418 protein-coding genes, 3 tRNA genes, 1 other RNA gene and 1 riboswitch (2 of these 423 cut by a window edge) are annotated in these 461,373 nt (G+C 44.7%); of the genes, 148 read left to right on the top strand and 274 right to left on the bottom strand.

Translation table 11 applies throughout. From position 1 onward, the window contains the following. A protein-coding gene (locus tag LDX50_RS16905; protein ID WP_225698488.1) for a hypothetical protein crosses the window boundary here: on the bottom strand, window positions 1–589 show its beginning. Its footprint begins 1,211 nt before the window's first position; the window shows 589 of its 1,800 coding nt (coding positions 1–589); it begins with the start codon at window positions 587–589; its stop codon lies off the left edge, out of view. A gap of 221 nt (window positions 590–810) precedes the next feature. Here LDX50_RS16905 and LDX50_RS16900 point away from each other — a divergent pair, with 221 nt between their 5' ends. Then, window positions 811–1,032 carry a PspC domain-containing protein gene (locus LDX50_RS16900; protein WP_225698487.1) on the top strand — a complete coding sequence of 74 codons (222 nt, stop codon included), beginning with the start codon at window positions 811–813 and terminating at the stop codon, window positions 1,030–1,032. 6 nt (window positions 1,033–1,038) lie between these two features. Here the strand turns inward: LDX50_RS16900 and LDX50_RS16895 are convergent, their stop codons facing one another. The 4 genes from LDX50_RS16895 to hisS are packed head-to-tail and all read right to left on the bottom strand — an operon-like array spanning window position 1,039 to window position 5,756. After that, entirely contained in the window at window positions 1,039–2,067 is a 1,029-nt protein-coding gene (locus LDX50_RS16895; RefSeq protein ID WP_225698486.1) for a glycosyltransferase family 2 protein, read from the bottom strand. Beyond that, window positions 2,068–2,400 (bottom strand): YbaB/EbfC family nucleoid-associated protein, encoded by a 333-nt coding sequence (locus LDX50_RS16890; protein ID WP_225698485.1) that lies wholly within the window; start codon window positions 2,398–2,400, stop codon window positions 2,068–2,070. It lies immediately after the preceding gene. Between the two features lie 47 nt (window positions 2,401–2,447). After that, the gene (locus LDX50_RS16885; protein ID WP_225698484.1) at window positions 2,448–4,349 is read right to left on the bottom strand and encodes a T9SS type B sorting domain-containing protein; all 1,902 of its coding nucleotides are present in this window, start codon (window positions 4,347–4,349) and stop codon (window positions 2,448–2,450) included. A gap of 48 nt (window positions 4,350–4,397) precedes the next feature. Beyond that, window positions 4,398–5,756 (bottom strand): histidine--tRNA ligase, encoded by a 1,359-nt coding sequence (gene hisS / locus LDX50_RS16880; RefSeq protein WP_225698483.1) that lies wholly within the window; start codon window positions 5,754–5,756, stop codon window positions 4,398–4,400. Window positions 5,757–5,893: 137 nt separating this feature from the next. On the opposite strand from hisS, the gene LDX50_RS16875 reads away from it, so the two are divergent. Next, on the top strand, window positions 5,894–6,091 hold the full coding sequence (locus LDX50_RS16875; RefSeq protein ID WP_225698761.1) for a hypothetical protein: 198 nt from the start codon (window positions 5,894–5,896) through the stop codon (window positions 6,089–6,091). Window positions 6,092–6,152: 61 nt separating this feature from the next. Here LDX50_RS16875 and LDX50_RS16870 read toward each other — a convergent pair whose 3' ends face one another. Further along, a complete protein-coding gene (locus tag LDX50_RS16870) occupies window positions 6,153–6,653 on the bottom strand; it encodes a metallophosphoesterase family protein (RefSeq protein ID WP_225698482.1) in 501 nt (166 codons plus the stop codon). 98 nt (window positions 6,654–6,751) lie between these two features. On the opposite strand from LDX50_RS16870, the gene LDX50_RS16865 reads away from it, so the two are divergent. Continuing rightward, complete coding sequence (locus LDX50_RS16865; protein WP_225698481.1) at window positions 6,752–7,309, top strand: thioredoxin family protein; 558 nt, start codon at window positions 6,752–6,754, stop codon at window positions 7,307–7,309. Between the two features lies 1 nt (window position 7,310). On the opposite strand, the gene LDX50_RS16860 is transcribed toward LDX50_RS16865, so the two are convergent. The 4 genes from LDX50_RS16860 to LDX50_RS16845 form a co-directional block, all read right to left on the bottom strand. Continuing rightward, window positions 7,311–8,942 (bottom strand): M1 family metallopeptidase, encoded by a 1,632-nt coding sequence (locus tag LDX50_RS16860; protein ID WP_225698480.1) that lies wholly within the window; start codon window positions 8,940–8,942, stop codon window positions 7,311–7,313. Then, window positions 8,942–10,081 (bottom strand): cystathionine gamma-synthase, encoded by a 1,140-nt coding sequence (locus LDX50_RS16855; RefSeq protein WP_225698479.1) that lies wholly within the window; start codon window positions 10,079–10,081, stop codon window positions 8,942–8,944. The genes LDX50_RS16860 and LDX50_RS16855 overlap by 1 nt, the downstream gene beginning before the upstream one ends. A 45-nt stretch (window positions 10,082–10,126) precedes the next feature. Next, window positions 10,127–11,455 carry a dihydrolipoamide acetyltransferase family protein gene (locus LDX50_RS16850; protein WP_225698478.1) on the bottom strand — a complete coding sequence of 443 codons (1,329 nt, stop codon included), beginning with the start codon at window positions 11,453–11,455 and terminating at the stop codon, window positions 10,127–10,129. A 65-nt stretch (window positions 11,456–11,520) separates the two neighbouring features. Next, entirely contained in the window at window positions 11,521–12,789 is a 1,269-nt protein-coding gene (locus tag LDX50_RS16845; RefSeq protein WP_225698477.1) for a competence/damage-inducible protein A, read from the bottom strand. 98 nt (window positions 12,790–12,887) lie between these two features. Here LDX50_RS16845 and LDX50_RS16840 point away from each other — a divergent pair, with 98 nt between their 5' ends. Beyond that, window positions 12,888–13,601, top strand: coding sequence for a DUF4197 domain-containing protein (locus tag LDX50_RS16840; RefSeq protein ID WP_225698476.1), 714 nt, complete (start codon window positions 12,888–12,890; stop codon window positions 13,599–13,601). On the opposite strand, the gene LDX50_RS16835 is transcribed toward LDX50_RS16840, so the two are convergent. Then, entirely contained in the window at window positions 13,598–17,791 is a 4,194-nt protein-coding gene (locus LDX50_RS16835) for a S8 family serine peptidase (protein WP_225698475.1), read from the bottom strand. The genes LDX50_RS16840 and LDX50_RS16835 overlap by 4 nt on opposite strands. 87 nt (window positions 17,792–17,878) lie before the next feature. Here LDX50_RS16835 and paaN point away from each other — a divergent pair, with 87 nt between their 5' ends. Further along, window positions 17,879–19,546, top strand: a complete 1,668-nt coding sequence (paaN, locus tag LDX50_RS16830) for a phenylacetic acid degradation protein PaaN (RefSeq protein WP_225698474.1) — start codon at window positions 17,879–17,881, stop codon at window positions 19,544–19,546. Here the strand turns inward: paaN and LDX50_RS16825 are convergent. The 5 genes from LDX50_RS16825 to LDX50_RS16805 all read right to left on the bottom strand — a co-directional run bounded on the left by LDX50_RS16825 (window position 19,543) and on the right by LDX50_RS16805 (window position 23,956). Continuing rightward, complete coding sequence (locus LDX50_RS16825; protein WP_225698473.1) at window positions 19,543–20,298, bottom strand: sulfite exporter TauE/SafE family protein; 756 nt, start codon at window positions 20,296–20,298, stop codon at window positions 19,543–19,545. The two genes, paaN and LDX50_RS16825, sit on opposite strands and share 4 nt — an antisense overlap. 172 nt (window positions 20,299–20,470) lie before the next feature. Continuing rightward, window positions 20,471–21,265, bottom strand: a complete 795-nt coding sequence (locus tag LDX50_RS16820; protein ID WP_225698472.1) for an SDR family oxidoreductase — start codon at window positions 21,263–21,265, stop codon at window positions 20,471–20,473. Further along, window positions 21,258–21,764: a dihydrofolate reductase gene (locus LDX50_RS16815; protein WP_225698471.1), complete on the bottom strand. Its 507-nt coding sequence runs from the start codon at window positions 21,762–21,764 to the stop codon at window positions 21,258–21,260. The genes LDX50_RS16820 and LDX50_RS16815 overlap by 8 nt, the downstream gene beginning before the upstream one ends. Continuing rightward, a complete protein-coding gene (gene fmt, locus LDX50_RS16810) occupies window positions 21,761–22,696 on the bottom strand; it encodes a methionyl-tRNA formyltransferase (RefSeq protein ID WP_225698470.1) in 936 nt (311 codons plus the stop codon). The genes LDX50_RS16815 and fmt overlap by 4 nt, the downstream gene beginning before the upstream one ends. A gap of 27 nt (window positions 22,697–22,723) precedes the next feature. Then, window positions 22,724–23,956, bottom strand: coding sequence for an exo-beta-N-acetylmuramidase NamZ family protein (locus LDX50_RS16805; protein WP_225698469.1), 1,233 nt, complete (start codon window positions 23,954–23,956; stop codon window positions 22,724–22,726). A gap of 49 nt (window positions 23,957–24,005) precedes the next feature. Between LDX50_RS16805 and LDX50_RS16800 the strand changes: the two genes are divergently transcribed. Then, window positions 24,006–25,181, top strand: a complete 1,176-nt coding sequence (locus LDX50_RS16800) for an ABC transporter permease (RefSeq protein WP_225698468.1) — start codon at window positions 24,006–24,008, stop codon at window positions 25,179–25,181. Here the strand turns inward: LDX50_RS16800 and LDX50_RS16795 are convergent. Next, window positions 25,178–26,365 (bottom strand): phosphoglycerate kinase, encoded by a 1,188-nt coding sequence (locus LDX50_RS16795; protein ID WP_225698467.1) that lies wholly within the window; start codon window positions 26,363–26,365, stop codon window positions 25,178–25,180. The two genes, LDX50_RS16800 and LDX50_RS16795, sit on opposite strands and share 4 nt — an antisense overlap. 94 nt (window positions 26,366–26,459) lie before the next feature. Beyond that, a complete protein-coding gene (locus LDX50_RS16790; RefSeq protein ID WP_225698466.1) occupies window positions 26,460–27,419 on the bottom strand; it encodes an L-threonylcarbamoyladenylate synthase in 960 nt (319 codons plus the stop codon). A gap of 131 nt (window positions 27,420–27,550) precedes the next feature. Here LDX50_RS16790 and LDX50_RS16785 point away from each other — a divergent pair, with 131 nt between their 5' ends. Next, a complete protein-coding gene (locus tag LDX50_RS16785) occupies window positions 27,551–27,712 on the top strand; it encodes a hypothetical protein (protein WP_225698465.1) in 162 nt (53 codons plus the stop codon). Here LDX50_RS16785 and LDX50_RS16780 read toward each other — a convergent pair. From LDX50_RS16780 to LDX50_RS16770, 3 genes are read right to left on the bottom strand one after another with little or no spacing between them, the layout of a single operon-like run. Next, on the bottom strand, window positions 27,695–28,258 hold the full coding sequence (locus LDX50_RS16780) for an NUDIX hydrolase (RefSeq protein ID WP_225698464.1): 564 nt from the start codon (window positions 28,256–28,258) through the stop codon (window positions 27,695–27,697). The genes LDX50_RS16785 and LDX50_RS16780 overlap by 18 nt on opposite strands. Next, window positions 28,251–28,607 (bottom strand): carboxypeptidase regulatory-like domain-containing protein, encoded by a 357-nt coding sequence (locus LDX50_RS16775; protein WP_225698463.1) that lies wholly within the window; start codon window positions 28,605–28,607, stop codon window positions 28,251–28,253. Before LDX50_RS16775 ends, LDX50_RS16780 begins: the two co-directional genes overlap by 8 nt. Window positions 28,608–28,666: 59 nt before the next feature. Next, the gene (locus tag LDX50_RS16770; protein ID WP_225698462.1) at window positions 28,667–33,127 is read right to left on the bottom strand and encodes a PKD domain-containing protein; all 4,461 of its coding nucleotides are present in this window, start codon (window positions 33,125–33,127) and stop codon (window positions 28,667–28,669) included. A 266-nt stretch (window positions 33,128–33,393) separates the two neighbouring features. On the opposite strand from LDX50_RS16770, the gene LDX50_RS16765 reads away from it, so the two are divergent. From LDX50_RS16765 to hemL, 8 genes are all read left to right on the top strand, one after another. Continuing rightward, window positions 33,394–34,434 (top strand): PorP/SprF family type IX secretion system membrane protein, encoded by a 1,041-nt coding sequence (locus LDX50_RS16765; protein WP_225698461.1) that lies wholly within the window; start codon window positions 33,394–33,396, stop codon window positions 34,432–34,434. Between the two features lie 4 nt (window positions 34,435–34,438). Then, on the top strand, window positions 34,439–34,783 hold the full coding sequence (locus tag LDX50_RS16760; protein WP_225698460.1) for a translation initiation factor: 345 nt from the start codon (window positions 34,439–34,441) through the stop codon (window positions 34,781–34,783). 128 nt (window positions 34,784–34,911) lie between these two features. Further along, on the top strand, window positions 34,912–36,588 hold the full coding sequence (locus tag LDX50_RS16755) for an amidohydrolase family protein (protein ID WP_225698459.1): 1,677 nt from the start codon (window positions 34,912–34,914) through the stop codon (window positions 36,586–36,588). A 25-nt stretch (window positions 36,589–36,613) separates the two neighbouring features. Then, on the top strand, window positions 36,614–37,963 hold the full coding sequence (locus tag LDX50_RS16750) for an amidohydrolase (RefSeq protein ID WP_225698458.1): 1,350 nt from the start codon (window positions 36,614–36,616) through the stop codon (window positions 37,961–37,963). An 11-nt stretch (window positions 37,964–37,974) separates the two neighbouring features. Then, a complete protein-coding gene (locus tag LDX50_RS16745; protein ID WP_225698457.1) occupies window positions 37,975–39,273 on the top strand; it encodes an amidohydrolase family protein in 1,299 nt (432 codons plus the stop codon). 94 nt (window positions 39,274–39,367) lie between these two features. Next, window positions 39,368–40,897, top strand: coding sequence for a glutamine-hydrolyzing GMP synthase (gene guaA / locus LDX50_RS16740; protein ID WP_225698456.1), 1,530 nt, complete (start codon window positions 39,368–39,370; stop codon window positions 40,895–40,897). A 7-nt stretch (window positions 40,898–40,904) separates the two neighbouring features. Next, window positions 40,905–42,653 (top strand): outer membrane protein assembly factor BamD, encoded by a 1,749-nt coding sequence (locus LDX50_RS16735; RefSeq protein WP_225698455.1) that lies wholly within the window; start codon window positions 40,905–40,907, stop codon window positions 42,651–42,653. Beyond that, window positions 42,650–43,939 carry a glutamate-1-semialdehyde 2,1-aminomutase gene (gene hemL, locus LDX50_RS16730; RefSeq protein WP_225698454.1) on the top strand — a complete coding sequence of 430 codons (1,290 nt, stop codon included), beginning with the start codon at window positions 42,650–42,652 and terminating at the stop codon, window positions 43,937–43,939. The genes LDX50_RS16735 and hemL overlap by 4 nt, the downstream gene beginning before the upstream one ends. Here the strand turns inward: hemL and LDX50_RS16725 are convergent. After that, window positions 43,936–45,159, bottom strand: coding sequence for a DUF3667 domain-containing protein (locus LDX50_RS16725; protein ID WP_225698453.1), 1,224 nt, complete (start codon window positions 45,157–45,159; stop codon window positions 43,936–43,938). The two genes, hemL and LDX50_RS16725, sit on opposite strands and share 4 nt — an antisense overlap. Before the next feature lie 209 nt (window positions 45,160–45,368). Here LDX50_RS16725 and LDX50_RS16720 point away from each other — a divergent pair, with 209 nt between their 5' ends. Next, window positions 45,369–46,400 carry a hypothetical protein gene (locus tag LDX50_RS16720; protein ID WP_225698452.1) on the top strand — a complete coding sequence of 344 codons (1,032 nt, stop codon included), beginning with the start codon at window positions 45,369–45,371 and terminating at the stop codon, window positions 46,398–46,400. Window positions 46,401–46,403: 3 nt separating this feature from the next. Here LDX50_RS16720 and LDX50_RS16715 read toward each other — a convergent pair whose 3' ends face one another. Next, window positions 46,404–46,820, bottom strand: a complete 417-nt coding sequence (locus LDX50_RS16715) for an OsmC family protein (RefSeq protein WP_225698451.1) — start codon at window positions 46,818–46,820, stop codon at window positions 46,404–46,406. A 20-nt stretch (window positions 46,821–46,840) separates the two neighbouring features. On the opposite strand from LDX50_RS16715, the gene LDX50_RS16710 reads away from it, so the two are divergent. Further along, a complete protein-coding gene (locus LDX50_RS16710; protein ID WP_225698450.1) occupies window positions 46,841–47,368 on the top strand; it encodes an adenine phosphoribosyltransferase in 528 nt (175 codons plus the stop codon). 18 nt (window positions 47,369–47,386) lie between these two features. Continuing rightward, entirely contained in the window at window positions 47,387–47,992 is a 606-nt protein-coding gene (locus tag LDX50_RS16705) for an LON peptidase substrate-binding domain-containing protein (protein ID WP_225698449.1), read from the top strand. Here LDX50_RS16705 and ffh read toward each other — a convergent pair. Continuing rightward, window positions 47,989–49,320, bottom strand: a complete 1,332-nt coding sequence (gene ffh / locus LDX50_RS16700; RefSeq protein WP_225698448.1) for a signal recognition particle protein — start codon at window positions 49,318–49,320, stop codon at window positions 47,989–47,991. The two genes, LDX50_RS16705 and ffh, sit on opposite strands and share 4 nt — an antisense overlap. A gap of 229 nt (window positions 49,321–49,549) precedes the next feature. On the opposite strand from ffh, the gene mobA reads away from it, so the two are divergent. Together mobA and LDX50_RS16690 are read left to right on the top strand one after the other, a co-directional pair. Then, complete coding sequence (gene mobA, locus LDX50_RS16695; RefSeq protein ID WP_225698447.1) at window positions 49,550–50,137, top strand: molybdenum cofactor guanylyltransferase; 588 nt, start codon at window positions 49,550–49,552, stop codon at window positions 50,135–50,137. 66 nt (window positions 50,138–50,203) lie between these two features. Next, a complete protein-coding gene (locus LDX50_RS16690) occupies window positions 50,204–52,657 on the top strand; it encodes a YfhO family protein (RefSeq protein ID WP_225698446.1) in 2,454 nt (817 codons plus the stop codon). Here the strand turns inward: LDX50_RS16690 and LDX50_RS16685 are convergent. Beyond that, window positions 52,633–53,889, bottom strand: a complete 1,257-nt coding sequence (locus tag LDX50_RS16685) for a M48 family metallopeptidase (RefSeq protein ID WP_225698445.1) — start codon at window positions 53,887–53,889, stop codon at window positions 52,633–52,635. The genes LDX50_RS16690 and LDX50_RS16685 overlap by 25 nt on opposite strands. Window positions 53,890–54,028: 139 nt before the next feature. Between LDX50_RS16685 and LDX50_RS30820 the strand changes: the two genes are divergently transcribed. The 4 genes from LDX50_RS30820 to LDX50_RS16670 all read left to right on the top strand — a co-directional run bounded on the left by LDX50_RS30820 (window position 54,029) and on the right by LDX50_RS16670 (window position 57,714). After that, window positions 54,029–54,160, top strand: coding sequence for a hypothetical protein (locus tag LDX50_RS30820; protein ID WP_255647363.1), 132 nt, complete (start codon window positions 54,029–54,031; stop codon window positions 54,158–54,160). A gap of 140 nt (window positions 54,161–54,300) precedes the next feature. Continuing rightward, window positions 54,301–54,978 (top strand): succinate dehydrogenase cytochrome b subunit, encoded by a 678-nt coding sequence (locus LDX50_RS16680; protein WP_225698444.1) that lies wholly within the window; start codon window positions 54,301–54,303, stop codon window positions 54,976–54,978. Window positions 54,979–55,004: 26 nt separating this feature from the next. Next, entirely contained in the window at window positions 55,005–56,939 is a 1,935-nt protein-coding gene (locus LDX50_RS16675; RefSeq protein WP_225698443.1) for a fumarate reductase/succinate dehydrogenase flavoprotein subunit, read from the top strand. Window positions 56,940–56,964: 25 nt separating this feature from the next. Then, window positions 56,965–57,714, top strand: a complete 750-nt coding sequence (locus tag LDX50_RS16670; protein WP_225698442.1) for a succinate dehydrogenase/fumarate reductase iron-sulfur subunit — start codon at window positions 56,965–56,967, stop codon at window positions 57,712–57,714. 67 nt (window positions 57,715–57,781) lie between these two features. Here the strand turns inward: LDX50_RS16670 and LDX50_RS16665 are convergent, their stop codons facing one another. After that, window positions 57,782–58,366 (bottom strand): TroA family protein, encoded by a 585-nt coding sequence (locus LDX50_RS16665; protein ID WP_225698441.1) that lies wholly within the window; start codon window positions 58,364–58,366, stop codon window positions 57,782–57,784. A gap of 86 nt (window positions 58,367–58,452) precedes the next feature. Here LDX50_RS16665 and LDX50_RS16660 point away from each other — a divergent pair, with 86 nt between their 5' ends. The 3 genes from LDX50_RS16660 to LDX50_RS16650 are packed head-to-tail and all read left to right on the top strand — an operon-like array spanning window position 58,453 to window position 65,356. Further along, window positions 58,453–59,604, top strand: coding sequence for a THUMP domain-containing class I SAM-dependent RNA methyltransferase (locus LDX50_RS16660; protein ID WP_225698440.1), 1,152 nt, complete (start codon window positions 58,453–58,455; stop codon window positions 59,602–59,604). Window positions 59,605–59,633: 29 nt separating this feature from the next. Next, a complete protein-coding gene (locus tag LDX50_RS16655; RefSeq protein WP_225698439.1) occupies window positions 59,634–61,928 on the top strand; it encodes a patatin-like phospholipase family protein in 2,295 nt (764 codons plus the stop codon). Window positions 61,929–61,987: 59 nt separating this feature from the next. Further along, window positions 61,988–65,356, top strand: a complete 3,369-nt coding sequence (locus LDX50_RS16650) for a methylmalonyl-CoA mutase family protein (RefSeq protein WP_225698438.1) — start codon at window positions 61,988–61,990, stop codon at window positions 65,354–65,356. Here LDX50_RS16650 and LDX50_RS16645 read toward each other — a convergent pair whose 3' ends face one another. Then, on the bottom strand, window positions 65,357–65,878 hold the full coding sequence (locus LDX50_RS16645; RefSeq protein ID WP_225698437.1) for a YfiT family bacillithiol transferase: 522 nt from the start codon (window positions 65,876–65,878) through the stop codon (window positions 65,357–65,359). It abuts the gene before it with no gap. A gap of 92 nt (window positions 65,879–65,970) precedes the next feature. On the opposite strand from LDX50_RS16645, the gene LDX50_RS16640 reads away from it, so the two are divergent. The 5 genes from LDX50_RS16640 (at window position 65,971) to LDX50_RS16620 (ending at window position 71,148) form a co-directional block, all read left to right on the top strand. Beyond that, window positions 65,971–66,987, top strand: a complete 1,017-nt coding sequence (locus LDX50_RS16640) for an LIC11966 family surface protein (RefSeq protein WP_225698436.1) — start codon at window positions 65,971–65,973, stop codon at window positions 66,985–66,987. 74 nt (window positions 66,988–67,061) lie between these two features. Then, on the top strand, window positions 67,062–67,610 hold the full coding sequence (gene pyrR, locus LDX50_RS16635; RefSeq protein ID WP_225698435.1) for a bifunctional pyr operon transcriptional regulator/uracil phosphoribosyltransferase PyrR: 549 nt from the start codon (window positions 67,062–67,064) through the stop codon (window positions 67,608–67,610). Between the two features lies 1 nt (window position 67,611). Then, window positions 67,612–68,538, top strand: coding sequence for an aspartate carbamoyltransferase catalytic subunit (locus tag LDX50_RS16630; protein WP_225698434.1), 927 nt, complete (start codon window positions 67,612–67,614; stop codon window positions 68,536–68,538). 60 nt (window positions 68,539–68,598) lie between these two features. Continuing rightward, complete coding sequence (locus LDX50_RS16625) at window positions 68,599–69,969, top strand: cystathionine beta-synthase (RefSeq protein ID WP_225698433.1); 1,371 nt, start codon at window positions 68,599–68,601, stop codon at window positions 69,967–69,969. Between the two features lie 174 nt (window positions 69,970–70,143). Then, window positions 70,144–71,148: an HAD family hydrolase gene (locus tag LDX50_RS16620; protein ID WP_225698432.1), complete on the top strand. Its 1,005-nt coding sequence runs from the start codon at window positions 70,144–70,146 to the stop codon at window positions 71,146–71,148. Window positions 71,149–71,151: 3 nt separating this feature from the next. Here the strand turns inward: LDX50_RS16620 and LDX50_RS16615 are convergent, their stop codons facing one another. The 5 genes from LDX50_RS16615 to LDX50_RS16595 form a co-directional block, all read right to left on the bottom strand. Then, a complete protein-coding gene (locus LDX50_RS16615) occupies window positions 71,152–72,951 on the bottom strand; it encodes a serine hydrolase (RefSeq protein WP_225698431.1) in 1,800 nt (599 codons plus the stop codon). 146 nt (window positions 72,952–73,097) lie between these two features. Beyond that, window positions 73,098–73,259 carry a DUF1328 domain-containing protein gene (locus LDX50_RS16610; RefSeq protein ID WP_225698430.1) on the bottom strand — a complete coding sequence of 54 codons (162 nt, stop codon included), beginning with the start codon at window positions 73,257–73,259 and terminating at the stop codon, window positions 73,098–73,100. Between the two features lie 44 nt (window positions 73,260–73,303). Continuing rightward, on the bottom strand, window positions 73,304–73,954 hold the full coding sequence (locus LDX50_RS16605; protein WP_225698429.1) for a hypothetical protein: 651 nt from the start codon (window positions 73,952–73,954) through the stop codon (window positions 73,304–73,306). 5 nt (window positions 73,955–73,959) lie between these two features. Then, entirely contained in the window at window positions 73,960–74,547 is a 588-nt protein-coding gene (locus tag LDX50_RS16600) for a hypothetical protein (RefSeq protein ID WP_225698428.1), read from the bottom strand. Further along, the gene (locus LDX50_RS16595; RefSeq protein WP_225698427.1) at window positions 74,544–74,996 is read right to left on the bottom strand and encodes a heme-binding domain-containing protein; all 453 of its coding nucleotides are present in this window, start codon (window positions 74,994–74,996) and stop codon (window positions 74,544–74,546) included. The genes LDX50_RS16600 and LDX50_RS16595 overlap by 4 nt, the downstream gene beginning before the upstream one ends. 75 nt (window positions 74,997–75,071) lie before the next feature. Here LDX50_RS16595 and LDX50_RS16590 point away from each other — a divergent pair, with 75 nt between their 5' ends. Next, window positions 75,072–78,518, top strand: a complete 3,447-nt coding sequence (locus tag LDX50_RS16590; protein ID WP_225698426.1) for a pyruvate carboxylase — start codon at window positions 75,072–75,074, stop codon at window positions 78,516–78,518. Here LDX50_RS16590 and LDX50_RS16585 read toward each other — a convergent pair. Together LDX50_RS16585 and LDX50_RS16580 are read right to left on the bottom strand one after the other, a co-directional pair. Next, the gene (locus tag LDX50_RS16585) at window positions 78,502–79,251 is read right to left on the bottom strand and encodes a lysophospholipid acyltransferase family protein (RefSeq protein WP_225698425.1); all 750 of its coding nucleotides are present in this window, start codon (window positions 79,249–79,251) and stop codon (window positions 78,502–78,504) included. The two genes, LDX50_RS16590 and LDX50_RS16585, sit on opposite strands and share 17 nt — an antisense overlap. 124 nt (window positions 79,252–79,375) lie before the next feature. Further along, window positions 79,376–80,140, bottom strand: coding sequence for a carboxypeptidase-like regulatory domain-containing protein (locus tag LDX50_RS16580; RefSeq protein ID WP_225698424.1), 765 nt, complete (start codon window positions 80,138–80,140; stop codon window positions 79,376–79,378). A 104-nt stretch (window positions 80,141–80,244) separates the two neighbouring features. Here LDX50_RS16580 and LDX50_RS16575 point away from each other — a divergent pair, with 104 nt between their 5' ends. Further along, window positions 80,245–82,047, top strand: a complete 1,803-nt coding sequence (locus tag LDX50_RS16575) for an OmpA family protein (RefSeq protein ID WP_225698423.1) — start codon at window positions 80,245–80,247, stop codon at window positions 82,045–82,047. Here LDX50_RS16575 and LDX50_RS16570 read toward each other — a convergent pair whose 3' ends face one another. Further along, window positions 82,048–84,009 carry a M1 family metallopeptidase gene (locus LDX50_RS16570; protein WP_225698422.1) on the bottom strand — a complete coding sequence of 654 codons (1,962 nt, stop codon included), beginning with the start codon at window positions 84,007–84,009 and terminating at the stop codon, window positions 82,048–82,050. A gap of 102 nt (window positions 84,010–84,111) precedes the next feature. Between LDX50_RS16570 and LDX50_RS16565 the strand changes: the two genes are divergently transcribed. The 7 genes from LDX50_RS16565 (at window position 84,112) to LDX50_RS16535 (ending at window position 90,816) form a co-directional block, all read left to right on the top strand. Next, window positions 84,112–84,468, top strand: coding sequence for a single-stranded DNA-binding protein (locus tag LDX50_RS16565; protein ID WP_225698421.1), 357 nt, complete (start codon window positions 84,112–84,114; stop codon window positions 84,466–84,468). 70 nt (window positions 84,469–84,538) lie between these two features. Further along, window positions 84,539–86,536: a BatA domain-containing protein gene (locus LDX50_RS16560; protein WP_225698420.1), complete on the top strand. Its 1,998-nt coding sequence runs from the start codon at window positions 84,539–84,541 to the stop codon at window positions 86,534–86,536. Window positions 86,537–86,560: 24 nt separating this feature from the next. After that, window positions 86,561–87,814 carry a dihydroorotase gene (locus LDX50_RS16555; RefSeq protein ID WP_225698419.1) on the top strand — a complete coding sequence of 418 codons (1,254 nt, stop codon included), beginning with the start codon at window positions 86,561–86,563 and terminating at the stop codon, window positions 87,812–87,814. Between the two features lies 1 nt (window position 87,815). Then, on the top strand, window positions 87,816–88,346 hold the full coding sequence (locus LDX50_RS16550; RefSeq protein ID WP_225698418.1) for a DUF4199 domain-containing protein: 531 nt from the start codon (window positions 87,816–87,818) through the stop codon (window positions 88,344–88,346). 4 nt (window positions 88,347–88,350) lie between these two features. Then, window positions 88,351–88,881 carry a DUF4199 domain-containing protein gene (locus LDX50_RS16545; protein ID WP_225698417.1) on the top strand — a complete coding sequence of 177 codons (531 nt, stop codon included), beginning with the start codon at window positions 88,351–88,353 and terminating at the stop codon, window positions 88,879–88,881. 10 nt (window positions 88,882–88,891) lie between these two features. Continuing rightward, on the top strand, window positions 88,892–89,851 hold the full coding sequence (locus tag LDX50_RS16540) for a glycosyltransferase family 2 protein (RefSeq protein WP_225698416.1): 960 nt from the start codon (window positions 88,892–88,894) through the stop codon (window positions 89,849–89,851). Next, complete coding sequence (locus LDX50_RS16535) at window positions 89,851–90,816, top strand: glycosyltransferase family 2 protein (protein WP_225698415.1); 966 nt, start codon at window positions 89,851–89,853, stop codon at window positions 90,814–90,816. The genes LDX50_RS16540 and LDX50_RS16535 overlap by 1 nt, the downstream gene beginning before the upstream one ends. Here the strand turns inward: LDX50_RS16535 and LDX50_RS16530 are convergent. Beyond that, entirely contained in the window at window positions 90,803–91,582 is a 780-nt protein-coding gene (locus tag LDX50_RS16530) for a class I SAM-dependent methyltransferase (RefSeq protein WP_225698414.1), read from the bottom strand. The two genes, LDX50_RS16535 and LDX50_RS16530, sit on opposite strands and share 14 nt — an antisense overlap. 153 nt (window positions 91,583–91,735) lie before the next feature. Between LDX50_RS16530 and LDX50_RS16525 the strand changes: the two genes are divergently transcribed. From LDX50_RS16525 to LDX50_RS16510, 4 genes are all read left to right on the top strand, one after another. After that, window positions 91,736–93,019, top strand: coding sequence for an efflux RND transporter periplasmic adaptor subunit (locus tag LDX50_RS16525; RefSeq protein WP_225698413.1), 1,284 nt, complete (start codon window positions 91,736–91,738; stop codon window positions 93,017–93,019). A 37-nt stretch (window positions 93,020–93,056) separates the two neighbouring features. Then, on the top strand, window positions 93,057–94,346 hold the full coding sequence (locus LDX50_RS16520) for an ABC transporter permease (RefSeq protein ID WP_225698412.1): 1,290 nt from the start codon (window positions 93,057–93,059) through the stop codon (window positions 94,344–94,346). Beyond that, window positions 94,339–95,826 (top strand): TolC family protein, encoded by a 1,488-nt coding sequence (locus LDX50_RS16515; RefSeq protein ID WP_225698411.1) that lies wholly within the window; start codon window positions 94,339–94,341, stop codon window positions 95,824–95,826. Before LDX50_RS16520 ends, LDX50_RS16515 begins: the two co-directional genes overlap by 8 nt. A gap of 153 nt (window positions 95,827–95,979) precedes the next feature. Then, a complete protein-coding gene (locus tag LDX50_RS16510) occupies window positions 95,980–96,378 on the top strand; it encodes a hypothetical protein (protein WP_225698410.1) in 399 nt (132 codons plus the stop codon). Window positions 96,379–96,381: 3 nt separating this feature from the next. On the opposite strand, the gene purB is transcribed toward LDX50_RS16510, so the two are convergent. Then, the gene (gene purB, locus LDX50_RS16505; RefSeq protein WP_225698409.1) at window positions 96,382–97,725 is read right to left on the bottom strand and encodes an adenylosuccinate lyase; all 1,344 of its coding nucleotides are present in this window, start codon (window positions 97,723–97,725) and stop codon (window positions 96,382–96,384) included. A gap of 274 nt (window positions 97,726–97,999) precedes the next feature. Between purB and LDX50_RS16500 the strand changes: the two genes are divergently transcribed. Then, a complete protein-coding gene (locus LDX50_RS16500; protein WP_225698408.1) occupies window positions 98,000–99,115 on the top strand; it encodes a ferredoxin--NADP reductase in 1,116 nt (371 codons plus the stop codon). A gap of 2 nt (window positions 99,116–99,117) precedes the next feature. Further along, the gene (locus LDX50_RS16495; RefSeq protein ID WP_225698407.1) at window positions 99,118–100,845 is read left to right on the top strand and encodes a M3 family oligoendopeptidase; all 1,728 of its coding nucleotides are present in this window, start codon (window positions 99,118–99,120) and stop codon (window positions 100,843–100,845) included. Here LDX50_RS16495 and LDX50_RS16490 read toward each other — a convergent pair. Next, entirely contained in the window at window positions 100,842–101,333 is a 492-nt protein-coding gene (locus LDX50_RS16490; RefSeq protein WP_225698406.1) for a hypothetical protein, read from the bottom strand. The two genes, LDX50_RS16495 and LDX50_RS16490, sit on opposite strands and share 4 nt — an antisense overlap. Window positions 101,334–101,381: 48 nt before the next feature. Continuing rightward, window positions 101,382–102,785 carry a type III PLP-dependent enzyme domain-containing protein gene (locus LDX50_RS16485; protein WP_225698405.1) on the bottom strand — a complete coding sequence of 468 codons (1,404 nt, stop codon included), beginning with the start codon at window positions 102,783–102,785 and terminating at the stop codon, window positions 101,382–101,384. 140 nt (window positions 102,786–102,925) lie between these two features. Between LDX50_RS16485 and LDX50_RS16480 the strand changes: the two genes are divergently transcribed. The 7 genes from LDX50_RS16480 to LDX50_RS16450 all read left to right on the top strand — a co-directional run bounded on the left by LDX50_RS16480 (window position 102,926) and on the right by LDX50_RS16450 (window position 111,018). After that, on the top strand, window positions 102,926–103,843 hold the full coding sequence (locus LDX50_RS16480) for a dimethylarginine dimethylaminohydrolase family protein (protein WP_225698404.1): 918 nt from the start codon (window positions 102,926–102,928) through the stop codon (window positions 103,841–103,843). Between the two features lie 11 nt (window positions 103,844–103,854). Beyond that, a complete protein-coding gene (gene ctlX, locus LDX50_RS16475) occupies window positions 103,855–104,817 on the top strand; it encodes a citrulline utilization hydrolase CtlX (RefSeq protein ID WP_225698403.1) in 963 nt (320 codons plus the stop codon). Between the two features lie 3 nt (window positions 104,818–104,820). Continuing rightward, a complete protein-coding gene (locus tag LDX50_RS16470) occupies window positions 104,821–105,792 on the top strand; it encodes a deoxyhypusine synthase family protein (protein ID WP_225698402.1) in 972 nt (323 codons plus the stop codon). Window positions 105,793–105,794: 2 nt separating this feature from the next. Beyond that, window positions 105,795–107,354: a bifunctional GNAT family N-acetyltransferase/carbon-nitrogen hydrolase family protein gene (locus LDX50_RS16465; protein ID WP_225698401.1), complete on the top strand. Its 1,560-nt coding sequence runs from the start codon at window positions 105,795–105,797 to the stop codon at window positions 107,352–107,354. Continuing rightward, complete coding sequence (gene argS, locus LDX50_RS16460; RefSeq protein ID WP_225698400.1) at window positions 107,336–109,120, top strand: arginine--tRNA ligase; 1,785 nt, start codon at window positions 107,336–107,338, stop codon at window positions 109,118–109,120. Before LDX50_RS16465 ends, argS begins: the two co-directional genes overlap by 19 nt. Beyond that, window positions 109,101–110,027: a 1,4-dihydroxy-2-naphthoate polyprenyltransferase gene (locus tag LDX50_RS16455; protein ID WP_225698399.1), complete on the top strand. Its 927-nt coding sequence runs from the start codon at window positions 109,101–109,103 to the stop codon at window positions 110,025–110,027. The genes argS and LDX50_RS16455 overlap by 20 nt, the downstream gene beginning before the upstream one ends. 139 nt (window positions 110,028–110,166) lie before the next feature. Further along, the gene (locus tag LDX50_RS16450; RefSeq protein ID WP_225698398.1) at window positions 110,167–111,018 is read left to right on the top strand and encodes a universal stress protein; all 852 of its coding nucleotides are present in this window, start codon (window positions 110,167–110,169) and stop codon (window positions 111,016–111,018) included. On the opposite strand, the gene LDX50_RS16445 is transcribed toward LDX50_RS16450, so the two are convergent. After that, window positions 111,015–111,557: a hypothetical protein gene (locus LDX50_RS16445; protein WP_225698397.1), complete on the bottom strand. Its 543-nt coding sequence runs from the start codon at window positions 111,555–111,557 to the stop codon at window positions 111,015–111,017. The two genes, LDX50_RS16450 and LDX50_RS16445, sit on opposite strands and share 4 nt — an antisense overlap. A 94-nt stretch (window positions 111,558–111,651) precedes the next feature. Here LDX50_RS16445 and LDX50_RS16440 point away from each other — a divergent pair, with 94 nt between their 5' ends. Continuing rightward, window positions 111,652–114,804 (top strand): UvrD-helicase domain-containing protein, encoded by a 3,153-nt coding sequence (locus LDX50_RS16440; RefSeq protein ID WP_225698396.1) that lies wholly within the window; start codon window positions 111,652–111,654, stop codon window positions 114,802–114,804. Continuing rightward, entirely contained in the window at window positions 114,801–117,587 is a 2,787-nt protein-coding gene (locus LDX50_RS16435; RefSeq protein WP_225698395.1) for a PD-(D/E)XK nuclease family protein, read from the top strand. Before LDX50_RS16440 ends, LDX50_RS16435 begins: the two co-directional genes overlap by 4 nt. Here the strand turns inward: LDX50_RS16435 and LDX50_RS16430 are convergent, their stop codons facing one another. Continuing rightward, window positions 117,588–118,286 (bottom strand): hypothetical protein, encoded by a 699-nt coding sequence (locus tag LDX50_RS16430; RefSeq protein WP_225698394.1) that lies wholly within the window; start codon window positions 118,284–118,286, stop codon window positions 117,588–117,590. It abuts the gene before it with no gap. A gap of 75 nt (window positions 118,287–118,361) precedes the next feature. Here LDX50_RS16430 and LDX50_RS16425 point away from each other — a divergent pair, with 75 nt between their 5' ends. Next, window positions 118,362–120,092 (top strand): amidohydrolase, encoded by a 1,731-nt coding sequence (locus LDX50_RS16425; protein ID WP_225698393.1) that lies wholly within the window; start codon window positions 118,362–118,364, stop codon window positions 120,090–120,092. Beyond that, window positions 120,082–121,167 carry an alanine racemase gene (locus LDX50_RS16420; RefSeq protein WP_225698392.1) on the top strand — a complete coding sequence of 362 codons (1,086 nt, stop codon included), beginning with the start codon at window positions 120,082–120,084 and terminating at the stop codon, window positions 121,165–121,167. The genes LDX50_RS16425 and LDX50_RS16420 overlap by 11 nt, the downstream gene beginning before the upstream one ends. 15 nt (window positions 121,168–121,182) lie before the next feature. Here LDX50_RS16420 and LDX50_RS16415 read toward each other — a convergent pair whose 3' ends face one another. Then, window positions 121,183–121,578, bottom strand: a complete 396-nt coding sequence (locus LDX50_RS16415) for a tellurite resistance TerB family protein (RefSeq protein ID WP_225698391.1) — start codon at window positions 121,576–121,578, stop codon at window positions 121,183–121,185. A 173-nt stretch (window positions 121,579–121,751) separates the two neighbouring features. On the opposite strand from LDX50_RS16415, the gene LDX50_RS16410 reads away from it, so the two are divergent. Together LDX50_RS16410 and LDX50_RS16405 are read left to right on the top strand one after the other, a co-directional pair. Beyond that, complete coding sequence (locus LDX50_RS16410; protein ID WP_225698390.1) at window positions 121,752–122,444, top strand: head GIN domain-containing protein; 693 nt, start codon at window positions 121,752–121,754, stop codon at window positions 122,442–122,444. A 445-nt stretch (window positions 122,445–122,889) separates the two neighbouring features. Beyond that, window positions 122,890–123,942 carry a DUF4407 domain-containing protein gene (locus tag LDX50_RS16405; protein ID WP_225698389.1) on the top strand — a complete coding sequence of 351 codons (1,053 nt, stop codon included), beginning with the start codon at window positions 122,890–122,892 and terminating at the stop codon, window positions 123,940–123,942. Here LDX50_RS16405 and LDX50_RS16400 read toward each other — a convergent pair. After that, on the bottom strand, window positions 123,934–124,809 hold the full coding sequence (locus LDX50_RS16400; RefSeq protein WP_225698388.1) for a lysylphosphatidylglycerol synthase transmembrane domain-containing protein: 876 nt from the start codon (window positions 124,807–124,809) through the stop codon (window positions 123,934–123,936). The two genes, LDX50_RS16405 and LDX50_RS16400, sit on opposite strands and share 9 nt — an antisense overlap. Beyond that, a complete protein-coding gene (locus LDX50_RS16395; RefSeq protein ID WP_225698387.1) occupies window positions 124,781–125,761 on the bottom strand; it encodes a glycosyltransferase family 2 protein in 981 nt (326 codons plus the stop codon). Before LDX50_RS16395 ends, LDX50_RS16400 begins: the two co-directional genes overlap by 29 nt. 476 nt (window positions 125,762–126,237) lie before the next feature. Here LDX50_RS16395 and LDX50_RS16390 point away from each other — a divergent pair, with 476 nt between their 5' ends. Then, a complete protein-coding gene (locus tag LDX50_RS16390; RefSeq protein ID WP_225698386.1) occupies window positions 126,238–128,397 on the top strand; it encodes a glutamine synthetase III family protein in 2,160 nt (719 codons plus the stop codon). Between the two features lie 478 nt (window positions 128,398–128,875). Here LDX50_RS16390 and LDX50_RS16385 read toward each other — a convergent pair whose 3' ends face one another. The 5 genes from LDX50_RS16385 to LDX50_RS16365 form a co-directional block, all read right to left on the bottom strand. Continuing rightward, the gene (locus LDX50_RS16385) at window positions 128,876–130,534 is read right to left on the bottom strand and encodes a S41 family peptidase (protein ID WP_225698385.1); all 1,659 of its coding nucleotides are present in this window, start codon (window positions 130,532–130,534) and stop codon (window positions 128,876–128,878) included. 163 nt (window positions 130,535–130,697) lie between these two features. Beyond that, window positions 130,698–131,348, bottom strand: a complete 651-nt coding sequence (can, locus tag LDX50_RS16380) for a carbonate dehydratase (protein ID WP_225698384.1) — start codon at window positions 131,346–131,348, stop codon at window positions 130,698–130,700. Between the two features lie 66 nt (window positions 131,349–131,414). Beyond that, window positions 131,415–132,971 (bottom strand): SulP family inorganic anion transporter, encoded by a 1,557-nt coding sequence (locus LDX50_RS16375; protein ID WP_225698383.1) that lies wholly within the window; start codon window positions 132,969–132,971, stop codon window positions 131,415–131,417. A gap of 73 nt (window positions 132,972–133,044) precedes the next feature. Next, the gene (locus LDX50_RS16370) at window positions 133,045–133,362 is read right to left on the bottom strand and encodes a hypothetical protein (RefSeq protein ID WP_225698382.1); all 318 of its coding nucleotides are present in this window, start codon (window positions 133,360–133,362) and stop codon (window positions 133,045–133,047) included. A 228-nt stretch (window positions 133,363–133,590) separates the two neighbouring features. Next, window positions 133,591–134,331, bottom strand: coding sequence for a hypothetical protein (locus LDX50_RS16365; protein WP_225698381.1), 741 nt, complete (start codon window positions 134,329–134,331; stop codon window positions 133,591–133,593). 117 nt (window positions 134,332–134,448) lie between these two features. Here LDX50_RS16365 and LDX50_RS16360 point away from each other — a divergent pair, with 117 nt between their 5' ends. The 3 genes from LDX50_RS16360 to LDX50_RS16350 all read left to right on the top strand — a co-directional run bounded on the left by LDX50_RS16360 (window position 134,449) and on the right by LDX50_RS16350 (window position 136,700). Next, a complete protein-coding gene (locus LDX50_RS16360; RefSeq protein WP_225698380.1) occupies window positions 134,449–135,291 on the top strand; it encodes an AraC family transcriptional regulator in 843 nt (280 codons plus the stop codon). A gap of 95 nt (window positions 135,292–135,386) precedes the next feature. After that, window positions 135,387–136,097 (top strand): pirin family protein, encoded by a 711-nt coding sequence (locus tag LDX50_RS16355; protein ID WP_225698379.1) that lies wholly within the window; start codon window positions 135,387–135,389, stop codon window positions 136,095–136,097. Between the two features lie 3 nt (window positions 136,098–136,100). Continuing rightward, on the top strand, window positions 136,101–136,700 hold the full coding sequence (locus LDX50_RS16350) for a nitroreductase family protein (protein ID WP_225698378.1): 600 nt from the start codon (window positions 136,101–136,103) through the stop codon (window positions 136,698–136,700). Between the two features lie 111 nt (window positions 136,701–136,811). Here the strand turns inward: LDX50_RS16350 and LDX50_RS16345 are convergent, their stop codons facing one another. Continuing rightward, window positions 136,812–137,621 carry an FRG domain-containing protein gene (locus tag LDX50_RS16345; protein ID WP_225698377.1) on the bottom strand — a complete coding sequence of 270 codons (810 nt, stop codon included), beginning with the start codon at window positions 137,619–137,621 and terminating at the stop codon, window positions 136,812–136,814. 72 nt (window positions 137,622–137,693) lie between these two features. After that, window positions 137,694–138,599, bottom strand: a complete 906-nt coding sequence (floA, locus tag LDX50_RS16340; protein WP_225698755.1) for a flotillin-like protein FloA — start codon at window positions 138,597–138,599, stop codon at window positions 137,694–137,696. A 134-nt stretch (window positions 138,600–138,733) separates the two neighbouring features. Here floA and LDX50_RS16335 point away from each other — a divergent pair, with 134 nt between their 5' ends. Continuing rightward, window positions 138,734–139,120, top strand: coding sequence for a hypothetical protein (locus LDX50_RS16335; protein ID WP_225698376.1), 387 nt, complete (start codon window positions 138,734–138,736; stop codon window positions 139,118–139,120). 39 nt (window positions 139,121–139,159) lie between these two features. On the opposite strand, the gene LDX50_RS16330 is transcribed toward LDX50_RS16335, so the two are convergent. Further along, window positions 139,160–140,641 (bottom strand): M20 family peptidase, encoded by a 1,482-nt coding sequence (locus tag LDX50_RS16330; RefSeq protein WP_225698375.1) that lies wholly within the window; start codon window positions 140,639–140,641, stop codon window positions 139,160–139,162. Window positions 140,642–140,827: 186 nt separating this feature from the next. Between LDX50_RS16330 and LDX50_RS16325 the strand changes: the two genes are divergently transcribed. Both LDX50_RS16325 and LDX50_RS31090 read left to right on the top strand, forming a co-directional pair. Further along, window positions 140,828–140,909: transfer RNA gene (locus tag LDX50_RS16325), tRNA-Leu, on the top strand. Window positions 140,910–141,115: 206 nt separating this feature from the next. Then, entirely contained in the window at window positions 141,116–141,463 is a 348-nt protein-coding gene (locus LDX50_RS31090) for a four helix bundle protein (RefSeq protein WP_225698374.1), read from the top strand. Here LDX50_RS31090 and LDX50_RS16315 read toward each other — a convergent pair. Continuing rightward, window positions 141,433–141,753 carry a hypothetical protein gene (locus LDX50_RS16315; RefSeq protein WP_225698373.1) on the bottom strand — a complete coding sequence of 107 codons (321 nt, stop codon included), beginning with the start codon at window positions 141,751–141,753 and terminating at the stop codon, window positions 141,433–141,435. The two genes, LDX50_RS31090 and LDX50_RS16315, sit on opposite strands and share 31 nt — an antisense overlap. A gap of 75 nt (window positions 141,754–141,828) precedes the next feature. On the opposite strand from LDX50_RS16315, the gene LDX50_RS16310 reads away from it, so the two are divergent. Further along, window positions 141,829–142,794: a hypothetical protein gene (locus tag LDX50_RS16310; protein ID WP_225698372.1), complete on the top strand. Its 966-nt coding sequence runs from the start codon at window positions 141,829–141,831 to the stop codon at window positions 142,792–142,794. Window positions 142,795–142,833: 39 nt separating this feature from the next. Here LDX50_RS16310 and LDX50_RS16305 read toward each other — a convergent pair whose 3' ends face one another. The 3 genes from LDX50_RS16305 to LDX50_RS16295 all read right to left on the bottom strand — a co-directional run bounded on the left by LDX50_RS16305 (window position 142,834) and on the right by LDX50_RS16295 (window position 144,981). Beyond that, window positions 142,834–143,829, bottom strand: coding sequence for an NADP-dependent oxidoreductase (locus tag LDX50_RS16305; protein ID WP_225698371.1), 996 nt, complete (start codon window positions 143,827–143,829; stop codon window positions 142,834–142,836). 82 nt (window positions 143,830–143,911) lie between these two features. Then, window positions 143,912–144,208 carry a putative quinol monooxygenase gene (locus tag LDX50_RS16300; protein ID WP_225698370.1) on the bottom strand — a complete coding sequence of 99 codons (297 nt, stop codon included), beginning with the start codon at window positions 144,206–144,208 and terminating at the stop codon, window positions 143,912–143,914. Beyond that, window positions 144,208–144,981, bottom strand: a complete 774-nt coding sequence (locus LDX50_RS16295) for an SAM hydrolase/SAM-dependent halogenase family protein (RefSeq protein WP_225698369.1) — start codon at window positions 144,979–144,981, stop codon at window positions 144,208–144,210. The genes LDX50_RS16300 and LDX50_RS16295 overlap by 1 nt, the downstream gene beginning before the upstream one ends. 133 nt (window positions 144,982–145,114) lie before the next feature. Between LDX50_RS16295 and LDX50_RS16290 the strand changes: the two genes are divergently transcribed. Genes LDX50_RS16290 through LDX50_RS16270 form a run of 5 tightly spaced genes read left to right on the top strand, consistent with a single transcriptional unit; the run spans window position 145,115 to window position 151,136 of the window. Continuing rightward, the gene (locus LDX50_RS16290) at window positions 145,115–146,098 is read left to right on the top strand and encodes a PhoH family protein (RefSeq protein WP_225698368.1); all 984 of its coding nucleotides are present in this window, start codon (window positions 145,115–145,117) and stop codon (window positions 146,096–146,098) included. Further along, window positions 146,055–146,510, top strand: a complete 456-nt coding sequence (locus LDX50_RS16285) for a GNAT family N-acetyltransferase (protein WP_225698367.1) — start codon at window positions 146,055–146,057, stop codon at window positions 146,508–146,510. The genes LDX50_RS16290 and LDX50_RS16285 overlap by 44 nt, the downstream gene beginning before the upstream one ends. Window positions 146,511–146,539: 29 nt before the next feature. Then, window positions 146,540–148,444, top strand: a complete 1,905-nt coding sequence (locus tag LDX50_RS16280; RefSeq protein ID WP_225698366.1) for a ComEC/Rec2 family competence protein — start codon at window positions 146,540–146,542, stop codon at window positions 148,442–148,444. Continuing rightward, the gene (locus LDX50_RS16275) at window positions 148,441–149,220 is read left to right on the top strand and encodes an enoyl-CoA hydratase/isomerase family protein (protein WP_225698365.1); all 780 of its coding nucleotides are present in this window, start codon (window positions 148,441–148,443) and stop codon (window positions 149,218–149,220) included. Before LDX50_RS16280 ends, LDX50_RS16275 begins: the two co-directional genes overlap by 4 nt. Continuing rightward, window positions 149,220–151,136, top strand: a complete 1,917-nt coding sequence (locus tag LDX50_RS16270; RefSeq protein WP_225698364.1) for a RecQ family ATP-dependent DNA helicase — start codon at window positions 149,220–149,222, stop codon at window positions 151,134–151,136. Before LDX50_RS16275 ends, LDX50_RS16270 begins: the two co-directional genes overlap by 1 nt. Here the strand turns inward: LDX50_RS16270 and LDX50_RS16265 are convergent. Then, window positions 151,124–151,867 (bottom strand): polyprenol monophosphomannose synthase, encoded by a 744-nt coding sequence (locus tag LDX50_RS16265; RefSeq protein ID WP_225698363.1) that lies wholly within the window; start codon window positions 151,865–151,867, stop codon window positions 151,124–151,126. The genes LDX50_RS16270 and LDX50_RS16265 overlap by 13 nt on opposite strands. Window positions 151,868–151,990: 123 nt before the next feature. Here LDX50_RS16265 and LDX50_RS16260 point away from each other — a divergent pair, with 123 nt between their 5' ends. Then, the gene (locus tag LDX50_RS16260; protein ID WP_225698362.1) at window positions 151,991–152,512 is read left to right on the top strand and encodes a D-glycero-alpha-D-manno-heptose-1,7-bisphosphate 7-phosphatase; all 522 of its coding nucleotides are present in this window, start codon (window positions 151,991–151,993) and stop codon (window positions 152,510–152,512) included. 43 nt (window positions 152,513–152,555) lie between these two features. On the opposite strand, the gene LDX50_RS16255 is transcribed toward LDX50_RS16260, so the two are convergent. The 3 genes from LDX50_RS16255 to LDX50_RS16245 all read right to left on the bottom strand — a co-directional run bounded on the left by LDX50_RS16255 (window position 152,556) and on the right by LDX50_RS16245 (window position 154,935). Continuing rightward, window positions 152,556–152,807 (bottom strand): RNA recognition motif domain-containing protein, encoded by a 252-nt coding sequence (locus LDX50_RS16255; protein WP_225698361.1) that lies wholly within the window; start codon window positions 152,805–152,807, stop codon window positions 152,556–152,558. A 174-nt stretch (window positions 152,808–152,981) separates the two neighbouring features. Beyond that, window positions 152,982–154,109, bottom strand: coding sequence for an NAD(P)/FAD-dependent oxidoreductase (locus tag LDX50_RS16250; RefSeq protein WP_225698360.1), 1,128 nt, complete (start codon window positions 154,107–154,109; stop codon window positions 152,982–152,984). A gap of 118 nt (window positions 154,110–154,227) precedes the next feature. Further along, window positions 154,228–154,935 carry a tRNA1(Val) (adenine(37)-N6)-methyltransferase gene (locus LDX50_RS16245; RefSeq protein ID WP_225698359.1) on the bottom strand — a complete coding sequence of 236 codons (708 nt, stop codon included), beginning with the start codon at window positions 154,933–154,935 and terminating at the stop codon, window positions 154,228–154,230. 61 nt (window positions 154,936–154,996) lie between these two features. Here LDX50_RS16245 and LDX50_RS16240 point away from each other — a divergent pair, with 61 nt between their 5' ends. The 4 genes from LDX50_RS16240 (at window position 154,997) to LDX50_RS16225 (ending at window position 159,726) form a co-directional block, all read left to right on the top strand. Continuing rightward, complete coding sequence (locus LDX50_RS16240; protein WP_225698358.1) at window positions 154,997–156,667, top strand: formate--tetrahydrofolate ligase; 1,671 nt, start codon at window positions 154,997–154,999, stop codon at window positions 156,665–156,667. Beyond that, the gene (fdhD, locus tag LDX50_RS16235; RefSeq protein WP_225698357.1) at window positions 156,667–157,500 is read left to right on the top strand and encodes a formate dehydrogenase accessory sulfurtransferase FdhD; all 834 of its coding nucleotides are present in this window, start codon (window positions 156,667–156,669) and stop codon (window positions 157,498–157,500) included. Before LDX50_RS16240 ends, fdhD begins: the two co-directional genes overlap by 1 nt. Continuing rightward, window positions 157,497–157,865 carry a DUF7009 family protein gene (locus tag LDX50_RS16230; RefSeq protein WP_225698356.1) on the top strand — a complete coding sequence of 123 codons (369 nt, stop codon included), beginning with the start codon at window positions 157,497–157,499 and terminating at the stop codon, window positions 157,863–157,865. The genes fdhD and LDX50_RS16230 overlap by 4 nt, the downstream gene beginning before the upstream one ends. Window positions 157,866–157,968: 103 nt before the next feature. Then, window positions 157,969–159,726, top strand: a complete 1,758-nt coding sequence (locus LDX50_RS16225) for a glycoside hydrolase family 2 protein (protein ID WP_225698355.1) — start codon at window positions 157,969–157,971, stop codon at window positions 159,724–159,726. A gap of 5 nt (window positions 159,727–159,731) precedes the next feature. Here the strand turns inward: LDX50_RS16225 and LDX50_RS16220 are convergent, their stop codons facing one another. Continuing rightward, entirely contained in the window at window positions 159,732–160,922 is a 1,191-nt protein-coding gene (locus LDX50_RS16220) for a trans-sulfuration enzyme family protein (protein WP_225698354.1), read from the bottom strand. A gap of 151 nt (window positions 160,923–161,073) precedes the next feature. Then, a riboswitch (SAM riboswitch) is annotated at window positions 161,074–161,180 on the bottom strand. A 214-nt stretch (window positions 161,181–161,394) separates the two neighbouring features. Between LDX50_RS16220 and LDX50_RS16215 the strand changes: the two genes are divergently transcribed. Beyond that, complete coding sequence (locus LDX50_RS16215) at window positions 161,395–163,689, top strand: FdhF/YdeP family oxidoreductase (protein WP_225698353.1); 2,295 nt, start codon at window positions 161,395–161,397, stop codon at window positions 163,687–163,689. Here LDX50_RS16215 and argH read toward each other — a convergent pair. From argH to LDX50_RS16155, 12 genes are all read right to left on the bottom strand, one after another. After that, on the bottom strand, window positions 163,678–164,964 hold the full coding sequence (argH, locus tag LDX50_RS16210) for an argininosuccinate lyase (RefSeq protein ID WP_225698352.1): 1,287 nt from the start codon (window positions 164,962–164,964) through the stop codon (window positions 163,678–163,680). The genes LDX50_RS16215 and argH overlap by 12 nt on opposite strands. A gap of 4 nt (window positions 164,965–164,968) precedes the next feature. After that, window positions 164,969–166,033 (bottom strand): M20 family metallo-hydrolase, encoded by a 1,065-nt coding sequence (locus LDX50_RS16205; protein WP_225698351.1) that lies wholly within the window; start codon window positions 166,031–166,033, stop codon window positions 164,969–164,971. After that, window positions 166,026–166,799 carry an acetylglutamate kinase gene (gene argB, locus LDX50_RS16200; protein ID WP_225698350.1) on the bottom strand — a complete coding sequence of 258 codons (774 nt, stop codon included), beginning with the start codon at window positions 166,797–166,799 and terminating at the stop codon, window positions 166,026–166,028. The genes LDX50_RS16205 and argB overlap by 8 nt, the downstream gene beginning before the upstream one ends. Further along, window positions 166,796–167,734, bottom strand: coding sequence for an N-acetylornithine carbamoyltransferase (locus LDX50_RS16195; RefSeq protein ID WP_225698349.1), 939 nt, complete (start codon window positions 167,732–167,734; stop codon window positions 166,796–166,798). The genes argB and LDX50_RS16195 overlap by 4 nt, the downstream gene beginning before the upstream one ends. After that, entirely contained in the window at window positions 167,709–168,872 is a 1,164-nt protein-coding gene (locus LDX50_RS16190; RefSeq protein ID WP_225698348.1) for an aspartate aminotransferase family protein, read from the bottom strand. Before LDX50_RS16190 ends, LDX50_RS16195 begins: the two co-directional genes overlap by 26 nt. Beyond that, on the bottom strand, window positions 168,859–169,686 hold the full coding sequence (gene proC, locus LDX50_RS16185) for a pyrroline-5-carboxylate reductase (protein WP_225698347.1): 828 nt from the start codon (window positions 169,684–169,686) through the stop codon (window positions 168,859–168,861). Before proC ends, LDX50_RS16190 begins: the two co-directional genes overlap by 14 nt. Beyond that, on the bottom strand, window positions 169,686–170,648 hold the full coding sequence (argC, locus tag LDX50_RS16180; protein WP_225698346.1) for an N-acetyl-gamma-glutamyl-phosphate reductase: 963 nt from the start codon (window positions 170,646–170,648) through the stop codon (window positions 169,686–169,688). The genes proC and argC overlap by 1 nt, the downstream gene beginning before the upstream one ends. Beyond that, window positions 170,641–171,852, bottom strand: coding sequence for an argininosuccinate synthase (locus LDX50_RS16175; RefSeq protein ID WP_225698345.1), 1,212 nt, complete (start codon window positions 171,850–171,852; stop codon window positions 170,641–170,643). Before LDX50_RS16175 ends, argC begins: the two co-directional genes overlap by 8 nt. After that, complete coding sequence (locus tag LDX50_RS16170; protein WP_225698344.1) at window positions 171,849–172,502, bottom strand: GNAT family N-acetyltransferase; 654 nt, start codon at window positions 172,500–172,502, stop codon at window positions 171,849–171,851. Before LDX50_RS16170 ends, LDX50_RS16175 begins: the two co-directional genes overlap by 4 nt. Before the next feature lie 234 nt (window positions 172,503–172,736). Next, entirely contained in the window at window positions 172,737–173,807 is a 1,071-nt protein-coding gene (locus LDX50_RS16165) for a DUF4249 domain-containing protein (RefSeq protein ID WP_225698343.1), read from the bottom strand. Further along, complete coding sequence (locus tag LDX50_RS16160; RefSeq protein WP_225698342.1) at window positions 173,791–176,202, bottom strand: TonB-dependent receptor; 2,412 nt, start codon at window positions 176,200–176,202, stop codon at window positions 173,791–173,793. Before LDX50_RS16160 ends, LDX50_RS16165 begins: the two co-directional genes overlap by 17 nt. Then, entirely contained in the window at window positions 176,136–177,197 is a 1,062-nt protein-coding gene (locus LDX50_RS16155; protein ID WP_225698341.1) for an alkane 1-monooxygenase, read from the bottom strand. The genes LDX50_RS16160 and LDX50_RS16155 overlap by 67 nt, the downstream gene beginning before the upstream one ends. A gap of 138 nt (window positions 177,198–177,335) precedes the next feature. Here LDX50_RS16155 and LDX50_RS16150 point away from each other — a divergent pair, with 138 nt between their 5' ends. Continuing rightward, entirely contained in the window at window positions 177,336–177,974 is a 639-nt protein-coding gene (locus LDX50_RS16150) for a DUF6503 family protein (protein ID WP_225698340.1), read from the top strand. Between the two features lie 5 nt (window positions 177,975–177,979). Here LDX50_RS16150 and paaD read toward each other — a convergent pair whose 3' ends face one another. From paaD to LDX50_RS16125, 5 genes are all read right to left on the bottom strand, one after another. After that, complete coding sequence (paaD, locus tag LDX50_RS16145; protein WP_225698339.1) at window positions 177,980–178,465, bottom strand: 1,2-phenylacetyl-CoA epoxidase subunit PaaD; 486 nt, start codon at window positions 178,463–178,465, stop codon at window positions 177,980–177,982. Window positions 178,466–178,496: 31 nt separating this feature from the next. Further along, complete coding sequence (paaC, locus tag LDX50_RS16140) at window positions 178,497–179,252, bottom strand: 1,2-phenylacetyl-CoA epoxidase subunit PaaC (RefSeq protein ID WP_225698338.1); 756 nt, start codon at window positions 179,250–179,252, stop codon at window positions 178,497–178,499. Continuing rightward, window positions 179,249–179,860: a phenylacetic acid degradation b gene (locus LDX50_RS16135; protein WP_225698337.1), complete on the bottom strand. Its 612-nt coding sequence runs from the start codon at window positions 179,858–179,860 to the stop codon at window positions 179,249–179,251. Before LDX50_RS16135 ends, paaC begins: the two co-directional genes overlap by 4 nt. 138 nt (window positions 179,861–179,998) lie before the next feature. After that, a complete protein-coding gene (gene paaA, locus LDX50_RS16130) occupies window positions 179,999–180,985 on the bottom strand; it encodes a 1,2-phenylacetyl-CoA epoxidase subunit PaaA (protein ID WP_225698336.1) in 987 nt (328 codons plus the stop codon). Between the two features lie 42 nt (window positions 180,986–181,027). Beyond that, window positions 181,028–181,606, bottom strand: coding sequence for a TetR/AcrR family transcriptional regulator (locus LDX50_RS16125; RefSeq protein ID WP_225698335.1), 579 nt, complete (start codon window positions 181,604–181,606; stop codon window positions 181,028–181,030). A 52-nt stretch (window positions 181,607–181,658) separates the two neighbouring features. Between LDX50_RS16125 and LDX50_RS16120 the strand changes: the two genes are divergently transcribed. The 4 genes from LDX50_RS16120 (at window position 181,659) to LDX50_RS16105 (ending at window position 185,458) form a co-directional block, all read left to right on the top strand. Next, window positions 181,659–182,168, top strand: a complete 510-nt coding sequence (locus LDX50_RS16120; protein WP_225698334.1) for a hypothetical protein — start codon at window positions 181,659–181,661, stop codon at window positions 182,166–182,168. A 188-nt stretch (window positions 182,169–182,356) separates the two neighbouring features. After that, window positions 182,357–183,040: a TIGR04283 family arsenosugar biosynthesis glycosyltransferase gene (locus tag LDX50_RS16115; protein WP_225698333.1), complete on the top strand. Its 684-nt coding sequence runs from the start codon at window positions 182,357–182,359 to the stop codon at window positions 183,038–183,040. 29 nt (window positions 183,041–183,069) lie between these two features. Then, complete coding sequence (locus LDX50_RS16110) at window positions 183,070–184,353, top strand: glycosyltransferase family 4 protein (protein ID WP_225698332.1); 1,284 nt, start codon at window positions 183,070–183,072, stop codon at window positions 184,351–184,353. Beyond that, window positions 184,343–185,458 carry a DegT/DnrJ/EryC1/StrS family aminotransferase gene (locus tag LDX50_RS16105; protein WP_225698331.1) on the top strand — a complete coding sequence of 372 codons (1,116 nt, stop codon included), beginning with the start codon at window positions 184,343–184,345 and terminating at the stop codon, window positions 185,456–185,458. The genes LDX50_RS16110 and LDX50_RS16105 overlap by 11 nt, the downstream gene beginning before the upstream one ends. A gap of 1 nt (window position 185,459) precedes the next feature. On the opposite strand, the gene LDX50_RS16100 is transcribed toward LDX50_RS16105, so the two are convergent. Continuing rightward, the gene (locus LDX50_RS16100; RefSeq protein WP_225698330.1) at window positions 185,460–186,095 is read right to left on the bottom strand and encodes an O-methyltransferase; all 636 of its coding nucleotides are present in this window, start codon (window positions 186,093–186,095) and stop codon (window positions 185,460–185,462) included. A 22-nt stretch (window positions 186,096–186,117) separates the two neighbouring features. Here LDX50_RS16100 and LDX50_RS16095 point away from each other — a divergent pair, with 22 nt between their 5' ends. Together LDX50_RS16095 and LDX50_RS16090 are read left to right on the top strand one after the other, a co-directional pair. Continuing rightward, the gene (locus tag LDX50_RS16095) at window positions 186,118–187,029 is read left to right on the top strand and encodes a sulfotransferase domain-containing protein (RefSeq protein ID WP_225698329.1); all 912 of its coding nucleotides are present in this window, start codon (window positions 186,118–186,120) and stop codon (window positions 187,027–187,029) included. A gap of 63 nt (window positions 187,030–187,092) precedes the next feature. Continuing rightward, complete coding sequence (locus tag LDX50_RS16090) at window positions 187,093–188,307, top strand: glycosyltransferase family 4 protein (protein WP_225698328.1); 1,215 nt, start codon at window positions 187,093–187,095, stop codon at window positions 188,305–188,307. On the opposite strand, the gene LDX50_RS16085 is transcribed toward LDX50_RS16090, so the two are convergent. Continuing rightward, complete coding sequence (locus LDX50_RS16085; protein ID WP_225698327.1) at window positions 188,272–189,732, bottom strand: lipopolysaccharide biosynthesis protein; 1,461 nt, start codon at window positions 189,730–189,732, stop codon at window positions 188,272–188,274. The genes LDX50_RS16090 and LDX50_RS16085 overlap by 36 nt on opposite strands. 30 nt (window positions 189,733–189,762) lie before the next feature. Next, on the bottom strand, window positions 189,763–190,329 hold the full coding sequence (gene ruvC / locus LDX50_RS16080; RefSeq protein ID WP_225698326.1) for a crossover junction endodeoxyribonuclease RuvC: 567 nt from the start codon (window positions 190,327–190,329) through the stop codon (window positions 189,763–189,765). A gap of 17 nt (window positions 190,330–190,346) precedes the next feature. On the opposite strand from ruvC, the gene LDX50_RS16075 reads away from it, so the two are divergent. Genes LDX50_RS16075 through LDX50_RS16055 form a run of 5 tightly spaced genes read left to right on the top strand, consistent with a single transcriptional unit; the run spans window position 190,347 to window position 195,349 of the window. Then, on the top strand, window positions 190,347–191,276 hold the full coding sequence (locus tag LDX50_RS16075) for a lysylphosphatidylglycerol synthase domain-containing protein (RefSeq protein WP_225698325.1): 930 nt from the start codon (window positions 190,347–190,349) through the stop codon (window positions 191,274–191,276). Continuing rightward, window positions 191,273–192,385: a glycosyltransferase gene (locus LDX50_RS16070; RefSeq protein ID WP_225698324.1), complete on the top strand. Its 1,113-nt coding sequence runs from the start codon at window positions 191,273–191,275 to the stop codon at window positions 192,383–192,385. Before LDX50_RS16075 ends, LDX50_RS16070 begins: the two co-directional genes overlap by 4 nt. Window positions 192,386–192,423: 38 nt before the next feature. Next, window positions 192,424–193,644, top strand: a complete 1,221-nt coding sequence (locus LDX50_RS16065; protein WP_225698323.1) for a GAF domain-containing SpoIIE family protein phosphatase — start codon at window positions 192,424–192,426, stop codon at window positions 193,642–193,644. Continuing rightward, the gene (locus tag LDX50_RS16060; protein WP_225698322.1) at window positions 193,644–194,276 is read left to right on the top strand and encodes a polysaccharide deacetylase family protein; all 633 of its coding nucleotides are present in this window, start codon (window positions 193,644–193,646) and stop codon (window positions 194,274–194,276) included. The genes LDX50_RS16065 and LDX50_RS16060 overlap by 1 nt, the downstream gene beginning before the upstream one ends. Before the next feature lie 11 nt (window positions 194,277–194,287). Then, window positions 194,288–195,349, top strand: a complete 1,062-nt coding sequence (locus LDX50_RS16055) for a glycosyltransferase family 2 protein (protein WP_225698321.1) — start codon at window positions 194,288–194,290, stop codon at window positions 195,347–195,349. Here LDX50_RS16055 and LDX50_RS16050 read toward each other — a convergent pair. Further along, entirely contained in the window at window positions 195,342–195,503 is a 162-nt protein-coding gene (locus LDX50_RS16050) for a hypothetical protein (RefSeq protein WP_225698320.1), read from the bottom strand. The genes LDX50_RS16055 and LDX50_RS16050 overlap by 8 nt on opposite strands. Before the next feature lie 68 nt (window positions 195,504–195,571). Further along, window positions 195,572–195,922, bottom strand: coding sequence for a helix-turn-helix transcriptional regulator (locus LDX50_RS16045; RefSeq protein ID WP_225698319.1), 351 nt, complete (start codon window positions 195,920–195,922; stop codon window positions 195,572–195,574). Window positions 195,923–196,026: 104 nt separating this feature from the next. Between LDX50_RS16045 and LDX50_RS16040 the strand changes: the two genes are divergently transcribed. The 8 genes from LDX50_RS16040 to LDX50_RS16005 all read left to right on the top strand — a co-directional run bounded on the left by LDX50_RS16040 (window position 196,027) and on the right by LDX50_RS16005 (window position 201,740). Then, a complete protein-coding gene (locus LDX50_RS16040; RefSeq protein ID WP_225698318.1) occupies window positions 196,027–196,791 on the top strand; it encodes a TatD family hydrolase in 765 nt (254 codons plus the stop codon). After that, window positions 196,788–197,870, top strand: a complete 1,083-nt coding sequence (locus tag LDX50_RS16035; RefSeq protein WP_225698317.1) for an asparaginase — start codon at window positions 196,788–196,790, stop codon at window positions 197,868–197,870. Before LDX50_RS16040 ends, LDX50_RS16035 begins: the two co-directional genes overlap by 4 nt. A 69-nt stretch (window positions 197,871–197,939) precedes the next feature. Next, window positions 197,940–198,027 (top strand) — tRNA-Ser (locus tag LDX50_RS16030). Window positions 198,028–198,127: 100 nt separating this feature from the next. Next, complete coding sequence (locus LDX50_RS16025) at window positions 198,128–198,967, top strand: MotA/TolQ/ExbB proton channel family protein (RefSeq protein WP_225698316.1); 840 nt, start codon at window positions 198,128–198,130, stop codon at window positions 198,965–198,967. A 30-nt stretch (window positions 198,968–198,997) separates the two neighbouring features. Then, window positions 198,998–199,324: a hypothetical protein gene (locus tag LDX50_RS16020; protein ID WP_225698315.1), complete on the top strand. Its 327-nt coding sequence runs from the start codon at window positions 198,998–199,000 to the stop codon at window positions 199,322–199,324. Further along, window positions 199,324–199,914: an ExbD/TolR family protein gene (locus LDX50_RS16015; RefSeq protein ID WP_225698314.1), complete on the top strand. Its 591-nt coding sequence runs from the start codon at window positions 199,324–199,326 to the stop codon at window positions 199,912–199,914. The genes LDX50_RS16020 and LDX50_RS16015 overlap by 1 nt, the downstream gene beginning before the upstream one ends. 1 nt (window position 199,915) lies before the next feature. After that, a complete protein-coding gene (locus tag LDX50_RS16010) occupies window positions 199,916–200,374 on the top strand; it encodes an ExbD/TolR family protein (RefSeq protein ID WP_225698313.1) in 459 nt (152 codons plus the stop codon). Window positions 200,375–200,417: 43 nt separating this feature from the next. After that, complete coding sequence (locus tag LDX50_RS16005; RefSeq protein ID WP_225698312.1) at window positions 200,418–201,740, top strand: MFS transporter; 1,323 nt, start codon at window positions 200,418–200,420, stop codon at window positions 201,738–201,740. Here the strand turns inward: LDX50_RS16005 and LDX50_RS16000 are convergent. Next, complete coding sequence (locus LDX50_RS16000; protein WP_225698311.1) at window positions 201,737–203,620, bottom strand: SLC13 family permease; 1,884 nt, start codon at window positions 203,618–203,620, stop codon at window positions 201,737–201,739. The genes LDX50_RS16005 and LDX50_RS16000 overlap by 4 nt on opposite strands. A 34-nt stretch (window positions 203,621–203,654) precedes the next feature. Between LDX50_RS16000 and LDX50_RS15995 the strand changes: the two genes are divergently transcribed. Beyond that, a complete protein-coding gene (locus LDX50_RS15995) occupies window positions 203,655–204,113 on the top strand; it encodes a type I restriction enzyme HsdR N-terminal domain-containing protein (protein ID WP_225698310.1) in 459 nt (152 codons plus the stop codon). Between the two features lie 18 nt (window positions 204,114–204,131). Here the strand turns inward: LDX50_RS15995 and ald are convergent, their stop codons facing one another. Next, complete coding sequence (gene ald, locus LDX50_RS15990) at window positions 204,132–205,247, bottom strand: alanine dehydrogenase (protein ID WP_225698309.1); 1,116 nt, start codon at window positions 205,245–205,247, stop codon at window positions 204,132–204,134. 309 nt (window positions 205,248–205,556) lie between these two features. Between ald and LDX50_RS15985 the strand changes: the two genes are divergently transcribed. Further along, window positions 205,557–207,959, top strand: coding sequence for an alpha-ketoacid dehydrogenase subunit alpha/beta (locus LDX50_RS15985; protein ID WP_225698308.1), 2,403 nt, complete (start codon window positions 205,557–205,559; stop codon window positions 207,957–207,959). Window positions 207,960–207,999: 40 nt separating this feature from the next. Here the strand turns inward: LDX50_RS15985 and LDX50_RS15980 are convergent, their stop codons facing one another. Then, complete coding sequence (locus tag LDX50_RS15980) at window positions 208,000–208,806, bottom strand: hypothetical protein (protein WP_225698307.1); 807 nt, start codon at window positions 208,804–208,806, stop codon at window positions 208,000–208,002. A 108-nt stretch (window positions 208,807–208,914) separates the two neighbouring features. Here LDX50_RS15980 and LDX50_RS15975 point away from each other — a divergent pair, with 108 nt between their 5' ends. Both LDX50_RS15975 and LDX50_RS30815 read left to right on the top strand, forming a co-directional pair. Then, window positions 208,915–209,847 carry an acyl transferase gene (locus LDX50_RS15975; RefSeq protein WP_225698306.1) on the top strand — a complete coding sequence of 311 codons (933 nt, stop codon included), beginning with the start codon at window positions 208,915–208,917 and terminating at the stop codon, window positions 209,845–209,847. A 98-nt stretch (window positions 209,848–209,945) separates the two neighbouring features. Further along, window positions 209,946–210,071, top strand: a complete 126-nt coding sequence (locus LDX50_RS30815) for a hypothetical protein (protein WP_255647362.1) — start codon at window positions 209,946–209,948, stop codon at window positions 210,069–210,071. An 8-nt stretch (window positions 210,072–210,079) separates the two neighbouring features. On the opposite strand, the gene LDX50_RS15970 is transcribed toward LDX50_RS30815, so the two are convergent. The 4 genes from LDX50_RS15970 to LDX50_RS31025 form a co-directional block, all read right to left on the bottom strand. After that, window positions 210,080–211,240: a sigma-54-dependent transcriptional regulator gene (locus LDX50_RS15970; RefSeq protein ID WP_225698305.1), complete on the bottom strand. Its 1,161-nt coding sequence runs from the start codon at window positions 211,238–211,240 to the stop codon at window positions 210,080–210,082. 22 nt (window positions 211,241–211,262) lie between these two features. Then, an RNA gene (rnpB, locus tag LDX50_RS15965) (RNase P RNA component class A) lies at window positions 211,263–211,645 on the bottom strand. A 66-nt stretch (window positions 211,646–211,711) separates the two neighbouring features. Then, window positions 211,712–212,590, bottom strand: a complete 879-nt coding sequence (locus LDX50_RS15960; protein WP_225698304.1) for a DUF2279 domain-containing protein — start codon at window positions 212,588–212,590, stop codon at window positions 211,712–211,714. Continuing rightward, window positions 212,577–217,118 (bottom strand): translocation/assembly module TamB domain-containing protein, encoded by a 4,542-nt coding sequence (locus LDX50_RS31025; RefSeq protein ID WP_225698303.1) that lies wholly within the window; start codon window positions 217,116–217,118, stop codon window positions 212,577–212,579. The genes LDX50_RS15960 and LDX50_RS31025 overlap by 14 nt, the downstream gene beginning before the upstream one ends. 14 nt (window positions 217,119–217,132) lie before the next feature. On the opposite strand from LDX50_RS31025, the gene tsaD reads away from it, so the two are divergent. The 4 genes from tsaD to LDX50_RS15935 are packed head-to-tail and all read left to right on the top strand — an operon-like array spanning window position 217,133 to window position 220,052. Then, the gene (gene tsaD, locus LDX50_RS15950; RefSeq protein ID WP_225698302.1) at window positions 217,133–218,137 is read left to right on the top strand and encodes a tRNA (adenosine(37)-N6)-threonylcarbamoyltransferase complex transferase subunit TsaD; all 1,005 of its coding nucleotides are present in this window, start codon (window positions 217,133–217,135) and stop codon (window positions 218,135–218,137) included. After that, entirely contained in the window at window positions 218,134–218,523 is a 390-nt protein-coding gene (locus tag LDX50_RS15945) for a thioesterase family protein (protein WP_225698301.1), read from the top strand. Before tsaD ends, LDX50_RS15945 begins: the two co-directional genes overlap by 4 nt. Next, the gene (locus LDX50_RS15940) at window positions 218,520–219,149 is read left to right on the top strand and encodes a DUF2306 domain-containing protein (RefSeq protein ID WP_225698300.1); all 630 of its coding nucleotides are present in this window, start codon (window positions 218,520–218,522) and stop codon (window positions 219,147–219,149) included. The genes LDX50_RS15945 and LDX50_RS15940 overlap by 4 nt, the downstream gene beginning before the upstream one ends. Window positions 219,150–219,209: 60 nt before the next feature. Beyond that, window positions 219,210–220,052: a 1,4-dihydroxy-2-naphthoyl-CoA synthase gene (locus LDX50_RS15935; RefSeq protein WP_225698299.1), complete on the top strand. Its 843-nt coding sequence runs from the start codon at window positions 219,210–219,212 to the stop codon at window positions 220,050–220,052. 26 nt (window positions 220,053–220,078) lie between these two features. Here LDX50_RS15935 and LDX50_RS15930 read toward each other — a convergent pair whose 3' ends face one another. Then, window positions 220,079–220,270, bottom strand: coding sequence for a hypothetical protein (locus tag LDX50_RS15930; protein WP_225698298.1), 192 nt, complete (start codon window positions 220,268–220,270; stop codon window positions 220,079–220,081). A gap of 26 nt (window positions 220,271–220,296) precedes the next feature. On the opposite strand from LDX50_RS15930, the gene LDX50_RS15925 reads away from it, so the two are divergent. The 5 genes from LDX50_RS15925 (at window position 220,297) to LDX50_RS15905 (ending at window position 223,342) form a co-directional block, all read left to right on the top strand. Continuing rightward, complete coding sequence (locus tag LDX50_RS15925; RefSeq protein WP_225698297.1) at window positions 220,297–220,959, top strand: peroxiredoxin; 663 nt, start codon at window positions 220,297–220,299, stop codon at window positions 220,957–220,959. Between the two features lie 105 nt (window positions 220,960–221,064). Next, complete coding sequence (smpB, locus tag LDX50_RS15920; RefSeq protein WP_225698296.1) at window positions 221,065–221,535, top strand: SsrA-binding protein SmpB; 471 nt, start codon at window positions 221,065–221,067, stop codon at window positions 221,533–221,535. Further along, the gene (locus LDX50_RS15915) at window positions 221,532–222,326 is read left to right on the top strand and encodes a C40 family peptidase (RefSeq protein ID WP_225698295.1); all 795 of its coding nucleotides are present in this window, start codon (window positions 221,532–221,534) and stop codon (window positions 222,324–222,326) included. Before smpB ends, LDX50_RS15915 begins: the two co-directional genes overlap by 4 nt. Next, window positions 222,326–222,874 carry an HNH endonuclease gene (locus tag LDX50_RS15910; protein ID WP_255647361.1) on the top strand — a complete coding sequence of 183 codons (549 nt, stop codon included), beginning with the start codon at window positions 222,326–222,328 and terminating at the stop codon, window positions 222,872–222,874. Before LDX50_RS15915 ends, LDX50_RS15910 begins: the two co-directional genes overlap by 1 nt. A gap of 93 nt (window positions 222,875–222,967) precedes the next feature. Next, window positions 222,968–223,342, top strand: a complete 375-nt coding sequence (locus LDX50_RS15905) for a hypothetical protein (RefSeq protein ID WP_225698294.1) — start codon at window positions 222,968–222,970, stop codon at window positions 223,340–223,342. On the opposite strand, the gene LDX50_RS15900 is transcribed toward LDX50_RS15905, so the two are convergent. Both LDX50_RS15900 and LDX50_RS15895 read right to left on the bottom strand, forming a co-directional pair. Continuing rightward, window positions 223,339–224,682: a sensor histidine kinase gene (locus tag LDX50_RS15900; protein ID WP_225698293.1), complete on the bottom strand. Its 1,344-nt coding sequence runs from the start codon at window positions 224,680–224,682 to the stop codon at window positions 223,339–223,341. The genes LDX50_RS15905 and LDX50_RS15900 overlap by 4 nt on opposite strands. Then, complete coding sequence (locus tag LDX50_RS15895; protein WP_225698292.1) at window positions 224,672–226,057, bottom strand: sigma-54-dependent transcriptional regulator; 1,386 nt, start codon at window positions 226,055–226,057, stop codon at window positions 224,672–224,674. Before LDX50_RS15895 ends, LDX50_RS15900 begins: the two co-directional genes overlap by 11 nt. A 240-nt stretch (window positions 226,058–226,297) precedes the next feature. On the opposite strand from LDX50_RS15895, the gene LDX50_RS15890 reads away from it, so the two are divergent. The 4 genes from LDX50_RS15890 to LDX50_RS15875 are packed head-to-tail and all read left to right on the top strand — an operon-like array spanning window position 226,298 to window position 233,135. Then, on the top strand, window positions 226,298–227,548 hold the full coding sequence (locus tag LDX50_RS15890; RefSeq protein WP_225698291.1) for an efflux RND transporter periplasmic adaptor subunit: 1,251 nt from the start codon (window positions 226,298–226,300) through the stop codon (window positions 227,546–227,548). A 24-nt stretch (window positions 227,549–227,572) separates the two neighbouring features. After that, window positions 227,573–228,262, top strand: a complete 690-nt coding sequence (locus tag LDX50_RS15885; protein WP_225698290.1) for an ABC transporter ATP-binding protein — start codon at window positions 227,573–227,575, stop codon at window positions 228,260–228,262. Between the two features lie 50 nt (window positions 228,263–228,312). Beyond that, window positions 228,313–230,688 carry an ABC transporter permease gene (locus LDX50_RS15880; protein ID WP_225698289.1) on the top strand — a complete coding sequence of 792 codons (2,376 nt, stop codon included), beginning with the start codon at window positions 228,313–228,315 and terminating at the stop codon, window positions 230,686–230,688. Window positions 230,689–230,729: 41 nt separating this feature from the next. Further along, the gene (locus LDX50_RS15875) at window positions 230,730–233,135 is read left to right on the top strand and encodes an ABC transporter permease (protein WP_225698288.1); all 2,406 of its coding nucleotides are present in this window, start codon (window positions 230,730–230,732) and stop codon (window positions 233,133–233,135) included. 62 nt (window positions 233,136–233,197) lie between these two features. On the opposite strand, the gene leuS is transcribed toward LDX50_RS15875, so the two are convergent. The 3 genes from leuS to LDX50_RS15860 form a co-directional block, all read right to left on the bottom strand. Next, window positions 233,198–235,966: a leucine--tRNA ligase gene (gene leuS, locus LDX50_RS15870; RefSeq protein WP_225698287.1), complete on the bottom strand. Its 2,769-nt coding sequence runs from the start codon at window positions 235,964–235,966 to the stop codon at window positions 233,198–233,200. A 214-nt stretch (window positions 235,967–236,180) separates the two neighbouring features. Next, window positions 236,181–238,646 carry a zinc-dependent metalloprotease gene (locus LDX50_RS15865; RefSeq protein WP_225698286.1) on the bottom strand — a complete coding sequence of 822 codons (2,466 nt, stop codon included), beginning with the start codon at window positions 238,644–238,646 and terminating at the stop codon, window positions 236,181–236,183. A gap of 115 nt (window positions 238,647–238,761) precedes the next feature. Next, entirely contained in the window at window positions 238,762–239,970 is a 1,209-nt protein-coding gene (locus LDX50_RS15860; protein ID WP_225698285.1) for a serine hydrolase domain-containing protein, read from the bottom strand. A 242-nt stretch (window positions 239,971–240,212) separates the two neighbouring features. On the opposite strand from LDX50_RS15860, the gene LDX50_RS15855 reads away from it, so the two are divergent. The 4 genes from LDX50_RS15855 to LDX50_RS15840 all read left to right on the top strand — a co-directional run bounded on the left by LDX50_RS15855 (window position 240,213) and on the right by LDX50_RS15840 (window position 244,715). After that, window positions 240,213–240,905: an ABC transporter ATP-binding protein gene (locus tag LDX50_RS15855; RefSeq protein ID WP_225698284.1), complete on the top strand. Its 693-nt coding sequence runs from the start codon at window positions 240,213–240,215 to the stop codon at window positions 240,903–240,905. Then, on the top strand, window positions 240,905–242,266 hold the full coding sequence (locus LDX50_RS15850; RefSeq protein ID WP_225698283.1) for a TolC family protein: 1,362 nt from the start codon (window positions 240,905–240,907) through the stop codon (window positions 242,264–242,266). Before LDX50_RS15855 ends, LDX50_RS15850 begins: the two co-directional genes overlap by 1 nt. A 199-nt stretch (window positions 242,267–242,465) precedes the next feature. Next, window positions 242,466–244,487, top strand: a complete 2,022-nt coding sequence (rpsA, locus tag LDX50_RS15845; RefSeq protein WP_225698282.1) for a 30S ribosomal protein S1 — start codon at window positions 242,466–242,468, stop codon at window positions 244,485–244,487. A gap of 154 nt (window positions 244,488–244,641) precedes the next feature. Then, window positions 244,642–244,715, top strand: a tRNA-Cys gene (locus tag LDX50_RS15840). A gap of 197 nt (window positions 244,716–244,912) precedes the next feature. Here LDX50_RS15840 and hisF read toward each other — a convergent pair. The 9 genes from hisF to trhO all read right to left on the bottom strand — a co-directional run bounded on the left by hisF (window position 244,913) and on the right by trhO (window position 253,573). Continuing rightward, on the bottom strand, window positions 244,913–245,668 hold the full coding sequence (gene hisF / locus LDX50_RS15835) for an imidazole glycerol phosphate synthase subunit HisF (protein WP_225698281.1): 756 nt from the start codon (window positions 245,666–245,668) through the stop codon (window positions 244,913–244,915). Next, a complete protein-coding gene (gene hisA / locus LDX50_RS15830) occupies window positions 245,661–246,383 on the bottom strand; it encodes a 1-(5-phosphoribosyl)-5-[(5-phosphoribosylamino)methylideneamino]imidazole-4-carboxamide isomerase (RefSeq protein WP_225698280.1) in 723 nt (240 codons plus the stop codon). Before hisA ends, hisF begins: the two co-directional genes overlap by 8 nt. Then, on the bottom strand, window positions 246,380–246,967 hold the full coding sequence (hisH, locus tag LDX50_RS15825; protein ID WP_225698279.1) for an imidazole glycerol phosphate synthase subunit HisH: 588 nt from the start codon (window positions 246,965–246,967) through the stop codon (window positions 246,380–246,382). Before hisH ends, hisA begins: the two co-directional genes overlap by 4 nt. Then, window positions 246,967–248,088 carry a bifunctional histidinol-phosphatase/imidazoleglycerol-phosphate dehydratase HisB gene (gene hisB, locus LDX50_RS15820; protein ID WP_225698278.1) on the bottom strand — a complete coding sequence of 374 codons (1,122 nt, stop codon included), beginning with the start codon at window positions 248,086–248,088 and terminating at the stop codon, window positions 246,967–246,969. The genes hisH and hisB overlap by 1 nt, the downstream gene beginning before the upstream one ends. Window positions 248,089–248,090: 2 nt before the next feature. Further along, window positions 248,091–249,122: a histidinol-phosphate transaminase gene (gene hisC, locus LDX50_RS15815; protein ID WP_225698277.1), complete on the bottom strand. Its 1,032-nt coding sequence runs from the start codon at window positions 249,120–249,122 to the stop codon at window positions 248,091–248,093. Next, window positions 249,112–250,410 carry a histidinol dehydrogenase gene (hisD, locus tag LDX50_RS15810; protein ID WP_225698276.1) on the bottom strand — a complete coding sequence of 433 codons (1,299 nt, stop codon included), beginning with the start codon at window positions 250,408–250,410 and terminating at the stop codon, window positions 249,112–249,114. Before hisD ends, hisC begins: the two co-directional genes overlap by 11 nt. Further along, entirely contained in the window at window positions 250,410–251,270 is an 861-nt protein-coding gene (gene hisG / locus LDX50_RS15805) for an ATP phosphoribosyltransferase (RefSeq protein ID WP_225698275.1), read from the bottom strand. Before hisG ends, hisD begins: the two co-directional genes overlap by 1 nt. Window positions 251,271–251,473: 203 nt before the next feature. Then, window positions 251,474–252,454, bottom strand: a complete 981-nt coding sequence (locus LDX50_RS15800; RefSeq protein ID WP_225698274.1) for a peptidoglycan DD-metalloendopeptidase family protein — start codon at window positions 252,452–252,454, stop codon at window positions 251,474–251,476. Between the two features lie 63 nt (window positions 252,455–252,517). Then, window positions 252,518–253,573, bottom strand: a complete 1,056-nt coding sequence (trhO, locus tag LDX50_RS15795) for an oxygen-dependent tRNA uridine(34) hydroxylase TrhO (protein ID WP_225698273.1) — start codon at window positions 253,571–253,573, stop codon at window positions 252,518–252,520. 220 nt (window positions 253,574–253,793) lie between these two features. Here trhO and LDX50_RS15790 point away from each other — a divergent pair, with 220 nt between their 5' ends. Together LDX50_RS15790 and LDX50_RS15785 are read left to right on the top strand one after the other, a co-directional pair. After that, entirely contained in the window at window positions 253,794–254,555 is a 762-nt protein-coding gene (locus tag LDX50_RS15790; RefSeq protein ID WP_225698272.1) for a DUF2975 domain-containing protein, read from the top strand. A gap of 4 nt (window positions 254,556–254,559) precedes the next feature. Further along, window positions 254,560–254,778, top strand: coding sequence for a helix-turn-helix domain-containing protein (locus LDX50_RS15785; protein WP_225698271.1), 219 nt, complete (start codon window positions 254,560–254,562; stop codon window positions 254,776–254,778). Here the strand turns inward: LDX50_RS15785 and LDX50_RS31020 are convergent. Further along, window positions 254,766–255,467: a CPBP family intramembrane glutamic endopeptidase gene (locus tag LDX50_RS31020; RefSeq protein WP_225698270.1), complete on the bottom strand. Its 702-nt coding sequence runs from the start codon at window positions 255,465–255,467 to the stop codon at window positions 254,766–254,768. The genes LDX50_RS15785 and LDX50_RS31020 overlap by 13 nt on opposite strands. 157 nt (window positions 255,468–255,624) lie before the next feature. On the opposite strand from LDX50_RS31020, the gene LDX50_RS15775 reads away from it, so the two are divergent. Both LDX50_RS15775 and LDX50_RS15770 read left to right on the top strand, forming a co-directional pair. Next, complete coding sequence (locus LDX50_RS15775) at window positions 255,625–256,551, top strand: bile acid:sodium symporter family protein (RefSeq protein ID WP_225698269.1); 927 nt, start codon at window positions 255,625–255,627, stop codon at window positions 256,549–256,551. Continuing rightward, window positions 256,524–257,708 (top strand): 1-acyl-sn-glycerol-3-phosphate acyltransferase, encoded by a 1,185-nt coding sequence (locus LDX50_RS15770; RefSeq protein ID WP_225698268.1) that lies wholly within the window; start codon window positions 256,524–256,526, stop codon window positions 257,706–257,708. Before LDX50_RS15775 ends, LDX50_RS15770 begins: the two co-directional genes overlap by 28 nt. A 54-nt stretch (window positions 257,709–257,762) precedes the next feature. Here the strand turns inward: LDX50_RS15770 and LDX50_RS15765 are convergent, their stop codons facing one another. Continuing rightward, on the bottom strand, window positions 257,763–258,509 hold the full coding sequence (locus LDX50_RS15765) for a hypothetical protein (RefSeq protein WP_225698267.1): 747 nt from the start codon (window positions 258,507–258,509) through the stop codon (window positions 257,763–257,765). Between the two features lie 136 nt (window positions 258,510–258,645). Between LDX50_RS15765 and LDX50_RS15760 the strand changes: the two genes are divergently transcribed. Further along, window positions 258,646–261,510 (top strand): M16 family metallopeptidase, encoded by a 2,865-nt coding sequence (locus LDX50_RS15760; protein ID WP_225698266.1) that lies wholly within the window; start codon window positions 258,646–258,648, stop codon window positions 261,508–261,510. A 3-nt stretch (window positions 261,511–261,513) separates the two neighbouring features. Here LDX50_RS15760 and LDX50_RS15755 read toward each other — a convergent pair whose 3' ends face one another. From LDX50_RS15755 to LDX50_RS15740, 4 genes are read right to left on the bottom strand one after another with little or no spacing between them, the layout of a single operon-like run. Further along, window positions 261,514–261,963, bottom strand: a complete 450-nt coding sequence (locus LDX50_RS15755) for a hypothetical protein (protein ID WP_225698265.1) — start codon at window positions 261,961–261,963, stop codon at window positions 261,514–261,516. Beyond that, window positions 261,960–263,321, bottom strand: coding sequence for a formimidoylglutamate deiminase (gene hutF, locus LDX50_RS15750; protein ID WP_225698264.1), 1,362 nt, complete (start codon window positions 263,319–263,321; stop codon window positions 261,960–261,962). Before hutF ends, LDX50_RS15755 begins: the two co-directional genes overlap by 4 nt. Then, window positions 263,305–264,093 carry an N-formylglutamate amidohydrolase gene (locus LDX50_RS15745; protein ID WP_225698263.1) on the bottom strand — a complete coding sequence of 263 codons (789 nt, stop codon included), beginning with the start codon at window positions 264,091–264,093 and terminating at the stop codon, window positions 263,305–263,307. The genes hutF and LDX50_RS15745 overlap by 17 nt, the downstream gene beginning before the upstream one ends. A 48-nt stretch (window positions 264,094–264,141) precedes the next feature. After that, window positions 264,142–264,762 carry a class I SAM-dependent methyltransferase gene (locus tag LDX50_RS15740; protein ID WP_225698262.1) on the bottom strand — a complete coding sequence of 207 codons (621 nt, stop codon included), beginning with the start codon at window positions 264,760–264,762 and terminating at the stop codon, window positions 264,142–264,144. Window positions 264,763–264,922: 160 nt separating this feature from the next. Between LDX50_RS15740 and LDX50_RS15735 the strand changes: the two genes are divergently transcribed. Continuing rightward, complete coding sequence (locus tag LDX50_RS15735) at window positions 264,923–265,651, top strand: NYN domain-containing protein (RefSeq protein ID WP_225698261.1); 729 nt, start codon at window positions 264,923–264,925, stop codon at window positions 265,649–265,651. A gap of 7 nt (window positions 265,652–265,658) precedes the next feature. Here LDX50_RS15735 and LDX50_RS15730 read toward each other — a convergent pair whose 3' ends face one another. The 10 genes from LDX50_RS15730 to LDX50_RS15685 form a co-directional block, all read right to left on the bottom strand. Further along, window positions 265,659–266,165: a GNAT family N-acetyltransferase gene (locus LDX50_RS15730; protein WP_225698260.1), complete on the bottom strand. Its 507-nt coding sequence runs from the start codon at window positions 266,163–266,165 to the stop codon at window positions 265,659–265,661. 36 nt (window positions 266,166–266,201) lie between these two features. After that, window positions 266,202–266,489: a TIGR03643 family protein gene (locus LDX50_RS15725; protein WP_225698259.1), complete on the bottom strand. Its 288-nt coding sequence runs from the start codon at window positions 266,487–266,489 to the stop codon at window positions 266,202–266,204. Window positions 266,490–266,524: 35 nt separating this feature from the next. Further along, window positions 266,525–267,499: a substrate-binding periplasmic protein gene (locus tag LDX50_RS15720; protein WP_225698258.1), complete on the bottom strand. Its 975-nt coding sequence runs from the start codon at window positions 267,497–267,499 to the stop codon at window positions 266,525–266,527. A gap of 4 nt (window positions 267,500–267,503) precedes the next feature. Next, a complete protein-coding gene (locus LDX50_RS15715) occupies window positions 267,504–269,066 on the bottom strand; it encodes an amidase (protein WP_225698257.1) in 1,563 nt (520 codons plus the stop codon). A 109-nt stretch (window positions 269,067–269,175) separates the two neighbouring features. Then, window positions 269,176–270,999: a DUF885 domain-containing protein gene (locus LDX50_RS15710; RefSeq protein WP_225698256.1), complete on the bottom strand. Its 1,824-nt coding sequence runs from the start codon at window positions 270,997–270,999 to the stop codon at window positions 269,176–269,178. Window positions 271,000–271,144: 145 nt separating this feature from the next. Further along, a complete protein-coding gene (locus LDX50_RS15705; RefSeq protein ID WP_225698255.1) occupies window positions 271,145–272,131 on the bottom strand; it encodes a hypothetical protein in 987 nt (328 codons plus the stop codon). Window positions 272,132–272,253: 122 nt separating this feature from the next. Then, on the bottom strand, window positions 272,254–273,060 hold the full coding sequence (locus LDX50_RS15700; RefSeq protein ID WP_225698254.1) for a DUF4097 domain-containing protein: 807 nt from the start codon (window positions 273,058–273,060) through the stop codon (window positions 272,254–272,256). A 33-nt stretch (window positions 273,061–273,093) separates the two neighbouring features. Beyond that, complete coding sequence (locus tag LDX50_RS15695; RefSeq protein WP_225698253.1) at window positions 273,094–273,936, bottom strand: DUF4097 family beta strand repeat-containing protein; 843 nt, start codon at window positions 273,934–273,936, stop codon at window positions 273,094–273,096. 6 nt (window positions 273,937–273,942) lie between these two features. Further along, on the bottom strand, window positions 273,943–274,716 hold the full coding sequence (locus LDX50_RS15690) for a HEAT repeat domain-containing protein (protein WP_225698252.1): 774 nt from the start codon (window positions 274,714–274,716) through the stop codon (window positions 273,943–273,945). Beyond that, window positions 274,717–275,274: an RNA polymerase sigma factor gene (locus LDX50_RS15685; protein ID WP_225698251.1), complete on the bottom strand. Its 558-nt coding sequence runs from the start codon at window positions 275,272–275,274 to the stop codon at window positions 274,717–274,719. 156 nt (window positions 275,275–275,430) lie between these two features. Between LDX50_RS15685 and LDX50_RS15680 the strand changes: the two genes are divergently transcribed. Next, on the top strand, window positions 275,431–277,464 hold the full coding sequence (locus LDX50_RS15680; protein WP_225698250.1) for a S9 family peptidase: 2,034 nt from the start codon (window positions 275,431–275,433) through the stop codon (window positions 277,462–277,464). Window positions 277,465–277,576: 112 nt separating this feature from the next. Here LDX50_RS15680 and LDX50_RS15675 read toward each other — a convergent pair whose 3' ends face one another. From LDX50_RS15675 to LDX50_RS15655, 5 genes are all read right to left on the bottom strand, one after another. After that, on the bottom strand, window positions 277,577–278,479 hold the full coding sequence (locus LDX50_RS15675) for an alpha/beta hydrolase (protein WP_225698249.1): 903 nt from the start codon (window positions 278,477–278,479) through the stop codon (window positions 277,577–277,579). Between the two features lie 95 nt (window positions 278,480–278,574). Continuing rightward, entirely contained in the window at window positions 278,575–279,216 is a 642-nt protein-coding gene (locus tag LDX50_RS15670; RefSeq protein WP_225698248.1) for a DUF2306 domain-containing protein, read from the bottom strand. Window positions 279,217–279,354: 138 nt separating this feature from the next. Next, complete coding sequence (locus tag LDX50_RS15665) at window positions 279,355–280,842, bottom strand: pyridoxal phosphate-dependent decarboxylase family protein (RefSeq protein WP_225698247.1); 1,488 nt, start codon at window positions 280,840–280,842, stop codon at window positions 279,355–279,357. Window positions 280,843–280,878: 36 nt separating this feature from the next. Further along, on the bottom strand, window positions 280,879–282,432 hold the full coding sequence (locus tag LDX50_RS15660) for an FG-GAP repeat domain-containing protein (RefSeq protein ID WP_225698246.1): 1,554 nt from the start codon (window positions 282,430–282,432) through the stop codon (window positions 280,879–280,881). Further along, entirely contained in the window at window positions 282,429–283,385 is a 957-nt protein-coding gene (locus tag LDX50_RS15655; RefSeq protein WP_225698245.1) for a succinylglutamate desuccinylase/aspartoacylase family protein, read from the bottom strand. The genes LDX50_RS15660 and LDX50_RS15655 overlap by 4 nt, the downstream gene beginning before the upstream one ends. Window positions 283,386–283,540: 155 nt before the next feature. Here LDX50_RS15655 and LDX50_RS15650 point away from each other — a divergent pair, with 155 nt between their 5' ends. Beyond that, window positions 283,541–285,046: a Gfo/Idh/MocA family protein gene (locus tag LDX50_RS15650; protein ID WP_225698244.1), complete on the top strand. Its 1,506-nt coding sequence runs from the start codon at window positions 283,541–283,543 to the stop codon at window positions 285,044–285,046. On the opposite strand, the gene LDX50_RS31085 is transcribed toward LDX50_RS15650, so the two are convergent. Together LDX50_RS31085 and LDX50_RS15640 are read right to left on the bottom strand one after the other, a co-directional pair. Continuing rightward, on the bottom strand, window positions 285,047–285,163 hold the full coding sequence (locus tag LDX50_RS31085) for a copper amine oxidase (protein WP_225698243.1): 117 nt from the start codon (window positions 285,161–285,163) through the stop codon (window positions 285,047–285,049). A gap of 112 nt (window positions 285,164–285,275) precedes the next feature. Then, the gene (locus tag LDX50_RS15640; RefSeq protein WP_225698242.1) at window positions 285,276–286,136 is read right to left on the bottom strand and encodes an alpha/beta hydrolase; all 861 of its coding nucleotides are present in this window, start codon (window positions 286,134–286,136) and stop codon (window positions 285,276–285,278) included. Between the two features lie 184 nt (window positions 286,137–286,320). Between LDX50_RS15640 and LDX50_RS15635 the strand changes: the two genes are divergently transcribed. From LDX50_RS15635 to LDX50_RS15615, 5 genes are all read left to right on the top strand, one after another. After that, window positions 286,321–287,028: an esterase family protein gene (locus LDX50_RS15635; RefSeq protein WP_225698241.1), complete on the top strand. Its 708-nt coding sequence runs from the start codon at window positions 286,321–286,323 to the stop codon at window positions 287,026–287,028. A 9-nt stretch (window positions 287,029–287,037) separates the two neighbouring features. After that, a complete protein-coding gene (locus tag LDX50_RS15630; RefSeq protein ID WP_225698240.1) occupies window positions 287,038–288,186 on the top strand; it encodes an ATP-grasp domain-containing protein in 1,149 nt (382 codons plus the stop codon). A 64-nt stretch (window positions 288,187–288,250) separates the two neighbouring features. Beyond that, entirely contained in the window at window positions 288,251–289,351 is a 1,101-nt protein-coding gene (locus LDX50_RS15625; protein WP_225698239.1) for a carboxylate-amine ligase, read from the top strand. Window positions 289,352–289,356: 5 nt separating this feature from the next. After that, entirely contained in the window at window positions 289,357–290,178 is an 822-nt protein-coding gene (locus LDX50_RS15620; protein ID WP_225698238.1) for a type 1 glutamine amidotransferase, read from the top strand. Continuing rightward, complete coding sequence (locus LDX50_RS15615) at window positions 290,175–291,371, top strand: hypothetical protein (RefSeq protein ID WP_225698237.1); 1,197 nt, start codon at window positions 290,175–290,177, stop codon at window positions 291,369–291,371. Before LDX50_RS15620 ends, LDX50_RS15615 begins: the two co-directional genes overlap by 4 nt. 65 nt (window positions 291,372–291,436) lie before the next feature. On the opposite strand, the gene LDX50_RS15610 is transcribed toward LDX50_RS15615, so the two are convergent. The 26 genes from LDX50_RS15610 to LDX50_RS15485 all read right to left on the bottom strand — a co-directional run bounded on the left by LDX50_RS15610 (window position 291,437) and on the right by LDX50_RS15485 (window position 322,759). Next, on the bottom strand, window positions 291,437–292,651 hold the full coding sequence (locus tag LDX50_RS15610; RefSeq protein ID WP_225698236.1) for an ATP-grasp domain-containing protein: 1,215 nt from the start codon (window positions 292,649–292,651) through the stop codon (window positions 291,437–291,439). 27 nt (window positions 292,652–292,678) lie between these two features. After that, window positions 292,679–294,130 (bottom strand): leucyl aminopeptidase family protein, encoded by a 1,452-nt coding sequence (locus LDX50_RS15605; RefSeq protein ID WP_225698235.1) that lies wholly within the window; start codon window positions 294,128–294,130, stop codon window positions 292,679–292,681. Next, a complete protein-coding gene (locus LDX50_RS15600; RefSeq protein WP_225698234.1) occupies window positions 294,130–294,894 on the bottom strand; it encodes an alpha/beta hydrolase in 765 nt (254 codons plus the stop codon). The genes LDX50_RS15605 and LDX50_RS15600 overlap by 1 nt, the downstream gene beginning before the upstream one ends. Window positions 294,895–294,928: 34 nt before the next feature. After that, on the bottom strand, window positions 294,929–295,849 hold the full coding sequence (locus tag LDX50_RS15595) for an alpha/beta hydrolase (protein WP_225698233.1): 921 nt from the start codon (window positions 295,847–295,849) through the stop codon (window positions 294,929–294,931). 3 nt (window positions 295,850–295,852) lie between these two features. After that, window positions 295,853–296,371, bottom strand: a complete 519-nt coding sequence (locus tag LDX50_RS15590; protein ID WP_225698232.1) for a nuclear transport factor 2 family protein — start codon at window positions 296,369–296,371, stop codon at window positions 295,853–295,855. 51 nt (window positions 296,372–296,422) lie between these two features. After that, window positions 296,423–296,614, bottom strand: a complete 192-nt coding sequence (locus tag LDX50_RS15585; RefSeq protein WP_225698231.1) for a hypothetical protein — start codon at window positions 296,612–296,614, stop codon at window positions 296,423–296,425. A gap of 111 nt (window positions 296,615–296,725) precedes the next feature. Beyond that, on the bottom strand, window positions 296,726–298,360 hold the full coding sequence (locus LDX50_RS15580) for a hypothetical protein (RefSeq protein ID WP_225698230.1): 1,635 nt from the start codon (window positions 298,358–298,360) through the stop codon (window positions 296,726–296,728). A gap of 15 nt (window positions 298,361–298,375) precedes the next feature. Then, on the bottom strand, window positions 298,376–299,905 hold the full coding sequence (locus tag LDX50_RS15575; RefSeq protein WP_420828562.1) for a sulfatase family protein: 1,530 nt from the start codon (window positions 299,903–299,905) through the stop codon (window positions 298,376–298,378). 85 nt (window positions 299,906–299,990) lie between these two features. Continuing rightward, on the bottom strand, window positions 299,991–300,554 hold the full coding sequence (locus LDX50_RS15570) for a nuclear transport factor 2 family protein (protein WP_225698229.1): 564 nt from the start codon (window positions 300,552–300,554) through the stop codon (window positions 299,991–299,993). A 97-nt stretch (window positions 300,555–300,651) separates the two neighbouring features. After that, window positions 300,652–301,086 carry a hydrogenase maturation protease gene (locus LDX50_RS15565; RefSeq protein WP_225698228.1) on the bottom strand — a complete coding sequence of 145 codons (435 nt, stop codon included), beginning with the start codon at window positions 301,084–301,086 and terminating at the stop codon, window positions 300,652–300,654. After that, window positions 301,076–302,533: a Ni/Fe hydrogenase subunit alpha gene (locus LDX50_RS15560; RefSeq protein WP_225698227.1), complete on the bottom strand. Its 1,458-nt coding sequence runs from the start codon at window positions 302,531–302,533 to the stop codon at window positions 301,076–301,078. Before LDX50_RS15560 ends, LDX50_RS15565 begins: the two co-directional genes overlap by 11 nt. A 1-nt stretch (window position 302,534) precedes the next feature. Further along, window positions 302,535–303,803, bottom strand: coding sequence for an NADH-quinone oxidoreductase subunit B family protein (locus tag LDX50_RS15555; protein ID WP_225698226.1), 1,269 nt, complete (start codon window positions 303,801–303,803; stop codon window positions 302,535–302,537). Between the two features lie 5 nt (window positions 303,804–303,808). After that, the gene (locus LDX50_RS15550; RefSeq protein ID WP_225698225.1) at window positions 303,809–305,578 is read right to left on the bottom strand and encodes an NAD(P)H-dependent oxidoreductase subunit E; all 1,770 of its coding nucleotides are present in this window, start codon (window positions 305,576–305,578) and stop codon (window positions 303,809–303,811) included. A gap of 118 nt (window positions 305,579–305,696) precedes the next feature. Next, window positions 305,697–306,497, bottom strand: coding sequence for a dioxygenase family protein (locus tag LDX50_RS15545; protein ID WP_225698224.1), 801 nt, complete (start codon window positions 306,495–306,497; stop codon window positions 305,697–305,699). Between the two features lie 187 nt (window positions 306,498–306,684). Continuing rightward, window positions 306,685–307,098, bottom strand: coding sequence for a VOC family protein (locus LDX50_RS15540; RefSeq protein WP_225698223.1), 414 nt, complete (start codon window positions 307,096–307,098; stop codon window positions 306,685–306,687). Then, window positions 307,098–308,126 (bottom strand): DUF3500 domain-containing protein, encoded by a 1,029-nt coding sequence (locus tag LDX50_RS15535; protein WP_225698222.1) that lies wholly within the window; start codon window positions 308,124–308,126, stop codon window positions 307,098–307,100. The genes LDX50_RS15540 and LDX50_RS15535 overlap by 1 nt, the downstream gene beginning before the upstream one ends. 48 nt (window positions 308,127–308,174) lie before the next feature. Further along, the gene (locus tag LDX50_RS15530; protein WP_225698221.1) at window positions 308,175–309,461 is read right to left on the bottom strand and encodes a serine hydrolase domain-containing protein; all 1,287 of its coding nucleotides are present in this window, start codon (window positions 309,459–309,461) and stop codon (window positions 308,175–308,177) included. A 109-nt stretch (window positions 309,462–309,570) separates the two neighbouring features. Continuing rightward, window positions 309,571–311,187: a M28 family metallopeptidase gene (locus LDX50_RS15525; protein WP_225698220.1), complete on the bottom strand. Its 1,617-nt coding sequence runs from the start codon at window positions 311,185–311,187 to the stop codon at window positions 309,571–309,573. A gap of 14 nt (window positions 311,188–311,201) precedes the next feature. Further along, window positions 311,202–312,524: a polysaccharide deacetylase family protein gene (locus LDX50_RS15520; RefSeq protein WP_225698219.1), complete on the bottom strand. Its 1,323-nt coding sequence runs from the start codon at window positions 312,522–312,524 to the stop codon at window positions 311,202–311,204. A 16-nt stretch (window positions 312,525–312,540) separates the two neighbouring features. Continuing rightward, the gene (locus LDX50_RS15515) at window positions 312,541–313,788 is read right to left on the bottom strand and encodes a DUF418 domain-containing protein (protein WP_225698218.1); all 1,248 of its coding nucleotides are present in this window, start codon (window positions 313,786–313,788) and stop codon (window positions 312,541–312,543) included. Window positions 313,789–313,794: 6 nt separating this feature from the next. After that, window positions 313,795–315,954, bottom strand: coding sequence for a DUF5916 domain-containing protein (locus LDX50_RS15510; RefSeq protein WP_225698217.1), 2,160 nt, complete (start codon window positions 315,952–315,954; stop codon window positions 313,795–313,797). Between the two features lie 106 nt (window positions 315,955–316,060). Then, on the bottom strand, window positions 316,061–316,828 hold the full coding sequence (locus LDX50_RS15505) for an NIPSNAP family protein (RefSeq protein WP_225698216.1): 768 nt from the start codon (window positions 316,826–316,828) through the stop codon (window positions 316,061–316,063). A 51-nt stretch (window positions 316,829–316,879) separates the two neighbouring features. Next, window positions 316,880–317,809, bottom strand: coding sequence for a hypothetical protein (locus tag LDX50_RS15500; RefSeq protein ID WP_225698215.1), 930 nt, complete (start codon window positions 317,807–317,809; stop codon window positions 316,880–316,882). Window positions 317,810–317,962: 153 nt separating this feature from the next. Beyond that, the gene (locus LDX50_RS15495; protein WP_225698214.1) at window positions 317,963–320,491 is read right to left on the bottom strand and encodes a c-type cytochrome; all 2,529 of its coding nucleotides are present in this window, start codon (window positions 320,489–320,491) and stop codon (window positions 317,963–317,965) included. Window positions 320,492–320,550: 59 nt separating this feature from the next. Beyond that, the gene (locus LDX50_RS15490) at window positions 320,551–321,516 is read right to left on the bottom strand and encodes a proline iminopeptidase-family hydrolase (protein ID WP_225698213.1); all 966 of its coding nucleotides are present in this window, start codon (window positions 321,514–321,516) and stop codon (window positions 320,551–320,553) included. 34 nt (window positions 321,517–321,550) lie between these two features. Next, complete coding sequence (locus LDX50_RS15485) at window positions 321,551–322,759, bottom strand: MFS transporter (protein ID WP_225698212.1); 1,209 nt, start codon at window positions 322,757–322,759, stop codon at window positions 321,551–321,553. Window positions 322,760–322,900: 141 nt separating this feature from the next. On the opposite strand from LDX50_RS15485, the gene LDX50_RS15480 reads away from it, so the two are divergent. From LDX50_RS15480 to LDX50_RS15470, 3 genes are all read left to right on the top strand, one after another. Beyond that, on the top strand, window positions 322,901–324,733 hold the full coding sequence (locus tag LDX50_RS15480; RefSeq protein WP_225698211.1) for a helix-turn-helix domain-containing protein: 1,833 nt from the start codon (window positions 322,901–322,903) through the stop codon (window positions 324,731–324,733). A gap of 127 nt (window positions 324,734–324,860) precedes the next feature. Then, window positions 324,861–325,523 (top strand): hypothetical protein, encoded by a 663-nt coding sequence (locus tag LDX50_RS15475; RefSeq protein ID WP_225698210.1) that lies wholly within the window; start codon window positions 324,861–324,863, stop codon window positions 325,521–325,523. Window positions 325,524–325,638: 115 nt separating this feature from the next. Next, window positions 325,639–326,367, top strand: coding sequence for a DUF6090 family protein (locus LDX50_RS15470; RefSeq protein WP_225698209.1), 729 nt, complete (start codon window positions 325,639–325,641; stop codon window positions 326,365–326,367). 71 nt (window positions 326,368–326,438) lie between these two features. Here the strand turns inward: LDX50_RS15470 and LDX50_RS15465 are convergent, their stop codons facing one another. From LDX50_RS15465 to LDX50_RS15390, 16 genes are all read right to left on the bottom strand, one after another. Then, window positions 326,439–327,539, bottom strand: coding sequence for a serine hydrolase domain-containing protein (locus tag LDX50_RS15465; RefSeq protein ID WP_225698208.1), 1,101 nt, complete (start codon window positions 327,537–327,539; stop codon window positions 326,439–326,441). 28 nt (window positions 327,540–327,567) lie between these two features. Further along, window positions 327,568–327,885, bottom strand: coding sequence for a TfoX/Sxy family protein (locus tag LDX50_RS15460; RefSeq protein ID WP_225698207.1), 318 nt, complete (start codon window positions 327,883–327,885; stop codon window positions 327,568–327,570). Between the two features lie 9 nt (window positions 327,886–327,894). Further along, window positions 327,895–328,233, bottom strand: a complete 339-nt coding sequence (locus tag LDX50_RS15455) for a VOC family protein (protein WP_225698206.1) — start codon at window positions 328,231–328,233, stop codon at window positions 327,895–327,897. Between the two features lie 35 nt (window positions 328,234–328,268). Next, window positions 328,269–328,847 (bottom strand): hypothetical protein, encoded by a 579-nt coding sequence (locus tag LDX50_RS15450; protein ID WP_225698205.1) that lies wholly within the window; start codon window positions 328,845–328,847, stop codon window positions 328,269–328,271. 36 nt (window positions 328,848–328,883) lie between these two features. Further along, a complete protein-coding gene (locus LDX50_RS15445; protein ID WP_225698204.1) occupies window positions 328,884–330,416 on the bottom strand; it encodes an alpha/beta hydrolase in 1,533 nt (510 codons plus the stop codon). A gap of 23 nt (window positions 330,417–330,439) precedes the next feature. Beyond that, window positions 330,440–331,417 carry an NAD(P)-dependent alcohol dehydrogenase gene (locus LDX50_RS15440; protein ID WP_225698203.1) on the bottom strand — a complete coding sequence of 326 codons (978 nt, stop codon included), beginning with the start codon at window positions 331,415–331,417 and terminating at the stop codon, window positions 330,440–330,442. 101 nt (window positions 331,418–331,518) lie between these two features. Further along, window positions 331,519–332,328, bottom strand: a complete 810-nt coding sequence (locus LDX50_RS15435; protein ID WP_225698202.1) for a hypothetical protein — start codon at window positions 332,326–332,328, stop codon at window positions 331,519–331,521. Between the two features lie 237 nt (window positions 332,329–332,565). Beyond that, window positions 332,566–332,751: a prominin family protein gene (locus LDX50_RS15430; RefSeq protein ID WP_225698201.1), complete on the bottom strand. Its 186-nt coding sequence runs from the start codon at window positions 332,749–332,751 to the stop codon at window positions 332,566–332,568. A 127-nt stretch (window positions 332,752–332,878) separates the two neighbouring features. Then, window positions 332,879–333,538: a DUF6090 family protein gene (locus tag LDX50_RS15425; RefSeq protein ID WP_225698200.1), complete on the bottom strand. Its 660-nt coding sequence runs from the start codon at window positions 333,536–333,538 to the stop codon at window positions 332,879–332,881. An 83-nt stretch (window positions 333,539–333,621) separates the two neighbouring features. Next, a complete protein-coding gene (locus LDX50_RS15420) occupies window positions 333,622–334,341 on the bottom strand; it encodes a DUF6090 family protein (protein ID WP_225698199.1) in 720 nt (239 codons plus the stop codon). A 114-nt stretch (window positions 334,342–334,455) separates the two neighbouring features. After that, window positions 334,456–336,462: a copper-translocating P-type ATPase gene (locus LDX50_RS15415; RefSeq protein WP_225698198.1), complete on the bottom strand. Its 2,007-nt coding sequence runs from the start codon at window positions 336,460–336,462 to the stop codon at window positions 334,456–334,458. Between the two features lie 295 nt (window positions 336,463–336,757). Further along, window positions 336,758–338,734, bottom strand: a complete 1,977-nt coding sequence (locus tag LDX50_RS15410; protein ID WP_225698197.1) for a serine hydrolase — start codon at window positions 338,732–338,734, stop codon at window positions 336,758–336,760. A gap of 27 nt (window positions 338,735–338,761) precedes the next feature. After that, entirely contained in the window at window positions 338,762–339,937 is a 1,176-nt protein-coding gene (locus tag LDX50_RS15405; RefSeq protein ID WP_225698196.1) for an NAD-dependent epimerase/dehydratase family protein, read from the bottom strand. Window positions 339,938–340,002: 65 nt separating this feature from the next. Next, window positions 340,003–340,782 carry a 3-keto-disaccharide hydrolase gene (locus tag LDX50_RS15400; RefSeq protein WP_225698195.1) on the bottom strand — a complete coding sequence of 260 codons (780 nt, stop codon included), beginning with the start codon at window positions 340,780–340,782 and terminating at the stop codon, window positions 340,003–340,005. A gap of 21 nt (window positions 340,783–340,803) precedes the next feature. Beyond that, window positions 340,804–342,297 (bottom strand): glycoside hydrolase family 30 protein, encoded by a 1,494-nt coding sequence (locus LDX50_RS15395; protein WP_225698194.1) that lies wholly within the window; start codon window positions 342,295–342,297, stop codon window positions 340,804–340,806. 50 nt (window positions 342,298–342,347) lie between these two features. Continuing rightward, complete coding sequence (locus LDX50_RS15390) at window positions 342,348–343,637, bottom strand: Gfo/Idh/MocA family protein (protein ID WP_225698193.1); 1,290 nt, start codon at window positions 343,635–343,637, stop codon at window positions 342,348–342,350. Between the two features lie 351 nt (window positions 343,638–343,988). Here LDX50_RS15390 and LDX50_RS15385 point away from each other — a divergent pair, with 351 nt between their 5' ends. Next, a complete protein-coding gene (locus tag LDX50_RS15385) occupies window positions 343,989–344,849 on the top strand; it encodes a phytanoyl-CoA dioxygenase family protein (protein WP_225698192.1) in 861 nt (286 codons plus the stop codon). Window positions 344,850–344,865: 16 nt separating this feature from the next. Here the strand turns inward: LDX50_RS15385 and LDX50_RS15380 are convergent, their stop codons facing one another. The 8 genes from LDX50_RS15380 to LDX50_RS15345 all read right to left on the bottom strand — a co-directional run bounded on the left by LDX50_RS15380 (window position 344,866) and on the right by LDX50_RS15345 (window position 353,950). Continuing rightward, entirely contained in the window at window positions 344,866–345,633 is a 768-nt protein-coding gene (locus tag LDX50_RS15380) for a gluzincin family metallopeptidase (protein WP_225698191.1), read from the bottom strand. A gap of 96 nt (window positions 345,634–345,729) precedes the next feature. Next, entirely contained in the window at window positions 345,730–346,944 is a 1,215-nt protein-coding gene (gene solA / locus LDX50_RS15375; protein ID WP_225698190.1) for an N-methyl-L-tryptophan oxidase, read from the bottom strand. Window positions 346,945–346,955: 11 nt separating this feature from the next. Next, the gene (locus tag LDX50_RS15370) at window positions 346,956–347,882 is read right to left on the bottom strand and encodes an ester cyclase (protein ID WP_225698189.1); all 927 of its coding nucleotides are present in this window, start codon (window positions 347,880–347,882) and stop codon (window positions 346,956–346,958) included. Window positions 347,883–347,898: 16 nt separating this feature from the next. Continuing rightward, window positions 347,899–348,681 carry a DUF6090 family protein gene (locus LDX50_RS15365; RefSeq protein ID WP_225698188.1) on the bottom strand — a complete coding sequence of 261 codons (783 nt, stop codon included), beginning with the start codon at window positions 348,679–348,681 and terminating at the stop codon, window positions 347,899–347,901. 160 nt (window positions 348,682–348,841) lie between these two features. Next, a complete protein-coding gene (locus LDX50_RS15360) occupies window positions 348,842–350,845 on the bottom strand; it encodes a glycoside hydrolase family 97 protein (RefSeq protein WP_225698187.1) in 2,004 nt (667 codons plus the stop codon). A gap of 91 nt (window positions 350,846–350,936) precedes the next feature. Then, the gene (locus tag LDX50_RS15355) at window positions 350,937–351,722 is read right to left on the bottom strand and encodes a hypothetical protein (RefSeq protein WP_225698186.1); all 786 of its coding nucleotides are present in this window, start codon (window positions 351,720–351,722) and stop codon (window positions 350,937–350,939) included. Between the two features lie 32 nt (window positions 351,723–351,754). After that, complete coding sequence (locus LDX50_RS15350) at window positions 351,755–352,723, bottom strand: cytochrome c (protein ID WP_225698185.1); 969 nt, start codon at window positions 352,721–352,723, stop codon at window positions 351,755–351,757. A gap of 153 nt (window positions 352,724–352,876) precedes the next feature. Next, window positions 352,877–353,950 carry a serine hydrolase domain-containing protein gene (locus tag LDX50_RS15345; protein ID WP_225698184.1) on the bottom strand — a complete coding sequence of 358 codons (1,074 nt, stop codon included), beginning with the start codon at window positions 353,948–353,950 and terminating at the stop codon, window positions 352,877–352,879. 182 nt (window positions 353,951–354,132) lie between these two features. Here LDX50_RS15345 and LDX50_RS15340 point away from each other — a divergent pair, with 182 nt between their 5' ends. The 8 genes from LDX50_RS15340 (at window position 354,133) to LDX50_RS15305 (ending at window position 361,634) form a co-directional block, all read left to right on the top strand. Further along, entirely contained in the window at window positions 354,133–355,095 is a 963-nt protein-coding gene (locus LDX50_RS15340) for a DUF6807 domain-containing protein (RefSeq protein ID WP_225698183.1), read from the top strand. A gap of 110 nt (window positions 355,096–355,205) precedes the next feature. Next, entirely contained in the window at window positions 355,206–355,790 is a 585-nt protein-coding gene (locus LDX50_RS15335) for a TetR/AcrR family transcriptional regulator (protein ID WP_225698182.1), read from the top strand. Next, complete coding sequence (locus LDX50_RS15330; RefSeq protein WP_225698181.1) at window positions 355,780–356,520, top strand: outer membrane lipoprotein-sorting protein; 741 nt, start codon at window positions 355,780–355,782, stop codon at window positions 356,518–356,520. Before LDX50_RS15335 ends, LDX50_RS15330 begins: the two co-directional genes overlap by 11 nt. A gap of 4 nt (window positions 356,521–356,524) precedes the next feature. Continuing rightward, window positions 356,525–357,748 (top strand): ABC transporter permease, encoded by a 1,224-nt coding sequence (locus LDX50_RS15325; RefSeq protein WP_225698180.1) that lies wholly within the window; start codon window positions 356,525–356,527, stop codon window positions 357,746–357,748. A gap of 12 nt (window positions 357,749–357,760) precedes the next feature. Further along, the gene (locus LDX50_RS15320; RefSeq protein WP_225698179.1) at window positions 357,761–358,981 is read left to right on the top strand and encodes an ABC transporter permease; all 1,221 of its coding nucleotides are present in this window, start codon (window positions 357,761–357,763) and stop codon (window positions 358,979–358,981) included. A gap of 11 nt (window positions 358,982–358,992) precedes the next feature. Further along, entirely contained in the window at window positions 358,993–359,700 is a 708-nt protein-coding gene (locus LDX50_RS15315) for an ABC transporter ATP-binding protein (protein ID WP_225698178.1), read from the top strand. 25 nt (window positions 359,701–359,725) lie between these two features. Further along, window positions 359,726–360,871 (top strand): hypothetical protein, encoded by a 1,146-nt coding sequence (locus LDX50_RS15310; protein ID WP_225698177.1) that lies wholly within the window; start codon window positions 359,726–359,728, stop codon window positions 360,869–360,871. A gap of 139 nt (window positions 360,872–361,010) precedes the next feature. Beyond that, window positions 361,011–361,634 (top strand): pseudouridine synthase, encoded by a 624-nt coding sequence (locus LDX50_RS15305; protein WP_225698176.1) that lies wholly within the window; start codon window positions 361,011–361,013, stop codon window positions 361,632–361,634. Here the strand turns inward: LDX50_RS15305 and LDX50_RS15300 are convergent. The 4 genes from LDX50_RS15300 to LDX50_RS15285 form a co-directional block, all read right to left on the bottom strand. Then, the gene (locus LDX50_RS15300) at window positions 361,600–362,154 is read right to left on the bottom strand and encodes a nuclear transport factor 2 family protein (RefSeq protein WP_225698175.1); all 555 of its coding nucleotides are present in this window, start codon (window positions 362,152–362,154) and stop codon (window positions 361,600–361,602) included. The two genes, LDX50_RS15305 and LDX50_RS15300, sit on opposite strands and share 35 nt — an antisense overlap. 29 nt (window positions 362,155–362,183) lie before the next feature. After that, the gene (locus tag LDX50_RS15295; RefSeq protein ID WP_225698174.1) at window positions 362,184–362,813 is read right to left on the bottom strand and encodes a class I SAM-dependent methyltransferase; all 630 of its coding nucleotides are present in this window, start codon (window positions 362,811–362,813) and stop codon (window positions 362,184–362,186) included. A 64-nt stretch (window positions 362,814–362,877) separates the two neighbouring features. Then, complete coding sequence (locus LDX50_RS15290; protein WP_225698173.1) at window positions 362,878–364,539, bottom strand: serine hydrolase domain-containing protein; 1,662 nt, start codon at window positions 364,537–364,539, stop codon at window positions 362,878–362,880. A 126-nt stretch (window positions 364,540–364,665) separates the two neighbouring features. Beyond that, on the bottom strand, window positions 364,666–365,376 hold the full coding sequence (locus tag LDX50_RS15285; protein ID WP_225698172.1) for an NUDIX hydrolase: 711 nt from the start codon (window positions 365,374–365,376) through the stop codon (window positions 364,666–364,668). A gap of 84 nt (window positions 365,377–365,460) precedes the next feature. On the opposite strand from LDX50_RS15285, the gene LDX50_RS15280 reads away from it, so the two are divergent. Next, complete coding sequence (locus tag LDX50_RS15280) at window positions 365,461–367,872, top strand: glycoside hydrolase family 3 C-terminal domain-containing protein (RefSeq protein ID WP_225698171.1); 2,412 nt, start codon at window positions 365,461–365,463, stop codon at window positions 367,870–367,872. A gap of 46 nt (window positions 367,873–367,918) precedes the next feature. On the opposite strand, the gene LDX50_RS15275 is transcribed toward LDX50_RS15280, so the two are convergent. From LDX50_RS15275 to LDX50_RS15175, 21 genes are all read right to left on the bottom strand, one after another. After that, the gene (locus tag LDX50_RS15275) at window positions 367,919–368,698 is read right to left on the bottom strand and encodes a DUF6090 family protein (RefSeq protein ID WP_225698170.1); all 780 of its coding nucleotides are present in this window, start codon (window positions 368,696–368,698) and stop codon (window positions 367,919–367,921) included. Between the two features lie 55 nt (window positions 368,699–368,753). Further along, window positions 368,754–369,524: an SDR family NAD(P)-dependent oxidoreductase gene (locus tag LDX50_RS15270; protein WP_225698169.1), complete on the bottom strand. Its 771-nt coding sequence runs from the start codon at window positions 369,522–369,524 to the stop codon at window positions 368,754–368,756. Between the two features lie 163 nt (window positions 369,525–369,687). After that, window positions 369,688–370,410, bottom strand: coding sequence for a class I SAM-dependent methyltransferase (locus tag LDX50_RS15265; RefSeq protein ID WP_225698168.1), 723 nt, complete (start codon window positions 370,408–370,410; stop codon window positions 369,688–369,690). 56 nt (window positions 370,411–370,466) lie between these two features. Beyond that, complete coding sequence (locus LDX50_RS15260; RefSeq protein ID WP_225698167.1) at window positions 370,467–371,342, bottom strand: ATP-grasp domain-containing protein; 876 nt, start codon at window positions 371,340–371,342, stop codon at window positions 370,467–370,469. Window positions 371,343–371,385: 43 nt separating this feature from the next. Further along, window positions 371,386–372,138, bottom strand: coding sequence for a DUF6090 family protein (locus tag LDX50_RS15255; protein WP_225698166.1), 753 nt, complete (start codon window positions 372,136–372,138; stop codon window positions 371,386–371,388). Then, window positions 372,135–372,932, bottom strand: coding sequence for a DUF6090 family protein (locus tag LDX50_RS15250; protein ID WP_225698165.1), 798 nt, complete (start codon window positions 372,930–372,932; stop codon window positions 372,135–372,137). The genes LDX50_RS15255 and LDX50_RS15250 overlap by 4 nt, the downstream gene beginning before the upstream one ends. 17 nt (window positions 372,933–372,949) lie before the next feature. Next, window positions 372,950–374,482, bottom strand: a complete 1,533-nt coding sequence (locus LDX50_RS15245; RefSeq protein ID WP_225698164.1) for an amidohydrolase family protein — start codon at window positions 374,480–374,482, stop codon at window positions 372,950–372,952. Window positions 374,483–374,520: 38 nt separating this feature from the next. Continuing rightward, window positions 374,521–375,798 carry a neutral/alkaline non-lysosomal ceramidase N-terminal domain-containing protein gene (locus tag LDX50_RS15240; protein ID WP_225698163.1) on the bottom strand — a complete coding sequence of 426 codons (1,278 nt, stop codon included), beginning with the start codon at window positions 375,796–375,798 and terminating at the stop codon, window positions 374,521–374,523. A gap of 86 nt (window positions 375,799–375,884) precedes the next feature. Continuing rightward, on the bottom strand, window positions 375,885–376,856 hold the full coding sequence (locus LDX50_RS15235) for a zinc-binding alcohol dehydrogenase family protein (protein WP_225698162.1): 972 nt from the start codon (window positions 376,854–376,856) through the stop codon (window positions 375,885–375,887). A gap of 30 nt (window positions 376,857–376,886) precedes the next feature. Then, window positions 376,887–378,827: a S41 family peptidase gene (locus tag LDX50_RS15230; RefSeq protein ID WP_225698161.1), complete on the bottom strand. Its 1,941-nt coding sequence runs from the start codon at window positions 378,825–378,827 to the stop codon at window positions 376,887–376,889. Window positions 378,828–378,917: 90 nt separating this feature from the next. Then, window positions 378,918–379,304, bottom strand: coding sequence for a nuclear transport factor 2 family protein (locus tag LDX50_RS15225; protein WP_225698160.1), 387 nt, complete (start codon window positions 379,302–379,304; stop codon window positions 378,918–378,920). Between the two features lie 5 nt (window positions 379,305–379,309). Then, entirely contained in the window at window positions 379,310–380,128 is an 819-nt protein-coding gene (locus LDX50_RS15220) for a DUF6090 family protein (RefSeq protein ID WP_225698159.1), read from the bottom strand. After that, a complete protein-coding gene (locus LDX50_RS15215) occupies window positions 380,121–380,909 on the bottom strand; it encodes a DUF6090 family protein (RefSeq protein ID WP_225698158.1) in 789 nt (262 codons plus the stop codon). Before LDX50_RS15215 ends, LDX50_RS15220 begins: the two co-directional genes overlap by 8 nt. Further along, entirely contained in the window at window positions 380,906–381,100 is a 195-nt protein-coding gene (locus LDX50_RS15210; RefSeq protein ID WP_225698157.1) for a hypothetical protein, read from the bottom strand. The genes LDX50_RS15215 and LDX50_RS15210 overlap by 4 nt, the downstream gene beginning before the upstream one ends. A 3-nt stretch (window positions 381,101–381,103) precedes the next feature. Further along, window positions 381,104–381,928 carry an alpha/beta hydrolase gene (locus LDX50_RS15205; protein ID WP_225698156.1) on the bottom strand — a complete coding sequence of 275 codons (825 nt, stop codon included), beginning with the start codon at window positions 381,926–381,928 and terminating at the stop codon, window positions 381,104–381,106. A gap of 5 nt (window positions 381,929–381,933) precedes the next feature. After that, complete coding sequence (locus LDX50_RS15200; RefSeq protein WP_225698155.1) at window positions 381,934–383,208, bottom strand: phosphatidylserine decarboxylase; 1,275 nt, start codon at window positions 383,206–383,208, stop codon at window positions 381,934–381,936. Window positions 383,209–383,300: 92 nt separating this feature from the next. Next, window positions 383,301–383,636, bottom strand: coding sequence for a MoaF-related domain-containing protein (locus tag LDX50_RS15195; RefSeq protein ID WP_225698154.1), 336 nt, complete (start codon window positions 383,634–383,636; stop codon window positions 383,301–383,303). Window positions 383,637–383,873: 237 nt separating this feature from the next. After that, on the bottom strand, window positions 383,874–385,508 hold the full coding sequence (locus LDX50_RS15190; protein ID WP_225698153.1) for a glycoside hydrolase family 43 protein: 1,635 nt from the start codon (window positions 385,506–385,508) through the stop codon (window positions 383,874–383,876). A 187-nt stretch (window positions 385,509–385,695) separates the two neighbouring features. Then, window positions 385,696–386,178 (bottom strand): hypothetical protein, encoded by a 483-nt coding sequence (locus LDX50_RS15185; RefSeq protein ID WP_225698152.1) that lies wholly within the window; start codon window positions 386,176–386,178, stop codon window positions 385,696–385,698. Between the two features lie 151 nt (window positions 386,179–386,329). Beyond that, window positions 386,330–386,686, bottom strand: coding sequence for a bleomycin resistance protein (locus LDX50_RS15180; RefSeq protein WP_225698151.1), 357 nt, complete (start codon window positions 386,684–386,686; stop codon window positions 386,330–386,332). Between the two features lie 127 nt (window positions 386,687–386,813). Further along, complete coding sequence (locus LDX50_RS15175; protein WP_225698150.1) at window positions 386,814–387,755, bottom strand: aldo/keto reductase; 942 nt, start codon at window positions 387,753–387,755, stop codon at window positions 386,814–386,816. Between the two features lie 159 nt (window positions 387,756–387,914). Here LDX50_RS15175 and LDX50_RS15170 point away from each other — a divergent pair, with 159 nt between their 5' ends. Beyond that, window positions 387,915–388,712 (top strand): 3-keto-disaccharide hydrolase, encoded by a 798-nt coding sequence (locus LDX50_RS15170; protein WP_225698149.1) that lies wholly within the window; start codon window positions 387,915–387,917, stop codon window positions 388,710–388,712. A gap of 4 nt (window positions 388,713–388,716) precedes the next feature. Here LDX50_RS15170 and LDX50_RS15165 read toward each other — a convergent pair whose 3' ends face one another. From LDX50_RS15165 to LDX50_RS15150, 4 genes are all read right to left on the bottom strand, one after another. After that, a complete protein-coding gene (locus LDX50_RS15165) occupies window positions 388,717–389,355 on the bottom strand; it encodes a hypothetical protein (RefSeq protein ID WP_225698148.1) in 639 nt (212 codons plus the stop codon). 116 nt (window positions 389,356–389,471) lie between these two features. After that, window positions 389,472–390,311 (bottom strand): DUF6671 family protein, encoded by an 840-nt coding sequence (locus tag LDX50_RS15160; protein ID WP_225698147.1) that lies wholly within the window; start codon window positions 390,309–390,311, stop codon window positions 389,472–389,474. 6 nt (window positions 390,312–390,317) lie between these two features. Further along, window positions 390,318–392,822, bottom strand: coding sequence for a YbcC family protein (locus LDX50_RS15155; RefSeq protein WP_225698146.1), 2,505 nt, complete (start codon window positions 392,820–392,822; stop codon window positions 390,318–390,320). Between the two features lie 40 nt (window positions 392,823–392,862). Then, window positions 392,863–394,518, bottom strand: a complete 1,656-nt coding sequence (locus LDX50_RS15150) for a proton-conducting transporter transmembrane domain-containing protein (RefSeq protein WP_225698145.1) — start codon at window positions 394,516–394,518, stop codon at window positions 392,863–392,865. A gap of 94 nt (window positions 394,519–394,612) precedes the next feature. On the opposite strand from LDX50_RS15150, the gene LDX50_RS15145 reads away from it, so the two are divergent. After that, the gene (locus tag LDX50_RS15145; RefSeq protein WP_225698144.1) at window positions 394,613–395,506 is read left to right on the top strand and encodes a LysR family transcriptional regulator; all 894 of its coding nucleotides are present in this window, start codon (window positions 394,613–394,615) and stop codon (window positions 395,504–395,506) included. Between the two features lie 46 nt (window positions 395,507–395,552). Here LDX50_RS15145 and LDX50_RS15140 read toward each other — a convergent pair whose 3' ends face one another. From LDX50_RS15140 to LDX50_RS14810, 67 genes are all read right to left on the bottom strand, one after another. Continuing rightward, window positions 395,553–396,218, bottom strand: coding sequence for a hypothetical protein (locus tag LDX50_RS15140; RefSeq protein ID WP_225698143.1), 666 nt, complete (start codon window positions 396,216–396,218; stop codon window positions 395,553–395,555). 182 nt (window positions 396,219–396,400) lie between these two features. After that, window positions 396,401–397,327, bottom strand: coding sequence for an alpha/beta fold hydrolase (locus LDX50_RS15135; protein WP_225698142.1), 927 nt, complete (start codon window positions 397,325–397,327; stop codon window positions 396,401–396,403). A gap of 13 nt (window positions 397,328–397,340) precedes the next feature. Beyond that, the gene (locus LDX50_RS15130; protein WP_225698141.1) at window positions 397,341–398,156 is read right to left on the bottom strand and encodes an alpha/beta fold hydrolase; all 816 of its coding nucleotides are present in this window, start codon (window positions 398,154–398,156) and stop codon (window positions 397,341–397,343) included. A 20-nt stretch (window positions 398,157–398,176) separates the two neighbouring features. Next, a complete protein-coding gene (locus tag LDX50_RS15125; protein WP_225698140.1) occupies window positions 398,177–398,926 on the bottom strand; it encodes a DUF6090 family protein in 750 nt (249 codons plus the stop codon). A 149-nt stretch (window positions 398,927–399,075) separates the two neighbouring features. Further along, window positions 399,076–400,344: a hypothetical protein gene (locus LDX50_RS15120; protein ID WP_225698139.1), complete on the bottom strand. Its 1,269-nt coding sequence runs from the start codon at window positions 400,342–400,344 to the stop codon at window positions 399,076–399,078. A 204-nt stretch (window positions 400,345–400,548) separates the two neighbouring features. After that, a complete protein-coding gene (locus LDX50_RS15115) occupies window positions 400,549–401,019 on the bottom strand; it encodes a hypothetical protein (protein ID WP_225698138.1) in 471 nt (156 codons plus the stop codon). 208 nt (window positions 401,020–401,227) lie between these two features. Next, window positions 401,228–405,295, bottom strand: a complete 4,068-nt coding sequence (locus LDX50_RS15110) for a hybrid sensor histidine kinase/response regulator transcription factor (RefSeq protein ID WP_225698137.1) — start codon at window positions 405,293–405,295, stop codon at window positions 401,228–401,230. A 120-nt stretch (window positions 405,296–405,415) separates the two neighbouring features. Continuing rightward, window positions 405,416–407,545, bottom strand: a complete 2,130-nt coding sequence (locus LDX50_RS15105) for a M20/M25/M40 family metallo-hydrolase (protein ID WP_225698136.1) — start codon at window positions 407,543–407,545, stop codon at window positions 405,416–405,418. Between the two features lie 143 nt (window positions 407,546–407,688). Then, window positions 407,689–409,149, bottom strand: coding sequence for an alpha/beta hydrolase family protein (locus tag LDX50_RS15100; RefSeq protein ID WP_225698135.1), 1,461 nt, complete (start codon window positions 409,147–409,149; stop codon window positions 407,689–407,691). Between the two features lie 122 nt (window positions 409,150–409,271). Then, window positions 409,272–409,445 carry a hypothetical protein gene (locus tag LDX50_RS15095; RefSeq protein ID WP_225698134.1) on the bottom strand — a complete coding sequence of 58 codons (174 nt, stop codon included), beginning with the start codon at window positions 409,443–409,445 and terminating at the stop codon, window positions 409,272–409,274. A 59-nt stretch (window positions 409,446–409,504) separates the two neighbouring features. Next, a complete protein-coding gene (locus tag LDX50_RS15090; protein ID WP_225698133.1) occupies window positions 409,505–410,944 on the bottom strand; it encodes an amidohydrolase in 1,440 nt (479 codons plus the stop codon). A 187-nt stretch (window positions 410,945–411,131) separates the two neighbouring features. Next, window positions 411,132–411,266, bottom strand: coding sequence for a hypothetical protein (locus tag LDX50_RS30800; protein ID WP_255647359.1), 135 nt, complete (start codon window positions 411,264–411,266; stop codon window positions 411,132–411,134). 119 nt (window positions 411,267–411,385) lie between these two features. Then, a complete protein-coding gene (locus tag LDX50_RS15085) occupies window positions 411,386–412,081 on the bottom strand; it encodes a DUF4386 domain-containing protein (protein ID WP_225698132.1) in 696 nt (231 codons plus the stop codon). 56 nt (window positions 412,082–412,137) lie between these two features. Beyond that, entirely contained in the window at window positions 412,138–412,584 is a 447-nt protein-coding gene (locus tag LDX50_RS15080; protein WP_225698131.1) for a DUF6326 family protein, read from the bottom strand. Between the two features lie 138 nt (window positions 412,585–412,722). Then, a complete protein-coding gene (locus LDX50_RS15075) occupies window positions 412,723–413,478 on the bottom strand; it encodes a hypothetical protein (protein WP_225698130.1) in 756 nt (251 codons plus the stop codon). Between the two features lie 70 nt (window positions 413,479–413,548). Next, window positions 413,549–414,553 (bottom strand): peptidyl-alpha-hydroxyglycine alpha-amidating lyase family protein, encoded by a 1,005-nt coding sequence (locus tag LDX50_RS15070; protein WP_225698129.1) that lies wholly within the window; start codon window positions 414,551–414,553, stop codon window positions 413,549–413,551. Between the two features lie 251 nt (window positions 414,554–414,804). After that, on the bottom strand, window positions 414,805–415,491 hold the full coding sequence (locus LDX50_RS15065; protein WP_225698128.1) for a DUF6090 family protein: 687 nt from the start codon (window positions 415,489–415,491) through the stop codon (window positions 414,805–414,807). A gap of 71 nt (window positions 415,492–415,562) precedes the next feature. After that, complete coding sequence (locus LDX50_RS15060) at window positions 415,563–416,075, bottom strand: GNAT family N-acetyltransferase (protein WP_225698127.1); 513 nt, start codon at window positions 416,073–416,075, stop codon at window positions 415,563–415,565. Between the two features lie 35 nt (window positions 416,076–416,110). Continuing rightward, window positions 416,111–417,616 (bottom strand): serine hydrolase domain-containing protein, encoded by a 1,506-nt coding sequence (locus tag LDX50_RS15055; protein WP_225698126.1) that lies wholly within the window; start codon window positions 417,614–417,616, stop codon window positions 416,111–416,113. A gap of 159 nt (window positions 417,617–417,775) precedes the next feature. Beyond that, complete coding sequence (locus LDX50_RS15050) at window positions 417,776–418,267, bottom strand: hypothetical protein (protein ID WP_225698125.1); 492 nt, start codon at window positions 418,265–418,267, stop codon at window positions 417,776–417,778. 74 nt (window positions 418,268–418,341) lie between these two features. Next, window positions 418,342–419,133, bottom strand: a complete 792-nt coding sequence (locus LDX50_RS15045; RefSeq protein ID WP_225698124.1) for a DUF6090 family protein — start codon at window positions 419,131–419,133, stop codon at window positions 418,342–418,344. Window positions 419,134–419,159: 26 nt separating this feature from the next. Then, window positions 419,160–419,927 (bottom strand): DUF6090 family protein, encoded by a 768-nt coding sequence (locus LDX50_RS15040; RefSeq protein WP_225698123.1) that lies wholly within the window; start codon window positions 419,925–419,927, stop codon window positions 419,160–419,162. 31 nt (window positions 419,928–419,958) lie between these two features. After that, window positions 419,959–421,086 carry a TolB-like translocation protein gene (locus LDX50_RS15035; protein ID WP_225698122.1) on the bottom strand — a complete coding sequence of 376 codons (1,128 nt, stop codon included), beginning with the start codon at window positions 421,084–421,086 and terminating at the stop codon, window positions 419,959–419,961. 90 nt (window positions 421,087–421,176) lie between these two features. After that, window positions 421,177–422,718 carry an amidohydrolase family protein gene (locus LDX50_RS15030; protein ID WP_225698121.1) on the bottom strand — a complete coding sequence of 514 codons (1,542 nt, stop codon included), beginning with the start codon at window positions 422,716–422,718 and terminating at the stop codon, window positions 421,177–421,179. A 115-nt stretch (window positions 422,719–422,833) separates the two neighbouring features. Then, on the bottom strand, window positions 422,834–423,316 hold the full coding sequence (locus LDX50_RS15025) for a nuclear transport factor 2 family protein (RefSeq protein WP_225698120.1): 483 nt from the start codon (window positions 423,314–423,316) through the stop codon (window positions 422,834–422,836). A gap of 45 nt (window positions 423,317–423,361) precedes the next feature. Next, a complete protein-coding gene (locus LDX50_RS15020; RefSeq protein WP_225698119.1) occupies window positions 423,362–423,661 on the bottom strand; it encodes a hypothetical protein in 300 nt (99 codons plus the stop codon). A 4-nt stretch (window positions 423,662–423,665) separates the two neighbouring features. Next, complete coding sequence (locus tag LDX50_RS15015) at window positions 423,666–424,130, bottom strand: Cif family virulence factor (protein ID WP_225698118.1); 465 nt, start codon at window positions 424,128–424,130, stop codon at window positions 423,666–423,668. A 216-nt stretch (window positions 424,131–424,346) separates the two neighbouring features. After that, window positions 424,347–425,099, bottom strand: coding sequence for a DUF6090 family protein (locus LDX50_RS15010; RefSeq protein ID WP_225698117.1), 753 nt, complete (start codon window positions 425,097–425,099; stop codon window positions 424,347–424,349). Between the two features lie 60 nt (window positions 425,100–425,159). Continuing rightward, the gene (locus LDX50_RS15005; protein ID WP_225698116.1) at window positions 425,160–426,281 is read right to left on the bottom strand and encodes a hypothetical protein; all 1,122 of its coding nucleotides are present in this window, start codon (window positions 426,279–426,281) and stop codon (window positions 425,160–425,162) included. A gap of 205 nt (window positions 426,282–426,486) precedes the next feature. Continuing rightward, the gene (locus tag LDX50_RS15000) at window positions 426,487–427,809 is read right to left on the bottom strand and encodes a serine hydrolase domain-containing protein (protein ID WP_225698115.1); all 1,323 of its coding nucleotides are present in this window, start codon (window positions 427,807–427,809) and stop codon (window positions 426,487–426,489) included. Between the two features lie 97 nt (window positions 427,810–427,906). Further along, the gene (locus LDX50_RS14995; protein WP_225698114.1) at window positions 427,907–428,242 is read right to left on the bottom strand and encodes a hypothetical protein; all 336 of its coding nucleotides are present in this window, start codon (window positions 428,240–428,242) and stop codon (window positions 427,907–427,909) included. A 170-nt stretch (window positions 428,243–428,412) separates the two neighbouring features. Further along, window positions 428,413–430,125 (bottom strand): amidohydrolase, encoded by a 1,713-nt coding sequence (locus LDX50_RS14990; protein WP_225698113.1) that lies wholly within the window; start codon window positions 430,123–430,125, stop codon window positions 428,413–428,415. 201 nt (window positions 430,126–430,326) lie between these two features. Next, a complete protein-coding gene (locus tag LDX50_RS14985; protein ID WP_225698112.1) occupies window positions 430,327–430,617 on the bottom strand; it encodes a type II toxin-antitoxin system RelE/ParE family toxin in 291 nt (96 codons plus the stop codon). After that, on the bottom strand, window positions 430,610–430,849 hold the full coding sequence (locus LDX50_RS14980; RefSeq protein ID WP_225698111.1) for a ribbon-helix-helix domain-containing protein: 240 nt from the start codon (window positions 430,847–430,849) through the stop codon (window positions 430,610–430,612). The genes LDX50_RS14985 and LDX50_RS14980 overlap by 8 nt, the downstream gene beginning before the upstream one ends. 714 nt (window positions 430,850–431,563) lie before the next feature. After that, entirely contained in the window at window positions 431,564–432,508 is a 945-nt protein-coding gene (locus LDX50_RS14975) for a TolB-like translocation protein (RefSeq protein ID WP_225698110.1), read from the bottom strand. Window positions 432,509–432,587: 79 nt separating this feature from the next. Then, window positions 432,588–433,040 (bottom strand): GNAT family N-acetyltransferase, encoded by a 453-nt coding sequence (locus LDX50_RS14970; RefSeq protein WP_225698109.1) that lies wholly within the window; start codon window positions 433,038–433,040, stop codon window positions 432,588–432,590. 101 nt (window positions 433,041–433,141) lie between these two features. After that, entirely contained in the window at window positions 433,142–434,485 is a 1,344-nt protein-coding gene (locus LDX50_RS14965) for a serine hydrolase domain-containing protein (RefSeq protein WP_225698108.1), read from the bottom strand. Then, entirely contained in the window at window positions 434,482–435,459 is a 978-nt protein-coding gene (locus LDX50_RS14960) for a TolB family protein (protein WP_225698107.1), read from the bottom strand. The genes LDX50_RS14965 and LDX50_RS14960 overlap by 4 nt, the downstream gene beginning before the upstream one ends. A gap of 295 nt (window positions 435,460–435,754) precedes the next feature. Next, window positions 435,755–436,513, bottom strand: coding sequence for a DUF2268 domain-containing putative Zn-dependent protease (locus tag LDX50_RS14955; protein WP_225698106.1), 759 nt, complete (start codon window positions 436,511–436,513; stop codon window positions 435,755–435,757). A 288-nt stretch (window positions 436,514–436,801) separates the two neighbouring features. Further along, a complete protein-coding gene (locus LDX50_RS14950) occupies window positions 436,802–437,644 on the bottom strand; it encodes an NmrA family NAD(P)-binding protein (protein WP_225698105.1) in 843 nt (280 codons plus the stop codon). 28 nt (window positions 437,645–437,672) lie between these two features. After that, window positions 437,673–438,275 carry a carboxymuconolactone decarboxylase family protein gene (locus tag LDX50_RS14945; RefSeq protein WP_225698104.1) on the bottom strand — a complete coding sequence of 201 codons (603 nt, stop codon included), beginning with the start codon at window positions 438,273–438,275 and terminating at the stop codon, window positions 437,673–437,675. Between the two features lie 12 nt (window positions 438,276–438,287). Then, window positions 438,288–438,797 (bottom strand): anthrone oxygenase family protein, encoded by a 510-nt coding sequence (locus tag LDX50_RS14940; RefSeq protein WP_225698103.1) that lies wholly within the window; start codon window positions 438,795–438,797, stop codon window positions 438,288–438,290. Window positions 438,798–438,799: 2 nt separating this feature from the next. After that, window positions 438,800–439,153 (bottom strand): hypothetical protein, encoded by a 354-nt coding sequence (locus LDX50_RS14935; RefSeq protein ID WP_225698102.1) that lies wholly within the window; start codon window positions 439,151–439,153, stop codon window positions 438,800–438,802. Window positions 439,154–439,258: 105 nt separating this feature from the next. Beyond that, entirely contained in the window at window positions 439,259–440,245 is a 987-nt protein-coding gene (locus LDX50_RS14930) for an AraC family transcriptional regulator (protein ID WP_225698101.1), read from the bottom strand. A gap of 241 nt (window positions 440,246–440,486) precedes the next feature. Next, window positions 440,487–440,960 (bottom strand): hypothetical protein, encoded by a 474-nt coding sequence (locus LDX50_RS14925; RefSeq protein ID WP_225698100.1) that lies wholly within the window; start codon window positions 440,958–440,960, stop codon window positions 440,487–440,489. A 421-nt stretch (window positions 440,961–441,381) separates the two neighbouring features. Then, window positions 441,382–441,855, bottom strand: a complete 474-nt coding sequence (locus LDX50_RS14920) for a hypothetical protein (protein ID WP_225698099.1) — start codon at window positions 441,853–441,855, stop codon at window positions 441,382–441,384. 201 nt (window positions 441,856–442,056) lie between these two features. Beyond that, entirely contained in the window at window positions 442,057–442,734 is a 678-nt protein-coding gene (locus LDX50_RS14915; RefSeq protein ID WP_225698098.1) for a hypothetical protein, read from the bottom strand. Between the two features lie 59 nt (window positions 442,735–442,793). Next, a complete protein-coding gene (locus LDX50_RS14910) occupies window positions 442,794–443,153 on the bottom strand; it encodes a tyrosine-type recombinase/integrase (RefSeq protein ID WP_225698752.1) in 360 nt (119 codons plus the stop codon). Further along, a complete protein-coding gene (locus LDX50_RS14905; RefSeq protein ID WP_225698097.1) occupies window positions 443,150–445,864 on the bottom strand; it encodes a phosphoenolpyruvate carboxylase in 2,715 nt (904 codons plus the stop codon). Before LDX50_RS14905 ends, LDX50_RS14910 begins: the two co-directional genes overlap by 4 nt. A gap of 144 nt (window positions 445,865–446,008) precedes the next feature. After that, window positions 446,009–446,608 carry a GNAT family protein gene (locus LDX50_RS14900; RefSeq protein ID WP_225698096.1) on the bottom strand — a complete coding sequence of 200 codons (600 nt, stop codon included), beginning with the start codon at window positions 446,606–446,608 and terminating at the stop codon, window positions 446,009–446,011. A gap of 59 nt (window positions 446,609–446,667) precedes the next feature. Continuing rightward, the gene (locus tag LDX50_RS14895; RefSeq protein WP_225698095.1) at window positions 446,668–447,009 is read right to left on the bottom strand and encodes a hypothetical protein; all 342 of its coding nucleotides are present in this window, start codon (window positions 447,007–447,009) and stop codon (window positions 446,668–446,670) included. A gap of 16 nt (window positions 447,010–447,025) precedes the next feature. Next, window positions 447,026–447,976, bottom strand: a complete 951-nt coding sequence (locus tag LDX50_RS14890) for an MBL fold metallo-hydrolase (protein WP_225698094.1) — start codon at window positions 447,974–447,976, stop codon at window positions 447,026–447,028. Window positions 447,977–448,010: 34 nt separating this feature from the next. Further along, on the bottom strand, window positions 448,011–448,529 hold the full coding sequence (locus LDX50_RS14885) for a RidA family protein (protein WP_225698093.1): 519 nt from the start codon (window positions 448,527–448,529) through the stop codon (window positions 448,011–448,013). Window positions 448,530–448,584: 55 nt separating this feature from the next. Then, on the bottom strand, window positions 448,585–449,322 hold the full coding sequence (locus LDX50_RS14880; protein WP_225698092.1) for an MBL fold metallo-hydrolase: 738 nt from the start codon (window positions 449,320–449,322) through the stop codon (window positions 448,585–448,587). A gap of 58 nt (window positions 449,323–449,380) precedes the next feature. Further along, the gene (locus LDX50_RS30945) at window positions 449,381–451,588 is read right to left on the bottom strand and encodes a molybdopterin-containing oxidoreductase family protein (protein ID WP_275951757.1); all 2,208 of its coding nucleotides are present in this window, start codon (window positions 451,586–451,588) and stop codon (window positions 449,381–449,383) included. Window positions 451,589–451,730: 142 nt separating this feature from the next. Beyond that, entirely contained in the window at window positions 451,731–452,180 is a 450-nt protein-coding gene (locus tag LDX50_RS14865) for a GNAT family N-acetyltransferase (protein ID WP_225698091.1), read from the bottom strand. Window positions 452,181–452,186: 6 nt separating this feature from the next. After that, window positions 452,187–452,735 (bottom strand): pyridoxamine 5'-phosphate oxidase family protein, encoded by a 549-nt coding sequence (locus tag LDX50_RS14860; RefSeq protein ID WP_225698090.1) that lies wholly within the window; start codon window positions 452,733–452,735, stop codon window positions 452,187–452,189. Between the two features lie 138 nt (window positions 452,736–452,873). After that, the gene (locus LDX50_RS14855) at window positions 452,874–453,056 is read right to left on the bottom strand and encodes a hypothetical protein (protein ID WP_225698089.1); all 183 of its coding nucleotides are present in this window, start codon (window positions 453,054–453,056) and stop codon (window positions 452,874–452,876) included. A gap of 62 nt (window positions 453,057–453,118) precedes the next feature. Then, window positions 453,119–453,451, bottom strand: coding sequence for a hypothetical protein (locus LDX50_RS14850; RefSeq protein WP_225698088.1), 333 nt, complete (start codon window positions 453,449–453,451; stop codon window positions 453,119–453,121). Window positions 453,452–453,592: 141 nt separating this feature from the next. After that, complete coding sequence (locus LDX50_RS14845) at window positions 453,593–454,999, bottom strand: sulfatase family protein (protein WP_225698087.1); 1,407 nt, start codon at window positions 454,997–454,999, stop codon at window positions 453,593–453,595. Between the two features lie 31 nt (window positions 455,000–455,030). Further along, a complete protein-coding gene (locus LDX50_RS14840) occupies window positions 455,031–455,612 on the bottom strand; it encodes a tetratricopeptide repeat protein (RefSeq protein ID WP_225698086.1) in 582 nt (193 codons plus the stop codon). Window positions 455,613–455,785: 173 nt separating this feature from the next. Beyond that, window positions 455,786–456,028, bottom strand: a complete 243-nt coding sequence (locus tag LDX50_RS14835) for a hypothetical protein (protein ID WP_225698085.1) — start codon at window positions 456,026–456,028, stop codon at window positions 455,786–455,788. Then, entirely contained in the window at window positions 456,028–457,686 is a 1,659-nt protein-coding gene (locus tag LDX50_RS14830) for an N-acyl-D-amino-acid deacylase family protein (protein WP_225698084.1), read from the bottom strand. Before LDX50_RS14830 ends, LDX50_RS14835 begins: the two co-directional genes overlap by 1 nt. Window positions 457,687–457,774: 88 nt before the next feature. After that, window positions 457,775–459,298 carry a LamG domain-containing protein gene (locus tag LDX50_RS14825; RefSeq protein ID WP_225698083.1) on the bottom strand — a complete coding sequence of 508 codons (1,524 nt, stop codon included), beginning with the start codon at window positions 459,296–459,298 and terminating at the stop codon, window positions 457,775–457,777. Between the two features lie 124 nt (window positions 459,299–459,422). Further along, window positions 459,423–459,857: a hypothetical protein gene (locus LDX50_RS14820; RefSeq protein ID WP_225698082.1), complete on the bottom strand. Its 435-nt coding sequence runs from the start codon at window positions 459,855–459,857 to the stop codon at window positions 459,423–459,425. 113 nt (window positions 459,858–459,970) lie between these two features. After that, a complete protein-coding gene (locus LDX50_RS14815) occupies window positions 459,971–461,209 on the bottom strand; it encodes a DEAD/DEAH box helicase (protein ID WP_225698081.1) in 1,239 nt (412 codons plus the stop codon). An 87-nt stretch (window positions 461,210–461,296) separates the two neighbouring features. Next, window positions 461,297–461,373 carry the 3' portion of a cold-shock protein gene (locus LDX50_RS14810; RefSeq protein WP_225698080.1) on the bottom strand. It continues 115 nt past the right edge of the window, so 77 of the gene's 192 nt are visible here — the last part of the coding sequence; its start codon lies beyond the right edge, outside the window; the stop codon is at window positions 461,297–461,299.

The following is a 461,373-nucleotide window of genomic DNA, read 5'->3' as shown; positions in this document are numbered from 1 at the left end:
TACCCATATCACCGCTTCTTTCAGAACTGCGCAATACAGAACTTCCCTGGTTGAAATAGAAATTAACCCGGGTAGGGATCAGCTCTTCCTGATTGTTGTAACCGTGATCTGCTTCAGCAGCATAAGCAACCGGAATCACCATTTTAGAAGTTGTGATTAAACCAGGTGCTACGGTCATACGGGGAGTTTCCTTTGTTTTCCCGTTTTTGGGATCGGACGCCACACCCTGTACCTGAAGTTCGCCAGGGTTCATTGCAGGCGAATAAGGGAATGCATAGCTTTTCGACTGCTGAGGAGCTTCTTCCTTGGCGTTAGGGAAATCTTCGGAACGGAATTGAACGGCTTCTAATTCTACTTCGCTTTCTCCATAGTTGTAAAAAGTGCGTACTGTGTACACTTTGTCCTTTTTCAACATTTTAACTGGTAGGTTGGCAGACATGTCAAAAGCTACCGTATCTGCATGTACCTCGAGAGGATTGGGAGAAACAGTGAGGTTTTGATCTTCAGCCATTTTAACCATTTGGTTCAGAGCGCAACCCGAAAGGCCTATCAATCCGAATAGTACAATAGCGTAGAATAATTTTCTCATTGGTTTTTATTTTTAAATGACTGGTTGAATTGTGTAAATATCTTTATTTATTTCCTTAATAAAACATTTGAGTGCAAATTTAACTAAAATTTCAGGAATTTAGAAGGTACAATTGAATAAGTGCATATTATATTTGTGAATGTGCATATATGTCGATCAGTAAACTTTTTAAGGCGTTTAAGTGTATTATAAAATAGACCTTAATTAACTCTTTACCAATTATGCTAAAAAGACTCCAGGATACTTTTGAAGCGCAGGCTTTTGGTGTATGTACACGGATGGGAGAAAAGCTTGGAATATCATCTTCGAGTATTCGAATGTATTTTATATATGCATCTTTCCTGACGTTCGGATCACCTGTTTTAATATACCTGGCACTGGCATTTATTATGAATATGCGCAAACACCTGCGCAGAAGAAATAATGCCGTCTGGTATTATTAAGGAGGTTTAAAACCCCTTAATGGATTTGAGTTGCCGGAAATTGCGACGCCTGCCAACAAAATACTGCAAAACAACACTTCCCTTATATATCACTTGGGTCTCGCTTATGCGCATAAGCGACTGACTCTCGGATCGTTTCTTTCGATTCAGGCTCATTTGTGACCAGAAATCAGCATGGGCCCGGATCACCGAACCTGCATGGCGCCATTGTAAAATGAAAATGAAACGCCAAATAGCTACAAAATCGAATAATACCCGAATGATCATGGTTCTGATCAGTAAATCAGCAGTATAATTTTTATAGAGAAGGCTTAGTCCATTTTTGAAATTAAGGTACGTTTTTTTAGGATTTGACTTGCTCAACGTTCCTCCGCCAACATGGTATACAGTACTGGCTCCCTGGTAATAAACTTTTTTACCCATGCCCCAAAGTCTCCAGCAGAGGTCGATTTCTTCCATGTGCGCAAAAAAATCTTCATCAAGTCCGCCCGATGACAGAAAATCCGAAGACCGAATGAATAAACATGCGCCACTTGCCCAGAAAATTTCCCGTGAATCATCATATTGTCCCTCATCTTTTTCGTAGGACTCAAAGATTCTTCCCCGGCAAAAGGGAAATCCATATTGATCAATGAAACCGCCGCCTGCACCGGCATATTCAAAGGTATTTTTTTGTGAATATGAGAGTATTTTTGGCTGAACAGCGGCAATGGATTCGTTTTCAGCGAATATTTGCAAAACCGGCTCAAGCCAGCCGCTGGTAACTTCCACATCAGAATTCAGAAGGCAAAAGAATTCTGCACTGATTTGCTTCAGAACATGATCATAGCCGCCGCTGTACCCAAGATTCTCCTCCAGTTGAATGATTTCTACGGAAGGATATGCGTCCTTTAGAAATGCCACCGAATCATCTGTAGAGGCATTATCTGCTACAATAATACGCGCCCCTTCACTGTGCATGATGACCGACGGAAGGAACTGTCGCAGATGTTCCTTGCCATTGAAATTTAAAATTACAATTGCCAGGTCTTTCATTTACATCATTCCACTCAGATCCAGTCCGGGAATGTTTGGCATGATTCCTTCTGTACTTTTGCGAATCTCCTCTTTGGCCTGAATTTCTGCTTCATCTGTTGCTTTGTTCACCGCTGCTACAATCAAATCCTGCAGCATTTCGCGATCTTCGTCTTTCATTAGTGACTCATCGATCGTCACCGAAATGAGTTTTTTCTGTCCGTTGACGCGAGCTTTCACCATGCCTGCACCCGATTCAGCTTCCACTTCAATGTCGGCAAGTTTATCCTGGGCTTCCTTCATGCGGGACTGCATTTCCTTAACCTTGCCCATCATTTTCATCATATCGAACATAACCGTATTATTTTGTTATCGCACAAAAGTAGGAATTGTTGGGCTAATTAATGGGAGAGGACTAAAATACTTCCGTCCCTGTTCGTAACACGCCCGGATTCGTCCACAAGCCTTATCTTGATAACATAAGCCCCCTGGGCAACCCGTTCCCCATTATAAAAACCGTTCCAGGGATTATTAATATCCTCACTGTGAAAGATGAGTTCCCCCCATCGGTTGAAAACATCAATTGAATAGGATTGCACATACCGGGCCCGAATCTCGAGCACATCATTGAGCCCGTCACCGTCTGGTGTGAAGGCCTCTGGGAATGCCAGTAAATTTGATTTTGAAAGCTGGATGGTATACGAATATGAAACAGGAATGGATCCGTCATTTGGGAACGCATGTATACGATAGTAAAGAATCTGATCTGGCTGATTGTCTGTTTCTGTAAATGTTGTATCCGATGTTTGCAGTACATTGAAGAAGTTTGTCCCGTCGTACGATTTTTCGACAAAGTAATAGGCAACACCCGTTGAATACCCTTCATATTGGGGCCAGGATATCTGGACCTCATCACGCAAACTAATGGCACCCTGCGGTCGCATTACACAGGCAACGACATTTTCGGTGTTGGCATTACCGCAAAGATCTTCCGGGAAAACCTCATAGCAATATGTCGTAAAACCGGAATTACCCGCCTGCGTATCAACAAACGTCAAATCGGTAGTTGTTCCAATCAATGCAGGCACCTGCGTGTCTCCGCTTCGGTATATATTGAAAATTGTCGACCCCGGGGGAGCTGAATAGTTCCATGTGAGGGTCACTTCATTTCCGTTTGGTACCGTACTGACATGATCAACAGCAGCAGGAGGCAGCTCGTTGTCGGCAAGTATACATATCTCTCCCGAGGTTGAAAGAGCACCGCCGTAAGATGCCTGAAGATTATAACAATAAGTGATCCCGCAATTAATATCAGGATCCTCTAACATTCGTTCGGTATTCATTGCCGACGAAAGAAAAACACCATCTCTGTAAATACTGAAATTTCCCGAGGGTGTATTGGTCGCCCAATCAAGCTGATTAATATTATTCTGATTAAATCCCGAAAGCTGAATGGAGCAAACCTCCTGAGAACTGGCGGCTGGACCGCCGCAGGGGTCTATGGCATCAAGCCGGAAGCAATAATAATTCTCATCGGTCGACAGAAGATCAATGATGTCCGTTGACCGGGTGTCACTGAATTCTTTTAAAAGAGTGTACGGCCCTCCGTTGGTTGCTATATACATCCTGTAAAGGATATCCGCCTGCGTACCAAGCCCGAGTGTGATTTGTTGGTCGCTGGTAACAGCCAGACCTGTTATCTGACCTGCCGGCAGGGAGGGAACAGGGGTGAAGGTACGCATGGCCGGACTGCAATTATTAGCCCATCCTGCATCGAGTCCCTTTACAGTAATGGTGCGTGCCAGACCATCGGGAAAGGTGTGGGTTTGAACCGGAGAATTTACCGGGATGGTGACTACCGGACTTCCGTCGCCATAGTTAATTTCATATTCATCATAATTATCATCCAGTACCTCGAGTGCGATACTGTTTCCGGAACAGGCATAAATCTCAAATGCTGGTGCGGGCTTATCTTCAATGGTGATGGTGATAAAATCAGAAACAGCATCAAACAGGATCTCCATCCGGTATGTCCCGGGATCTGTATACGTGTATTCATAAAAATTCGGCTTAACTTCAAAATTGCCATCCCCATTATAGTCAAAATCACAGGAGCATCCCGCAGTACAGTCGCACGAAGGATTATTGTTGGTGATCGTAATCGTTAATCCCGGGCAACCCCTGATCTCGTCCACCTCATACAACCCGTTCTCACTGGAATACTGGGCCAGTGCCGGGATACCCGAACCAAGCCACAAACAAACAGCAAGACTAAGTGTATATATGAAACGGCTGAAATTCATTCGAAACGGAATATAATTGATTTCAACTAAAACGAATAATAAATCATCTCATTGCGCACCATTAAAACTTATAAGATGTTCAATGATGGCTGACTTCGACAATAGTTCCTGTTCTCCGGATTTCATGTTTTTCAATGAAAATCCGTCTTTTTCCATTTCCGATTCACCGGCTACCAGCACAAAAGGGATATTCTTTTTGTCGGCATAGGAGAATTGCTTTTTCGCTTTGGCCACTTCCGGGTATAACTCGGCGTGAATCCCGGCGGTACGCAATTCCCGGAGGAATTCCAAACCGTACGACCAGGCGTTCTGATCAAATGCCACAATAAGGGCAGTGGTAAAGGTATTGGCCGATTCCGGAAAAAGAGACAACTCCTCCATCACATCATACAGTCGGTCCACACCAAATGAGAACCCAATCCCCGAAAGTCCGGGCAATCCAAATACCCCGGTTAAATCGTCGTACCGGCCGCCTCCGCTCACGCTACCTACACTCACATTATTCACCTTTACTTCGAATATGCAGCCGGTATAATACGATAATCCACGGGCGAGGAGGGGGTCGAAATCGACATGATCCATTCCGGATGACCTGATGAGATCAAAAACCTCACGAACGTCACTGATCCCTGAATTGCCGGAGCCAATGAATTGTTCCATTTTATCGAGGTTTGCTGAAGAATCATTGAGCAGCGGTTTCAGTCGGCTGGTAGATTCTGCGGTAAAGCCGCGTTCGGTGAGTTCCTGAATTACCTTTTCAGAACCTATCTTATCAAGCTTGTCAATGGCCACGCATAATTCAGATTCCTTACCCGGAGCCCCAATGGCCTCTGCGATGGCCTGGAGAATTTTACGATGATTTATTCGAATGCTGTAATCAATAATACCAAGGGCATTGAATACCTCACGTATCATCCAGATCACTTCTGCCTCACAGAGAAGGGAATCAGTTCCAACCACATCTGCATCACATTGCTGAAATTCCCTGTATCGGCCTCGCTGGGGCCGGTCGGCACGCCATACAGGCTGGATCTGATATCGCTTAAAAGGCATGCTGATCTTGTGCTGATTCATTACCACGTATCGAGCAAAAGGTACAGTCAGATCATATTTCAGCCCTTTTTCGCTGATAAGGGAGGCGAAATGCCTGGAGCCATCCCTGTAATCAGATTCAGTTGTACGGGAAAGAAAGTCTCCGCTATTCAGGATTTTATACAATAACTGATCTCCTTCATCACCGTATTTACCAGTAAGAACATCGAGATTCTCCATGGCAGGTGTTTCCAGCGGCATAAATCCGAATTTGCGAAATACCCCGCGGATGATATCCAGAATGTAATTGCGCCTGGCCATTTCTTCCGGGCCGAAATCACGGGTACCTTTCGGTAAGGATGGTTTTGAGCTCATGGAAGCAAAACTACAAAAAAAGTATGAAGCCACAGGCTCAACTTTTCGGCCTGTGATCTGAAAATAGTTGGAGAAGCTTTTAATTAAATTAATTATTCTATTATCTTTGCACCCTTATTTGATCAAAATTCACGGACATGGCGATTACCAGACTTAAGAGAAAAGCAAAGAGAAATAAAACAAGGGCTTCTGTACGTCAGGCCAACATCAAGCGTTTAAATACCAAGCCGGTGATCAAATCGGTAGATGTTGAGGCGATCAAAGAAGAATTCGAAAAGAAATCTTCCAAGCCAGCCAAGAAAGAAACGAAAAAAGAAGACAAGAGCGAGGACTGATCTTCCCCTGATCGGGAATTGCTCCTGTTTATCATATACCCGTCTGAAAAGGCGGGTTTTTTTATGCCCTTTTTCCTAATTCGATTACCTGCAGGTCCGATATGCGTCCGGCCTCCAGGCTGAAGCGCACAAGTGTTGAAATTTTATGAAATCCCTGCTTTCCGGCGGCACCCGGATTAATGTGCAGCAGATTGGGTAAGCCAGGGTCGCGCATGATCTTCAGGATATGGGAATGACCATCAATAAAAAGGTCCGGTTTTTCCTGCTGAATTATTTTACGGACCCGGGGATTGTAACGCGGGGGGTAACCCCCGATATGGGTCATGTACACGCGAACCCCGCCCAGCGTGAAGAAAAGATCTTCCGGGTACCGTACACGAAGGTCTTTGCCGTCAATATTCCCGTAAACAGCCCGTAAAGGCCTGAATTTTTCCAGGTCATCTGCTGCTTCAATCGTGCCAATATCACCGGCATGCCAGATCTCATCACATTCCTGAAAGTATTCCCAGATCTTTGGGTTGAGAAATCCGTGTGTGTCTGATAACAATCCTATCCGTTTCATGTTGAATGCTCAAACGATAGTTTTTAGCAAGGTTAAAGGGAATCCATCACAATCCCATGGTGTATTTCCATATCTTTGGACTTTAAATTTGTAGTGCTATGGCATTAACGCCTTCTAAAATGCTCCCTCTCGGGACCGAAGTACCCGATTTTACATTGCCTGACACGGTTTCAGGGCAAAACCTGTCCTATGCCGATGTGCGTGGGGAAAAAGGAACTCTTGTCATGTTCATTTGCAATCATTGTCCGTACGTTAAACATGTTCAATCTGAACTGGTAAAAATATCTGTGGACTATTCCGGTGAAGGAATCGGCTTTGTTGCCATCAGTTCAAATGACGTGGAGAAATATCCCGAAGATGGTCCGGATCGTATGAGAGAAGTCGCACGTAAATGGGGATATTCATTTCCATACCTTTTCGATGAGACTCAAGGTGTGGCGAAGGATTTTCAGGCGGCCTGTACTCCAGATTTTTATCTTTTCGATCACCAGGATAAACTGGTCTACCGGGGCCAGCTGGATTCATCCCGCCCGGGCAACGGTAAACCACTCGATGGTAAGGATATGCGACAGGCACTCAATGACCTGGTCAACGGGAATCCCGTTAGTGAAAATCAAATCCCAAGCCAGGGATGTAACATTAAGTGGAAATCCTGAATTACTTAATTTCCATCGCACTGACATAATAATCCGGATCAACCGAAAAATCAACATTCAGTTCTGAGACCTCGAAGGTCTGCCAGCTTTCGTTGGCGTTCAGCCGGATGTCCTTCCCGTTTATGGATACATCCACGGGCATGTTGAATCGGTCGATTGTATTATTCCAGCGATAAAAGAGGGTATTGCCCTTACGTGCATATTCGAGTACCGGCACACGAACGTCGCGTAAATATTGGTCAAATACCGGAGCAAGATTTATTCCTGTATGGTTGATCAGGTACGACTCGATCATCTGGGTGGTTACTGTCTGATGGTAGAACTCTTTATTCAGGCCACGCAAAACATCCCTCCAAAGGCTGTCATTATCCACAATCTGCCGGATCATATGCAACATGTTGGCACCCTTGTAATACATATCCCCGGATCCCGACTGGTTCACATTATAAACTCCAATAATGGGTTCTTTATTTTGGATATTCATACGTGTGCCGCGTGTATAGGCTCCCGCTGCCTCGTTTCCAAAATAGTAATCCAGGAATAAATTTTCTGAATACGCTGTGAAACTTTCATGGATCCACATATCTGCGATATCCTTGTAGGTGATATTATTGGCAAACCATTCGTGTCCGGATTCATGGACGATGATAAAATCAAATTTCAGTCCCCATCCACTCCCGCTCAGGTCACGGCCCCGATACCCGTTTTGAAAACCATTTCCATAGGTTACCGAACTTTGATGTTCCATACCCAGGTAGGGGACCTGAACAAGCTTAAACCCATCCTCATAGAACGGATAGGGCCCGAACCAGTGTTCAAAGGCTGCCATCATCCTGGGTGCCTCCCTGAACTGCTCCCGGGCCGCTTTTTCGTCTTTAGGCAATACGTAATAGTCCATGGTAAGCGGACCGTTCTCTCCTTCGTATGTCTCTGAAAAATGTACATAATCGCCGATATTGATGTTCACCCCGTAATTATTGATCGGGTTCTCAACAAACCAGTGATATTTAGTGAATTTCTTTCCCTTTTCAACTTTTCTCAGTCTTCCGTTGGATACATCCATTAATCCCTTCGGAACCGCAACACTGATCAGCATGCTGTCGGGTTCATCATACATATGATCTTTGCATGGCCACCAGAGGCTGGCACCGTCCCCCTGGCAGCTGCTGGCAACAAAAGGATTGCCTTTTTCATCCCGCTGCCACGTAATGCCGCCGCTCCAGGGTGGGTTGGGACTCGTACGGGGCTTGCCTTCATAAAGTACTTTAACCGTTCCGATTGTCCCAATCCCTTGATTTTTCAATCCGTCAATAAAATAGGCATTACCATCCTGACGAAAGGAAAGGACATTTCCATTCTGCTCAACGCCGGTAATTCTTAAGGGTGGCTGAAGATCAATCTGCATTGCAGTTACATCTCCCAGCACTTTGTAGGTAACGGTATTGCTCCCCTTGATGGTTGAATCTGAAGGGTCAACCGTAATATCAAGATGATAGTAAACAAGGTCCCACCAGGCTCTTTCAGGGGTGATGGAGCCGCGAAGTGTATCCTGTCTCGTGAAATTTTGTCCCATCCCGTTAAATGACAACAGGAGGAGAATCAGTACGACCGGATATAGGCTTTTTTTAATCATCAGGAAAGGGCTTGTTCAAGATCTGCGATAAGGTCATCCGCATCCTCAACACCAACGCTTAAACGAATCAGCGAATCTACCAGTCCGACCTTCAGCCGTTCTTCTTTTGGAATACTGGCATGTGTCATGGTTGCCGGATGATTTGCCAGTGATTCTACGCCCCCAAGGGATTCAGCCAGTGAGAAATAATGGAACTTTTCCATAACGCGGAAAGCGTCATCCTGATTTCCATTCACCAGGGTGAAGGAAATCATACCTCCAAATCCGCGCATTTGTTCTTTTGCAACGAGGTGATTGGGATGATCCTCAAATCCAGGCCAGTATACTTTTTCAACACGGGGATGATTCTTCAGGTAATGAGCTATCTTTTCGCCATTCTCACAATGCCGGTCCATCCGTAAATGCAATGTCTTGATTCCTCGCAAAACCAGAAAACAGTCCTGCGGTCCGGGGGTTGCCCCGCAAGAGTTCTGAATGAAAGCTAAATCTTCCTGAAGTTTCGGATCATTCACCACAAGGGCACCCATTACGACATCTGAATGCCCGGCAAGATATTTTGTTACAGAATGCATCACGATATCGGCACCCAGGTCAAGCGGACTCTGAAGATAAGGGGTTGCAAAAGTGTTATCCACCGCTACCAGGATATTATTTTTCTTTGCCAGTTCTACGACTTTTGCAATATCAATCACGTTCATCATTGGATTGGTGGGGGTCTCCAGCCAGATGAGCCGGGTATTTTCATTGATATGGTGAGTGATTTCGTTTACATCATTCATTCCGGTAAAGTGAAACCGAATTCCATATTTTTCGAAGACTTTTTTGAAAATCCGGTAAGTACCGCCATACAGGTCGTTGGCAGCGATCACTTCATCACCGGGCTTCAGTAATTTTATCACTGCGTCGATAGCGGCCAGCCCGGAAGCAAAACATAATCCGAATTTCCCGTTCTCCAGGGCGGCGATGCTGTTTTGAAGCGCCGTGCGTGTGGGATTATGGGTTCTTGAATATTCATAGCCCTTGTGTTTACCAGGGGATGCCTGAACATAAGTGCTGGTTTGGAAAATAGGGGTCATGATGGCCCCGGTTGAGGGATCAGGTTCCACCCCTGCATGAATTGCTTTGGTTCCGAATTTCATATAAAAAAGATAAAAGGAGGGGAGAAATGCCCCTCCGTACAATAATTAAACAGATGTGTTGGGATCAAACCGCTCCAGGTAGTCGGCCACGCGTCTTACGACCATTCCTCCCAGCGAGCCATCAACCACGCGGTGGTCATAGCTGTGTGAAAGAAACATTTTATGTCGGATTGCAATGGCATCTCCATGGGGAGTTTCCACAACAGCCGGCTTTTTGGTAATAGCCCCCAGTGCCAGGATCGCAACCTGCGGCTGCATGATAATGGGCGTACCCATTACGTTTCCGAATGATCCGACATTTGAAATGGAGAATGTTCCGCCGGAAAGTTCATCCGGCTTAAGCTGGTTATTTCGTGCCCTCTTTGCCAGATCGTTCACCTTTTTTGCCAGCCCGGTAATGTTGTATTGATCTGCATTGTGGATAACGGGAACGATCAGGTTTCCACTGGGAAGCGCCACAGCCAATCCGATGTTGATATCACGCTTCTTGATGATTCGGTCTCCATCTACCTGGATGTTGATCATCGGATAATCCTTGATCGCCTTTACGACTGCGTCGATGAAAATGGGTGTGAAGGTAAGGTTGTCGCCTTCACGTTTTTTGAATTCATTCTTATTCCGGTTTCTCCAGAAAACGATCTCGGTTACGTCGGCCTCCACAAAGGATGTCACATGCGGGGAAATTCGCTTTGAATCAACCATTCGCTGGGCGATCATTTTACGCATGCGATCCATTTCAATGATCTCATCCTCCCCGCTTACAGAAATATTTACTTTCGGAGCAGGTGATGACGATTGTACAGACGTCTGTGCGGGAGCTGGGGCAGTGAGCGTACTCACTTCGCTGCCTCTTGTTTCCAGGTATGACAGGATGTCCTGTTTCGTTACACGGCCTTCTTTGCCGCTTCCGGGGATTCGTTCCAGCTCATCTTTCCCTATACCCTCTTCCCGTGCGATATTTTTTACCAGTGGAGAGTAGAAACGACCATTTGAATTTGATGGAACGTCCTGTCCGTTGCTCGCACTGCCGTTGGATACGACAGCTGCAGCAGGTTTGCTCTCGACAACCGGTTGTTTTTCCACAGCAGGTGCTTCTGCCGGTGGTGCAGGTTTGGACTCTGATTTTTCTTCTTTTTCTGTGGTGATGATTGCAATGGGGTTTCCCACCGGTACCACGTCTCCCTCATTTGCAAGAATTTTTGTGAGCACCCCGCCGTGGGTGGAAGGTACTTCGGTATCTACCTTGTCGGTCGCAACTTCCAGTACACTTTCATCTTCCTCAATAGTATCACCTTCTTTTTTTAACCAGGTGAGTACGGTTGCTTCCATTATGCTTTCACCCATTTTGGGCATAATTAACTCTACTTGTGCCATTCTAACGTGTTTTGATTTACAAAACTCAAGTCATTTCCGGATAATCCGACTGTAAATTTACTATTTTACTCTGTTACTTCAATCGTTTTCGATAATCTTATACGAATCATGTTTAATACCGCAACAGCGGTTGCCCTGATATTCACATCACGGTCTTTCCAAAGCTGTAATTTGCGTGCATAGGCCTCTTTTCCATCGTCATAAGCAATCCAAACAGTGCCCACGGGTTTCTCGGGAGTGCCTCCTCCGGGTCCTGCAATGCCGGTTGTTGATACACCGATTTTGGCTCCTGTTCTTTTCCGGATTCCGGCAGCCATTTCAAGGGCCGTTTCTTCGCTAACAGCTCCATGATCAAGCAACGTTTGATGCTGAACTCCCAGCAGGGCTTCCTTTATTGTATTCTCATAGGCAATGACAGACCCTACATAATATTCAGAGCTTCCTGGAACCGAAGTGATGAGATGGGAGAGATATCCACCTGTACAGCTTTCGGCAGTGGCGATTGTACAGCATTGATCACACAACATCCGACCGATCACTTCCTGAATCTCATCTCCGTTAAACCCATAAATGAAGTTTCCGGCCAAAGGCTTTAATTTTTCAATCTGTTCAGCAACCTGTTCCTCCAACACACTTCTGTCGGTCCCAAATGCTGTGAGGCGAAGTTTTACCTGGCCAAGGCTGGGCAGATAGGCGAGCCTGATATTTTCAGGTAATGCATCTTCCCAGTCCTGAATTTTACTGGCAAGCCATGATTCACCAATCCCGATGGTCTTGATCAGCTTATGATAGATCACTGCGGTTTCGAACACTTCGTGCAAGCGTGGAATGACCGTATCGGTCATCATTTTTTTCATTTCATGGGGAACTCCCGGCATCGACACAAAAACCTTTCCGTCACGATGGAACCACATTCCCGGCGCTGTACCAAGTTTGTTTTCCACAACCTCACAGCATACGGGTAAGGTGGCCTGAAGCTCATTTACAGGGGTAAGTTCCAGGCCCTTGGACTGAAAAAACTCCGATACCTGACGCAGTGCATCGGGATTCGGCTCCATCGGACAATCAAAATACCTGGCGAGAAGAGGCTTTGTAAGGTCATCTTTGGTAGGCCCCAAACCCCCTGTGATCAGGACGATATCAGCCCGGTCTTCTGCTTCCCGGAAAGCCCGGAGGATATCTGACTCGTTGTCACCAACCGTCGTTTTTTGTGTAATGCGTATACCTGCGCGATCCAGCACATCACTGATCCACTGGCTGTTAGTGTCCAGTATTTGTCCGTACAGAATTTCATCACCAATGGTGAGAATTTCGGCCTTTATTATTTCATCCATTACATTCCTGGTTACTTCAATACTTTAACAAATATCCATGATTGCCCATTAATTTTGGTCTGGAATTTGATATTTACACAACAATCAACAATACAAACATGAAGAATTACCTGCTGTTATTCATATTTTTTACGGTCTCCTGTACTTCCGCACAGATTAATCAAACCCTTGGTGATATCAACAATACCATTAGCGGGGGCGGTATTACCGAAAGTGATGTGGCTATGGGCCTCAAGGAAGCACTTATCAAAGGAGTTCAGGAAAGCGGTGAAATGGCAGGTGTTCCGGACGGCTTTCTAAAGCGTCCTGAAATCAAAATACCGTTTCCTGAAGACGTACAGAAAGTTGAAATACGACTTAGACAAATCGGTCTGGGCGGTGAGGTCGACAGATTTGTGGAATCGATGAATCATGGTGCTGAGGATGCAGCCGCACTGGCTGTGCCGATTTTCGAAAGGGCTGTAAGGGAAATGACCGTTCAGGATGCCTGGGGAATCCTCAAAGGGAATGATGACGCCGCAACAATCTATCTTCGTGAAAAGACGTCTGATCAGCTTTATGTTGCCTTCAAGCCGGTAGTAGAGAGCTCTCTTGAAAAGGTAAATGCTACAAGGTATTACGGGGACATCATTAATACCTACAATAAAATTCCGCTCGTTCAAAAAGTAGATCCCGACCTGAATTCATACGTTACCCGGAAGGCAATGGACGGACTGTTCTACCTGATTGCCCAGGAGGAGAAGAAGATCCGTGAAGACCCGCTGGAGCGTACTTCTGATTTACTGAAGAAGGTATTCAGAATGCAGGATTAACGGGTGATCATTACCTTTTTATAGAAATTCCCAAGATCGGTTTGTATCATGAAAATGTAAACCCCTGCCGGGATTGCTTCAACTGATAAACGGGAATCAGGATTTAACCACGTTCTGATTACTTTGCCGTGGAGATCAAGCATATTGATTTGCCGTAAAGCCGGCAGACTGATATTGAGATACCGGCTTGCAGGATTTGGGAAAACAGCGCCTTCAATCTCCTGAAAATCATCCAGGCCGGTGATGTTAACTACTTCCAGCGCCTGACTGTAAATGTCTGTACAACCAAGATCATTTGAAACCACAAGTTCGATCAGATAGCTGCCGGGATTAGTGAAGGTGTAGCGAAGCTCATTTTCCATGCTTTCCTCGACTCCGTTGATAAACCAGGTAGCCGTATTTGCTGTGTTCTCCGGTACCAGTACCAGTGGCGTGCCAAACGCCATATTGAAAGGCGCGGGTGGCAGTTCAAAGAATGCATTCGCCTGTGAAATTTCTATGGTTGCTGTCGCAGCGTCGCTTTCCAGAAGTCCTGAGGCATCCCTGACGAGGAATACGGTATCAGATAAAATGTTGCTGATATTGAACGAGTTGCCTTTATGCAGAAGGATATTATCGGTGGTGTAGAAATGATAGAACGAATTCCCCGGAGTCAGCAAATAATCACTTCCGGCACAAATGACATCCGACGAGGGAATGGGACCTGGAGATGAAGTCGGGTTAAAGAATTGCTCAGCACGACCCGTACAGCCGTCAATATTTGATACTTCGTGGATGATTGTGAAATTAGAGTTACCCTGATAATTATAGCTCACCTGCGGTCCAAAGCCTATCCATTCTTCAGGGGCACCGTCGGGGCGGACGTACCAATTGATATTTGGACTTTGGGAGCTGCTGGTAAAATGCAGCAGCGAAATGGTGGCCAGGTTCGTACTGTCCTGTGACCACTGAAATTGAGTGGTCAAATCAGATTTGTCAAATTCAATACGTGCCGGCAGACTCTCCAGTCCGCCCGGAGCAGTTTGCGTAAGGAAAAGAACAGAGTCATTATCGATATTGACAAATGAGAAACTATCCGATTCCCCTAACAATCCGGTCATACCTTCATCTTTGTAGAGACGGTATATAAAATTATTCAGCGCTGGGATCTCCAAAGAAAGATCGCTGCAACCATTCACATAGGCTTCCTGTGGCCTCGGCGTACGGACGATTACCGGCAGGGTTCGCGTAATTTGCTCTTTGCAACCGATAGCATTGGTTGTTTCCAGGGTGATATTCATGATCCCCTCCGTTGTAAAATGAATTGCAGGGGAAGATTTTACCGAAGAAAACCCGTTGGAAAAGGTCCAATTCCATGATGTTGCGCGGTTGCTGATATCTGTAAACTGAACCAGTGTTCTGTTATTCTCGTCGAGAATGACAGTGTCAGGATCCATGGTAAAATTCGTATTCATCAAACTCTTACGAATCGGAATGCGGAAGATGTCACTCTCAATGTTGTTCACGACCGATGTGGCAAATATGGCGTTCAGTGTATCGAGTCCGGGTGAGGAAATTTCGGTGCCGGTACTTATCAGTTGGGTGGCTTCCGGGTCTTTGTAGAAATTAAAAACATCACCCGGCGGATTGACCAAAGGTACATCTCCCGGACAGTATTCGGCCGTGTAGAGAATAGGCGGACTGTTTCGGAACGACTCATATTGATCTCTCGCCTGACGAATATTACTGATCAGTTGATCCAGGGTGGTGGCTGCTGATATTGCAATGGCAATGTTTTCACCAGATTTAGCATTAAGAACTGATAAACGGGAGATAAGCATTGATGCTACGTCGTTGCCACCGCCCTGAACTCCGGATTCCTGTTTGGGATCAGGATCATACAGCAGATTTATCTTTACTTCATCGGTGATTGTTCCGGGTAAATCTGAAATATTGCCATTGGCATTCCGCTTATCAATGGCATGGTGATATCCGCCCGGACCCCGGATCAGGGCAATTCCACTGAATAGATTTCCTTCGTTGTTCTCAGTAACGCTGATATTCAGACTGTCGATCCAGCTGGTTTTATTCAGTGAAGCATCAGTCAGTTCAAAGTCCGCGAAAAGTCCGACAGCCACATCTTCAAGATTAGTGGTCCCGGTATTCGTAACCCTGTATTCCAGGACAACGGCATCACCATCCGACCAGCTCATCATTTCCTGTTCCACTTCGATATTCAATTGACTCGCTGCGTTATCTGACCTGAATGTACTCACGGCATAAGTGTCGGCGATGGAATTTTGCCGAAGTTTGATTGGAATATTATTGCTGAAATCATAATCACGAAATGGAAGAATCAGATTGCCAGGCAGGTTGTCAGCAACAATTCCGTCGGAGGAGATCAGCAGGGCGATATTCTGCAGAATCGTTTCATTTTTAAAAGTAATTCCTTCGCCATTAAAGAAAAGATCAGCCGCATAGCCCAGATTTCCATTTCCGGCAATTGAAACTGCCAGGTCACCGCTTTGAACGTTGACCCAGTCGGGAGATGTATGGATAGTAAAGTGCTCAAAATCTGAATATGTCCCATCCTTATATTCCAGGGTCAAATGAATCGATTCATCTGCCGGTGTGTTTTCGGCCAGAACAACAATAAACTCCTTTTGAGGAGACTTTGCTTCAAGTGTATTGATCACCCCGAAATTCATAGTATTTTCTACGATTGTCACATATTGAGACGTGGATTTTAAAGTGACTCCAAGATTATTGGTTCGATAAAGGTAATTGGTCAATTCAGGTTTGATCCGAACACTATCCCCGTAGAACACGGTTGGTCCGGCACCATTATTCACATTCAGATTTGAAATTCTAACGGCGGGGGAGGTGATATTTGCCAGTGCCGCAAACATATTAAGTCTGCCTTTTCCAAGAAATTGCGAGTATGGCTGATTCCCGGGAAGGTCATCAATGGGATCCGTATTGACGCGAACCCTTTCCATTGCCTGCAGTGCGTTTAGCTGCGGAAATCGGGCTCTTACCAGTGCCACCGCACCGGCCACCTGGGGTGCTGAAAGAGAGGTTCCCTGTTTCCGGATGTATGAGTTTCCGCCGTCGGTGGTGAGGATAGACAAGCCAGGAGCCGTGAGATCAATATTTCGACTGTAAGTACTCCAGGATGTTTTTTTATCTGTAAAATCTGTGGAGGCCACCGATAATACGTGCCTGAAAGAGGCGGGATAAAAATCGCGCAGTCCGTCTGTATTTCCTGACGCTGCCACGATGGCGACATCCTTCACCAGCACGGCATAGTCTATTACATCCTGCCCGAATTGCGAGAAGGACCCTTCAGAACCCCAGGAGAGGTTGATCACGTCACATCCCAGGTCTGCAGCAAGCGCAATAGCCTCATATCCCTTGCTGAAATTGTTGCTGTTGCTTTTGAATATTTTCAAAGGCATAATTTTAGTGTAGTAACCTGTGCCGGATATGCCGGTATTATTGTTGGTACTTGCGCTGCTCACTCCGCTTACCCATGTTCCATGCGGATCCGTATCATCCGAAGGATTGTTGTCATCATCCGAAATATCCCAACCCCTCCGGTTATCTACCAGGCCGTCTCCGTCGTCGTCGATACCGTTTACAGGATCATCATGATTGATGGCGATATTATCCACCAGGTCTGGATGGTCAAGACTTATTCCGCTGTCCAGAATTCCGATCACCAGGGTGCTGTCCCCTTTTTCGAGCGCCCACGCGTCGCGGGCCCGGATCACATCGATATGTTCCTGGTCGGCCGTAAGCGGATCGTTGGGTGTATGCAGTGGCTCGAACAGATAGTATGGCTCGGCATACAGGATATCCTTGCGGCCATTCAACTCCTCCATGACCTCTTTGAGATCATTGGGATCATTCAGTTCGATAAAATAAATATCCGAAAGCGGATGCTGTGCACTTTTCGCTGCTGCAGATGATTTGATCCAGGGCAATGCAGGGTTTATCTCCCTTACTTTTTCAGCGCTGATTACCCTTCCCCCGGATGATTTTGATTTAGATGTGAGTATGCCGGGATCTACTCCCGGGGTAGTACGAATTACGATTCGACCTGGAAGTGTTTCTGCTTTCTCCTGCGCCATCGACTGCATACCCAAACCAAAGGTAAGGGTGATGATCAGGAGTAGTCTCCAGGGAATACGATTCACTATGTTGAGCATAGGATAAGTCAAAGCAGAGAGACAAATTTAATTATTTATAACAGAACCTGTATCTTCGCTAACAGCGATTTAAAACGTTTTCGAAACATGAATTTATACGATAAACATCAGGAATTACTCGAAAAAGCCATCAAGGCCTTACATGAACGAGTTTTTTATGCAGCTTTTCCCGAATACCCAGGATCATCGGTCTATGGTGAAGAGGCAGATAAAAAAGGCCGTGGAGATTTCAAGGCGCATCTGAACACCAATTTTGAAGAGATGCACACAGATGAACCTGAAAGCTGGGTCTCCGATGAGGTTTCCCCCTACCTTCAGGAGCCGTTGAATATTAAATATCCGGCATTGAGTGTTGATACGCTGATTTCGAATGCCAAAAAGGCGAGGGAGTCTTGGAGAAAAGTAATTCCCGAAGATCGTGCCGGTGTTCTCATCGAATCATTGTTCGGGATGCAAAATCGTTTTTTCGAGATTGCCTATGCAACCATGCATACTACCGGGCAGGGGTACATGATGGCTTTTCAGGCCTCAGGTCCGCATGCCGCCGACCGTGCACTGGAGGCGGTTGCAGCAGGTTTCGAAGAACTTAAGCGTTTTCCGGCGCAAACACGCTGGGACAAGCCGATGGGAAAATACAATCTGGTCATTGATAAAACATGGCATGCTGTTCCCAAGGGAATTGGTCTGGTGGTTGGATGTTCAACCTTCCCAACCTGGAATTCCGTTCCGGGCTTGTATGCTTCCCTGATCACAGGGAATCCGGTGATTGTAAAGCCACATCCTGGCGCAGTCCTTCCCATTGCAATCGTTGTTTCGGAAATTCGTGACGCACTGAGGGAAAATGGAATGGATCCTGATATCTGTCAGCTCGCACCGGACACCTTTGATCACCTGATCACAAAGGACCTGGCAGAAAACCCGGCGGTAAAACTGATTGATTATACAGGAGGCTCTGTTTTTGGAAATTACCTGGAGGAACTTCGAAGTAAAACTGTATTTACTGAAAAGACAGGTGTAAATTCTGTGATCCTTCATTCCGCTCAAAATATTGATAAAGTGGCGGCTAACCTTGCCTTCAGTATTTGCCTTTACTCAGGCCAGATGTGTACAGCCCCCCAGAATTTCTATATTCCTGATTCAGGGATCTCAACCCCGGAAGGACAGGTTTCGTTTGATGACTTTGCTGCCAAATTAATCGAGCAGATCAACGGCCTGGTGGATAATCCGAAAGCCGGACCTTTTGTACTGGGCGCGATTCAGAACGCGCGGACCTGTGATCGGGTAAATGGCATTTCAAAGCTTGGCGGTAAGGTGTTGCTTGAATCACGTGAAATTGAAAATCCGATGTTTCCCAAGGCACGTACGGCAACCCCTGCAGTTGTAGTTGTTGAGGCTTCAGATAAGGACAAATATTCTGAAGAACTCTTTGGTCCGATCGCGCTGCTCATCCGTACAGGAAGTATCGAGGAGTCTGTGGCGCTGGCTCGTGAAATGGCCGAAAACCACGGCGCGATCAGCTGCGGTGCATATACCACAGACCCGGATGTGCGGGAAATGATTGCCGAGGAAATGTCCCTGGCCGCAACGCCGGTTTCATTTAACCTGGTAGGGGGCATCTACATGAATCAGAATGCGAGCTTCAGCGACTTCCATGTAACAGGAGGGAACCCTTCGGGAAATGCCTCATTTACCAATCCTGAATATGTGATCAAGCGGTTTACCTGGGTAGGTCATCGTGAACCCGCAACGGTCTAGGTGTCGTAAAACCAAAGTTTGATTGCCAGCACAATTACCATCACGACAAGGAGGCGTTTGATCCAGACGTCTCCCTTGTCGACAGACCATCGGCTGGCAATCCAGCCACCAATAGATGATCCGGCTGCCAGGACAATGGCGTAACCCCAATGAATGATTCCGGCAATGATGAATACAACGAGGGAGGAAAGGGTATAGATTAGAACAATAAGAACCTTGGCGCTATTCGTTTTTACGAGACTGAAATGGTTGATTCCTACCAGGGCTGCCATGATCAGAAATCCAGCTCCTGCCTGGAGAAACCCCCCGTAAATACCGATAAAAAAGAAGGTGACGTATCCGGCGACTTTATGTTTCAAACCCATTCTTTCAGCTAAACCGTCCTGTCCGCTTTTCTTCTGAAAGATGATCGTTAAAACCACCATCACCATGATGAGCGCAATGATTTTATTGAAAATATCCTCCGGTATATCCATGGATATCCGTGCACCGAGATATGCACCTATTGCCCCGGATATTCCCAGATACAGGGAGTAAGGCCAGGCTGATACGCCCTTTGAACGAAATCCAAGTACTCCGAAAATACTATTTGTAATTACCCCAAGCCGGTTGGTGGCATTGGCTGTGGCGGGGGGTAAGCCCATGAAAATCAGCAGCGGTAACGTGAGCAGAGAGCCACCGCCTGCAACGACATTGATGAATCCTGCAATAATACCGGCGATGAAAAGATAGAATAGATGTAGAATTTCCATGCCCCGCTAGTTTAACAGGTTTTTTTAATTTATCAATGAGAATTTATGATTGGAACTGTTCGTCCCTTTGAAAAATGTTGTGAACCCCCACCATGAAATTCTGACCGGCCGGTTACACTGCCGAAGCATTAACGGAGGTGCGAGGGCTGGTCATCGGGATAACTTTTATGCCTCAGCGAACTTTGGCCCCTGGTAAAATCCTCGCAAAAATGCCAGGAAAGAATCGCTTGAGATATAACGCATAAACTTCCTTTCCCCCGATATAGACCTCATTTTTTCGTTTTTTGATGGCTTGCCTGATTTTGTGTGCGCATCGTTCGGGCGACATGCCTTTGGCCTGCGCATCATCCATTTGATTAAGAGGCTGCCCGTCGGCCGTAAGTGCATTAACGGATACATTGGTACGAATGAACCCGGGGCAAACAATGGTGAAGTGAATGTTGGAATCATGCAGTTCGGCACGGGCAGAATCATAAAAACCATGAAGTGCATGCTTGGAAGCGGCATAACCCGAACGGTACGGGCTCCCAAATTTGCCAACCAGGCTGCTTATGACAGCTACATGTCCTTTGCCGCGACCCATGAAATGGGGAAGCAGTGCTTTTGTGAGCGCAATATTTCCCAGGTAATTCACCTTCATCAACCGGTCATAAACGGAAATGTCGGTTTCCAGAGTGAGGGACCTCTGGCTGATTCCGGCATTGTTGATGAGTAAGTCGATGTGTCCAAATTGCTGAATAGCCATTTCACAGGCAGCAGGTAAAGAATCAGTATCCTCCAGGTCGGCAACAACAACAGCGGTCTTTCCCGGATAGGTTAGGGAAGCCTGATCAGAAATGGCTTCCAGTTTATCCTTGCTGCGTGCGGAAAGGATTACACTGTAGCCATCTTTCAGGTATTCATCCACGAGTGCCTCTCCGATACCGGAAGAGGCGCCTGTTATCCATACTACTTTCTGATCAGCCATTAATCCGTTGATAGATCACAAAATCAAAAGCATGTTTATGCCGGTCGTCTGCAGGATGATGAATGCGTGAAACTTCCCCCCAGTTGGAGAAGTCAACTTCAGGGAAGAAAGCGTCCCCATCAAACGACTCGTCAATTTCTGTAATGTACAATAAATCGGCATGCGGAAGCCCGAGAGAATAAATTTCCCCGCCGCCAATGATAAATACCTCTTCCTGTTGTGCTTCTTTTGCCAAATCCAGGGCTTCATTCATGGAATGGACAATTACGGCCCCGGGTGCTTCATATTCGCTCTGACGGGTAATGATGACATTCGTGCGATTGGGCAATGGGCGGTACTTTTCAGGGATGGATTCATAGTTCTTTCGTCCCATGATCACATAGTGGCCGGTAGTGGTTTTCATAAAGTAGGACATGTCATCTGGAAGATGCCATATCAGGTCATTATCCTTTCCGATGACCCTGTTTTTTCCCACTGCGACGATCATTGATATTTTCATTGGTTTACTGGTTTTTCCGGAATCCTGTTTCCCAGCAGAAACTCTCCGATTTGCATGCGTTTTTTTCCCTGCCATTGTAATTCATCGATGGCGATCGAACCGTCGGCTGTATGAATATGCCAGAATGATTTCTGATCTGTTGAAATTGTTCCGGGCATTCCTTTTCTTTCTCCGGAAATGTGCGCCTTTAGAATTTTCACAATTTGGTCATCGATAGATAACCAGGCTGAAGGAAACGGAGACAATCCACGAATGAAGTTATAGACCTTTTCCGATGGCTGATTAAAATTTATCTGACAGTCTTCACGAAAGATCTTCGGTGCGGCATGAAGGGGTTGATTTTCTGCCTGCGGCATGCTTGGATAACTGCCTGATTCTATTGCCTGTGTAGTTTTCAGGACCAGGTTGGCTCCTTTCGTCATCAGCCGTTCATATAAGCTGCCCACGTTATCCTCGCGTCTGATCTCCTCCTTTTCCTGAAAAATAATTTCTCCTGTATCGATCTCGTGTTTCAGAAAAAATGTGGTAACACCCGTTTCCTTTTCACCATTGATGATGGCCCAGTGTATTGGTGCTGCACCGCGGTAATCGGGCAGGAGTGAGGCATGTAAATTGAATGTTCCGAGCGCAGGCATATTCCAGACGACTTCCGGAAGCATCCTGAATGCCACGACAATCTGAAGATTCACATTCAAAGATTTCAGCTCATTTAAAAAGGCCGGATCTTTCAGATTTACAGGTTGAAGTACACGGAGTCCAACAGATTCGGCATACATTTTTACAGGTGAGGGGGCCAGCTTTCTTCCACGACCCTGGGGTTTATCCGGCGCAGTGATTACGCCGGCAATGGTGAAGCCGTTTTCTACCAGGATCTGAAGGGAGGGTACAGCAAAATCCGGTGTTCCCATGAAAACAATGCGCAGATCATTCATGCAGCAAAGCTACGTTTTTCGAAATTATTACGGGTACAGCAGATAACCTTTCCTGAGACTTTTAAAGGCATCCAGATCAGGCTGCCACGATTCACGGATTTCCGCTTCCGGCATCCCGTTTATTATTTGCTTCCGTAAGGCCGCGGTACCGGCAAGCTTTTCAAAGTAGTTATTGAAGAATTTATCCTTTTCGGGAAAGCGGTTATAATAATCAATGAGATATGATAGGTCAAAGCCTTCGATCGCATTCCGGCTCGTAAATAGTGTGCCGTAGCACTTTTCATTTTCAAAGGGGGGATACTTTGCCATGCCTTCAATTGAGACCGGGGTGAACGAATGCTCCAACGAAGTAAGAAGCGGATGCCCGATCTGCTGAAAGGCAAGTGTCGTACCGCGGCCCACCGAAATCACTGTGCCCTCAAAAAGACATAGTGAAGGATAGAGCTGAATGGAAAGATCATTCGGAAGGTTGGGGGAAGGTTTCACGGGAAGCGAATAGGACAAGTCATGTTGATAATTTTTCATAGGAACTACCGTAAGCTCACATTCGATGCCGCCAGACAACCAGCCCTCTTTGTTGATCATACCTGCGAGCTCGCCCACCGTCATGCCGTGCAACACAGGGATCGGCGTAAGGCCCACGAAAGACATGAATTCCTTTTCCATGACCGGTCCGTCCACAAACCGGCCATTGGGATTTGGCCTGTCCAATACCATCATTTCCTTGTCCATTTCCCCGCATGCTTCCATCACATACTGCATACTGGAGACATAGGTATAGAAACGAACGCCTACATCCTGGATATCAAAAAGAACCAGGTCAACATCCTTCATCTGTTCAGCTGAAGGCTTTTTATTAGATCCATACAGGGAAATAATCGGCAGGCCCGTACTCTTGTCCTTACCGTCTGAAATTGATTCACCCGCGTCTGCCGTACCTCGAAAGCCATGTTCGGGTGCGAAAACCTTTACAATATTAATATTCCTGGACAGGAGTGTGTCGACCAGGTGTACATCATTCAGAAGTGATGTGTGATTTACCAGAAGCGCAACCCGTTTTCCTTCCAGTAAAGGAAGATAAACATCCATGCGCGCAGCTCCCAGGGTCAATTCTGCAGGTACTTCCGCAGTTGCATTGGCGGGTGTTTCAGCAGATTGCGTCCGGGCACATGAAAAATTCAAAAGGAAAATAGCGAGAAAGATCGTAAGCCGGTTCACCAGATTTATGTTTATTTGTGACTTACGATCAAAAGTACGCATATTCTTGAACCTTCCTTATTTCATATCTAAAAGAATTACCGGCAACGAGATGGGTGGTTTTTCGGCCACAATCTACCGTATTGCCATTGCCAGTATCGGTGTCGGACTGGCTGTGATGATCATTTCTTTTCTGATTATGATTGGATTCCAGGAAACGGTCACCAACAAGATCTATAACTTCAGTGCGCACATGATCGTCACCAAGTATACCAGTAATGATACATTTGAAGAGGCACCGCTATCATTGAATAATGATTTGTATCAGAATTATGCGTCATATGATTTTATTGATCATGTACAGGAATATAGCCACAAGGCTGGCCTGATCAAGACTGAAAATGAAGTGCTGGGCATTATTTTCAAGGGCGTAAGTACCCGATTTGATACCGTGCGGTTTGAACCATCATTGGTGGAAGGTCGATTCATTAATTTTGATGACCCTTCGTATAGCAAGGAAGTACTGCTTAGTAAGGAAATTGCAAATAAGCTCAACCTGAAGCTCAATGAGGATGTAATTGTTCATTTTTTTCAGAATCCGCCACGGGTGAGACGTCTTAAGATCGTAGGTATTTATGAGACGAACCTCTCTGAGTATTATGATAACAAGTTTATTATCGGGGATATCCGGCTGATTCAGCGTCTTAATAACTGGGCTGACAGCGTCGCCGGCGGAATGGAAATCTTTGTTAAGGATACCCGTAATATGGATGAGGCTGAAGCCCGCGTCCTTCGCCTGATGAATTACGACATGGCTGTTCAGAAGGTGAGCGACAAATATATTCAGGTATTCGACTGGCTGCACCTCATCAGCAGGCAGGTAAATATTTTTCTTACCATCATTTTACTGGTGGTGTGCGTTAATATGATTTCGATAATTCTTATCCTGATCATGGAGCGGACCCAGATGATTGGTTTGCTGAAAGCATTTGGATCAACCAACAGGATGGTTCGACGCATTTTCTCCTATCACGGCATTGGTATCATTGCCCGGGGACTTCTCCTTGGTAACGTGCTTGGACTGGGCCTCTGTCTTATTCAGTATTTCTTCAAGATAATACCATTAAATCCAAAGGACTACTACATGAGCTTTGTGCCGATCGGTTGGAACTGGGAGATAGTCGTTTTCCTGAATGTTTTAACGCTGGTTGTTGTAGCCCTGATCATACTTATTCCCACACTCGCCATCAGCCGGGTGGAACCCATCAAGAGTATACGGTTCGATTAATCTTCTAGTGCAGCCACACCCGGCAACACTTTGCCTTCCATGTATTCCAGAAGTGCGCCGCCGCCCGTAGAAACGTACGAAACATCATCTCCGTAGCCCAGGTTGTTCACTGCGGCTGCGGAATCGCCACCGCCAATTAAACTGAAACCACCATTTTTCGTTGCTTTCACAACGGCTTCAGCAATGGCCTCCGTACCTGCGGCGAATTTGCTCATTTCAAAAACACCCATCGGACCGTTCCATAGAATTGTTTTGCTTGAAGTGATAATCCTGGAAAATACCTCGCGTGCCTGAGGTCCGATATCCAGTCCCATCCAGCCATCGGGAATGGCGGTATTAACGGATACCTGAGTGTTGGCGTCATTGCTGAAGGCATCAGCTATTACTGAATCCATTGGCAATTCAAGGTTCACACCTTTTTCCTTAGCCTTTTTGATGAGTTCACGCGCCAGGTCAACCTTGTCTTCTTCAACCAGGGAATTGCCTATCTGGCCACCCAGTGCCTTGAAAAAGGTATAGGACATTCCACCTCCGATAATGAGGTTATCTACCTTATCGAGCAACCGTTCAATGATCAGAATCTTATCGGAGATTTTTGCTCCCCCCATGATCGCGGTGTAGGGTCTTTCCACATTGTCAAGAACCTTCTTAGCATTTTCGATTTCAGCCAGCATGACATATCCGCAGACCTTGGTATCGAAAAACTGCGCTACAATACTCGTACTGGCATGGGCTCGGTGCGCAGTTCCGAAGGCGTCGTTCACATAGATATCACCGTGATGGGATAGCTTGCGCGCGAATTCTTCATCCCCTGCGGTTTCTTCTTTATAAAACCGAAGATTCTCAAGCAAAAGGATTTCTCCGGGCTCCAGGGAGGACGACATTGCCTCAGCCTTGTCGCCAATACAATCATCGGCAAATTTAACCTGCTGGTTAAAGCGTTCACTAAGATCCGGTATCAGATGGCGAAGTGAAAATTCATCTTCCGGTCCGGACTTAGGACGGCCTAAATGCGACATTAACACTACAGAACCACCATCGTTGAGGATCTTTTCAATAGTAGGTACAGCAGCCCTGATGCGGGTGTCATCCGTAATTTCAAACTTATCGTTCAGGGGAACATTAAAATCAACCCGAATTAATGCCCGTTTATTTTTAAAGTTAATGTCGTCTATAGATCTCATAGCAATTATTTTGAAGTCCTAAATATACGAATGACGCGTGAACTATGCGCATTTTGAATTTGCTAAGTTGATACGGGAAAGGGAATGTTCCGGATTAGTCCTGCGAATCTGAGGCTGCACGTCGCAGCCTGTCATTGATCGCACGTCCCAGGCCTTCATCCGGTACGAGCTCCGCAATAATTTGTGCTACATTCAGGGCATCCAGTTCGCGCATATATTTGAATAGGTTTTTTGCCGCGGTCTTCATATTTCCATCGGGCGCAAGTATTCGTTGGTTTTCAATAGGTACTGAACCAATTGAATCACAAAAAAGGAGATAACCGTTATTGCCGTCTGTCACATTATCTTTAACGGCCGATTCGAGTCTGAATGGTTTTGCCGGAGCATAGTGGCTTTTCAACATTCCGGGCGCTTTTGGATTTGAGCTTGAATGGGGCATGATTTCCAAATGTCCGGTCAACTTTTCAATTTCATCAACACTCAGGCCGCCGAGCCGATAGATCGTAGGCTGATTCGCTGGAAATCCGACAATAGTTGATTCAAGACCAACCCGTGCCGCACCTCCGTCGAGGATGTAGTCAATCTTATCCCCCAGCTGATCATTAACATGCTGTGCAGTAGTAGGTGAAATGTAGCCGAAGGGGTTTGCACTGGGGGCTACCAGAGGAAAGGGCAGGGCTGTGAGCAACTCGAGTGTGAGTTTATTGTCCGGAACGCGAATGGCAACATCGGGCATTCCGGATGTGACAATATCTGGTATTTCAGGATTTTTAGGCAGTAACAGGGTTAAAGGACCCGGCCAGAAATGACTTGCAAGAAGTTCTGCTTTTTCAGGGAATTCAGTAGAATATCGCCTGGCCTCCTGAACATTGGAGACATGCACGATCAACGGATCAAATGAAGGACGGTTCTTTACTTCAAAGATTCTCGCAACTGCTTCGGGATTCAGGGCATTGCCCGCCAGACCGTACACCGTTTCTGTAGGAATTGCCACCAATCCTCCCTCTGAGAGAATTTTGCATGCATATTTAATATCGGTTCCAGTGATTGCCATGCGTGTAAAGCGCTAATTTGGGGATTTTTATTCAATTTATGGTCTTCCTGCGGATCTCAATCCCTCCTTATTTGGCCGGTATGATTATTCGGTTAATTTTACAGCTATCAATCATTTAAACCGCCTCAACCATGAGTAGTAAATCAAGAAATGTATTAAAGGCACTGGCCGTAATATTGGTTATCCTGGCAGTGGTCATGCAACTTGAAATAATCATTATCCCTGCCCTGATTGCTTATAAATTCTGGTTGGCGATCATCGGATTTGCATTATTACTATTCGCTTCCCGGTGAAGTGAGGGTCTTGTCGGCCATCCTGCGAATGGACGGCTCGTCTCCCGCATATTCGTCCAGCTCATCGAGTGAAATCCAGCGAACCGCATTGGATTCTACGGAGATTTGAATGGAATCGGTGGTGCTGGCAGTGAACTTAAACCGAACATCATAATGAAAGTGGGCAGGGTCTGACTTTCTTGCAGGTATCAGGTGTACATCGATGTCGAAAATGTCGCCATCACTATCCAGGTTTTCAAGTCCGGTTTCCTCCCTTGCTTCCTGTTTTGAAACATCAAAAATATCCGGGTTTCCGTCAGCATGACCGCCCGGTTGCAGCCATCGATTGAGTTTTTTGTGATGAACAAGTAGGCATTTGGTTCCCTCAGGATTAATGATCCATGCAGAACCGGTTACATGCCCTTCAAGCACAGATCTGTCAAAGCAATTGGGCTCGCGTTGCAAAAAGGCAACCATTGATTCCTGATGTGCTTTCTCCTGTTCATCCCAGGGTTGATAGGATGCGATAGCCTGCAGAAGGTTTTCTCTTCCCCTGAGGTTATTCAATGATGATGGTAATTTTATTCAATTTCTTTTCTTCCAGCTTGTCGGTCATAACGCCTGCCCCGATATTGTTTTTGTCTCCTTTTTCTGCATTTACGTAATAAATGCGTGCTTCGAGGTCTTTAATTTTCACCTGCCCCTTATCATCTGTATAGTAGACTTCCGTGGCCGGGTTGGTCTCATTACGATAGTCTTCTTCAGAAACATATAGCCGGACAGCCGCTTTTTCAACAGGGTTGCCAAGTTCATTCAATACTGTAATTCGGATGGAGGTATTGAAGACCTGCGCGTCTGCTGAGGCGAACGATAGGAGGAACAGGAAAAATGCGGCAAGAAAGTAGTTCTTTTTCATAGTTATGTTGTCTTAATACAAAGGTATCAATTGTCCGTTATTAGCAAAGTATGAATTGTCTACCGGATGAGCAAAATAGCGCCCCGTTCTTCCTGCAGTCCGCGTCCGTCTTCATAAATGGATTTGTAGATAACACGGTATGCATAGGTTCCTCCGGGAACCGGTTTGCCAGGATTATTGTCGTATCCGCCATTCCATTCAAAATTAAGATCAGATGACTGAGCGATCATTTCTCCCCACCGGTTAAAAATAAATACCTGAAAATCATCTTCTGAAACCAGGAACGGATATACCCTCCATACCTGGTTGTCCTGAATATTGCTGTTGGGTCTGAAGGCATCCGGTGCACTGATTCGGGCCTTGCAATCGATGAGCACGTTAATAGTGGCGCGCGTTACACAACCGAAGGCATTGGTAATCTCAATCTGAATCGGACCTTCCTTATATACGGTTAACACATCGCCATCAAGGCTGTAATCCGGTCCAGTGCCGATGATTGGATTACCCTCTTCATCGAAATACTCAAGAGAGAAGTATACGGCATTCCCGGGATCAATTATGGCAGATCGGTTTTCTTCAACCGGATCATCCGGACAAATTGAGTAACTTCTTTCTATGGATGCAGGCAGCGGATCGGAGTTAGCGAAAGTAACCTGAACGGTTGCCGTTTCGGGGCAAAGTGCTCCTGACTGATCAACGGTTTCAAGAATCCAGTCGCCCTGTGCAAAAACCCGGAGTTCGCCATTGATTATTTCATAGTTTCCGGGCGCCGGATCCAGTACGCGGATGCCCGGGGCATTGGTGGTTATTGGTATTTGTGCTTCGTTCACATCACAGGCAACAACTTCTTCAGGAACCTCAAGTGTAGCCAGAGGAGGTGTTCCTATTACGATATTCTCAATTGTGTTGGTACAGCCGTCACCGCTCAATTCGGTAACCTCCATGTTATAGACGCCGGCAAGCAATCCGGTCGCATTGATGGTTTGAAGCCCATCAGCGTTATCGTAAGTACCGGTAATGATGCCGTTGTTGGAACCCTCGAGTCGCAGGATATAGTCAACAGGATAGCCTATGGTATACCCGGCATCCGGAATCAATGCGACAGAAACTTCGCCGTCATCCTCGCTGCAGGAAGCGTCTGTAGGGGTAGCATTCAATGTAAATCGCACACCCTGATCGGTTAGGACTGCAGAAGTGGCCGACTGGCACCCGGTAATGGTGTTGATCACATACACATTGTATGTTCCCGCAGGTAGGTTGTTAACTGTTTGATTGACAGGACCGGGAATAGTGTCACTTACGAACGCTATAGGGCCTGAAAGCTCAAATGCATAGGAGCCGGTTAATTCAGGAATCGAAACGGTGAACTGACCGTTGCTGTTTCCGCAGGATGAAGGATCGATGATATTGGTGATGTTTACCACCGGTTCGCCGAAAATTTCAAATGTAGCAAAAGCTGGCAGCGGCATGCTTTCAACGATCTGACAATCGGGAATGACGTCTACCCGTACAGAATAAATCCCGGGTGTCATGGAGGAGAACTCAAATGTCTCACCAGTCCCTGAGGAAACCAGTACACTGTCGGAATCATAGACGTTCCAGCGGTAGGTTTCAAGGCTTTGGGTGTTAATTACATTAAACTCAAGTGTCTCACCGATACATCCTGAGAAAACTTCCGCACTGATTTCCTGTGGAGAAGTGACGTACTGACTGGCAAAATTGGGTAATCCCAGCAGACTGCGGGTAAAACCTCCGTCAACAAGATTTTCACCAAGGCCGAATCCGTCGAGTAAATAACCTGCATCCTGAATTGGTACAGTGGTCATGTCTGCATTGGGATTTGTAATGGTCGCCAGGTTTACAGACCCTTCACGTGCGATATAAATCTGACCGTCCGGGCCCAGTTGCATAGCACCCAGATCAATGGCCGCTTCATTGGCCACCAGGTTTCGCGAATTGCGGATGAATGACGGATCCGTTTCATTGCCTGCAACCGTTGTTGTATCAATTTGCCAGCGATACACCTTGCTGGGACCGTTTGAACCCGGGGTTCGAATGGTTGCAAAGACTTTTCTGTAATCGGAGCTGAATTCCACACCGTAAACCTGACCGGTTTCATTACCAAAATCAAGCCTTAACGGATTGCTGATTTCGCCGGTGGCATTGTCAAAATCAAACAGTTCAACATAATTCTCTGAATTGGACTGCGAAACACCCACGGCCAGCTTACCGGTAGGCGCAAGTTTCATGTAGCCCTGGGCAGTATTGCTGGAAGCCGAATTATGGACGGAACCTACGTTACTCACCACTGCGGCTCCGATGCCTTCCGCATTCACAGGGTATGCACGGAAATTACTGTTCCCCCATTCGTGCACAACCACCCAGTTCTGATTACCGGTGATTCTTTCTGTATTCGGACTGTAAAGTTTGGTAATAATGACATCATCGTTGGTGTCCCTTACAAGATCGCCCAGACCGTCGCGCTGCTTCAGGTCGAAAACGGTATAATTGAGCTCATAAGAACTGTTTCCGCTAGGATCATAAACCTCGCGTGCCAGGAAAATATAGAACAGAGTTGCATCATTGGGGAAATCAACGATAAAAACAGATTGTGTCGCATTTTTACTGCCACCGATATCCGTTGCTACCAATTGTCCAAGCCTGTCGTAGAGATCAACCCCATCGCTGTAAAAAAGAGGTATTCCATTATCATCGCAGAAAATCGCACATCCTTCAGGGGCAATCATTTGGTTGCCGCCGAAAAGATCATTTGGATCACCAAAAGGAATAGGCCGCGCAGGGCCGGGATTATTCACATCGACAATCGGATTAAAGTCGATACCGCCGTGCTCACCAAAATACCAGATGAAAGCGCGTTGCTGGATCGCACGGTATTCCACAACCCGCAGCGATTGATAGGCAACGCATCCGGTGGTGGGATCAGTTGCCGTGACATAATAATTTCCGGCAGAATCGATGGTAGTCGTTGCATCGTCAATGAGTTGGTTGGACCACCTAAAAGTAGGCTGCGGTCCTTGTCCGCCCCCTGCTGACTGTGCCTCTGCGGTATACTCGACAGCGAAATCCTCAGCACAAACGGTGTCTGACTGTGGGAATCCGCTGATCTGAAGATCAAACTGTGTAATATTCGCCGGCTGTGAGAAGATAGTGGAATCGCCATTCAGGTAAACCATTAAGGAAACCGTGTAGGAACCGCCCTGTTCATACGTATGAAAAGGTGCAAGATCCCTTGAACCCGAACCATCGCCAAAATCCCATCGCACACTGTCGGCCCCCGGCTCGATTGTTGGAAAGAACAAGGATGGAACGCTGGCACAGGTGCCGGCAATTTCAATTGTTGCGGTGATCATTGGATCGAAAGGAGGCAGGAATGCCGGAAACTGTCTTCCCTGGTAGTTGATATTGCCACCAAATGCGTTTGGAGTATATCGAACCTGGGCCGCTATGGTATCCGGATCATTGATCCGGCCTACGCGAAGAGAACCGTTTGTGTGCTGATATAGATGATAAATAGAACTGTCGGGCGCCATTTGCAATCCGTAGCTGCGCAGCATATTCTGTGTGGGCACCGGGCGAAGCGTAAGCGGTGAATCCGTAAAATCCACCTGCATTAATACATCGGTGGCGCCGGAGAAGTTGCCGGAAAGGAAAAGATATCTTCCTGTATTCGACCATTCGGTATCATAGATATTATATACTTGTGTAGACCCACTGGTGCCTGGTATCGTGGTTGCAGCCCCACCAAATGCCCCTGTACCTGTATTGAAAGCTACAATGGCAGCGTTCTCTGCACCGGTTCTTGGGGCTATGGCCAGTTGCCCGGTTTCGGCATTATATGAGAAGTTATCGACCACGGTGGGAGCATTCACAATAAATGTTGGGGGTAGTGCAGCTGTACCTGTGGCACTGATGTCGATCGCATTGTAACTGGTGCTGGCTGTTTGATGGGCGATCAGCCAAAAGCCATCCCGACTGTTTTTAGGAAGAATGATCATGCCCGGATCATAAGTTCCAGGCAGACCGTTGACAGGTTGATTTTTTAAGGTAACGTCACCCCGCGGTATGGCATTGGCATTGGCGGCGTTCAGGGTCATATCAACGGTAGTTACCCGTATGGATCCATTATTGGTGAAAATGAAATACTGATTTGAATTATTGGGGTTGGCACATATCGCCACTCCCTGATTTACCCCGGCAGAGCCCGAAAGTCCGGTGCCGTTGGGCATGATATTATTATCACGATCGTAAACATTGATTCCGTCAGTATAAAAAAGAATAACGCCTGAAACCGGGTCTGTCGCCACAGCGCTCATGCCTGTGCCCAGATTCCGGGGAATCGTTACTGCTTCTGCAGCATATCCCGGGCGGATAAAGCGGAAACCATTGCCACTATTGCCAAAATACCAATAGATAGTAGATTGCGTTTGTGCAAATGATGAAGCTGTTACAAACAACAATAAAAAGCCAAGAATAAATTGTCTGAAAAAATCTTTGCTCATGAACCCTCGGGATATATGTTTATAACTATGTTGAGCCGCAAAAATTGTGCGAGATCTGTCAATCTTGTTTAATTATGCGAGCGTTGATTATACAAATAAGCGTTTTAGTACGTTATTCAGTTCAATATCTGTTGTATTTTCTTCTATAAGGTTACGGAAAATATAGTAACCGGAGAATGAAGTGTAAGTTTTGACTGGTAAACGACGGTGTTTTACAGCAGACTTTTGTTATTTTTGGTTTTTGTGAGAATTTGAATCTGGGATCGATGCGTTTTACTTTGCTCGTATTAATATGTTTTATTCTGTTCGCCGGCCATCGTGCACAGGCGCAGGATCCACAATTTTCCCAATTTTATGCGGCACCCCTGTACCTGAATCCGGCCTTTGCGGGTTCCACACAGTATACCCGTGCCGGAATGAATTATCGAAATCAGTGGCCGTCAATTGAAGCGAACTTTGTTACTTTTTCGGGTTATATCGATCACTTCTTTGAAAGTAAGAATAGTGGGGTTGGCTTACTGTTCATGCACGACAAGGAAGGAAGGGCCGGGTTGAAGTCAACTTCTGTGGCATTGCAGTATGCGTATCAACTTCAGATTACTGGAAACCTTTTCTTCAGGCCCGGCTTCCAGGTAGCCTGGTTTAACCGGAATGTCAATTTTGCAGACCTCACCTTTGGAGACCAGTTCAATGAATTTGGTGAAGTGATTCAACCCACCGGGGAAGTATTTGGAAATACGAATAAAAGTTTTCTGGATCTTTCTGCAGGGGGTGTACTTTATACACCCAACGCATGGCTTGGTTTTTCTGCGAATCATCTGAATACGCCCAGACAGTCATTTGAAGAAAATGTGGAAATAGAGGAACTTCCTATCAAGTACTCCATTCATGGAGGGTATAAGATTCAATTCAAACCGGGTGTGATGGGCAGCGGACTGTTCGCGCGCCGGCAGGAGCGAAGTCTTACTCCGACATTTCAATATAAATCCCAGGGAGAATTTGATCAGTTTGATCTGGGCCTGTATCTCACCCTGGAACCTGTAATTATCGGAGCCTGGTACCGCGGGCTGCCCATTAAACAGATCGATGGATTTAATAATAATGAATCGATAGTATTCCTGCTGGGATTCACAAAAAAAGGACCCGAGGATACCTTTAATATCGGATACAGCTACGACTACACCATTTCCCAACTTGGAACGGCCAGTGGTGGTGCACATGAGATTTCACTGTCTTATATTTGGTCGAACCGGGACCCCAGAAAACCACCTAAGGACGTAATGAGAATACCCTGTCCAGACTTTTAACGAAATGGCAAGAAAAAGAAATAATGATTGGAAGAAGCGGGATGGGATTGTGTTCTCAACCAGTGAAAACTTTGACTACGAATATTCCTCTGATAAGGAAGAATCCAAACCTGCACCCGCAAATCAAAAATTACGGTTGATGCTGGACACAAAATCCAGGGCAGGAAAAAAGGTGACGCTTATCCAGGGTTTTCGCGGAAGTGAAGAAGACCTCAAGCAACTTGGGAAAAGTCTCAAATCATTTTGTGGTGTTGGAGGCAGTATCAAGGACGGTGAAATTTTACTTCAGGGAGATTTCAGGGACAAGGCGCGCCAGTATCTGATGAATGAGGGATACAAGGTTTCCTGATACAGCTCTTCTCTTCTGCCAAAATTAATTGACCGCTTATATAAAAGGAAGTAACATTCTGTTTGACTGTTGGTTAAATTCGTAATTGCAGGAAATACTGCAAATTGGAACGAATCAACAAAGCAAATATGAATTCAACCTTTACAAGGCAACGCTTCAGATTCCTGATGGCGTTACTACTACTTTTCTCCTATCACATTTTACCAGCACAGGATAGTAAGCTCCGACCTGTCTCCGACGTATATGCGCTGGAGAATGTTCGCGTGGTTACTTCACCTGGCAACATTGTGGAAAATGCAACCATTGTCATCAAAAACGGGCTTATCCATGCAGTGGGACAGAACATCGCGATCCCTCCGGATGCGATTTATGTGAAAGCAGATTCCATGACTGTTTATGCCGGATTCATCGATGGTTTGTCGAATGCAGGCATTCCAAAGCCGAAGGAAGATAACAACCGCCGAAACAACGTGGAAAATCCGGGCAACCCGCCAAATGAGCTTGCCGGCATTACGCCTGAAGCAGATATTCGGCTGATGCTGGATCCGTCTGACAAGTCGATCGGTGCGCTGAGAAACCTGGGTTTCACCATGGCGCATGCGGTTCCATATGGCAGAATGCTGCCAGGAACCGGCGCGATCATCCTTCTTTCGGGCGATCATGCAGATGACCTGGTATACAAGGACCCTGTTAGTTTCTACTCGCAGCTTGAAGGAGCGCGCGGGGTTTATCCAAGCACAGTTATAGGTGTGATGGCGAAATACCGTCAGTTATACCGACAGGCTCAACTTGCAAAGAACAATGCATTGACTTATTCTCAAAACCCATCAGGAATGGAACGGCCATCATCTGATCGCGTTTTGGAGGCGTTTTACCCGGTGATTGATGGTACGCTGCCTGTCATGTTTCACGCAGAGGATGTAAAATCAATCCAGCGCGTACTCACACTCCGAAATGAGCTTGGCTTCAAGTTAATGATTGGCGGTATCAAGCAGGGATGGGATGTGCAGGATGATTTAAAAAGTGCGGGAGTGCCTGTTTTCCTGAGCCTGGATTTGCCAGAGTGGAAGGAAGATAAAAAGGATTCAGCTGAAGAGGCCTCCTGGAGCGATGAAAGAAAGCGACTTGAAGAACGCAAATCGGACTTGTTGCAAAAACATTATACGCTGCCTGCTACTTTTACCTCTGCAGGAATCCGTTTCGGATTCAGTTCGATGGGAGCAAAGGAATCTGATATCCATAAAACCCTTCTGAAAATGAAGGAAAAGGGAGTTTCAGAGGATGTGTTGCTTGCCGGTTTAACAACATATCCGGCAGAGATGCTTGGCTTGTCGCGGGTTGCAGGAACAGTTTCTTCCGGAAAACTTGCCAACCTGGTTGTTACAGATAAGAGTTACTTTGAAGAAGGCGTACAGGTACGATATGTATTTGTTGAGGGTAAGATGTATGAATTTGAAGCTAAAAAGGCATCGAATAAAAATGGCAAGAAGAGTGAAGGTCCTGAAGGTACATGGTCCTACTCTGCCCAGACCCCGAATGGTACAGGAACCGGGCAAATACAGATCAATAAATCCGGTGATTCCTTTACCGGAGAGATTAAAGATAATCAGTCGGGCTACCGCTTCGACCTCGATAATATAACAGTGGATGGCAAAAATGTCATGTTTGAATTTACCTATAACGATGGGAACGGTCAGTTGCCCCTGAAAGTCGATCTTGAGATGGACGGAAATACTTTTTCCGGAATGATCGACGGCGGCTCAATTGGAAAATTTCCGATCAAGGGCGAAAGGATCCCTGAATAAAACTGACCTTATAAAAATCAAGAAAATGAGAAACCTACTTTATACTTTTCTTTTGTCGCTTCTTCCGCTCGTTCTGTCGGCGCAGGAGAACGGTGACATTATTATTAAAAATGCTACAGTAATTACCATTACGAATGGCACGCTGGAAAATGCGGATGTACTGATCCGTGATGGTAAAATCGACAAAATCGGCACAGGACTGAAAACTCCCAGGGATGTGAAGGAAGTTGATGGTACCGGAAAATACGTCATGCCGGGGATCATTGATGCTCATTCACATATTGCACTGGACGCGATCAATGAAGCGACGAATCCGGTAACTGCAGAAGTTTGGACGGGAGATGCCCTGGATCCGTTTGATATCGGAATTTATCGAGCACTTGCCGGTGGTGTGACCATCAGTCACGCCATGCACGGATCAGCGAATGCAATTGGAGGACAGTGCGAGACCATCAAGCACCGTTATGGAACCACCGATCCGGAAGTCTTAAAAATGGATGGAGCTCCGCGTACGATCAAGTTTGCCCTTGGTGAAAACCCGACCCGGGTGCATGGCGCAGGCAATAATATTGTTCCCAGAACAAGAATGGGTGTTGAATCTGTCTTCAGAAAGGCATTTTCGGAGGCCCGGGAGTACATGCAGAAGTGGGATACCTACAACGCCAATAAGGATAAAAAAGGATTTGTTGGAATGGCCCCTGAATACGATCTGCGCATGGAAACACTCGCGGATATTTTGCGTGGTGAGATTATCATCCACTGTCACAGCTACCGTGCTGATGAGATTTATATGCTTATGCAGGTATGCAAGGATTTTGGTATCAAGCGCGTTGTTTTTCAACATGTGAATGAAGGGTTTAAAGTTGCACCTGAACTCGCTGAATTTGGAGCCATGGCTTCGGTATTTTCGGACTGGTGGGCGTATAAATTTGAAGTTTACTATTCAACAGCCTACAATGCGGCCATCCTAACCAGGAATGGCGTTGTAACCTCGATCAACTCAGATTCGGGAGAGCTGATTCGTCACTTGTATCATGAAGCGGCAAAAACACAGAAATATGGTGACCTTAACGATGACGAGGCACTGGCGCTAATTACGATCAATCCTGCCCGTCAGCTGGGTATTGATGATCGCGTTGGTTCTTTGGAAGAAGGTAAGGAGGGTGATGTGGTTGTGTTCAATGGACATCCCCTGAGTATATATGCCATTCCTGAAATGACAATTGTTGATGGAATCGTTCGGTTCGACCGGTCAAATGATCCCGATGATATGCGTATCTATCCGGATGTGACAGAAAAGATCGATGTCATGCTAACCGATCATGATCATCAGGACCGATGCATGCAGGACACAGAATTTTTGTTTAACTATTAATCCCGGGGATAATGAAATCACTTATAAATATTATGATCATGGGAATGCTGTTTGTCGCAGCAACGGCAATGGCACAATCGGCACCGGGAGAAACAGGTGTATATGCGCTTACCAATGCAACGGTTGAAACCGTCGCCAATGGAACCTTGAAGAATGCAACGGTTATAATCAGGGATGGAAAAATAGCTGCGGTGGGTGCCGATGTTACCGTTCCAGCTGATGCAGAACGTATAGATTGCACCGGAAAAACGATCTATCCCGGTCTGATTGACGGGGGAACCCGTCTTGGTCTTGTGGAGGTGAATTCCGATCCAAGGACAAGGGATTTCAATGAAATCGGGGATGTGATTCCACAGATGCAGGCACTAACTGCTGTAAACCCCAATTCAGCCCTGATTCCTGTGACACGTGTAAGCGGTGTAACCACTGCGCTCGCAGTTCCGTCGGGTGGTATTATCCCGGGTACCGCTGCGCTAATCGATTTGTATGGCTATACGCCGGACCAGATGTATGCTGGATTCAAAGCGGTTGTTATGAACTTTCCTGTAACAGGAAGACGGGGATGGTGGGATCGCCGCTCGGATGAGGAGATTGAAAAGGAGGTAGAAAAAACAAAAAAGGAATTGAACGCTGTATGGGAGCAGGCACGAAATTACGCACGGATTGATTCAGCCCTTGCCGGTAAAAGTGAAAGCCCGGGTTACTACCCTGAAATGGAAGCACTGATGCCCATCGTGCGCGGTGAAGGCAAGCTGATGATCGAGGTGAATACGGCCAAGGACATCAAAGAAGCGATTGAATGGGTGAATAATAACAAACTTGATGTGATATTCACCGGGGTAGCTGAGGGCTGGCGTGTGGCAGAAGAACTCGCTAAATCAGGGATTCCGGTCATAACAGGACCTGTACTAAGTCAGCCAACACGTAACTATGATCGTTATGACAAAGCCTATGCGAATGCCGGTCTTATGCAGAAAGCAGGCGTAAAGGTGGCGATCAGAACTTCTGAGGCTGAAAATGTCCGGAACCTTCCGTATCATGCCGGTTTTGCGGCAGCATATGGAATGGGCCGTGAAAATGCCCTGAAGTCGATTACGCTGATTCCTGCCGAGATATTTGGAATTGAAGAACGGGCCGGTTCTATAGAAGTGGGTAAAGCTGCCAATATATTCATTGCGACCGGAGATATTTTTGAGACACAGACGAAAGTGGAGCAGGTATTTATCAGCGGATGGAAAATTCCAATGGAAAGCCGGCAAACCGAATTGTATGATGAGTTTATAAAACGAAGTCCCGGATTATCCAAATAACCGGAATTTGGTAATGAGGACCCCAGACGTTTTGTTTGGGGTTCTTTTTTTTATTTTCATAGTATTTCCCCTGTGTGCGTACTATTTTTGCGCCATGTCTGAGCAGATTCTTATTCTTGATTTTGGATCCCAGTATACCCAGCTGATCGCGCGTCGGGTGCGGGAGTTGAATGTATATTGTGAAATCCATCCATATAATAAAATCCCGGATCTTACCGGTGAGGTAAAAGGTGTAATCCTTTCTGGCAGCCCCTGTTCCGTTCGTCAGGATGATGCACCGGATGTTGATCTTTCGTCTTTCCGCGGGAAAGTTCCGGTTCTCGGGGTATGTTACGGTGCTCAACTCATGGCGCATAAATCCGGAGGTAATGTGCTTCCATCGGAAATACGTGAATATGGAAGAGCAAAACTTTCCAGGGTGGATCAGCATAATGAGTTAATGAAGGAGATTGGCATTGGTTCGCAGGTTTGGATGTCACATGGAGATACCATCAGCGAACTTGGAGAAAAATTTGAGGTGATCGCCAGTACACATTCAGTAAACGTGGCAGCCTACCGAATTGAAGGGGAGCAGACCTATGGTATTCAATTCCATCCTGAAGTAACTCACAGTGAACATGGAAAAACGCTGCTCAGGAACTTTGTAGTACATATCTGTGGATGTCATCAGGACTGGACTCCCGATATTTTTGTTGAAACTACTATTGAGCAGCTTAAAGAACAGATCGGCAATGACCAGGTAGTGATGGGGCTTTCCGGCGGGGTCGACAGTTCAGTGGCTGCCACCCTGATCCATCACGCAATTGGTCCGCGTCTTCATTGTATATTCGTGGATAACGGATTGCTGCGAAAGAACGAATTCGAGGAAGTTCTTAACTCCTACAAGGGAATGGGGCTCAATATTACCGGGGTTGATGCCAGGGATCGTTTTTATGATGCACTGAAGGGATTGACGGATCCTGAAGAGAAGAGAAAGGCCATAGGCCGTACGTTTATTGAGGTATTTGACGACGAGGCACACAAGATCGAGGATGTTGCCTGGTTGGGACAGGGTACTATCTATCCGGATGTGATCGAATCGGTTTCTGTTAAGGGACCATCGGCCACCATCAAGTCGCACCATAATGTGGGGGGCTTGCCCGATTTTATGAAGTTAAAGGTAGTGGAGCCTCTCAATACACTATTTAAGGATGAAGTGCGTTTGGTAGGAAAGACATTGGGAATCGATGATGCCATTTTAGGAAGGCATCCTTTTCCGGGGCCCGGACTTGGTATTCGCATTTTGGGTGATATTACACCTGAGAAAGTACAAATTTTGCAGGAAGTGGATCACGTTTTTATCAGCCGTCTGAAACAGCATGGCTTGTATGATGATGTTTGGCAAGCCGGAGCAATGCTGCTTCCGATCCAGTCTGTTGGCGTTATGGGAGATGAACGCACCTATGAGCGGGTCGTTAGTCTGAGGGCAGTAACCAGTGTTGACGGTATGACGGCCGACTGGTGTCATTTACCCTATGAGTTTCTGGCCGACGTCTCGAATGAAATCATTAACTCCGTGAAGGGGGTCAACCGTGTAGTTTATGACATCAGTTCTAAACCACCGGCTACTATAGAATGGGAATAATCTGTATATGAAGAAATTATATTACCTGATCGTTGTTGTCTTTATTTTTATTTCAGGGGTATCGCAGGCTCAAATCAATTACCAGCAGCAATATCTGAATGCGAAGAACCTGTATAAGGAAGGTCAGTACGCACTGGCCATGGAAGCATTCAAGCCGCTCATCAAGCGCGACCCCCAGAATCCTTTTGCCGCGTATGCGTCCTATTTTTTAGGTGTATCCACCTACAAGGCCGGATATGAGGAGCAGGCAAAGGATGTCTTTTTGCAGACACGGGAGCGATTCCCCAACTGGTCGAAAATTGATGAGGTTAACTATTGGCTGGCGAAGTCATACTTTGATAATAATGATGATTTTCTGGCTATGAACGTCATTGCCGGTATCAGAGATCCTCAGATAAAGAACGATAGTGAGGGACTGATTTATAATTACCTCATGCCAGACACCACGCCCGAAGAAATGAAGGCCTTGTATGACCGATACAAATCTCCGGTGATCGGAAAGATCTATGCCGCAAAATTAAGTTCAGTAGCACTGGATAAGGAAGGTCGGGAAACATTGGAAAACCTGGTGAATACCTATAATCTCGACCCGGATAAATACCTGGCTACGGCACATGCTTCAGAAATTAAAGATTCCTACAAAGTTGCGGTGATGATGCCTTTTCTCATCAAATCATTAAAGCCCAATGATAAGAAGAGGGTGAATGAATTTGTCATTGATATGTACAAGGGGTTGAAGCTTGGGTTTGACAGTTTGCGTTCAATAGGAATCGATATTGAGGTTTATGCCTACGATACACAGCGGGATACAACAGTTACCCGTGCAATTTTGCAAAAGGACGAATTGAAGGGTATGGATCTGATCATCGGACCATTATTTCCGGATCCGACCAGGATGGTGAATGAATTTAGTCAGCAATACGGGATTAACATGTATAATCCACTGACCAGCGCTCCCGATTACCTTGCCAATAATCCTTTTTATTTCATGTATAACCCGTCGGTTCTTACTATTGGCGAGGTAATGGCCGATTACGCCTTTGAAAAATATGGCAGTAAACCGGGAATCGTATTTTACGGCGAAACAAGTAATGATCGTTTGCTGGCCCAGTCATATGCCGACCGCTACAGTGAACTGGGTGGAAAACTCTCGATTATTGAAGCGATCAATAAGGATCGAACACGGAAAGTTCTGGAGATCCTGCTCTCAAGTGAGAGTATTAAGGAGGCTGCTTCTGAGGAGGGGCGTGAAAATATGGCAATTCAACCTGACAGTATCGGGCATGTTTTTGTTGCATCGTCGAATAGTCTGATTTTTTCAAAGGTGATAAGTGCAGTGGAAACGAGGGGTGATTCTATAAAGATTATGGGTGCTGCCGACTGGATGGATCAACCGGTTGTAAATTATGAGGTATATGAACGACTGGGAGCAATCCTTTATGCTCCAGGTTATGTTAACAGACAGGCCCTTAATTACTCCGATTTCAGAAAGAAATACCTGAGGAGGCATCGCGAAGTACCTACAGATTATTCAGAAAAGGGATTTGAAATGGCCATGTTCCTGGGTCAGAGTTTAAAGAATTATGGAAACTTCCCTCAGGTGGGGTGGAATGAAAACGGAAGAATGAAGGGAGTCATTACGCCTGGGTTTGAATACAACAATGCGCAGGATAACCAATTGGTTCCGGTACTGGAGGTTAATAAAGATGGAATCAGGACTGTGATTCGGGAACGACAGAAGGAGGAAAGTAAATGATAACTGAGCGGAGCAAGCACCTTTTTGAAGAAGCTAAAAAATTCATTCCCGGAGGAGTAAATTCACCTGTCAGGGCTTTTAAAGCTGTCGGTGGAGATCCGCTGTTTATTCAGCGTGCCGAAGGCGCCTACGTATTCGATGAAGACGGAAACCGATTTATCGAATTAATTAATTCATGGGGCCCGATGATCCTGGGGCATGCTCATCCGATCATTGAAAATGCGGTGCGTGGAGCTATTCATGATTCACTTTCTTTCGGCGCTCCTACAGAAAAGGAAGTGCAAATGGCTGGTTTGATCACCGGGATGGTTCCTTCCGTTGAAAAAGTAAGAATGGTAAATTCCGGAACGGAAGCTACCATGTCGGCCATACGCGTAGCACGCGGTTTCACTGCCAGAAACAAGATCATAAAATTTGATGGATGTTATCATGGTCACGGGGATTCCTTTTTGATTGCTGCCGGAAGCGGTGCGATGACGATGGGCACGCCGGACAGTCCGGGTGTCACACCAGGAACCGCAGCAGATACACTGATTGCCGCATTCAATGACCTGGAATCTGTTTCCCGGCTGGTAGCTGAAAACCCGGAACAGGTTGCGGCCATTATTGTAGAGCCTGTGGCAGGTAACATGGGATGCGTTTTGCCTGCCGAGGGATTTCTGGAAGGGCTTCGTACTATATGTGATGAAGCCGGAATCGTATTGATTTTTGATGAGGTAATGACAGGCTTTCGCCTGGCCCCTGGTGGTGCCCAGGAACGGCTTGATGTATTGCCCGATATGACGACACTGGGTAAGATAATCGGCGGTGGAATGCCGGTAGGAGCGTATGGCGGTAAAAAGGAAATTATGGACTTTGTATCTCCACAGGGACCTGTTTACCAGGCCGGTACCTTATCGGGTAATCCTATTGCGATGGCAGCGGGGCTTGCTATTCTCCAGTACCTTCGTAATCATAATGAAGTTTACTCAAAGATTGAAGAAACGACTGCAACAATCGTTTCGGGATACAGGGAGATTTTAAAGGAGATTGGAAAGGATTATACCATCAACTCCATTGGTTCCATGGTGAGCCTGTTTTTTAGTGAAGCGCCTGTTACCGACATGAATTCTGCGAAAAAATGTGATACTGCATTGTTCGGCAGGTATTTCAGGGGAATGCTGGAAAAAGGTGTCTACCTGGCGCCATCGCAGTTCGAATCATTATTCATTTCTACGGCAATCAATCAGGCAGAAACAGATCATATTCTTTCCGCGACCAGGGAAGTTCTTAAGTCCATTCATTAATACATCATGAATGATGCAATCATTTCAAGAATGAAAAAGGTTGTGATCAGGATCAGGTAGATGAAGCCGACCATATTGAATTTCACAAGCGTTTTAAACCATCCCTGTTTGTATACCCTTAAAAATGATAGATAGGCGTAAGTAGTCACCAATACAAAAATCAGGAAATTGATGAACATGCTAACTCCGTCATTTTTAATTACGAAATAGGTAAAGATCAGCGTAATTCCATAGATAAAGTAGGCAAACGAATGTAGATGAAAGCCATGAATGATGTGATTTATATAGAGAAACGGTCGACGGATGTACAATAACTTTAAGATGGCTGCGAAAATGGGAATCAAAATCAGCATCATGATGGGCAGATTTTTAACGATAAAGGCACCTACCTGTTCCCGTTCAGCTCTCATTATCTTAATTCCTTGTGTAGCGGCATAGCGCTCAAATCCTGTTATTGGTTCCGTGCTTAAGGAGTCTATAATCTCCTCTTCCGTAAGCTCTTCATTTTTCGACATCTTATAAACCTGGTCGAACTGATCAAACAAAAAGAAACTTGTGCTTGTATCAAGACTTACACTGGTCCTGATGGGCGCACCATCCCCCGAGATATCAATTTTCTTTATTGCACTTGAGTCAAGCGGGTTAAACAGAAGCGAGTCGAACATAAAGGAGTTCAGTTTATTCTGGAGTTCTGCACGTTCTTCAGCAGTCGTATTTTCCCGGATTGCACGGGATAGCGTTTTGTAATCAGCTTCTCCACTTTCGTCCATTTCCTGTAAAACATCTTCCATGGATTTGGCTGAAAGGGTTTCTTTAAGAATTTCCTGTTCATTTTTGTCAAGGAAAGAAAGGTTTGCGGTATCCTCAACTGACTTCTGAAACTCACTTGTCTGTTGAAGCATATCCTTCACCACGAGCGTGCAAACGAAGAAATAGAATAAACTGACGATCAGGTAAACGCGCAACGGATGAGCGTAAGTCATTCTCTTTCCTTCCATGTACCGGTTGGTGAGAAAACCCGGTTTAAAGAGGAACGGAACAGCACTTTTGGCGAATCTTGAATCGAAAGCAAAATAATTCGAAAAGAAATCATTGATCAATGTGCCGAAGGAGACGTTATTGTCATTATTCTCCTGACCGCAGATCGGACAAAAGTTGTACACACTGTCGAGTGAGGCGCCGCAGTTGAGGCAATTATTTTGTTTTCTTCGTATTTTCATGGGGTAATGATCTCCGGAAAATATTAAAAAAAATGATCAATACCGGGGATTGTTTAAAATTAATGGCGTGAATTGTTATTCAGTCAATACTGTCATAAATAGGGTGTCTCGTAAGGTATAGTGCATTTTTGTGTTGTTTGACTAGGAAAAATGCCTTACATTGGACATTATTTTGTTATACGATCGTATCATTTTTTAACTTTGAGTTCGTGAAGAAGTTATTATTATTTTTTGCTTCGCTGTGCTTTATTTCATTTTCCCAGGCACAGGACCGTCGGGATAAAGTCCCCGTAACCTACGAGGAACTTTATGATGAGCCATACTCAATCAGTAAGCTTTTCGTTCATTTTCAGCCTATTTACGGTGAATTATGGAAAGCGAATGTGAATGCTGGTTTTGGTTTGGAGGCTACCTACATCTGGCAGGATAAAATGACTTTTCGTGCACATGCCCGTAAGAGCTACACCCGCAAATTCGACCTATCAAGGGATCTGGCGGAACGAAATAATGATATGGAGAATGAAGCCAATATTTTTAATCTCTATGAATTCGGCGCCACCTATCATTTAAAAGATTATGATAAGAGTTCCACAACGAAGATGGTTCTCTACAAAAAAAGTTACAAAGACGGAAAGTGGGCTGCCAGGGTTCCCTTAAATGCAGAAGTACCGTGTACCCTCCGAAAGATTGTGGGCATTCGCCTGGGAGGGATATTCTATGATACTTCAGTGGATTTAAAAAGCGCGCTGGAAGATCAGGGCGGCAACGTAACTGATTTTGTAAATGCGGAAGGAAACCCTTTACCGGCAACGTTACCCGATGAATTTGGCGATCCGCGTGATATTTTTGTTTACGGCAACATGGCCGGTGCGGGTGTATATGTTGGTTCGTCCATCACATGGATCCGAAACGTAGCGGTGGATTTTGACAATAACTACCAGGAAGGTGTGGATGATCTTATTTTAACCGCATTTTTTGACTTCATTATTACCCCCAAGCTTACCGTGGATGATGTTTTCTTTCAGGGAGAAGCATACGCCTCAGATGTCGTTGAAACCAGCAAGGTAGGTTTCAGACTTGGTCTGGAAGGCAAGTTTAACCGAACCCTGTCATGGGCGTATGGTGGCGAAATCGGGATGCGTCCCGGACTTAAAAAGCGTGGATTTTATGCTGCCATTAAGGTTAGTTTCCCGGTATTCTCCACCAATCTTGATTACTCTGTCGAAGCATTCGGTAAGTAAGAACTATTCTTTTTCAAGAAGCCCTCTTCTGATCTCACAGGAAGGGGTTATTCCTGCTTTCAGTGAGTCGGCCACGGAACAGTATTTTTCAAGGCTTAAAAGGACGATTTTCTCAACCTCTTCGATATTTGCATCAGGGGAGGTAATGATGAAATGCAGACGTATGGCTGTATAGCTCCTGGGAGGATTTTCATTTCGGTCTCCTTCAGCACGAATTTCCATGGCCTCAAGCGTTTTGCGCCTTTTCTTTATCATCAGGGCAACCTCTACGGCCACACAACCAGACAGGGCTGAAAGAACGAGTTCCATAGGACCCAGATGCTCCTTGTCACCTTCGCGCATATCAATTCGTGCTGAATGCCCGTAATCATTTTGGGCGCTGTAAACATAATCTGTAATATGAGTTGTTGTGATAGCCATTCAATTGGTATTTTAGTTCGATGAAAGATCTTTCCAAAATTAAAGGGAAAATTCGGGATATCAGGAATTTTCCGAAAGAAGGAATTGTATTTAAGGACATCACCCCGTTGCTGGCCGACCATGAAGCGTGTGCCGAAGCCGTGGAGGGGTTGGCAGAACCGTTTCAGAATAACCCTCCAGATGCAATAGCAGGGATCGAATCACGTGGGTTTCTATTCGGGATGCTGCTCGCCATGCATTTTGGGATTCCCTTTATTCCTGTTCGTAAATCGGGAAAACTCCCTTATGAGAAGATCTCCCATTCTTATTCACTGGAATACGGTGAGGCTACTATTGAGATTCACACGGATGCCGTTTGGCCTGGTTGTAAGGTATTGATTCATGACGATCTGCTCGCCACCGGCGGCACTGCGGCTGCGGCAGCAAATTTGATTGAGAAATTAGGCGGGGTCGTACATGGGTATTCATTCCTCATCGAACTTGAATTTTTGAACGGCAGTGAGAATCTGACCAGTGCATTTAAACATTCCCTGATTCGTGTTAAATAATTCAAACAATGTGAATTGATGGGTGTTAGTGAGAAGATGCATGAGACAAAGAAATTTCCAATATTTCCATTGAGCATTTTGCCACTCCCGGGCGAAATTGTGCCCTTGCACATTTTTGAGCCGAGATACAGGCAATTGCTGGAAGATCTGGAAGCAGGAGACGGCCTTTTCGGAATTTTATATTCCGGTCTTAACAACCGATACCAGTTGGGAACCATCCTGAACCTGGAACAAGTTATGAAGAAATATCCCACCGGTGAATCGGATATCGTCTGCCGGGGAGGAGACGTGTTTATTTTGGTGGATTATTTCATGAATTACCCTGGTAAACTTTATCCCGGGGGGAATATTCACATCCTCGATTTTCCGGATTTTCCTGTTGGTAATGAGCTTGACGAGATTTTCAGGTCTTATATGACCGACAAGGATCAATCAAACCTCGGTGATATCCTCATGATAAATGATGTGGCGAATGAACTGGATCTTGATATCCAGGATCGCCTTTCATACCTCCAGATTCTTCAGAAAGATAAAAGAGAAAAATTTCTGTTCGAACGTGTCCGTTTTCGAAAACACGTGCTTGATCAGGAAACCCGAACTAATAAATTCTTTATTTATAATTAATTGCCGAACGGGTTAAGGGCATTCATTGCGCGTTTTCCTCCACCCATTTTGTTCATCGTCTTCATGACCTTTTTCATGTCCTGGAACTGCTTCAGCAAATTATTCACTTCCTGAACAGAAGTTCCACTTCCGTCGGCAATGCGTTTTCTCCTGCTGCCGTTGATGATTTCAGGGTTCTCCCGCTCAGCCGTGGTCATGGACCGGATAATCGCTTCTACGGGTTTGAATGAATCGTCGTCCACATCAATGTTTCGCAAGGCCTTACCCATACCCGGTATCATTCCAAGCAGGTCCTTGATATTTCCCATCTTTTTGATCTGCTCAAGCTGGGAAAGGAAATCGTTGAAGTCGAATTGATTTTTCCGGATTTTTTTATTCAGCCGGCGTGCCTCATCCTCATCAAATGACTGCTGTGCTTTCTCAACCAGGGAGACCACATCACCCATGCCCAGGATCCGGTTAGCCATTCGATCAGGATAGAACTTATCGATGGCATCCATTTTTTCACCTGTGCTGATGAATTTAATCGGTTTTTCGACTACACGGCGTATTGAAATGGCAGCACCACCTCTTGAATCACCATCGAGTTTGGTAAGCACAACACCGTCGAAATTCAGACGTTCATTAAATGCCTTTGCTGTATTTACTGCGTCCTGTCCGGTCATGGAATCAACCACGAACAGGGTCTCTGAAGGACTGAGCGCCTCTTTCAGGGACGCGATCTCATTCATCATTTCCTCGTCCACTGCCAAACGGCCGGCCGTATCGACGATTACAATGCGCTTGTTGCTTTCCCGTGCGAATTTGATTGCTTTATTCGCTATGTCAACCGCATTCTTGTTTTCAGGTTCGGCGAATACCTCCACACCGATTTGCTCTCCAAGTACCTGCAACTGATTGATCGCTGCAGGGCGGTAAATATCACAGGCAACCAGCATGACCTGTTTGCCTTGTTTTTTTAGATAATTTGCAAGTTTTCCTGAGAAAGTGGTTTTACCGGAACCCTGCAAACCTGCAATCAGGATGACTGCCGGATTACCCGTCAAATCAATCTCTTCATTGCTCCCGCCCATCAGGCGTGTCAACTCATCGTTCGTGATCTTGGTCAGCAACTGACCCGGAGAGACGGCGGTTAACACATTCTTACCGAGTGCCTGTTCCTTAATTTCATCCGTTACCTCCTTGGCAACCTTAAAATTAACATCGGCATCGATCAATGCTCTGCGGATTTCCTTCACCGTTGTTGCCACGTTCACTTCTGTGATGGTTCCCTGGCCTTTCAGGGTCTGGAATGCTTTCTCTAGTTTTAGACTTAAATTATCAAACATATTATCAGCTCTTTTGAATAGTCCGGCTTTCACCAGCAGTTTGCAAAAATAGGGATTTCACGAGTTTTATGATAATAACCCAAATGAATTCCTCAGATTTGTATAAAGAATGGACGAGGCTGACCAGAGCTAATCGATGAATGTCTGATATCGACGGTGAGATTCCTCCCATTTTATCGAAAGAAGGGGTAATTCCTTATTTTTACTGAAATTAAATTTTTTAAAATTCGTGATTGAAGCACCTATCTACGGTTTAATACTTGCCGGTGGTCCGAGTACCAGAATGGGCGAAAATAAAGCCGAACTCATTTACCATGACCGGCCTCAGTGGGCCTATTCTGCGCAGTTGATCGCGCCTTACTGCCGCGAGGTTTATTTTTCTGTTCGTAACGATGATCAAATAGCCGACATGCCGGCCGAGCTGATGCTGAGGGACAAACCGAATATCACCGGCCCTGTTGCCGGAATCCTGGCAGCGATGGAATCGAATGAGCGTGCCGCATGGATGGTTCTGGGGATTGATATGCCGGGTGTGGATCGCGCATTGATCAATCGTATATTCCGTCAGCGTGATGCGAATAAAGGTGTCACCTGTCTTATGCGCGATGGCAAAGCCGAACCCTTGTTAAGCATTTGGGAACCAACCGTTCGCGACAGGCTGCAGAAATATGCCTCATCAGGAAAGAGCAGTCTTCGACAGTTTCTTCAGCAAGAGGACATACATATCATTGTGATTGATGATGCCATGTCCTACAAACTCGATAGCATCGATACGCCGGAGGAACGCCAGAATTTTTTACGGAAAGGGCGTAAATGATCGGCTGTCTAATTTTTTAAACGTGGGGATTCTTTTCTAATTTACAGGTCAGCTTAAGCGTTCATTATGCGAAAAATATCTTTTCAGGCCCATATTCTGCCTCATCTCGTTGCCATTGTGGTGTTTTTGGTGGTAACAGTTATCTTTTTCTCTCCTGTTTTCTTTAGCGGACGATCACTGGATCAACATGATATCAATCAGTGGAAGGGCGGAGCTCAGGAAATAATTCAAAACCGAGAGTTAACGGGAGAGGAGCCACTTTGGACCAATTCCATGTTCAGTGGAATGCCGGCTTACCTGGTTGACGTAAAATGGAGTGACAGCCTGCTGACAAACTTTAAAATTGCGGTTTCCCTCGGTTTGCCGCATCCGGTACGGAATATTTTCCTCGCCATGTTGTCCTTTTATATTCTGCTACTGGCTTTTAAAGTAAGGCCCTATCTGGCGATCGGGGGGGCACTCGCATTCGGGTTAAGCAGTTATTTTATTATAGGTATCGCCGCTGGTCATAATGCCAGAATCGGTGCCATCGCGTTTATGCCACTTGTGCTGGCCGGGATTCACGTGGCATTTAAAAGGAATCTTTGGTTAGGCGGCGGATTAACCGCACTTGCGGTGGCACTACAGCTTCGCGATAATCACCTGCAGATAACATATTATCTGCTGTTTTTTGTGGTGCTGTATGGGATCATTCAGCTGATTCAATTCGTCCGCTCTGGAGATCTGATGGGTTTTGTGAAGCCTGCAGGGGTGCTGGTTGTTGCCGCACTTCTTGCCTTTGGAACCTTCTACGGTAAATTCAAGTCCATTTCCGAATATAGCCGGTATTCCATGCGCGGGGTTTCGGAACTCAAGGCCGATGTTAACAGCGGTGAAAATGAGTCTGGCCTGAAAAAGGATTATGCCTTTCAATATTCCTATGGCCTCGATGAACCCATGACCTTATTCATTCCGGCATTCCTGGGGGGCACCAGTTCCCATCTTTTCGTTCAGGATGAGGATAGTGAAACTTTGCAGGCTCTTCGAACTGCTCCCGATCCGCAGCTGGCAAATCAGCTGGCGCGTTATTCTGGTGCTTACTGGGGGCCACAACCGTATTCGTCACCATATTATGCAGGTGCGGTCGTTGTTTTCCTCTTTGTGCTCGGCATTCTGTTTGCCGAAAAGCGATATGTGATCTGGCTGGTGAGTATTTCCGTCCTTGGGGTTCTGTTGGCTTACGGGGATAGTCTTGCATGGTTCAACTATGCCATGTTTGATTACTTTCCTGGTTATAATAAATTCAGGTCAGTCACTTTTGCCATCATACTGCCGTTGCTGGCCATGCCATTGCTAGGAATGCTCGGACTGGAGCGCCTTTTGAGCCTGAAGCCTGATCAAAAGACCAGAAAAAAATTACTCATTGGCATCGGTATTCCCGCAGGTATCTGCGTGCTTGTTGTTCTTTTCGCCGGAATGGCTGGTTTTACAAGGGCGGGCGAGGAGCAATTGCCACAATGGTTCTTAAATGCACTGCAGGCAGACAGGGCTTCCCTCATGCGCTCAGATGCACTTCGCTCACTGGTTATTGTCGGAATAAGTGGTATACTGGTTTATTTTGGCTGGATAGGCAGATTAAAGCCGTTGATCTGGATGGGTGGCTTGGTTATCCTGATGCTCGCCGATGCATGGATGGTTGATGCACGATATTTTGGCGAAGACAATTACCGGAGAAAATCAGATAATAGTTTTCTTACCGCCACGAATGCTGATAAGGAAATATTAAAGGATAAATCACCCGGATACCGGGTACTGAATCTTCAAAACCCGTGGAGCGAGGCCCGGACTTCCTATTTTCACCAGTCGTTGGGTGGGTATCACGGTGCGAAGATCCGTCGATACCAGGATCTGATCGACTATTGCATTGATCCTGAAATTCAGGAAATGATCCAGGGACTGCAATCGGGTAATCCCGACCTTTCCGGGTATGGAGTGCTCAATATGCTCAATGCGAAGTATATTGTTTTCGGTCCGGAGCGTGAGAATATTATCCCGAACAATACCGTGAATGGCAACGCATGGTTCGTGACTTCTGTACGATCTGTTGAATCTGCGGATGCCGAGTTGCAGGCGACATGTGAAATAAATACCCGTGAGACAGCTGTAGTTGATGCGAGTAAGTTCGGCGGTTTGAAAAGTACCTACAACGAGGGTTCGATTGAGGTAGAATCCTATCTGCCCAACAGGATCGTTTATAAAACCGAAAATGCTTCTGATGGTCTCGCTGTCTTCTCTGAAATTTACTACCCCCATGGCTGGAAAGTAACCATCGACGGGCAGGATGCATCCATGCTCCGGGCGAATTACGTGCTCAGGGCACTGGAGATACCCGCTGGGTCACATACAGTAGTATTTTCGTTTGAACCCACGGTTTATGCGGTAGGTAATACAGTGATTTTAATTTCGACGATCGTGTTGATCTTAGGTTTTTTTATCGCTGTGGCTTACAGTATTCTTCAATGGCGACGAACTGCTGCCTGATCGATGGCGGCGATCCTCGTTAGTAGCGGCGGATGTGAATAATTAACAAAGACATAGGCAGGATGGGGGTAAAGGTTGCTCAGGTTATCTACCGAGAGCTTCTTCAGTGCATTTTTCATGGCCTCTGGTTTAAAGGTAACGGAAGCAAATTCGTCTGCCTGGAATTCATGTTTTCTGCTTATGAGATTTGAGATAATGCCCAGAACAGTAGAAATGGGTGAGTACAGCAGTGTGAAGGTGAGCAGGTTGAGGTGAATTCCATAACTATTTGCTCCCAGTGCCACAGAAAAGGATTCATTAAAAATCACCCTGGACATGATGAAGAGCATCAGGCCGGTTTGGGCGATGCTGAGGATAAATCCCTTGATGATGTGATTTCGTTTATAATGCCCGATCTCATGGGCCAGTACCGCTACAAGTTCGGCGGTTGTGTGATTCTGAATAAGGGTATCATAGAGGACAACTTTTTTTCGTTTGCCAAGTCCGGAAAAAAAAGCGTTTGACTTTGAGCTGCGTTTTGATCCGTCAATAACATAGATATTCTGAATAGGAAACCCCACATTCCTGCTGTAAGATTCAATGGCTGTTTTTAACTCACCATCTTCAAGCGGAGTCAGTTTATTAAACAGCGGGACGATCAGTGTGGTATAAAACGCATTGATAAACAAGATAAAGAGAGCGGCTACAATCCAGAAAATCCACCAGAAGTCAGGCCCCATTCGTCCGATCAGAAAAATCAATAACAGAAGTATTGGGATGCCGATCAGAGCTCCGAGCAGATACCCTTTAATTTTGTCAAGAAAGAAAGTTTTTATGCTGGATCTGTTGAAGCCGAACTTTTCCTCGATCACAAAGGTCCTGTAATATTGAAATGGTAAAGTAAGGATGTCTGAAGCAATAAAGATCACCCCAAAAAATGCAACCGGTATCCAAAGTTCGCTCTGAACAAACTGGCGGATGTATTGGTCAATCAGGCCGAAGCCGCCAAACATCAGCATCAGAAAGGTTGCTATGAAGCCCACAGTGCCTGTGAGCAATCCGAATTTTGTGACTTCCCGATTATATTTTAGTGATTGTTCATAGCGGGCGTGGTCATAAAATGAACTAACCTCCGACGGAATGTCCTTTTTCCGACTTTTGATGTTCAAAAAATCCAGTACTGTTTCCAGGATAAATCCGGCTGAAACGATGACCAGGATGAGCGTAAGTATTGCTGAAGGGTCCTTTAACATATCTGAGAATTTGTCCCAATTTGGGAATAATTCCAAAAATGGGAATATAAGCCACTTTAAAAAGTCGGTTTTGAGCGAATTTAAGCTATTTATCTCTTTGGTATTGATTTTGGCATAGGAATGTCAACATCGGAAGTGGATGAATAAATTTTTTTACGATATGATCACAAATCTAAAACGCGAAGGACTGTTGCTGCCCGCAGTGCTGTTCACTTCTGCAGTTATCGTACTTTTTTATGAATTAGTCAGCTTTATTCTTGTGAACATTTAGCGCTGAAATTGTTTTTAAGGCAGGGAAAAAGGGATTATAATTTAGAATGTCTCAAAATAGTTAGACATATTGGAAGATAGACATGCCGGGAGTAACTTTGGTGCGTCTGGAAATTCATTAAAAACCCTGAAATTGATTATATGAGTTGGTTGACAAATGCCTTGTCGAGTACCCTGGGCCGCAAATTACTGATGGCGGCGACAGGATTGTTTCTTATTACATTTCTGGTGGTCCATCTTGCCGGAAATCTGCAGCTACTTTCAGATGACGGAGGAGAGTCATTCAATGTATATGCGAAGTTTATGACCACGAACACGTTCATTAAAACGACTTCGTATCTGCTGTATGCGACCTTTCTTATCCACATTATTTGGGCGATTTTGCTGTCGGTAAATAACCGTAGTGCACGTCCTGTAGGTTACAAGGTTTCCGCCGCTTCAACGAACAGCACATGGAGTTCACGTAACATGGGCTTCCTGGGAACCATCGTTTTTATCTTCCTGGTGATTCACCTCGCAAATTTCTGGTGGAAAATGAAGTTTGGCGAGATGCCAATGGTTGAATATGATGGCGCAGAATATAAGGATCTCTATACTGTGGTAAGCACTGCATTTGGTGAACTTTGGCTGGTGATCCTTTACGTGGTTGCCATGATCGGCCTCATGTTCCATTTGTTTCATGGGTTTCAGAGTGCGTTTCAAACCCTCGGACTTAACCATCCCAAATACAACCCGGCCATTAAGATCATAGGATCGATCATTGCTATTGTTATACCGGCATTATTTGCAAGTATTCCGATCCTGATGTACCTGAACTAAGTGAGCATTTAAAAATTATCGAATAGATGAATTTAGATTCAAAAATACCTGAAGGCCCGTTAGCGGAGAAATGGGAAAAGCATAAATTTAATATCAAGCTCGTTAACCCGGCGAATAAGCGGAAATACGACATTATTGTTGTTGGTACCGGGCTGGCAGGAGCTTCTGCCGCGGCATCGTTTGGTGAACTTGGCTACAACGTAAAGGCGTTCTGTTTCCAGGACAGCCCGCGACGCGCGCACAGTATTGCCGCCCAGGGAGGGATTAATGCGGCGAAGAATTATCAGAATGACGGGGATAGCGTCTTCAGACTTTTTTACGATACGATTAAGGGCGGTGATTACCGTTCGAGAGAAGCCAATGTGTTCAGGCTGGCTGAGGTAAGTGTGAACATTATTGACCAATGTGTTGCCCAGGGCGTTCCCTTTGCACGTGAATATGGTGGATTGCTGTCAAACCGCTCATTTGGTGGGGCACAGGTCTCCAGAACATTTTATGCTCGCGGGCAAACCGGGCAGCAGCTGTTGCTGGGCGCATACAGTGCATTGAGCCGGCAGGTTGCGAATGGTAAAGTTCAGTTGTTCCCTCGTCATGAGATGTTGGATGTGGTGGTGGTTGATGGAAAAGCACGGGGAATTGTTACCCGGAATCTAATCACCGGAAAGATAGATTCGCACAGTGCACATGCTGTGGTACTGGCTACCGGCGGTTATGGCAACGTTTTTTACCTGTCTACCAATGCAATGGGATCCAATGCCACTGCCGCGTGGCGGGCACACAAACGTGGTGCATTGTTTGCTAACCCTTGCTTCACCCAGATTCACCCTACCTGTATTCCTGTTTCCGGAGATCACCAGTCAAAGCTTACGCTGATGTCTGAATCCCTGCGAAATGACGGTCGGGTTTGGGTACCAAAAACCGTGGAAGATGCTGAAAAGATCCGTAATGGCAGCCTCAAACCTACCGATCTTCCTGAGGAAAAACGTGACTATTACCTGGAAAGAAAATATCCTTCATTCGGAAATCTTGTTCCCAGGGATGTTGCCTCAAGAAATGCCAAGTATGTATGTGATGAAGGCAGAGGCGTGAATAAATCCGGACTGGCAGTATATCTTGATTTCGCTGATGCGATTAAACGTGATGGCAGAGATGTGATCGCCAGCAAGTATGGAAACCTCTTCGATATGTATGAGCAGATTACAGGGGATAATCCATATGAAACACCTATGAAGATTTTCCCTGCGGTTCATTATACGATGGGCGGACTATGGGTTGACTATAATTTGCAGACCACCATACCTGGCCTCTACGCGATCGGTGAAGCTAATTTCTCCGATCATGGTGCAAACAGGCTCGGGGCAAGTGCCCTTATGCAGGGACTTGCTGATGGTTATTTCGTTATACCTTACACTATCGGTGATTACCTGGCGCAAACTCCATATGAGAAGGTACCGGCAGACCATGATGCATTCAAGGAGGTTGAGAAGGAAGTTTCAGATCGAATCGGCAAACTCCTTTCGATCAATGGCACGAAGACGGTAGACCAGTTTCATAAGGAACTTGGAAATATCATGTGGGAGTATTGCGGGATGTCGCGAACAGCAGAAGGACTAAAGAAGGCTAAAGCAGAGATACAGCAATTGAAGGAAGAGTTCTGGAATAATGTAAAAGTTGTTGGTGGCAACGAAGAGCTCAATCAATCACTGGAGAAGGCGAACCGGGTTGCGGATTTTATCGAGCTTGGAGAGCTCATGATCGACGATGCACTGGACAGAGATGAATCATGCGGTGGTCACTTCAGGGAAGAATCGCAAACTGAAGAAGGGGAGGCGAAGCGGAAAGATGACGAATACAGTTATGTGGCTGCGTGGGAATATGCTGGTCCGCAAAAACCGGAAATTCTTCGAAAGGAGCAGCTCGTATTCGAAAATGTTAAATTGACACAACGTAGTTATAAGTAATCCTTAAGGATAGAAATATTTAAGTATGAAGATTACATTAAAAGTTTGGAGACAGAAAAACGCCAGTGATAAAGGCGGATTTGTAACCTATAATCTGGACGATGTATCGCCGGATATGTCTTTTCTGGAAATGTTTGATGTCCTGAACGAAGACCTGGTAAAAAAAGGAGAAGATCCTGTCCATTTCGATCATGATTGCCGTGAAGGTATTTGTGGAATGTGCAGTATGTATATCAATGGTAAACCTCACGGACCAAAACAGACCACAACCTGCCAGCTACATATGCGAAGCTTTAGTGACGGGGATACTATCACAGTAGAACCATGGCGCGCAAAGGCATTTCCGGTTGTGAAGGATCTTGTTGTGGACCGTGGTTCTTTCGATAGAATTATTCAGGCGGGGGGATATGTTTCGGTGAATACAGGAGGCGTACCCGATGCTAATGAAATACCTATTCCAAAGGCAATTGCGGATGAGGCATTTGATGCAGCAACCTGTATCGGTTGCGGGGCTTGTGTAGCTGCATGTAAGAATGCATCTGCTATGCTGTTCACCTCGGCTAAAATTTCCCAGCTGGCAATGCTTCCACAGGGACAGGTAGAGCGAAAATCACGTGCAGAGAAGATGATTGCACAGATGGATGCTGAAGGGTTTGGTGCATGTACCAATACTGGCGCTTGTTCTGCTGAGTGCCCTAAAGGTATCAAGCTTGAGAATATTGCCCGGATGAACCGTGAGTATTTTTCCGCTAAAGTTTCATCGGAAAATATCTGATTCATCAAATAAGGACATAAAAAAAGCGCTGTGGGAACAGCGCTTTTTTTATTTCTTCAGAAAGGATTTATACGCCTCCCTGTTCAATTAATCCCCAGGCAATCAGACCCACACCAACGATAATGGCTACGGCACCCAGACCACCAGAAGCAAGGATAGCGATAACAATACCGGCTGCGGCGATCACAATACCAATGAAAACTTTTTTATTCATTGCCTGTGAAGAATCGGTATCCTTTACACTCTTAATTTCTTTGATCTCGCGCACGAGCTGTTTCTTCACCTCTTTGTGTGCACGTTTTTCTTCCTTGCGGATTTCTTTCTTGAGTTCCTTCTGATCAAGTTCTGAAGATTTCAGGTTGGCAACATTTTCCTTATGTTCCTCAACGATCTTTTTTATGGACGGAATTTCTGCGAGTTGCGCTACAACACTTTTATTGGTGCTGGCAACCATGGTTTCTTCGGGTTTGATTTCAGACACATTTTCTTCTTTAATGGTCTTCTGATCATCCGTTTTTACCACCTGCTTTTCATCCTTATAGAACTCCCTGGAGTTATTGAAACTGGCTGTGTATTTCGGAGCACATGAAGAAAATACAATTCCTCCGAACAGCAGGACGAGCGAGCTTATTTTAGTAACTTTTTTAAACATAGTATTTAATTTTAATTAGGTTGGGTAATGAAATTTTAATTTACGGATTAAATTTTAAATCAAAACTCAACCATAACGAAAAAATTGTGCAAAATAAACTCAGGCAGCGCATAATTATTCAGTGTTTTCCATATCTCACTGAATACCTCGAAAAGGAAGTATCTCATCTTGGCTTCCAGATAGAGCGCGTTGAACGCACCGCTGTGTGGTTGCAGGGCAATCTCGAAGATACGATGAGATTGAATCTCAACCTTCGTACCGCTAACCGTGTACTCTTGCTGATCGATGAATTTCAGGCAGCCGGGCCCGATATACTTTACAGGGAACTATTGCGTGTTCCCTGGGAGAAAATCATCCCAAAAGACGGCTATTTAAGTATACATGGCTATGTGAAGAACGACTTCATACGTGATAACAGGTTCGCATTCATGAAGATGAAGGATGCGATTGTCGACCGTATGAACGAAAAGAACGGGGTTAGGCCTGATTCCGGTCCGGATATGTCAGGAACAGTCATTTATTTACACTGGGTGGGACCCACCGTTGCTGTGTATTTGGACACTTCCGGAGAAACGATCGCAAAGCATGGATACCGTAAAATTCCAGGCAAAGCCCCGATGATGGAGTCGCTGGCAGCCGCCGTGGTGATGTCGACCGGCTGGGACACGCGCTCTGCCTTTATCAATCCCATGTGCGGTAGTGGAACAATCGCCATCGAGGCGGCCCTTATGGCGCGAAATATTGCCCCGGGAAGTTTCCGTTCAAACTTTGGGTTCATGCATTGCAACGCGTATCGGCAGGAAGTTTGGGATAAGGTTAGGTCCGACGTCAGCGGCGGTGAAAAAACCGCACCCGTTATTATTGCTTCGGATCATGACCAGCAGGCTGTCCGGGATGCGCAAATGAATGCCCGTGCGGCGGGTGTTGAGGAGATGATCACTTTTGAGCATTGTAATTTTACCGAAACTTCCATTCCCGAAGGAGAGGGGATTATAATCCTTAATCCGGAATATGGCGAACGATTGGGAGTAACCAATGCATTGGAAAAGGTATATAAGGATATAGGTGATTTCTTTAAATCGAGGGGTAAAGGTAAAAAAGGGTATGTTTTTACAGGAAATCCCGATCTCGCCAAAAAAGTTGGCCTGCGTACGAGTAGCAGAACACCTTTTCTGAATGCACGCATTGAATGTCGTTTACTTGAGTATGAACTATATGCGGGATCCAGAAAAAAATGATACATTAAACAAAGTATGGTCGCATTTCTATGAAACAGATCAAGATTCTAGCAGAGCTTCTCTGGTATTCGCTGCCTGTTCAGTTGTTGCTGAACCACTTCAAGCGAAACCAGATGTTGTTGCTGTGGTGGGTGTTTCTGTTTGCGATTATATCCGGAAATTTCGGCAACTATCTCGGGGTCCCCTACCTGTTTCTTGATCCGGTTTACCTTGATGATGTAGGGTTTTTTAGTTTCCTGGCTATGGGAGCTGTTTTTGCCGGTTTGTCCATGATCTTTCACATAACCTCGTACATCCTCGACGGACCGCGGTTTTCATTCATCGGTACGGTTAGTCAGCCGTTCTTCACCTTTTCTGTAAACAACAGTCTCATACCCCTTTCCTTCATGATTGCTTATATGGTTCTGGTTGTGCAGTATCAGATCACCAATGAATTTACCGAAGGATCAACGCTTCTGATTTACATCCTGGGGATCATTACTGGCTTCAGTCTTATGACCATAGCGTTTTATGTCTACATCCGGTTCACCAACAAGGATATTTTCAGATATGTAGTGTGCAAGGTGGATGAAAAACTGAAGGAGAATATTACTGTTACAAGGGCGAGCGCTATGAAAAAATTGCAGCTTGCACGGAAGCGGCAGTTGCGTGTAGATACATTCATTGACAGGAATTTTGATTTCCGAAAGGTGCCGAACAATGAAGGGTTCTATGATAAGGCTACTATTCTCCAGGTTTTTGATCAGAATCACCTGAATCTGGTAACCGTAGAGTTGGTCTTGTTTCTTATCCTCCTGTTTATCGGGGTCTTTAATGACTACCCGGTATTTCAGATTCCTGCCGCGGCCAGTACGGTAATTCTTATTACCATTTTTGTCATGTTTACCGGCGCATTTTCATACTGGTTCGGAAGCTGGGCAGGTACCGCAGCATTAGTGCTTTTGTTCGTGGTTAATTTCATGGTTCAGCAGAATGTGCTTGAAAAGACGTATAAGGCATATGGCCTGAACTATTCAGTTGAGGAAAAACCGGTTTATTCCGATAAACAAATCCGGAGTATGACTAAGCCGGCAATGTTCAGAAAGGACAGTCTTGAAACGGTTGAAATACTGAACAACTGGAGGGCGAAATTTAATCGTCCCCCAAAAATGATCTTTGTTTGCGTCAGTGGCGGGGGCCAGCGGGCTGCTCTTTGGTCTTATAACGTACTCGATGAAATTGATCATCAGACCAGCGGAAAATTTATGGAGCAGACGATGCTGATCACGGGTGCTTCGGGCGGACTTATTGGCGCTGCATATTTTCGTGAGTTGATCTATCAGCAAAAGATTGGTCAGTTGGAGAACAGGGATGATCCCATGTTTCGTGAACAGCTCGGAAGGGATAACCTCAATGCAGTTATTTTTAGTTTTTTAATGAATGATCTCTTTTCGGGGTGGCGAAAATTTGAGTACGGAGGATACAGATATGCCCGAGACCGGGGTTTTTCCTTTGAGGAACAGCTTAATAAAAATACCGGAAAGCTTTTTGATAAATCGCTCCACGCCTTCAAAGAACCTGAGCAGCAGGCCCTGATTCCAATGATGATTCTGGCGCCGACGATCGTGAATGACGGACGAAAGCTTTACATTTCCCCACAACATATTTCCTATATGGTGAATCCGGTGACGAATAATTATCCGGAAGAAAAAGTTACAGGAATTGAATTCCAGCGGTTTTTTGAAAGCGTGGGGGGTGAAGATCTGCGGTTTTTAAGTGCTCTGCGGATGAATGCCACTTTCCCCTATATCACACCGAACGTAACGTTGCCAAGTGAACCTGCGCTTGAAATTATGGATGCCGGCGTCAATGATAATTTTGGGATTTCGGATGCAGTCCGGTTCATGTTTGTATTCAGGGAGTGGATTGCCCGAAATACCAGTGGAGTGCTGCTTATTTCGATTCGTGATTCCGACAAAAACCCTGAAGTGCTGCCGCGTAATTCTCTTTCACTTTTCGATCGGATCACATTGCCCATCAGTACGATTTACCAGAATTTTGAAAGTATGCAGGATATCACCAATGATACCCAGGTTGAATATGCCAATAGCTGGATGAAGGTGCCTTTCGACCGAATTGATATTCAGTATATTCCGGATGAGTTATCAAAGGAAAACCTTTCCGTTGCAGATAGTCTCAGGATGGAAAATGCCCAACGGGCTTCGTTATCGTGGCGGCTTACCCAGCGTGAAAAGGAGAGCTTGCTGCGAAACCTTCAGACAGAAAAAAACAGAAACGCTTTTCTCCAAATAAGATCAATTGTTCAGGAAGGGCAGGCTAACTAATGATTGTTAGTAAAATCAGGTGATAATCTGTAATTTTGGCGCAATTTTAGAGATACCTGATGAAAGATACCAAACCATACAAGCCTAAAAATAAAATTCGAATTGTCACTGCAGCCAGTTTGTTCGACGGGCATGATGCAGCGATCAATATTATGCGCCGGATCATCCAGGCCACAGGTTGCGAGGTGATACACCTGGGGCACGACAGAAGTGTTGAGGAGGTTGTAAATACAGCCATTCAGGAGGATGCCCAGGCCATCGCTATGACATCCTATCAGGGCGGGCATATGGAATATTTTAAATATATGCACGACCTTCTGAAAGAAAGGGGGGCTGGTCATATTAAGATCTTCGGCGGCGGCGGTGGCGTGATACTTCCGGATGAAATTGCCGAGTTGCATGCCTATGGTATTACACGTATCTATTCACCCGATGACGGGCGGTCACTGGGGCTTCAGGGTATGATCAACGACCTGGTGCAGCAGAGTGATTTTCCTACGGGTATGAATCTGAATGGTGAAGTCTCTCATTTGAAGGAGAAAGATGTACAGGCAATCGCGCATCTGATCTCGGCGGCGGAAAATTTCCCTGAAAAAGCTGAGCCGGAGCTTAAAGAAGTACATCAGATCGCCAGCAAGGTAAAAGTGCCTGTGTTGGGAATCACCGGTACCGGCGGGGCGGGAAAATCTTCGCTTGTTGATGAGCTGGTGAGGCGATTCCTGCTGGATTTTGAAGATAAGAAATTAGCGATCGTTTCAGTGGACCCCTCAAAACGTAAGACAGGAGGCGCGTTGCTTGGCGACCGTATTCGAATGAATGCAATAAATAATGAACGGGTATACATGCGTTCCCTGGCCACACGTCAGTCTAACCTCGCCCTGTCCAGGCATGTGAATGAGGCGATCCAGGTGCTTAAGGCGGCGGCATTTGATCTGATCATCCTGGAAACTTCAGGTATCGGTCAATCGGATACGGAAATCACGGATCATTCAGATGTCTCCCTTTATGTGATGACCCCGGAATATGGTGCGGCAACACAGCTTGAGAAGATCGACATGCTGGATTTTGCAGATGTTATTGCCATCAATAAATTCGATAAGCGAGGTGCACTGGATGCGTTGCGGGATGTGAAGAAACAGTACAAGCGCAATCATAACCTGTGGGATGCTAACGATGAGGATCTCCCCGTTTATGGCACTATTGCCTCCCAGTTTAATGACCCCGGAATGAATCAGCTTTATATGAAGCTGATGGATGTTATTTCAGAAAGGACCGAAGCACCGTTGAAATCCAATTTTGAGCGAAGCGGTGAGATGTCTGAAAAAATATGGGTCATTCCACCGAAACGAACCCGATACCTTAGTGAAATCGCCGAGAGCAATCGTTCCTATGACGAATGGGTTGAGCATCAGTCTGCACTGGCGCAAAAACTTTACGGACTGCATGTATCCATTAAGTTGCTGGAAGAAAATGACGGTGATCCGGAATTGCTGAAATCCCTGCGCGGGACCTATGATAAGTTTGCGTTGGATTTCGATAAACGCAATGATCAGCTCCTGAAAGAGTTTCCGGGTAAAGTGAAGAAATATAAGGATGATGTGTACACTTTCCAGGTGCGGGATAGGGAGATTTCGATTAAAACGCATTCAGAATCTTTGTCCCATCTTCAAATACCGAAGGTGGCGCTGCCGAGATATGAAGCCTGGGGCGACCTGTTAAAATGGTTATTGCAGGAAAATGTCCCGGGGGAATTTCCATATACGGCTGGTATCTATCCCTTCAAACGCGAAGGTGAAGATCCTACGCGCATGTTCGCTGGTGAAGGCGGACCGGAACGAACCAACCGGAGATTTCATTATGTAAGTCTGGATATGCCGGCAAAGCGGCTTTCCACTGCGTTTGATTCGGTAACGCTGTACGGTAACGATCCTGATTACCGTCCGGATATCTATGGGAAAATCGGGAATTCAGGCGTATCCATATGCTGTCTAGATGATGCCAAGAAGTTGTATTCAGGCTTCAACCTTGCTGATCCCGGCACTTCGGTTTCGATGACCATCAATGGTCCGGCCCCGATGCTGTTGGCATATTTCATGAATGCAGCCATTGATCAGCAATGTGAACTCTACATTCAGGAGAATGGTTTGGAAGAGGAAGTTGAAGCGAAGATTAAGGCCATTTATAAGGGCAAGGAGAGACCTGCCTACCAGGGGGATCTTCCTGAAGGAAATGATGGTCTCGGACTCATGCTCCTTGGCGTAACCGGGGATCAGGTTTTACCCGCTGATATATATGAGAAGATCAAAAAAGAGACGCTTAGTGCTGTGCGGGGGACTGTTCAGGCGGATATTCTTAAAGAGGATCAGGCGCAAAACACGTGCATTTTCTCCACAGAGTTTGCGTTGCGCCTGATGGGCGATGTGCAGGAATATTTTATTGAAAATAATGTTCGAAATTTCTACAGTGTATCCATATCGGGCTATCACATTGCCGAGGCAGGTGCAAATCCGATCACGCAGCTGGCCTTCACGCTTGCCAATGGGTTTACATATGTTGAGTACTACCTCAGCAGAGGAATGGATATTAATAAATTCGCCCCGAATCTTTCATTTTTCTTTTCCAACGGGATCGACCCGGAATACGCTGTAATCGGCCGGGTAGCACGTAGGATATGGGCGAAGGCTATGAGGGATAAATATGGCGCGAACGCGCGATCGCAGATGCTGAAATATCATATTCAGACTTCAGGCCGGTCCCTTCATGCCCAGGAAATTGATTTTAATGATATTCGAACTACCCTCCAGGCTTTATATGCCATCTATGATAATTGTAATTCCCTTCATACCAATGCGTATGATGAGGCGATTACCACCCCTACAGAGGAGTCAGTGCGCAGGGCAATGGCCATTCAGCTGATTATAAATAAGGAGCTGGGCCTGGCGAAGAATGAAAATCCACTGCAGGGGTCATTTGTTATTGAAGAACTTACCGATCTGGTAGAAGAAGCTGTACTGCTCGAGTTCGACAGAATTACCGAACGCGGTGGAGTATTAGGAGCCATGGAAACCATGTATCAGCGCAGCAAGATCCAGGAAGAAAGTCTGTATTATGAAACACTGAAGCACAACGGGGATTATCCCATCATTGGTGTAAATACTTTCTTAAGCTCGAAGGGTTCGCCAACTATTATTCCAGGCGAAGTGATCCGTGCGACAAGGGAGGAAAAGGAGTACCAGATTTCCATGCTCAGAAACTTGCACGATCATCATCGGGATAATATCGGAAAGGCACTGAAACATGTTCAGGAATCAGCCATTCAGAATAAAAATATTTTTTCTGAATTAATGGAAGCCGCAAAAATCTGTTCGTTGGGCCAGATCACGCATTCTCTGTTCGAGGTGGGCGGCCAGTATCGACGGAATATGTAATCAGGAATTTTGATTGATGGCAAGTTGCAGGTGAGCCAGATGGTGCCTGCAATGCCAGCTGTATTGTGCCGTGGCTTCATCCAGCGTAAAGATGCTGTGCGCGTGTTCCGGATGAATATACGTACGTGAGAACTCTGCTTCGGTCATATTTTCAAGCAGTGCAGTCCATCGTTTATGGAGCCCTTCCAGAAGGCGGACAGACCACCAGATATCTACTTTCTGTGTATCGTATAGTTCTGCCCATGCTGATTGTCGGTATGGAAGAATAGTTGGCTGATCTTCGGTAAGAGCAAGTTTGAATCGTATTACTGCATTCATATGACTATCGGCGCAATGATGAATGAGCTGCTGGATTGTCCACCCACCGGGACGATAGGTATAATGCAATCCTTCGGGCTGCAGTGGCTCTATCAGGTTTTTGATTTGCTCGGGAAAATTACGGATATCTTCAATGCGTTCAGCTCTGGGACGGTTGGTTTCCCTGATACTGAACGGTCCGATCGGGAATTTTAATGGATCCATGGTGGAAATATTCGTGGCTGTAAATATGGGGCAAAAACATGATCGACGGATCACGCTTTTAAATCGTCATCTAAAATGGTAATTTCACACGAATGCTGCGAATTTTAGTCCTTTTATTTTTCATTTCGGCTGCTGCACTCGGACAGGACGGACAGCCTCTTGCATACCTGGAGGAGATCAATGACGCCTATGAGCCCGTGTTAAAACAGCAGTGGGAATTTGCCCGTGCTCTTGCGCAGGGACAGCCTGCAGATCTTATTGACAAGCAGAGAACATCACTCCTGGGGGAAATCCGTGAAGCACGAAATGAGATTCGCAGGATGCCACCGCATCGGGGAAATTCTGCACTACGTGATTCGGTTGTGAGATTCCTTGATATAAGCTATGATGTGGTCCGCGAGGATTATGCCCGGATTGTTGATATGGAACGTATTTCCAGGGATAGTTATGACAAGATGGAAACCTACCTTCGTGCACAGGAAGAGGCGTACGTCCGAATGAGTGCCGCTGCTCGGGCAATGAAGAAGTCGGAGGAGGAATTCGCCAAAAAGTTCGGGATCCGGCTTGTTAATTCTGATGACAAGTTTGCACAGAAGTTGAAGGAGTTAAACGATACCTTTGGTTATTACAACCGTATATATCTCACCTTTTTCAATGCCTATCAGCAGGAACTTCAGATGTTCAGGGCTGTTGAAAAGCAAGAGGCAGATGCCATCAATGCTGAACGAAGAACGCTTGAAGCCATGGCCCAAACTGGGCTTGAAAGTCTCGAGCGGGCAGGCGCATACAAGGGTGACAGAACACTTAAGTCGGCCGCTGCAGAAAACCTGCGATTTTACCAGGACGAGGCAAGTGTAAGGCTTCAGCCGATGGTAGATTATTACCTTTCCCTGAAGGAACTGAAAACCCTCAAAGGAAAACTGGATTCCGAATCATCCGCTGATCAGCGCAAAATTCTTACAGATCGTTATAATGAGCTTGTGAGGGGCATAAATGATTCGGCCAGAAACCTGGATGAGCTTAGTGAACAACTCAACGACGAACGCGCGATGCACCTGGATAAGTGGAACAGGGTGTCTGAATCATTCCTTAGAAAATTTATTGAGTAGGAGAATTCAACATCTTCCTGATAGGCAATTTTTCCACTGATATCTATTTGAACTTTTCCTATATTTGTCCAGCCATGCAGCGCAAACTAATATTAGATAGCCCGCTTCTGGATATAACCATCAACCGGTTATGTCAGCAACTGATTGAAAATCACGGTAATTTTAATGATTCGGTCATTTTGGGTCTTCAGCCTCGCGGAGTTTATCTGGCTGAGTTGGTGCATCATACGCTTGAAAAGGAAACAAATAACAAAATCCCCCTCGGGTATCTCGACACAACGTTTCACAGGGATGATTTTCGCAGGAGAGATACCCCGGCGAAAGCAAATGCAACCAGGGTTTCCTTCATCATCGAGGATAAAAATGTGGTACTAATCGATGATGTCCTTTTTACAGGTCGCTCGGTGAGGGCAGCCCTTGATGCCATGATTGCCTTCGGCCGGCCGCGAAAAGTCGAGTTGCTCGTTTTAATAAATCGTAAATATACCCGTGAACTTCCTATTGAGGCAGACTATATCGGGCGGAGCGTGAATACCATGGAATCACAACGTGTTCTGGTGGAATGGAAGACACAAGGTCATAAAACAAACAAAATCTGGTTGATCAATAAGGAATTGAAATAAAATGTCGCAACTGAGTCAGAAGCATTTACTGGGAATCAAGGATATCACAAAAGCGGATATGGATTTGATTTTCCAGACGGCAAAAAGTTTCAAGGAAGTCATCAACCGGCCCATCAAGAAAGTTCCATCACTCAGAGACATTACAATCGCCAATGTCTTTTTCGAAAACAGCACCCGTACCCGGCTTTCTTTTGAACTTGCTGAAAAACGATTGTCGGCGGATGTAATAAACTTCTCATCTTCCAGCAGTTCGGTGAAAAAGGGAGAGACACTCCTGGACACAGTGAACAACATTCTGGCAATGAAGGTGGATATGGTGGTCATGCGCCACAGTAGTCCGGGCGCACCTCATTTTCTGGCCAAGCATATCGACGCTAATATTGTAAATGCCGGAGATGGCACACATGAACATCCTACCCAGGCACTCCTCGATACATTCTCGATCCTGGAAAAATACGGAACCCTCGATAATCTCAAAGTAGCGATCATTGGAGACATTCTTCATTCACGAGTGGCGATATCAAATATTTTTGCTCTAAAAAAGATGGGGGCTCAGGTAATGGTATGCGGACCGAATACGCTGCTTCCCAAATATATTGCAGAACTGGGGGTTCGCGTTGAACTTGATGTGAAAAAGGCCCTGCAATGGTGTGATGTGGCCAATGTCCTGCGCATTCAGTTGGAGCGTCAGCAAATTAAATATTTCCCTTCACTGAGGGAGTATAGCCTGTATTACGGTATTAATAAGAGACTTCTGAGTGAAATTGATCATCAAATTACCATCATGCACCCAGGACCAATCAATCGGGGAGTCGAACTAAACAGCGATGTGGCCGATTCGGATCATAGCATAATTCTTGAACAGGTTGAAAACGGAGTGGCGGTACGAATGGCCGTTCTCTATTTACTCGCAGGCAAACAGGGATAAAGCGAATCCCTGAAATGCACGTATTTCTTGCTACTTTTGTTAATGAAATAAATACCTTCCATGTACTACAATTCAATCATCGAAACCATTGGTAACACTCCAATTGTCAGGCTCAATAATGTGAACCGGGGGATCAGGGGTACCATTCTTGTGAAAGTTGAATATTTTAACCCGGGAAATTCCATGAAAGACCGGATGGCGTTAAAAATGATCGAAGACGCTGAAAAAGACGGCCGGTTGAAGCCGGGAGGAACCATCATTGAAGGTACTTCCGGAAATACGGGAATGGGTCTTGCGCTAACGGCCATTGCCAAGGGTTACAAGTGTATTTTTACTCTTGCCGATAAACAATCACAGGAGAAAATAGACATTCTTCGTGCCGTAGGTGCAGAGGTAATCGTCTGCCCGACAAACGTGGCGTCAGATGATCCTAGGTCCTATTATTCAGTTGCAAGGAAGTTGAACCAGGATATCCCCAACTCTTTCTATCCGAACCAGTACGATAATCTTTCAAATACCCTTGCACACTACGAAACCACAGGTCCTGAGATCTGGCAGCAAACCGAAGGTAAAATCACGCATTATGCCGCAGGGGTTGGAACGGGAGGATCCATGTGTGGAACGGCGAAGTATCTGAAGGAGCAAAATCCGGATGTGGTATCTGTGGGGATCGATACCTATGGTTCGGTATTCAAGAAATATAAGGAAACAGGAGTATTCGATGAGAATGAAATCTATCCCTACCTTACCGAAGGGATCGGCGAAGATATATTACCCAAGAATGTTGATTTTGATCTGATCGATCACTTCATAAAGGTGACGGATAAGGACGGCGCCATAATGACGCGGAGACTGGCCCGCGAGGAGGGATTATTTGTTGGCTGGTCCTGCGGATCTGCTGTGCACGGTGCATTGGAATATGCGCGGGAACATTTGTCAGACGATGACATGATGGTCATTATTTTACCTGATCATGGAACACGTTACCTGGGTAAGATCTACAACGACAACTGGATGAAGGATCATGGGTTTTATGAAGCCCGGGATTTTGCCACTGCCAAGGATATCATTACCGGAAAGAATGGACGGGACCAGTTATTTACCGTTTCCAGGGAAACGCGAGTGGGCGATGTGATCAGAATGTTAAATTCCAACGGTATAGACCAGGTGCCGGTGGTGGATGGAGATCATTTTGTCGGGAGTATAACCACAGGGAAAATTCTGGAAACACTTGTTGAAAGACCTGAATGCAAGGATGAACCGGTTGATAATATCATGGATGATCCGATGCCATTCGTGGCGATGGATAATACCCTGGATGTGTTGTCATCGATGATGAATAAAAATACGAAGGCAGTGCTCGTGCGGGATAATAATGATGAGGTTCATATTGTTACCCAACATGATTTGCTGGCTGCCATTACCTCATAATCTGGCATGGTCATTGCTAAATTAATGCTGGTTGATAACATGTTTAAGTAAGTTTTGGGAGAGCCCCGGTCGCATGACCGGGGTTTTTTTGTTCGGATTTAGAATTTACAACAACCCTTGTGTGTTGAACGACTTAATAATCCGTAATTTTCTAATTCGAAAAATGCGAGTGTCATGTTGAGAATTCTGTTTCCATATATTTTTATTTTACTCTTGGTTTCAGGTTGTGGTGAAAATTCAGCCACGACAATAGAAACTGTAGATCCGTTGCCTTCCTGGCAGGGTGACTCCAGGGATGCCTTAATTGAATTTGTAGAGTCGGTGACGAATGAAGGCGGGGCGAATTATGTGCCGCCCGCAGACCGTATTGCGACCTTCGATAATGATGGCACACTGTGGGCAGAGCAACCGGTATATTTTCAGCTTATTTTCGCTTTCGACCGCGTAAAACAATTGGCAGACCAGCATCCTGAATGGCAGGGTGATTCGTTGATGTCTGCCGCCATTCGCGGAGACGTCAAGACGGTTTCCGGATTTGGAATGGGAGGATTACTAAAGATTGTTGCTGCGTCGCATGCAGGAATGACCACAACAGAATTTGAAGGAATTGTGACCGAATGGATAGAGACAGCCCGACATCCGGTTTCGGGCAGAAAATATACCGAGATGGTTTATCAGCCAATGCTGGAATTGCTGGCCTATCTTAGAGCCAATGATTTTAAGACATTCATCGTTTCCGGTGGGGGTATAGAGTTCATGCGCCCCTGGGCCGAGGCCGTTTATGGTATACCGCCTGAACAGGTTATGGGAAGCAGTATCAAGGTGGAATGGGAAGAATCCGGGGATAGCTTTGTTCTAAGGCGGCTTCCTGAACTGAATTTCATTGACGATAAGGAAGGTAAGCCGGTCGGGATTCATTATTTCATTGGAAAAAGACCGTTGGCCGCCTTCGGAAATTCAGATGGAGATCTTCAAATGCTTCAGTGGACCGACGGCCGTGAAGGTCCTTCATTCCAGATGTATATACATCACACCGATGCGGAAAGGGAATGGGCATATGATCGCGATTCACACATCGGCGGATTAGATAAGGGTCTCGACATTGCAGCTGAAAAAGGTTGGGTTGTGGTCGATATGAAAAATGACTGGAAAACCATTTATCCCCCTGCTTCAGAGTAATTTCTATTCCTTTCGTTTCGCGGCAAATACGCCATTGGGCTGTGTAAATACAGCTTCTGTTATTTTGCCGGAGTCATTGGCGGTAAACTTCACCTTGAACCCGTCCAGTCCTTTGATCGCAAAGGAATCATCACCCGTGGGAATCAGTGTATATTCCGGCTGGTTTGGAACAATGAGGTGTAATTCATCATCTTTCGTAAAGAACCTGGCGACCATACCGCCCAATTCATATTCCCCTGTATATTTTTGAAGTTCTCCCTCGGTGATATCAACGGCTTCGATGGCGCGTTTGAACAGGATAGGGTCCAGTGTAGGTTCGATGTTTAACGTAAATCCCGAAATATCCCCGCTTGCATCTGTTTGATAAACTACGCGAAGCAGACTGGAAGTGGTATCAACGCCATACTTATTTATAAAGTGTGGTTCGAATACATCGTAATGATAATGCTCCAGCCAGAGTGAGGCATCATTAGAGTTGGCAAAGAGTGAATCATTCCTAAAGGTCACCCTGATTTTTCCTGCTGCAGGATTCTCAAAACTCCCGGTATAATCTGTTATGGGATGAGAAAGTTGCGTATTTTCCTTACGATTAGAACTGGTGGATTTCACTGTTTCCTGTTGGGCAGCTATTTGCTCATCACGCTGTTTCTTCAGTCGGTCGCTCCAGTTAATCTTATTCAAACCCAGCATTCGGTCTGCAACCAGGTTTCGTACGATACCGGGAATGGGCGATCCATTTTGATTGGTAAGTACGACAATCCCTAAACTGTCGGAAGGAAAGAATGACGTGCTGGCTGAAAAGCCATCTATGTTGCCGCCATGCTCTACACGGTAATGGCCCCGGTACGATGAAAGGAACCAGCCATACCCATAATTGGCCAGAAAGGCATCCGGAAGCTCTGCCGAAGGTAATCCGGCCGTAACGACCATTTGGGAACTCATCGCCTCCTGTGCATAATCGGCCGGGATGATTTCTTTACCGTTGAATTTGCCACCGTTGATCCAGACTTTCAGCCATGCTGTCATTTCATTCACGCTGCTGTTAATGCTTCCTGCGGGTGCCATCCCCCGGATTTCATAATAATCCATGGAGCGAATGACTTCATCATTTTTCAATTCATATCCGGTAGCATAATCTGCACGGCTGGTCATTTCCTTAATATCCACTGCCGCAGTATTCATCCCGAGCGGTTTGAAAAATCGTTCACGGATGTTATCCTCCCATGACTTTCCTGTGACTTCTTCTGCAATTACCCCCTGGGCAAGGAACATAAAGTTATTGTATTGCCATTGTTCCCGTACACCGAATGTTGGCTCCTGAAACTCAATTCGGGCCATGAGGCTGTCCCGGTTGTCAGTCGGAAAGAAATACCAGGAATAGTCATGCCGTGGAAGTCCGGTGCGGTGACACATCAGATCCCGAATTGTGATCTGGTCATTCATTTCATTATTGTAGAATTTAAGTCCGTCGATATACTTTCCAGGAGGGTCATCGAACGTTAGCTCCGTTTCACTGCGAAGAATGCCTAACAGTGCCGAAGTAAATGATTTACTGCAGGATCCGATCGCAAAGAGGGTGTTCGCCGTAACAGGGAGTCCCTTCTCTATATCCCGTTGGCCGAATCCGTTGGAATAGATTACCTCATTCCCTTCCACAACCGCGACGGCAAAACCCGGGGCCTTCCAGTTCCCGAGCAATTCATTGAGTTCTTTTTCAATGCCTTTTAAGCGTTTGTCGGTTGCCTGAGTAAAAGCGATTGACGGGATTAAAAACAGCAGTAACAGTAGTCGGACAGATTTCATTTTTTAGCAGTTGGATATGCCTATAAGGTACTAAAAAAGTATAAATGCCCCTAGCATTCGTGCATGATGAATTTGTTTAATCCAGTTTTACTTTTTCTCTTTTTGGATATGATGCAAACTCAGGTCATTTTCCATAAAGGAAAAAATTATCTCTTAATTGCGTTGCTTACCAGGGAGATGACAAATAAGATGAGAAAGACGAAGAAGAGAACTTTAGCAATGCCTGCAGCACTGGCTGCGATGTTTCCGAAACCAAAAACAGCAGCGATCAGGGCAATTATCAGGAATATGACTGACCAGCGTAACATGATAATAATATACAAAATCGGCGGAATAAAGTAAACTTACCGACTTAGTTGATCGGTAAATTCGATTTCTTTTGAAGCTTTTTTATCGCATAGTTCAGGGCGTCTTTCTGAATTTTGGCATTTGACCTGTTGATGATCATTTGATTCACGTCGTCATCAAAATCAGATTCAGAAGGGGTAACTTCCCAAGCGGTCATTCTGTGGTGGTAGATCATTTCACCATCGGGTACCGTAAATACCATCAGTTCAACACGTGCAGAATTTTCGGTATTATCCTCTCCGTCTGCACCGATGGAAAATCCCCCACCTTCCGATTCATTCCCCTCCAGGTTAAGCTGAAGCACGTAACGGAATCTTTTATCACAAAGAGTGGAGAGCATTTTACCGTCAGAGGCATCGATATCAGCGGGTGCCAGTCCATTTGCTATTGCCGCCGTGATGAACATAACAGAATCACCGATTCGTTTTTCCGTCAGCTTTAAGATCTGTTCGGTTAGTTCGATCCGGCTTTCCTGTGATACATTTGTTGCAAGGGCATTGATCAACCAGCTGGTTGATTTGAAGGTAACCTTATTAGGGGTGAGATATTTATCCTCGTAAGTGGTTGAGGAAGATTGTACCTGGGTAATGCTGCTGCACCGTTCAAGGTTAAACAATACGATCAGAAGGATTACGGTGATACAAAGACGGTTCACGATGATTATACCAGTATAATTTTTTTTCGTGGACCGACTTCAAATTCCGATGGCGGTCCGAAATGCCGCCCGATAAAATCATCCATTTCACCCAATGTTTTATCTGACAGGAGATTCGCCAGTTTGTCCAATACCATATGACTGATCATATAGGGCATTGCCGGCAGCAGCAGACGGTCATAAATGCACTGTGCGTAGATCTGATATTCAGCGGTTTCTTCCCTCGACGCCCCGGTGATCAGACATTCATCGATCCATTTCTCCGGTTCATCGGGAAAATCTTCGATAAGCTCATTCCGCCGCTTCTGATTCATATTCTTTTCCAGGAACTGGCCGATTTTCTGCATCGATTCCAGTGACATTTTCTGACGCATTTGATCTGCACAGTTGATACAAATGGCATATTCAAAGATCACATCATATCCCCTGAGGCCTTCATATTTCTTGATTGCTTTTTCAATAAAATACGGAATTTCCTTGTCCAATAAATACCGGTCACATTCTATGCATCGGTCAAAAAGTGTTCCGGTTGCATAGGACTGAAAAATTTCAGGGATCGGTTTTGCGGAAAATCGCAGTTCCTCTTCGTTCATTTCGTCGAAATAAAAGGTCCGTTTTTAACCCAACTGACCAGGGAATTTACCTGATCCTGGGTAAGTCGTGCTTCTTCGTGTGTCCAGGTGTAGCTGTCAAGGGGCATTTCTCCTTCACCTACTTCTTCCATGAGCTCTTCAAGCTTGTGGTTTTGACGTTTTGTTTCATAGTTGCCCCATTCCGAAAAATTCAAATGCTTCCGACCGTCATTGATATGATCTTTCAGCCAGAATTTCACAGGGGCGATATTGGAATACCACGGGTAAACCGTCTCATAGGAATGGCAGTCATAGCATGCCTGTTTAAGTATAATGCTAACTTCCTGCGGCGGATTGGTCATTGCAATAAAGTCTTTCGATGCTTCAACTTCAGGCACATCTGTATCAATTGGAATAAACTGAATAACGATGAGTGCCACCAAAAGGACTAATAAAATTTTTCGTATCATCTTGGTTGGTGATTCAATTGTCATTAATAACCGAATATAGTAACTTTTGCATCCATTTAGAATACTTCGTTTCCCATGAATACAGAATTAAAAGAAATAAACAAACTGATGGTCGCCAACCGGGGTGAGATCGCCATACGTATTTTACGTGCGGCATCTGAACTCAGAATCCGCACTGTCACCATCTTTACTTTTGAAGACAGGTACTCCCTCCATCGATATAAAGCCGATGAGGCGTACCAGATCGGGGCTGATAATGATCCGCTCAAACCCTACCTCGATATTGAGGAGATTATTTCTCTAGCGAAACGAAATAATGTGGATGCGATTCACCCGGGATATGGTTTTTTGTCGGAAAATGTGAAACTGGCAAGGCGTTGTCGTGAGGAAGGCATCATTTTCGTTGGACCTGAACCGGAGGTAATGGAACGTCTCGGGGATAAGGTTGAAGCCAAGAAAATTGCGCGCGCGGCTGAAGTCCCGGTTATTGAGGATAGTGATGAATCACTTACCTCCGTTGAAATTGCGAAGAAGGAAGCAGACCGCATTGGTTTTCCCGTTGTGGTTAAGGCTGCATCAGGCGGAGGAGGTCGGGGTATGCGTGTGGTACGAAAACGTGAAGATCTTGCCAATGCCTATGAAGAGGCCCGTAATGAAGCACTGAAGGCATTCGGTGATGACACAGTATTCCTGGAGAAATTTATTGATCAGCCCAAGCACATAGAAGTGCAGATCATGGCTGACAATTACGGTAATACTGTACACCTGTTCGAACGGGATTGCTCGGTACAGCGCCGTTTTCAGAAGGTCGTGGAGATTGCACCAAGTGTCACCTTGCAACAGGAAACCAGGGATAAGCTTTATGAATATGCCCTTAAAATAGCCCGGAGTGTATCCTACAATAATGTCGGAACTGTGGAGTTTCTGGTCGATCTCGAGGAAAATGTATATTTCATCGAGGTAAATCCCCGTGTTCAGGTAGAGCATACCATTACAGAAGAAATTACCGGGGTGGATATCGTTCGCAGTCAGATCCTGATTGCACGCGGCTTCGAACTTTCAGACCGACGTATTTTCCTGCGTACTCAGGATGATGTGAAGTGTAATGGATTCGCCATACAATGCCGGATTACGACGGAGGATCCTTCCAATAACTTTCAGCCTGATTACGGAACCATCATTGCCTATCGTAGTGCAAGTGGTTTTGGTATACGACTCGATGCCGGCAATTGCTATGCAGGCGTTACTATTTCCCCATTTTTTGATTCATTGCTTGTAAAGGTTTCGTCCTGGGGGCGCACGCTCAAGGGAGCATCAGAGCGCTTGAATCGTGCGTTAAGCGAATTCCGGATACGCGGGGTAAATACCAATATCGGATTCCTGGAAAATGTAATCAATCACCCGGTATTCTATCGGGGGGAGGCAACCGTAAACTTCATCAATGACCATCCGGAGCTGTTTGATATGCCCAGGAGGCTGAACCGGGGTACGCGGTTGTTAAATTACATCGGCCATATGTCGGTGAATGGGAATCCGAACATTAAGAAAGTTGACAAATCGAAAAAATTCCGGGAGCCGAAAGTGCCCGTGTATGATCGTCTGGGGGATTATCCTAAAGGAAGCAGGGACCGGCTTCATGAGCTCGGAAGGGAAGGCTTTGTAAATTGGCTCCGTGAGGAGAAGAAGATTCAATTCACAGACACAACATTTCGCGACGCGCATCAGTCCCTGTTGGCAACAAGGATGCGAACGATCGATATGCTGAAAGTAGCGGAGAGTTATGCCAAGAATCATCCGGAGGTCTTTAGTGTTGAAATGTGGGGTGGTGCTACCTTTGATGTCTGTATGCGATTTCTCCACGAAAACCCATGGGATCGGCTGAAATTGTTGAGGGAAGCAATGCCCAATATTCTCTTTCAAATGTTATTGCGCGGATCCAATGCGGTTGGATACAAGGCATATCCCGACAACCTGATTGAGAAATTTATCGAGAAATCTGCCGAAAATGGAATTGATATTTTCAGAATCTTCGATTCGTTGAACTGGATTGAAGCCATGAAGGTAAGTATACGGACTGTACGTGAACGAACCGATTCGCTGGCGGAGGCATGCATTTGCTATACAGGTGATGTAACTCACACCGATACCAAATATAATCTTCAGTATTACCTGGATATGGCGAAACAGCTGGAGGATGAGGGGGCGCACATCCTGGCGATTAAGGATATGGCGGGATTGCTGAAGCCTTCCGGAGCTGCCTTACTGATACCAGCATTAAAAAAGGCTGTTGATATTCCGATCCACCTTCATACCCATGATACATCTTCAATACAGGCCGCGACCTATCTGGAAGCTATTGCGGGAGGCGTGGATGTGGTTGACGTAGCGATTTCCTCCATGTCGGGACTTACTTCACAGCCAAACTTCAATTCTCTTCTGGCGGCGATGGAAGGCAATGAAAGGGAACAGAAAATGGATCTTCATTCGCTTAATAATTTTGCCGTCTACTGGGAAGATGTGCGGGAGTTGTATTATCCTTTTGAATCCGGTTTAAAAGCCGGAACTGCCGAAGTCTATGATCATGAGATTCCAGGCGGACAGTACAGCAACCTCAGGCCACAGGCAGCATCTCTCGGACTTGAGGATAAATTTGAGCTGGTTAAAAAGAATTATGCGGCTGTCAATAAGTTATTCGGAGACCTGGTCAAGGTGACCCCCTCATCTAAGGTGGTGGGAGACATGGCCCTGTTTATGACTGCGAATAATCTTACCGTAGAGGATGTACTGGAGCGCGGCCATACATTATCATTTCCGGAGTCGGTTCACAGTTTGTTCAAAGGAGAGCTTGGTCAGCCGTTTGGCGGTTTCCCCGGGAAGATTTCGGAGATCATCCTGAAGGGTGATAAGCCTTTTACAGACCGTCCGAATAAACACCTGGAACCCATAGATTTCACTAAGGAGTTCAAGGCATTCCAGAAGGAGTTTGATGAATACTGCGATGAGCTGGATTTCCTGTCATATAGCTTGTATCCCAAGGTTTTTACTGATTTCTATCATGCATGGCAGGAGTATGGTGAAATATGGAGACTGCCTACCAAGGCGTTCTTCTACGGACTGGATGACAGTGAGGAGATCTTCGTGGAAATAGGCAAGGGTAAGGCGATCATTATTAAAAAATTGTACACAACTCCTACCGATGAGAAGGGTATCAGTAAGGTGTATTTTGAAATGAACGGACAAACCCGAGTGCTGGAAGTGAAGGATATTCATTTTAAATCCGACAGGCCGGCACACCTGAAGGTGAGCAGTGATTTACATGTAGGTTCGCCCCTGATGGGTAGAATTGCAGAAGTAAAGGTGAAGGAAGGGCAAAATATCTCTGAAAGTGATCCGCTGTTCGTTATTGAAGCTATGAAAATGGAATCTACTGTTAGCGCTCCCCGGGATGGGAAAGTGAAAAGGATTTACATTCAGGCCGGAGAAATGGTCGAACAGGATGATCTGGTCATTGAGCTTGAGTGACCTGGAGGTCTTCTCCGGTCAGCATCCTGTACATGGTTGCATAGGTATGTGATCTCAAAGCTGCCGGTGTTTCAAAATCTTCCGGGGATATGGGTGATTCAAAGATTACCTTTATTCTTCCTGGGCGCACGCGCAGGGTTCCGGGTGGCATGAGATTTCCGGCATTCACAATCACAATGGGTACTACAGGCGTGGCCGTTTGAAATGAAGTTCGAAAAGCCCCGTCATAAAATGGCTGCAACGGCTGGTCGGTCCTGTTTTGTGTTCCCTCAGGGAAGATAAGGATCGATATGCCATGGCTCAGGATTTTTTTCAAAAGATTAAGGCTGGCTTTTCGGCTTTCCGGACTCGAGCGATCCACAACGATGGTAGCCGCCGCGACAATCCATCCGAAAATGGGTATTTTCTTTAATTCCTTTTTTGCCAATGGCCTGAATTGAGACACAATGCCCAGGCTGATTCCGGGTGCATCCAGAAACGATGTGTGATTGGAAACAAATATGTATGAATTCTTCCAGTTGACTTTTTCGCGGCCCGAGACATCATATCGGATGAAGGTGAGCATGCTGAAAATCCATGACCAGACCTTGAGTGCTCCGTAGGTAATGAATCCCAGCTTTTCACTGATCATTACCGGAAAAAGAATGAATGGCAGCAGGATGATCATGAAGACGGTAAAAACTAAAATCACCCATCCAGTATAAAGGCCACCCACGATATTTCGTAACATCATGCGGACAAATTACATACAAAAAATCGGTTTGTAAAAATCCAATTAATGCAGTAGTTTGGCTGAATTAAATTAATTATTTAACTCTTTGCTTGCATACACCTGTCCGGAAGGGCAGGTGTTTTTTTTAATCCCCGGGCTGTTCGTTAAATTTTTTAAGGCAATCTGATACCAGGAGTGCGATATCATATTCAGTGGCCGAGTAGATATAAGCTTCATCGATCTTGCAGAAATTCATGAATTCCTCAACCTCGTCCTCGGGCAGGCCGGTCAGTTGCATTACGACCTGTTCATTGTATTTCGCTTTCAGGATTTTTGTATAATCGTAGGTGGCAATGTCCTTCTCCAGTTTCCTGGAAGCTTTGGCCTCCCGGCTGAATTTGTTATGGAAAAACGAAAAAGGACCTCCAATCTGAAATACCGGATTTTCAGTCATCGGACCCGTACGGACACCCGGGATTTGTAAAGCCACGTTTTGATTATCATCCGGAACCTCAAGTTCAATGAGCGCCTGTTTGAGACTTTCCTCGTCGCGATAAGCGAAAATATTAACTGGCTTAAGGACCTGAGTGGAGGTATTTAGTTCAATTACAATTCGAAGTCGCCGGCTGTTCTGATCAGGATTTAGTGTGAAAGCATATGTTTCATAGCCGATGGCGGAAAACAGAATTGTATCGGAGGGCATCATTTTCATCCAGAACCTTCCTTCTGTATTACTCACCGTTCCCAGTCCGGAATTCGGATTCATGATGTGGACGTAGGGTACAGGATCTTTGGTATCGGATTCACGTATTTCACCCTCAATTTCTATGAATGGTAAGTTGGTCTGACCAAAAACAGCTGCCTTACATGCAATAAGGCAGAATAAAATCGTGAAAATACGCAATGGCATATGTAATGGTACGCAATTTTTGCCATTTGGATACAAAATCTTACAACTGTTTTGCCTGAACACCTTCTCAGCGTTTTTGCAACGGGCTGGTTCGTACATTTAATATGAACCAGTTTGTTAAACTCATGAAGAAGATCATTCTACTCTTACTTATTACAGTTGGAAATGTCTTTTTAGCTGTATCTCAGCCGTTTGGCGAGAATATGGAGCTAGTGAACCTGGGCAGAAAAGTGAATACAGGCTATCATGAAGCCGGTCCGGTTATATCACCGGATGGACGTACTTTATACTTTTTTGTGCATAATCATCCCGAAAACAACTATGGTAAAGAGGGTAGTCAGGATGTATGGTTTGTTCAAAAAGACGACGAAGGACAGTGGGGTGAGGCTAAACACCTTGATAAACCATTCAATATTCATCGCTCAAATCAGGTCTTTGGAATGCTCGAAGGAGGAAGTGTCCTCTTTATTCGTGGTGGTTCACGCAAAAACAATAAGGGATTCTCATTTATCCGAAAGAATGGCGATGGCTGGTCGGAGCCCCAGGAGGTAGAAGTCGATCAGTTTAAGCAAATGAATAAGGGGAAATTTTACGGTGCGACAATTTCAGCCAGCGGGGAGTTTCTGATACTTTACTTCAGCGAACGTGAGAATAGTAATTTCAGTGATCTGTACATAAGTAAACGCAAGGACAATGGTGATTATGGCGTACCTGTGAAGCTGAATGGACTGAATACCGGTCGTGATGAATTTGCTCCCTACCTTGCGCCGGATGATAAGACACTTTATTTTTCAAGTGGTCGTAAAGATGTTGGAATTGGAAGTGCGGATATTTATATGACGCGCCGTCTTGATGATACCTGGATGAAATGGTCTGAACCGGAAAACGTTGGAAGGCCTGTGAACACGCGTGCATTCGATGCATATCTGTGTGTTGATAAAGACATGAATGTTTTCGTTACACAGTCTGGCCGCACTATCGATGGCGGTAATCTTGACATTTTTACCCTCAAGCCACGTGAAATCAATATTCGTCTGATGGGAATGCTGGTCGATGAGGAGAACCGCCAGTCAATCGATGGAGAAATACGTATTGTGAGCCAGCATAATGAAGCAGATACTCTCTGGATTTCCGATGGAAAAGGTTCGTATGAAACCATGATCAATGCACAAACCAGCTACCAGTTTGAGGTAATTGCAGATGGCTATGAGCCACTGGAAGCTTCACTTACAGTGGGCGAGGTTTTGTCTGACTCCACAATTGTTCGTGATTTTGCCCTGAAGGCTAATGAACGAGCAGTAATGCTTACTGGTATCCTTTATAATGCAGAGACGCTTGAACCCATTTCCGGAACCGTAATGATGGATAATCCTGCGGGTAATGGAAAAGAAATCATTATCAAAACGAACAGTGATGGGTATTTTGAAAAAGAGCTCAACGTAGAAGGTTGGTATATGCTTACGGGTACCTCTGAAGGCTATATGAATGCAAACGACAGCATTCACAACGACCGATCGGAATTACTCGTTCAGCGCGATTTGTATCTGGATCCGATTGAGATTGGCGCGACCGTAAGACTGGATAATATTTTCTTTGATTTCGACAAGACTACCCTGAAGCCGGAATCTTACGGGGAACTGAATAAGGTGCTAAACTTCCTGGAAAGCAATCCTTCGGTGAACATCGAGATTGCCGGACATACCGATAATAAGGGATCCGATGAATACAATATAAATCTTTCCCAGGGAAGGGCACAGGCTGTAGTGAATTACCTCATCGATCAGGGAATTGAAGATGAACGGATCATTGCCCACGGTTATGGCGAAAGTGTTCCGGTGGACACCAATGATACAGATGCCGGTCGTGCGATTAATCGCCGTGTTGAATTTACTATTCTGAGTAAATAACTATTCAATCAGAATTTTTTGTTGGTAGCGCTGGCTGCCGACATTCACAAGTAACAAGTATATACCGGGACCCAGGTTTCCGGTATATACTGTTCTTTCTGTCATTGACAGGTTTTCCTTTTGCAAAAGGATCCGTCCCTGCATATCCATCACCTGAAGAAGCCTGAGTGGCTCAGTTCCCCCCTGTATTTGAATATACCCTTTCGCCGGGTTTGGATAGACGGAAATGCCGGCTGTGTTCAAGCCTTCAATTCCCGTTACACCTGCCCTTGTAATTGAATTTACCCGCTTTACCAGGTAGCGGTCCGGATCAAATGTAATTTCATTCACTTCACCTGGAAGATAGATTTTGAAAGTTTCACTGGCAGAAGCTGGTACCAGCCGAAGCAACGTATCAGAGCCGTTCAGAACTGCATTAACCGGCATCGGCGTTGTGAAAAAGGCTACTCCTCCGGCGGCTGAAGGAGATTGCCGTGCATTCACAATCAGGCTGTCATTTCTGTGTTCCCAAATAATATCATAGACCGGATTGCCCTGACCGAAATACCACTCATTAAAGAATGTAGTAAGGTCCAGCCCGGTTTCGGCCGACATAAGATCTCTGAAATCCTCACCGGTTGCCACATCGTCGCCGTATGCAGAGAGATAAGTCCGGAGGCCCTGAAAAAATGCATCGTCATTGTTTATCAGGTATCGAAGCATGTGGAGAATGGCCCCACCTTTATTATAGGTCAATCTGCCATCGAAAATTCGAAAGGGGTCATCGGCCTGTCCCGAGGGTACATAGACAGATCCGAGTGGTGCGCTGAGGATACTTTGGTGGCGTGAGTCCATCCAGGACCTTGCAGTATTTTCATCGATAAGGAATTCGATCGCCAGGTATTCACAATACCGTGCAAAGCCTTCGTTGATCCAGATGTCGTTCCAGGTTTCGCAGGTTATATGATCGCCAAACCATTGGTGGCCTAATTCGTGGGCATCGATGGTGAACGAGAAGAAATCCATGGTCGACATAGTCTGATGCTCCATCCCACCTCCAAGTGGTGCCATGGTATGGCCATATTTTTCATCGGAGTAGGGATAAGGTCCGAAAAGTTCTGAAAAGAGTTCCAGCATATCTCCAACCTGATCCAGGTCATCCTGATACTGAGGAAGTGTGCCTGGATGGTCATAGATGTAATTCACTACTGGAAATGTGGGCTGCCCGGCCAGGGAAACATCGTAGGAATAATCCTGGTAATCAGCAATTGCCATAGATATAAGGTAGTATGCAATCGGGTGCCTGGTTTCCCACTCATAGCGAGACCGGTTATCGGGTAATTCCGTAATGCGGGACAGGGTCCCGGCAGCGCCTGCCTTCAGAGAGGATGGTACGGTGATGTAAATGTAGGCGGAATCTGCTTTATCGGTCAGGACCTGTTTGGTTGGCCACCAATCCAGTGCGTTGAAGGGTTCCGATAACGTCCAGGTTACACGTCGATTCCAGTCGGGATCCAGCTCACTGCTGATTCCTTTGAAAAATCCGGCATCCACAGGCGGTGTGCCATGGTAGTAAATTCGAATATCAACAGGATCACCGGCAGTGACCGGGTCGGGGAGTGTGATGACAACGAGATCGTTGGCATGGGTGAAAGGGATATCCGAGGATGTGGAAAGGTCTTCGATTCTGTCGATAATCAGGGCGTCGGTAAGTTCAAGAACCATTTCTGCCAGCGGGTCCTTCAGGGCGGTTGCCAGTATTCGAACAGAACCGTCCAGGTCGGTTGACAGATTATCTGCACTAATGTCCAGGTGATAGAAGTTTACATCATAATCATGCAGGCGGCTGTCTTCCAATGGCCGCGAAGCATAGCCTGGCCGATTAACAGGACTGGTGCCTTTTACACAAATAGCTGGTGTAAGATCCTGTCCGTAGGTGGTTCCGTAAAGAATCAAAAACAATATAAGTACCGATTTTCTCATAGTACAATGTAAAAATATTTCCTGACTTAAGCAGATATTATGTACTTGTGGTAGTCCGTCACAGTATTCATATTTCGACATGTTTAATCAAATTATATAAAGATGAAGAAATTAAAGAATAATGTTCGCTTGATCGGTCGGTTAGGAAAAGACCCGGAAGTCCGGAATCTTCCGGGGGGAAAAATGGTGGCGAATTTTTCCCTTGCGACTTCTGATAATTATAAAAACGGTGACGGGGAAAGGGTGGAGGAGACTCAATGGCATAATATTGTGGTATGGGGAAAACTGGCTGAAATTGCCTCGGAATATCTCAAGAAGGGGAACGAGGTAGCCCTCGAAGGAAAGCTGATACACAGAAAATATGAAACAGGAAAGGGAGAGGTTCGTTATATTACAGAAATTAATGTCGACGAAATCCTGATGCTCGGCCCAAAATCGGCAAAGGCTGTTAAAGGTTAGTTGTTGATTGGCGGAGTAAATGCGGAAGCATGTAGCACAGGTATGACTGTTTTTACTACTTTTGCATGAAATGAGTTTTCAGAATCCTCAGCTTCTTTTTGGTCTTTTTGCACTGGTCATTCCCATTCTGATCCATTTTTTTAATTTTCGTAAAACGAGGAAAGTCTATTTTTCAAACACGAGATTTCTTCAGAAAGTTAAAGAATCGACAGCAACGCGGAAGCGGCTAAAGCACTACCTTATTCTCGCATCAAGACTGTTATTCATTTTCTTTCTGGTTTTGGCATTTGCCCAGCCTTTCCTGCCGGCACCAGAAAGCAGTTCGTCGGGGGATCCGGTATTCGTTTATTTGGATAATTCATGGAGTATGAGCAATGAGGTGGATGATGGTGTACCCGCACTGGATCGAAGCATTGGTTTTCTGGATGAATTAGTGCGTCAATTTCCTCCAACAACGCAATATAAGCTGCTCACCAACGACTTTCTCGCTTCTTCCAGGACCCTGAAAAGTGCAAGGGAAATGGAGGAATTGATCACAGAAATTGAATATAGCGGGGTGCCCCGCCGTATGGATGAGGTGTTGAGCCGGCTGGAAGCAGACACGCAGGGTAGCAGTGTCAATCTTTTCTGGCTAAGTGATTTTCAAAAAGCAACGTTGGGTGCTGATGTATTGAACTTTGATTCAAGCCGGCAGATCAATATTGTTCCATTTGAATTCAGCAATGACGCAAACGCTTTTGTCGATTCACTTTATGTGGAAAATCCGCTGATGATCACCGATGAGCAGGTTCGTCTTCATGTGATTTTCAGCAAAGTGGGTGGATCCGGTTCGGGCGAGGTTATTGCAAAGGTATATCTGGATGGTGTTCAGTCGGGAACTGCCAGCGTATCATTATCGGCCAACAGTCGCCAGGAACTGGTTTTTGATTTGTCTGTTGATCGCTCCAGGCCGCACCGGGGGAAGATAGTCTTTGAGGAGTTTCCTGTGACCTTCGATAATGAGTTTAATTTTGTGCTAAATATCCCTGAGACCATTGTTGTCCTGGATATTAAGGGGGGGGATGCGATAACACCGGTAGAACTTGTTTATGGAAACTCCGATTTATTCGACCTTGTTTCGCAACCGGCCTCAAATTTGGATTACAACCAAATTGAATTGTCAGACCTGGTGATTATCAATGGAATAAATGTACTTGATCCTCCCCTGGCAACCGCTCTCAACCGGTATCTTGGTGCAGGCGGTACAGTTATGATGATCCCGGGAGAAAATATTTCGGTCGAATCTTACAGAAACCTCAATGGTTTGGGAAGCTTGCAACTATATGATTCTATGGGTCTGAATACGTTGTCAACCCCGGATTATGATAACCCATTCTTTGATAATGTATTTGAAGAAAGAAATGATCGGCTTCAGATGCCGGCAGCCATTCCGATCGTAACATCAGATATCTTCAGGGAAAAAATATTATCCTTTCCGGATGGAAAACCATTCCTGTCGGTCCGCCGTGGAACCGGAGATATTTATTTAATGTCAACCCCTCTTTCCGAAGCATATGGGAATTTCTCAAGACATGCATTATTTGTGCCGGTTATGTACAAGGTAGCTGTTTCAGGTAAATCAGAGAGGAATGAATTATATCGTTACATCAATCGCAGTTCGTTCTCTTTGAAACAGGACAGCACAGCTACGAACTCATTATACAAACTTATTCGGGAAGATGAAGAGATTATCCCTCAACAACGGGTTGATGGCAACAGAATTTATTTTGAGGTTCCGAGGTTCACACTCTCCACAGGGTTCTATGAATTGTACCGTGATGAAACGTTTCTTGGCCTTGTGGCTTTTAATACAGATCCCGAAGAATCGGATATCCGGCAAATGAACCGGGAAGAAGTGGTTCAGGCATTTCAGGGAAAGCTGGTTGATGTATTAAGTGTTGATAGTCAGAGCGATTTTGCCGGTGTAATTTCAGAGAAATTCATTGGGAAGACGTTATGGAAGGAGGCGTTGATGCTTGCTTTGTTATTTTTATTGCTGGAAGTTTTACTGATACGATTTATGCCTTAATTTGCAATTAATTAATTATCCCGAATGAAATTATTGATAAAAGGAGCAAGGATCTGTGACAGAAACTCACCATTTCATGGTAAGGTCAAGGATGTACTCATCGACAGGGGCAGGATTGGCATAGCAGCCGAAGGATTAAAGACGGATAAGGTAATTAATGGGAAAGGTATGTTTCTTACCCCGGGATGGGTTGATATGTGGTGCTGGCTTGCTGATCCGGGTTTTGAACATAAGGAAACGCTTGAGTCTGGCCTGAGCGCAGCAGCTGCTGGCGGATTTACCGGCATTGCTCTTCTTCCTAATAATCAGCCGGTTACACAATCAAAGAACGATATTATTTCCCTGAAAAATGCAGCGAAGGGTGTAACCGAAATATTCCCGCTTGCTGCCGTTACGAGGGAAACGAATGGTACAGAACTGACGGAAATGATTGATTTACATTCCGCAGGTGCTGTTGGTTTTACCGATGGCTTCAATCCAATTTGGCATTCAGATATTTTATTAAAGAGCCTGCAATACCTTCAAAAGTTTGATGGTATTCTTATCAACAGGCCGGAGGATCGGCATTTAACGCAGTTTGCTACGATGCATGAAGGAATTCAAAGTACGATGCTCGGAATGAAGGGAATGCCTGAACTGGCTGAATCACTAATGATCAGCCGGGATATTGATTTGCTCCGTTATGCAGGGGGAAAAATTCACTTCAGTACGATCTCAGCCGGAGAATCTGTTGCACTTATCCGACAAGCCAAAAAGGAAGGACTGAATGTAACCTGTGATATGGCTGGTTTTCAGACTGAATTTCTTGATGAGGACTTGAATGATTTTGATACAAATCTGAAAGTGAATCCTCCATTTCGTAATAAAACCAATCGTCGGGCTTTGATCCGGGGACTGAAGGACAATACTGTTGATGTCATTGTATCTGCTCATTGTCCGCAGGACGAAGAAAGTAAGAAACTTGAATTTGATCTCGCTGATTTTGGCTTGATCAGTTTGCAAACCCTTGGAGCAAACCTGGTATCGCTATCTGAAGAAATTCCTCTGGAGCAACTGCTGGATAAAGTCTCTGTAAGGCCCAGGGAGATACTGGGAATGCCTGCAGCTGTTATCGATGATGGACGAGAAGCGAACCTGACCCTGTTTGATCCAAATGCCGAGTGGGAGTTCAATGGAAGTTCAAATCGAAGTAATTCCAGGAACAGCCCGTACATCGGTAAAAAGTTAAAAGGAAAGGCGGTTGCAGTGATTCGGGGTACAACTACTGAACTCCTTTGAGATGACTATTCCACCAATTCTTCGTGTCCCTCTTAAGTATGGCTTTTTCGGTGGATTGCTGGGTATTGCCGTGATGGTGTTTATTTTTTATTTCGGCACCAATCACCCGCAGCTGTTTCCAGTCTTCCTCGATTTCAGGATTCTCCTGTTTGCTATTTTTATATTCTTCAGCATCCGTGAATTCCGTGATTTCAAACAAGCCGACGTCCTGCATTTCTGGCAGGGAATGATTATTGGAATGGCGTGTTATCTGACCATCTCACTGGTAGTTTCCGTTTTTTTGGGAGTCTTTGGAACCCTCGTTCCTGAATATACCCAACATTATATTGATGAGATCGGCACCATTTTACGAACAAGTGAATCTGAGATAATTGAGAAGGTAGGAGAAGAAGCATATAAAAATCAGGTTGAAACCTTGCCGTTCACCACGATAACCGACCTCGCAGTGGATTATTTGCTTAAAAGTATGTTCATTGGGTTATTTTTAACCATCATAATTTCTGTTATCTTAAGACGTCAACCTAAAAATTAGAAACATGGAAGAACAATACGTAAATCCTCCTTCAGTTGGGAAAGTTGCCTTTAAGTGGGGCCTTATCACTGGACTGATCATGATCGTTTATTCACTGGTGATTAACATGATGGGTCAGTTTGGCAATCAGGCACTTGGAGCTGTTTCCTACGTGTTCATTATTTTCGGCATTATCATGGCCCATAAGGAATATAAAGATTCGGGCGATGGATATATGTCTTACGGAAAGGGACTTGGTATAGGTACATTAACAACCTTGATTGCAGCGGTTCTTAGTGCCATCTTCAGCTATATCTACATGACCATGATTGACCCTACGGTTATGGATATGATCCGCGATCAGCAGATCTCCGATATGGAAGGAAGAGGCATGTCCGACGCACAGATTGAGCAGGCAATGAGCATGACAGAATCCTTCATGTCCCCGGGATTCATATCATTTATTGCGGTTTTCATAATTACATTAGTCGGGTTTATTTTATCTTTGATCATCACTGCGTTCACAAAGAACAGCAATCCCGAATTAGAGATGTAATATGACTAATATGCCTGACGTTTCGGTTGTTATTCCCCTGTACAATGAAGAGGAATCACTCTCGGAACTAAATGACTGGATAAGCCGTGTGATGCAATCACACGGCTTTACTTATGAGGTAATTTTTGTAGATGATGGCAGTACCGACCGTTCCTGGGCTATCGTTGAGGACCTGAATCAAAAGTTTGAACAGGTTCGGGGAATTCGTTTTAACAGGAATTTTGGAAAATCCGCAGCCCTGAATACCGGATTTAAAGCATCATCCGGCAAAGTAGTTATCTCTATGGATGCAGACCTGCAGGATTCCCCCGATGAGATTCCTGAACTGTACCGAATGATTACCGAGGAGGGTTTTGATATGGTTTCCGGTTGGAAGAAAGTAAGACATGATCCCCTGAGTAAAACCATACCCTCGCGTTTTTTTAATTCGGTTACCCGGCAGATTTCAGGAATTAAGCTGCATGATTTTAACTGTGGTTTGAAAGCATACAGAGGCGAGGTGGTTAAACACATTCAGGTATATGGTGAAATGCACCGTTACATTCCTGTGATCGCCAAGTGGAATGGATATAAGCAGATTGGCGAAAAGGTTGTGGAGCATCGCCCGCGAAAATACGGCACGACAAAATTTGGTCTGGAACGATTTATTACGGGATTCCTTGATCTTCTGTCCGTCACATTTGTTTCCAAATTTCGGCAGAAGCCAATGCATTTGTTCGGAACGCTCGGGACCCTTTCATTTCTCTCCGGTTTTTTCATAACCTTATGGCTGATCGGACAAAAGGTCTATGGTATATATGCAGGTAAAGAAGTTCGTGAAGTGGTTGATCAGCCGTTATTCTTCCTGGCACTTGTAGCACTCGTTGTGGGTGTCCAACTTTTTCTTGCCGGCTTCCTTGCCGAAATGATGGCCATGCGGTCACAATCCAGCAAAGAATACCTTGTTTCCAAAAGGGTTGGTTTTGAGTAATGTATTTTTATTCTGTAATCATACCTGTCTACAATCGCCCGGATGAACTTGAAGAACTTCTGTCGAGTCTTACACGACAGCACTATACTAATTTTGAAGTAATTGTCATTGAAGACGGTTCCTCCCGTCGCTGTGAAGATGTTGTGAACAGATTCAAGGATCAATTAGCTGTTACATACATTGAAAAAAAGAATAGCGGTCAGGGATTCAGCAGAAATGTAGGCTTTGAGGCTGCGAAAGGAGATTATTATCTGGTATTTGATTCCGACTGTATCATTCCGGAGACCTATTTTCAGTCGGTGGAGAAATTCTTATCGGCAGACAGACTTGATGCTTTCGGAGGGCCGGATCGGTCACATCCTTCATTTACATTGTTACAGAAGGCGATCAGTTGCGTCATGACATCCCCATTAACTACCGGAGGAATCAGGGGCGGGAAAAAGCGTCTTGGTCCGTTTCATCCACGCAGCTTCAATATGGGTATTTCAAAAGAAGTCTTTGAGGCCATCGGAGGCTACAAAATTACCCGTATGGGAGAAGATATAGAATTCAGTATTCGAATCCATGAATCGGGATTCAGGGTCGGCCTGATTCCTGATGCCTTCGTGTATCATAAGCGAAGAACTAATTTGGTTGATTTCTACCGTCAGCTGCATTTTTTTGGACGTGCAAGAATCAATATAGGGAGGTTTTTTCCCGGTGAGATCAGGACAGTTCATTTCTTCCCCGCGTTGTTCACGGTTGGTTTTCTCCTGCTCTGGGTTTTGCCATTTATCTCATTACAGCTTTTTAATATTGGGATAAGCTTGTATGGTGTTTATTTTTTGCTGCTGTTTATTACTTCGTTGTTCAAAACTAAAAACCTGCTCGTTGCTGTGCTTAGTATTCCAGCGGGATTTATTCAATTGTTCGCCTATGGAATAGGTTTTATTACCGAAGGGATACGCCGGATTACAAAAGGCTAGGTTTTCTGGAAAAGTAAATGATCTCACGGGGCGGCAAGGCATATTTTTGAACAGTTTCAGGTCCAAGTTCCTCGGCATAGTGATCCTCGCGCACATCAAAGCCCACCGATCGTATTCTGGCGCCATAGTCCTTTCCGTACAACCGAACGTGATCATCCTGTCCGTAGGCTTCTTCCCTGTCCTTTGGTTTTACAATTGTCTTGTCTTCCTGCGTAACCTCAGGGATGGGCGAAAAGAACGGTACCTGCATAATGGCCCATCCGCCGGGCTTCAGCACCCGAAAAATTTCCTGCATCGCCTGGATGTCATTATCTACATGTTCCATCACATGATTACACATGACGATGTCAAATGTACCTTCTTCAAACGGGATCTGGTGGATATCCATTTTAACCTTCGCCAACGGTGATTCCAGGTCGGCAGTAATGTACCCCTGCCCGTGCATCTCCTCAAAGGGTTTCATGAAACACTGCTCCGGTGCAATATGAAGGAAGGAGGCCGGCTGTGAGAAAAAGTCAGTCTTTTCTTTTAGATAAAGCCATAGCAGTCTGTGTCTTTCCAGGGATAGTGAATCCGGGCAAAGCGCATTTTCGCGCGGATTGAGCCGGCCATAAGGCAGAAATTTGCGATAGCTGCGGTTTATTATCGGACAAGTGACATTATTTCCGCGCAGAAATAAACCGGCAACTTTCAGTGCCGGTTTGTTGATCAGCTGCAAGTATTTCCGTGGTACGTTCCGAAGTAAAAAACTAACGAGTCGTTTCATGTGTTGTAAAGATAGAGATTGTACGGAAAAAAGCAGTTTTACCTCTAGTTGATGAGTGCAGATACAATTATATCGACGGTATCGTAGTTGTTTTTATGGTAAGACTTTTACGACTGTTATGATCTAACTTTGACTTATAAAACGTTGTCTACTATGAAGAAGAGATATTGGATTTACATTATCGTGGCGATTGCTGCAATTGCACTCACCTATATACTTACTCAGGGTGGAGAAACCAGTGAACGTGATATCCTGGTAACAGCGAAGAGAGGTGACTTTACCGTCGAAATCACTACTTCAGGTGAATTGGAAGCACGAAACTCCGTGAATATTCTGGGGCCTTCAGGGCTGCGGTCTGTAGGGATCTGGCGGGTTGAGATTCGTGATATCGTAGATGAGGGAACAAAAGTTAAAAAAGGTGATTACGTCGCCCAATTGGATCAGACAGAGATTCTGAGCCGAACTGAATCGAGTGACATTGAAGTGCAGCAGAGCATTTCTGAGTATACACAGGTTCAGCTTGATACAGCACTTGAATTACGACGCGCAAGGGACGAATTGATCAATTTGAAATTTGCTGTGGAGGAAAAGGAGATTATTCTTTCTCAATCTCAATATGAACCACCGGCAACGATCAAACAGGCTGAAATTAACGTGGAAAAGGCACAGCGTGCCTACAGGCAGGCCCTTGAGAACTATAAATTGACAAAAAGAAAAGCGGCAGCCCGAATGTCTGAGGCGGCTGCAGATCTAAGAGAGGATCAGATGGAGCTTGACAGACTGAAGGCGTTGCTTTCGCAGTTTAGGATCACTGCCCCTGAAGACGGCATGGTAACGTATAAACGCGGACGAAACGGACAAAAACAGGGTGTTGGCGCCACCGTTGAGCCCTGGGATCCTACTGTTGCTACACTGCCCGATCTCGGAAGAATGATGTCCCGCACATTTGTAAATGAAATAGATATCCGTTCTGTACAAAAGGGTCAAACTGTTAAAATTGGTCTGGATGCCTATCCTGAAAAAGAATTGACAGGAGTTGTGATAGATGTTGCCAATATCGGTGAACAGCGGCCCAATTCAGACGCTAAGGTATTCATGGTGAATATTGAAGTAAATGAGACCGATACGACCTTACGTCCGTCCATGACCACGAGTAACACCATTCTGGCCGACCGTATTCCTGATGTTGTTTTTGTACCACTTGAGTGTTTGCATAATCAGGGGGACTCGCTCACCTATGTGATCCGTAAAAACGGTTTGACGTATTCCCGTCAGCAGGTTCTGGTGGGTAAGACCAACGCAAATGAGGCTGTAATCCTCGACGGCGTTTCTGAAGGTGATGAACTCTACCTTTCGATCCCTCCGGATGTTGAGGATACGCCCCTTGCTCTTCTCACAGATGTTCCTGAAAACGTCGCAGTAAAAGAAGAAAACTAGTATGTGGCAAAAAATAGTCTCCAATTTCCAAATTGCAATGGATGCAGTCTTGGCTAACAGGCTGCGTTCCGTGCTGACTGCCCTGGGTATCATTTTTGGTGTGGCAGCTGTTATTTCCATGCTGGCCATCGGAAATGGTGCACAACAGGAAATACTTGACCAGATCAAGCTGGTGGGTGTAAATAATATAGTGATAACACCAGTTGTCGAACAGTTTGAAGAGGCAGTAAGTGAAGAGCAGCAGGCACAAGCTGAAAAGAAGCGGTTTTCTTCTGGGCTGACTTTGCTTGATGTAAGAAGCATGGAAAAGCTGCTGGGTGACCAGATTAAATTTGTGAGTCCCGAGATTGTGGTTGATACCTATGTTTTGCGGGAAGGATTGCGGAGATCTGCCAAGGTCGTGGGAGTCGAAAATTCCTATTTTGATATTTCCCAATTTGGTCTCACAGAAGGAAGTTACTTCAATAGTTTTCAACTCGAGAAAGGGGAGGCGGTTTGTATCATTGGCTCGGCAATCAGAGCAAAATTTTTCCCGCAGGAGGATCCAATCGGGAAACTGATCAAAGTTGGTCCCCACTGGCTAAAGGTGCAGGGTGTTCTTGAAGAGCGTTTCATAAGTGAGAAAAGTATCGAAAGCCTGGGTATCAGGGATTATAATCTTGATATCTATGCCCCGGTAAATACAGTTTTGTTGAGGTACAAGAACCGCGCGCTCATTACGCAGGCCAATATTCAGAATGCGAATAGTAATAATCCGCAGCAAGGCAGCAATAATTATCATCAGCTGGATCGCATTACCATCCAGGTGAATGATTCTGAACATTTAAATCCCGTTGCTGATGTCACTTCCAGGCTCCTGGAGCGCCGCCATAATGAATCGATCGATTATGCGGTTAGTATTCCGGAGCTGTTATTAAAGCAACAGCAGCGTACGCGTGATATTTTTAACCTGGTACTGGGCGCCATTGCCGGGATATCCCTGGTGGTAGGTGGAATCGGCATTATGAATATTATGCTTGCCTCCGTTCTTGAACGAATCAAAGAAATTGGTCTTCGTCTGGCAATTGGGGCCAAAAAGGCCGATATCATCTGGCAGTTTCTTCTTGAAGCGGTCATGATCAGTATATCAGGTGGTGTACTGGGCGTAATCCTGGGAATTATTCTTGCCACTGTAGTATCCAGTTTTGCTGAAATTCCTACGATCGTGTCCGTGTCATCTGTGATATTGTCATTTGGAGTTGCTGCATCTGTTGGTCTAGTTTTTGGAATTGCACCGGCCCGTCGTGCAGCCAGTCAGAACCCTATATCCTCTCTACGATATGAATAAGAAATCTATCATTTCTTTTTTGCTGCTGTCCTTTATACTAAGCCTCCCCTCGCCGGGACAGACACGATATTTTAATCTGGAGGAGATCATTCAGCGCGCTAAGGAACAGTCTCCATCCGCTAAACAAGCCGAAACGCGTAGGGAAAACCGCTATTGGCAGTACCGACTGTACCGATCCAATTACAATCCACAACTGCGCCTGAATGGTCAGGCACCTGATTACAACAGGGACTTTTTCAGTAACCGGCAGGATGATGGTACGATTGTTTTCCAGGGACGGGAGCAAATCAATTCATTCGTCAACCTGGGAATTGAACAACCTATTCCATGGACCGGAGGTAACGTTTCGGTCAATTCGAACTTAAGTCATTTTAAGGATCTTGAAAGAGATTTGACGCAGTTTAATACCACATTGCTGAATGTGCGACTTGTTCAGCCCATATTTGGCTTTAACTCCCTTAAATGGGACAGGAAAACCGAACCGCTCCGATACGAGGAGTCGCGACGGGAATATGTCGAGGAAATGGAATTTATCTCCCGTCAAGCAACGCAGCGGTTTTTTAGTTATCTGGACGCACAGATAAATCTTCAGATCGCCCAATTTAACCTTGCCAATAACGATACGATCTATAAAATCGAAATGGGTCGTTACAACATCGGTACCACATCCAAGGATAAACTGCTGCAGGTAGAACTGCAATTATTGAGATCTCAACAGGATGTTGCCCAGGCTCGGCTTGATCTCGAGACGTCCAGACTTAGCCTGCAAACTTATATCGGTTTGAATGATAATATTGATATTGAGCTCATTCTGCCTACCGATATCCCCAACTTCGATGTGACCTACCCGGAAGCACTCCAGTACGCTCAGCAGAACAGGTCAGACTACCTCGCCTTTGAAAGACGAAGGCTTGAGGCAGAACGAGAGGTGGCACGAGCCAGGTCGCAGCGTTTTCAAACAGACCTGATAGCCTCCTACGGTCTGAATAACGCAGGAACGCAGATTGACGGACTCTATCAGGATCCAAATAATCAGCAACGTGTAAATGTTGCATTTAACATTCCCTTAATTGACTGGGGAAGAAATAAAGCCCGGATGCAAACGGCCCTGGCCAACATGCGTCTGAATGAATATATTATCAGTCAGGATGAGCAAAATTTTGACCAGGAAATACTTACCCAGGTTCGCCAATTTGAAGTACTTCGCTCTCAACTTGAAATTACGCGGAAATCTGATGAGGTGGCCCAGGAACGTTATGAGGTGGCTCAGAACCGATACCTGATCGGAAAGATTGATATTACCAACCTCAATATCGCTCTTACTGAAAAGGATAATGCGAAACGAAGCTATATTAATGCGCTTCGTGCGTTCTGGACAGCTTATTTTGATTTGAGAAGGCTGACTCTTTTTGATTTTGTGGAGAAGGAGTTGCTTTATGATCAGGATGCGGAAGTAGATGAAGATCAATTCAAAAATTAACCTTCTGTTTTCATTTATTTACTGCTAAACGGGGACTCGATTTCGGTAGGGTAGGCAGGGACCTTTTGTAAAATTTGTCATCAGTCTTTCTTGCCCATGGTCCCGCCGGTTGTGAATGTTTTATTCCGTTATATTTTTTTGCATCTTCCCGTTATGAAGATTTGGCTGTTTATCCTGATGTTGAGTGTGCCGTCTCTGCTGATGGCACAGGATGATGATCTCAAATTTGGTGATACAAATACAACCAATATGGATCCTACCTATAAGACACGAAAAAAATCCAAATCAAAACGTCCGATTCAATGGATTAAGAACGATAGCGAAGGGCTTCTGCTCGGTAACCGTTGCATGACCGATGTAATTGACGAAATGCGGTTTGAATACGTGATTCAGATAAAGGGACAGCCCGGTTATCGTAATGAACTGGGAAGACTCGCCCATAATTTTGGCGCCAAAATTGGGATCATGTTCAGAAATGGTCCCTTTTGGAAATTCAGACTGAAGAAAGAGCGCAAGAAATGCAGAGAACAGACCGGTGATTTTGTCGGCTAAGAGCTATATTCCTGTGTAGTTATACGGACTGATCCGCGATAATTCTTCTTTTATTTCATCCGATACATGGAGCTGGGCTATGAAATGGGCCATGGTATTCCGTGTAATTTTCTCATTTTTCCGGGTTAACTCTTTCAGCGCTTCATAGGGTTTTGGGAATCCCTCTCTTCGTAAAACTGTCTGAATCGCTTCGGCGACTACAGCCCAGTTGTCTTCCAGGTCCTGTTCGATTGCCGGAATATTGATTTCAAGTTTGCCCAATCCTTTTTCCAGTGATCGCAATGCAATCAGGCTGTGCCCCAGTGGTACGCCAATGTTTCTTAGAACTGTAGAGTCTGTCAGATCTCTCTGAAGTCTCGAAATGGGGAGCTTTGCCGACAAATGCTCGAAAAGTGCGTTGGCAATACCCAGATTACCTTCAGCATTCTCAAAATCAATCGGGTTTACCTTATGTGGCATAGCCGAAGATCCTACTTCACCTTTACGGATCTTCTGGTTAAAGTAATGCATGGAAATATACTGCCAGATGTCTCTTGAGAAATCAATAAAGATGGTATTGATCCTTTTCAAAGCATCGAACAGTGCCGCAAGATGATCGTAATGTTCAATTTGTGTAGTGGGCTGACTTCTTTTCAATCCCAGAATTTCCTCAACAAAGCGGTTTCCGAATAATTTCCAGTCTGTTTTGGGATAGGCCACATGATGCGCATTAAAATTGCCGGTAGCACCTCCGAATTTAGCGGCGAAAGGGATAGCCTTCAACTGACTGATCTGCTCTTGTAACCGTACGGCAAAAACTTCTATCTCCTTGCCCATTCGGGTAGGCGAAGCCGGCTGACCGTGTGTTCGGGCCAGCATGGGGACATCCTTCCATTCTTTTGACAGCGTTTGTAATGTTGCTACCTGTGCTTCAAGAAGTGGCATAACGACTTCTTCCATTGCGGCCTTTAAGGACAGGGGAATGGCTGTGTTATTAATGTCCTGGGACGTAAGTCCGAAATGAATGAACTCCTTCTGTTCAGAAAGCCCAAGGTCATCAAACTTTTCTTTGATGAAATATTCAACAGCTTTTACATCATGATTAGTCGTTTTTTCTATCTCCTTGATCTGTGCGGCATCTTCAGATGAAAATTCAACATAAATATTTCTCAATGAATCAAAAACTGACTGATCAACCGATGCCAGCTGGGGTATTCCTGCATTAACAAGCGCGATGAAGTATTCAATTTCAACCTGAACTCTGTATCGGATCAGACCAAATTCTGAAAAGTATTGAATTAAATCCGATGTTTGTTTCCGGTACCTTCCATCGATCGGAGAGATGGCATTTAATGCAGCGTTATCCATAATTTCAATTATAAGTTGCAAAAATACCAAATTAGACCAGACTGAACGATAAATTCACCGGTTAAAAGTATTCCATCAGTCTTTGCCGAAAGTGAGCTGAACATTGAATGGATACACGAATACTTGCTACCTTTGCAGAAGAATTAAAAGGGTTGTTGAATCCGTTTATTACCATGAACCTACGGCTGATTTAATTGTTCTTTTAACAGGCCAATGGTGAACGCTGCCGCCGGCATCATTAATTTGAAAATTTACTGTGATTAAAAATTGAATTATGGCATTTAACTTTTTCAAAAAGAAAAGCGAAAAAAAAGAAGAAACTAAGACAGGGAAATACAGGGAACTGCGGGTAAGGGAAATCATTAAGGAAACCCGGGACGCCATATCGATTGTCTTTGAAAAAGCGGAAGGCTTGCCGTATAAATCAGGTCAATTCCTTACGCTAATACTTGATATCAATGGCAAGGAAGTTCGACGGGCTTATTCCCTGTGTTCTTCGCCGGATGTGGATGAATATATGGCTGTAACGGTAAAGCGTGTTGATAATGGACTGGTTTCCAACTGGCTGAACGATAACCTTCATGCAGGTGATGCCATTCGCGTGATGGCTCCTATGGGGTCATTTACAACCGAATATGATTCGGATAATAAACGGCACCTGATCCTTTTTGCTGGAGGAAGCGGGATTACCCCGATGATGTCGATCGTTAAATCTATGCTCAAACTGGAACCCAACAGCATCACTTCGCTGATTTACTGCAATCGAAATATCGACAGTATAATTTTCAAAGATCAACTGGACAAACTGCAGACTGATAACCAGGGAAGATTACATGTGATCCATATTCTTGATGATGCGCCTATGAACTGGCAGGGTCATTCGGGTCTTTTGAACCATGATATGCTCGTGAAAATATTTGAGCGGATTCCGGACTGGGGCATTGAACACACGACATACCTGATGTGCGGACCGGAAGGAATGATGAAAAATGTTCAGAACCTGTTGAAGGAACATGATATCCCCGAGACTAATATTTACAAGGAAAGCTTCGTTACAGGAACGATTGATAAGGAGCTTAAGTCTCCCGAAACTGCTGCCACGGCAGATACTATTCAGGAACGGGAAGTGACGGTTATTTACGACGGGGAGGAGCACAAGTTTACTGTGAAACCCGGAGATACCATTCTCGAGACCGCGCTGGATCTGGGTATTGACCTGCCTTATTCCTGCCAGAGTGGATTATGCACAGCTTGTCGTGGAAAGTGTAAATCCGGAAAAGTAAAGCTTGATGAGGAGGAAGGACTTTCAGAGTCTGAATTGGCCGAAGGATATGTCCTCACTTGTGTGGGACATCCGTTAACAGATGATGTTGTAATTGAGATAGGATAGAAATGAGTGAACAAACAGTACAAGTACCCGCAAGGCCTGAACGAAAATTTTTACCGGAAAACTTCAAAGTTGAATCCTGGGAAGGCCTGAAGCCCTATTTCGATGATTTGTTGAATCGGGATATTTCCGATAAATCGGAACTTCGAAAATGGTTGCAGGACAGGAGTGAACTTGAATCTGTTATTTCTGAGGATGCCGGATGGAGGTATATCCGGATGACTCGTTTTACCGACAATGAGGAATACAATAAATCATATATCGATTTTGTTCAAAATATTCAGCCTCATATCGCACCGTATTCCGACAGTTTGAATAAGAAAGTCGTTGACAGTCCGTTCGTCGCAGAACTCGAAGCCCAGCCCGGGTTTGATATAATGCTGCGGGAGATCCGTAAGGATATCGAGATATTCCGGGAAGAAAACATACCATTATTCACCGAAATACAGACACTTACGCAGAAATATGGCCAGATATCAGGTGCCATGACCGTGGATGTGGATGGGAAGGAATTGACATTACAGCAAGCGGGAGTAATGTTGCAGGAAACAGACCGTGACTTACGGGAGCGTATCTATTTTAAAATTGCCGGACGCCGGATAGAAGACAAGGACAAACTGGATGACCTTTTCAATCAGCTCATTGGATTGCGGACCCAGGTAGCCAGAAATTCCGGGTTTGATAACTTCAGGGATTACATGTTCAGGGCAATGGGCCGGTTCGATTACTCACCTGAAGATTGCTTTAATTTTCACGATTCGGTGAAGGATGAAATAGTGCCGATGCTTTCCGCCCTGGCGCAGAAGAGGAAGGAAAAATTGGGTCTGGATGAGCTTAAACCGTGGGACAAGGCGGTGGATCCTGAAAATCTGCCTCCGCTCAAACCTTTTAAAGACAGTAAAGAACTAACTGAAAAAACGATCCGCGCATTCAGTAATCTGGATCCCTTCCTGGGTGAATGTCTCAGAATAATGCGGGAAATGGGGCATTTAGATCTGGAATCGCGCAAGGGCAAGGCGCCCGGTGGATATAATTATCCGCTTTCAGAGATTGGTGTGCCTTTTATTTTCATGAATGCTACCTCCACCTTGCGTGACCTGGTTACTCTGTTGCACGAAGGAGGTCATGCTGTTCATTCATTTCTGACGCGTGACCTGGAGCTGACAGACTTCAAACATACACCTTCCGAGGTAGCTGAACTTGCATCCATGAGTATGGAGTTAATCAGCATGGATCAATGGCATTTATTCTTTGAGAATGAAAATGATTTGAAGAGGGCCAAACAGGAGCACCTGGAACAGATCATCGAAACATTGCCATGGGTTGCCACCATCGATAAATTTCAGCATTGGATCTATGAAAATCCGGGTCACGATGTAGCGGAACGCACAACGGCCTGGAATGCGATTTTTGCTGATTTTACAGATACCGTAACCAGCTGGGAAGGGCAAGAAAAATTCAGGGATAACCTGTGGCAGAAGCAACTACATTTATATGAGGTGCCTTTTTACTACATCGAATATGGAATGGCCCAGTTAGGGGCCGTTGCGGTATGGAAAAATTTCCGGGAGAACCCGGAGAAAGGCCTCGCCGGTTATCTGAATGCCCTCAAGTTGGGCTATACAAAGTCTATCCCGGATGTGTATGCGGCGGCTGATATCCGATTTGATTTCAGCAGGAACTACATCAGGGAATTAATGAGCTTTGTAAGGGAGGAACTGGATAAACTCTAGGGGCGTACAAATTCCTCAAATATAATGTCATATTCGACTGCATTCGTGGATACACGAAGGTTGGCGGTAATTTTCCATATACCCTGGGAATTCATCACACCCGATAGTGTGCCGGCCAGCACAGGATAATATCCCGGATCTGCGCAATAGCAAAATCTTCCGAAAAGAACAGTCGCATCTGAGAGTTCCTGATCCGTGAATTTGAATGATTCTGCTTCCTCCGGAACTTCAAAAACCAGGATTTCGGTGAGTTCATCATCGATGATTTCTCTGGAATCATCATACGTGTAGGTGCGCTTAAAGACCAGTTTTTCACCCTCGATTATATCGATAAACAATCCATGGAATGTGATCGCTGTAATTTTGATGGAAGAATTTGGCAATACTTCCATGGAACATTTCCCGTTGGGGCAAAAAGGATCATTTTCCTCTTCATTACATCCAAAGAAGAGTAATATCAGAGAGAAAAGGATATATCGGATCTTCATCTTGCGGGTGTTTGTTGAAAGACCCGCAATTCTTCCTTGCCGTTGGAACTACCCGCTGTAACCCAGCAATTGTAACATGCCGTCGCTATTTTGTTCGGCAGCAAACAGACGTGTGGTAAACTCGCCATTTTTGTCCTTGTCGACCAGCACATGTTGTGGTGCAGGAATCAGGCAATGCTGAATACCTCCATATCCGCCCAGTGATTCCTGGTAAGCCCCGGTATGGAAGAAGCCGATATAGAGTTTGTCTTTCTTGTTTTTCGGATCAAGCATGGGAAGAAAAACCTCGCTGCTGTGTGATTCGGAATTATAGTAATCCTGGCTGTCACATGTGAGTCCGCCGAGGTTGACCTTATGATAAATATCATCCCACTTATTCACCGCAAGCATGATATATTTTTGGCTTAAGCCCCAGACATCAGGCAGGTGGGTGATAAATGATCCATCGATCATATACCATAATTCCTTGTCGTTCTGCAGTTTCTGATCCATTATCGAATAAAGGGCCGCGCCGCTTTCACCGACGGTAAAACTTCCGAATTCCGTGAAAATGTTGGGAACCGGAACATTATTCTTACCGCAAATCCATTTAACATTCTCAACAATCTGCTCGGCCATATATTTATAGTCGAATTCAAATTGCATCGAGGTTTTGATGGGAAATCCTCCACCGATATCAATCGTATCGAGTTCAGGACATTCTTTTTTCAATTCACAGTATTTAAAAATGAACCTGCTTAGTTCACTCCAGTAGTAGGCCGTATCCCGAATCCCCGTGTTGATGAAAAAATGGAGCAGTTTCAGTTTTGCTTTCTTGCTTGGTTTTATCTGTTCACGATAAAGGGTATTCACGTCACTGTATCGAATACCCAGGCGGGAGGTGTAGAATTCGAAATTGGGTTCTTCGTCGGCTGCGATACGGATGCCTACCTTATAGGATTTTTTAACATGTTCCTCGTAATGGCTCAATTCATTCAGATTATCCAGTACCGGTATGGTATTTTTAAATCCGTCATTCAGCAGTTCACTGATGTATTCCCGGTACAACGGTCTTTTGAATCCATTACACACAATGAAGAGGTCCTTATCGATCTTGCCAGCCTCATGAAGTTTCCGGATTATCGGAATGTCATAGGAAGAAGAGGTTTCTATGTGTGCACCGTGTTTCAAAGCCTCTTCAAGTACAAAACTGAAATGTGAGGATTTGGTACAGTAGCAATAGGTATAGCTTCCACTGTAATTATGTTTTTTTATGGCGTTATTGAATATTCTACGCGCATACTTAATGTTTTCGCCAATTTTGGGAAGATAGGTGAGTTTTAGCGGGGTGCCGTACTTTTCAATAATCGGCATCAGCGGGACTTCATTGAATAATAATTCGTTTTTTTCAACCCTGAATTCCTCTTGTGGGAATTCGAAGGTCTGTTCTATGAGGTCAATGTATTTTTTCACCTATAAAGTATAATTAATTTTTTTGCAATTGTACGCATAATATCAGATAAGATAAAAGGAATAAACTCATATCGAAAATCACATCCTGCTTTTTAATCAGGTATGCCATCCTTACCTTTGCAGCCTATCAAGTCTGAGCTATGATCAAAGTATATGTTAATGATGAGACTTCCCTCTTAAAAGCGGTAGTTTTAGGTACTGCGGAAAGCTTTGGCGGGACACCAAAACTGGAGGAAGCCTATGACCCAAAAACCAGGGAACATATTTTGAATGATTCATTTCCGCTCGAAGCCGATTTGCGGTCAGAATTGACTGAATTTGAAACAGTATTAAAAAAATACGGAGTTACAGTATACAGGCCACAGATCATAGAGAACTGTAACCAGGTATTTTCACGGGATATCGGGTTTGTAATTGAAGATAAATTTATCATTCCAAATATTCTGAAACACCGCCGGAAAGAGATCGATGGAATCGATTATATCGTGGATCAGATTGATCCTGACCATTTGTTGGAGGTGCCAGATGAAGTTCGTATTGAGGGAGGGGACGTAATGCCCTGGAAGGACCATATTTTTGTCGGTTATTCGAAATCCCCGGATTTTGAAAAATATGTTGTGGCGCGGACCAATGAGAAGGGTGTCCAATTCCTGAAGGAATCATTTCCTGCCAAGAAGGTTATGGCGTTCGAATTAAAGAAGTCCGACACAGACCCGCGGGACAATGCGTTACACCTGGATTGTTGCTTTCAGCCCATTGGCAGAGATTCAGCGATTATCTATAAGGGTGGATTTAAAAATCCTGATGATTATGAATTCCTTGTGGAATTTTTTGGACGCCAAAATCTTATAGAGATTACCCGGGAGGAAATGTATTTTATGAATTCAAATGTATTTTCCATTGCACCCGACGTTATTGTTTCGGAAAAAGGCTTTACCCGGTTAAATGGCATTTTACGAGAGCGGGGGTTTATTGTTGAAGAGATAAACTTTGCTGAAATATCAAAGATGGAGGGTCTGCTGCGATGTGCCACACTTCCACTTTTGCGAACCTTTTAAATTTACTTCAGATGCCTAAGTTTATTACCGATACAATCCTCATGGTTAGGCCGGTGAATTTTCATTTTAATGAACAAACCGCTGTTAATAACTATTATCAAAAGGTGCTGGATGACCTGGATCCGGCTGAAGTACAACAACGGGCACAGACTGAATTTGATAATTTTGTGGCCATTTTACGTAAAAATGGTGTGCGTGTCATAGTTATTGAAGATACACCCTATCCTGAAACTCCTGATTCAATCTTTCCGAACAACTGGGTTTCATTTCACGCTGACGGTCGTGTCGGGCTATATCCGATGTTTGCTGAGAACAGGCGGAAAGAACGACGAGCAGATATGTTTGATAAGCTGGGTACTGAATATTCGTTGAAGGTTACTGATAAAATCGACCTGACACGATTTGAGGACGATGGGAAATACCTCGAAGGAACCGGCAGCATGGTCTTCGACAGGGAAAACCGAATTGCATATGCTGCGTTGTCTGAACGGACTGATATTGATGTGCTCGAAGAGTTTTGCAGGTCGTTCGATTATAAGGCAGTCACATTTACCGCGTATCAGAGTGTGGGCCAAAACCGTCTGCCTATTTATCACACCAATGTAATGATGTGTGTAGGGGATACATTTGCGGTGGTTTGTGCTGATTGCATAGATGACCCTGATGAAAAATTGAAGGTAATAGAAGTCCTTGAACAAACAGGAAAGGAAATTATTTATATTACGGAGGACCAGGTACAGCAATTTGCCGGGAATATGCTTCAAGTACGTTCATATGATACTCCTGAAAATAAATATTTGGTGATGTCTGAAGCGGCATATCAATCACTTACTGAGAAACAACTCAATCAGTTGCAGGCACATTGCGAAATTATTTACAGTTCGCTGGATACGATTGAAGCTCTTGGCGGCGGGAGTGCCCGTTGCATGATGGCTGAAGTATTCCTCCCTGCAAGCAAAACCATTAAAACATAAAAAATGCACAAGTCAATTTCTGAATTCATCGAACACCACTATCTTCATTTCAATGCAGCTGCATTGGTTGACGCCGCCCGTGGTTATAAAAAACACCTCTCAGAAAATAAGAAAATGCTCATCTCCCTGGCGGGCGCCATGAGTACAGCTGAACTGGGAAAATCACTGGCCGAAATGATTCGTCAGGATAAGGTTCATATCATCAGTTGCACCGGAGCCAACCTGGAAGAGGATGTAATGAATCTGGTTGCCCATAATCATTACAAGAGGGTTCCCAACTACCGGGATCTCACACCTCAGGAAGAGTGGGATCTGCTCGAACAGGGACTGAATCGCGTGACCGATACCTGTATTCCGGAAGAGGAGGCCTTCAGAAGAATACAAAAACACATTTTTAAGATTTGGAAGGATGCGGAAGACAATGGTGAGCGCTTGTTCCCCCATGAGTATCTGTTTCGCTTACTGAACTCGGGTGTGATGCAGGAATACTATGAAATAGACCCGTCCAACAGCTGGATGATTGCAGCTGCCAAAAAGAATTTACCAATGGTGGTTCCAGGGTGGGAAGATTCAACACTTGGAAATATATTCGCTTCCTATTGTTTAAAAGGAGAATTGAAGCCGTCAACGATGAAATCTGGCATTGAATACATGACCTTCCTGGCCGACTGGTATACTGCTTCTGCCGGGGATGAAGGAGTGGGATTTTTCCAGATCGGAGGAGGTATTGCAGGAGATTTCCCCATTTGCGTTGTTCCTATGCTATATCAGGACATGGAACGTCACGATACGCCTTTCTGGAGTTATTTTTGTCAGATCTCTGATTCAACCACCAGTTATGGTTCCTATTCCGGTGCTGTTCCTAATGAGAAAATAACCTGGGGAAAGCTGGGCATAGATACTCCAAAATATATCGTTGAATCGGATGCGACTATCGTGGCACCCTTGATATTCGCCTACATACTGGGCTGGTAATTATGATCGAAAATAAAAATGAAAGTACCCAACATCTGCTTGTAACCCGGAATCTGACAATCCGGGATTATGATCGTATTGCTGAAATCATGGCGGTCTCCTATCATTTAATGCATGATGTCTGGAGTAAATCACAGATTAAGAAATTACTGAAATTATTCCCTGAAGGACAGATAGGTGTTGAGGATCATGGTGAGATCGTAGCATTTGCCTTGTCATTGGTAGTGGATTACAAAAAATTCGGCGATAACCATACGTTTCAGAAAATCACGGGTAATGAAACCTTTGACACACATAACCCCAACGGGGATGTTCTGTATGCGATAGAAGTTTGCGTTGATCCTGAGTACCGTGGTATGCGTCTGGGACGGCGGCTATACGACGCACGGAAGGAACTTTGTGAACAGCTGAATCTGCGATCGATCATTGCGGGTGGACGGATGCCAAACTATCACAAATACAGTGATGACCTGAAACCAAAGGATTATATACAGAAAGTAAGAACCAAAGAAATCTATGATCCGGTGCTTTATTTCCAGATCAGCAATGATTTCCATGTCAAGAAAATTCTCCACAACTACCTGCCGGGTGATAAGGCTTCCCGTAATTATGCGGTGCTGGTAGAGTGGAATAATATTTATTATGAAGAGTCGGAAGATCCTATCCGCGTTCGTAAGAGTTATGCCCGGATCGGTGTGGTTCAATGGCAATTACGTGCAGTTCGGTCGGTTGAGTCTTTCTTCGATAACGTTGAGTTTTTTGTGGATGCGGTAAGCGGGTATAAAGCGGATTTCCTTGTTTTCCCGGAATTATTCAATGCCCCGCTCATGGCTGAGTTCAATGAAAGTGATACCGCACAGGCGATCCGGAAGCTTGCAAATTATACCGAACAGATCCGTGAGAAGATCGTGGAATTCGCCGTTAGCTACAACATAAACATAATCGCTGGAAGCATGCCGGTTTATGAGAATGAACGGCTTTACAATGTGGCCTATCTTTGCCGAAGGGACGGTACATTCGAGGCTCAGTATAAAATTCACCCCACACCGGCGGAACGGGGCGACTGGGGTATGTCGGGAGGTGATAAGATCCATGTTTTTGACACGGATGTGGCGAAAATTGGCATTCTCATTTGTTACGATGTGGAATTTCCCGAACTCAGCAGAATTATGGCAGAAAAAGGGATGGAAATACTTATTGTCCCCTTTGCCACCGATATGCAGAACGGCTACCAGCGCGTGCGTGTTTGTTCCCAGGCCAGGGCTATTGAAAATGAGTGTTATGTAGCAATTTCGGGAAGTGTGGGTAACCTGCCTAAAGTGAAAAATATGGATATTCAGTTTGGGCAGTCGGCGGTTTTTTCACCATCTGATTTTGCTTTTCCTCAGAACGCGGTGGTTGCCGAGGGCACTCCGAATACAGAAAATACGATCATAGCCGATGTAGATCTGGATGATTTGCGGGAACTTCATATGCATGGAAGTGTTCGAAACCTGCTGGATCGCCGCAAGGATCTGTATGAAGTAAAACTGAAGAAAAAAGAATGCTTGAAGAACAACTGATCAAAGATATCATTCGCGCATTTGGTGCCTGCTTTGATGCTGAAATTGCAGAAGGTGATGTAACGTTGCAACCAACCAGAAAGGATTTCGAAGGTTCGCATACTCTTGTTTGTTTCCCCTTTTCAAGGATTTCAAAAAAAGGACCGGAACAAACTGCCGAACAACTGGGGGAGTGGCTGGCCGCTAACTCACCACTGGTTCGTGACTTCAACGTTGTTAAAGGATTTTTGAATTTGTCGCTCCATGACTCAGCCTGGATCAGTGTGATTGGCAGTATACACGCCAATGCACAATATGGGTTCAGTACAGCGCGTGGAGAGGAAGTGATGATAGAATATTCATCACCAAATACAAACAAGCCGCTGCACCTGGGGCACCTGAGAAATAATTTCCTCGGCTGGTCGGTCGCGGAAATACTGAAAGCCAACGGTTATACAGTGCACAAAGTCCAGATCATTAATGACCGGGGTATACACATTTGTAAATCGATGGTTGCCTGGAAACGTTTTGGAGAAGGAGCAACACCCGATTCTACCGGAAAGAAAGGTGATAAGCTGGTAGGCGACTATTATGTGAAATTCGATAAAGAATATAAAAAGGAGATCGCTTCACTGATTGATCAGGGCAAGTCACAGGAGGAGGCTGAAAAATCGGCTCCCATCATGCTGGAGGCCCAGGACATGTTGCGTAAGTGGGAGCAGAAGGATCCGGAGGTTTATGCCTTGTGGGAACAAATGAATCAATGGGTTTATACAGGATTCAATGCCACATATAAACGAATGGGTGTGGATTTTGACAAGCTCTACTATGAGTCCGAAACATTTCTGCTCGGGAAAGAGGAAGTATTGAAAGGACTTGAACAGGGAATCTTCTATCAAAAAGAAGATAATTCTGTTTGGGTGGATTTGAGCGAGGATGGACTGGATCAAAAATTATTGCTTCGGGCCGATGGCACATCGGTTTATATGACCCAGGACATTGGTACGGCGATACTCAGATATCGTGAATTCCCCGATATTATCAGGCAGATCTATACGGTTGGCAATGAGCAGGAATATCACTTTAAAGTCCTGTTTCTGATCCTGGATAAGCTCGGTTATTCGTGGGCAAAAGAATGCTATCACCTCAGCTATGGAATGGTGGATCTTCCAACCGGTAAAATGAAATCACGCGAGGGGACCGTGGTAGATGCAGATGATCTGATGGAGGAAATGGTTGAAACAGCCGGTCAGCATACCCAGGAGCTTGGAAAAATTGAGGGTTTTACCAATGCCCAGGCTCGAGAGTTATATGAGACACTCGGACTGGGCGCGTTGAAATACTTCCTGTTGAAGGTTGATCCAAGGAAACGTATGTTATTCGACCCTAATGAGTCCATCCAGTTTCAGGGCAATACCGCACCGTTCATTCAATATACTCATGCACGAATCTGTGCTATCCTCCGAAAGGCGGAACAACTTGAAATTGGATTTGATAACATCGACTCAGATACCAGTCTGCTGGAAGTTGAAACATATCTTATTCAACTTGTAAGTCAGTATCCCATAAAGGTGAGCGAGGCAGGTGAAAATTATGCCCCTGATATCATTGCCAATTATGTTTATGACCTGGCCAAGGAATATAACCGGTTCTATCAGGAGATACCGATTTTTGCGGAAGAGGATACGAATAAACTGAAGATACGGGTGCTCATTTCATCGGAAATTGCCCGGGTTATCCGGCTTGGAATGAGCCTGCTGGGAATTCATGTACCAGAACGAATGTGATATGGCAGTTTCTCCCTGGATAACCGCATTTCGTCTACGCACATTGCCGCTCGCACTTTCGAGTATCGGCATGGGTTCCTTTCTGGCTGCCGGAGACGGTCATTTTCAATGGCCCGTCTTCGTCCTTTGTGCGCTAACAACCATCTTGCTTCAGATTCTTTCCAACCTGGCCAATGACTACGGAGATTCGGTACATGGCGCAGATCACGGCGAACGGACTGGTCCCAGTCGCATGGTACAATCCGGTGTGATCTCCCTGGCGCAAATGAAAACCGCCATGGGTATCTTTGTCGCATTCGCTCTCATTTGCGGGATATCATTGCTTTATGTTGCCTTTGGGTGGAATCCTGAGGCCCTTTTGTTTTTCTTCGGACTGGGATTATTATCCATTCTTGCAGCTGTCGCCTACACTGCCGGCAGAAAGCCTTATGGATATATGGGATTGGGTGACCTGTCGGTTTTATTATTTTTTGGATTGGTAGGGGTTCTGGGATCCTATTATCTCTATACTCAGCAATTCATTTCAGCCTACCTTCTGCCCGCTTATTCCTGTGGCGTATTTGCCGTGGCAGTGCTGAATGTGAATAATATCCGGGATATCGAATCTGACCGTAAAGCCGGCAAATATTCCATTCCTGTTCGAATCGGACGTGAAAAAGCAGTCAGATATCACTGGTTTCTGCTTGTGAGCGGAATGGCTGCCTCGGTCGTATTTGTATTACTGAATTACCAGGATGTCTGGCAGTGGTTGTTTGTAGTATCATTTCCGGTGATCATCCGAAATGGGATTGCTGTTAAAAATGCACGCACAAGTGCAGCCCTTGATCCGTATCTGAAGCAAATGGCGCTGAGCACACTGTTATTTGTTCTTACCTTTGGCGCTGGAATAATCCTATCAAATTCCTGAAAGGAAAGGCTGAATGCCTTCGAGAAAACGGACTGTTTACAAGTTCAAATAACTGACAAATCTCAGGCCCTGTAAGGGGCTTTTTTCATACATTTACTACAGGTTAATGGTTAGTTTGTAGCAAACAGAGAAAAAAGCAATGAAACATATACTCGTACCCACAGATTTTAGCACTCAGGCGGGATACGCCGTGGATTTAGGTGCATATCTTGCCCGAAAGCTTAACGCCGAATTAACATTTCTTCACGTAGTGGTAGATGGTACCCTGCCCACTGTTCATTATACCGGTGAAGTGGCCTTACCAGATATGCAGGATCGCCTGTTTGTGCTGAAATTGATTGAAAAAGGAAAGGAAGAGCTTGCTGAAATTCTGAAAAGGCCTGACATGAAGGACCTTAAGGTGAATACTGAATTACACGTTGGCGATATTTATTATGGAGTGAAGGATATCATTTCACAGAAGAATATCGATCTGGTGGTAATGGGCACCAAGGGCTCGAGCGGGTTCGAGGAATTTATCATTGGTTCCAATGCAGAGAGGGTCGTACGCCATGCGAAGTGTCCTGTACTTACGATCCATGAGCCCATGAAGGCATTGAAGATCGAGAGAATCGTTTACGCAAACTCACTCGAGAAACCTGAACATTCTTGCGCAAGCGTTTTGAAAGATATTCAGGAAGCTTTTAACGCTACGATCCATCTTGTCAGGGTAAATACACCGAATAATTTTAAGGCTGATCATGACTCCTTGCCATTACTGGAAAAGATTGCAGAGAACTCCTCCCTGAGAAATTTTGAATTGCATGTGTACAACGATGCCACTGAAGAAGCAGGAATCCTCAATTTTGCCGAACAGATCGATGCAGACATGATAGCCATGGCAACACATGGCAGAACGGGTTTAGCGCACTTATTAACCGGCAGCCTGGCAGAATCGGTTGTGAATCACACTCACCGTCCTGTTCTGACCTATGTGGATAAGGATATTTAAAGTATTTCGCCGGTAACCTTTAGATACATCGTCGCTTTGATACGGAACGAAACCGGCTTACCGGTTATGTAGGAGTGGAATTGAACAATAATTCCCTCGTCTGCAATGAAGTTATCCGCGATCACCTGCGACTCCTCGTCGGTAAACCGAAGAATATAGTCTTCACCCTGTTCGCTAAATTCATAAAGGGAAATGTCCGGAACATTAACGGCGGGTAATAATTCATTTCGATCCAGATCCATCAGCAAAAGCTGGTTAGACCGGAGTTCGATGTCCATATCTCCTACGTATTCGGAAATGGAAAAGACCAGTGAATCAACGTCAAAATCTGATATCCGTTCCTCGAATTCTGCGATTTCGGGATTGGTCGCTGTACTCAGTATCCGTTCACCGGTAATTTCGTTCGGCATTGCTTCCAGAACCACGGCAACAAGACTATCACTGATGCTGGTGGATCTGGTTGCTGATATGAATTTTGTTTCATCACAGGATGAAATTGCAACTAAGCCGACAACTAAAAATAATAACAGTGATCTCATATACTCTTTATTCGCTTTTTAAGGAACGGGTAACCTGAAATGATCTGTATGTGAATATTGCCAAAACCGGCATTAAATCCTAGTTTAGTCAGACATGATCACACAAGATTTCCTGGAGACTGAGTCACTCACCATTTACCGATCCTCTGCGGGCTCGGGTAAAACATATACGTTAACGCGGGAATATATTCTGCTGGCATTATCAGCCCGAGATCGCTATGCCTACAGGAAGATCCTGGCGGTGACGTTTACCAATAAGGCGATGAAGGAGATGAAAGATCGGATCATCGCGAAGCTTGACCAGTTTTCCAGGGGTGATCTGGAGGATACTATGGCGAAGGAACTTCAGCGCCAACTGGATTGGTCTCCGAAGGAGTTTCAGGAACGCTGCGCAGCGCTGCTATCTGAAGTCCTGCATCACTACAGTCATTTTGCCATTACCACTATCGATGCCTTCTTTCAGCAGATCATTCGCAGCTTTGCGCGGGAGCTTCATATTGCTGGTGGGTACCGGCTTGAACTGGAACAGGATCTGGTTTACCGGGAGGTGATTCGTGACCTGATGGAAGAGGTTGATTCGAACAAACACATCCGCAGCTGGCTGGCAGAATTTAGTTTTTCCAAACTGGAGTATGCAAAGGCGTGGGAAGTGGAGAGAGAACTGCTGGCATTTCTCAAGGAGCTGGATCAGGAGTCATTTCGTTCCATCGAAAATGAAATTAAAACGTATGAAGATTCAAGGTTTGAACAGCTTCGTGAAATTGCTGCCGGGAAAGTCAGGGGATTTGAAGATAAGCTCCAGCAGCTGGGTCAGAGGGCTGTAAGCACCATTCATGCTTGCGGACTGGAACAGCATGATTTCATGCGGGCAAGCGCAGCAAATTTCCTGTTTAATCTTTCTGCCCGAAATTATGATGAGAAGAAACTAACCAAAACCTTCCGAACCTGTGCCTCCGGTGAAGGAAGTTGGTTTTCCAAAGCTAATACCAAGATACTGGCTGGTGAAATAGCCACCCTGGATGCATCAGCTTTTCAGGAAATTGCATACCAGGTGCTAACCTTCTGGGATGACCACATTTTTGAATATAAAACCGCAAAGGCAGTATATAAAAATATTTATCTCTTTGCGCTGGCAAGGGATCTGCTCCGAAAACTGGATACTAATAAAAAAGAGCACGATATTCTCTTTATATCCGATGCAACCCGACTTATTCGAAAACTTGTCAAGGAGACGGATGCGCCCTTTATTTATGAAAAGGTAGGCTCCTTTTTTGAAAACTATCTTATTGATGAGTTCCAGGATACGTCCAGGTTTCAATGGGACAGCTTTCGTCCACTCATAGAAAACAGCCTGTCTGAAGGCAAGACGAACCTTATCGTGGGAGATGTAAAACAATCTATATACCGGTGGAGGGGAGGAGATCTGGAATTACTGCAAACCGAAGTGGAGAACACCTTCCAAAGATTTGGTCCGCGTGTCCTGAACCTGGCTACCAATTATCGAAGCCGCAAGAATATCGTCGACTTCAATAATGCGGTTTTTTCAGAGATTCCGGCAGTATTAAAAAAGTCTTTTGAAAAACTCACTGAAGATCCGGTATATGATATTGAATTGAGATTACGGGACATTTTCAGTGACGTTAAGCAAAACTTTGCTGGCAAAGCATCGGATCCGGAAGGCTACGTAGAGGGTAGGTTTCTGGATAATGATACGTATGATGAAATGGTGTTTCCGCAGATTGTGGAAGTGCTTAAAAATCTTCAGGACCGGAAGGTTCCTTTGAAAGAAACGGCAATCCTGGTACGGCGTAACAAGGATGGGAAAAAGATCGCGGAGTATCTCATGCAATACCATGAAGAGGGATATTCATTTGATGTGGTTTCCAATGAGACCCTTCATCTGTCGGCCTCCACCGCAGTGAGCTGTTTAATTGCTGCGCTTCGTTATATAAATAATGCAGAAGATGATTTAACCCGTGCGGCACTTCTGCATTTTTACAGACAGCTGAATTCTTCGGGATCGGAGAGGCATGTTTTTCAACAGGATGAAATGGAGCAGAAGTTGCTTTTGCACATCGCCGCACTAAAGCGCCTCCCGCTTTTCTCCATGGTTGAAAATTTGATAAGCATTCTTGGGTTGCAGGATTCCAGGGGTCATTTTCCCTATTTACAGACATTTCAGGACCATGTCCTTTCATATATGAAAAGGGAGAAAGGGGATGTTCAGGGTTTTATTGATTTCTGGGATGACAAGCTTCATAAAGAAAGCATTCGAATTGCCGATGACCTTGACGCCATCCGCATAATGACCATTCACAAGGCTAAGGGGCTTGAATTTCATTCTGTGCTGCTTCCTTTTTTGAACTGGGATTTGAATAATGACAAGGGCGTTAACTGGTTCATATATGAGACGGATCCTACCGGTCCGACACGTGTGCCGGTTAATTTCTCCAGCGGGCTGAAGGATACAGCCTTTGCTGGTGAATTCAGAGAAGAATCGTATAAGAACTACCTGGATAGTCTGAATATGTTGTATGTGGCTTTTACACGCTCGGCACACGACCTCTGGTTTATGGCAAAGAGAGGCGATTGGGACTCAAGAATTTCAAAGGTAGTGGAAGAACTTTTGCTGAATCCTTCTTTCCCGCTTCCCATACAGCGGGAGGAAGATATTATTAGTTATGGCAATCCTGATTTTGTTTATGCCGGAGCGCCAGGGACACCCTTCCCGGAGATAGAAATTGATCATTATTCATTCTTTGACTGGCAGAAAAAAACGAGGTTAAAACCTGTTCCGGAGCGAATTCGTAATGAGCAGCAGCAGATTTCCATTTCCATTGGAATTCTCGTGCATGATATTCTTTCAAGGGTTAAATATTTGGATGATGTTTCCGGGGTACTTACCGAAACACGTTTTGCTGAAGGTCTGACTGATCAGCAGTTTGAAGGGCTCCGGTCGCGACTTAAGGAAGCTTTCAGAACGCCTGAAGTGCGACAGTGGTTTGATAATTCCTGGGAAGTAAGAAATGAACAGGCTATTTTTTCGAATGGTCAGGAATTCAGGCCTGACAGGGTAATACACCGGCAGGGCCATACCATGGTGATCGATTATAAAACCGGAATCCCCAAATCAGCGGATATGGAACAAATGAAGACTTACCTCTCGCTTGTAAAGGAACTATATACCGGTAAGGTGGAGGGAAGAATTTTATACCTGGAAGATTTAAATATAATTCAAGTACAATGAAGGGGTTTTTATACCAGGTTGCGGAAGAATTGATCCGGGAACATGGCGACGATATGAGTCGTGTAACAGTGGTATTTCCAAACCAGCGTGCCGGATTGTATTTGCGCCAGATTTTAAGAACCAGGGCAGAACGACCTGTTTGGGCCCCGTCCATCATTTCTTTTCGGGAGCTTGTTCAACGTGAATCAAACCTGGTTGTTCCGGATGCGCTTTTTCTCACCTTTGAGTTGTATAAGGTTTATCATAAAATTATTCCCACAGGCGAAGCCTTTGAGGATTTTTACTTCTGGGGGCAGATGTTGCTCCGTGATTTTGATGAGATTGATAAATACCTCGTTCCTGCTCAGAATATCTATAAAGATTTGAGCCGCCAGAAAGAGCTTGATATGGCGTTTGATTTTCTCAGTGAAGAACAGAAAGCGCTTATTCAGTCATTCTGGCGTGGATTTGATGGTGATCGATCTGAGTCACAGGAACAATTTCTTAAAATATGGAACCGGCTGAATGATGTATATGACGCATTCACAGCGCGTCTCAAGGAAGATGGTTATTGCTATGAGGGCAGTATGTACAGACAGCTTGCAGAAAACGTGGAGACTCATAGTTGGAGACAACCGGGTGATATTTTGTGGTTTGCAGGCTTCAATGCCCTCACGTTTGCGGAAGAGAAGATTGTCAAGCACCTGCTCGGGCGTCCGACAACACGAATTTTCTGGGATGTAGACGAATATTACGTTAACGACAAACGTCAGGAAGCCGGACGATTTATCCGTGCTTTCCGGCATGACAGGCAATTGAAACATACCATTCCTGAAGTGCTGCCTGCCATGATCGGTGCAGGTGATCAGGAGGTTCAAATTATCGGCGTGCCTCAATATGTCGGACAGGCCAAACTTTGCAGCAGTTTGCTTCAAAAGACACTGGAGCAAAACCCGGAACTTGATCAACGCCGCATAGCGGTCGTACTTGCTGATGAAACATTATTGCTGCCCGTATTGCATTCGCTGCCCGAATCTGTACAGACCATTAATATCACCATGGGTTTTCCGCTGATCTATGCTCCACTGAGCGGATTTATCGAACTCATTTCTGAATTACATCTGCTGGCCCGCAAACAGGACGGGGAAATCAAATTTCATTACCGTCAGATTCTGGCAATTGAAAATCATCCGATGATGACTGATCACCTGCCGGCAGAACGGCCCTGGAAAAATGAACATGAGCAACGGCTTTACTGGAATATTCCCAGCCTTGCAATCACTCCGCTTTACAGAAAGATTTTCGCGGATACCGATGGAGACTTCGTTTCCTACCTGATATCCATCCTGGAGGAATTATCGGTGATCTCTGCAGAACAGATATCAAACTCACATATTCATTATTTTCTGAAGCACCTGAACCGCTACCGGGAAATGATGGATTATAAAATCGGTGTTGACACCTTCAGGCGTCTTTTCAGGCAACTTGTGCGCATGGATAAAATACCCTTTACGGGCGAGCCCCTGGAGGGATTGCAGATCATGGGAGTTCTTGAAACCAGAAACCTGGATTTCGATCATATATTCGTGCTGGGCATGAATGAAGAATCATTTCCCGCAGGAAAGAACAAGCATTCCTATATTCCATACAATCTGCGGAAGGCCTATGATTTGCCTCATTTTGATCAGCAGGACGCCATTTATGCATATTTGTTTTACAGGCTTCTTCATAATGCGGGTAAGGCCATATTCATTTACAATACGGAAGGGGATGATCTGGGTGGTGAAGAAATGAGCAGGTTTCTCAAGCAACTGATATACGAGCGGCCAATGAAAGTAAGTAATATTCTACTTCGCAGTAAGGCCAATGCCGGGCGAACATCGCCCATCATGGTGCCCCAGGATGAGGAAACATTGGGCCGATTGAGCAGATATACAGGGCGGGATACAAACAAGAGACTCGCTCCCAGTGCGATGAATACGTACCTTGACTGCAGTTTAAAATTTTTCTTCAGGTATGTTGCCAGGCTTTATGAATCCGATGAGCTTGAGGATAATGTGGATGCCCGAACGCTTGGTTCGCTGATACATGAGGGTATCGAATTTCTTTACACTCCGTATTTAGGAAAAGAAGTATCCCCTGAGGACGTTAAAAAACTCAAACCCAGGATCAAGGATGCCGTAATTGCCGGTTTCCGTAAACGATATAAGATTGAAGATGGTGAGCAGTATGAGCCGGAAGGAAAAAATATCATTGCAGCCAGCGTCGCTGAGAAATTTCTGCTAAGAATCCTTGATAAGGATGAAGCCTATGCTCCGTTCAAGGTACTGGGTCTTGAAAAAAAGGTGGAGGGAAGGCGATTGCTGAAGGATGGCATTGAGGTTTATGTTGGGGGTACGGTAGACCGGATTGACATGAAGGATGGTCTGATCCGCATTGTGGATTTCAAGACAGGTTCGGATTCATCGGAGTTCGATGGATTGGATAGTCTTTTTCAGGAAAAAAGGAATAAGGCCGCATTTCAGACAATGTTTTATGCCGTGTTGTATTTGTCAGAGGCCGATACCGACAAGGTTATTCCTGCGGTCTATAACCGAGATGTGCTCTTCCAGGATGCAGACCCCCTTTTCTATGATAAGAAGCTCAAATCGCGCGTAACAAGCCTTTCCGCGTATCGGCAATATGAGCAGGAGCTGGACCAGTTGCTCGGGAAAATCTTTTCTCCTTCCGCTGTGTATGTACAAACGGAGAATTCAAAAATATGTGAATATTGCCCCTATAATATGATCTGTCAGCGCGTCTGATCAGGTGCCAAATAAAATTCCGATAGAAATCTCGAGCCCAGTGTAATCTATTTTTGCATCTTTCCAGTCGATCGGTCGCGTTTCCAGTGGCCCGCTCATCGTTCCTCCTATATAGCTTCCAGTCATTTCAAAGGGCGCATCCCCGATGAAATAGTTAGCCTCCAGTGATACTCCCCACTGATTGGAAACATAGAAAACGAACTCTGTTCCAAAGAAGAAACCCAGTCCAATTCCATGTTTGCCATCCACATCTGAATCGGCCACATCCCATGATTCGTACTTTCGAATGGCCTTGTCCAGGTTGCCATTATTGATTTTGTTGGCGAAACCATAGAAAGCGAAGCCGCCTCCTTTGATGCGGAATTCTGTCGATTGCCCAACCAGCTGCAACACCAGTTCAAGGGGAACCATAATAGTAAAATTAGGACCTACGATCGCATCATTTGTTTCGATATTTTCAATATCCTTAACGTTCATTCCGGACATCCGGTAAAGTGAGAATCCCGTCTGAATAGCCATATATCTGTTCAGGTCGACGCCCACTCCACGCAGTGAAAACGGACTTATGGGGGTGGAAAAGTATCCGTTCTTCGGGATGAAATATGAAAAGGACAAACCTACTTCCTGTGCGCGGGATTTGTATGATGTTGCAGCTGCAATGAGAGTTGTCAGAAGAAAAATGGAGAGGAAACGTTTCATAATTTTATGAAAGGTTAGTGAAAAATTGACATAGCATACTAACTTAACGATTCAAGCTAAACAAACATACATATCATGGTATCAAAACAAAGGCTCTGGCTACTGTTATTTACATTCATTTCTTACATAGCCATGAATGGCTGTACTTCGAAGGAAAACCCCGTGACCGCCGATATGGTGATCAGCGGAGGTACAATCTACACAATGGATCAGACCAATCCGGTGGTGGAAGGAGTGGCAATTGCCAACAAGCGAATTATATATGCAGGACCGGCAGCCGGACTGGAGCAATATATTACTGAAAACACCAGGCAGGTTAACCTGAACGGGAAAACCATGACGCCCGGATGGGTGGAAGGACATGGTCACTTCATGGGAATGGGGTATAACAAGCTGGATCTGGATCTGATGGATGTGAGAAGCTACCAGGAAATGGTGGATCGCGTGAAGGAAGCGGTTGACAAGGCACAGCCCGGAGAATGGATCGTCGGACGGGGATGGCATCAGAGCAAGTGGAATATGCCAGCTGAAGAAATGATCAAAGGGTTCCCTACGAATGACGGATTAAATGAAGTATCTCCGGATAATCCGGTGGTACTGAGGCATGCCTCAGGTCATGCCCTGATCGCTAATGACAAAGCCATGGAAATTGCGGGTGTACTGCCAATGAGTACGGAGAGTATGCAGAACATGGAAATGGAAGGTGGTGAGATCATTCGTGATGAACTGGGTAATCCAACAGGAATCTTTAATGAGCGTGCAATGGGGCTTTTAGCCAAGAACACACCGGAAAATACCCCTGAACGTCAGGCAAAAGCGTTCGCACTGGCGGTCCAAAACAGTTGGGAGAATGGAATAACGGCGTTTCATGATGCAGGAGTTGGACGGGAGACCATTGAATTGTACCGCAGTTATGAAGCGAAGGATTCACTGGGTGTGCGGCTGTATGTGATGGTTACAGGATTTGAGCCTGATTATGTAGAGGAGTGGTTTCAGCGGGGCCCAAAAATTGATACTACAGGGTGGCTTAATATTCGTTCAGTTAAGCTTAATTGTGACGGTGCGTTAGGCTCTCGTGGAGCCTGGTTGCTCGAACCTTATACGGATCGTGCCGGACATTACGGTCATGAGACACTTCCCATGTCTGTCGTTAAGGACATGGCCGAAAAAGGCTTGAAATATGGCTTTCAGATTTGTTCCCATGCAATTGGTGACCGTGCCAATCAGGAAATTCTGGACCGTTACGAAGCAGCTTTCGTGGCAAATCCTGGTGCTGCAGCAGATCACCGCTACCGTATTGAACATGCCCAGCATTTACATCCGGAAGATATTCCAAGATTTGGTGAATTGGGCGTGATACCTGCCATGCAGGCGATTCATATGGCTTCAGACAGGCCATGGGCAATTGACCGTCTTGGAGAGAAACGTATTGTGGAAGGTGCCTATGTGTGGCAGAAACTTCTTCAGTCGGGTGCGAGGATTGTAAACGGCACAGACGTACCGGTTGAACCAATAAATCCCATTGCTTCATTCTATGCAAGTGTGGCTAGAAAAACCCTTGAAGGAACACCGGAGGAAGGGTATGAGCCGGATCAAAGGATGAGTCGGGAGGAGGCATTACGCTCCTATACCCTCGATGCCGCTTATGGTGCATTTATGGAAGATCTTACGGGTTCTATAGAAGTAGGTAAGCTGGCCGATTTTACCGTGCTGGATCAGGATATTATGACGGTTCCTGAAAGCGACATTTTGAATATAAACGTGGCAATGACGATCATTGACGGACGTATTGTATATGAAAAATAACTGGTCACATATTCGAACACCTACGCTCCTGATCGACGAAAAACGGGTTCGAAGGAATATCCACAGGATGGTTACAAAAGCTGCCCGGGCGGGTAAGGTATTCAGGCCTCACTTTAAAACTCATCAGTCCCGGGCGATTGGGGAATGGTTTCGGGATGAGGGTGTATCCCATATTACCGTTTCTTCCGTTGGCATGGCAGAATATTTCGCATCCAATGGTTGGAATAACATTACCATTGCATTTCCATGCAACCTGAGGCAGATCGATCGTATCGATGAGCTGGCCTCAAAAATTGATATTTCGATCCTGGTGGATAGCGAAGACGTCGCTGAACAGATCAGTAAACTCGTTAATCACAAATTGAGGGTATTTGTCGAGATTGATACGGGAAGCGAAAGAACGGGGATCAGGTATGATAATCCTGAAGCGATTATGCGCCTGTATGCGCTGATCGAGGAGTCTGAATTTCTTGAATTTGCCGGCATTTATTCACATGCCGGACATACGTATGCCTGCCGTAGCAGGGAAGAAGTGAAAAAAACCGCCAACGAGGCCATTGACCGTCTCGAGCAGGTAGCGGCGGTTTTCGAGAAAAAGATCGGCGTGTGCTATGGTGATACTCCGGGATGTACTGTGCTGGATGATTTTGGGGATATTATCACCGATTTGAGTCCGGGTAATTTCGTTTTTTATGATATGATGCAGGTCCATATTGGTGTCTGCGAAGTTGATGATATCGGAGTGGTTCTATGCTGTCCGGTTGTCACTGAAAAGACCATTGAGCCGGTGGTTACGTTGTATGGCGGTGCCGTCCATTTTTCAAAGGAACAGCTCGACGATAAATCCTTCGGAAAGGTCGCCATGCTGAACCCTTCCGGATGGGAGGATTCGGTTGTGGGCAGCCTGGAACGAATTTCACAGGAGCATGGGATGGTCAGACTGGATGGCGTAACAGCCAAAGCGGGGGATGTTTTGGCAATTTTACCGGTGCATTCATGCCTTACAGCTGAATGCATGGCAAAATACCTGACACTTAATGGTGTCTACCTTGATCATTACCAAAAAAGCCGGTGAAGCACCGGCCTTCTTTTATTTCAGAAATTTCTGTGTTTTCTTCTTCAGATGATCCCGATCGGAGGTGATCGCCGGGTCGCTGAAAATTTTACTTGAAAGCTCTGCGATTACGCCCTTCTTGTATCCAAGTCGCTCGGCAATATCCTGGCAGAAAGCTATTTCACTTTTAAATACCTGTCCGTCCACTTTCATCAGTTGCACCACGTGATACAAATGTTCAAATTTCTGATCGCTACTGAGCGTGCTGAGATCTCCAATCGGCTTTGCCGGATTACCCAGCATTTGGTCAACTTCTTCCCTGGACAGGCCATTTGACTGTCCGATCATGTGGATCAGTCGGGCTTCCTTCTCAGCCACCTGATTATCACTGGCTGCCAGCTGTATCAATACATTAAGTCTTTCTTGTACCATGATTAAAAAATGATTGCGTTTTTCAAAGCTTAAATGTATTTAAAAATCCGGCACGGAACTGGTCAAAATACCGCCGAATTATTACACTTGTAGTTATTTCAACATTTGATGAACCACTGATGCAACCCTTGATGTCTTGTTTTGTCTTTGGATTGAATATTAATTTTAAAAGCATGAAAACCAAGTATACCTTATTCTTATTCGTAGCCGCACTGTTTCTGGCATCCGGCACAGTATTTTCGCAGCAATCCCAGGAACGAAATGTCGGTTCTTTCAGTGAAATTAAAGTAGGCGAAGCCATTGATCTTTACCTGATACCAGGGTCTGAAGACAAGCTTAGAATTGAAATCGAGGATGGCCGGTTTGATGATGTTGAGACGAAAGTATCGGGCGGCACATTGAAAATTGGTATGCGCCCTGGTAATTACCGGCATACCGTTAAAGTATATGCTACCTATCGAAAACTTGATGGTATTACGGCTACCAGCGCCAGCAATGTTTATACCGAAGGTGTTCTGCGTACGAACAGACTTAATATTTCAATATCAAGTGCCGCATCTGCCGAAATGGAAGTGGAAGCTGAGTTGCTCCAGATTAGCGTAAGCAGCTCAGGAGATCTTGAAATTAGTGGCAAAGCACAAAATGCCAATATTGATGTGTCCAGTGCAGGTGATGTAGATGCGTATGACCTTATCCTTGATGCGGTTCAGGTGCAGGCAAGCAGTGCAGGCGATGCCAAGGTCTTTGCCAAAAATTCGATCCAGGCTCATGCCAGCAGCGGAGGTTCCGTGAAATATCGCGGCAACCCCACAAGGTCACAGACGGATAGCAGCAGCGGAGGCTCCGTCAGAAAATCAGGAGATTAAAACAGGCCCTGGCAGATAATGTCAGGGTTATTTTTTTCGTCTAGAGCGAAGGCGCTCTTCCTGTTGATTTAATTCAAAATTCAATAACGCTACGTGAAAATGCCTGAAATAATCATCGGCAACAGCGTGAGCGGATGTATCAAACTGTGATACGTTCTTCCATTTGCCTGACAACTTCTGAATTGAAAAATTGATCATGTTCTTTCTGTTCAGTTTTAAAAAATCAGTTTGAATATTAAATAAAGTACCAAACAAGTATGCATAACGAGTAAAACGGAAAAAATGTTCGCTAATTGTAAAAAGTGTTAAAATCGTACAGATATTGTACGTTTTTGAACATACCTGAAATTGCGAATTGTACAATGCTGCTTAAGGAGGCTGATTTAATTCATGGCATATCTATTGTGGTAGAACAACACAACTGAACTTTTTACGTTATCACCGCATGAATCGCATCACTCGTTTTTTTTGGGTATGTTCAGGAGCACATCTTGACACCCTCGAGCAATGTCCCAGTGAGTCTTCCAAATATTCAGGTATCGGGGCAACCATATTTTTCACCGGATTATTTGCTGCCGTTGCTGCAGGTTATGCCTTGTACACTGTTTTCGACAGTGTGATTTGGGCAGGCTTGTTCGGAATCGTCTGGGGATTGATGATTTTTAATCTCGACCGCTATATAGTTTCCGGGATGAGAAAGGAAGGATCACTTTGGAAACAACTGCTTACAGCAACACCAAGACTGTTGCTTGCACTGCTCATTTCTTTGGTAATCGCCAAACCGCTCGAACTCAAAATTTTTGAAAAGGAGATTGGTGAGGAATTGCTTGTGATGCATCAGGAAAAGAAAAAGCAGCAGGAAGAATTGATTCGCGGCAGGTATGAGGCAGATCGTAACCTGGCCGAAAATCAAATCCAAAGTTTGCAGAATGAAATCAATCAGAAAGCCGCGATACGTGATGATCTTGCCCGTATAGCCCGGGAAGAAGCAGATGGAACAGGTGGTACCATGCAACGTAATGCCGGGCCGATCTATAAGATTAAAAAAGCCGATGCCGACCGGGCCGAGGCGGAATTCAATGAAATCAGCAAACGGAACGAGGGCCTGATTGCAGAGCAGCGAACAAGGCTGGTATCTCTTGATAGTGCCATGCTGGCCGACCGTGCTGCTATGAATGCCGAGGTGGCGGATGGTCCTGCGGCCCGAATGGATGCACTAAGCCGTCTTACTGCCAAGAGTAGTGCCATATGGATGGCCAATATTTTTATTATTTTATTATTTCTCGCAGTTGAAACTGCCCCGATCTTTGTGAAGCTGATCTCGTATAAAGGTCCGTATGATAATCAGATTCGGGTAGTTGAATATCCTTTTGAAACCAACAGGGTAGAAAAACTAGCACGAACCACAGCAGAAACCCGGGAGCGCACCTCAGATCTTCCCGACTTCGATCGTAAACATGCCAATGACAAACTTGATGTACTGCTGAAGTCAGGGTAATTGACGTCCTTCACCTTTCCAGTGCCGTTCATTCAACGAATAATGAATGGCCAGGCCGATAAGTGAACTAAGTACTGTTATTAGGAAAAAAAGCATTGAAATCGCAACAGAAATTTCCTGGTTCAGGCCAAATAGCTGCGCTCCGTAGAGAAAAACCAATTCCCTTAACCCAAGTCCGCCTACCGTGATCGGTATGATAGTCGCTACTGAAGATACCAGAAAAATTGCGAGATAGGGTAGGTATTCTTGGTGTATGCCTAATCCGTAAATCAAGGCGACGACGCAGGCCATTTGCAATACCTGAATGCTCAGGGAAAGTCCAAAAGTTGCTGGTAAAATCGAACGAAACGATGGAAATATTCGGTAATACAGGTAGATGCCGAATGGTAAGGCCAAAAGCAGCAACCAATTGATCCAGGACGGGTGGTCCGGCAATCGCGGCATTAATGAAAGTGACATGGTTATAACCAACAGATAAATAGCCATAAGCCCGTTAATCCTGTCGGCGACCATGGCCCTGACTAGAGATGGAAAGGAAGTGCCAAATTTTGAATTTAGCAGGTATGCTTTGTATCCGTCACCTCCTATGCCACCCGGGAGCAGGAGATTATAGAACATCCCGATGTAATAAAGTTTCAGATTGAAATTTACCGAGAGGTATGTTCCTATCCGGCCAAAAAAATTATTCAACCGTACGCTGCTGATTACCTGTGATGCGTTGAATGCGATCAGCGCAAGCAGCAAAAATATTGGATTGGTGGATGTGAGATGTTTTAGGGAAGCACTAAAATCAATTTGTCTGAGGAGCAGATAAAGCGCAAGGACGGTTCCGGCAACCTTAATTATGAATTTTAACCTTTGATTCAATTTTGATCGGTTTGGAGATGATGCGCCTGATTTTATAGGTTGCTTTGTGCTGAGATTCATAATAAGTACGCATAATAAGTTCCGTAATGATGCCGAAAGTAAGAAGTTGAATACCCCCGATCAGGAAGATTGCACCAAGGATGAGTATGGGTCTTCCCCATATATCCTGCCCGAGGATTTTTAAAATGAGAAGATAAAAATAAATTACCGATCCCAGTCCTATGGAAATGAGCCCGGCCGGTCCGAATAAATGAATGGGACGTTTTAAATATTTTTGAAAAAATAACAACAGAATCAGATCGCTTAACACACGCATTGTTCGACCGATCCCATATTTAGATTTGCCAAACTTGCGTGCATGATGCTTTACATTCATCTCCGAAATTCGTGCACCATCGAAACTGGCCAGAATAGGAATAAAACGATGCATCTCTCCATAAAGCTGCAAGTTTTTGGCTGTTTCCCGCCGAAAAACCTTGAGTGTGCAGCCGTAGTCATGGACATGAACACCCGAGATATTCCTGATCACGTAATTGGCAATTTTGCTTGGTAATTTCCTTAGAATAAATCCGTCCTTCCGGTTTTTCCGATTTCCAACGATGAGATCGAGATCCTCCCTGATGAGTTTATCCAGCATTAGAGGGATATCTGCCGGGTCATTCTGCAGGTCAGCATCCATGGTAACAATAAATTCTCCACTGGCCTGTTCAATTCCCGCGGCCATGGCTGGTGTCTGGCCGTAATTCCGGTTGAGGACTACAATGTGATGGGGATCATCCAGATGCCGCCGTAATTCCTCAACAGTACCGTCATTAGATCCGTCATCAACAAAGATTACCTCGTAATTAAACCCCTTTAATGCATTATCAATGCTTTCAACGAGATAAGGAACGTTTTCGCGTTCGTTAAGCATGGTTGTAACCACCGAAATTTTGAGGGGAGCAAGTTCCATCACCAATTAAAAACTGATATAGTAAGCTACGTAATTAATATCTTTTTTGTTCCAAATAAGTAAGCTGCTTATTAGACACTGAATTTACGGATAATTGGTGCATCTGAGGAGAAATTACTGTGTATTACTGTTTTTCCTGACCAGAATCATCTGTTTTGCCAATATTTCCAGCTTTATTTCCCTGATGAATCCTATAGCCGCTGTCGTAATAGAGATGATCAATCCAGGTGATGTTATTGTGCCTGCTTAACACAGTGAGCTGGCCCAATTAATAAGATTTGATTAGAATTCCAGCCCGGAATAAATACTGGGATCAATCATTTTTAGTATTCAGGTTGTTTTATTGGCCAGATAGGTCGATTTCAAAGCAATTCCTGAAATTAAGGAGATATATTTTCAAAATCGTGGGTTAATTATTACCCACATGGTCAAAATATTGATATTTTTGTTCACACATTAAATAAATCAACAACCACATGACTACATTGCGAAAAACGGCCCTTGAAAGGGCAAATAGCCGTCCGAAGATTAAAGTTGAATCGCCTGGACGGATTTCAGAATATTTTGGTCGGGATGTTTTTGGATTACTTGAAATGCAGAAACTCCTTGCTCCCGATGTATTCAAAAAAGTAAGCAGGGCAATAGATGCGGGTACAAAGATAGATATTGAAACAGCCGATGCAGTTGCTTCTGCGGCTAAATCCTGGGCGACCACTAAAGGAGCTACACATTATACTCACTGGTTCCAGCCGCTTACAGGATCTACTGCAGAGAAACACGATACATTTTTTGATGCCCTGTCTGGAATTGAAAAATTCAAGGGAACGGCGTTGGTACAGCAGGAACCGGACGCTTCCTCTTTCCCTAGTGGGGGTATTCGAAGCACTTTCGAGGCACGTGGTTATACAGCATGGGACCCAACCTCACCGATGTTTATTTATGGGGTAACACTCTGTATCCCTACGATTTTTGTTTCCTTTACCGGTGAATTGCTTGACAATAAAGCTCCATTAATGAAGGCAGTTGATGCCGTTGATGCAGCAGCAACCCGTGTAGTACAACTCTTTGATAAGAAAGTAACGCGTGTAAAGCCTTCTTTGGGATGTGAACAGGAATACTTTGTCGTTGATAAAGACCTTTATAACGCGCGTCCGGATCTTGTAATGGGTGGACGTACCGTATTTGGTCATAACCCCGCGAGAGGTCAGCAGCTGGACGACCATTACTTCGGCTCAATCCCTCCCCGTATATACAACTTCATGAAGGATTTTGAGATCGAAGCACTAAAGCTTGGTATCCCTGTGAGTACACGACATAACGAAGTGGCGCCGAGCCAGTTTGAAGTGGCACCTGTATTTGAAGATATCAATGTGGCCACAGATCATAATCAACTATTGATGGATGTGATGTCTAAAGTGGCAGAAGGTCACAACCTGAAAGTCCTTTTTCATGAGAAGCCATTTGCTGGTCTCAATGGAACCGGAAAACACAACAACTGGTCACTCATTACCAATACCGGCATCAACCTGTTCAAGCCGAGCAGCAGTGCCCGTGAGAACCTGCTATTCCTTGTATTCTTCGTGAACACAATTAAAGCGGTATACGAATATGCAGATCTTCTCCGTGCAAGTATCGCCTCTGCCGGCAATGATCACCGTTTGGGTGCCAATGAAGCTCCTCCGGCAATCATGTCGGTCTTCATCGGCTCAACCCTCACATCAGTTCTTGACGAGCTTGAGAAAAACGGAAATGTAAAGGTCGAAAAAGGTGACAACATGTATATGAAGCTGGGTATCGATAAGATCCCTCAGATCATTCTTGATAATACAGACCGTAACCGTACTTCACCATTTGCATTTACCGGTAACAAATTTGAATTCCGCGCAGTTGGAGGTGCTCAAAACGTTGCGGCTCCTATGACAGTCCTGAATCTGATCGTCGCTCAACAGCTGAATGAATTCTATACAGAGGTCGAAAAGGAGATAGGTAAGGGAGCCGAGAAGCGTATGGCCGTTGTAAACGTATTGCGTAAATACATCAAGGACAGCAAAAAAATCCGATTCGAGGGAGACGGTTATTCAGATGAATGGGTGAAAGAAGCTGCAAAGCGCGGACTTGAAAACGTGAAGGATACTCCCCGGGCACTTGATGCTTATATCACCAAGAAATCGAAGAAGATTTTTGAGGCCAACGGTGTATTGAGTGAAAAAGAGCTTGAAGCCCGCAATGAGATTTACTGGGAAAACTACATCATGAAAATTCAGATCGAATCTCGTGTGATGGGTGATCTTGCTGCTAACCACATTGTACCCACGGCCGTTAATTATCAGAATAAGCTGATACAGAATGCGAATGGTTTGAAAGGACTTGGAATTTCGAATAAGGAGGTTGTGAAAGTAATCGAGAAAATTTCGGGATACATTCATACCATTCAGACGGAAGTCGATAGCATGATTGAAGAGCGGAAACGTGTCAACAAGATAGAAGACACACGTGAAAAAGCCATTGCGTATTGTGATGACGTCAAAGGTAAATACTTCGATAAAATCAGATACGCTGTTGATAAGCTTGAGTTACTCGTTGATGATGAGGACTGGCCGCTTGTGAAATACCGCGAGATGCTGTTCCTTCGTTAATGATTAACGGAAAAAAAGAAAAGGCCATTGAAATTTCAATGGCCTTTTTTATGCTGAATGGGAATGTGATTTATTAATGAAACGTAGCTTGTATGCGACCGCCCGCTCCTCGGGGGTCGTTAAAAATATATTGCCATTTCTATCATATTTGACCCACGCTAACGCATGGGTCATTTTTTTATTACTCTTTTGCTCAGATAAAGAAAAACGACCCCTGAGTGACGGGGGTCGCATACGTGAGAGAAATATGGTAAAGAAAAACGACCTCTGAGTAACGGGGGTCGCATATGTGAGAGAAATATGGTAAAGAAAAACGACCCCTGAGTGACGGGGGTCGCATACGTGAGAGAAATATGGTAAAGAAAAACGACCCCTGTGTAACGGGGGTCGCATATGATACGTTCTCTGCAGAATTATTCTCAGTGAGCAGCGAAGGTGGAGCGTGCAAAGGACAGTAGTATATGCCCTGTCGAAATGATTACTTTTTATTTAGTATCGTGCCTAATTCTTCGGTATTACTAAGTACCCGAACTGCAGCCTGAAGATCCGGATCAGCATCAAACGTAGACTCAATAGAGCCCCGTTCCAGGTAATATCTGCCGGCAATCTCCTCTTCCAGAAGGGTTTTAATTTGAGATTTATACAGGTCAAGGTCTTTTTCCTTGCTTTGCTCAATCACTTCTTCAAGCTCGTTCAGCTGGTCCTTGATCAGATCATAGTATTTCTCATCACTGGCATTTTCGATCATATCCTCCAGGTTCTTTTCAACCTGGGTTCTATAGGAGTAATCCTGAGTTTTCAACCAGGATTTGAATGCCTCATATTCCTTATCGGATAACGAAAACTGATCGGCTGCCGGAATTTCCGGGTTATCATAGTAATACCGGGTGGCGTAATCGAACAGTATTCCTTTCGTTTGAAGTACATAAGCAATAGCGGAAATATCTTCGCCTTCTACGCTGATATCAGGATCAATTCCGCCGCCATCAAACACTTTTCGGCCATTTTTAGTGGTAAACTCGGTTTTCAGGGAATCCGGAATTTTACCTACGCTTCCGTCAGGTCTGCGATGAGAATAATCCAGCGCCTGAATGCATCTTCCTGATGGAGTATAGTACTTGGCGGTAGTTACTTTAAGCTGTGAATTATAGGAGAGGGGACGGCTTACCTGAACCAGTCCTTTGCCAAATGACTTTTCACCCACAATAACCGCACGGTCATAATCCTGAAGCGTCCCCGCTACAATTTCAGAAGCGGAGGCACTGCCGCTGTTGATCAGTACAGCCAGTGGTATTTCCGTATCCACAGGGTTGTCCAGTGTTTTGTAAGTCTGGTTGTTATCTTCAATTTTTCCCTTGGTGGAAACGACGTCCATGCCCTTGGGAATAAAAACATTGGTGGTATTGACCGCTTCAAGTAACAGACCTCCGGGGTTTCCGCGAAGATCGAGGATGATTTTTTTCGCACCCTTTTCCTTCAATGCCTGAACTGCATTTTTTACTGAGCGCCCTGCCTGGTCGGTGAACTCGGTTAATTTAACCATTCCAATATCTGCCGTTACCATGCCGAAATAGGGGACATTTTCGATTTTCACCTTTTCCCGCTTGAAAGTTAACTTGATGGGGGTTGGTGTATTATAGCGCCTCACGGTCATTTCCACATCCTTGTTGGATTGACCCTTCATCAATTCATTTGTTTCATCACGGGATAGATTTTCAATTGAAACCCCGTTGATGGCAATCACTTCATCACCGATCTTTAGTCCGTTCTTCTGTGCTGAGTATCCGTCCATCAGCATGATTACCTTTACTTTTCCATTAATGCGACCGGTAACGGCACCAATTCCGCCATACTCACCACTGCTTTGGGTTCTGAAATCCTCAATGTCGTCCTCTGGAATATAATTCGTGTACGGATCAAGACTTGCCAGCATGGCATCAATTCCTGAGCGCATCAGCGTATTCGGATTCACCTCGTCTACATAGAGCGCATTTACCTCTTTATAAAGGGTGGCAAAGATGTCCAGGTTCCGGGCGATATCGAAATAACGGTCATCCGGGCCATTGAACGAAAAGAAAATTACCGGGGCAGCGGCCAGGGCAAATACCCATCCCATTTTTCGTAAGGAAGTACGCATATGATCTCGTGGTTTAATCAGGGAAACGTAAGCAGAAAGCTTTTGGTTTCCCTTGTAAGGCATTCATTCAACATTGAAGATACTCAATTCTGTGTAAACCGGATATTATAAAACCCGGAATCTCCGGGTTTTATAATGATTGTAATCGTTTTATGAGAGAATATCAGGCGGTTATATTGGACGGGTTGAAACGGAAAATCTTTTCTAGTCCGTCATTTGAATTCATCGACACGTTCAGATCATGTATGAGACCATCTTTCAGGCTATATACCCAACCGTGAATGTAGGGGAATTCACCTGTTTCCCATTCTTCCTGGACAAATGAAACTTTAGCCAGATTCCCAACCTGCTCAATAATGTTCAATTCAACAAAACGATCAAACCTCTTTTGATCATCCTTGATATTGTTCAACTCCTCTTCATGGGTGCGATAGACATCCTTGATATGCATCAGCCAGTTGTCTAAAAAGCCTAATTTCTCATTGCTCATTGCCGCCTTAACCCCACCGCAGCCGTAATGTCCGCAGACGATGATATGCTTCACTTTTAACACTTTCACCGCATAGTTTACCACGCTCAAAAGATTACTATCGGTGTGCACAACCATATTGGCAATGTTGCGCTGGACGAAAATGGATCCAGGCAAGGCATTCGTTATTTCAGTGGCCGGAACCCGACTGTCGGCGCATCCGATCCATAAAAACTTAGGATGTTGACCTTCTGAAAGTCGTTCAAAGAAATCCGGCTTCATTCGAAGGGTATTCCGAACCCAGTTGATATTCCCTTCCTGCAATTCTTTAATACTATTTGGCATGATATTGATCTTTATGTGATATTAACTTCAATTTAATTATTTATTAAATAGCATGGATAGTCCCTGCTACCCTAAAACACCCGGTTGGTTATCATGAACCGATTTAAGCTTTAGCTCAATATTTTTGTACTGGGCTGTTTCCTTAAAATTTTCGATGACCTCAAGGACATCGTAATCAATATTTCGTGTGCCCGACCCATCGATCGTTACAATGGAATTTTCGGGCAATTTCCGAAGTGTAAGTAGCATACTTCCCTTGTTAATGAATGTAACCTCTTCAGCCAGTTTGATTGTGATCCTTTGCCGGTGGCCATCCTTATCTTCTTCGAACCGGTAGGGCGATCGGTAAACGTTTCGTAAGATATAAAAGATGGCAACCCCCATACCAATCAGAATTCCCTGCAGCAGGTCTGTAAACAAGATCGCGACTACCGTCACAATGAAAGGCACAAATTGTTTCCACCCCAGTTGATACATTTTACGAAACAGAGAAATTTTGGTTAGTTTATATCCTACGACCAACAGGATTGCCGCGAGTGCCGATAATGGAATCAAATTCAGAATTGTTGGGATTAAGATAATGGAAAGCAACAGCAGCACTCCATGAATTACAGCCGACATTTTTGATCGTGCACCAGCATCGATGTTCGCGGAACTTCGCACGATTACTGAAGTCATCGGAAGCCCTCCGATCAGACCTGCGACCATATTCCCGATACCCTGCGCCCTTAATTCCCTGTTGGTGGAGGTGATCCTTTTCAGGGGATCGAGTTTATCTGTTGCCTCGATGCATAGCAGCGTCTCAAGACTCGCAACAATAGCAATGGTGAAGCCAGCGATATAGACATTAATATTGGTCAGTATCCCGAAATCAGGAAATGTAAACTGCCCCAGGAATTCAGCCGTGGAAGCAGCCACAGGTATGGTTACAAGATGCTCACCATGAAGGGCCCAGTCAGAATTATTTCCGTCGAAATATTGATTCAGCAGGATGCCGGCAGCAACCGCTACAAGACCTCCCGGAATAAGTTTGAATAACATTTTCTGACGGATCGCCGGGATCTCCCATATCAGTAAAATGGCCAGACATACTACACAAATGATGAGTGCTCCGGGCTGTATGAATTCTGTCGCACGAAGAATTTCAGTAAAAGTATTTTCACCATCCGCCTGAAAAAATGATAAGTCGCCCTCATAATCTGCATCCCAGCCAACCGCATGGGGAATCTGCTTCATGATCAGGATAAGTCCGATGGCTGCAAGCATTCCCTTGATGACGGAGGAAGGAAAGTAATGGCTGATGATTCCGGCCTGTGCCACACCCAATGCAAACTGGATGATCCCCGCAATTACGACTGCAGCGAGGAATGCTTCGAAACTACCCAGGCTGAAAATTGCATCCAGAACAATCACGGTAAGTCCGGCCGCCGGACCGCTAACACTCACATGTGATCCGCTGAAGAATCCAATGACGATACCCCCGATGATCCCTGATATAAGTCCGCTGAACAATGGTGCCCCCGATGCAAGTGCTATTCCTAGGCAGAGTGGAAGGGCCACCAGGAATACCACCAGTCCGGATGGAAAATCATTTTTCAAATTTGAGAATAATCCCGTTTTCATAAATGGCTGATTGAATGTAATCCCGAAGGAATACAGGTTAAAGTTATGGAGTTGATCTTGTGGCGTTAACTGGTCAGGTATCGCTGCCCCGCTCCGGAGGGGGAGTGAACACATCCGAATGAACCATGCTTAAATATGGATTCAGTAATTCCGGAATGTTGTTGTTTTCCTGCAAAGTAATTCCGTCTGTTAATCCAGGCGAATAAGCGTAAAAGTCCTTTCCGTCCTCACATTCGTTTTCATGCTGATCTCCTGCGGGTTGATGATCGTCTGCCGGCAGGTGGTAACATGCTGAGTCTTCTGAATAAACCACCGAAAGGATAGGGGGTGTAACGAAGGACAATACCAGGCTGAGACTGATCAGAAATGTTAGGATGGTGGATTTATTCATATAATGATCAGGCATTCGTGCTATTGCCCGGATTGATATACTTTCAATTTAATTATAATGGATGTAAATAGATAGTTTCCCTAAACCAAATATTATTTGGTTTAGGGAAACGGGCAATTATTGTAAGTATATAAAATACTATAAATCAGATATATAGAATCATTTACTTAAAGTATATAATTAATTTATTCTTTTCGAATTTTAGCCTGCTTTATTATATAAGCGTTGTTAATCCTGGATGAGATTACCGCTTATCAGATTAAATGTAACGGTTGATCCATTGATAATAAGACTGGCGGTTCCGTCTCCATTAAAGGTGATGGAACCCTTTAAGGTATAGGATCGGTCACTACGGGTAACCTGAATTTCATAAAGGCCGGATCCTGAAATGATGGTTTGTGTTTCAGGGTCAATTGTAAGTGAGGTAAGCGTAATATCCACATTTGAGCTGCCGTTGATATTTTCCCGCTCCTTCACGTTATATTCTCCGGATCGGTCATAGGTTCCGTTGTAAACCAGGTTTTGATTGGCATCCAGTGAGATTTCAAAATCTCCGTTTCCGTCATGTGACCAGGTGAGTTTTGGGCCGTCGAAGGAGCCACTGTAGGTAAAATCAACGGAAAGGCTGACGGGTACTTGTATGGAACTGCAATTTACAGATACGTCGTAGCTGTAGCTGTAATTATACGTTACCATACTTCCATCAGTACTCGATATTTGCTCAGACCCGCTGTCTGTATAATCACATACCGCACTTCGCCCATTGGCAGAACCCTGCGCCGTTTGGTAAAGGGCCACTGATTCCTGGAGGAGTGCATTAACACCGTAAGTGTTGGAGGCTACCGATGCTGCAACCAACAGTGAAACTTCTTCGGAAGCTTCGGGACTGATTTTTTCACCTTCATCATTACAGGCGGTGAGGAAACCAACGGTAATCAGTGCTGACAAAAATAGGATGTTCTTCTTCATTGTTAAAAAATTTGTTCCATGTTGATACACCGTTTTGTGGAGGCGTAACCGTCATTCAACGATTAAATCCACCACTTGTGGACTTGATTCCTTTCTGTTGTATATTTTCACATAATAATGAACGATCGAACTATTGGCAGTGAGTCATTTCAGGGCATTCGAATGGATCGCATGGAGGATATCTATGACCGATCCGGCGGGAGGCCCGGTGAACCCCACCGGCATGACTACTTCACCATCGTATGGGTACACAAGGGTAACGGAACTCATTTGATTGACTTTACCAATTACTCGTTAGGTGAGAATCAGATGTATTTCATATACCCCGGTCAGATTCATCACCTGGTGACAAACAACAGACCACAGGGCTGTGTAATCAGCTTTACCGCAGAATTTCTCTCTGCCAATAATATTTCCATGAGCTTTCTGGAACGCATCAATTTATTCAGAACAGGTAGTGACTCTTCCCCGCTCATCATTCCCGAAAATTTGATCGACAGATTTGATCAACTATTTACGCTGATGTATGACTTGTATGAATCTTCCATATCTTACAGGTCTGAAGCTCTTGGCTCATTACTGAAGCTTGTCCTTGTGCTTTCGAATGAAGCATGCGCGAGACCGGAAACGAATCATCAGCATGAACAGGGAACTTCGTTGCTCAGTCAGTTTCGTAACCTGGTGGAATTAAATTATTCCAGGGAGCATAAAGTCCAATGGTACGCTGGAGCCCTGTTCATTACACCCAAACACCTGAATGCAGTTGTCAAGAATCTGCTCGGACAAACCGCAAAGGAATTTATTCAGGACCGGATTGATACCGAAGCCCGCAGGTTATTGCTGCATACCGACCTTACCGTTAAGGAAATTGCCTTCCGTCTTGGCTTCAGCGATCCCCTTCATTTCAGTCGCTACTTTAAGAATCATACGGGCCGTTCCCCGAGTGAATTCAGAATCTGAGACAATTTCCGACATTTTGCTATGATAACAAGTGATATCTCCATGATCATTTCTTCAAATTATGCGTTATAACATATAAATAGAAAATTTGAGCTATGAAAACAATATTGCACAAATCAAATACAAGGGGTCACGCCAATCACGGATGGCTCAATTCATATCATACGTTTAGTTTTGCAGGCTATTATGATCCGGAGCGGGTACATTTTGGTAAACTCCGTGTGCTGAATGATGATACTGTTGCCCCGGGCAGGGGATTTGGAACACATCCCCACGACAATATGGAAATTATTTCCATTCCGTTATCCGGAGACCTGGAGCATAAGGATAGTATGGGAAATACCACAGTAATCAAGCAGGGAGATGTTCAGGTGATGAGCGCCGGAACGGGCGTATTTCACAGCGAGTACAATAAGAATCAGGATCAGGAAGTGAAATTCCTTCAGATCTGGGTTTTTCCGAATAAAAAGAATGTGGAGCCCAGGTATGACCAGATTTCAATTGGCGAAATTGCCGAGAAAAATGCCTTTTATCAGATCCTGTCACCTAACGCTGATGACCAGGGTGTCTGGATACACCAGGATGCGTGGTTCCATATTGGTGAATTTGATCAGGGCGCTGCTGCTGAATATTCGATCCATAAGGAAGGAAACGGTGTTTATGCATTTGTGCTTGACGGGGAAGTAGAGATTGGTGAACAAAAACTTGCCACGCGTGACGGATTGGGCATTCTGGAAACGGATGCATTCCAGCTGAAGGCATCATCGCCATCGCGTGTTCTGTTAATGGAAGTACCTATGAATTGAGAAATGATGATAGAAACAATAGATATAAAACAGGCAAAAACGAGGTACAATGTACTCGATGTGATCCGCAAGAGGTGGAGCCCGAGGTCATTCAGTAAATACCCGCTCATGCCAGAGGAAATTGAGACGCTGCTTGAAGCGGCTACATGGGCACCAAGTGCGATGAATGAACAGCCATGGAGGTTTGTAGTGGCCTCAAAAGAGGATGAGGAAAAGTTCAGGAAGCTGGCAGATTTTCTTGTTCCCGGAAACCGGGTATGGGCCGAAAATGCAGCTGTATTAATGGTTGTTTTCGGGGTAACAACCTATGCCAGAAATGGGAAGGAAAATATCAACGTCGGGCATGATGTTGGGATGGCCACCCAGAACCTGCTGCTGCAGGGCGTAAGTATGGATGTTTACGGCCATGTGATGGAGGGTTTTGACAAGGATCGGGTTATAGAGGAATTTCAATTACCCGATAATATACGGCCTTTAACCATGCTTGCACTTGGCCGGCTGGATGTTCCGGATCTGCTTGAAGAACCGTATTACTCACGCGAACAGAGTCCTCGTACCCGCCGTTCGGTGGAAGATTCAGTAATATCTTTTCCGGAGATGTGACTTTTTAGTCAAAGCCGGTTATAGTAATAAAGCGCTTCGTCAGGGAAGAGTCGTGACTGCATGAAGTGTTGAAATCAGGATGTCCGCAGTTCGCGCTGCGGACATTTCTTTTTATTCCGGTTCGGCCCTGTTGACTTTTGGTGAATAATGTCGTTTGAGCCATTTGCTCAGTCCTTCATATCCGGGGAAAAGAACGCGTTCATTGATATTTACCTGGTCGAGTTTGTCCCGGATTTCCCATTTCAACTCAGAGGGTATTCGGATGCGAAAGTACATTTCAGGTTTATTCAAAAGCCAGTCATCAAGCATAAGCCCGGGGTGCGACATAAATGTAAATATTGCATACTGGTTAACAATCCTTGAGTCAAGTGATGGTGGTTCAAAAGGAACTACAAACTCATCTGTCTGGCTGGTAAGCTCGGTGATATTATTGTAGGCTTCATTCAGCATTTCTGTCGTAAAGGAATTCGATCCAACAAGTCGAAGCTGATTACGTAAATTATCCGGAAGATAATTCTTAAGTTCCTCATAATTTAGCGCCCATATGACCCCATCACGATTAAACTGGGTTATATCAGCCGTAGCAAAATGTAAGGCCACCAGGGGTGAATAGGTCCAGTCGAGCAGCCGGGTGGGAAGGCCGTGATGTTGTGCCAGCGCGAGCCAGTCCCAGTCGGTATTATTAACAATATCCGGCCGGTGCGCGTATTTCTTGAAATTTCTCAGCAGGTGGAATTCCAGTTTTTCGTAGGGTCCTCCCAGCCGGGTCAGCGATGTCTTTAGTCGGTACTCAAATTGGGATAAGCCACGATAAATAAAAGGGGAACGCACTCTGCCAAGCCGGTCATTAAAAGCATCCTGAAACAATAGTTCCTGTAATTCCAGCCAGCTGGATGGGGTAAGGGCCTCCTTCAAATCCATAGTTTTTCTGCGATGATCGATTGAAAAGTTATCTAATTTTTCCCGATTCCTCCGAATATTTTATTAAATCTGTTATTCTGAATTACGCTTTCCATAGAGCTGACCTACCCGGAAGGCAGCAGATAATGCCGCCGGTATCTCAGCCTCTGCCTGAATCACTTTGGCTTTGGCTTCCTGTGTACGTGCTACCATTTCCTGTTCCAGTGCCACGGCCATTGCTCTTTTTTCCTCGGCTTTCGCTTTCGCGATATTCAGGTCGGCCGCTGCCTGGTCAATTTGAAGTGCCGCTCCAATATTTTCCCCCACATCCAGATCGGCGATGTCGATGGAGAGAATGTCAAAGGCTGTACCACTGTCAAGGCCGTTGGCAAGCACCTGCTTGGATATGCTTTCGGGACTTTCAAGTACTTCGGCGTAATGTCGCGCGGTTCCGATCCGTGAGATGATGCCCTGGCCAACGCGTGCTTTGATTGTTTCTTCGCCCGCTCCTCCAACAAGACGCTGGATATTACTGCGAACGGTTACGCGGGCCACGGCCACCAGCTGGATACCATCGACTGAAACCCCTGTGATGGCTGGTACTATCACGACATATGGAGTTACAGAAACCTGTACCGCTTCCAGTACATTTCGGCCCGCCAGATCAATGGCGGTAGCCTGTTTGAAGGTCAGATCAAGGTTCGCCTTATCGGCAACTATGAGTGCTTTAATTACGGCTTCCAGGTTCCCGTTGGCCAGGTAGTGTGTTTCCATCTGATTGGTGGAAATATGTTCAATGCCAGCTTTATGGGCGATAATCATGGAACGAACAATCAAGCCGGGAGGAACTTTCCGGAATCGCATAAAAACCAGGTCGAACAGGTTGATCTTAACACCTGTAAACTGGGCGGTGATCCAGAGATTGATGGGGAAAATGAAATTCAGTAACCAGATTCCTGCCAGAATGACTGCAATAGTAAGAAGAGAAGGTACAGCCATAGTAAGTTTGTAATGAGTGTTCCGGCAAGGTACATCATGTTGATCATAATTTTGATGTTCATAATGTTTATTTGGCATTTGTGCCATTTTTCCAACCTTAAAGCCTGCTTCCGGGTCATGAAAGAAAATCAAAAATGGCGGCATTGAAATATTTTGTTCCGATTGTAGTGTTGATATGGATCACCGGATGTGCAAACGATTCCGGGAAGGAGATTTTCGACAATACCCTTTCCGGGGAATGGTATTTGGCGGAAGTATTAGCAGATCCGGGCGACGGCAGTGGCACCTTTCAGCCAACAACACAGGAATTGAAGCTGCAAATCTTTTCTTCAGGCCTCTATATCTCGTCTGAATCACTTTGCAACGCGGGATCCGGAATGAGCGGCACCTTTGATATAGAGGAGGGCAAAATCTATCCTGTGAATTGTAATTATTCGTTGGGTTTTAAAGTCGAGGAGGGTGAATTATATGTCTATTTTCCCTGTATCGAACCTTGTGCTTATAAATTCAGAAGAAAATAATCTGCTAAATCTTAGTTGATTATATCATGTTGTTTTGCGCTACTCAATGGAGGATGTTGCATTTTCAATCAGCCGAACATAGTAGCGTATCGCATTTTCAAAATCCTCCACTGAGAGCCGCTCGTTTATTCCGTGAAATGTCTTGATGGTTTCCGGTGTCAGATGGATAGGCGTAAACCGGTAAACATCATCGCTAAGCGGATAATAGTACCGTGAGTCCGTGGCACCAACCACCAGGTTCGGCGAAGTGAGCGCTTCCGGGAATATCTCCTTAATTGTGTTGCGTATGGTTACGAAACCATGAGAATCGGTAGATGAGGATTGAGGTGCTTCAGAATTAAAACTTCCCTCACCAATTACAATTCGGTCATCATTGATCAGGCTTGCAACACGATTTTTTACGTCCTGGATGCTTGTTCCTGGCAAAATCCTGAAGTTGACAGTGGCATTGGCCGTGTAGGGGATTACATTTTCTTTGATTCCTGCATTAAAAATGGTGGGTGCCGTGGTGGTGTGCAGCATGGCCGAACCTGATGCTGATTCAGAAAAAGAATTCATGATGACCGGCTCCAGCAACCACCGGTTTGCAAAGGCCACTTTTTGAGTGAAGGGCATTTCGGGACCAAGATGATCCATAAAATCATTTACAGGCTGGGTTACTTCTGCCGGGAAAGGGTTGTCCTTAAGTTTGACAACTGCCCTGGCCAATACATCGATCGCTGATTCCTCCCCGGGCATGGATGAATGTCCGCCTTCGAGGGCAACCGATAGCTTTAGTGATACAAATCCTTTTTCTGCGGTTCCGATAAGTGCCACGTCTTTGTCGATACCGGGTACAAGTCCTTGTGAAATCGCGAATCCTTCATCCAGCACGAATTCAGCCTTTACTCCCTTATTTTTCAAATGTTCAACAATGGCAGTGGCACCGTTTATACCACCGATCTCCTCGTCGTGACCGAAACAGAGATATATGGTTCGGTTGGGCTGAAAGCCCCGGCTTAATAATAATTCGACCGCTTCCAGGTTTCCGATGACACTCACCTTATCGTCGATGGCGCCGCGGCCATAGATCATGCCATTCCGGATCTCACCGCCGAAAGGAGGGTGGTCCCATTTATCGATATTTTCTTCGGCAACAGGCACTACATCCATATGACCCATAAGAATCACCGGCTTTAGGGATGGGTCTGTGCCTTTCCACTCATAGATCAGACTGAAAGTATTGATTTTGGTGATACCAAGCAGCGAGTCAGCCAGCGGGTAGGTGGTTTTAATAAATTCATGAAACCGGAAAAATGCGGCAGAATCGATCTTTGAAGGATCTTCATTGGATACAGTGGGAATGGTGATCGCCTGCGACATGTGCTCTTTAGCGGATGCCGGGATATCGATCTTCGGTACCGGATCCACATGAACCTGCTGAGAATCGAAAGTGAATGTGTTAAAAAGCATCACGGCAATCAGGAAAATAAATATGGTAAGGAGGGAAAGGAAAATCTTTTTCATGTCGGGTCTTATCATTCTTCGAAAGTTAGTTATCCGGGGGGATAATGCAAATCTGAATAGAAATTAACATTAGTATTGATGTGATTTGCTATTTCAATTTAAATCAAGTCCTGAACAGTGAAATTCCCACATGTATATTGGATAAGAATTCAGGTTTAATCATATTTGCATCCCATTCGGGATTGATTGATCCCGGAATACGCCCAGGTGGCGGAATTGGTAGACGCGTTGGTCTCAAACACCAATGGCTTCGGCCGTGCCGGTTCGACCCCGGCCCTGGGTACTTTTGAGAATGAGAATGAGAAGCAGAATGATGTTTTTCATTCTCATTTTCATTTTAGATCAGTTTAAGACCCATTCTCATTTTCGTTCTCATTATTAATATTATTCATTAGAAAGAATGATATCATTCTTTCTAACTCAAACATATTTAGAAGCAGAATGATATTCCCAATTTCGGTTTGTCCGTCGTGATAGCTAATTCGAAAAATGTTTGAGTTTCAGAATCTCGAGGTTTATAGAAAATCTGTAAATTTTCATCAGGAGGTTAATAGGTTGCTAAAGTCAAAGAAAATTGATCATACCTATCGAAATCAATTACATAGGGCATCACTTAGCGTAGTTTTGAATATTGCTGAGGGCTCGGGTCGGTTCACAAAACCGGATAGAAGGAATTTTTTTATTATTTCACGAAGCTCAATTTTTGAATGCGTGGCACTTCTTGAAATGTTAAAAAATCAGATCCCGGAAATTAGATCCAATTATGAAACACTCCTTGCTGAATGTGATGAAATGTCCAGGATACTTTATTCAATGATCAATAACCTTAAAAAATAAAGTATTAATTGAAATTCAATGTTTGGGCTACTACGAGCGTACCTCAGAAAACTCCTAAAATAACCCATATAGACTTTCATTCTCATTCCCATTCCCATTCCCATTCTCATTCCCATTCCCATTCTCATTCCCATTCTCATTCTCATTCCCATTCTCATTCCCATTCCCATTCTCATTCTCATTCCCATTCTCCTTCTCATTCTCATTCCCATTCTCATTCTCATTCCCATTCTCATTCTCATTCCCATTCTCATTCTCATTCCCATTCCCATTCCCATTCTCATTCCCATTCTCATTCTGCTATCCTCCACAACTTTGTTCCTGCCTTCCGTGTCCGTACCTTGTTCTAAATGAAATAATATTCAATGTATCGCCTCGCATTTTTACTTCTTGTGATGATGGGTGCCCCGGGATTTTCTCAGGATTCGCCCGACTACCAACACTACCACCAACAGGTGATTGCCGCGGAGACCCTGATTACACAGGAGGAATATCGACAGGCACTGGATATCTATAATCAGCTGATTGTATCCTACGATTTTGTTTTCCTGAGGGAATATCAGGTCGCAACCCAGCTTGCAGCTTACCTGGGTGATAATCAAAAAGCGGCCGATTATTTGCGAAAAGGAATTCGCAGGGGATGGAAGAAGAAGTCAATCAAGAAAAATGAAGTCTTGTCAGCCCTCAGGAAAGGCGATAAATGGAAAAGCATCCAGAAGGAATATCCCGAACTAAGATCAGAATATGAGGCTTCATTGAACCAACCCCTTAGGAAACAGGTGAAAAAGATGATTGTAAAGGATCAGAAGAAAGCCTTTCTTGCCCTGTTTACCTTTAGCCCCGAAGCGCAGGACCGGTACGCCGAGAATAAATTTGCGCCACACAGTGAACGCCAGCTGGCTGAATTCATTGAAATCCTGGGAACCTACGGGTATCCCGGAGAACAGCTGATCGGTAATGATGTCTGGATGTCGACGATCCTCAGTCATCATAATTCTATCTCGCAGTCCTACGCTGAAAAAGATACAATCTATGCCTGGCTTAAGCCAAAACTCATGGAAGCCGTAAACAACGGACAGCTTTCATCCTACCATTATGCAATGATCGATGAATGGTATCTGCAGGTTGTGGATGATACTGGCAAAGCTTTCTATGGTTTTCTGGATGCACCGATGGAATCCAGGGTGGAATTTACCAATCAATTACGGGCAGATGCCTGGATCAGACCCATTGAAGTAAGAAACGGACTGGTCGATATCCAGGAATCAACAGGAATTGATTTTTACTTTGAAGGAAATCCATGGGATGGGGGGAAGATTGAGATTCGTTAGCTGTCCGTCCTTAGGCGATGTAATGCGACCTCCCGGAGGTCACACCTTTACCACTATTTTGCCCTTGTTCTTACCAGAAAACAGATCAAGAAATGCTGTCGGAATATTTTCAAAGCCTTCCACAATGGTTTCATTGTAGGCTAATTTTCCTTCCTTCATCCATCCGCTTAGTTTTTGAATGGCTTCCGGGAATTTATCCTCATAGTTTGAAACAATAAACCCCTGCATCAGCGCGCTGTTCCTGATCAGGAACGGCTGTACGCTGATGCCGGTTGGCATAGACGTGTCGTTGTACATGGAGATGGCTCCGCAGATGATCAACCGGGCAAAACGATTTATGCTGAATAAAACTGCATCGGATATCGAACCCCCTACATTGTCAAAGTAGATATCCACGCCATCCGGACAAGCAGCGGCGATTGCTGCTCTCATATTTTTGGTGGTTTTGTAGTTGATGCCTTCATCAAATCCAAATTCAGATTTAAGGATGTTTACCTTTTCATCAGTCCCGGCGATACCTACAACCCGTAATCCCAGTATTTTCCCGATTTGTCCGACAATACTACCAACAGCACCGGCGGCGCCTGAAACCACCAGGGTTTCTCCTTGCACCGGTTTTCCGATTTCCATGAGGCCTGTGTAGGCTGTTAAACCCGTGAGACCAAGAACCCCCAGGTAGGCCGATAACGGCGCCATTCGGGGGTCAACCTTCATAAGCCCTTTTCCTGAAGAAACCTGTTGCTTTTTCCATTGAAGCATACCCGAAACATAATTACCTTTGTTAAACGCGTCATTTTTTGATTCCAGAACTTCGGCAATGATTCCGGAAACGATGGGCTTGTGCAACTCAAACGGGGGGATATATGACTTCGCGTCATTCATCCTTCCCCGGAGATACGGATCTACCGAAACGTACTTTGTTTCCAATAAAAATTGTCCGTCCTGCAGGGCAGGAACTTCTTCGGTGGTGAATTTAAAGTCTGATAATTCAGGTGTTCCAACGGGTCTTTTATCTAATAAAATCGTATTGCTCATTGTTGAGTGGTTAATTTTAACTGAATGATAGATGGTAAGTTACGATTTAATGAGCGGTCGGACGGTATAACCTGAAGAAGGTTTATTCCACCACCTGCTCTATGTGATTCGAGAATGCAAAGGGCTTTTCGGCAAATAGGGCTTTTGTCGCTGGCCAAACGGATCCAAATAATTCAGAATCCCGGTACCGGTCCAGGTGGTCCTGGCTTTCCCAGTGACTGTAGGTACAGAAGGTATTGGGGTCATTGGCATCCCTGTGAAGCTCCAGATGGCGACAACCGGGGAAATGGCGGATTTTATCCCTGCTATTATTGAAAATGTTCAGGAATGCCTGAACTGAATCCTCGCGGAAGGTCATTCTGACGATACGGATCAGCATTATTCTTCGAAGTTTATCATGACGGGACTGTCGTATTTGAGTCCAAGCAAATTCATCGCATTACCCATATTCACCCCGATTTCCATCAGGCCAAGGTCATTGAAAATCACAAAAACATCCCCCGGATCTACCTGGTGAAGAAATTCATGGATCCGGCTTATACGTTCACGGGCAAAGCTGATGGTAAATTTCTTGTCTTTGCTGAGTATATTGAATGTCTCCCGATCGATATTAGTGATAAGGTTGCCATAATGATCCACCCTTAGCACATGCCCTGTGATCATCTTTTTGTTGGCTTTCAGTTGTCTGCCCATCATACGTCGATAGGTTGCAACCCGGGGGCCCAGATCTGTAATGGCTGTACCACTGGCAATTTTGGCTGCCGCGACGGCGAGCACGGTACGCGTGGGAAATGTGGAACGTACGGGGTTGAGCGTATTTATATTGACAATAATACGAGCCTCTTCATCACTTATTAACCCGAAAATCCCATTATCTGTCCCAACAAAATAATGCCCATGCATTTCCAGTGCTATGAAATTATCTTCCGAACCACCTACACTGTTCACGGCGACAAGATGCACTGTTCCGCGGGGAAAATCACGAAACACCGACCGGATTACAAAGGCGCCGTGGGCGAGATCGCATTTTCCTATTTGATGGCTGATATCGATTATACGTATTCCACTGTTTACAGACAGGATTTTTGCTTTTACGGCTGCCACATAGTGATCACTTTCACCGAAGTCTGATAAGAATGTAACTATGGCCATAAAACCTCTGTATGAAAAATTTCGTCAGATAAAACGTTAATGTACTTAAAGGAACTGCAGGCATTGCCTACTTTTGTTGACAAAATTAAGTAAATTTTACCCATTAAAAATTTATCCTAAACCTTATTCAAGTTTGGTAGAAAAAGTTATTACACTGGAGAACGTTTCTCTGATCGACTTTCTTGGAGTTGAGAATAAAAACATCAATGAAGTTGCTTCAGCATTTCCCAAAAGCAAGATTGTGTCACGGGGCAATGAGATCCGTATTAAGGGAAGTACGACGGAAATTCTGAAGATCAATGATATTCTGAATTCATTGATTGAACATTATCACAAATTTGGTAAGGTTACGGAGGAAAACGTGCAGAATTACCTGGCAATGGAAGCCGAAGCAGAGCTCCCCGAGCAGGAAGAGGTACTCATTTACGGTACCCGTGGGTTTACGATCAAGCCGAAGACCATCAATCAGCAGAAACTTGTTTATGCTGTATCCAACAATGATCTGGTATTTGCCCTTGGGCCGGCTGGAACGGGTAAAACGTATATATCCGTTGCACTGGCGGTGAAGGCGCTTAAGAATAAACAGGTTAAAAAAATCATTATTACCCGCCCTGCTGTCGAAGCGGGAGAAACACTGGGATTTTTGCCCGGTGATCTGAAGGAGAAACTGGATCCGTACCTCCGGCCGATTTATGATGCCCTCTACGATATGGTGCCTGCTGAAAAGCTCCGGTACTACATGGAGAATAATGTAATCGAGATTGCTCCCCTGGCATACATGCGCGGCCGCACATTGAATAATGCATTTATCCTGCTGGATGAAGCTCAAAATACCACGCCTAATCAGATTAAGATGTTCCTTACACGGATGGGCCCCCAATCCAAAGTGATTATTACAGGTGACACCTCCCAGATCGACCTTCCGAAAAAACAGAAATCCGGGCTCATTGAAGCTACCCGAATCCTGAAAGATATTGATGGAATCGGATTTGTAGCCTTGTCAGGAAAGGATGTTGTCCGTCATAAGATTGTAAAGGACATCATAGCCGCCTACGATACTTATGAAAATAGTCATGAATCGCATACCCGTGGAAATACGTCTGGTTCAAACGAATGAAGAGCTGAAACAGGCCTTTGCCGTTCGTGAAGCTGTGTACATTGTAGAACAGAATATCGACCGGGAAGATGAATTCGATGAATTTGAACCTGTTTGCCGTCATTTTGTCGCGCTGCAGGATGGGGAGGCTGTGGGTGCCGCCCGCTGGCGGTTTACAAACGAGGGGATCAAGCTTGAGCGGTTTGCCGTGCTCGCTGATTTCCGAAAGCGGGGCATCGCTTCTCAACTGGTGGATGAGGTTATCCGGGATATCAAACGTCATCCAAAATTTAACCATCAGACGCTGTATCTGAATGCCCAGTGGGACGTTCAGCCGCTCTACGCGCAATTCGGATTCAAACCTGTTGGAGATATTTTCCTCGAATGTGATATCAAGCATCAGCGAATGGAAATGTCTGTTCCGATCGTATAATTTGTCCGTACTGATCACGACCTTCTGTCGTGAGAACATTATTCCTGAGAATTACGCTTTATTTTTTTACCGGGATTATCCTGAGCAGACAATTTCCCGGGGATCTTTGTGTAGCAGGTTCTCTTCTGTTGATGCTTATCATAGCACTGATCTGCCAAAAATATTTTATTCATAGGTATGCCCGGGGCATTATCCCCGTAGTCCTTATTCTGGGGGGCTATGTTCATTACGGGATCTTCAAATTAACTGATGAACAACCACTACGAAAAGGGCCCGTTGTCGTCAGGATTCTGAAAAAGGTAAATGACCATCGCTTTGAAGCCAGAATATACGCGATACTTGTGGACCATGAATGGCGCCGGTTCAATCAAAAGATACTGGTGAATAATTTCAACGGAGAAGTTGCGCTGAAGACAGGTGAGCTCGTATTTCTTTCAGGCAGGATCGACTCCCTGCGTTCGGTATCCGGAACCTTTGATGTACGTGCCTATTATGAAAATCGTCATATCAGGAAACAAATCTATGTTGATAATGCAATTGTAGTTCAGCCTGCCTCGGGGTCGGTACAGGTCATTCGCGGTGAAATCGTAAGACGATTGGTAAAGATGCTGGCAGGAAAAGATGAATTGGCCACGGTTCAGGGTATTCTGCTGGGAGATCGGCGAATTCTTTCCGATCAACTTAGAACAGCCTATCAGCGGGTAGGAGGTATGCATGTCCTTGCTGTTTCAGGAATGCATGTGTCGATATTGTTTTTGTTCATACAATTGATTTTGCACAAAGTCCCTAATTATTCTGTGGGTAAATGGGTAAAAATCCTGGTTCCTGTCATTCTTCTTTGGCTTTATGCGGCTGTTGTGGGATATAGTCCGTCGGTTCTCCGTGCAGTATTGTTTCTTACGATTTTCAGCGTTGGCAAGCTTATGCTCCGGCCGGTTTCCATAGTGCATACACTTTCGGTAACCGCATTTATAGTTTGGCTCACAGATCCTTTCCAGGTATATACAGTTGGATTCCAGCTGTCCTATGGAGCGGTTTGCGGGATTGCTCTTTTTCAACCGATTTTTGAAAAGATGCTGATAAATGTTTCTTCAATCCTGGCCTTTATTCTGCGAATATTCACTGTTTCCATTTCAGCCCAGGCGCTCACCTGGCCTCTCATTATTTTCTACTTTGGTGGTATTTCACCAGGAGGTATTCTTTTTTCCATGGTTCTCATACCGGCAGTATTCGTTGTCATATTCCTATCTGTTCTGGGTCTGATTTCTTTCGGCGTACCCTATTTTTCAAGGGGCGTTTCTTCGATACTATCCTATGTGGTTTCTGAATTGAATGAGGCTGTGGTTCTATTGAGTGATCAGGAAGGAATGTATCAGTACATGGATTTTCAAAATATAACGCTGATGCTGGCGGTTGGAATCATAATTTCGACAGGTATTTTGTTTTATTTTCCGGGGCGCCGGCTGTTGGCAGGAATACTGTTTTTAATAGTTGTCTTGACGGTCTTGCCCCGTAATTTAGCTGAAACGAATAAAATCACAATATCCCGCGGCATCCGGATGCCGGTGATCAGGATGGATTCACCCGTACTGTCGGTAGTTGTTTCCGACCAATCCGTGCCTTTAAACAGGGAGCTTTCATCAGTAAAAAGAATTCAATACGGCAACTATACCCAACAATTATATAAATTTGGTAATACGCGTGTATTTTCAACCAGTGAACGGTTAACCGTGCCGATATCGGCTGACATTATTATTATCAACGGGGGACCGATTCCGGGAAATCACGTAATTGAAAGCGGGCAGGTCATCGTCCTTGCCCCCGGGTTATCTTTTTCCGAACGAAAAATGTGGAGGGAATGGGGATTAGAAACAGGTTGTAAGATTCATGACCTTCGTACGATGGGGACGTTTTTGAAAATAACAGCATCATGAAATATAAGTATATCACATACCAAACAGATCAACGCAGGGCATATATTAATTTGAACCGGCCTGACAAGCGTAATGCGCTCAATGGAGAGGTTGTAACAGAATTACTGGATGCATTTGACAAGGCTGCCCTGGATTCTGACTGTAAGGTTGTTATCCTGGGTGCAGAAGGCAAGGTGTTTTGTGCAGGTGCCGATCTGGCTTATTTGCAGGAGCTCCAGTCGAACACCTTTGATGAAAACCTGGCTGATTCGCGACACCTCAAGTCCCTGTTCCTGAAGATCTATACGTTTCCAAAGGTGGTTATTGGTCGTGTTCATGGTCATGCTATTGCGGGTGGGTGCGGACTGGCAACGGTATGTGATTTTGTTTTTACTGTACCTGAAGCAAAGTTTGGATATACAGAAGTAAAAATCGGATTTGTTCCGGCATTGGTTAAAGTTTTTCTGCTTCGTAAACTCGGAGAGGCACAAGCCAGAAAACTCTTACTCACAGGGGATTTGATTGATGCGGCTGAAGCCTGTGATATTGGCATTGCGCAGTATCTGGTTTCTTCAGGTGATCTGGATACTGCTATTGCTGAATTCAGTGAGCGCTTAATTAAAGGAAACAGTGAAAAGTCTATGGCGCTGACCAAGGAAATGATCGCTGCGATACCATCTATGCCACTGGACGAGGCACTGGAATATGCGGCTGAGATGAACGCCCATGCGCGTGAAACAGACGATTGCAGGAAAGGCATTGCCTCTTTTTTGGATAAAACATCATTGGACTGGTGATGACCCCGCTTGAGGTCCTGCAGAAGGTATATGGATATGACCATTTTCGTAAAGGTCAGGAAGAGATCATCCAAAATGTTCTTAATGGAAAGGATACGCTTGCAATTCTGCCGACCGGCGGAGGGAAATCCGTATGCTTTCAGATCCCGGCGTTACTTAAAGACGGCATTTGCATTGTAGTTACTCCCCTGATCGCACTGATGCTGGATCAGGTGTATCAGTTGAACCGGCGCGGAATTCGCGCAGATGCCCTGCACAGCGGGATGACCTCGAGGGAAATCGATGTAACACTTGATAATTGTGCTTACGGTGCCATTCATTTTTTATATGTTTCACCCGAGCGCCTGAAATCAGAACTTTTTCAGCAACGGGTCGCAAAGATGAACGTGAATCTGATTGCCGTCGATGAAGCACATTGCATTTCTCAGTGGGGGCATGATTTCAGGCCAGCCTACCGAGAAATTGCCGAACTGCGTAAGCTTTGCCCCGGGGTTCCTGTAATCGCCTTGTCAGCATCTGCGACCCCTGAAGTACAGAAAGACATTTGCGAACAGCTTCACTTTAAGCAAGGATATGGTGTTTTCAGGGAAACGTTCGGAAGAAAGAATTTATCCTATGCGGTACGGGAGGAAGACGATAAGGATCACAAGCTCCTTGAGATCCTTCGAAAGATAGAAGGTTCATCCATTGTCTACACAAGATCCAGAAAGTCGACATCCGACATTGCCCGATTCCTGTTCATGAATGGGATTTCCTGTACTTTCTATCATGCAGGCCTGGCAGCAGAGGAGCGCCAGAAACGACAGCAGCAATGGGTGAACGGTCAGGTTACAGTAATGGTAGCCACCAGCGCATTTGGTATGGGTATTGATAAGGCGAATGTACGCACTGTAATCCATTACGACATTCCCTCATCCATGGAATCATACTACCAGGAGGCGGGCAGAGCAGGGCGTGACGGTCTTAAAGCGTTTGCTGTCCTTATATGTAATGAACAGGACCTGGGTGTTCAGAAAAAGATTCTTGACAGTGAACACCCTGATAAGGAAACACTACAGCGCGTATACCAGGCACTGGCGAACTATTATTCACTTGCAATTGGAAGTCTGCCGGAACGATCTCTTGATTTTGATATTTCTGCTTTTTCTGAACGGTATCGGATTCCTGCAATGGATTTGTTCAATGCGCTGAAAAAGCTGGAGGAAAATGGATTGATTCAGCTGAATATGGGAATTCACCTGCCTTCCAGGGCGATCTTTCTGGCCAATAAAACAGAAGTATACAAATTTGAGATTGCCCATCAGAGAAGTGAAAACTTCATTAAAGGCCTGCTCCGTTTATATGGTGGTGAATTGTATACGCATTATGTAACCATATATGAGCAGCAGATAGCCAAATTGCTGGGAATGTCCGTAGAAAGTGTTTATAAGGAACTGAATTACCTGGTTTCAGCTGGTATTCTGGATTATCAGCAGCGAAAAGATAATCCACAGATCATGTTTCTCCAGCCCAGGCAGGATGTACGGGTGCTTTCGGTTAGTCAGCATGCACTGGATAGTCGAAAAGATCAGGCCTTTGAAAAATGGAGTATTATGGCGGCATATTTCCGTAACAGGAAGATGTGCAGAACGCGATTTATTCAGCGATATTTTGGAGAGGAGTCTGACAAACGATGTGGGACCTGTGACATTTGCCTGGCAAGACTGAAAGGTGAGCATGCAGAGGAAGAAGAGCGTTTCCGGCAGCATATTCTGGAACTGGTAGACTCAACTCCCAGAGATGTGGAATATATACTCAATGTGCTCGATCCCGAAGAGCCGGAACAGGTTATTGAACTCATACGACAAATGGTGGATTACCAGGAGCTTAAATACCTTGATAACTGGAAAATTGCCAGGATGGATTATGCCGGTTGATATTTTCTGAAGTAGCTGCTCACCTTCATCAGTATAACACCGAAAAAAGCTTCTTTGAATATCCCGCTCGACATTTTTGATTTTCCACGTGTTCTGTCTGTAAATATTATCGGGACCTCAGCTACTTTAAATCCATGGGAAAGTGCAGTAAACTTCATTTCTATCTGGAAAGCATATCCAATAAAACGTATTGAATCCAGGTCGATTCGTTCCAGCACATTGCGTTTAAAACATACAAAACCGGCAGTTGTATCATTAATGGGCATTCCCGTGATGAATTGTACATATTTACTCGCAAAATAGGACATGATTACCCTTCCCATCGGCCAGTTTACCACATTAACCCCACTCACATATCGGGAACCAACCGCTACATCGTTTCCATCAATCGCACAGGCATCATAAAGACGCTGCAAATCCATCGGATTATGCGAAAAATCCGCATCCATCTCAAAGATATAGTCATAGCCATGTTCTATAGCAAAGCGGAATCCCATGATGTAGGCAGTACCAAGCCCTAATTTCCCCTCCCTTTCAATAAGATGGATGGTCCTGGCCTCCTGATCCTGGCTCATTAAATGCTTCACAATCGCCGCAGTTCCGTCGGGTGAATTATCATCGATTATTAGTACATCAAATCGCTTGGGAAGAGCAAATACAGCCTCGATGATGAGCTCGATATTCTCTTTTTCATTGTATGTAGGTATTATAATGAGGCTGTCGTTCTTCACATCAGTTCATGGCTGGTCGGCTAAAATACTAAAATCGACGGAAATCAGATTGCCGTTGGAAACCATTTTAGAGATTATTCCGGAAATTGGAATACTTAGCAAAGAAATACACAACTTTATAACATGATTCAATTGCGCAATAAGTATGTATTACTCGACAGGGATGGTGTGATCAACATGGACCGGGACGACTATGTTTATTCTCCGGATCATTTTGTCTTTATTCCAGGCGCGGTTGATGCAATGAAAGATCTGCATCGGGCAGGATACGGGCTTATTGTGATCACAAATCAGGCAGGAATTGCCAAAGGGCTCTACAAACGTGAGGATATGGAACTTTGCCATAACATCATACGTGAAGCCACCGGAGGCATCATTGAACATTTTTATTATTCGCCCTGGCATCCGGTATTAACAGAAAGTCTCACCCGGAAACCAGGGTCACTGCTTTTTGAAAAGGCCCTTGCGAGGTATCATTTTGACGTGCGCTACAGCTGGATGATTGGTGACAAAGACAGGGATCTTGTTCCGGCGAAAAAAATTGGATTGAACACGATACAGGTGAAATATGCCAACAGTGTGAATGCCGATCATTATGCGGAGAATCTTCGCGAAGCGGCAGGTCTGATTTTGGAAAAGGCATAAAAAAAGCGACCCTTCCGGATCGCTTTCAGGAAATATCTATGGATTAACGCTCTTCTTTGGGGCGTGCTTTCTTCACAACGATGGTTCGCCCATCCATCATACTTTCATTCAGTTCACGAATTGCGTTTTCTGCTTCTTCATCATCAGGCATTTCAACAAATCCAAATCCTTTGGAACGTTGCGTTTCACGATCGAAAATAACTTTTGCGGATGTCACGGTGCCATACGCGGAGAAATACTCATTTAGTTGCTCGCTGGTTGTGCGGAAGTTCAACTTGGCTACGAAAATGTTCATTTGAAATTAGGATAAAATAAAATAATACTCTTGGAAGGAGAAAAGAATGAGAAGCCGGAAGAGGTTTTAGTTTTTTAGGACCTGGCCTTGCCGAATCAAATCAGCCGATCTACCTGTTAAACAAAGGTATAAAAAAAATCAATACAAAATGTTGCACAATTTCTTTGAATCATATCACAGAATCAGTTTCCTGATGGATTTCCCAACCATATTTATATTATCAGGGTATCGCCGTGTTCCGGCAAAAACATCCGATACATATTCGGTAATATACTGTCCTTTATTTTTCAGTATCCGGGCACAAAAAGAGGGATAATCATAGAATAGTTTTGAGAACATACGTGCCGATCGTATTTGCGGTGCGAGCTCAGACTTTATTAGCTGCTGATAAGCCGGACCTGCAGCTGTTGAAGGATTTTCAATGATTGCCCGTGCTGCCCATTTGCCACTAAAAATAGCATGCGAGATGCCCTCCGCCACCAGTGGGTCGGCTAATCCCGCTGCATCACCCGTGAAAAGAATATTGTTATGATATAACTGTCCGTGAGGATAAAGTGGGATCTGAAAGCCATATTGTCTTTTTTCACGGATGATCGGCTCCAGCCCGGTTTTCATCAGGTAGTCGAAAAATGCTCGTTTAAGTGACATGCCTGCATGGGGCATCGCAGCGACACCCACAGATAGGTGATTGGCCTTCGGAAAGATCCAGCCATATCCTTTTTGAATCGCAGTAACGTCGAAGATCACCTGTTTGAAAAAATCTTCATTTCCATCTTCAATCTCTATTTCTGCCTCAATGGCTGGTATTTTGATCCGCTGATCATTAATGTTGAGCTGTTTGAATACTTTGCTGCGCAATCCGTCTGCGGCAATTAAGTGACGGGCCCTGTATTCATCTTTATCAGTTCGTACAGAAATGGATTCACCATCTTCTGTAAAATATTCGAATGATTCCTCGTCATGAATAACCACACCTTCCTTACCCGCGGCATTTGTGAGAAATGCATCAAACTGATCCCTCATAATCATGGATACCAGTGGAAAGGGTCTTTCAACGATATAATGTAAATCATGCCGGAATTTCCAGTCAATCCTGTAAAATTCCTGGTGTACAATATCATTGATAGGGATTTCCAGTGCTTCGCGTGCGCGCCAAACCAATCCGCCACCACAAACTTTGTACCTCGGCAATTTTTCCTTCTCAAGAAGTAAAACCTTCGCACCTGAGGAAGCAAGATAACGTGCGGCAGTTGCACCCGCCGGACCGGCACCAACCACGATAGTATCAAATTGCTGCGCCATAGAACACCTAATTTACATCGGAACGGTGAGATTTCAACAACAGAAACCTGAAGATGGAAATGACGCCGGATAAAATTGATTATTATGATCTATCGATGAGCCTGCTTCCCTGCAGGAATTAGCCCTTCAATTCTAAGTAGAAGGGAGATGTAAGGGCTTTATATTCCTCGGTGTATTCTCCATTATTTCTGATGAACAGATGTTCCTGGTGAATTCTTCCCGGAGTTTTTCCGAAAGACATCATTCTTCTGACAGCCTGATCATGATCAGAATAAACCAAACAGTGGCGATTCAGAAAAAGACCATTGACCAGTGCCAGGTCCATAAAATCCTTACCTTCCTTTACCGGTAAGATGATATGCAGATTCCCTGCGTCTGTGAGCAGCCGTGGCATTGCTTCGATTATATCCATTTGGGATAATTCATGCATCTGCCTTGCCTGATTTCTTGAGGATTCTTTGTTATTCTTTCCCGGATGAAAGTAGGGAGGATTTGTGAGTATTGCCTGATACATTCCGATGTGCTCCTGCAGTTTTGCCTTCTCAATGGTGAGCCGTTCTTTCCAGGGACTATTTTGGAAGTTTTCTCTTGCTTCCGCATACGCAGGTTCATCCGGTTCAATGGCGTGAATTCCTGCGCGGGCATTCCGTTGTGCTGCCATAAGAGCGATGAGTCCTGTGCCGGTTCCTACGTCAAGAATGCTATCGGCTTGATCAATTGCAGCCCAGGCTCCCAGTAGAACACCATCTGTGCCAACTTTCATGGCACTTTGATTATGGACTACCGTGAATTCCTTGAAGCGGAAATTTGATTTGCGATCATTCATGCTGCAAATTCAGTCATAACTGCTAATTTTAGTAGCCACTTAAACCTGAAAATAATAAATAATGAAATCAGACCTGATCATAGCGCAATCAAAGGAGCTTAAGCCAATTATTGAAATAGCTAAATCAGTAAATATACCAGAATCAAGCCTGGAGCTTTTTGGTAAATATAAGGCAAAATTGCCCATTCAGCTGATCGATGAAGAACGTGTAAAATCGGCAAAGCTGATTCTTGTTACAGCCATGACACCAACACCTGCTGGCGAAGGCAAAACAACCACGTCGATCGCACTTACAGAGGGCTTGAACCAGATTGGTAAGCGGACTACAGTCGTTCTCAGGGAACCGTCGCTTGGACCTGTCTTTGGAATGAAAGGGGGTGCCGCCGGTGGCGGATATGCCCAGGTTGTACCCATGGAAGATATCAATCTGCATTTTACCGGCGACTTCGCTGCCATAGAAAAGGCAAATAACTTACTTGCTGCGCTGGTTGATAATAACATTCAGTCGAAAAAAGACAATCTTGGAATTGATCCCCGAACGGTGGAATGGAAGCGTGTGATGGATATGAATGACCGGTCATTAAGAAATATAGTTTCCGGTATGGGGGGTAAGCCAGGTGGAGTAATGCGTGAAACCGGCTTTAATATCACAGCGGCTTCTGAAATAATGGCCATTCTATGTCTGGCCAGGAACATCGATGACCTGAAGGAGAAAATGGGCAACATTTATATCGGCGATACCTATGACGGGAAGGCTGTATTTGCACGTGACCTGAAAGCAGAAGGTGCAATGGCTGTCCTCCTCAAGGATGCAATCAAACCTAACCTGGTGCAGACCCTGGAGGGAAATCCCGCCATTATACATGGCGGTCCGTTTGCTAATATTGCGCAAGGCACCAATTCATTGATCGCCACCAAAATGGGTATGTCACTCACCGATTATGTCGTTACTGAAGCAGGATTTGGTGCCGACCTCGGGGCTGAGAAATTTCTTAATATTAAATGCCGTTATGGGGATATTTCTCCCAGGGCTGTCGTGCTTGTTGCAACCATCCGCGCGTTGAAATATCATGGCGGACAGCCACTGGCGGACTTGAAAGAGCCCAACACAGTAGCACTGGTTAAAGGCCTTGTAAATATTGAAAGACATATAGAAAACATGAAGGTCTTTGGTTTGCCAGTGATCGTTTCTCTTAATAAGTTTTCTGGTGATTCGCCGGAAGAGGTTAAAATTCTCACAGACTGGTGTGCAAAGCAACAAGTGCCTATGGCATTGTGTGAGGGCTGGGAGAAAGGAGGAAAAGGAGCCATTGATTTGGCGGAAAAGGTCTCCGAAGCCGCAGAACGTACGACGAGAAAATTCAAAAGTACGTATGACTGGGACTGGTCGGTCAAGGAAAAAATTGAGGCGATAGCCCGTAAGATCTATGGTGCAAAGGATATTGAATATCTTCCAAAGGCAAAACAAAACCTTGCCAAGATCGAGCGGATCGGTCTGAATGACAAACCCGTTTGTATCGCAAAAACTCAAAATTCCTTCAGTGATGATCCACGTGCTCTTGGGCGTCCACAGAATTTTACGGTAACTGTGCGCGAGATAGAGATTGCAGCAGGTGCCGGATTTTCCATTCCCATCATGGGTAATATGCTGCGTATGCCGGGTCTGCCTCCTTTGCCTGCAGCCACAGGTATGGATATCGATAACGACGGCCGGATAACCGGACTTTCCTGATGAAGGCGGCGGTAACATCTGTAGATGTTTGGAGAACGCGACAGCTAAATCATGATAAAGATCTGCTGGCCGTAGAAGAACCGTTGCAGCTTCGCCTTGAATATGGTGACCCGTCGGATCGTTCCACAGCTGATATCGCCGTAACTATGCGTACCCCCGGGAATGATTTTGAATTGGCGCTGGGATTTTTATTCACCGAGGGAATTGTTACAGACCGAAATGACATTCAGACGATCCGGTATTGTCTTCAGGTAAAGGATGTGCGGGAAAGGGACAATGTTGTAAGAATCTCCCTGAAGCCGGGTGTGGATCCCGGCCTTGAAAGACTGAAGCGTAATTTCTTTACCTCCAGTAGCTGTGGTGTTTGTGGAAAAACGTCCATAGATCAGGTAAAGCAGCTCTGTGCTTCTGTTCAGAATGATTATACTTTTGTCGCAGAGCGGGTGATCTCAGCTCCTGACCTTTTAAGAAAGGGGCAAAAAGTCTTTGAATATACCGGCGGGTTACATGCAAGCGGGTTGTTTGACAAATCCGGCGACCTGATCCTGCTCAGGGAAGACATCGGTCGGCACAACGCACTGGATAAAGTGATCGGTGCGGCGCTGGAGATGAATAAAGTTCCATTGCGAGACCATTTTTTGGTGGTCAGTGGCCGTGCCAGTTTTGAGCTCATTCAGAAGGCCCTGATGGCTGGCATACCGCTGGTTGCAGCGGTGGGTGCGCCCAGTAGTTTGGCCGTGGAACTGGCAAAGCAAGGTAATATGACCCTTCTCGGATTCGTGAAAAGGGGAAATTTTAATATATATTGTGGGAGGGAACATCTGAAAATATGAAGATCAGAATACTTGGAAACAGCCTGAGACTTCGACTGAGCCAGTCGGAAGTTGCTAACCTGGCCGAAGATATGCACGTCTCAGACAGCATTAACTTTGGCGGAAGAAAGCTTATTTATGCGTTGCAGGGAGCAGATGTGGAATCGATTAGTGCAGAGTATAACGGTGATATTATTACGGTTAACGTTCCGGAAAGCCAGATCAGAGAATGGACTGCCTCCGAACAGGTGGGATTTGACCATCGCCAGAAATTGACGGATAATAGCTACCTGAACATATTGGTTGAAAAAGACTTTGCCTGCCTGGTGCCCCGAAAAGGGGAGGAGGACCTGTTTCCAAATCCTCAGGAAGGGAAGCACAAATAATACTATGAAACGTTTTGAAAACCTGCTGTTAAACCTACCTGCACAATCTACACTCTGTGGATTTTTGATTGTGTCTGTTCTTAGCTTGATTTATTTACCATCCATGTCCCAATGGAAACCTGCCGGTGATAAAATTAAGACCGAATGGGGAGAGAAACTTGATCCGGAAAATGTATGGTCTGAGTATCCCCGACCGATTATTAAAAGGGATAACTGGTTAAATCTGAATGGTCTGTGGGATTTTCAGATGACCGAACAGGGCGCCGCGAGGCCGATGGAGTATGATCGCAAAATCCTGGTTCCTTTCCCTGTAGAATCAAGTCTCTCAGGTATCATGGAACAAGTGGGATCAGGCCGGGAGGTCTGGTACAGACGCAATTTCAACATACAGCCCTACTGGGAAGGTGAAAGAATCCTGCTGAATTTTGGTGCAGTTGACTGGCGGACAGAGGTGTGGATAAATGGGATCAAGATTGGTTCGCACGAAGGCGGTTATGATCCATTCTCGTTCGAGATAACGCCTTTCCTGAAAGAAGGGGAGCAGGAGGTTGTGGTAAAGGTTTGGGATCCTACCGATGAAGGCCCGCAACCACGCGGCAAGCAGGTGCGCAATCCCAGAGGTATCTGGTATACCCCCGTCACGGGTATCTGGCAGACTGTCTGGATTGAACCGGTTCCCGCTGCTTATGTCGATAATTTAAAGATTTACCCGGATATTGATCATGAGGTGATAAAGGTACAACCCTTCATTAAACATGTTCGCTATGGTGATGTATTCAAGGTGGAAATAATCGAAGATGGAAAGGTAGTTGGTGAAGCCATGGCGGCAACAGGGCAGGACGCTACTGTTTCTTTGCCGAATGCACATTTATGGACACCGGAAGATCCTTATCTCTACGACATGCGTATTTCAGTGATCTCTAATAGTAAGGTCATCGACCGAATCGACAGCTATGTGGCTATGCGGAAGATCAGCAGGAAGAAGGATGAACGGGGTATTTGGCGAATTCAGTTGAATAACAAGGATATCTTCCAGTTCGGAACACTTGATCAGGGGTGGTGGCCAGACGGATTATATACTGCTCCTTCCGATGAGGCGCTTAAGTATGATATTGAGCAAACGAAGAAGTACGGCTTTAATATGATACGAAAGCATGTAAAGGTTGAGCCGGCACGCTGGTATATGCATTGCGATCAAGTGGGTATGCTGGTTTGGCAGGACATGCCCAGCGGCGACAGAACACACAGCTGGCAGAACCGAAATTATTATGAGGGTACAGAGCTTTTCCGGACACCGGAATCGGAAAGGATTTTCCGGAATGAGTGGCGCGCAATCATGGATTATCTGCAGCCGTATCCCAGTATTGTGACCTGGGTGCCATTTAATGAGGGATGGGGCCAGTTTAAGACCGAATACATTGCCGCTTTTACGAAGGAATATGACCCGGACAGATTGGTGAATGCAGCCTCGGGAGGGAACCACTTCAGGGTCGGTGACATGCTTGATCTTCATAACTATCCGCAACCCGAAATGTATATGTACGATGCCGAACGCGCGACCGTCCTTGGCGAATATGGGGGAATAGGGCTTGTTATCGACGGGCATTTATGGAATGCCGACCGCAATTGGGGTTACATACAATATAAAACCTCTAAGGAAGCCACCGATAAATATGTGGAATATGCCGATATGCTTGCCAAAATGATTGAAATGGGATTTTCTGCAGCAATCTACACCCAGACAACCGATGTGGAGATGGAAGTGAACGGCCTGATGACCTATGACAGAAAAGTCAATAAGCTCAATGTCGAAAGAGTACGAAAAGCCAATCAGTCTGTGATTGAAGTTTTGTCTGAATAATCGGCTTAAGATTCCGATAGCTTCAGGGCATTTTCGATATCCCTGATAATATCTTCCGGATGTTCCAGTCCCACCGATATACGAACAAGCCCCGGTGTAATACCTACATTCGCACGTTCCTGATCACTCAGTTTAGAATGAGTAGTAGAGGCCGGATGCGTGGCTATCGTTCTGGTATCACCCAGATTCGCGGTGAGTGATAACATTTGAAGGTTATCCAGGAACTTTCTCCCACGTTCAACACCACCCTTCACTTCAAACGTGAACAGACCTCCGCCATGAAGCATCTGTTTTTTGGCCAGTTCATATTGCGGGTGGGAAGGGAGAAAAGGATATTTAACAAAATTGATTTCAGGATGCTTTTCAAGCTGGCCTGCGATGGCAAGCGCACTCTGGCAATGCCTGTCCATTCGAACAGCCAGGGTTTCCAGGCTTTTTGAAAGAACCCACGCGTTAAACGGCGACATGGCAGGGCCGGTATGCCGACAAAAAAACCGGATCTTTTGAATCAGTTCCTTGTCGCCAATGATTGCGCCGCCAACTGTTCGACCCTGCCCGTCTATGAATTTTGTGGTTGAATGACAAATGAGATGTGCACCATATTTCAGGGGTTGTTGCAGATAGGGCGTTGCAAAGCAATTGTCCACAATCAGGATCAGGTTATGTTTTTTTGCCAGGTTCCCCAGCCATTCCAGGTCTACAAGGTCAAGACCCGGATTGGATGGTGTTTCAACAAAGATCAGTTTCGTTTTTTCATTGATCAGTGATTCCCACGATTCCGGATCATGGATATCGGCATAGGAGTGTGAAATACCCCATTTTGGAAATATCTGTGTCAAAACCTGATGGGTACTGCCAAACAGGGATCGGGATGCAAGCACATGATCGCCCTGCTGTAGCAGGCCAGCCATACTGCTGTACATGGCCGCCATACCTGAGGCAGTGGCTATTCCGTCGTCTCCGCCTTCAAGCAGACATAATTTTTCAACGAGTTCATTGCTGTTCGGATTGGAAAAGCGTGAATATATGTTACCGCTAATTTCATCTGCAAACATCGCCCGTGCATTTTCAGCATCGTCAAAGACGAAACTTGAAGTCATGAAAATTGGAGTGGAATGCTCCTTGTGCGAAGCGTTGTCAGACTGCGTCCTGATCGCGTTGGTTTCGAAATGTTCTGATTCTGAATGTGATTTCATAAAGCAGGTGAACGGAAGCTGAACCTGGACGGCTCTTTCCCTTTCATTTTTTTAGTAATAAAAGTTTGAATGTACAATCCCTCCCGAACAGACCCGTGGGCTGATAGTGCGGATGGCGAAAAAATTTAACTGAATGTTTCAAGGTAATTAAAATTTATAGCTGTCCGTACCTTACGAACCAGGATTTAGCACCGTTCCACACCCGGGAGGTTGCTAGCGTTTCATTGAGCCTGATCTCTCCGCGCTTCTTTATAAATCAATCACCATTTCTTGGAATTGACGCTACAATCATAAATTCAATTTTTTAACATTCAAAGAATTCAAATAAAAAATGTTAGTAGCATGGTCTGATCGCGTAATAGATATACCGTGCAGAAATGAATGCATTGGCGGTTTGAAGGCGTCTTTCATTGATTTTAGGGTTAAATGTGCAGGGTGGTTGAAATGTAAAATTCTCTGTATTTTTAGCCATATGACGAAGAAGGTTTTTGTTCAGCCGCCGGTGAATTACACCGGGTTGAGAGTTTCAGATCCGGCAGCCGTATCAGGGGGAATCAGGGCGGTGAAGTCTTCTATGCACCATGTATTTAGCCAGGTGGGTGTTATGGAAGGAATTCGTACAATGGCTAAATTAAATCAGTTCGACGGATTTGATTGTCCGGGCTGTGCATGGCCTGATCCGGATGGTGACAGGGCCATTGTAGAGTTCTGTGAGAATGGAGCAAAAGCAGTGGCAGAGGAAGCTACCACTGCCAAAGCCGATCCACAATTTTTTAAAAAATATTCAGTGAGTGCGCTTTCTGCATGGTCGGATTATGAACTCGGAAAAAGCGGAAGGATCACTGAGCCGATGAAATTATCCCCTGGAAGTGATCACTATGAACCGATTTCCTGGCAAACAGCTTTCACGGAAATTGGAGAACATCTTAAAACTCTTCCATCTCCTGACCAGGCCATTTTCTATACCTCAGGGCGAACGAGCAATGAGGCGGCATTCATGTATCAGTTATTCGTACGTCAGTTTGGAACAAATAATCTTCCGGATTGCTCAAATATGTGTCATGAGTCCAGTGGGGCCGCACTTTCGGAAACCGTGGGGATCGGTAAAGGTTCTGTTACGCTCGAAGATTTTTATCGTACAGACCTGATTATTATCATCGGGCAAAATCCCGGAACGAATCACCCCAGGATGCTTACGGCCCTGGAAAAGGCAAAGGCTAATGGCGCAAAGATCATTGCGATAAACCCGTTAAGGGAGACCGGTTTATTAAAATTTAAGCATCCCCAGCATGTTGGTGATATGCTTGGGTCCGGAACAGAGATCACAGATTTATATCTTCAGATACGTGTAAATGCAGATGTAGCCTTATTGAAGGCACTCATGAAACTCTTACTGGAGAAAGAACGCGACCAGCCCGGTCAGATTCTGGATCGTGATTTTATTGAACAAAAGACTACAGGCTATTCCGATTTCCTGTCAGACCTCGAATCATATTCACTTCATGAGCTTATTGCGCAAACAAGTATCGGTGAGGACCTGGTAAGGAAGGCTGCAGATTTGATTGCTTCCAGTGAGAGAATTATTGCTTGTTGGGCGATGGGTCTTACTCAGCATAAGAATGCGGTAGATAATATCCGGGAAGTGGTCAATTTACTGCTGATGAAAGGCAGTATTGGAAAACCGGGTGCGGGAACCTGTCCTGTTCGCGGCCACAGTAATGTTCAGGGCGACCGGACCGTTGGCATCTGGGAATACCTGAAACCATCACTTCGCGAAAAATTGAAAGAGAATTTTAATTTCCAGCCACCTGAAGAGACAGGATTTGATACTATTGGCAGCATTGAGGCAATGCATCAGGGTAAAGTGAAATTTTTCATGGCCATGGGTGGTAATTTCCTCAGTGCATCACCGGATACTGAACTCACCGGTAAGGCTCTGATGAATTGTGATGTTACGGTGCATGTATCGACCAAACTAAACCGGAGTCACCTGTCCCATGGGCAAACTTCCTATATCTTGCCCTGCCTGGGAAGAACCGAAGCGGATATACAGAATGGCAGGCAACAATTCGTGTCGGTGGAAAACTCTACCGGAGTTGTTCATCAATCCCGCGGAAATAAGCGGCCTGTTTCGAATCATTTGAAGAGTGAGCCGGCCATTGTAGCCGGACTGGCCCTGGCAGCGCTGGGCGAACGTTCACAGGTCGACTGGCAAGCCTGGTCTGCTGATTATGACCTCATCAGGAATGCCATTGAAAAAACCATACCCGGGTTTGCCAGCTATAATGAACGTGTACGAAAGCCGGGCGGGTTTTACCTGCCCAATGGTGCCCGGGAAGGTGAATTCCATACCAGGGACAGCAAGGCGCATTTTACCGCCAATCAATTGCCGGCGCATCAAATGTCTGAAAATGAATTTATCATGATGACCATTCGGAGCCATGATCAGTTTAACACCACAATTTACGGATTGAATGACAGGTACCGCGGGATACACAATGAACGACGTATCGTACTTATAAACGAACAGGACATGCTCAAGCAGGGGTTTCGTTCCGGAGATAAAGTGGATATTATTAGTGAGTATGACCACATTGAAAGAAAAGCAGAGGGGTTTATCATCATTCCATATGACATCCCGGCAACCTGCATAGCTACCTATTTTCCGGAAGCAAATTCGGTGGTTCCCTACAATCATTTTGCCCACACGAGCAGAACTCCGATTTCAAAATCTGTTATTGTCCGCCTTATTCCTTCAGCTGCTTAGGGCCGAGTTCATCTTTTCCCGGATCTCCTTAAGGCAAAGATTTCCAATACTGCCTTCATGGGTATGGCTTAGATTTGAAATAGGCTTATAGGTTCCGTCGCCCACCTGCTTGCCCACAGTTTTGTAGGCATCACGAAATGTTGCCCCTTTCATAACCTCTTCATTTACATTTTCTACCGTATACATGTAGCGGTAACGTTCATCATTCGCGGCATTTTTGTTGATGATAACATGCTGAAGCATATATTCGGCCATATCAAGACAGGCTTTAAGCGAGTCTATGGATGGGAAGATGCTCTCTTTCAAAAGCTGATACTCCCGGTGATACCCGCTTGGCAGGTTGTTGGTGAGCATGGTTATTTCCGTGGGAGCTGCCTGAATGCGGTTACAACGTCCCCGTATAAGTTCCCAAACATCCGGGTTCTTCTTATGAGGCATGATGCTCGACCCGGTTGTAAGCTCGTCGGGAAATGAGAGGAAGCCGAAATTCTGACTGTTATACAGGCATACATCCATGGCCATACGTGCTATTGTGGATGCAACAGAGGCCATTGCCATTGCTACACTTCGCTCGAGTTTCCCGCGGCCCATTTGTGCCGCGACCACGTTATATTTCATTGTGGAGAATCCCAATTCACGTGTGGTCATGGAACGGTCGATAGGAAATGAACTCCCGTATCCGGCCGCTGATCCTAATGGATTCTGATCTGCGATGTGCTGAGCCGCTCGCAGGAAATAGATATCATCAATCAATGTTTCTGCATACGAACTGAACCATAATCCGAATGATGATGGCATAGCTACCTGCATATGCGTGTAACCGGGTATAATAATTTCTTTATGTTGATCGGCAAGCAACATAAGCCGGTCGAAGAGGTTCTTCACCAGCTCTGTGATATCCCTGAGTTCATCCTTAAAAAACAGATGGAGATCTACAAGAACCTGGTCATTCCTGGACCTGGCCGTATGGATCCGTTTTCCTGCATCTCCCAGTAATTCCGTTAGTAAGTATTCAATTTTACTATGAACATCTTCAAAATCATCCTCGATCAGAAAGTCACCAGACTGAATCAGTCCCTGAATTTGGTCCAGTGCCTGTTCAATTTCTGCTATCTCATCGTTTGAAATAAGGCCTTGTTTTGCGAGCATGCGCGCATGTGCCCGCGAGCCCTCGACATCATAGGTGGCCAGTTTAAGATCGTATATCCGATCATCTCCAACGGTAAACTGCTCTATCTTTTTTTCAATGCTGTAACCTTTATCCCAAAGCTTCATACTGTTATTTTAAAGTGTCTGTCAACATATCTAATAATCTGCGGTAATCGTTCAATCCCTGCTTCAGCTGTTCTGTAAAAATGAATTCATCAGCGGAATGTGATCGGGAAGAATCACCCGGGCCCATCTTGATGGTAGGAAAGCTCATTAATGCCTGATCCGAGAGAGTAGGGGAGCCAAACAGTTTGAAATTACACTTCCGTGCGGCGTTCACAAGCGGGTGATCCAGGGGAATAGATGAAGGGCGCAATCGCACCGACCTGGGCGTGACTTCCGCCTTCACGTTTGCCTGAATGATATCAAGTGTTTCCTCCAGCGTGTAAGCGTCGGTGGTACGTACATCCACGGTAAACCGGCAGCTGTCGGGCACAACATTGTGCTGGCTGCCTGCCTGGATCATGGTAACGTTCATATGCAGTGGACCAAGCATATCCGATACTTTGTCAAACGTGAAACCTTTAAACCATTCGATATCCGGAATGGCATGGTATATGGCATTTTCGCCTTCATTTCTTGCTGCATGCCCCGATATACCGCTACTCACACAATCAAGTACAAGAAGTCCTTTTTCAGCCACTGCCACTTCTCCTGAAGTTGGTTCACCTACTATTCCGAAATCAATTTTCGGCAGATGCTGAAGAAGCATCTCAATGCCATTGGGTCCTGAGATTTCCTCTTCAGCACTCGCGGCCAGAATGATATTGAATGGCAGGTCCTCAGCATCATAGTAATGGCAAAATGTAAAAATAAGACATACCAGCGCTCCTCCGGCATCATTACTGCCGAGACCGAATAACTTTCCATCCGCAAGAATTGGCTTAAAGGGATCATTCGTATAGCCTGAATTGGGCCGGACGGTGTCATGATGCGAATTAAGAAGCAGAGTGGGTTTCGCAGGTGAGAAGTGCTTATTTGCGGCAAAAATATTATTACGTACGGTGTTATAGGGAACATGCCGGTTATCAAAAAATGCCTTCAGGCATCTGAGTGTACCCGCTTCTTCCTTCGAGTACGAAGGAATCCGGATCAGATCACTCAGTAGTACGATGGCTGATTCAAGATCATTCATGCCTGATCAATTTTGTTCCGGTGGAATTATTCAATGCATGCCGGATTGTGACATCCACATCCTTATCAAACGCCTTGAATGCATTATCCAGTTTAGGAATCATCCCCTCGAAAATTTTACCTGCTGACTTCAATGACAAATACTCATTTTTGTCCAATTGTAATATAACTGATTTGTCGTTTTCAGCATCCCGTAACACACCCGGTTTTTCAAAGCACAGGTGTAAATGAACATTGAATTTTTCACTGAGGGCAATCGCTATGCCGGCAGCAAGGCTGTCGGCGTTCGTATTCAACAGGGATCCATGCATATCGTGCGTCAAGGCGCAAAAAACGGGTGTGATACCATTCTCAAGCAATCGGGATAATTGCCCGGTATTTACATCTTCTGTAACAAAATCGCCTACGAACCCATAATCCACCTGCGCATTTTCGCGTTTCCTGGCCTTAATCAGATTTAAATCTGCACCGGTTAATCCGAGCGCATTCACTTGAAGTGACTGTAATTGGGCCACAATGTTTTTGTTGATGAGTCCTGCGTAAACCATGGTAACGATCTCAAGGGTGGCGGCATCGGTTATTCGGCGCCCCTCGATCATTCTGGGTTCGACTCCCATCGTTCTGGAGAGTTCACTTGCTTTTTTCCCTCCACCATGGATCAACACCCGGGCCCCTTTTTCCTTACTGAAACTGTGCAGGAATTTCTGCAGTGAGACGGGATCATCGATGATATTTCCGCCAATTTTAATTACGGTAACATCGTTCATAGCTGATCAAGTATTGATTCCAGAACAGCTTGCGCAGCCCAGGTTCTGTTTCCAGCCTGCTGATAGATTATAGATTGATTATCCAGTACATCGTCTGATACCACCACGTTCCGGCGAACAGGCAGACAATGCATGAAGCGGGCATGATTGGTGACCTTCATTTTACTGCCATCGATAGTCCAGTCTTCCTGTACCGGAAGTATCTCTCCGTAATGATGATAGCTCGACCAGTTTTTCCCATAAATAATGTCGGCGTTCTCAAAGGCTTCCAGCTGATCATGAACAACAGGTACTCCCTGGATGAATTCATCAGCCAGTTCATATCCTTTAGGGCAGGCAAGTATGATCTCAGCATCAATTACCTTTACCCATTCAAGAAATGAATTTGAAACTGCCTGTGGCAGCGCCCGGGGATGCGGAGCCCACGACAGTACAACCTTGGGTTTTTGGATTCCAAGTTCGTTAATGGTTATCATGTCCGCCAGAGATTGAAGGGGGTGACGGATCGCAGACTCGAGGCTGATCACCGGAACTGTGGCATATTTCAGAACGGCCGATAATACCGCTTCGTCATAATCAGCCGAGCGGTCTTTGAGTCCGGGAAATGTACGTATACCTATGACATCCACATATTCACTGATCACACGGATTGCATCCTTGATATGTTCCTGGGCATCTCCTTTCATGACGGTGCCATCATTCATCTCCAGTTTCCAGCCCTCACTGTTCATATTCATAACCATTACCTGCATTCCAAGATTCATGGCTGCCTTCTGCGTGCTTAATCGTGTTCTGAGGCTCGGGTTCAGAAAAAGCAATCCCAGCACTTTTCGTTCTCCGACATTGGATGTGAAGGGATTTGCCTTTAATTCCAGTCCGCGCTTAATTAATGCTGCGGGATCTTTTACGTCACTCAGACGGGTGAATTGATTCATGCTTTTTATATTCATTGAGCACCGACTGCAATGCGGTGATTAATTTATCCAGTTCCTTTTTCCCTGCTGTAAGCGGCGGTAATAAACGGATGGTGTTGGGATTCACTGATGTTCCCGTGAGAATATGATGTTCACGGAATAGCTTTTCCCGCAGGGGACGGATTGCAAAGTCCATTTCCAAACCTATCATCAATCCTTTGCCGCGTACGGCCTTTACACCGGGTAAATTCAGCAGGGCGTCTATCCAGCGATTACCTTCATCACCGGCACGTTGAATGAGTTTTTCCGATTCAAGGACTTCAAGGACTGCCAGACCTGCTGCGCAGGCAAGATGATTTCCTCCGAAGGTCGTTCCCGACATCCCGTGCCAGGATTCAATTGAGGGGCTTATGAGTACACCTCCAATCGGAAATCCATTACCCATTCCTTTAGCTACTGTAATAATATCAGGCCGGATGTCGGCATACTGATGTGCAAAGAATTTTCCTGTTCGACCATATCCAGATTGTACCTCATCCAATATCAGCAATGCGCCATATTCCTGGGTCATTGCATGTAAATTTTTCAGGAAATTAGTTTCCGGAACGTATATACCTCCCAGTCCCTGAATTCCTTCAATGATAACAGCACAAACATCCTGTGTGCGAAATGCATTTTGCAATGCTTCGATATCATTCCAGGGGATGAAGATCACGTTATCAAAATCGTCCAGAGGTGAACGGTACTTTTCATTATCCGTTACTGAAAGGGTTCTTGAAGTTCTGCCATGAAAGGACCTCTCGAAGGCAATAATCGTCTTACCCGGATTTTGAAATGCGGCAATTTTGATGGCATTTTCATTCGCTTCGGCTCCTGAGTTGCAAAGAAAAAGCTGGTAGTTGTCGTAACCGCTTAGCTTCCCCAGCTTCGCTGCCAGATCAAGCTGAAGTGAGTTAATTACAGAGTTGGAATAGAATCCAATCTTCTTGAGCTGTTTCCTGATCCTTTTTACATAGTGCGGATGACAGTGACCAATGGAGATTACCGCATGTCCGCCGTACAGGTCGAGGTATTTTACGCCATTTTGATCATATACATAGCAATCCCGCCCTTTCACCAATTCAATTGGCAGTAGCGGATAAACATCAAACAGGTTCATTGTCTGGTTTTTTCATTTGGTTAATCCGTTCAAAGGAAGTAGCCAGTCCTTTTATAAGGGCTGAACTCAGACCATTGTGTTCCATCTCATTCAAACCGACGATCGTGCATCCCATCGGGGTAGTAACGCGATCAATCTCTTCTTCAGGATGTTTGCCGGTTCCGTTCAAAAGACTTGCAGCGCCAAGGCAGGTTTGCACCGCAATTTCCTTGGCATCATGTGCATCAAAACCCAGTTGTACACCGCCTTGCATTGTTGCCCTGATAAACCGCATCCAGAAGGCGATGCCACTTGCGCAAACCACGGTGGCGGCTTGCATCAGAGGTTCTTCTATCCACAGGGTTTTTCCAACACAGGCAAAGATATTTTCCACTTCTGTCTGAACCGATTCGGCCACACCGTTATGGGCCATACAGGTCATCGATTCACGGACTGATATAGCCGTATTGGGCATAGCCCGAATAATAGGAAACGGCCCGCCCGCGTACGATGATAATTGTTCTATTCCTACAGCAGTGATTACAGAAACAAGAATATGCCGATCGCTGTCGAGCACAGGGCGGAGTTCCTTGAGAAGATGCTCAATCTGATGCGGTTGTACACAAAGAAGGACAATATCCGCACCTGCTACAGCATATTTATTGTCAGAAGTAACTTCTACATTATCCGACTTCCAGGACTCAATGCTACGCGTGTTTCTCCGTGTAAGAAACAATTTTCTGTCGGCGAGAAATCCCGCCCGTTGTAAACCATCTGCAATCGCCAGACCGAGATTTCCAGCGCCGAGGATGGCAATATTCTTGAGTTTTTTCATTAGAAATAGGAAGCTTTAAGATTCAGCCCGGAGCTCTCATCAAGTCCGAACATTAAATTCATATTCTGTACTGCCTGACCGGAAGCTCCTTTGAGTAAATTATCTATCGCAGAAGTTACAAGTACCTGGCCTTTTTTAACAGTTACATTGATCATGCAATTATTTGTGTTTACCACCTGTTTCAGGTGTATTTCCCCGGAGGAAACATGCGTGAACGGAGCACCCTGATAGAAGTTATTATACAGATCAGTAATATCGGATTGGGTGCCGTCGTATTCGGTATAGGCAGTGATAAAGATCCCACGTGTAAAATTTCCGCGAACCGGCACAAAGAGGAGTTCCGGCAAATCGCCTTGTAATCCTTCCAGTGTTTCTCCTATCTCGTTAAGATGTTGATGGTCAAATACTTTATATAACGAAATATTGTTATTTCTCCAGCTGAAATGACTGGTCGGAGAAAGGGATTGTCCTGCCCCGGTTGATCCGGTGATTCCATTAATATGAATGGCTGATTTTACCAGGTTCTCACTGGCTAGTGGAAGTAGTGCAAGCTGTATGGCGGTGGCAAAGCAACCCGGATTGGCAATATAACTGGCCGCCGCTATTTCGGCTTTATTTATTTCCGGCAGTCCGTAAACGAAATCCCCGGCAGTTGCTTTTAATCTGAAGTCCTGACTGAGATCAATGACCTTGCCCGATACCTTATTGTTCTGCAGCCACTCCCTGCTTTTGCCGTGGCCCATACATAGAAATACCACGTCGGCATCCTGATCAATTTCTGCAGAAAAAATCATGTCACCGGTTATATCACCGTGTACTGTGGATACCCTTTTGCCCGCCTGACTTTCACTGACGGCGGATGTAATAATTGTATTTGGATGATATTGAAGCAGTCGTATCAGCTCTCCGCCGGTATATCCGGCGGCGCCAATGACAGCGGCTTTTATTGTTGAATCAGTCATTCGAAACGTCTTTGTTCACGGTGTGAAAAATCTTGGATGTATTGGCAAGGATCCGGGTAAATCCGCGAACATCTTCTCCGGACCACAATTTATTCATTTCTCCGTACGCACCGAAACTGGATGTCATTAAATCGTGTGGTGATTCAATTCCCTTGACATGAAAATGGTAGGGTCGCAGTTCGATGAAAACGTCTCCTGTAACTGTTTGCTGTGAGTCAGTCAGGAATGCCTCAATATTGCGCATGACAGGATCAAGGTACTGGGCCTCGTGTAGCATCATACCATACCAGTTGGCCAGTTGTTCTTTCCAGTATAACTGCCATTTGGTGAGTGTATGTTTTTCAAGGGCATGATGTCCCTTGATGATCAGCAACGGTGCAGCCGCTTCAAATCCTACCCGTCCCTTGATTCCGATGATGGTGTCACCCACATGTATATCCCGACCTATCGCATAAGGCCCTGCGATCCGGCTGATTTCCTTTATAGCTGAAACCGGATCCATCTTGCGGTCATTCACACCGCAGACTTCACCTTTTTTAAAAGATATCTTCAGGGTTGATATTTCAGTCTCTGTTAGCTGGGTTGGATAAGCCGATTCAGGTAAATCAGTGTTCGAAGTTAGGGTTTCAACACCACCCACACTGGTGCCCCAGAGCCCCTGGTTGATGGAGTAGCGTGATTTTTCCCAGGAAGACTCCACACCGTGTGATTTCAGGTAATCAATCTCCTCCTGGCGGGATAACTTCAGGTCCCGGATTGGAGTTAGAATTTTAACATCAGGGATCAAAACTTCAAAGATAAAATCAAACCGGACCTGATCGTTCCCTGCGCCAGTGCTACCATGTGCCACGTAGTCGGCGCCTTTTTCTTTTACATATTCAGCAACAGTCTCCGCCTGAATGGTTCGTTCCGCGCTTACCGAGAGCGGATAGCTGTGATTTTTCAGAATATTTCCGAATACCATGAAGCGAATTGCATCCTCGTAGAATTTTTGCTGAACGTCTACATTTCTATGCTCCTTTACGCCCAGGGAGTATGCACGCTTCTCGATTTCTTCCAGTTCTTCAGCCGAAAAACCACCAGTATTTACCAGGATGGAGTATATCTCCAGTCCTTTTTCATGAATCAGGTATTTTACGCAGTATGACGTATCCAGTCCGCCTGAAAACGCCAATACCACTTTTTCTTTACCATTTGAACTCATAATACGTAAGATTTGATTGTTGCTATTATTTTCTTCGTCGGTTTCCAGTTTTCTATGGACAGAAATCTCTTAAACCGCTGCCAGCGCTGCTCTTTTGTTACTTTTTCTGCCTGTGTCTTTGCCTTCTCAGGGTCGTACATCATGCCTGTACACAAGCAGTGTGAACGGTTTGTGCGGGTGAGAATATCAAAGTTCTTGCAACTCTGACATCCGTTCCAAAACGCCTCATCCGTTGTTAATTCCGAAAAGGTAACGGGTTTATATCCAAGTTCAGCATTGATTTTCATCACGGCCAGGCTGGTGGTAATACCAAAAATTCGAGCCTCGGGATATTTCTTGCGGCTTAGCTTGAAAATTTCCTCCTTGATCTTTTTACCCAGGCCCTGGCCCCGATAGTCGGGATGGACGATAAGACCTGAGTTGGCCACATACTTTTCATGGCTCCATGTCTCAATGTAGCAAAACCCTACGACCTGGTCGCCATCCATTGCGATTACAGCCTTGCCTTCCTCCATTTTTTTGGAGACATATTCAGGCGATCGCTTAGCAATTCCCGTTCCCCGCTGTTCAGCGGCAGTTTGCATGTATGTACAAATAGTTTCGGCGAAGTGAAGATGTTTTTCACTTGCAACCGTAATGACTAGATTCATTACAGAGTGTATTCAGTTAAATAGAAAGATTATAAAAGCTATTGCGCATGCAAAGGACGTACCTTCGCTAAAGTCGATTACCCCACAAGGGGCCTGAATGGCCTGATCCTTAATACAGACACCGCACTTTCCGGGCGGAAAGCACTTGAAATTGGGCTATATGACTGGTTAGACTTCATTATGACTGACAAAAGTATAAACTTAATTCAGAATACAATGAATTATTTGGGAATTTTAGTAAAAAGAGGGTTGGTTAAACGTGCTGCCTTCCAGAATCCTGCAATCAATACATTCCCTCAGATACTTCTCTTCGTCCTGTCCTGGTATGTAGATACAAGGATCATCAGGCACAGGATATGGGAAATCTCCCCGCCAGGCTGTCACACGGCTGATGGACTTATTGGTGGCTTCAAAATAACCTAAGACCTGTTCATCCGGGTCATTGATGTTGAAAATGTTTCCTTTTACCGCGGCAGGTGGAGTGTCGAAAATAGATCCGTTATTATTCAGCAGGATCCTGATCTTTCTCCAATAGTCGTAGGCCTGGGGCGTCATCGAGTGGGTTTCAAGCGTGATCACGTTTTTTGCGATAAAAGCGTAATCGATTTCATTCTGCGCGATAAACTGCCGTGGCACAGCTGTCCCCTGGAAACCATTTGAATTGAACAGGACAAGATTCTCCGGCTGAATACGTCGGTTTACAAAACATGCCGGGGGAATAGTGTTAAATATATCCGGAAAATTGGTCGGGTCGAAACGGAAGGTCTGGATGGGGGTGTAACGTACATAATACTGCTTCGATGGATCTTCAAGAAACGTTTCAGCACTAACCTGCATCACGTCTTTGGTGATTACCGCGTTGAAAGATCCGGTATTGACTTCAATGCGGGCAAAATTCACATATATATCTGACTGTGCCTGATGCAAGGGAATCTCTTCCGGGACCGACTCATAAAAATCACCTCCAGCTGTACGAATCCGTAAGACGTAGCTTCGGCCCGGTACAATTTGCATGGTGAACTCACTGTAATAATAAATTCCCTCATCGTTGGCGGAAAAAAATCTCCCCTCATTTCCCAGGTTATCATGCAGGGTTACTCGCGCGCCAGGTTCCGGTTGAAAACGGTTGGGCACCGCAGTGGTTCTTGAAAGCTGAACAAACATCCTGTCGGAACCGTCATCAATATGCCCATACACAACCAACTGCCGGCCTTCACGATCAATATCAAATTCAATGGGTTCAACACATCCGGCCAGGATGAAAACCACTATTAGATAAAAATATCGTTTAGCGTTTCCTGACATCCAGTTTCAAACTATAAGTGATTGATGGAAAAATGGATCCCAAAACAGATAATTTGTAGGCACGGGGAATTGGTGAATTATCATTCCGCTGATAAAATACAGAATATGCGTTACGTCTTCCCAGTAAATTGTACAGGCTTATCGTCAGGCGGTCATCCAGTTTCCGGATAATACTGCCCAATGTCATTGACACATCAATCCGGAAATAATTTGGAATCCTGTATTCATTTCGATCTGAGTAGTGAGGAACAACCAGGGGTCCCTGCAGATAGTCAGATGTAAGCGCCGTGATCGGTCTTCCGGTATTATAAACGATAGTCGACCCAAAACTACCTTTACGGGATTTACCCATTCGTATATCTGAAACAAATTTGAATGAATGAGGCTGATCGTAATATGCCGGGAACCAGTCTCCGGAATTGATGGTTTCCACATCACCCGGAAAGGATACTTCGCTTCTTGTGTAGACGTAGGAAACCCACCCGGTCCAGATCGGTGTGAGTCGTTTCACAAAGAATTCAAGTCCGTATGCCCGGCCCTGACCAATCAGTAATTCAGCCTCAATGTTCTCCTGAAGGATGAGTTCCGCGAAATCCTGATACTCGACTACTTTGTCCAGCTTCCGGTAAAAAGCCTCCACCGATGTAACCCAGCGATCGTTTTTAGAATTCTTATAAACACCGATGGAAAAATTATCGGATTGGGTGGGAGGGATGTATCGGGTACTTACCTGCCATTGATCAACAGGAGTTGGGGAAGTCGTATTAGAGATGAGGTGAATATATTGATACATCCGGTTGTACGCCAGTTTCAGGACAGTCTGATCACTCAATTCATAACGAAAAGCGATCCGTGGAGCGAGGTTATTGTAGGTGATGATCTTTTCTCCCGCATTATAAAAGAGCGTATCTGAAATGTTATCATCGCTCAAAACACCGTCGTATTCATATTCAGTGGATGGTCCGATCTGGCTGTATAAATTAAAGCGCAGTCCGGCATTGATATCAAAGCGTTCGCTGACTTTAAAAATATCCTGTACGTAAAAAGCCAGCTCACGCCCGCGATCCCGGCTGATGCCGTCAGGTGATATGAACGAGCCCTCATTTAGCGGATTTCGTATTTCATCACCCGGGTTATAATCAGTCATTTCGAGGCCAAAGTCCAGCTCATGAGCAGCTGTCGTATGCTTTCCGTTAACCCTGAGCTGAATTTTTTCCATCTGATTCCGAAGTTCAGATTCCAGGCCCGGTTGATAATCGAGCAGTGAGTTTGTGTATTGAAGATAGTTGGCATTTACGTCAAAACGCCACACAGCTGAGGGCTGGAAATCATACTTAAAGTTAAATCCGTAATTGCTCCAGTCATATCCGAAACTATTGGAATAGTCGAAAGAGTCTGCGCTCCCCAGGTAGGAGAACATGACATGATGCTTATCATTGAAGAAATGATCACCCCGTACGAAAATGTCATAAAAGTTTGCAGCGCTATTCTGAATATCAAGGTCATTCACCAAACCAAGAACCCAGTCGGAATATGTAACCCTCGCCGCGGCCAGGATACTCGTCTTTTTGGTAATGGGCCCTTGCAATGTCAACTTTCCTGAAACACTTCCGATCCCGGCTTCAGCACTCCAGACATCTGTTTGCCCCTGAAGACTGTTCACAGCAAGCACAGATGAAGCCCGCCCGCCATATTCAGCTGGTATATACCCTTTGTACAGGGTGAAGTCGCGCGTAGCATCCGGATGAAAGATGGAGAAAAACCCGAGTACATGTGATGTATTAAAGAGCTGCATGCCATCGATAGTGACCAGATTCTGATCGATGGCCCCTCCACGAACATTGAACCCCGAAGAACCTTCACCCACGGTACTTACCCCGGGAAGGAGGGTGATCGCCTTGATCACATCCACTTCGCCCAGAAAAGCGGGTATCGCCTCAATATTTTTTATGGTAAGCTTTGATGCTCCCGGGATTGTACTTTGAAGATTCTCCTTCGGATTATTGTCGCGTATGATCACTTCTTCAAGGCTGAGGGTGGTAGCTTCAAGTGTTATTCGCACGAATTCCGGACTTTGGAAATTGTGCTGATAGGTACGACTCAGAAATGAAATGTGTGTGATCGTCAGCAGATGTGTCCCCAGTGGCATCTGAACCCTAAATTTCCCATTCTGATCTGTTACCGCCAATAAATTGCCCGCCGGGTCAAGTATCGTCGCACCTTCTATAGGTTGACGCTGCTGATCCTCGATAATTCCGTCAAGGACAACTTTGCTTTGTCCGAAGCAGGAGAAAGTGAGTAGAGTAAGTAGTACAGTGACCCGAAGAATCACTGCTGAACCCTTTCGCTTTTCAATTGCCAGGATTCCAGCCGTGGATTCATCAGATGGAACCACAGACCGGGGACCAACGCCAGAATGATCATGGTTGAGTAACCGGCGGGCAGCTGCGGACTTTCATCATAATGATACAGGACCTGATATCGTTTTATAGCATTTGCATGATGATCTGAGTGCCGTTGCAGTTGAAAAAGGAAGAAATTACTGATTACGTGGGAAGCATTCCAGGAGTGTATTGGGGTAACCCGTTCATATTTACCGGGCGCGATCTCCTTTCTCTCGATCCCGTAATGCTCAATATAGTTGACCTGTTCGAGGAGTGTGAATGCGATAAAGCTCTGCACAAAGAAAAATACAGGCAGCTGCCATACAAAGTGATTTGCCCAGATACTGAATATTCCGGTAACCACAGCGATGAAGATCAGCGGCAGGATGCTGAACCAGATCATCTCGTTATGAATACTCAGGGCCGAAACACCTTTTCTTCTAAGTCGATTATTCTCAATCTTCCATGCATGGGCATACCCGTGAAATACGCTCCGAAACCAAAATGCGTAGAATGACTCATTTTTACGTGAAGTAGCGGGATCTTCGGGTGTTGCCACTGTAACATGATGACCCTTGTTATGCTCGATATAAAAATGCATGTAACAAACGGTCAGCAGCAAAATTTTACTGTACAGCCTTTCAAGAGCTGATTTTTTATGGCCTAGTTCATGGGCTACTGTAATCCCGATTCCGCCCGTTACTAATCCGGTTCCAAGTGTAAACCCAATCCACTCCTGTACGGAGGAAAGATGGCCAAAGGTGACCACGTAAAAGGCCCATGCAAGGAACAGCAACTGAAAATACGTCCAGAGATAGGTGACAAACCTGTAAAAGAACTGCTCTGAGATGATTGAAATGCGATCCTTTGGGATATTATAATCGGAAGTACCGATCATGTAGTCAAGAAAAGGAATGATCAGAAATACCAGGGCAAGCGAAAGCATGTTCCACCATCCTGCCAGGTAATAACCCACAATTACCGATGCAGGAATTATAAATGCCATAAAAAAGCCGATTTTCCGAATAGGATTCATTTCTTCCTGTTTACTCGCTTTAAGATAACCAAATATGGCAAATTATGGTTTTGTGGGGTTTGGGTTTTGCTGAAATTATTAATACGCCAATGATTTGTATATTGTGAAATGAAATTAAGTTTTCTACTGCTGATTTCTGTTCTTCTTAGCTGCGGTGAGCAAAAGCTTATTTCGGAGGAGATTCTGGAACGTTCTATCGGTTTTCATGATCCGGAAAACCAATGGCAATCACTCGAAACTATTTTGAACTTCAAAGAGGAAGGGGCTAACGGTCCCCGGCAGACTACCGTATGGATTGACAATAATACAGGCTATTTCAGAGTTCGACGCGGAAGTGTGGAGGATCACGGCATGGTTCAGGATTCTTGTTTCATTAATTCAGGGAACGTTGACTGTAACCGTGCAGAAAGATTGAGAAATTACTACCTCTATCTCTGGGGGCTGCCTATGAAGTTGAGAGATAGTGGAACGGTTTTAATTGATCGGGTGGATTCCATTAGATGGAATGGGTATGATGTTCTTACACTTCAGGTAGAATATGAGGAAGACAGGTGGACATATTATATTGACCAAACTGATTATCAGCTGCGGGGGTATTCTTTCCTGAAAAATGATGGTTCCGGTGAATGGATTGAGCTGGAGGGTATTGAAAAGGTCCAGGGCATGAGACTGCCCAAGAGCCGTGCATGGTATGTTTTCAGTGACAGCGCATATCTCGGCCGGGATTTGCTATTATCAGGAGAGTAGGGGACTCAGACAGGTTTAAACTGCTCAAAAGTTTCCTTACAATTCTCGCAATAGTGAATGGAGCGGCATGCGGTCGGTCCGAAAGGATTTTTCAATTGTGTGTTTTCACTACCACATACCGGGCAGGTCGCATGTTCCAGCACATCTATATCAACGATGAGATTGTGTTTTGGCGGAGGAGCCAATCCGAACTTTCGCAGTGCCTCTCTTCCCTGATCGGAAATCATATTTGAATTCCAGGAAGTTTCATAAGTTATTTTCACATCCACCTCCTGAAGGCCATGCTGGTGCAATACATCAATAACATCCTGTTTCATGTAGTCGATTGCCGGGCAGCCGACGAAGGTTGGGGTCATATGAACTGTAAGGTGTTCTTCCTGCCAGTCGAGACGGGTTATTACACCCAGGTCTACCAACGATATTACAGGTATCTCCGGATCTTTGACATCCTGAAGCCAGTCATAAATTTGATCGTCGCTTATCTTTCCCATACAGTAATAACAGATTTTAAGGATGTTTCGTTTACCAGTCGGCGGTAGGATCTGATCTGAATACTTCTGCCATTTCATCCAGGAGCGGTTGCAAATGGGGTGTATGTTTTCCAATTCTGCCGCCATAGGAGGGTGATAATGCGGTTAAATCAGGAACCTGCAGGACTGTCTCAGAGAGTACCTTCATTATTTCGATTTCCCATGCGGCCTGCAGTGCACGTTCTCCTTCAAATAAACCGGAAGAGATGATTTCATCCTCAAATGGTGAGGGCTCAAATATGCCAAGGGCATGGGGCAAAGCTTCATTTAATGAATTCTGTAAACGTTCTACACTTTCCGGTGTGGCATTGCCCAGTTGCCGGATCCACGTTCGGGCATGCATTGTATGATACCGGATCTCGCCTCTGATTTTTATTGAAAGATCAGCGAGTGGTTTGTAGGATGAACGTGTAAGCATATCAAAGCGAATAGCTTCGGCAGCGTCAAATAGGAAATGCCGTATCAGGCTGAAGTCGTATTCGCCATTGGGCAGTTCGGTGAGCGTACAGTTATGAAACTGATCGGCATTTCGCATGAAAGCCACTGTGTCGGGTTCACCTTCTCCGAGTTCATTGAGCATTTGATACAGGGCGTAACTTTGTCCAACTTTGTCCTGTGCCATTGAACTGAATGCGATATCTTCTTCAAGAAGAGGCCCAAAACCTGTCCATTCACTGTTTCTGTGGCCAATAATCAGCTGATCATCAGCCATTTTATATAACATCTCTTTCAGTGCCTCGGTATTCATTGGTCTGCCTGTTTACGTTCCTTGAAATCTTTCAATTTATCCCCTGCCTTATAAGCAATTGCATCCCTGAATTGTTTTTCCGGCAGGGTATTCCAGATAATTTTATCCTCTTCGTCATTGAACAGGATGTCTGATGTTTTAACGACCCAGACATTAAACACCGGCTTACCATCAATGAATTCTGGTTTGGCCAGTGATAGCGCACCCTGATAGCTATCTGCCTCCACCGAACCGATATGTTCGTGTTGTTTGCCACGCCGCATCAGGTGAAACACTTCATAGGACTCCGTATTGCCCGTTCCGGGAGTCTGGTCGGGAACAGATGAGTAAATATTCTGATCATCTTCGGTGAATCCGGTTGTATACACATTGCGTGTATCAACAACGAAAAGGCCTGTGCATGTTTGTCTTCTGGAAAACTGTTCCTTGGCAAACAGGAAAGCCATTTCTTCATTTGGCGCATGAACTGCCCCGGTATGAATGTACGGCTTGTTTTCGTGAAGCTGCGTGAATACCTCAAATGTGCCCAGCTGATCCAGTGGTGCTTTAGGTGCCAGTTCGCCATTTAGTTCGGGAAGTCTGTTTACCCTGGGGTCAAGTGATTTCATACTGCAAATATCCGCCTTTTGTAGCTCCTATGCAATCGTTTTCGGAGGATAAGCAACAGGAAACAATGTCTGCGGCAAAAGGAATAAATAAAAAAACCCGCAGGGTTTGCCTGCGGGTTTCTTCAATTATTTTTCCTGTTATACCAGGGGCTTTACATAATCTGTTTTCGGAGTTTTCAAAGCCTCGCGAACCCAGCGTCCACGCTCTTCGGCGGTTCTTCGCACAGCGAGTCGTTCGGCATTACACGGACCGTCACCATTGATAACCCTTTTGAACTCCTCCCAGTCCGGCTCGGTATAAACCCACCGGCCTGTTTCCTGGTCTTTACTTAATTTGGGGTCCGGAATTGTAAAACCAAGTTCCCATATTTTCGGCACATACATATCGAGGAACTGGTTTCTCATGTCATCATTGCTGGCCATTTTAACCTTCCATTTCATGAGAACTTCTGTATGGGCAGACATTTTATCGGGCGGGCCGAAAAAGTGCATCATGGGCGCCCACCAGCGATCGATTGCTTCCTGCATCATTTGCCGCTGTTTTTTTGTTCCTGTTGCCATGTGGATTACGCAGTGATGGCCATATTTTAAATGAAATGACTCCTCGGCGCAAATACGGTCGAGTGCCCTGCAGTACGGACCATAGCTTCCGCGGGCATTTGCCAGCTGATTCACGATCGCACCGGCATCAACAAGCCAGCTGATAAAGCACGCATCTGCCCAGGTATAAGCGGGGTAGTTGAAAATGTTTGAATATTTTGATTTACCGTTGATCAGGTCATCGATCATCGCTTCCCTGGGTTTGCCCAGTGTTTCAGCAGCAGCATAGAGAAGTTGAGCATGACCTACTTCGTCCTGAACTTTTGCCATGAGGGCAAGTTTCCTCCGGAAGCCGGGCGCACGGGTAATCCATGTTCCTTCAGGTAAAGCGCCAATAATTTCACTGTGTGCATGTTGTTCAATCATGCGGATCAACTGCTTTCGGTATAAATCCGGCATCCAGTCGGTTGGTTCAATTTTTTCACCCCGTTCAATACGGGCTTCAAAGGCTTCAAGTTTTACCGGATCTTCATTGGTAAGTTCTTTACTGTTTACCGGCTCAAAAGTATTTCCTCCTCCGTACATTAGGTATTTATTTGGTTATCGCAATAGTAACAAAAAAACTTGCTATTTCGTTTTCAATCCTTCAATTAACATGTCAGCCAGCTGATTTCCAAGTTTTTCCGGATCGATAATTCCTTCGGGATCATACCAGTGGGGCATCCAGTTAAGGGATGAGAACAGTGTCATTACAGCGAGTTTGGTGTCTACAGGATTAAACTCTCCAGCACGAATTCCTCTTTCAATGATCCGCTTGAACCGGTTAATGTAGTTAATCCGCAGCAATAGAAAATCCTTCAGATACTTATCGCTCAGGTGCCTGTGTTCATTCATGAAGACGGCTGATGCAGTGAGGTTTTCAGCCATTACGGCAATATGCCCTAAAATGCCCGCACGCAGCTGGCCGGCATAGCCGCTTTGATTCTTTTCAACCTGATCGAGCGAATCCATGAATTTTTCGGCCATTCCAAAACAAAGCGTGATCAGAATTTCTTCTTTCGATTTTATATGGGAATAAAGACTGGCTGCCTCGATGCCCAATTCTGTCGCCAGATCGCGCATTGAAGTGGCGGCATAGCCGCGAACCCTGAATAATTCAGCAGCGGCCTGAATGACCTGATCTTTTCTTGATTCCGAGAACGGCATGATACAAAAATAATTATTCGGCAGTGAACCGGAAGTAATTTATTAGTTTTGAATGGATAAAGATATGGGTTTTAAAAACATTCGTAATTTCCATGAAAAGGTGAACAACATTTTTCACCTGACCCTGGCATTGCCCCTTTTGCCGATGGGATATATTTTCCTGGAATCGAATCACGATGATTTTGAACCACCATTGGGTGAAAATCAACTTCTGGTGATTGCATCGATCATTTCAGCACTTTTAGTCACTGCATTTGCCTACACTCATTACCAGGGTAATCTGGAAAAAGTGAGGGAAGAAGATGGATTGGCAGCCCAATTCAGGGCATTATATAGTCAATACCAAAAATTATATCTTGGAAATCTGGCTGCGAGTCTCCTGCTTGTCGTAGGTTATTATCTTACAGGGTCAGATTATGTGATCGGCACTTACGTTCTGCATCTTTTTACCCTGTCACTCATCAGACCCTACTACGACCGGTATAGCCGGGATCTTAAATTATCTAAGGAAGATGCACTGGCAGTAAGAAAGATGACCCTGGCGTTTGAGGAGGATTTGTAAGTTGTGTAATTACCGATACGGCATCATCGGCATTTCGGATGAATTCAAAATAAAATGCAGCGGCAATCATAATCGCAAGCAGGATGCCGATTAAAATGATCAGTTGTTGTCTTTGTTGTTTGCTCACGAAATCCATAAGTTGAACGAACGATTTTGTCTACAGACCCGTAACATCTTGATTTGGTTGCATGCAAACCCTTAAAAAGTCCATATCGGTAATCATCCCTGCCCTCAACGAAGAGAACATGTTACCAGGTCTTTTAAAGTCTGTGTTGGCAAAACGGGTTCCTGTGGAAATTATTGTTGCCGATGGGGGAAGTACCGACCAAACGCGGAAGATTTGTGAATCCCACGGTGTGAAGTTTATTTCTACCTCACGTGGGAGGGCGAAACAAATGAATGAAGGGGCGGCAATGGCCACCGGAGATATTTTGTTCTTTGTGCACGCCGACAGTCGTTTGCCGGAGTGCTGGTATCAGGAGCTTCATGAAGCACTTTCATCGGGCGTCGTTGCGGGCACCTTTTCGCTGGAGTTTGATGAGCAATCTGTTTTGTTGAGAGCCTATGGTCAACTGAGCAAATTGAATCACTCGCTTTTTACTTATGGAGATCAGGGGCTTTTTCTACATCGCACTACATTCATTGAAACAGGTGGTTTTAAGGAAATCCCGATTATGGAAGATGTGGAAATCTACAGGCGGTTGAAAAAGATGGGGCCTGTAGTTAAAATGAAAAGCACCATCGTTACCTCTTCACGCAGATTCCGTAAAAACGGGATAATTTCCCAACAGCTGATGAATATTTTTCTGGTATTTGCATTCAGGGCAGGAGTCCCCGCGGCATGGCTTCAAAAATTTTATCCTTATAATTGATTTAAACTGCAGCCTTATATCTTTGCCACATGAAAACAGTGCTGATCATCACATATTATTGGCCACCCAGTGGTGGAAGTGGTGTGCAGCGCTGGATGAAATTTGCAAATTACCTGGAAGACGAAGGCTGGCACCCGGTAATTCTTACCCCCGAAAATCCACAATTTGTTGTTAAGGATGATTCACTTGAACAAGAAGTGAATGAAAATATTGAAGTGCTGCGCATACCTATTTGGGAACCATATCAGTTATTCGAAAAAGCCGGCGGCAACCCAAATGTATCCCAGGGAAATACTTCTGGGTCTGTGTCATCAATTGCAAAGTTCATAAGGGGTAATTTTTTTCTTCCGGACCCAAGGGTATTCTGGCGAAAACCGGCTGTCAGGTTCCTGAAGGATTACCTGAAAAGCAGGCGCGTTGATTTCATCGTTACGACCGGACCACCCCATAGCATACATTTGATCGGCCTCTCACTGAAAGGGAAATTCAATATTCCCTGGCTTGCTGATTTCCGCGATCCGTGGAGCGACTGGGATATGCTCGATGAATTTCATACCTCTGCGCTGGCGCGGTCTTATCATCGTAAAATGGAAAGGAAGGTTGCCGGAAAAGCGGATATTCTTCTCACCGTAAGCCCTTCCTGGGCAGAAACGCTTCATAAAAGGTACGATCGGCAGGTAGAAGTCATTACCAATGGATTTGATACGGCCGATTTCAGCAATGTTACAGACACCGGGCCCGACAACTTTTCGCTGGCACACTTTGGGCTAATCAATCAGTTTCGCCATGCACCGGCTTTCTGGGAGGCCCTGGAACAACTTCAATTATTGAATCCGGAGATTCATGACCTTTTAAAAATTGATTTATATGGAGTCATGGACCCGGAAATTCACACATTTATTGAATCCTGGGATAAGTCGGGAGAACAGGTGACTATTCATGGAAGCATAAGCCATAAAGAGGTGATTGAATCGTACCGGAAGTGCACGGTTGTTCTGATGTTTATGAATAAAAGTTCAAATGCGAAAGGCCACATCCCGGGGAAATTATTTGAATACCTTTCTGCCGGTAAACCCATTCTTGCAATCGGAGATCCTGAAGGTGATGCTGCAACGATAATTCGTGACACCGGGGCAGGAGTAGTGCTGAGGTGGGACGATACGGAGGGGATCTGTGGAATTCTTAATGAATGGTACCTGGAGTATAAAAAAACTGGCTCATTGCCTGGTCCGGACAGGAATGTGATTAACAGGTATTCCCGAAAGGAGCTCACCACCCGGCTTGCATCATTGATGAACAAACATGCAGGATAACGACGATTTCATACCATTTTTTGACCTCTCACGGCAGGGTGCTGAGCACATATCCGAGTGGATGAATGAAATTGAGCGCATCGTTCGTTCCGGTAAATTTCAATCGGGCCCGGAAGTACCCGGATTTGAGAAAGCTTTTGCAGAATGGCTTGGAGCAGCGGATGTTGTTGGGTGTGCGAGTGGTACCGATGCCCTGGAGGTCGCTCTTCGCGCTTGGCAGATTGGCCCCGGGGATGAAGTCATCGTTCCTGCCAATACATGGGTTTCCGATGCCGAGGCTGTGCTGTTCACCGGGGCTACGCCTGTTTTTGCCGATGTACTTGATGAAACCGGACAACTTGATCCAGCCGGCCTTGAGCCTCTGATCACGGAAAAGACAAGGGTGATCATTGCAGTTCATATGTACGGCTCCGTCTGTGACCTGGGATCCATCATGCAAATTGCCAGGCGGCATAACATCCTTGTATTGGAAGACTGTGCCCACGCCATCGGACTCAAAACCCAATGGGGAATGGCCGGAACACTTGCGGATGCAGCGGTATTCAGCTTTTATCCAACAAAAAATCTTGGTGCATTTGGCGATGCCGGTTGCATTGCTTCTGCGGATTCCCGGTTTATTGATCGGGTGCGCCTAATCCGTGATCATGGTCAGCCTGTCAAGGATACTCACCTGATTGTCGGTAAAACCAGTCGGATGGATGAAATTCAGGCGGCAATACTGTTTAAGAAGCTCCTTTACGTAGATCAATGGAATGCCCGGCGGCGTGATATCGCAATGTCATATGCAACAACCATAGAATCAATCCAGGGTATTCAAATGGGGTTTGACCTGAATCAAAACGCTGTGGTTCATTTGTTTATATTGAGAACCAGCGAGCGGGATGAATTCATACAATTCATGAAGAAGCGCGGGATTGGAACAGCTGTTCATTACCCGTTGCCTATTCCGATAACTCCTGCATTTCAATCGGGTAACTACAGGGGAGTATGGTCGGTGGCCGAGAGGAGGGCAAAAACTATTGTTTCGCTTCCGGTATTTCCTGAATTAACGGACGGGGAAATCGGTCGGATTAATGATGCCCTCGTTGCCTTTGGTCAGAAATGACTCAGGGCTTAAACCAGAAGGTGGTGTCGGTAAGTCCGGTAGTTGTATTCACCATTTTCCAGCCCTTCAGCAATTCAAAAACTTCAGCATAATATTCGCGTTCCGAATTATCCAGGACAAGAATGCCACCTGGCTTTAACCTGTCGATGGCATTTTTACAACATTGAACCCGATTGCGGCCGTCTACAAGTACAAAGTCAAATGAATTTTCCGGAAATTGGAGAATGTAATCGCTGTATTCGGTGTAATCAGGTTTGCCCGAATTCAATTTTGGGGGTATGAGTTCGTAATCCACATTTGAAAGACCTTTTATTTGATCCTCGACTTTCCTATACCACCCTGTATCATGCTCAACGCTTACCAGGTGGTTCAGTAGTTTAGCGAAGAAAAGCGTACTACCGCCACTGCCGTATTCAAAGCCCTTCATGTCACTGGATAGAATTTTTCTGAATATTGCGATGGAAGCAGGTGAAGTCCATGGAACTTTACCCATAAAGAAGCGCCAGGATCTGCTGTAAACCTTTAGGGCGGGGCGGACTATTCTGAAGACCAAATACGGCAGCTGTGCAGTCTTGTAATTTTTTTGTGTAAAGTAGCTTCTCCCGGCAATATCTTTGGTGATCGAATACTTATCCATAGTTTTGTTAAAATCTTGTTTTATGGTATCGGAAAAGCCTGAATTTCTTATTGCAGGAGCTGCCAAGGCAGGTACCACATCGCTCTATCACTACCTGAATCAGCATCCGGAAATTTTTATGTCTCCGGTAAAGGAACCCGACTATTTTGGCGGGCACTTCTGGTCTTTACCGTTAAATGATATTTATGGCCCGGATCCGAAGTTACAAATTTATCAGGATTGGGATGAATACCTATCCTTATTCAGGGAAGGAAAGGGAAAATTGAAAGGTGAGGCGAGTCCGAGTAGCTTTTATTACTTTGCCGAGGCCATTCCTGAAATAAAACGGCGCCTTGATAATCCAAAAATAATCATCATTCTTCGGAATCCGGTTGACCGTGCCTACAGCCATTATACATTCAAAAAACGGGATGTGAAGGAAAATCTGACATTTTCAGATGCCCTTGACGCTGAGGAGAAGCGAATGCAGGAAAATTATCATTATGGATATTTTTACAAGGCACTCGGTTTTTATCACAGGCCTGTTGAAGCCTTTCTGGCTGAATTTTCAGATGTTCATATTGTGCTTCTGGATGAACTCCAGGCAAACCCGGAGCATGTCATAAAAGGAATTTTTCAATTCCTGGATGTTAAAGATGATTTTGAGCCCTCACTGGATGTTGTATATAATGTATCAGGCAACCCAAGGATGAAGGGGCTTAATAAATTTTTACGGAAGAAGAACCCATTCCGGGATTTGATCCGTCCGGTACTGGATGTGGTGCTTTCTGAGAAGTCTAAAACAAAGCTTATGGAGAAGATACACCAGATGAATACTGCGCCAAAGGAGCCGCTTGAAAACAGCACCAGGCAGAAATTACTGGATTTGTACCGATCCGATATAGGAAGATTACAGGATCTCATCAATCGTGATCTTTCACAATGGATGCATTAGTTTCTCCTGCAGTTTGTAAGGGTATATTAGGAAAAAGTAGTTAATTAATACTATACTCGCTTTATGAAAATCGGGATGATCCTGGACAATACATTTCCGCCGGATTCCAGGGTGGAGAATGAAGCTGTTAGCCTGATCAGGGAAGGGCACGAGGTGTTTTTGTTCTGTCTGAATTCCGGTGATCAGCCTGAAAAGGAAATAATCAATGGAATTCAAATTCATCGTTTTCCAACCAATAAGTTCGAATATAAGCTTTCTGCACTTGCTTACACGATACCCTTATATCACTGGCTGATGCGGCCTAAAATCAAGACGTTTATTAACGAAACACAGGTGGAGGTTATCCACATACATGATCTTACGATTGCCCGAGCTGCTTTTGCGGAGGCCAGAAAAGCCGGGAAAAGAGTGGTTCTTGATTTGCATGAAAATCGTCCCGAAATCATGAAGTTTTATGTGCATTTGCAGAAATGGCCTGGAAAATGGCTCATCTCTACGAGGAGATGGAATTCATTTCAGAAGAAATACTGCCATGCAGCGGATGCAGTGATCGTAGTAACTGATGAGGCCAGACAGGACCTTGCCAGCGAATACAGAATTTCTGAGCAAAAATTTGCAGTTGTTCCGAACACCGTCGACACCTCTATTTACCTTTCCTATGAACCGGATCCCGGAATTACTCAGGCATACAAGGATACCTTTAATATACTTTACATGGGTGATACAGGTCTCCGGCGCGGAACAGATACGGCTATTCTTGCCATCGAGTTGCTGAAGGATTCGATTCAGAATGTAAAGCTGATTTTAGTTGGCAGCAATACCGAAGATGCGGAGCTCAGGGAGATCGTTCGGAAAAAGAACCTTGAACCCTATGTACATTTCGCCGGATGGCAGGATGTGTCCCTGTTTCCCAGTTATGTCGAAATTGCCGATGTATGCCTGTCGCCGCTTAAAAGGAACCGCCACCATGACACAACATTTGCCAACAAGATTTTCCAATATATGGCCGGAGGTAAACCACTTGTTGTGAGTGATTGCCCGCCCCAGGTGAGGGTTGTCGAGAATAGTGGGTGCGGGCTTGTGCATCAGGCAGAAAGCCGGAATTCACTGGCAGAATCAATTTTTTATATCCATGAGCATCCTGAAGAATCTCTTGAAATGGGTGAACGTGGCAGACGAGCGGTGATGGAGCAGTGGAACTGGAATCATACTTCCAATGAATTGAGAGCCTTGTATGCCGGGTTAGCGTCTGAACCTGTCAAGAATCAAATCAACTAATTCGCTCAGTTCCGGTGAATATCGCTTCCAGTAAATGACGGGGGCGGTTAATATCAGGAATAATGAGGATTTCAGAATGCTGGCGACCCACAGGTTTTCAGGTAAGGGAAGAAAATAACAAATTATGCCGGCAGCAATCATGATCAGAACTATTTCCATCGTTTTTCCTGTAAATGGATTAAGATCCATTTTGATCTTCAGGAAGGAGAATCGCGCAATATTGTAGGCAAGAATTGCCATGGTGGTTGCCATTGCTGCACCAAGTGTTCCGTACAAGGGAATAAAGACGAAATTCAGTCCGACAGTGATCACCAAAAGCAGTACCGACAAGATGGCATCCACCTTGTAATATTTTGAGTTGACCATGATATATCCGTTGATACCCACACCGGTATCGATCACCTGTGCCAGGCCAAGCATGATGAATATAAGAAAACTATCGGCATATTCTTCCGGAATATAATACAACAATAAGGAGTAATTCAGAGTGATCAGCAGGAAGACTCCACTGCTAAGAATAAGCTGATTTATGGATGATTTTCTGTATAATTCTGAAATAGTCCTATGGTCGTTATCCTTGAATGCATGGGCAATGAGTGACGGTGCGGTACGGGCAATCGAACTTGCAGGCACGCGGATAACAGAAGCCATAGCAGCGGCGATAGCGTAGATACTCACCGAAGACAGACTTTCAAGACTTCCCAGCATGAGACCATCCACCTTATTGATCATGTGTGCAGACAGGCCGCTGAGTACATTGAAAGAGTTGAATTTCCTAATTTCTTTTAAGAAGGTACGGTCACCCGGAGCAATGGTCAGTTCCGTAGGTAATTCCCCAAGTATCCCAATATAGATCAGAGTAATTAAGGCGATCAATGCATAAGATACGGTATAAGCGATGATAAACGTTTCAAAGTCAAATTCTCCTTTGGCATAGAGCAATATCAGGATCATCCACAGTATTCTCAGAAATATGAATGGCAGGGAGGCAGATAAAACATTTTTGAACAGGGCTTTCAGATAGGCATCAAAAAGGTTGTAAAACACCATCGCAATGCTGAAAGGCACCAGTAAATAAAAATATTCTACAAAGAGGCTGGAATTTTCGATATACCAGCTCGTGATTTCAGGTTTAAATATCCAGATCAAAGAAAGTACCAGCGTAAGTCCGCCCGCGCAAATCAAAAACCCGTAATACAATACCTTTCTATGCAGGTATGGGAAATATTTAACGATCATCGAGGGTGTTCCCAGTTGGGAGAACTGTGAAATCACGATGGTCACAGAAAGGAGAATCCGGGTGAGTCCGAACTGGTCACTATCCAGGATGTTGGGAAACAGTATGACCGTATTCACATACCCCAGGAGAATGCCCAGATACTGGATTATGCTGAGCCAAATACTGTTTCTGCGGACAATTCCCATAATATGCGCTTAGCACAAACTTGCAAAAATTTATTTAATACGATCCGGGTTTTCATTGATGAATGATTTCCAGCTTTTAGATCCATTCTTTCTGGTGCCGAACTGAAAGTGATGACAGAGGGCTACAGCAAGGGCATCAGTCGCATCCAGAAGTTTAGGTTGCTCTGTGAAGCTCAACAGCGTCATAATCATCTGCGCCACCTGTTCTTTCGATGCATTTCCATTTCCCGTTACAGATTGCTTCACTTTTTTAGGAGCATATTCCGTTATGGGAATGTCCCTGTTCAGTGCGGCAGCCATGGCTACCCCCTGTGCCCGGCCGAGCTTGAGCATTGACTGTACATTCTTGCCGTAAAAAGGCGCTTCAAGGGCCACTTCATCCGGTGAAAATTCCTCTATCAGGTGGTTAACACGCTCAAATATTTTTTTCAGCTTTAGTTCATGGGACCGATATTTTGAGAGGTGTATGACCCCCAGCTGAAGCAACTTCAGGCGATTTCCCTGAACGAGGATTACTCCATAGCCCATCACATTTGTTCCCGGATCAAGGCCCAGGATGATCCGTTCCAAATTCGAATTTTTCTCTATCTTCACCACCGTTGCAATATAGCTATATGGCCACGAAAAATGAAAGCAGAAAATATTATCTATACCTGATCAAATCAGCGGTTTTCCTGCTGATCCTTTATTTCATTTACCGAAAAGTTGAGGAACATCCGGAAGATTTCCAGAGTCTGCAGCATTTTCTTCAGGATCGGTTATCCGTTGGTATGTTAGTTCTGCTTGCCTTATTGATCCCCGTGAACTGGGGCCTTGAAATTGTGAAATGGCGTTACCTGGTGCGGACCAAATATCCAATAAGCTGGAAGGCAAGTACCGAGGGGGTGCTTTCCGGACTGGCAATGGGTTTTATCACACCCCATGGAATCGGCGATTATTTCGGACGGCTCACTTCTATTGATTTAAAAGGAAAATCCAGTTTTATAGGTTTAATTATGGCAAGTCGTTTTGCCCAATTATCGGTTACAGTTTGTTTCGGTATGTTGGGCGTTACGGTGATTTTGAGTTCGGCTGAAATTGCCATGCTGCTGGGATTGTTTTCAGGAGTGGGAGTGGCAGTCGTTGTGTTACTCAAGTATATCTCCTCAAAAAAACGAAAACGTTACCTCGATTTTATTGGCCGGTACTTTGAAATATTAAGATCACTTACCATCAGATCTTACGCAGTTATATTTGTGTTATCTGTCTTTCGTTATATGACTTTTGCTTTTCAGATGACCCTGGCCATTCGTGTTTTTGCTGATCAGGATTGGTGGCTGTCTTTTGCTGGTACGACATGGATCCTCCTGGCCAAGTCGGTTATCCCCTCGTTTAATTTTCTTAGTGATCTTGGAATCCGGGAATTTTCCGGTATATATTTCTTTGATAATTTTCAGGTGTCACCAGTGCCTGTAATTGCTGCCACCTTGCTGATCTGGTGTTTAAATATAGTATTGCCTACCTTGGCAGGAGCATTTCTGATGCTGAAAATAAGGTTCAAATGATTATACTCCTGGTTTTTCCGGCATTATACTGTATACTCCTACTGGTGTCGATCATCCTTTGGGCCAGGATACCTTCTGTGGGTGTAAATACTGAGGCGAGGAATAGTTTTTCTGTTTTGATACCATTTAGAAATGAAGAGCAGAAACTGGAATCTCTGATGAATTCTCTGCTTGGAGTTGATTACCCGGCAGATCAATTCGAGGTTATATTTATTAATGATCATTCCTCCGACGGGGGGGAGGCAATGATTGAATCAGCCTGTAATAATTATCAAAACTGGAAAATTATAAATCTCAAACAGCAGACCGGGAAAAAGTCTGCGCTGTTAAAAGGGGTTCAGGAAGCCAGATATCCGATTTTAATTACGACAGACGCTGATTGTAATGTACGTCCCGGCTGGCTCAGAACCTATGATCAGGCTTACACACGGCCAGATACACATTTCGTGGCAGGCACCATAGAGCTTGCTTATGAAAAACCCACTCTGCCGGTGATATTCCAGGTGTTTGAACAATATGCTCTCACGGGTTTGACAGGTGTAACCATGCATTCCAGGTATCCAACCATGTGTAACGGAGCTAACCTGAGTTTCACGAAGGAAGCATTCCTGGCAGTGAACGGATATGAAGGTAATGAGCAAATCCCCAGTGGAGATGATCAGTTTCTGTTAAAGAAGGTAACATCGAGGTTCCATGATTCGGCAATTTTTATGAAAGACCCGCAGGCGGCTGTCAGAACGGGGGCAATCACAGAATGGGATGAAATGTTGCATCAGCGGATCAGATGGGCTGCAAAATGGAAATCGACCGGAGGTATGGTTTCTGTGATGGCTGTATTTATTGCATTAACTTATTTCTCCCTCCTGGTTTCATTATTCTTTACACATCAGAGCATGATTGGTGAATATCTGCCGGGAATTCTGTTGACCAAACTTTTTGCAGATGCGTTGTTTGTGGCAGCTGTAGCCGGGAAGAGGATACATGCAGGATTATATATTTATTGGCCAATAATTCAGGTCATTTACCCGTTTTATACGTTGTTTGTGGTATGGAAATCAATTCGCGGAAATTACATATGGAAGGACCGCAGGTATTCCTCCGCAGTTTGACCAGGAAATTCGTATATTCAATTTGTCATTGAAATTTCATGAGTGCTGAATCGATAGAATCAAAGTATAATCTCAAAGAACTTCAGGTTAATGCCTTGCTGGAGATTACACAGGCAATCAATAACAACCTGTCGGAAACCTCCCTGTATAAAATATATGAGTTTACCTTGCGCGCGAACCTGCGCACACAGAAGCTGGCCCTGTTTGTTTTAGACGATGAGTGGGGGTGTAAGATCTGGTTCGGAACCAGCAGGAGCTGTGAGGAGGAAATACCTGCTGAAGATATGCTTGGGCTGAAGACAGTGACAAAACTCAGCGAAGAAAGGGATGATATTTTTGGGGAGTTTGATTATGCGCTGCCCGTGATTCATAAAGATCGCACCCTGGCCATTGTTTTTGTGGGAGGCATGTTAACGAATCATGATCAGGCAACCACGTCGAGCAACCTGAGGTTTATACAGGCCTTGAGTAACATTATCCTGGTGGCTATTGAAAACAAGAAACTGGCACGCCAGCAACTGGAACAGGAATCTCTTCGAAAGGAACTTGAAATCGCCAGTGACGTGCAACATTTTCTTTTTCCGGAGTCTTTGCCGTACGGTCCCCGTTTGAAAATTGAAGCCAGCTATTTACCGCATGACCGGATTGGAGGCGATTATTATGATTATATACCCCTGAACAAAAATCAGTTTTTGCTATGTATCGCAGATGTGAGCGGGAAAGGTATTCCGGCAGCGCTCCTGATGTCGAATTTCCAGGCTTCCCTTCGCACACTGGTCCGCCAAACCGGTAATTTGAGAGAGATCATTGAGGAATTGAATTATCAGATCCTTGAAAATGCCAAGGGAGAAAAATTCATCACCTTTTTCGTATGCATTTATGATCATACATTAAAGACACTGGCCTATATCAATGCAGGCCATAACCCGCCGGTATTAATTAATGGAGAAGATGTACAATGGCTCAAAGAAGGTTCCACTGTCTTAGGGGCAATGCATCCGCTGCCATTTATTAACGAGGGATTTATTACCGATTTGGAAGACTTTGTTCTCTTTTGTTATACGGATGGAGTTACCGAAACGCAGAATGAGGAAGAGGAGGAGTTTGGCGAACACCGACTTTCAAATTTTTTCAAAGACCATCATACCCGCGACTTGAAGAAGATCCATCATGATATCATTATTGCACTGGATAATTTCAAGGGTAAAAATGGATACAGGGATGATATTACTATATTGTCGTGCAAGATTAATCCCTGATGCTGTATTTTCACCGAACACCGGAGCTGCTGAAATGGCTCTATCCCGATCATATATGGCAAATGGAACGAAACTCCGATCGGGTGTATCTCACTTTTGATGACGGCCCGGTTCCTGAAATGACCCCTGCAATACTGGATATTTTACACGAGAAATCCGTGAAGGCCACATTTTTCTGTGTGGGTGACAATGTAAAGAAATACCCGGATATTCTGGACAGAATGTTGCAGGAAGGACATCACGTCGGAAACCACAGCTTCCATCATTTAAATGGCTGGGCAACACCCCGGGAAACATATCTCGCAGATGTGGATGCCTGCACCACTGTATTTCGGGAAAGAGGCGTTCAAACCACCTTATTCAGACCCCCTTACGGTAAAGTGAAAAGAAGCCAGGCACGGGAGATCCTTCAACAGAATAAAATCATCATGTGGGATGTGCTCAGTGGAGATTTCGATCCGGCTTTATCACCGGTGAAATGTTTGTCAAAAACACTAAGCGCTGTCCGCCCGGGATCCATTATTGTGCTGCACGATAACCCTAAAGCGGCGGAAAGAACCTTTTATGTTCTGCCGCGACTTATTGATCACCTTCTTGAATCCGGATTGAAATGCTCAGTAATCCCATATTAATTAATTCCATCATGGGGATCCTCTGTCTTGCAATCTTGCAGGACATCCTCCTGTATTTTCTTTTCAAGCCGTATAAACCCGGAACTACGGATCCTGTTTCGTTGCCATATGTGAGTGTGCTCCTGGCCATGCGTGACGAGGAGGAAAATGTGGATCGTTGTCTGAATGCAATACGGAACCTTGACTATCCGAAAGGCAAAATTGAAATCCTGGTCGGTGATGACGACTCATCAGATAAGACCCTGGAATTGCTGAGAAAACATGAAATGGAAGATGACAGGATACAGGTGATTTCTGTTAGGGAGGAGCTCGGACTGGCAAGGGGCAAAGCGAATGTTCTTGCGCATTTAATAAATAAAGCGGCTGGCAGTGTATTTTTAATCACTGATGCTGATGTCGAATGTAACCCGGCCTGGGCCAAAACCATGGTCGGAAACATACCTGAAAAGGTTGGGGTGATTAACGGACTGACCGGTGTTTCTGGGAATATATTTCAACATTATGAATGGCTTCAGGCACAGGGTATGTTACATGTTCTGCAGCGGTTTATTCCCATTACAGGAATTGGAAATAACATGTTGGTTACCCGGGAGGCATATATGGCCACGGGAGGTTTTGAAACTATCGCATTTTCGGTAACAGAGGATTTTGCACTCACGCGAAGAGTTTTAGAGGAGGGTTTCTCCCTTTCAAGCCGGTTATGCAACAAGGCAAGGGGGACTACTCTTGCCAGAAATGATATTGGATCGTTGCTGTCTCAACGTAAACGCTGGATGCAGGGGGCTGTGAGAATGCCTGTTTTTATTGTGTTCCTTTTGCTGGTGCGAGCGCTGTATTATCCTGCCATTATAAGTGCGTTTATCCTTTTTCCAAAAATTGCTGCGGTGGCTTTTTTAGTCAAAACACTTTTTCAGGCGGGATTGATCCGTGCGGTTAACAGGGAATCTGGAAGAAAACTTATGGTTTTTCCGCTCATGATGTATGAGCTGTATGCCTTTCTAATTTCCTGGGCAGAAATTATTGCTTACCTGATCCCAGGTAAGGTGAAGTGGAAAGGACGGGAATTTACCTGAAATTGGCTTGTGCGCTTATCGAGCTGTAGGAGTCGGTCACCCAGTTCAGAAACATGCCAATACATTCATGGCATATAAAGAAAACTGAGCCCAGCAGGATCATATAAAATACGATCTGAAGCTCATTGTTCGAGACGGCAGAATAAAATTTCATGTTGGTGCTTGTTTAGGTTATCCCAATATATAGATTAAATTCTATTGCACGATAACACTATTGTTACATCAGGAAATCCTCTTTTTTGCGATTTCTGAAGGATTATAATGATACATTTCACGGAATGAACGGGCAAAATAGGATAGATTATTGAATCCTACCTCATAGGCGATCTCTGTGACAGACTTCCCTGACTCCTTTAATAACTGAAATGCACGGCGTAATTTTCGCTCACGGATGTGGTGGCTGCTGGACTTTCCGGTAATCTTCTTAATCTTTCTATGGAGTTGAACACGGCTGATCCTGAGATCTGAGGCCAGGTCCGAAACGGTATATCGCTGATCAGCAAGATGTGCATCGAGCAGGTCGTTGATCTGCTCCAGAAAGTTTTGTTCGGAGTCACTTCTGAATCCATGCATGGAACAATTTAATCATTTTAAAGGGAGAATTCAATACACCTGATGATTGTATGCGTGAATCTCTTAAGAATCCTTAATTTCGCAGAAATTATAAATTCAAACCCTTGATTGACAGCCACGCACATATATATCTGAAGCAATTTGATGAAGACAGGGATGAAGTCGTAGGACGAGCACTTGATAACGGAATCACGCGGATTCTCATGCCCAATGTTGACCATGAGACTATTGAAATCATGTTTGAGGCTGAGATGAAATATCCGGAATCATGCATGGCCATGATGGGGCTGCATCCGTGCAGTGTGGACCGGCATTTTGAACGGGCGTTATACGAAGTGGAAAGCTGGCTTGGAAGCCGCGAATTTGTTGCTATTGGCGAGATTGGAACCGACCTGTACTGGGATCGTACTTATTGGGGGCAGCAGCAGGAAGCATTTAAGATCCAGATGGCATGGGGGGCGGAAAGGGATTTGCCGGTTGTTATTCATTGCCGTGAATCAATCGATGAGACGATAGAACTTGCAGAGTCCCTTCAGCTGTCCGCATATAAGGGTGTCTTTCATTGTTTTACCGGTACACTTGAGCAGGCCCGAAAAATCACAGGCATGGGATTTCATCTGGGTATTGGAGGAGTGGCTACTTTTAAAAACGGAAATCTGGATGAGGTACTTAAAGAAATCCCGCTGGATCGTATATTATTGGAGACAGATAGTCCGTATCTTGCCCCTGTGCCGCACCGCGGCAAAAGAAATGAACCGGCGTTTGTACGGCTGGTTGCTGAAAAGATCGCTGGCGTGAGGACGGTCGGACTGGATGAAGTGATCGCAGAAACCACGCAAAACTGTCAACGTTTATTCGGCATCAAATGAAAACAGAACGAATCCAGGTTATTACGTCTTCAGCCCATGCTCCGGATCGCAGTGTGCTGATCATTTATACCGGTGGAACGCTGGGTATGATCCACAATGACCAGGGGCTCCTGGTTCCGTTTGATTTTGCAAGTATTTTATCCCATGTGCCTTCATTGCGGCAACTCGGGCTTAATCTTACAGTAATTTCGTTCCATCCCCCAATCGATTCCTCTAACATGACACCGTCCTACTGGACGGAAATAGCCAGGATCATACATAATGAATATCTCAATTTCGACGGTTTTGTTGTATTGCACGGAACTGATACCATGGCTTACACGGCTTCGGCGATAAGCTTTATGCTCGAAAACCTGAATAAACCAGTGATTTTCACAGGCGCTCAGTTGCCCATTACAGCATTTCGCAGTGATGCCCGCGAAAACCTTATTACTTCCCTGGAAATCGCTTCCGCTCAGGATAACGGAATTCCAGTTGTTCCCGAAGTGGCGATCTATTTTAATAATGTGTTGCTGCGTGCAAATCGTTCAAAGAAAGTTGAAAGTGTACACTTCGATGCTTTTGAGTCTGAAAACTATCCAATGCTGGCGGAGTCTGGTGTTGTGATCCATTATAATCATGCCATGATCCTTCAGACCCCTGCAGGACCGTTGACACTGCATGACAAATTGGACAACCGTGTTGCCATACTTAAATTATTCCCGGGCATTCCGCGGGAAGTAGTGGAGGCCATTGTAAATGTGGAGGGCTTGAGAGCGGTGGTTTTGGAAACCTTTGGCGCTGGCAATGCAATCTCCGCTGACTGGTTTATCGACTTGTTACGTGTGACTATTGAAAAAGGTGTGGTTATCGTTAATGTGTCTCAGTGCAATGGAGGAAGGGTAATGCAGGGCAGATATGAAACCAGCAAGCAGCTCGAGGCGATCGGTGTTATTGGCGGTGAGGATCTTACGACGGAGTCAGCTGTGACGAAGCTGATGATGGTCCTGGGTGAGGAGACGGATACCGTTCGTGTAAAAAAGCGGTTCATACAGCCCGTATGTGGCGAAATGACTGATTTGAAGGCGCTATTAAATTAATTTTATCCTTGCATAAAGTCTTTTTTATTGATTTATTTGTGACTTGCCTGAACGTAAGGTTTGGGGAACGGAGAGGTGACCGAGTGGTTGAAGGTGCTCGCCTGGAAAGTGAGTGTGCCCCAAAAGGGTACCGGGGGTTCGAATCCCTTCCTCTCCGCTGAATGTTCGAAAAAATTACTAACTTTAATAAATTTTAATTAGCACTTTACCAAACACGTTTAATCATCTCAAACCTTGAGAATCCTAAAACTTAAATTATGAAAAAACTATTTGCATTATTGGCGATTGCAGGGATGATGTCCCTAGGTTACCAGTCTCAGGCTCAGGACGAGCAGGAAACGTCAGATATGGTTGAAGAAACAGTTGATTCTACTGCTGCTGCGGTTGAGGAAGTTGTGGAAGAAGCCGCACCTGTCGCTGTCACGGAAATTGAACCTGAAGTTGAAGAAGAGGCTAAGTCATTCCAGCAGATCATCAAGGAGAAATTCATCGAAGGTGGTGTGGAATGGATGACGCCTGTATTGATCTGTCTAATTCTCGGACTGGCCATTGCAATCGAAAGGATCATTACCTTGAACATGGCAACCACCAACACCAACAAATTGTTGGCAAACGTTGAAGATGCCCTTGCCAATGGTGGTGTGGAAGCTGCGAAAGAAGTTACACGCAATACTAAAGGCCCTGTTGCTTCAATCTTTACTCAGGGATTGATGCGTATGTCTGAAGGTATTGAAATGGTTGAAAAATCGATTATTGCTTACGGTTCCGTAGAAATGGGCCGCCTGGAGAGAGGTCTTGTTTGGATCTCACTTTTCATCGCACTGGCTCCGATGCTTGGTTTTACCGGTACTGTAATTGGTATGATCGCGGCATTTGATGCGATTGAAGCTGCGGGTGATATTTCACCCCAGATTGTTGCGAACGGTATTAAAGTGGCCCTCCTTACCACGGTAGCGGGTCTGTTCGTAGGTATCATACTGCAAATTTTCTACAATTACCTTGTGTCTAAAATTGATTCCCTGGTTAATCAGATGGAGGATGCATCCATCACACTTGTTGACCTGCTTGTAAAACACAAGCTCAGCGGCAAGTCTTGATTTAATGTTGGAATTAAAATTAATTAACACATGGAAACTTTTGTAAACATAGCGATCCCTGTAGCCTTGATTATGGTGTTGGCAGCGGCAGTATTGTCACTCGCATTACCATTGATCAAGTCGTTGGGTGAGCCTAAAGTACTCTTGAAGAGCCTTCTGGGAGTTGCTGCCATCGCAGTGGTTTTCCTGATTGGCTGGGCAATTGCCGGAGATGAAGTTACTGCAAAATATGCGTCACAAGGTATCACCGAAAGCGGTTCTAAACTGGTAGGCGGTGCACTTACCACGATGTATATTCTGTTTATACTCGCAGTAATCGGAATTGTATTTAGTGAGTTTAATAAAGCATTGAAATAATGGCCAGAAACAGGAAAAGGGAAGATCCCCAAATCAATTCGAGCTCGATGGCAGACATTGCCTTCCTGCTGCTGATCTTCTTTCTTGTGACGACTACCATTGCCAATGATCGAGGTCTGTTTATTCCGCTTCCCCCGGATCCGGAAACGATGGAAGATGTGGATATTAAGATTCCTGAAAGGAACCTTTTCAAGATCCAGATCAACTCGGCTGACCGCTTATTGGTTGAAGGAGAACCGTTAGAAGATGTATCCGCGATCAAACCTATGATTAAGGAGTTTGTGCTTAACTATGGCGCAGATCCTGAGTCTTCGGATAGTCCGGAAGAAGCCATCGTTTCACTGAAGACCGACCGTGGTACCACACAGGCGAGATTCATTGAGGTTCTGGATGAAATTCAGGGAGCCTACTATGATATCTACGCAGACCGTGCCGGGGTAACAAACCAGGGATGGCGTAAGATCATCGATAACCTGAACGATCCGGAGAACAGGCGATTGTATGACGTGGGAAGAGGTATGACGCCGGAAGGCAAACCTGAATTCCCCATGAATATTTCAATTGCAGAACCTACTAAAATCGGAGGGTGATATGTCGAAATTCAAGAAAAAAGCAAATACCAAACAGGAAATACCTACCTCGGCACTGCCGGATATTATTTTCATGCTGTTGTTCTTCTTCATGGTGACCACGGTGTTGCGTGAAGTGACCATCAACGTGAAACAGCGTATCCCCGAAGCTTCGCAGCTGAGAAAGCTGGAGCGCAAGTCACTGGTAAGTTACCTGTATGTAGGTGAACCGAAGAAAACAGAACAGTGGGGATCAGAACCGCGAATTCAGGCGAATGACCAGTTCATCGAACCAAAAGATGTTATTCTTTGGGTGAGCCAGGAAAAGGATAAGCTCGATGAAAATGAACGTGACCAGATCACGATTGCTATGAAGGTTGATAAGGAAGCGAAACGCGGACTTATATCCGACATCGAGTTGCAGTTGCGTAAGGCCAATGCCCGTAAACTGCTGTACACTACGCTTCAGGAAACGGAGTAAGTGTTGAAATAAATAATGCAAATTAAAAGGGTTCCATTTGATCATGGAACCCTTTTTTAATGGTATGAAGCTCAACGATCCGAAAATAATTAACGGCTGGTGCATGTACGACTGGGCAAACTCAGTGTACTCACTCGTGATCACATCGGCCATTTTTCCGGTTTATTACCAGGAGGTTACCGCATCTGAATTCTCAGATACCGTTCAGTTCTTCGGATTTGGTATTTCAAATACAGTCCTGTATTCCTATGCCTTGTCGGCTTCTTTTCTGATCACAGCGATCATCTTGCCGCTGCTTTCGGGGATGGCAGACTACAGTGGCCGAAAGAAGAACTTCATGAAGGGATTTGTCCTGGTAGGAGGTCTGGCATGTATGGGGTTGTATTTTTTCAGGGGAGACAATATTGAATTGGGAATTTTACTTTCCATGCTCGCTAGTATCGGGTATAGCGGAAGCCTTGTTTTCTATGACGCATTTCTGCCAGAGATTGCCACCCCGGATCGCTTTGATAAAATATCTGCCCGTGGTTATGCATTCGGCTACGTTGGCAGTGTGATCCTGCTGCTGTTCAATATATTCATGCTCATGAAACCGGATCTGTTTGGAATACCGGAAGAACAGGGAGACCTGGCGGCACGTATATCATTTCTAATGGTAGGTCTCTGGTGGATTGGGTTCTCTATTATCACCTTCATAAGACTTCCAAATAATCCGTATAACCGGAAGGCAGAAGGAAATATTTTGACTGAAGGTTATCTTGAAATTCAGCGGGTGTATAATTCCCTGTCGGATCTTCCAAATTTGAAGAAGTTCCTGTTTTCGTTCTTTTTCTATAATATGGGTGTTCAAACCGTGATGTACCTGGCCGCCAGCTTTGGATCAAAAGAGCTAAAGATGGCCTCTGAAAGCCTGATTCTCATTGTGCTCATCATTCAGCTTGTAGCCATTGCAGGGGCATACTTTTTCGCTCATCTGTCTCAACGGAAGGGAAACCGGTATTCACTGATTATCATGATTAATATTTGGATCCTGATATGTCTGGCAGCTTATTTTGTATATACCACACCTCAATTTTTCGCGCTTGCCTTTGCAGTCGGACTCGTGATGGGAGGTATCCAGAGCCTTTCCCGGGCAACCTATGCAAAGCTGATTCCTGAAAGCAGCATCGATCACGCGTCTTATTTCAGTTTCTATGATGTCACCTATTATATTTCCACAGTGGTTGGCACCTTCGTTTACGGCCTTATTGAACAACTTACCGGTAGCATGCGAAGCAGTACTCTTGCACTGATGATATTCTTTGTGATCGGACTGTTATTGATGCTGGCGGTACGAATTCCGCATAGCAGGAAATCGGTTCTTTAAATAAAGGAATCCTGATACAAATAAAGAATTACGCTGATAGCCACACTCAGGTATACCACTACGATCGGGAAGCCAAACTTCAGAAAATCTTTGAATGAGTATCCTCCGGGACCAAAGACGATAAGATTCGTCTGATATCCAATCGGTGTGAGGAAAGCCGCGGATGCAGCATAGGCTAATCCCAGGTAATATGGGGTGCCATCCACACCAATACTATTGCTCACCGCATATACGACAGGGAAAATAATGGCCACAGCACCAACATTGGTGATAAAGGAGGTGAGAATGGTTGTGAAGATCATTACACCGGCAAGGATTGCAATACTTCCATAGGGTTGCAGTAATCGTACTACCTCCAATGCCAGCAGATCACCTGTACCCGTACGGATCATGGCTTCACCGATTGATATCGACAGAACAAGTATCGCAACCATATTAATATCCAGATCACGCTTGATGTTTTTTACCGTTATCAGTTTCATGGCGGTCATGACAACGAAAATGATCAGCAGTGAGGTAAATAGGTTAAACGCCTGGGTAATGAGTAAAATCAGCGCAAGACAGGCCACAGTAATCAGCCTTCTTACACTGGACCTGCGGGGCTGAATTTCCTTTTGATCCCCGGCAATCACATACATATCCTTATAGAGGTCGACCCTGTCACCGAATTGCTCGCCGGCATACATAAGCAGAACGTCGCCTGCCCGCAATTTCACATCACCAATCTTACCACTGAGTTTTTCACCGTTTCGATGTATGGCAACGACGGCCGCATCATAACGTTCCCTGAAATTCGCTTCCTTCACTGTTTTTCCATTGATACTCGAGTTTCCACTCAGTACTGCTTCCACGATGTGAATTTGCTTTTTAGGATCAGATTGAACCTGCTCGGGATACCGGATGCCAAGTTCACCCAATTTCAAATCAACGATGGGATCTGTATTTCCAGCAAAAATCAGAATGTCCCCCTGTTCAATAATTTCCTGCGGCTTCACAGGAGAGATCGTTTCTTCGCTTCGTATAATCTCCACCAGGTAAATGCCTCTAAGGTTTCGCAGCCCACCTTCAATTACAGTTTTTCCAATCAGTGAGGAGTTTCGGTCGAGACGTTTTTCAATCAGGTATTCCCGCTGGTTTACCTTGAACTCTTCAATGAGATCTTTATTATCCGGAAGTATGTGCTGAGCGAAAATGACCATAAACAGGATTACTGCGACCGCAACGCATAGTCCGGTGATCAGCAGATCCAGTGAATGCAGTCCGGGAAGCCCGTTCTCTATCATGAAACCGTTCAATACCAGGGTGGTGGAGGTTCCAATGATTGTGATCATACCGCCAACGATTGTTCCATAGGATAGTGGAATCAGGAGTTTCGACGGCGATATACGGTGTTTTTTACCCCATTCAAATACATAGGGCGTCATCAGAACGACGACTGGGGTGTTATTTACAAACGAGGATAAAACGGCAACCTTGGCCAGCATCCCGGCCAGAAATCGCCGATAAGTTTTAGCCCTGCCAAAGACGCGGTCCAATATCCGTTCGGTATTAAAATTGGAACGGATCCCTGCCGTAATCAGGACAAGGATGATCACGCTTGCGATCGATTGATTTGAAAATCCGATCAATACATCCCCCGGTGACAAAATACCCAGCAGGATGAACAAAATCACAGCCAGCAGAAAACTCACCGTGTGTTGTATCCATTCCGTATATAAAAGGATAAACATCAGAATCAGGATTCCGATGACAAAATAGGGCTGAAGTTCAGGGGAAAGTGTAAAAATCATTTCGTCTTCTACTGCGCTCGAATATAGTGACTTCAGCTCAAAATTCTCAATCCGAACCTCTATCTTTCTTGAATAGGGACCGTCTGACATATATTTCCGAAGATGTAGTCGTAACTTAGCGAATATGGTAAGGCTGAATCTTCCTCCATTTAATATCAATGTGCGCAAAAGCCAGGGGAGGCTGGAGATCTTCGATGTAATTCGGAAAAAATTCATCGTTCTGACCCCCGAGGAGTGGGTTCGTCAGCATATGGTGCATTACCTCAAAAATGATCTGAACTATCCGCTCTCACTGATTCAGATAGAAGGCGGGTTGAAGTACAATAAACTTCAGAAAAGAACCGATATCCTCGTGTTTAATAAACAGGGTAATCCTGCCGTACTGGTTGAGTGTAAGTCCTACAAGATGAAAGACATGGGGGAAAAGGTTTTTCAACAGGCTGCCATGTATAACCGGGAAATGAAAGCACCGTACCTTGTTATCACCAATGGGTGGGGGTATTATTGCTGGTCATTCAGGGAAGGGGATATCCGCCAGGAAAAAGAAATCCCTGCCTGGAATGAGATCAACAGGCAGGGATAAAAGTTACTGTATATTTTTTTAGATCAGATGCTCTTCCACACGTACAAATGGCAGGTCAAATGCTTCGGCAACAGCTTCGTAAACGACATCGCCTTTGATAACATTAAGACCCAATAACAGCTCCCGATTTTCCTTGCATGCCTTTTTCCATCCTTTATTAGCCAGTTCTATAGCATAAGGAAGTGTGGCGTTGGTGAGTGCTAGAGTGGAGGTATAGGGTACAGCACCAGGCATATTTGCCACGCAGTAATGTAGAATGCCATCGATCACGTATGTCGGATCTTCATGAGTCGTCGGTTTGCATGTTTCAATGCATCCGCCCTGGTCAACCGCAACGTCTACGAGTACTGTTCCTTCCCGCATTTCCTTCAGCATATCACGTGTAATCAGGTGTGGTGCCTTGGCTCCATGGATGAGTACGGCACCTACAATAAGGTCATGTGTGGGTACCAGTTCCCTGATGTTATATTCGTTTGACATGAATGTGTTCACATTGGCTGGCATCACATCGTCAAGGTAACGCAGGCGGGGAAGGTTAACATCCATGATGGTCACATCGGCACCCATACCTGCAGCCATTTTCGCAGCGTTGGTTCCAACAACACCGCCACCAAGGATCAACACCTTTGCCGGACGAACACCGGGTACACCTCCCAGCAGGATACCCCGGCCCTTGAGGGGTTTTTCGAGATATTTAGCACCTTCCTGGATAGCCATACGGCCTGCAACTTCCGACATGGGAACCAGAAGGGGCAGACTGTGATCAGCCTTTTCAACTGTTTCATATGCCAGACATACCGCCCCGCTCTTGATCATAGCGTGTGTAAGCGGTTCGTAGGATGCAAAATGGAAATAAGTGAAAACCAGTTGATCCTTCTTAATTAATTCATATTCAGGTTCAATTGGCTCTTTCACCTTCATAATCATTTCGGCTTTGTCATAAACAGCCTCGATAGTTGGCAATATGCTTGCGCCTGCCTGTACATATTCGTCATCAGGAAAACCACTGCCTTCCCCGGCGTGGGTTTGAATATATACCTCATGTCCCCTTTTGACAAGTTCCTGAGCTCCTCCGGGTGTGAGGGCTACGCGATTTTCGTTGTTTTTAATTTCCTTGGGTACTCCAATGATCATGATATAGTGATTTTAGCATTCCAGCCACAAATATAATCACTCATGACCGTTCGGAACATAGATTTATGAATGATGGTTTTGCAGGCATCGATAAAAAAAATTAAAACCATATTAAATTTTATATAATGTATGTTATACAAAATAATAGATTGGTAAATCGCGTTTTTATTTATCAATATTGGGAAAAAAATTTCCTGATTTTTTATCTGCTCTATTTTGGAAAAGTATCTCTATTTGTCAGATCATACCTTTTAATGTAATTTAGAGCCGGAAATCCGAACGGGAATTTTTTAAAACATATTAAATAAAGTGAGTATCGCCAAGACAGCCAGAAAGACGAAAAATTCTACCGAAGTATTACAGGACTTTAGGTTAGCTTGTGAAAGCCGGGAAGCCAGTTTACTTGGCAGGAAAGAGGTTTTTATGGGCAAGGCCAAATTCGGTATTTTTGGAGATGGCAAGGAGCTGGCGCAGATCGCAATGGCTAAGGTTTTTCAGCCCGGTGATTTCAGGTCAGGTTATTATCGCGATCAGACCTTCATGCTGGCAATAGGTGAACTCACACTGCAACAATATTTCGCACAGTTGTACGCTCATACAGATGTTGAAGCGGATCCGGCTTCTGCCGGGCGACTGATGAATGGTCACTTTGCAACGCGTATGTTGGATGATGAGGGCCGTTTAAAGGAAATCAGCAAGCTTAAAAACAGCAGTGCCGATATATCACCAACCGCCGGACAAATGCCACGGCTGGTCGGACTTGCCTGGGCATCAAGCCTGTTTCGTCAACGGAAAGATCTCCATCGATTCACTGAACTTTCTAATAAGGGCAATGAAATAGCCTTTGGTACGATTGGAAATGCATCTACCTCGGAGGGTATGTTTTATGAATCCATCAATGCGGCGGGGGTTCTTCAGGTACCGATGTTAACCTCGGTCTGGGATGATGATTATGGTATTTCCGTTCCGAAGGAATATCACACAACAAAATATAGTATCTCCAAAGCGCTGGCAGGTATGCAGCGGACAAAGAACGAACCGGGGCTTGAGATCATGACGGTGAAAGGTTGGGATTATCGTGCCTTGATTGCTGCATATGAGAAAGCCGCCAAAATTTGCAGGGAGGATCATGTGCCCGTGCTACTGCATGTAACAGAGGTTACCCAGCCACAGGGCCATTCCACCTCCGGATCCCATGAGCGTTATAAATCCAAGGAGCGTCTTGAATGGGAGGCAGAGCATGATTGCATTCGTATGATGCGTAACTATATCCTTCAGGAGGGTTTTGCTGATGAGGCCACTCTTGATGAGATTGAAAAGAAAGCTAAATCCACCGCAAAAGCGGCAAAGGATGCCGCATGGAAAGCCTTTAACTCCCAGTTAAAGGCTGCAGAGGATGAAGCCCTGGCGCTGATCGATATGGCCATGGAACAAAGTATCCATAAAACTGCACTGAAAGAAATCAGGCAGGAATTGGCAACTACCGTAAATCCCATCCGGATGGATTCGGATCGTGCGGTTCGTAAAGCCTTACGTACTATACGTGAAGAGGAACTCGAGGTAAAAGATCGCTTGCGAACCTGGATAAAGCGGGAGGAGAATGCAAATTTCGACAGGTTCAGCTCACATCTGTATAGTCAGTCTGAGGAGGCAGCCACAAATATTGAGGTTGTTCCCCCGGTATATTCCGAATCAAGCAAGTTAGTTGACGGCAGGGAAGTACTCCAGGCCTGTTTTGACGAGGCGCTTGCACGCGATCCGCGTGTCTTTGCCTTCGGTGAAGATGTTGGGAAAATTGGAGATGTTAATCAGGCTTTTGCAGGTCTTCAGCAAAAGTATGGTGAATTAAGAGTTACAGACACCGGAATCAGGGAGACGACCATTATCGGACAAGGGATTGGAGCCGCATTGAGGGGATTGAAGCCCATCGCTGAAATTCAATATCTTGATTACCTGATTTATGCCCTGCCCACCCTGAGTGATGATCTTGCAACGCTTCAGTATCGTACGAAAGGCGGGCAAAAAGCTCCCCTTATCATCCGTACAAGGGGTCACAGACTTGAAGGTGTTTGGCATGCCGGATCTCCGCTGGGTATGATTTTACATAGCTTGCGTGGCATTTACGTATTGGTTCCAAGGAACATGACGCAGGCAGCGGGTTTCTACAATACAATGCTGCAGTCAGACGATACAGCCCTGATCATCGAATGCCTGAATGGTTACCGGCTTAAAGAGAAAGTTCCTGATAATATCGGGACATTTACTGTACCACTCGGCCATCCCGATATATTGCGTGAGGGGAATGATGTAACCATTGTGACCTATGGTTCTATGTGCAGAATAGTCATGGAGGCAGCCCATCAACTTGAATCAGAAGGTATTTCCTGTGAAGTGATCGATGTTCAGTCATTGCTGCCTTTCGATGTTAATCACAAGATCGTAGAATCTGTCAGGAAGACGAATCGCCTGGTATTCGCCGATGAAGATGTTCCCGGTGGTGCCAGCGCATTTATGATGCAGCAGGTGGTTGAAGGACAGAATGCCTGGAGATACCTCGATTCGAAACCGGTGACTATCAGCGCAAGAGAGCACCGGCCAGCGTATGCTTCGGATGGGGATTATTATTCAAAGCCAAATACCGAAACCGTGTTTGATGCGGTTTATAAAATGATGGCTGAGGCTTTACCCAACCGTTTTCCTGATATTTACTAAAGATGTATAAATGGATGATCTGTCCGGGTTACCCGATGGATTACTGAATTTCATCGAGTCGGAATGCAGGCGTTTCAATTTCGTTGCTTTTGTGTCCTGCCCGATCATAGATAAATACCTTCAGTTTTATTCGATTGTTTTGAAAGGTGCTTCTCCAGCCGACACTCGTCATACGATATGTAATTACACCTTCGGATGATTTGTCCCTGCCAATTTCATTAATGAGCGGAAAGCGGCCGTTGTAATTAACGTTGCATTCTGGCGGACGGGAAAATTCCCAAAAGAACTCTTCGAAATCATTGCTTCCTGGAACATTTTCCACGAAGAATTTCACATACATATTATTGAATCGCGGATTTTTTTGATAGTAGACAGTATCATCGACAATCGGCTGATCACTTTGAGGTCCGAAAATCTGTATCTCCCTCCAATATTGGCAATATTCGGGGAAGCTGTAATCGGGTAAGGTATCCAGTTCAGGAATGTTGCGACGATCGGAAAACCGGATAATATTATTTACGAGTTCGAGATCTGATTGAGATGCCCCGGATAGTGTATCCAGTGCATATTCAGTAATTCTTTCCGAAACAGGATTGAAGGCAAAAAGCGAGAAATCATTGAAAGGTGACTCACGGTCACGCGGATCCTCTGCCCGTAATCCCAAATCTCCGTCTCCATCCTCGAAATCAATTTTTAAAATCAGTGAATCAGACTCCAGAAAACCTCCGACCTCCACATACCTTATATCGTTGAACGAAATGTTGGGTGTTATCGGGAATTCCTCCGTATCAACGCAGGAAACCATGCCAAGCATAAGGACGGATAACCATAAAACATTTATCTTCATGCCTAAAATTACTATTTAATCCAAGATAATCCGAAAACACTGGCCCCTTTTGAACATATCAAGCGACTGATTGACGGCGGTGAACTCATCGATTTCGACAGGCTGGCAATGGAGGTATTCCATCTGCAGGCCGGTCAAAACCCGGTTTACCGGGCTTTCCTTCATTATCTTGGTGTCAATCCAACTAATATAACGCAGATTCATCAGGTTCCGTTTATGCCGGTTGAATTTTTTAAGCAACACCGTATCGCCACGGGCAACTGGGAGGAGAAGGAAGTATTTACAAGCAGTGGAACAACCGGAATGCGTGTTAGCCAGCACTTCATAGAGGATCCTGGGTTTTACCTGCGCCATTCATTGCAAATCTTTGAGTCGTTTTACGGTGCGGTAACTGACTACCACATCCTCGCTCTTCTCCCTGGATACCTTGAACGGGAGGGGTCATCCCTTATCGCGATGGTTCAGTATTTCATAGAGCGATCTGAAGACAGCCATGGTGGTTTCTTTCTTCATAATCATGATGAATTACGTGAGCGGATTACCTGGCTTTCGCAGAACAGTGATCGAAAAATATTACTGCTTGGCGTATCCTTTGCACTCCTTGATTTCGCTGAGGAAGGTGATATTCCGGAGCTGAACAACCTTATCGTAATGGAAACCGGAGGGATGAAGGGGAGACGAAAGGAGATTTTGCGGGAGGAATTGCATGAAACACTTTGCAAGGCCTTTCATGTCACAGAAATTCACTCTGAATACGGCATGACAGAGTGTTTGTCCCAGTCATATTCAAAGGGCGGAGGTATCTTCCGTATGCCTTTCAGCATGCGTATTTACCTTCGTGATGCAAATGATCCGCTTGACAGCAGCAATGAAGTGAGCAGGGGTGCCATCAATATCATTGACCTGGCAAATGTGCACAGTTGTTCTTTTCTTCAGGTAGGGGATTTAGCTGAGAAAACAGCCAACGGATTCCGGGTTCTCGGCCGGATGGATAATTCCGATGTTCGCGGTTGCAATTTAATGGTTCAGAGTTCGTTTTAATGGTGTACTTTGGAACAGAATGTACTTTTTTGTGGTTTTAAAGTACTAAAAGTAAATATTTCACTATATTTCGAATTCGAAAATTTAAAATTGTACACATGAAAGTTCGAATCGCCCTGTTTTTGTTTGTTGTTTTCGGATTATCTGCATGCAGCCAGTATACCTGTCCGACCTATTCAAAGGAAGATGTTAAGAAAGAGGTAAGCGAAGAGCAACACATTTGATCTGAAGGTTACCCTATGTCAGTATTGCGCTGAACGTCCTTTTCATTTATTGTTTCCCCGCTCATTATTACCAGTCGTTCCACAACATTCCGTAATTCACGGATGTTCCCTGTCCATTCGTGTTTTTGAAGAAGTTCGATTGCTTCCTTGTTAATTGACTTTGGCTTTGTTCCGTATTCGTTTGCAATGTCATTTAGAAAACGTTCAACCAGCAGGGGAATATCATCTTTACGTTCCCGAAGCGGTGGCACCTTGATCAGTATTACACTCAGCCTGTGATACAGGTCTTCCCTGAACTTGTTCTCCTCGATGGCTTTTTTCAGGTCTTTATTCGTAGCAGCTATGACCCGAACATTTACCTTGATCTCCTTGTCCCCGCCAACCCGGGTAATTTTATTTTCCTGCAGGGCCCGCAATACTTTCGCCTGAGCAGAAAGGCTCATATCACCAATTTCATCAAGGAAAAGTGTTCCGTTATTGGCTTGCTCGAATTTACCGATACGTTGTTTTACAGCAGATGTAAAGGATCCTTTTTCGTGACCAAAAAGTTCACTCTCGATCAATTCTGAAGGAATGGCGGCGCAATTCACTTCTACCATTGGATTTTTCTGACGGGTGCTGAGCTCATGAAGCCAACGGGCAACAAGTTCCTTCCCCGTACCGTTTTCACCAGTGATCAATACGCGTGCTTCGGTGGGGGCAACTTTTTCGATTGTTTCCTTTACCTCGCTGATAGCCCGGGACTCTCCAACAATGTCGAAAGTCTTTGATATTTTTCGCTTAAGGGTTTTTGTTTCCTGGACCAGGTCTGAACGATCCATGGCGTTCCGTACCGAGATAAGCAGACGATTCAGATCCGGCGGTTTTTGAATGAAATCGAACGCTCCTTTTTTGGTGGCATCAACTGCGGTTTCGATCGTGCCGTGTGCGCTGATCATTATGAACGGAACATCAAGTCCCTCCTCCATTACCTTGTCCCGCACCTCCATGCCATCCATTTTCGGCATCTTAATATCGCAGAGGACTACATCAAACTGCTCCTTCTTAAGCATTTCAAGTCCCTCGGCGCCATTTTTAGCTTCCTTTATTTCATACTTTTCGTATTCAAGGATTTCCTTAAGGGTATCCCGGATGCTCTGTTCGTCGTCGATTATCAGTATTTTCGGCATAAGATCGTTTGGTTAAAAAATAAGATAATACAAGCCTGTAAGCCGGGTTCTGTCTGCCGGCTTTCGCCGTCAGCCCTGTCATTTATCTGGTCCTGGCGTCACCACCAGGATCTATCAGCCTACCCATCCGGTCCGTTCCGAAGAACATTGGACGAGCCGCCCTCTGGGCCGGACTTATTTGGCCTTTCAGCGCGCAAGGTTTACCATGCCTCCCGGGTCACCCCGAAGAGCGGTGGGCTCTTACCCCGCCTTTTCACCTTTTCCTCAATCGAAATTGAGGTAGTTTGTTTTCTGTGGCACTTTCTGTACCCCGATCGAAATCAGGATCCTTCCCGTTAGGAAGTGCGCTGCTCTATGCTGCCCGGACTTTCCTCCCGTATAACGAGCGACAGGGCGGCTTGCATTATCTTATTCAAAATTACGTAAATCCCTCACATACACCACACCTATTGTGCCAATCTATGTCAGATGTCAGTATAGCCAGTGAAAACGCACATCTTTCCTGCTGAATTCAACGGACGGGGCGGGAATACGTATCATATTCACAAAAAACAGGGCTGTATTCACAAACTTTGATCTGCTCCGGATGTGCGTGAGGTCGAAATCAATGCCCACATACCACTGGCGATATGGATCAAGGCCGGCTTCCCGGTTCTGGTCGTCGTTTGCATAGATCATATCTTCTGCGCCGTACCCAATGGCCAGGTTGAGCCACTTCGGGAAGGGCTTGTTGATAAATTCAGAGAGATCGAATGAGAGCCAGTATGACTGTCCGTTGTAATCTTTCAGAATCTCTTCTGCAAGACCGCTGCCCAATACTTCCGGCCGGAGTTCTGCATAGCCCGTTCGCCTGAAACTGAACTTGGGATGAATCCTGATATCCTTCCAAAGCAAACGTTGTCCGGTGTAAAGCCCGATGCCAAGGGTATTTGCAACAAGATCTGTTGCCGAAGCGCCGTATTCTGCTGAGAAGCCATCGAGAACTTCTATGGTGGCCATAAAGGTAAAGGAAGAAACCGCAGACCAGAGTATAGCCTTGTTATCTTCCAGCCCCGCCCACTTCAAAGCCTGGAAGGATGTACTTTGCCACTGAAAAGCGCCGTAAAGGTGCCCGACCTTGTCAACCTGTTTCCACTGCTTACTGTCATTAAAAAAGTGAAAAGGTTGCTTTTCAAAATCCGAATACCATTGATTGCTTAGCCAGAGGATCGAGCCTGTGTAAGCTACCGCTGTGCCCACAGAAAGGTAGGTCAGCCGCCTGGAATAATTGATGCTGTCATTTTCCTGCGCATATCCCTCCAGCACAAGGAAAAAAATCAGAAGCCCCGTAATCAGTTTATTCACTTTCATCTTCGCGATTGGTGAGAATCAGGGGGTCTGTCTCTTCCTGATTTTCCTCCGGGGTATCGGGTTGCTTTTTCCTGGATCGCTGAAAGAGATCTTTTATTTCATCAAATGTCTGTGTGTAGATGAATCCGAACCCGGTGGTAATGGTATTTCGGTTATCATCCGTTTGATAGATCGGGTTATAGTTTGTTCGGTTGTACATTTTTGCCTTGAACTTGCCATCCGGCGTCAATAAATATTCAACCATCCAGTCGCCGGCAATACTTGAAATGTCAACCTTGTTTTGCTGGTTTGTGAACCCACCTGCACGTGTTACACGCAAGCGTCCATCCAGGAATGTATAGGAAAGGCGTAGCTGGAACGTGTTGAATGCTTCATTATCAAGAGCACCCAGATCTACATCAATCTCGAGGTTTTCATCCACCTGCGTGATCCAGTAGCTCAGCTGATTGGAAAGGAGTTCGCTCACACTGCTGGTAATCGCACCTCCTGTATTGAATGACTGTAACGGACTGAACTTACGAAGAACGATAAGGCTGAATACCTGTCGCTTCAGTTCCTGTTCGTCGATACTGTTCTTGAATCTTAAAAATTCAAATTCCAGATCAACATTTCGTTCGGCAATGGTAATATTTCGGGGAAGTTCCTGTGCCACTATGTCAAAATCAACAGCTGGCGACAGCAGTGGTCCTTCAATGTCCAGGAGTACCTGTACCGGATATTTTCTTCTTAGCTCCACCGATTCGCTGTAGACTTCATCACTTTCCTGTTGAATAAGTAGCGGAAGGAACGAAGCCAGCTGATTGTAGGTGGCATTAATATCGAGTATGCCCTGGTAGGGGTCTCCGTACCAGGAGATCTTACTGTTGGGCAAGATCTCAAATTCTTTATTGATGATGTTATACAGGGTGAAGTTGTATCCTCCTTCCTGTATTTCAAAATCGCCGAACATGTTGAAATCTCCCTTCGTATCGATTTGAAGCTTGATATCCCCATTTCCCCGGCCACGGATAATATCACCTGCCTTTATATCAAAAATTATTTCTGCATATGCCGCTGGTGTTACCTCCAGATCGAAATCCAGTTTTAACCCGCGAAGATCAACTCGTTTTACCACGTTATCCTGGTCTAGATTGGTGGTGTCATTGAAATTCATGAACTGTATGAAATCCTTTTGTTCAAAGGATTCTGTATCTCCGATCGGGATAAAGATGCGTGTTCCCCTCTCGGTTCTGGCCTGCGCAGTGATGCTCATGTTCTTAACAGGTCCTTCGAAGCTGATTTCACCTGTTGCGATACCCGTACCATAAAACAGATCATTATCCTGCGAACGGGTGTCGAGGACAGTAAACTGATTCATAACCCCTTGCAGGTCCATATAAAAGTCCTTGTAGTTGGTATGACCAATAATACCGCTTAGAAACGCCTTCTGATCACGGGTATCAGTCAGGTTAATTCGCTGAAAACCGATTTTGTCAGGTTCCAGGAAGAAAGTTCCTTCCAGTAAATAATCGGTGTTCAGGTAATTCACATGAACCTGACCGTCTTCAATAATACCTTCACCCCGAATATACGGGGAACCAAGTCTGCCTGTTACGCGTACCAGACCAGATACCGTCCCCTGGATATTAGTAAAGTAACTGTTGAAAAAGGGTTCAAGAATCTTCAGACTCGTTTTATTCAGGTTGGCGGTAAGATTCAGTTGTTCTGTTTCTTCGGATGGCGTATACGTTCCATCGATGACCAGGATCCGGTCTTCCGACCGTTCAATACGAAGGGATGTCTCAAACTGTTGGCGTAAATGGTTCCAGTTGTTGGTTCCTTCAATATTGCCAATCAGAAAATTATCAATAGTAAGTGCCTGTAATGTTCCGGTGGACTGTATTTTCGTTTCGCCATAGTACTCCCGGATATCCGCAAACCCGTTGATGGTACCCGAAAGTTGCTGATTTATGATGGTATTGATATTATCGAGCTGAATGCTGTCGATTCTGATATTAAAAACATCGGATGGGTCTGCTGAAAGTATTCCGTTGAATGACAGTTCCTGGCCCTGGTGAGAAATATCCAGATTGTGGATTTCGATTCGCTCTTTCCGGATCTCAATGCTGTTGGATGGTTCGATCGTCCACATTTTATCCAGGATGGTGAGATTTGAAGGGGCAAAGCGTATTCGCGTCAGGTCGTCCAGAAAATCGACCTCACCGTATAGTCTGGCATAGTTCGGGTAGGCAGACTGATCTATGTCGAATTCAAAATCAATATGATCATCATTCCAGATGCCTTCAACAAAAAGGTTTTTGGTTGAGATATTTTCAATTGATTGCCTTCCGCTGCTTCCAAAAGCCATCGCCAGCACATTCGTACTGTCGCTCACCTTTGAGATATTCAGCTGAATGTCGTTTTCAAAGAATGAATTGCCTTTGTAGGTTACCGTATCAGGATTTGTCTGCATGGAAAAAATTGACGTATAGCCACTGATATAACGTCCGTGGATACCGGTCTTTCCAGAGACATAAATATCGGGTAAGAATACGTCGAAGAGTGGTTGTCCATTCACCAATTCGATAGAATAGTCGATATCATGATTGTCAGGGATTTCTGTTTTGGCGTCATAGTAGCCTCGGAGTGCATCCGGGTCATTTTCGAAATTCAATCTGAATTCTGTATAAAGATTTTTTACATCGGTTATGAGTGTTGTGATATCAAATGTACCCTCAAGACGCGCATTCAGCAAAGAGGTAATGAGATCGATCGTCCTCCGGTCGTCATATATATTTGACTCCAGCATAAGGGAGTCCAGCTGAAGGCTTTTCTGTTTATATCGGACAAATGTATCAGACAGACGCGCCACTCCGCGAATACTATCCAGTTCAAGGCCGGTCGCGTCTATTGTGAGTCGGGTATGAAGAAAGAACTCGTCATCGGTAATATTTAGCAGATCCAGACGAGCAGTATCAAGTTGTGCCCGCACGTTAAAGAGATCAATACCCTCCCGAAGGTCGATGGATCCTGTGGTAGTCAGCTTCAGGTTAGGATCATCGATCTGCAGGAATCCTTCAAAATATTCTTTCGCGAAGCGTGCGTCTGTGTTGATGTTTACATAATTATAATTGTTGATCCCGATTCTATCAATTCGTCCTTTTAACACGAAGTTTGCACTTTCGAGGGTAAAGCCCGTTCCTTCGATCTCCCCGTTCATGGTCACCCGACCAAAAACATCTTCCCCGGTGTAACCTCCGAGGTTGAAGTTGGTGACCGACAGACGGCCCGTGTAACGGGATTGATTGATATCCTCTTCCAGCTTCAGGTTTATGTCTGAGTTGATATTTCCATAATCGGTATAGAAATCTCCATTGGCAACAAAGTCACTCGGGAAACCAAGGAACTGACTGTTGAAGCGAACGGTTGAAAATGGTTCAAGGCGCTGATAGGTGGCTGGTTGGACATAATCTTTCAGGTCTGCGATCCTCACGTAGGAATCCTCCAGGTCGAAATCAATGAATGTTTCAGAGAAATCGGGAAGACCCGCCATACGGATACGGCCGTTAATGGATGTATTCTTCCCAAACTTCACACTGGCTTCGGTGAAATTGAAGCTGTTCACCAGCCCTTCAAATACCCCGGATATGGTATAGCTGTCTTCATAATTTTCGAATACAGGTGCAAAGAGGGCCAGGTCTTTGCTGTAAATACGCGTGTCGGCAATATGTGCTTCCATACGTACTTTCGTAATGAATTCACTCATCTCGGCAGTACCGTTATACAGGAAGCGTATGCTGTCGTTGATTTCAGACTGCCCGATTTTCAGTGACAGGTCATAGAATTCCATTGCCTGCTGGGAGACTCGGAAGAATGATTCCATGTCATGAAGTTCAAGATTCGTTTTTTCGTCAGTAGCACTCAGTTGTAATATGTCAAGCGCAAGGGTATCGGATATGGAAAGAAGGTTCCGAAAGGAACCGTTGATCTTATTAAGCCGGAAGTGGTTATAATCGAATCCGTCAATCGAATCTTTACGGGGATCGTCATAAATGAAGGTTGCATTATCCAGGGTTACTAAATCAACGGAGACGTATTTTCGTGTTTTCTTTTCCTTTTTGATCAGGGCCTTGACGCGTCTCACCAGCTCGTTGATATTCAGCGTTTCGATGCTGTCCTGAATATTGATCCTCGTAAGGAATATTTCTGCTCCTAAAATATTCACTTCATCGATATTTCTGTTTGAACGGTCGATAAGTGAACGAATGGCAAAATCTATTTCAATACGGTCGGCATTCAGCAACCGGTTGTTTTCAGGATCATACAAGCCAACTCCTTCAATGGCAACCTTATCAAACCAGTCGATATCTACTTTATCGATGAAGAGCGTGTATCCGGTACTTTCGGAAAAATTTTGGGTTAACCACGAAACGATTCGGGTTTGTACATAGGGGAATTGGATCAGACCTATCAGGATCAATAGGAAGATAAAGAAATAAAGCAGCGCCTTTAAAACTACCCTGAGAAATCGTTTTTTAATAACTTGCACCAAAGTTGCTCAACATGAATTGCACCATTCTCGCCATAGAATCATCCTGCGATGATACTTCTGCCGCTATTATCAAAAACGGTAAAGTACTTAATAATATCGTAGCCACACAATCAGTACACAAAAAATATGGAGGAGTAGTTCCTGAACTCGCTTCGAGGGCGCATCAAAAGCACATTGTCCCCGTAGTTGAGGAGGCGTTGCGCCAGGCGGGTGTACAGAAAGATGAGCTGTCGGCAGTGGCCTTTACACGTGGTCCCGGACTCCTTGGATCATTGCTGGTAGGGGCCTCATTTGCAAAGGGAATGGCAATGGCGTTGAATATACCGTTGATCGAAGTCAATCATATGCAGGCTCATATCCTGGCGCATTTTATTGATGAACCAAAACCTACTTTTCCGTTTCTATGTCTGACGGTGAGTGGTGGTCATACACAGCTGGTGGTTGTAAAGGATTATCTGGATATGGAGGTGGTTGGTGAAACAGTGGATGATGCAATCGGCGAAGCCTTTGACAAGACTGCCAAATTGCTGGGATTGCCTTACCCGGGAGGTCCGATGGTTGATTCACTGGCGGCAGATGGGAATCCGTTTGCCTATGATTTTCCATTGTCGGAAATGCAGGGCTATAACTTCTCGTTCAGTGGAATAAAGACCGCCATTCTTTATTTTCTGCAGGATCGTATTAAGCAGGATCCTGATTTCATTCAGAACCATCTTCAGGATATTTGTGCAAGTGTTCAACGGCACCTGATTGAAATGGTCATGATAAAATTACGAAAGGCAGCATCTGATCTGAATATCTCGCAGATTGCTATTGCGGGAGGAGTTTCGGCGAATCGGGGCTTACGGGCAGCGCTGGCGGAGGAAGGTGAACAGAGCGGCTGGGAGGTATTTATTCCTGATTTTCAGTATTGCACCGACAATGCCGGAATGATCGCTATGGCTGCACATTTCAAATATTTGGCAGCTGATTTTTCGGATTTATCGGTAACACCTGAAGCGAGACTGCCTTTATGAAACGTATTTTTAGCATTGGTGACAGGAAATTTCACAAGTACCTGGTAAAACCGGAGGATGTAGCTGCCTTTCAAAATGAAGTGGTTCACCCGGTCTGTTCAACCTATGTACTTGCCAGGGAAATGGAATGGGCGGGACGGCTCTTTGTCCTGGAACTTCGGGAAGACCATGAAGAGGGAGTGGGTACTCATGTGCTGGTGGAACATGTTGCACCAGCTTTTCCGGGCGAGGAACTAACACTGATGGCAGAAGTTACGGTATGGCAGGGGAATGAGCTGATTTGTTCAGTATTCGTGTCAGGAAAGGATGGCCGGGAAATTGCACGCGGTAAGACCGGACAAAAAATATTGAATCGAACGCTCATACAGAAAATATTTACACCATGAAGAATCCGCGGTTTGCCTTCTATCTTATGGCATTCTTTGGTATTACCATCGGATTATATCCATTCATGTATTTAATTGTCGATATGAATCAGGGACTGTTAGCTGCGAAACCTCCAGAAATTCGTGATACTGGCTGGTGGCAAACGACATTTTATACGCATATTATTTTTGGGGGCGTCAGCTTACTGATTGGCTGGGTACAGTTTAGCGGCAAGCTTCGCAGGAAATACCTCCGTTGGCATCGTATTCTGGGCTTTATTTACCTGATTGCCGTTCTGTCAAGTGGTATGGCTTCTGTCATCCTGGCTGTTTTTGCTGAAGGCGGACTTACAGGTAAACTCGGGTTTGGAATACTTGGTATTCTCTGGCTTGTGACAACCGTGGTCGCGTTTAAAAATATCCTGAACTCGCGGCCATTCCAGCATGGGAATTGGATGATTCGGAGTTATGCACTCACATTTGCAGCGGTAATGCTGAGATTATGGATGCCTTTCTTCGGGATAGTGCTGCACCTGGATTTTCCGGTGGCATACCCCATCATTGCATGGCTCTGCTGGGTGCCGAATATTGTTGTCGCCGAATTGTTGGTGGCGCGTAGAAATAAACTGGTTAGATTCGCCGGTTAATCCGATTTAGCTGTCGGTTAAACTGGCAAATGTTGTAATTTTGGAATTAAAAACATCGAAATGAGCGAAATCAATTGGCAAACGGTTAAGGAGTACCAGGACATTACCTATAAGAAATCCGGAGGCGTTGCCCGGATTGCATTTAACCGCCCTGAAGTACGCAATGCATTCCGGCCAAAAACGGTGGCTGAACTTTTTGAGGCATTCCTGGATGCCCGGGAAGACACCAGCATCGGGGTTGTATTATTCTCTGCGGAAGGTCCCTCACCTAAAGATGGCAAGTATGCTTTTTGCAGCGGCGGAGATCAGAATGCCCGGGGTCACCAGGGGTATGTGGATGAGGAGGGGATGCCAAGACTTAATATTCTGGAGGTACAACGACTGATTCGCTTTATGCCGAAGGTTGTGATCGCTGTCGTTCCCGGATGGGCAGTGGGCGGCGGCCATAGCTTGCATGTGGTTTGTGATCTTACACTGGCCAGCAAGGAACACGCAATTTTTAAGCAGACAGATGCCGATGTAACAAGCTTTGATGGTGGCTATGGTTCGGCCTACCTGGCTAAAATGGTCGGACAAAAAAGGGCGCGTGAGATTTTTTTCCTGGGAAGAAATTATTCTGCGCAGGAAGCCTATGAGATGGGAATGGTAAATGCCGTCATACCCCATGATGAACTGGAAAGTACTGCCTGGCAGTGGGCACAGGAAATACTGGCCAAATCACCTACTTCGATTAAAATGCTCAAATTTGCTTTCAATCTCACCGATGATGGAATGGTTGGGCAGCAGGTCTTTGCCGGAGAGGCAACACGTCTGGCGTATATGACCGAGGAAGCCAAAGAAGGAAGAAATGCATTCCTTGAAAAGCGCAAGCCGGATTTCAGTAATATCAAGTGGATACCTTAATTTTAGTGGAGCGCTTTCTTTACCTGCTAAAACAAATAAAGAATTAGCGACGGATAAAGATCCCGGCCCGACTCCCTGAATGTCCCCGGTACAACCGGGTCCCGCATGGAGTTCCGCCGGCCTGCCTGCCGGAAGGCGAACAGGGATCCCTGCGTCTTCCCGCCCCCGGTTTTTTCGGTAACAAAAGTCACGCTTTCATGATGAAATATCAGGTACATTTAACTATCACAATCAAAAATGTACCATGGAAGCAGAACAAACCCTGAATTTTACAGCAATGCCGCGAATCGGTGATCAGGCGCCGGATTTCAAAGCGGTTACGACAAAAGGACCAATCAAATTTTCTGAATATGAAAAGGGTAAATGGGTGGTGATGTTTTCGCATCCGGCTGATTTTACTCCAGTTTGTACCACTGAGATGAGCGGATTCGCGGAACGTAAAAGCGAATTTGAAGCACTGAATACTGCTTTGCTTGGATTGAGTATCGACAGTGTTCATTCACATCTGGCATGGGTAAATAATGTGCGGGAGAATACAGGAGTTTACCTTGATTTTCCAATAATTGCCGACCTTGACATGAAGGTTTCAAAGCTGTACGGAATGCTGCAGCCGAATGAAAGTGAAACCGCTGCCGTTCGCGCTGTCTTCTTTATTGACCCCTCACGGAAGATCCGTTTAATTATGTACTACCCGCTGAATGTCGGCCGTAATATGGACGAAATTCTACGCGTATTGGAAGCATTACAGGTTTCTGATAAATATAAAGTGGCAATGCCCTTGAACTGGAAGAAGGGGGATAAGGTTATTGTCCCTCCTCCCAAAACACTCGACGAGATGGATGCCCGGATAAAAGATGATTCACTTGAAAAGGTGGACTTTTACCTGGCCCGAAGATCGTTGAATTAGGGTTGTGATGTGAGTGTACAGGAGGCCTCCCGACTAGTTGGGAGGCCTTTTGCTTATTTGCCTGATTGCCATAACATTCAATGAATTTTTCTACCTTTGGTGCTTATGAGCAAGGACAGCAAGAGATTTTCAAATACAATTCAGATCAAGAACCGCAAGGCCCGTTTTGAATATGAGTTTCTTGATAAATATATTGCCGGTCTGGTTCTGAAGGGTACTGAAATAAAATCGATCCGGGAAGGTAAAGTAAACCTGACGGATGGTTACTGTTACTTCAGAAAAGGAGAGCTCTATGCCAAAGGGATCCATATTAGTCCGTATGAAAACAGTTCCTTTTACAGCCATGAAGAGGCGCGGGAGCGCAAGTTGTTGCTCAAAAAGCAGGAATTGAAAAAGCTTGAGGCTAAAATTGCGGAAAAGGGCCTTACGCTGGTGCCCATCCGTTTATTTATTAATGACAGGGGATTTGCCAAACTTGAGATCGCACTGGGCAAAGGCAAGAAAATATTTGATAAACGCGATTCCATCAAGGAACGTGATACAAAGCGTGAACTCGACCGATTAAGACTTCAATGATTACAACAGGAACGAAGGGTATTTGCCGACTGGCATTGATGCCGGTAAGGGCGGCAGCCGCCGACACGAGTGAACAGGTAACGCAGTTGCTCTTTGGGGAGCACTATGAGATTCTGGAGATATCCAAAAACCAAAAATGGTTTCGTATCCGTATCAACTATGACGGGTATGAAGGATGGGTAGACCACCGGCAACATACCACTATATCAGATGCCTACTACGATCAAATTAATATTTCAAATTATAAAGTGTGCCTCGAGCTCACCACTACTATTCTTTACCAGAAGCAGGCCCTTCAAATTTTAATAGGCAGTGTTCTTCCAATCAGCACGAATGAAATTTTTAAGATGGAGGAACAACTTGCATTCAATGGGGATGCCAAGGGGCTCGGACAGCGAATGGGGTATGAATATCTCAGAAATGTTGCTCTGAAGTATCTCAATTCCCCCTACATGTGGGGTGGCCGTTCACCATTTGGCATCGATTGCTCCGGATTTACTCAAATTATTTATCGGATCGCAGGCTATTCCCTGCTTCGTGATGCCAGTCAGCAAGCTACCCAGGGGAGGGAAATAAAAAACTTATCTGAGGCCCGCCCCGGTGATCTTGCCTTTTTTAAAAACGATTCCGGTAAGATCTATCATGTGGGAATGATCATGGAAGATCGACAGATTATACATGCTTCGGGGCGTGTTCGCATTGATCAGCTGGACGAACAGGGTATTCGTGTTGAATCAAGCGGAGAGTACACTCACTTCTTAAGCTCCATCCGGCGGATCCTGAAAAATTGATGACCGTTTTTGCTTGGGAACAAGCGGAAATGTATTTTTATCTGGTGAATCGAAAGGTGTTGGTATTGAATCAGGACTATTCACCAATCTCTGTATGTACAGTACAACGGGCATTTTTGCTTACTTTCCTGCGTAAAACGGAGATGGTGGAATCCGCGAACGGTCATGTCATAAGATCCGTGTCGCAGAGCTATCCCATGCCCGCAGTCATACGGCTCACCCGATATATTCATATACCCTATAAAGGTGTCGCCCTGACACGTCAGAATGTATTTAAGCGGGATAATTTCAATTGTCAGTATTGCGGTACGCATAATGAACTTACCCTGGATCATGTTATGCCTCGTTCCCGGGGTGGCAAATCATCCTGGGATAACCTTATTACGGCCTGTAAGCGCTGTAATGCATTCAAGGGGGATTACACACCGGAAGAAGCGGGCATCAGTCTCCAGTATAAACCCTTCAGGCCAAGCTACGTGATGTTCCTTCGGGATTACTCCGGGTACCATTGTGATGAATGGCGACCTTACCTGAAGGTTGGAAAATAATTGACCAGCTTGGAATTGGACCGCTTATGGGTAAATCCTTTGAATTTGATGGAAGGCTGACTACTTTATTCTACAGATAAAAAACAACACGCCATGCAACAACATTATAAAGTTCTCGGGATTCTTCATCTGGTGATGAGTGGTTATCTTCTCCTGGCCGGATTCATTGTAGCTGCTGTTTTCAGGTTTTTAATTCCGATCGCGAATGATCCGGAGGCCGAAATGGTATTTGCATTTCTGCTGTCATTCCTGCCCGCTCTGCTGATGGTGCTGAGTATCCCGGGTATTATCGCGGGAATCGGGCTGTTGAATAATAAACGATGGGCATTGATCCTGGCTGTGGTACTTTCCATATTCAATCTTTTCAACTTTCCATTTGGTACCGCACTCAGTATTTATTCGATCTATGTTTTGGTAAAGGAAGGTGATCTCCAGCGGCAGGACCGAAGTGCATACGGGTCGCGCTAAAATTTCAGCGTAAAGCGGGTGAATTTTCCGGGTTCTGAATCAGCTGTCAGAGACCCGTTATGGAGCTGCATAATCTGCCTTGACAAGCTTAATCCAATACCGGAACCGGTTTTTTTGGTAGTATAAAATGGGATAAAGATTTTATCGAGTGCTTCCCGGATAATCCCTTGTCCGTGATCTTCCACCACTATGCGTGCGTTTCCATCATCCGATTTTCCGGCGTAAAGGTGTATGGCAGAATCGTCCGGCGAGGCTTCAATGGCATTTTTCACCAGGTTGATCAATACCTGTTCAATGAGTTTATCATCGGCATTGATGACAAGATTTTCCGGAACCAGGTAGAGTTTCAGGTTAATATTGTGGCTATCCAGCGAAGACTTGAGAAGCGTCTCGATCCGGTGAAGCAGGTCTTTTACGACGATCGGTTCGGGATCGGGCAGTGGGATGGATGTATAATCCCGGTAGGCATCAATAAAACTGATCAGGCCTTTACTTCTTCCCTCAATAGTTCCCAGACCATCCGTTAAATCATCCTTGGTTTCCTCATCCAAAACGTATTCAGAACCCTGGGCCCTAAGGTCTTCAGCCAGGATGGTTCTCAGCGTGGTGGTAAGTGAAGCAATGGGCGTGATGGAATTCATGATCTCATGGCGCAGCACCCGAGTCAGGTTTTGCCAGGCTTCAATTTCTTTCTTTTGCAACTGCGTCTGAATATTTTGAAGGGAAATAAGCTTAACTTTCTTTCCCCGAAGAATGATTTCCGTCGCACTTACAGAGATTTGCTCTTCTTCCTGATTACGGTATATAGTGCTTTTACCGGTTGGCAGATCAAAAATGGTCTTGTAGAATTTTGGATGTTTTTCCAGCAGATCCTCAATATTGTGAATCGCATAAATGCCGATCAGCCGCTTCGTACTGGCATTGATGAGTTCAATATTTCCGTTGTTATCAAATCCCAGTAACCCGGTACTCACGTGCTCGACGATGGTGTTGAGAAAATGCAGGTTGGTTTCCTTCTCAGAACGTGCCAGACGAAATGCTTCCAATACTTCGTTAAAGGCAATATTTAAATCTTTAAAAGAATCCCCCAGCCGACTGTCGGTAGTAAAGGTGGAAACAAAGTCGGAATACCGGATGGATTCAAGAAAGCGCGTGAGTTTTCGGTTGGTTGTTTCAACGAAATGAAACAGGTCGGCTAATTGAGCTGCGAGAATAAAACTCAATACGACAAAAGCAAACCAGGCATTTAGCCCGATCAATGTATATGTCATTACCGCCAGTGTCGCAGCAATGAGAATAACCCGAATGATTACACGAATCCTGAATCCTTTAAAGCCCATGTTTTTCAAGTCTGCGGTAAAGAGATGATCGGGTTAGTCCGAGTGCCTGGGCGGCTTGCGTAATATTCCCATTATATTTTTGAAGTACTTTCCGAATCAAAATTTTCTCAACGTCTTCCAGGTTATACTGGTCAAGTGTTACATTTTCATCATCAGGGCGGCTCATGCTTCCGCCAAAATTGAAATCTTCTGGTTGCAGAACCTGTGACTGACTCATGATTACGGCCCTTTCAATGGCATGCTGTAGTTCCCGAACATTCCCCGGCCACTGATACTTCTGCATGCGTGCAATTGTCGCCTCACTCAGCTTCCTGATTTCCTTCTGATATTTATCGTTATATACCTGCAGGAAATGCCCGGCCAAAACCGGTATGTCTTCCAGGCGTTCCCGCAATGCCGGTAACCGTATCTCAATGGTGTTAATTCGGTACAATAAATCCTGCCGGAATGTATTTTCCTTCACCATTTCGTACAGGGGCATATTGGTGGCGCATATCAGCCGTATATCAATGGGGCGCTCACGGTGTTCGCCCACGCGGCTTACTTTCCTGCTTTGTAAAACAGATAATAATTTGGTTTGCAAATTCATAGTCAGGTTCCCGATCTCATCCAGGAAAAGGGTTCCTTCGTTGGCGTTCTCAAACCTTCCTGCTCGATCTTCCTTTGCATCGGTGAAAGAGCCTTTCTTGTGTCCGAAAAGTTCACTTTCAAAAAGACTCTCGCTGATGGAGCCCAGATCCACACTAACGAAAATTTCATCTTTGCGTAAAGAATTCTGATGAATTGCCCGGGCCACCAGTTCCTTACCTGTTCCATTTTCACCAAGGATCAACACATTGGCATCAGTGGCGGCGACACGATCTATGGTTTCAAACACCTTGATCATCGCCTGGCTGTCACCGATAATATCTCCGTAGCGGTCGTTGAGTTTCTGACTTAATTCCTTATGGCGTGTGCGAAGTTCCTCAACTTCAATACGGGATTCGCGCAGGCGCATCGCAGAATAGATGGTCGCCAGTAACTTCTCATTTTCCCAGGGTTTCAGTACAAAATCAGTAGCGCCGGCCTTGATCGCTTTCACAGCCATCTGCACATCGCCATACGCTGTAATCAAAACCACAACCGCCGAAGGATCTATCGAAAGGATACGCTCAAGCCAATAGTAGCCCTCTTTTCCGCTGCTGACATCTTTGGTGAAATTCATATCCAGCAGGATCACATCATAATTTTCATTGCTGAGTAATGCGGGGATCACTTCCGGATTTTTTTCCAGGTCAACCTGGCCAAAATGACGCTTCAGAAACAGTTTGGCTGCCTTCAATAAATCCTCATTGTCGTCAACGATGAGTATCTTCCCTGTTTTAGCTTCGCTCATTGAAACTTACTTTTATTTACCCACTGCAAAACTGATACCGTTCTTTGCTTTCTTCGATATTACCAATTCAAGGCCATTTCTCCTATTAATCAGTTTTTTAATTTGTTCGATATCGGACGCCTTCGTTCAAACCTGAACGGTACTGAACGTCGATAATGCTCAAATTTGCTCATACAGGCAATTCTTGAGTATTGGCACACTTGTTGGCAATCAGTAAGTGAAGAATTTATTTTCTATTGCATGGACAGACAGATTAAAAAGAAGAAGTGGACTTTACAGCGCATCGCCCTGGTAGCTGGAGGAATACTTATTGTTGCGCTTATTATTTACCAGCTCGGCTGGGCTGATCGCCGCCAGAAGCTTAACGTGGAGCGTGAGAAAATTACAATACAGGAAGTCAGACGCGGCGTTTTCCAGGACTACATACCTCAGACCGGAACAGTGGAGCCTGCCGTAACCTTTTACCTCGATGCCATTGAAGGCGGTACTATTAAAAAGGTGCATGCTGAAAGTGGTGCCATGCTGGCAAAGGGGGATATCATTCTTGAACTGACCAACCTTAACCGCGAATTAAGTGTACTCAGCCAGGAAGCCAGTTTGAACGAAAGCATCAACCGGGTTCGGCAAACCCGTCTTTCCCTTGAGCAGAATGATCTGCAACAGCAGCAAACCCTGGCACAGATCGAAAATGAACTGGCCAAACTCGAACCTCAGTATGAGCGTCAGAAGATGTTGTATGAAAAAAAGCTGATCTCCAAGCAGGAGTTCGAACGAACCGAGGCCGATTTTCTGTACAATCTTAAGAGAAAAGAGATCACCTATTCCAGTTATAAGAATGACTCAATTTCAAGGATGCGCCAGCTCGTGCAGCTGAATGAATCGGAGCGCCGGATGTCGGCAAGTCTCGATGGGGTAGGGCAGATTCTGGATAACCTGGTGATACGGTCCCCGATTGACGGACAGCTATCTACTCCCCAATTATTTGAGGGAATGGCTGTAAATCCCGGACAGCGGCTCGGTCAGATCGACAAGGTGGGCGCCTACAAAGTACGTACCCCTATCGATGAATTGTACCTTCCAAGAATTTCGAAAGGCCTGAAAGCCACGGCTCCGTTCAATCGTACGGACTATGAACTGGTAATCACATATCTGTATCCAACCATCACCAATGGACGATTTGAAGTAGATATGGAATTCACAGGCGAGATTCCTGAACGGATTCGCAGAGGACAATCGGTTCGTCTGCGGATTGAACTCGGGCAATCGTCGGAAGAGCTATTGTTGCCGGTTGGTGGCTTTTACAAAGATTCAGGCGGAAACTGGGTCTTCGTAGTAAATGAAGACGAAACACAGGCTGAGCGCAGGAACATACGACTTGGCCGTAAGAATACAGAATTCTTTGAAGTACTGGAGGGTCTGGAGCCCGGAGATAAGGTAATTACCTCATCGTACGACAACTTCGGAGACAGTGAAGTTTTAATTTTAAAATAAGTAATAACAACAACTAAAATAATCATGATTAAAATCGAGAACCTGCAGAAAGTATACACCACCGACGAAGTGGAAACAACTGCACTGAACAACATCAATGTTGAAATTAAGGATGGTGAATTTGTGGCCATTATGGGACCTTCGGGATGCGGTAAGTCTACCTTGTTGAACATCCTGGGACTGCTGGATAATCCTTCTGATGGCAAGTATCATTTTGGTGAGCACGAGGTGAGTAATTACAGTGAACGTCAGCGGGCGCAACTTCGTAAGGGATCAATAGGGTTTGTATTTCAGAGCTTTAACCTTATCGATGAGCTCACTGTCTTTGAAAATGTGGAGTTGCCCCTCCTGTATTTGAAGGTGCCCTCTGCCGACCGGAAAAGAAGAGTGGAAGAAGTACTGGAACGCATGAACATTATGCACCGTAGAAATCACTTCCCGCAGCAGTTGTCTGGTGGACAGCAGCAGCGCGTGGCTATCGCACGTGCGATTGTAGCAAAGCCTAAGGTGATCCTTGCCGATGAACCAACGGGAAACCTCGACAGTGCGAACGGAGAGGAAGTTATGAAGCTCCTTGCAGAACTCAACGAGGAAGGAACAACCATCATCATGGTAACGCACTCACCCTATGATGCCAATTACGCGCACAGGATCATTAACCTGTTCGATGGTAAGGTAGTAACGGAGAATATTAAGGAGCAATTTCATATCTGATGGATTGAAAAAGTGCTTCAAGGTCAGTAAAAGCTCAAAACAACAATAGTATGTTCAGGAATTACATCAAGATTGCATTCCGCAGCCTTCTAAAGAATAAGTCCTACGTGATCATCAATACCCTGGGAATGGGTACAGCTATTGCAACCTGTATCATTGCCTATCTGAATTATGACTTTAATAATAAGTTTGACAGAGACCAGGAGCATTTCGATGAAATCTATCACGTAGTTTCTGTGAGGGATTATAACGACGGAGAACAACCTTATGGAATTACTCCCCTTAAGTTTTCTGAATTTATGGACCCTGAGACATCCGCCATCGATGAGATCGTGCGGATTATTCCAGCATATGGATCGGTGAAGATCAAAGAGGAAGTCCTAGAGACCAATATACTATTTGCGGATCCTTCAGTATTCAATGTGTTCAGTTTTGAAATACTAAAAGGCGGGATTCGTGATTTCGAAGGGCCGGAAATTGTGATTACTGAGGAGGCTGCTTTGAAGTATTTTGGCAATTCAGATCCTATCGGTCAGACGGTAGAACATATCGTGGATGATCAACCCAAGCCTTATACGGTAATAGCGGTCATAAAAGATCTGCCTGAAAACTCAAGTCTTGAATTTGTAGAGGCGATCGCCCCGATGGATAATTACCGTTATGTGGTAAAAGACCTGTATGATCAAATGTGGAATTACTGGTCTACTACATTCGTACGCCTGAAAGATCCATCAAAGATGGCGTTGGTGGAAGCGGAGATGAATAAGATCATTCCCGAACAAAATGAAGCACGGGAGGATTTTAAACTCCTGCGGTTTGAATTGATGCCACTTGACGGCATGGCCGACCGCGGGCAGAACTCCGAAATATGGTCCATGTGGCTGACACGGGGTGTTCCTGCCGCAGCAATAGTAGGCCCTATGGTGATGGCACTGCTTCTGATGCTGCTGGCCTGTTTCAATTATACAAATACATCCATTGCGATGTCGGGCAGAAGGCTAAAGGAAATCGGACTGCGTAAAGTAATGGGAGGTTTGAGGAAGCAACTCATGTTTCAATTCATTCTTGAAAACATGGTGCTGTGCCTGTTTGCACTCTTTGTTGGAATTATGATTGCGGAACTCATAATTCCCTATTACAATTCTATGTGGGATTTTGTTACCCTTCGAATTGACTACCTGGAAAACCGGGACTTACTGCTTTTCATGTTTATCCTGATTCTTCTCGTAGGATTAATTGCCGGCAGCTATCCCAGCTACTTTGTGAGCAGTTTCGAAGCGACTCCAATTCTTCGTGGGACAGTGAAGTTCGGAGGGAATACCGTGTTGAGTAAAGTGCTTCTTTCATTGCAATTGAGTATTTCCCTGATAGCCATAGTTGCGGCATTTGTTTTCATCCATAATGCGAAATTTCAGGAGAATTTTGATCTCGGGTTTAACAGAGATCAAATCATCTACACCTATGTGAACAATGGGCAGGAATATGAAAACCTTTCCAACGCTCTCCGTTCCTATGAGGAAATTGATCAAATCGCAGGAACGGAACAGCATATTCTTTCCTATACAGGTGGTATGACTATCGATTTAAATGACGAGGAATACCAGGTTGAAGCCTATAGGGTAGGGCACGACTATTTCGATATCATGGACATAGAAGTCCTTGAGGGCCGTGGATTTAGGGAAGATTCTGAAACGGATATGAATGAGTCGGTGGTCGCGAATGAAATGTTCTTAAAGGAATTCAATATTCAGAATCCAATTGGTCAGAGGATCATGTGGAATGACTCGGTATCACTTTACATCGTTGGAGTAGTGGAGAACACGTTTACCAATGCATTGTGGGGACCCGTTGAACCAATACTTTTCCGGCCAGCTAAAAAGGAAGATTTTCAAAGAATTGTTTTGAAAACGTCACCTGAGAATATGATAAAGGCTCATGAGATCCTTGGAGAGGAATATAGTAAGCTGTTTCCTTTCAGGATTTACAACGGGGTATATATGAATGATGAGATGGCCGAGGAAAAGGTAGTGAACAGGAATATTGTTACCATCTTTACTTTTCTGGGCGTCGTGGCTCTTATCCTTTCGGTCACAGGACTGTATGCCATGATTTCCCTGAATTTGCTCAAGCGTACCAAGGAGATCGGGGTGCGGAAAGTAGTGGGCGCCTCGGTTCCGAGCCTAATTATGAAGCTAAATAAACCCTTCATGATTATCGTTCTAGCATCGGTCGTACTTGGTTGTGTAACGTCTTACTTTCTGGTGGATGGACTGCTGTCTATGATCTGGGAGCATTATGCGTCTCCAAATGCGGGTTCGATGTTCATTGGAAGTCTGATACTCGTAGTCGTCGCACTTGTCACTGTAACTGGCAAAGTGTTTAAAGCAGCATCAGTGAATCCGGTCGAATCACTGAGAAGCGAATAACAACAAAAACTCAAATACTCAAAAACTCAACAACAACAATCATGATCAGGAATTTCTTTAAAGTCGCATTCCGGAATATGGCGAAGCACAAATTCTTCGCAATCATTAATATGTTCGGACTTACCCTGGGAATAACGGCATGTCTGTTCATTGCCATGTACATTGCTGATGAGCTCAGCTATGATAAGTTTTATCCGAATATTGAACGGATTTACCGCCTCAATCTTCATGGAAAGCTGGCAGGGCAGGAGCTGTATACAACATCTACCAATTCACAAATACCTTATACGCTTGAAACGGAGATTCCGGAGGTGGAGGAAGCTACCCGTTTGTTTCAATTCGGAGAATGGGTCTTCAGAAAATCGGATATAATTTATACTGAGCGCCAGGTTTATGCCGCTGATTCGGGATTTTTCCAGGTCTTTCAGCTGCCATTTGTAGAGGGAAATCCTGAAGGTGCACTAACCGGCCCTAATAAGATGGTTCTCACGCGTTCAATAGCAGAGAAGTACTTTGGCGATGCGCCCGCATTGAACCAAACACTTCTGATCGGAAATGATAAACTGGAATACGTGGTTAGCGGGGTTATTGAAGACATTCCCTCCAATACACAAATCCCGTTTGAGATTTTGCTTTCCATGGATTCCTTTGAATGGATGAATCCTAAACAGGGGGCATGGCTGAGTAATAGTTTCCTCGGATATTACGTGCTTCGTGAAGGGGCTAGTGCAGACGTGGTTGACGAAAAGCTCCGCCCGATAATTGATAAGAACGTTTCACCTATCCTGAAGGAATTCATGGGTAAGACGCTGGCAGAAATGGAGGCGGAAGGTAGCATATACGAATATTTTTCATTTCCGATGGAGCGTGTTCATCTCTATTCCACATTAACCGATGAACCTGTTCCGGTAGGTGATATTAAATATGTGTACATTCTGGGAGCCATCGGCCTTTTCATACTGGTCATCGCAGCCATAAATTTCATGAACCTGTCGACTGCCAAGTATGCCAACCGGGCGAAAGAAGTTGGTTTACGTAAAACGATGGGATCACTCCGACAGTCACTTGTTGGACAGTTTATTTCAGAATCTGTGCTCTACAGCGCTCTTTCTACTATCCTGGCCATCGCAATAGCTTCGGGCTTACTTACTTATTTTAATCAGCTTTCGGGTAAGGAAATGGCACTTGCCTCACTCTTTACGCCAACCATGGTTGTCATCATGGTATCGCTTATGTTGATTATTGGATTTCTCGCAGGATCCTATCCGGCTTTCTACCTTACTTCATTCGATGTCGCTGAAACGCTGAAAGGGAAACTAAAAGGGGTTCGGGGAGGAAAAATCCGCAGTTTCCTGGTCACTTTCCAGTTCTGGATCTCAATTGTTCTCATCATCTGTACAGCAGTGGTATTCCGCCAAATAACGTTTATGCAAAATGAAAAGCTGGGCTTTGATAAGGACAAGGTGATGATTATCGAAAATGTGGGAAGACTTGCCGATAATGCCGACGTATTCAAGAATGAATTGATGGCAAATACGGTAGTGGAGCAGGTTAGTTTCTCGAACAATGAACTGCCGGGTGTGAATAATACGACGATTTTCAGGGCTCAGGGAAGTGACTACGATCATATTTGCGGAACCTTCTTTACAGATGAAACATTTGCATCCACACTGGGCATTGAAATGGTTGAGGGCAGATATTTCTCGAAGGATTTTCCATCGGATTCGCTGGCCATTATCATGAATGAGGCTGCGGTAAAGGAATTTGGATTTGCAAATCCGCTGGAAGAGCGTATCATGAGTTTTAACGGAGACGAACCCGTGTCACTTCAGGTGATAGGCGTGATGAAGGATTTTAATTTCGAAACCATCAAAACCCCAATTCGTCCGTTGCTGCTACTGTTTTCCCGTGACAATTCGACCATGTACGTCAGATATACCGGCAATGCTGAAAACCTTGTGAACCTCGTTGAAGAAAAGTGGGCGGGGCTCGCACCGGAAGAGCCGGTTGAATATTCCTTCCTTGATCAGGATTTTGATAACCTGTTCCGTGAGGAACAGCGACTGGGCAGTGTCTTTACCATATTTACCGCCATCGCTATCGCCATCGCGTGTTTGGGGTTATTCGGACTGGCATCGTTCATTGCCGAACAGCGGACCAAGGAAATTGGAGTTCGGAAGGTGATGGGCGCTTCTGTCTGGGATATTACCAATAAAATGTCAATCCAGTTTATCAAGTTCGTTGTAATTGCGTTCGTGCTCGCCATATTTCCGGCATATTACTTTATGCAGGAATGGCTCTCGGAATTTCCGTTGCGTATCGAACTCGGGGTGGGGGTTTTCCTGATTGCGGGTCTGATCTCAATAGCCATCGCTTACATTACGGTAAGCATAATTTCCTATTTCGCGGCCAGTGCAAACCCCATCAAGTCGCTGAGATACGAATAATAATAAAACTCTTCCCCCGTTTCTCATTATTGATGTGAAGATGAGTAACGGGGGAGGGGCTTTTAAACTACGACATTCACTATCTTATTAGGTACTATGATAACCTTTCTGGGGGATTTGCCTTCGAGCCATTTTTGAATTGCTTCAGACGCCAATACCTCGGCCTGAATCTGATCTGTCGGCATATCGACCGGAAATAGCATTTTGGCGCGCATTTTACCATTTACGGATACCGGATATTCATATGAGTCCTCCTTCAGGAATTTTTCATCATAAGCCGGATATTCGGCGTCATTCACTGTAGTAGTATGTCCCAGTCTGTGCCAGAGTTCCTCTGCAATATGAGGGGCATAAGGAGCTAAAATGATGACTAGTTTTTCCAGTACCTCCCTTTTATTGCATTTTAGTGATGTCAGCTCATTTACACAAATCATGAATTCACTTACCGAAGTATTAAAGGAATAGCGTTCAATGTCTTCCTGGGCTTTTTTGATAGTGCGGTGAATGATTTTTTGTTCCGCCTCAGTTGGCTGGGCATCTGAGACAACAAACTGATCTGCATCATCATGGAACAGGTTCCAGAGTTTACGAAGGAACTTGAACACCCCGTCGATACCATTGGTATTCCAGGGCTTTGACTGCTCAAGCGGACCAAGGAACATCTCGTACATGCGAAGTGTATCGGCACCGTATCGTTCTATAATATCATCCGGATTAACCACATTATACTTGCTCTTGGACATCTTCTCCACTTCATGTCCGCACATGAATTTGTCGTTTTCGGGAATGAACTCAGCATTGGCTAATTCAGGGCGCCATTTTTTAAAGGCTTCCATATCGAGCTCGTCGTTGTGAACGATGTTTACATCCACATGCATCGGTATGGTATCGTATTCGTGCCGTCTCTGATAAGTAACGAAGGTGTCTGATTCCTTAATGCGGTAAACCAAATTCGACCGTCCCTGGATCATACCCTGGTTGATCAGCTTTTTAAAAGGCTCATCCACGGTTACAAGACCCATGTCGAACAGGAACTTTGTCCAGAAGCGTGAATACAAGAGGTGGCCCGTTGCGTGTTCTGAACCCCCTATGTAGAGGTCTACACTGTCCCAGTATTCCTGGGCTTCTTTCCCAACAAAACGATCATTGTTATGGGCATCCATGTACCGGAAGAAATACCAGCTGGAGCCGGCCCACCCGGGCATGGTACTTTGTTCATAGGGAAATCCTTCGGATGTTTCCCAACTGGCAGCACGAGCGAGGGGAGGTTCACCCTCTTCAGTCGGCAGGTATTTATCAACTTCCGGAAGTACGAGGGGAAGCTGGTCCTCACCCAGGAGGTAGGGCAGGCCGTCTTTAAAGTAAACCGGCAGCGGCTCTCCCCAATAACGCTGGCGGGTAAAGATCGCATCCCGCATCCTGAAATTAATCTTGCCTACTCCGATACCTCGTTTTTCTACTTCTTCAATGCCTTTTTTCATGGCTTCCAATGGTGACAAACCATTCAGGAATCCGGAATTGATGACGGTTCCTTCCTTGGTGGCATCGGCCGCCTCAGAAATATCAGCTGAATCATTGATTGGGATGATGGGCAGGCTGAAATGTTTGGCAAAATCATAGTCCCGCTGATCACCCGCGGGTACGGCCATCACTGCGCCTGTTCCGTAACCTGCCAGGACATAATCTGCGATCCACACAGGAATTTCTTCTCCTGAGAATGGATGAATAGCATAGGCGCCGGTAAAAACACCTGTAACTGTTTTTACATCCATCATTCGTTCGCGTTCCGACCGGTTTTTAGCCTGCTCAACGTAGCTGGCAACGATTTCTTTCTGTTCTACTGTGGTGATCTGTTCAACCAGGTCGCTTTCAGGTGCGAGGACCAGGAAGGTTACTCCGTAAATCGTATCGATACGGGTAGTGAAAACCCGGATTTTTTCATCGTGGCCCTTCAGGTTGAAATCGAGTTCAGCGCCTTCCGACCGTCCAATCCAGTTACGCTGCATCTCTTTCAATGGTTCAGGCCAGTCGACCACATCCAGTCCGTTCAACAATCTTTCTGCATAAGCGGTGATACGCATCATCCACTGCATCATTTTTTTACGCTCCACGGGGTGTCCTCCACGCTCTGAGAAACCATCCTTAACCTCGTCATTGGACAGTACTGTGCCCAGTGCGGGACACCAGTTCACGACCATATCGGCCAGGTATGCCAGCCGGTATTTCAGGAGCATTTTCCCCTGTTCATTACCAGAGAATGCCTTCCATTCGGCAGCCGTAAATTCCGGGGTGTCTTCGTCGCAAACAGCATTGATCCCTGAATTCCCGTGTACTGAGAAGTGATCAAGCAGATCATTTATCGGCCTGGCTTTATCAAGGTCGTTATCATACCAGCTGTTGAAGAGCTGCATAAAGATCCACTGTGTCCATTTGTAGAAAGACGGATCACTGGTCTGAACCTCACGGCTCCAGTCGAATGAAAAGCCAAGCTGCTGTAGCTGTTCTTTGTATCGTTCAATATTATTGGCTGTGGTAACTGCGGGATGCTGTCCTGTCTGGATGGCATATTGTTCAGCGGGAAGGCCGAAAGAATCGAAACCCATCGGGTGCAGTACATTGTATCCCTTCAGGCGCTTGAAGCGGCTTACAATATCCGATGCGATATAGCCGAGTGGATGTCCTACATGCAATCCTGCTCCGGAAGGATACGGAAACATATCCAGTGCATAGAACTTTGGTTTTTTGCTGGTATTGGATGTTTTATAGATTTCGTTATCTGCCCAATACTTGCGCCACTTTGCTTCAGTCTCTTTGAATTGATATATCGCCATCAGTTGTATTCAGATTATGAAGGTGCAAAATTAACATAATTCAGATCAAATTGGTGGTAGGATTCGGGATAATCGAATCTACGCAGTCTGAATTCACATGCTGTTGAGAAATGGGAACGCGGAAAAGCGGGTTGTTATCTTTGTATTGGCAGGAATAAAAAAGGTCCGGCGTTTGCCGGACCTTCCTTCCTTCCTAATCATTTTCTGTTCTGAATCAATTGTTAGGATCCAGAATCATATCAATCCTTTCGATCGCGTCTTCCAGGTGGTAACGGCTTAACCGGTCTGTAGTCCGGTTCAACCCGTTCCGAACCTGTGTGCGGAGAGTTTTTAACTCAGCACGTACCAGCGGACGAATATCTGATTTTTCCATATCAACAGATCCGCCAAAGCGTCCTGAAGGCTCTTCGGTCATCAGGTAGTGCATACGCGCGATATAGGCACGCTGCAGGTTACGGCGATAGATATCGATAGTGCTTCCGGATCTTAGTTCAGACCAGATTCCATTGCGCAAATCGCTCATCATTTCAATCGGTGTATAGGCATCTGAACCATTCATTGCCTCATTTTCAAACATACGTTCGAGACGTGCAGGATCCAGCACCTGGTTCAGTGTATTTTCCTGTGCATTACTGATGCGCTCAACTGATCCTACGCCTTCAATACGATCGATAATGTCGCGTTCAAGCATCCAGGTTGGTGTTGCAAAGGTATTTTCCTGCAACCACGTCATGGCTCTCTTTTGTTTTTCCTTCGGAACAAATTCATATACTGCTCCATCCTGGTCGGCAGTTTTGAAGGTCTCGTACAATCCGCCGATGTTGTTCCGCACGTGGCCGTTGTATCGGTTCCACTGCCCAATCACCTGACCGTAAATCTCATTAAGGTCATCGTAATTCTTGCCTTCTGTTGTTGTCCATTCAATAAGATTAGGAACAATTCGCTTAAGATTAGCCACTCCGTAGGAGCTTGAAAGCATGGCATCATTTCCAAGATCTTCCGTTTGCGCCCTTGGGTCAACAGGGTTGAAAGTTTGTCGTCCATACCAGTACATCTGATCGCCCGAGTGTTCTTTCACCCAACCGTCCAGGGTTGCTTCTTCAGAGTCGGGATCTGTGGTTTCCGGGAAATATGTATAACCCCATTTCACAGCCCACTTGTCGTAAACACCGATCTGAGGGTACAGCGCTGCATTATCTCCGGGCTGAGCAACATAGTTGAAACGGGCATAATCCATAATCGAAGGTGCTGTTCCCATGCGTGCTGTGAATGAAGGTGACCTCAGTGAATCAACAGGGTAAGAATAGCTGCCTCCCATGTTGTGGGGGAAACCCAGTGTGTGTCCTACTTCGTGTGCGGAAACAAAACGGATCAGATCACCCATTACGGCATCATCAAACTTCACCTTGCGGGCTTTCTCATTAACTGCTGCAGTTTGAACGAAGTACCAGTTTCTAAGCAGATTCATAACGTTGTGATACCATATGATATCACTTTCGATGATTTCGCCGGATCGCGGGTCATGAACGTGAGGTCCCTGCGCATTTTGGATCGGGTTTGCTGTGTAGCGCACCACTGAGTAGCGAACATCTTCCGGACTCCAGTCAGGATCTTCTTCCTTGGTAGGAGGATCCTTCGCGATGATGGCGTTTTTGAAACCGGCGGCTTCAAATGCCTTTTGCCAATCTTCGATCCCTTGCTTGATGTAGGGTCTCCACTTGGTAGGAGTTGCCGGGTCAATATAGTAGACTATTTGTTTCTTAGGCTCTACGAGTTCACCTCTTTTGTAAGCTTCAAGATCTGACGGCTCCAGTCTCCAGCGTGTGATGTAACGTCGCTGGGTGGCTTTTTGCTCATCGAGTCCGTAGTCTATCTGAGAAACCGAGAAAAACCCTACACGCTCATCGTATAGTCTGGGCGTCATAGGTTTTTTGGGCAGCAGTACCATGCTTTGGTTCATTTCTATACTGAGTGTACCGGTATTTCCGTTTGCAGGAGGGTTGCCGGCATTGTAGGTAAGAATATGGCGAACCTCTGTATTCAGGGGAAAGCTTTTCCATGACATGATCAATGAGCGTTTCTTGTCGACTCCCCGAACCTGGAATTGCTTTCTTTGGTTATCGTTCAACGCACCGATCATTTCTACGTCTGATGTAAACAGGTCGGCGACATCGATCACATACGCGGCGGAATCCTTAGATAAAGCCTTGATGTCAAAAGTGGCAATAACCGGCTCAAAATTATTATTTCGAACAGACTGATAGATTGGTGTTTCTTCGCTTGCTACACTGTTGTGGGAAACGGAGCGTAGCAGCAGCTGGTTGTCTTTTCGCTGCCAGCGAATTACCTGCTGTCCGCGTGCCTTCATACCCGCACCACCGAAATTGAGATTCTCAACGGTACCTGAAATCCGGCTGATAACCAGGATTTCGCGTTCCATCAGGGAATCAGAGATTTCGAAGTAGTAATTATCTTTTACCTTGTGGGTAGTAAACAATCCTTCATCGGTGATCGCATCTTTAGTAACGATTTCGCTGTAGGGTTTGAAAGGAGAATCATTTTTCTTTTTTGGTGCCTCGGCTGCCGGGGCATCCTTGTCTTTTTTCTTCTTCTTTTTTTGTCCGAACCCTGCAGGGGAAATCAGCAGGAGAACAAGTAGTAAAGTAAATATTCGTTGCATAGGTTGAGTACTTTTAATGGAACCTTAAAAGTCCCCAATGACAACGAGTTACGTGGTGCTTTAATGACAAACTGCTGTAAAATTATATGAATGGTGGAGGAAAAGGATTGTATTATCAGGGATTCTTGTCCCAGAGGTTTATTGCATCTCTGTATTCATAGTAGAGGTGAAAAAAATAGGGTCCGGCTTCATTGACCAGGTTGTCTGATGAATTTGAAAGAATACAGATGGCGACCTCGTCATCCCTGTCGAGAGCAATGTGACTTTTGAAGCCATTGGCATAACCGCCATGGTAGACAATTGTATCATTTTCCAGAGGAAGAATCCGCCATCCCAGTCCGTAATATGCCCTGCGTGCGCGAAGCCATTTTCTGTAGTAACGATTCAGGAGCGGAGTGATGATGCGTGGTTCAAAGACTTCATCAAGAACCGAAGAATCCACCGCTTCCTGGTGATCCCCGAGAAGCATTTGCAGGTATTTGGCCATATCTTCGATGCTGGCATTCACCCCGCCTGCGGCGGCTGTATTGTAATAGGAAGAGGAGAGCTGGACAGGAATATAGGAATAACGTGTTCTCCTGTGTGGCTTTGCGGCGTTTGGGGAATCTTTCATATCCTCAAATTCAGCCGAGGCATTTTCCATTTGAAGCGGACCGAATAAATAGGTATTCAGCAGTTTCGGAAATTCCCTTCCTGTCTGGCGTTCAAGAATCGGTTCAATGATGCTGTAAGCAACATTTTGGTAGCTGTATTGTGTTCCGGGCTTCGTTGCCACTTTTAATTCCGCAAGTGCATTGATCATTTCCGGGAGTGTCCAACCATCCTCAATGAGATTCGAATATGCCTGGTACGGAAAGCCGCTGGTTTGGGAGATGATGTTGCGAATGGTGATGGAATCGGAATAGCTGAATGGTTCAGGCCGAAAATCTGTCAAATAATAATGTATGGGATCCTCCCAGGATATGACTCCCTCCTGAACCATTTTACTCACAAGTATGGATGTAAATCCTTTGGAAACGGAGGCAAGCCGGAATTTTGTTTTAAGATTTACTGCGTCATTGGTATGGTTCGTTTTGTGCCCCATCGCGTTAATGTAGATCGGCTGACCCTTACGTACGATGGCAACCGCAATAGCGGGGATGTCCCTTTCTGTGCGAAGGCTGTCAATAAAACGTTCGAAATCGTTAATGAGTTGTTCCTGATGGGGATTTACCGGTGGAGATGTTCTCGGGGGAACGATCAGAACTTCTTCTTCAATATCAGGTTCGGCATTAAGGCGAGCATACCAGAAAAGAGCTGCAGCGACAGCCATCCCGGTTATCATCAGCAAAACCCAGATTTGCCTTTTACCCTTCACCTGATTTTATGCTCCCTTTCCATTCAATCCCTGCGAATCTAATTAATATTTATCAAATGCACATACATGCCTGAAAGTGTCTGAAATCGGACACCTCCATTCAATTTCGGACAATCAAAATGAGTAAAAAGGCGGTTTAAACGTCTTGAGGCGCTTGGCATACAATTGGCAAGTGATTAAGTGCATTGCAATAATTTAATCAAACGAAAATGATAAAACTGAGAGACCTTGATAAATATGTCGATTCGAAATATCAGCGCACATTTATTTTAAAGGGTATTGATCTTGATATACAGCAGGGGGAGTTTGTCACGATCATGGGGCCAAGTGGTGCAGGAAAGTCAACCCTTATGAACATCATTGGAATGCTCGATGAGCCCAGTGCCGGTGAATTCTATTTCCTGGATAACCCGGTGCATAAGTTGAAGGAACGTCAGAAATCTGAGATGCATAAGCATCATATCGGCTTCATTTTTCAAGCGTATCACCTCATTGATGAACTAACGGTATATGAAAACATTGAAACGCCTCTGCTATACAAGGGGGTGAAAAGTGCTGAGCGGAAGAGCATGGTGGCTGAAATGCTCGATCGATTCCAGATGGTGGCAAAAAAAGATCTTTTTCCCGAGCAGCTTTCAGGCGGTCAGCAGCAGCTCGTGGGCATTGCACGTGCGATAGTCGGCCAGCCAAAGCTGTTGCTTGCCGATGAGCCCACAGGAAACCTTCATTCGGAGCAGGGTGACGAGATCATGGAGATCTTTAAAAAGCTGAACGACGAGGGAATGACCATTCTCCAGGTAACGCATTCGGAGCGGTGTGCATCCTATGGCAAGCGAACTATTCGATTGGTGGACGGTCAGGTTGTATCTGATCAGGTTTCTTCTATACAAAATCAGGCGTGATGAAGATGAGAACATTATTCGGTATACTATTGTCTTTTCTTGCGAGTGCCGTTTATGCGCAGGATACCCTTCAATTCCTTCATTTATCGGATGCGGTAACTATCGCGCTCGAGAATAACATCAGTTTGCGTCAGGAATCGAATCGGCTGGATATTTTCCAGTCAGACAAATCCTCCAGTTATGCACAAATGGCGCCGACTGTTGCGATCACCGGAAACTATGGCCGCAATGACGGTAACTCCTTTAACCAGCAGGAGGGGCGTGTGGTGAACGGACAACTCGATTTCATGAATGGATCAGTCAATATGAATATGCCGCTTTTCAACGGGTTTAACCGATTGAAGCAAACCAAACAGGCGAGCAGTGCCCTGGAATCGCAGGCCCATCTGGTCACACGTACGAGGCAGCAAGTGATCCGTGATGTATCAAATCAATACCTGCGATGTCTGCTTGACAAGCAGCTTGTGCTTATTGCTCAGGAAAACCTGGTGAACCAGCAGGAAGTTTACAGGCAGATGAGTGAACTGGTTAATGCCGGAAGCCGTGCAGAAGTGGACCTGGTAAACCAGCGCTACCAGCTAAAGAATTCGGAGCTTAACGTGCTTCAGGCAGAAATTAAATTGCGCAACAGTAAGGCTACACTTTCACAGTTATTGCAGCTGGATCCAAGCCTCACCTTTGACGTGGTTGATCCGACCTGGGAGCTTTCCGATTTTGCCTTTGAAAAATATCAGCGTGATTCTTTATATGAAATTGCACTTGAACAGCGACGTGATCTTCTTCAAGTTCGTGCCAGTGAAGAATCTGCCCGGTATGGCCTTGGTGCTCAGCGCGGTCGGTATTATCCACAGCTGTCGGCATTCTTTAACTATGGATCGGCCTTTAACCAGATTGTGGGTACCCCGGACAGTGTTTCAAGGGATTTTAATCAGCAATTTTTCAATGATAACAGGTATAATACATATGGATTAGCCATTTCTATTCCCATATTCCAGGGATTACAAAACAGGAATCAGGTGGTGCGCGCCAGGGTAAATTATCAGAATGCTCAGCTGGAGACCCGGCAGTTGGAGAATACAGCAAAGCTGGAGGTGCTCAATGCACATCAGAACTTGCAGGATGCCCTGACAAATTTTGAAGTAACCCAGGTTCAGCTGGAGGCTGCCGAACTGAATCTTCAATTGCAGGAGGAGCGGTACCGTCTGCAGGCGTCGAGTTTTGTAGAGTATACACAGGCAAATGCCGATTATGTGGCTGCAAAGGGAGCCCATGCCCAGGCGAAATATGTCTTGCTGTTCCAGGATATTTTACTGCAGTTTACACTGGGTACGCTGGATACGGATGATATCCCGGCAAATTAAAAAAACCAATCAACCAACTCTGAGATCCCGGCAGATATTGTCGGGATCTTTTTTGTGGGATTTGACTAATAATTTTATTAATTTTGCGCTCCCTTTCAGGTGAAAGGGTCTTTTCCATTTTCGGAAGAGGATTATTTAAACCAAATGTGTTTTACACAGCCCGGGTAAAACATGTATTTAAGGGCGTTTTTAACTTATTATGGCAGAAGAAAACAAAAAAGCCGAGGAGCTCGAGCAGAACCAGGCTGAAGAGACTACCGCAACCGAGGTAGTAGCTGAAGAGAAAAAAGCTGAGAAAGCTGCAACTGAGGCTCCGGCCAGCGCTGCACAGGATTCTGAGGAATTCGATTGGGAAGCATTTGAAACCAAAGGATTTGGTGAAGGGTATTCCCGCAAGAAGCGTGAAGAAATGGAAGCGATGTATGATAATACATTGACTACCATTGAAGAAAAGGAATTGGTTTCCGGAACAGTAGTTGGAATCAACGACCGTGATGTGATCCTTAACATTGGGTTCAAATCAGACGGACTGGTATCTGCTACGGAATTCCGTGACCTGCCAAACCTGAAAGTAGGCGATACTGTAGAGGTATTCATCGAAGAGCAGGAAAATGCAAACGGTCAGCTCGTACTTTCACGCAGAAAGGCGAAGATCGTTCAGGCATGGGAAAAAATTAAGGAAGCGTATGAGAATGACCTGGTGATTGAAGGCTTTGTGAAGCGCAGAACCAAGGGTGGTCTCATCGTGGATATCTACGGAGTGGAAGCATTCCTTCCGGGTTCACAGATTGATGTGAAGCCTATCCGTGATTTTGATGTATTTGTGGGTAAGGCGATGGAAGTGAAGGTAGTTAAGATTAACTACTCTAACGACAACGTGGTTGTTTCTCACAAGGTACTGATTGAGAAAGATCTTGAGCAGCAGAAAGCTGAGATCCTGAACAACCTTGAAAAAGGACAGGTTCTTGAAGGAACCATTAAGAACATGACCAACTTCGGTGTATTTATCGATTTGGGTGGCGTTGATGGCCTGTTGCACATTACAGATATCTCATGGGGACGAATCAATCACCCTGAAGAGGTATTGAATCTTGATGAAACAGTGAAGGTGGTAGTTCTTGACTTCGACGAAGACAAGAAGCGTATTTCACTTGGCATGAAGCAGCTGACTGCTCATCCGTGGGATTCACTTCCTGCAGAGCTTGAAGTAGGAAGCAAGGTTAAAGGCAAGATTGTAAACGTTGCAGATTACGGTGCGTTCCTCGAAATTCAGCCAGGTGTTGAAGGACTGATTCACGTTTCGGAAATGTCATGGTCACAGCACCTGCGGAATCCTCAGGACTTCATCAACATTGGAGATGAACTGGAAGCAGTAGTACTTACCCTTGATAAGGAAGAACGCAAAATGTCACTTGGCATTAAGCAGCTTACAGAAGATCCCTGGAACAAGCAGGATGTGCTTACTAAATATGCGGTTGGAACACGCCACAAAGGTATCGTTCGCAACCTGACTAACTTCGGCCTGTTCATTGAACTGGAAGAGGGAATTGACGGATTGGTTCACGTTTCAGATCTTAGCTGGACCAAGAAGATTAAGCATCCTTCGGAATTCGTGAAAGTGGGTGATGAAATGGAAGTGGTTGTTCTTGAACTGGATGTTGACAACCGTCGATTGGCACTGAGCCACAAGCATCTTGAGGAGAACCCATGGGATACATTCGAAACTGTATTCACCCCGGGATCTGTACATAAGTGTACTGTGATCAATGTGAATGAAAAAGGAGCGGTTCTTGAACTGCCTTACGGTATCGAAGGATTCGCAACCATGAAGAACATCGAGAAAGAGGATGGATCCAAAGCGAAGCCCGGTGAAACACTGGAATTCAAAGTGATGGAATTCTCTAAAGATGACAAGCGTATTCTTCTTTCACATAAAGCGGTATACGGCAAAGCTGAAGAAGCACCTAAGCCTGCGAAGAAAACTGCTCGTCCGGCCGGTGGAGCTTCCAACAAGACAACCCCTGATGTTGAGAAATCTACATTAGGTGATCTTGAGGCACTAAGTGCGCTGAAAGAGCAGATGGAAGGTGAAGCAGAAGCCAAGATCAAGAAGGCGCGTAAAGCGGCTGAAGCTGAGAAGGCTGATGAAGAAGAAGCTCCCAAAGCCAAGAAGGCAGCCAAGAAGGAAGATGATGCTTCTGAAGAAGAAAGCGAAGCTTAAGAAGTCGAAACATCATACAATAAAAAGGGCACCGAATTTCGGTGCCTTTTTTCTTTTACGTGCTCCTCGACATATAAATGTGGCATGCCTGAAACATTTCCATCTTTATCTTTGAGGTAAAAGTGATTATGCATAGTTTTGCGCCTGTAAAGATGGCGCTGTGGCCGAGTGGCTAGGCAGAGGTCTGCAAAACCTTTTACAGCGGTTCGAATCCGCTCAGCGCCTCCATCATGAACCCGGGTCTGTTGATCCGGGTTTTTTGTTTTTATGCTGAATCCAGAGAAAGACCAGGCCCATTAATATGCCAAAAAGTAAGGATTTTGCCCAGTTGGGTTCGAGACGTGGAATTATGGAATAAAAACCGAAGTGCAGTAAGCAAAGTATCAATGCACTTAACATAAATGAAAGCACATTATTTCTTTTCATCAGATTCTAACCGGAATATTTTGTTGTTGCAGATAACGTTTCAAATCAGGGATGGCAATTTCCTTAAAATGAAAAATGCTGGCCGCCAGTGCAGCATCGGCACAATTGTCTTTAAACACATCAGTGAAGTGCTCCATAGTTCCTGCACCGCCACTTGCAATCACCGGAATATTCACCTGCTCCGATAATGTTTTAAGCGCCTCTGTGGCAAATCCTTCTTTGGTACCATCGTGGTCCATGCTGGTAAATAAAATCTCACCAGCGCCCCGCTGTTCAACTTCTTTGGCCCAGCTAAACAATTCCTTATCCGTAGGCTTCCTTCCCCCATGGGTATAAACAATCCACTTACCCTCGGTGAATCGGGCGTCGATTGCTACGACGATGCACTGACTGCCGAATGCCTGCACAAGTTCATCGATTAATTCCGGCCGCTTTACCGCTGATGAATTGATCGAGACTTTGTCGGCCCCTGCCTTAAGCAGGGGTGAAACATCCTCTACCGAGCTGATGCCACCGCCTACCGTAAAGGGAATATTCAGGTGACGGGCGATATCCTTAACCAGTTCTACAAAAGTCTTGCGCCCCTCGTGTGTTGCAGTAATATCGAGGAATACCAGTTCGTCGGCGCCCTGATCCGCGTAGAATGCGCCCAGTTCCACGGGGTCTCCGGCGTCACGGATATTGACAAAATTTACTCCCTTGACCGTACGGCCGTCCCTAATATCGAGACACGGTATAATTCTTTTCTTAAGCATCCTGAAATGTTGCTAGGTCCTTTAATGATATTTTTCCTTCGTAAATGGCTTTTCCCACGATCGCACCTTCAAGTCCGTTCTCCTTCAGTTTCAACAGGTCATCCATGGTAGTCACTCCACCGCTGGCGATAAGATGAATATGGGGGAAGATCTCCAGAATATCATTGTAAAGTTTGAAATTAGGTCCCTTCAGCATTCCGTCAGTGGCGATGTCGGTGCAGATCACATAATCCATTCCCTGGGCAATGTAGGAGTGGATCAGGTCTTCTATGGACAGGGTCGTTTTTTCTGTCCAGCCATGTACAGCAATCATTCCGTTGTTTACATCTGCCCCCAGGATTAATTTATTCGGACCGTAATTTTCAAGCCACTGATAAACGATCGCCGGATTTTTAACAGCGATGCTTCCGCAGGTAACCTGTGTGGCGCCGGCATTCAGTGCAATTTTAATGTCTTCACCCTTCTTGATCCCGCCCCCAAAATCCACGATTAAATCCGTTTTACTGGTAATGGATTCCAACACCTTCCAGTTAACTATGCCACCTGATTTGGCCCCGTCAAGGTCTACCAGGTGAAGGTACTTTAATCCTGCACCCTGAAACTGACGCGCTACTTCGAGGGGGTCGTCGGCATAAACAGTTTTCTGACTGTAATCGCCTTGTGAGAGGCGGACGCATTTACCATCGATGATATCAATAGCTGGAATAATTCTCATAGCTTAAGAAAGTTTTCAAGAATTTTCTGACCCTGAGCACCTGATTTTTCCGGATGAAACTGAACGGCGTGAAAATTGTCACGATGAATTCCCGCAGAAAAGGGGTGTATATAATTTGACCTGGCAGTTGTGAATTCTGATACGGGAACATAGTAGCTGTGTACGAAATACACATGCAGATCCTCCATGTTTTCATAAATAGACTTGTCTGCCCTAAGCTCCAGGTTATTCCATCCCATATGAGGTACTTTTTCGTGACGGGCAGGGATGAATCGCTTAACCTCGAGGTCGAACATTCCCAGGCATTCCGTGTCATTCTCTTCGGAGTGCCGGCACATCAGTTGCATTCCCAGGCAAATTCCCAGGAACGGCTGCTTAATGGTAGGCAGGACCTGATCGAGCCCCATGGATTTCAGGTGCCTCATGGTGGAACCCGCTTCACCCACACCCGGGAAAATTATTTTATCGGCTTTTCGCAGTTCTTCGGCATCATGAGTGAGACGTGGTTCCACACCCAGCCGGTTCAGGGCATTAATGACCGATTGGGTATTTCCGGCGTTATATTGAACGATAGCGATATCCATTATAAGACTCCTTTTGTGGATGGCAATTGCATACTTTCAGGGTCTTTCCGTATGGCCATTTTTATGGCCTTAGCAAACCCTTTAAAGATTGCTTCTATTTTGTGGTGCTCGTTATTTCCCTCTGCGCGGATATTCAAATTACAGCGTGAAGTATCAGAAAATGATTTAAAGAAATGCATGAACATCTCTGTAGGCATTTCCCCGATTTTCTCCCGCTTAAATTCCGCGTCCCATTCCAGCCACGGCCGACCACCGAAATCAATGGCCACCTGGGCCAGGCAATCATCCATTGGAAGCAGAAATCCATAACGCTGGATGCCGCGTTTATCACCCAATGCCTTTTCAAAACAACTACCGAGTGCAAGTGCGGTATCCTCTATGGTATGGTGTTCATCGATATGTAAATCTCCCTTCACGGAAATATTAAGGTCTACAGATCCATGACGTGCCAGCTGATCAAGCATATGATCAAAGAATCCCAGACCCGTTGATATCGAACTCTTGCCTGTACCGTCCAGATTCAATGAGATTTCAATATCGGTTTCATTGGTTGTCCGTTTTACGAATGCTTTTCGCGAAGGTGAAAGAAGAAAAGAAGTGATTTCCTGCCATGAGGTGGTAATGAGCGAACAGATCTCCATAAGTCCATCTGTTTCAAGCTGGGGCTTCATACTGCCATCATTGATTAAAATGGCCTTGCAGCCCATGTTTTTGGCCAGCATCACATCAGAAAGGCGGTCCCCGATCACGTAGCTGGAAGATTTATCGAATCCATTCTCCAGGTAGGATTCAAGCATTCCTGTATTGGGCTTTCTGTTTCGGCTATTTTCGGCCGGTAATGACGGATCGATATGAATACTGCTGAAGTGAACACCCTCCCCGTTGAGGGTTTTTAACATTTTAGTATGCGCCGGCCAGAAGGTATCTTCCGGAAATGAATCGGTTCCCAGTCCGTCCTGGTTGCTCACCATTATCAAACTGAATTGACCGGATGCAGCGAGGCGTTGAAGTCCTGTGATGGCTCCCGGAAAAAATTCGAGTTTTTCCAGGCTGTCGATCTGTTCATCTTCCGGTTCCAGAATGATAGTGCCGTCGCGGTCTATAAATAATAGTTTCTCCATTATCACGTCATTTCAAATAATGCTTCTACTAATTTCTTGTTTTCTTCCGGTGTTCCAACAGTAATTCGCAGGCAATTGGAGCCGTGGAGCACCGAAGAACGATCTCTTGTAATGATTTGAAGGCTTAGTAACTCCCGGAATATTTTTTGTGCGTCTCTGAATCTTATCAACAGGAAATTACTGTCACTCGGATATATTTTCTCGACCGAGGGATGGTTTGCCAGGTGTTCCCTCAGCCAGCTCCGCTGCGAAATAATTTCAGTCATTGCAGTTTTTACATTTTCCGGATTTTCGAGCGCATTGAGGATTTTCTGCTGACTCAGAATATTGATGTTGTAAGGTGGCTTTACCTTATTGAGTAATTGGATTATCCGTTCTGAAGCAAACGCCATTCCTACACGCAGACCGGCCATACCCCAGGCTTTCGAAAATGTCTGAAGAACTACCAGGTGTGGATATTTATCCAGCTCATCTATGAAGCCTGGATCATCTGTAAAATCAATATAAGCCTCATCTACAACCACAATGCCGGTGAAGTTACCCATGATTCTCTGCATGGCCGTTTTAGAAAGCAGGTTTCCGCTTGGGTTATTCGGACTGCAGAGAAAGATGATCTTTGTATCGCGTTGGATTTGACTGAGTACCGTTTCCGGATCCAGTTCAAAGTTCTCCGTTAGCGGTGCCTTAATGACCGTCACATCATTAACAGCCGCCGCCACCTGATACATGCCATAGGTGGGATCCAAAATCAGAATGGAGTCCACTCCGGGCCTGCAAAATATCCGGATCAGCAGGTCGATGGGTTCGTCGCTTCCATTACCGAGAAAAATCCGGTTTTCGGCCACCCCTTTAAGTGCGGAAAGTTTTCTTTTGATTTCTTTCTGATAGGGGTCGGGGTACCTGTTAAGTCCCGTTTCGTTGGGATTTTCATTGGCATCCAGGAATATCCCTGCCTGTCCGCTAAATTCATCCCGGGCGGAGCTATATGGCTTCATCGCCAGGATATTGGGTCGTATGAGGTCATCAAGCTCCATTGTATGATTTTTTTCGTCTAATGGATACGGCATTTTTGTGGGCGTCGAGCTGTTCAGCGGCAGCCATTTCCTCGATGGTGTCACCGAGTAATTCAATTCCTTCTTCTGAAATGGCCTGGAATGTCACCATTTTCATATAACTATCCAGCGAAACACCGCTATAGGCTCGTGCGGTGCCATTTGTAGGAAGGGTATGATTGGTGCCGGAGGCATAGTCCCCTGCAGATTCAGGCGTATAATGCCCTACGAAAACAGAGCCTGCATTCACGACCTTTTCCGCGAGTTCTTCAGCATCTTTTGTTGCCAGGATCAGATGTTCAGGCGCGTAGGCATTACTCATTTCCATTGCTTCCTCAATGGTTTTTGTGAGAATCACGCGGCTATTGCCAAGACTTTCGGCGGCCATTTCCTTTCTTGGAAGTTGTTCCAACTGACGGTCAATTTCCGTGTGTATGTCGTCAACCAGCGATTCTGAGTTTGTGAAAAGAATTACCTGGCTGTCCCGGCCATGCTCAGCCTGTGAGAGGAGGTCCGCAGCAACGTAGGCGGGGTTGGCTGTTTCATCGGCGATTACAGCTACTTCTGAAGGACCGGCGGGCATGTCGATAGCGGTTCCCGACAAACTAATGAGTTGCTTGGCGGCTGTTACAAATTGATTTCCAGGGCCAAATATCTTGTCGGTTCGGGGAACACTCTTCGTACCATATGCCATGGCTGCAATAGCCTGAGCTCCTCCCGCCTTGATAATGGTGGTAATACCTATAATTTTGGCAGCGAAGAGAATGGCCGGATTAATATTTCCTGTTTTATCCGGAGGGGAGCAAAGAACAATTTCCCTGCAGCCGGCAATTTTTGCCGGAATACCCAACATGAGGACACTTGAAAATAAAGGGGCCGTGCCTCCCGGAATGTAGAGTCCGACTTTCTGAATAGGAATTGCCTTTCGCCAGCAGCGGATTCCAGGCATGGTTTCCACGAAAAGGGGTTCGGTTCTTTGAGCCTTGTGGAATAATTCAATATTTGCGGCTGCCTGACGGATGGCATTTTTCAGTTTCTCACTTAACCGGGTTTCAGAATCACTGATTTCCTGTTCAGAAACCTGTATATCCTGAACGGACACTCCGTCAAACCTTTCCGTGTATTGGCGCAACGCCTGATCTCCATTGCTTTTAACCTCATCCAGAATTTCCTGAACCGTACTGAACAGGTTTGTGACATTGAGCGTGGGGCGCTTGAAGAGCGACTCCCATTCTGATAGTTGGGGATATTTGCTGATATTCAGATTCATCAGATAATCATTTTTTCAATTGGAATTACCAGAATTCCCTGGGCACCGAGCGATTTCAGCTGATCGATGATATCCCAGAAATCATCTTCGTTTACTACTGAGTGCAGGGAAGACCAGCCTTCCATGCCCAGCGGGGTGATAGTCGGACTTTTCATGCCAGGGAGAATGGCGGTAATTGCCTCTATAGCTGAATTCGGGGCATTCAGCAGGAGGTATTTATTATTTCTTGCGGTGTTTACCGACTTGATCCGGAAGATCAGCTGATCAAGAATTTTTTGCCGCTCATCATCCAGGTTTGGATTTGCGATCATTACTGCCTCACTCTTCATTACGGTTTCAACTTCCTTCAGTCCGTTACTTAGAAGAGTGCTTCCCGTGCTTACGATATCACAAATAGCTTCAGCCAGGCCAATTCCCGGTGCTATTTCTACAGATCCGCTGATTTCGTGTATATCGGATGAGATTCCCTTTTCGGATAAAAACTTGCGAACGATGTTGGGGTAGGTAGTGGCGATACGCTTACCGGCAAGGTCTGCAAGACCTGAATAGTGTGTTCCTTTAGGAACGGCGATACTCAGACGGCATTTCGCAAAATTCAGGCGTTGCACCAGGTCAACTGCCTTACCTTTTTCCGCGTAGACATTCTCCCCGACGATACCGATATCCGCTACCTGGTCCTCCACATATTGGGGGATGTCGTCGTCACGAAGGAAGAGGATTTCTGCCGGAAAATTGTACGATACGGCTTTGAGCCGGTTGGTTCCGTTACTGAAATTCAGTCCGCATTCTGAGAGTAATTTAATCGACTTTTCCTGTAATCTCCCTGATTTCTGTACAGCGATACGAAGCATTGTATTCATTTAGTTTAATTCGTTGTAAATAAAAAAGGCCCACCGCATGGCAGGCCTTTTCTTATGTTTTACGCATAATCTTTCCACCACGCTTTTCAGGTTGCGACTGAATGATGATGGATATGATGTACAGCGTTAAATTTCATTTTCTTAATTAACTGCTAAATAAATTAATTGTTCATTGTGAACCAAAAAAAATCAGCAAATCATTTTTACATTCCCAGTGATTGGTTTTCAATGGATGCCAGTTCGATGATTTTTTCGTATTCATCCGGGTTAAGGTCATTAAAGAAATAGTGAACCGGATTAATTTGTTTATCGTTTTTGAGAACTTCATAGTGGAGGTGTGGCGCTGTTGACAGGCCCGTGCTTCCCACATAGCCAATAACCTGACCACGCTTTACGGTCTGACCGCTCTTCACTTCGAATTCCTGCATGTGCGCATACCGCGTTTTATATCCGAACCCGTGATCGATCTCAATCAGTTTCCCATAACCGCTAAAACGTACCTGTGCTTTTACGACAGTACCGTCTGCAGTGGCATAAATGGGTGTTCCGGGAGGAGCTGAAAAGTCGATTCCGGGGTGCATTTTGCGCACTTTATAAATCGGGTGTGTTCGGTATCCAAAGCCAGAGGCCAAACGGATCAATTCCTCATTGGAAACTGGCTGGATGGCCGGTATCGCTGCGAAAAGTTTTTCCTTACTTTCGGCCAGATCAGCAATCTCATCATACGATTTAGACTGGATATACATCTTCCTGCGAAGTTTGTCGACATCCTCCTTCAATTCCACTATGATATCCTTGTTATCGAGATCCTTATTTCTGAGTTCCGTGTAGCGGTCTGTGCCACCGATACCTGCATTCCGGACGGAAGGGTCTATGGGCTCAGACCCCAGCACAACCCGATAAAGGTTGTCGTCACGTCTTTCCAGGGCTGCGAGAACCTCGTGCAACTGAGTTACCTCTTTGTCAAGGTTTTCATAGTAATGCTGCATTTCCTCTACTTCATTCGTTAACCGAACTTCCTTCGGTGATTCGAAGTAGGAGAAAAACAGGAAAACGATTCCAACACTGGATACAAGTATGAGTGAAGCAAGGCCCAGCACATTCCAGATTACATCCTGGGTGCGTACCTTGATCCGCTCGTATTTACATGTTTCGGTGTCGTAATAATATTTTATACGTGCCATAAATCATTTAATTCCTTCTGACCAACTTAAGTTAACGAATTATGCTCTTGCAGGGTTCAGGAATTATTTATTTTCTGTCTTTAATTCTGTACTTCCCTTAAAAAGTAACTTCGGCGATCGTCCTTTGCGATAGACCTGACGTCCGAGATTAACCTTTTTCCTTAGTGCTTTTTGTTCCTCTTCAGGAAGGTGAATCACTTCCACACATTCCGTAGAGCAGCATCCTTCCATTTTTTCGGCACATTCAGCACACTGAATGAACAGGAGGTGGCATGCTTCATTCACACAATTTGTATGTGTGTCGGCGGGTTTTCCGCATTGATGACAAACACTGATGATATCATCGCTGATACGCTCACCTAGTCGTTCGTCAAACACAAAATTTTTGCCCTTGAAAAGGTTTGGCAGCTGTTTCTGTTCTACCTGCCGTGCATATTCAATGATACCTCCATCCAGCTGAAATACATTTTTGAAACCTTTATGCTTGTAATATGCACTGGCTTTTTCACACCGGATGCCCCCGGTACAATACATTACCAGGTTTTTATCTTTCTGGTCGGCAAGCATGTCTTCAACGAGCGGAAGTGCTTCCCGGAAGGTGTCAACATCGGGGCATATGGCGTTTTCAAAATGGCCCACCTCACTTTCATAGTGATTACGCATATCGATGATGATCGTGTTGGGATCCTGGGCCAGGCGGTTAAAGTCTTCTGCCGATAAATGTGTTCCCCGTTTGGTCACATCAAACGTTTCATCGTTTAGTCCGTCGGCAACAATTTTTTTACGGATTTGAATTTTAAGTTTGTAGAACGACTTACCATCGTCGTCTACAGCAATGTTCAGGCGAATACCCGTGAGCTCTGCTGATTCTTCTATAAACTGTCGGAATTCCTCAAACCGGTCATCGGGAACACTGATCTGGGCATTAATTCCCTCATGGGCGACATAAATCCGCCCCAATACTTCCAGTTTGCTGAAATCAATAAACAGCTGATCCCGGTATGATGCCGGATCACTCAGTTGAACATATCGATAAAAAGACAGGGTTGTACGTTTGCGTGTGCTGTTTCGGATCTGCTCTTTGAGCACATCACGATTAACGCGGTTATGTAGGATCATTTTGCATGAATGATTAATAACTCACTTACTTTCAATAAAATATCCGGTATTCTTCCGGTGGTGCAAAGTTACGAAATATTTTATTAGTGACGATCAAATTGGCGCTTCGATAGAGAGAGACTTCATACATTCGTAGGATGAGGATAATCATCAATAAAGAATAAAAAATTATTGAAAAACAATAATAAATTATTACCTTTGAATAATAATCAACATTATTATGAAAAGAATAAGCAGAATTTCCACGGTTTCTCTCTGGGTAGTCAACATTGCGATCATCGTAATATCAGCGGGGTCACTTTTTTCCTATTACATGTTATCAGGATTTGTGGGGGAGGGAGTACGCCCTGAAAGTGATGAAGGCATGGTGGGGTGGTCGGATACAAGTGAGATTAAAGTAGGCCAGTACTATCTGGCCAAGGTTTCTGAGTTTAAGGATGGTGTTTACCGTGATTACCTGGAATTGCGGGTGCCTCATCCCCGGATATATTTAATGAACACGGACACAACCGGTCAAAATCTGAAGATAGTTCCCAGGACGGACGTTACTGTCAGGGCTTCCTATGAGGATCGGTTTTACCTTCCAGTAGTCTATGAGTTTTTTGGCGAAAAAGATATCAAAAAAATCATCTGGCTTTTTATTGGTTATTTAACTGTTTCTCTCGCATTGAGTCTGTTTGTGCTCATCACTTTCCGTCGGTTTCTTTTAAGTCTGTCCCGTGGAGAGTTTTTTATTCGGTCTAATTACAAAAGGCTTTTACTGTTGAGTCTTGTATCTTTTCTGATACCTGTTTTTAAATATGTTGGAGACTTGTTTTCCAGCAACTATTTTGAGAAAAATTTCAGAGTGGTCAACGGGGGTGTGTATTTATACGGAGGGCTGGATTTGACCCCAATGATCTTTGGGGTAGTTCTGTTACTCATGGCCGGCATGGTGTATGAGGGCAGCCGGCTCAGAGAGGAATCCGACTTAACGATTTAACATTATGGCAGTTATTGTAAATCTTGATGTAATGCTCGCCCGTCGGAAAATGCCATCGAAGGAGCTCGCTGAGCGGATTGGAATTACCGAAGCCAATCTTTCCATATTGAAAACAGGAAAAGCCAGGGCTATTCGTTTCAGTACACTCGAAGCAATATGCCGTGAGCTTGATTGTCAGCCCGGAGATATCCTCGAATATATCGAAGAGGGTCAGAGTGACTGAGAATTGATATATTTCTGAATTCTGAATCCAATGGTCCCGGTCTGAATTTCAATAGCCGTGTGCAGGATGATGGGCAGGATTAGGAATCCCGAGAAATAATAGATCACGCTGAATATCAGTCCGAGTACAAATGCCCCCACCATGTTCTGGAATCCGCTTTGAATACGGGAAAGTGCAAACAAGAAATTCAGGATCAGGATGGACACCGGTGCCGGAAGGAACAGGTGGAAATAATGATAAAGATAGTAACGGAATATAATTTCTTCGCATATACCGGCAGTGATTGACAGCGCTACAAACCACTTGTATTCAATCGGTGATTTTGGGATAAATATCCATATTTCCTCCATCCCGGATCGTATTTCCAGCGCATCCGCTGGTTTAATTTTTTGCCGAATCTGGGCCAGGATAAAGAGAGTAATGAGTATGGAAAAAACGATGGTGGCATTATTTATCCCGGAGAACCAGATCACCGGTTGCAAGGTGCCGAAAAGGTGGTTCACCACAACGATGAAGACCATCAGCATAAGAAGAGCAATGGATCGCTGGTAGTACGTAAGCCTGGAAATCCGACCAGTTTTAATTTTATGATACGTTTTTCGGAATGTAAGGACGCAGAAAAGGGGATAAGCAACTGCAAAGATTGCCGCTGTTATGCCGGGCAGTACATATTCTGGCTGGGAAAACACTGTTTGATATTATTCTGAGTCTGTTTCAATTTCCAACAGAATGTCCATTGATTCAAGCAAGGATGGACCAGTGGGGGAAATCAGGGTTCAACGGAGGAGTTAACGGTTATGATTTGAGATTACTGTTCTCATATAAAAATATTTGTATTTTGCAGCAATGAGTGAAAATCAGCCTTTGCCGCTTCAGGATGTTCATATCGACTTTTCCGATGATAATATGTGGTTAATGAACATCTGCCTGGCGATCATTATGTTCAGTGTGGCCTTATCTATCAATCTCAAAGATTTTCAGGAAATATTCAGAAATCCCAGGGGAGTCATATCCGGTCTCATTTCACAATACCTGCTTTTTCCCTTTATGACCTTCCTTTTGGTGCTGGTGATGCGGCCGGATATGGGACTGGCATTGGGAATGATTCTCATTGCGGCTTGTCCCGGAGGCAATATTTCCAATTTCTTTTCGCTTCAGAGTCGCGGTAATGTAGCACTGAGCGTAAGCTTAACGGTTATGGCTACGCTGCTTGCGCCGCTGATGACTCCTTTTAACTTCCATTTCTGGGCTCGAAAAGTGGAATATGTGAAGCCGTTATTGTCGACCATATCAATCAATTATTACGACCTGGCACTTACGGTGCTGCTTATCATGGTAATTCCCCTGATGCTGGGGATGTATCTCGCAAATCGTTTCCCTGACATTGCCCAAAAACTATTTAAACCGCTTCAGGTACTGAGTGTACTTATACTCCTGGCGTTCATTGCTGTTGCCTTTGTTGGTAATCTTGATGTTTTTGCGGATTACTGGGAATATTTTGTTTTCCTTGTATTTATCCACAATGGTCTGGCCTTGTTGATGGGATATGTTTTCGGTCGGTTGACCACCGGATCTCTTTCGGATGCGAAAACAATATCTATTGAAACGGGCATACAGAATGGCGGTTTAGGGTTGCTTATCGTGTTTACATTTTTTGGCGGGAAAGGTGGAATGGTTTTACTTGTTGCCTGGTGGGGTATTTGGGATATAATTTCAGGACTCATCATTGCACAAATTTATAAGCGATGGCAACTGGTAAGTATGAATACGTAAACATCGGGAATTATCTGTTTCTTACTTTCCTGAGAATCTGGGCAGGTGTTACGGCGATATTCTTTTTTCGAAGGTATAAGGTGGTGAAAGAAGCGCCCGTACCCAGGGATCATCCTGTAATATTTGCTGTAAATCATCAAAGTGCATTCCTTGATCCCGTACTTATAGGTATTTCCTGCGGCCGCAAGCCCTGGTATCTAACAAGGGCAGGGGTTTTCCAGGGTAAGTTCGTGAAGTTTTTGCTTCGAGCCATCCATATGTTGCCGGTTTACCGGCAGCGTGATAATGTAAATGTTAAGCATGCCAATGAAGATACATTTGATGAATGTGTAAAGATCCTCGGCGGAATGGGCTCAGTATTAATTTTTCCGGAGGGTAATCATGGGATGTTGAAATATCTTCGGACGCCCCTGAAAAAAGGGCTGGCGCGTATTGTTTTTGAGGCCGAATCGACTCATGATTTTCAACTGGGAGTACAGATTATTCCGGTGGGTATTAATTATGAACATCCTACAAAATTCAGGACGGATGTACTGATAAACTGTGGCAAGCCCTATAGTATCAAATCCTTTAAGTCGATATTCCAGCAAAGCAGGTCTGAGGCATTTAATCAATTTAACAGGGATCTGGAGGAAAGGATGTCGGAATTAATGTTGAACATAACTCCTGTTGAACGCTATGACCAGACAGAAAAGGAGTGGATGTTGCACCGAAGGAAAGAGAATAGTCTTTTACAGCGATTCAATTCCGATAAAAAAATTATTGCCGCCATTAGCGCAGGCGACAGTCTTTCGGATGAAGGGCAAGCCAAAACGGGATGGATCAAATGGATAATGCGGATCCTGGGTTTACCCATATTCATTGCCGGTTTTGTTTTGAATCTCCCGGTTTTTATTATTACCCGACTCATACTGAAAAAATCGGTACGGGATCCACATTTTTTGCAGTCGGTAAAATTCGTATGCGCCATGGCTGGTGTACCTTTGTTTTCGGCACTGGAGGCAGGAATTATTTATTCTTTTTTTGGCACCTTCTGGATTCCATTCTTCGCGATTCCATTGTTAGGGATAATCGCCTATGATTATTGGGATTTGTTGATTCGGGGTAACAGTTATGTTCCTACCCGCAGTCTTGGTGCAGTTTATTTGCCTGAATGATCCTCCACAGGAAATTGATCCTTATCCTTGGGTCACTATTAGTTCTTTTCAATTTCATCGTCGGTCGTATAATTTGTTTATGAAATCCTGAGTTTCATAAGGTGTGAGATAATAAGTGTTCATAAAATATTTTGCTTCCTGGTACAGTTCATTGGTACTGTCTGCATAACGGACAAACCGGGCATAATTGAGCAGTTGATATCCAAATCCACGGTAGATCACCAGGCGGTCTGTTGATGACTCATGAGATTTCCGATAGGAGGGGAACAAGGCATACTTAAGGCCCCAGCTCAAAAATTTCACGGTTGAAAGCTTCTCATAATATGCTGTATGCCCTATTTCATGAATCAGGATGGCTACCTGGGCATCAAAAGGCAGGTTCTTCAACAAAATAGGATCGAGAAATGAACCGCCACTGTCATTGAGCATTATTTTGTAAACGCGGTCTTCCTTCGCCCCCACAAGGGTTGGCAGATAAATGCTGGATTGCATGGGATAGCCTTCGCTGGATAGGATGAAATGGATCTCCGTATTCTTCAATTCCGGGAAGGCGCTGAGAGCGATCAGGCATTGAAGGGAATAGGCTTCAGGTATACTCTTTTTCCCACCCCAGATTTTGCTCAGGCTGTCAGCCTTTCCTTCAAAGACTTTTTGTAAATCCGGTTGGTAAATCTGTGTGCTTTCGTTCCAGTCAAGTTTCTGTTCGGCAGGTACCTGTATCAGCAGCAGTATCGCGACAGGTACCAGAATGATCGCTATCAATTTCAGTAAAATACGCAGGATGAATCGGAAGGTCTTCATTCTGAAAATGATAATAATTTGCTGCTAACAGGAATATACAAATTAAAAAGTTTATAGTTTATGCGTCTCCGGACCATTATAATTTTAAATCAAAATCCACACTGTGTATATTCGCTGTCTATTCAATTCTACCCCTATGATTCGATTCGTAAGAATTTCCATCTTCGCCTTAATGGCATCCATCATCATTTCAGGTTGTTCCAAGGAAACATCTGAGGATTCAGGTGAGAGCACTGGCTTGTCCATTGAATATGAAAAGATCACGCTGGACAACGGTCTTGAAGTAGTATTTCATCAGGATCATTCGGATCCTGTTGTGGCTGTGGCACTTACTTTTCATGTTGGGTCGGCACGGGAAAAGCCGGGAAAAACGGGATTTGCACATCTTTTTGAACACTTGTTTTTCCTTGAATCTGAAAATCTCGGGAAGGGTGGTCTGGATAAGATGAGCAGTCGGATCGGTGGCTCGGGAGCAAATGGTTCCACAAGCAGAGACCGGACGAATTACTTTCAAACCGTTCCAAAGGATGCATTGGAAAAGATGATCTGGGCAGAGGCTGATAAGGTCGGCTATTTCATCAATACGGTAACGGATGAGGTTCTGACAAAGGAAAAGCAAGTGGTGAAGAATGAAAAGAGACAGAGTAATGATAACAGGCCGTACGGGCACACCAATTACGTAATAACAAAAAATCTGTATCCCGAAGGACATCCCTACAGCTGGGAGGTGATTGGTACGCTGGAAGACCTCCAACAGTCTACATTGGCTGATGTCAAGGAGTTTCACAAGAAGTATTACGGTCCGAATAATGCCACGCTCGTTATTGCCGGAGATTTTAATCTTGAGGATGCAAAAGCACTGGTTCATAAGTACTTTGATGAGATTCCATCCGGCGAACCGGTTGAGTCTTTGCCCGTTATGCCTGTTGAATTGCCTGAAACGCGCAGACTCTATCATGAGGATAATTTTGCGCGACTGCCTGAACTGAACATGGTTTGGCCTGCGGTTGAGCTTTACCACCCGGATTCCTATGCCCTCAGTATTTTATCTGAACTTCTGACTACCGGAAAGGATGCACCGTTTTACAAAGTGCTGGTGGAGGAGAAGCAACTCACTTCAGATGTCTCGATGTATGACTATACATCGGAAATTGCAGGGGAGATGAGGCTGCAGGTTCGCGCGTATCCCGGTGTGGATCTGGATACAGTTGAGGCGGCTGTTTGGGAAGCATTGCGGCGGTTTGAAACGGAAGGGTTTAATGAGGCTGATCTGGACAGGATCAAGGCCGGAATTGAAACCAATTATTACAATGGTCTTTCGAGCGTATTAGGTAAGGCATTTCAATTGGCGCAGTATAATATTTTTGCCGGTGACCCCGGGTATATCAATGAAGATATAAAAAAGACGCTTGCTGTTACCGTTGAGGATGTGAAGCGGGTATATCAGAAGTATTTACGTGATAAGAATTATGTGGTCACCAGTTTTGTGCCGAAGGGAACGGCCGGCCTTGCCCTGGCAGAATCTACCCTGGCTGAAGTGATTGAAGAACAGATTGTCGAAAGCGGTGAAGGCGAGACGTTCGAGACGCCAGGTGAGAGTAGTTATGAACGTACGGCGTCATCATTCGACCGGACAGTCGAGCCTCCTTATGGTGAGAGTGCGGAAGTTGTTGTGCCTGATGTATGGCAAACAGAGCTCTCCAATGGCATGAAAATTCTGGGGATTCAGTCGGATGAACTTCCTTTAGTACAGTTTGTAATCGACATTAAGGGTGGTATGTTGCTTGAGGATCCTTCCCGTACAGGGGTTTCAAACATGTTAGCTGAGATGCTTACCAAGGGTACAGCAGGAAAGACTCCGCTTGAGCTTGAACAGGCGATTGATGCGTTGGGCGCCCGGATCAATATTTATGCCAGCGCTCAGCATATATCGGTTTCGGGAACAACATTATCACGGAATTATGCCGCCACCATGGAGCTGGTGGAGGAAATGTTAATGGAACCACGCTGGGATTCGACTGAGTTTGTACTTACAAAGCAGGAAATTTTAAGCCAGATTGAGCAGTCAAAGGGAAACCCGAATGCGCTTGCCGGGGAAGTTTTCCGGAAGCTGATCTATCGTGATAATATCCTTGCCAGCAATTCAGTTGGTACTATTCAGAGTGTGCAGGAGATATCAATGGATGACCTGAAAGATTATTATGAGCGCAATTTTACTCCCAACCTGGCAAACATGCATGTGGTGGGTTCACTGGGGCAAAATGAGATCGTAGCTCAGCTTGACGGGCTGCAGGAACGATGGGTTCCGAAGGATGTTGATTTTCCGGATGTACTGAATGCATCTCAGCCGGCATCCTCTAAAGTATATTTTTATGATGTTCCCGGTGCCAAGCAGTCGGTCTTGTATTTCGGGTACCTGGCCATGCCTGAGACGGATCCGGATTATTACCCTGCGACAGTTATGAATTATATTCTCGGAGGCGGGGGATTTGCCTCCCGGTTTACCCAGGAACTTCGTGAAGGTAAAGGTTATACGTACGGAATTGGCTCCGGTTTCGAGGGAGACGCGTTGCCCGGGCCCTTCAGAATTTTCAGTGGAGTTCGTACCAATGTAACGTATGAGTCTTCAGCTCTTGTAAAACAAATCCTTGAGGATTATCCGGAGACGTTTAGCGAAGAAGATCTTGAAAACACTAAAAGCTACTATTTGAAAAGTAATGCACGTGCATTTGAAACGGCGGGCGCAAAGCTGAATATGCTTCAGAAATTGAGCGAATACGGATGGGATGCATCGTACATAAAGGATCGTGAACAAGCGGTTAAGGATATATCGATTGAGGAAATCCGTGAGCTTGCCAAAAAGTATGCGAATCCAAACAACATGTATTATGTAGTCGTGGGTGATGCCGCGACTCAGATGGAAAAGCTTAAAGATCTGGGGTTCGGTGAGCCTGTGTTAATCAGGGATTTGGAAAGCATTCCGGTAGGTGAGATGCAATAGACTTTAGTCCCTGATTTTTCGGAAATAAACGTTCATTACCTGTACGGCATTGGTGTTGTTGAATATGGGAGATTGCAAGGTCAGTTTCCTTCGTGAAAACATGTCGATACGTAACGAAGTTTCCGGCAGCTCTTCTGTGATACTGTGTTTTAATTTCCGTTCGTAAAATACCAGCTCGTTATCGTTCACAAGCTTCCATTTGCTGTGATGAGTTCGTAATATGCCATCTTCCTTCCGGTACGAGAATTTCATCGTGTGATCTTCATAAAAATAAAGAGTATCGGTCAGCCACTTATCCACCCGATCCTTATGATGAGTAAAAAGTATCTCACTGCCTTCAAATTTCCAGGTGCCAACCAGCATGGAATCTCGGCTGCGATCTTTTGTTTGAACTGTGTTTTCTGATCCGATCAGGAAAAGGATCATGAGTGTCAATGCATGAATGGTCTTCATCTTTTACGCAGGTTCAGAAATGTTTGAACAGTTTTCGGAAAGGCATCATGACTTTCGCGGTGATATTTCCACTGACCGTTTACAATAGTGCCCAGGACATCGGAAACATCACCGGTGTAAATGAGGGTGCTGCACCATTGCTCCGGTGATGATCCTGCCAACAGAGGTGAGTCTGCATCTATCACAACGGCGTCGAAGGGCATACCTATATCGAAAAATTGATGGTCTGTTCTGCCCATTGCCAAACGCCCTGCGGATATGCTCATTTCAATAGCATTAAATCCGCTGTCAGCTTTATCTTCAAGGGTGAAGGTATTCCGGCGGTGACTGATCAGGCGCTGACCGTAATCGAGCATCCGCAATTCCTCAAAAGGGTTAAGACCGATATGACTGTCAGTCCCGATGCTCCATTTACCGCCAGCCATTTTGAAGTCGTGAAAACGGAATAATCCGTCGCCCAAATTCGCTTCTGTTGAGGGACAAAGAACGACATTTGCTCCGGAGGCAGCGATACCCCAAACCTCGGATTCCGTCAAATGAGTGGCGTGTACAAGATGTGTAGTATGATCCGGCTGGCAGGATTCAAGGAACCATTCTACCGGCCGTCTTCCGTAAAATGCCTCACATTCTGAAACCTCTTTCAATTGTTCAGCGATATGGATGTGAAAAGGTATTCCGTTTTGCCGAAGTTGGAAACATTCCCGGATGAGATCGCCATCAACTGCTCGAAGTGAATGGACACCCATGCCGAGTGTCGCACCCGCGTATTGTTTGATGACAGAACGGGATGCATCAAGAAGTTTCATGTAAGTATCCAGATCTCTGGAAATAAACCGCCGCTGATTCTTTTCAGCTGGTTTTCCGAAACCGCCACGCTGATAAAACATGGGAATAAGCGTGATCTTAATTCCAGCTTGTCCTGCGGCGGCGGCAAGACGTTCCCCCATTTCAGCTAAATTTGAATACGGTTCACCCGTCGGGTCATGGTGCAGGTAATGAAATTCTGCTACTGAGGTATATCCATGCCGCAGCATTTGTCGATACAGTAGAAGAGCTACTTCAAATAACGTATCAGGACTGATAGACAGTGCTATTTCGTACATGGTATTGCGCCAACTCCAGAAGTCGTCTGCCGATTTGTGATGCGGATGAACTTCAGCAAGTCCGGCCATCGCATACTGAAAGGCATGGGAATGCGCATTCTGGAACCCTGGCAGTGCCAATCCATTCACACCTTCGTTACTTTCCTTGTCTTCGTCCGTTGCAATCGACTTTATCAGTCCATTTTCATCAACTGTTATGGTGGCATTCTCCATCCAGCCATGGTTTGTTAAGAGCGCTTTAAATTGATACTTCATGGATCAGATTGGTAAATAAATTTTCAAGCACTTTTCGGATTTGTCCGGCACGTGCATGATCATAAAGCCTTTCGGAATCATCCAGGTAATTCAATTTAGCCATTTCAAGCTGAAGGGCATGAATATTTTTTTCAGGATCGCCATAGTTGCGCGTGATATATCCGCCTTTGAAAGGTTCATTATGTGCTACCTGGAACGGGGAATCTGTCAGGGCTTTCATGGCTGCGGTTATTACACTGTCGCTCGCAGATCTTCCCTCATCATCACCGAGGATCAAATCGGGAAATGGCTCAGGTCTGATTCCAGGTACATTCTTTCGGATGGAGTGAGCGTCGAACAGAATCACTTTCCCGAATTTTTTGACCTTTTCACTGATGAGTTCCGAGAGCTTATCATGGTAGGGCCGGAAATACTGATCAATCCTGATTTGAATTTCTTTTTCGCCGGGATTCAAATCGTACAATGCTGCTCCATTGAATGTAGTTAGCGGAACAAGTCCGGTGATCACACGGCCGTCGGAATACAGCGGCTTATTAGCCGGGTCCCGGTTCAGGTCGATCACCCATCGATTATAAACCGCTGAAATGAGGGTAGCACCCATATCCGGAACAAAATCATACAATTGATCTATGAACCAGTCGGTATCATCCGGGTTCCCGGCAAATTCCGCTTTAATGGAAATAGAATCGGGAAACCGGATGCCTGAATGCGGAGAACTTACGATGACGGGGACTTCTTTGGCGCGTGGTGCGGTAATCCTGAATACTTCCATTTGACGAAGGTATTGGATTTCATCCAAAGACGCTACCGTAATACTTGGCTATTCCACGGGTTTCTGTCCGATATAACGAATCACTGATGCTTTACCATTGTGATACTTACCTTCTTCCAGATCGATCAGTTTCTCTACCAGGGTAATGGTTTCGAGGCCCGCGAATAACTTGTGCATATCCTCAATGGAAAAAAGCATATCTACGTTTTTCGGACCGCCTGCATGAGGGTTTAATTTCTGGAATTTGATATGGTTCTTGCTGAAAGCTTCAAAGATTACAAATCCACCGGGTTTAAGCAGTGATATAAACTGGTTATGATAAGCAACCTTGATATATGTTTCGAAATGCGCATAGATCAGGCCGATCACATCAAATGATTCCGGTTCGAGCTTGAGCTGGTTCAGATTTCCTACCGTATAATTAATATCCACAAAGTTATCTGCTGCCAGTGCTTCCGCCTTGCGTTTTCCTTCTTCACTGATGTCAAATGCTACGACTTCCAGGCCTAAAGATGCCGCAAAAACGGCATTTCTGCCTTCGCCTTCTGCAGGTAAAAAAATCTTTCCGTGAGGGTTAAGTTCTTTTAGAGCGTGTGCAAAAAATTGGTTCGGTTTGGTTCCATAAGCGTATTCCGGTTCTCGGTATCGCTCATCCCAAAAATCTTTCATTTACTTGTGAATTTCTTTAGTTCAAATGTATCAAACCTTTTTGTTACTTCTCCAAGAATCAATCACATTTTGAATATATATGTATTGATTTTGGCGTATATATACAGAGAATGGCGACTATTTCATTATCAGGGGCTATTATTTGCGTATCTTTAGGTATATGAAAAAAGATAACAAGCTGGCAGTCCTCATCGACGGGGATAATGTGCCATCAAAATATATTAAGGAAATGATGGAGGAGATCACCAAATACGGGACACCCACCATCAAGCGGATTTACGGTGACTGGACCAAGCCTCATTTGGCAAAATGGAAAAATGTATTGCTTGAAACAGCGATTAACCCTATTCAGCAATATAGCTACACGACCGGGAAGAATGCCACGGATTCAGCCATGATCATTGACGCGATGGATATCCTCTATTCAGGAAGTGTCGACGGATTTTGCCTGGTTTCTTCCGACAGCGATTTTACAAAGCTGGCGACACGATTACGGGAGGCAGGAATGCAGGTATTCGGAATTGGGGAAAAGAAGACACCGGATCCTTTTATCGTTGCCTGTGATAAATTTATTTATCTTGAAATTCTCCACACCGATCAGGAGTCTGACGGATCCAAGGGAAAGACCATAAAATCAAATGTAGATAAGATCACGCCAAAAGTGATCCGTTTACTGAAACAAACAGTGGATGACGCTGCCGATGAGGATGGCTGGGCTTTCATGGGCGACGTGGGATCGCTGATTCTCAAGAAGCAACCGAATTTCGACTCGCGAAATTTTGGTTTCGACAAGCTTACCCCGCTTTTCAAATCAACCAACCAGTTTGAGATTGAGCAAAAAGATCAGAGTGGGGGAAGGTTTAAGCTGATTTATGTTAGAAACAAGTAATCTTTAATTATTCCCTGTAAAGGCGATATTCGTTCACTTCAAGGACTTTGCCTTCACCCATCTTGTAAGATCCATGAATCGTCGGGGTGAGCTTCTCGATCACCGCTATGCTTGGTTTGTTGTGGATATCAACCGGATATCGAATATAATCTATATCCAATGTCTTCACGGCCCATTTCATGCAATATTCAGTAACACTGCTGCCAAAACCCCTGCCTTGAGCCTCCTTCTTGATCCAAAGTCCGAAATGTGGTTTACGCGACGGGATATTGTGGATGCCGCAACACCCGATGAATTCCTGCTGATGCAGAATCACCCATACGATATCCGTTCCTTTTTTTAACTGGGATACCGAAAGATCAATGAATGCTTCCGTATCGGTAATAGCCTCCGGAGGTTTTTCTACCAGAAGATATCGGACGATGTCGCTGGAGAAATGGGTAAAGATCTCTTTTGAAAAGCTCCTGCTAATAGGCTGGAGCTTCAGATGATCATTGATTGACAGCGAGTCCATATACTAAAAATAACATGAGTTGCGCAAAATTCCGCATCAACGTTTACTGATCCTGTTGCCTGTGATGATACGTTGGGCATTGGATTTAAAGCGATCTGTTTCTGAGTTTCGCTTTGCCTGGTGTTTGGTTGCCCGGTTTTGAACCCGCTCGCGCCATTTTTTCCAGTTTTTCAGCGTCATTTCGCGCTTCATTATCTGAATGACTTCCTTTTCATTCACGCCGAACTGGTTTTCAATGGCATCGAAAGGGGTACGGTCTTCCCATGCCATTTCAATGATCCTGTCTATTTCCAGTGCCGACAAATCCTTGCTTTTTCCTTCCATATTAGGTTAACAAGATTAAAGGGAAGACGTTCTGGCTATTTGATTTTAAAGTTCAGAATGTTGACCGGCTGAACGTCGAGTGGGTTTGAAGGCGGCGTTTTATATTGGGAAGGAATGTCATTCCAGGAATCATAATACTTTCCATCAATATAAAACCCGCTTGTAAGCGTGTTGGTAGGTTGTTCGGAATTAAACCAAACGCTATAGCTGCCTGAGGGGACCTGTGTGCCTGCCGCGGAACCTTTCAGGAGCAATTCTACATTTCCATCTCCATCAACATCTGCCTTTATCCAGTTGAGCTGCAGGATTTCATTGTAACTGCCGTCTCCAATCATTTTCAAGATAGCCTCATTGAATTTTACAATGATATTTGCAGCGTCCGGATGATCCTTTCGAATGGCGAAATGAAGGGACTTTGTCAGAAGACTATTTGTGCCGATTTCCAGGTATCGCGCCGCTTCTTCTGACTGATATCGCAAAACATACTGTATGAGCAGGGCGTCTACGAGCATAAAATCTATTTCATTCTCCAGGAGTTTTTCCAGGTTTTCCTGGTCGCTCGTGCCGGCAATGAAGCTGGCTGCCGTCTCACCTTTCAGGTCATCGCCATACGCATAATTTGAAACTATGCCTACTTTTTTTCCGTTCAGATCGTTCAGGGTGGCTGCCGAAACATCAGATCCTTTCCTGCCAACCAGGATCAATTGATTTTGTAAATAAGGCTGTGAGAAAAGCAGGAAGGATTCTCTTTCAGGAGTTTTCCACAGGGCGGCACTGCCATCGAGCTTTCCGGCCTCAAGGTCATCAAGAACTTTTTCAAAATCCTGAATGACGATTTCAGGCTTGACAAATGACCGTTCCAGCGCGGATGATACAACATCCAGCGCAAAGGCCATTTCGGGCTTTTCATTGGTGAATGGCGGCCAGATATCCGAGCCAAGCTTAAGTGTTGTGATCTGGCCAAAAGCAGAAGAGGCGATCAAAAGGAATAAAACGGTGATTAGTTTCATTTTTCTAAAGTTTTGGGGGTTTACGGTGAAGCGTTGCCTGTTCATAGGCATAGGTCATTTGGATCAGAACGGGCTCACTGTACATTCTTCCCAGGAACTGGATTCCGGCGGGCAGACCGGCAGAGGTAAATCCCATGGGGACCGTGAAAGCCGGCTGTCCGGTATGTGGAGAAATGATCTGACTGTTATCTCCGCGATAGCCTTCCTGGAAATCATTGATCAGTGCAGCGGGGTTATTCCAGGATGGATACACGATCACATCCAGCTGGAGACTGTCCATTACGCCTTCAATGGCGTTTCTGAAAGCAATACGAAGGCTGTCAGAATAAGCATCACCGCAGGGCGCGTCAATTGCATCGCTGTACCTCCCAACGAAATCGAGGGAATTTTGAAGCCGCTGAAGGGCGAATTCACTATTCGTGCCGATCCTGATAATGTCTTCTATGGTTTGAACAGAATCTGATTTCACGTATGTGGCAAGAAATTCCTCGACATCCTGCTGGAAGACGGAGCACCACTGATTCTGGCGAAGGGCATTGAAATCCGGAATATTGAGAGGATCGATGATGGTCGCTCCCTGTCCGGCCAGGTCTGAAACAGCCTGATTGAACAGGGCACTGATTTCCGGATCAGGATCATTATCACTGAGGATGCGCAAGACACCAATGCGTTTGTTCTTTAGTCCATCTTTATCCAGGTAGCGCAGATAATCAGTTTGGGTTCTGCCTTCACTATATTTTGTAATGGGGTCGGCGGGGTCGTAGCCGGTCATTACCTGCATCACCCGTGTTGCATCTTCAACGGTACGGCACATGGGACCGACAACATCATTACGAAGATAGAGTGGTATGATCCCGGACCGGCTGGTCAGTCCAAGGGTTGTACGGAAACCAACAAGCGAGCAATGGGAGGAGGGGCCCCGGATGGAATTTCCTGTGTCCGTTCCGAGTCCGACAGTTCCCATATTCGCTGCAATGGCTGCTGCGGTTCCACCACTTGAGCCGGCTGGTACGTGGGCAGTGTCGTATGGATTATGGGTGGTTCCGAACGTCGTGCTTTCCGAATGCCTGGGGGAGAAGGCCCACTCCGCCATATTCGATTTTGCCAGAACGATGGCCCCGGCGTCCTTCAGTTTTTGTATTATCGGGGCATCTTCCGAGGGAGCGAAATTCTCCAGTGCACGGGATCCGCCGGTCGTTAAAATCCCGGCAGTGTTGATGTTGTCTTTAACGATTACAGGAATCCCGTGAAGGGGCCTGAGCTTTCCGGTCTGCCTGAATTCCTTGTCAAGATTTCGGGCTTCCTCCACGGCCGCAGGATTCAAAACGGTGATGGCATTAAGCCTGGGTTCGAGCATTTCGATCTGTTCCAGGTACGCGTTTACAAGGTCTTCGCTTGTATAGTTACCTGCCTGAAACGCACGGTGTATTTCAGCAATTGTAAGCTCTTCCAGCTGTATTTTTTCTTGTGGTTTTTCACAGGATGTCAGGGCGAAAAACAGGCAGAGACAGATGGTGACAGGAAGATAATGAAGAAGATCAGACCTGTTTGCTGTGATATGTGGCATGTGTCTTTTAATTAAAGTAATGAGTTAGTTAAAGTTAATTAATCATTTGATTAATAATAAAATATAATTTAAAACGAATGTAAATTTAGACTAATCTAAAAATTATAATTTACGGGTTTACCTGTTTCGCATCAATCCATCCGTCTATTTTTTGTTCGAGCAGCACCAGTGGCAAACTTCCTGTTCCGAGGACCTGGTCATGGAATGCGCGGATGTCAAATGCATCGCCCAGTTCCACCTCGGCGCGGTTGCGAAGCTCGATGATTTTGAGCTGGCCGATCTTATACGACAGTGCTTGTCCTGGTGCAACCATGTACCGTTCAATCTCTGCAGTGATGGACGTTTCACTTTCGGCTTCATGATCGAGCGAGTACTGAATTGCTTCCTCGCGGGTCCATCCTTTTGCGTGCATTCCCACATCAACGACCAGTCGGATCGCGCGGTGCATTTCTGCGCTGAGCATTCCAAAATATTGGTACGGATCTTCATACAGTCCGAGTTCCTTACCGAGTGATTCTGCATAGAGTGCCCAGCCTTCCACGTACACTCCAAGGCCTTCGGTGTGCATGAATTTTGGAAGGTCCTGATTCTCCTGCTGAAGGGACAGCTGGTAATGATGCCCCGGAATTGCTTCGTGAAGAAAGAGGCTTTCGTCGCCGACAATATTATAGGAAGTCGCATCGGGTACGGGTACATAGAATATGCCCGGCCGGCTGCCATCTATGCTCCCCGGGAAATATTCTGCAGAGGCAGATGCTTCACGGAAGGCTTCCGTGCGACGGATCTCAAAAGCAGATTTTGGCTTCTGATTAAACAAAATGTTCAGTTGAGGTTGCATTCGGTCATGGATCTGTCGGAAATTAGCCAGTACCTCTTCTGCTGAAGAAAAAGGCATGAGTTCGGGCTTTGATCTCAGGTGATCAAAAAACCCGGACAGGGTTCCCTGAAATCCCAGCTGTGTCTTTACCTTTTCCATTTCTGCGGAGATGCGTTCCACCTCTGATTTTCCAAGTTCAAAGATTTCATCCGGTGTCATATTCGTCGTGGTGTGGTATTTCACCAGGTACCGGTATGTTTCGCTGCCACCGGGAAGTGCTCCTATGCCCGCTGTTTCAACCGCTTGCGGCAAATATTCATCTCTCAGGAAATTCTTCAGATCGGTGTAGGCGGGGATTAATTTTTTTTCGATGAATTCGGCATATTTCGCGGGCAGTACCTCATGTTCAATAGGAGGAAGGTCATTTGAGAGGTTGGCTACGGGTTGGTAGAATGTATGTTCTTTGACCGGCGTATCAATAAAGGCATCCAGCTGCAGGATCATTTTTTCAACAATCACCCGGGGAAGAGTAAATTTTGCCGATATACCTTCTTTCATTTTCGCTTTGGCTGTATCCAGCCATTGTAAATAATCTTCCAGGCGGCTGAGCCAGTCGTAATAGTCTTCAGTGGTTTTAAATGGTTGGGCACCGGTTCCATTAGCCAGCTGTGAGACATAGAGGTGAAAGCTGAATATCTGATTGATGGGTGCTACGTCGATTGCAGGGAGTCCGAATAATGGGGTGGTAACCACGCCGTAGATATTTTCAAGCCCTTCCTTTTTTACATCACATTCCCACAGAAGAACATCCCGATACAGCTTCTGCGATTCTGACAATACATCTTCCGGGTAGGCGCGGGTCTTCTCTGCATAGGATGTATAGAAGTCAAGCAGGCGTTGCTGATAGCTATCTGATATAAATATTGGAATCGTATCATTATAGCGGTTGTCGCCTGCAGCCGTTGCTTCAAACGGATTAAAACGGATGCGTTCCTCATAAAAATCCTCAAAAATCTCCTCAATGGGTATTTCGGGACTTGTATTTTCTTTCTGTTCTGATGGCTGGGAACAGGCCGTGAGCATAACAAGTAGTAATATCCGGGAATATGTTCTCATGGTGGTTTTTATTTCTCATTTAATATAGCACATATTCCTTCAAAGGGAATGCATAACTCTAAAAAGCAATGAAGCCTGTCCGTGAGATTTTGTATGTACAAAATCTCACGGACAGGCTGTCTTGTCTTCAATAAAACCTAATTATCTACATTGCACCCCCAACAGTAAAGACCTGAAACATTCCCCTGGATGCGGGGTCCGGAATTTCAGCAACCCAGGCGTAGGTTCCGGGTTCCAGGTTTACGTGGATATAGCCTACTCCCCCTGCAGCCATATCGTTTACACCACCAACAAAAGTGGCGGGCGATGGTGTCTGTAATCCATCGGGCGTGGTCCAGTTCATCCACGCCGCAACCGCGGCCTGATCTGCATCTTCATCAAGTTTGACGATGTGTACATCATGGCCGACAAAATTTTCATAAACGGCCTGGTCGGTAAACGTTACCTTCACGATATTGAGCCCCTCCGCGGGAGATCCGTTTACGGTGATCCCTTCAGTAGAAGAAACGGAAACCTCCATTGTTGGTACTGGTTCTGCCAGTCCGCTATTTTCAGCGGTAACTGTTAGCCCAAGAACCATTCCCATTTGATCGGGATCGGGATTGTAACTATGAAAAATGCCGTCAGTTTTTACATAACACTCCAGCATATAATTTCCAGGTTCCAGGAAAACAGTGGTTTCAGCTGCGTACTGAGGAGCTACCAGTCCCGGTCCGCCAAGATATTCAATGCCGCCGAACCATGCCGGGAGTTCCATTCCGGCATCCGGTGCACTCAAAGGCTTTCCATTGTAGTTATCCATAAAATTCTGGAATACAGGTGCCACGAGCTGCTGCTGATCCGCCACGCTAATGGAGTCCGGAATTCTTTCTACAAGGGCAAAGTGCGTCATGGCCGACAAATTATTCAATCGAATGGTGGTCCAGCCCGAAGGTATGGTAGTCGGACCGTCGAATTTCATCCCGGTTACGGTATACTCAATATAGGTCGGCTCCGGAGCGAGTGCTTCCACAATGTCTTCATCCGAATCGTTTTCGGTCTTGTTGGTATTGCACCCATAAAAAAATCCTGCACAAATTAACAGGATCGGTATCAATGTGCTTGTTTTAATTGTTAGTGCATTGAATGTCATAGTGTTGATGTTGGTTAATCCATCATAATATACTTATGATTCAATGCATTTGCAATAGAAAATATTAGCCGGAGCGGGGACAAAAAACAATAAAGGCGAATCAATGATCCGCCTCTTATTGGTTACTTTTTCCTCAGGTAAATATTCCCATTATAATTCTTAAGCATAAATTCCGGTCCGCCCCCATTGATTTTCCCTCGTACCCATTCATCCATATAAATCTTATAAGTACCGGATTTTGTGTCTTTTTTCGTTTCAGGTTCTGATTTTTCAAGTGTGAAATCGAATCCGGACAAGATATCACCACGAGCGGTTTTCATTTTCATCGAACCTCGGAAATTGGCTGGAAGAGTGAGATCGATGTCCCCATTGTAAGTGGAAAATGCCATGGGTGTATCGGGTTTGATCTCATCGAACGTCACGCGAATTGCGCCATTGTATGTATCTGCGATCAAAGAACCGGAAATGTTTTCAGCAGTGATGCGTCCATTCTGGGAATCGGCAACAACTTCTCCCTTGATGTTTGATACAAACAAATCCCCGTCGTTATACGATTCTACATGCAGATCTACCCGGTAGGGAACCTCTATCTTCACATTTACACCTTTATTCCAGGAGTCTGATTCAATTTCGACTGTATTATCCTTTTCACTGATTTCAAGATTAAGTGACGCACTGGCAATCCGCTTCAGACCATCAGATGACGTTCCGTTCTCATTCATTTTGGAATCAGTGGGTTCATAATAGATCTTGACATCCTGGCGATCTGAACCAACAACTTCGATGGATCCGCGTCTGAGGTCGACAATCACCTTCTTTGGTTTTGCCGGGTCACTAAAGGGTACCACAAGTTCCCCTGAATCCTGGGAGAACCCTGAGTATCCGCCCGAGATAACAAGGATCGTAAGTATGATAATGAGCTTTTTCATGCTGAAATATTTTAGTGTTTAAAATTGACCTGTTTAATTTTCACGGATATAGGCGTTTCCATTGAATGTTTCAATGTCGAGCAGCCCGCCTCCCTCACGTATTGTGATCATCGTATTTAATTCTGCCCTGAATGATGTTCCTTTTCCCTTTTCTTCCTTTTTTGTGATCATCGGTTCTTGCCGAACATCAGGTACGTTGGTATAAATGTCTCCGTTAAAGCTCTTGAAAGTAGCCCGTGTGCTGAAACCTTTGGGCAGGTTCATGTTGATATCTCCGTTCAGGGTGTAGTATGAGCCCGACTGTGGTGTTTTTAAAAAAGCGATATCCACATCTCCATTGATCGTTCGCGCCTTAATCACGTTCGCGGCATCATCCACACGGATTGAACCATTCACATTGTGAAGGCTCATCATTCCGGATACTCCGCTCACTGAAATGTCGCCATTGTTGACCGTTGACAGATGAAGATCCTGGTTCGCAGGAACACGCAGTTCCATATCTAATTTGAACCGGAATTTATCGTTGCAATCTTCAGTGTACCAGGACCGTTTATTTATCGCTGCGGTGGTGTTTTTCCATTTTTCAGAACCGCAAATTCCATCGATGTATACCAAGACAGTATCATTCACAGATTTAGTTTGTAACACCACGGTAGATTTTGCTCTCTCAAGTATTTCGGTGTCGGGTGCGTTGAGTTCCCGCTGGTATGAAACCATAATATCTGACCGGTTCTCTGCGATCACCGTGATGGATCCGTTTATGTTGGGCAGGTAAAGTACTTTTTCTGTAGGTATGTTCAGCTGCTTGTCATCGGTGAATTGCGCATGCGCACTCGTGGCAAGCAGCATCAACAGGAGGGGTAGAATGTTTTTCATGAGTTTTTAGATTAGTATGTCGATGTTGCTTTTCAATTGTGACCTGACATCGTCCGGTGTGTTGTTATTCCGTAATATTTGGTTGAATTCCTCAACTGCGCCTTTTTCCTGCAGAGCCACCATCAATTCAGAAAGTGCCAGTAAGACCAGGGGTGATTCCTGTTTCGAGATCGAATTTATCAACCCTTTTCGCACAGCCGGTTGGTTTACATAAGGTATCAGTGCCTCAATAGCAGCCAGCCGTACATTAACATTCTCATCATTCCCCAGTGTTTGAAGGAGCGCTTCTGTCACTTTATCACTCACCGTGGGCATATCCTGTGTGAGGTTCACCGCTTTAAGCCGGTCGTTGATAGACTCCTTTTCCAGCATGGTCAGAAGCATGACTTCCTTCACATTGTTAATCTCTGCGGTAAGGGTTTTAATTTCATCTACATTATTACGCGTATTGACGTATTCTCCAGCGATGAAACCTACCGCGATCAGCACTATCCCAAAAGCCCATCGTGCGATCGGATTGAATTGAAGGGCTTGATTTATTCTTACTAAAACTGATGGCCGGCGTTCCTTTTTCAATTCTTTTGCAAGGCTTGAATAAAACCTGGAAGTCATTGTTTCTGAAGGTTCCGGAACATTTGAAAACATCTCTCCAAATTTTTTAAGGGATGCCAATTCCGCAATTTCAACCTCGCCAGCATGGATCATTTCTTCGAGGAGCCTGAGTTCCTGCTCACTGGCAGTTCCCTCGTCAAATTTCTTAATTAGTTCATCTCTCATCATCTACACTTTAGATTGTATTGCATCATATTCAGACCGGAGGGCCTTAAGTGCCCTGAAAACCTTTGTTTTAACCGTATTTTCCGAACAGTTGATGATCTCGCCAATTTCCTTGTACCGAATCCCTTCAATTTTACTGAGCGTTAGAATCTCCCGTTTTTCATGGTCGAGGCGATTCATGGCCTGCCGAAGGATGATCAATTCCTCTTCCCTCGTAATATCCTCTTCACTGCTGGGAGCTAAATCTGAAATTTTTGTCAGTGAATGTTCCAGGCTATCTTCAATGACATTCTTCCTTCTGCGGAAGTGGTCGTTGCCCACATTTCGTGCAATCCGAAACAGCCATAATTTAAATTCCCCGTTTGCCTCATATGAATTACGGTACTTCAGTATTCGCATAAAACAAACCTGAACCAGGTCCTCGCATTCATCCATATCCCGGAACATATTGTAATAGAAACCAAAGACAGGCTTTTTGTACCGTTCGAATAAAAGCCCGAGCTTATCGAGTTCACCGGCTTTTACTTGCTGCATTAATGCATTGTCCGAGAAATCTGTCAAGATAATAGCGTTAAATATTTAATTGCCTAACTGTAGTACCGGCAGGTATCAGGAAGGTTACAAAAAATAACCAATAAATTTTTAACTGCTTTTATTAAACAGTCTGATTGAAAGTGATTTTCAATATATTACGTATTCAACCACAAACCGTATATCATGACAAAACGAATTACACCTCTTGTTGCACTTCTGTTGATTGCCTTTGCCAGTCTGGCTCAAACAGGCGCAAGCCTGGAACTCACCGATATATACAACATGGAGCTGGTATCCGACCCCCAGATTTCACCTGATGGCAGTAAGATCGTCTATGTGCGCAGTTTCAAGGATATTATGACCGATAAAAACCTGTCCAATCTATGGATCATTAATTCGGATGGAACCGGAAACCGGCCTCTCACGACCGGAAACCATAATGATGTTGCACCTAAGTGGTCTCATGACGGAACCAGGATCGTATTTAAGTCAAATATGCAGGACGACAGGATGAAGCTCTTTATGATGTGGATGGACACCGAAAAGACCGTGGCGCTGACCAATACGCCAACGGCACCGGGTGCTGTTTCCTGGTCAAGAAATGATCAGTACCTGGCCTTTAATATGTTTGTTCCGAAATCGGATCCTTCGCCAATTGCACTTCCTGCCAAGCCTGAGGGGGCTGTCTGGAATTCACCGCCCGTCTATATTGATGAGTTGAATTACCGCGCCGACGGTCAGGGCTATCTCAAGGATGGCTTTATGCAACTTTTTGTACTGTCTACTGATGGAGGTACGCCGCGTCAGCTAACACATTCAGAACATGATCATGGAGCGCCGGAATGGTCTGCGGACGGACAACATCTTTATTTTTCAGCGAATTTGGGTGAAAATCATGAATTTGAACCGCTTAATAGTGAAATACACAGGCTTCGGATATCGGATGGGTCTATCGAGACGCTTACCGATCGTTTCGGTCCGGATGCCTCGCCGGTTCTCTCGCCCGATGGAAAGAAAATTGCCTATACAGGTTTTGATGATACATTCCAGGGATATACTGTTACTAAGTTGTATGTTATGAATACCGACGGAAGTGGTAAACAATTACTGGCGGCAGACCTCGACAGGGACATTGATAATGTACAATGGGAAGCCAACGGATCAGGGATTTACTTCCAGTATACTGACAACGGGAATGATAAGATCGGGCATGTTGCCCTTACTGGCAAAGTTCGGACGGTATTGGAGGGAATGGGTGGTTTATCACTGGGAAGACCCTATAATGCTTCGTCGTTTTCTGTATCAACCAATAACCGCTTTGCCTTTACGCTGGGCGGACCCGACCATCCTGCTGATCTGGCCATCTGGAATAAAGGAGAGGTACAACGTCTGACCCATGTGAATGACGATCTGTTTTCGTTTCGCAAAATTGGTCAGACTAAAGAAATCCGCTGGAAGTCATCTTATGACCAGCGGGAGATACAGGGATGGGTAGTAACACCGCCAGATTTTGATCCTTCGAAAAAGTATCCGTTGATTCTGGAAATTCATGGTGGTCCGTTTGCCAGCTATGGATCGGTATTCTCAGCGGAAATACAATTATATGCCGCGGCCGGATATGTAGTGCTCTATACCAACCCGCGTGGAAGTACCGGATATGGTCAGGAATTTGGCAACCTGATTCATCATGACTATCCAAATCATGATTATGATGATCTGATGTCGGGTGTTGATGCAGTGATCAGCCAGGGTTATGTCGACAGTGATCAGCTGTTTGTTACCGGCGGAAGCGGTGGAGGTGTCCTGTCTGCCTGGATTGTGGGTAGAACAGACCGTTTCCGGGCAGCTGTAGTCGCAAAGCCGGTGATTAACTGGTACAGCTTCGTGCTTTATGCTGATGGACCAGGGTTTTTCTATCAATACTGGTTTGATAAGAAGCCCTGGGAAGACCCTGAATCCTATCTTAAAAGATCACCTCTTTCCTACGTTGGCAATGTGAAGACTCCCACGATGTTGCTAACCGGAGAACAGGACTTTCGTACTCCCATTCCTGAGTCGGAGCAGTTCTATGCCGCATTGAAAATTCAGAAGGTAGAAACTGCGCTGGTTCGGATACCTAATGCCTCGCATGGTATCGCCAACCGGCCAAGTAATCTTGTGGCAAAAGTTGCCGCAGTATTGTACTGGTTCGATAAATATCGAAATTCAGAAAAGTAAGTCAATAAAAAGGCCGTCAACACCAGACGGCCTTTTTATTGATTACAGAATTATCCACCATAGCGAATGCGATGGTGGAGCGGGCGGTCGAATTGCCGAGGTTATTATTAGGTTAGTCTTGTATTAAAACTCCGTTTTCCCGGAACACATTGGTAATGAAGAGTACCTGATAGGGCAGGGCATTTCCCCAGTATTCCCAGGTATGACCACCCGGGCGTTCGGTATAATCATGGGCTGTGCCGTTATCCAGGAGTTTCTGGTGCAGCATGCGATTAGTCTCAATTAAAAAATCGTCTACTCCACAATCAAAGATCAGTCTTACATTGTTGGTCTTCATATTTTCTGTAAGTCCAACTGCTGAATAATCAGGATAGGATATAATACCTTCAGCAGGGGCACCGAGTAATTCAGCGAAGGTCTTTTTGCGCATATCTGCAAATTCCTTTGGCACCTTCCAGGTTTCTGTATTGAGATTCATCACTCCGCTCATACTGCCGGCCACGCAGAAAACATCCGGATGCCTGGCTGAGATGAAAAAGGCACCATGGCCACCCATTGATAAGCCCGCGATGGCGCGACCTTTCCGTTCCCCAACCGTCCTGAAAGTGGCATCTATTTCCGCTACGACATCCACGGCGATGAAGGATTCGTACTGGCTTTTTTCATTAAGCGGACTGTCGAAATAGTATCCCAGCGAAGATCCTTCGGGCGTAACAATAATGATCTGGTACCTATCTGACAGATCGTGCAGAAGGTTTCGGTCCGGGGTTTTTGTAAGCCAGTCCCGGAAACTACCAGACCCGCCATGCAACAAGTACAGGACAGGGTATTCCCTGTTTGAATCGGCATAGGAGTCAGGCAGCACTACCGCAGTCGGAAGTGATTCCTTCAAAGCATTGTTTTTCACAAAAATAGTATCAACCGATGCGCCTGAAGCACAGATATGTAAGACGACGAGGGCCGACAACAAAATAAATCTGAAGTATTTAGTATTCGTAGAAAGTGTCGTTTCCATAGAAGCGTTTTTTGCAAAATATAAAATTGCGCGAAAAACAATGTATTTCCCGGTATTCAGGTTGTAAAATCAATCAATGTTAATTGCTTGTCCCGCTAGTTTTTGTCCCGATACCAGCTTAGTATCATTTCGGTAATAAACAGGGGAAATACCCAGCATGCCCATCCTACGGTCGGTCCGCGAAAGACAAATTCAGGTGATAGTTCATAAAGAAAGGGAAGATCGACCATCCATCTGAACAGTACGAAGCCAAAGGTGACGACATAACTTCGGATCATCCATTCTTTGTGCATATTGATGCGTCTTTTTCGGATCGCGATATAGGCCATAGATGCCGTCGCTAGCCAGGCAAATGACAGCGATCCAAGTGCTACACTCCAGGTCCAGTGGATTGCCACAGCTGTGGTGAAAATAAGTCCAATGGAAGATAGTGATGCTAAAAGAATACCCCCGAGATAGAACCGGCCCAGCATGCGGTGAACTTTGAGGTATTTGTTGCGAAAGGCAGGCCAGAACTGAAAAGGTCCAATGGCGATGGCCAGTAAACCCCCGGTAATATGGCCGGTTAACCACCATTTCATACCCCAGAACCGGCCAAAAACGTCCTCGGAAAAACCGAAGTAGGGAAGGGCGTCACGAATGACAAAACGGGCTGCAAATACAATCAGAAAGATCCAGAAAGCGACTTTCAGGATTAATTGTCTTTGAACGGCTGGCGTTGATTCAATAGTATTCATGTTTATCAGGTTGGTTGATTAGGTTCTCTTTTACTCGCCCAATCATTCCTTCCTAAACGATCATCATCTCCTGCCATTCCTACATCAGCATCAATTGAGCGTAATGAAAATAGTGATTATTATTCAAACAATCCAGCATTATCGCAATGCCGGATTGCTTATCCGCAATTCTTTGTCCACCTGCATCCCTGTTGAATCGATTATTGCGAGAATTTCATCGATATCCCTCTTCGTCGTTCTGAAATTGACGATACAACCGCGCAAACAATATTTGCCTCCGATGACTGCGTTTGAAAGGAAGGCTTTGCCGCCTAACTGGAGCTGATTTAACAGTACTTTGTTCACTTCATTAATGTATGATTCGGTAGCGTTTCCAGGAGGAATATAGCGGAATGTAGTAATACTCAGGTTATGACTCATTGCCTGAAGACGCGGATGTTTGCTCGCCAATTCATACATATAAGCCGCCAGCAGAATATCTTCACGGATTAGTTGTTCAAATCCACTGCGCCCTACCTGTCGCAAGGCGAGCCAGACCTTAAGTGCCCTGAAGCCCCGGGAATTCTGCAATCCAAACTCGTAAAAATTATGGGCTGGTTCATCTCCTGTTTGAGTGAAATTATAGTATTCGGGATGTGAACTGAAGGTGTTCAGCAGATGCTTCGGGTTCCTGACGAGCGTACACCCGGCCTCAAGCGGAGCATAGAGCCATTTATGCGGGTCTATCGCAATACTGTCGGCTTCTGTGAGGCCGTTGAAGATCTCTTTGTATTCCGGTACAATGGCGGCAGGTACGCCGTAAGCGCCGTCTACATGAAACCATAATTCATATTGCCTGCATACTTTTGCCAGGCCTGCCAGATCGTCGACCACACCGGTACTCACATCACCGGCTGTGCCAATAACCATAAAGGGTTCCAGGCCCTGTTCCAGGTCCTTTATAATTGCAGATTCCAGTAACGCAAGGTTGATCTGGTTTTGATCGTTTGTTTCGATCCATCGCAGCGCTTTAGTTCCATGCCCAAATAAAATCATGGCCTTATCGATCCATGTATGTGTGGCTTTCGAACAGTATACCGTCATGCGAGCGCAGGAAGCCATTCCATCTTCCTTCAAGTTTCCACGTGCCATGGTCTGACGCGCAGCAAGAAATGCAGTGAAATTGGCCATGTTACCTCCGCTGACCAGGATGCCGCCATAATTATTTTTTACACCGATGAAATCACAAAGCCAGCGGATGGTTTGCTTTTCAATCTCCGTTGCAACCGGACTGAGGATGTTGGCCCCAACATTCGGATTGATGGAGGATGCCAGAAGTTCGCCGAGAATCCCAATCGGCGCTGGCGAAGAGGTTATGTAACCCATGAACTTTGGATGCCCGTTGAAAAGCGAATGATCCATCAGCAATGATCCGGCCTCGCTGAGAAGTTCTGCCGGGCTGGATCCGTTCTCGGGAAAAGTGTCATCCGGCATCAGATCATTGATCCGGGCGGGTGTTTCACCGGTTGTTACCGGCATATCAGGAAGCCGGCTCAGAAGTGCGGCGATCTCATTGACGAGTTTATGGCCGAGGGCAATAAACTCTTCTTTCGATATTTTGATGTCGGATGTTCTTTCCTGATCCATAGCTGATGAGTTATTTCAATTCTTCAATTAATACTTCTATCGGTTGATGATGCGTACACATCTTTTATTTCCCGCCCGGTCGGTGGCGCAGAGATATCCCGACTTGAATTCATCGTTGGGTAATTCCATATACCACAAATATTCACCATACCATGTCAGATGGGTCATCACACCTTTGTCTGCGTTGTCTTCCTGGTAATTGACCGTCGACCAATCCCCGGGCATACTCGGACTTTTATTATCATGTATGCGTAAGTCGATCCGCACTGTATTGGATACGCTGTCACGTTTTAGGCGATAGCGTCCCACGCGCGGAATGGCGGTGTCTGCACCCAGCGAATCCGCCATAAAAATACGTTCATCCAGATCAGAGTCACCCTCGCCCTGTCCCATGATGATGTCGGGTTTGTTATCATTATTCAGATCAGCAAGAATCAATGAAAGAGTATGAGGGGTCGGCTCACCCTTCATCACCGGTTGCTCCAGCGTAAAATGTCCTTCTCCGTCGTTGACCAGCAAACGATCTTCCCCGGTGAGTGAGCTCAGAAGAAAATCCGGATCACCATCTGAATCAAAATCAAGGAAAACGATGTTATTATCATCTTCACCAATGTTTTCTGACGGTGGCCAATGTGTTTGGGTGGCATCGATAAAATATTTGCCGCTGTCGTTGAGGAAAAGATGTTCCCGTCGTGAATAGGATCTCGGGCCTACAATATCACCGTCATTCACGGTAACAAGGTCCATAAAACCGTCGCCATCCACATCCATCACTTCAAATTCATAATTGTTGGTATATGCCGGAATGCCTCTGCGATTTGTAAAATTACCTGTTCCATCATTTTCGAATAACCGGCTTGTTGCGCATCTTTTACAGGAAATGACCACATCAAGGTCAAAATCATTATCGAAATCAATAAACTCGAGATCCCAGGAAAACCGGATCAGCAGATCAGGCATACGGGTCTCAGTAACATCCGTGAACTTGCCTTCTCCGTCATTAAGCCAGAGCATGGTTCTGCCACCTTCATTTTCCATATTATTACCGGCGCCCCAATCAGCCAAAACCACATCCAGGTCACCATCTTTGTCGACGTCTCCAAATTCTATATCACCGATACTCGCAGGCTTTTGCGGTAGATGTGTTGACGTCACATTCATGAAGTCACCATCGCCTGTACCCAACAGGAGCTGGCTTTGTGACTGAAAAGTTGTACCGATAAAGATGTCGGTATTTCCGTCGCCGTTAAGGTCCATGGCCTTCGCCACACGGGCATGGTATTTTTCTTCACCAAATACTTCCTGTGTTATTTCTTTAAATGGCTTTTCGGATCCCTGATTCAGAAAAATGCGGCAATATTCCGGTTCTCCGGGTTCTGAATAATTCCCGCCGTTCGCAAATATTATGTCAATATTTCCATCTCCGTTTAAATCTGCCGCTTCTGCGCGGTTGGTCCATTCTGATGTTTCCGGAAGATAAGCGGAGGTTTGATCCGACCACAAGTTTAACATCCTTTTGGAAATGGTGTTGGTTTCTGGTGTTGAACACGCTGTAAGAATAATCAGTGATAAAGTAGTTAAGTATTTCATTTTTTTGAAGTCAGTCCAAAAGCCATTACAGGGGATCCGGGATAGGCCAATGCATTATCGGTATGACCCAGTACGATGCCATCAGAAAGGGCGGTAATCAGTTCTACTTGTTTTCCGAAAGCATTACAAACCTTTGCCAGTTTGGCACCCTTGCTTACAAGGTCCCCGGGTTTTTTAAGAAAGCGCACAATTCCACTTGATGAGCTCAGCGGAAGGGCTGAATACTGCAGCGGATGATCTGGTAAATGTTCAAGTGAGGGGTAGCGGTAGGGTGCTTCTGTGTTTTCCACCATTTTAAGATGTTCCAGTATGTTCCATATGGACCGGATTCCTATTTCAATATTTTTTTCGTTGATGATAAATGACTCTCCGAGTTCCAGGACAAATGCGGGTACATTATTGCGAATCAGGTTGTAGGTGAGTGTTGAATGTATCCGGTCTGTCTCTTCAATTTGAATCATTCCGGAAGCACCTGCAATTTCCAGGATCTTTTGATCGACCCTTTCGTTATCACTGCGATCAAGAACCGCGTAAGGAATTGATTTATTCCAGTCGTTATGAAGATCAATTACAAGATCGGGTTTGGTCTGCAGAATGAGACTCAGAATTTTTGATGCAATGCGTTCCGCCAGGGTACCATTCTCATTTCCAGGGAATGAACGGTTCAAATCCTCCTTGCTCAATACGATGTTTCTGGAAATAGCCTCGAAACCAAAAGGATTCATCAGGGGAAATGCATGAACCTTGCCTTTCAGTAAGCTTTTTTTCAGACGTTTAAATACCTCATGAATGATCACTGTTCCCCCGATTTCATCACCATGCATACAGCCGGTAAGCCATACAACAGGACCTTTCTTATCTGATTCAAGCGTCATGGCCGGCATACGGCGTTTCGACAAATCTGAACCCGTGAGTATTTTTATAAATGTGTAATGCTGGTGGATATTTGTCATAGAAATAATATGTAATCCAATTACGTTAAAAGCCCCGATGAAAACAATATCCACAGGGCGATGCCTTTCTATGCGGTCGGTAAACCATTCATAAAATCATTTTAGGAATCTTTAAAATGGATATTTAACTTCAGAACTGCAGAAAAAGGCATATCATGAAAAAAGAAAATCTTACCCGAAGAAAATTCATTGAGACAGCTGCTGCTTCCGCGGCAACCATCAGCATTGTGCCATCCCATGTTTTGGGGGGATCCGGCAAAATTGCACCATCCGATAAAATCACTGTTGCCAATATTGGGTGCGGTACACAGGGTCTGAGGGAAATGGGTGGCATGCTCCAGGATGAAAGGATACAGCTTGTTGCGGTATGTGATCCAAACAAATACACTACAAACTACATTGACTGGTCACCCTACGGTATTCGCGATGATATCAGGCGGGTATTGGGTGATAATTCCTGGTGGGAAGGCGTACAGGGGATTCCGGGTGGTCGTGATGTGGCTGAGGAATATGTAAATGCCTACTACGCAAAAAAGGCCGGAAAAAAAGGATCGAAAGCATGTGGTTCCTACGAGGATTTCCGTGAGTTATTTGCACGGGAGAAGGATATTGATGTGGTGAAAATAATGACGCCGGATCATCTGCATGCAACGATTGCCATCGCGGCTATGGACAGGGGGATTCATGTGGTTACACATAAACCCATTGCAAACCGGATGGAAGAGGGGCGCCTGACTATAGAAAAGGCTCGGGAAACGGGTGTAATTACACATTTATTGGCATGGAGTAACCGCCCGGAATATGAAAAAATAAAGGGCTGGATCAATGCCGGTGAGATTGGTACCCTCAGAGAAATTCACAACTGGTCGTACCGACCCGTTTGGGAACAATGGACCAAACGTCCTTCGGGGACTCCTCCGGTCCCGGCTGGATTCAACTGGGATCTTTGGCTTGGTCCGGTTCCGGATATGCCCTATCATCCGAATTATACACATAATGTCTTCCGGGGATGGTATGATTTCGGTGGAGGCAGTATCGCTGATATGGGACACTACAGCTTATTTCCATTGTTCGAAACGCTAGGTATAGACCGGTCCCCCGTCAGTGCCCGTGCATTTGGTACTACTACGCGCGAGGCGAAGGACAATGTTTATCACTGGGTTGAAAATGATGTGGCATTTCCCCATAGCTGTATGATAAAGTTGAAATTCCCGGAACAGAAGTCCCTTCCGTCATTTGATCTGATATGGTATGATGGAGGAATGAAGCCATTTGCTACAGAAGAACTGGAGGCAGACGGGAAGGATATTCCCAGCGAAGGACTGATGTTCGTAGGAGACAAAGGTAAAATCCTGGGTGGATTTCGTGGTGAAGACCCGCGTTTAATCCCCGATTCAAGGATGGCGGGTCATGAATCTGTAGATTCTTCGAATGTGGAAAGAGATACGGAAATCTGGATAGATCGTGTTCGCGAAAAGAAACAAACGCCCGGAAGTTTCCTCCGTGCACAGACCATTACAGATACCATCAATTTGGCTGCAATTGCCTTGCGCTCAAATCAGCGCATCGACTTCGATCCGGTGGCTATGAAAATTACCAATGATGCGAAAGCCAATGCATTGCTGAAGCGGGAATACAGAAAGGGCTGGGAACTGTCCTGATTATTTAGGCAAATCCAGCGCCGGGTTCCCGTCGAAGAAGTCAAATGGCCGGATCTCAAATGAGTGCCAGAGAACTGGCATTAGGGGCCAGTCTTTTGCACGAACCATGTGATGCATCCGTGCATTGGTCTTTATAAGTTGTTGGTTGGGTAGACAGGTAAGGTAGTCATTTTTAACCAGATCTGTGATCCCTGATTTCGTAAATTATAGTGAGGTTAAATCAGGAGATCTATCGGTCAAAAGCCCACTTGAGGAATTCAGGGAAAACTTCAGACCACGTATGGAAGTTATGTTCTCCGCCCTCAACCTCAACGTACGTCATGGATGCATCCGTGTACCCTGCGTTTTTAAGGCTTTTCATAATGTCCAGCGTGTCGTCGATGGAATCGATGATTCCATTGTTATTGCGGTCGGATTTTTCATCATTGGTGCCTGCCTGAAACCAGAATTCCAGTTCCGGTTTATGGGAGCCAGAATCGATTCGCGCATGCATGATCCGGTCACTGTCCTTATAATGATCCTCCAGGCCTTTTTTTCTCCACCAGAAGGAACCTGAAAATACGCCGACGCGCGTAAAGTATTCCGGATGATGCCAGGCAATATCCATGGCACTTAAGCCGCCCAGTGAAAATCCTGCAATGGCTGTTTTACTACAATCCATGGCGAAGCCATATTCTTTACGGATGAAAGGCATGAGTTCCTCGAGGACGAATGAAGTATACTGTCCTGCTTTCCAGCCTCGTCCCATGTAATCCGGTGTTCCGGAGGTGCCATACTCATTGATACGGTCGCCTGCATGAATACCGATCACTGCGATGTCTGCTTTATCTTTATTCCTGTATCTTGAAGTAAGTGTTTTTTGCAGACGGAGCTGCCGTGCATCCTGTCCGTCATTTAAAAAGAGGGTAGGGGTCTCCTTCTGATTTTTGTGACCATTCGCTGCAGGATAAAAGATGTCAACATTAACATTTCGCTTTAAAAAACGAGAATGCATACCGAGATGACAATGCATCAGGAACGAGTTGACGTGTTCCTCCGAGCGGTGTCTGATAATGGTTTTTTGAACCCGTTTTTCTTTATGATCCGACATGATAGAAGCAAATCTATCATTTCTTCGAGATTCATAGAAAAAAAGTATTCTCAATATGTCTATTTCAAACGAATGCAGTAACTTATAGGAACAGCAGTACCAAATAATGTTTTGATCTGATCAGGATTAATACGAACTTTGCAGCCGATTTGAAAGGATCGTCATTATTTAACCAAATATCATTTTGAAAGAGGAATATATCAGGTGGTATTCTCATGCAATGGGCAGGGAAATAGAGATGCTGGTTTACGGACATGCGGGATACCCGGTAATTATTTTCCCTACAACCATGGGAAGATATTACGAAAGCAAAGATTTTGATTTGATTGAGTCTGCCCGCTGGTTTTTGGAGCAGGGACTTATCCAGTTATACTGTCCTGACAGTATCGATAAGATGAGCTGGTACAACAAGTCTATACATCCGGCCGACAGGGTTCGGAATCACGAATTATATGACAGGTTCATCATGAACGAACTTGTACATCACATCCGGTTGGAAAAGAAAATACCCAAAGTTGCGGTTGCCGGGGCGAGTTTTGGTGGCTACCATGCGGCGAATTTCGCTTTCAGGCATCCGGAAAGTGTGAGTCATATGTTCAGTATGAGCGGAGCATTTGACGTTAAATCATTTATGGACGGGCATTATGATGATACCGTTTATTTCCATAATCCGGTTGATTACCTGCCTGGCAGCAGCCATCCGGAACTGTGGAATATGAATATTGTTCTGGGAGTAGGTGAGTGGGATATTTGCCTGGATGCAAATGAGCGGTTATCCGGAATACTGAACAGCAAGGGTATACATCACTGGTATGACCTTCGTCGCTGGGCAAAACATGACTGGCCGATATGGCGGGACATGTTTCCACATTATTTGTCTTTAATTAAATAACATAAAATCATGAAAAAAATTGGGATTCTGTTCGGACAGGAAAATACCTTCCCCTGGGCATTTATTGAGCGTGTAAATGAAAAAAAGATAAGTGGTATACAGGCGGAAGCGGTATCCATTGATGTCGTACAACAAGCGGATCCGTCGGAATATGCTGTAATCATCGACCGAATATCGCAGGATGTACCCTTTTACCGTGCCTTTTTGAAAAATGCGGCGATCAGTGGTACTGCGGTTATCAACAACCCGTTCTGGTGGAGTGCGGATGAGAAGTTTTTCAACAATGCGCTGGCTGAAAAGATTGGTGTACCCGTTCCGAAAACGGTCCTTTTGCCCTCGCATCATCGTCCGGATGATACCAATGAGAATTCATTCAGGAACCTGAAATTCCCTACTGATTGGGAACGTATATTTAATTATATCGGGTTTCCGGCCTATATGAAGCCATTTTCAGGAGGCGGCTGGAAAAGCGTATATAAATTAAATGACCAGGATGAGCTCTTCGCACGTCATCAGGAGACCGGTCAGCTGGTCATGATGTTGCAGGAAGAGATTCAGTTTACTGAATATTTCCGTTGCTACGCACTGGGTGGCAATAAAATCCACATCATGCAGTATGAGCCCCGTAACCCTCACCATCTCAGGTACGTTCGTGATGCACAACCTGTTGAAAAAGCCTTACTCAAGAAGATTGAGGATTATTGCATTAAGTTGAATCAGGCGTTGGGTTACGATTTCAATACAGTTGAATTTGCTGTCAGGGATGGTATCCCCTATGCGATCGATTTTTGCAATCCGGCACCCGATGCGGATATTCATTCCGTGGGCGAGGATAATTTTGAATGGATTGTAGAGAATGCGGCGAACATGGCGATTGAGAGGGCTAAGGCACACAAGGAAGGTCAGATGAACCTGACGTGGGGAACCTTTATCAAAGATGCGACTGCTCCTTCGGTAAAATCACCGGCCAGGAAGGCGGCAGCTAAAAAAACAGCAGCCAAGCCAGCCGCTAAGAAACCTGCAGCCAAATCTGCTGCTCCGGTTAAAAAGGCGACAGCAAAAGCAAGCGCGGCTAAAGCTACTGCCCCGAAAAAATCTGCGGCAACTAAACCGGCGGCAGCAAAAAAAGGGACTTCAAAAGGCCGTTCTGCTAAATAAAGTCGTAACGGATGCTTAAATTGGTATCGGGAGATGGGTAATCTCCCGAGCTAACCAATCAGTTATGAAATTTACCTTAGGAATAGAAGAGGAGTATCAGGTTATCGATCCGGAGACCCGGGAACTTGCCTCACATGAACAAAAAATAGTTGAAGCAGCAGCAGAAACCCTTGGTGAGCAGGTTAAGGCCGAAATGCACCAGGCAGTTGTGGAAGTGGGTACCAATATATGTACCGACATCCACGATGCACGCGAGCAGATTACCGGACTGCGAAGAGATGTCGACAGTATAGCCCGGTCACTTGGGTTCAGGATTGGTGCAGCAGGGACCCATCCCTTTTCTGCCTGGCAAAAGCAGTTGCTCACGCCACATCCCCGTTACAATGAGATAATCCATGAATTGCAGGATACGGCGCGTTCCAACCTCATTTTTGGTTTGCATGTGCATGTTGGTATTGATGACCGGAATATGGCTCTGCATATAGCCAATTCCATGCGTTATTTCCTGCCCCATGTTTACGCACTTTCTACCAATTCTCCCTTTTGGGAAGGCAGGAATACGGGCTTCAAGGCATTTCGATCGAAAGTATTTGATAAATTTCCCAGAACAGGTATTCCGGACCATTTTGAAAGTGTGGCCGAATACGACAGTTATGTGAATTTGCTCATCAAGACAAGGAGTATCGACAATGCGAAGAAGATCTGGTGGGACCTTCGGGTTCATCCTTTCTATCCGACCATGGAAATCAGGATTTGCGATATTCCTCTCACCGCAGATGAGACCGTGGCTATTACAGCGATTATTCAGGCTCTCGTTGCCAAGCTTTACAAGCTGCGCACGCAAAACCTGAACTTTATGAGCTATAAACGAATTGTCCTCAATGAAAATAAATGGAGGGCATCCCGTTACGGACTTGACGGAAAGCTCATTGATTTTGGCAAGGAGGAGGAAGTGGATACCCGGGCGTTGATCCATGAAATACTGGATTTTGTTGATGATGTGGCCGATGACCTTGGTTCGAGGGATGAACTGCAGAAGGTGGTTCAGATCCTGGAAAATGGTACCGGTGCTGATCGTCAATTAAAAGTGTATGAAGAAACCGGAAGCCTCGAAAAAGTTGTTGACTTTATTATAGAGGAAACAATGAGAGGCATTAATAAGTAATAATAATGAATACCATAAAACTGGCAATTCTCGATATGAATAACGGCCATCCTAATCAGGGAATGCGCTGTCTTCGTGATATTGCCAATGAATATACTGATCAGTTGCAATGGGATGAGTTCAATGTGCGTGTGGATAATGTTGTTCCATCACTTGATTATGACATCTTCATTTGCAGCGGGGGGCCGGGGAATCCACTTGAAGGGAATGGTGACTGGGATGTGAAGTTCTATGACCTGTTGGATCGCGCCTGGGACCATAACAAGACCAGCGCTTCCAGGAAAAAGTATTTCTTCTTTATTTGCCATTCGTTTCAGATGGCATGTAATCATTTTGAGCTGGGTGATATTGTACGCCGTAAATCCACCTCATTCGGTGTTTATCCTGTTCATAAAACGGCTGCCGGTAAAAAAGATCCGATCCTGGCCGGACTTCCCGATCCCTACTATGCTGTTGATTCGAGGGACTGGCAGCTGATTCAGCCAAATCTGAAGGTTTTTAAGGAACATGGCGCGACGATACTGAGTCTTGAAAAAATACGCACTCATGTGGAGCTCGAACGCGCTATTATGGCTGTGCGTTTTTCTGAAGAGTTCGTTGGTACTCAGTTTCATCCTGAAGCGGACCCCATAGGTATGAGGGAACATTTTAAAAAGGAGGAAAACAGAAAAACTGTTATCAGGAACTTCAGCAAACGGAAGTATACCAATATGATGACCCATCTTGAGGATCCTGATAAAATCGCGTTGACGCATCGATTCATTATTCCACACTTCATCGAATCAGCATTGGAAAATCTTGTGCCAGTGGGGGCGGTCGCATCATGATACCATCAATCAGAGAAGAATTTAACCGCAACTTTACACAGGAGAAATACCAGGCATTCCTGGATTTTATTACTGAGCAATATGGTCACAAGCCACCCTTCAGAATTGCTGAAACACCGGTCTTCATCCCGGACATTCTTAAAAAACGATTGATTGAGGCTTGTGAGGATATCAACGCTGTCATTTGCAAGCCCGATTTTAAGGAAATTACCCGGGAGGCTATAAAGCATCCTATGCTTGAGGTGCCGGGAGAGGATTATCACACACGATTTCTCCAAATGGATTTTGGGATATGCCTGGATGAAAATGGAGAACCGTTCCCTCAGCTCATTGAGGTTCAGGGTTTCCCTTCATTATATTTTTTTCAGGACCTTCTTTCATCTGCATACAAGAAGTTCTTTGAAATACCCCAGGGCTTAACAGTACACGTCAACAATATTGACAGAGAGACGTATGTAGAAATGCTGCGTGAAATCATTGTCGGCGACAGCAATCCCAGGAATGTTGTTTTATTGGAAATAGAGCCTGAAAAACAAAACACGTATATCGATTTTCTTGGTGCAGAAGCCTATCTCGGAATAAAGATCCTTTGCATTACCCGGCTTAAAAAAGATGGACGCCGATTGTACTATCTTGATGACGATGGGAATGAAGTTACGATCCATAAAATTTATAACAGGGTAATTTTTGATGAACTGGATCAGCGTACCGACCTTGAACTGGAATTTAGTTTTAAGGATGATGTGGATGTGGAATGGGTAGGGCACCCGAACTGGTTTTTCCGTATCAGCAAATACACCATGCCGCTTCTTAAGAGCAAATATGTTCCTGAATGTCATTATCTCGATAAACTCGAGAAATATCCGGAAGACCTGGAAAACTATGTTTTGAAACCCCTTTATTCTTTTGCGGGTGCCGGAGTTCGGTTGAATGTTACTGCGGCAGAACTGGATGCACTTGCCGATAAGCACAATTATATTTTACAGCGGAGGGTTAAGTATGAGCCGGTGATCAGAAGTATTAATGAACCGGTAAAATGCGAGATCAGAATGCTGATGCTTTGGAAGAAAGGCGAAACCCAGGCAACTATTGTGAATAACCTGATACGTCTCAGCAAGGGCGAAATGATTGGGGTGAAATATAATAAAGACAAGGACTGGGTAGGGGCTAGTGTAGGGTTTTTTAGCAGATAATTGGTGGTAGGGAGTAGGGAGTAGGTGGAATACAAGCTATTCACTACTCCCTATTCCTTGTCAATCTAATTTGTCGGTCGTTCCGGTGCAGGCGCGCTGGCATGAAATTCTCCGGCGATGCGATGTGTGTACGCGTCCAGTAATTCAAGAATACGTTCCCGTTTTTTCGATTGCACGATGAGACCGATATGCCAATCCTTTCGCATACGCCAGACAAGTTCATCATCAGTGAAAGAACTGGTATCCGGTTGTTCAAACCGGCTTAAGGAAACCACAATTCCAGCATTGAGTTTACGGTCTTTCGGCGCCTTATATTTTTTCTTCAGTGCCTTTGCTGTTTCCAGTCGTGCCCACTCGGCCCACAGGTTGATACCGGTCGCTGCCTCTACCATTTCTGCCAGATTTGCACCGCCAACCCTCGAGGAGGTTTCCAGGAAGTAATATTTTCCGTCTTCATGTGCCTTGATGAATTCGGTATGGGAAGCGCTGTATTGCATTCCAAAGGCCCTCATGACATCCGTATTCATTTGCTGCAGTGCCTTGTCATCATCCGACCCCATTTCAATGGTATGGGATCGAAATATTCCACCGCCATGCGCAACATCGAAGGGGGTGTCAAGGTACTGACTAACACGACAGAATTGCACTTTTCCATCGAAGGTGAGGGCATCGGCATGGTATACATCGCCCGGTGTAAATCGCTCAACAAGATACCGGTGCCGTTTATCGCCAAGCTCATTGATGATCCTCCAGAGGTCATCCTTGCTGTGGATCTTTTTTATCCCGGTTGCACTTGCTTCTCCCCGGGGTTTTATCAGCCAGGGAGTGGGGACGGAATCTGCAAATGCATTGATTTCGTCATCGTTGAATAAAGCGGTAAAATCCGGAACATTTATACCTTCTTCCCGTGCTTTCATTCGCATGGCGAGTTTATCGCGGAAATAGCGGGCGGTGGTTTCACCCATCCCGGGAGAGCGAAAATACTCCCGCAATAGGGCCACCTTCTCCACATCAAAATCATCCAGTGCGACAAACCGGTCGAAGTGAATGGTTCGGAATTTATAAGCCAGACCGTTTATCACATCTTCCCTGTGCCAGTTTCCATTCTTTTCAACTTCCATAAAGAAGAAATCATCTATCGATTCCCTCGGCCAGTCGGCATGTTCCAGTTTTGGTACTGTAAGCAGATAAACATTGTTTCCGGCTTCCTTACAGGCACGAAGAAAAGCTTCCCCTTTGAAGTAGGTCGAAACGCATAGAAAATTAAGCGGTCGTGACATGTTAGTGGGTATTTGTATATACTAAATTTACGATTTTTCGGAGAGTTGTTCCATCACTTCGAGTAACAATCTGGGGCCAAAACCTTTGGCACTTTTCATTTTTGAAAATTCTGAATCACCGAACGCAACGCCGGCAATATCAAGGTGCGCCCACCGAGGGTGTTCTTTCACGAAATACTCCAGAAATTTAGCTGCAGTGATCGCGCCCGCTATGGGTTTGCCGCTAAAATTCCGTACGTCTGCAATATCACTTTCAAGTTCACTCTCAAAATCGTCATACAAGGGTAAACGCCACACCCGTTCATGAACCTTTTCACCCGCTTTGCTCAGCAGTAAAGCAAGCTCATCGTTATTTGAGAACATGGCCCCGGCCGAATAACCCAGCGCCATAACCGCGTTTCCAGTTAATGTGGCCAGATCGATCAGGTGTTCCGGTGTGTAATTTTTTTCCATATATGCGAGGGCATCGGCAAGAACAAGCCGTCCCTCTGCGTCGGTATCAATAATTTCAATGGTTTTCCCTGAGTACGATTTGATCACATCCCCGGGACGGTAGCTGTTGGCGTCCACTGCATTTTCAGCAGACGCAACAATGCCCACCACATGAATATTCAGCTTCAGGCGCGCCGCCAGTTCAACCGCACCCAAAACAGCTGCTGCCCCGCCCATATCGCTCTTCATATAATGCAGGTTTTGGGAACCTTTGATCGATAATCCACCCGTGTCGAAGGTAATACCCTTCCCTACAAGTCCGACCATCGGTATTTTTGCCAAATTTTTTTTCGGACGGTATTCAGTTTTAATCAGGACAGGCGGGAACTTGCTTCCCTGCCCAACAGCGAGCAAGGCATGTAACCCTTCTTTTTCCAGCATTTTTTTGTTCAGGATACTCGCCTTATATCCATGTTTTTTGGCCGAGTCCTCAGCCCATTTTGCCAGTACAGCCGGCGGCTTTTCATTTCCGGGTGCATCTACCAGGGTCATGATTGAGCTGAGCGTTTCTGCAATCACAAATCCCCGCGAGACCAGTTCCTTTTTTTCCTTCGGAACCACACACTGGGCTACAAATTTGTCTGTAAAGAAGGGGCTGGTATCTGAACCGGTTTTAAACCTGCCGATCTTGTAGGCGGCAAGGCCCAAGCCGAGTCCGACAGCCTCAAGTGAATGACTGTCGAGGTGTGAGGCAAGAATTGAAATTCCCTTTTTCCAGTTCTTCTGTTGTTGATGTGCCAGCAGTCGGAATGCGATATGCTGCCGGCCAAAATCTTCCTTTTTCCCCAATCCAAGCAGGTAAATTGTTTTTTCTGTAGTTGGATGAAACAGGATGTTGATCTCCTTAAAGGTCCCTGAGAATGAGTGATTTACTTTATGTCCGGATACTTCTTCTATCAGTGATGCATCGATATTATCCTCATAGAAGGGAAGTATCACGTTTGAATACGTTGGATTCTTTTCGGAAGAGATATATGTCGTTTTCATTAATTATAATATAGCCATTTCACGGCTTTTGGGAATTCCTGGCCCCAGAAATATTCATTGTGTTCACCATGATCATTTATGGAAAGCTTAAAATTCAGGTTAGGGTAGGATTGTTTTTCTTTTAATAAGGCAGATTTAAATCGCTCTACGTTAGGTATGTGGAATTTACTTTCTTTAGCGCCGGCATACAGGTACAGGTAAGTGGGGGCTGATGGCGAAAAGTGCAGGCCATGTTCATGAATAATGGGAGAGATCCACAGACTGGGCGAAAATACCATGAGCTTGGCAAAATGATCTGATTGTGTTAAACCGGCGTACAAACTGATGAGACCGCCCATGGAACTTCCGCCGATACCGGTATTGAGCCGGTCGGATTTCACCCGGAATGTTCGGTCTACATAAGGCTTAAGCTTTTTGATCATGAATTCGACGTAGCGGTCACCGTCTCCGGGCCCCAGTCGGGTATCCTTAAATGGAAGGTATTCCTTAATACGCTCCTTTTCCCCATGATCAATCGCAATGATGATCAGATCATTCATTCCTTGTTTTGCAAGCGATGAGATCGACTTATCGATTCCCCAGTCTCCGAATGGTGCATTCGGGTTGAACAGGTTCTGACCATCCTGCATATAAAGAACGGGGTATGTCTTATCTGTCTTTTCGTAATCATAGGGTAACAGGGCTGATATGCGACGGTGTTTTCCTAACTGCGGGATTTCATAGTCTTCTTCGATTACCCTTATAATTGGCCTGAAATCTTCCATACTGTGCGAATGCGACAAAAGTACTTACCTGTACTCAGTAACTGTCAACTAATGCATCTATTTTTTTAGAAATTTCTTCGGGGTATAGGGAAGGCCCGCAAATGTGGCATCCATCGATAGCCATGAATTCCCTCGGCTCGCTGGCTTTCTCATAAAGTTTTTCACCCATCCGGAAAGGGATTACTTTATCCTCCCTGCTATGGATGATTAACACTGGTATGGTAATATTAGGAATCGACTTTAATGCTGAATTTCCACCTTTTACCAATACCGGCCCAAGCAGGGGTACTTGCTTTCCGGCAATTGCAGGATAGGAGGTGAAGGCGCCTTCAAGGACCAAAACGTCGATCTTTTCCAGTCGTTCCCCTGCAACCATTGGTGCCAGATGGCCGCCAAATGACTGTCCGTACAGGACGATTTTGGTTCCTGCCACCTCGGGCATCGAAAGGACGAAATCAATTGCGGAGAGGGCGTCATTCATGCTGTTTTCCCTTGTTGCCTCACCGCTTGAATACCCAAAACCACTGTAGTCAAACATAAATACCTGGTAACCCTGCTTAACCATCGATGTGCCAAAACCCAGGTGGGATAACATAAAACCACCGTTTCCGTGGAGATGAATGATAGTGGTAATTGCTTTTTTACTCACAGGGCTCAACAACCAGCCATTCAGGTTGTTGCCCGATCCTGAAATGAAGGTTACCCCCTTGATGGAGGTTTCAGAAAGATCCCCATTATCGGATGTTTTGGTAATGGAAGGCTGAAGGTCACGTCCTGAAATAGTAAGAACAGTCGTATCTGAGGAGGAGGCAGCAACAATTCGATTCTGTGCCCTGGAAAAACTGGTAGGCTTCAGGAATGAATGGTCGAAAGAACAGCTCAAAAGAAGGGAAAATACCACTGTGTATAATAGGGTTTGGTGTCCAATTCCCCTGAAGAAAGAATTGGTCTTCATCTGTTATTCTGCGGTACGTCGTTCATATTCTTTTAGCATGGCCTGCGTTTGCTGCTGCATTTTAACTTTAAAGCTTTTCGTGCCTCCAAATAAGCGACCGGTAAGGCCGAGTGCCTGCTTCGCCCATGATTTAAGATTAAAATCATCGACATGGTGAATGATCAACCCGTCCTTGAATTCAAATGATGCACGTACGATATTGTGGACCTTTCTTCCGGTTTTGCTGAAAATATAGTATGCCTCCCAGTGTGCACTGCCTTTCTCTTCAGCATATTCGAAATTTGAGGCATGAATTTGAAAATCCTTGCCCCGCTGTGACTGACAAAGCATACGCCACATGTTACAGGCGTGTTCACCTTCGAGTTTCCCGAAGGCGGGATCTTCAAAAATGATTTCCTTATGATAGCACTCCAGCATACGATCAGCATCCAGGTCTCCGAATGCGCGATAGAATTTTTCAATAGTACTTTTCATGAGCAAGAGTGGGTGAGTGCGAAAAGTACGTATTTCTCGCGATTTCATTGGGGTTTGCCGGATAAAAAGATTCGGAGCCCAAAGATTTGATTCAGGAAATTAACCTATCCTGCCATCCTTATTGATATCACGCCCCGTATACTCCTCCAGGGTGGTTAGTGTTTTAATCAGAAGTTCCTGGGTCTTTCGAAGTTCCACTTCCAAATATTGAACCCGCGCTTCCAACGTTGAGGCGCGGTCGCTTTGCTGACTTATTTGACTTTGTTGAATTAGGTTCCAGAATAATCCCATAGTGATAATGTATCTTGTTTTATATGATGTACACTTGAAGCATCTTGATATTATACGCTGATTCAACATGAATTGTTGACCATCACTCTACAGACACCTGGGTGATTAGAGTTACTTCTTACTCTTATTAATAAACAGGGATGCTGTATTGGAGGGTATGATTACCACCATTCCTTCTTTGATACTTTGCCACATGAAGTTAAATGGCCCCCTTTTCAGGTTTCTGGTTGTAACGTAATTCGCTGATTTATATCCGTTTTCTGAGGGGAGATTATTCTGACGTATCGCGGTATTGAACAAACCGGAAAGGAATCCATACCGCTGTCCCGGATCGTTTTTATTTTCGATGAGCAACTCAACTCCTAAATTCTCGTAATCCAAATTCAAAGAATTTCCAGAAGTATTGGAATTTGCGTCCATGGTTAATTCGATACCATGTATTTTACCTGAGCTAATCCTCACGTCAGCCAGTGGCATGATTGTTTTATTCAGTACAAGTGCGTTCATGTTAGAAATTTTAGCATGGGCATAGAACCGGTCATCTTCATATGGAATTAACAGTTCCAATTGTATACTGGCATTGCCATTAATATTTCCTGAAATAGTTGCCTCAATTTTTTCAAGTGGTCCCTGGATTGCCGGCGATGTCGTAATTCTGCTGAATCTCCCGTTAAGGTTTCCAAATTGAAGTGTTCCTGGTTCTGTTCTGCCTTCACCGAGTTCTGTATAGGATATATGGCTATTGGAAATGACTACCGAATCTACGTTCAGGGGGAATGGTATCTGGCGGATCATTCCTGCAAAGAGCGGTTTTACAGGTTCATTCTTTCTTGGAATATTTTTATTCCTGTGATCTTTCAGGATCAGGCTGTCAATATAGATGGAGGATGCTTCGATGTCCAGTGTGTCATAGAGGGTACTCTTTGCCACAAGGTTATTTATTTTGAGTTTTTTCAGATCAAATTCAATGATATCCTGCTGATCCCCCATTTGCCGACTTACATCGATCCAATCATTGGTGAGTTTCATCGACACATTTGATGCCGAGAAGTCTTCTGTTTGTGAATCGAAGCTAACAGAATCTGCAGTGATAATGGAAAATTCATCGGGCTGGTATTGTATGCCGGCAAAGTGTGTTTTTATTCGCCCCAGTTGAAATGGAATGATGTAGGACATAATCACCGAATCAGTTTCAATGTTCAGCGCTTCAATATCAACCCTGTCAATGCTGGCATACTGAATAGTGTCATTCGCATCAAATTTTAAAAATTTAACGCGGCCTGATTCCAGATAAAATCCCTGTAGTTCTGCGGCAGAAATAATATTTTTGAAGAGGTTCTGAAAGCTTTTTCCAGGTTCTCTACGTCGGGTGGTATCAGTGCTTATATAAACGGTAAACTCCGGCCTTTCCAGAATCATATCTTTGATCTGAAGTGTTTTTCCAGTCAGGAGTTTCATCCATTGCAGACCGTTAATTTCGACACGCCGGGTGGTGCCATATATGCTAACCGCCTGATCATGGATACCCGTATTCGGTTTAATTTCCAAGCGCTCAATCGTTGCACCATTAAAAAGGGAATGCAAGTCAATGCCTGAATAGCCGATTTGATAACTGCCTTCGGTATTGTTATTAAGAAGATCCTCCAGGCGGTTTTCTATCCAAAACCCAAGCACAACATGGAGTAACACAATACTTGTGATCGTGATAAGGATGATTATGCCAATTTTCTTACCTATGGTTATCATTGGTTTTCGGGATTTCTAATTTATTGCGGTAAGATTTTTATAGATCTGAATAAACTGGTTTAGTCTTGCAGAATCACCGGGAGCAAGATTTTTCTGTTGCGAAAGGTCTGTTGTGAGATCATAGAGCTGATACTCCGCTGAATTTCCTGATTCAATATTTACATTTTGAAATACCTCAGGCCCATTGTTCGGGGGGATCACTAACCAGTTCTCATAGTGTAATGCAGTTCGTCCCGTGGCTTCGGTGATCAGCGTTTTTCTTCCATCCTGGCTCCTGCCCAATAAGACAGGTAACATGTTTTCACTATCCCGAAATGTTGCGGAGCTGCCCGTAAGTTCAGCAAGAGATGCGGCCAGGTCGATTTGTGAAATCATCGCATCAGAAGTTCCGGGTTCAATATAGCCTTTCCAGAATGCCAGAAAGGGCACACGTGTCCCCGCCTCAAAAAGGCTGTATTTACCGCCGCGCAAAGGGCCTGAGGGCTTATGATCACCGAGCAACTCCACAGCCTGGTCCAAATATCCGTCATTTATGACTGGTCCGTTATCACTGCTCAGAATGATGAGTGTATTTTCCAACAGGCCTTCTTCTTCCAGGGTTTTCATTAGTTCCCCGATGCACCAGTCCGCTTCTGCGATCACATCACCGCGCGGGCCCATCGAGGTTGCTCCAACAAATCGGGGATGTGGTGTACGGGGAACATGCGGTTGTTGCAGTGCATAATACAGGAAGAATGGAGACTCTCGCTGATTATGAATAAATTCCCGTGCTTTTTCCAGGAATACATCTGCCATATCTTCATCAATCCACCTGGCCCTCTGCCCGCCTTTCATGAAACCAATTCTTGGAATCCCATTTACAATGCTGTTGTTATGACCATGATCCCATTTCATTTTCAACATTTCAGGATGGTCCAGCGCAGTGGGCTCACCTTCAAAATTCTCTGAATAGCTAACCATAATCGGATCAGTCTCTTCAAGCCCAACAACATTGCCGTTTTCTATATAGACAGTAGGTACCCTGTCCTGGGTTGCAGCCAGAATGTAGGATTCATCAAAACCAACTTCATTCGGACCGGGAGAAATCTGTTCATTCCAATCGATAGATCCATCTCCCAGACCGAGATGCCATTTGCCGACTATACCTGTTTTGTAACCTTGTTGGCGGAGCATTTTTGGTAAAGTGATCATGGACGTATCAATCAAAAGGGGGGCCGTTCCAGGCAAAATTCGGGCATTCTTATTTCTCCATGGATACGTACCTGTGAGCAGCGCATACCGGCTTGGAGTACACGTCGCGGAGGCCGCATAGCCACGTGTAAATTTTAATCCTTCATTGGCCAGTCGGTCCATGTTAGGGGTGGATATGGTCGTTGAACCATATGCACTTACATCTCCATACCCAAGGTCATCGAGATAAATAATGATAATATTTGGTCGTTCCGGCGATGGTTGTTTATCCTGTTTGCCACAGGATGAAAAAAGCACAGCCATTGTACTGTAAAACAGGAGGGAGATGCAGGCATAAACGGGTCCGGAATTCATGGAAATAAATTCGCGCTTTTTTTGATGGTTTCAAAGCAATGGCTCCAGACAGTAGCTAAGACTGCCTGATACTCCATTCATTAGTTCAGGCCGTTAGTCTTTTTAGTTTCCGCCGATACCTGAAGGCCAGAATAGTCGGAATCAGAGCGATTAATAAGCCAATGGCAAAACCCTGGAGGGTATATCTACGGGTCATCGGACCGTCAATATCATGCCGATGATTCCATAGCTCAACAATTTTTCCGTCCTTAAACCGGAATACATTGATAATTGGTATTTCGTGTTCGCCCAACACCACTTTCCCGAACAGTGTTTTTGGCTCATACCGGGCGATCCACCGGGTGGCGACCAGGTCACCCTCCGCAATCTGGTAGTCATAGCGGCTATGCCACTCCCCATTTTCCCAGAAGAAATCGGCAATATTTTTTTGCTCAACAGCGGGCTCCACCACACCCTTTCGGTCACCAATGTCGTGGGCAACGTAAGTGTCTGCCATGTATTTTACATAGTTGTCGGTATTATTTGAAAACCAAAGATCGTCATAGAAGCCACGGGCAAGGGCTTTATTACTTTCTTCAATTTCATTAGTTTGAGCGTGAGCAAGAGAACTGCAGGTTAGAAGAAGGATGCAAATGAGTATTTGTTTCATGATGGAATATAATAGATTGGAAATGATGTACTTACCATTAATATAGTAATTTCCCTAATGTGATTAAAATCTTAGTGGATGTCGAACTTCACACCCTTCAGAGGGTAATTTTATCGAAGAAGCGAATGGCATTATCAAGGTTGATACGAGCCTTGGTTGAAAGTCCCTGATTCAGTTCCCATTGATAACCGCTTATCGCCATGACCCAGCACTCTGTATTTGCGGCGTACAATTCTTTTGCGAGCCAGTATACATGTTCAGGCGGTAGTTTATGACTGGTATAAAGGGTAAATGATTCAGGCTTGCACAATGAATATTCAAATCCTTTTTTGTGCTGTTCCCGGGAGGCATCGGTAAAAATAACGGTATCATACCGTGCAATAAGTTCAGCGTCTTCAATCTGGAGCTGATAACGATATTCCACATCAAACTCCTGGTGGAATTCAGCAAAATAGTCAGCCACTTTCCATCCCAGGGCATCATCTGACCTGCCGTAATTACCTATACCTATGATGAGTGTATTATTCGCCATTTCTTACAATCTGATGGATCAGACTTCCCGTATGATCGTAGAGCTCTGCCTTCAGCGACATCTGTCCCAAAGCCTGGGTTGCGCAGCTCAAACAGGGATCATAGGCCCTGATTGCAACTTCAACCTGATTGAGCATGCCTTCGGTAATGGTACCCTTTTCGCTGATAACATGGTCTGCTACCCACCTGACGGCATGGTTCATGGCTTCATTATTATGGGTGGTGGAAACAATGAGGTTACACTTGGTGATCATTCCATGATCATCTACCTGATAGTGGTGTGTTAAGGTTCCCCTTGGCGCCTCGATGATACCGATTCCCTCGTTTCGCGGAGTGCCTTCGCGGAAAAGGTCGTCGCTGAGAAGCTCATCGTCATTGAGGAGGTCTCTCATGATCTCTGCACAATGTAAAATTTCGATCAGACGGGCCCAGTGCGCATAGAGTGTGCTGTTATTCACCTTTTTTGCTGAGAAAGAAAAGAATTCCCTGCGTTCCTGTTCGGCAAGCGGTGTAGAAATTTTGTCGCAAACATTGATCCGGGCAAGTGGGCCAACCCTGTTCCATCCTTTTTGGGGACCGATATTTTTCAGGTATGGAAACTTCATGTAAGACCATCTTTCAACACCTTCCAGGAAATACTGCTGGTAATCGTTGGTACTTACGTCATTAAGCGTTGTGTTACCAGTGGAGTCTATTGCGCGCAAAAGACCATGATACATTTCCAGGTTTCCCTGATCATCCACCATTCCGAGATGTCCGGATGGGAATTCGGCAAAAGTATCCAGCAGGCTATGGTGTTTTTCTGCATAGGCTTTTATGAATGCCAGCACTTCCTGAGACCATTGGATCATGGTTTCAATATTCGGGATATCCTTACCGTTCAGGAAATATTCTCTTTCCTCCGGATTGAAAACTTTATAAACTCCCCCGGGAACAGCGGCCACCCCATGAATTTTCTTGCCGGCAATTGCTTTTATGATCTCCTGGCCAAATTTCCGCATTAGGATACCTTTTTTTGCCAGCTCCTTATTTTCAATGGCAACTTCGAAAACGTTTCGTTTTTGAACCGGTGCATCCATACCAAACAGCAGATCCGGTGATGCCAGGTAGAAGAAATGCAGCGCATGTGACTGGAAGATCTGTCCGTAGTGCATGAGTCTGCGGAGTTTAGTCGCAGTAGGTGATAAATCCTCAGGATCAACACCAACGATCTGATCAATTGCTTTGGCGGCTGCAAGGTGGTGGCTCACCGGGCAAATTCCGCACAAACGCTGTACCAGTACAGGTGCTTCCCAGTAAGGACGTCCCTGAATAAAGCGTTCAAATCCCCTGAATTCAACGATATGGAAGAATGAATCTTCAACTTTACCATATTCATCCAGGTGTATGGTTACACGTCCATGTCCTTCTACCCGTGTTACGGGATCAATTACCACTTTACGGCTCATGTCAGTCATATTTGAATTCGGAATAAAGTACGGAGAATGATTCACCCCAAAGAAGGCTTTTTATCACCTTCCAGATATGTGCGGCATTCGGCGGGCACCCGGGGATCGTATAATCGACTTTAACGATTTCGCTGCAGCCATATACCCTGTCGAGAATCTTCGGCAGGTCTTCGTGGTAGGGGATTGTGTGCTCGCCGGGCTCTGCTGTAACGCAATTGAGATATGCTTCCTCCAGGCATTCTCCGAGAGGTATGGTATTTCTCATTGCCGGAAGGCCGCCCCAGGCTGCACATTCTCCCATTACCACCAGTATATCGCACATTTCCCGGAATGTGCGGAGGGTTTCAATATTTTCAGTATTGCAGCATCCTCCTTCCACGATTCCCAGGTGACACCGGCGTGTGAAGGTCTTGATATCGGTTAACGGAGATTTGTTGAATTCAACAAGTTCAATGATATCAAGTAATTCTGTATCAATATCCAGCATCGACATATGGCAGCCGAAACACCCGGCAAGTGAAACGGTTGCAATCGTTTTCTTTTCGAGTGGACCTTTGTGCCCTTTTGGAACAATCCTGGATTTGAAATCCGATTGCGAGGAGGCCGTATCGAATGCACGTTCACCAAATGGCCTGGTCATGGTTTTGCCTCTGACAAGAATTGCGCCTGTCGGACAAATCATGGCTGCATTTTCAGCCTGTTCAGTGGTAAGCGACGCCTCTGCATTATAATCAATACCAATGGAAGTATGATATCCCCTGTTCACAGAGGTGAAAACCCGCCGGCCGTCTGACGTGTGGATTTCCTCGATACATCTTTTGCATTTAATACACCTGCTGTGTTCCAGTACGAGCCTTTTAGGTTGAAAGTCGATCAGTCGGTCCTGAAAGAGGTGCGGGAATCTGGTTACAGAAATTCCGAGTTCGTAGCCCATGTGCTGCAGGTCGCAATTACCGCTTTTCTCACAGGCCGGACAGAAATGATTTCCTTCGGCAAACATCATTTCTATGAGCGCTTTGCGCAAATCGATTAGTTCTTCGGTATTTACTTCTACCGAAAGTCCTTCTTTAACACTTGCCGTGCACGCAGGGTCATACCGGCCATCGATCTTACAGGTACAGGTACGGCAGGTACCCAGTGGGGGATCGATGTGTTCATAATAACACAAGGAGGGTATGAAAATTCCATTTGCCTTTGCTGCATCCACCAGGTTGGTTCCTTCCTCGGAATAACACGGATTACCATCGATATAGAATGTACATTGAGCCACAATTCTCAGGGTTTGTATTGTTCAAAAGGTGCGATTGCCCGGGTATAGTCAAACGGGTGAATCAGGTCATTGTGATAGGCGCCATAAGTACCTTCAAAATATTCACCGAATTTTTCCAGGGCGGTCAGTACAGGGTTACCAGCAGTCTTGCCTAATCCGCAACGGCTGGATTTGCGCATAATATGAGTCCAGCTCTTCAGTTCATGGAGGTCATGATGATCGGCAAGCCCCGACCGTAATTTTTCCAGTTTCCGCTGAATGATGAAATTTCCAGCCCGGCAGGGTGTGCAGACTCCGCAGGACTCATGCTTGAAGAAAGCATTGAAATTCATAATGATCTGAAGTATATCCCGTTCTTTACTGAAAACCATCAAAGATCCGCCGCAGCGAATCTCCCGTTCAGGGTTAATTGAGCGTGGAATAAAAATTCGGTCCCTGTCTGTGGTTGTCAGCGTTTCCCCGGAAGGCCCGCTCACTTGTATGAAGAGCGGGTCGATCGCCATTGACATGTCAAGTAATTCGCCAACAGAGGTGCCGTATTCAATCTCATAGATGCCGGGTTTTTGGCAATCACCAGCGACGCTGATAATTTTGGTACCGGGCGAAGAGGGGATTCCTCTTTTGCAATACTCTCCGGATCCCATTTCAAGTATTCTGCATGCCGCAGCAAATGTTTCAACATTGTTTACCACTGTAGGCAATTGGAGATAACCACGTTCCACCGGGTAGAACCACTTGGTTCTGGGCTCGCCCCTGCGCCCCTCCATGGATTCGAGAAGTGCGGTCTCTTCTCCGCAAACGTAGGCGCCCGCGCCAAGTTCAATCCGGATATCAAAATCAAAGCCGTCGGTACCGGCAATATTCTTTCCGAGCAATCCGGCTTCCCGAAAGGCGACCAATTCATCTTCAAGGTGATTCAGTAGCCACTGGTACTCACCGCGGAGATAGATCATTCCATAAGTCGCGCCAACGGCAAATGCGGCAATGATCATTCCCTCGATCACAGATCCGGCCTGTTTATTGAGAAGTACCCGGTCCTTGAAGGTTCCCGGCTCACCTTCATCGGCATTGCATATGATCACCTTGGGATCTGAGGTAAAACTTCTGCAAGCATCCCATTTTTTCCAGGTGGGAAAAAATGCACCGCCACGTCCGGAGAGACCGGCAATTTTAATTTCTTCAATAATTGCCTGGCGACCGATTTTCAGGGCACGCCGGATTCCATTTCCCCGGAGGTAGGGTGTGAAGAAAACTGACTTGCCATCGGGCGGGGTAAATCGTATATGATCTGCGGGATGATCACAAATTTCAGCCGGATGAATTCCTTCTCGTATTTGCTGAATGATTTCCTTTACCCGAACCACGTTCAGATTGGTAAAGGGATAGAAGTCGATGAGCGCAGCGGGTTCCTGATCTGATAATCCGATGCACGCGGTAGGAAAGAGCCCGAATGTACCAGATATATCGGTACTGCCCATACGCGCACCGGTAGCCTGCTCAAATGCTGTTCTAACCCGTTCGTATCCCCGGAATTCTGAAATTACACTGGTATTCAGGTAAATGGTATGCTTACCGGCTGGCTTGAGGTGAAAGAAGTGATAGAAAGAGGCAACTCCCTGTATTTCAATTTCAGATACACGATGCTTCCTGGCCAAAACCCGGATGGTATCTGCGGAAATATATCTGTCCTGGCGCTGGTAATGCCATAATTCTGAAAGTAATCGCGCTCCTGGCGGATCGATAGGGAAAAATTTCTGTCGGGAAAGGGTATGCATGACAACGTGAATGCGTAATGATTGAATTTACCGCATATTCAGTCGGCGTCACATGACCTCTATCATTTCTTCAGATGTCAATGAACAGTGAATAATGAGCTTGTCCGGGATGTTCTTGTCAGGAGTTTACAATTCCAATTTTGGTAACTGTGGAAAGGACCTGATTCTCATTCGGAGCGATACTGAACATCAGTCCGAATGCATTTTCCGTCGAAGCAAGAACTCCGTCATTTTCTATTTTGAGCGGACATTTGCCATATTGGGAGTACGGCTCAATTGATGTGTAAATTTCATCACAAAGGTTGGTATCAAAATAAAACTGGGACAGTACCTCCCTGTTTTCACGGGTGGTAATTTTCACATGGATGTGCGGAACACGTCCTACATACCATCCAGGAAAAATGGTTGTAAAGGCCACTTCACCATTCGAATCAGATTGCTGTCTTCCACGTAAGAACTTATTTTCATTCACAGGATTCACGTGCATCTTGTCATCCATGGTTTCACTGTTGTTCAATAAAAACATAGCAGAGGCCCATTCATCATGCGTTATTTCTTCCGGATATCCGCTGTAGGTGCCTTCGGCATCACAATGCCAGATTTCTACGTTGGCGCCTTCAACCGGGGTGCAGTCGGGGTGATTTACTATTTGAAATTTTAGCTGAAGTTCTTTTCCTTTGCGGTCTTCCCGGATATCCGATCGGGCCGGAGAAGGAAAGAAAAAGGGCCCCTCAGTCTGCTGAACGGTAAGAATGCAATAGTCTTCTTCGCCGGGGGCTGAGGTAAGTAATTCCGGATTAAAATCACCTTTCATCAGTTGCCTTAATATAGGCCTTCGGAGGAGCCAGGTGCCCAGAACAGTCGTGCCTAAAATACCTGCTGTCCCAATGATAAATTTTCGTCTGTTTGATTTTGCCATAAGTTGTGAAGAGGAAGAGATTCGCGGTAATTACATCAAAATCAGGTAAATAACCAAGAAAAGAGTTACGATCACACGATTACCTTATACCCTCGAAGGTGGTATTCATGGCAGTCGTTCAATGCCCTCTGAAGGTATAAATTAATAGACAACTGAATTAGGTATTGATTCTGCAAAAACTGAACAATCAGTCAATACGATATTCACTGATCTCAAACAGGTGCCCATCCGGATCATAGAAGAAACACCGGGTTTCATTCCCCCGGCTAATTGGAGGTGTAATGAATTCAACCCCACGGCCTGAAAGAATTTCATAGGATTGCCAGCAATTGTTAACTCGGATGGTAAAGGAGTGGCTCACGACTTCTTTATTGCCCGGTGTTTTAAAATACGTACCGGGCTTGTCGTCTGTTGGCCCGCCGGGTTTTACCAATAAAATCCAATGTCCCATGAGTTGGATAACCGCAGAATCGCCGCCATATTCCCTGAAGAGGCTGGCGCCTAATGCTTGAAGATAAAAGTCTTTTGACTTTTCAAGGTCTGAAGTAACGAGTATGGTCGTGATTTCAGAACCTTGAAACGGATCCCGGGATTCATGCATTAATGGTGATTTTCATAATGTTGTTTCAGCAGATCTTCTGCGAAATCATTTGTGAGGTCACGAACCACCGAGTGGATATGATTGGCATTGTTCTGCGTATTATCAAATTCAATGAGCAGGGAAGGTCCCTGGATGCGATAGTAATGGCCACTACCTTCTGTGAGGCTGCCAGCCCAGGAAAATGACAGGTTGTCAATTCCGGCCGCTTCAATTTTAGCGCGAAGTCGTTTTGAAAATCCAAGCTCATAATTGTCGATATAAACATTTAGCAGGTCCATGAAAATCTCCTGTTGATCCTGTGTCATGGAAGGATACAGTATACCTCTTGGTTCCAGGGCCGTAGCAGTCCGGTTAGCTCCCGAAAATATGCCTTCCGGCGCTTCTTCGGAAAACCGTACAATTTTCATCTGCTCATCACTCATGGTACCGAGTAACCTAAAACCAAGGTCGGATTCAAGCTTCAGCACCTCGATTTTGTCAAAACCTTCTACATCCACTTTAGCCGGGTTCGTGCCGAAAAAGGATGGTGTTGAGGAAACGATCTGATTATCATTCAGCATGAAATTGAGCGATATGTGATGTCCTTCAAAGCGCCAGCCCCAAAACCCAGTATCAGAAGGTGTTCCGAAAATTGAAAAAAAATAATTCAGCGGATCCCTGCCCGGGCTTCCATCAGGCCATTTAAAACGGTTATTCTCGATCTTGTACAATACATTTTCCAGGGCCATAATTTCTGTTGTCTTACGAAGTCCCTCATCGCTGAGTGAGGATCTGATCAGGGAGAAAGCCATATCCTGCTGACTTTCATTCAGGTCATGAAAGTTAATCCCTTTCCTTTCGCGTGGAACAAAGTGAAAATTCATGCGTTCCTCGTCATTGAGACTGAAGAGCATGCGCTCCTTCAAAGGTTCGGATAGGTTTCTGATCAACGTGTTGGCTTCTGCGGCCAGATTTTGCGCATAAGAAGTGATGGCTGAGCCTGCTGTGAGGGTCAGCGCTATGCAAAGGGGAATAAATCGATAGTTCATGAATGTAGCGGTTAAGGGTTAAGGTGTTGGCGTGTTTATTTGAAATGATCAGTCATCCACTGCTGCTTCAACTAATACCTTGAATTTCCAGCCGGTAGGCTCTTCCCCGATATTCAGGGTTTGTTTCAGTAATATTCCAATAATGTTTTCTTTCGGATCGGCAAAATACTGGGTGTTGAATGCGCCTCCCCAACTGAATGTGCCTTCGCTACCTTCTCCTCCAATTCCTTCGCCGTGTTCATCAATTACTCTAAAGGCGAGACCATAATATGCCCCTGAATTACCCCAGATATTACCAATTTGATTGCTCATGATCGAACGAACGGTTGTGCGGCTTAGAAGGCGAACGCCATTCAATTCGCCTTTATTCAGATACATCTGTAAAAATGAAGCATAATCAGTGGCAGTACTTACCAGTCCCGCTCCCCCGCCAAAGTAGGATTTAGCCCCGGCTTTAGGGAAGTCGGAATCACCCAGTCCGCCCGACTCATAGGCTACCAGTTTGCCGTCTTTTCTTGTCATAACGTTTACCAGACGATCATATTTGTTTTCCGGGAGATAGAAATAAGTATCATTCATGTTCAGGGGTTTGAATATTCTTTCCTGAAAAAATTGGTCCAATGGTTTCCCGGAAATAATTTCAATCAGCCTGCCCAATATATCCAGCCCTTCACTATAGGTGAATTTTTCACCGGGATTATGGTGAAGGGGCATAGTTGCAAGCTTCTTTATGTTGTCGGCCAGCAGAACAGGTTCTTTTGTAATGCCATCCACAATCCCTGCTTTCTGATATATTTTGGTAAATCTTTTGTCGCCATCGATCACACCATAGCCCACTCCGGATGTGTGAGTAATCAGGTGCCGAATGGTTATGGGTTTATCCGTTGGTGAGATAGTAAAGGTAGAATCAGCCTCATTGAACGAGGCCAGAATACCCGCATTTTCAAACTCAGGGATATAGTTTGCGATTGGGTCATCCAGTTGAAATTTTCCTTCTTCCCAAAGCATCATAACCGCGGTTGCGGTAATAGCCTTTGTCTGTGATGCAATCCTGAAAATATCATCTGTTTTGAATGGGTCATTACTTTTGTTCATTCCAAAGGCTTTAAGATATACTATCTTGCCATTGCGGGCTACGAGGGCAACAGCTCCAGGGATCTCATTTTTTTCTATTGATTCCTGAAGCATCTTATCAATTCTTGCAAGTCTTTCAGAGGACATGCCAACGCTTTCAGGGGAAGCTTCAGTGAGGGGAGGGGAATTTTTGATTGACTTAGTCTGGGCATTCACCGTGATTGAGACGGTGAGCATGGCAATAAGGCATAAGTATTTCATGTATTGAAAGTTATAGCGAGAGGTTTGATTTTATAAGATAATCTTTTTTATAAAAAAAACCGCCATTGCTGAAAAGCAATGGCGGATGCAAATGCGGTATCTGAGAAGATTACTTTTCCCTGGCGGCCCTGAACTCACTGGTTTCGTACCATTTCGGGAAATAATCTTCGCTGGCCAGGGTGTTACCAACCTCATATAAAAGTTGAGCATCGAATTGAATTCCTGAAAGCGGCGTTTCTCCCGGGACATATTCATCAGCAGGCTGATGGTATTTATTTTGCAGGTAATCTTCCTTCTGCTCGGCAATATAATCTACTCCATGTTCGAAATCTTCATAGGACCCGCTTGCATACAATGCGGGTATTCCAATTTTCGCGAAGTTAAAATGATCGGAACGGAAGAAATATCCTTTTTCAGCATCGGGATCCGGTATAATATAGCGGCCCTGTTTCTCGGCAGCGCGCGCTGCATATTCATCCATTTCTGAATGACCGAAGCCTGTAATGGTTAGATCCTTCATTGGACCCGGACTTTCCAATGCGTCCATGTTGATATTTGCCACTGTCTTCTGCGGAGGATAGATAGGATTTTCTGCATAGTATGCAGATCCGAGCAGACCCTGTTCCTCTGCCGTTACTGCCAGGAAAATAATGGATCGTTCCGGTTGCGGCCCCTTGGTAAATGCTTCTGCTATGGCAAGCAGGCAAGCTGTTCCTGACGCATTGTCCACAGCACCGTTATAGATTGAATCTCCATTGATGGGTCTGCCAATACCAAGATGGTCCCAATGTGCTGAATATAAAATGTATTCATCTTGCCGTGTCGTGCCCGGCAGTACAGCGATCACATTTTTAGACTCATCACGTTTGATGGTATTGGTAATGTTTACTGAAGCGCTTTTTCCTAACGGGACAGGTTTAAAGTCGGGCTGGCGTGCGAGGGTTCTGAGATCATCTACCGAAATGCCTGTACCGCTAAAGAGCTTTGCTGTAGCATCGCCCGTTACCCACCCGATTACATCCGACTTAGGGGCATTACTTTCGAGGCTTTGCTGTGGACCAGTCCAGCTTGACTGCACCACATTCCAGCCATAGCTGGCAGGTTTGGTGTCGTGAATGATCAGGACTCCGGCGGCACCCTGCCGGCCACCTTCTTCATACTTGTAGGTCCAGCGGCCATAATAGGTCATCTCATTTCCCTTGAACAAGCTGGAATCCCCGGATTCAAAACCAGGATCATTCACAAGTACAACAGCAGTCTTGCCTGCCCAGTCAATTCCCTCATAGTCATTCCAGTCATATTCCGGGGCAACGATGCCATAACCCGCAAACACGAGCTCTGAATTATTAAGGCTTACCTCGTTCACAACCTTTGTCGTATTGGCTACAAAATCATCAAAAAAGGCCAGATCAAATTCTTCTGATCCTGTAATTCGCATGGTTTCGGAAGGGGTTCCGGTAATTTCCACAAGCGGTACTTCCTGAAAGAAACTTCCATTGTTTCCGGGCTCAAGACCCAGTGCTGAAAATTCCTTTTCCAGGTAATCAACGGTTTTTGTTTCGCCTTCTGAGAAGGGCATTCTGCCCATGAACTCATCAGACGCCAGACGTTCTATGTGTCGTCCAATCGACTCTTCCGAAACCGTGGCAGTCGATGTCTCTTCCGTTGTTTTTGTTGAGCATGCCGCAGCGATAGCAACCAGCAGCACTAATGAAGTGTGTTTCATGTTTATAATTGAGGTTAATTTTTCTGTAAAACGAGTTCTCCTGCGGATGGTATCACATTGAAAAGAACGTATTTACCATTCGCATCATCCTTAAAGATAGCCTGAATATTTTTACCGGTTGGATCGGTGATCGATATCTTTGTCCAGGATTCAGGAATATAGGTTTTAAGGGTTACAGGTACGTTGTATGACTCTGGATCAAGTTCAGTGCTTAGCCGGATAGAAATGCGGTTATCTTCAGATTTCGTTTCAATTACGGTATTTTTCCGCTCCCGGATATATTTAGTGACATTCCCAAACGTATCTACCCATAAGGAGTCGCGCTGATCGTTCACAAAACTGAAATATTGATCCAGCTCTTCTCCCGTTTTGGGCTCCCAGCCAAACTGGTCGACTCCATGAAAAACAAGCACGAGCCATACACCCGAACCGGATAAGGCTGTATTCACCCAACCTTTCATATCGTCGACACTGTGGCGGGTAAGTGCACCACGCTGCCATTGTACATACTCCTCGTCGGAATCCAGCGGTGATTTATCGCTGGATCTGTTTAATTCTTCAAGATAGGGTTCGGGCATCCTGTTTCGCAGTGCGGGATAAATGTCATAGGCATAAGACATAACCCGTTCGTTTTCAGTGCCGTACGGTCCTTCGGCAGAAAATGTGTATTCAGGGCCCAGGAATTTTTCAATATCAGCCTTGCTCTGCTCCAGTTCATATTTCATGTTAATCTCATCCAGTACTGCCAGCCGGGGATGAGTAACCGTATGGCTGGCGATTTCATGGCCATCTGCAGCGTAGGAACGATATTGTTCCCAGGTGGTGGTGTCTTCCACGTTATTGTGAAAAACAACATCATTAGTATCCTTCATCGAACCATTCCGGATTTTCGAGTAACCCTCATCCAGCAATTGATATGCTTCCTCTACTTTGCCCTGTTCATAAAGCGATCCTACACGGGCGTGATAGTCCTCTGCCTCGGAAGTGCCGGTAAAGGCGATGAGGGAAGCACGTTCAAAAAAATTGTTTTCGTTCGTTTCAATATCAGCAGTCTCTTTGATGATCTCTTCCGGTGATCGGCCAATAAATTTACCTGGTTGAGAACCCTCAACCTTTCCGGTAATAATAAAGAAGGTACCCTTCAAATTATATTGATCCATGATAGGTCTGGCAACGGTCAGCTGGTTTATAATGCCGTCATCAAAGGTGATGGACAAAGCCGCCTTTTTGTCGTCCGGCCATTTGGTAATGACGGTTTCACCGGAGTGTCCTTCTTTCTCCGGGGAGCAGGCAAGTACAAGACATGATAAAAATAATACTGTAAGAGCGTTTTTCATTTCTGTGAAATTATAATTAACGGTAAGTTAGTTTGCGCCACAATGCTTCCAGCGGCCCCTGTTTATGGGTTTTCATCCACCATGTACTTGCTATCAGCTGGAATATCCAAATACCCGATACGATAAACAGAAGCTCATACCTGTTGAAGGTATTATACCTTCCGAATCCATATCCATAGAATATCAGGGCACAAATAATGCTTTGCATAATATAGTTTGTCAACGCCATTCGCCCGGCAAGCGAAATAGGGTTGAGGTCTTTTCCTTTCAAAACCTGGTGGTATAAACCATTCAGCACCAGGATATAGGCAACTCCCAACGTTTCCTTTGGCAGCGTGAACAACCATGATTGCCATACATTTTCTACCGGTTCGAAGTAGTGAAATGTCCAGTGATCATAGCGTAAATAATTGATTACAAGGGCAACGAAAAACAGAAGGAGAGTGGTTGACCAATACAATTTTTTATTCCTGATGTCTGAAAAAATTCCGGTTTTATAGAGAATAATACCAAGTATCATCATGATCAGGGTTCTGAAGAGTATTCCGGGGTATAGTATGTTTCCCTTATGTACCCCTGAGTGGTCAGCGTTTATCGTGATACTTTCAACAAGGCTTTTTCTCACAGTGGCAGTATCGGTTACGGCAATACCTTTTGATGTCCTCTTTTTCCATATCTCAATATCTTCAGCCTGTTGCCCCGTACGGTCTTCAGCGGGCAGACGCTGTGCCAGTATTGCCTGCTCATGGAGAAATTCTATCCTTTTGGCATTCTGATAACTGTTGTAGAACAAAATACCAGTAAAAATGAGGACCGTAATCATCAACTGTTTCAACTTGAATGATCTGAACGGGAACAGCAAAAAACCGCAGATGGCATAATGATATAATACGTCTCCATCCCAGATCACGTAAGCATGTATTACTCCGAAAATAAAGAGCCAAAGGAGACGTCGGGCATAAATGTCCATGGCTTTCAGTCCGAGCCCCTGTAGCCGCTCCAGGAACATGAAGAAGCCTACTCCAAAAAGCAATGTAAACATGCTGAAGAACTTTCCCTGTGCCAGAAAGTAAACCCAGAAACGGGTATTTGCATCGACCGCGGAATCAAATCCATATTTGAACGGACTCCATGGGTCATCATAGGCAAATGATTCAATATTGATCACCAGTATTCCGAGGACTGCAATTCCCCGAAGGAAATCCAATGAACCAAGTCGTTTGGTCGCCTGTATGGGCTGAGGATCATTTAGATTACCCTGCATTTGATGTTAAAGATTGAGCCAGTAGTTAAGTTTAATCACTATCGCCCTGTTTTTCACCTTAAAATTATTGGAATAGTAGTTATCCGTGTAGACAATGAATAGATCAGATACAGGGGCATATCGCCATTGAAAACGGGCGTTAAGATTTACATTATCGATCTGGTTATTGTACTGAAGCCAGGTAGTGAGAAATATCTTGTCGGTAAATGTGACATCGAGACGGGGCCCAACCAGCAGAAAGTCTGAATTATTTTCTTCTTCATCGAAAGTCAGACGGTTAAAATCGGCCGTCACAGCGATACTTCCATAGGGTTGAAAACGATAACTGAGCGAACCCTGGAGGTTTGTAAGCGTTCCATTGAAAAATCCCCCATACTTCACGCCGGCATTATAGGTCCACCGGTTGCGTCGGTCTGATGTCATTTGAAACTCAACCTGGCGAAAACGGTGCTCTGATCCGGCCGGCAGGGGCTCTTTATCGTTATTAGTAGGATCGAATGGTTCGGTCAGCTGGATAAAACTTTCTTCGTAACCAACCTGATAGCTTGCGGTATTCAATAATAACAGCTCATAGTTCAGACTCAGAATATGATCGGTAAACCCCCATCCTTCGGTGAAATAGAATTGATTGCGCAGGGTGGGGCCATGTCGGTTCACCACGGTTGATTTAGGGAACCATTTATAACCGACATCCGGATTAAGCCGCAGGTATCCCGTTCGGGGAACAAATCCTACCTCGGCGACATAATCACTTCCCACATATTGATGTTCCCATTCGAACGTGAGGTTCTGACCCGTGTATTCCAGTTGTAATCCATGCGAAAGATCCTGCTGATCCGGTGTGAAAGACCCATGTAGAAATACTTTTCCTTGCCAAAGATTGTTTGCAGAGAAGAGATTGAAGTCGGCACCCACGACCCTGTTCCATTTATTGGCCAGGCTATCGCCCTGCATCACGTCAAGGCCATCACGGTTCACCACCATGAATGCAATATTGGATCGCTCCATTACGCGCCGCTGGAAGGCCGCCACAAAATAATTCTGTCCGGGATAATTCACGCTGTCTACCCGATTGGTGATCATGTCCAGCACGCCGATCCGCCAGTCCTTATTGATCTTTCCGCTCAGGCGTGCCCCTGTAAGGATCGGATTGGTAAGCCCGATTCGTCGTGAAAAGAACGGGCGAATATTGCGGTCACCAAAGTTGGCAAACAGGTCACTGTTTTCGAGGAAAAACTGCCGGCGTTCCGGAAAGAATAATTCAAACCTGCTCAGGTTCGTCACCTGGCGATCCACTTCAACCTGTGAAAAATCCGGGTTCAGGGTAAGGTCCAGATTAAGCGAGGAGGTAACGGCGATCTTGGCGTCAAATCCCGCATCAAAGGTATAGTCGGTTTCACTGCCTTCTTCCTGATTCTTGATTGCTCTTCCGGATACATAGGGTATTACAGATATATTTGTTCCTGGTGGTGGAGGTGGCTTATCCCAGTGAAGGGTACCAACGAAAGCCAGTGAAGCGCTTGGAAATTGCCTGGGAACCGGGGCCCAGGAGGATTTTTCATTTCGCTTGTTGTCTAAACGTGAGAAATTGATGCCCCACTCATCTATACCTTCCTTGTACCGGATCGATTTGAAAGGTATCATATATTCATGTACCTGGCGTCCCTCTTCCCGGTTAACTTTTGAAAACCATTTATTGTCCCACTCAAGTCCGACTGTACCACCGTCGGATTGCAAACCATCCCATTGTGCCCCGCCTGCAGATGCACCAAAGGAAAAGCCGTTGGTTTTATCCTGAAACGTGTCCATGAAAAAGATGAAATTATCGTTAGCGGAAAAATTAAAATCACGGCGCAGCGATGCGATCAGGTTCTTGCCGGGCAGATCATCCCAGCAAATTACTGCCACATATATGTTTTCCTGGTCATAGGTCATCATAACTTCTGTTTTTGCTTCCGCAAAACCAGTATCCATAGGGGTAATTCTGTAAAAATCCTTTGCAACATCTGCTGTCTCCCAACTTTTCTCATCCAGAATACCATCAATTCTGATCGGATCTATTGCTTCCTTGATATTCAGATGAAATTTTTCAGAATTATTCTCCTGGGCCCGGAGTATTCCAGCGGGAGATATCAGTATTAAAAATATGAGAAGAGCTCTGTTCACTATGATTGTAAACAGGAAGGTTAGTTAAATGCCAATAGATTTCAAATTCAATTTTTATGACAGGTATATAAATGTTTTGAATTGAACCGGTATCGCCGGATGCGTCCTAAACAGGTTGTAGAAACAACCGGCGAATATTGGAAACCGAATTGGCATATTCCGGTTTCGCCGACATCCGTTTCCACTCCGGATGGTCAACGAATACCTTCCAGTTGGCGTCCCTTTCTTCCATATCTTTAAACCCAAGCATGTAAACGAGGCTTGGCCGGAACGGTCCGCTGATCATATCCCCGAAAAACACAGGATGAAGTCCGGTTTTATAGAAGAGATCGATTTCTTCGACATTAAACATCTTTATTTTACGGCGTGTTGCATCTTCCGAGTAGCCTTCGTAGGTGCGCAGTTCAAAAATTGATGCCCCTTCAATCGGGTTATTCATTTTTGGAAGACCGTCAAATGCAAGCAGGAGTGATGAAGTGTATCGATTATACAACGGGCGGTCTGCGGGTATAGCATCATATTCCTGTGCGGCAGAATTGAAGGTTTGATCGTTTTGCAGATTTTGCCCGGCCAGGTAAATGGCTACTGTAGGATAGGAAATCAATACGTGCAGATTTGAAGGGTTGCTCATGCCATATTCGCTGAAAAGGATGAAATGATTGACACCTGTTCGCTTCAATGCCGGCTGTAGCACATCCTTCAGATAATTGACAAGTAAAGATTGGTTGCTTCCAAATTTCACCTCATACGTTCTGAGCTCATAAAGCTCTTTTTCCTCGGCAAGAGATGAGGTGGCCGATGCCTTTCCAAATGTCATGGAAAGAGGTATTGCTGAAGTAAGGGAAGCGGCCTGAATAAATTTGCGTCGTTTCATGAGGCATGGTCTTTAGTTCAGGTGTAAGTTACAAATAACCCTTGAATGACTTTATTCAATAACCTCAAATCGTTTATACATATTTCGCTCAAGCGCTTGTGGCACTTCAGATATAAGCAGGTAGCTCCCGGTTTGAAGAGAAGCGCTGAAGTAACCCGTCTGACCGCCCGGTAATTCCTGTATGCCCCCCAGAAAAGTATAACCTTCTGGTGCCGGTGTTCGCAATGCTGTAAAATCTGCTGCGTTCAACCAGGCAGCCAGGGGAGCGATATCTGTATCGGCAGCGTCAAGGCGGACAATGTTAACATCATGTCCCATCATATTTTCGTACTTCTTCTGATCCTCAAAATGGACTGAAAATGTATACTCACCAGCCGGAATAGTATCGTTGAATTGAATTCCATTTGTGCTGGAAACAGAGATTCCCAAATCAGATGGAAGATCTTTCAGGGAAGATACAGCATCGGTTACGATAACTTCATTCAGCATACCCATCAGTGCATGAGGCCGGCCATTGGGCATACGAACATAACATTCCATGGCATATCTGCCCGGCTCCAGGAAAAATGTGGCATCTGCTTTACTGGCAGGGCCGAGAAGACCGACGCCACCTACATTTTCTACCTGGCTAAACCATTCCGGTATCTTGCCGAATTCCTGGAACCCTTCATCCATTTTGCCTTCGTCGAAAAGATCAAGTGCATTTTCAAAAACAGAAACAATATCGCTTTTATAATTCTCCAGGGTGATGCCCTCCGGTAATTTTTCAAAAACAAAAAAATGGATGTCCCCCGACTGGTTGTCGTATTCAAAAGTATGCCAGCCCGATGGAATCGTATCCGGCAGGTTGAACTCCATCGATCGGGTAGTCACAACTATCGGGGTGTAAGCAGGAGTTTCAGCTTTATCATTGCTTGTCTCAGTGCTGCATCCACAAAACAGAACCAAAGAAAAGCCGATCAGTATATGAAGGTGTTTCATTAGAAAGGTTTTTTTCCAATAATATAGTAAGTATGCGGCTTTTATGTCAAGTGACAGGTTCGAGTTCGCCAATTAAATTTTATCATAGAATCAACATCAAAGCTATAAAGACGGTCACCAAAAATCTCGCAGAGCGTTTCAATATCGCAGGTCTTATTTAGAATCGTTTCTGCTTTTACTCAGATAGGCCATCAGTTGGCGCAATTCTTCGTCATTGAGTGAATTGATCAGGCCCCCGGGCATCAACGATACCGGAGATGGCACCTGGGATTCAATGTTATCGGCAGCAATGGAAATTTCATCATTTCCAAATGGATTCACATTCACATATGCAGTATCATCGGTTGTTCGTGTTGTTCTTCCGACTACAGTATTCCCGTCTCTCAGCGCAAATAATGTTGCAGCATATTGGTCTGAAATTGACATACTTGGCGAGATCATTGCCATTAACAGGTCATAATTGGAGAAACGCGTACCTGCCTGTGTGAGGTCCGGACCTACATTACCGCCCAGGCCATCCATGCTGTGGCAGGATGCGCAGAGCAGCGCTTTGTATAACTCCTCGCCACGTTTCAGGTCTTTTCCTTCGAGCTGACCGTTCACAGCCTCCAGTGCCATGCTGATTTGCCAGTTTTTTCCAGGACCTGATGGAGGAGGAACATTTGAATCGTACGAGGGCTGGTTCAAAAGTGCTTCCCCCGAAATCTCAGCCAGTTGTTTACGTTCATCAGCCGGAACCTGATCCAGCGCCTCCAGGCGGATGCGCTCTACAAAACCAATATAACTCCACCCTCCGCTTTTTTGTAAAGCCCGATAGAACCACCGGAAATATCGTTCCCGAAGTTCCGGCGTCCAGCCGGACTCCTGATGGCTGAGTGCTCGTGCCAGGGCGATTCCCTGCTCAGCTGGCCTGTTTTCATGCATCGCTTTGATGGTAGGACCGTATTGTTCACTTCGTTCCAGCACATCTACCGGGGTGAGGTCGGCTTCAATGGTCGCCTCGGCCTGCTCCATTAAGGTGAGTGTAGGCTCAATTACTTCCGCATGGTCGAGATAGACAAGCATTTCGCTCATCTCCCGGTCAAGGGCGGCATTGCCGCCTGGATATGCGGGCAGGTTTGAACGGATGTCATTGTCTGGTGCGCCGAGCCTTGAAAAAATCAGGGCATATACGCGTACGAGGGCCAGCTTACTCTGGAGATCCAGCTTTTCGGGATCGACTGATTTAAGTTTTGAAAGTAAGGGATTCTTCAGACGGACATCATTCGAGTGTGCAGCCGCGATGGCAGCTTCAAATATGATGGAGGGTTGACTTTCTGCCTCAAGTTTGGAAAGCCATGAATCTGCAGGATGTTTCTCCAGGGCAACGCGCGCTGAATAACGGATGAAACGGTCATCGCTTGAAAGTCCGTTCCAGATTTCGTCCAACGGCACAGCAGGTTCCATAAGCGCATGCATCGCTGTGCGTGCCGAACTATTGGCGGAAGCCATTTGAACAGGATCGGTTGCAGCATTACCGGTATACCGGACACGGTAGAGATAGGAAGTTCCTCTTCTTCCCCCGGTGGTGAAATACATATTGCCATCCGGAGCGATAACCAGATCGGTGATTGCCAAAGGTGTGCCGGATAGGAATTCCGACTTTTTAGCGGAGTAGGAGGCTCCGTTTTCCGACAGATCGACTTTATAGATCGTTCCGAAACTCCAGTCGGAAATATACAGACTGCTCTGATATTCAGCTGGAAATTTTGCGCCATAACCAAACGTGATTCCGGTAGGTGAGCCCTGTCCGATGTCGATAACGGGAGGCAGGTTGTCGGGATAATATGCGGGCCATTTCCCTGAGCCTGTTCGCCACCCAAATTCTGCACCGGGTATGACATGACATACTCGTGTTGGCCGATACCAGGGAGATCCCAGATCCCATTCCATATCTGAGTCATAGGTGAAAAGCTCACCTTCAACGTTGAAAGCAATATCATAGGCATTTCGAAATCCTGAAGCAATGACGTTCCAGGATTGTCCATCATCGTCTGATCGCGCAATCCATCCTCCCGGAGGCTTTATGTTGTTGGCATGTCCGCGGGGGTCCAGAATTGCCGGGTACAACCGGTCCTCTTTCCAGTTCGCATTTAAAATTGATGTGGAGTTTTCGGGTACCAGTGTATGGTTTCCGGCAATGAGATAAAGTGACTTCCCGTCGGGGCCTTCAATAATGGCGTGTGGACCGTGTTCGCCTTCGCCTTCCAGGGAAATCAATTGTTTCACATCATCCAGTTCATCGTCACCATCTGAATCAGTGATCCTGTAAACCCCGCTTCCATTGAAGGTATCATTGGGGCGGGCGTTTACGGAAACGAACAGACCTCCGTCTTTCCAGAGAAGTCCCTGGGCGCTTCCGATATTAAGGTTAATGCTATCTACGGTTACCCCGGCACCTTCCAGGGTAATGCGATACAAGCGGCCATATTGATCTGAAGTAATTAACCGGCCATTGTCATCATAGGTCAGAGAAACCCATGAACCCTGTCCGTGTTCTGTTGGAGAGTATAACATAGTGGCTTCGAATCCTTCAGGAACAGTGATTATGGGGTAATCGCCATTAGCAGGATTGCCTGTCTCTTTTGTGGAACAGGAACAGTAAATTATGCAAAAGACGAGGGTAATATTCAAAAATTTCATTCGGGTCGATTCAGGGAGGTTAAAATTTTACGAGTTCACTGTGACTGAATTGGAACAGCTCATTCTTCAAGTTGATTCAGGAAGGTTCGCTGGACAGCAATCGTTTTTTCGGGGTTGCCCCAGGTAGTGAGATGAACTGCATTATCTATTATTTCCACCTTTGATCCGGGGACCATGTCTGCCCATTTACGTACATAACTTTCCTTTATTTCGTCGAATTCGCCCGCAGTGAACAGGGTTGGTACATTGATCTTTTTCAGGGTTTCAGTAGCGTCAAACGTTTCCAGTGTGCCAGTAACGTTAAACTCGCTGGCTCCCCACATATACCCATAAATCTCATTGTTCATCGTTGTAATTGTACTGTCAAAATCAGCCGCTGGCGGATTAGCTCCCCAGACATAATTTTCGTAAAACATATTCATGGCCGTTTCATAACCAGGGTTACTGAAATCACCAGAAATTTCTGCTTCATTGATTGCTTGTTTCAGGGAATCAGGGAAGGACTCCAGTAATTCCCGGGTACTGCTCATCCAGTCCTGGCTTACCAGGCACGGACTGGCAAAGGTAAGGGATGCTACGGCATCCTGGTGCGCTTCATAATAGGCTGCGGCCAGCATAGTGCCCCATGAATGACCCATAATGTGCCATTTTGAAATACCAAGATGGTTTCTCAATGCTTCCAGTTCACCAACGAACCTGTCCACAGTAAATAAGGTTGTATCACTGATATAATCAGATTTTCCACATCCCAGTTGATCGTATCGTATCACGGGCCTGTCTGAACTCAGATCCTCAAATGGTTTCAGGTAAATGCTTCCCACACCTGGTCCACCGTGTAATAATACCAACGGAACGGCATCACCGCTGCCGGAAACTTTATACCATATTTTTCCTCCTTCGACTTCTGCGAAACCTTCCCCTGCTTGAAGAGTGTTGGTGGATTCCTTAGGTTGACATCCTGCAACGAGGATGAGTGTGAGTAAAGCGAGTGCAAAAGGAATGAGGTAGTGATTTCTTTTTGTCATAAACGTGTTTTTTGATTGAAACAATATACAAAAACTATTGAGTTTGGAAGGCGTCCTGATCAGGCCTCAATAAATTCTTTTTCCTACTTTTAGCTGATAGCAGACCTGTGAGAGGTCCGATGAGCAGGGCTAAAAATATATATTGGACAGGGATGTTGTTTTGCAAAACATTCAGAAGCTGGATGCTGAATATGGTAATAGAAAAGCCAATACAATTTACAATGGTTAGTGCTGTTCCTTTGTTTTCCGGGATCGCGTTTTGAGCTACAAGTGTAGAGAAGAGGGGTGAATCTGCGATGACCACCATTCCCCAGCAAAGAAGAAATATGAGAAAAACTAACTGCGAGCCGGACATGAAGGCAACCGGACTGATCAGACAGCAAATTCCGGAAAGCGAAAGGGCGGTAAGTGCGGTACGTTTCGTTCCGAAGAGTTGTGAGAGATATCCTCCCGCAATACATGCGAGGCTGCCTGCGCCGATAATCAGGAATGACCAGAGCGGTATTGAAAATGTTGCCTGCGGGTGAAGTGACTTATAGGTTGTGAGCATTACCGGAACGAAAGCCCAAAAGGCATACAGTTCCCACATGTGTCCGAAATAGCCAAAAGCGGCTGAGCGGAAATCAGGCGCACTGAATACTTTAAAAAAAGCTGAAAACTGGAGTTTCTGACTTTTCCTTCGAAAGGGGCCATCAGGAACTAAAATTAATATCAGCGTTCCACCAAGAATTGCAAGTATTGATGTTATGATCAGCACAGATTTCCAGGGCAGGGAACCGGTCCATTGATTCAGCAGGTGGGGAAAAGCCGTACCCAGTACAAGAGCTCCAACGAGAAATCCCAAAGATTTACCCAGTCCCTTGTCAAAATAGTCTGAAGCTATTTTCATGCCCACCGGATAAATCCCTGCAAGGAAGAATCCGGTAGCGAAACGCCAGCTGATCAGCGTGGCGAAAGTGTTAAAATCCAATATGGTTAAGCCATTAAACAAAGCGCCAAATAGAGCGCTGATAAAAAAGACCCGGGAAGGGGAGTACCGGTCGGATATAGTGAGCAGGGCAAATACAAGCGTTCCGCAAATGAAACCGAATTGAACAGCCGAAGTAAGGTGTGGAAGTGCTGAGGAGGGCAGGTCATACGTGGCAACAAGTGATGCCATCACGCCATTACCGGCAAACCAAAGCGAGGTACAACAAAACTGTGAAAATACGATGACAGGAAGGATATGGCTTCGCACAGGCATGGCCGTAAGATAAAAAGATTTAATTATCAATGGGGGTATCAGGAATCATTAAAATAGTTACCGTTGCGAATGACTTAAATCAGTGTAAAAGAGTCCTGATTGGTTTACATTAAACCTGCCGGAATAACAAGAAGTGTAATCATGCCTACCATGTTTATTGAGGCCGTGAGATCTACCATACAGAACAATCTCTCCAGGGAGCATTATGGGGTGAATGAGTTGGCAGTGGATATGGGTATGAGCAGATCACAGCTTTTGCGCCGGATTAAGGAATCCACAGGGCTTTCTGTCTCAGAATTTATTCGAAATGAAAGACTCGGAGAGGCACGAGTTTTATTAAAAACAAGTGACCATTCAATTTCTGAAATTGCTTATTTGGTTGGCTTCAGCAGCCCTTCCTATTTTGTCAAATGCTTTCATGATAGCTATGGTGAAACGCCCGGGGATTTTCGGTCAGGACCGTCTGAATTAACCGGGACGCCGGAACGTCGAAGATCGGTTCCTATGCTGGGCATTATTTCACTAACAGGTGTATTTTTAATTCTGGCGATCTTGCTGGGAATATATTTTCCCCTGAATCGCGATGAGGTACCAGATTCAATTGCGGTATTGCCATTCTCAAACCTGAGTGAAGCGGAGGAATTTGTTTCCGATGGCCTTACTGAATCGGTCATAAATGATCTTGCAAGTGCAGACAGGTGGCGCGTTATATCGCGGGCATCGGTAATGCGCTTTAAGGATGATTTTCCAGGAACTGCGGAAATTGCCAGGCAACTGGATGTTGACCTGATCGTTAGTGGCTCCATTCAGCAAATAAAGGACAGTATCTGGGTAAATATTCAGCTCATAAAACCTTTGCCTGAAGAACATCAACGATGGATTAAGCGATATTCCTTTTCCAACATTGATATATTGAGTCTTTCGGAACTTATATCTGCCGATATTAAAAATCAACTTGACCCTGAATTTCCGGTGCTTTCAGAAATGGAAATAAATGAGTATTCAGAATCAAGAGAGTTGTATCTGAAGGGCGCTTACTTCCTGCAACATGAAACCCCTGCTGGACTGGAAAAGTCGATAAAATATCTGCTTCAATCTATCCAGCTGGATTCAACATATAGCCCGTCCTTTTCGGCACTTTCCAGGGCGTATATTTCACAAAACCGTTTTCTACAGGATATCGGGGAAAAGAAAATAAATCACGAAAAAAGTCTCAAGGCTGCAAGAAATGCATTGGCATTAAATAAAAATTCCGCATCGGCCTACATAGCGATGGCCAGGGTTAATCTATTGATCGACTGGGATTGGGGCGCGTTAAAGAGGAATTTGCAGCAAGCCCTTATGATCAATCCAAGCCTTTCAGAAGCTCATGAGTTGATGTCTCATTATTACGCCTTGCAGGGTGAATATTCACAAGCCATTGAAGAGGCCGCTACAGCCCGCAGACTGGATCCATTAAACCCTGCAGCCGGAACGTTACTGGCTGATCGATATTATATTGCATCTGAACTCGAAAATGCCATCGACACCTATCAGGGGGTATTGGAGCTTTTTCCTGATTACAGCTATGCCTGGGACGGTCTGGGTTACGCATATTTTTACTCAGGCAATAAACAACAAGCCTTAAAGTGCTGGCAAAATTTTCAGAATGTCATTGGCAATGAAGTTATCGCAGAATTTTATACGGAACAATCCTTTAACAGCAGTCTGCGCTATTGGCTGGAGAAAGCAATGGGCCCAACACCTCAGACCTGTTCAAACCCGACAGTAGTTGCGACAGTATATATGATGCTGGATCAACCTGTGGAGGCCATTGATTATCTTGAAATCGCCTTTGAGTTTCGGGATGAAAGGCTTCCGCTAATGCTGATAAGACCGGATTTCTATAATCTTAGAATTAATCCGAGGTTCAAATTCATTGCCGGTCAACTGGATATAACCCTGCCGGAACCCGCCTTCAGTACTGATCTCTGAAATGAAATTGCCTGCTGCGCCATCAGTCTTATTTTGGTATTAAAATTGACATGATTCGCTGCAAATTTGATAAGAATGACATAGCCTGTTTAGCGAAATTGATCCTGTAAATTAAACAATCAGAGCTATGAGAAACTTTATAATTTTTACAGGAATTTGGGCTTTGTCTTTCTTGCTTATAACAGCATGTGAAGACAGTGTCTATGATGAAATTGTTGAAGAACCCGTTAGTGAAACAGTTTCTTCCGATCAAAAAGGCAACGATCAATCCAGGGTCTATGGGTTTGACCAGTGGGGCTATAACTGGAATGCGCATCACTTTAATGGTAATGTCTGGAATGCTATCGTTGCAGATTACCTCTACCAGGGTGAGTTCTTCTGGCGGATTGATCCCTATACCGGGGATGATGAATCCTATCTTGAAAAATATCCGTGGGCTGATCAGATGCCATTTTGGGCATACAGGAATATGGAACTCGTCATGCACTGGAATGAGGGTCTGATTTCAAAGGATGGTGAATATCAGGATTGGCTGGATTCAGACGCATGGATCACATTCCACTACAAGCTTGGTAAGGGAAGTGATAAATGGTTTCAATTTCAAAAGTTTGTGGCGGCAAAATCAACGGATTATATAAAAGACGGTATGTGGTACGACCAGGATGGTAATCTTATTGGAATATTTCACGATTGGGATACGCTCATAATGATAGAAGTCCATGACGCCGGTCAACCACCTTATTTCAAAAGCCCTCTAAGTCCGGGTTTAGGAAAATATAAGCTCCGATAGTTGGCTTACTTAAGCAAAGCGCGGATCATTTTGGTCCGCGCTTTCATTTTACAGACCTGTGTTATTATCAAATGGAGAATTTGAAATATATATTTTTTCCTGCATCTTGACGGCCATGCGTACTTTTTTAAAAGGTAATAGAAGAAAGTCTCTTGACCGGATTCGGCACTACCTGGGTTATGCGGTAGGTGAGATTGTCCTGGTAGTGATTGGTATTCTGATTGCCCTTCAAATCAATAACTGGAATGGATTCAGAAAGGAGAGGAATCTTGAAAAAGAGATCCTGGTAGAAATTAAAAAATCACTTCTTTCAGACATCGAATATGAGTTACAACCGGAAATTGACCAGGCGCTTCAGGACGTCAGGAATTCGAATGAGATTCTGTTTGTATTGGATAATATGAAGGAAATGCCTGATTCCATAAGTCTTAAATTCCGTTCATTTATGTTTAGCAAGGACCTCGTTTGGGGGGTGACTGCCAACAAAACACTGGAGAATGAGGGCATTAAGGTCATCCAGAATCCATTGCTGAAAGAACGAATTGTAGAACTATACAATGTTAAATTTCCTTCTGCCAGGAATGCCGTTGACAATTTTGGAAATAATCTTATTGAATATTTCAGGCCAATGATGAGGGATCGATTTGTTTTCGCTTATAAAGATTTGGACTCAGTTCAATATTACCCGATCGATTATATCACATTGCGCCAGGATCAGCTTTTCCTGAATACGGTTCAGACGGCACGGCTAAATTTTAGAAATATCAGCAGGACATTGCTAAACCTCAGGCAGGAAATACTGGATACTGTTGAAATGATTGACAAAGAGTTGGAGGACAGCTGAGTTCTGGTTTGTCCATCGGCAAAAGGTTGTTTGAACGGCTTCGGGAAGAACCTTCCTGTCAGCAGCCTAAATTATTTAATCGAAGTATGTATGTTCTTCAGAATACTCCATGAATTTTTTTCAATGTCCCACTGGTTGTAGTTTCCTGCTGTGGTAACAATGACCATATCATTTTCGGAGTCAAAGAAAATGCGCTGATCACCATTTCCGACAGCAGCAGGAATTACATGTTCTCCATTTGAGTCTTTTAAATTGTACGTCCAGAATTGGTAACCATATCCTCCGCCACCGGGTCTTTCTACATGGGGGCTAAGTGATTCTTCAACCCAGGAAGCGGGAATAATCTGATCTCCATTATACATCCCTTTGTTGTGATAAAGAATTGCTAATTTCAACAAATCCGGCGAAGTGAGTCGTAAGCCGGATGCTGCGGCAGGCATCTCTGAACCAGGAAAGGTTGTCCATTCAGACCGCGTGATTCCTATTGGAGTGAAAACGTATTCCTTCGCAAATTCATGGACATTTTTTCCGCTCACTTTATGAATAATTTCCGCCAGAATCTCTGTGGTCCCACCGCTGTAATTCCATTCGGTTCCCGGGGAGGTGACCATCTTTCTACTCAGAATGAAGTCCACCTTATCCGGGCTTTCATCCATCTGGATTTCGCTGTTTTCTGGATTTGTGTAGGGAACATTTTCATTCCACTCCAATCCCGCAGTCATTGTAAGCAAATCCCTGATCGTAATATTTTCGCGGCCATCATTTTTGTACTGCTGATAGTCTTCAAAAAAGTCGAATACGGATTGGTCAGTACTTTTAATCAAGCCCATATCGATAGCTATTCCTATACAAGCCGAAACGACACTTTTTGAAACACTCCGCATATCATGAAGAACTGTATCTGTGTGCTGAACAAAACCAATCTTTTCACCCCAGATCTCATCTTCTCCCGGAAAGTATTCTTCGACAACCAGGCTATCATTCTTGTAAATAAGCAGACTATGGCGATTCGGATAAACCCCCGATCGGATACTGTCAAGGAGTAAATTAATATTAGCCATATCCAGGCCGATGTCCACGGATTTGTCCGGTTCATTCGTGGGTGGTTCCGAAGTATTACATCCAATTGAAAAAGTGAGCAGTATGATCAGGAGGATTCGGGCTGGATTCATATGAATTTAAGTGTGGGTGGTAAAGTGGTTATTTTTTCCTTTTTGGTGGAGGAAGTTCTTTCACAGTAATTTTTACAAGTTCACAAAGCCAGTCCCTGTCTTCCAGTTTGTCCTCTATTAAAAAACTGTTTTTTGCCCCGGGATAGGGGGGAGCTTCAGCCGGTTTTCCAATAAATGCCCTTCCGCCTTCCGTTGGTTTTACAAAAAATCGATTGTCACAAATCAAACCAAAAAACACCCCGTCGAGGTAGACGCCATATTCCCCGAACATTTTTTTAGCAAACACGTCTCCGGCAGCTTCAAGCTGGTCTGTAACGAAAGAAACAAATTCCTGGTCTGAAGCCATAAATCCGAATTAAATTTCGATAAGGTACAAAATATTACCATCGGGATCGCAAAAGGAATTCAGATTCGCCTGATCATTTTTATTTGGTTGCATCCTTAACCCTTTTTCCATTAAGTCTGACGTAGCTTTTTTTAAATCCGATACCCTGATTCCTATCTGAAGGTTATTTCCCTGAATAATTTCATCGGCAGTCGGATGAAGTCCCAGGTTAATGCCCGGGCCTTCAATGTCTGCCCAGTTGTTGCCAAACCGGTGTTTCAGTGTAAAACCGAGGGTTTCGGTATAGAATCGTATCGATGCTTCCAACGAATGGACCATGATTGTCAGGTTACAATTGATTATTTCCATAGCGTAGAATGTATTATCGTTAGTATGGTTAGCCTTTATTCAACCAATTCCCTTTTCCATAAATTTTCAAGTTGCGCTCTTAATTGTTCATAAACGGGCTGATAATCTTCCGAAGATTCAGTGCTGAACTTAAGTGAAACACTGTCAGGGTAGTGCCCCATTGAAATAAAATGGTTATCCATCGTATCCCTTTTGTTATAGAAAGTTGGTGTTTCCCCCTGGAAATCATAGAGATGCTCCGAAAGAATATGCGTGTAACCCGTTGCATCATTATTGATGATGGATTCCCATTTCAATTTCCGAACAGCCTGTATATCGTTACTTCTATTCAACAGGTAATGGGTGAATGTAAATCCATATTCTCCACAGGTCAGGGAATCAACCACGATGATCCTTTTATTTCCTGTGAAATGATAAACGTCCCCAAAACAATCACCGCCGCCGTAGGCATAAATACTGTCCAGCGTCATTCCATCTGTCTGAAAGACTGAAAGACCTGACATATCAATGACTGCCTCAGCAAACTGATTGTCATTACCAGCTTCTGTTGAGTTACTATTTTTCTGACACCCTGCGACAATAAGTATCAGGATAACAAGCATATCGTATTTCATAGGAGAAGTTAATGAAATACGCGATAAAATTTCTGTTTAGCGTACGGATTCGGCCATTTTTTCCTGTATTTTAAGAAGGGTCAACTGGTAGTTATAGTTCTCGCAATGTCCTTTCATCGGGGAAAATTCCACGACCGCGTCTGACTTCGGGTTTTCAGTAGTTTCCAGGAAATCAGCAAAGGCACGGGTTGCGGGATTAAGATAGAAGTTATCCATATCACCCATCCAGATATATACTTTGCCCTGAATTTTCGGCCCCAGTGTTTCCCAGTTCTCCTTTGCATGGATCTTAAAATCATATTTTTTCCAGTGTTCAGCAACCTCATGATCTATTTCACCCGATTCGGGATCGAATACCGGCAGGGGTAAACCATCAGACCCTTTGGGACTGTACAGTGCGGTGTGTGCACTGAATTGGCCGCCAGACTTGACATAAGTATTCGTTGTGCTCAAAACATTTTCATAGTTAATAAAATCCTGAAGGGAAAGCATCGGCTCGCCCAGGACACTACGCATCACAGGTCTCTTGTATCCGAATTCATTGTAATAGGCATTTTCATCCTTGTAAATGTTAATGAGTTGATAATTCTCAAATTCAATGGCATCCGGACTGAAGGAAAAAACACCCCCGAATGTATCAGGGTAATAAAGCTGCAGACCCAGTGATACCCATCCGCCAGTTGAGCATCCGTCAACAAACCGTGTAGCCGCGTCATCGGTACCGCGGTATTTGCTTTCGATATAGGGAATCAGTTCATTGATGAGAGCATAGCCGTACGGACCGCTGTTTTCAGAATCCATCTGGTAGGAGTCACCGTATGGACCTTCTCCATCGAGGAATACGCTGATGATTTGCGGAGCTTCTTCTGAATCCCACCAGGACATAAATTTCTCATCGTTCAGCAGGTAATTGATCCTGGTATAACGGCCTCCATACCCCGCTACATTGTAGCGAATGGTATAGACATTCCCCGGTTGATAGTTGTGTGGAAACAGGATCGATGCTTTCAGGTGAACTGGTTTCTTCCACCAGCTCGACAACGTATCGCTTTTGAAATCTATTACCGTGGCAAGTGGACTTTCAGTGATCGACCTTTCACCTATTTTTTTATCAAGTGAAAATACCGCGGTCGCATCGTCGGACAAATTGACCGGTTGTTTTTCTGAATATAGGTTTCCCGGCGCATTGATTCGGGATTCCTCTTCATCCTGATCCCACAATACTTGCACGAAGTATTCACCAGCCGGAACATTATCCAGATTCCAGCTTGCTGTGGAAGACCAGTCCTCCGTTTTTCCAATAATCAGGGGATTGGTCATATCCCATCCCGATAAATTTTTAGCGAAAATTTCAGTTCGTGACATCGGGTTTGGCCAGGTTTGAGTTCTTGGTTCGACCTGAGGATTCTGCGACAGAAAGATATACAATCGCCCGGCGTCCCTGAAGTCATCTTTCATTTGATCTGAAACGGAAATAGTGATGGTGAGTTTACTCTCCTGCGCATGAGATCCAAAAGAGAACGTCATCAGGATGAACATGAGCGCAGCACTGCGGTATATAATTTTCATGATTGGTAATGGTTTTGCGTGCGTTAAGTTTCCGGGTTTTGGACCTTCAGAATTACATTTCCTGTTTTTTGTCCTGAGAGTACATAGGCATAGGCTTCTTTTACTTCTTCCAATGAATACATCCGGTCGATAAGAGGCTTGAATGCTCCCGCACTGATCAGTTCCGCGGAAAATTTCAGGCTTTCGTTTATGTTGAGAGGTATCGGGAATTTAACTTTTCTCCCGCTTGATACTGGTGCTATCATTGCAAGAAACGGGTTTTCATAATTCGGTCCTAATTCTGAAGAAATGTATATTCCCCTGGCGGACAGGAGTCGCTTGCACTTTCCGTAGCTGCTTTTGCCTACCGCATCAAAAACATAATCATAAATTTCATTCTCTTTGGTAAAGTCGGCAGAGGTGTAATCAATAATTCTGTCCGCGCCAAGTTCTTTTACGATATCTGCATGTTCACCTCTGCAGGTGGCAGTTACACTGAGACCATGGTATTTCAGCATCTGAATAAGGGCTGAGCCAATGGCGCCGGTGCCGCCATTCACCATGGCTTTTTGGCTGGGTTTTAAGGATACTTTGTTTATGAAATTATAGGCATAATGAACACCTTCAATACAAGCGACTCCTTCAATTGGGTTAATGGAGTCAGGCATCAATTCGATACCCCTGTTTTCATTGAATATCATATATTCCGCCTGGGAAGCAGCCTTTCCGGAATCATCAAACCCCCAAACCCTGTCACCTGGTTTGAATTTTTTTACCTTTTCGCCGACTTCCACAATTTCACCGGTGAAATCTGTTCCGGGAACCGGGTATTTGGGCGTGACGAGTCCCATGATAAGTTGCATGATCAGCGGTTTCCCCGTGAGATTGGCGCAATCGGTGCGGTTCACTGTGGTTGCTGTCACTTTAATGATCACATCATTCTCGGAGGGGCCAGGAACCGGTAATTCCTTGATTTGAAGAACTTCCTGGTTTCCATAGGATGTGCGGTATGCGGCTTTCATACTGCTAGTAATTCATTTTTGATCAGGATTCAAACGGTCTGATGATAAATGGGTTTATTCAAAGTTCAGCGATGAATCATGATTTTAAAGTGATGCACACTTCAGTTATTTCGAACCATGATTAGTAATGAGTCGACCTCAGCCTGGCGATTCCTGATATAACTCAAAGTTACATGAAGTTCGGCCAGTCTGCCGCGAAGTGCATTGGCCAGTTCCGGATCACCAGACAAAGCCTGGGCGGTCCTCAAAACATCATCTGAATTCGGGGGTGGAGGACAGGCAGGAAGGTATTTGGCGCTTTCACTGATATTCGTAGCGGTATTTGCCACCTGTTCAAATGAATAGCAATTTTCCCAAATATAACGCTGGATTCGCCAGGGAGTCCGCTCCCTGATCATTTTCCTGTAGAAATCGGGTCCTCCGAATGTTATGCCTATTTCTTCCTGGGCATCCTTGTAATAGGAAGCCATCACATCCTGAACCAGCGGGCCGCCTATAAGATCCAGGTTTCCAGCGTTCTGCAGTTCCACGTATGTTTGATCTTTCGGACGGAAAGGCCAGATCTGACTTGCCTGGTATGCGGCGTAGACAGATTCCCAGGGGTCGTTCAATGCTTCCGGATCACCGTTGAGCAAGGGAAGCGCTTTTTCTCCAAAGGCCAACGCTTCCATGAAATAACGTGTGCGGATGGCATAAATTTCCTGATCGCTCCTGAGGTCCTGTGCGAGCCGGTTCCTGGCTTGGTTTCCAGCGGCCAGCCGTACAGATTCGGCGTACATACTATTGATCTGAAGAGCTATTAAAATGCCGATTACAACCAGAATAATTTCACCTGTCGCGTAGACGAGGTATTTGCTTATTCTGTTTTCGGACAGAAGCTTTAACCGATCCTTTCTGAATAATTTTAGCATATGGATCAAAAGGTACTAAAATATTTAATTAGCTCACGTGGTTTTTGTTGGCAGAATATCTGCAGGCTGGATTTTGATGAGGCAGGCTTGCCGCTTTGGGCACTTTCTATGCTTGTTGCTGTATTTTTCTGAACAGCGATAGTTTTTTCTTAGATACTTAAATCCCGTACGGATCAATTTTGTGGTTGTCCGTTTAGGTACCTATATTTTCCCCTGAAGGGGGAATGGGGTACACCGCTAATGCGTCTCACTGTAATGCGAGAGGAAGGGAACGATGACCAGCCCCAGTCCAATGCCGATCAACAGCGATGCAACCATGATAAAAGGCGATATGGTGAGGAAAATAAATCCAACTCCAAGCCCCATCAGGGTCGTTCCGCCGATGACCCATGTGCTCCGATCCTGTTTTTGTTGCGCAGACATGGTAAAATGGTTTTGATGATGAGATAAATTACCATCATCAGATGAATTTTAACCTGATGATCATCAATGCGAAAAACTACTTTAATCAGAAGACCTTTGGACAAGGGTGGCAGGAAGATACTACAATTCAGTTCGAAATTTCAGATTTAATCAGGGTCATCAGATTTCCAATCTGCCTTTGTGCATGGTTGTAGGAATTAATATGCTGATCTGTCTCATTGAGTGCGAAGATCGTATAGTTTCGAATTTCTATACCATAGAAAAAATCGGGATCCGCCACTTCCAGATTTGACATATCCACCTGCCTCAACAGCATCGGGAAATAATTATCATCCAGTGCCTGAAGAAAATTCTTCTGCATGAAGTCAATATTTTCATAGATTTTCAGCAATCGAAGCAGCTCCCGTTTAATTTCCTCCGATTGGATAAGTTTCAGGTCTCCGCTTTGCATCATCGATATGAGGGTGAGATTGTCAGGAGTGAAAAAATCATAGCTTCCAATTTCGATCACCTTAAATAAGATGCTGTCAACGGGTGCCCTGGCTGAAATTAATTCAAGACCCGCGGAAAGCTTTTCCTGTTTTAATTCATTAATACGTACGTTTCTGGACAACCGTGCGCTGTCAATTTTCAGATCATGAAGAATGTCTTTTAAATAAACGATCTCCTGAACACGTTCTTTTTCACGTACCGACACATTATTCAGCCAGAATGCAATGGTAATGCCAATGATTACGATGAATAATTCGATTAAATGATTGGTCCAGTTGATCCTGTTTTTTTTCATTGCTCCATATTTCAGAATGATAATATAATAAGCTTTGGAATTTTTTCACATCCCATATTGGATGTTTTCCGGAAGAGCAATACCTACCGTAGTCTCTCTTTTTCTTCGGACAAAAGGACCAGCATACTGTCGATGGAAGCCATGAGACTTTCTTCCTCTTCAATGGATTCATGCCGCAACACAAGCAGATTTGCCGTATAGGACTCAAGCGTTTGGCTCATAAAGACTTTATTCATTTCATGTGGAAACTGGCTTACCGGTATGGAGGAGTACCGTTGATGCCAGGCATCACTGAATCCAATATAGTTGAAAAGTATGGGCCGAAACTGATTGTTGCGAACATCCTTGAATTCCAGTGCACTTTCCCCGGCATCTAATGCATAATCCTCAAATGATGCCAGCAATGACCGTAATTCCTCATTTCGAATGTTCCCGATCTGACCTGTTGAAACGGCCGATTTTAATACCCCTTTGTTTGGGTCAAACGTAAAGTTTTCTCCGAATTTATTGAATAGTTGAAAAAGACTATCCTGGTTAAGGTGATCCACCGGCCGGCCAAAAAGTTGCATCAGTTTCTTTCCTGCTTCCAGGTTTTCATAATGCTTTGAAAAAACAATTTGCAGCTGAGCTTTATTCTGTTGCACCTCCGACTCAAGGGCAATCAGCAGATTTCGGGTATTAATGCGTGTAATACGTTCCTGGTTCCAGTTATTTACCTGGAGTGCAACCAGAATTCCGATTACAACAAGTATGATCTCTCCAATGGCATATTTTAAATACCTGGATACTTTTTCGTTTCCCATTTGAGCAAATTTGACCCTTTTCAGCATTCAGTCTTAGCTTAGTTGTGATCGTAATATAGGAATAATTTTTCCCGGGTCTTCCAGTAATGAACCTGTACCAGACTCATGCTAGGGTCAATGCTTCATTTGCCTGCGTAACAGTTGGGCATTCAGCGCCACGATAACAGTACTCAGACTCATCAGGACAGCACCAATTGCCGGGCTTAGAATGATCCCGATACCTGCCAGCACACCGGCAGCAAGCGGTACCGCAACGATGTTATATCCAGCCGCCCACCACAGGTTTTGCATCATCTTTTTATAGGTAGCAGTACCAAAAAGAATGAGGTTGGAGATGTCTTTCGGATTACTGTTGACCAGTAAAATATCCGCAGTTTCAGCTGCTACATCAGTGCCCGAACCAACTGCAATTCCAACGTTCGCCTGAGCCAGTGCTGGGGCATCATTCACACCATCACCCGTCATAGCCACAAATTCACCTTTTTCCTGCAAATCCTTAATGATTTGTTGCTTGTCTTCCGGAAGAACCTCAGCATAATAATCGTCCAGGCCAAGTGTTTCGCTAACTGCCCTGGCCACTTTTTCATTATCTCCGGTGGCCATTAAAACCTTGATTCCCCTGTTTTTTAGTGTTTTGATTGCCTCGAAAGAGTCTTCACGTATTTCATCAGCCAGCGCGATGTAACCCAGTAGTTTATCTTCAGAAACAACGAATACCACTGTTTCATCATCTGATTTGAATGCATCCTCCGGTTGATCTATTCCCAATTCGGAAAGCATTCCGGGACTTACAATTTTGTATTCCTTCCCATTTACGGAAGCCTGTATTCCTTTTCCGGTTATATTTTTAAAATTCTCTGCTTCATCCAATTCAAGGTTACCGGATTTGGATTTGTTAACAATCCCTGCAGCAATCGGGTGTTCTGAGTTGTTTTCGATGGACGCGGCTACCTGGAGAAGTTCATCATCACTCATGCCATCCTGAGTACTTTTAAACCGGGTTACCCCAAATTCACCTTTGGTTAGCGTTCCGGTTTTATCAAATATGACAGTCGTGATCTTTCTTGAATTTTCAAACGCTGTTCTGTTTCGAACCAATAATCCATTTTTTGCTGAAACGGCCGTAGAAATTGCTACCACGAGGGGAATGGCAAGCCCCAGCGCGTGCGGACAAGAAATAATCATTACAGTCACCATTCTTTCAAGTGAATACTCAAAATCCTTCCCCAACAGGAGCCACACAATCAATGTAATGATCCCTGCGCCAAGTGCTAAATAAAAGAGCCATGAAGCTGCTTTATCTGCCAGGTTTTGTGTTTTTGATTTGGATTGCTGGGCTTCCCTGACCATTGTGATCACTTTCGACAGGTAGGAATCCTCGCTGCCATGCTTTACCCGGATTTTAAGAGATCCGTTGTCATTGATCGACCCGCCAATGACCTCGTCTCCTTCCTTCTTAGGGACGGGCATGGATTCACCGGTAAGCATAGATTCATTAACATTACTTTCGCCGTTGATAATGAGACCATCGGCTGGAATTTTTTCGCCGGGTCTTACCAGGATGATGTCATCACTCTTTAATTCAGAGATTGGCACATCCTGATCTTCGCCGTTTTCATTTATTTTTCGGGCTTCTGATGGCATCATTTTAGCAAGTTCCTGTAATGAATTAGATGCGCTCATCACCGATTTCATTTCAATCCAATGACCTAAAAGCATAATAACTATCAGGCTGGCGAGTTCCCAGAAGAATATTTTTCCCTCGAGCCCAAAAACCACTGCAGAACTATAGAAATATGCAACTGAAATTGCCAGTGCGATCAAGGTCATCATTCCCGGTGACCTTTCCCTTATTTCATCTGCCATTCCTTTAAGAAACGGCCAGCCGCCATAGAAGAATATTATCGATGACAGCACAAATTGAACATACCGGTCTCCTTTAAAACCAAGTTCATAGCCCAGCAGGCTTTGAATCATCGGCGCAAGAACAATGATGGGAATTGTTATGATTAAGGAAATCCAGAAACGTTTTCGGAAGTCACCGATCATGTGATCGTGATGATCATGGTGATCATTTGACTTTTCTGGTTTTGAATTTGTATGGTGAGCATGACTATTCATGACGGTATGGGTAGGGTACTCTGATTAATGGTAAGAGATATAGATAAGCTACCACTATAAATGGTTCAAATCCAAAGAATCAAAGACAAATTCATGAACTCTTTTAAATACTATTCGAGGGCCGCACATCCCTCAGGCTCCACTGTAAAGGAAATATTCAGGATTTTCCATCCCTCGTTCATTTTGAACAGTGTAAAAACATCTACACCACAGTGGTTGAAAGTATCATTAATATCCAGTGTATAAGGTATCCGGGCAACTCAAAAAGCCCGCGCGATACAAGAGAATACTAACCTTATTCATTTCCAACTTTTTTAAATCTGAGGTTTTGAACCCGTCCCGATGATGCCTGGCATCCGGTAATTTCATTTTTTTCATTACGTAAAAACTCGACCTGTCCAAAGAACCAGGTGGTGGAACGGAATGCATCTGGTTTTTCAGGGATAAGTTCAAAATCGCTATGACGGATATGCTGAGCCATCAGTTTACCATCAACCTCCTTGAATGTATAAGTGGTTAACAACTCTTCACTGAAATATTCGCCCTCATATTCTGACAGATCCACGCTTGAAGGCTCGAAAGGTGCTATGCGCTTTCCCGGATAAGTTTCTCCGTCGGCCTCTACCCGTAGCGTGGCTGCCTTTTCTTCGGTGATGTTCTCAAAGTTGAATACCACATCTGCGTTTGGTATGTAAAAGGTGTTCTCATTTCGGGCCAGCAATTTATTCTTTCCACCCGTTGTTTGGAAGAACAGGTGTTGATCCTCACTGGTTATTTTGGCAATAAAACCGGCATCCATTTCATAATTTCCGATATAACGCTCCAGAATTGTATCATCCAACGGAACATCCGCCATTTCTGAATCGGTGGATTTAACGTCTTCAATCAGCAGATCAGACAGAAAAACATCAGTCACTTTATGCGCCATTGCCCCGGAATTGAATCCTCCGTCGTTGCTAAATACCGAAACTGCCACGTTCTGATCCGGAAAACGCGCCAGGTACGTGCGGTACCCGGCATCGGCCCCTCCATGCTGAATTTCTTTCAGGCCTTTATATTCACCGACGAACTGACCCAGCGCACCGCCAAACGTTTCGCCATTATTGAGTACATAGGGTGTATTCATTTCCTCTACGATTCCGGCATTTCCAACTTTTAGTGTCCTGAAATTATCAGCCCACAGGCTCAGGTCTTCAACGGTAGTGAAAAGACTGGTTGCACCTGCAATTGCGTAGCTCAATACACGTTTCTCATATCCATCTTCAGATGATCCGTACGAGTAGGCGCGGTTTGGTACAATTCGCTCATGATCATCATAGAATAAGGTATTCTTCATTCCTAACGGCTTGAAAATTTGCTCTTCTGTAAATTCCGGAAATGATTTGCCTGAAACGCGGGCGACTACTTCTGCAAGCAACGTGAATCCTGTATTGCAATAAGTATACTTTTCCCCTGGCTGAAAATTCAGCTCCTTTTGCCGGCTTACAAGTTTAAGAACCTGTTCGGTTGTTATTACATCATCGAGGCGCCACCCTGCCATTGCCAGCAGGTTCCATTGATCCCGAAGTCCGCTTGTATGTGATGCAAGATGCCGAAGTGTGATCGTTGTGCCGAAGTCAGGAACCTCGGGGATATATGTACGGATATCGTCATCAAGCGATAATTTACCTTCATCCTGTAACAGCAATATCGAAAAAGCAGTGAATTGCTTGGATACAGATGCGATATGAAAGATTGTGGCAGGTGTAATCGGTACATCATATTCCAGTGTGGCCATTCCATAGCCTTTAGAAAAGATAATCTTCCCCTCTTTCATAACCGCAACCGAGGCGCCAGGAGTGTGGTCAGTATCCCATGCGCTGAATATTTCATCCACCTTACCCGCCTGGGCAGTGGCTCGTTTCCGGGTCTCAACCACAGTAATGGAGTACATGCCGGTATCATTTTCTTCCAGAGAGGTAATCTCGAGTGAGTAATCCCCGGATGTTTCTGAACCAATGGTTATATGTTCGATGCTGTTCGGACCGTCGAATGTCTCCAGCCTGGTTCCTGATGGATCATAGGTGACAACCTCGACGTCTGCCTCCATCTGATTAACCTTCAGAATTACAAACTGATCTTTCTGGATTGAAATTGTATACCGATGTTTCGCGGCGGGTTCGATATCAGACTTGATGATGGTTTCGGGGCTAATATGTCCCTTTTCAGTTTGGGCACTTGCGCAGGTGATGGTGAGCGCCAGCAGGAATAAGAGTCTTTTAGGGTGCTTCATGGTGATATTTAATGTTCATTTCAATAATCAGGATTGCGCAACTTTTTTCCACCGCTCGAGCAGATCTTTTTCCCTGGCAAGTACAGAATCAGGATCCTGTTCAAATTTAATTCTATCCTCATCCGTAAGGGCGTCAGAATACCACCACTCATATGTATCTGCAACGGTATCCTGAAGCTTTCTGAAAGTAAGTCCGTTCGTCATTCCTTTAGCATTGTTGATCCTTGCGGAACCGTAATTATTACCAATTGGGATAATCCAGGGAACGATATCTGTTACACGGTTTGCCTTCAGAAAGTCATAATCTGAGATGTTTACAAAGGTTGATTCAGCATCAAAAACTCCGGCTGCCTTTTGTACAAAATCCTGTATTCCCTGGGGTGAGGCCGGGCCTGCCGCATTAAAGGTGCCTGTATTCTTCTCTTCTATAAGTCGTATCATCCATTCTGCCACATCCCGCACGTCGGCATATTGTACAGGATCCTCCGGCATTCCGGGAACGAGCACTTCACCACCACGCGCAAGGCGTACGGGCCAGTGAATAAACCGGTTGGATTTGTCGGCCGGACCGATCATATAGGTTGGGCGAACCACAATGGTTCTGTCGGCACCAAAATTTTCACGAACTGCTATTTCCGAATTCGTTTTCATGACGCCATACCAGTACTCGATTTTCATTTCTTCATCCTCAATTCCCTCCGGTTCTGCTGTCAGTAACTCTGTATCTTCTTTGATATCACTGCTGAGGTAGGGATAGTAAACACCGGTTGAGGAGGTGAACAGGTACAGGTCACACTTATCCTTCAGGAGCTTCGCACTTTCCACTGCCCAGTCCACATTATGTCCGGAATTATCAATGACGGCATCCCATTTGCCTGATTCGAGGGCTGAGAGGTCGCTTGCACGGTCACCTGCAAGCATGGTAACACGATCGAAGAGATCCTGGTGAATTGTTGGCATGGTCTTTCCACGGGTGAAAGTGGTAATGGAGTGGCCACGTTCCATGGCATAGGCGATCTGGTGCGGACCTAAAAAACTTGTTCCTCCCAGTATCAGAATATTTAGTTTTTTCAGGGAATCAACGGGTCGATCCTTTTCAGACGGAGATGCACATGAGAGCAGCTGAGAACCGGCCAGCGGCAATGCAACACCAATGGCAAGGCTCTTTTCCACGAAAGTTCTTCTGGAGATTTGATCTTTCATATGATTAGGGGTTTACATGCACAAGAAGAGAAAAAGATACTAAAACCAAAAATGCTTTTACATTTTCATTGATCTGCTTCCTGTAGGCGAAGCAGCTGTATATTTCTGAATTCCACCGGATGGCTCTCCGCCTGAAGGGCAATATATCCCTCCTTAAGCATACGTGGAATACCTTGCTCGAGCAGATGTGCAGAGAATGGGTCGGAATCATCGAGCTGGGGATGTGAATATTCAAGTACTGTTCTCCCGTTTATCCTGTGAATAATCTGATCATTCCCATGCACTTCAATTTCCAGTGAAACCCATTGGTCGTCATGAAAAGTCTCCGAGGTTGAATTAATGCAGTGTTCAGTGATAAGCTCTCCGTTCATTTCAATATGAGTGCCTGCAGTGCAAACATTACCGGTAGGCCGGGGATCTGTGCCGTTGCCTCCCAGCAGCTGGGCTTCAATGGCAACCAGTAATCGCTGGTCTTTTGGAATATCTTCAGGAGGCTGGGAATGAAATTTTACCCCGCTGTTTTTGTAGGCCCATTCAGGTGCTCCTGCCACCTGATCGCCGATAAACCGGTATTCCAGTCGGAGTTTAAAGTGAGACAATTTCTCGTCATAGAAGATATGACCGAATTTCTCATCGAATGTGACATATTCATCATAGGAAACAACGAGTTTACCATCAACAACCCGAAAGGTATTTTTATAGTTGTCGTTCAGTTCCTGACCTGAAATTTTGATTGTCCATCCCGTGAGGTCCTTTCCATTGAAAATTGTTTCCCAGGTTTGCCCTTGTGCGAGAACGGAACAAACAGAAAGCAAGTATACCCAGACAGTACAAATGAATTTCAAGGTCATTTATTAGTTAACACTTTATCCCACTACGTGTGTTTGTATGGCATGCGCGGGAATTGTAACGGTTACGGCTTCTGAATCAACATACAGTTTGTATTCGATATCCTGATCACTTTGATTCATTACCACCGTGATCAGGCTTCCATTTTCATTTAAAAACGAAGTGCTCAATATCGGACTTCTGCTGCTGGCGGTACTTACGCGACTGGCACCAGGACGAATGAATTTTGAAAAGTGACCGATATAATAATAGGATGGGGTGTAGATCAATTCCTGGGAGTCGGTATCACCATGAATAGGAGCGAAACAGAAATTACCCACATGGTTGGGGCCGCCGTTCTGATCCAGAAGGATATTCCAGTCGGTCCATCCCCTGGTACCCTGATTGAAGTCATTGATCATCGACCGTCCGTATCTTTCTGCATGAGCCCAGAACTGGTATCGTTCCTGAGTAAAACCTTCCTGGCATCCTTCGGTAAACATAAGATTTACATCCGGAAAGGCATCCTTTATTATCCCCAGGTTTTCAAACATCGGCGTGCCGCCGGTCCAGGTCTCATACCAGTGAAAGCCCACGCCCCAGGCGTATTTTGCTGCATCCGGATCCTCGAAGATTACATTGGCCCTGTGATTGATTAAATCCCTGTTGTGATCCCAAACGATAATGTTCTTGTCACCCAATCCTTCGCGCTCCATTGTTGGTCCGAGGTGATTTTTCAGAAAATCACGTTCCTCTTCGGCAGTGTATATGCATGATTCCCATCGCTGGGTAGCCATGGGTTCATTTTGTATAGTAATTCCCCATATCGGCATTCCTTCGGCCTCGTAGGCTTTAATGAATTTTGTATAATAAAGAGCCCATGCATCGGCATATTCCGGGAGAAGTTTTCCTCCTTGCAGCATGTTATTGTTGTCTTTCATGAATGCCGGGGGGCTCCACGGACTCGCATACAACATAAGTTCACCTCCGGCTGCTTCTATAGCACGTTTGATCATTGGGATCTTATAGGCTTTGTCGTGATCGATACTGAATGTGCTCAGTTCGGCGTCACCTTCCTCAATATAGGTATAGCTTTCACTGCTGAAATCACAGCTGTGAATTGGGGTTCTGCATAGAGAGTATCCGATGCCATCGTTAATGTCATAATATGCCTTCAGAAATTCAGCCTGCTTTTCCGGCGGCAGTTTGGCGAATACTTCTGCAGAGGCATCTGTTATCGCCCCTCCGATTCCGACAAGAGACTGGAATTTAACATGTGGATTTACGAATACAGATACTTCATTTTCCAGCGGTTGGGCGGCTGCTTCAAAAGACAATGTATTTGTATTTGCAAGCCGCAGTTCTGAGTTGCTGGCCGTGGTATATACAACAGATTTCCGACCGGTTATGACAAAATCGGTTTGCGAATTTTCTGATGGTGAAGACGAGTCTGTTTCCGTGCTGCTGCTGTTTTCTGTGCTGCAGGAGCAAAATAATCCGATTATGATCAGGGAGCGAAAGAGTGTATTCATAGCTTGTGTATTTACCTTTATATATTGGAACGGTTTCGTGTAAGGATACCTCAAAATTTACGATATGAACTTGTCAGGTATTGATTTGCTTCAGATTCATCGAACAGTTGGGTGCCGTTATTCCAATGGAGAGTTTTATTTGGAAATCGGTTTGCTACAACTCCTAGGAGTATGGCTTCTGTAAGCCTTGCCGCGTATGAAAATGGCGCACTGCAGGTATCATTTCCCAGGCAGGCGTCAACAAACTGGTGGTAATGATTTGCCGGTTCCAGATCAGGATAATCAACCGGCTCATATTTACCATCAACGATCAATTTTGGGAAATCCCAGTGTGGAAGCAGGAGGCGACCTTTTTCGCCGATAAACATAGAACCCTGTTCGGGTAAACTTTCCATGTTTGGCAACCGAAGTTCTTCATGGTCCGTTGGTGCTCCCGGCCCATCATACCAGACCCATTTCAAGGTATCGGTTGTAAACTCCGTTCCCGGGAATTCATAAGTGACGACGTTGTTTTCGGGGTAGCCAAATCCGTTGGGTTCCCGGCATTGGGTCGTGATGGTTGCCGGAACGTCCAGCGAAAGAGCCGTGTAGGGTGTATCAAAGATATGCACACCCATGTCACCCAGGGTTCCGCATCCAAAATCGAGGACCTTGCGCCAGTTGCCGGGATGATAGTATCCATCTTTATACTCACGTTGAGGGGCAGTTCCCAACCAAAGATTCCAGTCGAGGTTTGCCGGAACAGGGTCGCTGCCGGTGGGTATGGGGCCGTCGTACCCCCAGTTTTTCGGAGACCAGGCCCGAACCGTATGGACTTTCCCGATGATTCCGTTCTGGATGAGGTGAACTGCGGAGCGATATTCCTTGAAGGAATGGATCTGTATCCCCATTTGAGTTGTCAGGTTTTTGTCTGCTGCCATCTTCCGCACTGCCCGGGCCTCAAGTACATGATGGGTAAGAGGCTTCTGACAATATACAGGTTTATTCATTTCCATAGCCATTAAGGATGCCGGGGCATGTGTATGATCGGGAGTAGATATGATCACAGCATCGATCTTTTTGGCCATTTTATCAAAGAGAACCCGGTAATCACTGAATGTCTTTGCTTTTGGATGAAGAGATGAGGCGGCCGCGAGATTATTGCTGTCCACATCACACAAAGCAACCACTTTCACCATTTCATGGGAGGATATATCTCCAAGATCGGCCAGTCCCATTCCGCCCACGCCGATATGAGCGGTTCGTAAGGTGGATTTTTTTACAGTGGACCAGACATGGGAAGGCAGTAGGGTAATGGATGAAAACGCTGCGGCAGATTTTATAAAATGTCTTCTTTTCATGGGATGGTATGGTTAAGAGGTGATTCCTGGTTGAAATATGTAAATAGTACAGTGGAAATACAAGCCCGGTCTGTTCAATATATATTTTTGATTTTGAATCTCGCGTATCTAACGGGCTCAGGCGACATTTACGCCAAATAAATATCCGACAAGAGCTGCTAGTCCCATAGCGCAAGTTCCCCAGAAGGTATTTTTATGATTTTGCTCGCTACGCCGGCCTCTCATGTTCATAGACCTCTTTCGAAGATGGCAGGAAGATTTTTTAAGAAAGGATTATGGCATCGATTTGAATTGTCAATAAAATAATCAATGTATATTATGGTTGATAAACATCAAAAAGAATTTTCGGCCATGAAACGAATAGCCAATGACGACTCGGGTGCGCACCGCAGAAAAGGACTTCAGTATAAACTCACGAACAAAGAAATTGAGCAATATCATGAGCAGGGATACCTGGTCTTGAATGATGTCCTTACCGAGGAGGAGGTGGCTTTTCTCGAGCCGTGGTTCGATCATTTTGTCGAGGGAAAGGAAATGGATCGGATGGGAAGGGATTTTTGTGATATGTCCCAGCCGTATGGCACTCCTATGGAGGATTTTCAGCTGGTGAACGCGATGCTTCCTAGTACCTACAGGAAGGAGCTGGAAAATAATATCTTTCACCAGATCACCCAAAATATAGCTGATCAATTGTATTCCGGAGGAAAGGCAGCTATCGATTATGAGCAATTTCTGGCCAAAAAACCATCAAAAGAGGGGGCAGAATTTGCCATGCATCAGGATTTGGGCTATTGGCCAAAAACGAAGAATACATGGACGGCTACGTTTTCACTGGCCCTGACGGATTCAGACCTGGAGAATGGGTGCTTGCAGGTGCTGCCCGGCACCAACAAGGAGCCCGAACTGCGCAAACATGTTCCGAAGAAATACAGTGATGGTGACGGTAATGCGGGAATAAACAGGGAAGATTCGCATACCCTTGTAATTGAGACAAATCCGGACGATGAGGTGGTTTATTTGCCGGTCAAGCGGGGAAGCGTGACCATTCACGATGAACGCATTGTGCATGGATCAGGAGGTAACAGCTCGCCTCACTGGCGCAAAACATATGTAGTGGCCTACAGAGATACCAAAACTATTGATGAAGAAAGGGCTATGGGTTTCACCCATTCACATAACGATAAGGTGAATTGGGATGAAATCATTAAGTGACCTTTTAGATTCCCCGTTAATAGGTAATGTTGCTGTAATCTGTCTGATTGATGGTTTCGATCCATTCTGTCTCAAGCTCCTTCAGACTTTTACCCGTTCTGTCGGTAAGACTTTTCCTGTTGCCTTGCCAGATATCCTGTACAACCGGTCTGCCATACGTTTCATCGAGAAATTTCATAAAGCTTCCCGCTAACGGATAGGAGAGCAGGTCGTCTGTTTTTCCAAATTGACCGGTAAGTTTTTTCAGTGTTAAAAAACGGCCGGAATCCTTCAGGTAATGGGCCAGTGCATGCAGTTCATAGCCGAACCATCCTCCATCGGAATAGACGGCCATACCCTCGTTGATCCATCTGTCAGGAACACCCCACTCGTTCATGGCCATAACATGGAACAATTCATGAGATGAATATATGCTCCGAATTCCGCCTGAGCCTATGGCTGTGAATGCATTCAGTTTGTGAAAGGCCGTTCCATTGGTTTCATAACCCAGGAGGTCTTTCATTTGAGCACGGGAATTAACTATATAAACATGCACTTTGTGGTCATATTCCGGGCTCTTCATGAATTCTAAAATAGCAGTTTTCATTTCCGGTAAGCGCTGCCGGATTGTCCCGAGATTTTCCTCCGTCCAGCTCGCAGCAATAAAATAGATGGTAAAACCTTCGATACTGTCTTTGTTCCATTCAAACGGACTCCTTCTGAGTTCTTCTGACAACGGATCCTGGCATAAAATTTCTTGTGAAAAAGAGAGTGAGAGAATCAGGGAAATAATCAGGCTGCGCATGGCCAATAAAGTTAAATTATATAAACCATTCTGCCATCCTTTTAATCCTTTCGCGGCCCAACCCGGTGGAAGGCTATTCAGCGTTAAAATCAGGACTTATTTGAACCGGTTACCAGCGAGGAATGCTGCTGCCGGTGATGTTTTGCCCGACTCAGCCATCTCAGCCAGCAGTTCTCCAACGGCACTGGCAAACTTAAAGCCGTGGCCGCTAAAGCCCCCGGAAAAGATAACATTCCCGTCAAAGCCAGGTAGATGGTCAATGACGAAGTTTTCATCTGGTGAATAGGTGTAAAGACAAGTTTTCAGCTCCACTGTCCTGCTGTATGAACCGGGCAGGTATTTCTCCAGGAAATCAATCAGCACTTTTTCATCCGAAGAACCCGTATGCCTGTCAACCTGATCGGGATCAGATACTTTCATTCCGGGATAGTGCAGTGCTACCTTGAGTCCGGCCGGACCGCCGAATATTTCTTGCTCCAGCATAGGGAACCCGTAAAAGTCAAAGCCATTCTCCTCCATGTACCAGCATGGGAGTGAACCCAGCCGGAAGCTTTCAGGGTTTTTCGGTTCAACCCAGGCGAGTACCTGCCGGGTGACACGGAAAAGGTCTGACCATTCCGGCACAGTTTTGCCGGCCCATGCCCCTGTGGTGATGATTAGCTTTTTGGCGCTGTAGTTTCCTGCCGTGGTTTTTACATTCACCATTCCCTGTGCATATCTCCAGTCGGTCACTTTTTCATTGGTTCGTATTACCGCTCCTTTTGAAAGAGCCTGGCGGATATATAACAGAATACAACGTTCAGAAGTTAGGAATCCTGCGTCAGGTTCAAATAGCTTTTGATGACCGTCGGGAAGGTTAAATTGAGGAAACTGCTTTTTAGATTCCTCCGAAGTCAATTGATTTAACTGTATATCGTAATCCTGTGCTGATTGCCGGATGGTTTCGAAGAATGGATTTTCCCGGCTTCCGAAGTAGGCGAGACCGGTCTGGAAATAAACCTGTTCACCTGTTTCCTCCTCCAGTTCCTTCCAATTCTTATAGGCCTTTTGGAGCAGCGGTACATACCTGGTGTCCTCACCGTATGCTTTCCTGATTAGCCGGCTTTGTCCGGTATGTGAGCCGTACGAATGTGGAATATCAAATTGCTCCAGGCCTAATACCTTGAAACCCTGCTTTGCCAGATAATAGCAGGCAGAGGACCCCATGCTGCCCATGCCAATGACGATCACATCGAAATTCATTTGAGGGGCCGGATCCTTCAGCCTTAAATGAACATTTTCAAGTAGCTCGTTAAATGACTGCCCGGGCATGACGTATAATATTATATTCCTTCGCGGATTTGTCGGTTATATTCTTCAGCAGAGAACTGCCCCATTGACTTTAGAATGCGGTTATTTTCTCCCATTTGCCAGAATTCAAATCCACTTACCTTCACGGCATTTCCCGTTCCGCCTGGTCCTGTATTTGTGCCGGTCAAAGTCCAGTGAAATTCTGTGCCATCCGATTTGGTAACAAGGCTGTCGAAGCTGACGACCATGTCGGGCAGATCTGTCATAAATCCTCTTGCAACCTCGGTAATGGAGGATCTCCCAATAGCAGGTGAGCCTTCATTGACTTGTAGTGATCCATTTTCCTCAAAATACATGGCTACGAACCCCGGCCTTTTACAGGACCAAGCCTCAGCATATCCGCGGGCAAAGATTTCCATATTGAATCCTTTCTGATTTTCCGGCAGTTCATGGACCGTCCAGGCAATATTCAGCAATTTCCATGTGTCTCCATCTTTTACGAGCATCATATTGTTGATTTCACGTTTGCCGGGAATTCCGAAACGGTTAACAACGGCATCGGCCTGAACCAGGGCCAATCTGCCATCCGTAATGATCATATCATACTCGCTTACAATTTCGACATAGGGGGTTGGGTCACCATTTTCAATGCCGGAAATGAATTCCCCGAAAGTAATCTCCCTGTTTTGCCAGGAACCATCCTTTTGGGAAGTGATACTGATAAAGCCATTTTCACTTAGCAAGCTTTTAAGGTCCTCTACGTTGTAAGTGCCGGCAGCAAGCAAAATTCTTTCTACAGCCGACTTTACTTCACCTTCCGTAGGATCCGAAGAATTGAATGGAGTTTCTGCGGCAACTTCATCTGAATTATTGTTGACAGAAGGGGTTGAATCACAACTGATAAATACTATCAGCAGGATCATGCATATAGTCAAATCCTTAAATGATGATCTGTTCATTTTTTAGGGTGTTTGGTTATTTTCGATTTTTCAACTCAGTTTCCAGGCGCTGTACAAGGTACGACGTTTCCTCAATTACACCATTCAGATGATTGATACAGTCTTCGTTGATCCAGTAATGAACGGCAGCATTTCGAAGATACTTCTGCTTATTGTTTCTCAGGTCGTTTGATATTTCACTGATCGTCTGATTTCCGAAAAGCGGCTCTGTGAAGGGTTCATATTTCAATGCGTCATTCTCAGTATAGAATGGCGCATCCACGGGTAGAGCCCAGTTGGTGTTGACCTGAAAATTGGACTCCACGAATTTGTAGTTCGCATAGTGATTTACGATAAGATCCCGCAATTCAGTATCCTTGATAACAACCAGGTTGCCTGTGCTGGACAGATCCTCAAAGGTTGAGGTCGATGGATTAAAGAAAGGATAATGGCAACCGTACATGAGATAGTCTGTCACAGTCTTCCATAGTAAAGTATCACCGCTCTCGGCATCATTGAACGCTGCCGACATATCACGAATCGTTTGATTTCCTTTTTGCAGTTCTTCGATGCCCTGGTTGAATGTGAGCAAGTCCTGCTGGTTTTCCAGCATTAATCTTTCCAGGTACAACTTTTCCTGTTGGTCCTGCTTTCTTCCTTCATTCCAGTTATTGATCTGCAAGGCAATTAAAATGCCGATAACCACAAGCACTATTTCCCCAAGGGCATAGACGAGGTACCTGCCTGCCGGCGACGAGGCTTTACTGATTTCATTTGCGCCAAGCAATTTCTGGCGAATTTTCCTGAAGAATTTTAACAATATTTTATGATCCAGATTAGTTGCCGGCAATATTCAATGTTACCGGTATGTAATAAAATAAAGTTGGCAGTAATTTCCTATCGACATATGGAATTCGATTTTCTGAGGTATAGTAAATGCTTCCGTCCGTTAAATTCCTGGGAAGGGCTGCAATGTCATCTTACTTTTTGACGAACCGAATGGCCGTACCGCCGCCTGGCGCCAGTTTCAATTGTATCGTGTCCGAAGCTGTTACATCCCGGGTTGAGATGGCTACCTCCGAGGCATTTTTATTCCAGGTAATCCCATCGGGATCCGCATAGATCTGCGCCTCATAAATGGAATTCGGATCAAGAAACGATAAACTGATTTGCAATGAGCGACTCTTCTCATTCGTCAGGCTGCCCAAATACCAGTCATCACTGTAACGGTCCTTTCTAACTGTGGTGATATATTCCCCGATTTCTCCATTGAGAACTTTGGTGTCTTCCCAATCTACAGGAACATCCTGGAGGAATTTGAATGCCGGATTGCCGTCATAATTTTCCGGCAGATCTGCCAGCATCTGAATAGGCGAGTAGAGCACAACATAAAGCGCCAGTTGCTTGGCTGCTGTGGTATGTACATCACGCCCTTCATAGCCCTGCTTTATATCCACATCAAGGATTCCGGGGGTGAAATCCATCGGGCCTGCGAGGAACCGGGTAAAGGGAAGTGTTGCCGTATGGGACGGCGGATTACCTTCGCTCCAGGCATTGTATTCCTGTCCGCGCGCGCCTTCGCGGGACATCATATTGGGATAGGTTCGTCTTTCACCAGTATCCTTAATCGGTTCATGAAAGTTAACGGTCAGCTGATATTCCACAGCCTTATCAAGGACATACCGGTAATAATTGACTCCGAATTGCCCGTGGTGCCACTCTTTCATATTGAGGCGCGAACCTACCTGGCCGATCTTTACATCATGAATCCCTGCCTCCTGGTATAATTTCATGCCCGCATCTATCTGCTTGAGATAATTAATAATATTGGAACCGGTTTCATGGTAGCCAATAATACTCACACCATTTTCCCTGGCATAATCAGTTACTTTATGAAGGTCGAAATTGTCGGCTTCCTCGGTAAAGCTGAACATATGCATGGCATTCTCGTACCAGGCCGGCGTCCAGCCTTTATTCCATCCTTCGATAAGCAGGTGGTCGATCCCCAATTTTTTACAGTAATCAATGTATTCCATGGCATGCTGGGTGGTGGCACCCTGGATCGGACTTTCCCAGAAGGAATATTTACCTATATGCATGGCCCACCAGATACCGAGATACTTATGCGGCTTTATCCAGCTGGTATCTTCCAGTTCGTTTGGATCATTCAGGTTTAAAATGAGATAGGAGGTAATGAGCTCCCCGGGTGTTTCAGCAATTTGAATTGTACGCCAGGGGGTAGTGAAGCCACCATCGGTCTTTACCCTGTCACCATCAGCCCAGGGTACAAGATCTGCCTTTAATTCTGTGCCACCGACTCTTGCCAATGTCATACTTGCATAATTTTTCAGGTTGGCTTCGTGGAAGCTCAGGGAAAGCCCGCTATTACTTTTAATGGTGAGAGGAGTATGCACAGTATCCAGCGTACTTACGGATGATTTATTTGTCAGGTATTCATACCGGTTGTCCTGGTAGGCCCCAATCCACCATGCCTGACCGTCTTCACTCAGGTTGAAGCTTGTTAGCTCGTCCATGATGACGAGGCTGTCGTTGTCCTGCTTCAGATAGATATAACGAAAAGCGACACCATCATCATAAGCCCTGAACTGCAATTCAATGCTTCTCCCTGATTCGCCTGTTTCCTGTAGCGTGACCGACAACTGGTTAAAGTGGTTTCGTATTCTGCTTTTCTCACCCCAAACCTGATCCCACGTCTCATCAAATGTTGTTTCTTCACTTTTAATCATTTCTAAATTCCCATACAATGGCTCACTGTCCTTGAAGCGGAATCCAAGTGTTGAGTTGTTTAGTACCATTTGGTCACCATGTGAAACGCGATATACCGGTGTTCCGTCAATCAACTCAAAGGTTATGGTATTCACCATGTTAGGGGAAGATAATTGAAAACTTTCGGGACTATCGGCCGGAGCACAGGCAGTAATGAAGAATAATGTAAGAATGATTAAAAACAGACGGTTGATCATTTTATGTAATTAGATTGAATTACAAATTACAAATTTTTAATAATGAGCGTAATTAAGGCATCATGCTTTGCCGTCGGACTTGATTAATTCATCATTCAACCGGATGCATATCTAATTCCAGTCCTTCGAAATATTCAATACGATTTGGAATCGTACGTGTGATTGTATTTTTGAGGGATTCCGAGATACGCCCGGGTCGGTAGCGAAGGGCGAAGTAAAGAAGATAGGTTTCGGCAATATCCTCCCGCTGCGGGTTGTCCCGTGCATAGGTAGAAATGAAATTTCCGTCGGCCTTTTGTGCTGCTATCCAGCCGCTTGAGCTGGCATGTTCTGCGTCGAGGGACGTATGGGATGCCTCGTGAACAAAGGTTTCTTCCAGGATTCCATCGTTTTCATAGAGTGTGGACTGGCCGGTATGGATCAATAGATTATTATTTCCACCGCCAAAAGGCTCTGTCCCCCGATGTATCCAGACGGTTTCGACATCCTTGCGAAGCGCGGTGGGCAATCGACCGATGACTTCGGCATACTTAAGTGATAAAACTTCACCGGCATCCTTTCCAAACTCGGGGTTCACCTGGATCTCAATTTCAAGTCCGTCATCAAAGACAGCATCAAAAAGAAAAGGGGTACTGTTTATCCAGTTATTTACCCGCCTGTCATACATCACCCGCTCTGCCTGACCGGAGTAGGAAAGACTAACAAAAGTGGTAGGGTCGTCTTCGGTGATAATGTCGGGATCCAGGAAGATCGTTCCGCCAAAAGGGGGCACTGCAGGTGCCGGAGGGGGTTGAATATTCTCGCCTTCACCATCGGAACCGCAGCGGATAAGCGAGATCAGCAGAAAGATAATAGTGATTTTGTGGATTAGTTTCACGGGTAGAGAATTAGGCCAGGTATATAGATATGCTACTCCTCAGTTTTGATGAATGCCGTGCTTACGATATTGTTTTCAACCGGGTCAAGAGAATTCAGGTAGACATAGATAGCCCCAAGGTCTTCATCCGTCATTCGGCTGAACCATTCCCATGACATAGGCGAGGTTGCAAAAACCCGGCCGGCTCTGAAGCGTGTGATCCAATCTTCCATGGTTTTGAACTGTGCGAGCTTGCTTTGCGGATGAGGAGTTAAATTGGGGGTCTCGAACATCAGGTTCGGATCGAGGCCGTTGGCAATATTGTATTCAGCGTCTGTTTCCATGAGCAGGCCTCCTGAGAATTCGGGGGCAATCGCCTGGAATGTCATATCATCCCTCTTTGTATGGCAGGCAACACAGTTCGCCACAAAATTGGCCAGATATTTTCCTCTTTCCACTGTCGCTTCCATTGGCGGGGCTTTCTTCATAGGGCTTGGCTCATATACTGGTTCAAAAGTGGAAGAAAAGCTTCGAAGTACCTTTCCCATCATTGACCAATTTGGTGGAGGAATTTCTTTTTTTACAGGTTCGAGGGAACGGAGGTATGAAACGACTGCAATCATATCATCGTCGGCCATATTCCAGAATGGCATCATTAGGGCAATGGAAGCACGGCCATTCGGCTTCACTGCATGGCGCATCATGCGAAAGATCTCTTTATCTTCATAACGACCAATTCCGGTTTCGGAATCCGGGGTAAGGTTTGCTGTCGTAACCTCCCCCATAGGGCCCATATTGAACGTTTCTCCCCCGGAAAGATTTTCAGTATGACAAGTTGAACAATGTGCCGGACCGTTCACATAATATTCACCCAGTGCAATTACGGCTGAATCCGTGGAAGATGTTAATGAGGGGTAGGGGATGTCATACACTTTGTCCCAGGTAAATTGAACATAGGTGAATGAAACAAGAAGTGCAATTACGATGACTGCGACCAGTCCGAGTAGTATTCGTTTGAGCATTGGTAATAGGGTTATAGGTTTTGCCAACGCCTCTGCCAAAATCAAGGTAGCGAATAAATTGGAATATACCCTCTTTTCACAAGAGACTTTATTTCAATAAGTTATGAGATATATATAACCGCGAAGGATAAAACTCCAGGTAAATAAGTCACGTCATGGATTAGTCAACTCCATGATCAGTGCTTCTTTGAGATTTGCTTTGTCACCGAATGAATCCGGGTTGAAACGGTTGTTGTTGCTCAGAATAATGATGGTTTTATTACTGCTTAGAATCCGTACCAGCGCAGAATTGGATCCAAGGATTCCACCTCTTCTTTCCATGATGTACGGTGCAGGTGAAACGTACGGATACTTGTAGGTCCATACGCTATACCCTGAATAATTATATTCGGGATAGGATTTGAACATCATTTCTTTGCTTGCTTCAGTCAGGAGTGAATTTCCGTACATTGCCTGGTCGAGTTTTAGCAGATCTTGAGCGGTTGAATACATGCAACCGGCGGCATAAAAGTTTTCAATATGGAAAAGGGGATCTTCTATACGGTTATTGTCCGGATCAATTGAAAAGGAGTACGCAAAATCTTCGGGATATTGATCTTTACCAAGGAAACCCGTGTCATTCATTCCCGTTTTATCCAAAATACGGACCTTCACTGATTGTTGCCAATTTCTGCCATCGATTGATTCGATGATCATTCCGAGCAGCACATAATCGATGTTGGCGTAATTGAACTGCTCAAACCGACTTGATTTGTTTTGCAGGGTAGCATCAACAAATTCTTCCGGAGACGTTTTGGATTGATAAATCAGGTCCGACTCATTTGGTAATCCGGAAATGTGCAAGAGCAGGTGATGAATGGTAATCTTGCTGGATTTTGGTATATCGATCCCGGGCAACAGCTCAGCAAGATTATCAGTCAAGCTAAGTTTGCTTTCCTCGACAAGCTGCATTATGATGATAGCCGTAAACATTTTAGTGATAGAGGCAATGCCGAAACGCGTGGAGTTCCCGACAGGCGTTTGTTTGCTGGCGTCGGTATATCCGAATGATTTCTGATAAATCACTGAACCTCCGTCGGCCAAAAGGACTGTGCCTTCAAAGTAATTTTCCGAAGCGGCTGACGTCACAATACTATCGATCGTTGACAATCGCTGTCCTTTGGTTTTTATTGAAATAAGTGAAATGGCAAATGCAAGGAGTAAGCAGAATGAGTAGGTAATTTTCATGGTGGAATAAACTGAAGGTTAACACTGCTGGAGATATTAACAAGTTAAAGCCTTAAAAGGATTTTGTAAACAGCATTTTTGTACGTTTATGCAAGATAGGAAAGGTGCAAAACTGCCTGATCCACCTTGCATTCCTCAACTTATTCTGCCATCTTCCTCTCCACACCAACGTACAATATTTGATGAAGAAAGTTGTCTTGCTTGTCGCTGTGCTGATGTCCTGTACAGTCAGGGAATCTATTGAGCTGGACGAAAACGATAATTTGCTCACTTTGCAGGTAGGTGGAAGTCCGGTTCTTACCTATCATAAGACCATTCAGTTTCCCCCTGATACAATGCCGGATTATTATCAGCGAAGCGGGTTCATACATCCACTGTATACTCCGAATGGGAAAGTTGTTACCGATGGATTTCCTGCCGGACATCCACACCAGCACGGATTATTTTTTGCGCTGGTTAATACCACCTTCCGCGGCATGCATACCGATTTCTGGAATCAGCAAAATGGTACGGGTACGGTACGACATGTTGAATTATCGGAGAGATATGATGCGCCCGCATCATCCGGATTTATTTCAGAACTTGAGCACCTGGCAATTCACAACGGTGATACGACTCGCGCGCTTGGAGAATTTTGGGAAATCAGGGTTCTGCCTTCTACCGATGCTTACAGGGTGGATTTTATCAGCCGGCTCTTTGCATTTGATACGGTTCACGTCAATGAATATTTGTATGGCGGACTTGGTTTCAGGGGAAGTGCGGAATGGAATGACCTTGAATTTGAACAGCCGGGTGATGTCAATTATATCGGGACAAAAGGAAAGGGAGGGTTTCTTACCTCAACGGGTAAAACGAGGATGGACGGCAACCATAGTCATGAGCGTTGGGTGAGCTTTCACGGACAGATTGACGGAGATTCCGCCGGTGTACTGATTATGGCGCATCCTGAAAATTTCCGGTTTCCGCAGGCCGTCCGACTGCATCCTGTAATGCCTTACTTTTCCATATCACCCATGGTCGATGGCCCGTTCGACCTGGTACCTGGTGATACACTTGTCTCCCGGTACAGAATCATTACCTATGATGGCAATCCGACAGTTGAATGGATGGAGCAGGAATGGCAAGATTGGACAGGGGTAAAGTAGACGAATACGCCCATACAGATGATTAAAATCAGAAATAATTCTTTGTGATTGCCCATATCATTTATTAATATTGACCGACCGGTCAGTCAATTAATAATGAACCAAAAATTATGACCTCCAGAAGGCATTCAAGGAACGAAGAGATACGTGAGGCAAGCATTGGTAAAATACTCGATGCTGCATTAGAGTTGTTTTCTTCCCATGGCTATGAATATACCTCGATGAGTCAGGTTGCCAGGCAAGCGGGGATATCCAAGGGGCTTATTTACAATTATTTCGAAAGCAAGGAACAAATGCTGTATGCGATGATTGAAAACCTTCAGAAAGGTGAGGAGAAGTATCTTGAGCTATTTAAGGAGGATGATGCCCGGTCAGTTCTTGAAAACATGTTTACACTTTTCTTTCAGGAAATTCAGGAGAATACACGTGTCTGGCGCATGATCACTGCTCTTTCCCTTCAGCTGGATAAGTTTGACTTCATCCATGACATGGCCCAGCAGAAATTCAACGCCTGGAATGAATTGATCGGAAGGCAGTTACTCAAGATCGGGTATCCAAATGCAGAAAAGGAAACAAAGCTCCTGACAGCGCTCTTTGACGGGATTGGGTTGCACTATCTCATTATTCGGGAGGATTACCCCCTGGAAGAGATGAAGGATTTTCTCATTCAAAAATATTGCCGCTATGAAAACTAGAATTGTCACATTGCTCTTACTGCTGCCGCTAATTTCATATTCGCAGGACGCTACGGAGATCATTAAACGTGTGGATGCTAAAATGAGAGGAAACTCTTCTTCATCTACCATGACAATGAAGATCATACGGCCCGACTGGACACGTGAAATAACCATGGAAGGATGGTCATTGGGAACCACGTATTCTCTGATACTTATCAAATCTCCGGCGCGTGATGCCGGAACCGCATTTCTCAAGCGGGAGAAGGAGATCTGGAACTGGCAGCCTACTATCGACCGTGTGGTGAAGCTGCCGCCTTCAATGATGAGTCAGTCCTGGATGGGCTCTGATTTTACAAATGATGATTTGGTAAAGGAGTCATCGGTGGTTTATGACTACAATCACTTCATTCGCGGCGATACAACCATCAACGGGTACGACAGCTGGAAAATCGAAATGATTCCAAAGGAGGATGCAGCAGTTGTCTGGGGACGCATTATGATATACGTGGCTAAACAGGATGATATTGAGCTGCTGATCAGGTATTATGATGAGGATAATTACCTGATCAATACAATGGTCCTTTCAGAAATAAGGGAAATGGATGGCAGGGTTATCCCTACCCGCATGGATATGATTCCTGCAGAGAATCCGGATCAGCGGACCGTGATCATTTACCAGGAAATGGAATTTAATATCGACCTTTCAGAGAGTTATTTTTCTATTCAGAATATGAAACGAATGCGTTAATCTTATGTTGTTCAAACTGGCATGGCGGAATATTTGGCGTAACAAAAAGCGAACGGTGATCACAATCGTGAGTATTGCCTTTGCGGTGGTTCTTTCCAGTATCATGCGCTCCATGCAGCTGGGTTCCTATGAACGCATGATCGATAACAGTGTCAAGTTTTACACAGGATATATCCAAATTCATAAAAACGGCTATTGGGACGAACAAACGCTGAACAATGCATTCATGCCTTCCGATACTTTAATCGATGGACTGGCCGGGATTCCGGATGTTGAAGCAGTCGTACCACGGCTGGAATCCTTTGCGCTGGCATCCTTCGGCACACAAACCAAGGGAACACTCGTAATCGGCATGGATCCCGAAAAGGAAGCGTTTCTTACCAACATCGACTCCCGAATCGTAGAGGGCAGTCCTGTGAATATTGATGATCAGTCCGTTCTGATCGGCAAGGGCCTTGCAGATTACCTTAAAATGTCGGTGGGTGATACGATCGTGCTTATTGGCCAGGGGTATCACGGTGTTAATGCTGCCGGGAAATATTTGGTCTCGGGATTAGTCGAATTTGGTCTGCCCCAGCTGACAAACCAGGTTGTTTTCATGCCGATGCCGGCGGCACAGTACTTTTATGGTGCCGATGGTTTGCTCACAGCCATCTCGATTGTCACCACTCACCCAAGACACGTTCCGAATATTATGAAGGGTGGAGGCGAATTGATCGATGAGGGAAAACTTGAGATCATGGATTGGCGGACAATGATGCCTGAGCTTATCCAGGGAATTGAGATCGACAATGTCTCCGGTCAGATCATGCTCATGATGCTATACATCGTAATCGGATTCGGAATGTTTGGAACATTTCTGATGATGACCATGGAACGGTTATATGAATTTGGTGTGCTGTTGGCCGTAGGAATGCGTCGCTTCCGAATTCAATTAGTTGTATTCCTGGAGATTGTTCTTCTGTCGCTGATTTCGGTATTGGTGGGCTTTGCCTTGAGCATGCCGGTTATCAGCTACCTGTACTTTCACCCGATTCAGCTTCCGGGAGAATATAAGGAAGCATTTGAAAAGTTTGGCATTGAGGCGATTTATGTCTTTAGTATTCAGCCGGTAGTATTTACAAGCCAGGCATGGGTCGTGTTTTTTATGGCACTGATTTTAAGCGCTTACCCGATGTACAGAATCTGGAAATTACAACCGGTGGAAGCGATGCACGAGGGACGTTGATGAATTTATAAGATGAAAATGTTATTAACAATAGCGTGGAGAAATGTCTGGCGAAGCAGGGGCCGCAGCCTTGTGGTAATCGGCTCCATTGTGGTAGGAATATGGGCATTAATTGCCATGCTCGGATTTATGAACGGGTTTACGATCTCATATGTGAATGGAGCAATCCGCTATGAGATATCCCATATTCAAATCCACCATCCGAAATTTCAGGATGATTATGACATCCATTATTTCATTCCGGATGGATTTGAAGTGGCTGAAAAAATTTCAGACAAGCCCGGCATTAAGGCTGTTTCCCCCAGGAGTGTTGTGGATGGAATGATCTCTTCTCCCCGAAAAGCGAGCGGTGTGCGAATCATGGGTATTATTCCGGACGCTGAAAAACGTGTTACGCGCCATGACTCACTTATTGTGGAAGGAGATTATTTTACCGGTGACTTGCGAAATCCTGTTGTATTGGGAAAAGAACTTGCCGAGGAATTGAAAGTGGGTCTTGGAGACAAGGTGGTGCTTACCTTTCAGGACATGGACCGGAATCTTGTGGCAGGAGCATTCCGGGTAGAAGGGCTGCTGGAAACAACTTCACCAGCTATCAACAAAGCACGGTCATATGTTCAGATAGAGGATCTGAACCGAATTCTCGGAACATCCGATGATATTCACGAGATTGCCCTGCTTGCCGATAACCCCGACCAGGTACCCGCATTGCGGAGTGAGCTTGAATCGATGTTGCCAGAGATGGATGCTGAGTCCTGGCAAACAATCGCGCCGGAGCTTGAATTGTTTCTGTCGATGACCGACAGCATGTTATGGGTTCTTATTGGCATCATCATGATTGCACTGGTTTTTGGAATCATCAACACCATGCTGATGGCAGTCCTGGAACGTTTTCGTGAACTGGGAATGCTTATGGCGATTGGGATGAACAGAATGCGGATTTTCCTGATGATTGTTATTGAAACCCTGTTTCTTTCCCTTGTCGGAGGTCCACTCGGAGTTCTTGCCGGATTGCTTACCATTCATTGGTTGGGGATACATGGCATAGATCTGAGCGCGTATTCAGAAGGCCTCAAGGAATTTGGCTACAGCAATATTCTGTATCCGTTTGTTGAGAATAAAACGTATGTGATCGCTGCTGTGGGTGTGGTAATTACGGCAATATTAGGGGCTTTGTATCCTGCGTTTAAGGCCATACGGCTAAATCCAACTGAAGCTTTACATACCGTATAAAAATTACGTTTATGGAACCAACAACAGCAAAAAAGATAGTAATCCGAACACAGGACATTTCAAAAACCTACCATGAATCTAAAATTCCTGTTCAGGCACTGAAGGATGTTGACCTGGAGGTTGCTGAAGGAGAATTTACGGCAATTGTAGGTCCATCAGGTTCCGGGAAGACAACTTTTCTGAATATTCTCGGCGGCCTTGATAACCCGACAACAGGGACGATCGAAATTGACGGGACGGATATTTCGAAGTTGAAGGAATCGGAACTGATTGATTTCAGGCTGCATAACATCGGGTTTGTATTTCAGCAGTATAACCTCATTCCTGTATTGACCGCAAAGGAGAATGTGGAATTCATAATGCTCCTTCAGAAAAGACCGGGCCATGAAATGAAGGAACGAGCCATGAAGCTACTGGCGGAGGTGGGACTGGAGGACAAGGCCAATGTCAGACCTTCTGAACTTTCCGGAGGCCAGCAGCAGCGTGTGGCCGTAATTCGGGCGCTGGCGTCCAGACCGAAATTTATCCTTGCCGACGAACCCACGGCCAATCTTGATTCCGTTTCAGCAGCCAATCTACTGGATATGATGGCTCGTATGAACAGGGAAGAGGGTATCACTTTTATTTTTTCAACGCATGATCAGCGCGTCATCGATAAGGCACGCAGGGTAGTAACGCTTGAAGACGGAGTTGTCAAATCTGATGAGGTACGTTCTTAGCACCATATTCCTTTTAATTTTTCTAATGGGTAGTCTCCAGGCACAGGAAGAAAAGCCTAAAAAGTTCTTTGTTAACGGGTACCTGAAGGAAATGATTTCCGTGAATCATATTGGCGATAGTTCACTGGTGGATAATCTCATCCATAACCGTCTTAATTTCAAGTGGTTTCCAAAAGACAATTTGCGGTTTTACGGTTCACTCAGGACAAGGCTGTTCATTGGGGAAACGACGAAATATTATGAAAACTTCAGTGATTTTATAGAATATGACACTTATTTCTTCGACCTCACCTGGACGGTTTTAGATGAAGACGCTGTTCTGTTGCACACCATGATCGACAGGCTTTATATGGAATGGATTAGGAAGGACTTTACGCTGAAAGTAGGGCGGCAGCGTATCAACTGGGGCATCAATACGGTCTGGAATCCCAATGATATATTCAATGCCTATTCCTATTTTGATTTTGATTATGAGGAGCGCCCGGGCACCGATGCAGTTCGTTTGGAATACTTTACAGGAACCAATTCCAGCATTGACGTGGCTGTGAGCCTTCCGGCTGAATCCAGAAGTATCACAGGGGAAGAAAACAATACAATGTCTGCTGCCATCATGTATAAAACCAATAAGTGGGATTACGACTTTCAGTTCCTGGGTGGTTATAGCCGGGAGAAATGGGTACTGGGTGCCGGCTGGGCAGGAAATCTGGGAAGCGCCAGTTTGAAAGGGGAGATGACCTACTTCTATCCCCGAAATATCAGGCCCGAGGATCCAAAGGCCCTGGTAGCCACTGTTTCCATTGACCATTCCATTGGTAATTTCTTCTACAATGTTTCATATCTTATTAATTCTGCGGGACCTGTTGAGCTGGGCCCGGAAGGGTTGATCCGGCTAAGCAGCCGGGCGCTTACCGCTAAGAACCTGTCACCCTACCGGCATTCGGCATTTGTTCAGGGTAGTTACCAGATCCATCCATTGGTTAATGCCGGCATGGGGATAATGCTGTTTCCACCCAACAAGGCCATGTTCCTGTCTCCCTTCGTGACCTGGAATATGCTTCAGAATTTTGACCTTGACTTTATTGTCCAGGGATTTTATGGGGAAGATTTTATTTCAGGTGAATTTAAGTCACTCTCTACGTCTTATTTTCTGAGAGGGAAATGGAGCTTTTGATTAGTCAATAGTCAGCCCTCCTGCCGGCAGGCAGGTAGTCAGTAGTCATTGCTGTGAGATATCTTCGTTAATTTATTCAGGTATAGTTAATTTAATCATAATCAGTTTATTCCAGGTGGCGCCTTATAAAATCGATTTCATGAATAAACACCATCACTATATCCTTCATAAACCATATGGGTATCTCTCGCAGTTTGTAAATAATCAGACCAAAAGGAAAAATAAAAAGTTGCTTGGCGAGCTGTATGAATTTGTTCCCGGTACCATGGCGATCGGGCGTTTGGACCAGGACTCAGAAGGATTGTTACTCCTCACAACAGATGGCAAAGTGAGTGCGCAGGTTTTGAGCAGGCAGGTCGAAAAAGAGTATTATGTTCAGGTGGATGGAATTATTTCTGAAGATGCAATCCAACAGTTAAAAACAGGGGTTGAGATAAGTATCTATGGAAAGAAATATGAAACCTTGCCATGCGCGGTATTTCGGCTGAATGAGGTTCCGGATCTTCCTACAAGAAAACGACAGATAAGGGATGAACGGCACGGACCGACAAGCTGGATTTCCATTACCCTTACAGAGGGAAAATTCAGGCAAATTCGCAAAATGACAGCCGCTGTAGGTTTCCCTACATTACGGCTTATCCGAATACGGATTGGAAATATAAATCTGGACAATCTCGCCCCGGGCGAGACAATGGAGTTGGATGGATTAATGGATTTTTTCGATACTATTAATCCTGACTCACAGACTGATGATCAAAACTAAAAACACGCCGAAGTTTCCAGTCTTTTGGTTCAATAATCCAAAGGTGAATGAATTTGGCTGTGGTCCTCAGTTTTGTTGGTGTGTCATTTTCCCGGTCATAGAATTCCTGGTCGCCACTTTGTATTGCGCCATATAGTATCTCACCCTCATACAATGGGAAAACCTCCATTGAACTGTTAACTAATTTTCTATAGGTCCTTTCGCACACCCAGCTGAAATCTTCAACCATGACCTCCGAAGCCAGTTCATCAGCTGAATCCAGCAGAACACCTCCTTTATCGTGATAAAATTCAAAATCAGAACTTATCAGGGTTCGCGCCAGTGCACTGTCGCAATGGTTATAGGCAACATCGAAATACAGGCTATCCAGTGATTTAATCTGTTTGTAAAGATCATCCTGCATATTTGAAATTCCGGGGCGTTCAACCGGTAAATCCATGCCTTCAGAAGATGTGGGTTCTGAATTCTGACATCCGGTGAGGATGAGATTGATGAGTATAATCCAAATGAATGGCTTCATTTTGATAGATATTTAATACTTTATTCATTTCACTTCACAGTGATCTTTCGGAAGGTACAGAAAATGTAGTTCTGAAGTGATCCATGTGGTGTTTTATGATCTGTCTTAAAGCAATGGATTTTCTCAAAGTAAGGATGAAACCGCTGGCAAAGAGTTTTTTCCGAATATTGCCGGATATTAATGCCGCTGCATGTATCAGGCCCCTGTTCTGAAAATGTTCCTATAACCAGGATGCCATCATGATTCATGTTATTGCCGGCGATGTCCGCATATGCTGAAATTTCTTTTTCATCTGTCAAAAAATGAAATGTTGCCCGATCATGCCAAAGGTCATATTTGCCTACAGGTTTAAAGTCAGTCACATCTGAAATGATCCAGTTCACTGTTTTTCCGGCATCTCCCAGTCTGTTTTTTGCATGATTTATAGCAGTTTCAGATATATCCAGAACAGTAATGTCGGTGTATCCAAGTTTGATCAACTCGTCGACAAAATAACTGTCTCCGCCACCGATATCTATAATTTTCGCGTTTAGAGACAGCTGACATTTCAGAAATATGTCGAGGGATATGACAGGCACAGATTGATACCACCCCAGATCCTTTGTTTCTTTTGTATTATAAATCGTATCCCAATGCTTTTTTCTATCTAGTTTATTCATTGATGCATCCAATCAGATAGAATCCATTTTTCAGTGTATGGCGCTTTACATGCTAAATATGTTTCTAACGCTTCACAAATAATAGATTCTTTACCCTGCCGGCAGCAAGCCTGAAGCTTCCGACGCTTCCATCACCTTCGCGGCTAAAAAGAAAAGTTCCATATTGATCGTTTGAAAACATCTCAGACATAACCGCATCAAGGGGTGAAATTTTGTTATCGTTGATATACAACATGAGGGATTCATTCTCCAGTCTGAGGACGTATTGGACATCCAGTTCTTCACTGTAATAGGTTCCCTCAAAATCGGTGAGTTCAGAAACACTGTAGCTTCTTGGCTGATATCTTTCAAACCGCGATGGTGGTTCCTCATTTACTGTAACGACCATGGACCGGTCACCGCTGGTTTCAAATTTCACCAGGACGCTGGCTCCCACATTGATCATTTTAAATTCATCAGGACCGATTGGAACCAGGGCATTCTCACTGTTTTCATTGCGGTAATAACGTAAGGTGTCATCCCTTACATAAATTTTCCTCGAGTAACTGTTTGCTTCACTCCAGAAATCGCCGGCAAACTGTTGAAGCTTTTGTGCCGAAATCTTTTTAACAGTTGCTGTTTTCTTTCTCTGTTGTGGTTCTTCCGGTAAATCCCTGAATTCATTCTCCAGCATAATGTCGGCAATCTGATAACACATGGCGGTTGGGTTCGCATCTCCACGGTTCGCAAAAAGCGCGATTGATAACCGTTGCTCCGGGAAACGAAAAAAATCTGCCCTGAAACCTACGAATGCTCCGCCGTGACTGATGAGTTTTAATCCTCTGTATGTGTCAATTCCCAATCCTGCTGCATAGTCCAGTTCTTTACCGTTGTTCAGTTTGCCTGGCTCTGTCATGACCGACCAGAATTGTCGGGTGAATATATCTGAATCATAAAATGCATCATCCCATTTTTTAATATCATTGATCGTGGTGAAAATACCCCCGTCGCCAATCATATCAAGTGTTGTCATACTGATCTGGTATCCTCCCTCACGTTTGGGCAAATAACCCGAAGCCCGGTTCTTAACGATCATAGTATGATCATTATGGAAGTGCGTATTTGTCATTCCCAGGGGCTCAAAAATCTCCTTCCGCGCAAAATCAGCCATGTTCATTCCTGAAACCTCTTTTACAATTTGCCCTAGAAGCCAATAGCCGGAATTGCTGTAGAGGTACTCATCCCCGGGCAGGAAATTCAGGTCTTGCTGCCGGATAAGCCATTTCATAACATCTTCATCGGTGTAAAAGGTATCATCACCATGCCCTTTCAAATAGGAGATTGCCAGGTAGTCCCTGATGCCGCTTGTATGATTCAATAAATGACGAATGGTTATGGATGAGGCATAGGCCGGAAAATCCGGAAAAAATTTATCAAGTGTATCATCGAGGCTCAGCTTTCCCTGTTCAGACAGGAGTACAATGCAGGCAGCGGTGAACTGTTTGGAGGTGGAGCCAATACGAAACACCGTGTTGGCTGTGTTGGGGATATCATACTCCAGGTTGGCAAACCCATATCCTTTGGCATAGATGAGTTCACCGTTACGTATGATTCCTAACGCGGCACCCGGTGATCCGGGCTGAGACCATTCCGCAAAAATACTGTCGATTGAGGAAAATTGATCTGGCTGCCCGTGTGCATGAATCATGATTTGAAGACAGACCAGGAACAGGAACATTTTTTTCATAACGGGAAGGATGGTTGAATTAATATTTAAGTAAGTGCTTGCAGTCTCAATTCACTTTCTGAACAAGATAATGATTAAATATTATTTTAAATAGGTGATTTTGAAGGGTTCAGGTTCAGCACGAGGCTATTTTCGAATGGAATATTGGTACGGATTCCTTCCCGGTGTTTCTTTTTTTAACTTCGGCAGCCGCTTGAATCTTCCGGAGGCCAGCATTTTCTTTTGGAACCGGCTGCGGTCGAGTTTCTCTTCCAGGATGGATTCATGAAGCTGGTGCAATTCAGGCATGGTAAATTGCTCAGGCAGCAGGTTGTAGGAAATATGCTCACTGATAATATCCTCCTTGAGACGTTTTCTGGCTTCCTGAACAATGGAGGCATGATCCATCCACATATCCGGCAACTCATCCAGACTGAACCAGGCAAACGATTTATCGAAATTGGAGACAGTAGGGTGGGTTTCCCCGATATTTACCAGCGAGTAGTATGCCAGAGTGACAAATCGGGTGTTCAGCCAGAAGTCATCGTTCCATGGCTGACCGGTATGAATGAGAAATTCTTTTATTTCATGACTGAATTTGCGCTGTGAATCTCCGAATACCGACAGGAATTTGAAATGGGGATTTTCCAGACCGGTTCGTTCTCTCAGATTACGTTCCACTGCTTGCTGAACAGATTCATCAAGCTGTATAAACCCGCCGGGAAGGATCCACTTGTCACCAATCTGCAGCAAAAGGCATTTCAGAACACTGTCTTCCTGGCCAATGATCACCAGATCAATCGAAAGGTTTGGCAGGAAATGATCCTGTCCCTTTTCCAGAAATTCTTTTAAATCCATTTACGAAAACAACAATGTTTGTGACATTATGCCACAAAAAATATGTATATTTGTGGCGTTGTGACACAAATATAATCAGAAATAATGAAAAAGGGTTTGAAAGTTTCTTTGATTGTCCTTGGTTCCTTACTTGGACTCCTGCTTATCGCGGCTACTGTAGGTTGGATTTACGTACGTTCTACATTCCTGAATTTTGAAAACGAATACACTGAAAACAAAGATATTCAGGAGGTTACAATAGATGGCTACACGTTTCCTGACCGAAATGGAAATGGTATGCTTGATATTTACGAGGACTCAAGGCGTTCAACATCCGAGCGTGTCAATGATCTGCTTTCACAGATGACCCTTGAAGAAAAGATTCACTTGCTAAAGGGATCGGGATTGGCATCGGCCTTAGGAAATACAGATGCGACAGAAGGAATTCCGGGTGCTGCCGGTACGATTGTGGCGACACCGCGATTGGGCATTCCCACGGTATACCTGTCAGACGGACCCGCCGGTCTGCGTATTGTACCGATCCGTGAAAATGATGATGCCACCTATTACTGCACGGCTTTTCCCATTGGAACCCTGCTGGCTTCAACCTGGAACACAAGTCTGGTTGAGAAAGTAGGTACTGCCATGGGGAATGAGGCCGTCGAGTACGGTATTGATGTAATTCTTGGCCCGGGAGCGAATATTCATCGCCATCCCTTATGCGGGCGGAATTTCGAATATTATTCAGAAGACCCGATCCTTACCGGCTATATCGGAGCCGCTATGGTGAATGGTATTGAATCCAATGGAGTAGGGGCATCGGTCAAACATTTCGTTGCCAATAATCAAGAGACGCGCAGACTTCAAAATGATGCCATCGTTTCTGAACGCGCACTGCGTGAAATTTACCTGAAAGGTTTCGAGATCATCGTTAAAGAATCCCAGCCATGGACGATCATGTCGTCCTACAACAGAGTTAACGGGACCTATGCTTCGGAAAGCAGGGAATTGCTTACAGATATTTTGCGGGATGAATGGGGATTCAGAGGGATCGTGATGTCCGACTGGTTTGGCGGACAGAATGCACCTGCGCAAATAGCAGCAGGAAATGATCTCCTCGAACCCGGCACCAGGCGTCAGTGGGATGCGCTTCGGGAAGCGGCTGCATCAGGGGAACTGTCGGAAGCCGATATCGATACAGCCGTAAAACGAATTCTAACCCTGGTCATTGAGTCGCGAAAGATGCAATCCTATGTTAACGGGAATAACCCTGATCTGGAAGCACATTCAAAGATCACCCGGCAATCTGCTGCCGAAGGCATTGTGCTTCTTAAGAATGATCAGTTGCTGCCACTGAGGCAGCCCAGGAATATTGCCTTGATGGGTGTTACATCCTACGATTTTATAGCCGGTGGTACAGGATCCGGTGACGTGAATGAGGCCTATACGGTTTCTCTCCGGGAAGGACTTGAAAATGCCGGCTTCGAGATCAATGCTGCAGCTGTCGAAATCTATAATCAGCACAAAGCAGCCAATACTGATGCATTTTTTAAGCCTGAAGGCATTAATGCCATGCTGGAACCGTATAATCCACCACAAATCAGCTATACAGATGCCATGTTCGGGGAATTTGCCCAAACGGCGGATATCGGAGTTGTTACTATTGGCAGGAACAGCGGCGAGGGTTATGACAGGGTTGAAACAGATGACTTTTTATTAACCCAGGTGGAAAAGGATATGATTGAGCGTGCGAGTAAGGCATTTCATGCAGTGAACAAGAAGCTTCTCGTCGTACTGAATATTGGGGGAGTGATCGAAACAGCCTCATGGAAAGATCAGCCGGATGCCATTCTGCTGGCCTGGCAGGGCGGACAGGAGGGAGGAAACTCCGTTGCAGACATATTGGTTGGAAATGTGAACCCAAGCGGTAAGTTACCCATGACGTTTCCAGTACATCTTAATGATCACGCTTCAAATGCTAACTTCCCGCTGGACGGCGAGCCTTTTGACTGGAAGACGATGATGTTTTCCAGTGGTGAAAGAGCTGAGGATGAAAAGATCAGGAATAAAGATTATACCCTGTATGAAGAGGGTATTTATGTGGGTTACCGTCATTTTGATAAAGCCGGTCTTGATGTTTCCTATCCCTTTGGTTTTGGCCTTTCATACACAACGTTTGAATATTCCGCTATGGTAACCGAAGTCGTGAATGACACCGTCGATGTTAAATTGACCATTATCAACACTGGTAACCTGGCGGGTAAGGAAGTGGTACAGTTTTATGTTTCCAAATCCAATTCTTCGATTGATCGGGCCCCCCGGGAATTAAAATCCTTCAGTAAAACACCGGAACTTAATCCAGGGGATTCCATTGAAATTTCCATAAAAATACCGGTGGCTGAATTACGTTACTGGAACGAAGATCAGGGGGGCTGGGTACTGGAAAATGGGAGTTATAAAGTACAGGCTGGCGCGTCTTCCAGGGACATAAGGGTGGAAAATGAGATAGAATTGTAATTTACTGTAGGAAATGCCCCGTTGGTGATCATTCCGGACTATGCATTTAATCTGCATTCCGCAGCCGGTCGAGTTCCTGTTCGATTTGACTGTTGAGCCCATTTGTCCATCGGATAATCCTGGTATAGTTTCTGATTTTGAATATTCGTAACCAGATAGCCTCTTGTAATTTTAATATCAGGAGGTCATCCTTTAGCATCTCCTCATAGTTGTGGATCATCGTCGGATAGATAAAAATGCTGTCGTTCTGGAAGTTGGGTAAATAATAACCGCTGCCGTCGGTTACTTGTGAATATTTATCGGCAAAAGGTGTCATAAATTCAAAATTCCGGATGGGCGCTTTATCTCTTCCAAGGCCCACAACCCTTTCGAATCCCAGCTGGTATAAATTTGTAATATTTTCCCGTAACGTATCATTTCGAAGCGTTCTTAGTCCGACGGATTTCAACGCCTCAAAACCGGATGTTTTTGGGAAAAACTGATCGTCGTTATTGGTATTTCTTAGATAATCCACGAGTGAATCTGTTAATGGATTTTTTTTGATGAGATGATCCCTGAGTTTTGTTGTCATGTCAAGTCGCTCATTGTGTGTTGCCAGACCAGACATCAAATCTCGCAAAGAGGCACTCAGATCATCCTGTATTTCCTCGTAAATATTGATTTCAGTTTTTCTTGATTTTCGTTCGTCATTCCATGTATTTACCTGTAAGGCCATGAGTATTCCAATCATGACCAGAAAAATTTCGCCAAGGGCATAGAGAAGGTACTTCCTGATACTGTTTTGGGAAACTAATTGTTTCCTGATTTGACTGAATAGTTTGATCATGGATTATTGAGCAGAAGCCCTGTCTGGAATAATACTAATTTTTTTGAGGTCAGCACTACATAGTCAGGGTAAGTCCGCCATCAACGGTAAGTGTTGAACCGGTGATATAGCTGGATTCATCCGAACAAAGGAATAATATCGATTTCGCCATCTCTTCGGGAAGACCTGCACGTCTCAGGTGTACCGTAGGGAGTAATCCCTGATCATAAAGTTCATCACCGACAATGCCCCGAAGTCGGCGGTGCATGGGAGTATCGGTAACACCCGGACAAAGAAGGTTCACCCGAATTCCCTGTGGCGCAAGTTCTGCGGAAACGCTGGACGTCAACCCGATCAACCCGTGCTTAGAGGTTACATAGGCAGATCCTGTTGGAAAGCCCAGAAATGAATTCACCGAGCCGATATTCACAATGGAACCGCCATTTCCAAGTTTTATCATCGCCCTGGCTTCGTATTTCATGCTAAGAAATATTCCTTTCAGGTTTATATTCATGACGTTGTCCCAGTCCTCTTCAGACAGGTCGGTGATGGCACCGAAATTACCTTCAATCCCGGCATTATTAACCGCATAGTCGAGACGGCCAAACACATCCATCGTATGTTCCACCATTTGTTCAACACTCTTTGCATTGGACACATCTGTTTTAATGGCAGATGCCTGTCCCCCCATATTTTCAATTGATTCCACCAGGCTATCAAGTTCATCTTTTCGGCGGGCGGCAACGACAACTTTTGCTCCCTTTGCGGCAAAAGCTTCGGCGGTTGATCTTCCGATCCCGCTGCTGGCCCCCGTGATCAGGGCTACTTTATCTTTAATTGTACTCACTAATGGTATGGTTTAAATGAATAAATATCTAATTGTCCACTTCGTTTAGTCACGAAAGAATTTGATCATTGAATTGAAGAATAAATTATGATGCCCATCCGGAACGACAGATAAATTAGTCATTTATTTCCAATTAATCTGAAATCAGATCCAGGGGTAATACTTATTTTGCTCCGTAAACACCTGTCGCGCAGCCGAAGAAGAAGTTCTTCACATTTGACTTAAGTCCGGCTTCGACCAAACATGAATGGAAATATTCACATGTCCCGAAATCGGCGCAATACCGGCCCAGCATTCTATAGTCGTCAGTATTTCCGAGGAAGATCTTTCCGATTAATGGAATGATTATTTTCAGGTAGAACATATAGAGCCATTTCAGCACCAAAGGTTTGGGCTTTGAGATTTCAATAAACGAAAAGGTTCCGCCGGGTTTTAAAATACGATGAACTTCCGCAGCTAAAATTTGTTGCTGTTCCTTCTTAAATGTTTTCAGTCCGAATGTGGAAACGATAAAATCTGCTGATTGATCAGGTATATTATTTTTCAGCACATTAGCATTCCTGATTTCAATATTTTTTGACTTTAGCCTGTTGAGATGATTCGCCGCTTTCCGATTCATCTCGTCTGAAATATCTACTGCAATAATCCTGCAACCATCACCCAGCCGTTCCTGAATATCCCCCCAGGCTTCTCCCATTCCAGACATGAGATCATATCCGGTTGGGGTACTTTTCGTTAATGCAAGTTGATTCAGGCATTGTTTTCTCCAGATCGCTGTGAACCCAAACGAGGTAATGAGGTTTGCCAGGCCATAGGTCTTGGACATTCTGTCGAACATTCCGCTCACAAACTCCGGATCATAGATGTCTGTATTGGGTTTACTCACAGGCGGTTCCGTTATTAACCATCTCCTTCACAAGGTGAAATTTCATCGGGAAAATGTCATGCCTGAACCCTTTTCAATTGGTCATCGATGCAGGCGGCGAAACGTGTGGCCGATTTTGGATCAAACCTGAAATAGAGGCATGGTTCGATCAATTCCAGTTCCATCAATGCAAAATCATTCCGGGCTGTGCGAACGAGGTCGACACGGGCGTACATGGGTACAGCCGGAAGCGCCTTCATAGCTTTCCCGGCTGCCTCAAGAAGCCTCGGTTCCGGGTGTATGATGGGAATCACGTCTCCGCCGTGCTCTTCCTGGACGCGAAAATCTCCATTACCAACCGTCTTCAGGATTACGTGGCTCAGTTCACCATTGAAATACATCAGTGAAAACTCGCCCTCTTCCACAATATACTTCATGAACGGTTGAAGAATGCATTCCCTGTCCTGGAACAGTTGAATGACCTTGTGAGAAACTTCAGTATTCTGCTTTGGGATCCGGAAGGTGTCATCTGCATTGGCGCCAATGATGGGCTTGATGATCAACTCACTGGTTTTGAAGGTTTTATAAGCCTTTTCAATGTCTGAATGATTCGGCCCTGTTTTTCGAATGGACGGGACAAGCTGTATGCCTTTTTGTTCCAGCTCAAAGAGATAGTTCTTATTGATGTTCCAGCGGACAATACTTATATCATTGAGCAATAAAGCAGAAGATTTCTCGATTTGTTCGAGTACATCCAGGAATTGTTCCAGGTGATCCTGGTAATCCCAAGGACTGCGAATCACAACCACATGATAGGCATTCCAATCGGTGGGCTGGTTCCAGGGGATATTATCGACTTCCCATCCCAATTTTGTCAAGGGCTCATGAACAAGATCGTCATCGATAAACCAACCTTCAGTATTCGCGATCGAGAGAAAAGCACATTTTGGCATACAGGCTACTTGTTAGCGACAGAATTCAAATTGTTTGGGTTGTTTACTTTACCTGACTTAAATATAAATCAACATCATGAATTATTTCACGTGAATTGGATAAGGAATATTCGAGCTCCTCTTTGGTTTCTGTGAACAGGATGCGTTTGAAATTGCTGATGCCCTGGAAAGTGGCTGCGAGGTGACTGTAATCGATTTCCGACCAAACGAGGGAATCGATCAGAGGCCCCTGGTCGTGAATAGGTGTGGACCCAAAGGTATATGTATTTACGTAGGAGGTGATCTTTTCCTGATAGTCACGGGTAGTTTTTTCGACCCGGTCTTTCAGGGAAAATTTACGGTTGTAAAATGTCTTGATCTTCGATTTGAGCGAATCCGGCAACTCTTCGATCAAACTGGTCTGATTAAGGCTGTTGAAGGAATTTGTGTTGTAAATAATTTGGGCGCTCCAGTTAGGGTTGAATTCAAAGCGCATGATCCGGATTAAAGTATCTACTGTGGCAGCCGGCTGGGCGACCCGTGACCTCAGCGTTTCATTGAATTCATATTGTTGGGTTATAAAGGGCAAGCGATCGGTGATCAGCAAAGTATCCTGGATCAGATCGCCTTTCAAGGCAACCAGGAGGCTCTGAGTTTCCGATCTCGTTTTTCTCTGTTCATTCAAGGTGTTGATTTGAAGTGCAATGAGTATGCCGATTACTACCAGGATAATTTCCCCAATGGCATATTTGAAATAGCTGACAGTTTTACTTTCACTCAGCATTTTTAGCCTGATTTTTCGGAAGAAATTAATCATTCGGATTTATTTATTTCGGCATCGATCATATTGATAATTTCCTGTGCTGTTTCAATGAGTTCCCTGGATTGTAGCAATGAAACGGATATCGTGAGCTCCCTGGTAGTAAGAGAACTTTCAAAGTCGGGGTCTTTTAATAAACCAGCGTAATCGCTTTCAAACGGACTTGGTGACTGGCTTTGGAACAAAGCATATCCCCTGTAATCAATGCTCCGGTATACATCGTACAACGCAACATATTGCCGGACCACGGGAAGTACCATGTTATATAGGGCGTTACTCGAATATACTTCATCTTCGGTAATGTCTGCGACCTGTTGAGGCCAGAGGACCAGCGCATTCTTAATTGAATCGTTGCTTATAATATTTATTTTACCTGAATTGAATAGAATATTCAGTGTTTCCGACTGTCCATTGTATGTGGGGTTTATCAGAAGTCCGGCGATCAGGCTGTCTATGCGCTGTTTTGTATAGTTGATTTGTTCGTCCCGGATTAGTGTATACAGTGAAGATGTTTTTGAAATAATCTCCTCCCTGAAGGCATTATTCTCCTCAAATTCAATGATCGCGTTGATGAAATCCGTCCGTATATTACGCAGCGTAGAAATCTCTTCTGCCCGTTGTTTCTTTTGTTCGTTCCAGGTGTTGATCTGCAGGGCAATTAATATGCCTATCACGACCAAAATGATTTCCCCGATGGCATAAATCAAATACCTGCTGAATCTTCCCGAAGCGCTGGAAGGGCTGTTACGGTTAATCAGTTTAAGTCTTATTGTTCTGAAGAATTTGATCATATCACACGGTCAGCTATTTATTGTTTTTTGAATTTACCATAAATAGGCTGACCCGGGTAAACATTTTTAACGGTTTTCCCTTCATTCACCACAAGAACCCCGTTCACCAGCACGTAGTGAATTCCCTCCGAAAACTTTAAACCTTCATCAAAGGTTGCGCGATCGATCACTTTATCCGGATCAAAAACAGTGATATCGGCATCGGCTCCTACCTGGATTCTTCCTTTGAACCGCATCATGGGAGATATCGTTTCGAGTCTTCTGGCGGGTAAGAGTGTCATTTTTTCTATAGCCGTGGGCAGGCTGATTACTTTCTCTTCCCTAACATATTTACCCAGGACCCTGGAAAACGTACCTGCAGTACGCGGATGGGCAAGTTTTGCGTAAAACATACCATCGGAAGATATAATCACCTTATCTGCGGCAATACCTGTGCGAATCCAATCCGGCTTCATCATATGAACTATCACTATACCACCCTCTTTTCGCTTCTCGATAAAAGTCTTCTCCGTTAATCGTTCACCTGTTGCAACCCATTGTAGATCGTTGTAGGAAATACCGAGCCGCTCCTGCCATCCGTCGTCAAACAGTGCGGTTTCAATCCCCGTTGATGCAGCGGTGTAGGGATATAATTCCGTAGTGATATCAAAGCCCCGCTGCTGTGCTGCTTGTAACATTTCCAGTGCCAGGCCAATTTCACTGCGGGCCATGCTATTCACATGAACGATATGCAGAGGAGCACCGGTTATGACCGCATCTGAAATGGATTGTTGTATGGCCATCGTTCCGCCTTCCCGTACATGGGTGAAAATCGGCACCTGCATTTCTCCCGCGAGCTGATATATTCGGTAGATCTCTTCCCGACTGGACCCGGTTACATATGCAGGTACCAATCCAATGCCAACACCGCCTTCCCGAAGGGACTCCTTCACATGTTCGAGCATACCCGGAAGTTGATCGGCTGATAGTTCTGTATATAATGCCGGCTTTACCTCGTCGAGGATAATATCCACGCCCTTATATTGGCCACCTGATATCCGTTTTTCAATTTCTTCAACGCCTGATTTCATTTCGGGATTGTCCAGACTTCGGCAAAAAGCCCAGTTGACACTTGCTCCGTAGTTGATCAGCGCATTTGAAGCCCTTGATTCATACCAAGCCCTGAGCATCGGTACACCCCATTCCAGCTCCAGCGCTGAAGTTACCCCGTCTCTTACCTGATATTCCTGTTCCACATTGGTAACGCCATGTACATGCAGGTCGATAAAACCGGGAGAAACCACCAATCCGGAAACATCAATTGTTTGTTTGCCTGACAAACTTCCGGATGAAATTTCCATGATTCTGCCATCACTGATTCCCACATTCCGGATGTCGTCCATTTTGGTTTCAGGATCAATCACACGGCCGCCTTTAAGGACTATGTCATATTGGATTTCAGATTGAGCATTAACGACAGATGTGCCCAAAGCCGAAATAGCCAGGACAACTAATAGTGAAAAGAATATATGATGATTGGAATTCTTCAGGAGGATTAAATATTCAGTCATTTTGTTATTCAATAAATAGTTAGCAGTGGTTGGGATAATCATTCCGGGTTTGTCAATGATTCGATTACCTGCAAAATGATTTCGCCGGCATTTTTGTCGACCGACATTCCGGTCAGGTATTCTGAATGGGGGATTTCATTTTCCGCGTCGAAGAAATCAGGTGTTACAATGTATCCCAAACCATCCATACCCAATCCCAGGACGAATTTTGGCCCGGTGGTATTCATCAATTTTTTTGATTCCAGTGAATAAACCGGGGATGTTTCACCCGGGTGGGTAATAAACTCAGCATCCCCGACCCTGAACCAGGCAATTTCGGTTTCAACACTATCGGTGATAGCACGATCAATAACTCCCATTGATGCGAGTTGCCTGAATCCTTCATTCGAAACCGGCAATGAAAACACACTTCGATTGAATTGAATATCGGTTGATACCGTTGCTTTTGAATTTTTGAGGGAGGAGAGTACCGCATCGGCCAGTTCGCGACCTCTTTTAAATGCATTCGGAAAGCTTTTTTCTTCATACTCGGGTTGAACCCATCCTCCGATGGAACCTTGCAAATACTGGTTTGTTCCGCCTAATTCCTGGTCCATCGCCTCATAAAAACCTCCAATAAAGTCGGATGATACCTCATCATTGGTTCCGTCCATAAAGGTTGGATGACAAGCAAAATTTGTGAGTGTGGCGATCGAGTTGCCGTTTAAATCGGTGAATTGCAACACGCCAAGTGATCGGTCAAGTTCTTCCGGTTTCGATATATTATAGACCCAATCTTCTCCGTAGGTAGTTTCTGCATAGTGCAACTCAGCAGGCTGCTTCTGTTCAAATGCTTCGATAATTTTGGCTGCGGCTATCTGTACAAGTCTTTGCATATATTCCGTATTCACACCAGAACTCTGCTGATTTTGCCCCCACAGACCGACCACATCCGGACCGCTATGGGTGTGGGTAGATGAAGATACAATATGTGACGGATCCAACAATTCAGGGGAGATCTGCCGGGCTACGGCTTCACGGATTTCAAGAAGTGTTGGGTAAAGCAACCCAATGCAATCGACCGTTATTATGGCCACGGTGTGTTGAGAATCAGAAACAACGACGGCCTTTACAAAAAGCGGGTCATGAACACCTGAAAATTTACGGTTATTTCTATCACCTGCGATGAAATCGCCTGGTGCGGGGTTTATAATTCCAAAGGCTGCACCTACCGATAATGAGTTTTCCGAAGGTTTATCCGAAGCACATGAAGAGATCAGCATCTGACTGCTTAAAAATATGATTCTGATGAAAAGGCTTTTGAATTGATATATCATATTTCACAGGGTGGGTCGGCACAAAATTTCCGATAATATACATGAATTAATGGATAATTCCGGCTGTAAAAGGAGGGTGAAAGGAGTTATTTCAACTCAACCACAATCTTACCTTTCGCCTTATTTTCCTCCATATACCTGTGGGCCTCAGGAACCTGTTCGAGTGTGAATACCTTGTCAATATTTAATTTTACCGAACCCTTTTCCACTTCATCGATGAATTCCTGAAGCAATCCTTTCGGGAGATTGGATGATTCACCCATGTATACGGTAAGTTTCCCCAATGAGGGGATATCACCCATTGGCGTGAATTCTTTCATAGTCCATTCGTTCCCGAGGATCCCGGTCATGCATACCATACCACCCGTCTTGATGCACTTTAACGAGTCTTTCAATGTGCGTGTGCCTATTAATTCAAGGACTTTATTGACTCCTTCAGGATATATTGTTTTTACTTTTGAGGAAATCTCGCCATCATCAATTACCACATGATCTGCGCCATTGTCTTTGAGTGCTTGTACTTTTTCATCAGTACGCGTTGTGGATAAGACGGTCAGCCCTTTTGTTTTTGCCAGCTGACAGGCAAGCATTCCGATTGATGAGGTTCCTCCCCGAATGAGAAGGGTTTCTCCCTCCGAAATTTCCAGTGCCTGATTCAGAGAGCCCGATACTGTCTGGAACATTTCCGGAATAGCTCCCAAGATATGCCAAGGTAACCTGCTTTCAAAAGGCAATACGATTTCAAGCGGCACGAGGGTAAATTCGGCATAGCCACCATCATAAAACCTGCCCATACCACCCATTAAAGCGGCCACCTTTTGCCCTTTAGCAAAAGTATTCGAGGGATCTTCTTCAATATAACCTACGCACTCTATACCCTGAATTCTCGGGAATTCAACACCCGGTGAATCTCCTCTTCTTGTAAAAAGCTCCGACCTGTTTAGTCCGAATGCTTTAACCCTGATCAGCACCCAACCCGGTTTGACCTTTGGTTTCATTACTTCCCTCAGAAGGATCACTTCTGGGTTTCCGGGGGTTACTGTCACAGCTGCTTTCATAGAGGTGGGTTGTTCAGTGCAAATTATATACTACCGGCCGATAAATGCATTGTATTCATCATTCATAACTTTATCGGTGGTTATGACACGATAATATCGTTTTAACAATTTACCAATTACTGGGAAAAAGGAAGTAAACTGCTTCAGCGATTGACCTTCGTATTGATATAGTTCGAAATCTACGATGTATACCACCGGATCATCCGGGTAAAAGGACTTTGCCAGCTGATTCAATGCATAGGCATTATCAAAGCCCTGTTGATTATAAGTTGTATAAACCCTGGATTGAAAATAGGGGCGTTCAAGATAGTATGGTAGCCGGCCTTCCGTCTCCAGTTGCCTTATATTTTTTTCTGCCTCCTCATATTTTCCTTCTGAAATGAGCTTTTCGATACTCAGTGCATCGCCAGATCCAGTTAGCTTCAGGGATGAACCATGTAAATGTAAAATCAGCTCCTTCCCAAGGCTGTCCAGCATTTCCAGTCTAATGCCATACCTGAGGGTATAGTATGCCGTATCATTCTGGAAGAGAGGCGCTTCAGTTAAGCCATCTATGGTTACATACCAAACAGAATCACGAGGATGGATAGTAAGGTTTCTTAATTCTGAGAAGATATAATTGCCGCCTGCATTTTCTGGAAGACTGGCATAAATCGCATTGTCAGTGAGATGGATGTGACCGATGGAATCCAGGACCTCATCATGCAAATAGGCCTCACCTTCAAGATTTTGCGGGATTGGAATATCAGGAATTACAGCATCCCGGTGATCATTCAGATGTGAATGAAGTGAGTACAAACTGGGAACAATCATTTTGATTTTGGCATGTGGCAGCGTAAAAAATGTAGGGTCTGATGTCGTGTTCGGCGTATCCATCGTTTTCTCACCCACGAGAATGGTGTGGGTCATTCTCTCCATGTCACTCGCAAAACTCACAGCAGCTGAACCTGTACCCCGGTCGATAAGGGTATAAAGCTTACCATATTGATTAATGAGTGTGTCCGCAGCAATCCGGTTCAGGAAGGAGTTGTGATTCTGCGTGTCACCACCACCATTGCCCCGTACGTCGATCACTACCTTTTCTGGTCTGGTATTATGTATTTTTTCAAATACCTCATTCCAGAATGCTTCAATGTCACCCTGGGCGATACACGCTGAATACCGAAGGTAGAAAATATTATCATCCTCTATAGTCGTATACCAGTAGTTCTTTTCAGGATTCCTTTGGTACAAAGGGATTTCATCAGTATCCCATTTATCATTCATTCTTACATAGTCTGTCAGCCCGGCGATTTCATTTTCCGATAAAGGTTGAAAGGTAAGGGTAGACAGTCTGCCGTCCTGAAGGATTTCCAGTTCAACCTCATTTTTATCCGGAATTATACCTTCATGGTACAAGACTTCGGACGAAGAAATGATACTGCCAATGAAATAGGCAGCTCCCGCTTCGTTAGGTGAATTACAGTAGGATGACAGTTTTTTGAAGACTTCCTGACTATCCATGTTCCCGATTCTTACCACCCTGGCGCCTAATGTTCGCGGATCAACCTGACCCCCCATCAGATAGAAGTTCCCTTCCGACCAGGTTAGTGAGAATGGGAATCGCGGTCCGACAAGGGACGTTTTATTCATTATGTTCGTGTGAGGATCTCTGAAAGAGGCAACGGTCTTGATTACGGCGATGTTGAATTCTTCCTGGCTTTGAAGCGGTTCCTTTGCTGCTGCTTGCCGCAAAGCCTCTATTTGCTCATCAAAGGACTGCCTTCCGGGAAGTACATTATATCCCGAGAATTCATTTTTGAAAATATATTCCAGCCGGTCGATGTCCTCGAGTCGTTTTTCATTTTCCGTAAGAAATGATGCCTGAATTTTTTCGTAAAGCTTATTCAAACCGAGCGGCACCAAAATAAGGAACACAAGGAATATTAACGACAGTATCGTCCACTTCAAACCTTTGAGTACCTTTTTCATGGTTGTTATTTTGAGTATTAATTAAATAGGAATCACAAATAGTGAAAATCAGACCGACTAATCAAATTCTCTGTTGTGGGAGCAGGTTTTTCAATACATGGTATTGGGATTGGCCGATTCTTTAGGTACCTGCTGGATAGCATCCCAATGTTCACAAATCTTGCCATGATGGTCAAATCTGAAGAAATCCATGGTGACATATTCGTCATTCCCGGGCCATATCTGGTGCGTATGAAGGGCGACCAGGTCACCTTCAGCGATGCAGCGTACAAACCGAATGGTTTTTTCAGGATATTCATGTTGCATCCGTTTGAAATAATCGATGAATCCTTCAGTGCCGTCGACTACAGCCGGATTATGCTGAATGTATTCGATACCGACATACTTGCGGACGGCCGTTTCAGGGTCTCCTTCAAATGCTGTCCTGTAAAAGTCGATAGCGTTCTGTTTATTTTGCTCCTGATTCGCTGTGCTCATGTTATTTATTTCTGATCAATATTTTCTATTTCCATATTTATGATTTCAATCAATTGCTCTGCCCACAAACGTTTATTATCAAGAAAATTAATGCCAATTTTTAGCCGGATAGAGAAAGAGTTGATATAATTTTCAACTTCCATATCCCGGCGGAAAGCCTCGGCGGAAAACTGAAATCTGTTATCATTCTCATATCCCGGAAGTAAATAGGATCCGTCCAGACCATCCAGGGCGTAAGTGTTTTTGTTAAAAATCCTATACCTTTTCATCAAAACCGATTCTGAAAAACTATTGGTAAATCTTTTGGTCTCTGTCACATGCTGATCTAGGGTAATGTCGGAATAGTATTTTGAAATAAGATCGACCAAACTGTCATTGCGGATGAAATTGATATGCCCGTTGTTCTTAGCTGTTTCAAACGCTGTACTATTTAAGCTGGGTAAAATGAAATACACCAATCGCGTTACATCGTTATCGAATTGCGATGCATCTGTTACCGGGATTTCGGGATTGATGATATAGGCAAGCAACCGGTCACAGGTTTCTTTCTGCGTTGTTTTAAAGGAACTAACACGCTGTAATTCCCGGATATCATCGTTCAGGTCTCTTCTTAGGTTGATCAAGGTTGCTTTTTCCAGCTTTTTGTTATCCGATGCGATCTTCCAGCCATTAATTTGAATTGCAATGAGAATTCCGATAACCACAAGAATGATTTCTCCAATGGCATATAGCAGATATTTAGTAATCCGGGAAGAAGTATTGGGCGAACCCCCGGGACCCGGGGAAAGTAGTCGCAGACGGATTTTTTTAAAAAACTTAATCATTGGCTACAGCGCATTTCGTGTTTAAAATCTCAATGAGTACGGCATTTTCATTTTTCATAAGATGATATAGTTCCTTTTGCCGGGTATTGGTGGCAAAATAATACAGTGCATCAATGTATAGTGCTCTTTTTATTTCATCCGATATGGCCCCCTGGTTATCAATCGGGAGGGACTCCAGCACATCTTTGTCCAGATTATCTAAAAATCTGTCGGTTGTTAAATTTGATTCAAGCCAGCCATTCTCGAAATTGTTTTTCTGATCATAATAGAGATCAACCGCCTTTTGTCCGTTCACCTGTACAATACTAAAGTAGCTTTCAATCTTGTTGAAATAATGATTCAGCGCCTTTATGATACTTTTGTCGCCAATGATATTCAGGTTGGCTCCTGACTTCAGATCTTCAAATGCCGAGTTGTTTGGCCGGAAATCAACGTATATTGCACTGATGGAGCGATTGATCTGAATTCCGATCTCCGCTTTTCTGGTAGTCTCTTTCTGAAGTAATCTTAGTGCTTCATTTGCGGTTATTATTCTGGCCTCTGAAAGAGAAATATATTCAATAAGCTGCTCCTTATCCTGCAAGGCGTCCTCAAGAAGCCTGCAATAATACTCTTGTTCCAGTCTTGACTGTTTTTTTGCGTCGTTCCAGGTATTGATCTGCAAGGCAATCAATATTCCTATAACCACAAGGAGAATTTCACCAAGTGCATACAGCAGGTATTTGCTGAGCCTGTTTTGGGCAAGAAGCTTCTGTCTGATTTTTCGAAAAAAACTGATCATTTCTCTTTTTCTCTAGGTTTATAAAGCCTGTATAATCCTGCTGCGGTCAGAATTCCGGCAAATGAGGTTAGCACATACCAGATATAAACCAACTCCTTATCCAAATCCGGATTCATCAGGTTGACTATTCCACTAATCAGGACCAATGCAGGTCCGATCCACTGATATTTGGGTGATTCAAGGAACTTCATTTCTTAATTTTCTTCTTCTAATCCTTTCTTAAAAAGCTTTTCAAATGCGTCATACACGGCAAGGTGAAGTGCATCACCATGGTTCTGATTTTCGAAGTATCTGAAATGCACATCGAATTGATTTTGGTGTTGCTGCAGCTTCTCATGTAATTCTACGGCTACCCGTTCCATTACCTCACCCTCTTTTCCAACCCCTACGTAGACTTTCACAGGGGAGGTAAGCGGAGCTATGTTCCGGGAAAGCAGACGCTCGTCATCCCACCATAAACTCGGACTGATGATAATATAATTATCGAACATTCCGGGGTGCTTAAATAGAATCTCCGTTGCGAGTAAGCCGCCCAGTGACTGTCCGATGAGTGTTTTTTGATCATTTAGCCGATAATTTTTTGCAATAATTTCCTGAAGTTCCTTTTCCAGGAAGTTTATAAAATTCTGAGAGCCTCCCGAGGTTGGAAATTCCTGTCTATCATCTTCCGACATACTAGGATACGTAAAGTCTCGTTTTCGGTCGGTGTTTGCGATACCGACTACAATGGATTCGGGAATGATGTTGATCCATGAAAACGAACAGAACTGGACCAGTCCGGCAATGTGAATGAAGTCTTCATCTTTCGAGCCGTCCAACAGATAAATCACCGGATATGTATGCAAAGTATCGTCATGATAACTGGCTGGAAGGTATAGATTGATAGTCCGGTTTTCCCCTAATGCCTCGGATACGATTTGCAGTGTTTCGCCAATCGTGAACTCCCCACTGTCAATAATTTGGGCAATGCCGGCGTGAAAGGTAAGGAATGCGAAAAGGGTTAATTTGAATTTAGTCACCCGGATCAATTTAATGACACGGTACCAAGTCGCTCACCCATCAGAATATGCTCGTAAGCACTGCCATCAGAATTTCTCGGGCTGTCAATAGAGAAGTTTACCCCATCCTGGAATATCATGATAAAATCAGATCCGCCAAACGCGAAGTTGCCAAGCATGTCGCCTTTCTTTACCTGAACCCCGGGTTTAAGGTTATTTTCAAAATTCACCGAGCCGACAGCCACCATGCCAATTGGCATTAATGCCACCAATCCGTATTCTTCAGTTTCCAGAATTACACAGCCCCTGGTTTCTATAGTTTGCCATCCTGTCTTGGCCGAAGGGTCGAAGGCGTAACGGCCGTTTTCCGCATCCCACCAAAGCTCTCCGCCGGTAGGATTTATGCCCTGGATGATTCTTACTTCCTTCACAGTTCCGCTCATGGGGAAGTGATAGCGGTGGTAATCGTTCACATTTAAGAAAGAATGCGTAAAGGTTCCATTGGCAAAAGCATCCTTATATTCACTGTCATCGCCAATCAGGTTGGAAATTGATCGGAGCGATGCAGATTTTACAACAACATCATCAGCAATGAGCAGTGAATTGCTGTCTATCGCCCACACCCCCTGGGGTTCAGAATCCGCGAATGATGCCACAACGGAGTTATTATCCGGGGAGGCAATGGGCCGCATTTCAGGAGACTTGAGATAACGAGCAAAAAATTCGTTGAATGTCTTCCAATTTGACGGGTCTTCATACCAGCCATTTTGTAGTCCGAAATTCGGGTCATTCAAAGCGGCCTGGTAATACTCTTCATTCCAGGAATCTTCTGTATCAAGATAAGACCCCCAAGATTTACTGAATGTGATTAGCCAGGAGGCAAAGGGCTCTGCATATTGCAGTGAGTTGTTAACAAGGTCTTTTCCTTCCAGTTCCGGCAACGGCTGATCAATCAGAAAGTAAAAGCAGGTAAGGCTTTGAAAAATATGATCAAATATCTCGGGATATTCTTCTTTCTCCATAAGCGCCCAGGGCATTGCGGTCTCACAGTGTGAAACAAATGAATAGTATTCTTCCAGGCTTTGCGCAGGATTTGTATTTGGGTCTGGGTTGATCTTCCGTGCCTGTTCGAGAGAGGAGATAAGCATTGATTTTAATTCCGGGCTGCTTTCAACAAGAGAGATGAGCTCCTTGGTTGCAGGGGCGTATTCAATTTTCTTCTCTGTGGAATTACAGCCAGAGATAAGGATTAAAGAAAGGATAATTACATTAAGAGGTGACAGGGAGTAACGTTGGTTCATTCTTGTGGTTGATTAGGTCAGTCACAAGATAGTAAAATCCCACATTAAATAATTTACAGGATATACTCTTTCAAAAAACGAATGGTTTTTTATTAGAAGCCGGAGCTTTCAATTTTAGCCTCATGAAAGAGGATCGCTTCATCGTCTTTGGTAGCATTCAGCAGGCCCGAAGAATGAACTTTTTGATCATTCAGGTTGATCAGAAGGGTCACAAATGAGGCATCGTTCTTTTCATACCAATTAATAAACCAGATACCGGGTACGATCAGCTTTGCGTTATAATCAATGCCGGTCCGTCCCATACCTGCGAAAGGACCGGCAATCCATTCAAAGCTTACGAGTCCGTCTTTGAATGAGACCCGAACGGTTCCGAGGTCATCGTAGGTGTATGTGATGGTTTTACCATCCAGTGGATTAGTCTGATTCATTGTGGTGAGATTGCTTGGTACAATCCAATCTAGTGAAATTATCATTCACAATCTACCTTTTCAATTAGTACCGGAACGGGATAATTATCGCAATTCTACCCGAAAGTTAATTCATATGTAGGATTATGTTTGTCAATCCCGCTGCCCAGACCAGGAAACCAACGGCGATTTGCCATTTCAGTTTTTTGTGAAACCAGGTGATCGCATAGTTGCGTTTTATCAGTTTAAGAACAGGTATCACCGTGTTGTTATTGGCCGCGCTTCGACCCTGAACCAGTCAACATCAACATATCCCCCCAACTCCTCAGTAGCGTAGTTGAATAGACAAAACTTGTTTCCGGTAAAAACAGTCAGTTTGAATTGCATTTGCATGACATCACCAAGGGTTGTAAACGTTTTATTATCAAGGCTGTAGGAAAATGTTACTGTGCCGGTACCGTCAACTGTTTCACCACCGTAATACATGGCAGCTCCTGAACCATGAAAGGGATCAGCGCGAAGATAGATGGATGATGTATTCACTTTCACAGAATCAATGATTGCCCCGTTATTCACCATGATTACATAATATTCGCCATTAATTTTTTCAACACCAATAAATCCATAGGGATCCTGGAAAATCGCAAGACCCGCAATATCACCGTCCTTCATGTGATCAAGGTCTATTTTCGTAGTTCCGACCGTCAGAAGAGAATCAGAATAATACGTGAAGAATCTCTGTGTGAGCGTATTTCTGGCCTTTGGCAAACTGTCCGTTATGGTAGCGGTCTTTAACCTTAAATAGCCAGGGTGTTCTGTTAATGACCATTTTGAAGGTTCAGGATTATGGTTCCATCCCCATTGCATACCTAAATTCTTTTCAGTGAATTCATCGGATGTGGGTAAAGATTTAACCGGGTATGATTTACCTACACCGGGCTTCTTATGGGTAACAACCGCCTTTCCATTCGATCCTGCTATCGGCCAGTCATTTTCCCATGTAACAGGTTGTAAGGAAGGGAACCGGCCAAAAGGACCACTGTCAACCATTAACACGGTCCACCACTCGCCTGTATTCGTATGTATAAGCGCACCCTGGTGTATTCCATAGTTAGGCCCGTCGGTGGTATCATTCAGAACCATATGCTGTTCATAAGGCCCATAAATATTCTCAGACCGCAGCGCTACCTGAAATCCGTCAAGACCCCCGTAAGTGCTGTATAAATAATAGTAATTATTGATCCTGTACAGGTGAGCCCCCTCAAGTCCTGGGCGGATATCGCCGGTATACACGAGGACATCCTTGCCAATGGCATTAAAATTCAGATCAAGTTCTGTGATGTATATTTTATTATAACCGTGTGCTACGTAAATTTTACCATCCGTGTCAAACAACAATCCCGGATCGTGAAATCCCCGGGGAAGATGTGTAATTGTCCAGGGACCTTCGGCTTTTTCCGCAGTGCATAGGAAACCGCCTTCATCAAGTGTATTGTATAACAAGTAGAACTTGCTCTGGTGATATTTGATGCTGCTGGCCCACTGACCGTGACTATACCTGTTGCAGCCGTCCAGGTTGTAGCACGGACCTTCATCCATTCGGGGGACCACATTTGCGCAATATTCCCAGTTTACCAGATCCTTTGACTTCAGGATTGTTACACCCGGGAAAATAAACATGGTAGTTGACAGGAAGTAATAGGTTTCACCAACCCGGATGACATCCGGATCCGGGAAATCTGAGGCAATTACAGGATTGGTAAAGGTTCCGTCACCATTATCGCTGTGGGTTTTTTGGGCATGGCAGGGCAGCAATGCACTGAGCAGGACAAGTATTGGGAATGAAACTTTCATATATGAACAGATCAGGTTACGGCTTCTTAAAAGTTTCATGTTTTCAAACAAGGATAAATGGCTGCACAGCTGGTAGTTTTTTATAATGAACGACAACGTACTTGCGGTGGAAGCATCACATACTATAGCAGATTATAATTATCAATGTCGTGATAAAATGCCTAGTAGTCAAGATTCAGAATGATTGTCGTTGTTGTGCTTATTTTTGAATAGCTAGCATTCAAAATTAATCAGTTAGTCCAGATTTTTTTCTTTGATCTATGCCGTAATCAATAAATGAGCCATCAAAAAACTTACGAAAAGGATGTTTTAGTAATGCTCCAAATCCAGCAGATAGCACCACGCCATCAACCAGTGCTTTTCGAGATTTCCAATTTTTCGCACTCAACATTTTATTTTCATTTTGTAGAAATAAATTTTCAACGTGCCGGACTTCAGCACCAAACAAGTAAAAACCGTGCATCTTCTCTTCTTCACTCAATGAGTCAGGATTATCTCTAAAAACTGTGATTAACCTTGCTAATTCTTGAGAACTACTAAAATTCAGGAGTATGTTGATATCCAGAGCAGCAATTTCATGAAATGATGATGCTTGTGTGGCTTTGGTATTCGCCTTAATTTGAACACCAACAAATACTAATGATATGATTATAGCAATTGCTGATATAATTTCTGCGATTAATGCGTATTCTTCTAATGTTTCTATCATTTCTTTCCTTATTTGAATATTCTCGTTTTCCTACATTAAGCACGACGGATCAGGCTATGCCCTGGACCCATGGTGTGGTAGTTTATTCCCTTAAGAAAGCAAAAAGTAATCACATCGAAAAGGGAGCTGGAAGGCTCGAATGATGATCTTTTCAGCCTGGCTCCCCGAAGGTTAAAAGATTCGTATCCGGATCCAGCAGGGCAAATTCCTTTTGACCCCATGGCTTTTCCTGGAGGGGGGCATTCGGATGTATTTTAACATTTCTATCCAGAAGCATTTTATAGAATGTTTCGATATCGCGAACTCGAATATAGACCTGCCCGTAATTCTCGCGCGGGTTGAGTTCAGGAAATTCAAAAAAGTGTATTTCAATATTGTCTTTTTTTATCATCAGGTAGCCATCATAGTCGGCACTTCCGGCATCCTGGAACCCTAATTGATTAAGGTAATAGTCCCGTGTAATTTTCTTGTTGCGCATCGGCAACTTCGGATGAATGGATTTAAGCATATGGGCTGATAATTAGTTGGTTACCTCAATATCCAGCATGGATACAGAATATCCAAATAAAATATTTTAGACCAATATTAAGATTTTTTCTTATTAGTTATTTCTGCTATTCTGCTTCCGGATTACCTCACCAGGGAAGATTCAGATGCTTCACTTCATCGTTATAGAATTTTTCCAGCTCTAGAATTATTTCAGGCGAAACTCGGTGATTGATGCTTTCAACATTGCTTTTCAGCTGGGCCAGGTTCACATTCCCCGGAATTACTGTTGAGACAGCATCATAGCTCAGGCAAAATGCAATGGCAAGTTGGGCCAGATTGTCACTGGCCGTGGTGATTTCCTTAATTCTTTCAACCAACCGGGCTCGTGTTTGGATATCCTTACGAGTCCATCGGCTTCGGATATCATCAAAGGTGCTATTAACATCGTACTTCCCGGAAAGCCAGCCGGAATCGAGCGGAATCTTTACGATGATGCCAACTTCTTTTTGAATGGCCATGTCAAACGCCCGGGCAGCATCCTGGTGAAGGATATTGAAAAAAGCTTCAATCACTTTTGCGCCGGTTGTTTGCATGAGCAGACTCATGTCGTCGTACGTATCCAGGGAAGCACCATAAGCCTTAATTTTTCCTTCGTCAATCAGGCGTTCCAGAATTTCATAATGATCGTTTTGGTTGCCAACCAGGTAGTGGGATGGGGGATTATGGATAATGAGGGAGTCTACATAGTCGACCTGCAGTCTTCTGAGGCTTCCCTCCAGCGACTTCCGAATATAGTCCGATTCGTAATTCATGGTTCCGGAATCTGTATGTCCGAATTTGGTATTGATCACGATCTTGTCTCGGTCAGTACCTTTCAGTGCGCGGCCAAGCCGATCTTCCCCTGTTCCATACCCGTAATTCGGGGCGGTATCGAAAAAGTTGATGCCGTAGTCAAGTGCTTTATGCACCATTTCCATTGCCTCTTTTTCCGACATGACTTTCCAGCCGGAGTCGACGCCCAGCTGCCATGCGCCCAGTCCGATTTCAGAAACCGGTGGTGCATCCTGAATATATTTGTTGTATTTCATATCAATGAGTATAATACTTGTTGCTGCCTGAAGTTACAAACATTGTGATTAGCATTCGTATACCGGGAAGGTAACTGAATTCCGGAAAGTGGTGGATAAAAGGTGTTCATCCAGCCCGGTTTTATTTTACTATATTTATTCAAAAATCAACCCAGATTTATGAAACAACTTTGCTATTTGTTCCTCCTGGCAGGTCTTTTAGGCTGCGGTACTGATACCCGAAATTCGGCCGAGCAAAATGGGCAGCCTGAATGGGTCCAATTGTTCAATGGTAAGGATTTAAGTGGATGGAAGATTAAGATCCGGGGCGCTGAACTCGGAGATAATTATAAAAATACGTTTCGTGTTGAGGATGGAATGTTAACGGTATCCTACGACGAATATGATTCTTTTAATTTTGAATTCGGTCACCTGTTCTATGAAAAGCCCTTTTCGCATTACAGGCTTCGGGCTGAATATCGATTCATCGGGGATCAGGTGAAAGGCGGACCAGGTTGGGCATTTCGAAATAATGGGTTCATGCTGCATTGTCAGTCCCCAGAAAGCATGGGTCTGAACCAGGATTTTCCAATTTGCCTGGAAGCTCAGATCCTGGGCGGAAGTGAAGAGGGCGAGCGATCAACCATGAACCTTTGTACGCCCGGATCTAATGTGTTCATTGATGGCGAGTTCAGGACAGACCATTGCATGAATTCAACATCCAAAACCTACCGGGGAGATCAGTGGGTAGAGGTTGAAATGATCGTGCTGGGGGATTCGGTTATTCACCATCTTGTTGAGGGGGATACCGTATTTACCTATACCAACATGCAGATGGGAGGCGGAGCCATCAGCGGGTATGATTCGCTAGTATACCAGGAGGGTAAACCCATGGGCTCGGGATATATTGCTATCCAGGCTGAAAGTCATCCGACACAATTCAGGAAAATTGAAATACTGGAGCTGAAATCCGAATAATGTGCTAGGGTTCAGGGATGGACATAGTGATTGCTAGTACGACATAGGAATCACTATGAGCGGGATTGTACCAGTAACCCGATAACTCAAGCCATCTGTAACTTATGCCAAGCAGGGCGCCCCGCTGCAGTTCGAGGGAGCCTTCGTAAAGCCTGGTTCGTTGCAAACTCCCCCCAAAAAATAACCAGTCGAGCGGTGAATAGGAGAAATCTGTCCAGTTATAGTAGTAGTCGAGCTGCTTATCTGAAAAATCAAAAACATATTGAGAAGTTGAATTGAAATTGAATCTTCCAAAATCAAAATTTGTCTCCAGTCCGGGGGCCAGTCCGTTCAGATTTCCAACAACAACTCCTGCCATGGGGGTGATGGTAAAAGAGAGTTTATTTCCGCCACTAAAATTGTATCCGAACCAGGCGGAGAAAGTATTCAGGTCTTCATAATTGTAATGGGCTTCCAGGTGAATCCGGTCTTTGTCGGCCGCATAAATGGGTGAAAATATGGTGCCGTCCGGTATAAGATATAGCCAGGCCTCAATGTCATGACTCCATTTATTCTTGGATGATGGGTCTGATTGTTGAGCTAAAGCAGGAAGATGTTTACAAAGGATAGAAAGGGACAGCATCAGGAAGACCACAGTTTTCATTGATAATCTGATTGATTTATCCTTTGGGATGGCTAAACATAACACAAGAAGTGAAAAAGCAATGGAAGATACAATATCAGGATGGGTCCCGGATTATTATTTGAGTTATCTCAGTACTACGGATTGCAGAAATCACAGTATTGGGGTGATTCAACCGATTTGTGTGGATTGGGCCGGATTTCTCGATGTCCACATTTTTTGCAGGAATAAATGTAGGACTTAATTGATTGGGTGGGGGCCCCGCACAAGTCGCAGGGCAATCCCTTTACAACATCTGTTATTCCATATCCGGGTGTTTCGCATTCACTGCAGGAAGTTAAGGCCAGTTCCAGCAGGTTATCTGTTGCTTCGCCAATTACCTTCATGCGTTTAGGATTGTACATGGCCCTCATATCAGTTTCAATGAAGGCGTCACCATACCTGCCCATTATATTTTGGAATTTGGAACGTAAGTTATCCCAGGAATTGATGCCCGTGAAGATTGTTTCGGCAGAATCCTGGGCATTACGAATAATCAGGGCATGATCTGGGAAACCAGATTTGATGGCGAAGGCTTCCAGCTCTTCCTGGTTCCGACAGACCTCTCCGCCAAAATTGGTATCTGTGCTCAGCTTTTTACCTACAATCTCGAGATCATTTTTGAGGTCTTTGAGCATGACGATTTCTTCGTTTCCCGGGATAAAGACATATGCGGGATGCGCTCCGAATGATCCCTCGCTGGCGATGGCCAGGTCACAGCCCGTGAGTTCCATCGCAAGTTCACATTTACGGCGTGCAGTGGATAGCGGATCCGATTCACGCGGCACCTCGCCGGAGAAAGTTCCGAGAACATCTGTATCGAAATCCTCAGGTACAAAAGGCAGCACCCCCAGTCGCGATGCTGCCTTCGGACCAATGATTATTTCTTTTTGATGCTTGGTGGCTATGACCAGCCGCCGGCCTTTGAAGAAATCCATCGGGGATCAGGCTGCATGAACGTTCATTTCTTCCCAGCCAAGCTCGCCGCGGTAGCGATGTGAAACGGATCCGGTTTCATCCATGGCAAGCAGGTTGATCCATCCGTTGTCACACAGATCTTTTACCGCACTATGTTTTTCAAGGACGTTGTTCATCGCGCTGATCGGTGCTTCGATGATCACATTCAGCCTGACAGGCTCATGCTGGAAATTTTCTCCGTCATGCACTGCCTGCCATGGCAGACCAACCCGCAGATCCCCGGAATAACCTTCCAGCACACCCACGCCAGCGGTTACGTTGTGAAGCGTTTTGTTCCCGGATCCGAAGAGGCGGTTATCGACAGTGGAGGCGTAGTACTGAAGGCTGATCCAGCTGGTGACCACCATGGGAGCGGTCATGATCAGTTCCAGGACTCCGAAATCCTTGTCATTTTTCCAGTCATAGGAGTGGAGGAAGGAGCGTCCGCCGAAATCGATTCCTTTTGTGCGTTCCCGCGGGGCAACCACAAAGGCTGAACAGCCCGCCAATCCCCACTCAGGCCTTGTTTGTGACCAGTCCTTACTTCTGAACATGATTGATTTGTCGGCATCCAGCCCGTCTTCTGATGCCAGTCGGAGTGCACGCTCTGTTCGTGAACCGTGACCTGCGTTCCGCAGTGATTCCTTTAATTCAGAAAGTTCGGCGTGACGATCCGAAGGCACGTCATATTCATTGAAGATCGTAACCTCATCTGTTGTCGTGTCGTGGAGGCAGGCGAGAAATACTGTATTTACAGGTATGAAGATATTCTCCCGTTGCAGACCGGCGCGCACCTCCCTGTTGTTCAGGACCTCGGCCGCAACCCTGGCGTTAGACTCACCTGTATGTCCGCCACATGCTCCGCAGTCGTATCCGGTGGCATGCGGATTATTCACCATGGTAGAGCCATGACCCACAATCAGCACAAATCTGGCAAAATCATCGGTCAGAGACATGGCCGAAAGTGCATTCTTTGCCATGCTGATCTGCTGATCCAGTGGAATTCCACTTGTTGGGTGGTCATGCCCTGAGGCAGTAAGACTTACCCGTTTATTTTTAACAAACTCACTTTTCAAACCATCCTGATCCGGGTGTGGGACAGGCCGGGTTAGTCCGAAGCTATCGGTAAAAAGCTTAGGCAGGTATGACAGGCCGATGGGGCTTACAAAACTGAAGCAGGTGATGGCACCCGATTTGAATGATTTCCAGGCCTGTTTAACCTGTCGGTACAATACCCGGTTATTCAACGCCCGTTGTGTTGTTTCGCTATCCGGCATTTCTTCCAGGATCGTCGGACCTGTTTTCAGCAGTACCGGGCACTGTGCCTCGCCGGTCTCATGTCCTATGGGGACATAGTTGATCGGGAAGGCGAAGAACCCAGCAAAACCGAGGGTTTCAATATCGCTGTCGGCCATTTCAAGGTTTCTGCGATAAACCTCCGAGCGCACATCGATACAGAATATGGCCTGGGCTTTAGCCTGTTCTTTTGACTTTTTCAGTATCTCACCGGAATCGTTGAATTTGCTGACAATTTCACGCTGTGCGGCCAGGTCATAGGCTTCCTGCAGTATGAGCTTTTGTGTTAGCTGCTGGTTAAGTTCTTTTTGAATGGTAGCGAAGGGCAAAGTTTTCCTTGCTGTGTTCCATTCCGATTCAAGTTCTTTATGCGGTATGCATTTCAGCAGGCATGCTTCCCAGCAGAGAAGAATTGCCAGGAATTCAATCAGTACTCCATCCTTTCCTCCGTACAGTTCATTGTCCCAGTCTACACGTGCAGCGTAGGCCGCCCATCCCCCGACGCGCAGGAGCAGGCTGTGGAGGTAGATGTCTTTTCCATCGTCGGGTATATTCAGGGTTTTTAGTGCTTCCTGTGCCGCGTCAACCGCATTTTCGGGGAACGCTTTTACCGCTTTTCTGAATCCCTTCAGTCCGCTCATTTCTGTGGTAAGATCTACGCTGGCCTCAAGTTTCCAGGCAGCGAACGGACTTTTTTCCTGGTCTGCTGCTTTCCAGATCGCCTGACCCTGGTCGAAATAGGAAGCCGCCCAGGTGGAGATCCGTGCGATCATGAACCGGGTCCAGTCTTTTTCGGTAACCTTTTGGGCAACGTCGGCCATGGTGGGAATGAGTTCAAAAGTGTGGATTTCCGAAATTTGTTTCGCGGAATCCAGGAATTCATCTACGCTTGTTTCATTGTGATGTCGGTTGAGCGCTTCAAAAATATCTTGCCGGGATAGTTTTCCTTCCTCCATCTTTTGAAGGTAGAAGGCGGTGGGAAGGGTCATCTGAATTCCTCCGGCCATAGCGAGATCCCGGGCAACGTTTTCGAAGCGATTATCTGTAAGACCCAGGTACGGGTTTACCGCCACAAACCTTTCGAGTGGCCATACCGGCGCGATCTTTTTTGCCGCCGTGCGCATGGTTTCCAGTAATTGTTTCCGGTTTTTTGAGTCGGCTGACATATTGTTTATTTCAGGATTATTTTTGTTCATTCTTTTCTTGTTAGTATGAGTCAAACTGTTGACAAACAGGCTATATAACTTCCTTTTCGAGTTTTTCGATGGTTACGGATTCCTGGCGTTTATTCATTTCCAGTTGCTCGATTGCGATGGAACCATGAGCAGGAGCAGGAATCCGCAGAGATCCGATGATACGGTCAAGTACCGCGTTGGCGTACAGGCCATTACGCAGGTGAATGGCAACTGCTGTATAGGTCTGACTGGTACCAAATAATGGTGCCAGGATTTGAAAGAAAACGACCATACTGAAAGCCAGTAGTACTCCACCGATCAGCCACATTTCTGTAAGGCTCAATCCTGATAGGTCAGGAACCTGGCCTGCCAGGAGATAGTGAAAACCTGATTCAAGTGTGAAAAAGGAGGTGGCGACAATCAGTGCCAGTATGGATGCCCGTATGACCAGCTGGAAACTTCCGTTTGAATCGAGAGCGGAAGTAAAGAGCGTCGATAGTCCCATTACCATGATCGCGCCAATGGCCAGAAGTGCCAGTTCTTTATTTGGGTCAATACCCCAGAGAAGAGCAAATGCGGCGTAAATGCCAAGTGCCAGCATAAATCCGGCAGCGATTTTGATGGGGCTGCCGGTACGTTTCGTCATCTTCACCTTTGATGTCCTGATTGAATCGATAATACTTCCTGAGGAAAGAAAAGAGTGGGCTTTATAAAATGAGTGGGCTACCAGGTGCAGCATGGCTGCCGGATAAACTCCGAGTCCGCACACCATCAGGCTGAATCCCATATGAGCAACGCTGGAATAACCTAAGGCAGTTTTTACCGATGTTTGGGTAAGGAATGCCAGGGAGGCAAACATCGCGGTAAATCCGCCGATTGTGATGATGAAGATGGGTGCATATATACTTGCATCCATTACGAATGCCATTCGGATAAGCAGGAAAGGGCCTGCATTCAGTAATCCGGCATGGAGCAATGCGGATACGGGGGTAGGGGTTTCCATTACTTCGATCAGCCATCCATGGGTGGGGAACTGGGCTGATTTGAAGAGTGCAGCAAATACCAGTGCGATGGCCGCTGCTTCCACATTTACAGGAAGTGAAGCCAGGTTGATCTGCTGAAATATGGTCTCCATGTTCCCTGTTCCGAATTGAGCGTAGAGGAGGGAAACGGCGATCAGCAGGCAGAGATCACCCAGTCTGGCCATAATGAATTTTTTTCGTGCTGCGCTGATGGCTCCGGGCCTGTCATGATAAAAAACGAGCAGCCGATGCAATGAAATACTGGTCAGAATCCAGGATATCAGCAGCAGACCAAGGTTTCCGGAAAGGACCAAAAGTTGTACCGATGCGATTGTAGCCGCCAGGCGTCCGATGAAGCGGCCGTGGTTACGATCACCGTCGAGATAATTGAGGGAAAATTTCATCACAATGAATGCGATGACTGCGATCATTGAGAACATGATCATGCTAACAGAATCCAGGCGTACGCTAAATCCAAGGTTGTTGACGCCCAGTAAGGACGATTCAAGGAGTCCGTATTTAATCACAAAAAAACCGCTTATCGCGGCGGTTATAATACTTAGTAAAGCGGATGAGATTCCCATTCTTTTCGTAAGTATTGGCCGCATACCCGGCTGAAACCATGAAACAATGGCTGTCGCTAAAAATGCGAGCGGTGACAGCAGGATGATCAATATGATAAAATCTAAATTCATGCAGATACGTTTTATTTTTAATCCGGTGCAAAGTTTGTGAATTAAAATCATATATTTTTATTTATATTTATTATATAATACATAAGTAAAAGTTATGAATTACACGATACATCAATTGCAGATATTCCTGAAGGTGATTCAGACCAGAAGTATCACCAAGGCATCGGAGGAGCTTTTTATGACGCAGCCTGCCGTATCCATTCAGCTTAAGAAATTCCAGGATCAGTTTGATATTCCACTTACCGAGGTGATTGGGCGACAATTATATGTTACTGATTTTGGAATCGAAATCGGCAAGATAGCGGAGAAGGTGATTCAGGAACTGGAAAATATAAATTACAAGACCCAGGCTTACGAGGGATTATTAACCGGGAGGCTCAATATTTCTTCAGCTTCCACAGGAAAATATGTAATTCCATATTTCTTATCCGGTTTCCTGGAGAAGAATACAGGGATTGACCTGGTGCTTGATGTTACCAACAAGAGCAGGGTGATTGAAAGCCTGAAGAACAACGAGACTGATTTTGCCCTGGTCTCCGTTCTGCCGGATAAACTGGATATTGAGGAAGAACTGCTCATTGAAAATAAACTCTATCTGTTTGGGAATGAAAGCAGGAGGCGGAAGGACAAGGCGCTTATTTACAGGGAGGAGGGTTCTGCTACGCGCATGGCCATGGAGCAGTACTTTGACAAGCACGAAGGTCAGCAAAGAAAAAGAATGGAGCTTACTTCCAATGAAGCGGTGAAGCAGGCAGTGATCGCCGGGCTTGGCTATTCCATTATGCCGTTGATCGGTATGAAGAATGAACTTTTGAATAATGAACTTCATTTGTTGCCATCCAGGGGTTTACCCATAAAAACAGAATGGCGATTGATCTGGCTGAAAGGAAAGAAGATGTCCCCGGTGAGTGAGTATTACCTGGAATTCATCCGCACCGAAAAGCAGAAGATCAGGGAAGAATACTTTGATTGGTATCTGAAGTATTGATTCCGGATCAATTTAGTCCGATGCAGCACTAATAATGGGTGATATATTAATTACCGATGAACCCATTTAACAGCTCTAAAATCAGATCTTCATTTCTCTCCCAGATTTTATCACTTGTATAGGTGGTAAATTGAACAGACCCCAGGTCATTGGAAAAGTAGTACGTATCAAAAATGAACGTGATCCCTGAAAACTCGGCCAGCAAAACTCCTCTCACTACTTCGGAACCATTAACTGTTCTGACTTCTGTTTTGATTACCTTCGGTTCGTAACCGATTCGTTCCTTCATTGTGTTTTTAGCGATCAGGAATAACTTATCAGGTGAAATGGTGATCTCCTCTGCGATTACAATGCTCCATATATCCGTTTCCTTCGCCTGGAAGGCAAAATCTGCTTCCTCATTCAATGTGGCCGGCGGAACCCGTCTCCACTTATTTTCGTCATACCTGATGGTAAACATACCCCTGGCATCACTCACTTCCTTTGTGGCATTGCCGGGTACCAGAAAATGTTGGGCGATGGTATCCGGTACCAGCACATCCGAAAGAAAATTCAATTCATCGGAATCGTCAGGCAGTTCGTCAAGAAGTTCAAAACTCCAGGTACCATTGTCATAAACGTAAATGGTATCTCCTTTTTCAGTAACTGCTTTAATCTGTGAATTCACCTCCTGCATTAACAATATCAGGATGCATGTCAAAAAATATTTCATTATTCTCAGTAACTAATATTAATATAACGATAGAGTTCCAGATCATAAATTAATCAATAATCTTTCAAAGAAACCGCTGTATTTTCATCCTTTTAGGTACATGTTTTCAAAGGCTGATGATTCAAATTTTATATCCGGTTGGCTTACAGATGTTTAGCCCAAAGGATAATTTATGATTTTGCCTACTTAAGGAAGGCCACAACTGCTTCCAGGCTCTGATCCGGACTTTCTTCCATGGGAACATGTCCTGTATCTTTCAGAATTACCAGGGTGTCTGCAGGCAGATCATCATGAAACCTGTAGGCAGCTTCAATGGGTATCAATTGATCCTGATCACCCCAAATTATCAGGGTTGATTGCTGAATGGATTTGATTCTTTTATAGCTGGTGGTATCCAGGGGTGTATTTAACCGGTCAATAAATGCCTGCCGGTTTCCTTCCCGCAGTGTAAGTTCAAAATAACGATCCACCAACGCTTCACTAACCTTTGATTTGTCGGCATACACATTTTTTACGCTTGACCTGGCTACGGACTTGGGAGTGATATACGTGAATATATTTTTAATCACCGGGATCCGTGCCACTTTAAATGCAAGCGGAACACTTTTTGCCTTCTGTGGATACCCGGAGGCATCAATCAGAATGAGCTTCTCAACCATTTCCGGGTATTCGGCGGTAAAACGCCACGCGATATTACCTCCCAGAGAGTTTCCACCGAGTATGCATTTTTTTATTTCCAAAGCCTTCAGAAAATCCCTCACGAATTCTACATAATGGTCCATCGAATAATTCTGATCCGGAAAGGGTCCTGTTAGGCCGTACCCCGGCAGATCCATTCGTAAAACACGATGATCTTTCTTTAACTGTGATGCCCATTCCTCAAACGTATGCAAACTTGAACCGGTGCCGTGGATAAGCACAACGGGTATTGAACTTCTTCCTTCATCCCGGTAATGGACATTCATCCCTTCAACGTTAATAAAAGAGGAGGGAGGAGGCGCATATTTCTCTGTCAGCGTTTCAATGGGAATATCCCGGTACCCAAACAGCAGGAAAACGATGAGCAACAGGAGCGGTGTGACAAAAAGTAGGGCTTTGAGTGCTTTCATGATAAGAACGTCATCAACTGCTGGTTAAGAATGTCAGAACACCTACCGCAAAATTGTCCTGTTTGTAGGTATTATTATGATCTCCCTCAACGATGATCAGGGTACTGTTCTGGAATTGATTTTTGAGCTCTTCCGGATCACCATTATCTCTGTCCTGATCTCCGCAAATCACAAGGATTTCATTTTTAATTTTCCGAAGCTCTTCCGTTGATGTAACCGGCTGATAGTCCTGAAGAAACCCTAAAACCTTCAGATCCGCATTGATGGATTTTGCATAATTGATGGCCCCTTCTGTCATTTCATTTGGCTCAGCGCGGCCCGAAAAAGCATCGGCAAAGGCAATTCGCCGGTCCCACTCCGGATTGGTGAAGTCAAGCCCCATACCTCCAAAAACAGCTTTGGAAATTCGGGTTTCCCGGGTAAGTAACCTGGCAAGCACAATCGATCCGCGGGAATATCCTATGGCCATAAACGAAGTTAAGCCGAGGTGGTCTGCGAGGGCGACCAGGTCTTTAACTTCGGCATTGTTCTTATAGGCATCTGCGGACTGCGGCTTATCGGAATTGCCATTACCCCGCAGGTCGGGAATAATGACGCGGTAACCATTTTCCATCAATTGTTTTTTCAGGGCAGTATTGTTCCACGAACTCCCATTTGATATAAACCCGTGAATCAGAATGACAGGTTCTCCTTTTCCTTCATCGGTGTAGGCGATCCTGGTTTTATCAAAGGAGTAAAAGGAAGATTCCGAATCATCTCCCACGGGAGGGTTGCAATTTGAAAATGTAACTAAAAAAGCGATGATAAGCAGAGGATAATTCAGTCTCATAATTTCTCCGATCAAAGTTTCTAATCTTTGGATAACTTTTTTATTTCCAGTTCGATATCCCTTGCAAGTTGCTGGTAACTTTCCTTCGAGATCTTTAATGGACGTTGAATAAGCCAGAAATTTTGATTTTTCAGTGTCTTCAGGAAATATTTGAACTGGTGATCCTTTTTAAGTTCCTCGTAGTCAATGGGAACCATTTCGCCCACCACATCTGGTCGCCCATTCCACATCTGATCAAAATGCTTGCTTAGAATAGCTTTGGAAGCATCTTCAATGACTTCGGTATATCGTTGAGAGAGGCTTGCTGCCAATCCGCCCGCATAGTTGTAATAGCTGATAATATCGGACCTCAACGATTCATTTGAAATGAGGTTAATATCGTTCGACATAAGTGATTCATAAGTTGAAAAGTCATATCGCAATCCCCAGTCGCTGGTCATATTTGAAAAATGAAATTTCAGTGTGTCTTTATATGGAAGGTCCTTCTCCATATAATCTATGAGGTAATTGATTGAATTTATGGCCTTCTCGTAATTCACAGTGCTCTGTGCATGATAAGCGGAATCCTGTGACAAACTCAATACGAAGTTCTGCAGCGTTTTTGTTTCCTGAATTTTCAATTTCCGATCCTCATTCCAGAGATTGATTTGCAGTGCAATTAAAATTCCAATGACGACAAGAATGATTTCACCGAAAGCATATTTGAGATAGCTGCCTGTTTTACCTTCAGTAAGCAGACGCTGACGGATTTTCCGAAAAAATTTTATCATGTGTTTCTGTGTGATGAGGGCGCCGGCCTTACCTGGTAACATCAGGCGGTCTTTTTCTCACGCCAACAAACCGTAATAACAGGATAGAATTGCAAAAAAGCAATCTTTATAACGCCGATGACTAATTGTTGTCAGGATAGGCATCCCGGCTAGGGAGCCACAGCAATATGGCCTACCTCGTTCACCCGTGCCGTGAATCCTGCGCGGCGCAGTACATCGACCGCCAGTTGATTAAGGCCTTCTTCGTTAAGCTCTTTGAGTATATTACTCGCATTTGTCCACAGAATTTGAGGTGGAACGGCAGGATCCACACCCCCGTAATAGCCTTCACTGTCCCGCGGGCAGAGGTCGTAATTCTTTCGCTGATCATCATGAAATGCATAAAATGTATTCATGAATTCAGGATCTTTACGGATAATACTGATGTATTTAACCAATTCGGCTTTTTGCCTGTCATCGGCATGATTGGAGTACCAGGTAACAATCCCCATGGGGCAGAGACAATCGATGCTGAAGGCAAACTCACGGTTCACCAGCTGGTTACCGTTTTTTTGATATACATGATAATAGCATTCGGTTGATCCTGCCCAATCACCGCCGATTAAAACGATCCCGCCTTCTTTTGTTTTTTGAGCAAACCATTCAAGCGCTTTTTCAAGAAAGGCATCGTCAAAGTAATACAGGACATTGAAACATCGGATGACATCCTTGGGAGTGATGTCAATCTGACCAATTCCACCCTTCAAAAATGTCAGTTGTTCGGTCTCATAGCTTTTGATGGGATTTAGCTTCAGGGAAGGATAGTCTTCCCCGGAAGGGTTATTTAGTAATTCTTCCAGTAAATTTTCAAAGCGTGTTCTTGTGGCATTTGAATCCGTGAGTAACTTGTTCCAGTTCTCGATGGATGGAATAGCTGGCTGGAAATAAACGGTAGATTTATCCTCATCAAGCGTGGCATAATTTCCATCAGAATCAAAGATGAGATAGGCTGGCAGTGAGGGATCTGCGCCGGTGATTTTCCAGTCATCCAGGAATCCCGCTGTTTCGAGCGTTGTAAATGGAGGAAATCCACAGCCTATGTCCAGCATTTCTTTCCCCTCGGAAGCCAACCAGGAATTTGATTTAACATATTGATCAATGACCGCATGTCGGCCCTGGATGGTGATGGGAGGCACTTTGCCCTCCCAGGCACCCGGCAGTATTCGTGCCAGGAGCGTCCCGAATATATCTGCCTGAAGAAGGGACATGTCCTTTGCCGGCAACCCTGAACTGCTGATCCAGCCAAACATTCGTTGAATAAAGGCGAAAACATCGGGCCTGTCAATGGGTAATCGCTCTAGTTTGGCCTGGAACTTCGGGGACAATTCCCCGTTGAAATATTGAACATTAAGATCCTTAACAAATTCACTGGTATTCATAATTTCAACGGGGCTTATGATTAATGTTTACGATGGATAAAGAAATCATCAGATCTTGAAACGTCCGGTAAATCAACCTTGGACGAAAGAGAATGTCCGCAGCTAATTTGTTCTGATCAATCCTTCACAATCAATTTAGTGCCCTAATTGAATTTTACCAATTATAGCGCAGATTCTTTGCGATATATTTCAGTCTGGTAAATCCTAATTGTTGGGGACAAAAACAATAACAGACGTTGCAGGTTCTTCATTTCCGGAATTTGCAAAATCAAAACTGTCATTACTGTTTGTGAGTGTGATCGTATTATTCCCCATTTCATACGTTCCGGTAACTACGGGCCTGCCTGCCTCTGCAGGAGTTGATATATAAGTTTTATTCGGACCCAGTGATATGATGGCATCCCACTCATCAACCGGATTATTTTGAAATTCAATCCAGGTTCGGGTGCGTCCTTCTCCCCCCGGCAGCATGGTATAGCGAATTTCTCCTCCTGCGGCAATAAAATTCACGACCTCCGAGGAATTGGATTTATTTGTAAAAATCGCAGAAGATGCAATCCAGCTTCCCTCGAAATCTTCAATGGTCACCTGCGGTGTTGGTTCGGAATCATCACTGGAACAGTTGAACCCGAACAGGACGATAAATACAAGTACAATAATTTCAAAGCGTTTCATGATAGTGTTTTTTTGGTTTACATAAATTATCGAGATGCCGTTTGCAGATCGATGATTTAAAGCTCTGAAAATAATCCGGGCATAATTTGTCTCTGTGTTTCAAAGACGTGTCTGTATGTTTCATTCGCCGAAATTCCGGCATTTGAAACGATTTTGAGGCTTAAAAAGCAGGTTTTCCTGCCTTCATAGCAAGGATTGATTGGGCTGTTTATTTTTTTACGTAGGAGCTTGGGGGAGCTCCAAGGGCCTCAGAAAATACCCTGCTGAAATGTGCCTGGGTCTTGAAACCCGTCTGGTAAGCTACTTCACTTACATTAAATTCTCCTGAAGAAAGTAATTCCCTGGCCTTTTCCAATTGCACCTTTCGTATGAGGTTTGAGGTAGATTCCCCAGTAATGGCAACCAGTTTTCGATGCAGTTGCGGCCGACTTAAATGGACAAGATCGCACAGTTTGGTGATGTTGAAATCTTCATGTTCAATATTTTCCAATATGACATTTCGTATTTTCAATAAAAAAGCGTTTTCGGTTCCGGACAGGCCGCTGACCGGTTTGGAAAAATCAGATTCTGAATAATGCTTCTGTATTTCTGCGCGCAGCGCCAGTAAATTCTTGAGACGGATTAAAAGTTCCTTACGGTTAAAAGGCTTTGACAGATAAACATCGGCGCCATGCTCCAGGCCCTGAATTTTGGAATCTCCGTCTGCCTTACCTGTGAGCAGAATGATTGGGATATGGCTGGTGCGTTCATCCTTTTTCAATGTTTCGCAAAGCTCAAAGCCATCCTTTTCCGGCATCATGATATCGCTGATAATGATATCGGGTATGAGTTCAATGGCTTTTTCGATTCCTTCAACACCATTTGTAGCCCTGATGGTCTGGTAGCCTTCTTTGATGCTGGCACCAATGTAATGAGCAACATCTGCATTATCCTCCACTATCAGGACTAAGGGTTTATCCATGTCTTCATGGGCAGAATCCATTTCAGTTTCGATGAAATTAGATATACTCTCAGACCATTCATCACGGGCATTTTCCAATGGAATCATTTCGGCGATTTGAGCATCCTGAGTTATCGGCAACAGCACGGTAAATTCCGACCCTTCATCTATCGTGCTTTCGACCTGAATATTACCATTAAGTAACTTCACAAGTTGTTTTACCAGGGATAATCCGATTCCGGTTCCTTCACCTTTCCGGATATTGGAGTCATCCACCTGGTAAAAGCGGTCGAATATTCGATTAATTTTATCGGCTTCAATGCCAATGCCGGTGTCTCTTACTTTAAACTCCAGAAAAGGTTGCCCCTGGTCTGCAAAAGTCTTCCGTACCTGAACATAAACGTTCCCGCTGCCGGGTGTAAATTTAATGGCATTAGACACCAGGTTCCCGACGATATAGGAGATTTTATCAACATCGAAATCCATTATAATCTCCTCTTCTTCCGGATCAAAATAAATCTGTACCTGTTTTGCTTCACCATAGGACTGAAATGATTCCATTCGGTATTTCAGGTAATCGACAATGTTACCCTGCTGGTTATTGACCGACAGTACACCTGCTTCCAGTTTAGAAAGCTCAAGCATTTGATTGATCAGGTTCAGTAGGTTTTTTCCGTTTCGGTCAATCATTTCAACCGCGTGGAGAACCTTATCCGTTTCGCCTTCCTCAGCATATTCCTTTGCCGCGTCATTCATTCCCAGCATAACAGTTAGGGGAGTGCGAAACTCATGTGTTATGTTGGTGTACATTTTCGTTTTTACTTCATCAAGCTCCTTCATCCGGAGGGCTTCTTCCTTTTCCAGGTTTCTTTTCAGCAACATCCGGTAGATAAAATAGATCGCGGCAGCCACTATGAAAATATAAATCAGAACAGCCCACCACCTTAAATACCAATATTGTTTTATACTGATGGGTATGGCGATTTCATTCAGCGCGGAAATATTATTGGGTCCAACCGCTTTTGCGTGGAATATGTAGTCTCCCGGTGGAATTTCCAGGTACCTGGCTTCATTGCGGAACCCATCGTCAATCCATTGATTGTCCAACCCCTCCAGGATATGTGAATAATTGCTGCTGAATTCGTCACCATAAATGGTGTGCGTATATCTGAATGTAATGGTTCTTTCGTTGGCATTAAAAATGATCTTATCAGCTATTGTATAGGGAAGGTTTGGAATATTGATGAGTGCATCCTCCTTTTGATTGTATTTTGATATCCCCACAAGGTTTAATTGACCTTTTTTACCTGTGGTCATTTTGAAATTTTCAGGATTAAACCCTACGATGCCATTCGGTCCGCCAAAAAACAACCGGCCTGATGAGGTTTTATGACAGGACCATAAATTGAATTCATCAGATGCCAGGCCCTGTTCCTGGTAGTAATTAACCATTACATTTTCATATGGATCTAACTGGCATAAACCATCACGTGTTGCCAGCCATAAATGATCCTTGGATCCTAATACATTGTAAACCACATTGGAAGGAAGTCCGTCCTTTCTGGTGTAGAATTGCCTGTCGCCCGTTTGCGGATTATATCTTATCAGACCTTTATTGGTTGACAGCCAGAACTCATCATTCCAGTTTAATACCGAGGTGATCATGATATCATAGCCTTCCTGGATTGAGTAAACTTCAAGAAGGGAAACCTCCTGTCTGCTGCAATCAATGAGGTAAATACCCTGGTCATAGCTGCCATATATGGCATCATGCACTGGATCATACCGCGCGAATTTGAAATCTGCATGTACTGCAGCCGGACCCGGTCTTAGGTCTGCCGGAATCATTTTTTTATTCTTCCTGTCGAATATACTGATATCACCCGGTCCACACCACCACAGTTTTCCTGAGGCATCTTCGAAAATTCTGGGCCAATACTTTTGAAAAGCATTTTCAGTAAAATTCTCTGCCAATGGAGAAACAGGGATGGCATAAACTTCCTCGGCGCCTGTTACAATATTTGTTTTAATCAGTTTATCAGCCTGGTTTGTCCAGAGGTATCCGTCACGGTTTAATACCATGGAATAAAACCATTTTGAGATATTTTCGCCAGAGCTTGTTCTGTATTGCCTTTTAATCTGAGTGGTTTCACCAGTCACCAGGTTTACCGTGTAGAGGTCTTGCTCGTTTTCCTTCACCAGCAACACATCCGGTGAAAGCTCAATGATTTCCCGGGCGCTGAATGCTCTGATGCTTTCGGACGGACTTGCCTGGTTGAAGTAGGTATTGAATAATTTTTCCCGCTTTTTAAACCGGACTGCGCCAAAAAAATGGCCATTCCAGAAACCACCATCCTGGTCCTCAAAGAAATGATACATCAATTGTACACCATTGGATCTTTTGAACATCGGGTCGACAAATCTTTCAAGTGTTCTTGAATTCACATCATACTGATAAACGTCTCCTTCCCCATGATAGAACCAGATGTTCCCGGCATTATCCAGTTGTACCCGTTCAATTTTCGATACGTCAATGTCATCGGGTAAACTAAAATTTAATAATGCCTCATTTAGCGGATCGACATTGTTTGAAGGGTACCAGAATTTGCGATCCTTGTCGACAGGAATAGCATATCCATTTGCATTCACCGGAAAGTATTCAATAGTGTTGTTTGAAATATCGGCCAGATAATAGCCTGCTCCCATACCCCAGAGCCATAATTTTCCATCCGATCGCTCGGTAAAATATTCCAGTGTCGTACCTGCCACCGGGATATTCAATATGTTTTCAAATTTGTTTTTCGCGGGGTTGTATCTCCATATGGTATTGGTCCCCGATTGATAGTAAAGTGCAATAAAATCGTCGTTACTCAGAGGGCCGAAATGTTTCATTTCAGCATTGAGATTGCCCTCATCGAATGTATGTTGAACCCTTGTAATTTTTCCAGATGCCAGTTCCAGTTTGTTGAAAACTCCATCGTTACCATATGCCCAAATATTACCTTGCTGATCTTTGCTGACTCGAATGATGGTATTGGTGCTAAGCGTTGCAGAATCATTATCTGAATGCTGCCAGGTAATAAAATTCTCGCCGTCATATCTCCTGAGTCCGGTATGATTGGCAAGCCAGATGAAGCCATCATCATCCTGGGTGATGTCATAAACCCACCGGAAGTTCTTTCCGTAATCGGTGGTGCGATGCGTGATTTCAATATTACTCTGGGCGGATGTTGTATATATACAGCCGAGGTGAATTGTAAACCACAAAAGAGCGGTAAGCTTACTCTGTTTAAATACCATGGATTCTACAAGTAAGACCCTGCAGTCATTTTTCATTTGACCGCAATTACCCCAATTTAATATTCTGAAATGATTTATTTGTCTGATGAATGCAGAATCATTGTGGTTTCGGAGTTTTATACTTTAAGGAATTCGTATGAAATTCTGAAATTGTCTTTACTCATGAATAATCGCCTGAATCAGTTTAACAAGATTATTCATGTCCCGGTAATCCATCGCTTCCACCGGCGAATGCGAATATCTTCCCGGCCAGGATAGGGGAATAGATGGAATCCCATAACCCAGAAATGCCTGTCCGTCGGTTCCCCCAGACGTCATGCCGTATTGCGTTTTAATTGCGTTTTTGGCGGCAAGGTCCTGGACGGCCCTGAGATTTTTCCGGCTTACGTAATTAATACTTTCCAGCACCCGTATGACTGCGCCATCACCCAATGGCATGTTCGCAAATGTCTCATCAGTATACGGATCATCAGAAGAGACATAAGTATCAATAGGGTAGACAATATCCGCATCTGTGAGATCTTTTGCGGCATAGGAAGAGCCTGTAAGCCCGATTTCTTCCGCGGTCGACCAGACGAAGGTTACCCTTCGGTCAAGTTCAGCAGGATTTAAATCTTTTAAACTCATCAGCAACGCAGCGCTGCCTACGCGGTCATCAAAGCCACGCGCGGCCGCACGGTTCTCACTCAGACGGATCATTTTCTTGGGCATGGTTACGGTAGTGGACCCAATCTTAATTCCGGCAGCCAATGCCTCACTTTTTGAATCAAAGCCGGCAAATACGGTAAGGTCCGACGGGAGTGCTCTTGCCTCAGCAGTTTTATAATCCTTTCTTGGCTCGAAGACTCCCGGTATCGGTTGGTTTGATACATGGATCAATGCCGGCTGCGCTTCCCATAACCACTGGAGCATCCCGCCCTTGGTCCCGAGTACCAGTTTGCCATCATCGGTAATGGAATCCACAATATATCCGGTCTCATCCATGTGGGCAACAAACACGATATGCTCGTCTCCCTGGCCGAAGCTGAGACGAATATTTCCTTCAGAATCGACGTCAGGCTTCGCCCAATCGGGCAATTGAGTCAGTATATGCTCCCTTACCTGTCCCTCATCGGAGCTTACCCCGTAACGTGCTACGAGTTCTGAAACTACATTGTGTTCATCGTTGAAAGTTCTGTAGGTCGCTCCGGGTATTTCAGTCTTTACTGCCGGCAAGTCATTTGATTTGTTCTTTCCGCCCACTACTCTGAGCCAGTAATCTGCCAGGTGCTCCACATCCGATATAGCAACCATTTCAACCGGAGTGTGCTCATACAGTCCGGGTAAACCGATTTCATAAACGTTAAGCTCATCGAAATTAACAGTAGAGGCACGATTACCGAAGGGAATCGACGGTTTCACATCTGCGTAGTTCACATCGCTGTTGAATGATCGGCCGTTTGTAAGCAGGGTGTTCGCCGCAAGATTATCCGATTCCAGGAAACGGTTAAACCGATGGATCTCATCGAAGGGTCCGTGCGTATTGATCACTGCCTCCAGTCCCTTTCCGTTGATCAGTTCGAGGGTGGTCCATGCAATGACCACCGTACCCTTGATATCTTTTTCACGGATGCTGTTGGCCACGGCGGCAAGCGCTATCGCTGCCGACTTAGTTTTCATAGCCGGCGCCGCCATCATGGTATTATTGATTATACTTACTTTTTTATTCAGTGTTACAGGGTCGAGAAGTTTGATGTTTTTTTGAGCGACGCCCTTCTCGGATGATTCACCAACATCTACAAATGCTTCGTGCCATGTAAAGGGAGTTTTAGAACTTTCCAGGATGATCCGGAGTCTTTCATAGTGCATGGATCGCACCGTTGAAACACCCGTTAAGGGCCCCTTTTCTGTTGTGATGACAACTTCATGCCCCTGTAAAAATTGATGATAAAGATTGCCTGCATGTCCGAATCCAATCGGGGCAAGTCGTAGATAGCCATCTTCCTGGATCTGGCTTATCACATATCCCGGCTCATCCAGCGGTGCGGTGATCAGTTTTTTGGGAGACCCCGAGCCGATGGTCAGGATCAGGTTGCCCAGTTTATCGGTTTTTACATCAGCATCCGGGAGTAATGACCGGATATAGGCAGCTGCGGCATCCTCTCTTCCTGTTACGGAAGAGATTTCCGCGAATGCCTGCAGGTGGGGGATCAGGCTGTTGTAGTTTTTATCGCTTTGTGCGAGGGAATTACTGATATCAAGAATTACAGCTGCAAATAGGATCACAGCATATTTGAAAATGTGCATATAGTTTAGGGGTTCCGTTGAAATCCGGCAGCAGTGAGACAACATCAGCTGCCGAATAATCCCCAAAGTAGTAAAAGGGAACCAGTGAAACAACGGAATTTCATATACACGTTAATATACGCGCTCTGAAGAGATTACCCCTTTTAATGGAGCAATAATGAATCCCCCTTATAGATATTCATTTCCAGCATTTCATAGGTTGAATCAAGCGTTTCAACAGGCGATGTGCCATCATTCTTAAGGTGTCGGTTGAAAAAGGATGTTGTCAGCCTGCCCGTAATTTTCATGGCCAGATCCGGATCAATTTGTCCCGCCTGGCTGAGTGCTCTTACCGGAATCATGTAGGGGATATCCATGAAGTTGCTGTGTTCTGATTTCAGTAGTTTGGCCTCATAAAACCAGGAGGTACTTTTGTTGATGTAAGCATGGCTGTTCAGGTCCTCGTGATCCGCGGGCCAGTCGGCCGATAAAAAAAGAAAGGGCTTCTGGAACACCGTATCAACGATTTGTCCCCACTGCACACCGTCCAGGTTCGCCCCGGCTTTAATCCGGTTGTCAACTAACAGTGATTGTCCGGCAGCCCCACCGCCTCTTGAATGTCCGAAAACTCCTACATTCGCTACTTCCAATCGGCCTTTGAACAAGCCTTCCTTATTCCAGTTATCCAGTTCGTCAATAACATCCATGATATCGAGTGCCCACCGTTCCACAATATCTCTGACGAAATAGGTTGTAAGTGCCTTCTCAACAATGGGATGTCTTTCTTCAAAGGAGAGCCCGTTCCTGAATGCCTCCTGCACAGGCTGAATCTTCTCCCAGGTTCCCGCTTCGATACGGGCAGCATAGTCGTAATCGAAATAAATTTCAGATCCGTCGGGAAAGGTTGAGCCGGTGCTTTCATAACTATGGTTGATGGCGAAAATGATATAACCCTGACTGGCGAGCTCCGAGAGAATTGCATAGTATCCGTTCGCCTTGGAGTTATAGCCGTGCGAGAAGATCAGTACCGGAAAGGTTTCACCGGCAACCGGAGTATTTCGGTAAACATGGGTTTCAATCTTATCGAGATAGTTGAACATCCATCCCGGAAGCTGGTACTTCTGGGCAAAGCCATTTCTGCCTCCCTTGTCGATGTATGAATCCATTTCTTCGCCAGGTTCTGTCGATGGATACCAAACCTTGATCATAAACCGCCTTTGATCGCCTTCATCTGTTGTGATGGGCTCCGGGCGGTCGGAATTCAACAGGATATCTGTTGTTCCTACCGCGTAGGGTCCTGTGGGGGACGGCAGTTCAAATACCGGGAAAACCGAAGGCAGCAGAATGGCCATTGCCAGGAGTACAGCAAGGCCGATGGTCTTAATGATCCTCAGAAAGATCGACGACTTCCTTTCCGGGTTTCTGAAACTGGTGATGATTGCGACAAGAAAGAGGAGGTAGGCCGGAGTTATTTGCCAACGGGGTCCTTCCGCGATCAGGTGTATGCCCAGGATCAGGATCAGGAATCCGATGACATAGCGTTTATTAACATATCTGTAAAGAATACGATTGAAAATGATCGTAATGGAAGAGGCGATAATTATCAGTAATTCGAAGAATTGCATACGTTGTTTTTATTGGTTTTTTGATGACCAAAAATCAACGGATTTAATAGAAAGGGCAATGTCGTATCCCGATGTAAACCGGTTATCTGTCGACAGAATACTGCTTAAATGACCATAGGGTGTTATTTCTTCTCTAAAATTTTGGAATTCCGCAGGCCGAAGTAGAGGACGAGCGGACTTAACAGGAAAAATATTTTTGTTTCTGTGTTGTCGATGCTCAGGGATTTAAAGATCAGGATATAGGCAAACAGGAGCAGATAAATGATCATGCCTGTTTTGATGAGTATGCTTTTCATTTGTTCGTATCGATGTGATTTTAAAGTATTTTTTTAATGTCTGACCTTCATTGTTAAACTTAATCCCTGTAATCCAAAGGCGGCTGTCGGTCACCCAGCAGGGCCTTGTACACATAATCACCTTTGGCCTCAATGAATTCTTCCTTTGCATCCACCAGCAATTTAGGCTGCGTAAATAAATCTATGGCCGTGAGTGCCATAGTCTTTGCGGCCACCATCATGCCTTTGATGCCAATATCCGTTCCTCCGCATGCGACGGCCTGCCAGCTGTGCGGACTGGTTCCGGGTACCCAGGTTGCTATTAATAACCCAACAGTTGGCACCATATAACTCACATCCCCAACATCTGTTGAGCCGCTCAGAGGGAGGCTGCCCGTCGGGTAAATTTGAGCGGCGTCAGATACATCAGGGGCTTTTTTGAGAAAACTTTCCTGCAACGTTTTCGCAAAGTTTTTATCTTCCTCGCTGTAAATTACCCCGCCAACCCGTTGCAGGTTGGTATTCATATTTTCGGCCAGTGTATTGTTGATCAGCAAATCATGGGAACCGCTGATGATTTCGTAATCCATGGATGTTTCGGTTCCCAGCGCAGCGCCTTCTGCGGCCTTTACTATCCGTTCGAATATTGATTGTACAACATCCTTTTTCGGATGGCGTACGTAATAGAAGACCTCTGCATATTCAGGGACCACATTGGGTGCTTCACCGCCGCTGGTAATAACATAATGGATCCGGCTTTCCTGCGGAACATGCTCCCGCATCATGTTCACCATTGCATTCATAGCCTCTACACCATCAAGGGCAGAACGCCCGTTTTCTGGTGCCACTGCGGCATGCGAGGCAATTCCGTGAAAACGGAACTTTGCTGTTTTATTGGCTAATGTGCTTGTCCCAATCACACCGGTTTTATCCCATGGATGCCAGTGGAGCACTGCGTCTACATCGTTGAAAAGTCCTGCGCGAACCATATAGGATTTGCCATTGCCACCTTCTTCTGCCGGTGTACCGTAAACCCGGATCGTTCCTTTCAGCTTTCCACTCTCAAGGTGTTGCTTAATGGCAATTCCTGTTGCCACTGCTGCGGCGCCGAACAAGTGGTGACCGCAGGCCTGACCATTTGACTTGCCATCAACAGGGGACCGTGTTGGTGTATTATCCTGGGAAATGCCAGGCAGTGCATCGTATTCGGCCAGGACCCCGATCACAGGGCTGCCGCTGCCATAGGTGGCTACAAACGAGGTGGGCATGCCTGCTACACCTGTTTCAACCGCAAACCCATTTTCCTCCAAAGTCCTGGCGAGTAGGGCAGAGCTCTGGTTTTCCTTGTATCCCAATTCTGCGTAGTCCCAGATTTCCAGTGCGAGTTCTTTATAGGTGTCGTAGTCAGACTGAATTGAAGCAGCGGTTTCATTTTTCATGGCTTCCACGGCCTTGGGTTTTTGAGCCAGGGTGGTACAGGTGACCGATATGCATAAAACGATGATCAGGAAGGATTTCATTAGATTTTATTTAAATGAGGGTTAGGTGTCGTAATTTGTTAGTAATCAGGGTTTATAATCCTTGCAAGAGCTCTGCTATTAGTCGGGATATATTCCCAAATTACAAGGTCCCCGGACTTAATTTACACTATTCCTGAAATCTCTTGATATTATTTTCAATCACTCGATTTAATTTTTCCAACTCCTTTCAAACAATTTCTCCTTCATCATAGATCAGTTCCATGTGTAATAGTCCAATTGACAACGTATTCCTGAATTCAGGATTATCAAAGAATTCAGGGTAAAGAAACTTATCCTTATCGCTTACTGCTTCTTCTTTCATTCGGGAACGGAGTTCAAATTTCGCTTCTAGAAGAAATAGTGTTAAGAATTCAAAATGCGAAATATGATGTGCAGGGTATTCAAGAATACCGACTTAGAGATACCTCCTTAACTATTATCTTAATTTGACGGTGATTCTTTCAAAGGTCGTATTCCAAAAATCAATAAATATCCGATCATCCAGAATTCTCCAATAGTTGCTGGAATTGTTAAGTATTTAGCCGGGGGGAATTCAATTCCCGAGTAACTGATTGTCGTGCTTAACAGGTAGCCAATACCGCCTATTATGAGCGTGCGCCCCAGCCATAAGGGCATCCTTTTTGAACTGGTGATAATGTATCCCAGGGGGATCAGCCATAGTCCGAAAAACAGTCCGCCCACCCGCCAGGCATTGGAACTTAGGTCGGTCAAAAGTTCTATTAAAATCAACTTGTCTTCAACATTCTGGGATGAACCGGCAATATCAATCGCCGTACCCATTGAAATGGCGCTGATGATAATGACTACTGAGTTGACCATTCCCCAGATTCCGACGGCCCATGCAGCCCAGTCATTTATTTTTCTGAACAGTTTAAAGAACCATACCGCGGTAAGGGCTTGTGAAACGATGATGCCAAATTCCAATAGCAACCGGGTTCTGGCGAGTGATTCGTTGTCAATCAGATTTGCAAGTGTTTTTTGCGGGTCTGCGGATACATATACCTGGGGGTGAAATATCATAAATCCCAAAATGCCGGATATGGCCATAAGCAGGTACCAGATCCCGGCGATTCTGGCGGTAGTTACTAATTGACGTTGGTTGTGTTCTGGAAACATGTTTTATTTTTATCTGATCTTACACACTGGTATTTCGGTTTTGCCGGAGCATTTTGTTATGAATTATTTCCCCTGGGCCATTTCCATGCCTGTGAAATGATAATGGCAAAAATTACAAGTTCCGCAAAGTTGAACATAACATAGAATGTATGCCATTCATCTGTAATGCTGGAAACAATAATGAGCACCGAGATACAAGCATACACGAATGCAAGGATGATATTTAACCATTTATTGAGTTGGGGCTGGAGAAAGATGGAAAGAAATATCATCAGGGCCGGAATAATTAAAATCAGGGAAAATATCATTAAAATTCCTGGAGATGTTGGTCCTACAGGAGTTTGAAGGTTCATCATTCTCTCTAATTTCCCGGGGGTCATTAGCTGGAAATAATCGGCATAAATGTACAGGAACATCAACGAGGTCCAAAGACTGGCAAGTTTAATTTTTATGTTGATTTTGAAGTTGGTTGATGATTCCGATCCCGTCGAATTTATACCCATGGTTATGATTTTAGTGTTTTGCTTTTAGCAAAGACGATGAAAAAGCAAGAATGTTACAAACCGGTAAATTTGTTCGGCTGAAATCATATTCATAGTTGATAGCTCAAAACAAAAAATGCCTCACTCTCGGATTGGAAATCAATCATTGCTACTCTCGCTTAGTAAGATAATTCGATCTATGGCTTTTCGAATTTCAGTGTCCTCATCTTTTACGATATTCAACAATACATTTACATCTCTGCGACGGTCATTAATTAAATTCTCAAATTCGATCGATGTCAAAAATGACAGATCAACACGTTCATCATCTAATCCCCTTTTGTACGGACGTGGTAATCTTGTTGCCAAATAGGGGGTAATAGTTTGCCGGGTATAATTAATTGCCTGCTCTTCCCTTTCAAAATAATCTGATATCAGGTCTTCCCACTGTATGAGCAAAGTTCGAAGTTCATTATTTGAAATAATTTCAAAGGATGACGTATTGATCAAAGTAGAAATGGATCCCATGGAAAGATCTGCAGAAATGGTGTTTCGGATCAGCTCCAATGCTATCGATAAAGTGTCTTTATTTATTTCATTTTGGTTTATTGGGAACAATTTTATCAATAAATCACACTCATTTAAAATGAGGTTATACGTTCTTACGGTACTTTCCAGCTCTTCCTTATTGTACTTAAATTCGGCATTAATTTCTTTTAGCAACAAACTCTCCTTTCGGCCATCAATTCTATTTTGATTCCAGTTATTAATTGAAAGCGCAATTAAAATTCCGATTACGACCAGAATTATTTCACCAACCGCATAAAGCAGATACCTGCCCAATCTGCCTGCCTGTCCGTCAGCCGGGTTCTGAGTCAGCAATTTTTGCCGAATTTTTCGAAAGAATTTTATCATTGGTTAAGGTTTATCCCCGATTAGTTAAAGGACAAAACAGTTGAAGGTTTTTCGTTCGTACATCACCGTCTCATTCTGTTGTTATTTTCTTAAACTTCCGCACTCTTCTGCCTCCTGTTTCGGCAACGTAAATATTACCCTCGCCATCAATGTCTATATCATGATAACGGGGAGCAGCAATTGAATCAGTCCTGCCAAATCGGACCAATTCATTTAGTGCTGCATCAAAAAGCAAAATATCAGCGCCCATTATCAAAGTGTCATTCACAGTTAAATTATCTATTGCGAATAAATTATCCTTCTGGTCGATTGCTATTGAATATAGTTGTGTTGCCATATTATTTTCCCATTGATTCAGAAAATTTCCGTCGGGATCAAATTTCTGGATTCGATTGTTCTCTCTGTCGGCTATAAAGACATTACCCTGTGCATCCAAATCAATACTGTGGGGGGTATTAAATTCGCCAGGTTTGTTTCCCATTGTTCCCCATTCAAAAAGATATTTCCCTTCCTTTGAAAATTTTACAACCCTGCTGTTACCATATCCATCACTTACATATAATGAACCATCATTTGCCACAGCAACGTCTGTGGGAAGATTAAAATGCAGCGAATCATTTCCCGGGATTTTTGCCTCACCTAATTTCATCAACAATTCACCCTCGTGACTGAATTTAAAAATTTGGTGTAAACCAACATCAGCCACCCAGACATTATTTTTATTGTCGACCGACAAGCCATGTGGCATTATAAAGAGATGGGATCCCCAGCTATTCAAAATTTTTCCGGTATTCTTTTCCAGGAGAAATATGGTATTGGATGAAATCAAAGAGTCGGGAATGGTCCATGTCCACTCTCTGCCGGTTCTTTGAAACATGAAAATATTTTGTTCGTTATCAACTCCTACAGCTGAAACGGCACTAAATGAAAATCCTTGTGATAATTGAGGCCAGTCCTTAACCAATACATAGGAATTACCTTTATCCTCTGAATTGGATTTGTTAACCTCATTGCAGGAGAAACAAATCAAAGCCAAAAGGATAAAATAACATTCCTTGATTTTTGTTTTTATCATAAGCGTATTAAGGTTCGAATTTTGGTTTGATTTCCAACGGCCGGAATTTTAGACGGGATCAGTTTATTTTTACAGGTAAATGCTAAAAGCAATATAATCAGAACCACAATGAAAGTACCAAAAAACGTAGCTTCGTTCGTTAAGTCATCATGTATATTGCTATCTAGGTCCAAGGCCGGCATACCTAATACGGGCCGGAGCTATAGTCCTTTCCGGCTATGGACGAGAGAACCAGGGTTAGGCTCTGTTAATTAATGCAATGAAACTATTTCGTCAATTTCTGCAATTGTACTGCTCAAATTATCCCCATAATAATTTAGTGAGAACGTATGGTAGTACATATCATTAATTAATTCATTCAATTGAGCTTCGCTCATATCCGGTATGTGACCGGTTCTTCTGATTTCGCTGTATTTCCTGGTAAAGTAAAACCACTTATCATCTGCAGATTTTGCATTATCCATGAGCCTTGTGTAAGTCGAATTATACAGTTTCGTTACCGCAGAACAAAAAGCCTTATTTTTGAATTTACTTATTTCATTTCCGGCTATTGCAGCTTGAAAAGAACCTGATATTGGATAAAATGTCCGATGAGTGGCAAAGTAGTTTCGGAGCAAAGAATCCAACAATGGTCTGTCGGCATCATACAGAAAAGATAAGTCTTTACTTAAAACTGAGTATACAGAATCTTTATCCTGAGCCAGTTGAATGATATACTTAATGTATTCCTTATCCTGAGCCAGGTCATTTTTTATGCCCTCAATAAATTCGTGTTCAGCAATATTTTGCTTTCTTGTCTCATTCCAGGTATTGATTGATAAAGCGATTAGAATCCCGATTACAACCAGAATAATTTCGCCAAAAGCATAAAGTAGATATTTACTGAATTTACTTTCAGTTACGAGTTTTTGGCGTATGCGATTAAAGAATTTTATCATTTATTATTGGTTGGTCCTGAATGTTTAAGGGATATGCCGCAGCAGTTCTAATTCTATATTATTACGTTTCTTTATCTTAACTCAATTTCATATATCCTCGATTCTCCTCCCCATGGATGATATCCGTTCCCAATATATTTGAATCCATACTTTTCATAGTATCCGATATGTTCAGTGCTGAGATATAAAAATTCAAAACCAGCATTTTTAGCATCGGTTTTGGCATATTCAATGAGTATTAAACCATATGCATTTCCTCTGTACTTTTCATCAATAAAAAGCGCACAAATCCAGGGGTATAAATCTCCTCGGCTGATAAAATCATTCGTAATAAGCCCGGCACACCCAATAATTTTGTCATCATTCAGTAATAAATACCATTGAGGTAATGCGTTTTTAGCATTGATACTGTGACTGATGCAATCTTCATAAATTATAGGCAAAACGTCTGGCCAACTCTTTTGAAAATAGGCGATTGCGTCATCTTTATATTCAGGATTTTTTCTTATGGAAATAATTTTCATAATACAAAACTGGTCAACGTAACGCCAATATCGTGCTTCTACTAATGTTCCCCAAGCCATTTAAGGCTTTGATTTCTGTGTGCATCCTTCGTGAATCACAACTTTTTAGCAGATTGTCCATAGAGGATGAAAGAATGGAACTCATCCTGCTTTGAAAACGAAACCGTGACACCGGTTCCCGGATGAATGAAATCAAGTTCATCTCCGTCAATTGGGACAAGCTCATATTCATCGCCATTTGGGAAGATGAGTGAAATGAGTCCATCGTTTGCGTCGAACGTGATCGAAAGGTCTATCTGATTGTTCCACCTGTAATTACCAGGTAGCGCCTTTAAAATTTTCTGATCTACTTGTTTCCGCTGAACTTCAGTTTGACTAAAGTGCCGCCAGTCATAGATCTGGGATGCCGATAAAAGCAATTCATTTCCAAGTGTTCCCCCGTTATCAGAATTGGTGAGGTAAACCAATCCATTACCACTTGTCAGGCTTATGGTCATGCCAGTCCGGTACCCTTCGTTGCCGCCATAGTGGGTGATAGAAATATCATCGCCGGATCTGTCAATGATGAAGCCATATACATGACCATTTCTTTCGTCGTTTAGCAATGAATTGATTTCAGATTGTGAGAATATCGAGACTTCGCCATTGTAGGCTTTGTAAATTTCAATCAGAAATTTTGCGAGGTCAACAGAATTACTCCAAAGTCCTGCCGCAGCCTGCTCGGGATGGTTTCGCCAACCTCCTTCCACCATATCTCCCGAAAACGTATATCCTTTTGCAACCCGGTTGGAATCTGAAGCAGGGAGCGGTTGCGTGAATTCAGAATGATTCATTCCGGCAGGATCAAGGATCCATCGTTTCATAATGGTTGAAAACTCGTCATTGAATATATTCTGAAGAGCCACTTCCGCCAGCGTATATGCGCCACCGGAATAAGCCAGTGTTTCGTTTGGTGTACTGGTCACTTCTATAGCCGGGGTATTGACTCCTTCGCTACCTCTTAAAATATCCATATCAGTGGGCATCGGAAGGCTTCTGTTATAACCCTGATATCCACCCGGATTAATGCCTGAAGTATGGGAAAAGATATTGCGAAATGTGACGGGATTCTCTGCTCTTTGTTTGCCTTCAGGTATTTCAAAATCCTTGAGATAATCCTGAATATTTGTATCCAGGTCTATCTCACCGGCGGAATACATACGAACGGCCGCCATAACGGTTACTGGCTTGGACAATGATGCTGCCTGGAATATACTGGTACAGTCCAGGGTTTGTTCATCAGCGAAATCCTCATTTTCATAGACGTCTGACCATTCAATCTCCCCATTCTTTATGATGGCGAGCGATAATGCGGGAATCTGATATTCTTTCATTTTATCTGGAATGGAACTGAAATTTTCCGGCTCACCCGAAAACTTAACTTGTCGGCGTATGCCTTGCTCAAGCTGTTCCTTTCCTGCGACAGATTCATCAGGCAAGATGCAACCCGGTTTGTTCACGTGATCTATCAGATCACTCGTGTCATTTGGCTGTGAGGTACAGGAGCCAATAAAAAACAACAGGAAAAACTGAAAGAACAATTTATTCGCATTTGACTTCATTTTTTTAATCTACATCATAGCATGTAAAAATCACAGACCCCTCCAGCGATATATGTCTATTCGGAATAATTATCAGGTCATTTACCCAATGAAGTGAAATGGCTTTTTTCAAATGGAGGTGTGAGCATCGGGTCTTGCTTAAACGCCCATAAGAATTATTCATTGAGTATTCACAAATGTATCTTCAAAAGTTATGATCCACTTTCCGTTGATCAGTTGTTCTCCGCGTTCCTGAAAGCCTCCATCCGGAGTATTTCTGAAGAAAAACCTGGTTTTGTCGTCTTTCCACACAATGAGTTGCCCGTCTTTGAATTCTGCGGAATACCTGGCAGCGCCATTTTTAGAGAACCGGTGGTAATAATATTTTTGGTCATTTTCGTCGTAAAGGATTATTGTATGGAGCTGCAAAAACTCGGTATTCAACTCAATTACGAGAATGTTCTTATCAAGGTCATAGGAAATGTATTCATATGCTGAACCTTGTTTCACAAGAACACCATTTTCATAAATCTTAGATGTTCCTACCCATTCCCCAATAAGGTAGTTTAGGTTTTCCATCTTTTCCTGCTTCAGGTTTTGGGAGAAAATTGAATTATTCAGGAAAACCAGAACAATAAAGAAAAAGTATGCAACAACTTTTTGATAGCTCATATTTAAAGGATTAATAATTATTCCACTGTGTCGATCCCAGGCTGATTTTCAGCAGCGGGGGAGAATAACCATTATTAGTCTTTCGATATTTCTCTATTAATCAACGCAACCACTTTTTTATTCAAATCTTTCATTTTCTTATAATCATCAATAATTAAGGAATTGGTAAATACTGATAAGACAAACCCATTTTTAAACACCTTGTCATTTAAGAGTTTTTCTAATTCTTGCTTCGAAAGCTCTATACTCTGGTCAAATTCTCCATTATTGGCATAGAAAATATAGCTTTGAGCTAATGGGTCCAAATCAACAGTATTAAACCAGGGATTATAGAAATATTGCTCTAAGTCATTTCTTAAATGTGATCGGTTTGAGATAATTTCTTTGTGAATTAAATCTAAATTCAGCAAACCGTTCTTGATTGAATCATTTGAAATGATGGTGAGGTTTCCAGAATTTAATAATTCAAGAAAAGTATTGTTGTTTCTCTGAAACTCCTGCCAAATGCCCACGTTAAAAGTATGGAAATTGAACATTTGAATATTCTCTACTGGCTTTCCATTAAAGTGTTCGAGTGCAATTTGAGCAGAGTTCACTATACTTTCTCTAATTCGGGTGTAGCGTTCAAGTTCGCTTTCTTCAAAAATCAGATCACTCCTTAGATTTTTCAAGAACTGTACTTCTTTCGCTCTCTGTTTATTCAATTCGTTATTATTATTGATTTGTAGTGCAATCAGGATTCCAATTACCACGAGGATTATCTCTCCAATAGCGTAAATCAAATACTTGCTGAATTTGCCCGCCTGTCCGGATGGCGTGTTTTCATAAAGTAGCTTTTGTCGGATTTTTCTAAAGAATTTTATCATTCAATTTATCAATTGCGTGTGGTTCGTTATTTCTTCTCAAGCCGGTCGATTTCCGTACTTAAATCATTCAACAGCCCGTTCATTTTCAATTTGGTTTCTTCAATTGGTTTATAGATAAGCCATCCCAGAAGGTTCTTCTGATTTCGTAAAAAATACAGGTATTCCTGATCAGTTTTTAAACTTTCAAAATCCAGAGGAATCATTTCTCCCTGACTGTATGTTAAATCTTTATAATTTCCACCCCAAAAATTATTAAACCGGGTGTTAAATATATTTTTGCTAGCATCGAAAAGGAAGTCTCTGTATACTATTTCAAAGTTTACTATCCATTCATCATCATCTTCATATAATTGAACGATCCTTTTTCTTAAATCCGTATTTGAAATAAAGTCAACCCCCAGCGATTTTAAGGATTCAAAAACGTTATTGTCCAGATCTGAATCTCCATAAAACCTGGTTGAAATATAGAAATGCCGACTTAGAGAGTCAGAGTAGGGCAAATTTTGTTGGAAATGATGGAAAATTATATCAATTGACCGTGATGCGGCTTCATAAAACTTTATGCTTTGGTCAAACTGAGCTATATCATCCTGGAATTGAATTTCGAACGACTTCAATATCTGTATTTCCTTTTTTTCCTTCAGTCTGTTTTGATTCCAATTATTAATGGACAGTGCGATTAAAATTCCGATCACAACAAGTACTATTTCTCCGGTGGCATATTTTAAATACCTGCCTACTTTAGATTCAGGCCTCCCTTCCGGAGAGGCAGGCTCTTCATTTTTATTTTCCATAAACATATTTTGGCGGATTCGCCTGAAAAAGTTATTCATCATACGTTTTAAAATCCTCCAGGTGCTTGGCGGCTTCTTCCAGATCCATAATCAGAAAACCAAAGCCAACGCCGGGTTCTGTATTATCTTTTCCTATCTGAAAACACATAAATTTACCATCGTCTGAAATTACTCCCTGATTGGCTTTGTACCCTTTATAGTCGGTGAAATGAGTTAATCTTTGCATTTCCCCCGAACCATCTAATTTCAATTTATACAGATCAAGCAGGGGCCAGGCAGTTTTATCGGATGGTCCGTGTTCGACCAGCGTGTGTAAACCATCAGGGAATATTCCTTCAGGCTCATCGTAGCAGCAGGGAGAATTGGTGATCGTTCTGTATTCCCCGGTTTCGCTGTCTACCATGTAGACATCCGTATTATTTCCATTGTTAATGGTGTATACCGCAAATGTTACTTTTATGTCTTCCGGCGGTACAAGACTTTGCGTTTCAAGGCTTGCATGACCCAGTGAAAAGGGTAACTGTTTCGAATCAAAAATCGTCCTTTGGTTCGATAACCTGGGTATCCCGTCCTCATAAATAATTTCAGCCATTAATAACTTCGCCCTGTTTTTCCCCAGCTCAGGCAATTGGCGATCCCGATGGGTCCAGGCGATTCTCATCCTGTTCCTGGAAACAGCAGGCCCTTCAGCGCAGAGGGTATTTAGCGGAACCGGAGGTTTTGTGCCACTTTTATCCATGACATACAACCAGGTAAGGTCGCGGGCTTTGTCCCTTTCCTGGGTGTCGGTAGGGTCAAAGAGTTCTTTCGGACCGGAGAGCAGAATATCTCCATTGGATAAATACATGGCCCTTGTAAATCCGTAATGATTGAAGTGCCTTGTTTTCGGACTGATGATTCCGGTGGCTAATTCCAGTTCATATACTTCGCCCATGGGTTTGTCCAGAAATAGAATGAACCGGCCATCATGGGACCAATCCGGACGTTCTCCAAAACCGCTGGCAAGTTTGATATAGGGCGGTAAATTATCTGCCGGACTTCCATTAATTAAGTCAGCGTCTGTTTTTTCAAGGCTTTGTCCGAATGCACCTACGGACTGTAGTACTATGCACCAAAGGAGTATTTGTCGGGAAAGAGTAGTTTTTATTATGGCTGACATATGGTCGAATTTTAAAAGTGGTGCGGATTAAGTTCGTCTGAAATTATACAATTACTCGTAGTTGTGGTTGTGCGTAGTTATTTGCATACGTTACTTTGACAGATAGCTATCTATACTAATTTTTCTGCTTTGATTATTAGCATATCGTACCGATTCTAACATTTCATCCAGTTGATTTCTGTCCAAATACTTCCCCCCGACAATCACTGCATATATATTTCGAGTGTTTCTAATATCCTGTAGTGGATTGTCATTTAGTATCACAAGGTCAGCTGCTTTTCCACCCTGTATAACTCCGGTATTGCTTCCGATCCAGTCGGCGGCCATCTTAGTTGCCGCATCCAGGACATATTTATTATCGATTCCAATATCACTGAGATGTTGTAATTCATCATGAATTGAAAATCCCGGTACAATGCCTGCATTACCTGCGTCAGTGCCTGCAGTTATAGTAACCCCATTGCGAACAAGGGCAAGAGTCATAATATTAACTGCTTCGATGTAGGTACTCCAATAGATTTCAGCATTCTTAACTCCTTCCGGGTCGGTATTAAAAGCGACTTCATATCGGTTGCTTCCTGGTAACCATCCTGGATTGAATACAGAACCTTCTAAAATGCCCGGGTTTACATATTCAATTTCGATGGATTTAAGGTATGTTATTAAATCCAAATCTTGTTGTTTCGCTCTTGGGTAAACATTTACAGTAGTGGATATTGTAATGTTTTTATCTTTAATCCTTCTGGCGATGCTATCTGCATTATTTTTCAAAAAGGAAAGGTAGGCTTCTGTATTATCATAGAATATTTTAGAACGACCACCAAATTCGCGTTCCACAGCCTTGGCAATTTCTTCCACATGCGCAACCTGAGATTGATTTGAGCGAAATAAATCCTCAAGTCCGACCGCTGGTGTGAGGTGGCCAGTCATTGGAATGTTGTACTTTTTAGATGCTTCTGAAACGGCATAGTAATTTTCTTTATCCAAACTATAGGCCTTGAGCCCATCGTAGCCTAATGACTTAAACTCAGCAACCTTTTTCTTAGTTTTGGCGGTATCATTGAACAAAGGGATTGGACCAAGTAAACCATATACTTTACTCCGAAAATCGTTTGCAGTATTCATTGGTCCTGCGGCTACATACATCCGGGGCATTAATCCTCCTCTTTTTGCTTCTTCTCTCCATTCAAGATAAAGCCCTCGCCAGGAACTCATAGTGGCAACTTGCGTTACTCCATTAGCCAGGAAAAGTAAAAGATCATTTTTACTTCTGTATGGATGAATATGTGTGTCAATTAAACCAGGAATTAAGAACTTTCCTTCTCCGTCAATAATCGTGTAGTTATGTGGGATATTATTGTCTTCACCTACATATTCAATAAGTTCATTGTTTATTAGAATAGTTTGATTTGGAAGTATAGAATCCTGGTCAGCCGCAAGAACATTAATATTTTTTATTGCCAGTTTGCCAAATTGAGTTTTAAATTGGGAAGCATCAACGATTGATGTGTTCGCACCAGAAAGTTGGTTTTCTTCCGACCTAATATACCACCATGCCAATGCGATTAAGGTTAAAAGCAAGATAAGGCTAATGCCAAAAAACCATTTTAAATATGATTTAAATTTTTTCATGTTTAAATACTATCTAGTCTTCAATTGAACAGAATGTATTGGTGTTAGTGAAGCAGGAGGTTAGCATTAATGATACTCAGGGTGGCAAGATGTTTTTATTAATGGAAACCAGGTGCTATTCAATCTTTTCCGGTTTATAAACATCACGGAAAATTCTCCATGTATCGCTCTCTTTTTTCCATACGAAAAGTGAATTTCCTTTACTCACAAGCGTTCCATTCATATGATAAAATTCAACATAGGCATCCTCAACAATAATGTTTTGGTTTCCCCAGATGTTGATTATTTTGAACCTTATGTCAGTAATACTATCCCGCACTAATTCGTGAACCTCTTTAATGAGATTATCCCTACCAGCATAGGCGCCAATTATTTTTGAATCAACCGTATAAATATCTCCAACGGCAATTGAGTCTCCAGCTTTCAGCGCATCTTCAAAATCCTTATTTCGTTTTTTAATAATTGCCGTAGCTTCAGCAACATCAAATTGGGTTTTACTATCATCCGGAATAGAATTAATTTCAGATTTGTCAGCATTCTTTTGACACGATACAGTAAAGACAATTAACAGGATAGAAATTATTTTTATTAGTTTCATATGTGGTTGTTTCTCGTTGCTCACAACGTTTTGATAAAATGAGTTTTAAATCAATTTCATCTTTTGTTGGTGGTTAAGCTCCATATCGATATTCCGGATTACTTTTTCTATACTTTCAAGTCTCGTGGTCAGCCAAATTTTTCTATCTCTAATGACCACCAACGACAAGAATAAACACCAAAATCCACGAGTACCTTTAATATCCTCTATTCCCTGAAACATTGAGTCTTGGGTTGCTTTTGTATTTGCTTTCATCTGTGCGCCGACAAAAACTAATGAAATGATAATGGCAAGTGCAGATGTAATTTCAGCTATTAATGCATATTCCTTTGGAATTTCTTTCATAGTATTATTTCTTCTCTAATCCCGAATGCCAGGTGTCCATACATATTTTCCAATCTCCGTTCTCTTGCTTCCTCCAGGTAGCAACATACACTCCGCGGTTATAAGAACTGTCATTTGTAGCCCTATCTATAAAATATTCAACGTAACCTCCGATTGTGATTACCTGATCTTGACTTATTATCAATTCGGGTTCATCAAAACTCTCTAATGCCAATTTTTTGACTTTTAAATAGTCATTCCAATTGGTTTTTTGTTCCTCAACACCTCTTTGAAAATTCCCGGAAGGAGTAACTCGTAAAAAGTCATTCTCAAAAAATCTAAAAAATTCATCTGTACCCTCGCCATAGGAATTATACATGTCATTGTAAGTAGTTAATACCTGATTCTTTATATCATTTTCACTTACTTTCTTTTCAGAACAACTGAATGCAATTAAGATTCCTGAAATGAATATTGTTAATTTTTTCATAAGGAATATTTTAAATTTTTATCCGGTCATAAACAACCATTGTAAAATGTGTTTACAACCGTTTATGCCTGTCTGAATATATAAATAACCCCTTAACTTTCCCGTGATAAGGGGATTATTTAGCAGGGGGAATTCAACCTAATCCTCCCGGCACTGTCAACGACAACTCTGTAAAATAACAATTCCTGATCGGAGGACCTCCTGAAAAAACATTTCTTATTGAGCAGCATAGGGCTCGAGTTTTGGTAAAATAGAATGGATGTTTTCCAGGTTTGTTTCTAATTCATTTTGAGCGTTGTCATATAACACCTTATATGCCGCCATGAGTACCGCTACGCGTGGGGTAAAATCACGTTCATCTACATTTTCCCAGGTGTTATTGTAGATATAACTGTTTTTGTAATTAGGGTCATACAACCGTCCAATGATGTTGTATTTTTTTACAAATTCGTCAAGGTGATTTCGGTACTGGTCCAGGGTGTTTTCATTTCTGTATTTATATTCATCCAGCGTGGTGTAATAGTCAGATAATTGTTCCTTGATATCAATGGGCAGGAGGTCAAACGTGCTGGTGGATTTTAAGTTAGAAAATGTATTTGTATTGTACACTGGCGATGAGTACCATCGAACCGGAAACTCGTTCTTCATTATGTTGATAAGTGAATCAAGCGTAACCTCTGTTGCATAAGAACGCTTTATCAGCGCTACTATAGTGCGATATCTTAAATCAACTATTGGTTTCGCATTGTGTATAAGAACACTATCTGCGACAAGATCTTTATAGATGGATTGCATCGCGGTATTAAGCTGCATAGATTGTTTTCGTTGTTCATTCCAGTTGTTAATCTGTAGCGCAATCAGGATTCCAATTACAACAAGAATAATTTCTCCGACAGAATATTTCAAATACGTCCAGGTTTTTCCTTCTGAAAGCAAATTATGTCTGATTTTTCTGAAGAATTTTAGCATTTTTTTAAGATTGCTTAGAATTAAGCACAATGGTTTTGCTGAACTGCGCTTTAATGCTTTTTAGTTATTGTTTGGTAAAGAGTTTATATAATCCTGTAAATATTGATGTAATCCTTTTTCAGGATTATTGAGCAGATCTTTTTTAAACTCAATTTTCAGTTCATCTAACAGGCGCATTATATTAAAGCCAATCGTGTAGTGATAGTCGGTTGGGCCGGCATATACTAAGTAATTAAAAGCACTATTTTCCAAATCAATTTCTTCAAATTCCGAAAAAGATTTAAACTTTGGATCGTTTAGGATCGTAGGAGCATCAGAATTGTTAAAGTAGCTTTTAAGGTTAAACATGCTTTGATACTCAATGTACCTGGCTGATCCTTCCTGGATGATATAATAGTTTTCTACCTGTTCAAGATGTGGATGTTCTGAACCGTATTTGATAATCCGCTTTTCTCTCTGGCCCAGGTATGAAGTAATTAGAGAGTCGCGCAAATCTTTATTGCCCTCTGAAATGGCTTTCATTAGAATTTTGTTTTCATTTTGAATCATGGGAAGGAACTGCTCGTCTTCCTGGCAAAGGGCTACCAAATTTCTGGAATCAAAAGGCAAAACCCCAATTACGGATTCAGCGTACTTCACTAAATTTTCATTGTTGTATTGAAAGTGGTGAAACATTTCATGAATAACCATGGTCGACCACATTTCTGTGCTTTCTACAGAAGGAATGTATTTACCAATTTCTTCAACAGAAGAATATTGTTCCACAGGATTTTTAAAGAAGAACTCTGTAGAATCTTCTTCGTTGAAACTGATCATTACTTCCATGTGATAAGGAATGCTGTCAGTCCTTCCTGAGAGCCAATAATTATCACTATGTTTTTTGATGTCCTGTAACTTTTTAATCATATAGGAATCTGGAAAGAAAACTTCCGACCATTCTGAATCGAAGTAAATAAGAGTTCCTTCATTGTATTTTGTGCCAAAGTCTGGCCAGGTATTTTCAGCTACAGATTTTTTCAGTTTAAGAACAAAAGAAATTCTTCGTGTCGATAAACTATCGGGCAAATCAAAATAACTCTCTGATTTATTGCTTTCAATACCCGTCTGAGAATCATTTTTTTGATCCTGGCATGCTGTTGTGAGAGAGCAAACACAAGCTATTAGTAAAAGTTTTATTTTCATAGTGGTCTGTTTTGCCTGACTTTCCGTAAGAATCAAGCTTAAGTCCTTAGCTAGTAATTTTCCGCCTAATAATCCGTGAAGTATACCAAGTCCGGCATAAATCCAAAGTTGATAAATTGTATATGATGCAATAGATTCCAATACTCTTTCAGGCCCAAATTCAAACGATTCTACGATTCCAATAATTATTGACGCTGCGCCTCCGTCATCTTGTTGCCGCCACTTTCATCGCCAGGTCGATGAACCGTTTGTCCTTTGCCACCAGGTACGCCGTCCCTGGCACGTTCCCCGCCGCGGCGGAGCCAGTGCCGGCGCTCGTCGAGTGCATCGATCCCACGTTACTGACCACGGCCACCACCACGTCTGTGCCCTCGACCCAGTAGAACGATCCAGTGAACCCCAGCACGTCGCCGTCATGCCCGATGACCGCGAGATCGCCCGGATACGCGCTGCGAAATAGGCCGTGCCCCACCTGTTCCCCATCGCCCGCCGGAGACCACTCGGTCATGAACTTCATGCTCGCAGGCTTGAGCAGTCGGCCATCGCGCAGCGCTGCGGCGTAGCGCGCGAGGTCCCGCGCTGTCGCCACCATCCCACCGGCCGTCCACTCCACCGAGAGATTTGAGCTGCTGGCGTCAATCAAGCCCGGGCGAACCTCGGGGAAGGCGGCGTTCACTCCGGCGTCCTCTTGGAAGGTCGGAGTCGCCCAGTGATACCGGTGCGCCAGCTGCCCTGGGGGAATGGGCTCGAAGCCTTCAAGATGGATGTCCTTCAAGCCGAGTGGCGTGAGGATCCGCCGATGGATCTCGTCCACCGCCTGATTACCGGTCACCTTCTCGATGACCATGCCGAGCAGTGTGAAATTCGTGTTCGCGTAGCTGAACTTCTCACCTGGCGGGGCCAGCGCCGCTTGCCCTTTGATGTAAGGGAGCGTCGCCGTCTTGTCCCAGATGCGGGCCGGCTCGAGCCGGTCGCCCCGACCCTCGTGGATCCAGGCGGGGTCGTCCTCCCAGCTGCGCACTCCTCCAGTGTGGTTAAGTAGCTGCGCTAGTGTGGCTTTCTCCGCATTGGGTATTCCATCCACCGCCGCCCCCAGCAGACTCGCCGCTGTGGCGTTGAGATCCAGTCGCCCTTCCTCCGTCAGCTGCAAAATCACGACGGCCACGAAAGTCTTGGTAATGCTGCCGATGCCGAAGAGCATCTCGGGGCGTACGGGCGCGCCCGTCTGCAGGTCCGCTTTACCGGCAACCCCCGTCCAGAGGACGCTGTCACCCGTTGCTACGGCGGCAGAGATTCCGGGAATGCCAGAGGCGACGGCCTCGTCCAGGAGCGCTTTAAGCTCAGACGCGGCGCCGCGTTGGTCAGGCGAGCGCTCGGCCGTCCCCACAGTGCACGCCGAAACGACGACCAGGCTTGCGAGTGTGAGCGCCCACTTCATCAGCATGATTGCTCCCGGTGGATTCTGGTCCTGACACTTCAAGACCGCTATGCCGCCTTGGTCTAATAATCGAGGTTTCTTCTCTGTCATATTATTTCAATACTTTTGCTTCTCCAAAATCTTACCGACGGTCTAGGCTATGAGTAGTTGCGAAGCAATTCCTTATAGCCATTGTTGGCAACAGAGTTTATTTTAAAATCAGTTCTTCTTTCAACGTAAAATGTTGAGCAGTTTTATCATATCTCGATAGTACATGTTTAGCATTGTCTGGTATATAAGCTTGCTCATAGTCTTCTCCAGCAAACACTTTAACGGAATCCAGTGAATCAAATTGAAGAACAAGAAAAAACTCCATTTCATCATTCTTTACCATTGTGGAAATACTGACTTTTTCCAACCCTTCAACACCCCTTTTTTTTACTGTTGGAAATACCTCATTAATGAGCATATCTTCATAAATAGGTGCATTTTTTAATGTTGTCCAACCTTTCCAAGTTCGGATAATTTTATTCTTTTTATTCATTTCAATTTAATTGTTGCACAACGATCTCGGCTATGAGTAGTTGCGTGGTTTAGTGGTTAACTTTGCAAGCCTGCCTGCCTGCCGGCAGGTACACACCAAGTTGGAAATTCCTGTGGAATTTCCAAAGTAGGCGAGAACAAGCAATTACTTATAGCCATTGTTGGCAATAGTTATTTCTTAAAAATTGTAGTTCCTTCTTTAATGGTTTCTAAAACTTTGATTTCTTTTATTTTCATCGGGGCTACTTTCAAGGGGTTACTATCTAGAATGACCAAATCTGCCAGTTTACCTTTTTCTAATGTCCCTTTTTTATCCTCTTCAAAGTACTGATAAGCGGCACTACTGGTGATTGCTTGCAGGGCTTGATAGGGTGAAATTCTTTCATCCGCACCAATAATTTCACCATTTCTAGATATTCTGTTTACAGCAGTCCAAACGACCATCATTTGGTCTATAGGTGCCACATTGAAATCGGTATGATTTGTAGGTTTTAATCCTTTTGCAATAGCTGTTTTCATAGGGCTTATAAAGGATGCTTGCTCTAAACCTCTATTTTTAATATGTGCATCGGCAAAAAAGAAAGTATGTTCGGTGTAAAGTGAAGGTATCATTTTGTATTCTACATATTTGTCTAGTTGGTCTAGGCGTACAAATTGAGAATGTATAATGGTAGTTCTACGTTCTTTTGTTGGATTTCCATTACTAGCATATTCATGAGCTTTTATACACATATCTATAGCTCCATCGCCGTTTGCATGAAACGTACATTGTAAGCCTTTATCGTATACCTTTTTGAGCATCTGGTTTACTTCCTCTTGTGTGAAAGTTGATTCGCCCATCCAGTTTTTTTCTCCACTTGGTCCCCCAGTCAAATAAGGTGTTGTAAATAATGCCGTTCTTCCTTGCGGTGAGCCATCAATGGTAATTTTTATGCCACCAAGTTTAAAATGGTTGTTGTATTTACCAAAATCTTCAGGGCTATACAGTTTAAAAATAGTGTCATATTCTGTAATAAAAGGATAGGATACTACATCTATAAATAAAGAATTATTATCTGCGGCTTTTTGTATAATTCCAACATCCCCTATATGCGAAGCTCCTTCTTGTGCAGTAGTAATACCTGCAGCTGCATATATCATCTGACCATCTTTTACTTGTTGCGATAATTGTTCATCTGTTGGTTTGGGCAAGTTTGCGAAAACGGGTAAAAATGCGGTTTCCATTATTAGACCATAGGGTTCATTTGTTCCTGGCTTTCTTACAATAATTCCACCAGGTGGCGTTTCAGTTTTAGCAGTAATACCAAACTGCTCCATTGCCTTTGAATTCAAGACAGCACCATGTAACGATACGTGCATGACCATTATGGGGTTATTTGGAAAAGCGTTGTCCAAATCGTCACGATTTAATAGATGTCCATCAGGCATTGCGTTATCATCATATCCATACCCCATAATCAATTGCCCATCAGGAATGCTTTTTTGGGTTTTCAGGTCTTTTAATGATTTAATAATGCCAGCTACATCATCAGCTTCACCAACCGGTGAAGGTGAGCAGTTGGCTTGACTACTCATCCCCAAAGAGTTTATAAAATGGCTATGAGGGTCAATAAAACCTGGCATTAAAGTTTTTCCATTTAAGTTTATCATTTGATATCCTTCGCCTGCAGCTACCATTGCATCAGCAGATGAGCCCACAAATTCAATCTTACCATCTTTAATCACTAGGGCTTCTGCGTATTCTGGCAAATCACCTTGCATAGTTATAATGTCCCCTCCACTGTACACAACAGCAGTATTAATAAGTGCCTCTTTTTGATCTTGCTTACAAGATATTAGGATGATGATTCCGAAAATAATGGTTAGTGTTTTTAATGTTTTCATAAGATTAATTATAATTATTGCCAACGTACTTGGCTATGATTTGGCGCATTTCATTCTAAGCCCAGCTTGCGCCGCGGTTCATAAATGCGCCAGCATTTAGCGTCGCAAGCGTCGCTGATCATAGCAGATTACAGATATTAATGTCGTGATAAAATCCCTTGCGGTCAAGGCGCTGAATTATAGCCGTTGTTGGCAAGCGTTTTATTTTAATATTTGGTTGACGTCCTGTCGGCCAATGATTGAAATAATCTCTACAGTATCATTATTTATGCGATAGTAAATACTGTCCACTCCACATACAAATCGGCGGTATCCCATTTTAATGTGGTCAACTGATTCGAAATGATACGGATTTAAAGCTATTCGATCAAAACACTCAAAAAAGGCATGGAAATATTTGTCAGCTTGCCTTACACCAAATTTCTGAATCCCGTACTGATGTATTCTGATCAAATCTTCCCTGGCATCATTACTTAACTTGTAGTTAGCCATTCAGCCGACTTTTCGAGTCTTTCAATATCTCAGATTCGGAATCGTTGGTGAATCCTGACTTTTCAGCTTTTTCGAGTTTTAGCCTAATCCAGTCGACCTGCCGTTGCTGCTGTCTTGCTTGTCTGATTAAGTCATTGATCAGTTCACTCTTGCTCGTATATTCTTTGCTGTCAATTTGACTTTTAAGCCATTTATCATTGGGCTCGGTGAAAGAGATGCTCTGTCTTGGCATAATTTTTTTGATGTAAATATACACCATAATCGCATCATTTCATAAGTCGGCAGATGCTTGCCAACGGTTTGGCTATTCGTAGTGCGGGATTTCATGGCACTTCTCTTTCCGGTTACCAATATGTTTGCTAATGTTCTCTAAATATAAATTTAGCACTAAACCCCGGCTTACGTATAGCTATTGTTAGCGATTAATAATACCCCTACTTATGAACTCTTTTAGGCATCCTGTTTTTTCAAGACAGTCCATAGCAAAACTGACATTACCATCGTAAGCAGTGCAAAAAGTTGCTCTGTAGCTGATTTTGCTAGCACATTTCCAACCGTATTTAGGATTAACAGCACCAGAAATGCCCAAAGAGAGAAGTTTACAACTTTCGAAGTAAGAAGCGGTCGTATAAATGATCCTTTTATCATTAGAACTACTGTCAAATAAATGGAGACTATTATCGAAATGCACTCAAGCATATACATTTCACTATCACTACCTAATCTTCCTCCCCATATTATGTCTTGTGGTATGATCTTTAGGAGTACACTTATGTGAAATAGGGTAAGAGGAATTAAGATCGAAAGTAGAAATCGAATAGCTAATTTTGGCTTCATAATATGCCTGTAACTCATTTTTTATTATCAACGCCTGATCATAGATATAGCTTCATACCCTCATCTTTTCATAAAGGCGCACTCTTTATTTTTTCTTTTGATTCAAACTTTAATTGCATTTTTTAAAAATCTCAGTAGAATTGACCCAGTATACATTGCCTTTCATAACACCTGTCCATCCGCTATTTGATGGATAGCTATATCTTTTGGAAAAGAAAAAATATTTATTGTCGGGTGACATATAAGGACAATAATAAACCCAGTTTTCATCTATAGTTTCACCAAGGTTAAAAACAGTAGGTCTCTGCCACTTGCCATTTTTTTTGAATGAAACTGCAAAGCCCCTTTCATCAGTATAGGTATTAGCCGTGATAAGGAAACTTTCATCTGGTGAAACATAAGTACCTCTTTCTCCTTTTTCAGAATTTACTTCTGCGCCAATATTTACTGGTGTATCAAACTTTCCATTTCCTAAGTATTGCGCACGATAAATATCTCTTCCTCCAAAACCACCAGGTCTATCAGATGTAAAGTATAAACTACCGTCTGAAACCACAACAGGGTATGATTCTGCATATTCCTGAGTTGATATAGGCTGTTCAACCTTAGTAGCTAATTGCCATTTCCCATCAACTTTTTGACTTTTATAAATATCAGGTTTAGATTTTTTCAACCGGTCCTCTGGACTTATCCCCAGAAAATACATTGTATTTCCATCTTGGCTGATGGAAGGATCAATGGCAACTGACTCTTTCTCGTGATCAGCAAACATTTGTAAAGGTTTTGGTGAACTCCAATGACCATCAATGAACTCAGAATGATGGATAACAAATTTCTTATTGATGATTCTTGTGAAAAATACTTCTGTAAAAGAAGTGTTAAACACTGTATTAATTTCAATACTGTCGGTGTTAACAATTGATGATGCAAATACTTTGGGAGTAGATGCAGGAGGTGCTTGATCTAAATACGATTGATTAGAATTAGTTTGCTTACAGCCAAGCAACATTAAATGAAGTCCAATTACGAGCAATAGGAAATGTTTTTTATTCATTTGGTGTTAAATTTGTTCTGAGGGATTACTGCAGGTTAAAAAGTAAGTATTGTTAATGTGAGCATACCATTCACATGCTCTATAGATGCATTTTCATTCCTTCGTGTGTGGTCTTAAATCCAAGAGATTCATAAAAACGTATGGCATCAGGTCGCTTTTTGTCTGTTGTTAGCTGTATCACATGGGCACCATTTTCTTTGGCTGTGAAAATAGCCCATTTCAACATCTTAGTACCCAGCCCAGTTCCTCTATAATTTTTATGGATACGTACTGCCTCCATCTGGGCTCGAATTCCGCCCTGATAAGTCAGATACTGTATGAATGAAAGCTGCATGGCACCAATGATCTCACCCTGCTCGTTCTCAACCACTATGAGTTTCTGATTGGAATCCCTATCAATCTTATGGAAAGCCTCAATGTATGAAGAGGGTAGTGGTAGCTGGTAATCTTCCCGGATGCTTCCGAGCTTGTCATCAGCTAGCATTGCTACAATTAGTGGTAAATCAATCTCTTTTGCTTTTCTGATCATCATTTGAGCTCTATTATTGAAGTCTGTTTTATAAATAATACTATTTCGATGTGGATAAATTCCGTAGCCCAAAGAGCATAGTGCATGTGCCGTATTTTAGGTGGTTATTCTTTTTTGTAGACACCCCTATAATCACCTTGGTCAAAAATCAATTGGTTCCCATCATCCGAAAAAGTAAACGAGATTGATTCTGCATAAAGTTGTTCTAAAACAAACCTATTATTGCCCCAATAAACTAATGGTGCTTTGAATTCATTTTTTATGAAATTGACTAAAACATTGTTGTCTTGAATGAAAACACATTGATCTTCAGGGTCATTTTCAGAAATATAAACTCCTACAAACTGTGCAACTTCTTCTTCAGAAATGGTGACTTCCTGTTTTCCCAAATAGGCTTTCAAGATTTCAGAATATACTTCCTCAATAGGCATGGATGATGCATTTGAGCTTATAGTTAAGGCTACATCAAGATCCATAAAGTAAATGCTATTGGCTGTAAAACCATCGATATTTCCACCATGCCCATACCCAGACTGATCATGTATATGGTATCTGAAAATACCCATACCATGATTGCGAATAATAGTGGTCATTTTCTCTATCGATGCTGAAGAAATTAATTGACCATTCATCAAACTTCTAAAAAAGATGTTTAGATCTGAAGGAGTTGAAAGTAGTGAGCCACTACCCTTAGCGATGGATAAATGAGTTTCAGGGAATAATTTCCATTCTCCATTTTCTGAAGTGTATGAGAAGCTTTCGTTATGATCTGAATGAGTGGTTTTACCCACATAGGTATCTTGAAGCCCAAGCGGTTTGATGATGTTTTTTTCTAATAAGTTTTCGTAGCGATCGTCATAAATGAGCTCAAGCAGTTGTGCAAGTAAAAAGTAATTGGAGTTACTGTACTCGGTATTTTCACCTGGCTCAAAATTTCTATCAAGACTGCTTATCACATTCATTAAATCTTTTGTAGATTGATTTTGAGTGCGATTATCCCAAAAATACTGGTCTTTAGTATAACTCATAATTCCACTTTGATGGTGCAATAAGTGAGCTATAGTGATTTTGTATCCATCTAATAATGTCGGAAAGAAACTATCAATTGTTTGATCAAGTTGAATTTTGCCATCTTCAATTGCTTTAAAGATAAGGACAGCAGTAAAGACTTTTGTAATAGAGGCTATTCTGTATTTTGTGTTTTTATTCGCTTTTATCTCACCTTCAAGGTCGCTGTAACCTATCGCATTGGAATAGACAACTTCACCATTCTTTGAGAGAGATACACTTCCCATGAATACCTGATCCTTTGCAAGATTCGTCAAAAAACTGTCTATTTCAACCGCGTAGTTATTTATTGATTGCGTTTCTGCTTTCTGAGGCTTGTCGTTTTCTTTGCAAGAAAACACCAGAGCAAGTGTTACCAGAATTAATATTTTGTTATTCATTTTTTTGAATTGTTTTTACTTTGAAACTCTAATTGTGCTTTTATAGGCTGGAATTCTATCCAATAAATATTTCCCTTGTTTTCATCACCTCTATGGAAAAACAGGTACTTCTGATCGGGAGAAACACTCGGGCACATTTCAGTTAGAGGGGTATTTACTTGAGGTCCCATATTCAATGCTTTCGTCCAGTGACCCTTTCGGTTGAAACTGATGTATAAGTCACTGCCACCTTGACCTGAGTCACGTTTTGCATCGTAGATGAGGTAGCTTTCATCAGGTGCTATATAAGAATGGGCTATATATTTGCCCTCAAAGTTGATGGCACTTCCCATTCTTTCAATTGGCTGATACTTTCCTTCTTGATTGATAGACTGATAGATTACCCAGTCTTCAGGTTTGTCGCCTTTTTCTCCGGTAGTGAAGAAGAGATTTCCCTTTTCTGAAGAAGTTAAGTACATGATTACTGACTTATCAATGAATGGGCTTTCTAATGGAACCGGATTACTCCATCCGTTTAGACTCCTCACACTATACCATTGGTGCAGTCCATTAGATGTAGAGGAATCTGGCAGAGGTCGGGTACTTCCAAAAAAGAGTCGCGTTCCCTGAGGGTTGATTTGTGGCTCAAAGTCCCATCCAGATTTAGCCTTAAAAAACACAGGTTTCGGATCTGTCCAATGACCTTCCACCAGTTGCATCGTCATAATCTCATTGTTCGAGTCAGGCTGCCTTCTGGTCCAAAATACTTCGTCCATTGCTGGTGTGAAAGTGATCGCAAACTCAAAGGCATCTGTTGAGATTTTTCCTTCACCAAAAACTACTGCCTCATCATAGGCAGGTGACTGACTAAGCGAAATTAATCTCGACTTTTTTGTAATATGATTAGAACACCAAATAACAATCAATCCGACTGTTAAGAATATAGTAGTTCGAGTAGACAGTCTCGTATTTTTAAGCAGGTTTGTAGATCTCATTTTATTTCAAAAATCAAGTTTATAAGGCTGCTATAAGAACCTATTTGAGGTTATGTACTTTTATGCGGAATGGTTTTAAACCCAGATAAAACAGCATCCCCAGCAAGGTTCCACAATATTGATTGGTTTGATATTCATTTACTTGGCAAACATCATTTAGATTCAATTCCTGTTTCAACTAACTACTGAGCACTATAAGTGCTACATTGAATTAGCCAAGGAGCTTGGTGATAGCAGAGCATTGGTGACAATGATTTTAGGTGGAGTTATTTTTTTGTGAATTATTTTATTCATGTTAATAACCAGCCAATTCAAAAATCTCAGTCGGACTTAATTCACTCAAGGCTAATATACTTTTGCTTGATTTCTCCATTGCTTTTCTGATTATATAATTGCCTGTTCTATAGCCAATGTAGCTTCTACCATCAGGGTGTATTCCCGATACCCATGTCATATAATCGGCTTCTTTTGGCAGTTGTAGGATTTCATCTACCCAAGCATCGGTAACATCGGCATGAGAGTTCACCACTTCTGACTCTCCCGTATATTCTTCAGCAAAAACTACCGCCAATCCTTCATTTATTGCTGCGATATCTATACTCTGGTCAAATTCATTTTGCTCAATAGACCAGCCTCGTTGAACATGATGTAATTCGTGCCATAGCAAGCTCTTTAAACCATCTTGCCCAGCTTTAACTACCCCTCCAGGATATTGACTTGAAAGATCAACTTGAATTAACGCGTTCATCTTATGCCTTAAAGTCATCCCCGAGACACCTTTGACTATATCCAGATTGTGATCTACTATATTAACTTTATACATAATGGTATCTGGAAGCTTTGTTAATACCATACTCACCTGATTTGTATGTTGAGTTAGTGCTTTTTCTATCACACTTTTCTCTTCTAGTGTTAGTGTTGTATCTGAGGTATATGTAAAAAGAACCGTTTTAACTTCTAGTAATTTTTCTGAGCTATTTGGGTTTAATTGAACATCTATTCCAATAACTAAAAATGAAATAATAATTGATGTTATAGCCGTGAATGTGTTCATTAAGTGCCTTAGATTCATGATATTGAGTTTATGGGTGTAGTTTTTCGTTCGAATTAAAATTGTACGTTTTAATTAATTTATAGCTATCACTCAACTCTTGATAATCGGATAATTGAGTAGTTGAAATGACTAAATACTCTACTTTTCGACCGACATTCTGGAACGCCCCAAAAAGACCAGGCCAACGATTAAGATCATTGCGTCTCTATAGAGTCGGCCTGTTTCTTTAATACATTCCATCGATTTATTACCCCAATTAGCTATGACTATGTCCGTGTGTAGTTGATGTTAGATGCTTTCTGATACGGCTTGATTCCAAACACCCGTATCTAAGGTCTTTTGCACATATTCTTCAAAAGAAGTGGCTCTGCGGCCTAGCACTCTTTTGACATCATTAGACACTGCCTGATTGTCAGGGTTTCCAAGCACCTCTTTAAATAGATAGCCAAAGAGCCATACATAAGAATCCGGAAGGCCTGCAGCTTTCATTCCTGCTTTGAACTCTTCGATAGAGATAGGGATGTATTGGATGTTTCTTCCAATGGCTTGCTCCATTATTTTTACTATCTGGCCAAAGGTTAGTTTTTTGGGGCCGGTCACGGTGATGGTTTCACCATTGTAGGAATCGTCTACCAGCACCTTCGTCACTACTTCAGCGATATCGTCTGCATCTACAAATGGAATCTCTGCCTCTGGCATAGGTAGCGCTACTTGTCCCGCCAAGACGAAATCAAGAAAAGCTCCTTCGCTAAAATTCTGGTTAAACCATGATGCCCTTACCAGAGTATAGTTAAGCCCCGAATTCGCCACGATTTCTTCACAGGCTTCTGCTACCGTTTCTCCCTTTCCAGATAGCAGCACAACTTTTTCTACACCTTCTTTCAAAGCTGCCTCGGTTAATGCTGTGATGGCTTCTTTGGCGCCCGGAACTGCCAGATCAGGATAATAAACGATGTAGGCACGATCCATTCCTTTAAGGGCAGGCGCAAAAGTGGAGTAGTCTTCCCAATCAAATGCAGGAGTGCCTTTCCTTGACCCTACGGTTACATGGTGGCCTAATTCAGAGAGGCCTTTTACTACTCGGTGACCAGTCTTACCGGTTCCTCCGATTACTAAGATATTGTCTTTCATTTTTATTATTTTGAGTTTAAATCTTTGCTCAAAGCTGCTTCTCTAATTCATGCAGCTTTTTGAGTTTGCTTTTTTTGATGGTGTTCTTAATAAGTCCTATGAACCAAGGGACACCATAGCCATTCTTTGCGAGGTGCTGCCCTCCAAATTGGTAAATTGCGTGGTTGCCTTTGATACCGTGTCCGTCTAGCAATCGGTTGTAGAAATTGAATAGACAGCCGACTAGAATGGCTTCATGCAGCGCATCTTCTGACCAGCCTGCTGCTATTACTTTTTCCACATCGGCTTTGGTGAGTTTGCTTGCGGTCAGGGTTAATTTTTTCAGGTAATGAAAGACCGGCTTTAGTGATTCGTTAATAGGTGCTGAATCGACATCTTCAATCAGCTGTTCTATTACCTGAGGACTGATACCGAATTGCTCAGCTACGGCTTTATGAGAGCCGTGGCAAAATGCACAAGCATTGAGCCCTGAAACATAAGCAGCCATTATTTCGCGCTCTGCTTCGGTAAAAGAGGATTTACCTCTCATGATTTCCTGTGACGCTTTATCCATAGGGCCGAGCCTTGGACGATCATTGAAGGTGATATCTGTTATATCGGAGTTTTCGTTGAGATAACTAAAAAAGGCCATTTGATTTGTGATTTAAGGATTATATTCTTTTACATGAACAAAGAGCGCTACTACCGACAGAAGGAATGAGACTACTGCAAATACTGTCCGAATTAGATGAAGCTTGTTCCAGTTGGTTTCGTAGAACTGTCTGAATTGTGCTATCTGTGAGGCGTTCATTTCTGCAATTTTGAGAACATCTAATTGATCATTGAGTGGTACATTGCCAAGCCCTGTCACTAGTATCGTTCCTGCCATATAGGATATAGCAGAGGAGAGCATAAGTCCGAACACGACTTTGTTAGAATGAAACTCATAAATACTGGCAATGCTTAGCAAAATCACACTGCCAAAGAATACAGTAAAGAATGCTGGGTTGAGAATTGCCCTGTTGATAGACTGCATAGTTTCTAGGTAGGGTTGATTCCCTATTAGCTTAGTTCCTGGAATTACCGAAACCGACCAGGCGAATAACAAGCCTGCTGAAAGGCCAGTCAGGATTACTGCTCCCAACAAGACCATTGCTTTTAGTGAATTTTCCATATTTATAGTATGTTTTCAGTGAACAGCCATTTTTTCAGCTTGATGAATTCTTCATTGGTCAATTGGATCTCGTTTCCTTTAGGCATTCTCCGTTCGATAAAGACCATCTGATAGATTTTTTTTGCCCTTCTGGATATGTTCTTTTCATTAAAGACCATGAAAGGGTTCTGTTTGCGATGGCAGACATTACATTTCGTATCAAGAATCTTAAATGCTTCTTTTTTTAGCTTTTCGTCCTTTAAAGGTAGCTCGCCATGATTCTTATGGATATCTGTTTGGGTATTAAAAGCGCTAATCACAATCAGCGCTGCTGTTATTACTCCTAGCCATGATGTTTTAATGAATCTTGCTTTCATTTTAATCGTAATTGATTACGAGTGTAAAATTGAAAGTAAGGGAGGGGGTATGCTTGACATTTTGAGCCAAAGCTTTGATACTTTACGCCAAAATGGAGGTGTGAATTAGTTTTTCCGAAATTCGACAGGAGAAAGGCCCTTCCATCGCTTGAATGCACGGTTAAAAGCACTTTGCTCTGAAAAACCAGTTTCGAATGCAATTTCAGCTATACTTCTCGATGATTTTTTCAGCAGATTTGTAGCAACGCTTTCCTGAATCTTTTTAATTAGATCGCGGTAAGAGACTCCAGCTTCAGTTAATCTTCGTGTCAACGTACGATTGCTCATGCCCATATGTTCGGCAATGTGATGAATGCTAGGGATGCCGCTAGGGAGTGCGTCTGTTATCAGCTTCTCTACATCAAAAACCAGTTTATTACCCGCAACCTCAAGTTTATTGGTTTCTTCTTCGACTCGCTCAACGAGAAAACGATTGATACTTGCATCTGCCTTAGCTGTACGGGTTTCCAGGTCAGAAGTCTTGTAAGTAATTGCGTAATGCTGTTGATTAAAAAGTATTGTGCATTTGAATGCTTCTTCATAAGTGCTGAGATCGCTGGGAGGGTTATGCTTAAAAGAAACCTCAATGGGCGAAATATTCGTTTCTGTCATGTCTCTTAATACAACCACAGCAGCAGAAAGGGTAGCTTCATTAGAAAGCTCTAAACCTCTTCGATGTGGCTCGCGTAGTAAGTAAATAGTTGAAATATTTGATTTTTTATCAACTTTAAAAACGTAAGTATTGGAGAGTAATTTGAAATAGCGCTCACTTCTATCGAAAATCTCACCTGCCCAGGAACAGGTCCGCCATGAGAGCCCCAGAACACCATAATCTTCAATTTTCATTTGTTGGCCTACTCTAACCGAGAAACCAGGCCCTAGCCTTTCATCGATCATCTCATGGAGTTTAAAAAACTCATCAGCTGGTACAGCTTGAATGTTGTCAATATCAGACATCGGTGTTGGAAGTTTAATGAAATCATTTCTGGTCATGCCTTCAGCGATAGCATGATTAATCACTTTACGATATAGATTGATTGAAATGTATTTCACCTTTTTAGTTACTATGCAAAATATCTAATGAAGTTGACTTTTTCATTATCGCTAACGTTTTACATATGGCTTGTGGCGCCTGCCTGCCCGCAAGGCAGGGTTTCGAAGCACTTTCCTGCCTGCCCTTCCGTAGCTCTGTGGAGGCGGGTCCACAGAATCCAAAGCTGGCTAAGAATCCAGAACCTTGCTGACAGCCGTTCTCTCGCCATAAGTTATATGCTTTGTTGGCAACTGCCTTTATTTATGTCATTAAAAATATCAGATCCGCAACCAACAAGACCTGAAGTACAAAAACTAATATGCCAATATTCTTTTTATATAGATAAGCCACTAAAATCGAAATAATTGTCAGCAATGGAAGTACAAGTCCTGATAAGATTCTTAAAGAATAAAAAGAATTGTTTTCAGATGAAAGCAATCTATACCAATTTACTTCTTTAAATATTCGAGAAACCGAGTATTCGATTTTTTCATGATCCTGAACTAATTGTGCAAAATTTTCTGCAACCGAAAATTGATGCTCACTCGTGATTACTTTATATGAATAGTGATAGTTTCTGGCCGCATTGAAATATTGCTGTCGTTCTCTTTTAACATCTATGATTTCATCGTTTACCACTCTTCCCGGTAAAATAAAATCAAATAAGATTACCAAAGCAGCCAAAACGAATGTTGTATATAAAGATAAACGCAATTTATGTTGATGGTCATTCATTTTTTAACTTGGATAAGAAATGAAAAACTCGCTTTGACGCATTCTTCTGTGTTGCCATATCTCCATCTTCTGTGCCACCAAAACCAAAATCATAACTTTTTCCATCAATCATCATTTTCCGTGTCTAATTGATGAAGGATTGCTGGAGTTACCTGAAATTAAATGACCAGCATCGTACTTGGCTATGATTAGGCGCTCTTCATTCTATGCCTGGCTTACGCCGCGATTCAGAAATGCGTTTGCATTTTAGCGGTGGAAACATCGCTGATCATAGCAGATTACAGATATTAATGTCGTGATAAAATCCTTTGCAGTCAAGGCGCTGAATTATAGCTGTTGTTGTAGGTCGTTCACTTCAACTGTACTGCTATGTTCGCCGAGTCGTATCTGTTAATCAGTCAATTAATAAAAAGTCCGACTTCTATTTATTTCCAATCAACTGCGTGATTCTATAGCCTTTGCCATTTTTTTGAATGATATAAGTTGCTCTTCGTTCTTTAATTCCCATGATTTCACCTGTTGTCAGGTACCTGGTGTAGTTTAGGGTAATAGTAATTTTACTATCTGAATGGTCCTCAAATCTCTCCCATTTATTTCTTTTTGAATAACCATAACCTTGGTTTCTCAATGATTTAAATGTTTCGACTAAAAAGTTTTCAAGATTTGCGGAAGCATTGAATACTGTCGTAGAATCCCCATCTATAATAGAAAAAGGAACATCATAAACATTGTCCATAATATATTTCACATCACCTCTCGACCATGCCTGGACATAACCATCAATAAATCTTTCAATCTTTTTAGGAACAACTATTTCTACAGATTCACTTGCTTGAGCAAATAAAGAATGGGATAACATTGAGATCAAGAGTGATAATAAATGTATTTTTTTCATAAGACAAATTTCAACGGTCAATCTTAAATTGTCATAACGTTATTTTCCATACAGGATAAATTTGGCGAATGGCCTACGGATTGGGCTATGCCCAGGGACCGTTTTTAGGGTTGAATACTGTTAATAAACGAAAAAGTAAACAAGGAGAAAAATGGCGAACCGGGGCAGGAGTGTGGGACTTGGGTATAGCCATTGTTGGCATTAGTTTTTAATATTTCGGTCATAGAAGCTTGTGAACTTTTCAATCAAACCATCCAGGTTTTCTCTATCAAATTCTCCAAATCCTAAAGTCATGATATGTCCACTAACATATTTAGAAAATATTGAATTGAAGTATTCTATGTATGTGTGTGCATGTCCGTAATCTTTTAATTCACTATTAATCATTCTCGACCAATGAGGTTCATCTTTACTTTGATATGTTAAGTATGGAAATACAAACGGGACGTATTTCGCGTAGTGTGGATTTCTTTCAGGGTCGAGATCATTATTTGGCCATACCCTATAATTATCCTTTAAGTTTAATTCTTCGGATTTAATCACAGTTGCCGATTTATCGCGAGCAATTTCTCCTATGAATTTTCCATTGTCATGAAAGGCTACTTTAAACCAAGCTAAATCCCAAGCAGTTGCTCCTTTATGGTTTACTAAATTGTAAGGATGAAATATAGAGTCTATGGCTACAAACCCTTTATTTCCAGCTGTATTTTGAACAATTTCTTTGACCGCATTTGTGTCAGAAATAGTTTGTTGTGGATTTCCATTTATAAATCCATAGATATAATTATGGTCCCAATTTGAAGGAGTTTCAAAAGCCTTTTTATGTTTATTCTCCTCTATTGTTGGTTCTGACTTTTTCTTTTTAAATATATTAAACATTCCTCAACGTTCTGCTTTTCGTAATTAATGCCAACTAGTTATATGCGTACCTGAATATATCAATAACCCCATAATTTTCCCGGGATAAGAGGAAAATTTGATGGATTTGAGTGTTCTTTATTCGGGAGGGATTCGAGCTGCTCACGGACCAGTTCGTCCAGAGGGTTGGGCAGGTTTTGGATCTTGTGCGTACTGATGTGTGTATAGATCATCGTCGTTTCCGGCCGCCGGTGGCCCAGCATCGCCTGAATATAACGGATATCCACCCCCAGCTCGAGCATATGCGTCGCATACGAGTTCCGAAGCGTATGCGGCGTGACCCGCTTAGAGATGCCGGCCGTTGTGCAGGACCTTTTCAATATCTTCCGGATACTCGATGCACTGTGTCTTTGGCTGCACGGACCTTCACAAAATTCTATCCCGTACTCTTAAGTCCGCCCGACAACGCATTTACCAGCAGTAATAAGTGAATCAGGTATTTTTCGCCCTCTTCCTTGTTTGTATCACGGATGCTTCGCCATTTCGTTAGATAATCGATCTGTATGCCATGAAGCACCTTCAGGGCCTCGCTTCTCAGGCGGACGTTCTCCAGCTTTGAAACACGTCGTTCTTCGACCGGCTTCTGCATAATTCCTTCAATAATGTTATGACATATTTCAAAGTCAGTCACGATTAAATTCATTAGTTCCTGCCGAGCCTGTGGATCCGGGTATAATTCGGCAAACCGCTCCATGATTTCCCTGTCGGCATCCAGCAGGTTCGATTCCACCTGAATGAGAAAATATTTCAGGAAGGGCCACTCTGCAGCCAAATTCTTCAAAAGTTCAAACTCGTCAGGATATTCCTTCATGAATTCCTCCAGCGCCCTGCCCATACCGAACCAACCGGTAAGATTGAACCGGGCCTGACTCCAGCTGAATACCCATGGAATCGATCGCAGATCTTCCAGGGAGCGCTTTCCGGTACGCCTTGCCGGCCGGGAGCCGATCTTGCTTTGCTCCAAAACATCAATGGGAGTGGCAGCAGCGTAGAATTCAATGAATTTCGGATGATCCAGCAATTTTCGATAAGCCTTTCTGGAAAGAGCAACCAAATGATCCATCGCCTCATACCGTTTGTCATTCCTTGTATTCGTTCCCTGTACCATGGCTTGCCGGGCAGTCCCGGCTACAAACATCTCCAGGTTATAGGTGGCGGTCAGGCGGTTAGCAAACTGGTTGGCAATGGTTTCTCCCTGAACGGTTATTTTTATATCCCCGCTCACTGAACCGGGAGGCATGCTGTCCAGGAACCGGTGAATTTTTCCGCCGCCCCGACTGATCGTTCCGCCACGACCATGAAAAAAGCATAACTTAACTCCCAGTTTTCCCGCAGCTTTTGTCAGGTTCTCCTCCGCCTTGTAAATATTCCACCGACTGGCTAAAATTCCTCCGTCCTTATTGCTATCGCTGTAACCCAGCATAACCTCCTGGGTGAAGTTTTCATCAGACTGTCGCCTGCTTTCGACAACGGGATGACTTAAATAAGCGGTTAAAATATCCGGACCGGCCACCAGGTCGTCGATGGTTTCCAGCAGCGGAACCACGGGTAATTTTGTATCTCCCAGTCCGACCTCGCGCAATAGCAGGTGGACCAACAAAAGGTCACTCACACTGCGTGTCATGCTCACAATAACCGACCCGATTCCCGCTGTTCCAAATTGATCGATATATGCCTTCACCTCACGCAGATAGCCAAGTACGTTGTCAGCCTCCAGTCCGCATGACGTTCCCGTCACGAGGAATGGACGGTTGCTTTTTAGCTCCTGGTTCAGAAATGCCAGCCTTTCTTCTTCGTTCCAGTTGCCATAATCAGATTTTTCAAATCCGGAAGCAGCCAGGATCTGACTGATCGCTTTCTCGTGGTATGCGCTGTTCTGCCGGATATCCAGTTTCGCCAGATGAAATCCAAAGCATTGCAACGTCCGCTCGACCGGGAAGAGGTACTCTCTTGCGACCCGTTCCGAATTCAGTGTAATTAGCAGCTCACGTAATTTTCTCAATTCAGATCCGAGATCATTGGCTGTTGGGAAATATCCCTTCTCACCAAGAGAAAGATCACCGGCAATTGTTCTGTCAAGCCGGAGCAGAAGTAAATTTAAAAACTGGCGCAGAGGTTCAAATACATTGCGATCCTTTGCCTGCTGTCCCGCTTCGCCAAATAATTGCGCTACTTCATCAATCTCATCGAGAAACTCCCTGGGAACATCAATGCGATAGCTAGAGAAACTGAGCTTGCCCGCAAGATCAAACAGTTGCGCGCGAATCATCTTCAATGCGGCCTCGCGATGTAAACGTAGCGTGCCTGCCGTGAATTCCGCAGTTACAAATGGATGTCCGTCGCGGTCTCCGCCAACCCAGCTGCCAAACTGCACCAGCGGATAGTCTTCGGGCCATCGCAATAGTTCAGGGGAAAACCCCATGGTTTTCCATGCATCCTGCAAGCGCAGGTCTGTCAGCCGAACCGCTTCCGGGAACACATTTTTGAAATAGTGCATCAGGTTATTCCGTTCGTCTTCCAACCGGGGTTTTTCAAGATAGATCTCACCTGTCAGCCACCATCGTTCCAGCAGTGTCATGATTTCCTGCTTGAGTCCGGATCGTTCAGAGTCGGACCAGTTGGGATTTTCCTTTTTTACAAGCAACAGGTATAGTTCACGGTGGATATCAATGACGGTCAGACGCTTGGCTTCGGTAGGGTGGGCAGTAAGTACAGGTACCGCCCTTATCGTCCGGAGTTTTTGCGCCATGTCTTCTTCATTCAATCCGGCAGTTTTCCATTGATGCAGGGTTTCACCCCAGGACCCCCGTGTCGAGGCAATCCCGAATTGCGTTTCGGTTTTTCTTCGGTACTGTGTTGCCGCATTTTCTTCAACAAGATTCAGAAGCTCAAAACAGATTCCAATGGCCTGCTTTAGCTTTTCATCAGATGGTCCGTTAATATGCGACCCCCGTTGATCTCCAAATGGCAGCGCTTCTGCCAGTCCCGGTTCTCCGATAGACGTAAGCATTTCCCTGAACAGGGATACCAGGTACTGGAAGTCAGTATTTATTTTTTCAAGTCCTTTCTTTTGAAGTAGTTCCTGGGTCATCTGGTACGGGGTTTCTGCGGTCGTTGGATTTACAACAAATAAACATAATAAAATAGAAATCGATTTGCGACAATACTGCTTTCATCAAGTGAATGAAAAGTGATGAATGCTGTATTAGGGAATTAAACTGGAATGTAGTTCCGCTCAGCCCTGGTTCACTGACGCTCCGGGTTCCCATTTCATAAACCAAAATTTGATGTTTTCCGCTGTATTCTCCCAGTAATGGTATGTCTTAAAACCAAGTCGTTCATATACCTGCTGATTTCTGGCAACAGCAGTTTCCAAATAAATGGGGAGATTTTTCCTTCTGGCTTCATTGAAAATGGCATTTTTTAGTTCAAATCCTGCATTTTTTCCGCCCGGTAAAACCCCAAGAAACCAGAAATACAGATACTCTCCCGATGCTGGCCGAATCTTTTTTCGGTATGATTCACGCTTCAGGATTTTAGGTATCGATCTGAAATCAAAGGAATGGAAAACAAATATTAGTTGGTGGAGGATTTCCGTCAGTGAGAATTTCGTTTCATTAAATTGATAGCAAACTGCCACCCCCTTTTCATTGGAGGAGATATATACACCATTTCTCACCAATCCTTTCATAAAAACATAACTGGCAAGGCTTTTCATCATCCTCGCATGGTTGCCGCCCTTCTTAAACATCCAGTTTACACCAGGATTTTCAGCGAAGGATTTGGAGATGATATCTACTACTTTCGCCTGATCAGATTTAGTTGCCTTTCTCATTTATCCCGTTGGCTTGCCTTCAGTAATATGGGATCTTTTGCAAATCCACCCCATTGCTTTTATGATTCAAATGTCCGCCATAGTACCAAAATAAGTCCGACAATAAAAATTGTTGTGAAGATGACCTTGTTGTGCTTTGCCAGCCAGTTGGGGAGGAATATATCGAAATTGTCCTTGTCTGAATCGGAATACTTCCGCGCGATGAGGGTGAGCGGACAAAACATCCGAAAAACCAATAATGTAAGACCTTCACCAACGATCAGCCCAATTGCTATCCAGGTGTACACTGATACCTGATCAGTAGCCCCGCTGTAAACGATATAGAAGATTACACTTACAAAGAACACCCAAATCAGGGTATGAATCACTTTGATGAAAAGGAGCTTGTCGGACGGTTTCATAACATCACAAACTATCTTACAATTCAAATCCGGTCCCCAACTCTGCAACCCTGAATCCAGCCTCAAGCACTGCTTTGCGGGCATCGCTTTCTGCATCGATGACAGGGTTGGTGTGATTGAAATGGATGAAATAAACCTTGGCCTTGTCGGAAGCCGACAGGTTCTTCAATGTCTCCATACTTTCAAAAATAAAAGGGTGGGGGATTTCAGATACATCCCTGTAACTGATTTCCTCTGCGTCATAAAATGATCCGTCTATAAAGGCGTAATCAACTTCTTTGATCACTTCCGAAATATCCTTTTCCCACTTATGCCATTTGTCAATATCAGGAATAAAAAGCGCGCTCTTATTCGGACCGGTTATCCTGAACCCCACGGTTTCTGAATATTCATCCCGGTGAGGGACGAGGAACGGTGTTACCGACAGTCCCTCTCCAAGTTCAACCGGTACATCGTGATTTATCGGAATGAGTTTGATATTGTTCAGGGAGACAAGCTGACCCCAGGGTCCGTTTGACTCGAGGAATTCCTTCATTGAAGGCATTGTGTAGACGGGAACATTGTTGCTGTTCAGTGCCTCTCTGCCCAGGTACATCAGTCCTGTGTAATGCCCTATGTGCGCATGGGTGAGAAATATTCCATCTGCCGTTTTCCCATCGCCATAGGGTGCTTCCTCGTTAAGCCTGTGCAATTGCCGGGTCATATCCGGCGTTGCCTCAAACAGATATCGTTTTTCTGCTACCGGATCTATGAGCCCGAGTGAAACAACCATCCTGTCCGGATCTGGTTCGGTAAATAATCCGGAACAGCATTCCCGGTCGCAGCCGATATGGGGCGATCCGCCGTCCTGAATGGTGCCCAGGATGATCAGGTAGGGGACAGGCGGCTTTTGTGCCACCTGTCCGCATGCTGATTGCACAAACCCTGCAAGCAAACAAGCCAGCAGGATACATGCGGATGTATTCAATTTTTTGATATTTACTGACGGTCGCATCAGGAGTTTACTTCTCCGGGATCAGGACTTCAAGCTCAATTTCGATCATAAATTCCGGCAGCGCCAGTTCTCGTACGCCGAGCCATGATCCGGTAGGAAAATGATTTTTATAGATCTCATTTCGATATGCCGAAAATTCAAGGAATTGCGGCATGTTCGTTGTGAAAACATTTTCCACGACTACATCATCGAAGGTGCATCCAAAATGAGCAAGCACTTTTTCAAGGTCGCTGTAGCAGTTCTTCATCTGCTGCTCCAGGTCACCCACTGCTGTTGGATTTCCCTGGTCATCCATGCTCACCGCACCAGAAACCTTTACTTCCCGACCGATTTTTACAGCATGGGAATATCCATAGGCTTTTTCGACATCCGGGCGAAGCAGAAAGTACTCGGCTGTTTCGGCGGGCACTTCAATTTTTTCCTCAACTACTTCCTTTACCTGTTCCGATTGCTGGCAACCTGCCAGTGTGCTCATTGAAAATAATACTGCAAGCATCAGGCGTGCGTGTGAAGATTTAATATTCATAGTTCATTGATTGTTTAATTGCCTACTCTGATCGGTTTTCGGCTTTCCCGTCCTTTTATAATTCGAGCGTTTCGTACTGAAGGTATTCGAATCGTTCTTTTAGTATTGATCTGAGATCTTCCGGATCAGGATAAACCACCCTGGCAATCTTTTTCACCAGTCCGCGTGCATGCTTATTTTCATCATGGGTATGGACGACTTTCCTGGCCCCCAGTTCATTGACCAACCGGATGGCATTTTCCTTTCCGGGGTTGACGGCTCCACCGAGGAATGCCGGAAGCTTGAAGAGGGAGAAGCTTGTAATAAGCAGTTCAACTTCATAATCACGTAGCTGGCGCAGCTGCTTTGGGTTAAGGGTAAAACCATGTGGAAAATAAACCACTACTTTTTTCCCCTTCCGAATAACAATGCCGTTATAGATCGGATCAAGTTTTCTGCCGGGATCAAGATAGGCCAGTTCCACATCGCCAATTTCAAGCCATTCATCCGTGCCCAATTCCTGCAGGACCTCGATACGATTTCCGGCGGTTTCTTTTTCAACACGCTTGCGGGCCGACGGGGTTGTACAGACAGGCACCTTTTCCATGGCTTTCAGTGTATTTCCATGACAATGATCCGAATAGGACTGGGAAACGATAATGGCATCGTAATTTCCGATCTCCCCGATGGGTACCGGAGGAGTGGCATGCCATTGTTCATTGAACCAGCTGAAGCCATCCACTTCAGAGCCAATCAGCCATGGGTCAAGAATGAGCACGGTGTCATCCCATTTTATCCACCAGCTGGTATCCATATTTAATCGTTTAACCTGTAGCAAAGATCCGTATTCTTTAAAGTATATTTTAGATATGTCAGGTACGCAAACGTACCTCAGCAATGGTTTCCTGTAAAGCTGCTCCACCTCCCATGTCGGTCAGGCGATCAGAAGTAAGCGCATTGGCACTTCTGCCGCCATCCATCAGTGAAGGCCAGAACCCCTGAGGCAGGCAAGCCACACCCCTGGCCACCCGGTCTGAAATCTTTGCCGTAAGCAGCACCCGCCCCTGATCATTAAAGACCTCAACAGCACTTCCATCAGAAATGCCCCGTGCTTCGGCATCATCGGGATGAAGGTCGAGCTGTGCACCTCCTTCCTTTTTTCTCAGGTGGTCAACATTCGCATGGCTTGTATTCAGGAAATTTTTGGTTGACTTGATGGTAAGAATTTTCAGGGGGTACTTTTGAAGCTGTTCCGGAGTATGGATCACAGGAGTATAAACCGGAAGCGTGGCCATGCCCAAATCCTCGAGGGATTTACTGTAAAATTCGATCTTCCCGGACGGTGTGTTGAAATTGCCATTTTCAAACGGCATCCAGCCCTCCGGGATATTAAGCCGGGCCCAGCCCGTTTTTCGAAGGGAATCGAAGGTGATCCCTTCCATGTACGGATGATCACTGCGAACTGTAGCTTTCAGGATGTCCAGGTCTGATTCAAAAAGGTAATCTTCTGAAAAACCCATTTCATTGGCCAGCAGCCTGAAAAACTCCGTATTCGGTTTGCTCTCACCCAGCGGCGGTATCACAGGTTCGTTGATGTTGAGATACGTTTGACCCCAGGAACTCAGCAAATCCCAGTGTTCCAGCTGGGTTGTGGCAGGAAAAATATAATCTGCAAACCGGGCCGTATCGGTGACGAAATGTTCAAGGACAACCGTGAAAAGATCCTCGCGCTGCAAACCCGTCATTATACTGTTTTGATCGGGAGCGATCACCGCCGGGTTTGAATTGTATACAAACAGGACCCGTATTGGATTTTCCGTATCATTTAATGCACGGCCGATCTGTACCATATTAATGACCCGGGTATCAGGATTTGAAAGTTGTTCAGCGACCGAAAGCTTTTCCCAATTGAGGGCCTGACCGAAAAATTCATACGTCATATGCATGAATCCACCACCCCGGTTTTTCCAGGCGCCGGTAAGGGCCGGCAGCATGGAAACGGCCCTGAAGGCATTTGCTCCGTTTGCCTGATGTTCCATACCAATCAGCATTCGAATCAGTGATGGTTGGGCATTAGCATATTCGCGCGCAAATTCCCGGATCAGTTCAGGTTCGAGCCCGGTAATCCCGGAGGCTTTTTCAGGCGAATACTGCTGGATATAGTCTTTTAATTCATTGAATCCGATAGTATGTGTGTCGATATAGCCCTGATCTGCCAGTCCCTCCTCAATGATTACCTGCATCATACTGAGGGCGAGTACCACATCGGTTCCCGGCAGCGGTTGAATGTGCTGGTCTGCAACGGCTGCGGTGGCCGATTTAAACGGGTCGACTACAATGATCTTTGCGCCCTCTGCGCGTGCCTTTTCAGCCAGCGGCCAGACATGCTGATTTGATAATACCGGATTTGTTCCCCAGAAAATGATGAACCGGCTGTAAATGATATCCTCCGGAAGCACCCCGGATGTTTGTCCGTACACAGATGTAACGCCCGCTACTGCCGCATCTCCGCAAATCGTCCCATCCAGTTTACTGGCTCCCAACGTGGCGAAAAACCTTCCGCCAATGGAATTCCGTTGAATGAGACCTTCCGTGCCTGCGTAGCAATAGGGGAGAACGGATTCTCCTCCGTGCTCACCGATAGTCTGTTTCAGCCTGTTCGCAACATCGGCAATGGCGGTTTCCCAGCTGACCGGCTCAAACTTGCCTTCACCCTTGGCCCCAACCCTTTTCAGAGGAGTGAGAATCCGATCCGGGTGAAAAGTGACATCCATGGGAAACTTGTCCATCTTTGAACAAAGTTTTCCAGCAGTGAATGGGTTGGTTTTACTCGGACCGAATTCGGTGATTTTACCCTGATCCGCAGTCACTGTCCAGCTGCAGGTATCCGGACAGTCATGGTAACAGGCTCCATGTGCTGTTTTTGCTCCTGCCTCCGTTACCGTACAGGAAAGGGTACTGATGAGCGAGGCGCTCAGGCCCTGCGAAAGCGTAAGTCCCGTATAGCCCTGGATGCCTTTATTCAGGAATTTTCTTCGCGTTAAGCCTTTAAATTCTGGTTTTTTGTCGGGGTCGGTCATGCGGTTGGTTGATTGCTAATCAATATATGGCAAGAAATTGCGATTCGCAAGCACGAAGACCGACTCTTAATTCGCATTAATAATATCAAAGCGCGTTTTAAGCAAAAAGCAAATTGAACTGGTCAATAACTATTAAATCCAGTTAGAGGGTATAATAGAAATGGCGGACGCGCTCTTCAGCTGTAGGGCCAGTGAGACGGTAGAAATCGAGAGCATAGTCATCGGGTTCATCCGCCTGTACAAAAACTTCCTCATATCCCAGTTCCCTGCAAGTTGAGCGAACCGCATCAACGAGTTTCCGTCCAATGCCCATGCGCTGAAAATCGACCTTCACAGCCAGATCGTAAATATAGGCCAGGGGCTTTTCTGAATAATACTGATCGAGTGTGTAAACGGTCAGCCCCCCTAAGACTGCATTTGACTTTATGGCTACAAATGCCATGAAACCCTCTTTCTTCAACAAGGATTCCAGGTAATCTGAGGGAGGACGCACAAAACTTTTCATTTCAAACACCTCTGCGAATGTGTCGATGAGCTGAATAAATAAATTCAGGTCATCCGGCTGAAGCTTCCTGATCTCAGTTCCTTCCATGATCGGCTAGTGGTCTTTCGGGATACCGGTTTGATGCCCGTCCAGGCTAACGGTATTTTTTTCCTGCCAGTAATCCCGGATTCCTTCTTCTCCTTTTTGTTCCGCCCAGTCCCTCAGGATCGTACGGTCCGCCTGAAAATCCATTAACGGTACTGCAAAACCACAGGACGACTGCACCAGGTCAACCTCCATTTCAAAGACCTGCCGTTTGCCAGGAATATCCGGAAAATGCTTCATCAGTTTTTGAAACCTGCTATCTCCGCTATGAAGGGTTATGGCATTGCCATAAAGCCGTAGTATCTGCGGTTTGCCTTCAAATGCACAGAACATAAGGGTCATGCGCGAACTTTCCTGCAGGTGGGTGGCAGTTTCGTTCCCGCTGCCGGTAAGGTTGAGCCAGATCACCTTATTCGGTCCCAATACTCGAAGTGAATCCATTCCCTTGGGAGAAATATTCACACGCCCTTCTGTCATCGCGGTACCCACGAAGAAAATATGTTGTTTTTCAATGAAGTCCTGCAACTCTGGTGTAATGGATTCAGATCGTTTTCCCATGGAAATGTTGTTTCTTTTTGTAAACGATTATGAAGGGGATTTGGTTGATGCAAAATCCTGACCATGACACCCCAAACCCCCTGACTAAGGGGAAAATACATACCTCTGCGGACATCTGAAACCAATTTGGAATTGAATTTAAAATGGGTTTAGATCGTCCTCTTCTTTTTCGTCTACCATTTCTATTTTGGCCGGTTCTTCGTCATCCTTTTTTTTGATCGGCAGGAGGGGGACCGGGCCGACGATCCCAATACCAAAGCATCCCAGTATGATCAACAGGATGAGCGCGATCCGTCTGAGGATCACTTTAATTTTTTTCATACGTATGGTTGTAAAAGGCTGATTGCCTTGTGATGAAATTCCTGATTATACCTGGTTATGGATTAGCCCAGGGGAACCTCATCATTGGATGGGATGATGAAAAAATGGCTGTGAAGAAGGGCAAATAAAGGGGGATCGAAGGCCCTCAGCAATTTCAACCGTACCAGTACGGAATGGGTCTCAATGTCAGACAGACCGCAAATAACATCATTTCCGCCAGATGGAATTGATGTCGCAGGGTTTAGAAAATGAAAAGTACGTTTTAATTGCTGCTGAGGTGTTCTTTCAACCACCTCTGTCCTGAACTTATTAAAATCAGTCCGTGCGTTCACCGGTGCCATGGTGATGGTCGCCAGCAATGAAAAGATCAGCAGAAATAAGAAACGCTTTTTCATTATACTAAATGTACAAAATCCTGATGAAATTACTGTCTACCTGCCTGCCGGTTTACCTGCCGGAGCCAATGCGGAGGTAGGCAGCAGGCTGACTACTGACTACTGACTACTGACTACTGACTACTGACTACTGACTACTGACTACTGACTACTAAAGTCTCTGCTTCCCACACCTTTTTCTCCGGTAAGTGCATCTCCCAGTTCATGACGAATTGAATCGGCCAGGTGATTAATCTTTTGAACGATATCGGGATAGTCATTGGCCACATTCATGGTTTCTGAAGGATCGTTCTCCAGGTCATAAAGGGACACCTCTTCCAACTTGATGTAGTCGTAGGGTGCTGGTAATCCGCCCGATCCACCTGGTCTTCCGCCTAGCGTTCTGTAAATATGCGGGAAGTACATTTTCCAATTGCCGTACCGAACTCCATGGAGCTGATTCACATGGTAGTAAAAGAAGTACGCCGGTTGTGGACTTACATCGGTTTCGCCGGTAAGCACCGGCCAGACATTTTTCCCGTCGATCGGTAATTCCGGCAATGAAGCGCCTGTAAGTTCTGCTACCGTAGGCATGATATCAATGGCCATCACAGGAGTTGAAATTATTTTTCCTGGCGGAAGTTTGCCGGGGAACCGGGCGATAAACGGTTCCCGGTGACCACCCTCGAAAGCAGTTCCCTTACCTTCCCTGAACGGACCGGCCGAGCCCGCATGGTCGCCGTAGGAAAGCCACGGACCGTTATCGGAAGTAAAGATCACCAGCGTATTGTTGGCCAGGCCATTTCGTTCCAGCGCGTCCAGGATCTCACCCACCGACCAGTCGATCTCCATGATCACATCACCATACAGGCCGCGATCTGATTTTCCCTTGAATTTATCTGATACGAACAGGGGGACATGGGGCTGTGGATGCGCCACGTACAGGAAGAAAGGCTGGTCTTTATTTTTGTCTATAAATTCGACGCTTCTTTCTGTGATCGCGGTGGTAAGAAACGACTGGTCCTCCAGTGTGTCGATAATCTGATTGTCCTCATATAGGGGAAGCGGACTGAAGTTAAATGATTCCTGCTGTGGATGATACGGCCACATGTCATTGGAGTATGGGATGCCAAAAAAATCATCAAACCCCTCGGATAGTGGCAAATTTTCCGGAGCGTCACCCAGGTGCCACTTGCCATAGACCGCTGTTGCATACCCTTGTCTTTCAAGCATTTCAGCCATGGTTGTTTCTTCCTCACGAAGACCCTTCTTTGCCTGGGGCATAAACGCCTGGTGGATTCCCACCCTGTTTGGATAGCAGCCGGTAAGCAGGGCCGCGCGCGAGGCAGAACAAACCGCCTGTGCTGCGTAAAAGGATGTCAGCCGAACTCCTTCGGTTGCCATTCTGTCAAGATTCGGTGTTTCTATTTGTTTGCTGCCAAATACGCCAACGTCCTCGTACCCCTGATCATCGGTAAAAATGATTACAATGTTCGGGGGAGGGCCTTCTTCCGGATTGGAGCAGGAAAATGAGATTAGAATAACGAGTAAAATCAGCGCGCGTATCACATTGGCAAAATACGGTCTGGGTTCTTACCGATCAATTATTCCGAAGATTTTCAAGCATCTGACGGTACTCACTATTGTCGGGGTACCGGGCAATGAGCTGGTTTACGTATTTTTCTGCCTTGTCAATCTTGTTCTTTCGCTGCGCTTTAAGTGCCCTGTCGATCAGCTTTCCGTCGTCAAGCGCCTGGTTTCCTGAATCCATGGCATTTATCACAGCCAGGGCGTCCTTTGCCACAGGGCCAACGCCGTTGATGGTGAATGAAAGCTTGATCCGAATACGTTCCGAATTGCTCGTGGAACAGGCATACCAGCTGCCTTGCGTCGACATGATAGCATTGATAATGGCATCCTCGATGTTGTCGCCCATCTTTGTTTCGAACTCAAAATCAAAGGGCATTTCAGTATCACAGTTGATGCCAAATGTGAAAATGGATGTTCCGATGGTTCCATTAATCCGTGCATCCCTCGGGTAGTAGAGCTTGTTGGTTACAAAAAGCCTGAACGCGTCAACGCCCCCCTTGAAGGAATTATTCAGGGCAGATCTCCCGGCTTGTCCGAATACCAGCGAGGGAGTTATTAAAATCAGAATGACCGCGAATTTTAGGGTTTTCATATTGAAGTATTGTCTCAAAAATTATTCCATTTTTCGGGAAATACAAATGTTGCCGAACGAAGATGTGCCCCCGTTTTTGTTTGTCATCTTAATGTTTATCCCTGATAGATTCATTGCCATGGACTTATGGGATGCCATGGTTGTATTAAATAGGTCCCGGCCCGACTCCCTGATTATCCCCGGCTATCGCCGCTGATCTCAGGGAGTAAAGCCGGGATGACGGTGAAGGGGTGTTGAATATCCCCGGCTATCGCCGTTGATCTCAGGAAGTAACGCCGGCCTGCCTGCCGGAAGGCAGGGATGACGGTAGCGGGGCAGGCTCCACTGAACGCAGTGCTCCACCTGCCTGCCGGCAGGCAGGCTGAATAGAGTGCTCCACCTGCCTGCCGGCAGGCAGGCTGAACGCAGTGCTCCACTACTTAGTAACCTTTCTCCCTGGCAGGGCCCCGGTGTGTTCGCCATTCTTTATTACCTGTACACCATTCACGAAAACATGATCAACACCGGTGGCATATTGATGCGGGTCGCTAAAGGTGGCATGGTCAGTGATAGTCTCCGGATTGAAAATCACCACATCGGCAAAATAACCCGTGCGGAGGGCACCTCGTTTTTCAATTCCCAGGTTCATTGCGGGCTGAAGGGTGAGCTTACGGATGGCTTCTTCAAGGGGGATCACTTTTTCTTCCCGCACATACTTGCCAAGGAGTCTGGCAAAATTTCCATAAGAACGCGGATGGGTACTGTTCTCCAGAAATTTACCCTCTGTCGCCATCGATGCACCATCCGAACCAAATGTCATCCAGGGGAGGGCGATTTGTTTTTTTACATTTTCCTCCGACATCAGGAAATATACGGTTTCCACGCGACTGCTGTCCTGGATCACCAGATCCATTGCGGTTTCTTCCGGACTTTTTCCGCGCATTTCAGCTACTTCCTTAAGTGTTTTTCCCTGTAAGTATTTCAATGAGTCATTTCGAAATCCGACCAGGAGAACATTCTCGGCACTTCCTGCGGAAAGCATCAGGTTTTCCCATTTGTCCGTCGGGGTAGTCATTTCGTCATACACCCGTTTGCGGATTTCAGGATCCTGTAATCGTTTTACCCATTCAGCATAACCACCTTCCTGAACCCAGGGCGGCATGGCCGCGTCCAGTCCGGTGGACCCTGCAACGTAATTATACATATCAGCCGTAATCGTAAGTCCGGCGGCCCTTGCAGAATCTACCTTGCGCACAACATCGTCAAACTTATCCCAATTATCCTTCCCGGACATTTTCAGGTGATAGATCTCAGCAGCTATGCCCGCCTCCGAAGCGATCCGTATTAATTCATCCACACTCTCCAGCAATCGGTTTCCTTCATTACGCATATGGCTAATGTACATCCCGTCGTACTCGGCTGCCACCTTGCTGAGTTCGATCAGCTCTTCAGTCGTTGAATAAAACGCCGGCGCATAGATGAGTGACGAGCCCACACCAAGCGCGCCTTCTTCCATGGCCTGGCGCACCATCGCTTTCATCTGATCCAATTCTTCGGGTGTGGCTTCGCGATCTTCGAATCCAACTGTATTCACACGAAGGGTAGTAGCCCCCACAAAAGAGGCTACATTTGTGGAAATCCCTTTCTTTTCAAGATAGGAGAGGTATTCTCCCAAAGTTTTCCATTCGAGCTTGGTATCATCATCGAACATCCCTTTGATGTACTGTGCGCTCGTTTCCGTTACAGGTCCCATTGAAATACCCTCTCCAAAAACCTCGAGCGTTACGCCCTGTCGGATATCTCCCTGTGATTTTCCGTCTGTAATCAGTGAAGTGACAGCCCAGCTGAGCATATTAATAAAGCCCGGTGCAACGGCATGTCCGCCGGCATCAACCTCCTGAACAGCCGTGGCTTCCGACAAATCACCAATAAAAGAGATTGAATCCCCACGTATACCCACGTCAGTCTTTTGAGGCGGCTGACCGGAGCCGTCATAAACCAACCCGTTACGGATGATAACATCGTATTCCGGGGTATTTTGTTGACATGAGAATAGTGAGAAAATAATTAGGAGCAGAGGTAGAATATTTTTCATTCAGCAATATAAAAAATATTGAAATGCAGAAAAATATAAAAGGGGCCACAGCTGATGCTATGGCCCCCATACTTGTGAATTCTATCGTTTATTCTGTATCACGATCATCAAAATTTGTTTTTGCCCATTGATAAACCTTCATGTTATCTACCACTCCGTTGGACACCCTGTATTGATGTCCGCCTACATAGAATGGCCATGCAACCACTGGTTCTGCATATTCATGGATTTCAGTTTCGGGCGAATGACCGTGCAATACCCCATTAACCCATAATTCAAACCTGGGTGCCCCGTCATATCCGGTGGGATCATAAACCACTGCCATGTGTACAAGGTCTCCGGCGTTCCATGAAACGTCATTGTCTATTACATCATTTCGGAAGAAATAATAGTCACCCAGAGCTTTATAATATACCAGATCTGCTACTACATCTGTTGGGCCGGTATAGCCGCCGTTGATCGGAACGATTCGAATTCCGGCATTTGCTCCATCCCAGTTCCAGCAATTGGCGACAATTACGTGTGCCCTGCCATATGGAATGGTTCCGACGATGCGGTTATCCACAACAGAATAATTAGGCTTGTACCAGACTTCTATGGTCCAGGGCTCGAGAAGAGGATTCGGAATGAATTCATTAAAGATTCCCGAAGGAATTTCCGGAATTTCTGATGCATATCTGGGATACACACCGTTGCCGAATTTGGCAGGCGCGAAATTTGGTGTTCCAGGAACAACCAATGATGGACCAACCTCACTATTAGCCAGTTCATCAGTGCTTCCCAGCTTGTTCCAGACGATCAAACCATCTGACAGATATAAATCAAGTGGCCCGTCTTTTCCTTCAAGCAGTTTTTTAAGTACCTGTTCATTGATGAGCGTATCAAGAGTAACACGGTTCGGCTTGGTTACGTGCAGCAAATAATCCTCATAACCGTCGCGTACGGTGATATGATTGCTAGTGTTGCCTACCGGTTTTTCAAATAAAATATCACCGCTGGCTTCGACCATCAGAAATGCTTCGCTTAACACAAATTCGCCGGTAGTTCGATTCAGATCGAAAACACGAAGGTCAAAATCGAGGGTTTTGATCTTGTCGAACTTGAAACTGGTGTAACCGAAATCCTCAGGTTTTTTATTGAGGGCATCCAAAACCTGTGGTGTGACGGACGTGGTTTCACCTGTATAGACTATGAATGATACCGGCAGGGGATTGTCGGTTAAATAGGCCAGGGGTGAGCCCGCAACAGGTGCTGCTAATAATACATTATAGTCGTAATCGACTACCAGGAACTCTGTTACCGCGTATTCTCCAACCTGAAGGCGAATAGGTTTGGAGGCATAGGATTCACCCCATTTTTTCAGCTTGATCTCCTCCGAGTTCCAAACAATACCGCCGTTGGTATTTTCCAGGGATATCAGCAGATTGAGTTGCGCCGGAAGTTCCGTGTCACCTGCTTTTCCCGATGGAAAGTTTTGATAAATTTCATTCAAGGATATTTCCACATAACCCTCAGCAAGGGGATCGGAAATTTCCTCTTCGTTACATGACAGCAAAAGGCCAAAAATGGCCACTATCATAAACGGTGCAAAAATTCTGTTGAAAGTTTTCATTTTACAGGAGCTTATCTACCTGTAAAACAGTCTTTGATAATATTAAATTTTTGCTAATCAGCTATTTAAATCATGGATTGACATGATTCTTCAGCTTCTTTTTGTGAGGTAAAATTTGTATACTTTATAGTGTATTTCCGGACTCCAGGTAATCATCCAGATCCTGAATTTTATACATCCAGTCGAAAGAATATGTGGCAGCATTTTCAGCAAGGAACTGATAGAGAACCCGGGCTTTCGACATTAGCAGTCGCGCACCATCGTCATCATCCATTTCTTTTTTTCGTAAACCCAGTTCAAAAAGCAGGGTTGCCATTTGTTCAAGGACTGAATCACCTTTAATATTTTTTTCCGACAAAAAATCAATAAACTCGCGGTCGTCGATTCGCACGGCACTCCTGAGGCGAATATCCAGGTGTTCTTCCAGCGCCTGCTCCGTATCGACAATGACATCATTTATATCGCTGTCCAGCGAAGTGCCCAGGAGTTCTGCCAGTATTTTCCCCAGGACCTTACCGAGTTGCTGAATTTGATCCTGCAAATAATCACGTTTTATCATGATCAGTTCTTTTGAAAGATCTATAATATACAAATTTGGTTGGAATATTAAAGGGCTGCCGATTCTTCAGGGAATAAAAAAGCCGGAGAGTAATTCTCCGGCCTCTGTGTTGTTTACCGTGATCGTGAATATCGGTTTCGGGAGTTCCGGTTTCTCGGATTCCCCGTCCTTGAATCCTGTCTTGTTTGTGGTGCATCCTTCACCGGCCGGTCGGCATCCATATACGGATGCGGCTGGATCACCGGCAGCTGCTGACGGATCAATTGCTGAATATCCTTCAGGTATGCGCGTTCTTCCAAATCACAGAATGAAATGGCTCTGCCGCTCGCTCCCGCCCGTCCGGTACGTCCGATCCGGTGTACATAGGTCTCTGAAACATTGGGAAGATCAAAGTTGATCACATGTGACAATTCGTCAATATCAATGCCACGTGCGGCAATATCAGTGGCAACCAGAATCCGGATATCGCCGTTTTTGAAATCAGAAAGTGATTTCTGTCGGGCTCCCTGAGATTTATTGCCATGTATCGCGCTTGAGCTTATGCCGGCGCGGTCCAGTTGTTTTACAATTTTGTTTGCACCATGCTTGGTCCTTGAAAAAACGATGGCTGAAGGAATGTTCTCTTCTTCAAGCAGATGGATCAATAATGATGCCTTCTGTTTTTTCTCAACGAAATAAACCGATTGGTTAATTTTCTCTGCCGTTGTTTGCTCTGGTTTGATGATCACCTTTTCGGCGTTGTGCAGGATCTTGGCCGACAGTTCAATAATTGGCTGTGGCATCGTTGCTGAAAAGAACAGCGATTGTCTGCGCTCAGGCAATTCGCGAATGATGCGCTTTACATCGTGAATGAATCCCATATCGAGCATTCGATCAGCTTCATCCAGGATAAAATATTCAATATCCCTTAGGGAAATGTATCCCTGGTTCATAAGGTCAAGTAATCGTCCGGGAGTGGCAATCAGTACTTCCGGGTGCCTTTGAAGGGCGTTGGTCTGATTGCCCTGCTTAACGCCGCCGAAAATTACGGTATTCCGGACGTCCGTATGACGGCCATAGGCTGTAAAGCTTTCGCCGATCTGAATGGCGAGCTCACGGGTAGGGGTAACGATCAGTGCGCGTAATGGCTGACGGCCGCCTTTTTTTCGGTTGCTGTCTGAAACAATATTTTGCAGAATGGGAATCGCAAATGAAGCGGTTTTACCGGTTCCTGTTTGCGCACTCGCCATTAAATCTTTTTTACGTAGTAATACAGGGATTGACGCCTCCTGTATGGGCGTGGGTGATGTATATCCTTCTTCGGCCAGGGCCTGAAGGATGGGCGTGATAATGCCCAGTTCTTTAAAATTCATAGGGGTTGTGTTACTAAAAAATGTGGGGCAAAAAAAAGCCCTTCTTCGCGAAGGGCTTTCAAGCGATATAAAGTTAGCGCGTAACGCTTAAACAACTTTAACGTTAACCGCGTTTAATCCTTTTCTTCCTTGTTGCAATTCAAATTCTACTTCGTCACCTTCAC

The sequence above is a fragment of the Fulvivirga sedimenti genome, from assembly GCF_020328055.1.
The sequence above is the reverse complement of the archived record's forward strand: the minus strand, read 5'-3'. Positions and strand labels throughout refer to the sequence as shown.

Excerpts from the sequence above, each read along its gene's own strand:
- argC (WP_225698346.1), bottom strand. The coding sequence starts at position 170,648 with ATGACTGATTCAACAATAAAAGCCGCTGTCATTGGCGCCGCCGGATAT.
- LDX50_RS16085 (WP_225698327.1), bottom strand. The coding sequence starts at position 189,732 with ATGGGAATTGTCCGCAGAAACAGTATTTGGCTCAGCATAATCCAGTAT.
- LDX50_RS15025 (WP_225698120.1), bottom strand. The coding sequence starts at position 423,316 with ATGAAACTAATAAAAATAATTTCTATCCTGTTAATTGTCTTTACTGTA.
- LDX50_RS16715 (WP_225698451.1), bottom strand. The coding sequence starts at position 46,820 with ATGGCTATCACAACAACTCATATTACAGATTATGTTTACAGCGCCCAA.
- LDX50_RS15705 (WP_225698255.1), bottom strand. The coding sequence starts at position 272,131 with ATGACATTCAATGCACTAACAATTAAAACAAGCACATTGATACCGATC.
- LDX50_RS16785 (WP_225698465.1), top strand. The coding sequence starts at position 27,551 with ATGAGTAGTAAATCAAGAAATGTATTAAAGGCACTGGCCGTAATATTG.
- LDX50_RS16220 (WP_225698354.1), bottom strand. The coding sequence starts at position 160,922 with ATGAAATCACATTCAGAATCAGAACATTTCGAAACCAACGCGATCAGG.
- LDX50_RS16800 (WP_225698468.1), top strand. The coding sequence starts at position 24,006 with ATGGGTGGTTTTTCGGCCACAATCTACCGTATTGCCATTGCCAGTATC.
- fdhD (WP_225698357.1), top strand. The coding sequence starts at position 156,667 with ATGAAGGCGGCGGTAACATCTGTAGATGTTTGGAGAACGCGACAGCTA.
- hisD (WP_225698276.1), bottom strand. The coding sequence starts at position 250,410 with ATGAATCTGAATATCAGCAAATATCCCCAACTATCAGAATGGGAGTCG.
- LDX50_RS16510 (WP_225698410.1), top strand. The coding sequence starts at position 95,980 with ATGAAGATTTGGCTGTTTATCCTGATGTTGAGTGTGCCGTCTCTGCTG.
- LDX50_RS15760 (WP_225698266.1), top strand. The coding sequence starts at position 258,646 with ATGATTCGATTCGTAAGAATTTCCATCTTCGCCTTAATGGCATCCATC.
- LDX50_RS16805 (WP_225698469.1), bottom strand. The coding sequence starts at position 23,956 with ATGCGTACTTTTGATCGTAAGTCACAAATAAACATAAATCTGGTGAAC.
- LDX50_RS16025 (WP_225698316.1), top strand. The coding sequence starts at position 198,128 with ATGAAAAAACTATTTGCATTATTGGCGATTGCAGGGATGATGTCCCTA.
- LDX50_RS15440 (WP_225698203.1), bottom strand. The coding sequence starts at position 331,417 with ATGAAAGCCGCATACCGCACATCCTATGGAAACCAGGAAGTTCTTCAA.
- LDX50_RS14860 (WP_225698090.1), bottom strand. The coding sequence starts at position 452,735 with ATGGGAAAACGATCTGAATCCATTACACCAGAGTTGCAGGACTTCATT.
- LDX50_RS16435 (WP_225698395.1), top strand. The coding sequence starts at position 114,801 with ATGAAGGGGTTTTTATACCAGGTTGCGGAAGAATTGATCCGGGAACAT.
- LDX50_RS15115 (WP_225698138.1), bottom strand. The coding sequence starts at position 401,019 with ATGAAACGCTTTGAAATTATTGTACTTGTATTTATCGTCCTGTTCGGG.
- LDX50_RS16020 (WP_225698315.1), top strand. The coding sequence starts at position 198,998 with ATGGAAACTTTTGTAAACATAGCGATCCCTGTAGCCTTGATTATGGTG.
- LDX50_RS15340 (WP_225698183.1), top strand. The coding sequence starts at position 354,133 with ATGAAGAAAGTTGTCTTGCTTGTCGCTGTGCTGATGTCCTGTACAGTC.
- LDX50_RS14830 (WP_225698084.1), bottom strand. The coding sequence starts at position 457,686 with ATGAAAAATATTCTACCTCTGCTCCTAATTATTTTCTCACTATTCTCA.
- LDX50_RS16590 (WP_225698426.1), top strand. The coding sequence starts at position 75,072 with ATGAATACAGAATTAAAAGAAATAAACAAACTGATGGTCGCCAACCGG.
- LDX50_RS15785 (WP_225698271.1), top strand. The coding sequence starts at position 254,560 with ATGGCAGTTATTGTAAATCTTGATGTAATGCTCGCCCGTCGGAAAATG.
- LDX50_RS16540 (WP_225698416.1), top strand. The coding sequence starts at position 88,892 with ATGCCTGACGTTTCGGTTGTTATTCCCCTGTACAATGAAGAGGAATCA.
- LDX50_RS15045 (WP_225698124.1), bottom strand. The coding sequence starts at position 419,133 with ATGATAAAATTCTTTAGAAAAATCCGACAAAAGCTACTTTATGAAAAC.
- LDX50_RS15650 (WP_225698244.1), top strand. The coding sequence starts at position 283,541 with ATGAAAAAAGAAAATCTTACCCGAAGAAAATTCATTGAGACAGCTGCT.
- LDX50_RS15585 (WP_225698231.1), bottom strand. The coding sequence starts at position 296,614 with ATGGGATTATTCTGGAACCTAATTCAACAAAGTCAAATAAGTCAGCAA.
- LDX50_RS15800 (WP_225698274.1), bottom strand. The coding sequence starts at position 252,454 with ATGGCACGTATAAAATATTATTACGACACCGAAACATGTAAATACGAG.
- LDX50_RS15200 (WP_225698155.1), bottom strand. The coding sequence starts at position 383,208 with ATGAACCAACGTTACTCCCTGTCACCTCTTAATGTAATTATCCTTTCT.
- paaD (WP_225698339.1), bottom strand. The coding sequence starts at position 178,465 with ATGGGAAAGATAAGCGACGATCAAATTTATGACTGGCTTCAGGATGTC.
- LDX50_RS15775 (WP_225698269.1), top strand. The coding sequence starts at position 255,625 with ATGAGTGAAAATCAGCCTTTGCCGCTTCAGGATGTTCATATCGACTTT.
- LDX50_RS14840 (WP_225698086.1), bottom strand. The coding sequence starts at position 455,612 with ATGAAAACCCTAAAATTCGCGGTCATTCTGATTTTAATAACTCCCTCG.
- LDX50_RS16775 (WP_225698463.1), bottom strand. The coding sequence starts at position 28,607 with ATGAAAAAGAACTACTTTCTTGCCGCATTTTTCCTGTTCCTCCTATCG.
- LDX50_RS15525 (WP_225698220.1), bottom strand. The coding sequence starts at position 311,187 with ATGAAACACACTTCATTAGTGCTGCTGGTTGCTATCGCTGCGGCATGC.
- LDX50_RS15475 (WP_225698210.1), top strand. The coding sequence starts at position 324,861 with ATGAGAAACTTTATAATTTTTACAGGAATTTGGGCTTTGTCTTTCTTG.
- LDX50_RS16465 (WP_225698401.1), top strand. The coding sequence starts at position 105,795 with ATGATCGAAAATAAAAATGAAAGTACCCAACATCTGCTTGTAACCCGG.
- LDX50_RS16095 (WP_225698329.1), top strand. The coding sequence starts at position 186,118 with ATGGTATCGGAAAAGCCTGAATTTCTTATTGCAGGAGCTGCCAAGGCA.
- LDX50_RS15770 (WP_225698268.1), top strand. The coding sequence starts at position 256,524 with ATGGCAACTGGTAAGTATGAATACGTAAACATCGGGAATTATCTGTTT.
- LDX50_RS15450 (WP_225698205.1), bottom strand. The coding sequence starts at position 328,847 with ATGAAATACGATATGCTTGTTATCCTGATACTTATTGTCGCAGGGTGT.
- LDX50_RS16490 (WP_225698406.1), bottom strand. The coding sequence starts at position 101,333 with ATGAAGATCCGATATATCCTTTTCTCTCTGATATTACTCTTCTTTGGA.
- LDX50_RS15070 (WP_225698129.1), bottom strand. The coding sequence starts at position 414,553 with ATGATAAAAACAAAAATCAAGGAATGTTATTTTATCCTTTTGGCTTTG.
- LDX50_RS15060 (WP_225698127.1), bottom strand. The coding sequence starts at position 416,075 with ATGGCTTGGGGAACATTAGTAGAAGCACGATATTGGCGTTACGTTGAC.
- LDX50_RS15490 (WP_225698213.1), bottom strand. The coding sequence starts at position 321,516 with ATGACAAAAAGAAATCACTACCTCATTCCTTTTGCACTCGCTTTACTC.
- LDX50_RS14960 (WP_225698107.1), bottom strand. The coding sequence starts at position 435,459 with ATGAGATCTACAAACCTGCTTAAAAATACGAGACTGTCTACTCGAACT.
- hisF (WP_225698281.1), bottom strand. The coding sequence starts at position 245,668 with ATGCTTAAGAAAAGAATTATACCGTGTCTCGATATTAGGGACGGCCGT.
- LDX50_RS15730 (WP_225698260.1), bottom strand. The coding sequence starts at position 266,165 with ATGGACTCGCTGTCAATCAATGATCATCTGAAGCTCCAGCCTATTAGC.
- LDX50_RS15680 (WP_225698250.1), top strand. The coding sequence starts at position 275,431 with ATGACAAAACGAATTACACCTCTTGTTGCACTTCTGTTGATTGCCTTT.
- LDX50_RS15605 (WP_225698235.1), bottom strand. The coding sequence starts at position 294,130 with ATGAAAACGACATATATCTCTTCCGAAAAGAATCCAACGTATTCAAAC.
- LDX50_RS15245 (WP_225698164.1), bottom strand. The coding sequence starts at position 374,482 with ATGACTGAATATTTAATCCTCCTGAAGAATTCCAATCATCATATATTC.
- LDX50_RS14940 (WP_225698103.1), bottom strand. The coding sequence starts at position 438,797 with ATGGAAAATTCACTAAAAGCAATGGTCTTGTTGGGAGCAGTAATCCTG.
- LDX50_RS15725 (WP_225698259.1), bottom strand. The coding sequence starts at position 266,489 with ATGGAAGGAAAAAGCAAGGATTTGTCGGCACTGGAAATAGACAGGATC.
- LDX50_RS14925 (WP_225698100.1), bottom strand. The coding sequence starts at position 440,960 with ATGAATGACCATCAACATAAATTGCGTTTATCTTTATATACAACATTC.
- LDX50_RS14920 (WP_225698099.1), bottom strand. The coding sequence starts at position 441,855 with ATGAAAAAAATACATTTATTATCACTCTTGATCTCAATGTTATCCCAT.
- LDX50_RS16705 (WP_225698449.1), top strand. The coding sequence starts at position 47,387 with ATGGGTGTTAGTGAGAAGATGCATGAGACAAAGAAATTTCCAATATTT.
- LDX50_RS31085 (WP_225698243.1), bottom strand. The coding sequence starts at position 285,163 with ATGCATCACATGGTTCGTGCAAAAGACTGGCCCCTAATGCCAGTTCTC.
- LDX50_RS16100 (WP_225698330.1), bottom strand. The coding sequence starts at position 186,095 with ATGGATAAGTATTCGATCACCAAAGATATTGCCGGGAGAAGCTACTTT.
- LDX50_RS16890 (WP_225698485.1), bottom strand. The coding sequence starts at position 2,400 with ATGTTCGATATGATGAAAATGATGGGCAAGGTTAAGGAAATGCAGTCC.
- LDX50_RS15900 (WP_225698293.1), bottom strand. The coding sequence starts at position 224,682 with ATGGGCTTTAAAGGATTCAGGATTCGTGTAATCATTCGGGTTATTCTC.
- LDX50_RS15225 (WP_225698160.1), bottom strand. The coding sequence starts at position 379,304 with ATGAGCACAGCGAATCAGGAGCAAAATAAACAGAACGCTATCGACTTT.
- LDX50_RS15665 (WP_225698247.1), bottom strand. The coding sequence starts at position 280,842 with ATGGATCAGGAAAGAACATCCGACATCAAAATATCGAAAGAAGAGTTT.
- LDX50_RS15655 (WP_225698245.1), bottom strand. The coding sequence starts at position 283,385 with ATGACAAATATCCACCAGCATTACACATTTATAAAAATACTCACGGGT.
- LDX50_RS15080 (WP_225698131.1), bottom strand. The coding sequence starts at position 412,584 with ATGGGTATAAATTCGACGGGATCGGAATCATCAACCAACTTCAAAATC.
- LDX50_RS16015 (WP_225698314.1), top strand. The coding sequence starts at position 199,324 with ATGGCCAGAAACAGGAAAAGGGAAGATCCCCAAATCAATTCGAGCTCG.
- LDX50_RS16245 (WP_225698359.1), bottom strand. The coding sequence starts at position 154,935 with ATGAATGATCGCAAATCAAATTTCCGCTTCAAGGAATTCACGGTAGTC.
- LDX50_RS15540 (WP_225698223.1), bottom strand. The coding sequence starts at position 307,098 with ATGCATGAATCCCGGGATCCGTTTCAAGGTTCTGAAATCACGACCATA.
- LDX50_RS15130 (WP_225698141.1), bottom strand. The coding sequence starts at position 398,156 with ATGAGACTGAATTATCCTCTGCTTATCATCGCTTTTTTAGTTACATTT.
- LDX50_RS16630 (WP_225698434.1), top strand. The coding sequence starts at position 67,612 with ATGTCGCAACTGAGTCAGAAGCATTTACTGGGAATCAAGGATATCACA.
- LDX50_RS15575 (WP_420828562.1), bottom strand. The coding sequence starts at position 299,905 with ATGAATTCCGGACCCGTTTATGCCTGCATCTCCCTCCTGTTTTACAGT.
- LDX50_RS14980 (WP_225698111.1), bottom strand. The coding sequence starts at position 430,849 with ATGCCAAGACAGAGCATCTCTTTCACCGAGCCCAATGATAAATGGCTT.
- LDX50_RS16610 (WP_225698430.1), bottom strand. The coding sequence starts at position 73,259 with ATGTTACGCTGGTCAGTCATATTCCTGATAATTGCCCTGATCGCTGCT.
- LDX50_RS16135 (WP_225698337.1), bottom strand. The coding sequence starts at position 179,860 with ATGAAATCACTTGACCCCAGGGTAAACAGACTTCCCGAACTAAATGGC.
- LDX50_RS15145 (WP_225698144.1), top strand. The coding sequence starts at position 394,613 with ATGAATTACACGATACATCAATTGCAGATATTCCTGAAGGTGATTCAG.
- LDX50_RS16560 (WP_225698420.1), top strand. The coding sequence starts at position 84,539 with ATGAGTTTTCAGAATCCTCAGCTTCTTTTTGGTCTTTTTGCACTGGTC.
- LDX50_RS16175 (WP_225698345.1), bottom strand. The coding sequence starts at position 171,852 with ATGAGTTCAAATGGTAAAGAAAAAGTGGTATTGGCGTTTTCAGGCGGA.
- LDX50_RS14935 (WP_225698102.1), bottom strand. The coding sequence starts at position 439,153 with ATGAAAGCAAGATTCATTAAAACATCATGGCTAGGAGTAATAACAGCA.
- LDX50_RS16105 (WP_225698331.1), top strand. The coding sequence starts at position 184,343 with ATGCAGGATAACGACGATTTCATACCATTTTTTGACCTCTCACGGCAG.
- LDX50_RS16050 (WP_225698320.1), bottom strand. The coding sequence starts at position 195,503 with ATGAAATTTTATTCTGCCGTCTCGAACAATGAGCTTCAGATCGTATTT.
- LDX50_RS15030 (WP_225698121.1), bottom strand. The coding sequence starts at position 422,718 with ATGAAAAAATTTAAATCATATTTAAAATGGTTTTTTGGCATTAGCCTT.
- LDX50_RS15875 (WP_225698288.1), top strand. The coding sequence starts at position 230,730 with ATGATCAGGAATTTCTTTAAAGTCGCATTCCGGAATATGGCGAAGCAC.
- LDX50_RS16055 (WP_225698321.1), top strand. The coding sequence starts at position 194,288 with ATGGGGATCCTCTGTCTTGCAATCTTGCAGGACATCCTCCTGTATTTT.
- hemL (WP_225698454.1), top strand. The coding sequence starts at position 42,650 with ATGATAACTGAGCGGAGCAAGCACCTTTTTGAAGAAGCTAAAAAATTC.
- LDX50_RS15360 (WP_225698187.1), bottom strand. The coding sequence starts at position 350,845 with ATGATCAACCGTCTGTTTTTAATCATTCTTACATTATTCTTCATTACT.
- LDX50_RS16345 (WP_225698377.1), bottom strand. The coding sequence starts at position 137,621 with ATGGATTTGAAGGAGGCCCTTACCCCATCCAGCTGGCTGGAATTACAG.
- LDX50_RS15415 (WP_225698198.1), bottom strand. The coding sequence starts at position 336,462 with ATGAATAGTCATGCTCACCATACAAATTCAAAACCAGAAAAGTCAAAT.
- LDX50_RS16535 (WP_225698415.1), top strand. The coding sequence starts at position 89,851 with ATGTATTTTTATTCTGTAATCATACCTGTCTACAATCGCCCGGATGAA.
- LDX50_RS16595 (WP_225698427.1), bottom strand. The coding sequence starts at position 74,996 with ATGATACGAAAAATTTTATTAGTCCTTTTGGTGGCACTCATCGTTATT.
- LDX50_RS16900 (WP_225698487.1), top strand. The coding sequence starts at position 811 with ATGCTAAAAAGACTCCAGGATACTTTTGAAGCGCAGGCTTTTGGTGTA.
- LDX50_RS16665 (WP_225698441.1), bottom strand. The coding sequence starts at position 58,366 with ATGTTTAAAAAAGTTACTAAAATAAGCTCGCTCGTCCTGCTGTTCGGA.
- LDX50_RS15640 (WP_225698242.1), bottom strand. The coding sequence starts at position 286,136 with ATGTCGGATCATAAAGAAAAACGGGTTCAAAAAACCATTATCAGACAC.
- LDX50_RS15530 (WP_225698221.1), bottom strand. The coding sequence starts at position 309,461 with ATGAAATACTTATGCCTTATTGCCATGCTCACCGTCTCAATCACGGTG.
- solA (WP_225698190.1), bottom strand. The coding sequence starts at position 346,944 with ATGCCCGGGCAGTCATTTAACGAGCTACTTGAAAATGTTCATTTAAGG.
- LDX50_RS15975 (WP_225698306.1), top strand. The coding sequence starts at position 208,915 with ATGGAGGTATTCCATCTGCAGGCCGGTCAAAACCCGGTTTACCGGGCT.
- LDX50_RS16270 (WP_225698364.1), top strand. The coding sequence starts at position 149,220 with ATGACCCCGCTTGAGGTCCTGCAGAAGGTATATGGATATGACCATTTT.
- LDX50_RS16195 (WP_225698349.1), bottom strand. The coding sequence starts at position 167,734 with ATGAATCAATTCACCCGTCTGAGTGACGTAAAAGATCCCGCAGCATTA.
- LDX50_RS15235 (WP_225698162.1), bottom strand. The coding sequence starts at position 376,856 with ATGAAAGCAGCTGTGACAGTAACCCCCGGAAACCCAGAAGTGATCCTT.
- LDX50_RS15195 (WP_225698154.1), bottom strand. The coding sequence starts at position 383,636 with ATGAATCAGACTAATCCACTGGATGGTAAAACCATCACATACACCTAC.
- ffh (WP_225698448.1), bottom strand. The coding sequence starts at position 49,320 with ATGTTTGATAATTTAAGTCTAAAACTAGAGAAAGCATTCCAGACCCTG.
- LDX50_RS16455 (WP_225698399.1), top strand. The coding sequence starts at position 109,101 with ATGTACCAGAACGAATGTGATATGGCAGTTTCTCCCTGGATAACCGCA.
- LDX50_RS15095 (WP_225698134.1), bottom strand. The coding sequence starts at position 409,445 with ATGAAAAGCATACTCATCAAAACAGGCATGATCATTTATCTGCTCCTG.
- LDX50_RS15860 (WP_225698285.1), bottom strand. The coding sequence starts at position 239,970 with ATGATAACCGGGATGGCTGTCGCTGCAGCTCTTTTCTGGTATGCTCGC.
- LDX50_RS16820 (WP_225698472.1), bottom strand. The coding sequence starts at position 21,265 with ATGGCTGATCAGAAAGTAGTATGGATAACAGGCGCCTCTTCCGGTATC.
- paaA (WP_225698336.1), bottom strand. The coding sequence starts at position 180,985 with ATGTACGGAGGAGGAAATACTTTTGAGCCGGTAAACAGTAAAGAACTT.
- LDX50_RS15885 (WP_225698290.1), top strand. The coding sequence starts at position 227,573 with ATGATTAAAATCGAGAACCTGCAGAAAGTATACACCACCGACGAAGTG.
- LDX50_RS15330 (WP_225698181.1), top strand. The coding sequence starts at position 355,780 with ATGAAAACTAGAATTGTCACATTGCTCTTACTGCTGCCGCTAATTTCA.
- LDX50_RS14900 (WP_225698096.1), bottom strand. The coding sequence starts at position 446,608 with ATGAGAAAGGCAACTAAATCTGATCAGGCGAAAGTAGTAGATATCATC.
- LDX50_RS16765 (WP_225698461.1), top strand. The coding sequence starts at position 33,394 with ATGCGTTTTACTTTGCTCGTATTAATATGTTTTATTCTGTTCGCCGGC.
- LDX50_RS15460 (WP_225698207.1), bottom strand. The coding sequence starts at position 327,885 with ATGGCTTCAGACCAGGAATTTGTTTCTTTCGTTACAGACCAGCTTGAA.
- LDX50_RS14970 (WP_225698109.1), bottom strand. The coding sequence starts at position 433,040 with ATGATGATCAGAAAAGCAAAAGAGATTGATTTACCACTAATTGTAGCA.
- LDX50_RS16655 (WP_225698439.1), top strand. The coding sequence starts at position 59,634 with ATGAAACAGATCAAGATTCTAGCAGAGCTTCTCTGGTATTCGCTGCCT.
- LDX50_RS15980 (WP_225698307.1), bottom strand. The coding sequence starts at position 208,806 with ATGAAGATAAATGTTTTATGGTTATCCGTCCTTATGCTTGGCATGGTT.
- LDX50_RS15000 (WP_225698115.1), bottom strand. The coding sequence starts at position 427,809 with ATGACAGAGAAGAAACCTCGATTATTAGACCAAGGCGGCATAGCGGTC.
- LDX50_RS15350 (WP_225698185.1), bottom strand. The coding sequence starts at position 352,723 with ATGCTCAAACGAATACTACTCGGACTGGTCGCAGTCATCGTAATTGCA.
- LDX50_RS15960 (WP_225698304.1), bottom strand. The coding sequence starts at position 212,590 with ATGAAAGTGAATAAACTGATTACGGGGCTTCTGATTTTTTTCCTTGTG.
- LDX50_RS16155 (WP_225698341.1), bottom strand. The coding sequence starts at position 177,197 with ATGGCATTTATAATTCCTGCATCGGTAATTGTGGGTTATTACCTGGCA.
- LDX50_RS15380 (WP_225698191.1), bottom strand. The coding sequence starts at position 345,633 with ATGCGCAGCCTGATTATTTCCCTGATTCTCTCACTCTCTTTTTCACAA.
- LDX50_RS16385 (WP_225698385.1), bottom strand. The coding sequence starts at position 130,534 with ATGCGTACTTCCTTACGAAAAATGGGATGGGTATTTGCCCTGGCCGCT.
- LDX50_RS15100 (WP_225698135.1), bottom strand. The coding sequence starts at position 409,149 with ATGCAATTCTTCGAATTACTGATAATTATCGCCTCTTCCATTACGATC.
- LDX50_RS15500 (WP_225698215.1), bottom strand. The coding sequence starts at position 317,809 with ATGAAACACCTTCATATACTGATCGGCTTTTCTTTGGTTCTGTTTTGT.
- tsaD (WP_225698302.1), top strand. The coding sequence starts at position 217,133 with ATGAATTGCACCATTCTCGCCATAGAATCATCCTGCGATGATACTTCT.
- LDX50_RS15910 (WP_255647361.1), top strand. The coding sequence starts at position 222,326 with ATGACCGTTTTTGCTTGGGAACAAGCGGAAATGTATTTTTATCTGGTG.
- LDX50_RS16370 (WP_225698382.1), bottom strand. The coding sequence starts at position 133,362 with ATGAATAAATCCACCATCCTAACATTTCTGATCAGTCTCAGCCTGGTA.
- LDX50_RS16850 (WP_225698478.1), bottom strand. The coding sequence starts at position 11,455 with ATGGCACAAGTAGAGTTAATTATGCCCAAAATGGGTGAAAGCATAATG.
- LDX50_RS15305 (WP_225698176.1), top strand. The coding sequence starts at position 361,011 with ATGAATAAACACCATCACTATATCCTTCATAAACCATATGGGTATCTC.
- LDX50_RS15515 (WP_225698218.1), bottom strand. The coding sequence starts at position 313,788 with ATGCAGGGTAATCTAAATGATCCTCAGCCCATACAGGCGACCAAACGA.
- LDX50_RS15470 (WP_225698209.1), top strand. The coding sequence starts at position 325,639 with ATGCGTACTTTTTTAAAAGGTAATAGAAGAAAGTCTCTTGACCGGATT.
- LDX50_RS16285 (WP_225698367.1), top strand. The coding sequence starts at position 146,055 with ATGAATCGCATACCCGTGGAAATACGTCTGGTTCAAACGAATGAAGAG.
- LDX50_RS16750 (WP_225698458.1), top strand. The coding sequence starts at position 36,614 with ATGAGAAACCTACTTTATACTTTTCTTTTGTCGCTTCTTCCGCTCGTT.
- LDX50_RS15015 (WP_225698118.1), bottom strand. The coding sequence starts at position 424,130 with ATGAAAAAATTAACAATATTCATTTCAGGAATCTTAATTGCATTCAGT.
- hisS (WP_225698483.1), bottom strand. The coding sequence starts at position 5,756 with ATGAGCTCAAAACCATCCTTACCGAAAGGTACCCGTGATTTCGGCCCG.
- LDX50_RS14985 (WP_225698112.1), bottom strand. The coding sequence starts at position 430,617 with ATGGCTAACTACAAGTTAAGTAATGATGCCAGGGAAGATTTGATCAGA.
- LDX50_RS16625 (WP_225698433.1), top strand. The coding sequence starts at position 68,599 with ATGTACTACAATTCAATCATCGAAACCATTGGTAACACTCCAATTGTC.
- LDX50_RS16725 (WP_225698453.1), bottom strand. The coding sequence starts at position 45,159 with ATGAAAATACGAAGAAAACAAAATAATTGCCTCAACTGCGGCGCCTCA.
- LDX50_RS15600 (WP_225698234.1), bottom strand. The coding sequence starts at position 294,894 with ATGGAAGATTTCAGGCCAATTATAAGGGTAATCGAAGAAGACTATGAA.
- LDX50_RS15505 (WP_225698216.1), bottom strand. The coding sequence starts at position 316,828 with ATGAAACGACGCAAATTTATTCAGGCCGCTTCCCTTACTTCAGCAATA.
- proC (WP_225698347.1), bottom strand. The coding sequence starts at position 169,686 with ATGAAAAAACTCAAGAATATTGCCATCCTCGGCGCTGGAAATCTCGGT.
- LDX50_RS15700 (WP_225698254.1), bottom strand. The coding sequence starts at position 273,060 with ATGAAAAAGCTCATTATCATACTTACGATCCTTGTTATCTCGGGCGGA.
- LDX50_RS15675 (WP_225698249.1), bottom strand. The coding sequence starts at position 278,479 with ATGGAAACGACACTTTCTACGAATACTAAATACTTCAGATTTATTTTG.
- LDX50_RS16260 (WP_225698362.1), top strand. The coding sequence starts at position 151,991 with ATGATTCAATTGCGCAATAAGTATGTATTACTCGACAGGGATGGTGTG.
- LDX50_RS15560 (WP_225698227.1), bottom strand. The coding sequence starts at position 302,533 with ATGAGCCGTAAAGTGGTAATTGATCCCGTAACACGGGTAGAAGGACAT.
- LDX50_RS15940 (WP_225698300.1), top strand. The coding sequence starts at position 218,520 with ATGAAGAATCCGCGGTTTGCCTTCTATCTTATGGCATTCTTTGGTATT.
- LDX50_RS15945 (WP_225698301.1), top strand. The coding sequence starts at position 218,134 with ATGAAACGTATTTTTAGCATTGGTGACAGGAAATTTCACAAGTACCTG.
- LDX50_RS15335 (WP_225698182.1), top strand. The coding sequence starts at position 355,206 with ATGACCTCCAGAAGGCATTCAAGGAACGAAGAGATACGTGAGGCAAGC.
- LDX50_RS16275 (WP_225698365.1), top strand. The coding sequence starts at position 148,441 with ATGAAATATAAGTATATCACATACCAAACAGATCAACGCAGGGCATAT.
- LDX50_RS16070 (WP_225698324.1), top strand. The coding sequence starts at position 191,273 with ATGATTATACTCCTGGTTTTTCCGGCATTATACTGTATACTCCTACTG.
- LDX50_RS15880 (WP_225698289.1), top strand. The coding sequence starts at position 228,313 with ATGTTCAGGAATTACATCAAGATTGCATTCCGCAGCCTTCTAAAGAAT.
- LDX50_RS15175 (WP_225698150.1), bottom strand. The coding sequence starts at position 387,755 with ATGAAATACAACAAATATATTCAGGATGCACCACCGGTTTCTGAAATC.
- LDX50_RS16855 (WP_225698479.1), bottom strand. The coding sequence starts at position 10,081 with ATGAAATTCGGAACCAAAGCAATTCATGCAGGGGTGGAACCTGATCCC.
- LDX50_RS15495 (WP_225698214.1), bottom strand. The coding sequence starts at position 320,491 with ATGAAATTTTTGAATATTACCCTCGTCTTTTGCATAATTTACTGTTCC.
- LDX50_RS15395 (WP_225698194.1), bottom strand. The coding sequence starts at position 342,297 with ATGAATACACTCTTTCGCTCCCTGATCATAATCGGATTATTTTGCTCC.
- LDX50_RS15090 (WP_225698133.1), bottom strand. The coding sequence starts at position 410,944 with ATGAAATCCTTCCTGATCATCGTTTTATGCATATCGGTCACCTGTACC.
- LDX50_RS16225 (WP_225698355.1), top strand. The coding sequence starts at position 157,969 with ATGTCCCAATGGAAACCTGCCGGTGATAAAATTAAGACCGAATGGGGA.
- LDX50_RS15550 (WP_225698225.1), bottom strand. The coding sequence starts at position 305,578 with ATGCATACCCTTTCCCGACAGAAATTTTTCCCTATCGATCCGCCAGGA.
- LDX50_RS15320 (WP_225698179.1), top strand. The coding sequence starts at position 357,761 with ATGAAAATGTTATTAACAATAGCGTGGAGAAATGTCTGGCGAAGCAGG.
- argB (WP_225698350.1), bottom strand. The coding sequence starts at position 166,799 with ATGAACGATGTTACCGTAATTAAAATTGGCGGAAATATCATCGATGAT.
- LDX50_RS15345 (WP_225698184.1), bottom strand. The coding sequence starts at position 353,950 with ATGAAAATTACCTACTCATTCTGCTTACTCCTTGCATTTGCCATTTCA.
- LDX50_RS16005 (WP_225698312.1), top strand. The coding sequence starts at position 200,418 with ATGGAACCCTTTTTTAATGGTATGAAGCTCAACGATCCGAAAATAATT.
- LDX50_RS15325 (WP_225698180.1), top strand. The coding sequence starts at position 356,525 with ATGTTGTTCAAACTGGCATGGCGGAATATTTGGCGTAACAAAAAGCGA.
- pyrR (WP_225698435.1), top strand. The coding sequence starts at position 67,062 with ATGCAGCGCAAACTAATATTAGATAGCCCGCTTCTGGATATAACCATC.
- LDX50_RS14905 (WP_225698097.1), bottom strand. The coding sequence starts at position 445,864 with ATGACCCAGGAACTACTTCAAAAGAAAGGACTTGAAAAAATAAATACT.
- LDX50_RS14880 (WP_225698092.1), bottom strand. The coding sequence starts at position 449,322 with ATGGATACCAGCTGGTGGATAAAATGGGATGACACCGTGCTCATTCTT.
- LDX50_RS16350 (WP_225698378.1), top strand. The coding sequence starts at position 136,101 with ATGATGATAGAAACAATAGATATAAAACAGGCAAAAACGAGGTACAAT.
- LDX50_RS15580 (WP_225698230.1), bottom strand. The coding sequence starts at position 298,360 with ATGATAACCATAGGTAAGAAAATTGGCATAATCATCCTTATCACGATC.
- LDX50_RS16375 (WP_225698383.1), bottom strand. The coding sequence starts at position 132,971 with ATGAAAACGGGATTATTCTCAAATTTGAAAAATGATTTTCCATCCGGA.
- LDX50_RS14975 (WP_225698110.1), bottom strand. The coding sequence starts at position 432,508 with ATGAATAAAAAACATTTCCTATTGCTCGTAATTGGACTTCATTTAATG.
- LDX50_RS15385 (WP_225698192.1), top strand. The coding sequence starts at position 343,989 with ATGAAACGAATAGCCAATGACGACTCGGGTGCGCACCGCAGAAAAGGA.
- LDX50_RS15670 (WP_225698248.1), bottom strand. The coding sequence starts at position 279,216 with ATGAATACTATTGAATCAACGCCAGCCGTTCAAAGACAATTAATCCTG.
- LDX50_RS16125 (WP_225698335.1), bottom strand. The coding sequence starts at position 181,606 with ATGCCGTTCTCGGAATCAAGAAAAGATCAGGTCATTCAGGCCGCTGCT.
- LDX50_RS15765 (WP_225698267.1), bottom strand. The coding sequence starts at position 258,509 with ATGAAGACCTTCCGATTCATCCTGCGTATTTTACTGAAATTGATAGCG.
- LDX50_RS16360 (WP_225698380.1), top strand. The coding sequence starts at position 134,449 with ATGAACGATCGAACTATTGGCAGTGAGTCATTTCAGGGCATTCGAATG.
- LDX50_RS16530 (WP_225698414.1), bottom strand. The coding sequence starts at position 91,582 with ATGAAACGACTCGTTAGTTTTTTACTTCGGAACGTACCACGGAAATAC.
- LDX50_RS16550 (WP_225698418.1), top strand. The coding sequence starts at position 87,816 with ATGACTATTCCACCAATTCTTCGTGTCCCTCTTAAGTATGGCTTTTTC.
- LDX50_RS15435 (WP_225698202.1), bottom strand. The coding sequence starts at position 332,328 with ATGCTAAAATTATTCAGAAAGGATCGGTTAAAGCTTCTGTCCGAAAAC.
- LDX50_RS16335 (WP_225698376.1), top strand. The coding sequence starts at position 138,734 with ATGGCGGCATTGAAATATTTTGTTCCGATTGTAGTGTTGATATGGATC.
- LDX50_RS31090 (WP_225698374.1), top strand. The coding sequence starts at position 141,116 with ATGTTTGAGTTTCAGAATCTCGAGGTTTATAGAAAATCTGTAAATTTT.
- LDX50_RS15280 (WP_225698171.1), top strand. The coding sequence starts at position 365,461 with ATGAAAAAGGGTTTGAAAGTTTCTTTGATTGTCCTTGGTTCCTTACTT.
- LDX50_RS16165 (WP_225698343.1), bottom strand. The coding sequence starts at position 173,807 with ATGTCAGGAAACGCTAAACGATATTTTTATCTAATAGTGGTTTTCATC.
- LDX50_RS16470 (WP_225698402.1), top strand. The coding sequence starts at position 104,821 with ATGCACAAGTCAATTTCTGAATTCATCGAACACCACTATCTTCATTTC.
- LDX50_RS16790 (WP_225698466.1), bottom strand. The coding sequence starts at position 27,419 with ATGGCAATCACTGGAACCGATATTAAATATGCATGCAAAATTCTCTCA.
- LDX50_RS15425 (WP_225698200.1), bottom strand. The coding sequence starts at position 333,538 with ATGAAAAAAAACAGGATCAACTGGACCAATCATTTAATCGAATTATTC.
- LDX50_RS15595 (WP_225698233.1), bottom strand. The coding sequence starts at position 295,849 with ATGAAGACCAATTCTTTCTTCAGGGGAATTGGACACCAAACCCTATTA.
- LDX50_RS16205 (WP_225698351.1), bottom strand. The coding sequence starts at position 166,033 with ATGAATGATCTTGAATCAGCCATCGTACTACTGAGTGATCTGATCCGG.
- LDX50_RS16685 (WP_225698445.1), bottom strand. The coding sequence starts at position 53,889 with ATGTTAAAGGACCCTTCAGCAATACTTACGCTCATCCTGGTCATCGTT.
- LDX50_RS14865 (WP_225698091.1), bottom strand. The coding sequence starts at position 452,180 with ATGGAAGGAACTGAGATCAGGAAGCTTCAGCCGGATGACCTGAATTTA.
- LDX50_RS15255 (WP_225698166.1), bottom strand. The coding sequence starts at position 372,138 with ATGATTAATTTCTTCCGAAAAATCAGGCTAAAAATGCTGAGTGAAAGT.
- LDX50_RS15405 (WP_225698196.1), bottom strand. The coding sequence starts at position 339,937 with ATGAAAGATCAAATCTCCAGAAGAACTTTCGTGGAAAAGAGCCTTGCC.
- LDX50_RS14995 (WP_225698114.1), bottom strand. The coding sequence starts at position 428,242 with ATGAATAAAAAGAATAAAATTATCCGAACTTGGAAAGGTTGGACAACA.
- paaC (WP_225698338.1), bottom strand. The coding sequence starts at position 179,252 with ATGAATACCGAGGCACTGAAAGAGATGTTATATAAAATGGCTGATGAT.
- LDX50_RS16675 (WP_225698443.1), top strand. The coding sequence starts at position 55,005 with ATGAATTTAGATTCAAAAATACCTGAAGGCCCGTTAGCGGAGAAATGG.
- LDX50_RS16215 (WP_225698353.1), top strand. The coding sequence starts at position 161,395 with ATGACGAAGAAGGTTTTTGTTCAGCCGCCGGTGAATTACACCGGGTTG.
- LDX50_RS15570 (WP_225698229.1), bottom strand. The coding sequence starts at position 300,554 with ATGAAACAAATACTCATTTGCATCCTTCTTCTAACCTGCAGTTCTCTT.
- LDX50_RS14820 (WP_225698082.1), bottom strand. The coding sequence starts at position 459,857 with ATGATAAAACGTGATTATTTGCAGGATCAAATTCAGCAACTCGGTAAG.
- LDX50_RS14885 (WP_225698093.1), bottom strand. The coding sequence starts at position 448,529 with ATGAATATTAAATCTTCACACGCACGCCTGATGCTTGCAGTATTATTT.
- LDX50_RS15295 (WP_225698174.1), bottom strand. The coding sequence starts at position 362,813 with ATGAATAAACTAGATAGAAAAAAGCATTGGGATACGATTTATAATACA.
- LDX50_RS15915 (WP_225698295.1), top strand. The coding sequence starts at position 221,532 with ATGATTACAACAGGAACGAAGGGTATTTGCCGACTGGCATTGATGCCG.
- LDX50_RS15590 (WP_225698232.1), bottom strand. The coding sequence starts at position 296,371 with ATGAAATCGCGAGAAATACGTACTTTTCGCACTCACCCACTCTTGCTC.
- LDX50_RS14825 (WP_225698083.1), bottom strand. The coding sequence starts at position 459,298 with ATGAAAACTTTCAACAGAATTTTTGCACCGTTTATGATAGTGGCCATT.
- LDX50_RS16075 (WP_225698325.1), top strand. The coding sequence starts at position 190,347 with ATGGCCACGAAAAATGAAAGCAGAAAATATTATCTATACCTGATCAAA.
- LDX50_RS16845 (WP_225698477.1), bottom strand. The coding sequence starts at position 12,789 with ATGGATGAAATAATAAAGGCCGAAATTCTCACCATTGGTGATGAAATT.
- LDX50_RS14850 (WP_225698088.1), bottom strand. The coding sequence starts at position 453,451 with ATGAAAAAGCGTTTCTTATTTCTGCTGATCTTTTCATTGCTGGCGACC.
- LDX50_RS16580 (WP_225698424.1), bottom strand. The coding sequence starts at position 80,140 with ATGCCATTGCGTATTTTCACGATTTTATTCTGCCTTATTGCATGTAAG.
- LDX50_RS15135 (WP_225698142.1), bottom strand. The coding sequence starts at position 397,327 with ATGAAAGCACTCAAAGCCCTACTTTTTGTCACACCGCTCCTGTTGCTC.
- LDX50_RS15075 (WP_225698130.1), bottom strand. The coding sequence starts at position 413,478 with ATGATAAAATTCTTTCGAAAAATTCGGCAAAAATTGCTGACTCAGAAC.
- LDX50_RS15215 (WP_225698158.1), bottom strand. The coding sequence starts at position 380,909 with ATGATCAGTTTTTTTCGAAAAATCAGACAGAAGCTTCTTGCCCAAAAC.
- LDX50_RS16680 (WP_225698444.1), top strand. The coding sequence starts at position 54,301 with ATGAGTTGGTTGACAAATGCCTTGTCGAGTACCCTGGGCCGCAAATTA.
- LDX50_RS16600 (WP_225698428.1), bottom strand. The coding sequence starts at position 74,547 with ATGAACGAAGAGGAACTGCGATTTTCCGCAAAACCGATCCCTGAAATT.
- LDX50_RS16315 (WP_225698373.1), bottom strand. The coding sequence starts at position 141,753 with ATGGGAATGAGAATGGGAATGGGAATGGGAATGAGAATGAGAATGGGA.
- LDX50_RS15170 (WP_225698149.1), top strand. The coding sequence starts at position 387,915 with ATGAAACAACTTTGCTATTTGTTCCTCCTGGCAGGTCTTTTAGGCTGC.
- LDX50_RS16525 (WP_225698413.1), top strand. The coding sequence starts at position 91,736 with ATGAAGAAGAGATATTGGATTTACATTATCGTGGCGATTGCTGCAATT.
- LDX50_RS15005 (WP_225698116.1), bottom strand. The coding sequence starts at position 426,281 with ATGAAAATAAAACTTTTACTAATAGCTTGTGTTTGCTCTCTCACAACA.
- LDX50_RS15250 (WP_225698165.1), bottom strand. The coding sequence starts at position 372,932 with ATGATCAAATTCTTCAGAACAATAAGACTTAAACTGATTAACCGTAAC.
- LDX50_RS16575 (WP_225698423.1), top strand. The coding sequence starts at position 80,245 with ATGAACCAGTTTGTTAAACTCATGAAGAAGATCATTCTACTCTTACTT.
- LDX50_RS16390 (WP_225698386.1), top strand. The coding sequence starts at position 126,238 with ATGACTACATTGCGAAAAACGGCCCTTGAAAGGGCAAATAGCCGTCCG.
- LDX50_RS30945 (WP_275951757.1), bottom strand. The coding sequence starts at position 451,588 with ATGACCGACCCCGACAAAAAACCAGAATTTAAAGGCTTAACGCGAAGA.
- LDX50_RS14965 (WP_225698108.1), bottom strand. The coding sequence starts at position 434,485 with ATGAATAACAAAATATTAATTCTGGTAACACTTGCTCTGGTGTTTTCT.
- LDX50_RS15455 (WP_225698206.1), bottom strand. The coding sequence starts at position 328,233 with ATGGAAATAATCAATTGTAACCTGACAATCATGGTCCATTCGTTGGAA.
- guaA (WP_225698456.1), top strand. The coding sequence starts at position 39,368 with ATGTCTGAGCAGATTCTTATTCTTGATTTTGGATCCCAGTATACCCAG.
- LDX50_RS16555 (WP_225698419.1), top strand. The coding sequence starts at position 86,561 with ATGAAATTATTGATAAAAGGAGCAAGGATCTGTGACAGAAACTCACCA.
- LDX50_RS30800 (WP_255647359.1), bottom strand. The coding sequence starts at position 411,266 with ATGAAAGAAGAAGCAGTAAGCGATAAGGATAAGTTTCTTTACCCTGAA.
- LDX50_RS15520 (WP_225698219.1), bottom strand. The coding sequence starts at position 312,524 with ATGAAAAACGCTCTTACAGTATTATTTTTATCATGTCTTGTACTTGCC.
- LDX50_RS14955 (WP_225698106.1), bottom strand. The coding sequence starts at position 436,513 with ATGAACACATTCACGGCTATAACATCAATTATTATTTCATTTTTAGTT.
- LDX50_RS16500 (WP_225698408.1), top strand. The coding sequence starts at position 98,000 with ATGGCATTTAACTTTTTCAAAAAGAAAAGCGAAAAAAAAGAAGAAACT.
- LDX50_RS16150 (WP_225698340.1), top strand. The coding sequence starts at position 177,336 with ATGAAATTAAGTTTTCTACTGCTGATTTCTGTTCTTCTTAGCTGCGGT.
- LDX50_RS16045 (WP_225698319.1), bottom strand. The coding sequence starts at position 195,922 with ATGCATGGATTCAGAAGTGACTCCGAACAAAACTTTCTGGAGCAGATC.
- LDX50_RS16840 (WP_225698476.1), top strand. The coding sequence starts at position 12,888 with ATGAAGAATTACCTGCTGTTATTCATATTTTTTACGGTCTCCTGTACT.
- LDX50_RS15535 (WP_225698222.1), bottom strand. The coding sequence starts at position 308,126 with ATGAACTATCGATTTATTCCCCTTTGCATAGCGCTGACCCTCACAGCA.
- LDX50_RS16190 (WP_225698348.1), bottom strand. The coding sequence starts at position 168,872 with ATGAACCTGTTTGATGTTTATCCGCTACTGCCAATTGAATTGGTGAAA.
- LDX50_RS15850 (WP_225698283.1), top strand. The coding sequence starts at position 240,905 with ATGAAGATGAGAACATTATTCGGTATACTATTGTCTTTTCTTGCGAGT.
- LDX50_RS16710 (WP_225698450.1), top strand. The coding sequence starts at position 46,841 with ATGAAAGATCTTTCCAAAATTAAAGGGAAAATTCGGGATATCAGGAAT.
- LDX50_RS16000 (WP_225698311.1), bottom strand. The coding sequence starts at position 203,620 with ATGTCAGACGGTCCCTATTCAAGAAAGATAGAGGTTCGGATTGAGAAT.
- LDX50_RS14990 (WP_225698113.1), bottom strand. The coding sequence starts at position 430,125 with ATGAAAACATTAAAAACACTAACCATTATTTTCGGAATCATCATCCTA.
- LDX50_RS15420 (WP_225698199.1), bottom strand. The coding sequence starts at position 334,341 with ATGGGAAACGAAAAAGTATCCAGGTATTTAAAATATGCCATTGGAGAG.
- fmt (WP_225698470.1), bottom strand. The coding sequence starts at position 22,696 with ATGAATGATCTGCGCATTGTTTTCATGGGAACACCGGATTTTGCTGTA.
- LDX50_RS16755 (WP_225698459.1), top strand. The coding sequence starts at position 34,912 with ATGAATTCAACCTTTACAAGGCAACGCTTCAGATTCCTGATGGCGTTA.
- LDX50_RS16585 (WP_225698425.1), bottom strand. The coding sequence starts at position 79,251 with ATGATGTTACGAAATATCGTGGGTGGCCTTTATACTGGATGGGTGATT.
- LDX50_RS15240 (WP_225698163.1), bottom strand. The coding sequence starts at position 375,798 with ATGATATATCAATTCAAAAGCCTTTTCATCAGAATCATATTTTTAAGC.
- LDX50_RS15630 (WP_225698240.1), top strand. The coding sequence starts at position 287,038 with ATGAAAAAAATTGGGATTCTGTTCGGACAGGAAAATACCTTCCCCTGG.
- LDX50_RS15755 (WP_225698265.1), bottom strand. The coding sequence starts at position 261,963 with ATGAAGACCATTCATGCATTGACACTCATGATCCTTTTCCTGATCGGA.
- LDX50_RS15620 (WP_225698238.1), top strand. The coding sequence starts at position 289,357 with ATGAATACCATAAAACTGGCAATTCTCGATATGAATAACGGCCATCCT.
- LDX50_RS15865 (WP_225698286.1), bottom strand. The coding sequence starts at position 238,646 with ATGCAACGAATATTTACTTTACTACTTGTTCTCCTGCTGATTTCCCCT.
- LDX50_RS16640 (WP_225698436.1), top strand. The coding sequence starts at position 65,971 with ATGCTGCGAATTTTAGTCCTTTTATTTTTCATTTCGGCTGCTGCACTC.
- hisC (WP_225698277.1), bottom strand. The coding sequence starts at position 249,122 with ATGGAGCTTGATGACCTCATACGACCCAATATCCTGGCGATGAAGCCA.
- LDX50_RS15275 (WP_225698170.1), bottom strand. The coding sequence starts at position 368,698 with ATGATCAAACTATTCAGTCAAATCAGGAAACAATTAGTTTCCCAAAAC.
- LDX50_RS15660 (WP_225698246.1), bottom strand. The coding sequence starts at position 282,432 with ATGAAATACTTAACTACTTTATCACTGATTATTCTTACAGCGTGTTCA.
- LDX50_RS16895 (WP_225698486.1), bottom strand. The coding sequence starts at position 2,067 with ATGAAAGACCTGGCAATTGTAATTTTAAATTTCAATGGCAAGGAACAT.
- LDX50_RS16690 (WP_225698446.1), top strand. The coding sequence starts at position 50,204 with ATGCGAAAAATATCTTTTCAGGCCCATATTCTGCCTCATCTCGTTGCC.
- LDX50_RS30815 (WP_255647362.1), top strand. The coding sequence starts at position 209,946 with ATGAAAGTTCGAATCGCCCTGTTTTTGTTTGTTGTTTTCGGATTATCT.
- LDX50_RS16565 (WP_225698421.1), top strand. The coding sequence starts at position 84,112 with ATGAAGAAATTAAAGAATAATGTTCGCTTGATCGGTCGGTTAGGAAAA.
- LDX50_RS15855 (WP_225698284.1), top strand. The coding sequence starts at position 240,213 with ATGATAAAACTGAGAGACCTTGATAAATATGTCGATTCGAAATATCAG.
- LDX50_RS15040 (WP_225698123.1), bottom strand. The coding sequence starts at position 419,927 with ATGGAAAATAAAAATGAAGAGCCTGCCTCTCCGGAAGGGAGGCCTGAA.
- LDX50_RS16170 (WP_225698344.1), bottom strand. The coding sequence starts at position 172,502 with ATGAATCTAGTCATTACGGTTGCAAGTGAAAAACATCTTCACTTCGCC.
- LDX50_RS16410 (WP_225698390.1), top strand. The coding sequence starts at position 121,752 with ATGAAAACCAAGTATACCTTATTCTTATTCGTAGCCGCACTGTTTCTG.
- LDX50_RS15695 (WP_225698253.1), bottom strand. The coding sequence starts at position 273,936 with ATGAAAAACATTCTACCCCTCCTGTTGATGCTGCTTGCCACGAGTGCG.
- LDX50_RS15290 (WP_225698173.1), bottom strand. The coding sequence starts at position 364,539 with ATGAAAAAAATGTTCCTGTTCCTGGTCTGTCTTCAAATCATGATTCAT.
- LDX50_RS16305 (WP_225698371.1), bottom strand. The coding sequence starts at position 143,829 with ATGAGCAATACGATTTTATTAGATAAAAGACCCGTTGGAACACCTGAA.
- LDX50_RS15370 (WP_225698189.1), bottom strand. The coding sequence starts at position 347,882 with ATGAACAGATCATCATTTAAGGATTTGACTATATGCATGATCCTGCTG.
- LDX50_RS15720 (WP_225698258.1), bottom strand. The coding sequence starts at position 267,499 with ATGAAACTAATCACCGTTTTATTCCTTTTGATCGCCTCTTCTGCTTTT.
- LDX50_RS15315 (WP_225698178.1), top strand. The coding sequence starts at position 358,993 with ATGGAACCAACAACAGCAAAAAAGATAGTAATCCGAACACAGGACATT.
- LDX50_RS16825 (WP_225698473.1), bottom strand. The coding sequence starts at position 20,298 with ATGGAAATTCTACATCTATTCTATCTTTTCATCGCCGGTATTATTGCA.
- LDX50_RS16110 (WP_225698332.1), top strand. The coding sequence starts at position 183,070 with ATGAAAACAGTGCTGATCATCACATATTATTGGCCACCCAGTGGTGGA.
- LDX50_RS16735 (WP_225698455.1), top strand. The coding sequence starts at position 40,905 with ATGAAGAAATTATATTACCTGATCGTTGTTGTCTTTATTTTTATTTCA.
- LDX50_RS15020 (WP_225698119.1), bottom strand. The coding sequence starts at position 423,661 with ATGAAAGAAATTCCAAAGGAATATGCATTAATAGCTGAAATTACATCT.
- LDX50_RS15930 (WP_225698298.1), bottom strand. The coding sequence starts at position 220,270 with ATGTACCTGATATTTCATCATGAAAGCGTGACTTTTGTTACCGAAAAA.
- LDX50_RS15110 (WP_225698137.1), bottom strand. The coding sequence starts at position 405,295 with ATGAAAAATGACTGCAGGGTCTTACTTGTAGAATCCATGGTATTTAAA.
- LDX50_RS16255 (WP_225698361.1), bottom strand. The coding sequence starts at position 152,807 with ATGAACATTTTCGTAGCCAAGTTGAACTTCCGCACAACCAGCGAGCAA.
- LDX50_RS15410 (WP_225698197.1), bottom strand. The coding sequence starts at position 338,734 with ATGAAGCACCCTAAAAGACTCTTATTCCTGCTGGCGCTCACCATCACC.
- LDX50_RS16515 (WP_225698411.1), top strand. The coding sequence starts at position 94,339 with ATGAATAAGAAATCTATCATTTCTTTTTTGCTGCTGTCCTTTATACTA.
- LDX50_RS16875 (WP_225698761.1), top strand. The coding sequence starts at position 5,894 with ATGGCGATTACCAGACTTAAGAGAAAAGCAAAGAGAAATAAAACAAGG.
- LDX50_RS16330 (WP_225698375.1), bottom strand. The coding sequence starts at position 140,641 with ATGATAAGACCCGACATGAAAAAGATTTTCCTTTCCCTCCTTACCATA.
- LDX50_RS16240 (WP_225698358.1), top strand. The coding sequence starts at position 154,997 with ATGAAATCAGACCTGATCATAGCGCAATCAAAGGAGCTTAAGCCAATT.
- LDX50_RS16450 (WP_225698398.1), top strand. The coding sequence starts at position 110,167 with ATGAAACATATACTCGTACCCACAGATTTTAGCACTCAGGCGGGATAC.
- LDX50_RS16035 (WP_225698317.1), top strand. The coding sequence starts at position 196,788 with ATGAAAACAGAACGAATCCAGGTTATTACGTCTTCAGCCCATGCTCCG.
- LDX50_RS15740 (WP_225698262.1), bottom strand. The coding sequence starts at position 264,762 with ATGAAAGATTTTTGGGATGAGCGATACCGAGAACCGGAATACGCTTAT.
- LDX50_RS16615 (WP_225698431.1), bottom strand. The coding sequence starts at position 72,951 with ATGAAATCTGTCCGACTACTGTTACTGCTGTTTTTAATCCCGTCAATC.
- LDX50_RS15890 (WP_225698291.1), top strand. The coding sequence starts at position 226,298 with ATGGACAGACAGATTAAAAAGAAGAAGTGGACTTTACAGCGCATCGCC.
- LDX50_RS16405 (WP_225698389.1), top strand. The coding sequence starts at position 122,890 with ATGAATCGCATCACTCGTTTTTTTTGGGTATGTTCAGGAGCACATCTT.
- LDX50_RS14950 (WP_225698105.1), bottom strand. The coding sequence starts at position 437,644 with ATGAAAGACAATATCTTAGTAATCGGAGGAACCGGTAAGACTGGTCAC.
- LDX50_RS16760 (WP_225698460.1), top strand. The coding sequence starts at position 34,439 with ATGGCAAGAAAAAGAAATAATGATTGGAAGAAGCGGGATGGGATTGTG.
- LDX50_RS16480 (WP_225698404.1), top strand. The coding sequence starts at position 102,926 with ATGATCAAAGTATATGTTAATGATGAGACTTCCCTCTTAAAAGCGGTA.
- LDX50_RS15445 (WP_225698204.1), bottom strand. The coding sequence starts at position 330,416 with ATGAAAATTATATACCGCAGTGCTGCGCTCATGTTCATCCTGATGACG.
- LDX50_RS16620 (WP_225698432.1), top strand. The coding sequence starts at position 70,144 with ATGTTGAGAATTCTGTTTCCATATATTTTTATTTTACTCTTGGTTTCA.
- LDX50_RS16860 (WP_225698480.1), bottom strand. The coding sequence starts at position 8,942 with ATGATTAAAAAAAGCCTATATCCGGTCGTACTGATTCTCCTCCTGTTG.
- LDX50_RS16355 (WP_225698379.1), top strand. The coding sequence starts at position 135,387 with ATGAAAACAATATTGCACAAATCAAATACAAGGGGTCACGCCAATCAC.
- LDX50_RS16060 (WP_225698322.1), top strand. The coding sequence starts at position 193,644 with ATGCTGTATTTTCACCGAACACCGGAGCTGCTGAAATGGCTCTATCCC.
- LDX50_RS16425 (WP_225698393.1), top strand. The coding sequence starts at position 118,362 with ATGGTATCAAAACAAAGGCTCTGGCTACTGTTATTTACATTCATTTCT.
- LDX50_RS16865 (WP_225698481.1), top strand. The coding sequence starts at position 6,752 with ATGGCATTAACGCCTTCTAAAATGCTCCCTCTCGGGACCGAAGTACCC.
- LDX50_RS15085 (WP_225698132.1), bottom strand. The coding sequence starts at position 412,081 with ATGTTTCCAGAACACAACCAACGTCAATTAGTAACTACCGCCAGAATC.
- LDX50_RS16645 (WP_225698437.1), bottom strand. The coding sequence starts at position 65,878 with ATGGATCCATTAAAATTCCCGATCGGACCGTTCAGTATCAGGGAAACC.
- LDX50_RS16650 (WP_225698438.1), top strand. The coding sequence starts at position 61,988 with ATGAAAGATACCAAACCATACAAGCCTAAAAATAAAATTCGAATTGTC.
- LDX50_RS16295 (WP_225698369.1), bottom strand. The coding sequence starts at position 144,981 with ATGGCCATAGTTACATTCTTATCAGACTTCGGTGAAAGTGATCACTAT.
- LDX50_RS16770 (WP_225698462.1), bottom strand. The coding sequence starts at position 33,127 with ATGAGCAAAGATTTTTTCAGACAATTTATTCTTGGCTTTTTATTGTTG.
- trhO (WP_225698273.1), bottom strand. The coding sequence starts at position 253,573 with ATGATCCTACATAACCGCGTTAATCGTGATGTGCTCAAAGAGCAGATC.
- LDX50_RS15165 (WP_225698148.1), bottom strand. The coding sequence starts at position 389,355 with ATGAAAACTGTGGTCTTCCTGATGCTGTCCCTTTCTATCCTTTGTAAA.
- LDX50_RS15485 (WP_225698212.1), bottom strand. The coding sequence starts at position 322,759 with ATGCCTGTGCGAAGCCATATCCTTCCTGTCATCGTATTTTCACAGTTT.
- LDX50_RS16310 (WP_225698372.1), top strand. The coding sequence starts at position 141,829 with ATGTATCGCCTCGCATTTTTACTTCTTGTGATGATGGGTGCCCCGGGA.
- LDX50_RS15155 (WP_225698146.1), bottom strand. The coding sequence starts at position 392,822 with ATGAACAAAAATAATCCTGAAATAAACAATATGTCAGCCGACTCAAAA.
- LDX50_RS15125 (WP_225698140.1), bottom strand. The coding sequence starts at position 398,926 with ATGATAAAATTTTTTCGGAAAATCCGTCAGCGTCTGCTTACTGAAGGT.
- rpsA (WP_225698282.1), top strand. The coding sequence starts at position 242,466 with ATGGCAGAAGAAAACAAAAAAGCCGAGGAGCTCGAGCAGAACCAGGCT.
- LDX50_RS15995 (WP_225698310.1), top strand. The coding sequence starts at position 203,655 with ATGGTAAGGCTGAATCTTCCTCCATTTAATATCAATGTGCGCAAAAGC.
- LDX50_RS15185 (WP_225698152.1), bottom strand. The coding sequence starts at position 386,178 with ATGATAGAAACATTAGAAGAATACGCATTAATCGCAGAAATTATATCA.
- LDX50_RS14915 (WP_225698098.1), bottom strand. The coding sequence starts at position 442,734 with ATGTTTAATATATTTAAAAAGAAAAAGTCAGAACCAACAATAGAGGAG.
- LDX50_RS16115 (WP_225698333.1), top strand. The coding sequence starts at position 182,357 with ATGCAAACCCTTAAAAAGTCCATATCGGTAATCATCCCTGCCCTCAAC.
- argH (WP_225698352.1), bottom strand. The coding sequence starts at position 164,964 with ATGAAGCTTTGGGATAAAGGTTACAGCATTGAAAAAAAGATAGAGCAG.
- LDX50_RS16250 (WP_225698360.1), bottom strand. The coding sequence starts at position 154,109 with ATGGCGCAGCAATTTGATACTATCGTGGTTGGTGCCGGTCCGGCGGGT.
- LDX50_RS15065 (WP_225698128.1), bottom strand. The coding sequence starts at position 415,491 with ATGATAAAATTCTTTAATCGCATACGCCAAAAACTCGTAACTGAAAGT.
- leuS (WP_225698287.1), bottom strand. The coding sequence starts at position 235,966 with ATGGCGATATATCAATTCAAAGAGACTGAAGCAAAGTGGCGCAAGTAT.
- LDX50_RS15190 (WP_225698153.1), bottom strand. The coding sequence starts at position 385,508 with ATGAAACTTTTAAGAAGCCGTAACCTGATCTGTTCATATATGAAAGTT.
- LDX50_RS15285 (WP_225698172.1), bottom strand. The coding sequence starts at position 365,376 with ATGGATTTAAAAGAATTTCTGGAAAAGGGACAGGATCATTTCCTGCCA.
- LDX50_RS15300 (WP_225698175.1), bottom strand. The coding sequence starts at position 362,154 with ATGAAGCCATTCATTTGGATTATACTCATCAATCTCATCCTCACCGGA.
- can (WP_225698384.1), bottom strand. The coding sequence starts at position 131,348 with ATGCCAAATAGTATTAAAGAATTGCAGGAAGGGAATATCAACTGGGTT.
- LDX50_RS15925 (WP_225698297.1), top strand. The coding sequence starts at position 220,297 with ATGGAAGCAGAACAAACCCTGAATTTTACAGCAATGCCGCGAATCGGT.
- LDX50_RS15210 (WP_225698157.1), bottom strand. The coding sequence starts at position 381,100 with ATGAAGTTCCTTGAATCACCCAAATATCAGTGGATCGGACCTGCATTG.
- LDX50_RS16395 (WP_225698387.1), bottom strand. The coding sequence starts at position 125,761 with ATGGAACTTGCTCCCCTCAAAATTTCGGTGGTTACAACCATGCTTAAC.
- LDX50_RS16745 (WP_225698457.1), top strand. The coding sequence starts at position 37,975 with ATGAAATCACTTATAAATATTATGATCATGGGAATGCTGTTTGTCGCA.
- LDX50_RS15120 (WP_225698139.1), bottom strand. The coding sequence starts at position 400,344 with ATGAATACCAGTGAATTTGTTAAGGATCTTAATGTTCAATATTTCAAC.
- LDX50_RS30820 (WP_255647363.1), top strand. The coding sequence starts at position 54,029 with ATGAATAAATTTTTTTACGATATGATCACAAATCTAAAACGCGAAGGA.
- ald (WP_225698309.1), bottom strand. The coding sequence starts at position 205,247 with ATGATCATTGGAGTACCCAAGGAAATTAAAAACAACGAAAATCGCGTA.
- LDX50_RS16300 (WP_225698370.1), bottom strand. The coding sequence starts at position 144,208 with ATGCTGATCCGTATCGTCAGAATGACCTTCCGCGAGGATTCAGTTCAG.
- paaN (WP_225698474.1), top strand. The coding sequence starts at position 17,879 with ATGAATTTATACGATAAACATCAGGAATTACTCGAAAAAGCCATCAAG.
- LDX50_RS15545 (WP_225698224.1), bottom strand. The coding sequence starts at position 306,497 with ATGGCAAAATCAAACAGACGAAAATTTATCATTGGGACAGCAGGTATT.
- LDX50_RS15310 (WP_225698177.1), top strand. The coding sequence starts at position 359,726 with ATGGGTAGTCTCCAGGCACAGGAAGAAAAGCCTAAAAAGTTCTTTGTT.
- LDX50_RS16545 (WP_225698417.1), top strand. The coding sequence starts at position 88,351 with ATGGAAGAACAATACGTAAATCCTCCTTCAGTTGGGAAAGTTGCCTTT.
- LDX50_RS15390 (WP_225698193.1), bottom strand. The coding sequence starts at position 343,637 with ATGAAAAGAAGACATTTTATAAAATCTGCCGCAGCGTTTTCATCCATT.
- LDX50_RS15625 (WP_225698239.1), top strand. The coding sequence starts at position 288,251 with ATGAAATTTACCTTAGGAATAGAAGAGGAGTATCAGGTTATCGATCCG.
- LDX50_RS16415 (WP_225698391.1), bottom strand. The coding sequence starts at position 121,578 with ATGGTACAAGAAAGACTTAATGTATTGATACAGCTGGCAGCCAGTGAT.
- purB (WP_225698409.1), bottom strand. The coding sequence starts at position 97,725 with ATGGATAACGCTGCATTAAATGCCATCTCTCCGATCGATGGAAGGTAC.
- LDX50_RS15715 (WP_225698257.1), bottom strand. The coding sequence starts at position 269,066 with ATGCCACATATCACAGCAAACAGGTCTGATCTTCTTCATTATCTTCCT.
- LDX50_RS16885 (WP_225698484.1), bottom strand. The coding sequence starts at position 4,349 with ATGAATTTCAGCCGTTTCATATATACACTTAGTCTTGCTGTTTGTTTG.
- LDX50_RS15970 (WP_225698305.1), bottom strand. The coding sequence starts at position 211,240 with ATGCCGAAAATACTGATAATCGACGACGAACAGAGCATCCGGGATACC.
- LDX50_RS16570 (WP_225698422.1), bottom strand. The coding sequence starts at position 84,009 with ATGAGAAAATCGGTACTTATATTGTTTTTGATTCTTTACGGAACCACC.
- LDX50_RS15565 (WP_225698228.1), bottom strand. The coding sequence starts at position 301,086 with ATGGCGAATAATACACTCATCATAGGTATAGGTAATTACGGCAGGTCA.
- hutF (WP_225698264.1), bottom strand. The coding sequence starts at position 263,321 with ATGAAGTATCAATTTAAAGCGCTCTTAACAAACCATGGCTGGATGGAG.
- hisH (WP_225698279.1), bottom strand. The coding sequence starts at position 246,967 with ATGGATATCGCTATCGTTCAATATAACGCCGGAAATACCCAATCGGTC.
- LDX50_RS15260 (WP_225698167.1), bottom strand. The coding sequence starts at position 371,342 with ATGCCAAAATGTGCTTTTCTCTCGATCGCGAATACTGAAGGTTGGTTT.
- LDX50_RS15710 (WP_225698256.1), bottom strand. The coding sequence starts at position 270,999 with ATGAGAACATATTCCCGGATATTACTACTTGTTATGCTCACGGCCTGT.
- LDX50_RS16670 (WP_225698442.1), top strand. The coding sequence starts at position 56,965 with ATGAAGATTACATTAAAAGTTTGGAGACAGAAAAACGCCAGTGATAAA.
- LDX50_RS15465 (WP_225698208.1), bottom strand. The coding sequence starts at position 327,539 with ATGAATCCAGCCCGAATCCTCCTGATCATACTGCTCACTTTTTCAATT.
- argS (WP_225698400.1), top strand. The coding sequence starts at position 107,336 with ATGCTTGAAGAACAACTGATCAAAGATATCATTCGCGCATTTGGTGCC.
- LDX50_RS15160 (WP_225698147.1), bottom strand. The coding sequence starts at position 390,311 with ATGGATTTCTTCAAAGGCCGGCGGCTGGTCATAGCCACCAAGCATCAA.
- LDX50_RS15790 (WP_225698272.1), top strand. The coding sequence starts at position 253,794 with ATGAAAAGAATAAGCAGAATTTCCACGGTTTCTCTCTGGGTAGTCAAC.
- LDX50_RS16815 (WP_225698471.1), bottom strand. The coding sequence starts at position 21,764 with ATGAAAATATCAATGATCGTCGCAGTGGGAAAAAACAGGGTCATCGGA.
- LDX50_RS14815 (WP_225698081.1), bottom strand. The coding sequence starts at position 461,209 with ATGAATTTTAAAGAACTGGGCATTATCACGCCCATCCTTCAGGCCCTG.
- LDX50_RS15180 (WP_225698151.1), bottom strand. The coding sequence starts at position 386,686 with ATGCTTAAATCCATTCATCCGAAGTTGCCGATGCGCAACAAGAAAATT.
- LDX50_RS16495 (WP_225698407.1), top strand. The coding sequence starts at position 99,118 with ATGAGTGAACAAACAGTACAAGTACCCGCAAGGCCTGAACGAAAATTT.
- LDX50_RS15905 (WP_225698294.1), top strand. The coding sequence starts at position 222,968 with ATGCAACAACATTATAAAGTTCTCGGGATTCTTCATCTGGTGATGAGT.
- LDX50_RS15050 (WP_225698125.1), bottom strand. The coding sequence starts at position 418,267 with ATGAGCTATCAAAAAGTTGTTGCATACTTTTTCTTTATTGTTCTGGTT.
- LDX50_RS16835 (WP_225698475.1), bottom strand. The coding sequence starts at position 17,791 with ATGCTCAACATAGTGAATCGTATTCCCTGGAGACTACTCCTGATCATC.
- LDX50_RS15150 (WP_225698145.1), bottom strand. The coding sequence starts at position 394,518 with ATGAATTTAGATTTTATCATATTGATCATCCTGCTGTCACCGCTCGCA.
- LDX50_RS16795 (WP_225698467.1), bottom strand. The coding sequence starts at position 26,365 with ATGAGATCTATAGACGACATTAACTTTAAAAATAAACGGGCATTAATT.
- LDX50_RS16010 (WP_225698313.1), top strand. The coding sequence starts at position 199,916 with ATGTCGAAATTCAAGAAAAAAGCAAATACCAAACAGGAAATACCTACC.
- LDX50_RS15480 (WP_225698211.1), top strand. The coding sequence starts at position 322,901 with ATGCCTACCATGTTTATTGAGGCCGTGAGATCTACCATACAGAACAAT.
- LDX50_RS16440 (WP_225698396.1), top strand. The coding sequence starts at position 111,652 with ATGATCACACAAGATTTCCTGGAGACTGAGTCACTCACCATTTACCGA.
- LDX50_RS16430 (WP_225698394.1), bottom strand. The coding sequence starts at position 118,286 with ATGAAACGTTTCCTCTCCATTTTTCTTCTGACAACTCTCATTGCAGCT.
- LDX50_RS16365 (WP_225698381.1), bottom strand. The coding sequence starts at position 134,331 with ATGAAGAAGAACATCCTATTTTTGTCAGCACTGATTACCGTTGGTTTC.
- LDX50_RS15735 (WP_225698261.1), top strand. The coding sequence starts at position 264,923 with ATGAAAAAAGATAACAAGCTGGCAGTCCTCATCGACGGGGATAATGTG.
- LDX50_RS16065 (WP_225698323.1), top strand. The coding sequence starts at position 192,424 with ATGAGTGCTGAATCGATAGAATCAAAGTATAATCTCAAAGAACTTCAG.
- ctlX (WP_225698403.1), top strand. The coding sequence starts at position 103,855 with ATGCCTAAGTTTATTACCGATACAATCCTCATGGTTAGGCCGGTGAAT.
- smpB (WP_225698296.1), top strand. The coding sequence starts at position 221,065 with ATGAGCAAGGACAGCAAGAGATTTTCAAATACAATTCAGATCAAGAAC.
- LDX50_RS14945 (WP_225698104.1), bottom strand. The coding sequence starts at position 438,275 with ATGGCCTTTTTTAGTTATCTCAACGAAAACTCCGATATAACAGATATC.
- LDX50_RS15010 (WP_225698117.1), bottom strand. The coding sequence starts at position 425,099 with ATGCTAAAATTCTTCAGAAAAATCAGACATAATTTGCTTTCAGAAGGA.
- LDX50_RS16090 (WP_225698328.1), top strand. The coding sequence starts at position 187,093 with ATGAAAATCGGGATGATCCTGGACAATACATTTCCGCCGGATTCCAGG.
- LDX50_RS14895 (WP_225698095.1), bottom strand. The coding sequence starts at position 447,009 with ATGAAACCGTCCGACAAGCTCCTTTTCATCAAAGTGATTCATACCCTG.
- LDX50_RS16520 (WP_225698412.1), top strand. The coding sequence starts at position 93,057 with ATGGATGCAGTCTTGGCTAACAGGCTGCGTTCCGTGCTGACTGCCCTG.
- hisA (WP_225698280.1), bottom strand. The coding sequence starts at position 246,383 with ATGAGAATTATTCCAGCTATTGATATCATCGATGGTAAATGCGTCCGC.
- floA (WP_225698755.1), bottom strand. The coding sequence starts at position 138,599 with ATGGCTGTACCTTCTCTTCTTACTATTGCAGTCATTCTGGCAGGAATC.
- LDX50_RS16230 (WP_225698356.1), top strand. The coding sequence starts at position 157,497 with ATGAAGATCAGAATACTTGGAAACAGCCTGAGACTTCGACTGAGCCAG.
- LDX50_RS15745 (WP_225698263.1), bottom strand. The coding sequence starts at position 264,093 with ATGGAAGTATTCAGGATTACCGCACCACGCGCCAAAGAAGTCCCCGTC.
- LDX50_RS14855 (WP_225698089.1), bottom strand. The coding sequence starts at position 453,056 with ATGAAAAAAATTAAAGTGATCCTCAGACGGATCGCGCTCATCCTGTTG.
- LDX50_RS16420 (WP_225698392.1), top strand. The coding sequence starts at position 120,082 with ATGAAAAATAACTGGTCACATATTCGAACACCTACGCTCCTGATCGAC.
- LDX50_RS16445 (WP_225698397.1), bottom strand. The coding sequence starts at position 111,557 with ATGAGATCACTGTTATTATTTTTAGTTGTCGGCTTAGTTGCAATTTCA.
- LDX50_RS15895 (WP_225698292.1), bottom strand. The coding sequence starts at position 226,057 with ATGAGCGAAGCTAAAACAGGGAAGATACTCATCGTTGACGACAATGAG.
- LDX50_RS15615 (WP_225698237.1), top strand. The coding sequence starts at position 290,175 with ATGATACCATCAATCAGAGAAGAATTTAACCGCAACTTTACACAGGAG.
- LDX50_RS15105 (WP_225698136.1), bottom strand. The coding sequence starts at position 407,545 with ATGCACATTTTCAAATATGCTGTGATCCTATTTGCAGCTGTAATTCTT.
- LDX50_RS15690 (WP_225698252.1), bottom strand. The coding sequence starts at position 274,716 with ATGATGAGAGATGAACTAATTAAGAAATTTGACGAGGGAACTGCCAGT.
- hisG (WP_225698275.1), bottom strand. The coding sequence starts at position 251,270 with ATGAATACAATGCTTCGTATCGCTGTACAGAAATCAGGGAGATTACAG.
- LDX50_RS15055 (WP_225698126.1), bottom strand. The coding sequence starts at position 417,616 with ATGAAGTCAAATGCGAATAAATTGTTCTTTCAGTTTTTCCTGTTGTTT.
- LDX50_RS15140 (WP_225698143.1), bottom strand. The coding sequence starts at position 396,218 with ATGAAATATTTTTTGACATGCATCCTGATATTGTTAATGCAGGAGGTG.
- LDX50_RS16120 (WP_225698334.1), top strand. The coding sequence starts at position 181,659 with ATGGATAAAGATATGGGTTTTAAAAACATTCGTAATTTCCATGAAAAG.
- LDX50_RS15230 (WP_225698161.1), bottom strand. The coding sequence starts at position 378,827 with ATGAAAAAGGTACTCAAAGGTTTGAAGTGGACGATACTGTCGTTAATA.
- LDX50_RS15220 (WP_225698159.1), bottom strand. The coding sequence starts at position 380,128 with ATGATTAAGTTTTTTAAAAAAATCCGTCTGCGACTACTTTCCCCGGGT.
- LDX50_RS15430 (WP_225698201.1), bottom strand. The coding sequence starts at position 332,751 with ATGTCTGCGCAACAAAAACAGGATCGGAGCACATGGGTCATCGGCGGA.
- LDX50_RS15935 (WP_225698299.1), top strand. The coding sequence starts at position 219,210 with ATGAGCGAAATCAATTGGCAAACGGTTAAGGAGTACCAGGACATTACC.
- hisB (WP_225698278.1), bottom strand. The coding sequence starts at position 248,088 with ATGGAGAAACTATTATTTATAGACCGCGACGGCACTATCATTCTGGAA.
- LDX50_RS16870 (WP_225698482.1), bottom strand. The coding sequence starts at position 6,653 with ATGAAACGGATAGGATTGTTATCAGACACACACGGATTTCTCAACCCA.
- LDX50_RS15610 (WP_225698236.1), bottom strand. The coding sequence starts at position 292,651 with ATGTCACGACCGCTTAATTTTCTATGCGTTTCGACCTACTTCAAAGGG.
- LDX50_RS15035 (WP_225698122.1), bottom strand. The coding sequence starts at position 421,086 with ATGTCAGCCATAATAAAAACTACTCTTTCCCGACAAATACTCCTTTGG.